Here is a 346534-nt window from a genome sequence, read left to right on the forward strand (position 1 = left end):
GGTGACTTCGATTGCCGAAGCGACCACGATTCTCGGGCTGCGCACCTTGCGCAGCATCGCCACGGCCGCCGGCCTGGTGGGCGGCTTTCCGCGGCCGGAGGGATCGAGTTTTGACTTCGCCGCGTTCTGGCGCCATTCCATCGGTACCGCCTTGTGCGCCCGCTCTGTAGCGCAGGCGGCGCGGCTGGACGAGGACGCCGCGTTTACCTTGGGCCTGCTGCACGACATCGGGCGGCTGGTGCTGGCCACGCACTACAGCGCCCAATACGGTGCGGCCATGGCCTACCGGCGCGAGCAGGACTGCCTGAACCTGGCGGCCGAGCAGCACATTCTGGGTACCGACCACACCGTGGTCGGCGGGCTGATTGCCGAGCACTGGAACTTTTCGCCGACCATCGTGGCCGCGATCGTCGGGCACCACCACCCACCCGAGACGCCGGAGAAAAGCCTGACCGATGTGGTCCACGTGGCCGACAACATCGCGCATGCGATGGACTTGTCGCACCAGGACGGCGACATGGTGCCGGCGCTGTCCCTGCCGGCCTGGTCCCGGCTGGGGCTGGGCGAAAGTGCTTATGCCCAGGTGTTCCATGCCACCGAGCAGCAGTACGAGTCCGTCTGCCAGATCCTTTTAACGTAGGAGCCATGCCTTGAACACGACAAGCAATCCCGCTGCATCCACCGCACCGGATGTGGGCGAAAGCCTCACCGGCGACCAGGTGAAGGAGCTGCTGCGTGCCAACGAGGAGCTGAAGCAGCTCAACGCACGGCTCTCGGATGCCCAAGACAAGCTGATGCAGTCCGAAAAACTGGCCTCCATCGGCCAGTTGGCGGCGGGCGTGGCGCACGAGATCAACAACCCCATCGGCTTCATCTTCTCCAACTTCGGCACGCTGGAGCGCTACCTTGACGACCTGTTCCAGATGCTGTCGGCCTACGAGCAGGCCGAACCCGCGCTGGCTGGCACCCCGGTAGGCGCACAGCTCAAAGCCCTGCGCGAGAAAGTGGAGCTGGATTTCCTGAAGGAAGACATCCCCTCGCTGATGAACGAGTCCAAGGACGGCATCACCCGGGTGCGCAACATCGTGCAGAACCTGAAGGACTTCTCGCGCGTGGACACCTCGCAGGAATGGGTGTCGGCCGACCTGCACCACGGCATTTCGTCCACCCTGAACATCGTCAACAACGAGATCAAGTACAAGGCCGACGTGGTGAAAGAGTTTGGCGAAATCCCGGACATCGAATGCCTGCCGTCCGAACTCAACCAGGTGTTCATGAACCTGCTGGTCAACGCAGCCCATTCCATCCAGGCCGAGCGGGGCCTGATCACCATCCGCACCGGCACCGAAGGCGATACGGTATGGGTTGATGTAGAAGACAACGGCGGCGGTATCGCCAAAGAGAACCTGGGCCGGATTTTTGACCCCTTCTTCACCACCAAGGCGGTGGGCAAGGGCACGGGCCTGGGCTTGTCGCTGTCGTATGGCATCGTCAAAAAGCATTTTGGCCAGATCGATGTGTTCAGCGAAGTCGGTGTGGGCACCCGTTTCCGGGTGAGCCTGCCGGTGCAACACCCCAAAGAGGACTGAGCCGTGGCATCTATGTTGGACAGCGAAGTACCTGCACCCTTGGCCGATGGCCTGGCTGCCGAGCCGCCGGCCGCCCACGTATACCGCGTCATGTGCGTGGACGACGAGCCGAACATCGTGGCCGCCTTGCGCCGCTTGTTCCGGGGTACCGGCTACAGCGTGGTCACCGCCACCAGCGGCGCTGAGGCCCTGGAGCTGATGGCGCAGCAGCCGGTGGATCTGCTGATCTCGGACATGCGCATGCCCGGCATGGACGGCGCCCAGCTGCTGGAGCAGGTGCGCTCGCGCTGGCCCGACACGGTGCGGGTGCTGCTCACCGGCTATGCCGACATCAAGTCGACGATTGCCGCCATCAACAGCGGCGAGGTGTACCGCTACATCACCAAACCCTGGGACGACGCCGAGATTCTGGGTACCGCCCGGCAGGTTTTCGAGCGCCAGGCCCTGGAGCGCGAGAAGCACCGCTTGGAGGCCTTGCTCCAGGTCAAGAACGCCGAGCTGCTGGCGCTCAATAGCAGCCTGGAAGAGAAAGTGCAGGCCCGTACCAGCGAGCTGTCGCTGCTGACGCAAAAGTTGAAGAAGAACTACCTGACCTCGATCAAGGTCTTCTCCAACCTGATGGAGTGGCGCGGCGGCAGTTTGTCGGGCCACGCGCGGCGGGTGGTGGATCTCACGCGCCGCACCGGGCGCTCCATGGGCCTGGTCGAGGCAGAGCAGCAAGACCTCTTCATTGCCAGCCTGATGCACGACATCGGCCAGATCAGTTTGTCCGACCACATCCTCGCGCGGCCGGTAGGCCGGCTGACCGAGGACGAGCTGGTGCTGTACCGCAAGCATCCGGTGCTGGGCGAGCAGGCATTGATGCCGCTGGAGGACATGCAAGGTGTGGCGGCCCTGATCCGCTCGCACCATGAACGCCACGATGGCCATGGCTACCCGGACGGCCTGGTGGGCGATGCCATCCCTGTGGGCGCGCGGATTCTGGCTGTGGCTGACACCTATGACGACTTGCTGCATGGGCATCTGAGTTCCGGCAATCTGGGCGCCGCCGATGCGCGGGCCATGATTGCGCGCGGGCGCGGCACGCAGTTCCACCCCGAGGTGGTGGATGTTTTCTTGCAGGTGCTGCTCGAAGCCGCCGTCGCGGTAGAGGCCCCGTCGGTGATGACCGACATCAAGGACCTGCGCTCCGGCATGGCGCTGGCCACCGACCTGGTGTCCGCCGAAGGGGTGGTGCTGCTGGCGGCCGACCATGTGCTGTCGGCCGACCTGATCCGGCGCATACAGCTGCGCGAGGGCCGCGAGGGCATGCCCTTGAAGCTACCGATCAAAAAATCGTCTTGGAGGCCATGATGCAACGTATCTTGCTGCTGGATGATGAGGACCATGTGCTGTCGGCGCTCAAGCGCGTGCTGCGCTCGAGTTTTGGGGCTGCGTTGGTGGTCGAAACCACCGTTGACCCTGAGGTCGCGCTGGCCCGGCTCAAGCAGGTGCCGTTTGACGTGGTGGTTTCCGACTACCGCATGCCTTTGATCACCGGCACCGAGTTTCTGGGTCTGGTGCGCTACATCCAGCCGCAGGCCGTGCGGATGATTCTCAGCGCCACCTCGGATTTCGAAACCCTGATGCGGGCCGTCAACGATGTGGAAATCTTTCGCTACGTCATGAAGCCCTGGGACGAGAAGGATTTCACCGACCACATCCGCCAGGCGTTGGAACGCGCTGCCCATCTGCGGCACCAGAGCGAGATGGCCGATGTCGGGCGGCAGCAGTTTGGCAGTGTGACCGCGGCCGAGCTGGAGGCGCGCCGCCTGGAAGCCATGGAGCCCGGCATCACCCGGGTGGCCTGGGGGCCGGACGGCGAGGTGCTGGAGCCGCCGCCGGACAAGTCCTGAGCGTGCGTCAGGCGAGCGGCGCCATGCCCGACCATAGCTCGTTCAGGTCCGGGAAGCGCCAGGTTTCCGGGTCTTCGCGCCCTATGATCTTCTCCTTGCAGCCCGTGGCAGCCAGGTCGATCACCTGGGGTGGGATGCGCATGTCGGCTTTGGTCGAGAAAAACACCTTGACCAGGGGCTTGAGCAGGGTGGCGGCATTCTGCTCGACGACCACGCCAATGCGCCCCGACGTCAGCCGCACCAGCGAACCCGTGGGGTAGATGCCCAGGCTTTTCACAAAGGCCTGGAACACCTGGGCGTCCAGATGGCCGTTGGTCCATTCGGCCATGCGCTTCAGGGATTCGGCCGGGTCCCAGCCCTTCTTATACGGCCGGTTGGAGGTGATGGCGTCGTAGACATCGCAGACCGCGCCCATCTTGGCGTAGAGGCTGATTTCTTCGTCTTTTTGCCGCTGCGGGTAGCCGGTGCCATCGGTTTTCTCGTGGTGGTGCAGCACCACGTCCAGCACGATGGGGTCCAGCACCTGGCCTTCGACCAGCAGCTTGTGGCCTTGCGCGGGGTGTGACTGGATGATGGCAAATTCAGCATCGGTCAGCTTGCCGGGCTTGTTCAGCACCTCCATGGGCATCATGGCCTTGCCCAGGTCGTGCAGCAGGCCGGCCAGCCCCATGGAGCGGGTCTGGGCCTCGTCCAGCTCGAGGCGGCGCGCCAGCGCCACCATCAGTGCGCATACCGCCACCGAATGCATGTAGGTGTAGTCGTCGGCGGTCTTGAGGCGGGCCAGGTTGATCATGGCTTCGTGGTTGCGCAGCATCGAATCCGAGATCTCCTGCACCATGTGCGAGGCCAGCTCGGTATCCACGGTCTTGCCCATGCGCGCTTCCTGCAGCATGGTCATGATCGCCCGCTTGGACTTGACGCAAATCTCCGCGGCGCGCTTGTATTCGGCTGCCAGCGAGGTGGGTTGGGTGTCGGAGGGCACGGCCTCGGCGGCGTGCACTTCCTGCTGCACGGCGGCCAGCGACTCGGTTTGTGCCAGGGCCGGGGTGTCGGCAGCCAGGTCCTTGCCCTTGCTGGTGTCGATCCAGACCTCCTGGATGCTGCTGGCCAGAATCAGCGCTATGTCCTGGGGGTCGGTCAGCACAAAGTGGTTGCGCCAGAACGGGTGCTCCATCCAGGGGCCGCAAAAACCGTCGATATGCATGCCCAAAGTGAGCTGTTGAACGTGGATTCGTTTAAGCATGTTGCGCTGCGTTAAATAGAGCAAGCCTGGGCGGGCCAAATGCACGTTAGTACAAGTTTTTACATAGTATGACGTAGGAAGCCGCGTTTACCGCCGCTAAATGTGGCGAATCAGGGGGCTTTCTGCCCCGTGCTGGCGGATCGGCACAACAAGGCAAAATCCGCCCCCATGGCCGCACCTCCGCCCAAGCTCAACCCCGCCCAGAAAGCCCTGCTCAAAATGGGTTTGCGGCGCGACATCGACCTGGCCCTGCATCTGCCGTTGCGCTACGAGGACGAAACCCGCATCACCCGCCTGGCCGATGCGCGCGAGGGCGAAACCGTGCAGATCGAGGCCTTGGTGACGCACAGCGAGGTCACGCTGCACGGCCGCCGCCAGCTGGTGGTGACGGTAGACGACGGCAGCGACACCTGCCAGCTGCGTTTCTTCAGCTTCTATCCCTCGCACCAGAAGACCCTGGCCGTGGGGGCGCGGCTGCGGGTGCGTGGCGAGGTCAAGGGCGGTTTCCTGGGCCGGCAGATGCTGCACCCGGTGTTCAAGCTGGCCGGTGGCGACTTGCCGACGGCGCTGACCCCGGTGTATCCCAGCGTCGCCGGGCTGCCCCAGGCCTATCTGCGTCGCGCCGTGCTGGGCGGCCTGCAGCGCGCCCCGCTGAGCGAAACCCTGCCGCCCGGCTACCCGCCCTACAACCCCGCATATTTAGATAAAACCGGGCTGCAGCGCAATTACAGCCTGCGCGAGGCGCTATCTTTTTTGCACCACCCCGCGCCCAATGTGTCGCTGGCCGCGCTGGAAGACCGCAGCCACCCGGCCTGGCAGCGGCTGAAGGCCGAGGAACTGCTGGCCCAGCAGCTGTCGCAGCTGCAGGCCAAGCGCGAGCGCGACCGGCTGCAGGCCCCGCCCCTGGTCGCGCTCCCCGGCGCCAGCCTGCGCGAGGGCCTGCTGGCCGCGCTGCCGTTCGCGCTGACGGCGGCGCAAGAGAGGGTTGGCCAGGAGATCGCCGCCGACCTGGCCTTGCCGATTCCCATGAACCGCCTGCTGCAGGGCGATGTGGGCTCCGGCAAAACCGTGGTCGCCGCACTGGCCGCCTGCACCGCCATCGACGCCGGCTGGCAGTGCGCGCTGATGGCGCCCACCGAAATCCTGGCCGACCAGCATTTCCGCAAACTGGTCGGCTGGCTGGAGCCATTGCTGGCGCCGCTAGGCAAATGCGTGGCCTGGCTCACCGGCAGCCAGAAGACCAAGCAGCGCCGCGAGATGCTGGAGAAGATCGCCAGCGGCGAGGCCGCGTTGGTGGTCGGCACGCACGCGGTGATCCAGGAGAAAGTGGTGTTCCAAAACCTGGCGCTGGCCTTGATCGACGAGCAGCACCGCTTTGGTGTGGCCCAGCGGCTGGCGCTGCGCAGCAAGCTGGTCGATGGCGCGCTGGAGCCGCATCTGCTGATGATGACGGCCACGCCGATTCCGCGCACCCTGGCCATGAGCTACTACGCCGACCTCGACGTATCCACCATCGACGAGCTGCCGCCGGGACGCACACCCATCGTCACCAAGGTCATCAACGACGCCCGGCGGGACGAGGTGATAGAGCGCATCCGCGCCCAGATCGACGAGGGCCGGCAGATTTACTGGGTCTGCCCGCTGATCGAGGAAAGCGAGGCGCTGGACCTGGTCAACGCCACCCAAACCCATGCCGACCTGAGCGAAGCCCTGCCCGGCGTGCTGATTGGCCTGCTGCATTCGCGCATGGCAGTGGCCGAGAAAAAGGCGGTGATGGGCTTGTTCACCGACGGCGTGATGGGTGTGCTGGTCAGCACCACGGTGATCGAGGTCGGGGTCGACGTGCCGAATGCCTCGCTGATGGTGATCGAGCATGCCGAGCGCTTTGGCCTGAGCCAGCTGCACCAGCTGCGCGGCCGGGTGGGCCGTGGCGCGGCGGCCTCGGCCTGCGTGCTGCTGTACTCCACCGGCGATGCACCGCGGCTGGGCGAGATCGCCCGGGCCCGGCTGAAGGCCATGGCCGAGACCAACGACGGCTTCGAGATCGCCCGCCGCGACCTGGAGATCCGCGGCCCGGGTGAGTTTTTGGGCGCGCGCCAGTCGGGTGCGCCGCTGCTGCGCTTTGCCGATCTGGAGACCGATACCGAGCTGCTGGAATGGGCGCGCGAACTGGCGCCGCAGATGCTGGACCGCTACCCGGCGCTGGCCGAGCAGCATGTACTGCGTTGGTTGGGCGGCAAAGCCGAGTACCTGAAAGCCTAGGGCCTACCAGCTGCTGGGCTCGAAGCCCGACCACAGCGGGTTCAGGTCGGGGAACTTCCAGACCTGCGGGTCTTCGCGGTTGGTGATCTTTTCCTTGCACTCGGGCAGGGCCAGGTTGATCAGCACCGGCGGGATGCGCATGTCGGACTTGGTGGAGAAGAACACCTTGACCACCGGCTTCAGCAGCGCGCGCGGGTTCTGCGCGGTGACCACGCCGATGCGCCCCGACGACAGCCGCACCAGCGAGCCCGTGGGGTAGATGCCCACGCTTTTCACGAATGCCTGGAACACCTGGGCGTCCAGGTGGCCGCTGGTCCAGCCGGCCATCTTGCGCATGGCTTCCGACGGGTCCCAGCCTTTTTTGTACGGCCGGTCGGAGGTGATGGCGTCGTACACATCGCAGATCGCACCCATGCGGGCGAACAGGCTGATGTCCTCGCCCTTCAGGCCGGCGGGGTAGCCTGTGCCATCGGTCTTCTCGTGGTGGTGCAGCACGATGTCCAGCACCATGGCGTCGAGCGTGGGGTCGTCGACCAGCATGTCGTAGCCCTGCACCGGGTGGGCTTTGATGATGTCGAACTCGGCGTCGGTCAGCTTGGCCGGTTTGTTCAGCACCTCGGTCGGCGTCAAGGCCTTGCCCAGGTCGTGCAGCAGGCCGCCCATGCCGGCGATCTTGGTTTGATCTGCGTCCAGCTGCAGCTGCAAGGCCAGCGAAACCATCAGCGCGGACACCGCCACCGAGTGCATATAGGTGTAGTTGTCGGCGGTTTTGAGCCGGGCCAGGCTGATCATCGCGTCGGGGTTGCGCTGCACCGAGTCCGAGATTTCCTGCACCAGCAGATTGGCCAGCTCGGTGTTCACCGGCTGGCCCGCGCGCGCCGAGTCGAACATGGCCATCACCGCCTGCTTGGACTTGGCGCAGATGCGGCTGGCCCGCGCGTATTCGACCGCAGCGGTGGTCGGGGTGGTGTCGCGCGCCGGGGCTTCGACCTGCAGAATCTCCTGCGCAATCGCCTCGGCCGAGGTGGTCTGGGCCAGGGGCTCGACACCTGGCGGCACATCCAGGCCCTTGGTGGTGTCGATCCACACTTCCAGCACGCTGCTGGCCAGCACGCGCTCAATATCCTTGGGGTCGCTGAGTACGAAGTGGTTGCGCCAGAACGGATGGTCCATCCAGGGGGCGCAGAACCCGTCGATGTGCATCCCGAGGGTGAGCTGTTGAACGCTGATTCGTTTAAGCATGGGGTGGGAGGCAAAGGACCAGGGCGTAGTATGGCCCAGGAAGCTACGTTCGCTTACACATCCAACGGCGCAGGCCTGCGTACTTTAGATGAAAAAAGCCGCTGCCGCACATCCCACCTGCGTAAAGCGCTATGGTTTTTGAGGTTCTTGGGGTGGCATAAGCGCTGCCAGGCCGGTAAGAATGGTCTGCACCAGCTCCGCGTGGATCTCGGCCCGGGGCCGGCCGCCACCGTCTTCGCACACCGGGTCGAACTCGCCTTCTTCGGCCAGCAGGGCGGCCCCGTTCGGCTTGCACACCCCCAGAAAGCTGAAATGGGTGGCATCGGGCACGAAGGCATAGCGGCTTGCCGGCACCAAGGGCGCAAGCCGGGTTGCATCTACCGCCAGCGGTAGCTGGCCGGGCCGGCCCAGGTTGATGAACTGCACCGGCACGCCCATGCTGCGCAGGCTGGCCGCATCGAAGGCCTGGGCCAGGCCCGGGTCCACGGCCACCACGGCGCGGATCCGCGGGTCCACGTGCAATTGTTCAAAGCGGCTGGCGTCTACGCGCTGCAGATCGACCCCGCCGCGCGCGAACCACGGGCATTCGTTGATCACCGTGCCCGGCGGCACCGGCGTGGCGCAGTAGCGTATGTAGTCGGCCAAGCGGACCTGGGCGCCGGCCAGTGCCAGGGCGGTGTAGCCGCCTAGCGAAAAGCCCAGCACGGCGATGCGCTGCGGCGCAATCCGGGCCTGCCAGTCGGGGTGGGCTAGCAGGGCGCTGGTGACGGCCGACAGGTCGGCCGGCCGCTGCCAGATCTGCACTGTGGTGGCCGGCGTGGAGTCGCCGGTGGTGCTGCCGAGGTGGTTCGGCGCCGCCACGATATAGCCCTGCTGTGCGAGTTGTGTGGCGAGCCAGCCCAGGCCGATGGCATTGCCGCCCGAGCCGTGCGATAGCAGCAGCAGCGGATGCCGGCCCGGCGCCGGCAGTGCATCCCAGCGCGCCGGGCTGCCGTAGAAAAGCCGATTGGCGCCCACCATCTGAGTCCGACCGCCAGCTTCGGCCGGGTACCAGAGCACGACCTGCAGCGGGCTGCCGCGGTGCGCAGCCGGCAGCAGCAGCTGCTGGATGCCGGGGCCGTCTTGCGCCCAGGCGCTGGTGGTGGATACGCAAAGGCTGGCCAGAGCCAGAAAAATAGAGCAAAGCAAGCGCATGGAAACTCCTGTGTCAAAAATACGCCGGATGGCGGGAAAGGCATGGCCGAGAATGCCGACTCCCGCGCGCCTTGGCGCCCTGCAACCGGATACAGGCCGTCCTCGAACACGATCCAGGCCCTTGTCTCGCTCCTTTGTCGCGCTTTCTATCTGCTGGTATTGCCCATGTTTTTCATTCCGCTTCCCTTCATCGTGGCCCTGGTGCTGGTGTTCTTGCTTGCGCAGATGACCTGGCGCCAGGGCGTGGTGGTGCTGGCCAACCAGCGCTTCCGCCTGCTGCTGGGCGGCTACGCGCTGCTGTCGGTGCTGGTGGGCCTGCGCTGGGGCTACGGCATCAAGCTGCTGCTGCCGCTGCAGGCCACGCTGGCGGTCAGCCTCGCGCCCTGGGCCCTGCGCTGCTACCAGACCCTGGCGCAGGACGCCGCGGCCTCGCCCTGGCAGAAGCTGCACGCGCTGCCGGCGCTGGGCGTGCTGGCGATGATCGCCTGGTGGCCGCAGGCCATCGATGCGGCCGTGGTGCTGGTCTACCTGGGCTACGGCCTGGCCATACTGCGGCTGGCGCGGCGCGGGCCGGATGCGCTGGGGGTGGCGCGGCTCGACCAGGCGCCGCTGGTGCACCGCATGCTGCAGGCGACCGCGGTGTCGCTGCTGCTGTCGGCGCTGGTCGATGCGTTTATCGCCTGGGACATGGTGAGTACCGGTGGCCGCTACAGCGCGCTGTTGCTGGGCAGCTTCGAGCTGTTCTTGCTGTTGCTCTGGGGCTACGCGGCCTCGGTGGCAGCAGACAGCCTGCCCGACCAGGCCACGCCGCCGGCCGAGGCGGTTGAAGCAGTTGTGGAAGCCGCACCCGCCGCCCCACTGGCCGACGACCAGCGCACCGTGGCCGTGCTGCAGCAGCTGCTGCAGGACCAGCGCCTGTACCTGGAGCCGGACCTGAGCCTGATCCGCCTGGCGCGCAAGAGCGGCATCCCGGCGCGGCAGATTTCGGCCGCCATCAACCGGGTCGAGGGCAAGAACGTCTCGCAGTACGTCAACGACTTCCGTATCCAGCACGCCTGTGATCTGCTGCGCAGCAGCCCGCAGACCGTGGCCGAGGCCATGCTGGCCAGCGGCTTCCAGACCAAGTCGAATTTCCAGCGCGAGTTCCGCCGCGTTACCGGCACCACGCCGGCCCTGTGGCGGCAGCAGGGGGCGGGTTAAGAGAGTGGCGGGGATTGTGTCCACCGGAAACATCTGCCCCTCGCGCAACAGCATCCGCTAGGTAGACAATACGCCCATGACCCTCACTGAGCTGAAATACATCGTCGCCGTGGCCCGCGAGAAGCACTTTGGCAAAGCCGCCGAGGCCTGCTTTGTGTCGCAGCCCACCTTGTCGGTGGCCATCAAGAAGCTGGAAGAAGAGCTGGACTGCAAACTGTTCGAGCGCAGCGCCAACGAAGTCTCCATCACCCCGCTGGGCGAAGAAATCGTGCGCCAGGCGCAAAGCGTGCTGGAGCAGGCCGCCAGCATCAAGGAAATTGCCCAGCGCGGCAAAGACCCGCTGGGCGGCGCGCTGCGCCTGGGCATCATCTACACGATTGCGCCCTACCTGCTGCCCGACCTGGTCAAGCAGGTGATCAGCCGCACGCCGCAGATGCCGCTGATGCTGCAAGAGAACTTCACCGTCAAGCTGTTGGAAATGCTGCGCATGGGCGAGATCGACTGCGCCATCATGGCCGAGCCCTTCCCCGACACCGGCCTGGCCGTGGCCGCGCTCTACGACGAGCCCTTCATGGTCGCCGTGCCGACCTCGCATGCGCTGGCTTCGCAGGCCAGCGTCACCTCGGAACAGCTGAAGAACGAAACCCTGCTGCTGCTCGGCAACGGCCACTGCTTCCGCGACCATGTGCTCGAGGTGTGCCCCGAATTCGCGCGCTTCTCCAGCGGCGCCGAGGGCATACGCAAGAGCTTTGAAGGCTCGTCGCTGGAAACCATCAAGCACATGGTGGCCGCCGGCATGGGCATCACCCTGGTGCCGCAGCTCAGCGTGCCCAAATCTGCGCTGGCGGCCAAGCCGAAGCGCGGCCGCGACGATGACCCCTATGTGCGCTACCTGCCGTTCGACGGCGAGCCACCGATGCGCCGCGTGGTGCTGGCCTGGCGCCGCAGCTTTACCCGTTACGAGGCGATTGCCGCACTGCGCAACGCCATCTATGCCTGCGAACTGCCGGGCGTGAAACGCTTATCTTGAAAACGATGGAGAACCCTGTGGAATTTGCGCAAGCCGGCATTCTGGAATCTGTACCCGCCCATGGGCGCTATCTTTTCTTCTCGGTCACCGCCCAGGCCACGCCCGCGGTGCTGGGTTTCAGCCTGCAACGTCTGGCAGCGCTGGCCGACGGCCAGGCGGTAGTGGTCGGCCTGGGGGCGACGCTGGTGCAGACCCTGGAGGCTCGCGTGCCCGGCCTGCGCAGCATGCCCGACTTCTCCGGCCACGGCGTCCACGTGCCCAGCACCCCGCTGGCGCTGTGGTGCTGGCTGCGCGGCACAGCCCAGGGCGAGCTGGTGCTGCAGGCCCGCGCCATCGAAAAAGCCCTGGCCCCGGCCTTCCACCTGGACCGGGTGCTCGACGGCTTTCGCCACGGCGAGCCGGCGGCCGAGCATGGCCGGGACCTGACCGGCTTTGAAGACGGCACCGAAAACCCCGAGGGCGCCGAGGCCGTCGCTGCCGCACTGCAAGAGGACGGCTCCAGCTTCGTCGCCATCCAGCAGTGGGTGCACAACCTGGATGCTTTCGACGCACTCGGTACGGACGGTCAAAACAACGCCATGGGCCGGCGCATGTCCGACAACGAGGAGCTGGACGACGCGCCGATTTCCGCCCACGTGAAGCGCACCGCGCAAGAGAGCTTCAGCCCCGAAGCCTTTGTGCTGCGCCGCTCCATGCCCTGGGCCGTGGGCCACCAGTGCGGCCTGTTCTTCGTGGCCTTTGGCGCCACCCTGGATGCGTTCGAAGCCCAGATGCGCCGCATGGCCGGGCAGGAGGACGGCGTGGTCGATGCCACCTTCAGCTTCTCCAAGCCGGTCACCGGCGCCTACCTGTGGTGCCCGCCGGTGCTGCAGGGCAAGCTGGACTTGCGGCAACTCGGCCTGTAAGTTTTTACTACATAAATCATAGCTGCTGGCGCAGGCTCTACCTGCGCTAGTGGCCTGTTTGGCTATGAAATCTGTGCGTCTTTACCTGCAACTGATCCGCTGGGACCGGCCGGCCGGCTGGCTGCTGCTGCTTTGGCCCACGCTCAGCGCGCTGTGGGTGGCGGCCGGCGGCTTTCCGGGCTGGCATTTGTTGCTGGTGTTCACGCTCGGCACCATCCTGATGCGCAGCGCCGGCTGCTGCGTCAACGACGTGGCCGACCGCGAGTTCGACAAGCACGTGAAGCGCACGGCCCAGCGCCCGGTGACCAGCGGCGCGCTGTCGGTGGGGGCTGCACTGCGCTTTGGCGCGCTGCTGGCGATTGCCGCGTTTGCGCTGGTGCTGACCACCAATGCCGTCACCGTGGTCTGGTCGTTTGCCGCGCTGGCCGTGGCCCTGGTGTATCCGTATGCCAAGCGCTACGTGTCCATGCCGCAGGCCGTGTTGGGTGTGGCCTTCAGCTTCGGCATTCCTATGGCCTTCTCTGCCGTGCGGGGCGGCCCCGCCTGGCAGGTGTTCAGCGCCGCCGGCTGGGCGGGCTTCAGCCTGGCCGCCTGGTGGCAGAGCGTGCCGCCGTTGGCTTGGCTGCTGTTGCTGGGCAACCTGTTCTGGGTGCTGGCTTACGACACCGAATACGCGATGGTCGACCGCGACGACGACCTGAAGATCGGCATGAAGACATCGGCCATCACCCTGGGCCGCTTCGACGTGGTGGGCGTCATGGCCTTCTATGCGATTTACTTGCTGATTTGGCTGCTGGCGCTTGAACCATATGTGCAAGGCGCTATTTTTTACGTAGCAATCGGGGTGGCGGCGCTGCAGGCGCTGTGGCACTGGACCCTGATCCGCAACCGCCAGCGCGACGGTTGTTTCAAAGCCTTCCGCCTGAACCACTGGGTCGGGTTTGCGGTGTTTGTCGGCGTGGCCGGCGGCAGCTACGCTTTCGGCTGAGCTTTCTTCTTCGGCTTCGTTTTTGGCTTGGGTTCGGGCAGCGCGTGGGCCGTGACCTGCACCAGCTGGCACAGCCAGGTCGCGTCTTCCCACTGGTCGGCGGTGATGCGCCAATGCGGCCGAGCGCCAGGGAAGGGCGCGCCCTCTACGGCCTCGCCGATCAGGCGCTGGCCGGCATCGGTGGGCTTGAGGAACAGCTGGTTGTCGCACAGCAGCGCCACCGGCTTGCCCGCCAGGTAGACGCAGTATTCGCCAAACATGCGGCGCACCGACGCGGCACCGGTGGCGGCCAGTTGGTCGAGCAGAAATTCGGCGGTGCTGGGGTGGGTGGCCATGTTTACTCCAATGCCGGCATTGTGCTGCCCAGCTCGGCCTTGCGCTTGGCGCGCCACTGTTGCGGTGTAGCGCCGAACTGCTGGCGGAAGGTCTGGATGAAATAGCTGGGGGTGGCAAAGCCGCAGGCCCAGGCCACCTCTTTGCCCACAAGGTCGGTCTCTGCCAGCAGATGCGCGGCCCGCGCCATGCGCTGGCGGTTGATGTGGGCGATCAAATGCCCGCCGGTGGTCTGGCTGAACACGTGCGACAAATATTCGGGCGTGCACCCGGCCTGCGCGGCCAGCGCGGTGACGTTGAGCGCGTGGTCGCCCAGCTGGTTGTTGACCCACATGCGCACCCGGGCCACCAGCGGTGGCTCGGGCTGGGTGCGGGGCGCGGCATCGTCCAGCACCCGCAGCACGCCCGCGCAGGCGCTGGCCAGCAGGGCGCGCATCTGCAGGCGCGCACAGGCATCTTCGGCATCGCTGCCCAACGCAGCGGCGTCGGCCAGCCAGTCGTGGATGCGGGCAGCGTGCGGATGCTGGCGCGATTCCAGGTGGTCGACGCCGGGGCGGCCGGGTGTGGTCTCGGACGCCAGGTGGCAGGTGAGGGCGGTGCCGTCGGCATAGACCACCAGGTTGCTAAAAGTGCCCGAGATGGTCTCGGCATGCAGCATGCGCGGCGGCATCAGCAGGGCTTCGCCCGCGCCCAGCGCCAGCGGGCCGTGCGGCATCGTGAACTGGGTGCTGCCGCTGATTTGCAGGAACAGCTCGGGCACCAGGTGGAAGTGGCCCTCGCCGCGCAGGCTGCCGGCACTGCTGGCATCGGGGCCGCCGCAGGCGCGCACCGGCAGGCTGTCGGCCAGCAGGCTGGCCATGCTGTGGCGCAGATGCGCGCGCATGCGCAGGGCTTTTTCGGCACTGTTGCGGGCGGTTTCTGCCTCCAGGGCCTGCAGGCCCCGGCGCTCTGGTTTTTGTTGCATATACCAGGCATTAAAACCGGTTGCATCCGGCTATGCCAGAGGCAGTTAACCGTATTTACCCTTGGATGGGCGTTTTAACCTATCCCAGTTTTATTGCATAGCTTGCAGTTTTTTGGCAGTGGATTCGCTGGTGGTCAGCGCGGGCGGCTCCTAAACTTTCGGCAACCCAACAACCCCGAGAGAAGGAAGCGCAATGGCCCCAGCATGGTGGAAAAGCAGCGTGGTGTACCAGATCTACCCACGCAGTTTTTGCGACAGCAATGGCGACGGCATCGGCGATCTGCGCGGCATCACCAGCAAGCTGGATTACCTGCAGACCTTGGGGGTCGACGTGGTCTGGCTGTCGCCGATCTACCAGTCGCCCAACGACGATGGTGGCTACGACATCAGCGACTACCGGGCCATTGCGCCCGAGTTCGGCAGCATGGCCGACTTCGACCAGATGCTGGCGCAGATGCACCAGCGCGGCATCCGGCTGGTGATGGACCTGGTGGTGAACCACACCTCGGACGAACACCTGTGGTTCACCGAGGCCTGTCAATCCAAAGACAACCCCTACCGCGACTACTACATCTGGCGCGCCCCGGCGGCCGATGGCGGCCCACCCACGAATTGGGAGGCCGCGTTCTCCGGCTCGGCCTGGGAATTCCACGCGCCTACCGGCGAGTACTACCTGCATATGTTTTCCAAAAAACAGCCCGAGCTGAACTGGGAGAACCCGCAGGTGCGCGCCGAGGTGCATGGCCTGATGCGCTTCTGGCTGGACAAGGGCGTGGACGGTTTCCGCATGGATGTCATCAACATGATTTCCAAGACCTACGCGGCCGACGGCGGCCTGCAGAACGCGCCAGTGTTGCGGCCGGGCTTTTTGCAGCCCGCGTTCACCCTGGTCACCAACGGGCCGCGGCTGCTGGAGTTCTTGCAGGAAATGCGGCGCGAGGTGCTGGACCACTACGACATCATCACCGTCGGCGAAGCGCCCTGCACCACCATCCGCCAGGGCGTGGAGATCACCCACGAAGAGACCGGCGCGCTCAACATGCTGTTCCAGTTCGAGCACATGGACCTGGACGCCGTGCCCGGCCACGGCGAGGGCAAATGGGCGCTGAAGACGCTGGACCTGCGCGATCTGAAAGCCAGTCTCACGCGCTGGCAGGACGGCCTGGCCGGCCAGGGCTGGAACAGCCTGTACCTGGGCAACCACGACCAGCCGCGGCCGGTATCGCGCTTTGGTAACGACAGCACTTACCGCGTCGAATCCGCAAAGATGCTGGCCACCTTGCTGCACGGCATGCAGGGCACGCCCTACGTGTACCAGGGCGAAGAGCTGGGCATGACCAACAAGCCCTATGCGTCCGAGGCCGACTGCTACGACCTGGAGTCGATCAACATGTTCCGCACGGCCACGCAGGAGCGCGGTGTGCCGCCCGAGGTGGCCCTGCAAGCTATCCGCACCAAGGGCCGCGACAACGCCCGCACCCCCATGCAGTGGAACGCCAATGCCCATGCCGGCTTTACCACCGGCACGCCCTGGCAGCCGGTGAACCCCAACTACCCGCAGATACACAGCCAGGCGGCCTTGCTCGACACGAACTCGGTCTTCCACTACTACCGCCAGCTGATTGCCTTGCGCAAGGCCCAGCCGGTGCTGGTGCATGGCCGCTACGAGTTGCTGCTGGCCGACCACCATGAGGTCTACGCCTACCTGCGCACCCTGGGTGGCGAACGCTGGCTGGTGCTGTGCAACTTCTACGGCGGCACGCCGGTGCTGGACCTGCCGTACCAGGTGGCGCAGCGGGTGATTGCCAACTACCCGGCGGCAGGCAGCAGTCTGCACAACATGGTTTTGCGGCCTTTTGAAGCCGCGATATTTCGGTTGGAGTGAGTGGTTTTGAATAACTTTCAGGAGACAAAAATGAAATTGCAAAAGATGGTTTGGATGGGTGTGTGGGCATTCGGCGCGGCCAGCGCGCAGGCGGCGGGGGTGACTCTCACCATGTCCTGCAATTCGAGCGAGCAGGAGATCCAGTACTGCAAAAAAATGGCTGCCGAGTGGGGCGCCAAAACCGGCAACACGCTGGAGCTGCTGAGCATTCCGCAGTCGTCCAGCGACATCCTGGGCCTGTTCCGGCAGATGCTGGCCGGCAAGTCCGACAAGCTCGACGTGATGCAGATCGACGTGGTCTGGCCCGGCATTCTGAAAGACCAGCTGCTCGACCTCAAGCCCTATACCAACGGCGTGGAAAAGAACCATTTCCCGGCCATGGTGGCCAACAACACCGTGGGCGGCAAGCTGCTGGCCATGCCCTGGCTGACCGACGCCGGCGTGATGTTCTACCGCAAGGACTTGCTGGCCAAATACGGCGAAAAGCCGCCTACCACCTGGGCCGAGCTGACCGCCACCGCCAAGAAGGTGATGGACGCCGAGCGCAAGGCCGGCAATGCCGCCATGCAGGGCTTTGTGTTCCAGGCCAAGGCCTATGAGGGCCTGAGCTGCACCGGGCTGGAATGGGTGGCCAGCTTCGGCGGCGGCACCATCATTGACCGCACGGGCAAAACCACCATCAACAACCCCCAGGCCGCCAAGGCGCTGGACATGGCGGCCGGCTGGATCGGCACCATCGCGCCCCAGGGCGTGCTGAACTACGCCGAAGAAGAGGCGCGCGGCGTGTTCCAGAGCGGCAACGCCGTGTTCATGCGCAACTGGCCGTATGCCTGGGCGCTGGGCAACGGGGCCGACAGCGGCGTCAAGGGCAAAATCGGGGTCATCACCATGCCCAAGGGCGACGGCGCGGACAGCAGCGGCGCAGCCGCGCTGGGCGGCTGGCAAATGGCGGTCAGCAAATATTCCAAACACCCCAAGGAAGCGGCGGACCTGGTGCTGTACCTGACCAGCGAGGCAGTGCAAAAAGAGCGCGCCATCACCCTGGCCTCCAACCCCACCATCCCCAAGCTGTACCAGGACAAGGACATCCTGGCCGCCAATCCGTTCTACGGCGATTTGTTCGAGACGCTGAAGGTCGCCGTGCCCCGGCCGGCCACGGTGACCGGGGCCAAATACAACGAGGTTTCGGCCGCTTTCTGGAACGCCACGCACGAGGTGCTGTCGGGCAAGTCCACGGGCACGGCCAGCGTCAAGAAGCTGGAAGGCAAGATCGATGCGATCCGCCGCGGGCCCAGCTGGTAGCTCCTGAAAAGATAGCTGCCTGCGCAGTATCTATCTGCGCTAGAGGCAGTTTTTACTCTTAGGGTTTCAGTAGCTGCGTCAGGCCGGCGTCGGTCAGCAGCTGTATGCCTTGCTCTTGGGCGAAGCGCTGGGCGGTGTCGGTCACGCCGCCCAGGCTGATGTAGATGGCCTGGTCGGCGCCCAGGGCCTGCTTGTCGGCGGCCAGATCGCGCAGTGCCTCGACGCCCTGGTTGGCCGCCTTCCAGCGCTTGGCCGCGACCAGGCTGCTGCTGCCGTTCTTCTCCAGCCGCAGGTCGGCCGCCTTGGCGTTGATGCGGGTCACCGTGTAGCCCTGGGCGCTGTAGGCGGCTTGCAGGGTATTTGCAAAGTCCTTCCAGGCCATGGCGGCCAGGCGGTCACGGGTCTCGGTCACGCGGGCTGAGCTGGGCGTATTCCACTGCCGCTTGGCGGCCAGCACACCGATCACCAGAAACGGCAGCCCGCCCATGGCGCCAAACAGCACGTACTGGGGCGGCAGCAGCGCACCGGATGCCAAGGCAAATACCAGTACCAGCAGCATGCTGATCCACCACGGCGAGCGCAGCAGGATCGCGAATAAGGAATTGGGGGCCATCTTGAATTTCATGGCCGGGAGTGTACGGGGACGCAATGACCGGCCTAAGCCCCTAAGCCATCACCCGGTTGCGCCCCGCGCTCTTGGCCGCGTACAGCGCCTGGTCGGCCCGGTGCAGCAGCACCTGCCAGGACGGGTCGTGCGGCGTGGCCGATGCCACGCCCATGCTGACGGTGACCGGCACGCGCAGGTCCTGGCTGTGGTGTACCTGCTGCTCCACGCCCTGGCGCAGGCGCTCGGCCAGGGCCAACGCCTCGGCAGCGGACGCGTGGGGCAGGAACAGCGAGAACTCCTCGCCCCCGTAGCGCGCAAAGCTCTCGCCTGCGCCCAGCATGCCGTTGATGCAGTGGGCAAAGTCGACCAGCACCTGGTCGCCCACCGCGTGGCCGAAGCGGTCGTTGATCTGCTTGAAGTGGTCCAGGTCCATCACCACCACCGCACCGGTGTGGACCTGCGCAGGCAGTTGCGCCAGGAACCAGCGCCGGTTGCCGACACCGGTCAGCGGGTCGGTTTGCGCCATTTGCTGCAAGCGCAGGGCGCTGCGCTGGCTCACCAGCGACACCGTGAGCAGCGCAATGCCGAAGTTGCACAGAATCTGCACAAAAAACGCGTCTTCCACACCAAAAGGCAGGGGGAAGTCCATCAGCAAGTTGAACAGGTTGGCCGCATACACACCCGCGCTGAGCGCCAGCGCCGCCGCCAGCAGCTGCCGGCCGGGCAAGGCCTCCCGGCGGTAGCCGCGCTGTATCTGCCAGGCGGCCAGCGCCAATGCCAGAACCGCGCCGGCGTGGAAGGCACTGGCGCGCAGCAGGTTCTGGTACGGAAACCCGGTCACCACGCCGGCCGCGCCCACGGCTACCGGCAGCAGCAGCGCCCAGCGTGTGCGCTGCCAGTGTTGCAGCCCGTCCAGTTCGAGGAACCCGGCCCAGAGCAGCGCATAGCCCAGCAGGCCCAGCCACAGGCTCAAGTGGGTCCACAGCCACACCGGCACGGCACGGTACTCGCCCATTCCGGCCAAGGTGGCTCCGAGAGCCAGCGCGGCAAATCCCAGCGCCAACAGGCCCAGCCCCTGGGGCTGGTCGGACTGCCGGCGCACATGCAGGAACACCAGCGCACCGACCACCAGCGAGGTCTTGTGCAGCGTCAACACGGTAGACAAATCGACATTCAGCAACATGGCGGGTTTCTACAGCAAGCGGATAGATACCGCCATTGTCCGATAGCGGTGTGACTTGGCCGAAGGCATGGGCTCTGAAATTGCTATTGTTTCAAGAGCTGTTGCTGCAGTCTAAATAAGCGCTAGCGACCTATAAGGCTTCAAAAACCTTGAGCGCCGCGTACGCATCGTTGGCCGCATACAGCAGTTGGGTCGGCGTGAGCGTGGGCTGGGCCCAGTTCGAGGTGGTGGTCTTTTTGGACTTGTGGAAGCGCTGGCGCAGCACCACGCCCACGGCGGCGCGCACCCCCATCGAGCTGCCGTAGCCCTGCTTGCGGAACACCAGGTTCAGGTCCATCACGGCGCGCAGTGTCACGTCCAGCCGGGCGTGCAGCTGGCCGCGGTCCTGCTCCAGCCCGAAGCCGACCTTGCGCACCTGCTCGGACTCCAGCACCTGCACCAGGCAGGCCCGGCAGTCGGGCCAGTGCAGCTGGAAAATGTAGGCCTTGTCGCGCAGCGCGAACTGCACCACATGCGGGCCACTGCTGACCTCGCCCGGCGCAAAGGTCGGCTTGGCCTCGGTGTCGAAGCCGACCGCACCGGCGGCCAGGATGTCGGCCGTGGCGGCGGCGAATTCCGCCGCGGTGCTGGGCACCAGGATGCGCTCCAGCGGCAGGCCGGGAAACGGGGGCAGCAGCGCGGTGTCGGCTTTGGAAGGAGCGATGAGTTTCATTCTGGGGAGGGCAGATGCAGGGGCGGATAGGGGTGCGAGCGTAGCCTGTCTGCTACGATCAAACGATAAAAATACACTTCGGGGACTTCAGCATGCAATCTGTGCGCAGACGGTTGGTCGGTGGTTTGTTGGGCGGGCTGTTATCTGCGGCCGCCTGGTCACAGAATGCAGACAAGGGCTACAAGGGGGTGATCGGCATCTCCCTGCCCACCATCACCTCGCTGCGCTGGGTGATCGAGGGCCTGGCCATGACCCGGTCGCTCGACAAGCTCGGCTACCGCGCTATTTTGCAGTACGCCAACGACGACATCCCGACCCAGACGGCGCAGATCGAAGACATGCTGGCCAAGGGCGCGACGGTGCTGGTGATCGGCGCCATCGACGGCACCAAGCTGGCCCCGGTGCTCAAGGCGGCGGCCGACAAAAAGGTCAAGGTGATCGCCTATGACCGCCTGATCCGCGGCAGCAGCAACGTCGACTACTACGCCACCTTTGACAACTTCCAGGTCGGCGTGCTGCAGGGCAGCGACATCGCCGCCCGCCTGGGCCTGGCCGCGGGCAAGGGGCCGTTCCACATCGAACTGTTTGGCGGCTCGCCCGACGACAACAACGCATTCTTCTTCTACAACGGCGCGATGTCGGTACTGAAACCGTATATCGACAAGGGCCAGCTGGTGGTCGGCTCGGGCCAGATCGGCATGGAGAAGGTGTCCACCCTGCGCTGGAGCGGCTCGGTGGCCCGGGCACGGCTGGCCGGCATCCTGGACAAGCACTACGCCAAGCAGCGCCTGGACGCCGTCTTGTCGCCCTACGACGGCATCAGCATTGACCTGATCGAGGCGCTGAAAAAAGCCGGCTACGGCCAGGGCAGCCAGACACTGCCCTTCATCACCGGGCAGGACGCCGAGCTGCCCTCGGTGCGCTCCATCGTCCGCGGCGAGCAAAGCTCCAGCGTGTTCAAGGACAACCGGGATCTGGCCCAGGTCACCGCCACCATGGTCGACGCGCTGCTGACCGGCAAGAAGCCCACGCTGAACGACGAGAAGACCTACGACAACGGCGAAAAAGTCGTACCCGCCTTCCTGCTCAAGCCGGTGCTGGTCGACGCCAAGAACTGGCGCGCTGTCTTGGTGGACAGCGGTTTTTATAAGCCCGAGCAGTTCCGGTAAGTACCGGGGTACTTTAGAGTGGGTGCCGTCCCGCTTCTTAGTGGTAGTCGTCTTCCAACTGGTGCCGCACAGCCGCTACCACCACATTGCTGCTGTCCATGATCTCGAAAAGCGCTACATAGCCTGAGCGCCCAAACGGAATCACCAGCTCACGCAGCAACGGGCTGGTCCCGGCTTTGCGGCAGGTGAAGGGAGAGTTACGCAAGGTGGCGATGCCGTTTTTAATAGCTTGGAGTGCGTGTTCGGCCAGCTGCAAATTGCCGTCGCTGCGCTGCAGCTCACGTTCCAGCACAAAGTCAAACAAGCGCTCCAGGTCTTCGGCGGCGTCGTGGGTCAGCCGGACGTGGAATGTCACCGCTGTGCCTTGACCGCTGCCAGCTTGCGCTCCAATTTGCCTATGACCACATCGGCATCCACGTAACTATTCGACTGCTTGGCATCGACCAAAGATGCCATGCCGCGAGCAATAAATTCACCTTGGTTGCGCCTTCTTTGCACGGCTTCGACGACAGAGTTTTCGACGAACTCAGACAGCGTTTCGCCGCTTCCCAGCAGAGCTTCGATTTCGGCCCGGAACGCAGGAGCCACACGTACAGAGGGAATGGTTGCGGTTTTCATAATTCAATTGTAGTGCAAATGCGCTGCAATTGAATCGACCCGCCGTGTTCAAGCTGCGTTGGGCCGATGGTGTCCTTACGTCGGCTGCTTGGTAACGCGCAGGTAGGGCTTGATGGTCTTATAGCCGGGGAAGGTCTTTTCGGCGTCTTCGTTCGACACGGCGGTGGTGATGATTACGTCGTCGCCGTTCTTCCAGTTCACCGGGGTGGCTACCTTGTGCTTGGCGGTCAGCTGCATGGAGTCGAGCACGCGCAAGATTTCGTCGAAATTGCGGCCGGTGGTCATGGGGTAGGTCAGCATCAGCTTGATCTTTTTGTCCGGGCCGATGATGAACACCGAGCGCACGGTGGCGTTGGTGGCGGCGGTGCGGCCTTCCGAGCCGCCGGCTTCATCGGCGGGCAGCATGTTGTAGAGCTTGGCTACCGCCAGATCGGTGTCGCCGATCATCGGGTATTTGACCGTGGCGCCCTGGGTTTCCTCGATGTCGGCAACCCACTTGCTGTGGTTTTCCACCGGGTCTACCGACAGGCCGATCAGCTTGGTATTGCGCTTGGTGAACTCAGGTTCGATCTTGGCCATGTAGCCGAGCTCGGTGGTGCAGACCGGGGTGAAGTCCTTGGGGTGCGAGAACAGCACCGCCCACTGGTCGCCGATCCAGTTGTGGAAGCTGATCTGGCCGTGGGTGGTTTGCGCCGTGAAGTCGGGCGCGGTGTCATTGATGCGAAGCGACATAAAAACTCCTGGTGGTGGGCAGTTTGGCTTGTTGCCCGAGACAACTGCGGCCGGCCTGGCTGGCGGGCAGCCACACATTGTGCAGTATCGAAGCCCCGCCCATTTTTGCAAGCCGGGCCACCGCGGCCGTGTTACCTGGGGTTTTAGAAACCCTCGGTCGAGGCCGTCTTGATGGTGGTTTCCATCACGCAGCGATTCACCGCCGGCGGTGATTCGCCGATGTGGAAAGCCAGTTTGCGGTCGCGCAGCGCTACGTCGGCGGTGGTCACACGGTCGAAGCGGCGCAGGTGCTCGGTCCAGGACGCGTCTTCGATCATTTCGACAAAGCGGCCGGGGTCGTTGATGTCGTGCAGCAGCTCCCAGGACAGCGCGCCATGGCTCAGGCGGCTGCGCCGCGATTCCTGCATCAGATTGCGGAATTCGCGCGCCCGGGCCGGATCGATGCGGTATTCGATGCTCACCATCACATGGCCGCTGGCCGGCGGCGCCTCGGCCTGCGGCGTCTTGAACTGGCTGGAAGGCGTCAAATCCTCGACCATGCCCTGGCCGGGCAGCAGGCGGTTCACCAGCGCCATCCCCGACACGCCGCAGACCGCCGCCAGCAGCAGACTGGTCTGCACCGAGCCCACGGTAGCCACCTGGCCCCAGAGCGCGGCGCCGCCGGCGCTGGCGCCCATGATGGCCATCTGGTACATCGACATGCCGCGCGCCCGCACCCAGTCGGGCAAGCCCATCTGGGCCGACACGCTGAGGGTGTTGGCGGTGGTGATCCAGGCAGCCCCGGCCAGCAGCATGGCCGGCACGGCGATCCAGGTGTGGTGCGTCAGCGCCACGACCAGCATGGCGGCCGACTGCACGGCGGCGCCGCTGAGCACCAGGGCGTCGCGCGCCAGGCGCCGGCGCAGCTGCGGCAGAAACAGCGTGGAAATGATCGCCCCCAGGCCCATCGAGGCCAGCAGCAGGGTGAAGGTGCCGGCCCCGCCGCCGTGCAGGTTGCGCGCCACCAGCGGCAGCAGCGCCACCAGCGCGGTCGAGGTCAGGAAGAAGATCGATATCCGCAGCAGCACGCCCTTCAGGTGGTAGGACTGGGCCACGTACTGCACGCCTATGCGCATGGCGCTGAGCAGGCGCTCGCGCCCCAGTGGGTGCGGCACATGCACGCGCTGCCAGCGCGAGATGATCACCGCCGCGGCCAGTGACAGTACGGCGTTCAGCAAAAACACCCAGGCGCTGCCGGCACTGGCGATCAGCGCCCCGGCGACCAGCGGGCCGATGATGCGCGAGGCGTTCATCGACACGCCGTTCAGCGCCAGCGCCGCCGGCAACTGGGTGCGCGGCACCAGCTCGGGCACGATGGCGGAGAACACCGGCCAGCGCATGGCCAGGCCGATGCCGTTGGCAAAAATCAGCAGCAACAGCAGCACCGGCGACAGCAGTTCGAGAAAAATGCACAGGCTCAGCAAACAGGCCACCACCGCCACCCAGATCTGGGTGATCAGAAAGTAGCGTTTGCGGTCCAGGATGTCGGCCAGCGCGCCGCTGGGCAGGCCGAGCAGAAACACCGGCAGGCTGCTGGCCGTCTGCACCAGCGCCACCCATAGTGGCGTGGCATTCAGCGAGGTCATCATCCAGGCGGCCGCCACATCGCTCATCCACATGCAGATATTGGCCATCAGCCAGGTGCTCCACAGCATGCGGAACACCGGCCTGCGGAACGGCGCCATGGGGGACAGATCGTGGTCGTTGGGGGCTGCGGCGCGGGCGGGATCGGAATGGACTTCGGGCATCAGTCCATCATAGTTCGCCCGGCCGGTGGGCTCAGCTGACCAGCTTCAAACCCACGGGCAGCGATTCGCCAAACGCCCGCCGCGCGTCGGCCGCGTCCAGCACCGTGACCTCGCGCACCATGGCGATCCAGGCCGGCGCGGCGCGTGCTGCGGCAAGGCGATCCAACACGCGCTGGCGCAGCGCTTCGGGCACGTCGCGGGCCCGATCGCCGGTGGCGCGGGCGATCTGGGTGGCGGCAAAGGCTGCCGGCTCCACCTGGGCCCAGTCCTGCGCCAGCACGGCCTCCAGCCACTGCGCGGCGACGTCCGGCGGCACGACATGGTGCAGGCTGGCGTACAGCGGCTGGCGCGCGCCTATGCGGCCCAGCGCCCACCAGCTTTGCGGGTTCTCGCCGGGCTGTTGCAGGCGCTGCACCAGCCATTGGCCGAGCTGCACCTTGTGGGTCACCGCCAGGCGCTCGAACGAGGCCGCCATGCGCAGCATCTCGTCCAGCGCCAGCATGGGCGGTCCGCCGGGCGCGGGCACGTCCTGACCGCCCCCAGGCTGCAGGTAGTAGGCGATGGCCTCGAACACCATGTCCTGCTGCTCGGCCGTCAGGCCGCCGGCCACGCGGCGCCACAGCGTCCACCACTCGGACCACTGCTGCGGTTCGTGGCTGTGGGCGATGCCGGGCTCAAACAGCTGCCACAGCTGCTGCACCCGCCAGTCGTCCAGCGGATGGCCGAAGCCCGGGCGCAGCGCATAGCCGGTCAGGTTGAACCACTGGCGCTCGTGCTGGGCCGTGCGGCGCCGGCGCTTGGCGGCATCCAGCAGCTGGCCGAACAAGGTGCGCAGCAGCGGCGTGTCCCAGCTGTCGCGGCTGCCCAGCAGGCGCTCCAGCTGGCTGCGCAGCTGCTTCACCTCTTTGGCGTCCACGCCCTGGCTGCGGTCGCCGTAGACGCGGCCGATGGCGTTGCTGGCATCCGCCAGGCGCGGGTGCGGCGCGGCTTCGACGCTGGCCTCGGGTACATCTTCCGACGCTTGGCCGCGCAGCTGGAATTCCAGTTGCCAGCGCTGCGTGGGGTCGGCTACCGCGACGCAGTGCATCTCCAGCGTGCCGACCTCGGTGAGCGCAGTGCTGAGCTGCACCAGCACCTCGCTGGCGCTGCCCTGGACCACGGTAGCGATGGGCGGAAGCCGCACGAAGTTGCCCGTGGAAAGGTCGATCAGCTCGCCCGGTTGGTGCCGGGTATCGGTGACGCTGGAGGCCAGGTAGAAGCGCACCGGCCGGCCCAGGCGCAGCGCAAAGGTGCGGTCGGCCAGGGTGATGGCCCGGCCCTCTTCGGCGCCATGCGGCAGCACGCAGATGCCGCGCTGGCTGGTCAGGCCGTCGTCCAGCACCAGGAAGTAGCTGCGCGCCGAGCCACCACCGATGCGCGGCGCTTTGCCAGCGCGGGCCAGCGCATAGGCCACGGCGCCGCGGGCCACGGCCGCGTCCAGCTGTGGGTTGTGCAGCAGCTGCAGCGGCTGGGCGGCCCAGCCGTCCAGCGTCTGCTGCAGGCGCTGCACCAAATCTTGCGCATGGAACACGCCGCCGTTGAGCAGCAAGGTATCGGGTGGCGCACCCGGGTGGCGCTGCAAGAAGGCGGCGATATGCCGGGTGATGGCTGCGTCGCTCGCATACGGCAGGCCGAAGGCCACCAGGCCGCTGCGCGCGCGCTGCGGCAGGGCGTCGGCGGCGACCTGGGGGAAGAAGCCGTCGACCAGCAGTTGCTGCAAATCCGCCCGGCTCAGCGGCGCCGAGCGTGCGCCGCCGATCAGCCTGGAGCCGCTGCCCAGCAGGGTGACGGTGGTGCTGTCGGGCGCGCCCGGGCTCCACAGCAGTTCCTTGGCGGCGCGGCAGCGCTGGGTCAGTTGGGCCAATTGGGTGGCGCTCAGGCGCTCACTGCCCAGGCGCGATTCGACCAGATGCGCGAGCGCCAGGTCCATGTTGTCGCCGCCCAGCACCAGGTGGTCGCCCACGCCGCTGCGGGTCAAACGCGGTTGGCCGTCGACGATGTCCACATCGATCAGCGTCAGGTCGGTGGTGCCGCCGCCCACGTCGCAAACCAGCACGCGGCGGGTGTTCTGCAAATCTTCGGCCAGAGTCTCGCGGTGGCTGTAGACCCAATCGTAGAACGCGGCCTGGGGTTCCTCGATCAGTCTGACACCGGGCAAACCCGCCAGGCGCGCGGCCTCCAGCGTGAGTGCGCGCGCACCTTCGTCGAAGGACGCGGGCACGGTCAACACCAACTCCTGCTGCTCCAGCGGGGCTTTGGGGTGCTGGGCGTTCCAGGCGGCGCGCACATGGGCCAGGGTGCTGGCGCTGGCGGCCAAGGGTGAGACTTTGGCAATATCGTCCGGCGCGCCCCAGGGCAGGATGGGCGCGGTGCGGTCCACCGCGGCGTGCGACAGCCAGCTCTTGGCGCTGGCCACCAGCCGGCCCGGCTGCTGCGCGCCCAGCTCCAGCGCGAAGCGGCCCAGCACCGCGGTTTCAGTGGACGGCCAGGGCAATTGCAGATCGGCCGGCGCCAGCGTGCTGGCGGCAGGGTGGAAGCGCACCGACGCCAGCAGCGGCAGCGCCGCCACCTCGCCCGCCGCCACCAGCTGGGCGATGGGAAACAGCTGGATCTGCGCCGCCCCACGCTCGGCAAACGCTACCACCGTGTGGGTGGTGCCCAGGTCGATGCCGACGGTGTAGCGGGGTTGCTTGCTTGCTACATTAAGCATAGCTGCTTGCGAAGATTAAATATGCGCTGGAGGCTGTTTTTACGTATATTTTGGGCGTTGCCCACCGTGGCGGCCAGGGTGGCGTCATTGCGAATCGTCTTCTATGGAGGTGTCGCCCTTGGCCAGCTCGCGCTCAATCTGCTCAATGCTGGGCAGGCTGGTCAGCAGCTCTGCGGGCAGGGATTCGAGCAGCTTGTATTCGGCGATGCCCATGGGCTGGCTCTTGTCGCCCAAGGCGTATTCGGCCACGATCTTGTTTTTGCTTTTGCACAGCAGCAAGCCGATGCTGGGGTTGTCCAGCTCGCTCTTGACTTGGCGGTCTACGGCGGTAAGGTAAAAGCCCAGTTGCCCCAAATGCTCGGGCTTGAACTTGCCACCCTTGAGCTCAATCACCACATAGCAGCGCAGCTTGAGGTGGTAGAACAGCAGGTCGATAAAAAACTCGTCCCCGCCCACGTCCAACAGCACCTGCCGGCCAACAAACGCAAAGCCCGCGCCCAGCTCCAGCAGAAATTCGGTGACATGCTGGACCAAGGCGTTTTCAATCTCGCGCTCGCCTGCCTCTCGACTGAGGCCTAGGAAGTCAAAGCGGTACGGGTCTTTCAATGACTCACGGGCCAGATCAGACTGCGGCTTGGGCAAACTGGCCTCAAAGTTGGTCACCGCCGTTCCGGTGCGCTCCAACAGACGTGTTTCGATATGGATGTTCAACACATTACGCGACCACCCATGCTGGATGGCGCTCCGGGCATAGGCCAAGCGTTGTTGATGGTCTTTCAAACGGGTAAGCAATACCAGGTTGTGCCCCCAAGGCAATTGTCCAACAGCCTGTTGGACAACTTCGGCATCCGGCCACGCTTCCGCAAATGCCCGCATGTACATCAGATTGGCGCGGGAAAACCCCTTCATGTCCGGAAAGGCCGCACGCAAATCATGCGCCAGCCGCTCAATCACCTTGGCGCCCCAGCCCTGCGCGGCCTGCCGCAACAGAATGTCCTGCCCCATCTGCCAGTACAGCAACACCAGCTCGCGGTTCACGGTCAGCGTGGCGCGCTGCTGGGCGGTGTGGATGCGGCTCTTCAGGTCGGCCAGCCATTCGGTATAGCCGTCTGGGGGCGGAGCCAGACTGGCTGGCCCAGCGTTGACGTTTGTGCTCATACTTTCCTTCTCTTTGCCGCCTTCGAAGCTGGTTGGGCGTGGCGGGTTCTTAGCCGTGTGTTGGTGCGCGGACCTAGGGACGATGCTAATCGAGCTAGCCGCAGAATCCAGGTTGCGAAGCGCGTGTACCCGGTGGATGTGCGCTACAACAGCGCGGCTTCCCGCTCGCACTCGGCCCTCACACCCAGCGGCACGACACACAGCCGGACGCCGTCCAGCGTGAGTACCAGGCCCAGTTGCCCGCCGACCTGCAGCACGCCGCAGGTGGTCACGGGCGGCGCGGATAGGGCTTCGGCCGCCAGCGTGGACAGACTTGCCAAGGCGCTGATCGGTGGCCGGCGCAGCATCGCCCACAGGGTGTGCGGATCGCGCAGCTGTAGGGACTGCAGGTAGAGGCGGAAGACGGTTTCTTGCTCTGCAGTTGTCTCTGTATCGGTCCCGGGGCCGGCCGCTTGCCGCAGACGCAACAGCGCCCGGCGCAGCTGCTGCCGGCTGGCGGCTTCGGACCTACCGCTGGCCTCGGCGATCTCGGCATGGGTGACCTCGAAGATTTCGTGCAGCAGCAGGGCCGCACCGTCCTCCGGCGCCAGCTGGGCCGCGAGCAGGCGCAGGGCCTTCGCGGCTTCTTGCGCCAGGGCCGCATCCATCTCGGCCGATTGGGATGCCGTGTCGCCTGCATCCATTCCGGCCAGCCATTGCTGCATCCAGTCGCGGCGGCGCAGGCTGTCGATAGCCAGGTTGCGCACCACGGTGAGCAGCCAGGCTTGGGCAACAAAGGGCGCTTGTGTGTCGGCTACCAAGGCCCGCAGGTAGGCGTCCTGCACCGCGTCCTCGGCTTCCGCCGGGCCCAGCAGGCGGGTGGCGGCGCGCACCAGGCGGCTGCGGTCGGAGTCGATGAGGGCCCAGTGGTGTTCGTCGTACATGGACGCAGCATGCCATAAGCGGGGAAGGGGCCGGGTGTCACACAAGCCCTGCCTGGTTCGTCAAGGCAGTTCAACCACAAGGACCACCATGGATACCCCAGCCAAACCAGACACCACCGAGCCGCGCACCTCCTACCTGGAGGAAAAGGCCTTCAAGTCGCGCACCTTGCTGATTTTCGGCACGGTCACCGACGTGATGGCCGCCGATGTGGCGCGCCGGCTGATCGCGCTGGATGCCGACAGCGCCGAGCCCATCGACGTGCTGGTGAGCTCGCCGGGCGGCCACCTGGAATCCGGCGACGCCATCCACGACATCGTGCGCTTCATCGCCGCGCCGGTGAACATGGTCGGCACCGGCTGGGTTGGCAGCGCCGCCACCCATTTGTTCCTGGCCGTGCCGCGCGCACGGCGCTACTGCCTGCCGAATACACGTTTCTTGATCCACCAGCCCAGCGGCGGCGCGGGCGGGCCGGCCAGCGACATCGCCATCCAGGCGCGCGAGATCGTCAAGGCCCGCGAGCGCATCGCCCGCACCATCGCGCGCGAAACCGGCAAGCCGCTGGCGGAGGTGCTGGTCGACATTGAGCGGGACCGCTGGCTGTCGGCCGAGGAAGCGGTGGCGTACGGCCTGGTGTCGCGCATCATTGAGCGCAAGACCGAGCTCAGGGAAGCGTGATGCTCACTTTTTAATAGCTGCTAGCGCAGGTATTACCTGCGCTAGCAGCCTGTTTGACGTGAACATTCCCTGCCAGAGAACCCGTGGAACCGGCTTTGCCGGGCCACTGGGTTCGCCCCCTGCAAGGGGGTTGGCGGAAACGCGCAGCGTGGAGCCTGGGGGTGAGCCTAATTCCTTACTTCGAACTCGATCTTCCAGCCTTCGCCGCCATTGCGCGGTATCGCCTGCAGCTGCAGCGTGCCGGCTTCGGTGACAGCGGCGCGCAGCTTGACTGGCACTACCTCGCCCGGGGCGCGGCCGTCGGCGGGCAGATGGGCTTCGATCTCGGCCAGCTCCTGCAGCTCGTCGGGCGACCAGAAATCCAGCAGCATGCCGACAGCGTCCTCGCGCCGCACGGACGAGCCGAAGAAACGGAAGCGCACAGCTTCGCCGACCACCAGGCCGAATTCCTGCGGCGGCAAGTCCGCCTGGCTGCCTTCTTCCATGCCGAAGGGGGCCACGCACAGGGCTTGCACCGGCGGCTCCAGGCCGGGCACGGCGGGCATGGCCGACTCAATGCCCACGTAATAGGACTGGGCGGTGCCGCCGCGGATGCGGATGCCTTGGCCTTGGCGCACCGTGCCGTAGTAGGCCGCGCCACGGGCCACGGCGTAGTCCAGGTCGGCACCGTCGAGCAAACGCGCAGCCGGCGCGCCCTCGGCTGCCAGCCAGCTGTTCAGCGTAGCCAGGGTGCGCTGCACCAGCAGGTCGGACTTGAACACGCCGCCATTGAACAGCACGGCCGTGGGATGCAGGAAGCTGGCGTTCGCATCGGGTGCGAAGCCGCCGAGGGCCGCAGTGGCGCCCACTTGGCGACCCAACAGCGCGGCCAGATGGCGGGTGACGGCGGCGTCCTGCGCATAGGGCAGGCCGAGCTGGGTCAGGCCGGCGCGGGCGCGGCTGATGGGGCGGGCGCTGCTGTCCACCTGGGGGAAGAAGCCTTCGAGGATGGTTGCGGTGAGCGCATCGCGGCGCAGCTCGGCGTTGATGGAGCCACCGATCAGGCGGGCGCCGCGGCTGGGGATGACCAGAGGCACGGCCTGCACATCGGCGTCGCTCAGCAGCTTCTCCTTGGCCAGGCGGCAGGCGTAGGTGAGTGCGCGCAGCTGCCAGGCATCCAGCGATTTGCCGTCTGCCGCCAGCTGGCGCGCCACGCCGTGGGCCAGGGCCAGGTCCATGTTGTCGCCACCGAGCAGGATGTGTTCGCCCACCGCCACACGGTGCAGCTGCAGATTGCCTTCTTGCTCGACCACGGCGATCAGCGAGAAGTCGCTGGTGCCGCCGCCCACGTCGACCACCAGGATCACGTCGCCGACCTTGACCTGCTTGCGCCAGCCGCCACCGCTCTGGGCGATCCAGCTGTACAGCGCGGCCTGGGGCTCTTCCAGCAGGGTGACGCCGGTATAGCCGGCGGCCTGGGCGGCCTCGGCCGTGAGTTCGCGCGCGGCCGGGTCGAAGGAGGCGGGGATGGTCACCGTCAGCGCCTGCTGGCCGAACGGCGCGTCGGGGTGCGTGTGGTTCCAGGCATCGCGCAGATGGGCCAGGTAGCGGGTGCTGGCCTCCAGCGGCGAGATGCGGGCGACTTCGTCGGGGGCATCGTTGGGCAGGATGGGGGCGCGGCGGTCCACACCGGGGTGGCAGAGCCAGCTCTTGGCGCTGGACACCAGGCGGATCGGGGTTTGCGCGCCATGGCTGCGCGCCCATTCGCCCAGCACCGCAGTCGGCGCGGCCTGCCAGGGCAGAGCCAGGTCGCCGTCGGCAAATTCGCTAGCGTGGGGGAGGTAGATGAAGGACGGCAGCAGCGGGTAGTCCTGCACCGCGCCGGGCGCGCTTTGCTGGGCGATGGGCAGGATGCGCGGCCGTGCCTCGGGCTCTTGCAGGTCAACCCAGGACAGCGCGCAATGCGTGGTGCCCAGGTCGATGCCAATGGCGTAGCGCGCCTCGCTCACAGCTCCACCTCGGCGGCGGCCAAGATGCGCGGGTCGTGGCCCTCGGTGGTGCGCGGTAGGCGAACGTCGGTGGCCTTCCAGCCCGGGTGCCGCAAGGTGCCGCGGAACGGCGCCTGGCCGACCACATTGCCGGTCAGGCGCACGCTGGCGGCGTCAAAGTCGGCTTCCAGCACGATGCGGCTGCCTTCGGCCTCGGGCCGGGCCGGGGCCAGGGTGAAATGCGCGTCCAGCACCTTGCGGCAGCCGGCATGCACCAGGCGGGCGGCGCCGCCGATGTCGGCATCCGGGTAGCTGGCCACGTCTTCCTGCAGGAAGTCGACAAACCGGGCTTCGCGCTGCAACAAGGCCAGCAGCTGCAGGGCCGCATCCGGGGTGGCGACTTTCAGCACCGGGGCGGGCGGCGCCACCGGAGCCGGGGGAGGGGGCGGCGGCGCGGTAGGCAGCACGCCGTCGCGCACGTCCTGCACCTGGGCGGCGAGTTTGCCATTGCCCAGCACGGCGAAAGCCAGGGCCAGGCGGGTGAAAAAAGAGGGGCTTTGACTGGGCATTGATTTCTCCACAAATAATTTAAGCAGAACGCATCCCTCCAAGGACACCGTAGAACCGGCTTCGCCGGGCTACTGGTGTCGCCCCCTGCAAGGGGGGTGGCGCAAGACGCGTAGCGCTGCAGCCTGGGGGTGAGTCAAGACCTTCCACAAAGACAAACGGCCCGGTAGTGAACCAGGCCGCAGGGCATATTGTCAGGGATGGACGCGGACGCGCCCGGGCAAGGTCTTATGCCTTGGTGTCGAGGTGGGCTTCGACGGCTTCCACAGCCTTGTCGGTGGCTTCCTTGGCGGCTTGTTGGGCCGATTCGATGGCCTTGGTGGCCGCGGCGACGGTGGATTTCACCAGGGCGACGGCGTTTTCGGTGCCGGCCGGGGCGTTCTGGGTGGCGGTTTCGACCAGGGTGGCGAAGCCAGTCTTGGCGTCAGCGCCCAGGTCTTCCGCGTACTGGCGGACTTCGGCGCCGCTGGAGGTGGCGATGGCCTGCACGTGGCGCAGGTAGGAAGTGGCTTTCTCGGGCACGGCCTTTAGCAGGTTGGTCTGCAGGGTCACCAGTTCTTGCGGGTCCTTGATCTGGAAGGCGGCCAGGGTGGTGTCGGCGGTTTCTTGCAAGGTGGCCTTGGCGGCTTGCAGGTTCAGCTTGACCAGGCTTTGCACGCCGTCAAACAAGGTGTTGGACAGCTCGAAAAAGCCGGTGGCAGCGGATTTCTGGGTGGCGGTGAGGGTGGCAAAGTTCAGCATGGAAGGCTCCGGTAAAAATATCAAAACAGGCGGTGTGCAACTTATGTTGCACTGCAACATGAACCGAACTATAGCCATCTCCCCCGGTTAATGCCAAGACAGGAAGCTCTAATTTCCGCCTCGGGCGATAATCGCCACCCCGGCCAACCACCAAAGTATTACGCCCATGAGCACCACCGAAGTCGTCCGCGACGCGCAATCTGTCGAGTCCTACAACCCGCTGGCCAAGCAAAAAGCGGGCGCCAAGCTGTCGCGCATCCCGGTGAAGGTGGTCCAGGGCGAGGTGCTGAAGAAGCCCGAATGGATACGCGTCAAGGCCGGTTCGCCCAGCACCCGGTTTTACGAAATAAAACAAATTTTGCGTGAAAGCAATCTGCACACGGTGTGCGAGGAAGCCAGCTGCCCGAATATTGGCGAATGCTTCGGCAAGGGCACGGCCACCTTCATGATCATGGGCGACAAGTGCACGCGCCGCTGCCCGTTCTGCGACGTCGGCCATGGCCGGCCCGACCCGCTGGACGCGGACGAGCCGCTGAACCTGGCCAAGACTATCGCCAAGCTCAAGCTCAAATACGTGGTGATCACCAGTGTCGACCGCGACGACCTGCGCGACGGCGGCGCCCAGCATTTCGTCGATTGCATCAAGAACATCCGTGAACTCTCGCCGCTGACCCAGATCGAGGTGCTGGTGCCCGATTTCCGCGGCCGCGACGACCGCGCTTTGGAAATCCTGAAGCTGGCCCCGCCCGACGTGATGAACCACAACCTGGAAACCGCGCCGCGCCTGTACAAGGAAGCCCGGCCGGGCAGCGACTACCAGTTCAGCCTGAACCTGCTGAAGAAGTTCAAGGCCTTGCACCCGAATGTGCCGACCAAGAGCGGCATCATGGTCGGCCTGGGCGAGACCGACGAAGAAATCCTGCAGGTGATGCAGGACATGCGCGACCACAACATCGACATGCTGACCATCGGCCAGTACCTGTCGCCCAGCAACAGCCATTTGCCCGTCAAGCGCTACGTGCACCCCGACACCTTCAAGATGTTCGAGGAAAAGGCCTACGCCATGGGTTTCAGCCACGCCGCCGTGGGCGCCATGGTGCGCAGCAGCTACCACGCTGACCAGCAGGCCGAACACGCCCTGGCCAACACCGCGCTGTAAATGGCGACGGTTGGTGGCCTGTGGTTCAACCCTAGAAATCTCGGCAACTACGTCTCCAACGCCGTCCTGGAGCGTGGCTTAACGCTGTACCGCGGGCAAAAGGTGCTGGACCTTGAGGTCCGCGCCATCGACAACGGCCGCTGGCAGCTGGCCGGCAAGGTGCAGGGCAGCGAACGCACGCCCTACACGCAGAACATCCGCCTGCACATCAATGTGCACGGCATGCTGACCCACTGGGACGCCGACTGCAGCTGCCCGGTGGGGGTGGACTGTAAGCATGCGGTGGCCTTGTCGCTGAAAGCCGCTTACCGCACCCAGGCCACGGTCAACGCCCCGCCGCGCCAGCCCACCGACGCCGAGCTGGCCGCCGCCCGGCAGGCCGCGGCCGAACGTACGCGCGCCGCCGCCCAGGCCAAGGTCGGCCACTGGCTGGCCCAGTTCGACGCGCTGGACCGCATCCACCACCCGCACCCGGATGTGGAGCGCACCGACTACCTGGTCTATGTGCTCGGCCCCTGCGCCGCGCCGCACCTGGCGCGCATGCTGGAGCTGCAGGTCTACAAGGCCAACCGCAAGCGCAACGGCGACTGGGCCAAGCCCAAAACCCTGCAGAACCTGCCCTACCCCGGCCACCCGCTGTGGGACGACGCCAGCCCGCAAGACCGCGAGCTGCTGTTGCTGGTCAAGGGCCAGAGCGTGGCCGTGCCCTCGGCCTCCTACGGCATCAGCGCCGTGGTGGCGGGTGCCGCCGGCCGGCTGGCGGTGCAGATGGCGTCCGACAGCGGCCGCCTGTTTGCCCTGGCCGATGGTGGCTTTCTGGGCGCGCCGCTGCGCTGGGCCGAGCCGCTGGACCTGGCTTGGCGCTGGCAGTCCAGTACGCCCGAAGCCGGCGAACCGGTGTGGGCGTTGCTGCCCCAGCTGGGCGCGGGCCGAAGCACCGCCCAGCTGTACGCCAACCAGCCGCCGCTGTACCTGGACGCGGCCCAGGGCGCGTGTGGCCTGGCCCAGACCTCGGGCATCGCCGCCGAGCACCTGCCGCTGCTGCTGAATGCGCCGCCGGTGCCGCAGTCGGCGCTGCAGCCGTTCCAGGCGCCGCTATTGCGCCGCCTGGGTGCGGTGGCCCTGCCGCCCACGCTGACGCCTTTGCCCTGCGTGCAAGGCGTGGCACCTACCGGCCATCTGCACCTGCTGCCGGTGGCCAAAAAAGACGAGGCCCAGCTGGGTTTGTTGCGGGCCCAGCTGCATTTCGACTACGCGGGGCTGCGCGGCAGCTGGGACCACCGCGAGACCACCGTGCTGCTCACCCACGCGGGCAGCCAGACCCTGCTGCAGCGCGACCTGGAGGCCGAAGCCCGGCTCGCCGGCCTGCTGCTGCAGCGCGGCCTGGTCGGTTTGCCAGCCTCGGGCTACGGCCTGCCGGGCGCGCAGAGCCAGCAGCCCTGGCTGGACTGGGCCGACAGCGGCTATGCGGAATTCCGCGCCGATGGCTTCAGCGTCACGCTGGACGACGGGCTGACCGACTGGCTGCAGCGCGCCGACAGCCTGGACGTGCAGATGCAATCCTCCGCGGCCGACCCCGACGCCTCGCCCTGGTTCGACCTGTCGCTGGGCATGGAGATCAATGGCGAGCGGCACAACATCCTGCCCTGGCTGCCCAGCCTGCTGGCCCAGTTGGCGAATGCGCCGGTCGACGGCGACAGCGGCGAACGGGTGCTGCCGCCGCATGTGTTCATGCGCAAGCCCGACGACAGCTTCATCCGCGTGCCCACTGCGCCGCTGCGGCCCTGGCTGTCGGCCCTGCTGGAGCTGGTTGGCGACCGCCGCCACGACCTGGATGGCGACAGCCTGCGCCTGAGCCGGCTCGAAGCCTTGCGCGCCGGCGCGGCCCTCGGCCAGGGGGCGGTATGGGCCGGCGCCCAGGCGCTGCAGGAACTGGTGGCCCAGTTGGCCGGCCACAGCGCGCTGCCCGAGGTACCGTTGCCCGCCGGCGTGCACGCCAGCCTGCGGCCCTACCAGCAGCAAGGCCTGAACTGGCTGCAGTTCCTGCGCCGCGCCGGTCTGAACGGCATCCTGGCCGACGACATGGGACTGGGCAAGACCTTGCAGACCCTGGCCCACATCCAGGTGGAAAAAGACGCGGGCCGGCTGAGCAACCCGGCGCTGATCATTGCGCCGGTCAGCCTGATGGGCAACTGGCAGCGCGAAGCCCAGCGCTTCTGCCCGGGCCTGCGCTGCCTGGTGCTGCACGGCGCGGACCGGCACGAGGTGGCCGACAGCACGCATGCGCACGACGTGGTGATTGCCCCGTATTCGCTGCTGCAGCGCGACCGCGACGGCTGGCTGCAGGCGCCCTGGCACATCGTGGTGCTGGACGAGGCGCAGAACATCAAGAACGCCAGCACCCAGGCCGCCCAGGTGGTGGGCGAGCTCAACACCCAGCACCGGCTGGCGTTGAGCGGCACGCCGATGGAAAACCATTTGGGCGAGATCTGGAGCCTGTTCCACTTTCTGATGCCCGGCTTTTTGGGCAGCCAGGCGCAGTTCAACACCTTGTTCCGCACGCCTATCGAGAAGGCCGGCGACAGCGAACGCCTGGCCCAGCTGCGCAGCCGCATCACCCCCTTCATGCTGCGTCGGACCAAGGCCCTGGTGGCGCACGAGCTGCCGCCCAAGGTAGAAACCGTGATGCGGGTCGAGCTGGCTGGCGCCCAGGCCGACCTGTACGAAACCATACGCCTGAGCACCGAGAAAGCCGTGCGCGAGGCGCTGGACGGCAAGGGCCTGGCCAAGTCGCACATCACCATCCTGGACGCGCTGCTCAAGCTGCGCCAGGTCTGCTGTGACCCGCAGCTGCTGGGGTTGGAGTCGGCACGCCAGGTGCAGCAGTCGGCCAAGCTGGAGCAGCTGATGGAGATCCTGCCCGAGATGCTGGCCGAGGGCCGACGCGTGCTGCTGTTCTCGCAGTTCACGACCATGCTGGCGCGCATCGAAGTCGAGCTGAAAAAGCGCGGCATCGCCTGGACCAAGCTCACCGGCCAGTCGCAGAAGCGCGACGCGATCATCGACCAGTTCACCAGCGGCGCCGTGCCGCTGTTCCTGATCAGCCTGAAGGCCGGCGGCGTGGGCCTGAACCTGCCGCAGGCCGACACCGTGATCCATTACGACCCCTGGTGGAACCCCGCGGTCGAAACCCAGGCCACCGACCGCGCCCACCGCATCGGCCAGACGCAGAGCGTCTGGGTGGTCAAGCTGGTGGCCCAGGGCACCATCGAGGAGCGCATCCTGGCCCTGCAGGAGCGCAAGGCCGCGCTGGCCGAGAGCATGTACAGCGGGGCCCAGGCGCGCAAGGAGCCGCTGTTTTCCGAATCCGATCTGCAGGAACTGCTCAAGCCGCTATCAAACTAGTAGCTGCTGGCGCAAGTACTACCTGCGCTGCAGGCCTTTTTTTCATATAAATCGGTGGGCGGGTATCCTCACACCATCGATCCGCCCCCCGCGCATCCACAGGAGCTGTATTCCATGACCCCCGACAAGCCGCAAAAACCTTTCTCCATGATCCGCGAATTCCACCTGGCCGACTGGTTCACGCTGGCCAACGCGGTCTGCGGGGTGGGCGCGCTGTTCTCCGTCATGACCTACCTGGAGCTCGGCGATGTGCGCCATGTGTACTTTGCCTGCTGGCTGGTGCTGGCGGCCTTTGTGTTCGACGTGTTCGACGGCAAGATCGCGCGCTGGCGCCAGAAGACTTCGATCCTGGGCCGCGAGCTGGATTCGCTGGCCGACGTGATCTCGTTCGGCGTGGCCCCGGCCATCATTGCCTACGGCTGCGGCATGCAAGGCCTGTACGACCGCGTGGTGCTGGCCTTCTTTGTGGCCTGCGGCGTGTCGCGGCTGGCGCGCTACAACGTGACGGCCGAAACCCTGTCGCAGGGCACGGACAAGGTGAAGTACTTCGAAGGCACGCCCATCCCCACCTCTATCGTGCTGGTATTCGTGCTGGCCATGGCCGCCTGGACCGGCAATGTGCGCGGAGCCCTGTGGCTGGGCGAGGTCCGCATGGGCGGCTTCACCCTGCACCCGCTGGTGCTGATGTTTGCGCTGTCGGGCTCGCTGATGATCAGCCGGATCCGCATTCCCAAGCCCTGAAAGACTTTGTACCGGTTCTAAGTACTAACCCGCGGAAATCTGCATTCTGCGGTCAAAATTCCCACATTTTTAGTGCGGTCAATACTTCATCGTTGAAATTAATAGAACGATGCCATCAAACCCGGGGAACCGCCAAGGCGCTTGGCGGTTTTAAAGTTCAGTCCATGGATTCGGCAAGCAAGCCTCCTGATCCAGGAGCTTCAAAAAACCGACCATGGCTACAGCCGACCCGGCTGTGGTCTTTTGAACCAACCGATTGAAAGAAATGACCATGACCGCATCCAAATTCGCCGCTTCCGCCCTGATCGCCCTGGCTTCCGTGGCCGCTACCAGCGCCTTTGCCGGCAACGACAACAACTACCCCCAGCTATCGGTCACCAGCACCAAGAGCCGCGCCGACGTGCAAGCCGAGCTGGCACAGGCCCGCCAGGACGGCAGCCTGCTTTCGTTCAGCAACGACAAGCAGTATCCGAAGACCGTTGCCGCCAGCACCAAGACCCGTGCCGAAGTGCGCGCCGAGTATGAAGCCGCGCTGAAGGCCGGTGAAATCGTCCGCATCCGCAGCTAAACCGCCACCGTGCCTTACCGGACACCCGCAGCAAGTGCCTTGAGTGCGATGTGATTTCAGCCCCCGCAGGGTCACATAGCGACAAGGCAGCTTGCTGCCCTCCGGCTGGTGCAGGAGAGAAGTTATGAATACGCTTAAATTTGCCGCCGCAGCCCTGTTTGCGCTGGCCTTTACCGTCACCATCAGCGCTTTTGCCGGCGAGGAAGAAAGCCCCCAGCCGCCGGTCTACGCTTCTGCGCAGTCCCTGGCATTAGGCTGACCTAGGTTTGCTATTAAAAAAAGAGCTGCCAGCGCATGATGTACATGCGCTGGCAGCTCTTTTTGTTTGTAAATTCAGTAGGTTGACAAGGGGCCCAGGCCCGAGTCCCACACCGGCTCCACCTCGGTGCGGGCCGACAGCGGGTCGGCCATGGCCAGCGCTGGTTCTTCGGCTTCCAGCACATGCTGGGCCCAGGGCGTGAGCCGGCTGGTGTCGGCGCGCAGCACTTCCTGCTTGACCGCCAGGATCTGCGCCGGGTGCATGGAGAAGCTGCGCAGGCCCAGGCCTAACAGCAGCCGGGTCATGGCCACATCGCCGGCCATTTCGCCGCAGACGCTGACGCCCTTGCCTTGGGACTGGCATTCGCGGATGGTGTCGGCCAGCAGGCGCAGCACCGCCGGGTGCAGCGGGTCGTACAAATGGGCCACCGACTCGTCGGCGCGGTCGATCGCCAGCGTGTACTGGATCAGGTCGTTGGTGCCGACCGACAAAAAGTCGAAGTACTTGAGGAACAGCTTCAAGGTCAGCGCGGCGGCCGGAATCTCGATCATCGCGCCCAGCTTGACCGGGCCGTAGACCGCGCCGCGGTTGTCCAGCTCGGCGCGGGCAAAGTCCAGCAGCGACAGCGTTTGGCGGATCTCGCTGCCGTGCGCCAGCATGGGCACCAGCAGGTTCACCTGGCCGTGGGCGGCGGCGCGCAGGATGGCGCGCAGCTGGGTCAAAAACATCGCCGGGTCGGCCAGGCTCCAGCGGATGGCACGCAGGCCCAGCGCCGGGTTCAGGTGCGTGTCTTCCTTCTGGCCCTTGTCCAGCGGCTTGTCGGCGCCGATGTCCACAGTGCGGATGGTCACCGGCATACCCTGCATGCCCTCGACCGCGCGGCGGTAGGCCTGGTACTGCTCTTCTTCGTTCGGCAGGCTGCCCTTGCGGCCCATGAACAGGAATTCGCTGCGGAACAGGCCGACGCCGACCGCGCCGGCATTCACTGCGCCGAGCGCGTCTTCGGGCATTTCGATATTCGCCAGCAGCTCGATGCGCTGGCCGTCCAGCGTGACGGCCGGCGTGTGGCGCAGCCGCATCAGGCGTTCGCGTTCCAGCTCGCCCTGGCGTTGCTTGAAGCCGTATTCGGCCAGGATGATGGCCGAGGGGTCGACGATCACCACGCCGCTGTCGCCGTCGATGATCACCCAGTCGTCCTGCCGCACCAGCTGGCTGGCGCTGCGTGCGCCGACCACGGCCGGGATGTCCAGGCTGCGGGCCACGATGGCGGTGTGCGAGGTCTTGCCGCCGACATCGGTAACAAAGCCGGCGAACACGCTTTGCTTGAACTGCAGCATGTCGGCCGGCGACAGGTCGTGGGCGATCAGCACCAGGGGCACGGTCAGGGTTTCGTCGGGCCACAGGTGCTGGCCGGCCTTGCGTCGGATCGGCAGCGGCTGGGCCACTGGCGAGACCACGCCCTTCATGTAGCGCAGGATGCGCTCGACCACCTGCTCCAGGTCGGCCTTGCGTTCGCGCAGGTACTCGTCCTCCATCTCGTCGAACTGGCGGGCCAGGATGTCGAGCTGGGTGGTCAGCGCCCATTCGGCATTGTACAGGCGGTCGGTGATCCAGTGCTTGACGCCGGAGGTCAGGGTCTCGTCCTCCAGCAGCATGAGGTGCACGTCGAGCAGGGCGGTCAGCTCGGGCGGCGCGTCTTTCGGCATGGCGTGCTGCAGGCGCTGCAGCTCGTCCACCACCGCGTTGCGGCCCATGCGCACGCGGTCGATCTCTTCCGCGACCTGGTGCGCTTCGATGAAGTAATGCGCCACATCCACGCGGCTGGAGCCGACCAGCACCGCGCGCCCGATGGCAATGCCCCGGGCAACCGGCAGACCGTGGATAGCAAAAGTCATGACGCCACGGCTCCCGTATCCCCAGGTGAATGCCGTCGAACCGGCTCTGCCGGGCGACTGGCATTGCCCCCTGCAAGGGGGTTGGCGGTTACGCGCAGCGAACAAGCCTGGGGGTGAGCCATATTTACTGGCCTTCGCCGAACTTGTCGGCAATCAGGGCGAGCAGGGCGTCCATCGCCTGCTGCTCTTGCGGGCCGTCGGTGTCGATGACCACGGTGGCGCCCAGGCCGGCGGCCAGCATCATCACGCCCATGATGCTTTTGGCATTGACACGGCGTTCGCCGCGGGCGATCCAGATTTCGCACGGGAAACTGCCCGCCAGCTTGGTGAGTTTGGCGGAGGCGCGGGCGTGCAGGCCCAGCTTATTGCTGATGGTCGTGGTGGTTTGGATCATGCTTCTTGCGGGCTTGGTTCTGGGGAGCGGTGATGGCGACCTGCATGATGCCCTGCGTGCCGCCGATCAGCGCACGCGACACCAGGGCCTCCAGCGACTCGTGGCGGTAGCTGACGGTGCGCAGCAGCATCGGCAGGTTCACGCCGGTAATGAGCTTGGACTTGATGCCGTCCACCAGCTTCTGCGCCACATTGCAGGGCGTGGCGCCGAACACATCGGTCAGCACCAGAAACTGCCCGTTGCCCAGCTGGTCGATGGCGATGCGCGCCATGGCAAAGGTTTCTTCGGGCGAGGTATGGGGCTGTACATCGAGCGCCACCACGCCGTCCGCACAGTCGGGAAACACGTGCAGAGCACACTGGCGCAGGGCATGGGCCAGCGGGGCGTGGGCGATGATGAGGATGCTGTTCATTAAGTCCAATTATCGGCGCGGCAAGCGTCTAGCTTAGTTCACTCGAATTTCAGCCCGGTAAAGAAGGTCTCGGCCGCGGCCGGGTCCAGCTTGTCGGCATACACCACGGCATGGAACAGGTCGACGCCAGCCGGGTCGGCATGGGCAAACCAGACCGCCTGGGCGTTCACTGGCGAGCCGTCGGCGCGCTGGCCGGCCAGCGCCCAGCGCACGCCCGACCAGCTACCCGGCAGGGCAAAGGCCTGGGTTTGCGGATTCGCCGCATGCAGATGCGCGAGCGTGGCCGCTTGCCAGCCGGCCAGCGTGGCGCCGGCCTGCCGGGCATCGGCCAGCCGCACATGGGACACGGCAAAGGTGGCGCCCGCGGCGTCGCAGCCTTGCATGTCCAGCTGCAGATTGGCGCCGGCCATGCTGACCTCGCGGCTGGCCTTGTCGGGCTTGCAGGGCAGCAGCAGCTGCAGGCCATGGGCTTCGGAGCGCACGCTGCGCCAGTTCAGCGACGGGCTGCAGGCGGCCAGCGCGGCGAGACACATGCAGAGCAGGGCGGTCCGGCGCATGCTCAAAAGGACGCGCCGAACACCTTTTTCAGCACCGCGCTGCCGGTACCGATCGGGTCCTGGCGGATGTTCTTCTCTTGCTCGCCGATCATCAGGTACAGGCCGTCCAGGGTTTTGTGGGTGATGTAGTCCTGGATAGAAGCGTCTTCCTTCTTGATCAGGCCCAGGCCCGCGGCCTTGCCGGCCAGCTGGTTGTACTGGGCGGCCGCGCCCACGCGCTCGGTGGCCTGGGTGACCACCGGCAGGAACTTGCCGAACAGCGGGGTGCGGGTTTTCTCGGCGAAGAAGTTGGTCATGGCGTTTTCGCCGCCGCTGAGGATGTTCTTCGCGTCGTTGAAGTTCATGCTCTTCACCGCGCCCACCAGCGCATCCTTGGCCAGCGGCACGGCGGCTTCGGCGGCACGGTTCATGCTGGTCACCAGCTCGTCGACGCGCTTGCCCTGGCCGAGTTTTTTCAGCCATTTGGCCGCGTCTTCCAGGTAGCCGGGCAAGGGGATGCGAACTTTTTCGTTGCCCAGGAATCCATCTGTCTTCCCGAGCAGGCCGACGGCGGCCAGCGCGGATTTCTCCAGCGCGGTCTTCAGGCCCTGGTTAGCTTCCTTGTCGCTCAGGTCGGCCAGCGACAGGGCATGCACCTGCTGCGCGGTAGACCACAACAGCAGGCCGAGTGCAGAAACCGAGGCGGAATTAAAATGACGGCGATACATGGGCAACCTTTGAAATGAAAAAAACATTTATTGCAGCCAGCGCAGCAGTTCTGCTAGCCGTGGGTTCGGGTGCCTATTATCTGGTGGCCCATAGCAACAATGCCGCCCCCATGGCCACTTATGTGCTGCTCGACGGCAGCCAGAAGAGCACGGCCGATTTCAAGGGCCGGGTCACCCTGGTGAACTTCTGGGCCACCAGCTGCACCACCTGCGTGGCCGAGATGCCCAAGATCATCGCCACCTACGACAAATACCATGCCCAGGGCTTCGACACGCTGGCCGTGGCCATGGCCTATGATCCGCCGAGCTATGTGGTGAACTACGCGCAGACCCGCAAGCTGCCGTTCCAGGTGGCCATCGACAACACCGGAGCCGCCGCCACGGCCTGGGGCCCGGTGCAGCTGACGCCGACCACCTTTCTGGTCAACAAGCGTGGCGAAATCGTCAAGCGCTTCATCGGCGAGCCCGACTTTGCCGAACTGCACCGCATGATCGAAAAGCTGCTGGCCGAGGCCTGAACGCACACAAGGCCTATTTCCAGTAAGAAATAGGCCTCTGGCGCAGATGTTGCCCGCGCAGGCAGCTATCCATTCAATAGCAAATCAACTGTTCTACCTGGCGCGGAACGCGTCGTGGCAGGACTTGCAGTTGCCGCCTACCGCACCGAAAGCGGTCTTCACGTTGTCCAGATTGCCAGTTTTTGTGGCGGCCAGCAGCTTGGCACTGTCGGCCTGCAGCTTGTCGCCGTGTTCCTTGAACTTGGCGGCATCGGTCCAGATTTCGGGCAAGGCCTTGGTATTGCCGCCCTTGTCGGTGCCCGGCATATAGGCGGTCCAGGGCAGCTGGGCCAGGGTGGCCACCACTTCGGCGTTTTCGGTGGCGACTTTGGCGTCGAACGGCACCCGGCCCTGCACCATGGCGCCGATGCGGCCCGCATGCTGCGACATCACAAACATCACGCTCTGGCGGTATTTGATGGCGTCCTCGGGCTTGGCAAACTGGGCCGCTGCCGGGCCGGCCAGGGCCAGCGCGGACGCGGCCAGAACAAATGAAGCAATCCGTTTCATGGTGGGCAGTCTTTCGTGGGTTAATATTTTTGGAAAACCAGCGCGGCCCACTGTAGCCTTAGCGCAGCCGTTTTGCACCAAGGATTTCACGATGAAGATGCACAGAGTACGGGTTTGGGATTTGCCGACGCGGATCTTCCACTGGGTACTGGCCTGCGCGGTCGTGGGCCTGCTGGTGACCGGCACCATTGGCGGCGCCACCATGGTTTGGCACTTCCGGCTCGGCTATACGGTGCTGAGCCTGTTGCTGTTTCGCATCGTATGGGGGCTGGTCGGCGGGCGCTGGTCGCGCTTTGCGGCCTTCATCTACGCGCCGCGCACCATCTGGCGCTACCTGCGCGGCCAGGGCCTGCCCGCGCATTCGGTGGGCCATAACCCGCTGGGCGCGGGCTCGGTGTTTGCGCTGCTGGGCTTTTTGCTGGCCCAAGTGGGCACCGGCCTGCTCAGCGACGACGAGATCGCCGCCGCTGGGCCGCTGACCCGATTCGTCTCCAACGACACGGTCAGCCTGGCCAGCTGGTACCACGCCGAGGTCGGTAAAACCGTGCTGATCGTGTTGGTGCTGCTGCATCTGGCGGCCATCGCGTTCTATGCCTGGAAAAGAAAGCAGAACTTGGTCACACCCATGCTGCTAGGCGACAAATTGCTGGCTACGCCCCAGCCGGCCTCGCGCGACGACGCGGTGACGCGCACTGTCGCGCTGCTGGTATTTGGGCTGTGCGTGGCGGCGGTGGCCTGGGTGGTCAGCCTGGGGGGCTAAACTGGCATGGTGTCTTCCGCCTCCAAGCCCGTTGTGAATGCTCCCGTGATCGAACTCGTTTCGCCGACCCAGGCGGAGGAGTTGGACGCGACCCGCGCCATCTTCCAAGAATATGCGCGCCAGCTGGGGGTCGACCTGTGCTTCCAGTCGTTCGACGAAGAGCTGGCCAGCTTACCCGGCGAGTACGCGGCGCCGCGCGGCGCGCTGCTGCTGGCCCTGGTCGATGGCGAGCTGGCCGGCTGCTGCGCGCTGCGCCCGCTGGACAGCGCGGACTACGCGAATGCCAGCGAGATGAAGCGCCTGTTCGTGCGCAAGGCCTTCCGCGGCTTTGGCCTGGGCCGCCAGCTGGCCGAGGCCGCGCTGGACGCCGCCCGTGCTGCTGGCTATAGCTGCGTGCTGCTCGATACGCTGGACGACATGGAGGCCGCCCGCACCCTCTACGAAGAGCTGGGCTTTGCCGAGGTGCCGCCCTACTACCACAACCCGATTCCCGGCGCGCACTACCTGAAGGCAGATATTTAGCGTTGGCGCGCTGCGCTGCAGAGCGGTCGTATTAATATGTGGACGCCGAGCCTGGCCCGGTAGCCGCCCCTTTTTACCCTGCCTCCGATTGCCCTAACTCCATGCGTCTGCCTATCCTGTTGACCGCCCTGCTGTGTGTGGCAGCCCCCGCCGGGGCGGCGACCATGCAGGTCCAGGTGCAGGACGGTGGTGGCCAGCCGCTGGCCGGTGCTGTGGTGTTTCTGGAGTCGCGCGAGGCCCAGGCCGCGGCCAAGCCCCTGCAGGGCGTGGAGGTGGCGCAGGCCAACAAGCAGTTCGACCCGCAGGTGCGGGTGGTCACCGTCGGCAGTTCGGTGCAGTTCCCGAACCGCGACGCGGTGCGCCACCACGTGTATTCCTTTTCGCCCACCAAGACCTTCGAGCTCAAGTTGTACGCGGGCACCACCGCCAACCCGGTGGTGTTCGACAAGCCCGGCATCGCCGTGCTGGGCTGCAACATCCACGACAAGATGGTGGCCTGGATCGTGGTCGTCGACACCCCGTACTTCGGCCGCAGCGGCGCCGATGGCAAGCTCAGCCTGGACAACGTGCCGCCCGGCAACTACCGGCTGCGCGTCTGGCATGCCAACATGGCGGTAGGCGCGCCGGCGCTGGACCAGCCGCTGGCGCTGGCAGCGGCCGGCGGTGCGGCCACTGTGCGGGTGGCCGGACTGGCTCCATGAGACTGCACTTGTTGAGCCGGCTGGGGGTAGGGCGCTGGCGCCTGTCGACCCGCATCGTGGCGCTCTCGCTGTTGCTGTTGTTGCTGGTCCAGACCGCCGGCCTGCTGGTGGTGCGGGCCAGCATAGAGCGCAATGCGCGCGAGCAGATCCGCCACGAACTGCAGCTGGGCGACCGCGTGTGGCGCCGCCTGCTCGACCAGAACGCCGAAAAGCTGCGCCAGGGCGCGGGCTTGCTGACCGGCGACTTCGGCTTTCGCGCAGCGGTCAATTCCGACGACATCGAAACCATACGCTCCGCGTTGGACAACCAGGGCGCCCGCATAGGCGCCACCGTCACCGCCTTGCTGGACAACCAGATGGCGCTGCGGGCCCTCAACGACACGCCGGACAACCCGGCCCTGACCGCAGCCATCGCCGAGATCACCGTGCCGCTGGCCCGCAGCGAGCTGGGGGGCACGGTGGCGCTGGTCGGCAATACCCCGTACCAGTTCGTGATGGTGCCGCTGCGCGCGCCGCTGGTCATCGGCTGGGTGCTGATGGGCTTCCCCATCGACCAGACCCTGGCCAACGACATGCTGACTTTGTCGGGCCTGCACGTGGCCATGCTCACCCAGGCCAGGGGCCAGCCGGCGCAGATCGGTCTGTCCACCTTGCCCGATGCCAGCCTGCAGGCGCTGCAAAGCGCTGGCGGCGCGGTTACCGAGCTGGACAACGACGGCGACACCCTGGTCACCCGGCATGTCGACCTGCAGGCCGTGGGCGGCGGGGTGCAGACCCTGCTGCTGCGCTCGCTGAACGAGGTGGTGGCGCCGTTCCAGCAGGTGCAGCTGGTGCTGCTGGTGATCACCGTGCTGGGCCTGTTGCTGTTCGGCCTGGGCAGCACCTGGGCCGCGCGCCGCGTGACCACGCCGCTGAGCGCGCTGGTGCAGGGCGCCGAGCGCCTGGGCCGCGGCGAATACGACCAGCCGGTGCAATACACCTGGCGGCAGGACGAGATCGGCGACCTGGCGAATGCCTTCGACCGGATGCGCAAGAACATCGCCATCAGCCGCAACGAGATCCAGCAGCTGGCCTACTGGGACCGACTGACCCGCTTGCCGAACCGGTTGCGCTTTCGCGATACCGTCAAGGAAACCATACTCCAGCGCCGCAACGATGCCGAGGCGCAGCCGCTGGCCGTCATCACCCTGAACCTGGACCGCTTCAAGCACGTCAACGACATCCTCGGCTACGCGCTGGGCGACCGCCTGCTGATGGCCGTGGCCGAGCGCCTGCTGCTACGCATGGACGACGGTGCGCTGGTGGCCCGGCTGGGTGGCGACGAGTTCTCGGTGGTGCTGTTCAACGCCAATGCGGACCAGGCCATGGAGGCGGCCAAGACCATCGCCAATGCGTTCGAAGCCCCGCTGAGCTTCGACGACCAGACCGTCGACCTGAGCGCCAGCCTGGGCGTGGCCTGCTGGCCGCAGCACGCCACCGACGTGGACAGCCTGCTGGGCCGGGCCGAGGTGGCGATGTACATCGCCAAGCGCAAGGCCACGGTGTTCGAGCTGTATGACCCGGCGCTCGACTCGTCCAGCAAGCAGACCTTGTCGCTTCTGTCCGAGCTGCGCTATGCGGTGGAACACCACGAGCTGCGGCTGTTCCTGCAGCCCAAGATCGCGCTGGACAGCGGCCGGGTCATCGCCGCCGAAGCCCTGGTGCGCTGGCAGCACCCGGTGCGCGGCCTGGTGCCGCCCGATGCCTTTATCCCGTTTGCCGAGCAGACCGGCTTTGTGCGCCAGCTGACCCTGTGGATGTTCGACGAAGCCGCGCGCCAGTGGGCCGACCTGCAGCAGCCCGGCCTGCCGCTGCGCATGTCCATCAACCTGTCGACCCGCGACCTGCTGGACCTGGACTTTCCGGCCCGGCTCGATGCGCTGCTGGACAAGCACCAGGTGGCGCCCGACGGCTTCTGCCTGGAGATCACCGAAAGCGCCATCATGGACGACCCGCTGCGCGCCGAGGGCACCCTGAAGCGCCTGTCGGACCGCGGCTTCAAGCTGTCGATCGACGACTTCGGCACCGGCTACTCGTCGCTGGCCTACCTCAAGCGCCTGCCGGTGGACGAGCTGAAGATCGACAAATCCTTTGTGATGGGCATGGAGAGCGACCCCGACGACGCCAAGATCGTCCGCTCCACCATCGACCTGGCGCACAACATGGGCCTGAGCGTGGTGGCCGAGGGCGTGGAAAACGCCGCTATCTGGAACCTGCTGCGCGAACAGAGCTGCGACGAAGCCCAGGGCTACTACATGAGCCGGCCGTTGCCGGTGGACGGCTTCAAGGCCTGGCGCCAGCGCTGGGCCGAACGAGCCGAGGCTTGAGCCGTTGCCAGCCGGTGCAGAATGCGCGCAACAGCATCCGACTTACAACCCTGGAAATTCCCCTTCATGAACTCTCTCAAACTCGTCGCCGTGGTCCTGATTGCCGCCGGCGTACTCGCCCTGGTCTACGGCGGCTTCAGCTACACCAAGGAAACCACCGCGGTGAAGCTCGGCCCGCTGGAGCTGTCGGTGAAAGAAAAAGAAACCGTCAACGTGCCGCTGTGGGCCGGCGTCGGCGCCATCGTGGTGGGGGGCTTGCTGCTGGTGGTCGGCGGCAAGAAGTAAAACTGCTTTTGCTATCTAAAACGTAGCTGCTGGTGCAGGTACTACCTGCGCCAAAGGCCTAAAAGGCTTGCATATTCAGGCCGGCAGCTGCTGCGTCTGCACGGCGGGCTGGCGGTTCACCAGCACGATGCCAGTGCCGACCAGCGCCATCGCCGCCAGCAACCCGGCCGACAACGGCTCGCCCAGCCACCAGGCGCCAAACAGCAGCGCGAACACCGGCGTCAGGAACACGAACACCGACATCCGCGTGGCCGGGTAGTGGGCCAGCATCCACATCCAGGCCAGGTAGCTGACAAAGCCGCCGACCAGCGCCTGCAGCAGCAGCGAGCCGGCGGCGAAGGCGCTGAAGTCCAGGGTCCAGGCCTCGCCCAGCGCCCAGGACACCACCGGCAGCACGGCCGCGCTCACGCCCACCTGGTAGAGCAGCTGTTTTTCGGGCGCTACGCGGGCGAACGAGGTGGTGCGTATCACCACCGTGGTCAGTCCCCACATCAGCCCCGCCAGCAGACCCAGCGCATCGCCGAACCAGCCCAGCGGGTAGGCGCTGCCCGCGGGATGGCTGAACAGGCCTTCGCCCATGGCCAGCGCCATGCCGGCAAACGCGCAGCCCAGGCCCAGCCATTGCCAGCCGCGCAGCCGCTCGCCGGGTACAAAGCGCGGCAACAGCAGCGCCACCCAGAACGGCGCGCTGTACAGGAACACCGTCAACCGCGAGGCCAGCGTGTATTGCAGCCCTGCATGGATGCAGGCAAATTCGGCGGCGAACAGCGCGCCGGCCAGCAGCCCGAAGCGCCAGGCCCCGGCCGGCTCGCTGCCCAGCCCCAGGCGCACGCCGCGCCAGCGGCACCAGGTGGCCACCGCCAGGCTGGACACGGCAAAGCGCAGGCAGGCCTGGAACACCGGTGGCACCTCGGCCATGGTGGCTTTGACCAGCACCTGCTGGAAGCCCCAGAACATGCAGCAGGCCAGCAGCAGGGCGATGGCGAAGGGGTCGAGATGGCTTTTGCGGGGGGTGGGCATGGTCCATTATCGGGGCCGCCCCGGGGCGCATAATTTGCCCGCGCCGACACTTTGCCGCGGAGTTGCGCCACTTTTCAAAAGGGTTTTATGCCGTCTCTGGATACCTGCATCGCTTTCTTTGGCCTGTCCCTGGTGCTAGGCTTTACGCCCGGCCCAGACAATATTTTTGTGCTGATGCAGTCGGCCACGCAGGGCCGCAAGGCGGGGTTTGTGGTGACCCTGGGCCTGTGTGCGGGCCTGGTGGTGCATACCCTGGCGGTGGCGCTCGGCCTGGCGGCGGTGTTTGCCGCATCGGCCACCGCCTTCACCGTGCTCAAGGTGCTGGGTGCTACCTATTTGGCCTACCTGGCCTGGCAGGCGTTCCGCGCGCCGGTCGGGCCGCTGGCCCTGCAGACCGATCAGCAGCCCAGCCTGTTGCGCATGTTTGTGCGCGGCTGGGTGATGAACCTGACCAATCCCAAGGTGGTGTTCTTCTTCCTGGCGCTGCTGCCACAGTTCGTCCATGCCGAGCGCGGCGCGATTGCGTTGCAGCTGTGCGTGCTGGGCGGCATCTTCATCGCTGCCACCCTGGTGGCGTTCGGCACGATCACCTACTTCGCGGCGGCGGTCAGCAGCGGGCTGCGCAGCTCGGCGTTGGCGCAGCGCTGGCTGAACCGGGTGGCGGGCACGGTGTTCCTGGGCATGGCGGCGCGGCTGGCGTTGGCCGAACGCTAGTCTGCTATTGAAGAAAAGCCTGCAAGGCTGAAATCCGCATATGGATATCCGCAGGCCTTCGTTGCCGGCGGCGGGTGGGGGTGCTGGAATGCGGGGTTGTTTTCTACACCCTCTGCCATTCCATGAAGCGCTTTATTTCTTTTGCCACCCGGGCCCTGGGCCTGGGCCTGCTTGCCGCCGCGGCCACCGCCGCCCTGGCCCAACCTGTGACCCTGCGCGTAGGCGACCAGCGTGGCAATGCCCGCGCGGTGATGGAGGCCGCCGGCGTGCTGCAAAACCTGCCGTACAAGGTGGAGTGGAGCGAGTTCCCGAACGCCGCGCCCCTGCTGGAAGCCTTGCGCGCTGACGCCATCGACGCCGGCTCGGTGGGCGACGCACCGCTGACCTTTGCCGCCGCCGCCGGCCTGCAGGCCAAGGCCATTTTTGCCTCGTCCTACGACGGCAATGCGGTGCTGGTGGCGAATGCCGCGCCCTACAAGAGCATCGCCGACCTGAAGGGCAAGCGCATCGCCGTGGTCAAGGGCTCATCCGGCCATAACCTGCTGCTGCAGGTGCTGACCAAGGCCGGGCTGAGCCCGGATGCGGTGACCCTGGCCTTCCTGGCACCGTCCGAAGCTACGCTGGCCCTGACCCAGGGCTCGGTGGACGCGGTGGTGACCTGGGAGCCCTATGTGTCGTTCGCCACGCAGAAGTCTGGCGCGCGCATCTTGGTCGACGGCAAGAGCTACCCCGCGGTGTCGTACTTCGTGGCCTCCGACAAGGCCATCAAGGACAAGAAGGATGCGCTGAAGGACTTCGTGGCGCGCAACGCCCAGGCCCGCACCTGGGGCCAGACCCATGTCGAGCCCTATTCCAAGCAAATCGCCAAGCTGGTCGGCATTCCCGAAGACGTGGCCCTGGCCAAGCAACGCCGTGAAGGCCATGCACCGCTGAAGATCGACGACAGCATTCTGCGTCTGCAGCAGGCCACGGTCGACCTGTACGTGGCCTCCGGCCTGATCCCCAAGCGCCTGGAAGCGCAGCAACTGCTCGACACCTCGTTCAATCCATGAGCGCGGCCGGCGACGGCCGCCAGATGCATCTTGCGCTGTATCTGAGCGAGGTCGGCAGCCAGCTCGGCGCCTGGCGCCATTCGCTGGCCGGCAGCACCGCGCCGCTGGACTGGCGCTTCTACAAAGACATGGCGCAGCAGGCCGAAGCCGCCTGCCTGGACATGATTTTCCTGGCCGATAAATTGTCGGTCGACGACGTGTATGGCGGCGACTTCGCGGCCACCGTCAGCGCGCGCGCGCTGCCCCAGCATGCCGAGCCGCTGAGCGTGATGGCCTCGCTGGTCGGCGCGACTTCGCAGATCGGCCTGGCCGCCACCGTGTCGGCCACCTACAGCCAGCCCTACACGACGGCCCGCATGCTGGCCACCATCGACCATTTGAGCGGCGGCCGGGTTGGCTGGAACGTGGTCACCTCGGTCAGCGACGGCGAGGCGCGCAACTACGGCCAGGCCCAGCACCTGGGCCACGACCCGCGCTACGACAAGGCGCAGGAGTTCGTCGCCCTGGTAAAAAAGCTCTGGGACAGCTGGGAGGACGACTGGCTGGTCCGCGACCGCGCCAACGGCATTTACGGCGACCCCAGCAAGCTGCACCGCGTGGACCACGACGGCGCCTGGTTCCAGGTGCGTGGCCCGCTGAATGTGCCGCGGCCACCGCAAGGGCATCCGGTGCAGATCCAGGCCGGCGTGTCGAGCAACTTCGAGCGTACCGCGCTGGAGCAGGCCGAGGTGATTTTTGCGGTGCAACCCACGCTGGAGAAAGCCCGCGATTTCTACGCGCGTTTCAAGCAGCAGCTGCAGACCGTGGGCCGCAGCCCCGACAGCCTGAAGGTGCTGCCCGGCATCGTGCCCATTGTCGGCCAGACCCGGCAAGACGCGCTGGACCTGCAGCGCGAGCTGAACGACAGCGTGCTGCCCCAGGCTGCGCTGACCTTCATGTCGGCCAGCATGAACCACGACCTGGCGCAGTACGAACTGCACGCCCCAGTGCCCGACATTGCCGCGCGCATCACCGGCAGCAAAGGGCGCTTCCAGGCGGTGTTGCAAAAGGCCTTGGACGAGAAACTGACCCTGGCCCAGCTGGGCGTGTGGTACGCGCAAAGCCTGTCGTTCTTTGCACCCATTGGCACGGCCGAAGAGGTGGCCGACCAGTTGATCACCTGGCACAGCGAACGCGCTTGCGACGGCTTTGTGGTGCTGCCGGCCATCATGCCGCTGGGCGCCAACGACTTTTTGCAGCAGGTGGTGCCGGTGCTGCAGCAGCGCGGCGCTTTCCGCACCGGGTACCCGGGCAGCACCCTGCGCGAGACCCTGGGCCTGCAGGTGCCGGCGAACCAGTTTGCTACTTAAAACATAGCTGGTAGCGCAGATACAGGCTGCGCAGAAGGCCTAAAAGACTGCGATACTTCTACCGGTTGTTAGTCGGCCTGCGCTGCCGTGTCGCGCACCGCCAAGGGCGCCATGCTGGCCGTGCCCTTGCCGTTGCGCTTGCTTTCATACAAGGCCTGGTCGGCGCGGTCCATCAGATTGGGCAGGCTCTCTACCGTGCCGCCCAGGAAGATCGCCACGCCGATGCTGGCGCCCATGGACACATGCTCGCCGTTGTCCAGCCCCACGGGGGTGAGCATGGTTTGCAGCACCTTGTGCGCCACCTCCATCGCCGCCTCGGGCGACGACACCGCATTCAGCACCAGCGCAAATTCGTCGCCACCGATGCGGGCCGCCGTGTCATTGGCACGGGCCAGGCCCTGCAAGCGCTGGCCCACGCGCGCCAGCACCTGGTCGCCACTGCGGTGCCCCAGGCTGTCGTTGACCGGTTTGAAGCCATCCAGGTCGATCAGCAGCAAGGCACCCGGGCGGTGGTCGCGGTGCGCCGTCAGCACCGCCTGCGACAAGCGGTCTTCAAACAGGCGGCGGTTGGGCAGGCCGGTCAAACGGTCGTGGCTGGCCAGCGCCAGCACCTGCTGGTGCGCACGCATCAGGCGCGCACCCAGCAAGCCCAGCAGCACCGCAAAGGCGTACGACAGCCACACCACCAGCGTGGGGGCGCTACCGGCGGCACGCCAACCACCGTTGGGCACGGCCCCCAGCAGCCAGCTACCGCCGCCGGGCAGGGGCACCTCCAGCGTGACCGGGTTTGCATCGAACAGATCCGCGTGCCCCAAAAACACCGCACCGCCGGCACCGGTGGCGTCCTTGCCGCGTGCCGCCACCTGGAAGCCCATCTGGTCGGTCGTCAGGCCCACGTCGGCGAACAAGGTGTCGGCGTTCATCGTCAGCGACACGATGCCCCAGTACGCGGGCTCGGGGTTGTGCTTGCCGTCCAGCACCGGCGGCAGGAACACCGGCGTGCGGCTGGTAATGCCCAGCCCGCCCTGCACCAGTTGGATCGGCCCGGCCACCACGGTGCGGCGGGTCTGGATGGCGCGTTCCACCGCACCGCGCTGCTGCGGGTTGTCCATGTAGCGCAGGCCCAGGGCTTTCTCGTTGCCCAGGCGCGGATAAATGTCGGTAATGACGTTGTCGGGCGCCAGGGCCAGGTTGCGGATATTGCGCTGGCGCTCCAGCAGGCGCCCCACCACGGTGGCAAAAATGTCGGGCGGCATACGCCCCTGCGCAGCCACAAATGCGGCCACGGTTTCTGGAACCGACAGGGTGCTCTGCAGCTGCCGGTCCATGCGGTCGCGGATCTGCAGCAAATGGTTTTGTGCCTGCACCGCGATTTCGGCCCGCGCCTTGGTGTGCGAGATGTTGATCACCACCCAGGCCAGCGAGGTGGCCAGGGCCATGCCGACAACGCCTACGATCAGCGGCAAATAGCGGTAGCGAATCCAGTTGGCAGGAAGACGGTTGGAGGGCATCTGGCGTGGCGTGGTCAAAACCCGAGTTTATTCACCATCGAGGCGGGCGCTAGCGGCGTTCCAGCCACTCGAACAAACCCATGCCCGCCAGCATCGCGGCCACGAACACCAGCGCCTTGCCCGCGCCCATCCCCAAACCCACCAGCGCCGGCCCCGGGCAGAAGCCGGCGACGCCCCAGCCCACGCCAAACAGCAAGCTGCCGATGACCAGGCGGCAGTCGATCCGGCGGGCGCTGGGCAGCTGCATGGGTGCGCCCAGCAGGGAGTGGCTGCGCCGCCGGGCCAGGGCAAAAGCTACGGCGGCCACGGCGATGGCACCGGCCATCACAAACGCCAGCGACGGGTCCCACACGCCGGCAACATCCAGAAAACCCAGCACCTTGGCAGGGTTCGCCATGCCGGAGACGATCAGGCCCAGGCCAAACACCAGGCCCGAGAGCAAAGAGGCAAAAACAAGCATCGTGGACTCCTCAGGCGACTAGCAGGTGGCGCAGCACGAACACCGTGGCAAAGCCCGCGGCCATGAAAGCGGCCGTAGCCACCATGGAGCGCGGCGACAGGCGCGACAGCCCGCATACGCCGTGCCCGCTGGTGCAGCCCGCGCCATAGCGCGTGCCCACGCCCACCAGCAGCCCGGCAGCCACCAGCGTGCCGTAGCCGGCGTCGATCTGCAGCACCGGCAGCGCCGCGAACAGCCCATAGGCCAGCGGTGCACCCACCAGCCCACCCACAAACGCCAGCCGCCAAGCCACATCGCCCCGGCGTGGCACCAGCAGCCCGCCCAACACGCCGCTGATGCCGGCAATCCGCCCGTTCAGCAGCACGAACAGCGCTGCGGCCAGGCCGATCAACGCACCGCCGCCCAGCGCAGCCAGCGGGGTGAAATGGTTCCAGTCCAGGGTCATTGCGCCTCCTTGGGGCAGTACAGGCGGTACAGCAGCGCCAGGATGTCCAGCATCGCCGGGTCGGCCACGCTGTAGTAAATTTTCTTGCCGTCGCGGCGCGGCGTGATCACGCCCTCGTTGCGCAGCACACCCAGCTGCTGCGACAAGGTGGGCTGGCGGATGTCCAGCTGCAGCTCCAGGTCGCCCACGCACATCTCGCCTTGCGACAGCTGGCACAGCAGCAGCAAACGGTCTTCATTGGCCAACACTTTCATGGCAGCCACCGCATGGTGGGCCGCACCGCGCAGGGTTTCGGGGTTGATGGTCTGGGCGGCTTTGGGCATGCGATGGGGTTCACCTTTCAATATATCAATTTATATAATATCTGAAAAAAGAGTGTGGCCGCCGGCCAGGTGCTGCCTTGCTGCTTGCGGTGCTATATAAAAAATAGCTGCTAGCGCAGATGCTGATTGCGCTGGATGCCGAAAAGACTAAGATGGTGCGATCCCGCGACCGGGCGCTACACGCCTTGGAGGCAACGCATGTCCCTTACCCGCACCCTGGTTTACACGGCCTTGGCGATGCTGGCATTTGCCGGGAATTCACTGCTCTGCCGGGTGGCGCTGAAGCACACCAGCCTGGATGCTGCCAGCTTTACCAGCATCCGGCTGGTATCCGGCGCGCTGGTGCTGTGCTTGCTGGTACGCATGCGCCGCCCAGGTACGCCGGTGGGCGGCAACTGGCTATCGGCCGGGGCGCTGTTTGCGTATGCGGCAGGCTTCTCGTTTGCCTATCTGCGTTTATCCGCTGCCACCGGGGCGCTGCTGCTGTTTGGCGCGGTGCAGGCCACGATGATCGGCCACGGCGTCTGGGCCGGCGAGCGTCTGCGGCCACTGCAATGGGCGGGGCTGCTGGTCACTCTGGGCGGACTGGTAGGCCTGCTGCTGCCTGGCTTGTCCGCGCCACCGCTGCCCAGCGCGCTGCTGATGCTGGGCGCGGGTGTGGCCTGGGGCATGTACTCGCTGCGTGGTAAGGGTGCTGGCGACCCGCTGGCCGTGACGGCCGGCAATTTCTTGCGCGCGGCCCCGTTGGCGCTGGCCGTAAGCGTGCTGCTCTATCCCGCCATCTCGCTGGACTCTGCGGGCCTGCGGTACGCGGTGGCCTCGGGGGCGTTGACCTCGGGCATCGGCTATGCGATCTGGTACAGCGCCTTGCCCCAGCTGCCATCCACGGCGGCCGCCACCGTGCAGCTCAGCGTGCCGGTGCTGGCGGCGCTGGGCGGCATTGTGTTCCTGGGCGAGACCGCCAGCCTGCGCTTGCTGCTGGCGTCGGTGGCCGTGCTCGGCGGCATCGCGCTGGTGATCTGGCAGAAGCAGCGCGCGGCTGCAGATTAACCCCGCAGCCGCGGCGGCCCGCCATCCCGGGTACATTTTTTCGATGCCCGAATTGACCACTCCGCCTCTCAGCGCCAACCCCTCGCATGAATTCCAAACCCGTGAATGGCTGGCCCTGGTGGCGATCCTGCTGGGGGTGGTGCTGAGCGCGCTGGACACCGCGATTGCCAACACCGCGCTGCCGGCCATTGCCGCCGACTTGCAGGCACCGCCCGCCACCTCGGTCTGGGTGATCAACGCCTACCAACTGGCGGTGGTGGCCAGCCTGCTGCCGTTTGCCGCGCTGGGCGACCTGTGGGGGCCGCGGCGGATTTTCATCGGCGGGCTGGCCTTCTTTACCGCCGCATCGCTGCTGTGCGCGTTGGCCACCACCTTGCCGCTGCTGGCCGGCGCCCGCGCGCTGCAAGGCATAGGCGCGGGCGCGGTGATGAGCGTCAACATCGCCCTGATCCGCCAGCTGTACCCGCCGTCGCGTCTGGGCCGCGGCGTGGGGCTGAACGCGCTGGTGGTGGGCATAGGCTTCACCCTGGGCCCGGCCGTGGCATCGCTGGTGTTGTCGGTGGCGTCCTGGCCCTGGCTGTTCGCCATCAATGTGCCGCTGGGCCTGCTGGCGATCGCCTTTGCCGTGCCCACGCTGCAGCGCAGCCCGCGCCGCGGCCATGGTTTCGACCCGGCCACCGCGCTGCTGACAGCGCTGACTTTTGCCGCGCTGATCCTGGCGTTGGGGGCTGCCGCGCAGCGCGAAGCCTGGCTGCTGGTGCTGCTGCCGCTGGGAGTGGCGCTACTGGCCGGCGGGCTGCTGCTGCGGCGCCAGGCCGGCCATCCCGCGCCCATGTTGCCGGTGGACCTGCTGCGCCGCCCGATGTTCGCGCTGTCCACCATCACCGCCATGGCGGCGTTTGCCGCGCAAGGCCTGGCTTTTGTGTCGCTGCCGTTTTACTTTGAGGCCGTGCTGCACCGCAACCCGGTGGATACCGGTTTCCTGATGATGTCCTGGCCGGTGATCGTGGCCCTGGCCGCGCCGTTTGCCGGCCGGCTGTCGGACCGCCATCCGCCCGGCCTGCTCGGTGGCGTGGGCCTGAGCCTACTGACCCTGGGCCTGGCCTCGCTGGCCCTGCTGCCCGCCGAGCCGCAGACCTGGGACATCGTGCTGCGCATGGCGGTCTGCGGTGCGGGCTTTGGCTTCTTCCAGTCGCCGAACCTCAAGGCGCTGATGTCCAGCGCGCCACCCGAGCGCAGCGGCGGCGCCAGCGGCGTGATCGGCATGGCCCGGCTGCTCGGCCAGACCACCGGCGCGGCCTTGGTGGCCCTGTGCTTCGGCTTGGCCGGCGTGTACGGCTCTACCGTGGCGCTGGCCCTGGGTGCGGGCTTTGCAGGCCTGGCGGCGGTGGCCAGCTTTGCGCGGCTGTGGGCCGCGCACTGAGGCGCCGCAGGGCGCTATTGATCAGCCGCTTTTAGCTCGGCCAGCAACGGGCTCAGGTCGCCATACAGCGCGCCGCTGCGCAGCAGGCGTCGGCCGGCGGCGTCCGACACGATCACTGTGGGCACGCCTTGCGCGCCGAAGGCCCGCATATCGGCCCGGGCCTGGTCCAGGCGGGCTTGCATGGCGGTTTGCAATGCGTCGTCCGGGGCGATCAAACGCGCTGCCGCTGCGCCCAGTCCTAGCGACTGCAACACTTCTGCCAGCACGGCCACCGTACTGGTGTCGCGCCCTTCGACGTAGCGGGCCTGCTGGATGGCCTGCAGTGCGTCCAGCTCGCGCTCCGGCGCCGTCAGGGCCACGGCGGTCAGCGTCAGCGTTGCCGGGCCGGAGTCGAACATCGCCTGCTGCTGGCCCAGTACCTTGTCGCGGTACTGCTGGCTGAACGGCTGGCCGGTCAGTTGCTGGATGCGCTGGTCGTTGCTCCAGGCATAGGCAGCAAACTGCGCGTCCATGCGGCGCGCGCCCTGGCCTGCAAACAGGCCGGTGGGCGCCAGGGTAACGGCCACGCCAGGCAATTCGCTCAGCGTGCGCAGGCAGGGTGCGGCGGCATAGCACCAGCCGCACAGCGGGTCGAACAAATAGGTGATCTGGGTGGTGGCTTGCATATCAGTTCCTGTGGGTTAGCACCGTGTTGCCCTCGGCGCAGATGGAGTAACAGCAGTGTATTTGCACCAACCGGTCAAATAAACCCCTTAAACTGGGCTTATCTATTGCATAAATCGGGCAAACCATGGACAGACTGACCGCCATGCAGGTGTTTACCGAGGTCGCCACCAGCGGCAGTTTCAGCGCCGCCGCCGACAAGCTGGACATGTCGCGCGCCATGGTCACGCGCTACGTGGCCGAGCTGGAGCAGTGGCTGAATGCGCGGCTGCTGCAGCGCACCACCCGCAGCGTCACCTTGACCGACGCCGGCGAGCACTGCCTGCGCCGCAGCCAGCAGATGCTGGCGCTGATGCAGGACGTGGAGGAAGAAACCGCCAGCACCGAGGGCGCGCTGCGCGGCCAGCTGCGCCTGACCTGCAGCATGTCGCTAGGCTACGCGCAGATGGCTGCGGCGATCACCGACTTTCTGGCGCTACACCCGCAGCTGAAGATCGATCTGGACGTCAGCGAGGGCTCGGTGAACCTGGTCGAAAAGCGCATCGACCTGGCGATCCGCATCAGCAGCGAGCCCGACCCGATGCTGGTGTCGCGCCCGCTGGCGCGCTGCGATTCGCTGCTGGTGGCCTCGCCCGCCTACCTGGCCGCACACGGCACGCCCCAGGCCCCGGCCGAGCTGGCCCGGCACCGTTGTTTGAGCTACGCCAACTTCGGCAAAAGCGTGTGGCAGCTGGAGCGGAATGGCGAGACCGCCAGGGTCAGCGTCACCAGCCATTTCAGCGCCAACGAAGCCACCACCTTGCTGCAGGCCGCGCTGGCCGGCGGTGGCATTGCGCTGCAGCCCACATACTTGGCGAACCCGTTGTTGCGCAGCGGACAGCTGCAAGTGGTGTTGCCCGAGTGGACCTTGCCGGCGATGACCATCCACGCGCTCTACCCGTCGCGCCGGCATTTGTCGCCGGCCGTGCGGGCCTTGCTGGATTTTTTGGTGGGGCGGTTTGCGGGGGTGGCTTGGTGAGGGGGTAAAGACGATGGGTTTTAGGGGCAGGGGAAGTCCGCTGCGCACCCAAACCTATTTGAGGACATAGCTCGCGAGCACTGCTTGCACTTCATAAATGCTGAGCTTCTTGTTGAACTGTTTCTGGATCGGCGCAGGAGTGCCGGTAATCCATATCTTCAGTTCGGCATCGAGATCGAAGGTGCCGCCTGTTTCGATACTGAAATGCGTAATGCTCCTGTAGGGAATCGAGTGGTATTCCACCTTGCTGCCGGTCAAGCCTTGTTTGTCCACCAGCACGAAGCGCTTGTTGGTGAAGACAAAGTAGTCACGAACCAGTTGGTATGCATGTTCAACCACTTCCCCGGGGGCCAGGATTTGACCGAACTCCGTTTGAATTTTCATCGCGTCCATCTTTGACGCATTGCCCATCAGGCCGTCGAGTAATCCCATGAACTTCCTATTGGTAAAAATGTAGTGTGGTGCGTGTGCTTACGGCAGCGGTGTGGACCGCGCGCAGGCCACTATAGCCCGGTGTTTGCGCCACCTGCGCTGCTGGCCGGGATATGCGCCCGGCGGCGCAACCAGAGGGGGACCCCGGGGAGCGGGATCGGTGGCGCAAAGCGCCACATCGCGCCTAGGGCGCGAGGCGGTTGCAGCCCGGCGTAGCCGGGCTGGGTATTGGTTGTTTGGCTGTCCGTACCCTAGGCCGTGTGGCGTCGGCGAGTAGCGCAGGGCTGAGCGGATGAGGGCTGGCGTTGTTTGAGCGAAGCGAGTTTAGCCAGACCCCGCTCAGACCGAGCAACGCAGTGTGCCCGGAGCGCAGCGCAGGGACGACGACTTCGGCTCGCCCTTTCTTTGGTGACTTTCTTTCGGCGAAGCGAAAGAAAGTTACTGCGCCGCCGGGCGCACACCCCGGCCAGGGAAGCGTGAGACACCATCAGCGGTCCAGAAAACACAAGCCTTTTAAGCCTCTAGCGCAATAAAATCCTGCACAAGCAGCTATCGTATAAATAGCAAAACGTGCCCCGTTAAGCGCCCAAACACCTAGTCAGCAAACGAGCCCACTTCCACCGGCAGCACCGGTGCCTGCCACTGGTAGCCCGGCGCCAGCACGTCGCGGCTGAGGGTCTGGCCGGTCCATTGGATGTTGAGCAAATCTGCGAGAGTCCAGGCGGCCCAGTCGGCTCGGAACGGGCGGGTTGCCAGGTCTGCGCTGGGTGGGGTGGGCGGCTGGTTGCGCCAGATGATGGCGGGGATGCGGTAGCCCGCGGGGGTGGACGGGCTGTGGCCGGCGTAGTCGTTGACGTGCCCCACCTCCTGGCCGTGGTCGGACAGGTACATCCACGCGCGGTAGGTCTGCGGCGCACCGGTATCCCGCGTCATCTGCAGCAGCTCGGCCACGATGCTGTCGTGGTAGAGCACGGCAGCGTCGTATTCACGCCGGAACTTGCGCACCCAGGCGCTGCGGCCCGCCTGGATCAGGTCGGTTTCCACGCCATCTTTGCTGCCTTGAAACGGGTTGGCGCCGTCTGGAAACCGCAGGCTGTAGTGCGGGTGGGCGCCCATCAGGTGCACCACCACCAGCTTGCGCTCGGCGGGGTCCTGCAGGGCTTCCTGCACGCAGTCCAGCAGCTCGCTGTCGAGCGAGGCGCTGGCCCGGCCGGGCGTGCGGTTCACCATGTCGACCACGTCGGCCAGCCGCCCGTGCTTTTGCTCGATCGCCATGTCGTCGTGGTTGCTGATCCACCAGACCTTGTAGCCTGCGGCGCGGGCCAAGGCCAGCAGGTGCAGTGGATCATCGCTTTCGGGCTGGCCAAAGTTGAGCATGTTGCGCATCGCGGGCAGGGTGCTGGCATCCACCGACCAGGCGTTGCGCAGCACCAGCATCTGGTTGCCCAACTGCGCCTGCTGCGCCAACAGCTGCGGCGTGGTGGGGCGGCCGTAGCCGTACAGCGCCAGGTTGTCGCGGTTGATGCTGTCGGTAATCACCAGCACCACGGTGGCGGGCCCGGTCTGCGTGAGCGTGGGGGCGGCGGCCTGGGCACGCTGCAGCGCCCGGTCGCGTGTGTGCTGCTGGTCGCTCCATTGCCCGCGCAGGGTTTGCAGGGACTGCACCCAGTTCGGCCAGAACAGCACGGGATGCAGTCGCCGCCAAGGCTTGCTGGCATAGCCCAGTGTGCAGGCCAGCAGCAACACGCAGGCCATAGCCAGCACCCAGCGCGACTGGCCGGCCTGGGGGCTGTCGGCCGGCCGGCGTGCACCGTGCATTGCGCACCAGCCCGCGAGTACGGAGAACCCCAGCGCCAGCGCGGCCCAGAGCGCCATCGTCCGCCATTGCGTCGAGAAGTATTCGGCGCTCTCCCGCGCATTCGAGTTGGCGGCAGAGCCCAGCACCAGCGCGCCTTCGGGGGCCGCCTGGTAGGTGTGCTGCAGGTAGCCGCGCACGATGCCGTCCAGCGCAAACGCCACCGCCCACAGCCACACGGCTGCCGTGCGTGTGCGGTGCACTCCGGCACTGTGCACCGGCCAGGCCAGCCACACCAGCATGGGCGCGGCCAGCAGCGCCAGCTGGGCCACGCGCCGCCCCTCATGCCCCAGGGCGATGCATGCCAGCAGCACGGCCGCCAGCAAGGTGGTGGCCCGGCGGCTCATGCGCTGCGGGCGGGTGGTGTGGTTCGAAAGAGGCATGGGATGTGTGTTGACAGGTGCTGCGTTGGTGGCGCGCCCGGTGGTTTAGTTCCGCAGCATGCGGCGCGTACCGCCGGCCAGCTTGGGCAGATGGGCCTGCATTTTTACGCTTTCTATACACCCACCCCCTGCCTCTCTACCCCGTTTTTACGCCCCCCAACCTACGCTTAGCCCATCAATTTCTCAAAGAAAGCGTGATGGTATGGACGTGGTCTATCTGGCAGGTGCAGGCCTGCTGTGGGGCGTGATGGTGTTGCTGGTCAAGGGCTTCCAGAAGCTCGAAAAGCCCAAGGGAGGCCGCGCATGATCCCGCTCGAAATGCTGTATGGCCTGGGCGGCCTGTGCGCCGTGCTGTTGCTGGCCTACCTGGTCTACGCGCTGATCTGCGCCGAGGAGTTCTGATGAGCGCCAATGCCTGGGGCCTGTTGGCCCTCTACCTGATCGTTCTGCTCGCCACCGCGTGGCCGCTGGGCCTGTGGTTGGCGCGTCTGGCCAACGGCAATGTGCCTGGCTGGATGCAGAAGGTCGAAGCGCCGTTGTACAAACTGGCCGGCACCTCGCCGAGCCAGTCCATGCACTGGGCGCACTACACGCTGGCGCTGCTGGCCTTCAACCTGTTGGGCGTGCTGGTGGTCTACGCGCTGCAGCGCTTGCAGGTCTGGCTGCCGCTTAACCCGCAGGGCATGGCCGCGGTCAGCGCCGACTCGGCGTTCAACACCGCGGTGAGCTTTGTGTCCAACACCAACTGGCAGGGCTACGCGGGCGAATCCACCATGGGCTACTTGACCCAGATGCTGGCGCTGGCGGTGCAGAACTTCTTCTCGGCCGCCACCGGTATCGCCGTGGTGTTTGCACTGATGCGCGGCTTTGCGGCGCGTTCCACCGCCGTCATCGGCAACTTCTGGGTCGATATGGTGCGCGTCACCACCTGGGTGCTGCTGCCGCTGTCGCTGGTGTTCGCCATATTCCTGGTCGGCCAGGGCGTGATCCAGAACTTCGACGGCTACAAGGACGTGACCACGCTGGAAATCACCAGCTACCAGCAGCCCAAGCTGGATGCCGCTGGTGCGCCCGTGCTGGACGCCAAGGGCCAGCCGGTGCTGGAAGACGCCAAGACCCCAACGCAAACCCTGCCTATGGGCCCGGTCGCGTCGCAAGAGGCGATCAAGATGATAGGCACCAACGGCGGCGGCTTCTTCAACGCCAACTCGGCGCACCCGTATGAGAACCCGACAGCGCTGAGCAATTTCTTCCAGATGCTGGCGATCTTCCTGATCCCGGCCGCGCTGTGCTTCACTTTTGGCCGCGTGGTCGGCGACCAACGCCAGGGCTGGGCGGTGCTGGCGGCGATGACCATCATGTTCGTCATCGCCGTGGTGGCCATCATGCCCGCCGAGCAGGCCGGCAACCCGCTGCTGCCGCCGCTGGGCGTGGACCAGCTGGCCAGCAGCCAGCAGGCCGGCGGCAATATGGAAGGCAAGGAACTGCGCTACGGCATCACCGCCAGCAGCCTGTTTGCCGTCATCACCACCGCCGCCTCCTGCGGTGCTGTCAACGCCATGCACGACTCGCTGACACCCCTGGGCGGCATGGTGCCGCTGGTGATGATGCAGCTGGGTGAAGTGGTGTTTGGCGGCGTCGGCACCGGTCTCTACGGCATGCTGGTGTTCGCCATCCTGGCGGTATTCATCGCCGGCCTGATGATTGGCCGCACCCCCGAATATCTGGGCAAGAAGATCGAGGTGCACGAGATGAAGCTCACCTCCATCGCCATCCTGGTCACGCCCATCGTGGTGCTGGCGGGCACGGCCGTGGCGGTGACGTCCGGCGCGGGTACGGCGGGTATCGCCAACCCTGGTGCGCACGGCTTCTCGGAGATCCTGTACGCGCTGAGCTCGGCCGGCAACAACAATGGCAGCGCCTTCGCCGGCCTGTCGGCCAACACGCCGTTCTATAACGTGCTGCTGGGCATTGCGATGTGGCTGGGGCGCTTTGGCGTGATCGTTCCTGTCCTGGCTATTGCCGGCGCGCTGGCCGCCAAGCAGCGGCTGCCAGTGACCAGCGGCACCCTGCCCACGCATGGCCCGCTGTTCGTCACCCTGCTGATCGGTACCGTGCTGCTGGTGGGCTTGCTGAACTACGTGCCGGCGCTGGCCTTGGGCCCGGTGATCGAGCACCTGGTGCTGTGGGTGCATCCATGAATGCTATTAACTTAATAGCTGATTGCGCAGGTATTACCTGCGCTAGAGCCCTGTTTTGCGTAAATTTTCGAAAGACATCCGTATGAACACCCAAAAGTCTTTGGTGTTGCTTGATCCCGCCCTGCTCAAGCCCGCGCTGGCCGCGGCCTTCACCAAGCTCAGCCCCCGCGTGCAGTGGCGCAACCCGGTGATGTTCGTCGTGTTTATCGGCAGCATCCTGACCACGCTGTTTGGTGGGCTGGCGCTGCAAAGCGGCGACGGCACGGCCAGCTTCACGCTGTCGGTGGCGGTGTGGCTGTGGTTCACCGTCTTGTTCGCCAACTTCGCCGAAGCCCTGGCCGAAGGGCGGGCACAAGCCCAAGCTTCTTCGCTGCGCGGGCTGAAGAAGAGCACCATGGCCAAGAAGCTGCGCGAGCCCAAGTACGGCACCACCTGGCTGCCCGAAGAAGCTGAGAACCTGCGCAAGGGCGATGTGGTGCTGGTCGAAGCGCATGACTTCATTCCGCTGGACGGCGAGGTCGTAGAAGGCGTGGCCTCGGTGGACGAGAGCGCCATCACCGGCGAATCGGCGCCTGTGGTGCGCGAGTCGGGGGGCGATTTCTCCAGCGTCACCGGCGGCACCCGTGTGCTGTCCGACTGGCTGGTGGTGCGCATCGGCGTGAACCCCGGCGAGTCGTTTCTGGACCGCATGATCAGCATGGTCGAAGGCGCGAAGCGCCAGAAGACGCCGAACGAGATCGCGCTGACGATTCTGCTGGTGGCGCTGACCATCGTGTTTCTGGTGGTCACCGTGACCCTGCTGCCGTACTCCATCTTCAGCGTGCAGGCCGCCGGCGCGGGCACTGTCGTCAGCATGACGGCGCTGATCGCGCTGCTGGTCTGCCTGATCCCCACCACCATTGGCGGCCTGCTGTCGGCCGTGGGCGTGGCCGGCATGAGCCGCATGATGCAGGCCAATGTGATTGCCACCTCGGGTCGCGCGGTGGAAGCCGCGGGCGACGTGGACGTGCTGCTGCTCGACAAGACCGGCACCATCACCCACGGCAACCGCCAGGCCTCGGCCTTCTTCCCCGCCCCCGGCGTCACCGAAGCGCAACTCGCATCCTGTGCCGCCCAGGCCTCGCTGGCCGATGAAACGCCCGAGGGCCGCAGCATCGTGGCCCTGGCGCAGCGCCTCGGTGCGGTGCAGGCTTTGGTGGGCACGACCACCGAGGTGCCGTTCACCGCGCAGACCCGCATGAGCGGTATTGATTTGCAATCGGCCGACGGCAAGGTGCGCGTGCTGCGCAAGGGCGCTGTCGATGCGATCCGCAAATATGTGCAGGCCCAGAACGGCCGCATGCCCACCGAAGTGGCCAAGCAGGCCGACGACGTATCGCGCCGCGGCAGCACGCCGCTGGTGGTGGTCGACGGCGCCATAGTGCTCGGCGTGGTCGAGCTGAAAGACATCGTCAAGGCCGGCATCAAGGAGCGCTTTGGCGAGCTGCGCCGCATGGGCATCAAGACGGTGATGATCACCGGCGACAACAAGCTCACCGCCGCGGCGATTGCCGCCGAGGCCGGCGTCGACGACTTCCTGGCCGAGGCCACGCCCGAGCAAAAGCTGGCGCTGATCCGCCAGTACCAGAGCGAAGGCCGCCTGGTGGCGATGACCGGCGACGGCACCAACGACGCGCCCGCGCTGGCCCAGGCCGACGTGGCCGTGGCCATGAACAGCGGCACGCAGGCGGCCAAGGAGGCCGGCAATATGGTGGACCTGGATTCGAATCCCACCAAGCTGCTGGAGATCGTGGAAACCGGCAAGGCACTGCTGATGACGCGCGGCTCGCTGACCACCTTCTCGATTGCCAACGACGTGGCCAAGTACTTCGCCATCATCCCGGCGATCTTCGTCAGCACCTACCCGCAGCTCAAGGCGCTGAACGTGATGCAGCTGGGCAGCCCGTCCAGCGCCATCTTGTCGGCCGTGATCTTCAACGCGCTGATCATCATGTTCCTGGTGCCGCTGGCACTGAAGGGTGTGCGCTACCGGCCCGTGGGTGCTGCCGCGCTGCTGCGCCGCAACCTGCTGATCTACGGCCTGGGCGGCCTGGTTGTGCCCTTCATCGGCATCAAGGCCATCGACATGCTGCTGGTCGCAGCCCATATGGTTTAAGGAGTTCAAAATGAATGCGATTCTTCGTCCCACCCTGGTGTTGTTCACCGTCCTGACCGTGCTGACCGGCGTGGTCTACCCCCTGGTCGTCACCGGCGTCGGCCAGGCCGCCTTTCCGCACCAAGCGGCTGGCAGCCTGATCTTGCGCGACGGCAAGCCGGTTGGCTCCGCGCTGATCGGCCAGAACTTCAGCGACGCTAAGCACTTCTGGGGCCGCCCCTCGGCCACCGGCCCGCAGCCCTACAACGGCGTGGCCTCCAGCGGCTCGAACCAGGGCCCGCTGAACCCGGCCCTGGTGGACGCGGTGAAGGCCCGCATCCAGGCCTTGCGCGATGCCGACCCCGGCAACACCGCGCCCGTGCCGGTGGACCTGGTGACGGCATCCGCCAGCGGGCTGGACCCGCACATCAGCCCGGCCGCGGCCCGCTTCCAGGTGGCCCGCGTGGCCAAGGCCCGTGGGCTGGAGGTTGCCAAGCTGCAGGCCCTGGTGGACCAGCAGGTGGAATCACCTTTGCTGGGCTTTTTGGGCGAGCCGCGCGTCAACGTGCTGCAGCTCAATTTGGCCTTGGACGCTGGCTTGCAGTAACCTCCGCGCATGGAGACCCGCCCCGACCCCGACGCCTTGCTGCAGCGCCTGCAGGAGCAGGACGCGGCCCGCGCCCAGGGCCGGCTGCGCATCTATTTCGGCGCCAGCGCCGGCGTGGGCAAGACCTACGCCATGCTCAGCGCGGCCCAGCAGGCGCATGCGGCTGGCCGCGAGGTGCTGGTCGGCGTGGTCGAAACCCATGGCCGGGCCGAGACCGCGGCGCTGCTGGACGGCCTGGAGCAGCTGCCGCCGCGCCAACTGCCTTACCGTGGCCGCAGCCTGCCCGAGTTCGACCTGGACGCGGCCCTGGCCCGCAAGCCGGCCGTGCTGCTGGTCGACGAGCTGGCGCATACCAATGTGGAAGGCTCGCGCCACCCCAAGCGCTGGCAGGACGTGCAGGAGCTGCTGGCCGCAGGCATCGAGGTCTGGTCGGCGCTGAACGTGCAGCACCTGGAGAGCCTGAACGGCACGGTGGGTGCCATCACCGGCATCCGCGTGCACGAGACCGTGCCCGACACCGTGCTCGACAGCGCCGACGAAATCATCCTGGTCGACGTCACGCCCGACGAGCTCACCGCCCGGCTGCAGGCCGGCAAGGTCTACCTGCCGCAGCAGGCGGCGCGGGCCACGCAGAACTTCTTCCGCAAGGGCAACCTGATCGCGCTGCGCGAGATCGCCCTGCGCCGCACCGCCGAGCATGTGGAAGACGATGTGCGCAGCTACCGGGTCGAGCAGTCGGGAGCGACCACGGCACTGCCGCCGGTGTGGAACACCTCGGGTGCCATCCTGGCCTGCATCGGCCCGCAGGAGGGCGCCGAGCATGCGGTGCGCACCGCGGCCCGGTTGGCCGGGCGGCTGAACGTGCGCTGGCATGCGGCCTATGTGGAAACCCCGCTGCTGCAGCGCCTGGCCGCGGCCGAGCGCGACCGCATTTTGTCGGTGCTGCAGCTGGCCGAAACCCTGGGCGCCGACACCGCGGTGCTGACCGGCAGCAACATCGCCGCGGCACTGGCGCACCAGGCCCAGACCCTGAACTGCGCAACCCTGGTGGTGGGCCGGCCCAGCCTGCGGCCGCGCTGGCAGTTCTGGCATGCGCTGCAGCCCACGGTGGCGCGCCAGCTGGCCACACTGGACCCGACGCTGGAGCTGGTCGAAGTCGGCAGCAGCGCCAGCGCCCGCCGGCTGCCGCGGGTGCTGTTGCGCCCCGACGGCGAGGCCGTGCTGCAGCCCGGCCATTGGCTGCCCTATGCGGCCGCACTCGGCGGCTCGGTGCTGGTGACTTTGCTGACCACGCCGCTGGCCGCCCGGCTGGACCAGGCAAATATCGTGATGCTGTTCCTTCTGGCCGTGGTGCTGGTGGCGCTGCGCTGGGGCCGCGGCCCGGCGGCGCTGGCCGCGCTGCTGAACGTGGCGGCGTTCGACTTCTTCTTCGTGTCGCCGCGCTTCTCGTTTGCGGTCGGCGACATCCAGTACCTGGTGACCTTCGGCGTGATGCTGGCGATTGGCCTACTGACAGGCCAGCTGACTGCCGGCCTGCGCTTTGCCGCGCGGATTGCCGACAGCCGCGAGCGCCGCACCCAGGCCTTGTTCGACCTGACGCGCGAACTCTCTGGCGCGCTGCTGAGCAGCCAGGTGGTGGAGATTGGCCAGGCTGCGGTGCAGCGCCTGTTCACCCAGGTCGAAGGCCAGGCCTGGGACCCGGTAAAAGGCGGCAAGGTGCTGGTGCTGGTGGCCGACCACAAGGAGGAGGGCGCGGGTAGGTTGCACCTGCCCGCCATGCTGCCGCACGACTTCGACGCCGGCATTGCCGAATGGGTGCTGCGCACCGGCCACAGTGCCGGCTTAGCCACCACCACCTTGCCGGCCCATCCCTGGCATTGCGTGCCGCTGCAAGCGCCGATGCGGGTGCGCGGCGTGCTGGCGCTCAAGCCCAGCCAGCCGCGCTGGCTGCTGATCCCTGAGCAGCAGCAACTGCTGCAAACCCTGGCCCGGCAGATAGCCATCGCGCTGGAGCGCGTGCACTATGTCGAGGTGGCGCAGGAGGCCGTGGTGCATATGGAGTCCGAGCGCCTGCGCAACACCTTGCTGGCCGCCATCTCGCACGATGTGCGCACTCCGTTGACTGCGCTGATGGGCCTGGCCGAATCGCTGCAGGCCGCGCAGCCGCCGCTGGCGCCGGCCCAGGCCGATGCGGCCGGGGCGATGGTGGTGCAGGCGCGCGAGCTGTCGGCCCTGGTCACCAATCTGCTCGACATGGCGCGGCTGCAGAACGGTGGCGTGGCCTTGCGCAGCGATTGGCAGTCGGTAGAGGAACTGGTGGGCGCGGCCATCCGCGCCGCTGGCCCGGCCCTGCGCGGCCAGCCGGTGCAAACCGAGGTGCCGGCCGACCTGCCGCTGGTCGAATTCGACGCGGTGTTGATGGAGCGCGTGCTGGTCAATCTGTTGGAGAACGCCGCCAAATATGGCGCGCCGCCCATCGTGCTGCAGGCCCGCGCCATGCCCACCAGCCTGGTGCTCAGCGTGCGCGACCACGGCCCGGGCCTGCCCAAGGCGATGCTGGGGCGCGAAGCCGAACTGTTCGACAAGTTCACCCGCGGCAGCGCCGAATCGGCCACCCCCGGCGTGGGCCTGGGCCTGGCCATCTGCAAAGCCATCGTCGACGCGCACCGCGGCCAGATCGTTGCTGCGCAGGCCGAGGGCGGTGGTGCAGAATTCAGCATCACCCTGCCACGCCGCCCCGCACCGGACATACCTTGACCCCTGTCGCTGTCATCATCGAAGACGAACCCCACATCCGTCGCTTTGTGCGCAGCGCGCTGGAGGCCGAGGGCTGGCAGGTGTTCGAATCCGCCACCGCCAAGCAGGGCCTGACCGAGGCCGGCACGCGCAAGCCCGACATGCTGGTGCTGGACCTGGGCCTGCCCGATGGCGACGGGTTGGAAGTGATACGTGATGTGCGCGGCTGGTCGGCCGTGCCCATCATCGTGCTGTCGGCGCGCAGCGACGAGGCTGACAAGATCGCCGCGCTGGACGCCGGGGCCGACGACTACCTGACCAAGCCCTTCGGTGTGGGCGAGCTGCTGGCCCGTGTCCGCGCCAATCTGCGCCGGCCGCGCGCGGCGGCGGCCGATGGCGTGGTCGAGGCCGACCCGGTGTTCCGCTTCGGCGCGGTCGAGGTCGACCGCGCGGCCCGGCTGGTGCGCCGCGACGGCGCCGAAGTGCACCTCACGCCCATCGAATACCGGCTGCTGGCGGTGCTGATCAGCAATGCCGGCCGGGTGCTCACGCACCGCCAGCTGCTGCGCGAAGTCTGGGGACCGGCGCACACCCAGCAAAGCCATTACCTGCGCATCTACATGGGCCATCTGCGGCAAAAGCTGGAGGCCGACCCGACCCAGCCCGCCCACCTGCTGACCGAAACCGCGGTCGGCTACCGGCTGCTCGCTTAAAATATAGGCAAAATCTGCCTCTGGCGCTGATGAATCCAGCGCAGGCAGCTATTAATTTAGTAGCGCACCATGAACACCCCCATCAAGCCCCCGAATCCCACCGTCGCCTTCCGCCGTGCCGCACCACCTGCCGGGCCTGCCGCCAGCAACGAGCCCACGCGCCTCAACAAGCGCATGGCCGAGCTGAACATGTGCTCGCGCCGCGAGGCCGACGAATGGATCGCCAAGGGCTGGGTCAAGGTCAATGGCGCGGTGGCCGAGATGGGCGTCAAGGTCACGCCCAGCGACCGTATCCAGATCGACAAGGCCGCCGCGGGCCACCAGGCCACGCAGGTCACGATCCTGATCAACAAGCCCATGGGCTATGTGAGCGCCCAGGCCGAAGACGGCCACGAGCCGGCGGTGACCCTGTTCACCCCGCAGAACCGCTGGGTCGACGACAACGCGCGCTTCTTCTTCCACGCGAATCAGCTGCGCGGCCTGGCGCCCTGCGGCCGTCTCGACATCGATTCCATCGGCCTGCTGGTGATGACCCAGGACGGCCGCATCGCCCGCCAGCTGATCGGCGAAGACTCGGTGATGGAAAAGGAATACCTGGTGCGCGTGGCCTACCACGGCCTGGGCCAGCCCGCGCCCACCGGCCAGCTGGTGCGCATGGACGACGACGACCCGGTCACCAGCAATGTGCAGGCCGTGTTCCCGCCCGCCATGCTGGCCAAGCTGCGCCACGGCCTGAGTCTGGACGGCCAGGCCCTGAAGCCCGCCAAGGTGACCTGGCAAAACCCCGAGCAGCTGCGCTTTGTGCTGACCGAAGGCAAGAAGCGCCAGATCCGCCGCATGTGCGAGCTGGTCGGCCTGAAGGTGGTGGGCCTGAAGCGGGTGCGCATCGGCAATGTGATGCTGGGCAATCTGCCGCTGGGCCAGTGGCGTTACCTGACGCCGCACGAGAAGTTTTAAGCAAAAAAAGCCGCGCTGTGTCGCGGCTTTTTTGTGTGCGGTGCTGCGCCTTTAGTTGGACAGCTTGGGCGCTTCGTTCATCAGCGCCGGGTCCCAGTGCTCGATAGCTTTGCCGTCCTTGATGCGCCATGTGTCGAACCAGGCCGTGCTGTAGCTCCCGTTGGGGTGCTTGGGGTCGATGACCCGGCGTGGATAGATCACCGTCACCAGATCGCCCTCGGCCATGACCTCGGCGACCGGCAGGCCCAGTTTTTCTGGAATCGGCGTGGGCTGGACCTTGAGTATCTGGGTGAAGAAATACACCACGGCATCCCGCCCATTGCGTGCGTTGGGGTTGTGCTGGATGTAGTCCTTGTCGATGTAGCGCTCGGCCAGCTCCCAGTGGTTGGCTTCCAGCAAGTCCTTGACGATGTGGTAGGCCACCTGCTTGTTGGCGTGCAGTTTGGGGTCGGGGCTGGTAAACAGTGCGTCGGCGTTGGCCGCGCTGCGCACGGCCTCCTGGGCCAGGGCCGGCAGCGCGCAGGCGGCGGCCAGCATGCTGGCTATGCCTGCCAGTAGGGTTGTCTTCATTCAAGTCCTTTCAGCGTGGAGGGGCCGGGCCTCAAGGCGCCAGCTTGGGGACTGAATGTAGGCAGGGTACTTACTTTTTGCAAGTACACACAAAATAGTAAGTGCTGATGCAGCGCGTTTATCTACAATCCAGGCCGTGTTCGCAAGGAGCTACAACATGGGAATTGCCGACAAGTTGCAGCGCGGCGACGTGCTGGTTGCCGCTTGCCCCTCGCGGGAGGTGCTGCAGCACATCACCAGCCGCTGGGGCGTTTTGGTGCTGATCGCGCTGGAGTCGGGCACGCTGCGTTTTGGCGAGCTGCGGCGCAAGGTCAATGGCGTGAGCGAACGCATGCTGGTCCAGACGCTCCAGTGCCTGGAGGCCGATGGCCTGGTGAACCGCATCGCTTTTGAGGTCGTGCCGCCGCACGTGGAATACAGCCTCACCCCGCTGGGGCGCGAGGCCGCCGAGAAGGTGCGTTTGCTGACCGACTGGATCGAAGACAACATTCCGCGCCTGCTCAAAGCCAAGGCGGCTGCATAGGCTTATTCGTCGCTGAGCAAGGCGTTGTAAATCACCGCACCGATGACCGCGCCGGCGATGGGCGCCACCCAGAACAGCCAGAGATCGCCCATGGCGCCGGGCACAAACAACGCCGGGCCGGTGCTGCGGGCCGGGTTCACCGAGGTGTTGGACACCGGGATCGAGATCAAATGGATCAAGGTCAGGCACAGGCCAATGCTGAGCCCGCCAAAGGCGCCGGCCGCGCGCTTCGCGGTCGAGCCCAGGATGATGATCAGGAAGATGGCCGTCATCACCACCTCGCACACCAGCACCGACAGCAGGCTGAAGCCACCTGGCGAGTGCGCACCATAGCCGTTGGTGGCAAACGCGCCGGCGCCGGTGAAGGCCTTTGCCGCGTCGAAGTCGGCCTTGCCGGAGACGATCAAATACAGCACGCCGGCTGCCGCGCAGGCACCCAGCACCTGGGCCACGATGTAGCCCAGCAGGCCGGACGCCGGGAAGCGCTTGCCCACCGCCAGGCCGATCGACACTGCGGGGTTGAAATGCCCGCCCGAGATCGGCCCCAGCGCGTAGGCGCCGGTCACCACCGTCAGGCCAAAGGCCAGCGACACGCCCAGCAGGCCAATGCCCACGCCAGGAAAGGCAGCCGCCAGCACGGCGCTGCCGCAGCCGCCCAGCGTCAGCCAGAAGGTGCCGATGAATTCGGCCGACCATTTCTTCAGATTGCTATCCATGTATGTACCCCTCGTTTGATTGTTGGTGCGTGGGCCGACGGTTGCCGGCACGCGTTTTTGCAGCCAACGATGGTCGCAAGCGCCGGTCACAAGGGCAATGGTTTTAACAATCCACCGACAAATTTGTCCGCAATCTGTATGAAAACCGGCCGGATACGCCCCGGGACTTGAAGTTTGCAGCTGCGGCCATAATTACGGGTTGCCCGGCACGCTGCTGCCGGTGTTCCGTTTTTTGACATTTCCAAGGCATTCATCCCAACATGACCAAGAAAACCCTGCCATTCCAGGCCGAAGTCGCGCAACTGCTGCACCTCGTCACGCACGCGCTGTATTCGAACAAAGAAATTTTCATGCGCGAGCTGGTGTCCAACGCATCGGACGCCTGCGACAAGCTGCGGTTTGAAGCCATCAGCAACAGCGCCTTGTACGAAGACGCGCCGAATCTGGAAGTGCGCGTGTCCTTCGACAAGGACGCCAAGACCCTGACCATCACCGACAACGGCATCGGCCTGACCCAGCAAGAAGCCATCGACAACCTGGGCACCATCGCCAAGAGCGGCACCAAGGACTTTGTCAGCAAGCTCAGCGGCGACCAGAAGGCCGACTCGCAGCTCATCGGCCAGTTCGGCGTGGGCTTCTACTCCGGCTTCATCGTGGCTGACCGCATCACCGTGGAATCGCGCCGTGCCGGCGTGCCCGCTACGGAAGGCGTGCGCTGGACCAGCGACGGCGGCGCTAGCGGCGGCGATGCGTTTGAAGTCGAGAACATCACCCGCGAACAGCGCGGCACCAGCGTGATCCTGCACCTGCGCGACGACGCGCTCGAATACGCCAGCACCTGGAAGCTCAAGAGCATCATCAGCAAGTACTCGGACCACATCAGTCTGCCCATCCTGATGGAAAAGGAAGAGTGGAAAGACGGCGAGCTGATCAACACCAGCGACGAAGCCGGCGGCCGCCAGCCCGGCGGCATGGTCAACACCGGCGAATGGGAAGCCGTCAACAAGGCCAGCGCCATCTGGGCCCGCGCCAAGAAGGACATCACCCAAGAGCAGTACGACGACTTCTACAAGCAGATCAGCCACGACTTCGAAGCCCCGCTGGCCCACACCCACAACCGCGTCGAAGGCAGCACCGAATACACCCAGCTGCTCTACGTGCCCGGCAAGGCCCCGCAAGACCTGTGGAACCGCGACAAAAAGGGCGGCCTGAAGCTGTACGTGAAGCGCGTCTTCATCATGGACGACGCCGAAGCCCTGTTGCCCAGCTACCTGCGCTTTGTGAAGGGCGTGGTCGACTCCGCCGACCTACCGCTGAATGTGAGCCGCGAGCTGCTGCAAGAAAGCCGCGACGTGAAAGCTATCCGCGAAGGCTGCACCAAGCGCGTCTTGGGCATGCTGGAAGACCTGGCCAAGCACAACGCGTTGCCCGAAGCCTCGGCTGATGGCGTGACCGACGTGGTGAGCGACGAAGACAAGGCCCTGGTCGGCAAGTACACCCAGTTCTACGCCGAATTCGGCGCCGTATTGAAAGAAGGCCTGGGCGAAGACTTCGCCAACCGCGACCGCCTAGCCAAGCTGCTGCGTTTTGCCAGCAGCACCACCGACAGCACCACCGTGTCGCTGGCCGACTACAAGGCGCGCATGAAAGAAGGCCAGGAAGCCATCTACTACATCACCGCCGACAACGCCGCCGCCGCCAAGAACAGTCCGCAGCTCGAAGTCTTCAAGAAGAAGGGCATCGAAGTGCTGCTGATGACCGACCGCGTCGACGAGTGGGCGCTGAACTACCTGCACGACTTCGATGGCACTCCCATGCAGTCCGTCGCCAAGGGCGCGGTCGACCTGGGCAAGCTGCTCGACGAAGACGAAAAGAAAGCCGCTGAAGAAGCCGCCGAAACCTTCAAGCCGCTGCTGGCCAAGCTTAAGGAAGCCCTGAAAGACAAGGCCGAAGACGTGCGCGTCACCACCCGCCTGGTCGACAGCCCCGCCTGCCTGGTGGTGCAAGACGACGGCATGAGCACCCAGCTCGCCCGCATGCTCAAGCAAGCCGGCCAGTCCGCCCCCGAGACCAAACCGGTGCTGGAAGTGAACGCCGAACACGCCCTGGTGAAGAAGCTCGAAGGCTCGGTGCACTTCAACGATCTGGCGCACATTTTGTTCGACCAGGCACTGCTGGCTGAAGGTGGTTTGCCGGCCGATCCGGCGGCGTATGTGAAGCGCGTGAATGCGCTGCTGGTGTAAGCCAGTTTGAAAGAAATGTGCCGCTGGCGCAGATAGATATTGCGCTGGTAGCTATTGAATAAATAGCAAAAGCGCAATTCAAAAAGCCCCGCAGTTGTGAGACTGCCGGGGCTTTTTTCTTGTACTAGGTTTCGACGCGAACCAACCAGCCACCGTTCAGGGGTTCCATCACAAACCGCAGTGGCAGGAACTGCTCGATCACGCTGGCGTTGGTGCGCGTGTGCTCCGACAGGCTGGTTGCCCAGTATTGCCCCGCCTTGCCTTGCAACGCTGCCAATGCCATCGGGATCATCAACTGGTCTGCCAGATGCTCGCCCACCGGTGCGCTGTGGGCCAGGTAGGCTTGCACCTCGCGCAGTACCTTGCGCGCCACTTCCTCTGCGCTCACACTTTTTTCGCCAAAGGCAGTCAGCACTTCGGTGATGTGCTCAAACTGCAAAATTACTTGCAACGCATTGCCAGGACCTTCGTTGGAGCGCAAGGCGCGGTCGCGCAGCTGGTCTTCGGTCCAGCCCAACGCGCGGCCCAGGACCTCAAGCTCGCGGCCGGCCACGCCCTTGGGAATACCGGTGTGCAGGCATTCGACCCAGGCTTCCAGCCGCGCACCGCGTTCCATTAAATGGATCGCAGCCAGCCCATCGGGTGGCGGTGCAATGCGCACTTGCACCTCGCCGCCACCTGCGGGGTAAAAGCCGTGGCGTTGCACTTCCAGCGCATACACCGCTTGGCCAGCGCCAGAGAAGTACGGTGCCATGCGGCTCAAAAACGTGGCCGATGGTGCCATCGGGTTGTGTGTGCCGCCGCGCAGCGTGAGGTTGGACGGCTGCGCCGCCAAGGCCAGCGGCCACAGCACGGTTTGCAGCACCAGCATGCAGCTACCGGCGGAGCCGATCGCGAATTCGTAGTCACCGCAGCGCACCGGGCCGGGCCTAAACGTAAGTTGGCCGGCGCCAATCTGCACCGCAACGCCTTCCGCATCCACCGCGTTGCAGTGTGCAGGTCCGCCACCTACGGCCACCGCCGCCTGCACACAGGCCAGATGCTGGCGCATCAGGCCTGGCTTGGGGCGTTTGGCGCGGATGTTGATCAAGCTGAAGGCCTGGCCGGTGATCAGGCTCAACGCCAGGGCGGTTCGCAGGATCTGCCCGCCGCCTTCACCTTGCGAGCCGTCGATTTCTATCGTGTTTTCAAGTTCTGTTTTCATTGTTCTTGTCTCTTTCCAGCCCCCTCGATCGGGGGCACTAACCCTTCACACACACCACCTGCTTCAGCGTGTACACCACTTCCACCAAATCGCTCTGAGCCAGCATCACGGCGTCGATGTCCTTGTAGGCCATCGGGATCTCGTCGATCACGTCGGCGTCCTTACGGCATTCCACACCGGCCGTGGCATCGATCTGGTCCTGCACGGTGAACAGCTTCTTGGCCTTGGTGCGGCTCATGGTGCGGCCGGCACCGTGGCTGCAGCTGTTGAAGCTATCCGGGTTGCCCTTACCGCGCACGATGAAACTCTTGGCCCCCATGCTGCCGGGAATAATCCCCAGCTCACCCGCCTTGGCGCTCACTGCGCCCTTGCGGGTCACAAATACTTCTTGGCCAAAGTGAGTCTCCTTCTGCACATAGTTGTGGTGGCAGTTCACCGCTTCCAGGTGCGTCTCGAACGGCTTGGTTATGGTTTTGCGCAGTGCGCCAATCACGGCCTGCATCATCACCTCGCGGTTCAGGCGCGCAAACTTTTGCGCCCAATCCACGCCACGCACGTAGTCACCAAAGTACTGGGCACCTTCTTCAAAGTAGGCCAGGTCCTGGTCCGGCAGGTTGCGCTGGTGCAGCTCGGCATCCTTCTTGGCCAGCTCAATGAAGTGCGTACCAATGGCGTTCCCCACACCGCGCGACCCGCTGTGCAACATGATCCACACGCTACCGGCTTCATCCAAGCAGATCTCCACAAAGTGGTTACCCCCACCCAGCGTTCCCATATGGCGGTGGTTGTTGGTGTTCTTCAGGCGCGGGTAGTCCACGCACAGCGCATCGAACTCGTCTACCAATTGCGCCCAGGCGACGTCTGCCGCAGCGGGCGGGTTCGTCCACGCCCCGACCTCGCGGCTCGACTTGTGATGGCGATACTGCTTGGGTGCTGAGCCGTGCGGCACGGCCTTTTCAATCTCGCTACGCAGCGGCCCCAGGTTATCCGGTAGATCGCTGGCGACCAGCGTGGTCTTGCAGGCGATCATCCCGCAACCAATATCCACGCCCACCGCAGCGGGAATGATGGCCTTGATCGTAGGGATCACGCTACCGATGGTGGCGCCAATACCGTAGTGCACGTCGGGCATCACGGCCACGTGGCTGAACACAATGGGCAGCTTGGCTGCGTTTTCCAGCTGGCGCTGCGCCTCCGCTTCCACCGGCACGCCGTTGGTCCACATCTTTACGGGTACACCGTTTTCTACATTGAGTTGTTGGTAGTTCATTCTTGTTTTCTCGCTTCATAAAACGGATGACTAGTGTTTGTGAAATGAAATTCCGCCACTTGTCGCCAAGCTGGGACTTGAACCCAGAACTCGCGTCTTTTGACGTGAGAGCGTTTGCACGCTGCGTTTACCTGTAATTCCACGGGCATTCATCCAAACCCTTTTGATCACCAGCAGCAACAAAATTGTTGAAATGGATACGTGCTCTACCAGACTGAGCTACGGTGCTGTAATGGACTCGGGTACAAATCCATTGCAGCACCGGCGGGATTCGAACCCGCGACCTCGGCAGTGACAATGCTGTAATTCCAACCGCATTTGCCACCGGCAATCAAAACCTTTCGCTCTCTCCTCAAGAGCTTTCAAAAGCGCGACAAGATCGGTGAGATTTCATGTGCATTCAGTTTCCTGTGATGCACATGGCCAGAGTCGAACCGGCTAAACCAATGTAATCTCACCAGCATTCGCGCTTTTGAAAACTCTCTGTTCTACCTTCAAAAAGAAGGTCCCCGCCTGAGGACTAACAATTGGTGTGATTGGTACAGTTTGGATGTAATCACACCGGCACTCCTCAGGCGACGACGCTTAACACAACATCGCGTTCCGGCTTACAACACCAGCTCGTCAATCAATCCGACCCAGTGGTCGGCTCCCAACGCACCCGCCGCGAACAAGGCCAGTACCTTGAACACCTCATCGGTAAAACCGCCGATGTTCAAGATGTCGGACCGTTCCAGCGCCTGCGTATGGGCATAGGGCTGGATGTCGATACACACCAACTTCGCATGCGGGTTGCGTTGCTTGAACACCTCCCACTCACGCAGGGTTTGCGTAGCACCAGCACGCTTGTTATCCACCCACGACTCGTTGTCCGACACCATCACCACCAGATCGGCCTTGGCCTTGTTGGCATTCAACAGAGCCAGCGGTGCTGAGCAGTTGGTTCCACCTCCACCCACGGCGGCCAGCTTCTCCGCATTGGTCATCACCGAGTCACGCGGGTTCAGTGACAAGCTGACAACTTTCTGCTCGAACGGCAAAACCACAGTGGTCGGGTTCTTGCGCAGCAGAGCCGCAGCCACCAAGGCAGCCACGTCAATACAGCGCACCGCACTGGTTGCAGAACCACGATGTCCAGACACCGCCGTGCTCATGGAGCCCGACACATCAGGACACACCACCACATCGCCCGCCAACTCTGGCACGTTCTTCAATGCAATTTCCATCGCATCTTGCAGTGCCTCACGCACTTGCTGAGGAACAGCCTCATCTGTAGCCTTGTACGCCGCCATCAACTGGTAGGGCAATACACGGGCTTTCTCAATGCTTTGCGCATCACGCAGTTTGGCTGCAATGGCCTTTTCAGCCTTGGTCGTACCAAACACACCGTGGCGTGCAAAGGTGTTCAGGTTCTGCCGCACCATCTGCCATGAACCGTTCTTTGCAATTTGCGTCCACTGGTTGGTCGTCAAATTTAAAGCGGTCAACATCTGAAAAGGCACGTCCGGCGCCACGCCGCTACGATCTTTCTTGTAGGCTTCAAAAGCACGCGTCGCCTCGGGCAACTGGTTCACATCAAAGTCACGGCCAATCAACCAGGCAAACCACGCGGCGCGCCAAGCTTCAGCCGGCTTGGGGTGAACCATCTTCACCACATCGGCCAACGAAGGGCTGTTACCCACACTGGCGTTCAGCAATTGCTTTTCGCTTGCGTTGCACAACCAGGCCTGCACCAACTTCTTGGGGCGTGAACCCAGCGATTTACGTCCCACTTGGCCGCTACGCAGGATCTGCACCACATTGCGCAACATCTTGCCGTTGTCCACCACGCGGGGAAACGCCTTTGCAAACACAGCCACATCGCGGGTTGCCAGCGATGCCAACAGCAGCGCGGGCATGTCTTTCATATGGCCGCGCTCACGGGCATAGATGGCGGTCTTGGCCACAAAACTCACATCCACCTGGGCCGCCAGCTCCAGCACTTTGTCCAATTGCTCTGCCGCACCGGCGTAGTACACATTGTTCAGGCAACCGGTTACGGCCAACTGCACCAGAGCGTGCTGGGGTGCCAGGGCATAAGCCACGCCACCAGCTTCATTGGCGGTGTTGGCTGCCGGCAAGAACTTGCCTTTGATGCTTTGAAATAGTTGTGTGTTTGCCATGCTCTTGCTCCTTGTTTGCATTCACCGTTGTGGTGACGGGATATGTATTGCAGGCAGCGTGCCAAGTCTTGAATTTTCACTAAGTAATTCATAAGCCATTGATTTAAATAGGTATTTAAAAAATTAGAAAAAATTTTTGCAAGTGCAGTTGTATGGAAAATTGCAATATTTATCTTTATAGCTAGTAAACTAGCCAAATGAAAAAGACTGTTGTCATCGGATTTCTAGGAACTCAGCTGGATTCTGGTCAGAGCCCAGCGCGCTGGGAGAAGTGGCGGCCCACGGTGTCGTTGGCGCAGCACGACGATCTGGCCATTGACCGGCTGGAGCTATTCCACGACCGACGCAACAACACCCTGGCCCAACTGGTGCGCGATGACTTCGTCCAACAGTCGCCCAGCACCCAGGTGAATCTTGTAGAGATGAATCTGGTGAACCCTTGGGACTTCGGCGAGGTGTATACCGCGCTGTACGACTGGGCGGCCGCCTACCCGTTTGACACCAACCGCGAGACCTACCAGGCCCACATCACCACCGGCACCCACGTGGCGCAGATCTGTTTGTTTCTGCTGGTCGAGGCGCGTTTTCTTCCTGGCGTGCTGCTGCAAAGCGCTCCCCCGCGGGGACGCCAAGGGCGTGGCCCCGGCAGCCATGAAGTGATTGACCTGGACCTGTCGCGCTACGACGCCATCAACCAGCGCCTGCATGTTGCGCAACAAGACGCTGTGTCTTTCTTGAAGAGCGGCATCGCCACTCGCAATACGCGTTTCAACACGCTGATAGACGAGGTGGAGCGCGTCGCGGTGCAGAGCAAGGCGCCGATGTTGCTGACCGGCCCCACGGGCGCGGGTAAGTCCATGCTGGCGCGGCGCGTGTTTGAGTTGAAGAAGGCGCGCCACCAGATTGAAGGCGAGTTTGTCGAAGTGAACTGCGCAACCTTGCGTGGCGATGGTGCGGGCTCCACGCTGTTTGGCCACAAAAAAGGTGCCTTCACCGGCGCCATCACCGACCGCCCCGGCCTGCTGCGCACGGCACACGGCGGGCTGCTCTTCCTGGATGAAATCGGAGAGCTGGGACTGGATGAACAGGCCATGTTGCTCAAGGCAGTGGAAGAGAAGCGCTTTTTGCCCATGGGATCGGATCGCGAGGTGCAGAGTAATTTCCAGCTCATTGCAGGGACGAACAAAGACCTGCGCGTGGAAATTGACGCCGGGCGTTTTCGCGAAGACCTTTTTGCCCGTATTAATTTATGGACCTACACCCTGCCCGGCCTGGCCCAGCGACGTGAAGACATCGAGCCCAATATGGACCACCAGCTCGCCCTGGCGGCACAGGAGTTGGGTAAACAGGTGCGTTTCACCACCGAGGCGCGCACAGCCTACTTGCGTTTTGCCACCGATGTAGATGCAAGCTGGCGTGGCAACTTTCGCGACCTCAGCGCCTCCATCACCCGCCTGGCTACGTTGGCAGACCACGGACGCATTGGCATTGCGTTGGTTCAGGCAGAGATACAACGCCTTCGGTGGCAATGGCAGCCGCAGGCCAAGCCGGGCATCGGAGGAACCGGCATGGGGTTGAACGCCCAAGCTGCTCATACGCCGTCGCTGGAAGACTTATTGGGCGCAAAGGCCAGCACCCTGGATACCTTTGATCGTCTCCAGCTGCAGGCGGTCATTGCGGTGTGTCGACAGCACGCCAGCATCAGCGATGCGGGGCGAGAGCTGTTCAACGTGTCACGCCGACAGCGCAGCGTTATTAACGACGCAGACCGCTTGCGCAAGTATTTGCTGAAGTTCGGTCTGGATTGGGATACTGCCCGACGCTAGGAATCTGAGCGTTGCGCTGAACAGATGCGACATAGTCAAGCCAAACAGCAGACAAAGGGAGTTCGATGATTTCCACAGAAGTTCGTCAAGAAGTTTTCAACCGCCTGCGTACAGCCGAGTCGGAGCATCACGTCAAAGTCTTGCTCGCCATTGAATCCGGTAGCCGTGCTTGGGGTTTCGCATCGCCCAACAGTGATTACGATGCCCGCTTCATTTATGTCAACCGGCCAGATTGGTATCTGTCGGTAAGGCTGGAAGAAAAGCGTGACGTGATCGAGTATCCCATCGTGGATGACATGGACATCAACGGATGGGATCTGCGTAAAGCATTGCGTCTGTTCTCCAAGTCCAACCCGGGGTTTGTGGAGTGGATTCAGTCTCCGAGCATGTACGAACACACGGGCACTTTTCACGCCAGAGCAAGAGAACTGCTACCGCAGGTCTACTCTGCTGAAAGTGGCATCTACCACTACAGGAGCATGGCCAAGACCAACTACCGAGGCTATCTGCAAGCTGAGCAGGTGCCGCTGAAAAAGTACGTCTATGTGTTGAGGCCTCTCCTGTCAGTACGCTGGCTGGAACACTACCGAACGCCTGCACCCATTGAATTTCAGCGCTTGTTTGAGTTTGTTGAAGGCGAAGACGAATTGGGTGCAGCCATCAACGATCTGCTGGAAGTGAAACGCACTTCCCCCGAGATGGGCCTTTCACCCCAGATCGCGCCTATTCAAAGATTCGTCGAGCGCGAGTTGGAGCGACTCGAAAAGCTTTCCCCTGTGCGCAAGGACAGGGCGGACGTTGAGCCTCTGCTGTCAGACCTGTTTCGCGCAGTTCTCAAAGAGACTTGGGGTTGAACCGAATGCTTTCAGTTGGGTCTGTGGTTCGGAGCATTCCGCCAAGCTGAGCTAACCAACCAGGGAAAGAGGCGCTGTCGCATAAACGCGTCACCAATGCATTGCGCATTTGCCACGCATCACTTCCCCCGCTAAAGTCGCGCCCTGCAGTTTTCGCCATGGCACCTAGCCATCTCGCAAATACTGTACTCCCCACCCTTTCATCCACCTACCAGGAGAACAACATGCAAAAGAACACGACCTCCCTGTGGGCTGGGTCAGCGGTGGCGGGGCTTGTCAACTAAGCTTCTCCCACCTTTTCTAGCGCCCCACGGCACGCTGCACAACGCCTGATGCGTGTGCGGCGCAGCGTTGGCGTGCGTGCGTCTGTCCCGGTCCGGTTTCAACGTTTTTTGATTCTGGATTTTTATGGGCAATTTTGTCAAAAACGTGTCGGACCGTGCCTGTGTGGTCGCGTCCGACGCCACGTGGATGGAGGACGCTGCCGTACAGCAGCTCATCACCACATCGCAACTGGAGGGCATGCAGCGGGTTGCGGGCATGCCTGACTTGCATCCTGGGCGCGGTTATCCGGTTGGGGCCGCATTCTTCTCGGTCGGGCGCTTGTATCCGGCGCTGGTGGGTAACGATATTGGCTGTGGCATGGCGTTGTGGAAGACCGACATGCGCGCCAGCAGTGTCAAGCTCGACAAGCTGGAAAAGCGGGTGGGCAATATCGACGGGCCGTTCTCAAGCGAAGATGCCTTTGATGGCCAAGCCGCGATTGCGCAGGCGCTGGCAAGCGGTCAGATGAACGCAACAGGTTTTGAATCGGCATTGGGCACGCTAGGCGGAGGCAACCACTTTGCCGAGTTTCAGCAGATCGATACGGTCTATGCCAGCGACACTGTCGAGGAACTGGGTTTGGACACCAAGCATTTGCTGCTCTTGGTGCACAGCGGTTCGCGCGGGCTGGGGGAGCACATCTTGCGCCAGCACGTGGACCAGTTCCGTCACCATGGTGTGCCAGAGGGAGGGGCGGACAGCGCCGCCTACCTGCGGCAGCACGACGCGGCGCTGCAGTTCGCCCAATGCAACCGGCAATGGATTGCGCAGAGGCTACTGGCCAACGTGCGCAGCGAAGGCGAGTGTCTGCTGGATGTGCACCATAACTTCGTGGCATCTGCCACGATTGCGGGCACAGCTGGTTGGCTGCATCGCAAGGGAGCCACCCCGTCGGATGCTGGGCCGGTTGTCATACCCGGTTCACGCGGCGACTACAGCTATCTGGTGCAGCCCTGCGGGAGTGACGATGCAAGCCTGCAGTCGCTCGCGCATGGTGCGGGCCGCAAGTGGATTCGCTCGGCCTGCAAAGACCGGTTGTTCAAACTGATGACCCCCACGCAGATGGGCCGCACCGCGCTAGGCAGCCGCGTGATCTGCAACGACCGCCAGCTGATTTACGAGGAAGCGCCGCAGGCCTACAAGCCGGTAGACAGCGTGGTGCAGACCTTGGTGCGGGCGGGTCTGGTGCGGATGTTGGCACGCCTGAAGCCTGTGCTCACCTACAAAACCCGTGGGGAGTGCTGCGAATGATCATGTTGCAACTTTCCGCCAATACCGGCCCCGAAGAATGTTGCCTCGCGGTGCACAAAGCCTTGGCCCGTTTGACACAAGAAGCCGCGCAACTGGCGGTCCGAGTAGATGTCATTGAGCAAGTGCAGGGTAACGCAGTGGACACGTTGCGTTCAGTCTTGTTGGCGCTGGACGGCGATATGGCGCAGGCCTTGGCGCAGCGCTGGCAAGGCAGTGTGCTGTGGATCTGTCCCAGTCCTTACAGGCCTGGTCATCGGCGCAAGAACTGGTTCATTGGTGCAGATATTTTTGCGCCGGAGTCCCCCAGTTTTGTCGACGCCTTGCACGACAAGGACATCCGCTTTGAAGCCGTGCGCGCCAGCGGACCGGGCGGCCAGCATGTCAACAAGACCGACTCTGCGGTCCGGGCCACGCACGTGCCCAGTGGGCTCAGCGTCAAAGTGCAAACCGAGCGCAGCCAGCATGCCAACAAACGCTTGGCCCGCGCCTGGCTAGCCTGCAAGCTGGCCGCGCTGGCCCAGGATGCAGCAGACAAAGGTCGTGCCGAGCGGCGAATCCAGCACCATCAGGTTGAGCGTGGCAACGCCACGCGGACTTTCAAAGGAATAGATTTCCGGGAGGTCTAGGTCGTCCGGGTCGATGCAGCCCCCCTGCTGAAGAAGTTCGACGGGGTCGGTATACGTCGACGGCCTACAGTGATGGTGCAAGCGGATTTATGAGGCGTATGCTCATGGATATTGCGCGAAAAGCTATGTAATTCGTAGCGTATGCAGGGCTTACCAAATGTAGCCCCCGGGGCGGCGCAAAACAGAGATGATTTGCTCCGCGCCTGGGTAGTCGGCAAGAGGCCGTTGCCCCGATGCCAGACCGGTCCTAGCCAGCTTTGGCGGCCCACCCATTTGCAAAGGAGACCTACCCATGTCCGACCAAGCCAACACCGTCCGCCTGCACCGCGTGCTGAAGGCCCCGCCCGAGCGCATCTACCGCGCATTCCTCGACCCCGACGCATGGGTCAAGTGGATGCCGCCGCGCGGGTTCACGGCCAAAATCCACCATTCGGAGGTGCGGGTCGGCGGCAGCTTCCGCATGTCGTTCACCAACTTCGGCACCGGCGGCAGCCATTCTTTTGGCGGCACCTACACCGAACTCACGCCGCACACGCAGATCCGCTACACCGACAGGTTTGACGACCCCAACCTGCCGGGCGAGATGCAGGTCACGGTCGCCTTGCGCCAAGTCCTTTGCGGCACCGAGCTGAGTATCGTGCAGGAGGGGATTCCGTCGGTGATTCCGGTCGAGATGTGCTACCTCGGCTGGCAGGAATCCTTGTCGGCCCTGGCCCATCTCGTCGAGCCGGAGATCCCGGATGGGGCTTAAAGGCGGGCGTATGTTGTCGGGTATCCGTTACAGCTTGGCATCGGTGGGCTTGGCGCTGCTGGGCGCCTGCAGCTCGGTGGGCGTGGGTGTCAGCGTGCCGCTGTTTCCCGGGGTCAGCATCGGGGTCGGTGGCGGCTCGGGCGGTGTGCATCTGGGCGTGGGGGCCGGGGTGGGGCCGGTGGGTGTTGGTGTAGGGGTGAACCAGCGCGGCCAGGTGGGTACCGGCGTGGGGGTGGGCACCAGCACCAACGTCGGTGGCGCGCAGGTCGGTGTCGGCGTGGGTACCAGTACGACGGTCTACGACCCGGATCAGCCGCGGGTGCGCCGCTAGCTGGAGATTGAAAGGGAATTGGCGATGCTGAAAACCTACCATGGCAGTTGCCACTGCGGGGCCGTCCGCTTCGAGGCCGACATCGACCTGTCGCAGAGCAGTTACCGCTGCAATTGCTCGATCTGCCGGCGCACCCGCTTCTGGCCCGCCGTGGTGCTGCCCCAGGGCTTCCGTCTGCTGGCAGGCGAGGGCGATCTGACGGAGTATTTGTTCAACACCCGCAAGAACCAGCACTTCTTCTGCAAGCACTGCGGCGTGCGCGCCTTCGGCATTGGCAACGACACCCCGATTGGCAAGATGGTTGGGGTGAACCTGATGTGCCTGAACGATGTGTCCGACGAAGAACTGGCCTGCGTGCCCATCACCTATGTGGACGGCTTGCACGACCGCTGGGACCGTGCCCCAGCGCTCTTCGCCCATCTGTGAATGGTGCCTAGAGATTGCCGCGGAAGAAGCGCACCACGCGCTCACGCGAGGCGTGGGCCTGGGCTACATCGGGGACGATGCTGATGCTGGGGATGGCCGAGGTGCCCAGCAAGTAGCTGCCCTGGTTGGCAAACGGGTCGGCGGCCGTCACCGGCACCATCAGCCGGTCCCAGCCGTGGAAGGCGCCCGGGTATTCGACCACGTCCACCACGTCGCCATTGCTCGGGTTGACCGAAGCCGCCAACGCCCGGCAAGGGGCGGCACTGTTGTCGTAACTGTCCTTGCTGCCGATCTGGATCAGTACCGGGGCGCCCGTGAGGTTTTGGAACAGCGTGCCCGCCTGCGCCGGCGACACGCCGAAAGCGCGCAGGATGGCCGCGTTGTTGGCGGCGTAGCACACCGGGTAATGGGCCACGTGGGCCGCAAACTTGCGGCCGCCACCAAACTGGCCCGCATACGCGCGCTCGGCACTGGCCAGGCTCATCACGCCGCCCCAGGAGAAGCCCAGCACGCCAATGCGGTCCGGGTCAATATTCGCCTGGGCGCTGAGAAAGGCCAACGCCGAGAAGGTGTCGGGTACCGTCAGGATCGGCAGCTGGGGCCGGTTCGTCCCGCCGGTCACGCCACGGGCCTCCCACATGTCGATCTGCAGGGTGGCGATGCCGGCCACATTCAGCGCCGCTTCATAAAAGTCGCCACGCGCATCCACCCCGCTGGAGCCGTGCAGTATCAGCACCGCCGGCAGCTTGTGGTTGTCGCCGTGGCCGCGCTTTTTGGAAGGGTAGTTGTCGAAATCAAAGCAGTTGCGGCGCGCGTTGGCCCGGGCTGGAATGCTCAGCTTGCCCTTGATGGTCAGCGGGCTCTGGGGCGCGGCAAGATTCGGTGATTGGAACTGGATAAAGGTCACCTGCGGTGCGGGGCGGTCTCGGCACTCCCAGTCATCGGCGTGCGCCCCCGCGGCCAGGCTCGCCCAAAACGCAAAAACCAAGGCCCGAAGCCAGATCTGGTACGCCATGCAATTCTCCTTGTTGGGTTGGATCGCAAAACAGGCGGGCATGGCCCGCAGATTTGCGCGGCCCACCTTAACCAGCGCCCCCAGGTGTGTCAACGCGGGCCAAAGGGCCACATCCGAGCCGAATGGTGTGGTGCTGGCCCGCCAGGCAGGCGTTGAAAGACGGTCAGCGTAAGGCTAAAAATACAGGTGAAATATGCTTCTGGCGCTTATATGGATTGCGCAGGCAGCTATCTAAATGAAAGCAGATTTTGCCAACGAAGCCCCACGGTCTTCAGGGCGGCATGCCGCGCCGACAGCTCTCCAAAGCTTCATACATATTGGGTATCCGGGCTCAATGCCCGAAGCGGCGCTGCTGCCAGCGCGCGCGCTGCAAGGCCCATAGCTCGGCCACGCCCCAGACCAGGCAGGCGGGTACGGCGATCAGGCGCATCAGGGTGGCTTTGCGGAGCAGCATCATGGGTCTCCCCTCGTGGTTTGCAGCCCACCATAGGCGCGCAATGTGACAAGCGCGTGTCGGTGTGCCATTGCCGCACAGTGGGCAAAATTCGGCCCCGCACCGCCGCCGGCGTGGCTATGCTGCGAGCCTGTGCCCCACGCCTCTGCATCCCCACCCGAACTGCCCGCATTGCCCGAACTGGCGGCGCTGGAGCGCACGGTTGCGCTGGGCGGCAGCCACTTGCAGGCGCGCACGGTGTGCCGCGTGGCCCTGCCGGGCGGCGGCAGCTACCCGGTGCATGCCATCACCCTGGGCAACCCCTCGCTGGACGTGCCGGCGGTCGGCTACTTTGGAGGCGTGCACGGCCTGGAGCGGATCGGCGCTGGCGTGGTCATCGCCTATCTGCACAGCCTGGTGACCCGGCTGGCCTGGGACAGCGCGCTGCACCGCCAGCTGGAATCGGTGCGCCTGGTGTTCATGCCCATCATCAACCCCGGCGGCATGGCGCTGGGCACGCGGGCCAATCCGCAGGGTGTGGACCTGATGCGCAATGCGCCGGTGGACGCGCGCGACCCCGTGCCCTTTCTGGTCGGCGGCCAGCGACTCAGCGCACGCCTGCCCTGGTACCGCGGCCGCCATGCCGCCGCGATGGAGGCCGAAAACCAGGCGGTTTGCGCGGTGGTGCAGGCCGAGCTGCTGTCGCGTGCCTTCAGCCTGTCGGTGGATTGCCATTCGGGCTTTGGCGTCAGCGACCGGCTGTGGTTTCCCTACGCCCACACCCGCACGCCGATTGCCCACCTGGCCGAGATGCACGCGCTGAAGCGCATCTTCATCGAGTCGCACAGCCAGTACCGCTACATCTTCGAGCCGCAAAGCCTGCAGTACCTGGCGCACGGCGACCTGTGGGACCACCTGTACCAGCAAGCACCGCCTGGACGGATTTTTCTGCCGCTGACTCTGGAAATGGGGTCCTGGCTGTGGGTGAAGAAGAACCCGCGCCAGCTGTTCTCGCGCCACGGCATCTTCAACCCGCTGATCGCCCACCGGCAGCAGCGCGTGCTGCGCCAGCACCAGTCGCTGCTGGACTTTCTGGCCCGCGCCGCGCACGGCCACAAGCTGTGGCTGCCGCCCGAAGAGATGCGCACCTACCACCACGCCCAGGCCCGGCACGACTGGTACGGCCCCAAATGAGCACCTGGATACTTCTGCGCGGCCTGACCCGCGAGAGCGGCCACTGGGGCGGCTTTGTAGACCTGTTCCAGGCGGCACAGCCGGGCTACCAGGTGATTGCGCTGGACCTGCCGGGCAACGGCAGCCTGCACCGGCAGCGCAGCCCGGCCGACGTGGACGCGATGGTCGTGCATTGCCGGGCCGAGCTGGCGCGCCGGCAGATCGTCGGGCCGGTGCAGATACTCGCCATGTCGCTGGGCGCGATGGTGGCCGTGGCCTGGGCGACGGCCTACCCGCAGCAGGTGGCGGCCCAAGTGCTGCTGAACACCAGCCTGCGGCCCTTCAGCCCGTTCTACCAGCGGCTGCGGCCGCAGAACTATGGGCTGCTGCTGCGGCTGGCGCTGTGGGGCGGCTCGCCCGAATTGTGGGAGCGCAGCATCCTGCGCATCACCAGCAACGGCGCGCACGACGCTGTGCTGCCGCAGTGGCTGGCCTTGCGCGCCCAGCACCCGGTAAGCCGCGCGAATGCCGTGCGCCAGCTGCTGGCCGCGGCCCGCTACCAAGCGCCGACGCATCCGCCGCCCGTGCCGACCCTGCTGCTGGCCAGCGCGCGGGACCAGTTGGTGTCGGTGGCCTGTTCGCGCGCTTTGGCCCGGCACTGGCAGTGCGCGCTGCAAGTGCACCCCACGGCGGGGCACGACCTGCCGCTGGATGCTGGTGACTGGGTGATCGCCCAGGTGGGTGTATGGCAAAAATAGGCTCTGGCGCAGGCAGAGATTGCGCGAGAAGCTATTAAATAAATAGCATCTCGCGCGGACCAGCGTTCAGCTCGATTGCTTGAACGCCATTACGGCCTGGTTGCGCAGGGTGCGCAGCAGGGCCAGTTCTTTCTCGTCCAGCCCCAGGCCGCCCTTGGTGGCGGTGTCGGCGTAGATCAGGCCCACCGGCTTGTTCTGGATCACCAGCGGCAGCAGCAAAAAGGTGGGCGCGTGGATCTGTTGCCGGTACCAGGCCGGCAGGCGCTCGGCGATGCGGGGCTCGGTAGCGTCGGGGATCATGGTGTCGGCGCCCTTTAGGCAGACCGCGCTGAACAGGTCGGGCGCGCCGCTGGGCTTGAGCGCCACCTGGAACGGCTTGACCACGCCCTCCACACCTTCGCCCAGGCCGAAGCGGCCGGTCAGGGTTTCGGTCTTGGGGTCGCGCATGCAGAAGATGATGCGCTGGCAGTGCATGGCGCGGAACATGGTTTCCAGGATCATGCGCAGCACGTCGCCGAGCTTGAAGTCTTCCACCATGGCGTGGGTGATGTCCTGTATGCCTTCGGTCAGGATGTCGGCCACGCTGTGCACCGGTGTGGGCGGCGGGCTGCCGTCGGCCGGCGGCGTGGCCTGCAGGGCCAGCGGCGCCAGCGCATCGGGCAGCTCGACCACCGGGTCCGGGCCTTCTTCGGGGGCTTGCAGCAGCTGGGCCGCGCCCGAGCCGGCGACGACCCGGATCTCCATGGCGGCGGCCATCTCGATCAGCTTCTTGCGCGCCGCCACGGTGGCGATGCGTACCGCCGCCGGGCTGACGCCCAGGCTGCGCGAATAGTGGCCGGCCACCTGGGCCAGCCGCAGCGGAGCCTCGGCCGTGGGGCTGCGCAGCAGGATGTCGGCGATCTCGTTGGCGGCCATGGCGATCCAGCGGGTGCGCTCCTCGACCACCACCGGCGGGTGCAGCGGCGGTTCGCCCCGGGGCTTGCGCATGCTGCGCTGTATGCCTTCGGGTAGGCCCCAGCTCTTGGCGATCTCCACGCCCAGCGCCTCGTAGCCCACGCCCAGCACGCTGGCGGCAGCCGCGGCCTCGGCCATCGGTTTGTGGGTCGATGCCATCAGGCCGCGCACCGTGCGCGCCTCGTTGGGGAAGTAGAACTCGGCCAGCAGCCGGCCTAGGTTCTGGAACATGGCTCCGATGAAAGCCTCTTCGCTTTCGCGCTGCACCGCGCACAGCTCGACCGCAATTGAGCCGGCCATCAGCGAGCGCAGGAACTCGTCCTTCAGCACATTCGCGTGGGCCTTGTCGCCCATGTGCTCCAGCAGCACCAGGCTCAGCGCCATGTTGCGGATGCCGTTGAAGCCGACCAGGCTGACCGCCCGCGACACGGTGTTGATGCTGCCGCCGCGGGCCGCAAAGTGCGCGCTGTTGACCAGGCGCAGCAGCTTGTTGGTCAGCGCGACGTCTTTCAAAATCTCGTTGGTGACGCTGCCGATGCTCTCGGTTTCGGAATTGGCCATGCCCTGGATGCGGGCCACCGAGTCCGACATGGCGGGGAAGTCGCTCTTGTGCCGCATGCGGGCCAGCAGCGCGTCCAGCGTCTTCTTGCCTGGCACATCGTCGGACGTTTCGCCGCTGTCACCGCGGGCCGTGGCTTCGGACCAGGCGATCAGTGCGTCGCGCAGCGCGGTGGCGCCGGGCGGGCGTTGGCCGGGGTCGTAGGCCAGGGCACGGGCCACGATGGCGCGCAGGCTGGCGTTCACGTCCGGGCCCAGGTCGGCCGCCGGGGCCAGCTGTTCGTGGGCCAGGCGGTATTTGGCGCGGTCCGGGTCGTTGGCGTCCAGCAGCGGCTTGCCGGCCAGCATCTCGGCCAGCAGCAGGCCGACGGCGAACACATCGCTTTGCGGCGTGGTGATGTCGCCTTGCGCGGCCTCGGGCGACAGCCAGGCGGGTGCGCCATCGACCAGGGTGGCGGTGCCGAAGTCCAGCAGCTGGGCCCGGCCGGTTGCGTCGACCAGTACGTTGGATGCCTTGAGGTTGCGGTGCAGCATGCCGGCCGCATGGGCTGCGGCCAGGGCGTCCAGCACATCCAGCGCCAGCGCCACGGCCTCGGCTGCGGGCAGGGCGCCGCGCTGGGCCAGCATGTTGGCCAGGGTTTGCCCCGGCAGGTAGCCGTAGACCAGATAGGGCTGCTGCTCCAGCACGTCGGCTTCCAGCACCGGCACCACATGGGCATGCACCAGGTGGCTGACGCGGCGCGCGTGCTGCACCCAGCGGGTGATGACGGCGGCGTCGGCGGCTTTGTGGATCACGGGTAGCTTGAGCGCCACTTCGCGGCCGGGCGCCGGGCCCAGGCGCGGGTCTAACGCCAGCCAGGTGACCGAGTGTTCGCCCTGGCCGAGTATGCGTTGCAGGCTGAAGCGGCCCCAGCTGGCGGGGCTGGGTACTGTTGCGGGACGGGGCGCCGGGGTAGCTTGTGGAGAGAGCGGTGGAACATCAGCCATGGGGTAAATATCAGAAAAGGGCGCGGTAAAAAGTCGTCTCCCCGCGCAGTATGCACCCACATTTGGGTGGTAGCGGAGGGTGTATCCCCTGCTGCGCGGCGCTGGGCAAAGCCCGCTAATATCACCGACCCCGTTTAGCCACTCCTCTTGTTTGACTGCGTACATGGAATCCGAAGACTGCAACGCCTCCGCCATCGATATCGTGTACCTGTGGGTCAACGGCAACGACCCCGCCTGGCGGGCCAAGCGGCAGCGGGCGCTGGAGCAGTTGAGCCCCGCGCAGCGCCAGGCCATGGCCGCCTACGGAAATGTGGAGGGGCGCTTCCGCGACAACGACGAGCTGCGCTACAGCCTGCGCGCGCTGGAGCAGTTCTTCCCCGGCCACGGCCACATCTACCTGGTGACCGACGGCCAGACCCCGGCCTGGCTGGCCCAGGTAGACGGGCTGACGGTGGTGGACCACCGCGAGCTGATACCCGGTGCGGCGCTACCGGTTTTTGACTCCGGCCATATCGAGTCCTACATCCACCGGATTCCGGGCCTGTCGGAGCGCTATTTCTATTTGAACGACGACGTGTTCTTTGGCGCGCCGGTGGAGCTAGGCCACTGGTTCAGCCGCGAAGGCGTGTTTGTCGCCTGGTCCGACGACCCGCTGGTCAGCGACGAGCCGCTGCGCCCTGACGCCACCGCGCTGGAGAACGCCTGCCGCTTGTCGCAGCAGTGGCTGCGCGACCAGCCCGCGCTGCCCGGCGGCTACCAGCCGACCTTCCGTACTTTCGCGCATGCGCCCCGGCCGCTGCGCAAGTCGCTGCTGCTGGCGCTGGAGGCGCGGGCGCCGGAGATGTTCACCCGGGTGCGTTCCACCGTGTTCCGCTGCTGGGACAAGCCGGCCATCGTGTCCGACTTCGTGCTGCGCTGGGCGCTGGCCCACGGCCTGGCCCAGATGCGCGAGTATTCGCACCTGTATGTGTCCACCGGCGATGCCGACGGCATGGCCCAGCTGGACCGCCTGGTGGCCGCCCGCGGCCAGGTGGATTGCTTTTGCATCAACGACACCACCGACGACGCCCACCCGCACGACCCGCGCCTGGCCCGGGTCCGCGAGGCGCTGCAGCAGATGTTTCCGCAGGCTTCGCGGTTTGAGCGTTTACAGGTGTTTTAGGCCTCTGGCGCAGATAGTAGCTGCGCCAACAGCTACTAAATATATAGCGGAGGTGTGGCACTCTTGCCCAGCGCCTGCACTAGCCCAGGCAGGCCCACACCACCTTCGAGCAGGGTCTGGCCCGCATGCTGGCCAAGCTGGCGGTAGCTTTCCCACTGCTGGTCGTCAAAGAACTGGTCGGCTGTCGGCTCCTGGGGAAACGGCAGGTGGGTGGCCTGGTACTGGCGCAGGTCCAGGCTGGCCTCTTCGGTCAGCCGCGGCTTGACCCACAGCAGCAGCGCGGTGTGCGCCGCAAACGCATCGGTGGCCGGCAGGCTGACCTGGTAGGCCAGCAGGAAATGCCGGCCCTTGCCCTCGTCGCGGGGAAAGCCGGTGGGGTTGCCGAGCATGCTGGCCAGATCGGCCTGGGGCGTAGCTTGCAGTCTTTGCGCCACGGTCTCTGGCGCAATCGGGGTGAACTGGGCGCCCATGTCCACCGAGGCCAGGCGCATCAGATTGGCCACGTCTTCAAACTGGTAGCTGGCATCGGCCCCGTTGTCTAGCGCCAGAATGAAATCGACGCGCCGGCGCAGCAGCTCGTAGACCCCGGTGTTCTCGAAATGGCCGCCGTCGGACAGGTACCAGTGGCTGTCGTTCGTGCCGTAAAAGTTGCCACGCATCTCGCGCAGCAAATGCAGCTGGGTAGCAAATGGCCAGCGCCGGGCGGTGTGGCCGGTGCGGGCCCGGGTGCGCTTGCTTTTGGGCGTCAGTTTCACCTGCCACCAGTAGCCCAGCCGCACATTGGCCAGCACCATCAGCATCGCCAGTTCGGGCCGGGTACCGCGGCCCAGGCCGGGGGTGAAGGCGGCGCCCGAGATGCCGATCCAGCGGCCCACGGTGAGCTTTTCAAAGAACGGGTGCCTTTGCCGCGGGTTGTGCGGGCGCGCGGAGAATTCGCCGTCCACCATGAAGCCGTCGGGCGTCACCGCCAGCGACAGGCCTTTGCGGTCCTGGTTGACCAGCGAACCCTGCGAGGCCACGGTTTCGTTGATGGTGACGTTGATCAGGTGCAGCGGCGCCAGCGAATGCAGCTGGACCGGCCCGCTGGCATCGCAGCGGCCGTGGTACTGGTCCAGCGCCATGTCGTCGGTGGCGTGCGGCTCGGTCATGTCCTGGTGCTCGGCCTTGTCGCGGGCGATGTTGGTAGCGCCTAAATAGGCCCGTACGATGCGCGCCGTGTACAGGTTCTGGATGGTCGACAGGTTCAGGAACTGGAAGCATTCGCCGGTGATGCCGGCCAGCAACAGCAAGGCCAGCAAGATTCCCCGATGCGCAGGCGTTGCAAGCAGCCAGGCCGCGACCGTGCCCCATCCCAGTACCAGCAGCGTGCCCAGCAGCAGCGCGCCCAGCAGCGGCAGCCATTGCAGTGCCAGTGGTTTGTTCAGCTTCAGACTCTTGACGGGCAACAGCTTCCACAGGCCTAGCAGGCCAGCGACCACACCGCTGCCGATTGCGCCATAGGAGCCCGACAGGTAGGTTTGCAGCCATTCGCACACCGCCAGCACCAGGCACAGCGCGGCTAGCATTGCGGCGCTGCCCAGCGCCCGCGACAGATAGCGCGTCAGGCGGGTGCGCGTGACCTGCATCCACGCGGTGGGCTGGCCCTGGCGGTCTTGCCACCAGGTCCAGCTCCAGGTAGCCAAGTACCAGGCACTGGCGAGCACCAACACCCCGGCCAGTATCTGCAGCGCTGTGTTCTGCCAAGCGGCTGTCGCCAGCCACAGCGCAGGCCCCAGGAGCATGCCCACCACGGCCGTGAAGGTGAAAACGCCGGCGAGCCAGCCGGTTTGCCGCAGCTTGGGCATTTCGGTGTACCAGTAGGCAATGCCCAGCGGCAGCAACGCGGTGCCGGCAACCCCCAGCGCCAGCACGCCGTATAGCGCGCCCGCTTGCAAGCAACCGGGTAGCTGCCATGGCAGGCGGTGCAGATGTGCGAGCGCAGCCTGATTCAGCCATCCCAATATTCCCAGTGCGAGCACCAGCGTGATGCCCAGCACATAGTGCACCGCCAGCAGATTGCGCAGCCAGGTGGTGAAGCCAAACCACACATCGCCGCCACCATTCGGTGCCAGGTAGCGGCCGCTGTTGCGCAGCCAGCTGATCGGCTTACTGGCCGGCGAGGCTTGGGCATTGCTGCGCTGCTCGGTGGCCTGCAGCTTCTCTTGGGCCGCGCGCGCCGCTTGCTGCAGCTCGGCCTGAGACGGTGCGGTGGGGTTGCCCTGGCGGACTTTTTCAGGAATGAACAGGCTGCACAAAAAGCCCCCTGCGTAGCCACCGCCGGAGACCGTGGAGAGGTAGTCGAACTGCTGCAGCGCGTTACCGCGGGCCAGCGCTTGCAGCATGCCCAGCGACAGCGTGGCACTGCGGATGCCACCGCCCGACAACGCCAGGCCGGTGACCAGCGGCTGCGGCTGGCCATCCACGGTTTTTGTCAGCCCACTGCCGAGTGCGCTACGCCGTGCTGCCACCCGGCGCTGCTCCAGCGTCAGCCAGTCGGGGGCTGAGGAACGGTGGTCGGGCATTGCGGGCTCCTTGCGGTGGGGGTTTCAGGCAGGCCCGGTTGTACACACACTTCCCGGCCAGAGCATCCCCTAATCAGAGGATGAGAATACGGCGTTCAGCAAAACGCCCAGGCTAGCCAGGCCGGGTCTTCCACTACGTTGAGTAGCAAATAAGCACCCACGCGGTACGACAGGTATTCGCCCAGCATCAGCGCCTCGCCCCAGGTCGGCGGCCAGGCCAGGCCGGCGCGGCTCAGCACTGCATTCATACGTACAGAGGCTCTTCCTGCATGGCTTCGATCTGTTCGGTGAGCATGTTCACCTGGCCTACCCAGTAGTCGCTGCTGCCGAACCACGGGAAGTTGATCGGGAAGGTCGGGTCGCTCCAGCGCCGGGCCAGCCAGGCGCTGTAGTGGACCAGGCGCAGGGTGCGCAGCGGCTCGATCAGCGCCAGCTCGCGGCGGTCGAAGCTGCGGAACTGCGGAACTGCTCGTAGCCGTCGACCAGGCCGCTGAGCTGGCCGGTGCGCTGGGCCCGGTCGCCGCTGAGCAGCATCCACAGGTCTTGCACGGCCGGGCCGGTGCGGGCGTCGTCCAGGTCGACGAAGTGCGGGCCGCCGTTCGGGCCGTCGGTGGGCGTCCAGAGGATGTTGCCGGGGTGGCAGTCGCCGTGCAGTCGCAAGACTTTTATGTCTTTTTGGCCTGTAGCGCTGCTGGGTAGTGCGCTGGCAGCTATTAAATCAAGAGCGTCGCCGCAGGCCTTGGTCCAGGCGCTTTGCACGTCCAGTGGCACCATTTCGTGCTTCAGCAGCCAGTCGCGCGAGTGGATGCCGAAGCTTTCCAGGTCCAGCGCCGGCTGTACAGTTCTTAGTTGCCTGTCGGCTGCGCAACCGGTGACTTCATGAATAGCGCCGGCGTCGCGCCCATGGCTCCAGTTGCTCGATGCTGGCGCCTTGCAGTCCAGGACAGAAAGCGGCGTTTGCATCGGCGCCATCAGGAACATCACTTGGCTAGAGGGTGCTTCTTGAGAAAGAGCTCATTTCCGTCGTTCGTTTGGTTCGGTTTCGAGGCGAAGCATAGTTTCTGACTCTATGCGCTGTATCTCCGCGTCCGCAGCAGGCGGACTGTATGTCTTGGCTAGTGCTCCTAACAGTTCTTATTCATCAAAAGCTGCGAACACCCATTTTCTCGTGCGCATCCAGGGCCAAGACGGCCAATACGACAATCAACAGAAGGTATTGGATGCCGTACTGGAGTTTGATCTGCAGGGATGCGATCTGCCGCCCTTCTGACGCTTCACCTTTGATTGCCGCCCAAACTTTGGGGGCGGCTAGAACGGCGATGATCAGTAGCATGGGGCTGGGTTTCCAGAAAAAAACGCCGCAGAGCAGGGGTACGCCCAACAGCCACAGCTTGGGCGACACGACGGAAACGATGCGTCCACCATCCAGTGGCGTCAAGGGAATCAGGTTGAACAGGTTGAGAATGAAGCCGGTGTAGGCGATGGCCAACCAGAGTTTTTGCCCACTTTCCTGGGCATACAGGTAGCACAAAAATGCCCCGGCCGTGCCTAGCATGGGGCCAGCCAAACCTACATAAGCTTCCGTTTCAGGGTCGAGGTCGACAGTTTTCAGCGATATCCATGCGCCTACGAAAGGAATGAACACAGGAGCCCCTACCGCCAAGCCGCGGTTTTTAGCGGCAATGAAATGCCCCATTTCATGCACAAACAGCAGTCCCACAATGCCGATTGCATAAGCCCAGCCATAGCTTATGGCGTACACAAACACCGAGAGCAGCATGGTGCCACCCGACAAGGCTACTTTGCCGAGCTTGCCTGCAGCCAACAAGGCGAGCAGTAGCTTCATGCACTTACTCCTCGCAATTGCATGCCTGTCCGATAGGCAGCGCCGATCTGCTGCGATTTTTGCTCTGCCAAAGCCTGCAGTTCTGGGCCCAGTGTGGTCACTTTGTCCGGGTGGTAGAGACTTATCAGTCGTCGGTATGCTGCGCGTATTTCATCCGCCGATGCCGTCGGCGCAACTTCCAGCACTGCGTACCACGCTGCAGTACATGGGGCGGCCTGAGCCTGCGCAGGCATCTGGTCTGATAACGCTTCGTTTCTGAAATCAACGTATTCCGGCATTGGCTTGGGCGGTGATTTCGCCGTAAAAAACGAAACTAGCCAATAGCCAAAAACCAGCCCTCCAACGATGACGCCTATTTCCATTCCACTCATGATGGCGCCTCTTCCGCTGCAAACCGCGCTCTGGCTGCGACTAGGGTTTGCATACGGCTGCCGGCATCGTCTGCGTAGTCAATTTGCTCATCCAGTCGAAGCCGGCATTGTGTATTGACCTCTGTAAGCGCCTCCTCGGGCAACACACGAGCGCTGGCAGCCACAAAGTCTTCTTTCACGGGTTGCAACGCACACAATCTACGAATCAGATTGATTGCAAAGGGTGGGCAGGTCAAGCATTCGACGACGAGTCCCCAATATTGGCTAGGGGTCAAGCCCAACACGCGTCTGCGCCGGGCCAGGGTCACCAAAGCCGCGACGTTGCTGAGGTACATGGTCATTACTGCGGGCAATGCTGCCCAGACGCCAGCCCTGGTGTAGAGCCCTATAGGAAGCAGCACGAAAAGGCATAGTGCAGAAAGTATGACGAACGGTGTAAAGCTGCTGAACTCCGGGCGCTTTTTCAACGCTCCGTCGCCCTGCTCTTGTCCCCCCACCCGCACAAAATCCCATTGAAGAACATACATCTGCACATAGGGTGTCAACGGATTGGGAATGTAGGGCTCCTTCCCTCTGATTTTCCAGCGATTGGAGCCGAAGACCGCCTGCCAGCCCTGGCCACAGGACCGCATGATTGCCTCGTTCCCCGATAACAGTCGTGCCGAGTCAAAGATGTACAGCCCCCACGCAAGCAGCATCAGAGCCGCTTCCGCATTGAATTTCACGACTCTTTTTTCTTGAACAGTTTGCTTGCACCGCCCACGACAGCGACCGCGCCGACAGCAATGATTTTCCAACCTGCCGCAAGGAAACCCAATATGACTTTCCAAAACCCCGACTTCACAGCAACGGCGGCAGCGCCACCGGCCACCAACGCGGCTAAACCATATTCAGCTATTTTGTCGCCCGACTTAAATTCAGAGTATTTTTCGCCCGGGTTGAAGTCAAACCCGGCGAGTGCCGCCTTGAAGGACTTCACATCGGTCTCCAGGGTTTCCGGCCTTGAAACCAAAATCGCACTTTCATAACCGGATCGGCCTAACAAACGAACTGTGTAATTGATGATTGGCGCATTGCTGTCAGAGGCACGCAAACGGAGAGCCCATTCCAAGTGTTTGGTGGCAGTGTCGTAGTGCGGCGGGATGTACCAGCCTTCGGTGAACAGCTCGGACATGCCGCGCTTGCGTCGCTCCTGATTGCCGGGTTCGTCGCTGCTTTTGAGATCCTTTAACAGCGCGTCAGGGTCAATTTTTTCGTCGTCCTTTACATAGCCAGCGGGATTAAATGAGAAGGCCGCCCACCAAGTTTCACCCACCAGAATGTTTTCATTGGAAGGCAAATTCCCCGTGAGCTCCAAGAACTTGGACCCGTTGTTTACGTCCAGAAACCGAGCACCCTGGGGGACTTTTATGGTGGCTTTATCTTCCAATGCGCCACTTGTAGGTCCTTGCTGCCACGCCAAGGCCTCCATTGCTGCCGTCCGCTCTTCACGGGATTTTTCGGCGCCATAAGCGACTGTTCCGAAAATCAGGATTGCAATCGCAACAATAGATCGTTTGGCGTTGTGCACGTATAACCTTTTAAAAGATGATTGAGCACTTTACCTGAACGTTACTTTTAGAAACAAAGCGTTTTATCCACGCGACCTGCTCTCTTCCATCTTATTAATGAAATTAGTCGTGAAGGTGCAACGATAGAGCAGCAGCTTCATACGTACAAAGGTTCTTCCTGCATGGCTTCGATCTGCTCGGTGAGCATGTTCACCTGGCCGACCCAGTAGTCGCTGCTGCCGAACCACGGGAAGTTGATGGGGAAGGTGGGGTCGCTCCAGCGCCGGGCCAGCCAGGCGCTGTAGTGGATCAGGCGCAGGGTGCGCAGTGGCTCGATCAGCGCCAGCTCGCGGCGGTCGAAGCTGCGGAACTGCTCGTAGCCGTCGACCAGGCCGCTGAGCTGGCCGGTGCGCTGGGCCCGGTCGCCGCTGAGCAGCATCCACAGGTCTTGCACGGCCGGGCCGGTGCGGGCATCGTCCAGGTCGACGAAGTGCGGGCCGCCGTTCGGGCCGTCGGTGGGTGTCCAGAGGATGTTGCCGGGGTGGCAGTCGCCGTGCAGGCGCAGGACTTTTAAGTCTTTTGGGCCTGTAGCGCTGGTGGGGAGTGCGCTGGCAGCTATTAAATCAAGAGCATCGCCGCAGGCCTTGGTCCAGGCGCTCTGTACGTCTAGCGGCACCATTTCGTGCTTCAGCAGCCAGTCGCGGGAATGCAGGCCAAAGCTTTCCAGGTCCAGCGCCGGGCGGTGCACAAAGGGTTTTTTGGCGCCCACGGTGTGGATGCGCGCCAGGAAGCGGCCTATCCATTCGAGCACCTCGAAGTCGTCCAGCTCGGGCGGGCGGCCGCCGCGGCGCGGGCTGACGCTGAACTGGAAGCCGGCAAACGGGTGCAGGCTGCGGCCGTCCAGCACCAGCGGGCCGACGGCGGGTATCTCGGCGGCCATCAGCTCGGCGGCAAAGCTGTGCTCTTCCAGAATCTGCGCTTCGCTCCAGCGGCCGGGCCGGTAGAACTTGGCCACCACTGCGCTGCCGTCTTCCAGGTGCACCTGGTAGACCCGGTTTTCGTACGAGCTCAGAGCCATCAGCCGGCCGTCGCCATACAGGCCGACGCTGGCCAGCGCGTCCATCACCACGTCGGGCGTGAGCGTTTCGTAGGGATGGGCGGCGTTGGAGGAAGCAGTGGGGGTGGACATGCTTTGATTGTCACCGCTACAAAGCACTAGGCCCGCGCCATGGTTATGGCGCGGGCCTCGGGGGTTTGCCCTGGCGGGCAAGAGGGGGCTTAGACCAAAGTCAGCGTAACTTCGATATTGCCGCGGGTGGCGTTGGAGTAGGGGCACACGCCGTGGGCGGCGTCCACCAGGTCTTGGGCCACAGCGCGGTCCAGGCCGGGCAGGCTGATCTTCAGCTGGGCAGCGATGCCGAAGCCGGCGGGGATGGGGCCGATGTCTACGCTGGCGTCGATGGATGCATCGGCGGGCACAGTGATCTTCTTCAGGCCGGCCACGTGTTTCATGGCGCCCATGAAGCAGGCGGAATAGCCCGCAGCGAACAATTGCTCGGGGTTGGTGCCGTTGCCGTTACCGCCCAGTTCCTTGGGGGGCGCGAGGGTCACGCTGAGCTTGCCGTCGTCGCTGGCCGATTGGCCTTCGCGGCCGCCGGTGGTGTGGGCGTGGGCGGTGTAGAGCACTTTGTCGAGTTTGGTAGGCATGGTGGTTCCTTGGGGTTTACAAAAAAGGGTGTCAGGCTCGGGGACTCGTCAGTCGCTCGCGCAGGGCCTGTACTTGCTGCGTGAGTGAAATCAATTCGGGCAGGGCGCATTGGGATGCATCGAGGATGCAGCCCGGGATCTTGGTGGCCTGGGCCTGCAGGTTACGCCCCGCAGATGTCAGGCGGATGGTGACGCGGCGTTCGTCCTGGGCATCGCGCTGGCGGCTCAGCCAGCCCGCGGCTTCCATGCGCTTGAGCAGCGGTGTCAAGGTGCCGGAATCCAGGAACAGCCGCTCGCCCAGGGCCGACACCATCAGACCGTCGTGCTCCCACAGCACCAGCATCACCAGGTACTGCGGGTAGGTCAGGCCCAGCTCTTCCAGCAGCGGCTTGTACAGCTTGGTCATGGCCAGCGAGGTGGAATACAGCGCAAAGCACAGCTGGTTGTCGAGCAGCAGGGCTTGTTCTGGGGTGATGGTGGGCTTGGCCATGGGTTGAATTATAGTTCGCAATTAAATTGCGTGCAAGTTAAATTAAAACGCACCGAAATGCGTTGCCCCCATCCTAGTACGTGTAAACGCCCTGGCCGGTCTTGCGGCCCAGGCGGCCGGCGGCCACCAGCTCTTTCAGCAGCGGGCAGGGGCGGTATTTGCTGTCGCCAAATTCGTTCAAGAACACCTCCATCACCGCCAGGCAGACGTCCAGGCCGATCATGTCGGCCAGGGCCAGCGGACCCAGCGGCTGGTTGCAGCCCAAGGTCATGCCGGCGTCGATGTCTTCAGGCGTGGCTACGCCCTCGGCCAGCACGAACAGCGCCTCGTTGACCATGGGCATCAGGATGCGGTTGACCACAAAGCCCGGGCCGTTCTTCACCGTGATCGGCGTCTTGCCCAGGGCGATGGCCATGGCGTGCACCGCCTCGTGGGTGGCGTCGCTGGTCTGCAGGCCGCGGATGATTTCCACCAGCGCCATCAGCGGCACGGGGTTGAAGAAGTGCATGCCGATGCAGCGATCCGGCCGCTGGGTCACGGCCGCCAGCTTGGTGATGGAGATCGACGAGGTGTTAGACGCGATCAGCACCTCGGGCGCCAGCAGGGCGTCCAGCTGCTGCACGATCTTCACCTTGAGCGCGTAGTTCTCGGTGGCGGCTTCGATTACCAGCTGCACGGCCTTGAAGTCGTCGTACTGGGTCGAGCCGCGGATGCGCGCCAGGATGGCGGCCTTGTCGCTGGCGGTGATCTTTTCCTTCTTGATCATCCGGTCCAGGCTGCTGGCGATGGTCGCCAGGCCCTTGGCCACGGCCTCGTCCGAGATGTCCACCATCACCACATGCAGGCCGGCCGCCGCGCAGGTTTGCGCGATGCCGTTGCCCATGGTGCCAGCGCCGACAATGCCGACGGTGTTGATTGTCAAAATGCTCATAGCGGACTCCCGGTAGAAAAATTGGTTGCAATGCAACATTCATCATAAAGCGGCTTATCCGCCGACCAGATTCACACCATGTTCGACTACATCATCATCGGCGCCGGGGCCGCCGGCTGCGTGCTGGCCGGGCGGCTCAGCGAAGACCCGGCGGTCAACGTGGCCCTGCTCGAAGCCGGCGGCAGCGACCACAGCCCGCTGGTGCAGTGCCCGTCCGGCATTGCGCTACTGGCCAAGTACGGTCGCACGCACTGGCGCTTCGACACCATGCCGCAGCCGGGGCTGAACGGGCGCAGCGGCTTCCAGCCACGCGGCAAGGTGCTGGGCGGGTCGACCTCGGTCAACGCCATGATCTACACCCGCGGCCAGCCCGCCGACTACGACCACTGGGCGGCCGAGGGCAACCCCGGCTGGGCTTTTGCCGACGTGCTGCCGTACTTTCGCCGGGCCGAGCACAATACGCGCGGTGCCGACGCCTGGCATGGCGTGGACGGTCCGCTGCAGGTTACCGATCTGCAAAGCCCGAACCGCTACAGCCCGGCGTTTGTGCAGGCGGCTGTGCAGGCCGGCTTCCCTGCGAACAGCGACTTCAACGGCGCCACGCAGGAGGGCGTAGGCCTGTACCAGGTGATGCAAAAAGACGGCGAACGCTGCAGCGCTGCCAAGGCCTACCTCACGCCCCACCTGGGCCGGCCCAATCTGCAGGTGTTTACCGGCGCCCATACCAGCCGCATCCTGACCCAGGGCCGACGCGCCGTGGGTGTGGAATTCATACAGGACGGCCTGCTCAAGCAGCTGCGCTGCCAGGGCGAGGTGCTGCTGAGCGCCGGCGCGTTGCAATCGCCGCAGCTGCTGATGCTGTCCGGCATCGGCGACCACGCGCAGCTGCTGGCCAATGGCATTGCCACCGTGCACCACCTGCCGGGCGTGGGCCTGCACCTGCACGACCATGTGGACGTGGTGCATGCGGTCCACGCCCCGCGCGCCAAAGAGCTGTGGGGGCTGTCACCCACCGGGCTCACACATATCGCCCAGGGCGTGGTCGATTGGCGTAAACACCGCCGCGGTCGGCTGACCAGCAACCTGGCCGAGGCCGGCGGCTTCGTCAAAAGCCAGCCCGGCGAGCCGTTGCCCGATCTGCAGCTGCACTTTGTGCCGGCCAAGCTGGTCGACCACGGCCGCAAGACCCTGTGGGGCCACGGCTATTCGGTGCACGTGTGCGTGCTGCGTCCGGAAAGCCGCGGCAGCGTGACCCTGGACAGCAAGGACCCGCTGGCCGCGCCGCTGATCGACCCGAACTTCCTGGGCGAGCGCGCCGACATGGAGCGGCTGCTGCGGGGCTACCAGCTGGTGCGCCGCATCTGCGCCCAGCCGGCCCTGGCCGCGCTGGGCGGGCGGGAGCTGGCGGCCCCGGCCGCAGCCCAGGGCGATATGGCATTGGAGTACTACCTGCGCGAGCACGCCGACACGGTCTACCACCCGGTGGGCAGCTGCCGCATGGGGCCGGGGCCGCTGGACGTGGTGGACGCGCGGCTGCGGGTGCACGGCGTGGCCGGCCTGCGGGTGGTGGACGCGTCCATCATGCCGCGCATCGTCAGCGGCAATACGACGGCAGCCGTCACCATGTTGGCGGAAAAAGCCACAGATATGTTGCGCGAGGATGCGGCACGGGGCTGATTTCTTTGGAAGAATGGTAGCGTTACCGCAATTGCCTATTCCCAGCTGCCATCCCCGCTGCCGCAAGGCCCGCCACATCCCATGCATCTGCCTGAACGCCCCCGGCTGAACGCCGTCGCCGGCCCCATCTTTGGGGAGTTCTTACTGGGTTACACCGTCGTCATCGCCGGCCTGTGGCTGGCCTCGCATACCTCGGACGGCGCGGCCGGCAGCCTGGGCCTGGCGAACCAGGTGCTGGAGTCGCTGTACGTGGTGTTCCGGGTGCTGGCCATCGGCATGGGCGTGGTGATCACCCAGCTGCTGGGCGGCCAGCAGGTCGAGCTGGTGCGGCGCACTGCGCTGTCGGGCCTGGGAGCTTGCACCTGGGCCGGGCTGTTCGTGGTGTCCATCCTGGTGCTGGGCAACGACTTGATCCTCGACGTGCTGAACGCCCCCGACGAAATCCTGCCGCTGGCCAGCCCCTATCTGCAGCTGTTGGCGCCGGCCGCGCTGCTCGACGGCTACAACCTGACCATGGCGGCGATTCTGCGCGCCCATCTGCATGCGCGCGACTCGCTGAAGGTGATGGTGGTCATGCACAGCACCCACCTGGCGCTGGCCGTGCCGCTGATGCTGGGCGTGGGCCCGTGGGACGGGCTGGGCCTGTACGGCTTTGCGGTGGCGCTGGTGGTGAGCCGGGCGCTGGGCCTGGCCTTGCACCTGGTGCTGTGGCGCAAACGCATGGACCTGGTGCCCACGGCCCGCCACTGGTGGGTGCTGCAGCCGCGGGTGCTGGCACCGGTGTTGCGCATCGGTGTGCCGGGCGCCAGCGCCGAACTCGGTTACCGCGCGGCCTTCATGGTGTCGCTGGCCGGCGCGGCGCGGCTAGGCGTGGTGGCGCTGGCCACCCATGCCTACACCTTGCAGCTGCTGCGCTATGTGTTGCTGGTGAGCCTGGCGATAGGCTGGGCCTGCGAGATCATGGTCGGCCGGCTGGTCGGTGGCGGCCAGTTCAGTCAGGCCCGGGCGCTGGTGCGCAAGGGTGTGCGCAACGGGCTGATGGCCTCCGGCGGCCTGGCGCTGGCGGCGGCCCTGGCCGCGCCCTGGCTGATGCGCGTGTTCACCAAGGACCCGCATGTGATCCAGGCCGCGCAAACCCTGCTGTGGATCGCGGTGGCGCTGGAGACCGGGCGGGTGTTCAACCTGATCGTCACCGGCGCGCTGCGGGCTACGGGTGACGTGATCTACCCGGTGGCCGCCAGCATAGGCTCGTTTGTGCTGGTACTGGGCTTGGGGTCGTATGTGCTGGGCCGCAGCCTGGGCCTGCCGGGCATCTTCATTGCCTACGCGGCCGACGAATGGGTGCGCGGCCTGCTGATGATGGCGCGCTGGCATTGGCACGGCTGGCTGCCGCATGCGCGCAGTTCGCAGCGCCGGGTGCGCAAGCGCTGACTGCTATCGATAAGGGCGTAAATTTCTTGTGCGAAAAGTGCCGCTAGCGCAGGTTAATTAAGCGCGACTAGCTATTGATTAAATAGCAAATTTGCAATCAGCGGCGGAACTTGCCATCGGCGCTGATGATGGCCAGGTCGGCAAAGTCCAGGCCGCTGTGGTCGCTGGGGCTGTAGCTGACGTCCAGCCCGCCGATGTCGAGCTTGCCCTGGTTTTCCAATGCGGCCTGTATGCGTTCGCGGGTGGGCTTGGGGCCGGCGCGGTGCAGGGCCGCCACCAGCACCTTGGCGGCAGCAAAGCCTTCGACCATGGCCGGGCTGGAATCGTCCAGGCCCTTGGCCCGTGCGAGGTCGGCAAACTCCCTGATGAACGCATAGTTGAACGAGCGCGGGAACACCTGGGTCACCACCACGCCGCTGGCATGGCTGCCGAGCCCCGAGATAAAACCGGCGGACGCGTTGTTGGATAGGGTGATGAACTGGGCGTTGCTGCCGGCCGCCTTGAGCGCCTTGATGCCTTCGACCGCCGCGGCGCTGGATGCCACCAGCAGCACGGCCTGCGCCCCGGACTGCACGACGGCCGGTGCGATTTGCGAGAAGTCGGGCTTGGCGCGGTCAAACTTTTCCAGCACCACCGGGGTCAGCTTGGCATGCTGCAAACCCTTCTGGGCGCCGGCCAGACCGTCCGTGCCAAAGCTGTCGTCGGTGTAGACCACGGCGATCTTGCTGATGCCGGTGCTGGCCAGGTGGGCCATGGCTTTCTCGGCTTCGCGCTGGTAGGTGGCGCGCACGTTGAACACATGCTTGCGCACCGGCTGGTGCAGCACCATGGCGCCGGTGGACGGGCCGACCAGGGGCACTCCGTATTTGTCCAGCAGCGGAATGATGGCTTCGGTATTCGGCGTGCCGCGGGTCAGGAACATGGCGACCACGTTTTTCTCGGTGATCAGAATGCGTGTGTTCTCTGCCGACAGCGCCGGGTCGAACTTGTCGTCCAGCGACAGCAGCTCGATCTTCTGCCCGGCCACGCCGCCCTTGGCGTTGACCATGTCGAAATACAGCTTGGCGCCGTCGGTGGTTTCCTTGACGCCGACCGCCACCGAGCCGGTGAAGCCCGCCGTCTGGCCGACCAGGATTTGTGCGGCGGCGGGCAGGCCCAGGGCGCAGAGCAGGGCGGTCAGGGCGGCGGCGTAGCGGTGTTTCATGGGCGGAGTTCGAAGAGGAGGATCGATTGGGCCACGGGGTCGCGTAGGGTAACAGGATGTTTCTACCTAGGCCAACCCAGGCCCCCCGCTGCGGCCACATGCGGTAAATTCGCCGCTTCCGGCCCGCTCGGGCCCACCCTCCTGTCGCACTGCATACGTTCATGAAAACTCTAGGCACCCCCCTGTCCCCCCACGCAACCAAGGTCATGCTGCTCGGCTCCGGCGAGCTCGGCAAAGAGGTGCTGATTGCGCTGCAGCGCCTGGGCGTGGAGACCATCGCCGTCGACCGCTATGCGAATGCCCCCGGCCAGCAGGTGGCCCACCATGCGCGCACCATCACCATGAGCGACCCGCTGCAGCTCAAGGCCTTGATCGAAGCCGAGCGCCCCGACCTGGTGGTGCCCGAGATCGAAGCCATCGCCACCCCCATGCTCGAAGAGCTGGAGGCCGCCGGCACGGTGCGCGTGATCCCCACCGCCCGCGCCGCCCGCCTGACCATGGACCGCGAAGGCATACGCCGCCTGGCTGCCGAGACCCTGGGCCTGCCGACCAGCCCCTATGTGTTCTGCGACTCGCTGGCCGAGCTGCAGGCCGCCATCGACAGCAAGATTGGCTACCCCTGCATCGTCAAGCCGGTGATGAGCAGCTCGGGCAAGGGCCAGAGCAAGATCAGCGGCCCGGCCGATGTGCAAACCGCCTGGGACTACGCGATGGCCGGCGGCCGGGTCAGCCACGGCCGGGTCATCGTCGAAGGCTTCATCGACTTCGACTACGAAATCACCCAGCTCACCGTGCGCGCCCTGGGCGCCGACGGCAAGGTGGAAACCCATTTCTGCGACCCCATCGGCCACATCCAGGTCAGCGGCGACTACGTGGAAAGCTGGCAGCCGCACCCCATGCCGCTGCCGGCCATCCAGCGCTCGCGCGAGATCGCCAAGGCCGTGACCGACAACCTGGGCGGCCAGGGCCTGTTCGGCGTCGAGCTGTTCGTCAAGGGCGACGAGGTCTGGTTCAGCGAAGTCAGCCCGCGCCCGCACGATACCGGCATGGTCACGCTGTGCACCCAGTGGCAAAACGAATTCGAGCTGCATGCGCGTGCCATCCTCGGCCTGCCGGTGAACACTGCACTCAAGAGCCCGGGCGCCAGCGCGGTGATCTACGGAGGCGTCGACGCCCAGGGCATCGTCTTCGACGGCGTGGCCGAAGCGCTGCGTGTGCCGAATACCGACATCCGCTTGTTCGGCAAGCCCGAGAGCTTCGTCAAGCGCCGCATGGGCGTGGCCCTGGCGTTCGACGCCGACGTGGAAGTCGCCCGCAGCCGCGCCAAGCAGGCGGCCGCGCTGGTCAAGCCGCGCGCGGTCTAAGCGCGTTCCGTGAACCAGCTCATTGCCTGGGCCGACGACTCGGCGTTGCGTATTCTTCTTGCGGCCGGCCTGGCCATCGTGCTGGGGCTGGTGGCGCATGCGGTGGGCGCGCTGCTGGTGCGGCGGGTCACGCGCAACCTGCCGCTGGCCTCGGCCATCGCCCAGGCCTGCCATGCGCCGGCCCGGGTGGTGCTGCCGCTGATCGCGCTGCAGGCTGTGTGGCAGATAGCGCCGCACGACTTTCCGCTCATCGCCGGTGTGCGCCATGTGAATGTGCTGTTGCTGTTGACCGGCCTGACCTGGCTGGGCCTGCGCGTGGTGCGCGGCGCCACCCAGGGCCTGATCGCCCTGCACCCGCTGCAGGTGGAGGACAACCTGAACGCCCGCCGCGTCCACACCCAGGCCAAGGTGCTGGCCAACACCCTGGTGTTCGGCATACTGGTGACCGGGCTGGCGGCAGTGCTGATGACCTTTCCCGAGGCCCGGCAGTTTGGCGCCAGCCTGCTGGCATCGGCTGGCGTGGTCGGGCTGGTCGTGGGCATCGCCGCGCGGCCGGTGCTGGGCAATCTGCTGGCCGGCCTGCAGATCGCGCTGGGCCAGCCGCTGCGCATAGACGACGTGCTGATCGTGCAGGGCGAGTGGGGCCGGGTCGAGGAGATCACCGGCACCTACGTGGTGCTGCGCGTCTGGGACCAGCGGCGGCTGATCATTCCGCTGCAGTGGTTCATCGAAAACCCGTTCCAGAACTGGACCCGGCGCAACCCCGAAATGATAGGCACGGTGTTCTTGTGGGTGGACTACGCCATGGCCATGGACCCGCTGCGCGCCGAAGCCCTGCGCATCTGCCAGCGCTCGCCGGCCTGGGACGGCCGCCATTGCAAGCTGGACGTGACCGACACCGCCGCCCACGGCGTGCAGATCCGGCTGGAGGTGACCTCGGCCAATGCCGATCTGCTGTGGCGGCTGCGCTGCGATGTGCGCGAAGGCCTGGTGGACTTCATGCAGCGCCACTACCCGCAGCACCTGCCGCGCATGCGCGCCGAGCTGGATGCGCGGCCGGCCTTGCCAGGCGTTGCGCCGTGAATCGGATTTTGCTATTTATTTGGTAGCTGTTCACGCATATTGCATATGCGCTAGAGCCCTAAAAAGCTTCAAACCAATGTAGCCGGTATGTAAAGCAAACGCGGTACAGTGCAGGGCATAAAAGCTTTGCAGGAGACCGACCGATGAACCGCCTGATCCGTGCCGCCATGCTGGCCGCCCCGCTGCTGTGCCAGCCTGTGTGGGCCGCCGCGGCCAATGCGCCGAGCACCCCGTTTGCCGCCGATGCCCAGGTGCTGGGCACACCGTTGCAGCTGAATGGCGCCGGCACCCGCTACCGCGCGGTGTTCAAGGTCTACGACATGGCCTTGTACACGCCGCGCAAGGTGTCCAGCCCCGAGGAGCTGCGCGCCCTGCCCGGGCCCAAGCTGCTGAGCTTTACCGCGCTGCGTGAAGTCTCCGGCACCGACCTGGGCCTGGCCTTCATCAAAGGCCTGTCGGCCAATTCGCCCAAGGAGCTTGTGCTCAAGCACACCACCTCGGCGAACCGGCTGATCGAAATCTTCTCCGGCCGCAGCAAGCTGGCCGCGGGCGACAGCTTTGCGATGCAGTTCATCCCCGGCCAGGGCACCTTGTTCTTCATCGCCGGCCAGCCCCAGGGCACGCCGGTGGGCGACGCCGAGTTCTTCGGCATGGTGCTGAACATCTGGGTCGGCGACAGCCCGGCCGACTACGGGCTGAAAGCCGCGCTGCTGGGCCAGGAAGCGCCGGTCAAGAAGAACGGCTACTGAGCCCGGACCAAGGTCAGACCTAGCCCCGTCAGCGCCGCCACCTCCTGGTCGCTGGTGCCGGGCTCGACCACCAGGCCGGTGGCACTGCTGCAGGGGCCGATCACATAGGGCGAGGCGGCGTGCAGTTTCTCGGCCGAGGCCAGCACCCAGGTCTCGGCCGCCTGGGCCATCAGCGCGCGCTTCACATGGGCTTCTTCCATGTCGCCAGTGCTGAGTCCGGCCGTGGCGCTGATGCCGGTGACTCCCATGAAATACAGGTCGGCGCGCACCTGGCGGATCGCTTCGATGGCCGCCGCGCCCACCGCCACCACCGAATGCTTGAACAGGCGTCCGCCCACCAGCTGCACCTCGACCAGCGGGTGCTCGACCAGGGCCAGCGCGATGGTCGGACTGTGCGTCACCACCGTAGCCTGCAGGCTGTGCGGCAGCCGCAGCGCCAGCTGCTGGCAGGTGGTGCCGCCGTCGATGAACACCACCTGGCCAGGCTGCACCAGGGCCGCGGCGGCGGCGGCAATCGCCTGCTTGCCCGCCATCTGCAGCTGGCTGCGCGCAGCAAAGTTGGCCACCGCCGGCGAGGCGGGCAGGGCGCCGCCGTGCACCCGCTGCAGCAGGCCGCGCGCAGCCAGCGCCCGCAGGTCGCGGCGGATGGTGTCTTCCGACAGGCCGAGGCTGGCGCTCAGGTCGGCAGCGACGATGCGGCCGTCGCGGCGCAGGGTTTCCAGGATCAGTTGTTTGCGTTGCTGGGTCAGCATGGGGTTTCCGTTCAGATATGCATGATTATCATTGAAGTTGCACGAATGTGCATGTTTACGCTAGACTGCCTGCTATCACCTTGGGAGCCCGCATGCAAGCCAATGACATCCGCATCGTCGAACAAAAAGTCCTGTCCGACGATTGGTACCTGCTGAAGAAGAACACCTTTGAGTTGCGCCGGCGCGACGGTAGCTGGCAGCGCCAGAGCCGTGAAACCTACGACCGCGGCAATGGCGCGACCATCCTGCTCTACCACCCGGGCCAGGGTACGGTGGTGTTGACGCGGCAGTTCCGCTTTCCTACTTTTGTGAATGGCAACCCCGACGGCATGCTGATCGAAACCTGCGCCGGCCTGCTGGACCAGGACGACCCCGCTACCTGCATCCGCCGCGAAACCGAAGAGGAAACCGGCTTTCGCCTGCGCGATGTACGCAAGGTGTTCGAGGCCTATATGAGCCCGGGCTCGGTGACCGAGCGGGTGTTCTTCTTCGTCGGCGAATACAGCGAGGCCGACAAGGTGTCGGACGGTGGTGGCGAGCACCACGAAGGCGAAGACATCGAAGTGCTGGAGCTACCCCTGGCCGAGGCCCTGCAGATGGTGGCCGATGGCCGTATCTGCGATGGCAAGACCATCATGTTGCTGCAGTATGCGCAGCTGCATGGTCTGGCGTATCCCGCCTGAACGGCGGCCCCGCACGCAGCGGGCTTAAATAACTGTTTGTCCGAGTCCGCCGTCGGACTGCACCATGCGGCCGCGGCCTTCGTGCTTGGCTGAGTAGAGCGCGGTATCGGCGCGCGCCAGCAGGCCGGCCAGGGTGCCGTCGCCGTCGCGCAGAACCGCCACGCCGGCACTGAAGTTCATGTGGAAACCCAGCTCTTTTTCGCCTACTTCCTGCAGCATGGCGCGCAGCCGCTGGTCGAAGCCTATGCTGGCCGAGCGGTGGGTATTGGCCAGCACGATGCAGAATTCTTCGCCGCCCAGGCGGCCCACCAGGTCGCCGGTGCGGCGGCTTTCGCGCAGCAGCCGGGCGAACAGCTTGAGCGCCTTGTCGCCGACCTCGTGGCCATGGGTGTCGTTGATGCGCTTGAAGTGGTCCAGGTCCAGCATCATCAGCGTCAGCGGCTGCTGGTAGCGCTGGGCGTTGGCAAACATGCCCTCGGCCCGCTCCATCCAGCCGCGCCGGTTCAGCAGGCCGGTCAGGCCGTCGGTCATGGCCAGGCTGTGCAGCCTGGCCTTGGCCTCGTCGCGCCAGGCGGCCAGCAAGGCCACCACCGAGACGATGGTGCCCAGGTTCAGCGTCACCGCCATGGTCAGGTTGATGCTTTGCAGCGCGGCCTCCGAGCCCCAGATGCCGATCGCCGCCCGCACCAGCATCAGGCCCGCGGTGCCGACCAGGCAGGCGCACAGCCACCAGCGCCAGGCCCGGCCTACATGGCGCAGCGGGAATAGCGTGGCCCGCGCCACCAGCAGCAGCATGGCCGCCAGGCACAGGTGCGACCAGCCGAGCTGGAAGTCCGGGCTGGCAAAACCCAGCGCATAGCCGAGCGGCGCGGCCACCAGCAGCACCAGCAAGGAGCGTGCGCACCAGCGGTAGTCGAGCCAGTCCTGCGGGCTGCGGCGGATTGGCCGCTTGCGGTATTTGTTCGGCCGGCTGCGGTGGCCCAGCCAGCTACCCAGCGCCCGGTGCAGCAGCCACTGGCACAGGCCGAACAGCGCCACGGCCAGCGGCGCCAGCACCGGTGCCCAGGCATAGCCGGCGGCGATGCTGGACGCCCCGCCGAGCACCAGGGCCACCACCCCCAACTGGGCGCAGCGGGTGGCGGCACTGGCCTGGCTGCCAACCATGGTCAGCAAGGCAATCGACACCATGAACAGGTTCGCGGTGGCGATCACCAGCAGGGTGGGAATATCGAGCTGCATCGGAGAACAGGTGTGCGGTTACTGGAAGGCGACTTCGGCAAAGCTGCGCAGCTTGCGGCTGTGCAGCTGCGTCAGGCCCTGGGCGCGCAGCAGTTCGATGGCGCGGATGCCGATGCGCAGATGCTGGTCGACCCGTTCGCGGTAGAAGTGATTCGCCATGCCGGGCAGCTTGATCTCGCCGTGCAAAGGTTTGTCGCTGACGCACAGCAAGGTGCCGTAGGGCACGCGGAAGCGGAAGCCGTTGGCAGCGATGGTGGCGGATTCCATGTCCAGCGCCACTGCACGGCTCTGGCTGAAGCGGCGCTGTGGCTGGTTGTTCGGCAGCAGCTCCCAGTTGCGGTTGTCGGTGCTGGCCACGGTGCCGGTGCGCATGATGTTCTTCAGCGCCACACCTTGCACCTGGGTCACGTCGGCCACGGCCTGTTCCAGCGCCTGCTGGATTTCGGCCAGGGCCGGGATCGGCACCCACAGCGGCAGTTCTTCGTCCAGCACATGGTCTTCGCGCACATAGCCGTGGGCCAGCACGTAGTCGCCCAGCTGCTGGCTGTTGCGCAGGCCGGCGCAGTGGCCAACCATGATCCAGGCATGCGGGCGCAGCACGGCGATGTGGTCGGTGATGTTCTTGGCGTTGGCCGGGCCGACGCCGATGTTGACCATGGTGATGCCGGCGTTGTCGGAGCGCACCAGGTGGTAGCCGGGCATTTGCGGCAGGCGCGGCGGCACAGCGCCCAGTGCGTCCACCGCTTCGGGCGGCAGGCCCACCCGGCGGGTGATGACGTTGCCGGGCTCGACGAATGCGCAGTATTCGCTGTTCGGGTCGGCCATGGCCGCATGGCCCATGCGCACGAATTCGTCGATGTAGAACTGGTAGTTGGTGAACAGCACGAAGTTCTGGAAGTGCTCGGGCCCGGTGCCGGTGTAGTGGCGCATGCGGTGCAGCGAATAGTCGACCCGCGGCGCGGTGAACAGCGACAGCGGCAGCGGTTCGCCGGGGTGCGGCTCGTAGGTGCCGTTGGCGATGCCGTCGTCCATGGCGGCCAGGTCGGGCAGGTCGAACACGTCGCGCATCAGCATGCGGCGGCTGGCGTCCATGTGGCCTTCGACGTGGTCGTGTTCGGCAAATGAGAAGTGCACCGGAATCGGCAGCGCGCTGGTGCCGATCTCCAGCTCGACCTGGTGGTTTTGCAGCAGCAGGCGGAACTGTTCGAGGTAGTAGCTGTGGTACAGGTCGGGCCGGGTCAGCGTGGTCTCGAAGCGGCCGGGGCCGGCCACGAAGCCGTAGCTGAGGTGCGCGCTTTCGATCAGGGCGCTGGCGGCACGGGCCACGGTTTCGGTGTGCAGGCGCACAAACGGGTAGCAGGCCCGCACATGGCCGGGCAGGGTTTCACCGGCCACAAAGCGCTGCATGGCCGAGCGCAGGTGGTCGATCTGCTGGTCGTAAATCAGCCGGACCTGCGCCAGGGCGGCAACCGGATCGGTGAAGCGGGTGGGGGCGATAAAGGCGGGCAGGTAAGGCATGGGTCTATTGTGCAACGCAACAAGCTCAGCGAGATAGGGGGATGGGGTCGCGCATGGTGACGAATTCTTCGGCCATGGTGGGGTGGATGCCGATGGTGCTGTCGAACACTGCCTTGGTGGCGCCGGCCTTCATGGCCACGGCAAAGCCTTGCACTATTTCGCCAGCATCGGCGCCCACCATGTGCAGGCCGACCACGCGGTCGCTCGCATCGTCGACCACCAGCTTCATCAGCGTGCGTTCGGTGCTGCCGCTGAGCGTGTGCTTCAGCGATTTGAATTCGCTGCGGTAGATGCTGACCGGGCCAAACTGTTCGCGCGCTGCGGCTTCCGTCAAGCCGACGGTACCGATGTTGGGGTGGGTGAACACCGCGGTGGGGATGAGATCGTAGTCCATGCTGCGTGCCGCCTTGCCAGCCTTGGGGCCGAACAAATGGTCGACCAGGGCCATGGCTTCGCCCAGTGCCACCGGTGTGAGCTGCAACCGCGCGGTCACGTCGCCGAGTGCATAGACCGAGGGCACCGAGGTCTGGTAGTGGCGGTCCACCTCGATCGCGCCGTCCTTGCCCTGGGCGATGCCCAGCGTCTCCAGGCCCATGCCTTGCACATTCGGCACCCGGCCGATGGCGTACAGCACCTGGTCGACGGTCAGGGTGTCGCCGTTCGCCAGGCGTACCTCCAGCCCGGCGGCGGTGCGCAGGATGCTGGCCACATCGGTTTCCAGCCGCAGATCGACGCCAGCCTTGCGCACCTCTTGCGCCAGGAAGTTGCGCACGTCGTCGTCAAAGCCGCGCAGCAGCTGCTGGCCGCGGTACACCTGGGTCACCTGGGCACCCAGGCCGTTGAAGATGGAGGCAAATTCGCAGGCGATGTAGCCGCCGCCCACCACCAGCAGGCGCTGCGGGAACGGCTCCAGGTCGAACATCGCATCCGACACCACCGCATGCTCGGCACCGGGAATCGATGGCAGGCTGGGCGTGCCGCCGGTGGCGACCAGGATGTGCTCGGCGGTGTAGCTCTGGTCGCCGACCTGTACGGTATGCGCGTCCAGCAGCGTGGCCCAGCCGGGAATGAGCTGCACGCCCGCGCCCACCAGCAGCTGCTGGTAGATGCCGTTGAGCCGGGTGATCTCGGTGGCGCGGTTTTTCTTCAGCAGGCTCCAGTCGAGGCTGGCGTGGCCCACCTGCCAGCCGAAGCCAGCGGCTTCTTCAAAGGCTTCGGCATAGTGCGCGGCGTAGCTGTAGAGCTTCTTGGGGATGCAGCCCACGTTGACGCAGGTGCCGCCCAGCGCGCCCACTTCGGCCAGCGCCACGCGCGCACCGCGCTGTGCGGCCATGCGCGCAGCCCGTACGCCGCCGCTGCCGCCACCCACCACCAAGAGATCGAACTGGAATGCGGGCATGCGGGTTTCCTTCTGGTTTGGGTGGAGCATTAGGCCCCAAATGCTATTAAATATGTAGCTTGCGGTGCATGTATTTGCTGCGCCATCCCCACTTCTGATGAAGCGAGGGGAAAACGCTGCCGAGAAACCGCAATAATGGATGGTATCTATTCCAACACCCAAGGTTTTTCGTGAAATTTGCTCTGACTACCGCCGCTTTCTGCCTGTTTGCCGCCAGCCTGACCAGCGCCAGCTGGGCCCAGACCACCGACGCCGCCGCTGCCGCCAAAGAGGCCGGAGCCGTCGTCACCCCCAGCGGCCTGGTCTACCGTTCGCTGAAAGACGGCACCGGCGCCAGCCCCACCGCGAGCGACAAGGTCAAGGTGCATTACCGCGGCACCTTCCTGGACGGCAAGGAATTCGACAGCTCGTACAAGCGCAATGAACCCATCGAGTTCCCGCTGAACGGCGTCATCAAATGCTGGACCGAAGGCGTGCAGAAAATGAAGGTCGGCGGCAAAGCCAAGCTCACCTGCCCACCGGCGATTGCCTACGGCGAGCGCGGCGCAGGTGGCGTGATCCCGGCCAATGCCACGCTGCAGTTCGAAGTCGAACTGCTCGGCATCAACGGCAAGTAAGCACCTGGTCTCCACGTCCGCGACCCACTGTATTTCTGGAATTCCCATGGCATCTTCCCGGCCTGCACCCATCAGCTCTTCGCCCTTCGGCCCCTCGTCCCAATCCGGCGGGCAGCCCAATGCCGCTGCACACGACCAGATCGCCTTCATCGGCGGCGGCAACATGGCCAGCGCCATCATCGGCGGGCTGGTCAAGAAAGGTGTGCCGGCCAACCACATCCTGGTGATCGAGCCCTGGGCCGAGGCGCGTGCCAAGCTGCTGGCCGACTTCGCCATCCAGGCCCATGAAATGCCCGGCCCGGTGCTGGCCCAGGCGCGCACTGTGGTCTGGGCGGTGAAGCCGCAGATGTTCAAGGACGCGGCCTTGCAAACCCGCTTCCATACCAAGACTGCCCTGCATCTGAGCGTGGCCGCGGGCATCCGCAGCGACAGCATTGCCAAATGGCTGGACACCGAACGCGTAGTGCGCGCCATGCCCAACACCCCGGCGCTGATCGGCAAGGGCATGACAGCGCTGTTCGCCCGGCCGGCCGTGTCGGATGCCGACCGCCAGGTCATTGAAAAGGTGCTGGCCGCCACCGGCGAAAGCCTGTGGGTGGGAGTGGAGGAGCAGCTGGATGCGGTGACCGCCTTGTCGGGCTCGGGCCCGGCCTATGTGTTCTACCTGATCGAAGCCATGACCCAGGCGGGTGCCGACATGGGCTTGTCGCGCGACCAGGCGCATAGGCTGGCGGTTGGCACTTTTGTCGGCGCATCGGCTCTGGCCCGCGCCTCCAACGAGCCGCCGGAGATCCTGCGCCAGCGTGTCACGTCCAAGGGTGGCACCACCCATGCGGCCATCACCTCGATGGACCAGGACGGGCTGAAGAACACCTTCATGCGTGCCCTGCACGCCGCCAAGCACCGCGCCCGCGAGCTGGGCGATGAGTTCGGGGATTAGGGAACACCCCCAGGCTTGCCCACTGCGTGTGGCCGCCAACCCCCTTGCAGGGGGCGATTCCAGCGGCCTGGCATAGCCAGTTCCGCGGAATCTTTGGACGGGGTGTCTATTCGTGAATTTATGCTTTATTGGCTGCTGGCGCTTACTCCATAAGCGCTAGCAGCTATTTAATGCATAGCGCCGACTGTGGGCTACGCTGCTTTGGCTAGCTGGCGGTGCGGGTCGATGACAAACTTCTTGGGCACGCCGGCGTCGAACTCGGCGTAGCCGCTGGGGGCTTCGTCCAGCGAGATCACCTGCACGCCCACGATGTCGGCGATGTGGATGCGGTCCCACAGAATCGCCTGCATCAGCGCGCGGTTGTACTTCATCACCGGGGTCTGGCCGGTGTGGAAGCTGTGCGACTTGGCCCAGCCCAGACCGAAGCGCAGGCTCAGGGCACCACTCTTCGCCGCTTTGTCGACACCGCCCGGATCGTCCGTTACGTACAGGCCGGGGATGCCGATCTTGCCGGCGGCGCGGGTGATTTCCATCAGCGAATTCAGCACGGTAGCCGGTGCCTCGCCCTGCGATCCCGCATGGCCGTGGCCGCGGGCTTCGAAGCCGACGGCGTCGATGGCGCTGTCGACTTCCGGTGTGCCCAGGATGGCGGCGATCTGGTCGGCCAGGCTCACGTCGAGCGACAGATCGACGGTCTCAAAACCCACCTTGCGCGCATGCACCAGTCGCGCCGGGTTCACGTCACCGACGATCACCACCGCCGCGCCCAGCAGGCGCGCCGAAGCGGCCGCCGCCAGACCGACCGGGCCGGCACCGGCCACGTAGACCGTGCTGCCCGGGCCGACGCCGGCCGTTACCGCGCCGTGGTAGCCGGTGGGCAGGATGTCGGACAGGCAGGTCAGGTCGCGGATCTTCTCCAGTGCGCGATCCCGGTCGGGGAACTTCAGCAGGTTGAAGTCGGCGTACGGCACCATCACGTATTCGGCCTGGCCGCCGATCCAGCCGCCCATGTCCACATAGCCGTAGGCACCGCCGGCGCGCGACGGGTTGACGCTGAGGCAGACGCCGGTGTGCTGCTCCTTGCAGGTGCGGCAGCGGCCGCAGGCCACGTTGAAGGGCACGGAAACCAGGTCGCCTTTTTTGAGGGTTTCCACATCGCGGCCGACTTCCAGCACTTCGCCGGTAATTTCGTGGCCCAGCACCAAGCCGGCCAGTGCGGTGGTGCGGCCGCGCACCATGTGCTGGTCGGAGCCGCAGATATTGGTGGACAGCACTTTCAGGATCACCCCGTGCTCGGCCGACTGGCCCAGGGGGTTGACGAGTTTGGGGAAGGGGATGGCTTGCACTTCGACCTGGCTTTGCCCCAGGTACACGACACCTCGGTTGCTTGACATTGGGTTTGTCTCCTTGTTTGTCATTGGACGCAGACCTCTGCGCCAGAATGGGCACGAAGGTGCACCATCTTGGACCGATGGCAAACAGGCACTAGCTGGATTGCGACGCCGAAGTGTATTTTTTGCCCGCTTTGGTGCGGATGGGGCCGGGTACAGGCTAGGCCAGGTACTTTTCCAGCTTGTGGGCAAACACCTGGGCGGCTTCGGCCCAGGCCGCGTCCACGCCCAGCTGCGCCAGGTCCACCGTCTGCAAGCCTGCATAGCCGCAGGGGTTGATGCGGCCAAAGGGTTCGAGGTCCATGGCCACATTCAGCGCCACGCCGTGGTAGCTGCAATGCCGGCTGACCTTGATGCCCAGCGCGGCAATCTTGCCCAGGTAGGTCGGGCTGGTTTCCAGCTCTTTGGATGTAAAACCGGCCTCCAGCCGCGCGTGGCTGAACGGGTCTTGCAGGCGCACGTAAATGCCTGGTGCGCCGGGTACGCGCAGGCCGGTAACGCCGAAATGCACCAGGGTCTGGATGGCGGCTTCTTCCAGCCGGTAGACGTATTCCTTGACGAAATAGCCGGCGCGCTTCAGGTCCAGCAGCGGGTACGCCACCACCTGGCCGGGGCCGTGGTAGGTGACCTGGCCGCCGCGATTCGTCTGCACCACCGGGATCTCGCCGGGCAGCAGCAGGTGCTCGGCCTTGCCCGCCAGGCCTTGGGTGAAGACCGGCGGGTGCTCACAAATCCATAGCTGGTCCGGCGCATCCGATGTGCGCTGGGCAGTGAAATCCTGCATGGCGGCCACGGTGGGCAGATAGTCCACGCGGCCCAGCAACTGGGCGGACAGCGGGGCCGTCACAAGACCATCTTCACCATCGGATGGGTGCTCAGCGTGCGGTACAGCTCGTCGAGCTGTTCGCGGCTGGTGGCGGTGACGGTGATGGTGATGCCCAGGTATTTGCCGCCCTTGCTCTCGCGCAGCTCGACCGTGGCGGCGTCATAGCCGGGGTCGAATTGTTTGGCGATGCTGGTGATGGCGTGCACAAAGCCCTCGGCCTGCGCGCCCATCACCTTGATGGGGAACTGCGAGGGGTATTCGATCAACGAGTCTTTGCGCGGGTCGACGGGATCGGTGGCTTCGGTGGTAGGTGTGGTCATGGTGCGAATGTGCTGGTTAGGCGGCTTGGGTGGCAGCGGTATAGCCCGCATACAGTTTGGCGTAGATCGGGCCGGGTTGGCCGTTTGCAACCGGTTGGCCGTCCAGCGTGGTGATGGCCAGCACTTCCTTGGTGGCGCTGGACAGCAGCAACTCATCGGCGTTGAGCACCTCTTCGCGGCTGATGCGGCGCAGCTCGAACGGAATGCCCTGGGCCCGGCAGATTTCTTCCATCAAACCAAAGCGTATGCCTTCGAGCACCAGGTTGTCTTTGGGTACGCCGACCAGGGTGCCGTTTTTCACCAGCCAGACATTGCTGGAGGCGGCCTCGCTGAGAAAGCCATGGCGGAACATCACGGTCTCGACTGCGCCGGCATCGACGCCGATCTGCCGCGCAAACACCGCGCCCAGCAGGCTAGTGGCCTTGATGTGGGCTTTCTCCCAGCGGAAGTCTTCGGCCGTCACGCAGGCCACGCCCTGGCTGCGCTGGGCGGCCGAGGGCAGGTTCATCTTGTTGGCCATGGCGAACACCGTGGGCGTGATGTCCTGCGGCATCGCATGGTCGCGCATCGCCACGCCGCGGCTGATCTGGATGTAGACCAGGTGGTTGCCCTGAATGCCATTCGGGCCGCTGGTGCCAGTACTGGCTGCGTGGCCAGCTACCAATTTAGTGGCAATTGCACGCCATTCGGTTTGGGTCAGTGGGTTCGGGATGCGCAGCTCGCGCAGGCTGCGGTCGAGCCGCGCCATGTGCTGCTCGAAGCGGAACAGGCGGCCGGCGTAGACCGGCACCACTTCGTACACGCCGTCACCGAAGATGAAGCCGCGGTCCATGACGCTGATTTTGGCGTCGCACAAGGGGGTGTAGGCGCCGTTGAGGTAGCAGGGGAAGTCGGGCAAGGTGTGCATGGTGGGGGCTGGGAGTAGAGGCCTTATTTTGAACTGCTGGCGCGGGCTGGCAGGCGCCGGGTTTCGCCAATTTTCAGCAGAAAGAAATCGTCTTCGGCCACGCCCTGGGCGAGGCGGGCGGCGGCCAGATCTTTGGGCGGCTGGTCGAGCGGCTCGTCGGTGAGGTTGAACGTGCCCCAATGCACGCCGACGCTGCGTTGCGCATGCAGGTCGCGGTGGATCTGCACCGCCTCGGCCGGATTGATATGCTGATTCTGCATGAACCAACGCGGTTCGTAGGCGCCAACGGCGATCAACGCCAGGTCAAAACCCTCGGGGCTGCGGTCCTTGAAATGCGCACGGGTGTCCTTGAAATCCTGGCTATAGCCGGTGTCGCCGCTGAAGTACCAGTGGAAGTCGGCGCCGAACACGGCCCAGCCACCCCACAGCGTCTGGAAGCGGTCACCCAGGCCGCGGGCCGACCAGTGCTGCACGGGCGTGAGGTGGAATTCCACGCCCTGTACCGTGTGCTGCTGCCACCAGTCGAGCTCCACCACGTTGGTGATGCCCTGGTCGGCAAACCAGGCCTTCAAACCCAGGGGTACTATAAAAAGCGTAGCGTCTTGCGCACGCTGGTTCAGCGCCAGCACCGCATTCGTATCCAAATGGTCGTAGTGGTTGTGCGAGATCACCACCACGTCAATCGGTGGCAAATCGGCCATGGCCACGCCGGGCGGCTGGGCCCGCTGCGGCCCCACGAACTGCACTGGCGAGGCGCGTTCGCTGAACACCGGATCGGTGAGCACATTCAGCCCGCTGGCCTGCACCAGCATGCTGGCGTGGCCGATCCAGGTGATGGCCGGCTGCATGGCTGCACCGGCGCGCGCATTGGCGTGGATGGCCGCCAGGTCGGGGGCGACCACGGGTGTGGGAGTCTGTGGCGGCGGTGGCAGGTTGTGGCGCCAGGCGTTGGATTTCCAGCGCAGCAGGTCGGACATCGAGCCTGGAATGGCATCGGTGTAGTTGTTCTTGAAGCCGGTTGGCGTGTGGTGCTGCATGGCGGAGGCGGGCAGGTTGGGTGCTTGGCAACCGGCGAGGCCGAGGGCCAGTCCTAGCGCGTTCCAGCAGCGGTGTGTACGAAACAGGGTGGCGATTTTTGGGGTGTGCATGCGGCGACTGGGGGTAGAGTCTGCCGTCGTGCTTTACATTACGGCACGCAGCGCACACTGCAAAACCAGGCTGGCAGCCTGATCCAACGGCACGCATGCAGATTTTGGTGGCTAATTTAAGGGGTTTCTACGTATAATAGTAGGCTTTGCTAAATAGCTCAGAGTCGCGCCCGGGTGTCATAAAACAAGTTGAAAATGGTCCCAGACTTTGATGCCCGTGATGAAGATAAGGTAGAGGACGCAGATTTCAAGCCCCTGACTGCAGCAGAAGCGCAGTTGTGGCGGCAGCAGAATCCTCCCTTGTCTTTGTGGTGGGTGTTGCTGGGACAGGCCTTGGTGGGCAGCGTGGTTGCATTGGCGGCCTGGCTGCTAACCGGCAAGGCCGCTAACGGTTGGTCTGCTGCATACGGTGTGCTGTCGGTTGTAGTGCCTGCAGCCTTGTTTGCGCAAGGGGTCACAGGAAGACTTGCACGGACCGTGCCAGGCGCGGCGATGGTGGGCTTTTTTGTGTGGGAGTTGGTCAAGATCACCGTCACGGTTGCCATGTTGTTTGCGGCGCCGCGGTTGGTTTCTGGTTTGAATTGGCTAGCCTTGTTGGCTGGCTTCGTAGTGACAATGAAGGTGGTTTGGGTGGCGCTGTTATTTCGCCCCAAGCGCCAACGTACGGCTTAACAGGATTGATGGATTTCAAATATGTCGACTGAAAACGCTGCTGAACACGCTGCTACAACGGGTCCGAAGGCGGGCGATTACATCGTTCACCATTTGCAACATTTGCAAAAAGACTTCTCGTTCGAGAGCGTCAAGCAAACCAGCATTGTGGATTTCAGCCTCTTTAATCTCGATTCCGTTTTGTACTCGGTGATTTTGGGCATTGTGGGCTGCTTCTTCCTGTGGCGCGCTGCGCGCAAAGCCACGTCAGGCGTTCCGGGCCGCTTCCAGGCAGCCGTAGAAATTCTGACCGAAATGGTCGATAGCCAGGCCAAGGGCGTGATCCACAACGCCAAGAGCCGCAAGCTGGTGGCTCCGTTGGCCTTGACGGTGTTTGTCTGGATCTTCTTGATGAACGGCATGGACATGCTGCCGGTCGATATCTTGCCCAAAGTGTGGGAGCATTTCTATGCATCCACCGGCGGCGACCCGCACCACGCTTATATGCGTGTGGTTCCTACTGCCGATCTGTCGACCACCCTGGGTTTGTCGGTCAGCGTGCTGTTTGTTTGCTTGGTGTACAACATCAAGATCAAGGGCCTGGGCGGCTGGGCGCATGAGCTGGTTGCAGCACCGTTTGGCGACCACTGGTTTTTGTATCCAATCAACTTCCTGATGCAGTTGATCGAGTACCTGGCAAAGACGGTTTCTCACGGTATGCGTTTGTTCGGCAATATGTTTGCTGGTGAATTGGTTTTCATGTTGATCGCCTTGATGGGCGGCACGTGGGCCTGGCAGTTCAACCCCGCTGAGGGCATGTTCTGGCTAGGTGTTGGGCATGTGATTGCCGGTACGGCGTGGAGCATCTTCCACATCCTGGTGATCACCTTGCAGGCCTTCATCTTCATGATGTTGACGCTGATTTACGTGGGCCAGTCTCACGAAGCGCATTAACACCGCGTTAAGGTTCGTTTTCGCTTTTCTTTTTTCTTTTACCTGTACTTTTTAGGAACAATCATGGAAAACATTCTCGGTCTCGTCGCTCTGGCTTGTGGTTTGATCGTTGGTCTGGGCGCCCTGGGTGCCTCCATCGGTATCGCTTTGATGGGCGGCAAGTTCCTCGAATCGTCGGCACGCCAGCCTGAACTGATGAACGAACTGCAAACCAAGATGTTCATCTTGGCCGGTCTGATCGACGCGGCTTTCCTGATCGGCGTGGCTATTGCCCTGCTGTTCGCTTTCGCCAAGCCTTTCGCAATCTAATTGTTGGCATCCCTTTCACGACCGAAAGGAATTAAGCCGTGAACATTAATTCAACCCTGTTTCTGCAGGCCGTTGTCTTTGCGATCCTGGTGTGGTTCACGATGAAATTCGTGTGGCCTCCGATCACCAAAGCATTGGACGAGCGGGCGCAGAAAATCTCTGACGGCCTTGCTGCCGCCGATAAAGCCAAGTCTGAGTTGACCAACGCCAACAAGCGTGTGGAAGACGAGCTGGCCAAGTCGCGCACCGAGACCGCATCGCGCTTGGCTGATGCCGATCGCCGTGCCCAGGCCATCGTCGAAGAGGCGAAAGCCCGCGCGGTGGAAGAAGGCAACAAGATCGTGGCAGCAGCCCGTGCCGAAGCCGAGCAGCAAACCGTGAAAGCCCGTGAAGCCCTGCGTGAGCAAGTGGCAGCATTGGCTGTGAAGGGTGCCGAGCAGATTCTCCGCAAGGAAGTCAATGCCGGTGTCCATGCGGACTTGTTGAACCGACTCCAAACTGAACTCTGAGCAGTAGAACGACCATGGCTGAAATAGCAACCATTGCCCGTCCCTACGCCGAGGCGCTGTTCAAGGCGACTTCCTCTGACTTGGATGGCACTGCCGTATGGCTGGATGAATTGGCGGCAATTGCTGCCAACCCCCAGTTGCTGCAGTTTGCCGACAACCCCAAGGTAGAGGTCGGCCAGGTGTTTGACGTGATCGCGGGTGTGGCCAAGTCGGCCTTGCCCGATGCCGCAAGAAACTTTTTGCGCATGGCTATTGAAAATGGACGTTTGAACGCCCTGCCCGAGATCGCCACACAGTTCCGCACGTTGAAAAATGCGCGGAGCGGCTCTTCGGATGCCACTGTTTTCAGTGCTTTCGAGATGGACGCCGCTGCGCTGGCAAATGTACTGTCAGCCCTGGAAAAGCGTTTTGGACGCAAGCTCAATCTCACGGTGGCTTTGCAGCCTGAGTTGATTGGCGGAATTCGCGTCGTGGTGGGTGACGAGGTTTTGGATACCTCGATCAAAGCCCGCCTGGAACATATGAAATTGGCTCTGACCGCCTAAGGTCGCAGCCAGCGTTTTCGGCCAGAGCCCGTGGCTCCGGTTGTTTGCTAACCAAAGAAAGAGAAGGAAAGAGTCATGCAACTCAATCCCGCAGAAATTTCTGAACTGATCAAGAGCCGCATCGAAGGCTTGACAGCCAGCGTTGATATTCGCAACCAAGGCACCGTGGTGTCCGTGACCGACGGCATCTGCCGCATCCACGGCCTCTCCGATGTGATGCAGGGCGAAATGCTGGAATTCCCCGCCGGCAGCGACGGGCAACCCACCTACGGCCTGGCCCTGAATCTGGAACGCGACTCCGTCGGTTCCGTGATCTTGGGTGAGTACGAACACATTTCCGAAGGCGACATCGTGAAGTGCACGGGTCGTATTCTGGAAGTGCCGGTCGGCCCCGAGCTGCTCGGCCGCGTGGTGAACGCCCTGGGTCAGCCTATCGACGGCAAGGGGCCTATCAACGCCAAGCTCACCGACGTGATCGAAAAGGTCGCACCGGGCGTGATCGCCCGTAAATCGGTGGACCAGCCTATGCAAACCGGCCTGAAGTCGATTGACTCCATGGTGCCCGTGGGCCGTGGCCAGCGCGAACTGATCATTGGTGACCGCCAGACCGGTAAGACGGCTGTTGCGATCGACGCCATCATCAACCAAAAGGGACAGAACATGTCCTGCGTTTACGTCGCGATTGGCCAAAAGGCCTCGTCGATCAAGAACGTGGTGCGCGCTCTGGAACAAGCTGGCGCAATGGAATACACCATTGTGGTGGCAGCTTCGGCTTCTGAATCGGCTGCCATGCAGTACGTCAGCGCCTACTCTGGCTGCACCATGGGCGAGTACTTCCGCGACCGCGGCCAAGACGCCCTGATCGTGTACGACGATTTGTCCAAGCAAGCCGTTGCTTACCGCCAAGTGTCCCTGCTGCTGCGCCGTCCACCAGGCCGCGAAGCCTACCCTGGCGACGTGTTCTATCTGCACAGCCGCTTGCTGGAACGTGCCGCTCGCGTGAACGCCGACTACGTCGAAGCCTTCACCAAGGGTGAAGTCAAGGGCAAGACCGGTTCTTTGACGGCTCTGCCTATCATTGAAACGCAAGCCGGTGACGTGTCTGCCTTCGTGCCGACCAACGTGATCTCGATTACCGATGGTCAGATCTTCCTGGAAACCTCGTTGTTCAACGCCGGCATCCGTCCTGCGATCAACGCCGGTATCTCGGTGTCTCGCGTGGGTAGCGCTGCTCAGACCAAGATCATCAAGGGCCAGTCCGGCGGTATCCGTACCGACTTGGCGCAGTACCGTGAATTGGCGGCTTTCGCCCAGTTCGCTTCTGACCTGGATGAGTCCACCCGCAAGCAACTGGACCGCGGCGCACGCGTGACCGAGTTGCTGAAGCAAGCCCAGTACAGCCCGCTGTCCATCTCCTTGATGGGCGCCACGCTGTTCGCCGTGAACAAGGGCTTCATGGACGATATCGCGGTCAAGAAGGTATTGTCGTTTGAGCATGGCTTGCACGCCTACCTCAAGGACAAGCACGCTGCTTTGCTGTCAAAGATCGAAGCCTCCAAGGCGCTGGACAAGGAAGCTGAGGCTGAATTGCTCGCCGCTGTGGCCGCGTTCAAAAAGACGTTCGCTTAATTCCAAACTAGGAGCCACCCATGGCATCAGGCAAGGAACTACGCAGCAAGATCAAATCGGTGGAAAACACCAAGAAGATCACCAAGGCGATGGAGATGATCTCCGTTTCCAAGATGCGTAAAGCGCAGGAGCGGATGCGCGCAGCGCGTCCGTACAGCGAGAAGATCCGTGACATCGCTGCAAACCTGGGTCAGGCGAATCCGGAGTACGTGCACACCTTTATGCAAACCAACGGTGCCAAAGCCGAAGGTTTTGTGGTCATCACGACCGATAAAGGTTTGTGCGGTGGTTTGAACACCAATCTGTTTCGCGCCCTGACCATCAAGCTGCGTGACTCGCAGGCTGCGGGCAATAGCGCGCAGGCGGTGGCCATCGGTGGCAAGGGTTTGGGCTTTCTGACTCGCATTGGCGCCAAGGTGGTGTCGCATGTCACCCATTTGGGCGACAAGCCGCATCTGGACAAGTTGATTGGACCGTTGAAGGTACTGCTGGACGCCTACGAAAAAGGCGAAATCAGTGCCGTGCATCTGGTGTACAACAAGTTTGTCAGCACCATGCGCCAAGAGCCGGTGATTGAGCAGTTGCTGCCTTTGTCGGCCGCCAAGATGCAGGCGGAAACCAAGGCTGCGGGTGCGCATGCTTGGGACTACATCTACGAACCGGATGCGCAGTCGGTGATTGACGACCTCTTGGTGCGTTACGTAGAAGCGCTGGCCTACCAGGCTGTCGCTGAAAACATGGCGTCGGAACATGCTGCACGCATGGTCGCCATGAAGGCTGCAACGGATAACGCAGGTAGCGTGATTGCCGAGTTGAAGTTGGTCTACAACAAGACCCGCCAAGCTGCAATTACCAAAGAGCTGTCGGAAATTGTGGCGGGTGCTGCGGCTGTTTAAGCCGTTTCCCGTTCCAGTCTGTCATCGTTCGATTTAAAGATTCAATCTATTGGAGCAAACATGGCTCAAGAAAATGCAGAAGTGACCTCCCGCGTCGAGGGGAAAATTGTTCAGTGTATTGGTGCCGTGGTGGACGTGGAGTTCCCGCGCAACCATATGCCCCGCATTTACGATGCACTGAAAATGGAAGGCTCCGCGCTGACCTTGGAAGTGCAACAGCAGCTGGGTGACGGCATTGTCCGTACCATTGCGCTGGGTTCTTCCGACGGCCTGCGCCGCGGTTTGGTGGTCTATAACACTGGCGCCGGTATCACCGTGCCCGTGGGCAAGGCTACCCTGGGCCGCATCATGGACGTGCTGGGCGCGCCCATCGACGAACGTGGTCCGGTCAGCCAGGAACTGACGGCCACCATCCACCGCAAGGCTCCGGCTTACGACGAACTCAGCCCTTCGCAAGAACTGCTGGAAACCGGCATCAAGGTGATTGACTTGATCTGCCCGTTCGCCAAGGGCGGTAAGGTCGGTCTGTTCGGTGGTGCCGGTGTGGGCAAGACCGTGAACATGATGGAGTTGATCAACAACATCGCCAAGGCGCACAGCGGTTTGTCCGTGTTTGCTGGTGTAGGTGAGCGTACCCGTGAAGGGAACGACTTCTACCACGAGATGGCCGATTCCGGCGTGGTGAACCTCGAGAACCTGCCTGAGTCCAAAGTGGCGATGGTCTACGGTCAGATGAACGAGCCCCCAGGCAACCGTCTGCGTGTGGCTTTGACCGGTCTGACCATTGCGGAATCCTTCCGTGACGAAGGCCGTGACGTGCTGTTCTTCGTGGACAACATCTACCGCTACACCCTGGCCGGAACCGAAGTGTCCGCACTGCTGGGCCGTATGCCTTCCGCCGTGGGCTACCAGCCTACCCTGGCCGAAGAAATGGGCCGTCTGCAAGAGCGTATTACCTCGACCAAGGTCGGTTCGATCACCTCCATCCAGGCCGTGTACGTGCCGGCGGATGACTTGACCGATCCATCGCCTGCTACGACCTTCGCCCACTTGGACTCCACCGTGGTGTTGAGCCGTGATATCGCTTCGCTGGGTATCTACCCTGCGGTCGATCCACTCGACTCCACCAGCCGCCAGCTGGACCCGCTGGTCGTCGGTGAAGACCACTACAACACCGCCCGTGCCGTGCAAGGTACGCTGCAGCGCTACCGCGAACTGCGCGACATCATCGCGATCATGGGTATGGACGACTTGGCTCCTGAAGACAAGCTGGCCGTGGCCCGTGCGCGCAAGATCCAGCGTTTCCTGAGCCAGCCGTTCCACGTGGCCGAAGTGTTTACCGGTTCGCCCGGCAAGTACGTGCCATTGTCGGAAACCATCCGTGGTTTCAAGATGATCGTCAACGGCGAATGCGACCACATGCCAGAACAAGCGTTCTACATGGTCGGCTCCATCGACGAAGCCATCGAAAAGGCTAAGAAGGTTTAATTCCTTCTTGCCCGACGCTGAACCCAAAGGATACGTATGTCGACCATTCACGTGAATGTTGTCAGTGCCGAAGAATCCATCTTCTCCGGTGAAGCCCGCTTCGTGGCTTTGCCGGGTGAATCTGGCGAGTTGGGCATTTATCCGCGCCATACCCCCTTGATCACCCGTATCAAGCCGGGTTCGGTGCGCATCGAAAAGGCCGACGGCACCGAAGAGTTCATCTTCGTCGCCGGTGGCGTGCTGGAGATCCAACCGAACTGCGTGACCGTGTTGTCTGACACGGCGATCCGCGGCAAGGATCTGGACGAAGAAAAGGCCAATGCCGCCAAGGCGGCTGCCGAGGAAGCTCTGCGCAACGCCAAAGGCGAACTGGATATTGCCAAAGCCCAATCCGAGCTGGCCATCATGGCAGCCCAGATTTCGGCCCTGCGCAAATTCCGCCGCAACCGCTGATCTCTGCTGTCGCACACAAAAAAGCCGCTTTCGAGCGGCTTTTTCTTTGGGCGGAATAGCCGGGAGCTTAGCCGGCGTCGTTCAGTAGCGGCAAGTTCGGGAGCTCGTTGCTTCGCAACTGGCCGGCCTGCAGTGGGAAATACTGTACCAGCGCGGCCGACACCTCTTCCAGCGCCTGGGTCAGGCCTTCCTCGTAGTGGCTAGCCTGCAGGGCGGTGCCCAGGTGCTTGACCATGGCCTGCCATTCCGGTGCCGAGATGCGTTGGTTCAGGCCACGGTCGGCCACCAGTTCGATGGACCGTTCGGCCAGCAGCAGATAGATCAGCACACCGTTGTTGTGCTCGGTGTCCCAGACCCGCAGCTTGCCAAATAGCATGACGGCGCGTTCGCGCGCAGCGGCGTCGCGCCACAGATAGCTCAGCGGCAGGCCGGCTTCGACGTAGATGCGGATTTCACCGGTATGCCTTTGTTCGCTGGCGCTGACCCGTTGGCCCAGACGCTCCAGCAGGGCTGGCGGAACTGCGCGGCGCACGTCGGCGGCGCCCAGGCTGCTGTGCTGCAGAATCCGCAACACGGTTTGCCAGAGCGCCATCACCAGTTCCCCGAGGCGCCGCCGCCGCCAAAATTACCGCCGCCACCCGAGCTGAAACCGCCGCCACCGCCGCCGCGCCCGCTAGAGCCAAAGCCGCCACCCGATCCACCCCAGCTGGAGCCGCGCCCCAGGGAGGTGGGCGTGAAGCGCGATACCAGGGTGAACAGCAAGGCCGCGACCCCGGCCACGCCGGCAATCAACAGGCTGGTGGTGACGAACCAGGCCAGGCCGCCGACCGCCGCACTGGCCACCAGCGAGCCGAACTTGGGGCCGAACACGCTGCGGGCCATCGCCGCGCCTATGGGCAGGGCAAACACCGCAAACACCAGCAGCTCGGTCCAGTCGAAGCCCTCAAAGCCGCCCGTGGGCTGGGCGCTGGGCGCGGGCAGGGCTTCGCCCTTGATGCGCGCCATGATCTGCTCCACGCCGGCATCCAGGCCGCCTGCGAAGTCGCCTTGCTTGAAGCGCGGCGTGATCACTTCATCGATGATGTTCTTGGCCGCCAGATCGGGAACCGCGCCTTCCAGCGTCTTGGCGACTTCGATGCGCAGCTTGCGGTCGTTCTTGGCGACCAGCAGGATCAGTCCATCGCCTACGTCTTTGCGGCCGATCTTCCAGGCGTTGCCGATACGGTTGGCGTAGCTGGCGATGTCTTCGGGCTGGGTGGTCGGCACCAGCAGCACGACCACCTGCGCGCCAGCGCTGGCCTCGAATGCGGTCAGCTTGGCTTCCAGCGCCTGCTGCTGCGCCGCGCTGAGTGTGGCCGTGGTGTCGATCACGTGCCCCGTCAGCGCCGGTACGGGCAGCACGCTTTGGCCGTGGCTGACCAGGCCCAACAGTGCCAAGTAGCACGCAACACACAGGCGTAGCAGCATGGAGTTTTACTTTTTGAAGTCCACCACCGGCGGGGCGCTGATGGTGGCCTCGTTCTGCACCGTGAAGCTGGGCTTGGGCTGGTAGCCAAATACCTTGGCTGTCAGGTTGCTGGGGAAGCTGCGCGCCAGCACGTTGTATTCCTGCACGGTGCCGATGAAGCGGTTGCGGGCTACGGTGATGCGGTTCTCCGTGCCTTCGAGCTGCACGCGCAGGTCGCTGAAGCCCTTGTTGGCCTTCAGGTCGGGGTATTTCTCCACCGTCACCATCAGCCGGCTCAGGGCGCTGCCTAGCTCGCCCTGGGCGGCCTGGAACTTGGCGAAGGCCTCGGGGTTGTTCAGGGTTTCGGGCGTGACCTGGATGGCTGTGGCCTTGGCGCGGGCCTCGACCACCTTGGTCAGGGTGTCCTGCTCGAAAGCGGCTTCGCCCTTCACCGTGGCCACGATGTTCGGCACCAGGTCGGCGCGGCGCTGGTACTGGTTCAGCACCTCGCTCCAGGCGGCCTTGCTTTGCTCGTCCAGCCGTTGAAAGTCGTTGTAGCCGCAGCCGCTAAGCGCCAATGCAAGCAAAAGAGCGGGTAACCAGCGTTTCATAAGGGTTCCTAGGTAAGTCTGGGCGTCTGGCCCATAGGCGTTTCACCTTAGCACAGATGCCTGGAGCAGCCACCCCAAAGCAGGGCAAAATCAAAGCACCCTCAATGCCTTGCACGCCATGCCCAAAGCCAAACTCCAAGCGGCCACCGTGGGTGGCAGCGCCGACGACACCGAAGCCGCTTTTTACGATGCCTTACAAAATGGCGATATCGACAAGCTCATGGCCTGCTGGGCCGACGAGGACGATGTCGTCTGCGTGCACCCGGGTGGCGCGCGCATGGTGGGCGTGGCGGCGGTCCGGGCGGGGTTTGACGCGATGTTCAGCCAGGGCCGCATCCGCGCCTGGCCCGAGCATGTGCGCAAGGTTGAAGCCCTGGGCAGCGCGGTGCACAACCTGGTCGAACGCATCGAGGTGATGACGGCCGACGGCCCGCGCGAGGCCTTTGCGGTGGCCACCAACGTGTACCACAAGACCGCCCAAGGCTGGCGCATGGTGGCCCACCATGCGAGCCCGGGCACCGGCCAAGACATGCTGGAGCAGAACGCTGCGCCGACTTTATTGCACTGACCTACTTTTATAAAAAATAAGCCTCTGGCGCATACGGTGAAAGCACAATAAGCTATGAATTATGTAGCGCCCTGGTGGTTGCCCGGTGGGCAGGCGCAAACCATTTGGCCGGCCTTGTATTCGCGCCGCGTGTTCGGCCCCAAGCCGCATTTCCGGCGCGAGCGCTGGATCACCCCCGACCTGGACTTCATCGACATCGACTTCTGCGACGCCGCCGCCATGGTGCCCGACCCGGCTGCCAGCGATACCGACCGGCCTCTGCTGGTGCTGTTCCATGGGCTGGAGGGCTCGTCCGGCAGCCATTACTCTGAGGCCTTTGCCGACTTCGCGCGGGCCCATGGCATGGGCTTTGTGGTGCCGCATTTTCGCGGCTGCAGCGGCGAGCTGAACCTGGCGCCACGGGCCTACCATTCGGGCGACTTTGAAGAAGTCGGCTGGATCCTCAAGCGGCTCAAATCTTGGCACCGTGGCAAGGTGCTGGCGGTCGGCATCTCCTTGGGCGGTAACGCCTTGCTGCGCTGGGCCGAAGAGATGGGTGACCAGGCGCGCCAGACGGTACGGGCCATCGCCGCCGTGTGTGCGCCCACTGACCTGGCCGCCGCTGGCTGGGCCATAGGCCGCGGCATGAACCGGCAAATCTACACCCGCATGTTTCTGCGCAGCATGAAGCCCAAGGCGCTGCGCAAGCTGGAGCAGCACCCCGGCCTATTCAACCGCGAAGCACTGCTGGCAGCGCGGGATTTGTACGAGTTCGATAATGTGTTCACCGCCCCGCTGCATGGTTTCTCCAGCACCGAAGACTATTGGGCCCGGGCCTCGGCCAAACCGCATCTGGCGCAGATCCGCATCCCGACCCTGGTGGTCCATGCGCGCAACGACCCGTTTGTGCCGGTCTGGAGCCTGCCGCGGCAGGACGAGGTGGGCAACCAGGTCACGCTGTGGCAGCCCGCGCATGGCGGCCATGTGGGCTTTCCGCACGGCCCGCTGCCCGGCCATGTGCGCAGCATGCCGGATGCCGTCGGCGGCTGGCTGCTCCAATCGGTGAAGTAATGTATGGATGACATCGTCAAACAAGCCATCGCTAAATGGCCCAACGTGCCCGACTGCTATGGCTGGCTGGGCCTGGACGCGCGCGGCGGCTGGTACATGCGCGACGACCCGGCCCAGGCCGCCGGGCCGTTTGCTGCATCTGCTGGCGGCACGCCACAGAGCAGGGGCTCGCTGCTCAAGCACGAGAAGCTGATCGACTTCATCCAGCGCAACTACGAGAGCGACGCGCGCGGCTGCTGGTTCTTCCAGAACGGGCCGCAGCGGGTCTATGTGGAGCTGGAGATCGCGCCCTATGTGTGGCGCGTGCACAGCGACTTTGCCATCACCGCCCATACCGGACAGGCAGCCCGGGTGCAGCGCTGTGTGCTGGACGAACTCGGCCATCTGTACCTGGAAACCAATCTGGGCTTTGGCCTGGTCCACACCCTGGACATGGCCTATGCCGCCGATGCGGTGGAGCAGGGCCTGTGGGTGCCGCAGCCCGCCGACGCCGCCACGCTGGAGAGCCGGTTCGGCTATGTGCTCAGCCCGCAATTGCTACATAAAAAATAGCTGCTTGCGCAGGTTGGATATGCGCTGGAACGTGATTCAGCCATAAAAAAAGGCCGGTAATGCCGGCCTTTGTCATGGTGGCCACGTGGGCCATTCGATTTACTGTGGAGCCGATGCCGCGTCGGTGGGCGCTGCAGCCACGGGCTTTTGCGGCACCGGGAACTTGGCACCGCCGGCATTGGCCATGTAGACCACGGCGCGGGCGATTTCGGTATCTTCAAAGTCGCCGCCGCCCTGGGCACCCATAGCGCCCTTGCCCTTGAGCGCGGAGTGCAGCAAGGCCTCGTAGCCGGTGGCAATGCGGGCCGCCCAGGCGCTGGCTTCGCCAAACTTGGGCGCACCGGCCACGCCTGCGGTGTGGCAGGTGGTGCACTGGGCCTTGAAGACTTCTTCTCCGGACTTGAGCTCGCGGTTTGCATCGCGGATTTCCACCACGCCCACCTTCTGGATGCGGGCAGCGACGGCCTGGCTTTGCGATTCTGCGGTCATGCCGCCCAGCACCATGGTGTCGGCGGAGTTGGTGCCGGCCGGCTTGGCGTCGGAGACGACGTAGTACACCAGGCCGATGATGATGAAGATCGGCACCACAAACGAGAAAAACACCGCGACGAGCAGTTGCTTGGGGTTTTTTATCGGGCCAGTATGGGCTTCTTCGGCCGCATGATCATGGGGATTGGCGCTCATGGTGTCCTCAAAAATTCGGGGGGCTTTAATTAGCCCGCGAGTATAACCGTCACCCCTTGGCAAGCCCCATGGGGAGCCACTTTCTGCGTTGAAATGGGGACCACCGGGCAGCGGCTACAATCGCTGGCGTTGCGGCTGTAGCTCAGTGGATAGAGTATTGGCCTCCGAAGCCAAGGGTCGTGGGTTCGATCCCCGCCAGCCGCACCATCTTCTCTAGAATAGGCACAAACCCTAGAGAACACCCATCGCATTGACCACACATTCCCTTCCCTCCCTTTTAGACGCACTGGATGCCGACGCGCCACTGGCGCAGCGCCATCTGTGGCTTATCGGTTTGCTGGACTGGATACGTGGCGACAGGCTGTCGCCGGAAGACTCGGTTGCCCGGGTCCAGCGCTTTCTCGAGGCGCTGCAGTCCCGTCCTGAACTGCAGGTACGCCTGCGCCAATGGTGGCGGATACTGGCCGAAACCGTGGACAGCACCATGGTGCTGTCGGACCACGGCTTCTCCCCGCGCACGGCTTTCTTCAGCGAGTTCGTCGACCGCGTGCGCTGCAAAATCCTGCCGGGCACACCCGAGACCACCGATGCCGGCGAGCTGTTCAACCTGGCCTTTACGTCGGCCCAGGACGCAGCCTGGCTGTCGGCACTGGACGACGTCAGCCTGCAGCGCATCGGCAACCTGCTGTCCTCGCCCTCGCGCACGCCCGGCGTCACGCTGTGGCAGGACGAGCTGCTGCAGGCCATCACGTTCTGCGCCAGCCAGATTCTGGCGACCGGGGTGGCATCCGAGCTGCGCCTGCGCATGAGCGTGGCGGCCCGGCAAGCCGAGCCCTTCAACAACCTGCCGGCCGATGTGGAAGCCCTGCGCCTGGCTTTTATCGCCACGCCGCGTGAGCTGCCCGAGCTGGAGGCTGCGGCCCAGCGTTTGCGAGAACGGCTGGAGCTGTGCCGCCAGGCCGCGGCCAGCGTCTACCCGCATTTGAACGACCACGGGATTTCGGTGAACCTGGTGTTCATCCTGCGCCAGCTGCGCGAACGCCTGCTGCGGGTGCGCGACCTGATGGACTGTCTGCTGTCCAGCACGCCCGAGGCCAGTGCCGCGCGCCTGGTGTCGCGGCTGACCGAGGCCGGGCAGGAGCGGCGCAGCCTGCGTTCGCTGGTGCGCGCCAATGCGTCCATGCTGGCCGCCAAGGTGACCGAGCGCAGCGCCGAAACCGGCGAGCACTACATCACCCGCGACCGTGCCGAGTACCGCGGCATGCTGGCCAAGGCGGCCGGCGGTGGCGCGGCTACGTCGCTGACTACGCTGCTGAAGTTCTTGATCACCGCCATGGGCATGACGGCCTTCTGGGCCGGCATGCTTTCAGGGGTGATGTATGCGGCCAGCTTTGTGATGATCCAGCTGATGCACTGGACCCTGGCCACCAAGCAGCCGGCCATGACCGCGCCGGCCATGGCCGCCAAGCTGAAGGACTTGAAAACCAGCGACGCGATTGAAGACTTCGTCGACGAGGTGACGCACTTGGTGCGCTCCCAGGTGGCCGCGGTGATCGGCAACGTCGGCATGGTCACGCCCTGCGTGCTGCTGATCAGCGCGGCCATGCTGTGGGCCAGTGGCAAGCCGATGATCAGCCGGGTCGATGCCGAGCATGTGTTCCAGACCCTGAGCCTGCTGAACCCCAGCACCTTGCTGTTTGCCGCGTTTACCGGGGTGCTGCTATTTGCCGCCAGCCTGATCGCCGGGGCGGTGGAGAACTGGTTTGTGCTGCACCGCCTGGACTCGGCGTTGCGCTACAACCCGCGTATCACGCGTGTGCTGGGCTCGGTGCGGGCCGACCGCTGGGCGCATTTCATGCGCGAACACATCTCGGGCTTTGCCTCGAATATCTCGCTGGGCTTGATGCTGGGCCTGCTGCCGCCGGTGCTGGCCTTTGTCGGCCTGGGGCTGGAGGCGCGCCACGTCACCCTGTCCACCGGCCAGCTGGCCGCCGCCGCCGCGGCCTACGGTCTGCCGGTGTGGAAGATGTCGATCTTCTGGTGGTGCGTGGGGGCGATTCCGCTGATCGGCTTGCTGAACCTGACCGTCAGCTTCTACCTGGCGTTGCAGCTGGCCTTGGGTGCGCACAGCGTCAGCGGGCTGGACCGCCAGCGGCTGCGTTCGGCCGTGCTGCAGCGCCTGCGCCGCCAGCCGCTGAGCTTTCTCTGGCCGCGCAAGTAAATTTATAAGAAATAAGGCTGTAGCGCAGGTAGTACCTGCGCTAGCAGCTATCAATTCAGGAGTCTTCAGTCGCCTCTGGCTTCAGGGCCAGCGCGGCGCTGTACAAGACTTTGCGTGGCTGGCCGGTGATGTCGGTACACAGCTGCACCGCGGTTTTCAGCGGCAGCGCTGCCAGCAGCAGCTTCAGTACCCGCAGATCCTGGGCCGGCGCTTCGGCCGGTGGGGCAGGGTGCACCACCACCACAAATTCCCCCCGGGTGCGCGAGGACTGGGCGGCCAGCCAGGTGCTGAGCTGCTGGGCCGGCACGGTGGCGATTTCTTCAAACTGCTTGGTCAGCTCGCGCGCCACCGTCACCGGGCGGTCGCCCAGGCAGGCCAGGCTGCGCGCCAGGGCTTCGATGCGGTGCGGGGCTTCCAGCAGCACCACGGCCCGCGGCTCGGCCAGCAGGCCCTGGGCGGCGGTATCGCGTTCGGTGGCCTTGCTGGGCAGGAAGCCGGTGAACACAAAGCCTGTGTCTTGCACGATGCCGGCGGCACTCAGCGCCGCCGTGATACTGCTGGCGCCGGGCAGCGGCACCACCGGGATGCCGACGGCCCGTGCAGCCGCCACCACCCGCGCGCCGGGGTCGCTGATGGCTGGCGTGCCGGCGTCGCTGGCGTAGGCGATGCGTTCGCCCTGCTGCAGCCGGCGCACCACGTTCTGCGCAGCTTCGGTCTCGTTGTGCTGGTGCACGGCCAGCAGCTGGGCGTTGGGCTTGTCGATGCCGTAGGCGCGCAGCAGGGCCTGGGTGTGGCGCGTGTCCTCGCAGGCAATCGTGTCCACCAGGCCCAACACATGCAGGGCGCGCAGGCTGATGTCGCACAAATTGCCGATGGGCGTGGCCACGATGTACAGCGTGCCGGCCGGATAATGCTGCGAAGCTGCGGCCTCGTGCGCGGCACTCAAGGCGGAGGCAAAAGAAGCGCTCAATGGGATTCCTCAAAAAGATGGGTCTGGCCACGCCGACCACCAAGCAAGCCGGTGATGCGGCCGAAGACCGGGCGCTGGCGCATTTGCAGGCCCAGGGCCTGCGTCTGCTGGAGCGCAATTATCGGACGCCTGGGCGCGGCGGCGGCGAAATCGACCTGGTGATGCGCGAACCCGACGGCACGGTAGTGTTTGTCGAGGTGCGCCAGCGCGCCAGCGCAGCCTTTGGCGGGGCCGCGGCCAGCATCAGCGCCACCAAGCAAAAGCGCATTGTGTTCGCCGCCCGCAGCTATCTGCTGCGCCTGCACACCCCGCCGCCCTGCCGGTTCGACGTGGTGCTGATCGAGTACGCGGGCATAGAGTGGCTGCGCGCTGCCTTCGATGCAGGCTGAACTTTCGTTTACAAACCGCCTCATACAGCACAGGTATCATTCCGCACCATGATTGAACAACGCATTCAGCAACATTTCATTGACAGCGCCGACCTGAAGTACCAGTCGGCGCAGCCGCTCAGCAAACCTATCGCCGCGGGCATCCAGGCGATGCTGGCCAGTGTCACCAGCGGTGGCAAGGTGCTGGCCTGTGGCAATGGCGGTTCGGCGGCCGATGCCCAGCATTTCGCGGCCGAGTTCGTCGGCCGCTTCGAGCGTGAGCGGCCCGAGCTGGGCGCGATAGCCTTGACTACCGACAGCTCCATCATCACGGCCATCGGCAACGACTACAACTTCGACGTGATCTTTGCCAAGCAGGTGCGCGCGCTGGGCCTGCCCGGTGACGTGCTGCTGGCCATCACCACCAGCGGCAACTCGAAGAACGTGCTGCTGGCGATCGAAGCCGCCCACGAGCGCGAGATGACCGTGGTGGCGCTGACCGGCAAGGGCGGCGGCAAGATGGGCGCTGCTTTGCGCGAGACCGATGTACATATCTGCGTGCCGCACGACCGTACGGCGCGTATCCAAGAAGTCCATTTGCTGGTACTGCACTGCTTGTGCGACGGCGTGGACTCCCAACTCCTGGGCGACCTGGAGTCGCCCCAATGAAAGTCACCATGCAGCGTTTTCTCTTGACCGCCACCACGGCGGTGGTTCTGGCCACCAGCATCTCCGGGTGCATCCCCCTGGTGATGGGCGGGGCGGCCGTGGGTGGCGCCCTGGTGGCGACTGACCGGCGCACCTCCGGCGCCCAGCTGGAAGACGAAGGCATCGAGCTGCGTGCCAACAACCGGATCGCCCAAGCCCTGGGCGAGCGCGCCCATGTCAATGTGACCAGCTACAACCGCCAGGTGCTGTTGACCGGCGAGGTGCCGAACGCCGCCGACCAGGCGAAGCTGCAAGACCTGGTGCTGAAGGTGGAGAACGTGCGTTCCGTCGTCAATGAAGTGGCGGTGCTGGGCGCGTCGTCGCTGTCGCAGCGCTCGTCCGACACGTTAATCACCGGCAAGGTCAAGGCCACGCTGGTGGATGCGCGCGACGTGCAGTCCAACACCATGAAGGTCATCACCGAGCGCGGCGTGGTCTACCTGATGGGCCGTGTTTCCCTGCGCGAAGCCAACCGCGCCACCGACCTGGCGCGCAGCGTCAGTGGCGTGCAAAAAGTGGTGCGGGTGTTCGACATCCTGACCGAAGAAGAGCTGCAGGGCCTGACCCCCAAGCCAGCGCCTGTGACCTCGGCCACCCCCACGCCAGCCACAAATTAAGCGCAAGCTGCCGCCGTCAGGCGGTATGCGTTGCACCCTTGCCCGCCATGGGCAAAGGGGGGTGCTTATTTCAATCGTTTGATCAGGCTGGACGTATCCCAGCGCTGGCCGCCCATCTGCTGCACGTCGGCGTAGAACTGGTCCACCAAGGCGGTGACCGGCAGCCGCGAGCCGTTGCGCTTGGCTTCGTCGAGCACCAGGCCCAGGTCCTTGCGCATCCAGTCCACCGCAAAGCCAAATTCGAATTGGCCGGCCACCATGGTCTTGCCACGGTTGTCCAGCTGCCAGCTCTGGGCAGCGCCCTTTCCGATGACTTCGAGCACCTGCAGCATGTCGAGCCCGGCGTGCTGGCCAAAGGCCACGGCTTCGCTCAGGCCTTGCACCAGGCCGGCGATGCAGATCTGGTTGACCATCTTGGCCAGCTGGCCGGCACCGCTGTCGCCGACCCGGGTGCAGGCGCGCGAGAAAGCCATGGCGGTGGGGGCGATCGCGTCAAACGCCGCCTGGTCGCCGCCGCACATCACGGTCAGCATGCCGTTTTGCGCACCCGCCTGGCCGCCGGAGACCGGTGCATCGATGAAGCGCAGGCCCAGGGTGCGGGCGGCGCTGTCGAGTTCGCGGGCGATCTGGGCCGAGGCCGTGGTGTGGTCGACAAAGATCGCGCCCGGCGCCATGCCAGCAAAGGCGCCGTCGGCCCCCAGCGTGACCGAGCGCAGGTCGTCGTCGTTGCCGACGCAGCAGAACACGATGTCGGCGCCGATGGCGGCCAAGCGTGGTGTTTCAGCATGTTTTGGGGCGCTGGTGCTTGCATACTCTGCGCACCATGCTATGGATTTTGTAGTGGTACGGTTGTACACCGTGACCTGGTGGCCCGCCAGCGCCAGGTGTGCGGCCATGGGATAGCCCATGACGCCCAGGCCGAGAAAGGCGACTTTTTTGGAAGGAACGGGAGCGTAGGTTTTGGGGTTGGTGCTGGACATATCAATCAAAGGATGGAACTAAAAGACAGAACGCAGGCCTTCCAGAAACACCGCAGAGCTGGCTTTGCCAGGCTGCTGGTGTTGCCCCCTGCAAGGGGGTGGGCGGAAACACGTAGTGTGGAGCCTGGGGGTGAGCCTAAACGATTGCGAAATGCTCGGTACCCGCAGCCAGATCCTGGGTTTTGGCGCGCTGGCTGTTGAGCTTGATCTGCAGCCGCAGGTCGTTGAGGGAGTCGGCGTTGCGCAGCGCATCTTCGTAACTGATCAGCTGGTTTTCGTAGGCGTCGAACAGCGCCTGGTCGAAGGTCTGCATGCCCAGGTTGCGGCTCTTCTTCATGATCTCCTTGATCTCGGAGACCTCGCCCTTGAACACCAGATCGGAGATCAGCGGGGTGTTCAGCAGGATCTCGATGGCGGCGGCGCGGCCTTTGCCATCTTGCCGCGGGATCAGGCGTTGCGACACGATGGAGCGCAGATTCAGCGACAAGTCCATCAGCAGCTGCGGGCGGCGCTCTTCGGGGAAGAAGTTGAGAATCCGGTCCAGCGCCTGGTTGGCGTTGTTGGCATGCAGCGTAGCCAGGCACAGGTGGCCGGTTTCGGAGAATGCGATTGCGTGTTCCATGGTCGTGCGGTCGCGGATTTCGCCCATCAGGATCACGTCGGGCGCCTGGCGCAGCGAGTTCTTCAGGGCGTTATCCCAGCTGTCGGTATCCAGGCCGACTTCGCGCTGGGTCACCACGCAGTTCTTGTGGGCGTGCACGAACTCGACTGGGTCTTCGATGGTGATGATGTGGCCAAACGAGTTGTCGTTACGCCAGTCGACCATGGCCGCCAGGGTGGTCGACTTGCCGCAACCGGTGCCGCCGACCAGGATGCACAGGCCACGCGCGGTCATCACCACGTCCTTCAGCACTTGCGGCAAAGCCAGGCCGTCGATGGTGGGGATGGCCACCGGAATCACCCGCAGCACCATGCCGACCTTGCCTTGCTGCACGAAGGCATTGACGCGGAAGCGGCCGATGCCGGCGGGGGCGATGGCGAAATTGCATTCCTTGGTGCGCTCGAATTCGGCGGCTTGTTTGTCGTTCATCACCGCGCGGGCCAGCGCCAGCGTGTGGGCGGCGCTCAGCGGCTGGGGCGATACCTTGGTCAGGCGTCCGTCCACCTTGATGCCGGGTGGAAATTCGGAGGTAATAAACAAGTCACTGCCGTTGCGGCTGACCATCAACTTCAGGAGGTCGTTAATGAACTTGCTGGCTTGGTCGCGTTCCATCGTATGGGCCCTGCTAGTTGGGACGGTCGCTGAAGCGGGCGCTGATGGCGCGCAGCCTGAGGGACAGTTTGCGTGCGAGTAAGGCGATCAGGCTGGCCGCCAGCCGGGGGTCGGTGTTCATCATGTCATCCATCGACTCGGCGCTGAGCGCGGCGATTTCGCAGTCGTCCAGCGTGGTGCAGGCCGAGAAGCGGATGCCGCTGTCGAGCAAGGACATTTCGCCCAGGATGTCGCCGGGCTTGGTTTCGGCCAGCCGCAGGTGTTCGCCCCAGGGCTGTAGGCGGTCCACCGCGATCGTGCCTTTGAGCAGCACCACCATGAAGTTGCCGTATTCGCCCTGGCGAATGATGTCGCGCCCGCCAGGCACCAGTGCAAACTGGAAGAAGCGCTCCATGCGTTCGATGGAGGCTGCATCCAGCTGCGCCATGTTCTTGTCCTTGGCCCACAGGGTCTGCAGTAGTTTCACACTGTTGCCGGACGGAAGGCGCTTGGCGCCGACCTCGACCGCGCGGGCGTCCCAAGGCACCAGCATCGACGGGTCCACATTCTGGCCGTTGAAGGCCGTGGTGAAGAGCACCGAATCGGGCGTGGCGGACTCGGGCTTCGGGCCCGATTTAGCGAGTAGAAATTCGAGAATACCCTTCATGGGGTGCTCCAGTGGTCTGTCATGGTCAACCTGGGAAATTCTCAGGAATTTTGGCTTTGCCCCGGGCTTCTGCAGGGCTGATGATATTGCGGCGCACCAGGTCGGTCAGGTTCTGGTCTAGGGTTTGCATGCCCACGCTGTTGCCGGTCTGGATGGTGGAGTACATCTGCGCCACCTTGGCTTCGCGGATCAGGTTGCGGATCGCGCTGGTGCCCAGCATGATTTCGTGCGCCGCCACCCGGCCCTGGCCGTCCTTGGTTTTGCACAGGGTTTGCGAGATCACGGCCTGCAGCGACTCGGACAGCATGGCGCGGACCATTTCTTTTTCTTCGGCCGGGAACACGTCGATGATCCGGTCGATGGTCTTGGCAGCGCTGGAGGTATGCAGGGTGCCGAACACCAGATGGCCGGTTTCGGCCGCCGTCATGGCCAGGCGGATGGTTTCCAGGTCGCGCATTTCGCCGACCAGAATCGCGTCGGGATCTTCGCGCAATGCGGAGCGCAAAGCGGCCGCAAAACTCAGCGTGTGTGGCCCGACTTCGCGCTGGTTGACCAAGCATTTCTTGGATTCGTGGACGAACTCGATCGGGTCTTCGACGGTCAGCACGTGGCCGTATTCGGTTTCGTTGAGGTGGTTCACCATGGCCGCCAGGGTGGTGGACTTGCCCGAGCCGGTCGGCCCTGTGACCAGCACCATGCCGCGCGGCTTGAGCGCCAGGTCGCCAAAGATCTTGGGCGCGTTGAGCTGCTCCAGCGTCAGGATCTTGGACGGAATGGTCCGCAGCACGGCGCCCGCACCCCGGGCGTGGTTGAAGGCGTTAACCCGGAAGCGGGCCAGGCCTTCGATCTCGAACGAGAAATCGACTTCCAGAAACTCTTCGTAGTGTTTGCGCTGGCTGTCGCTCATGATGTCGTAGACCATGGCGTGGACGGTTTTGTGGTCCAGCGGATCGACGTTGATGCGCCGCACATCGCCGTGCACCCGGATCATGGGCGGCAGCCCGGCCGACAAATGCAAGTCCGAGGCCTTGTTTTTTACGCTGAACGCGAGCAGTTGGGTGATGTCCACGGATCCCTCGATGTTTGGTACGCTGTGGGTTTGATTATGACTACCATTAGTAACAATCTCCAAGGCGTTCGTGCACGTATCGCTACAGCCTGCGCACAGGCGGCCCGCCCGGTCGATAGTGTGACTTTGCTGGCCGTTTCCAAAACCTGGGGCCCCGAGGCGGTGCGCGAGGCTTTCGCCGCCGGGCAAACCCGGTTTGGTGAAAACTATATCCAGGAGGCGGTCGACAAAATCACCGCTTTACGAGAGCTGCCCCTTGAGTGGCATTGCATCGGCCCGATCCAGAGCAACAAAAGCCGCCTGGTAGCCGAGCATTTTGACTGGGTACACACGATTGACCGGCTGAAGATTGCCCAGCGGCTCAGCGACCAGCGTCCCGCGCATTTGCCGCCGCTGCAAGTCTGTTTGCAGGTCAATGTGGACGGCGGGCTGACCAAGTCGGGTATCCACCCGGATGAAGCTGTAGAACTGGCTGCCCAGGTTGCCGAGCTGCCGCGCTTGAGCTTGCGTGGGCTGATGGTGATTCCTGAGCCTGTCAGCGACTACGAGGGTCAGCTGGTAGCGCTTCGGCAGGCCAAAGCCTTGTTTGATGCCATTGCCGCCGGGCTGCCGGGGGCTGCGCAATTCGATACCTTGTCCATGGGCATGACCGCTGACTTGGAGGCGGCCGTGGCGGCGGGCAGCAGCATGGTGCGGGTAGGTACGGCTATTTTTGGTGGCCGGGTTGTAGGTACTACAGCGATTCCCTGAGGTCTGAGGTGTCGGCCTCCGTGCGGGCAATATGGCGTTGTCCACGCTGCTGGGTTTTGACGCGGTACATCGCGCTGTCGGCTGCCCGCAGGAGCTGCTCCGCGGTTTGGCCGTGGACGGGGTAGATCGCAATACCGATACTCAGCGACGGCACGATACGGTCTGCGGGGCGCTGCACCAACGGTTCAGCCATGCTGGCAATGATCTTGTCGGAAATGCGTGTCGCATCCTCGATGTTGTGCAGTGGTGCCAGCAAAACCGCGAACTCGTCGCCACCCAGGCGGGCTAAGACGTCGGTTTCCCGTATTTGCGCCCGCACACGCTTGGCTACTTCTACCAGCAGCGCATCGCCAGTGGCGTGCCCGTACCGGTCGTTGACAGATTTGAAGTGGTCGTTGTCGAGGTACAGCACGGCCAGTCCGCTGCCCTCGGTTTGGTTATCTTGCAGTACGCGGCTCAGGCGGCGGCGGAAGTAGGCGCGGTTTGGCAGGCCCGTCAGGCTGTCATGGTTGGCCAAATGCGATAGCGGCTGGTCTTCCTGCTGGCGTTGGGTCTGGTGGGCTTCGATTTCTTCCAGCAGCGCATTGAGGTCTTCGCCCAATTGGTGCAACTCGGTAATCTTCGACGCAGGTGCGCGGGTCTGCGTTGGCCGCTCCTGGCGGGCCGCATGGGCGACGGCGATCAGGGCTTGTAAAGGCTGCACGACATCGCGTAGGACCCGGCGTGACAGCTGGCGCATGGCCAGGCCACCCAAGGCCAGGCACACAAGTGCGCCGGCCAAGCCAGTGAACAAGAGCCAGACAAAGCCGGAGCCATCGCCGCGCAGCCGCACCTCGCCAATCTGCTTGCCCTGAACCACTACGGCGGCGGTGGTTGGCTGCGTGAGCAACAGGCTGGCCAAGCAGTCCCCCACGGTATTGAGCAGGCTGTTGGTGTTGCGCCGGTACTGGCCGAGCACTGCGCCCTTGGCATCTAGGACGTGGGCGTGGACCAGGGACTCCTGGGCGGCGATGTGGCTCAGTGCTGCCTGGATGGCCATCGTGTCCTTGACCGCGACTGCGGCCTCGGTGGTGTAGGCGATGGAGCTGGCGACGCGCTGCAGGTTGTGCTGGGCTGATGCGCGCAGGGCCATGAATGCGGCCAAGCTCAGCGCGAACCCCAGCGCCAGCAGCATCAGCATGGCGACCTTGAAATGGGCTTGCTGTAGTGTGGCTAGCAGGCTGGTCTGCTCACCCGGGGCGCTCAGGGCCGTGGTTTTCATGGGCGGTTGTCGTAGCAACGAATGGACCGGTACACCGCTGCGGTTGGCCTGCGGTCATGAATCAGAATGCCCAGCAGGGTTTCTGATTTCATAGCAAGCGCAGGCGGGTGGAGTTCTTGACTTCTTCCATCACGGCATAGGTCCGGGTCTCGCGCACGCCGGGCAGTTGCCATAGCACCGTACCCGCAAATTCGCGGTAGGCCAGCATATCCGCCATGCGGGTTTTGAGCAGATAGTCAAATCCGCCTGCCACCATATGGCATTCCATGATTTCAGGCCTTACCTGTACGGCCGCTTTGAAGGCATCGAACACATTGGGAGTGGTGCGGTCCAGCAGGACCTCGACAAACACCATCATCGATGCCCCCAGCTGCAGCGGATTCAGCCGTGCTTCGTAGCCCAGTATGTAACCATCCTTGGTTAGCCTTTGCACACGTGCCAATACGGCAGTGGGCGACAACGCTACCTTTTCGGCCAGCTTTAGATTGGATATGCGTCCATCTTCCTGTAAAAAATCCAGGATCTTCAGATCAATACGATCCAGGTCAAGCAAAGTGGGGCTCACGACAGGCGGTAGGTTTCTAAGTGGATGCTGGTTTCGGTGCTGCTGATGCCTTGCACCAGCCGGATGCGCTCCAGCACTTGGGATAACTCCGACAGGTTGGCTGCCCGCAACTCGGCCAATAGATCCCAGCGCCCATTGGTGTCGTGCAGGGTTGCCACGCCGGGCTCACCTAAAAGGCTGCTAATGACCGCACGTGTTGCGTTGCCGGCGACTGCAATCGACATCCAGGCGCTGATCCCTTGGGGCTGCGCGTCAGGTCTGAGCCGTACCGTATAGCCCACGATGACGCCTGCGTCTTCCAGCTTGGTGATGCGGTTGGTCACCGTACCGCGCGATACATCCAGCTTCTGTGCCAGGGTTGCGACCGTGGTTCTGGCGTCCTTACGCAGCAGCGATATCAGTTGTTGGTCAATTGCGTCCATGTTTTCATTCTGATATTAGCGATTGCCTAAGTGTCAGCTGACTGGCAATAAGTTCTATAAATTAATAGTTTGAAGCGCAGAAATGTTGTTGCAAATCGATACGATGTAAAGAAGCCGTCATATTGTGTGGTTATTACAACAATGGAAGAGGTTTTTATAGGGTTATCGCTAGTTGCCGAATCTTTTGCGGCAAACTTCGAACACCAATTTTTCAACCCGATAGGAAACCCATGAAAAAAAGTCTGATTGCTTTGGCTGTTTTGGCCTCCACCGGCGCCGCAATGGCCCAGTCTTCCGTTACCTTGTACGGTATTGCTGACGTTAACTTGCAATCCAGCAAGGTCACCAATGGCGTTCGCCAAACTGCTCTGGAAAGCGGCGGCGTGTCCGGCAGCCGTTGGGGTATCAAGGGTTCTGAAGACCTGGGCGGTGGCTTGAAGGCCAATTTCGTCCTGGAAGGCGGTTTCAATATTGATGACGGCACGAGCCGCACCAATGGTTCCATTTTTGACCGTCAATCGTATGTTGGCTTGTCCGGTGGTTTCGGTGAGATCCAACTGGGCAATTCTTGGTCCGCTTTGGATGACATCCATGGCACCGCGAATGCCGTTTTTGACTCCATCCTGTCGCCTACCGCTTACATCCAAGCCGGTTACGTTGCTAGCCCTAAGAACCAAATCAAGTACATCTCCCCCAGCTTCGGCGGCGTGACCGGTACCGTGGCATATGGCTTGGGTGAAAACAAGACCGCTACTTCCAACGCTAAGAGCATTTTTTCTCTGAATGTCCAGTACGCTGGCGGCCCTCTGTATGTTGGTTACGCTTACCAAAACGACAAGAAGTCTGATGCTGTCGCTACCGGCGGTTCCGGCTTGACCACCAAGCACAACCTGGTGAACGCTACGTACGACCTCGGCGTGGCTAAGCTGCTGGCTAGCTACCGCAATGTGAAGAACCCTGACACCGGTTACGACAAAGAAAACACCGCGCAAATCGGTGTTGACGTACCAGTCGGTGCAAGCCTGGTGTTGTCCACCGGTTACGCTAGCGCCAAGTCGGAAGCTGCTGGCGTGGCTGACCTGAAGACCAACGGTTTCGCTGTTGGCGCTTCTTACAGCCTGTCTAAGCGTACTTCGGTGTACACCGGCTTGAACTTGTCTGAGTACAAGATTGCTGGTACGAAGACCAAGCTGAACCTGTACGCAGTTGGCATCCGCCACGCGTTCTAATTGCCTGCCGGCATAACGCCGGTTTGCATTTAGCAATGATAAAAAAGCCACCCGGCATGCCGGGTGGCTTTTTTTTGGTCCGCGCATGGGTAATTGATGTTTTGGTAGAAATATCTGCCATATTGCTAATATTTAAGCATAAAGATGGCATTGTTGACGATATACATTGGCATGGCATCTTGCGACACTGGCTGCATTCCACGGATCTGCAGCTGCTGAAAGCCAGACGGCCCCAGCGTATGCAGGTCACTCCAAGCCAAAGCACGCCAAGGGCCCGCACCATGAACAGCACCACCTCACTCGCCACCACCCCCTTTCTCAGCGCCCATGACGTGGCCACCATTGTTCAGCGCAAGGGGCTGGATGCCTGCCTGCGCGGCATGGCCGATGCGATCCATGCGGACTTTCTGCGCTGGCCTGAATTTGACAAGTGCGCGCGCGTCGCCAGCCACTCGGCAGACGGTGTGATTGAGCTGATGCCGATTGCCGATGCCCACAGCTACGCCTTCAAGTACGTCAACGGCCACCCCAAGAATAATGCCTTGCACGGCCTGCCCACGGTGATGGCGTTTGGCGTGCTGGCCGATGTGGCTACCGGTGTGCCTGAGCTGCTGAGCGAATTGACCCTGACCACCGCCATCCGCACCGCAGCCACCTCCGTAGTCGCAGCCCGCGCGCTGGCCCGGCCGAACAGCCGCAGCATGGCGCTGATTGGCAACGGCGCGCAAAGCGAATTCCAGGCCCTGGCCTTCCACCATCTGATGGGCATCCAGGAAGTCCGGTTGTTTGACACCGATCCGCTGGCTACCGCCAAGCTGGCCGACAACCTGCGCGCCACCGCCCTCAAGGTGGTGATCTGCGCCAGCACGGCCGAGGCGGTGCGCGGAGCCGACATCGTGACCACGGTCACTGCCGACAAAACCAATGCCACCATCCTCACCCCCGAGATGCTGGAGCCCGGCATGCACATCAACGGCGTGGGCGGCGACTGCCCTGGCAAAACCGAGCTGCACCCCGATGTGCTGCGCGCCGCCAGCGTATTCGTCGAATACGAGCCGCAAACCCGCATCGAAGGTGACCTGCAGCAGCTGCCGGCCGACTTCGCCGTGACCGAGCTGTGGAATGTGCTGGCCGGCACCGCCACCGGCCGCAGCAGCGCCACCCAGATCACCGTGTTCGACTCGGTCGGCTTTGCGATGGAAGACTATTCGGCCCTGCGCTTCATGCGCGACACCGCCCGTGAACTGGGCTTGGGCCAGCGCCTGGCGCTGATTCCCGACCTCGCCGACCCGAAAGATTTGTATAGTCTGGTACGCCCCACCGCGCTGCGCGCCGTGGCACCCGCCCCACTAGCAGAAACAATAGCAGCATGAGCAATACCAGCATGGGCGTAAGCCTGATTGGCGTCCCCACCGACATCGGCGCGGGCGTACGCGGCGCGCGCATGGGCCCAGAGGCTCTGCGGGTCGCTGGCTTGGCCCTGGCCCTGCAGCAGTCGGGGCTGGACGTACGCGATTGCGGCAATATCCGCGGCCCGGCGAATCCCTGGCAGGAGCCGGTGGACGGCTACCGCCACCTGCCCGAAGTGGCCCAGTGGAACGAGCTGACACACAACGTGGTCTACAAAGAACTCAGCGCAGGCCGGCTGCCCATCATGCTCGGCGGCGACCACTGCCTGGGCATAGGCTCGATCAGTGCTGTCGCCCGCCATTGCCGCGAAACCGGCAAAAAGCTGCGCGTGCTGTGGCTGGATGCGCATGCCGACTTCAACACCGCGGCGCTGACCCCCAGCGGCAACATCCACGGCATGCCGGTGGCTTGTTTGTGCGGCCATGGCCCGCGCGAGCTGGTCGAGATCGGCGGCCATGTGCCAGCCATCAGTGCGCGCGAGATCGTGCAGATCGGTATCCGTAGCGTCGATGCCGGCGAAAAGCGCTTTGTGCATGAACAGGGCATCGAAGTCTTCGACATGCGCTTCATCGACGAGATGGGCATACGCCACACCATGGAAATGGCGCTGGATGGCCTGGACGACAACACCCACTTGCACGTCAGCCTGGACGTGGATTTCCTCGACCCGGTCATCGCCCCCGGCGTCGGCACTACCGTGCGTGGCGGTCCGAACTACCGTGAAGCCCAGCTGTGCATGGAGATGATTGCCGACACCGGCCTGCTGGCCTCGCTGGACATCGTCGAGCTAAACCCCGCGCTGGATGTGCGCAACCAGACCGCCGAGCTGGCGGTCGACCTGGTGGAGAGCCTGTTTGGTAAAAGCACGCTGATGCGCCAAGTCACCGATGCCACATGACTTTTTGTCCGCCCTGCTGGTCCTGCTGATCGTTATGGACCCGCTGGGCAATGTGCCCATCGTGCTCAGCCTGTTGCGCGATACGCCCAAGGAGCGGCGCTTTCTGGTCATCACCCGCGAATGCCTGTTTGCGCTGGCCATCCTGCTGGTCTTCATGCTGGTCGGCGACCGGCTGCTGCATGTCATGCACCTCACCGACGCCTCGCTGGAAATCGCTGGCGGCGTGATCCTGTTCCTGATCGCCATGGGCATGGCCTTCCCCAGCATGGGCGTCAGCTTCTCCGGCCCCGAGCAAGAGGCCGAGCCCATGCTGGTGCCGCTGGCGATTCCCATGATTGCCGGTCCGTCTTCCCTGGCCACCGTGCTGCTGCTGGCCTCGCGCCAGCCCGAGCGCGCCTGGACCTGGGCTGGTGCCATCACCCTGAGCATGGTGGTGGTCTGGCTGGTGCTGCTGTCGGCCAATGGGCTGGCGCGGCGCATTGGCAAATCGGGCCTGATCGCACTCGAACGCCTGATGGGTTTGCTGCTGGCCGCCATGGCGGTGCAGATGCTGATCTCAGGGCTGCGCAACGCCTTTCCCATGATCGCGCATTAACGGTTTTTGTAGATTTAAAAACTAGTTTGACGTAGAAATTTGGTGAAACTATCGGGTATTGGCGCGACAAACTAGCGGATATTGCAATCTGTAGACCCTCAATTTCCACCGGAGTTCACCATGCGCTTGCCCACCCCTTACCGGCCCGAGGCCGAAGTCGTCGCCCACCGTCTTGCCGCCTTGTCGGGCGCGCTGGAATGGGCTGTTGCCTCCGCCCCCGCCCGGCCTTGGGTGCAGGCCGTGCGCGACAACCCGCCGCCGTTCTGGGCCATGGAAAGCCTGCTGCGCGAATACCCGATCTCCAGCGCCGAGGGCCTGGCCCTGATGCGCCTGGCCGAAGCCTTGCTGCGCGTGCCGGATGCCGAAACCGCCATCGCCCTGACCGCCGACCAGCTGGGCCGTGCCGACTTTGACGGCATGGACGAAACCGGCGCCGCCCAGGTGCTGGGCCGCTCTACGCTGGCCAAGCTGTCCAGCAGCGCCATCGCCTTGTCGAAGAAATTCCTGCCCGATGCCGAAGCACCGCAAGGCCTGCTGACCAAGCTCGGCGCCAAGACCGTGGTGGCGGCCACCGTGCGTGCCGTGCAGCTGCTGGGCCGGCAGTTTGTGCTGGGCCAGACCATTGGCGACGCCATGGATGAAGCCGCTGCCGCGCGCAAAAAGCAGGCCCAGCTGACCTATAGCTACGACATGCTGGGCGAGGGCGCGCGCACCGACGCCGATGCGCTGAACTATCTGCAAAGCTACAAGAATGCTATCGAAGCCATAGCTGGCCGCGCAGACAAGGCGGGCGTATGCGAGAAGAATGACGGTATTTCCATCAAGCTCAGCGCCCTGCACCCGCGCTATGAATGGACCCAGCGCGAACGCGTGCTGGCCGAGCTGGTACCGCGCGTCTGGAGCCTGTGCGAGCAAGCCGCCCGCGCCAATATCAACCTGACCATAGACGCCGAAGAAGTCGACCGCCTGGAGCTGTCGCTCGACGTATTCGAGGCCCTGGCCGCCCTGGTCGCCCAGCATCAGCCGCAATGGCGCGGCTTCGGCCTGGCCATGCAGGCCTACCAGACCCGGGCGCTGGAACTCATTGAACACATCGCCAGCATCGGCCGCAAATACAAGCTGCGCCTGATGTGCCGCCTGGTCAAGGGCGCGTACTGGGACTCGGAAATCAAGCGTGCCCAAGAACTCGGCCTGCCGCACTATCCGGTATTCACCCACAAGCACCACACCGATGTGTCCTACCTGGCCTGTGCCAAGGCGCTGCTGGACGCGCCCGATGCCATCTACCCGCAGTTCGCCACCCACAACGCCGCCACCATCGCCGCCATCCTGAGCCTGGCGGCCAAGAGCGGCAACCCGTTCGAGCTGCAGCGCCTGCACGGCATGGGCGAGGGCGTGTACCGCGAGGTGCTGAAGAACCCGCTGATCGGCTGCCGCGTCTACGCCCCGGTGGGCAAGCACCGCGATCTGCTGGCCTACCTGGTGCGGCGTCTGCTGGAGAATGGCGCGAATTCGTCCTTCGTGCACCAGCTGGCCGACGAGTCGGTGGGCATGGAAGAAATCCTGGTGTCTCCCCTGCGCTTGGAGCCGGAATCAGCCTTTGTGCTGCCGCCCAAACTGTTCGGCGCTGGCCGCAAGAACAGCGCTGGCCTGGACCTGGAAGTCGCCACCCAGCGCGCCGCGCTGCAAACCGCCTTCGACAACCTGACCGTACCATCGGTGCCAGAGTTTGATGCCAAAAAGGCCGCTAGCGCATATTCCACCAGCGCAACCAGCTACAAAATATGGAGCAAAACCCCGGTCGCCGAGCGCGCTGCGCTGCTGCGCCAATGCGCCGATGCACTGGAACACCAGATGCCGCGCTTCTGCGCCATCCTGGTCAAGGAAGCCTTCAAGACCTGGGGCGATGCCGTGTCCGAAGTGCGCGAAGCCGTGGACTTTTTGCGCTTTTATGCCGACGAGGCCGAGCGCATCATGGCGCCGGTGGCCTTGCCCGGCCCGACCGGCGAAACCAATGAGTTGCGCCTCAGCGCCCGCGGCGTCTGGGTCTGCATCAGCCCCTGGAACTTCCCGTTGGCGATCTTCATGGGCCAGGTGGCGGCGGCACTCGCCACCGGCAACACGGTCTTGGCCAAGCCGGCCGAGCAAACCCCGTTCGTCGCGCTGGAAGCCGTGCGCCTGCTGCACTCGGTGGGTGTGCCCGAAGCCGCGGTGCAGCTGCTGCACGGCCCGGGCGAAACCGTCGGTGCGGCGCTGGTGGCGCTGCCCGGCATCGCCGGCGTGGTGTTCACCGGCTCGACCCCGGTAGCCCGCATCATCAACCGCGCGCTGGCCGCCAAGGACGGTCCCATCGTGCCACTGATCGCCGAGACCGGCGGCATCAACGCCATGCTGGTCGACAGCACCGCGCTGCCCGAGCAGGTGGTCGATGCCGTGGTGCAAAGTGCCTTCCGCAGCGCCGGCCAGCGCTGCTCGGCGCTGCGCCTGTTGTGTGTGCACGACGCCATTGCCGACCACGTGATCGAGATGGTCCAGGGCGCCGCCAAGGAGCTGGTGCTGGGCAACACCGCAGAGTGGGCGACCGACGTGGGACCGGTGATCGACAAGGAGGCTTTTGACGGCATCCAGAAGCACATCCAGCGTTTGCATTCCACGGCGAAACCCTTGCTAGCGCAATCAGCACCTACGCCGGCAGCTGGCAACTTGATAGCGCCACAGGCTTTTGAGCTGAAGCAGGTGAGCGACGTGGCGCAGGAAATCTTCGGCCCGGTGCTGCACATCGTGCGCTGGTCGGGCGATCCGCAGACCGTGATCGAGCAGATCAACGCACTGGGCTACGGTCTGACCCTGGGCATCCAGACCCGCATCGACAGCCGCGCCCACGCGCTGGCGGCGGCCGCCCACATCGGCAACGTCTACATCAACCGCAACATCATCGGCGCGGTGGTCGGCGTGCAGCCCTTCGGCGGCGAAGGCCTGAGCGGCACCGGCCCCAAAGCCGGCGGCCCGCACTACCTGTACCGCTTCTGCGCCGAGCAGACCTTGACGGTGAACACCACGGCGGCCGGCGGCAATGCGGCGCTGTTGGCGTCCATGCCCTGATTTGCTATGGAATAGAGAGCTGCTAGCGCAGGTGAAGTCTGCGCTAGCAGCCTAAAAAGCTTTATTTCTAGCGCAACGCAAACGACGCGGGCAGCGACACCGCAACCACGCCGTATCGGTTGGGGTCCAGGCTGCCGGCGCTGGCCTTGTCGCCCAGGCCCTGCGTGACGGTGATGTCGCGCAGCGCGTCGGCGATAAACCGGTTCAGGAATTTGTCGCCCTCGATGCGTAGCTCAGCGTAGGGCGCGTAGGCCAGTTTTTCCGACAGCTTCTGGATCAGCTCGTCCTGGTGCTGGGTCAGCAGGCTGGCGAACTTTTCGGACTCGATGTTGCCGATCTCCACCGTCACGGCGGGGATGGACAGGATGTGCCGGCTGCTTTCCACGCCGTCGGCCAGCGGCTCGGTCGTGGCCAGCACCACCCGCAGCTCGGAGCCCAGCAGGGACAGTTTGCGGACCTCGGCAGCGGGGCCGGTTTTGGCCGGCTCGGTGCTGGGGAGCTTGTCCGGCAGCGCCGGAGCGCCCGTTACCAGCACGGCCGTAGCCACGGGCGGCGCCGGTTTCTTCTTCGACGACAGCGACCACATCAGTCCACCTGCCGCCAGGATTACGATGGCCAGCAGCCACAGGTACCAGTTCGATGTGGTGGCTGGGGCTGCAGTCCGGCGCGGGCGCGGCGCTGCGTAGCCGGCGGGCAACGCGGAGCGTACCGCGGTTTGCTTGAGTTGCACATCGTAGGCCGCGCGCTGGCCGGCATCCGACAGCACGCCGTAGGCTTGCACGATCAGCGCCGCCCGGCTGGCCATGGCGCTGTCGGCCTGGTGCTTGTCCGGGTGGTGCCGCTGCATCAGGCTCTTGTAGGCGGCCCGCAGCACTTCCTTGCTGGCGTTCGGGCTGACCTCCAGTAGCTCGTAGTAGTTCATGCGGGTCAGCGGCGCAGCACTTCGCGCCATTCGGCTTTCTGCCGCTCTATGCGCATGCGTTCGGTTTGCTCCTTGACGCGTTGGTCTTCCTTCTGCTGCCATTCGCGCCGTTCGTCGTCGCGCCGCGCCTGTTCCTTGGCTTGCAGCTCGGCCATGCGCAGGTCGGCGGCCACCTGCTCGCCGCGGCGGCGGGATTCTTCTTCGAAGCGGCGCGCGTCCTGTTCGACCTTGCTTTTCTCGCGCTCCACCGTGCGCTTCTCGTTTTCTTTGCGGCGGTTTTCGGCTTCCAGCGCATCCAGCTCGGCCTTGTTGGCCGGGCGCACGCCGTGGGTCTGGTAGTACTCCTGCAGCAGCACTTTTTCACTGGCCTGGGCGGCGGCGGTAGCGGCCATTTCAGCCCGGCGGTTGGCCAGCAGCAGGCTAACTGACTGGGCTACCGCACCGATGGCAAATAGCGTTCCCAGCACCATCAAAATCTTGCGCAGCAGCGGCGCTAGGCTGGATACGACCGGTTCGCTGCTGGACGCGAAGCTGCGGCTCTCGCGGAACGGCGCGGCGCCGGAACGCAGCGCCATCGCATCGGCGCGCAGGGTCATGGCGTCGGCCCGCAAGGCCATGGCCTCTGCGCGCAGCGACAAGGCTTCGGCATCGGCTTGCAGGGGCACCAAGGCCAGCGAGGGCGCAGCGGCGGCCGGCACCGGCGCTGGCACGGCTGCCGCGGCCAGCTTGGCGTCGTAGGCATCGCGGCTGCTGGGGGTGGACAGGGTTTTGAAGGCCAGCTGCAGTACCTTGAGCTTGAAGTCGTAGTCGTCCGCGCTGATGCGGTTTTTCTGCGACACCAGCTTGGCGGACGCGGCCTCGAACGCGGCCTGGATCTCGGCCTCGGAGGCATCGGCAGCCACCGCCAGGATTTCGTACAGTGTTTTCTTTCTTGTCACCACGTCCATTGTTCCCCAAGCCTTTGTAAAGCCATTGTTACAAAAAACGGCACCGGATACTGTTTCTATGGTGTGGAATTTTGAAGGTTTTAGGCGCTGGCGATGGGGGCGAAGGTGTCGTCCATGGTGTCCAGGCTGCAGTCCAGCAGGGCCGGGGCGACTTCGCGCTCCAGCACGCTGAACATGCTTTCCACGAAGTCCATCAGCCCGTCGGAGGCGGCAATCGCCGCATCCACATGGCCGTTGGCTACCGCGTCGATCACGGCGATATGTCCGTCCACCGTGCTCTGCAGGTTGGTGTGCTGGGGCGTCTGCATGTGGTAAATCCAGCCTATGCGCCGGAAGATGGTGTGCAGCGGGCGCAGCGTGCTTTCCACAAACGGCTCGTTGGCGGCAGCCAGGAACAGCTGGTCGATGCGCCGGTCGACCTGGTTGAACTGCGCAATCGTCATGTCGGCACCGTGCTCTATCAGCTGGCGGCGCAGGTGCAGCATCTGGTTGCGCTGCGATGCGCCGGAGCGCTCGGTGGCCAGGCGGATCACGAAGCGCTCCATGTCGCGGCGCAGCTGCAGCAGCACGCGCTCGCGGGTCAGGTCGACCGGGGCGATCTGGATGCCGTGGCGCGGCGAGACGATGACCAGGGTGTCGGCTGCCAGGCGGCTGACGGCCTGGTGTACCGGCGTGCGGCCCAGACCCACCAGGGCCTGCAGTTCGTGGGTGGCCAGAAAGCGCCCGGGCTTGAGCTCGCAGCTGACCAGCAGGCTTTCGATCTGCTCATAGGCCTGGTCGGACAGGTTGACTTGGCTGCGGCGGCGCGGTGCGTCCGACAACGGCGCAGCCACGGCCGTCAGTGCGGAACGGGAGCCGGGGGACGAAGCCATAGTGTTCTTTCTGCGATTGCAATGGCATGCGATACCGCATGCGTTCAACTGCCAAGCATACCCTGATATGTAAGCTGCGGCACAGTGATATACCGCTCTTACACAGTGGAATACACGCCATTTTCTATCGCCATCGGACTCTCCATGCATGCGGGTAAGCACCAAGAACTTTCGTGAAATATCACGTTATTCTTCATTTCGGGTTGATTGCCGGACGCAGCCTGCAGACCACCCATTCGAATAACTTCGCGGCCCATGGGCCCGCATTGATGGAGACAAGCATGAAGAAACTGTCCAAGCTTTCGGTCTGTATGGCGGCGCTGGTAGGTGCCGTGGTGGTCGGTGGCCTGCCGCTGGCGGCCCATGCGCAAACCAAGGAGGCGCTGACTTTTGCGGCTGTCACGTTCAGCGAGGCGGGCCGGGGCGAGCGCCTCAAGGCCTGGGTGGAGAAGTTCAACAAGAGCCAGGCTGTCGCTGAAATCACGCCTATCGCCATTCCCTTCGGCAGCTTTGCCAAGACGGTGTTCACGCAGATGGGCGGCGGCGCGGGGCCTGATCTGGTCCGCATGGACGCGATTGACTACTACGCCGCGGTGAACAGCAAAAGCATCTTGCCGCTGGACGATCTGCTCAAGGGCGGCAACTACAAGTTCACCGAGCCCGACAAATACATGATGGTGGGCGGTAAGCGCTATGGCGTGCCGTTCGAGCTCAGCAACTATGTGCTGCTGTACAACCCGGCCTTGCTCAAGGGCGGCAAGCCACCGGCGAACTTTGACGAATTTCTGGCCAGCGCCAAGGCCGCTACCGGCAACGGTGTCTACGGCTACGCCTACCGAGCCACCATGGCCGAGGGCAATGGCTTTTGGCAGGACCTGTGCAACTTCGTCTACGGTTTTGGTGGCCGCTGGAGCGACGCGCAAGGCAATCTGACCCTGAACGATCCCAAGGTGCTCGAAGGCGTCGCCGCCTATAAGCAGGTTTACGACGCGAGCGTGATTCCCAAGGGTGCCGACGCCGCCACCTACCGCCGCATGTTCTGGGAGCGCAAGGTGGCGATGGAGGTCGACAACGGCGGTGTGGCCGGCATATTCAGCCTGCAGGCACCCGAACTGGCGTTTGCGGCCGCACCGTCTCCGTTCCCGACGCGGGCCCAGGGGATGGTGCTGACCGCGCTGACCATCAATGCCAATACCAAGCACAAGGCCGCTGCCGAAGCCTTTATCAAGTGGACCTTGCAGCCCGAGAACCAGAAGGACCTGCAGGAATTGCTGGGCGCCAGCAACGTGGCGACGGTGGTTGAGCGCAGCCCGGAGCTGATGGCCAAGCGGCCCTGGCTGAAGGTCTATGACGACCAGACCGTGAACAGCGTGCCGCAACTGGTGCAGGGCTTGGAGGTCAAGACCCCGGAGATCCAGCAGATCGTGCTGGAGCAGGTGCTCAAGGTCTTGCAGGGCGGCGTAGACCCCAAGAAAGCGATGGACGACGCCCAGCGTGCGGCCTTGTCGCGCGTGCTGCGTAAGTAAGTCGGCCCACTGCAGAGCTTACCCATGCATGCTGCTTCATCTCAGGCCAGCGCCGCGGCGCCGAGGGCCGAGCGCGACTGGACTCCCTACTGGTTCGCCGCACCGGTAGCCCTGTATCTGCTGCTGTTCCAGGGCTATCCCCTGGTGCAGGAGTTCTATCTGAGCTTCACGTCGACCGCCTTGCTGTCGCCTGGCCAGCATACCTATGTCGGGCTGCAGAACTACGTCGATCTGGTGACGCAGGAGGAATTCCGCCAGGTGTTTCTGATCACCGCTATCTACACCGTGGTCTGCGTGGTGGTGGCGATCGGCCTGGGCCTGGGCGCGGCGTTGCTGCTCAATGCGCCGTTCCGCGGTCGCGGTCTGGCGCGGGCGCTGGTGACGATTCCATGGGCCGCGCCACCGGTGGCCGTGGCCCTGATCTTCATCTGGATATACAACGGCCAGTACGGCATCTTCAACCATCTGCTGGGCGCGCTCGGCGGGCCGGCTAGCCTGGAGAGCTGGCTCGACAGCCCGGCGCTGGCCTTGCCCGCGGTGTTGTTAACGACCATCTGGCAGATATTTCCGTTCGCCTCGGTGGTCATCCTGGCCGCCTTGCAGAGCGTGTCCTCCGAACTGCGCGAGGCCGCGGTGATAGACGGCGCGGACCGGCTGAGCGTGTTTCGTGCCGTGGTCTGGCCAACCATCCAGCCTTCGGTGGCGCTGCTCGCGCTGTTCCTGACCATCTGGTCCCTGCGCCGCTTCGACCTGATCTGGCTCATGACGCAGGGTGGCCCGATCGGCTCGACCAACACCATGGTGATCGAGCTGTACCGTCGGGCTTTTGTGTACCGCGATCTGGGGCAGGGCGCCGCCGTCGGCATGGTGGGTCTGTCGATTGCGCTGCTCATCACCATCGTCTATTTCCGTTACACACAGCGCGTCGAGCGCGCCAAGGGGCAGCGATGAGCCGCACGCTGTCCTGGAGCCACGCGCTGCGCATGATCCTGGTGCTGGCTCTGCTGGGCGTGGCCGCGTTCCCGATTTACTGGATGCTGGTGACCTCGCTGACTTCGTCGTCGGACCTGTTCGCCCCCAAGCCGCACCTGCTGCCCGACTGGTCGCAAGCTGCGGTCTACGGCCACGCCTTTAGCGCCACCGCCGTCGCCACCTGGCTGAAGAACAGCGCCATCGTCGCCTTTGGCACGGCCGGGCTCAGCATCGTGCTGGCCATTTTTCCGGCTTATGTGCTGTCGCGCTACCGCATGCGGGCGGTTGCCATCCTAGGGGTGGCGCTATTCGTCACGCAGATGCTGCCCGAAGCCATGCTGGTCGTGCCCTTGTACGCGATCTTTGGCCAGCTGGGCTTGCTCAATAGCCTGACTGGCCTGATCCTTGCCAACACGGCTTTCACGGTGCCGGTAATCACCCTGATCCTCAAGGGGGCGGTTGACGGCGTGCCGATCGACATCGAAGAGGCCGCCAGCATCGACGGATGTTCGCGCCTGGGCATCGTACTGACCATGGTGCTGCCGCTGGTGGCGCCCAGTCTGGCTGCGGCGGCTGTGATCGCCTTCTTCCATGGCTGGAACGAATACGTGTTCGCCCAGACGCTGATCAGCGACCAGGGGCTGCAGACCGCTTCGGTCGGCCTGGCCGGCTTCGTGGGCGAGCTGAGCACGCCCATGCATACCGTGATGGCTATCGGGCTGATGTACACGCTGCCCGCCGTCATCTTTTACCTCTTCGTGCAGCGCTACGTCGTCTCTGGCATGACCGCCGGCAGCGTCAAGGGCTAAGGACATTCACTATGGCATCCATCTCCCTCAAGAGCGTTACCAAGATCTTCGGCGGCAAGAAGGTCGCGAACCAGATCACGTTGGACGTCGCCGACCGCGAATTCCTAGTGCTGCTCGGGCCCTCGGGCTGCGGCAAGTCCACGCTGCTGCGCATGCTGGCTGGCCTGGAGCAGGTCACCAGCGGTGAAGTCCACGTCGGTGCCCGCCGCGTCGACACCTTGCCGCCCAGCGCCCGCGACATGGCCTTCGTGTTCCAGTCGTATGCGCTGTACCCGCACATGACGGTGCGGCGCAACATCACCTTTCCGCTGATCATGCGCCAGCACCGCTGGTGGTTCCATCTGCCCCTCATCGGCGGCCTGGCCAAGCGGCGCATCGAGCAGACGCCGGCCGTGCGTGACTTGGTCGATCGCACGGCCAAGACGTTGGCACTGACCGAGATGCTCGACCGCTACCCGCGCACGCTGTCGGGCGGCCAGCGCCAGCGCGTGGCGCTGGGCCGGGCCATGGTGCGCCAGCCCGATGTGTTCCTGATGGACGAGCCACTGTCCAACCTCGATGCCAAGCTGCGCACTTCGATGCGCGCCGAAATCATCAAGCTGCACCGTGAAGTCGGGGGCACTTTCGTCTATGTGACGCACGACCAGATCGAGGCCATGACCATGGGCACCCGCATCGCGCTGATGCGCGACGGTGAGGTGCAGCAGTTCGGTACGCCGCGCGATATCTACACCGACCCGGCGAACACCTTTGTGGCCCGGTTCATCGGCACGCCCCCGATGAACCTGATCGAGGCGCGCATCGAGCCGCGCGGTCTGGTCATTGGCAAGGCCGTGCTGCCGCTGCCCGAGCATCTGGCAGCGCTGGGACAACAGGCAGCACGCGATGTGCTGCTTGGCATCCGCCCGCAGGCGCTGGGCCTGGGCAACGGCGTGCTGGCGGGGCAGATGGTACTGGTCGAGCACGTGGGGGCCGAGTCCATCGTCAGCATCAAGCTCGACCATGCCAACACCGCCCATAGCGAGGACGGCGAAAGCGGTGACGACGTGATGGTCGTGGTGCAGGGCTATAGCGATCTGCGCACCGGCCAGCCCGTGCAGCTGTCGCTCGATCTCGGCGAGGCCGTGCTGTTCGAGCGCAACGGCCAGCGCATCCGCGTGCCGGCGCTGGCGCGCGCGGCCTGAGCGTCGCAATGAACCCCAACCAGGACAGCCCATGAAAACCCTCAAGATTGCTTTCCACGGCGAGAACGCCGCCAACTTCCGCCAGGGCTTCGAGACCCTGGTCGACCCACGGCACCAGATCGTCGATTTGAGCGACACGCTGGCCGGCCTCGGCGAGCGCGAACACTACGAGAGCGCCGACGTCATCGTCGGTATCAAGCTGAACCGCGAGATGCCGGTGCCGCAGCAAGCGGGCCTGTTCCATGCGCCCTCCGCAGGCACGGATGCCATCGACACGGCGCTGCTGCCGCCCGGCACCGTGCTATGCAACTGCTTCGGCCATGAGCACGCCATTGCCGAATACGTGATGGCCGCCTTGTTGCAGCGCCACGTGCCGCTGGCGCAGGCCGACGCCGATCTGCGCCAGCAGCGCTGGACCTACTGGGCTGGCCGGCCGACGGCACTGCGCAGCGAACTCGGCGCACAGACGCTGGGCCTGCTTGGCTTTGGCCATATTTCCCAGGCCATCCTGGCACGGGCCAAAGCCTTTGGGATGCGGGTCACAGTGGCCAACCGCAGTCCCATCCACGATGAACGTGTAGACCAGGCATTTACGCTGGACCAGCTGCCCGCCTTCATGGCATCGGCCGACGCCATCGTGGTCTCACTGCCCTTGGCGGCGCAGACGACCGGCATCGTCGGGGCCGAGGCCTTTACCGCCATGCGGCCCGATGCCCTGATCCTGAACGTCGGGCGCGGCCCGGTGATCGATGAGCAGGCGCTGTATGACGCCCTGGCCCAGCGCCGCATAGGCGGCGCCATCATCGACACTTGGTACCGCTATCCGACGCCCGACCAAGCCGAGTGCGCACCGTCGCGCCTGGATTTCGCGTCGCTGCCGAATCTGCTCATGACCCCGCACATGTCGGGCTGGACCTCGGGCACGGTGCGCCGGCGCCAGCAGACCATGGCCGACAACATCCAGCGTTGGCTGAACGGCCAGCCGCTGAACAACCTGCTCTGGCCTAAGGCATGAACGTGCATTCTTCTCCCACCCTGCCCGCGGCCGCGCAAGAGGTCGTAGCCACCCTGGTCGCGGCGCGCCGTTCCGGACACCCGGCTCCGGCCGCACCCTTGCGGGACGCGCTGAGTACGGACGACGAGGCCTATGCGGTCCAGGACGCGGTAGCCCAGGCGCTGGGTTGGTTTGCCGATGGTGGGCCGGGCTACTGGAAGTCGGGCGGGGCGTCTCGGGACTCTGTGCTCAGCCATGCGGCCCTGCCGTCCGCGGGTGTGCGGGTGGCCGGCGACACGCTTGCGGATCTGTCCTTCCACACGCCGGCCGTGGAAGCCGAGATCGTGCTGCGCATCAAGGAAGATGTGACGCCCGAGCGCGCGCAGCGCCTGGGCCACGCCGATGGTCCGGCCCTGGTGGACGCTATGGCTGTCGCCATCGAGATCGCCGATTCGCGCTGGCAGGAAGGGCTGCAGGCACCGGCCGCTTTGCGGCTGGCCGACCAGGGCTCGCACGGCGCGCTGATGCTGGGCGAATGGCTGCCCTGCCGCGCACACGACTGGGCCAGCCAACGCTGCGAAGTCCGCTTCGGCGGCACGCCGGTGATTGCCAACACCGGCGCCTATTCGCTGGGTGATCCGCTATGGCTGTTGCCGATCTGGCTGCGCCATGCCACGCGCGGTGGACGCACGGTGGCCGCGGGTAGCGTGGTCACCACGGGCTCCTGGGTGGGCGCGATCCCCATGCCCAAGGATGCCGATGTCGTGGTCCGCTTTCCAGGCTTGGGCGAGCTCGGCCTGCGCGGCGGAACTGTGCACTCCTCCCGCTCCATCGATTTCACCTGACTACAACTGGCATAAGGAAACCCCATGTCCCCATTGTTTGACTTGACTGGGCGCACGGCGCTCATCACCGGCTCTGCCCGCGGCCTGGGCTACGGCTTTGCGCAGGGCCTGGCCGAGGCGGGCGCCAAAGTCGTCATCAACGCGCGCAATACCGAGCAGGTTGCGCAAGCCGTGGCCCAGCTCCGCGCCCAGGGCCACGAGGCTCAGGGCCTGCCGTTCGACGTGACCGACGAAGCGGCGGTCAGTGCCGCGTTTGCGTCGCTGGACCAGCAAGGCATAGAAGTCGACATCCTGATCAATAACGCCGGCATCCAGCATCGCATGCCCCTGGTCGACCTGGAGCTCAAGGACTGGCAGCGCGTGATTGACACCAACCTGACCAGTGCCTTCATCGTCGGCAAGCAGGCTGCCAAGCGCATGATTGCGCGCGGCCGCGGCGGCAAGGTCATCAACATCGGCTCGCTGACCAGCGAGGCCGCGCGCGCCACCGTCGGCCCGTACACAGCGGCCAAGGGCGGCATCAAGATGCTGACCCGCGCCATGGCCGCCGAATGGACTGAGCACGGCATCCAGGCCAACGCCATCGGCCCTGGTTACATGGCCACCGAGATGAACACTGCCTTGCTGCAGAACCCTGCTTTCGACACCTGGGTCAAGGGCCGCACGCCGGCACGCCGCTGGGGCCGTGCCGACGAGCTGGCCGGCACCGCGGTCTACCTGGCTTCCGCGGCCTCCGACTATGTGAGCGGGCAAATCATCTACGTCGACGGCGGCATGCTCGCCGTGCTGTGACGGCCCATCTTTTCCATTCCTTTTCGAGATCACCATGAACTCCATCCGCCTGTCCATTTCCGCTGTGGCCGCCGTACTGGCGAGCGCTTTGTTTTCCACCGCCGTCGTCGCTGCCGACTATCCGACACGCCCTATCGAGATCGTCGTGCCATCCTCGGCCGGCGGTGGCACCGATGTGATGGCGCGGCTGTTTGCCGAGACCGCCAAGAAGTACGTGCCCCAGCCCTTTATCGTCAGCAACAAGCCGGGCGCCGGCGGCGGCATCGGCATGACCGAGGTGCAGCGCGCCACGCCCGATGGCTACAAGATCGGCGTGCTGATCTCCGAGCTGGCCATCATTTCCCACGTCGGCATTAGCAAGGTGACGACCAAGGATTTCATCCCTATCGCCCGCTTGAACGGCGACCCGGGCCTGATCGCGGTGCGCAGCGATGCGCCCTGGCAGTCGATCGACGAGCTGCTAGCCCAGGCGCGCAAGCAGCCCGGCACGGTGTCCATGGGCAATGCGGGCACGGGCACCATCTGGCACCTGGCGGCGGCCGCGGTGGAAGAGAAAACCGAGGTGCGCTTCAACCACGTGCCATTCCAGGGTGCGGCGCCCAGCGTGCTGGCTCTGGTGGGCGGGCATGTGGATGCGATCACCGTCAGCCCGGCCGAGATCGGCTCGCACGTGGCGGCTGGCAAGGTGCGTGTGCTGGTGGCCATGGCCGAACGTCGCCTGCCCGCACCCTTCGACAAGGTGGTGACCTTCAAGGAAAAAGGCGTAGACCTGGTGATGGGCACCTGGCGCGGCCTGGGCGTGCCGCTGGGCACCGCACCCGAAGTCGTGCAGTACCTGCGCGAAGCCGCACGCAAGACCGGTGAAGACCCGGCCTTCCGCGAGGCGCTGGTAAAGGCCAATTTGCAGCCCGCCTATATGGACGGCGAGCCTTTCCAGGTTTTCATGAACAACGCCTCCACCCACTTCAAGAAGCTGGTCGGCGACATCAATCTGCAGAAGTAAATCCGCGCACAAAGGCATAGCACCATGGAAGCACTCGTCATCCACGCCGCGGGCGATCTGCGCGTCGAAACCTTTCCCACCGCCGAACTGGGCCCGGGCCAGCTGCGCGTGCGGGTGCGCTGCGGCGGCATTTGTGGCTCGGACCTGCACTACTACAACCACGGCGGCTTCGGCACCATCCGCTTGCAGGAACCCATGGTGCTAGGCCATGAAATCGCTGGCGTCATCGACGCCGTGGGCAGTGCGGTGACCGGCTTCGCGGCGGGTGAGCGTATCGCCGTCTGCCCCAGCAACCCCTGCGGCCAGTGCCGCTACTGCCAGCAGGGTTTGCAGAACCACTGCCTGGACATGCGCTACTACGGCAGTGCCATGCGCAACCCGCATGTGCAGGGCGCGTTCCGCCAGGAGATCGTGGTCGAGCCGCACCAGGCACACCGGCTGGCGGCCAGCGTTAGCGACGGCGAGGGCTCGATGGCCGAGCCACTGGCGGTGGCGTTGCACGCGGTGCGCCGTGCCGGCTCGCTGCTGGGCAAGTCGGTGCTGGTCACGGGTTGCGGGCCGATAGGCGCGCTGGTGATTGTGGCGGCCCGGCGCGCTGGCGCCGCGCACATCGTGGCCACCGATGTCAGCGACCACACCCTGGGCAAGGCGCTCAAGGTCGGAGCCGACGAGGCCATCAACGTGGCCGACGAACCCGAAGGCCTGGCGCGCTTCAAAGCCGACAAGGGCCAGTTCGATGTGCTGTTCGAAGCCAGTGGCAACGAACGCGCGCTGCGCGGCGCACTCGACACCCTGCGGCCGCGCGGCATCCTGGTGCAGCTGGGCCTGGGTGGCGAGATGACGCTGCCGATCAACACCCTGGTGGCCAAGGAGTTTGATCTGCGAGGCGCCTTCCGTTTCCACGAGGAATTCGCCATGGCGGTGGAGCTGCTGAACAAAGGCCTGGTGGATGTCAAGCCGCTGATCTCGGCCACGCTGTCCTACCGCGATTCGGCCCGGGCTTTTGCCCTCGCAGCCGACCGCTCGCAGGCCATGAAGGTATTACTGAATTTCGATTGAGAAAGCATGCAATGGCGACCCTGATTACCGATGTCAAAGTCATACTCACCGCCCCCGAGGGCATCAACCTGCTGGTGGTGCGGATCGAGACCAACCAGCCCGGCCTGTACGGCCTGGGCTGCGCCACCTTTGCCTACCGGCAGCTGGCGGTGCAGTGCCTGCTGGAGCAGTACCTGAAGCCGCTGCTCTTGGGCCGCGATGCCACGGCCATCGAGGAGCTGTGGCAGCTGATGCACCAGAACGCCTACTGGCGCAATGGGCCGATCGAGAACAACGCGATCTCGGGCGTGGACATGGCGTTGTGGGACATCAAGGGCAAGATGGCCCAGATGCCGCTGTACCAGCTGTTCGGCGGCAAGTGCCGCGAGGGCGTGCCTATCTACCGCCATGCCGACGGCCGCGACCTGGCCGAGCTGTGCGACAACATCCAGAAGTACCGCGAGCAGGGCATCACCCACATCCGCTGCCAGAACGGCGGCTACGGCGGCGGCGGCTTCGGCGCGGCCCCGGCCACGGCGCCGCAGGGCGCGCTGGACGGCATCTACCTGGACAGCAAGCAGTACATGCGCGAAACGCTGAAGCTGTTCGAGGGCATACGCAGCCAAGTGGGCTTTGACGTGGCGCTGTGCCATGACGTGCACGAGCGCCTCAAGCCCAGCGAGGCCATCCAGTTCGCTTGCGCGCTGGAGCCGTTTGACCTGTTCTTTCTGGAAGACGCGATTGCGCTGGAGGAGGGCGAGTGGCTGCGCCAGCTGCGCGCCAAGACCACCACGCCGCTGGCCCAGGGCGAGCTGTTCAACAACCCGACCGAATGGAAGTTCTTGATCGTCGAGCGGCTGATCGACTACATCCGCGTGCACCTCAGCCAGATCGGCGGCATCACCGCCGGCCGCAAGCTGCAGATCTTTGCCGAGCAGTTCGGCGTGCGCACCGCCTGGCACGGCCCGGGCGATATGTCGCCGCTAGGCCATGCGGCGAACATCCATGTGGACCTGGCGGCGCGCAATTTCGGTGTGCAGGAATGGTCGGGCACCGAGCCGCCGAACTTCGTGATCCAGGAACTCAAGGGCCCGCGCGATGCGCTGCTGGACGTGTTCCCCGGCCTGCCCGAATACCGCAACGGCTATGTCTACGCAAACGACAAGCCCGGCCTGGGTGTGGACATCGACGAGGCCGAGGCCCGCAAGTACCCGTGTGACAACGCCACCACGCTATGGACCCAGACCCGGCTGCGCGACGGCACGCTGCAGACTCCCTGAACGGTTATCAGTGGTTTGCTATTGAAAGCGTAGCTGCCTGCGCAGGAAGAATATGCGCCGCAGCCCTAAAAGGCTGTTATTGGCCGGGGGCTAAAATCGGGCCTGCCCATGGCCAAGATCATCCTCTTCAACAAGCCCTTTGACGTGCTGACCCAGTTCCGCCCCGATGGCGTGCGGACCACGCTGGCCCAGTTCATCCAGGACCCGAGCCTGCGCGTGGCCGGCCGGCTGGACCGGGATTCGGAAGGCCTGCTGCTGCTGACCGACGACGGCGTGCTGAACGCGCGCATCACCCAGCCGCGGCAAAAGCAGTTCAAGACCTACCGGGTGCAGGTGGACGGCATTCCCACCGAGGCCGCGCTGCAGGCGTTGCGCCAGGGCGTGCTGCTGAACGACGGCATGACCTTGCCCGCGCAGGCCGCGCAGATCGACCCGCCCGAGATCTGGCCGCGCACGCCGCCGGTACGCTTTCGCGCCAACTTGCCGACATCCTGGCTGGAGATCCGCATCTGCGAAGGGCGGAACCGCCAGGTGCGGCGCATGACGGCCGCTGTCGGCCTGCCCACCCTGCGCCTGGTGCGGGTGCAGATCGGTGCCTACAGCCTGGGGGCTTTACAACCCGGCCAGTGGTGTGAGTGGAATCGTGCTGTAGCGCAGGAATAGACTGCGCTAGTAGCTATGTATTTGATAGCATTTTGGGCAAAGCGAGCGCCCAGTGCCGGTACCGCCCGCCTATACTGCAGTGCAACATTCCCTGCTGCTGAAAGGTGTTGGCATGACCGCGTCCCCCGTACCCTATCCTGAACAATGCACCTTGGTGCTGCAAGGTGGCGGCGCGTTGGGCGCCTACCAGGCGGGGGTCTACGAGGCCTTGCACGACCACGGCATCGCCCCCGACTGGGTGGCCGGCGTGTCGATTGGTGCGATCAACGCGGCCATCATTGCCGGCAACCGGCCCGAGCTGCGGGTGGCCCGGCTGCGCGAGTTCTGGGAAGGCGTGTCCTCGCAGCTGCTGGCGCCGGCGCTGCCCGCGCACTTTGGCATAGAGGCGCGTGAGTTCTTCAACGAATCCAGCGCCGCCTGGGCCTCGCTGTTCGGGGTGCCGGGCTTCTTCAACCCGCGGGTGCCGCCGGCACCGTTCCAGCCCTCGGGCACGCCCGGGGCGCTGAGCTACTACGACACTTCACCACTGCGCAGCACCTTGCTGCGCCTGGTGGACTTTGAGCGTATCAACGCCAAGCACCCCGAGGGCAAGGTGCGCCTGTCGGTCGGGGCGGTGCATGTGACCAGCGGCAATTTTGAGTACTTCGATTCGTCGGACGCAAAACCCGTGGGGCCGCAGCACATCATGGCCAGCGGCGCGCTGCCGCCGGGCTTTGCGCCGGTGGAGATCGACGGCGCGTTCTACTGGGACGGCGGCCTGGTGTCGAACACGCCCTTGCAGTACGTGATCGACCAGCCGGCGGCGGACGACATGCTGGTGTTCCAGGTGGATTTGTTTAGCGCCAAGGGCCGCATGCCGCGCAACCTGAGCGAGGTGGCCGAGCGCGGCAAGGACATCCAGTTTGCCAGCCGCACCCGCTTCAATACCGATCTGATTGCCACGCAGCAAAAGCTGTCCAGCGCGGCCAAGCGCCTGGCCGCCAAGCTGCCGCCCGAGTTGGCCAACGACCCCGACCTGCAGCTGCTGCTGAACGCCGGCACCTCGGCCGCGCTGACCATCGTCCACCTGATCCACCGCAGCAAGCACTACGAAACCCAGTCCAAGGACTACGAGTTCTCGCGCGCCACGGTGCGCGAGCACTGGGAGGCCGGTCGCAAGGATGTGGAGCGCAGCCTGGCCGATCCGCGCTGGGCCGAGCGCTGCCGCTCGCAGGTCGGCATCACCGTGCTGGACTTGACGCGGCCCGAGAAGGACTGAGGCTTAGCCCAGCGTCCGCACCGAGTCGCGCACCACCAGGCGGGGCACCAGCAGGCCTTGGGGCTCGGTCAGGTTCTCGCCCACCGCCAGGCGCAACGCCAGCTGGGCGGCAGTCCGCGCCAGTGCGGCCACCGGGTGGTGCACGGTGGTCAGGCGCGGATGGATCAGGTCGGCGTATTCCACATCGTCAAAGCCGATCAGCGACAGCTGCGACGGCACGTCGATGCCGGCGGAGCGGCAGTAGTTCAGCGCGCCAAATGCCATCTGGTCGTTCAGGCAGAACACCGCAGTCAGCGCCGGTTGGGCCGCCCAGAGTTTGGCCATGCACTGGCGCCCCGATTCGAAATGGAAGCTGCCCTCGATGACCCGTTCGGGCGGCAGCGCCACGCCAGCGGCCTGCAAAGTGTCGCGGAACGCGGCCAGGCGCTGCATGCTTTCGGGGTTGGAATGCGGGCCGGCGACCACGCCGATCGCGCGGTGGCCGCAGCCCAGCATGTACTCGGCCGCCAGCCGGCCGCCCGTGTGGTTGTCCAGCTGCACGCAGCGGGCTGCAAAGCCCGGCACGGTGCGGTGTATCACCACCACCTGAGGGTTGCTCAGCAGTATTTCGGCCAGCGCCTGGTCAGACAGCTGGCCCGGGTACAGGATGATGGCGTCGCAGCGGCGCTGGCGCATGAACTGCAGGCCGCCTGCGACTTCTTCCTCGCTGTTCTTGCCGCAGGTGACGATCAGGTAGCTGCCGACGGCGCTCACGGCCTCTTCGATCTCGTTCACCAGCGGCGCAAAGAAGGCGCTGGACAGGTGCGAGACCACCAAGCCCACACAGTTGGAGCGCCGGCTGGCGAGGGACGCGGCAAAGCTGTTGCGCGAAAAGTCCAGCTCGCGCATGGCCAGCTCGACCTTGACGCGGGTGGCTTCGCGCACCTTGTTCGGCTCGTTCATGACCCGCGACACCGTGGCACTGGAGACGCCGGCCCGCGCCGCAACGGTATGGATGGTGGACATGGTGGTAGCGATGCAAGTGGCTAGGCCTGGCTGGATGTCAGCCAGGCCTGCCGCAGGATCTTACCAATCACGGCCCGGCGGCCGCAGGGTTCAGCCGGGGCGGCGGCGCCGGGTGGCCACCAGGCCGATGGCGGCCGCGCCGAACAAGGCCAGCGACCCGGGTTCGGGCACGGTTTGCAGCAGGAAGTTGTCCACGCCAAAGCTGTCGGATGTGCCGCTCACGTCGAACCAGATGGCCCGCACGTTGTCGAACGGCGCGCCCAGCCCGAAGCTGGTGGCGGGGAAGTCCGAGTCTTCACTGGCCAGCAGCTGCGCGTAGTCGTCGGAGATGCCGTTGGCCGATGCATGGATGTAGACCTGCTCGTTGCCGGACGCCGGGCCGCCACCGGTATCGGTGTTGGAGACGATGTCAAAGCTGCCCAGGCTGAAGGCGCCGCCGTCGATGCGGGTGAGGCGGATCTGCGTCAAATAGCCAAAGTTGCCGGTGGCCCAGTGGCCTTGCAGCACGTCGTTGCCGACCTCGTAGAAGTCGCCCACATTGCTGGAGAAGGCAGAGTCGGTGCCAAAGAATTCGAAGCGGTAGCCGGCCTCCTGGTAGCTGCGCACATCGTCCCAGTTGATGGCGTTGTTGGTGACGCCGGTGGAGCCGCTGTTCTGGGTGACCGTGCCGCCGGTAAAGCTGACCAGTGTGGCCTGGGCCGCCGCCGTGAGGCCAAAGGCCAGCAGTGCGGTGGCGATGATTTTCGAGCTTGTCTTTTTGAACATATGGGTTTCCGTGGGGGTTTATTGGGTGAAGCGCACGTTGCGCACCTGGAACTGCACGCCTTGCTGGTCGCCCCATTTCGGGAAGATGGCAAACGGCACGCTGGTGCGGCGCACATCAAAGCAGGCGGTTTTGGCGGCGGTGAGGGTGCTCAGGGGCAGGCTGACGGTCTGCCAGCCACCAGCTGCGGGCCGGCCGAACAGCACGTCGCCGGTAGTGCAGTTGGTGCCCGCGCTTTCCATCTTCACCACCAGGCCGCCGCTGTTGCTGCCGTAGCTGCTGACGTTCAGCTCGAACTCCAGCTTGCCGCCCGCAAAGTTGACCAGGTTGATCGGGTCGCTGTCGTTGAAGAACAGCAGGCCGTCACCGCCATCGGCCGCAAAGTTCAGTGCCAGCTCGCCACTGGGCAGCACGCTGTACGTGGTGTGCACATTGTTGGTCGAGTAGGTGTTGATCTTGAAGCCGTCGGACACCAAGCCGTTGCTGAACATGCTGTAGCTCGGCCCGGGCTTGGGTGTGGGCAGCGCTGCTGTCGGCGGCACCAGGGTTTCGCAGGCCACAGCATCGGCATCCTTGGCGGCGCCCGGCACCCAGCGGATGTTGGCAAAGGATGCGGTGAAGGCCTTCTCGGTATAGACCAGGATCGGCGTGTTGATGGCCGAGAAGTCCGTACCCTTGGCGGCAAAACAGGCCAGCGGAATCTTCACCGTGTGCTTGCTGTTCAGGCCCAGAGTGCTGAACAGAGTTGTGCCATCGACTTCGCCGATGCAAGGGTAGCTGCAGTCGACGCGCAGCTTGACCAGGCCGTCCGGCAGCTTGTGGACGATGGTGTCGAACACCAATGCGCCATCGGCGTTCAGATAGCCTTGCTGGTCGCTGGTGCTGGGCGCTTGCGAGTAGAACTGGCCGGTGCCGGTCCAGCTGACCTTCTTGGCATCTTGTTGCACATTGATCTGGGTGGTTTCGACTTTGATCGTGGCGTGCGACACCACGGCGTTCAGGTCCGAGCCGATGGCGGTGCCGCCCCAGTTCTCTGGCGAGCCTATGCCGAGTGCAAATGGGGCCTTGTCGGTGGAATTGAAGATTTCCAGGTCCACGGTGGCGGTGCCGCCACCGCCGGCGGTTTGGCCGCAACCCAGGGTGGGCACGCTTTCGTCCAGCTTGGCCAGCGTCTTCTGGTCGGCGTAGCGCATGCCGTAGCCATAGGCAAACAGCGGGTCGTAGGCCGCATCGCCCACGTTCAGCGGCGTCTGGCAGCCGGCCTTGGGCCAGGAGAAGGACAGCTTGCCCACGGTGTCGAAATTGACCTTGCCGTTGTAGGTGCGGTAGAGCACATCGCCCACGCCCTTGCCCTCGGTGCCCGGCAGCCAGGCGACGACGAAGGCATCGGAGCGGTTGATCTCCTTGTTCACCAGCACGGGCCGGCCGGTGACCAGCACGGTGACCACGGGCACGCCCTTGCCGCTGACGGCGTTCAGCACCGCCAGATCCTCGGGGTAGCGGCGTGCGTGTTCCAGTGTGCCGGTCTTGCCGATATCGCCCACGCCCTCGGCATACGGGGTTTCGCCAATGACGGCGATCACGGTCTTGAAGTCGCTGATGTTCACATCGGTGCCGGTCTCGCTGTAGACCACATTGGCGGCGCCGGTGGCGGCCTTGATACCGGCCAGGATACTGTCGGCGTTCGGAAAATCGGCATTGGTGTTGGACGTGCCTTGCCAGGTCAGCGACCAGCCGCCGGTCTGGTTCGACAGGTTGTCGGCCGACTTGCCAACCACCAGCACCTTCTGGCCGCGCACCAGGGGCAGCAGCTGCTTCTCGTTCTTCAGCAGCACCAGGGATTTGCGTACCGCCTCGCGGGCCAGCACGCGGTGCTGCAGCTGGGCGGCGTCACCGGCGTTCAGGCGTTCCAGCGGGCGCTTGGCGCTGAAGATGCCGGCGCGCATCTTGACGCGCAGGATGCGGGTCACGGCGTCGTCGATCCGGGCAAGTGGAATGGCACCGTTCTGTACCTGGGTGATGGTGTTGGCGATGAAGGCCTTCCATTGGTCGGGCACCATGATCATGTCGACCCCGGCGTTGATGGCTTGGGCGCAGCTGCCATCGCTGCAGCCCGGCACCTGGCCGTGGCCGTTCCAGTCGCCGATGACGAAGCCGTCAAAGCCGATCTTGGTCTTCAGCACATCGGTCAGCATTTCCTTGCTGCCGTGCATCTTGCCGACGGTGATGCCTGCGGCCTCGTTGGTCCAGCTGTTGAAGGATGCCATCACGGTCTGTGCCCCCGCGCCCAGCGCCGAGTAATAGCCCTGGCCGTGGATGTTGACCATCTCGGCCTTGGTCGCCATGTTCACGCCCTGGTCCTTGCCCTGGTCGGTGCCGCCGTCGCCCATGAAATGCTTGGCGGTGGCGATCACGGTGGCCGGGCGGGCGAAGTCGCCCTGCAAGCCTTTGATCATCTCGTAGCCGTATTTGTTGACGATCAGCGGGTCTTCTGAATAGCCCTCGTAGGTGCGGCCCCAGCGGTCGTCGCGTACCACCGCCAGCGTCGGCGCAAAGCTCCAGTCGATGCCGGTGGACGCGACCTGGACGGCAACGGCCTGGCCGATGCGCCGCACCAGCGCCGGGTCGTTGGCGGCACCCAGGCCGATGTTGTGCGGAAACAGGGTGGCGCCATACACATTGCCGTGGCCATGTACTGCGTCCGTACCCCAGATCACCGGGATCTTCACTTTCGCGTCGGTGGCCATGGAGGCCATCCAGTAGTCGTCGGCCAGCTTCACCCAGTCGCTGGACAGCGCGTGTTTGTTGTTCTGCGGCCAGGAGCCGCCGCCGTTCAGCACCGAGCCGATGTAGTACTGCGTGACCTGCGCGGGCGTGATGCTTTTGATTTCGGGCTGCGTCATCTGGCCAACCTTTTCGGCCAAGGTCATGCCGGCCACGATGGCCTGGATGCGCGCCTCGGTGGCCGCATCGCTGGGGATGTCGCTGCTGATGTGCGGCCAGTCCGGGTACTGCACCAGGGTGGTAGGCGCAGCCTTGGCCTGCAACTCGGCCAGCGACTCGGAGCCCGATCCGCCGCCGCAGCCGGCCAGCAGGGCGGCGCTGCAGGCGGCGATCAGGCCGCGGCGTCCGGAAAGGTGAAATGTGTAATGCATAAGGTCTCCAACGGGTGGTCGTACCGGTGCCGGAGCCGGCGCGCAACAAGGCTGCAGACGCCGGGACGGCATGGTTTTTTGCTTTGATGTGCAGGGTGTGCCGCAGCAATGTAAGCGGTTACATTTTCGGTGTAAGCGCTTTACAAACATTGGTACTTGCCCTCGGTAACGGGCTGTAACTCAAGCCCATTTGTTTCCAGGCGTAACGCGTGCGCCGCGCCTGGATGGGGGCGGAGGGCTAGAAGCCCTGGGCCAGCAGGCGCGTGACTTCGGCCGCGGGCAGGGCCTGGCAGGCGCTGGCGTTCTGGCCCGACCAGAGTGGCGAGAAGTCGCCGCTGTGCTGGCTCTCGGCCCGCGCGCGCAGCGGGGCAATGGCTGCGGTGGCCAGTGGGAAGGCCGGGGCGTTGGTATTCATCGGCCCCAGCTCGCGCATCAGCCGATTGCTGATGCCGCGTGCCGGACGCCCGGTGAACAGCGAGGTCAGCGCCGTGTGCCGCGCCGCTGGCGACTGCAGCGCGGCCCGGTGCAGCGCGCTGGTCGTGGCCTCGTCGCACAGCAGGTAGGCGGTGCCCACCTGCACGCCGGCTGCGCCCAGCGCCATAGCGGCGGCCACCCCGTGGGCATCGGCAATGCCACCGGCGGCGATCACGGGTATGCGCACCCCGCGCACGATCTGCGGCAGCAGCGCAAACGCGCCCATTTGCCGCGTCAGGTCGTGCGACAGAAAGTGGCCACGGTGGCCGCCGGCCTCCAGGCCCTGGGCGATCACTGCGTCGACTCCGCGGGCTTCCAGCCACAGCGCTTCTTCCACTGTGGTGGCCGATGCCATCACCTTGGCGCCCCAGCTGCGCACCTGGGCCAGCAGCTCGGGCGCGGGCAGGCCGAAATGGAAGCTCACCACCGGCGGGCGAAACTCCTGCAGCAGATCCGCGGCCGCGGCGTTGAAAGCCGCGCGCCCCGGGCCGGCCACGATCTGCGCGGGGTCTAGGCCCAGCTCTTGGTAATAGGGCGCCAGGGTCGCGTGCCAGGCGGCTTCGCGTGCCGGGTCGGGCTGCGGCTGCGTATGGCAAAAGAAGTTCACGTTGTAGGGCTGGCTGGTCTGGGCGCGGATTTTCTCCAGCTCTTCGCGCAACACGTCCAGGCTCAGCATGGCCGCGGGCAGCGAGCCCAGGCCGCCCGCATTGCTGACGGCCACGGCCATCGCACTGCCTTGTACGCCGGCCATCGGCGCCTGTATGAGGGGCAGCTGGGTACCCAGCAAAGTGGTGAGTGGCATATGCGCTCCAGAAAGAATTTTCAAAAACTATACCCCTGCCTGTAAGAAACCAGCGGCTGTGCGGACTACTGCTCAGCAAGGCCAACACCCTGCTGCATTCCAACCCACTTCACTTATCTACCGGAGATTCTTATGACCACTCGCGCTACCACCTCCTTCGCATCCACCGCCGTGCTGGCCCTGGCACTCGGCTCGGCATTGGCCATGGCCGCCGCCCCGGCTGCCGCTGCCGACGACAAAGAAAAATGCTTTGGCGTGGCCATGAAGGCCAAGAACGACTGCGCGGCCGGTGCCGGCACTACCTGCGCCGGCACGGCGAAGATGGACTACCAGGCGAATGCCTGGAAGTACGTGCCCGCCGGTACCTGCGAAACCATGAAGTCCCCCACCTCGCCCACCGGCATGGGCCAGAAGATGGCCTTTACTGCCAAGATGTAATGCACCTGGATGTAGCGACTGCCATGTCTTCCTCCACGTCGCTACCCCACAGGTCGGGCATCGGTCTGAAATCTGCCCACATCCGGCAGATTCTGGACACCGCGCCCGACCTGGGCTTCTTCGAAGTGCATGCCGAAAACTACCTGGTGGACGGCGGCCCTTTTCACCAGATGCTGACGCGCATCCGCGAACGCTACCCGTTGTCCATCCACGGCGTCGGCCTGTCCATCGGCGCCGAGGGCCCATTGGACACCGTGCACCTTGACGCGCTGGCCCGGCTGCTCGACCGCTACGCGCCCCAATCCTTTTCCGAGCACCTGGCCTGGTCCAGCCACGGCGGAGTGTTCCTCAACGACCTACTGCCCTTGCCCTATACCGCCGCAACCTTGCAGCGCGTATGCGACCACATCGACCAGGTGCAGACCCGGCTGCAGCGCCGCATGCTGCTGGAGAACCCTGCCACCTATGTGCAGTTCAGCGCGTCCACGCTGAGCGAAACAACCTTCATCCGCGAGGTGCTGTGCCGCACCGGCTGCGGCCTGCTGCTGGATGTGAACAACGTATATGTCAGCAGCGTCAATCACCACTTTGACCCCTTGGCCTATCTGCGGGCGCTGCCGCTGGACCAGGTGGGCGAGATCCACCTGGCCGGCTTTGCCGAGCAGCAGGACGGCGCGGGCGACCGGCTGTTGATCGACAGCCATGGCGCCCCCGTGGCCCAGCCGGTGTGGGACTTGTATGCCGCCGCGCTGCGGCTGACCGGCCCGCTGCCTACGCTGATCGAGCGCGACAACGAAGTCCCTGCGCTGCCGGTGCTGCTGGCCGAGGCGCAGGCCGCCGAGATGCATTTGCAAGCTTGCGAGGTGGCCGCATGAACCAGGCTGCTTTTGCCCAGGCCTTGTTTCAGCCCGCGCTGCCGTGCCCGCCCGGTCTGCACACCTGGAACGGCTCCGACCCGGCGGCACGCTTCAACGTCTACCGCAACAACGTAGTGGTGTCTCTGCGCGATGCGCTGGGGGCCACTTTCCCGGTGGTGCAGGCCCTGGTGGGCACTGATTTCTTTCAGGCCATGGCGCAGTTGTTCATCCAGGCGCACCCGCCGCGTTCACCCGTGATGGCCGGGTATGGCAGCGCGCTGCCGGACTTCATCGCCGGCTTTGCACCCGCCGCCAGCCTACCTTACCTGGCCGACGTGGCGCGGCTGGAGCTGGCGCGCGTGCGGGCCTACCACGCAGCCGATGCCGAGCCGCTGCCGCCCCAGTCTTTGCAAGCGGCTCTGGCCGACCCACAGCAGTTGCCGCAGTTGCGCTTGCGCTTGCATCCCAGCCTGCAGCTGCTGGCGTCGCCGCATGCCATTTGCGACCTATGGGCCGCGCACCAGGGCTTGCTGCAGATGGCCGAGATTGATCCCTACCGGGCGCAGACCGCGCTGGTGGTCCGCAACGGCTGGGAGGTGGAGGTGCTGGAGATTCCTGCCGCCAGCGCCGCCTGCATCCAGGCGCTGCAGCAAGGCGACAGCCTGCTCGCCGCCGCCAGCGTCGACCCGGCGCTGGACTTACCCCACACCCTGGCCCTGCTGATACGCCAGCAGCTCATCACCCATATTTCTACCGAGGCCTAACACCATGGCATACCTTTCATCGCTGTTGCGGCAGTGCATTGCGCTGTGCGAACGCATCCCCCATTCGCTAATCGCTTTTCTGGCCCGCTTCTCGGTGGCGGCGGTGTTCTGGAAATCCGGCCAGACCAAGATCCAGGGCCTGGCGATTGACATCATCGGCGGCGACTTCCAGCTCGGCTGGCCGCGGCTGTCGGACTCGGCCATAGACCTGTTCCGAGATGAATACCGGCTGCCCTTGGTCCCGCCCGAAATCGCCGCGCCCATGGCCGCCTGTGCCGAGCATGTGTTACCGCTGCTGTTGCTGCTTGGCCTGGCCACACGCTTCTCGGCCCTGGCCTTGCTGGGCATGACCTTGACCATCCAGCTCTTCGTCTACCCCGACGCTTATCCCACCCACGGCACCTGGGCGGCGCTGCTGCTGTACCTGGTGGCGCAGGGGCCGGGCAAGTTGTCGCTGGACCACGCTATCGCCCGGCGCAACGGTTGACTCGGGTTGCTATGGTTTAAATAGCTGCTGGCGCAGGTAAATTCTGCGCTGGCAGCTTATTTTGTTTTAAATTTCTGCGGCGCAGATGGTTTGCGGCAACATGTAATAAATGCGGTTCCACCATGGCCAACCGCACGCAGCGGAGGTGTTCTCGGCAAGAATGGATGCGCTTTACTTTTCGTAACACGCACGCGTTCCACCTGTTCCATTTGTTTGGAGAACCTATGCTTGCAATGTTTACCTCGCTTCGCGGCAAGATCGTCGCCATCACCGCCGCCGTGCTGCTGGTGGGGCTGGTCGGCCTGTCCATCAACAACGTCTGGACCGCGCGCCAGTACGCGCTGGAGGCGCTGGATAGCCAGACCCGATCACTCGCTAGTTCGCATGCTGAGGGTGTGGCCGAATGGGTCGCGCAAAACCACAGGGTGGTGGCGTCCCTGGCAGCCGCAGTGGCCGAGGAGGACCCGCTGAAAGCCCTGGTGCAGGCCAAGGTGGCGGGCGGTGTGGACTCTGCCTACATCGGCTATGCCGACAAGAAGGCCATCTTCTCAGAGGTGCGCACCCGCGCCCCGGACTACGACCCCACGGCGCGACCCTGGTACAAAAAAGCCGCTGCGGCCGACGGCCCGGTGGTCACCGACCCCTATATCGGCGCGGCGACCAAGAAGTTGTTGATCACCTTCGCCGCAGCCACAAAGGAGGGCGGCCAGGTCAAGGCCGTGACCGCCACCGACGTGCTGATGGACACCGTGTCGCGCAACGTGGCCTCCATCCGTCCCACGCCTGGCAGCTATGGCTTTATCGTGTCCAAGGCCGGCAAAATCGTGGTGCACGAAGATGCCAATTTGCTGCTCAAGCCCGTGGCTGATATTGCGCCGGATCTGGGCCAAGGCAGCTTTGCCGACTTGAAAGGACTGACCGAGATCAAGATCAATGGCGAGTCCCGCCTGGTCTATGGAGCACCCATCACCGGCACCGACTGGTCGCTGGTGGTGGCCCTGCAACGCGACGAGGCCACGGCCGGCATCCGCGCCATGGTCTGGTCCTCGGTGATCGGTGCCCTGGTGGTGGCGGTGGCCGTGCTGTCCATCATCGCGGCGGTACTCAGCAAAACCCTGCGCCGCCTGACCGTCCTGCGCGATGCCATGCAGGAAGTGGGCTCGGGCGATGGCGACCTGACCCTGCGCGTGGCCACCAGTGGCAACGACGAGCTGGCCACCATTGCCTCCAGCTTCAACCAGTTCGTGGAGAAGATCCACAGCGTGATGCTGCAGGTGCGCACCAGCGCCGACGGGGTGGCCATCGCCAGCGTGGAAATTTCGCAAGGCAATAACGATCTGAGTTCGCGCACCGAAAGCCAGGCCAGCGCGCTGGAGCAGACCTCGGCGTCGATGGAGCAGCTGGGTGCCACCGTCAAGCAGAACGCCGACAGCGCGCGCCAGGCGAACCAGCTGGCCCAGAGCGCATCCAGCGTGGCGATACGCGGCGGCGAGGTGGTGGGCCAGGTGGTCGAGACCATGAAGGGCATCAACGACTCGTCGAAGAAGATATCCGACATCATCAGCGTGATCGATGGCATTGCGTTCCAGACGAATATCCTGGCGCTGAACGCGGCGGTCGAAGCTGCGCGGGCCGGCGAGCAAGGCCGCGGCTTCGCCGTGGTGGCCTCCGAGGTGCGTAGCCTGGCCGGCCGATCCGCCGAGGCAGCAAAGGAAATCAAGGCGCTGATCAACGCCAGTGTGGAACGCGTGGAGCAAGGCACCAGCCTGGTCGACCAGGCGGGCAGCACGATGACCGAGGTCGTGGGTTCGATCCAGCGCGTGACCCAGATCATGGGCGAGATCAGCGTGGCCAGCTCCGAGCAGAGCGCCGGCGTGTCCCAGGTCGGCGAGGCCGTGACCCACATGGACCAGGCGACGCAGCAGAACGCCGCGCTGGTGGAGGAAATGGCGGCCGCGGCCAGCAGCCTGAAGACCCAGGCCGGCGACCTGGTGAAGGTGGTTGGCGCCTTCAAGCTCGGCGCGCATACGGCCCAGCAGCCGCACGCCGCACCTGCACGCACCGTGGCGCCTAGGCACACGCCTGCGGTGGCTGCGCCCGCCCGGCCGGTTGCCCGTAGCGCGACGGCTGCACCAGCCCCGGCAGCCCGCAAGCCGCTGCCGGCCAAGCCCATCAAGCTCGCGGCACCCAAGTCCAGCGCCCCGGCGCCTAAGCCGGCCGCGGGGGCTGAGTCGGATTGGGAAAGCTTCTAAGCGGAAAATTACCTAAATCGGCTGCTGGCGCATATTCCACCTGCGCCAGCAGCTATGTAATATGTAGCGGTTGCCCGCTCTAAGGCTTACGCGCCACCAGGTTCACCATGGTTTCGTTGCGCTGCGTGGGCACAGGCCGGCCCAGCCATTCGAAGAAGCCCAGGTCGGGCCGGCTCCACCACAGGTAGGGCAGAGAGACATGGCTGCTGTCGAAGGCAAAGCCGGCGGCGCGCAGCTGGGCCTGGTATTCGTCGGCGGTGCGCTGCACGTCCATCGGATGGCGGAACAGCAGCTTGATCGGCAGCGAGTGGATGTAGTAGCGGGTGGACTCGGCAAACAGCAGGTAGCCGCCGGGTTTCAGTACGCGGAATAACTCGGCCAGCGCCGCCTCTTGTTCGACGATGTGGTGGAAGGTCTGGTGGCAGAACACCATGTCCACCGAGGCGTCGGGTAGCGCGATGGCCGCCGCGTGGCATTCCAGCAGCTGGACCGCGCTGGCGCAGTCGGCAACCGCCTGGGCGGTGCGCTGCTGCAGCTCGGGGGCGGCGTCCAGACCGATGATCTGCCGCGGGCCAAAGCGCCGCGCCAGCTCGGCAAACGAATGGCCGAAGCCGCAACCCACATCGACGATGGTCTCAAACGGCCCGGCGCCGGCCGGCAGCAAGCTCTGCAGATCGTCGAGCGCCCGGCACAGCACATGGGTCTTCCAGGTCGGGGTGTTGAGGAACCAGTTGCCGAAGCGGGTTTCTTCGATGTAGGCCGGAGCGGGGAAGGGCAGGGGAGATGCGTGCATGCAGGAATTCTAGGGGCCGGGCCGTGGCCCCCGGGACTCAGCGCAGCAAGCGGGTGGCAGGCACGCCGCCCGTCAGGCGGAACACCGAGACCGCCTGCACCAATTGCTCGGCCTGGTTCTGCAGGCTGCCGGCCGCGGCGGCCGATTCTTCGACCAGCGCGGCGTTCTGCTGGGTGGCCTGGTCCATTTGGGTGACGGCCTCGCCGACCTGGGCGACACCCTGGCTTTGCTCGGTGCTGGCGGCGCTGATCTCGCCCATGATGTCGGTGACGCGGCGGATCGAGTTGACCACTTCGGTCATCGTGGTGCCGGCCTGGTCGACCAGGCTGCTGCCTTGGTCGACTTGGCTCACGCTGTTGTCGATCAGGGTCTTGATCTCTTTGGCGGCAGCGGCGCTGCGCTGCGCCAGGCTGCGCACTTCGCTGGCCACCACCGCAAAACCGCGGCCTTGCTCGCCGGCCCGCGCGGCTTCGACCGCGGCGTTCAAGGCCAGGATATTCGTCTGGAAGGCGATGCCGTCGATCACGCTGATGATGTCGGCGATTTTCTTGCTGCTGTCGTTGATGCCCTTCATGGTCTCGACCACGCGGCTGACCACGTCGCCGCCCTGCAAGGCCACGGTGGACGCGCTCATTGCCAGCTGGTTGGCTTGGCGCGCGTTGTCGGCGTTCTGCCGCACGGTGGAGCTGAGTTGTTCCATCGAGGCAGCGGTCTGCTGCAGCGCGCTGGCCTGGCTTTCGGTACGCGCGCTCAGGTCGTTATTGCCCTGCGAGATCTGGGCGCTGGCCGAGGCCACGCCTTCGGCATTGCCGCGCACGCCCGAGACCACGCGCGACAGGTTGTTCTGCATGTCCTTCAGCGCATGCAGCAGCTCGGCGGCTTCGTCCTTGCCTTCGATGTGTACGTTCTCGGTCAGGTCACCGTCGGCAATCAGGCGCGCGCTGGTCGATGCCTGCTGGATCGGGTTGACGATGGAGCGCGACAGGACGAAGGCAAAGTAGGCACCCAGCAACATCGAGGCCACGCCGCCGATGATGAGGATGGTCTGGCCCTGGGCGGCGTTCTGCTCGGCCTTCAACATGGCGGCGTCGTACAGGCCTTGCTGGCGGGCTTCCAGTTTGGAGATGGCGTTGATGTAGTTCAGGGCCAGGGGCTGCAGGTCTTTTTCCAGGGCTTCCATCACGCCTTCGCCGTCCAGCTTGCGCTTGAGCAGCTGGGCGCGCGGCGTGCGGTAGGCCTCGCGGGCCGCGTCGATGTCGGCGATCAGCCGCTTGCCTTCGTCGGACTGCACCAGCTCCAGCAGCCGCTTGCGCGAGGCCAGGGTGACTTCCGAGGTCTTGTCCATCTCGGCCTGCCAGCCGGGGATGCGGCTGGTGTCGGCATCTTGCATGCTGGCGCGGGTGCGCACCCAGTTCAGGTCGATGGTCTGGCGCCATTGCACGGCCAGCTTGAGCTTCTCGTTCTCAGTGGTGCCCAGGGTGCGGGTGGTTTGCGCCAGCTCTTGCAGGCGCCAGACGCCCACGCCGGCGCTGGTGGCCAGGATGAGCAGAATCACCCCAAAAGCAAGCATCAGGCGCTGGCCAATGCGGAGGTTGCGGATCGCGTTCATTTAGGGGTCTTTCGGGTCGGTTCATGGCAGGTCGCCCCGCTCCCGTGCGAAAAACGCGAGACGCATAGGCGACAGTGGTGCCAGATGGTAACCGAATGTTTCCGAAATGAGCCTCTGGGCCTCGCTCCCCACGCCGAGGCCTGGCCGCACCTGCCGCGGCCGCGGGTATCAGCCCGCCGTAGCCGCCACCAGGGCCTGCAATTTGGCCTTGGCTGCTCCGGATTCGATAGCTTTGCGTGCAATCTCCAGGCCGGCTGGCAGCGAATCGGCCACATTGGCGGCGTACAGGCTGGCGCCGGCGTTGAGGATCACGATGTCGCGCGCCGCGCCGTGGTCGTTGTCCAGCACGCCCATCAGCATGGCGCGCGACTGCTCGGGGGTGTCGACCCGCAGCGCGCGGTGGCTGGCCATGGTCATGCCGAAGTCTTCGGGGTGGATTTCGTATTCGCGGATCTCGCCGTTCTTCAGCTCGCCGACCAGGGTGGCGGCGCCCAGGCTGACTTCGTCCATGCCGTCTTTGCCGTAGACCACCAGCGCATGCTCGGCGCCCAGGCGCTGCAGTGCGCGGATCTGGATGCCCACCAGGTCCTGGTGGAACACGCCCATCAGGATGTTCGGCGCGTCGGCCGGATTGGTCAGCGGGCCGAGGATGTTGAACAGGGTGCGCACGCCCAGCTCCTTGCGCACCGGCGCCACGTTCTTCATCGCCGGGTGGTGGTTCGGGGCAAACATGAAGCCGATGCCGACCTCGGCGATGCACTGGGCGATGCGCTCGGGCGGCAGGTTGATGTTCACGCCCAGCTGCTCCAGCACATCGGCGCTGCCGCTGGTGCTGCTGACGCTGCGCCCACCGTGTTTGCTGACCTTGGCGCCGCCGGCTGCGGCCACGAACATGCTGCACGTAGAGATGTTGAAGGTGTGCGAGCCGTCGCCGCCGGTGCCGACGATGTCGACCAAGTGGGTGGGGTCGGCCACATGGACCTTGGTGGAGAACTCGCGCATCACCTGGGCGGCGGCGGTGATCTCGCCTATGGTTTCCTTCTTCACGCGCAGGCCGGTGATCAGCGCCGCCATCATCACCGGTGACATCTCGCCGTTCATGATCAGGCGCATCAGGTGCAGCATCTCGTCGTGGAAGATTTCGCGGTGTTCGATGGTGCGCTGCAGGGCTTCTTGGGGGGTGATCATGGAGAGGCTCCGGTTCAATTGCTAGGGGTGCTGGACAGCGCCAGCTTCAGGCCAAAGCCGACAAACAGTGCGCCGGCGCCGAGTTCCAGCCAGTGCATGCCGCGCCGCACCGCGCCCATGCGGCGAGCCGCCCAGGCGGCCAGCAAGGCATAGCCGAGGTTGATCGGCACGGCGTTCAGGTTGAACAGCAGGCCGAGCAGCACGAAGGACAGCGTGGGGTGCGTGCTGCCCGGGGTGATGAACTGCGGCAGAAAGGCCAGAAAGAACAGCGCCACCTTGGGGTTCAGCGCATTGGTCCAGAAGCCTTGCAGAAATACCTTCTTCAAGCTTTTTGTGCTGCTGGCGCTGGTGGAATCTGCGGAGGCAGCTATCGAATCAGTAGCGTCCACGGGTTTCGGCGCACGCAGCATTTGCACGCCAACCCACACCAAGTAGGCCGCGCCGACCCACTTCAACACCGTGAAGGCGGTGGCAGATGCCGTGATCAGCGCGCTGATGCCGACCGCGGCCGCGAATATGTGGACGAAGCAGCCGGCGGTGATGCCCAGCGCCGCCACCACACCGGCCCGCCAACCGCCGCGCAGGCCGTTGCTGAGGATGTAGAACACGTCCGGGCCGGGCGTCAGGTTCAGCAGCCAGCCGGCCGCGATGAACAGCGGCAGGTGGACGATGCCCAGCGCGTCCAGGCTCATCGTGCCCCCTGGTCCAGGAAGTTCTTCAGCATCGCATGGCCGTGCTCGGTGAGGATGGACTCGGGGTGGAACTGCACGCCCTCGATCGCCAGACTCTTGTGGCGCACGCCCATGATCTCGCCGTCTTCGGTCCAGGCTGTGATTTCCAAGTCGGCTGGGCAACTGCTGCGCTCAATCGACAGCGAGTGGTAGCGGTTCACGGTGAACTGCTCCGGCAGGCCGGCGAACACGCCTTGCTGGGTAGTGGTGATGATGCTGGTCTTGCCGTGCATCAGCTGCTGCGCCCGGATGATGGTTCCGCCAAAGGCCGCGCCGATCGCCTGGTGGCCCAGGCAGACGCCGAGTATCGGCAGCTTGTCGGCGAAATGCTGGATCGCCGCCACCGAGATGCCTGCCTCTTTCGGCGAACACGGGCCGGGGGAGATCACCAGCCGGTCGGGGTTGCGGGCGGTGATTTGCTCCAGCGTGATTTCGTCGTTGCGCACTACCTCTACATCCGCGCCCAGTTCACCGAAGTACTGGACGATGTTGTAGGTAAAGCTGTCGTAGTTGTCGATCATCAGCAGTTTCATGCGGATACTCCTGCTTGGTTTTGTGCTGCGTGGATTTTGTCAAACGTGCGTTGCTCATAGACGATGGATGCATCGATCATGGCGCGGTAGGTGGCTTCCAGAATCTCTGGAGGCGCACCCAGGCGGGCGGCCTGGGCTTTGACGCGAGCCACGATGAACTCGACCCGCTCCAGGTCGACGATCTGGTCGGCGCGCTGCTTGATGCGCGCGGCCTGGGTCATGTAGTCGCTGCGCTCGGCCACCAGGGCGACGATGCACTCGTCCAGCGCGTCGATGTGCTGGCGCACCTCGGCCATGGTGGTGCAGTGCTGGGCTTTGGGGATGGTGCTCATTCCAGGCCTTCCTCTACCAATTCGCTGGCGCGCAGCAGGGCGCGGGCCTTGGCCTCGGTTTCTTTCCATTCCAGCTCGGGCACCGAGTCGGCAACCACGCCGGCCGCGGCCTGCACGAACAGGGTCTGGTTCTTGATGATGCCGGTGCGGATGGTGATGGCCACGTCCATGTCACCGGCGTAGCTGATGTAGCCGCAGGCACCGCCGTACAAGCCGCGCTTGTTCGGCTCCAGCTGGTCGATCAGTTCCATGGCATGCACCTTGGGCGCGCCGGTCAGGGTGCCGGCGGGGAAGGTGGCCTTGAGCACATCGATGGCGCTCATGCCGTCGAGCAAAGTGCCTTCCACATTGCTGACGATGTGCATGACGTGGCTGTAGCGTTCCACCGCAAAGGCTTCGGTGACCTTGACGCTGCCGATCTTGGCGATGCGGCCGATGTCGTTACGCGCCAGGTCGATCAGCATCACGTGTTCGGCACGTTCCTTGGGGTCGGCGATGAGTTCGGCTTCGGCAGCTTTGTCGGCCTCGGGCGAAGATCCGCGCGGGCGGGTGCCGGCCAGCGGGCGGATGGTGACTTTTTGCTCGCCGCCGGGCATGGATTCCTGGCGCACCAGGATTTCCGGCGAGGCCGCGACCACGTGGAAGTCGCCCATGTTGTAGAAGAACATGTAGGGCGAGGGGTTCAGCGCCCGCAGCGCGCGGTACAGCGACAGCGGCGATTCGGTATAGCGCTTCTTGATGCGCTGGCCGATTTGCACCTGCATGAAGTCGCCACCGGCAATCAGCTCCTTGGCGCGCTCCACGGCGGCGATGTAGTCGGCCTTGGCGAATTCACGCTCGGTGGGGTGGCTTTGCGTCGGTTTGACGATGGGTGCGCTGACCGAATATTTGAGCTGCTCTTTCAACTCACGCAGGCGCTTCTTGGCGCTGGCGTAAGCCTCGGGCTGACTCGGGTCGGCGTAGACGATCAGGTACAGCTTGCCCGACAGGTTGTCGATCACCGCCAGCTCTTCGCACTGCAGCAGCATGATGTCGGGGCAGCCCAGGGTGTCGGGCGGGCAGCTGGCTTCGAGCTTTTTCTCGATGTAGCGTACCGCGTCGTAGCCAAAGTAGCCGGCCAGGCCGCCGCAGAAGCGTGGCAGGCCGGGGCGCAGCGCCACTTTGAAGCGCTTCTGGTAGGTTTCGATGAAGTCCAGCGGGTTGCCCTGGTGGGCTTCGACGACAACGCCGTCGCGCACCACTTCGGTCTTGGCCTCAGCGCCGAAGCCACTGGCACGCAGAAAGCTGCGCGCGGGCAGGCCAATGAAGCTGTAGCGGCCAAAGCGCTCGCCGCCGACCACCGATTCCAGCAGAAAGCTATAGGCGCCGCCGTTGCGGCTATGCGCCAGTTTGAGGTAGAGCGAGAGCGGGGTTTCCAGGTCGGCGAAGGCTTCCAGCATCAAGGGGATGCGGTTGTACCCGTCCTGGGCCAGGCTTTTGAATTCGAGTTCGGTAATCACGGAGTTGCCTTTTAAGAGAGCCTAGGCCGCTGGGGCCAGGCGACAGCACGGAGTGCTGTGTGTCCAATTCAACCAATTGCCTCGGGTACGAGGCGCGGGGGGCACGGCCGTGCCGTGCGATCAGGTGCGCGCAGATGTTGGCTTGCGCCAGGACCAGGCTCCCTGGCATGGGCAGCCTGCAATGATCGTGCGTGAGGTGGACATGGCTAAAGTGTAGCAAACCCAAAGCGGGGTTCCTGCCGGTCAGGCCTGGGGGTTCAGGGTATCTACCAGGGGATTCTGGGGTAAATCGCCACACGAACGGTGAAAATGCAGGCCTCGGTGCAAATGCCCGCTCAGTACAAGATTGGTCTGCATGAAATCTCGCTTTGTTTGTTCAGCCGCGCTGGCGGGCCTGCTGGCCCTGGCGCTTCCGGCCCCCGCCGTGACGGTGGCGGGCGTGCCCTACGCCGACAGCGTGGAGCAGGGCGGCACGACGCTGCTTCTGAATGGCGCGGGGGTGCGCTACAAGGCGGTGTTCAAGGTCTATAGCGCGGGCCTGTACCTGGGTAAAAAGGCCAGTACCCCGGACGAGGTGATGGCCGCGCCTGGCCCCAAGCGCATCAGCATCCACATGCTGCGCGAGATCGACGCCAACGAGCTGGGCAAGCTGTTCACCCGTGGGGTGGAGGACAACACCGGCCGGGCCGAGCTGTCCAAGCTGGTGCCCAGCCTGTTCCGCATGGGCCAGGTGTTTGCCGAGCAGAAGAAGCTGGTGCCTGGCGACAACTTTGTGCTGGAGTGGACGCCCGGCGTGGGCACGGTGCTGTTGGTCAAGGGCAAGCAGCAGGGCGAGCCCTTTCCCGAAGCCGAGTTTTTCAACGCTTTGTTGCGCATCTGGCTCGGGCCCAGCCCGGCGGACTTCAAGCTCAAGGATGCGTTGCTGGGCAAGCCGGGCTGAGCGCCGTGCCAGCCCGCCGCATCTTGAAGGCATGAATCATGCTGTTACATTTTTCTGCACCGGACTGGGCCGTTTTGGGCGCCAGATGGCAGGTGTTAAAACTTGTAAAAAATTTAAATCCAGTTCTAATGGCACGCATCTAAGGGGAAAACCATGGCCACAGTCCAGCAAGAGGTAGACGAACGCACCAATCTCACCAGCAGCAACAAGTTTGAGCTGTTGCTGTTCCGATTGGGTGAGGCTGCCCATTCCGCCCAGCGCGAGCTGTTTGGCATCAATGTGTTCAAGGTGCGCGAAATCATGGTCATGCCGACCATTACCGCCGTGGCGGGATCCACCAAGCACATGCTGGGTATGACCAATATCCGCGGCCAGGTGATCCCGGTGATCGACCTGGCGGGCGCCGTGGGCTGCCTGCCGAAGAACGGCCTGAACATCCTGATGGTGACCGAATACGCGCGCTCGACCCAGGCATTCGCGGTCGAAGAAGTGGACCAGATCGTGCGCCTGGATTGGAGCCAGGTGCTGTCGGCCGAGTCGAACACCGCCGGCGGCATGATCACCAGCATCGCTCGCCTGGACGGCGATGTGGACAACACCCGTCTCGCCCAGGTGCTGGACGTGGAGCAGATTTTGCGCAATGTGATGCCGCCTACTGCGCCCGACGTAGACCCTAACGTGCTGGGCCCGACGATCAAGTTGCGCCCCGGTGCCGTGGTGCTGGCGGCGGATGACTCGGCCTTGGCGCGCACCCTGGTCGAACAGGCCCTGGTTGCGATTGGCGTGCCCTTCGTCATGTGCAAGACCGGCAAGGAAGCCTGGGACCGCTTGCAAGCCATGTCCGACGCGGCTGTGGCCGAAGGCAAGTCGATTGAAGACAAGGTGGCGCTGATGCTGACCGATCTGGAAATGCCAGAGATGGACGGCTTCACCTTGACGCGCAAGATCAAGCAGGACAACCGCTTCAAGTCCTTGCCCGTCATCATCCACTCGTCCTTGTCTGGCTCGGCCAACGAAGTGCATGTGAAGAGCGTGGGCGCCGACGCCTATGTGGGCAAGTTTGTGCCCGAAGAGCTGGCAGCCACCATCCGCCGGGTGCTGTCCAAGTAGTCTTCCGACTGCGGTAGCGTGGCGGGCTCAGGTGCCCACGTAGGACACCAGCTCCGCCAGCACCAGCAAGGCATACGGAAAAGCCACCGTGGGCCGCAGCGCATGGGCTGCGTACTCGGCCAGCAGGCCCAGGCCGCCCTTGCGCGTGGCCAGCCACTCGGTATGCAGCTGGCAGGCGTTGCTGGCTGGCGCGCCCCGTTGCAGCATGGCTTCCACCCGCAAGATCCGCTCACCCAGGCGCGCCTGGTAGGTGCGGTAAATGCTCTCTTGCACCCATAGCAGAAGCGCAATGCCCCCACTCAGCTGGTCGGGTATGGCCAGCACATAGCCGCAGACACACAGAACGATAGCCGCCAGTTTCAGCAGCAGGGCGTTGCGTTCGTGCTGCTCGTAGTTGTTTTGCAGGGTGGTCCATTCCTGGCTGAACGCGGAGCTGGGGTTTTGCATGGGCATGGGTGTGGAATAGAGCGGATTCAGGCCTGTACGGGCAGCGGGCGGGGCTCACCCTGGTCGGTGATGGCCACATAGGTCAGCGAGGCTTCGGTCACCTTGATGTACTTGCCCTGGGTGCTCAGGCGCTCGGCATACACCTCGACCCGCACGGTGACCGAGGTCCGGCCCAGGCGCGTCGGCGCGGCCAGGAACGTCAGCACATCGCCCAGGCGTACCGGCTGCTTGAAGACAAATTCCTTCACCGCCACGGTGGCAATGCGCCCCTGGGCGATGCGCGACGGAATCACCGAACCGGCCAGATCGACCTGCGCCATCACCCAGCCGCCAAAGATGTCGCCACTGGAATTGCAGTTGGCCGGCATGGGGATGACCTTGAGTACCAACTCCATGTCGGAGGGTAACTCCACCGAGGCGATTGAATTTGTGGGCATAGGGGACAATCTGTTGGATATAAAAAATATGGCCCGGGCATTGTGCAAGCCATGTAACCACGAGATTGTCCCCCATGCGCCGCTATGGCGAAACCGCTCCTCCCGCTGCCATGCCGGCGCTGGCTAACGCCGCGCCGCCTTCGTCCGACTGGCGCACCCTGCGCCGGCTGTTCCCATATCTGTGGGAGTACAAGTGGCGGGTGATCGCCGCGCTGACTTTCATGGTTGGCGCCAAGGCGGCCAGCGTCAGCGTGCCCCTGCTCCTCAAGCAGCTGGTCGACGCCATGAGCCCCACCGCCGGCAAGCTCACGGGGGACGCACTGGGCGGCGTCCCCGCGCTGATCGTGGTGCCGGTGGCGCTGCTGGTGGGCTACGGCCTGTTGCGCCTGTCGACCTCGCTGTTCACCGAGCTGCGCGAGCTGGTGTTCGCCAAGGCCACGGCGGGTGCCTCGCGGCGCATTTCGCTGGAGGTGTTCCAGCATCTGCACGCCCTGAGCCTGCGCTTCCATCTGGAGCGCCAGACCGGCGGCATGACCCGCGACATCGAGCGCGGCACGCGGGCGGTGAACTCGCTGATCTCGTATTCGCTGTACAGCATCGTGCCGACCTTGATCGAGGTCGGCTTTGTGCTGACCTTGCTGGCCGTCAAGTTCGACGTGTGGTTCGCCTGGATCACCTTGATAGCGCTGGTGGCCTACATCGCTTTTACCGTCACCGTGACCGAGTGGCGCACCCAGTTCCGCAAGCAGATGAACGAGCTGGACTCGCATGCGCAGAGCCGCGCCATCGATTCGTTGTTGAACTTCGAGACCGTCAAATACTTCAACAACGAAGCCTTTGAAGCTAAGCGCTACGACGAAAACCTGGAGCGCTACCGCCGCGCCTCGGTCAAAAGTCAGACCACGCTCAGCCTGCTGAACACCGGCCAGCAGCTGATCATCGCCTGCAGCCTGGTCGCCATGCTGTGGCGCGCCACCCAGGGCGTGGTTGATGGCCGCATGACCCTGGGCGACCTGGTGATGGTCAACGCTTTCATGATCCAGCTGTATATCCCGCTGGGCTTTCTGGGCGTGATCTACCGCGAGATCAAGCAAAGCCTGACCGATCTGGAAAAGATGTTCGCGCTGCTGGAAAAAGAGCGCGAAATCGCCGATGCGCCCGGCGCCCAGCCCTTGCAACTGGAACCCGGCGATGGCCATGCCGATGTGCGCTTCGACCATGTGTTCTTTGCCTACGACCCGGCGCGGCCCATCCTGCAGGACATCAGTCTGCACATCCCCGCCGGCAAGACGGTGGCCGTGGTCGGCCCCTCGGGCTCGGGCAAGTCGACGCTGGCGCGGCTGCTGTTCCGCTTCTACGACGCGCAGCAGGGCGAGATCCTGATCGCCGGGCAGAACATCCAGACCGTGACCCAGGCCAGCGTGCGCCAGGCCATCGGCATCGTGCCGCAGGACACGGTGCTGTTCAACGACACGGTGGAATACAACATCGCCTACGGCCAGCCGGGCGCCAGCCGCGAACAGGTGGAAGCCGCGGCCCGCGCGGCACGCATCCACGGCTTCATCAGCGCCACGCCCAAGGGCTACGACACCATGGTCGGCGAGCGCGGACTCAAGCTGTCGGGCGGCGAGAAGCAGCGCGTGGCCATCGCCCGCACCCTGCTGAAGAACCCGCCCATCCTGATCTTTGACGAAGCCACCTCGGCGCTGGATTCGGCCAACGAGCGCGCCATCCAGGCCGAGCTGCAGACCGCGGCGCGCAACAAGACCACGCTGGTGATCGCGCACCGCCTGTCCACCGTGGTCGATGCGCACGAGATCCTGGTGATGGACGCCGGCAGGATTCTGGAGCGCGGCACCCACGCCCAGCTGCTGGTGGCGAATGGTCGCTATGCGGCGATGTGGGCTTTGCAGCAGAGTTCTGAATAGCGACGGTGTCTAGATCGAATTTTTAAATGAAATAGGCTTTCAGCGCTTATTCTGCCTGCGCTTAAAGCTATTTATTTGATAGTATTTCATCTTACTTTTTGCGAGCTTTGCCCATGCATCCCCTACGCCCCCGAGTCCTTGTGCTGACCTACATGGCCGACCACCACCAGGCGATGCTCACGCCGTTCTTCGACCTGGTGTACGCGCCATCGGCCGAGCTGCGGGCTCGCCATGTGCAGCAGGACGGCGCGCATATCCACGCCGTGCTGACCATCGGCAGCGTGGGCCTCACGGCGGCCGAGATGGACGCCATGCCGCTGCTGGAAATCGTCTGCGCGCTGGGCGTGGGCTATGAAAATATCGACATCGCCCATGCGCGATCGCGCGGCCTGGTGCTGGCGAATGGCGCGGGTACCAACGACGACTGCGTGGCCGACCATGCGTTTGCGCTGCTGCTGGGCGTGGTGCGCAATGTGCCGCAGCTCGACCAGCAGTGCCGCCAGGGCGTGTGGCGCGATGCGCTGCCGTTGCCGGCCAGCGTCTCCAAGCGGCGCCTGGGCATCGTCGGCCTGGGCGGCATCGGCCACAAGGTGGCGCACCGGGCACTGGGTTTTGGCATGCAGATCGGCTACCACGGCCGCCAGCGCCAGGAGAACGTGGCCTATGCCTACTTTGCCGATGTACTGTCGCTGGCCGCCTGGGCCGACTTTCTGGTGGTGGCCACGCCCGGCGGGCCGGCAACGCGCCATCTGGTCGGTGCCGAGGTGTTGACGGCCCTGGGCCCGCAGGGCTATGTGGTGAACGTGTCGCGCGGCAGCGTGATGGATACCGCGGCGCTGGCCGACGCCTTGCGCAGCGGCCGCCTGGCCGGTGCCGGCCTGGATGTGTACGAGAGCGAGCCCCAGCCGCCGGCCGAGCTGCTGGGCCTGCGCAATGTGGTGCTGACACCGCATGTGGGCGGTTGGTCGCCACAGGCGATTGAGGCATCGGTGCAGCGCTTCGTCGACAACAGCACACGGCATTTTGCGGGCCAACCCGTAGTTTCCCCTATCTAGCCCGCGTCCATAATCCGCCCCATGGAAACCAAATGGCTTGAAGATTTCGTCAGCTTGGCTGAGACCCGCAGCTTCAGCCGCTCGGCCCAGCTGCGGCATGTGACCCAGCCCGCGTTCTCGCGACGCATCCAGGCCCTGGAGGGCTGGGCCGGCACCGACCTGGTAGACCGCAGCTCGTATCCCACGCGGCTGACGCCGGCCGGTGAAACCCTGTACGCCCAGTCGCTGGAGATGCTGCAGGCACTGCAAAGCACGCGCGCCATGCTGCGCGGCCACCATTCGGCGGGGCAGGACGTGATCGAGTTCGCGGTGCCGCACACCTTGGCGTTCACCTTTTTTCCGGCCTGGGTTTCGCTGCTGCGCGAGAAGTTTGGCCCCATCAAAAGCCGGCTGATCGCGTTGAACGTGCACGACGCGGTGATGCGCCTGGTCGAGGGCAGCTGCGACCTGCTGATCGCCTACCACCACAGCGCCCAGCCGTTTCAGCTGGGCACCGACCGCTACGAGATGGTCAGCCTCGGTCAGGAGGTGATCGCGCCCTACGTCAAGGCCGATGCCGACGGCGCGCCGCTGTTCCAGCTGCCGGGCAAGCCGGGGCAACTGCTGCCGTATCTGGGTTATGCGCCGGGGGCTTACCTGGGGCAAACCGTGGACATGATCCTCAAGCAATCGGCCACCGCCATCCACCTGGACCGCGTGTACGAGACCGACATGGCCGAAGGCCTGAAGGCCATGGCGCTCGAAGGCCATGGCATTGCCTTTCTGCCTTACAGCGCCGTCAAGAAAGAGCTGCGTGCGCGCAAGCTGGTCAGTGCCGCGCCACCCGGTTTGACCGGGCTGGAGATGACCATGGACGTGCGCGCCTACCGCGAAAAGCCCACCGGCCCGTCAGCGGCCAAGGGAACAGCCCAGGCTTTGTGGACGTACTTGGCAGCACAGAAAACGGGCAAATAGAGGCCGTTTTGGTGCGGTAGGCGATACGGCTTGGTGCATGCGTTTGGCCCGTGTCAAATCTATGACACTTATGCATAACGCACCCTGTAAACAGCATTGGTGTTTGGGGAAACGGACATTTACAGTTCGCCACCTCCTCAACTGCCATGGGTTTTTATGTCTACCAATTTCCGCGTCGAGCACGACTTTTTGGGTGAAAAACAGATCCCGGCAGATGCGTACTGGGGTGTGCATTCGGCGCGTGCGGTAGAGAACTTCCCGATCTCCGGCACCCGCATCTCGGCGATGCCGGATCTGATCACCGCCTTGGCCTTTGTAAAGCAGGCCGCCGCCCGCACCAACATGGAATTGGGTGTGCTGGACGCCAAGCTGGCCGATGCCATCGTGCTGGCCTGCAAGGACCTGGTGGCTGGCGCATTGAACGCCGAGTTCGTGGTGGACGTGATCCAGGGCGGCGCAGGCACGTCGACGAACATGAATGCCAACGAGGTGATTGCCAACCTGGCGCTGGAAAAGCTGGGCTTGGAAAAAGGCCGCTACGACGTGCTGCACCCCAACGACCACGTGAACGCCTCGCAGAGCACCAACGACGTCTATCCCACGGCAGTGCGCATCGCGCTGTGGCTGGGCATCGAGCGCCTGCTGGCGTCGATGGCTTTTCTGCGCACCGGCTTCGAAGCCAAGGCGCTGGAGTTCAAAGACATCCTCAAAATCGGGCGCACCCAGCTGCAGGACGCTGTGCCGATGACCCTGGGCCAGGAGTTCCTGACCTACGCCATCATGATCGGCGAAGACGAGGCCCGGCTGCGCGAGGCCCGCGCGCTGATCCAGGAAATCAACCTCGGTGCCACCGCCATCGGCACCGGCATCAACGCCCCCGGCGGCTATTCGGACCGGGCCTGCCAGCTGCTGGCCGAGATCAGCGGCGTGCCGGTCGAAAAAGCCAGCAACCTGATCGAAGCCACGCAGGACACCGGCGCATTCGTCCAGCTGTCTGGCGTGCTCAAGCGCGTGGCCTGCAAGCTCAGCAAGATCTGCAACGACCTGCGCCTGCTCTCCAGCGGCCCACAGGCCGGCTTTGGCGACATCCGCCTGCCGGCGCGCCAGGCCGGCTCGAGCATCATGCCGGGCAAGGTGAACCCGGTGATTCCCGAGGTGATGAACCAGGTGGCATTCGAAGTCATAGGCAATGACATGACGGTGACCATGGCCTCCGAGGCCGGCCAACTGCAGCTGAATGCGTTTGAACCCATCATGGGCTGGAGCCTGTTCAAGAGCATCGAGCATCTGAGCCAGGCCTGCCGCACCTTGCAGACCAATTGCGTGGCCGGTATCGAGCCGAACCGCGAGTTGCTGGCCAAGCGCGTACGCGAATCGGTGACGCTGGTCACCGCGCTGAACCCTTTGATCGGTTACGAAAAATCTGCGCTGATCGCCAAGACGGCAATGAAGACGGGCGCGCCGATTGGCGAGGTGGCCGAGTCGCTGGGCATCATGTCCCGCAGTGAACTCGAGGCCTTGCTGGTGCCGGAAAAACTGACCCAGCCCATCGCCTTGGTGCGTGGCGGTCTATAAAAATAATTGGATATCTGGCGAAGAACACACACATCCACCTTCCAGATCTCGCTGGTGTGCATGTGTCTTGTTCTCGACTTTTGGATTTGAATGGGTTGAGAGGACGACAATGAAAAAGAAATTTCCCGCAGCAGTCACCATCCTGCTGGCCATGGTGCTGGGCATTCTTCTGGGCTACATGGTGTTTACCAGCTTTCCGGACAAGAAATCGGCTGCCGAGATCGCAGGCTACATCTCCATCGTGTCGGACATTTTTTTGCGGCTGATCAAGATGCTGATCGCGCCACTGGTGTTCTCCACGCTGGTGATGGGCATCGCGCACATGGGTGACGCGTCTTCGGTCGGGCGGGTCTTCGGCAAGGCGCTGGGCTGGTTCTTCACTGCTTCGCTGATCTCGCTGGTGCTGGGTTTGATTATGGCGAACCTGCTGGAACCGGGCAAGAACCTGGGCCTGCCGCTGCCCGACATCGGTGCGTCTGCCGGCTTGGCAACCTCCAAATTCACGCTGAAAGATTTCGTCAATCACCTGGTGCCGAAGTCGTTCGCCGAAGCCATGGCGAACAACGAGATCCTGCAGATCGTGGTGTTCTCGATGTTCTTTGGCGTCGCCATGGCGGCCTTGGGCGACAAGGCCAAGGTGCTGTTGGCGGCCATCGAGGAACTGTCGCACGTCATGCTGAAGATCACCGGCTACGTGATGAAACTGGCTCCGCTGGCCGTCCTGGCTGCGATGGCTGCTACAGTTTCTGTGAACGGACTGGAGATTTTGCTGAAGTTCGCGGTATTCATGGGCGACTTTTATCTGGGCCTGTTCCTGCTGTGGGGCGTGCTGATTTTTGCCGGCTTCCTGTTCCTGGGTCCCCGGGTGTTCAAGCTGTTGGTGCTGATCAAGGAGGCCTTTCTGCTGTCGTTTGCGACGGCCAGCTCGGAGGCCGCGTACCCGAAGATTTTGGACGCGCTGGACCGGTTTGGCGTAAAGCGCAAGATCTCCAGCTTCGTGATGCCCATGGGCTACTCGTTCAATCTGGACGGCTCGATGATGTACTGCACCTTCGCCACGCTGTTCATCGCCCAGGCCTACGGCATCCATCTGCCGCTGTCGACACAGATCACCATGCTGCTGATCCTGATGATGACCTCCAAGGGCATGGCGGGTGTGCCACGCGCCTCGCTGGTGGTGATTGCCGCCACCCTGAACCAGTTCAATATTCCCGAGGCCGGCTTGCTGCTGATCCTGGGCGTGGACACCTTTCTGGACATGGGCCGCTCTGCCACCAACGCGGTGGGCAACTCCATCGCCACGGCCGTGGTTGCCAAATGGGAAGGCGAGCTGCTTCCTGAAGCCGATGCCGAGCAGAATGCCCGCGTGATGGATGCGGCTCGGCCGAGTCCGGCGCAGGCTTGAGGCTGCACGCCATGCAATCCGTATGGACCAAGCCGCTGGCAGCCGGGCTGCTGGCATGTCTGCTGGCCGGCCTGGCCCAGGCGCAGGTGCTGACCGGCACCCTGAAGAAGGCGCTGGACGCCGGTACCGTCACCTTGGGCTACCGAGAGTCGTCGATTCCGTTCTCTTATTTGTCGGCACGCGGCGAGCCCATAGGGTATGCGGTGGACATCTGCCGGGCGCTGGTCGATGCGATGGGCGAGGAGATGGGGCGCGAGCTGCTGATCAAATGGCAGCCGGTGACGTCCGAGTCGCGCATCCACGCCGTCGTGTCCGGCCAGGTGGATATGGAGTGCGGCTCCACCACCAGCAATCTGGAGCGGCAAAAGCTGGTGGCGTTCTCGCCCACCACTTTTGTCTCCGGCACCAAACTGATGGTGAGGAAGGGTTCGGTGGTCCGGTCGTTCCGCGATCTGGTGGGCAAGCGTGTGGTGGTCACCGCGGGTACCACCAACGAGAAGGCCATGCGCGAGCTGTCCGAGAAGTTCAAACTGAATCTCGATCTGCTGGTGTCGCGCGACCATGCCGAGTCGTTTGCGCTGCTGGCGGCCGACAAGGCCGATGCATTTGCCACCGACGATGTCTTGCTCTATGGCTTGCTGGCGCAAAACAAGGGCCAGGCCGACTATGCGGTGGTGGGTGACTTTTTGTCCTACGACCCCTACGCCATCATGTACCGCAAGGGCGATGCGCAGTTGGCTGCGTTGGTTAACAAGACATTTGGCAGCCTGGCGGAAGAGGGTGATCTGGAGCGGCTGTATAAACGCTGGTTTTTGCGCCGACTGCCTTCGGGCGTCAGCATCAATCTACCGATGAGTCCGCAGTTGGCGACGATTATTCAAACCATGGGGGTAAAGCCAGAGTAAGCCATGGTGGTTGTCGGGCAAGGGCCCGGCACTTTGGAGGGCAGGCATAAAGTCTGCATAGTGGGTGTGATTCGGAATTTTTCGATCTTGTTGAACGCACCAATATCGGGCACAAGGGTTATCCCGCGCGCCGGAGTCTTTAAAATTTGCGTTGTGTAGTTCTTATCTTTTACCTTGGAGCTTTTTCATGAAGAAACATTTGTTGGCTTTTGCTGTTGCTGCTTTGGCCGCTGGGGGCGCGATGGCACAAGCCACCGATACGATTGCCAAGGTCAAGGCTGCCGGCTTCATCACCATGGGCGTGCGTGATTCTTCGGGCGCTTTGTCCTTCACCCTGGGTGATGGCAAGTACACCGGTTTCCATTACGACGTGTGCCAGAACATCATCGCTAACCTGGACAAAGCCGTCGGCAAAAAGCTGGAAATCAAATACCAGCCCGTGACCTCGCAGAACCGCATTCCTTTGGTGCAGAACGGTACCGTCGATATTGAATGCGGCTCCACCACCAACAGCGCCGTGCGCCAAAAAGACGTGGCTTTTGCCTACACCGTCTACGTGGAAGAAGTGCGCATTGCCGTCAAGGCCAACTCCGGCATCAATTCGATTGCCCAGCTGAACGGCAAGAACGTGGCAACTACCACGGGTACCACCTCGGTGCAGCTGCTGCGCAAGAACGAGCGTGCCACCGGCGTCGACTTCAAGGAAGTCTTTGGCAAGGACCACGCAGACAGCTTCCTGCTGCTGGAATCCGGCCGTGCCGATGCGTTTGTGATGGATGGGCAAATTCTGGCTGGCAATATCGCGACCGCCAAGAACCCTGCCGACTTCAAAATCGTGGGCGAAGTGCTGAGCGTGGAACCCATCGCCATCATGTTCCGCAAGGACGACCCCGCTTTCAAGAAGCTGGCCGACGACACGATCACCGCCATGGTGAAGAGCGGCGAAATGGCCAAGCTGTACGACAAGTGGTTCATGCAGCCGATTCCTCCCAAGAACACCAAGGTCGGCCTGCCTGCTAGCGAAGCCACCAAGGCAGCCTGGGCAAATCTGAACGACAAGCCCGTGGAAGAATATTTGAAGAAGTAAGCACTGCAGATAGGATGCTCGCAACCCCGTCCCCCTTTTGCAGGGACGGGGTTTTTGTTTCAAGCTAGAAACATCGGCGCAGCATCGTTGTAGACGGTGGGTGGCACATTTCTGGAGGAGGGCTATATGGATTGGCAAGTATTTTTGAATGACGACGGCAGTGGGCGCACCTATCTGCAGTGGATGATGGAGGCGTGGCGCTGGACGCTGGCTGTGGCCGGTAGCTCCTGGGTCGTCGCCATGGTGGTGGGCGCTCTGATGGGGACCTTGCGGACCCTGCCTAACAGCCCCTGGCTGGTGCGCTTTGCCAATGCCTGGGTAGAGTTGTTTCGCAACATACCGCTGCTGGTACAGATTTTTCTCTGGTACTTCGTGCTGCCCAAGATTTTTCCGGCGATGCAACAGATTCCCGGCTTTGCGCTGGTGGTGATGGCCCTGGGCTTCTTCACCTCCGCCCGTATCGCCGAACAGGTGCGCGCCGGTATCCAGGCCTTACCCAAAGGCCAGCGCTACGCAGGTATGGCGATGGGTTTCACCACTCCGCAAACCTACCGTTATGTGATTTTGCCGATGGCCTTCCGCATCATCTTCCCACCGCTGACCAGCGAGTCGATGAATCTGCTGAAGAACTCGTCGGTGGCATTTGCTGTGTCTATCTCCGAGCTGACCATGTTCGCCATGCAAGCCCAGGAAGAAACCTCGCGCGGCGTCGAGGTCTATCTGGCAGTCACCCTCCTGTACGCGGTCTCGGCCTTTTCCGTGAATCGCGTGATGGCCTTTGTTGAGAAAAAAATGCAGATCCCCGGCTTCATTGTCGCGGGTGGCGTAGGCGGGGGGCATTGATATGGGTGGACTAGACCTTTCCTTCTTCAACTGGGAAATCATCCGCAAGTTCGTGCAGACGGGTTTCCTCTTCAGCCTGGAGCTGACCCTGATCGCGACCGTCGGTGGGATTCTGTTCGGCACCGTGCTGGCGCTGATGCGCCTGTCCGGCAAGAAGATACTGATGTACCCCGCGACCTTCTACGTCAACGGCATGCGTTCGATTCCGCTGGTGATGGTGATTCTGTGGTTCTTCTTGCTGATGCCTACCCTCATCGGCCGGCCCATTGGTGCCGAGCTGTCGGCCACTATTACCTTCATCGCATTCGAGGCCGCGTACTTCAGCGAGATCATGCGCGCCGGTATCCAGTCGATCCCGCGTGGCCAGGTGCATGCGGGCCAGGCCGTTGGCATGACCTATGCGCAGAACATGAAGCTGGTGATCTTGCCGCAGGCTTTCCGCAACATGCTGCCGGTGCTGCTGACGCAGACCATCATCTTGTTCCAGGACACCTCGCTGGTTTATGCCATCGGTGCCTACGACTTGCTCAAAGGCTTTACCACCGCCGGCAAGATCTATGGCCGTCCGGAAGAAGCCTACCTGCTGGCCGCCGTGGTGTACTTCATCATGTGCTTTGGCCTGTCCTACATCGTCAAGAAGCTGCAACTCAAAATCGCCATCATCCGTTGATGCAGACCCGTGGAGTAAAACATGATTGAAATTAAGAACGTTTCCAAATGGTATGGCCCTGTACAGGTGCTGAATAACTGCAACGTCAGCATCAAAAAGGGCGACGTGGTGGTGGTGTGCGGTCCGTCGGGTTCGGGCAAATCGACCCTGATCAAGACTGTCAACGCACTCGAGCCGTTCCAGAAGGGCGAGATCTTCGTCGACGGTATCGCCCTGCACGACCCCAAGACCGACCTGCCCAAGCTGCGCAGCCGCGTCGGCATGGTGTTCCAGCATTTCGAGCTGTTCCCGCATCTGTCGGTGACCGAGAACCTGACCCTGGCCCAGATCAAGGTGTTGGGCCGTACGCCCGACGACGCCAAGGTGCGTGGCCTGAAGATGCTGGACCGCGTGGGCCTGATGGCGCACAAGGACAAGTTCCCCGGCCAGCTGTCCGGTGGCCAGCAGCAGCGCGTGGCGATTGCCCGTGCGCTGAGCATGGACCCGATGGTCATGCTGTTCGACGAACCCACCTCGGCGCTTGACCCCGAAATGGTCGGCGAAGTGCTGGACGTGATGGTGACCCTGGCCAAGGAAGGCATGACCATGATGTGCGTGACCCACGAAATGGGTTTTGCACGCAAGGTGGCCAGCCGCGTGATCTTTATCGACGTGGGCGGCAAGATCCTGGAAGACTGCTCGAAAGACGAGTTCTTCAGCCACCCGGAAAACCGCCAGCCGCGCACCAAGGACTTCCTGAACAAGATCCTGGCGCACTGATACTGCCCACCTCTAAAAAATCCTCCTTCACCGGAGGATTTTTTTTGCCCAAAATCTGGAATGCGACAATTCTGCCTATGACTTCAGCCACTCCCTACTCCCTTACCATCACCCGGCCCGACGACTGGCACCTGCATGTGCGCGACGGCGATGCCCTGCACACCGTGGTGCCGCACACTGCCGCCCAGTTCGGCCGGGCCATCATCATGCCGAACCTGCGCCCACCGGTAACCAGTACCGCCCAGGCGTTGGCGTACAAGCAGCGCATCCTAGCCGCCGTTCCTGCCGGAGTGGATTTCGAGCCACTGATGACGCTGTATCTGACCGACAGCCTGCCCGCCGACGAGATCGCCCGCGCCAAAGACGCGGGCGTGGTCGCCGCCAAGCTGTATCCCGCCGGCGCCACCACCAACAGCGACGCCGGCGTGACCGACTTGCGCAAGATCTACAAGACCTTGGAAGCCATGCAGCGTGCCGGCATGCTGCTGCTGGTGCACGGCGAAGTCACCAGTTCCGATATCGACCTGTTCGACCGCGAAGCCGTGTTCATCGACCGCCAACTGATCCCGCTGCGCCGCGATTTTCCCGAGCTGAAGATCGTCTTCGAGCACATCACCACCCGGGAAGCGGCCCAGTACGTGGCCGCGGCCGACAGCTATACCGCGGCCACCATCACAGCCCACCACCTGCTGTACAACCGCAATGCCATCTTCACTGGCGGCATCCGCCCGCACTATTACTGCCTGCCGGTGCTGAAGCGCGAAACCCACCGGGTCGCGCTGGTCGAGGCCGCGACCTGCGGCAGCACCAAGTTCTTCCTGGGCACCGACAGTGCACCGCACCCCGCGCATCTGAAGGAGCACGCCTCCGGCTGCGCCGGCTGCTACACCGCCCACGCGGCCATCGAGATGTACGCCGAGGCCTTCGACAACGCCGACGCCTTGGACAAGCTGGAAGCCTTTGCCAGCTTCAATGGTCCGGACTTCTACAGCCTGCCGCGCAACCAGGGCACCATCACTCTGCACCGTGAAAGCTGGACCCCGCCCGACAGCTTTGCCTTCGGCGATGCGCAGCTCAAGCCGTTGCGGGCTGGCGAAGCCCTGCCTTGGCGCCTGGTCTAAGCAAGGTGCCCAGGACCCGGCTGGTCAGATGACCTTGCCGGGGTTGAGGATGTTTTTCGGGTCCAGCGCGGCCTTCAGCGTGCGCATCAGCGCAATCTGTTCGGCCGAGCGCGCATGGGCCAGCCAGCGGCGCTTCATGGTGCCTATGCCGTGCTCGGCCGATACCGTGCCGCCGTACTCGCGCACCAGGCCGTAGATGATTTCGTCCGCCGCGTCCTTGGGTTGGGCGGTCACGCCGCTCTGGTAGGCCACGATGTGCACATTGCCGTCGCCGATGTGGCCGTAGAACACCGCCTCGCAGCCCGGTAATTGGGCGCTGAGCGCGGCCTTGCAGCGCACCGCGTATTCGTCCATGTTGACCACCGGCAAACCGATGTCGTAGGCCAGGTGCCCGGGCCAGAGCTGGTGGAATTCGGCGCAGGCGTCGCGTACGCCCCAGAAGGCTTTTTCGTCGGCCAGCGACTGCGATACCACCGCGTTCGGCACGGTGCCGGATTCCAGCAGCTGGGCCAGCCAGGCCTCGAAATTGGGGCCGTCGCGTGCCGGGTCGGTGCCCAGGGCTTCGACCAGCACATAGGCGCCATAGCTGCGGCCGTCTGCCGCAAACGGGTTGCGTACGCCGCGTACCTTCTGCGTCGCCATGTCCCAGTAGTCGGGCCACATTACTTCGAAGGCCGACAGCATCGGGCCCAGGCCGTTGCGCGCTGCCGTCAGCAGCTTCAGCACCGTGCCGTAGTCATCGGCCGCGCACAGCGCCACCATGGTGGAGGCCGGCTTGGGGAACAAGCGCAGCACGGTGCGCGTGATGATGCCCAGCGTGCCTTCGCTGCCGATGAACACATGCTTGAGGTCAAAGCCCGCGTTGTTCTTGATCATCTTGTTCAGGCTGCTGACCACCGTGCCGTCGGCCAGCACGGCTTCGATGCCCAGCACCATGTCGCGGGCCATGCCGTAGCGGATCACCCGGTTGCCACCCGCATTGGTCGACAGGTTGCCGCCGATCGCACACGAGCCGCGTGCACCCAGGTCCAGCGGGCAGAAGAAGCCGGCCGCCGCCGCGGCCTGTTGCACCACCTCCAGCGGCGTACCGGCCAGCACCGTCATGGTGGCCGAGGCCGGATCGATTTCTTCAATGCCGACCAGGCGCTCCAGTGACAGCGCAATCTCGTCGCTCTGCGCCCGCGCGCCGCCACACAGGCCGGTCAGCCCGCCCTGCGGCACTACAGCGATGCCGTGCGCGTGGCAGATGCGCAGGGCCGTTGCCACACCTTCCACATCGGCGGGGCGCACCATGGCCAGCGGCTGGGTTGGCGCCAGGCCGCTGTAGTCGTTCCGGTTGCGGGCCGGTACTTCGTCGGCAATGAATACGGCAGCGCCCAGCTGTTGACGCAGGGCCTGCAGAGCTTGTTCGGCGGCGGTAGAGGCTGTCATGGCGGTGGAATAAAATTGATGTATGTAAGGTACTGGGTACTGTACACTAATAATTGTGAATGAAAAATAGCCCGGAACACTGGGCAACCGCAGCCCGATCCTCGATCCTTACGACCTATGGAGACAAAAATGAAATTCCAGCGCAGAACCCTCATCGCCGCCGCGACGGCTACCGTCCTTTGCAGTACCGCAACGGTGTGGGCCCAGGGCGACCCTGTGAAGATCTTCAACGTGGTCGAGCTGTCGGGTGCAGGCGCCACTGCCGGCACCATGTTCAAGTCGGGCATCGAGCTGGCCGTCAAGGACATCAATGCCGCCGGCGGCATCCTGGGCCGCAAGATCGAGGTCACCAATATGGACACCCAGACCAACCCCGGTGTCGCCAAGGGCCTGGTGGTGCGGGCCATAGACGACGGTGCCTTTGCCATCTTCGGCCCGGTGTTCACCGGCTCCATCCTGATCAGCCAGACCGAGACCCGCCGCGCCGAGGTGCCCAATTTCACCGCCGCCGCCGGCGCCCTGGTGACGCAGCAGGGCAGCCCCTACATCTTCCGCACCGGCCTGACGCAGGTCAATTCCATGCCCAAGGCCGCACGGTACATCGCACAGAACCTGAAGGTCAAGAAGATCGCCGTGATGTACGTGAACAACGACTTCGGCAAGCCGGGCCGCGACGCCATCGTCAGCGCCTTGAAGACCTACGGCGTTGAGGTGGTGGCCGATGTGTCCACCGAGGTCGGCCAGGTAGATTTCTCGGCCCCGGTGGTGAAGGTCAAGCAGGCGAATGCCGAGGCGGTGTTCGTCTACCTGAACGAAGAAGAGTCGGCGCGCGCGTTACGCGAGCTGCGCAAGCAGGTCTGGGACAAGCCCATCGTCGGCGACGTGACCCTGTTGGGCCAGAAGGTGATCGACCTGGCCGGCGAGGCTGCCAACGGCGTGGTCGGCCATACCGAGATGTCGGCCGATGCGCCGATTGCCGGGATCAAGATGGTGCGCGACAAGTTCGTCAAGGCCTATAACTTCGTGCCCGACCACAACGGCATCAAGGGCTACCAGGGCGTCTACATGCTCAAGGCCGCGATCCAGAAGGTTGGCAAGTTCGACCGCGTGGCCGTGGCCAAGCAGCTGCACGGCATGACCATCAAGGTGGCCGACGAGCCCGGCGTGCTGATGGACGTGACCTTTGACGACAAGGGCGACATCGACCGCGACAGCTTCCTCATCGAGATCAAGGGCGGCAAGCCCATGGTGAAGGAAATCCTGCCACCGCTGGGCAAGGGCTGAGTTAAGAGCTAAATCGGCCGTTGGCGCTTATACTGACTGCAGCAACTGCTGCAGTTTTTGTAGCGTAGCCTGGAATTGCGCCGCCGGCAGCGCCAGCGGCGCGTCCTGCGTCAGCACAAAAGCCTGGCCCCAGTGTGGCCCGCTGCGGGTCTTGGGCACCAGGTGCATGTGGATGTGCTCGTTCAGGTCGCCGTAGATCGCGTAGTTCACCTTGTCGCAATCGCCTAATTCGGTGATGGCAGCGGCCACCTGCGCCACCTCCTGCATGAAACCGCTCAGCACCTCGGGCGCCAATTCGAACAGTTCCCGCGCATGCTGCTTTAGCAGCACGATGCAGCGGCCGCGGTGCGTCTGGTCGCGCAGCAGGAACACGCGCGAATGCTCTAGGTCGCGTATGTGGACCATCAGACTGTCGAGTTCCGCCAGCGTGGCGGTGCAGTAGCGGCAAGCGGGTGTGGTCATTTCAGGCTCCGAATCTGTCGTCGAGGTCTTTGTGGAAATCCAGGTCTACCAGGGTGCTGAATTCCGCGTAACTGACCATGTTGCCTGCACTGCCGCGCGGCGTGCCGCTACGCTGCAGCTCCGCCAGCGCATCCGATACCGCCTTGACGGCGGTAAACAGCGCCGTCACCGCATAGAACACCACCGAGAACCCCATGTCTTGCAGGTCCTGGGCGGTCAGCGCCGTGGTTTCGTTGCCGTCGACGATGGAGACAATCTTCGGCCCCGGCACCGCCTTGGCCACGGCCTCCACCTCGGCGATCTTCTTGATGCCGTCGACAAACACCAGGTCCACCCCGGCCGCCTGGTACAGGTGGGCGCGGCGTATGGCTTCTGCTATGCCCATGGCGGGCAGGGCGTCGGTGCGGCCTATCACCAGCAACGGGTCGCTGCCCCGGGCTTCCATCGCGCACTTGAGGCGCAGCACGTTTTCCTGGGCATCCATCAGGCGGATGCCGGCCATCTGGCCGCAGCGCTTGGGGGCCACCTGGTCTTCCAGGTGGATGGCGGCGACTCCGGCCTGGATGTATTCCCGCACCGTGCGCTGGATGTTCGACGGGCCGCCGTAGCCGGTGTCGGCGTCGGCAATGATGGGAATGTCCACCACCCGCGCCATGTCGCGCGCGTGGGTGGTCATCTCGGTCTGGCTCAGCAGGCCGATGTCCGGTGTACCCAGGCGGCTGGCGGTGGCGCCAAAGCCGGTCATGTAGACGGCCGGAAAGCCGGCCTTTTGCACCAGCCGGGCGGTGATGGCGTCGGGCGCGCCGGGCGCCATCACGATCTTGCCGGTCTGTAGCAGTTGCTGGAGTCGGTGGGCTGGTGCCATGGCGGGCTTTCTGGAGGGTGGATTTAGGCGGTGGCGCGCAGCTTGGTCGCTGGCGGCGGGGCGCTGCGTGTGGCCTGGGCCAGCCGGAACGCCTCGACGGTACGGCCTACATGGGCGTTGACCAGCACCTCCAGCTGGGCGAAGTTGCCGCTGTCTACGCACTGGATGATCTGCGCGTGCTCGTCCATCGACACGCTGCGCGCATCCGAGAACTGCCGCGACATATGGGTGCGCAGCGCGGCGATCTTGCCCGACACCAGCGCGTACGAATTCACCACATAGGCGTTGCCACAGTGGGCAAACAGCGCTTCGTGAAAGGCCGAGTCGCAGCGGCCATAGGCCACGTCGTCATCGGCTGCGATGGCCGCCTGCATCTGCTGGAAGATGGCCTGCAGCCCGGCCACCGTGGCCTCGCGCTGCAGCGCCCGCGACAGCATGGCGCCGTGCAGCTCCAGCATGGCGCGGAAGTCGCAGATGGCCTGCACATCTTTCTCATCCGGCTGGAACACGAAGCTGCCGCGCTTGGAGCGGATGTCGACCAGGCCGGTGGTCTGCAGCAGGGTCAGCGCGTCGCGCACCGGCGTGCGGCTGACGCCGAAGGACTCGGCCAGGGTTTCCTCGGAGATCATCTGGCCGAGCGCGAATTCCCCGTCAATAATCGCCTGCCGCACGCGCTGGGCGACGATTTCGGTCAGCGACTTGGGCATCTCGATATCAAATTTCTGGGCCATGGGGGTCAGATTCCTCAATGTGGCATGTGGGCAAGGGGGGGCTGGGGAGCCGCAAGCCTGCATTGTAGTTTTTATAAGGCGTAAGGTTCCGTATGCAAGGTACAGCAGAGGCGTGGAGCGTAGATTGGTCGCAGCCCTGGCTGCAGCCCTTGCGCGCGCTGGGCGAGCCCGCCACGCTGCGCCTGCAGCAAGGCCAGTCCGTCGCCGCCACCCTGCATGCCGCCGGCAGTGCCCCGGTGCGCTTTGTGCCGCAAGCTGACCTGCCGCCCGGCGAGCCCTACGAGCGCTTCATCCACCAGACCCGCTGCGTGCCCACCCGCGACAACCTGCACGACTTCTTCAACGGCCTGTGCTGGCTGCAGTTTCCGCAGACCAAGAGCCGGCTGAACCAGCTGCAGGCCGCTGAGATCGCCGCCGCCGGCGTGCAGCCCTTGCGCGGCCCGGTGCGCGACGCGCTGACGGTGTTCGACGAAAACGCCGCCTTCCTGATCGCCCCGTCGCCGCTGTGGGACGCGCTGCGGGCGCGCGACTGGCAGCGGCTGTTCGTCACGCTGCGACCGCTGTGGGCGCAAGCCCAGCTGGTGCTGTTCGGCCATGCACTGCTGGAGAAGCTGGTTTGTCCAAGAAAAGCGATCGTAGCGCACGTATACTGTGCGCCAACAGCTATATATTCCGTAGCAAGCCTGGATGCGGAAGTGGCAGCCCAGCTCAGCGCGGCCGGCCTGGCCGGCAAGCCTTTTGCGCCCTTGCCGGTGCTGGGTGTGCCGGGCTGGTGGGCCGAGAATACCGAGCCGTCGTTTTACGCTGACGCCGAAGTTTTTCGGCCGCCGCGGCAAATCGCTTGAACTGTGGCCCGCCATCCGCATCTATCCTCCAGTTATTCCCACGGAGAACCTATGAAACGCATTCTTTTATTCATCCTGACCAACGTCCTGGTGGTCGCGGTGCTGGGCGTCGTCGCCAGCCTGCTGGGGGTGAACCGCTACCTCACGCCGAACGGGCTGAACCTGGGCTCGCTGCTCGGCTTCGCCCTCATCATGGGCTTTGGCGGCGCCATCATTTCGCTGCTGATCAGCAAGCCCATGGCCAAGTGGACCTCGGGTGTGCGCATCATCGAGCAGCCGCAGAACGCCGACGAAGCCTGGATCGTCGACACCGTGCGCCGCCTGGCCGACAAGGCCCAGATCGGCATGCCCGAAGTCGGTATTTTTGAAGGCGATCCCAACGCCTTTGCCACTGGCGCCTTCAAGAACTCGGCCCTGGTCGCCGTCTCCACCGGCCTGCTGCAAAGCATGACCCATGAAGAGATCGAAGCCGTGCTGGGCCACGAAATCGCCCACGTGGCGAATGGCGACATGGTCACCATGACCCTGATCCAGGGCGTGATGAACACCTTTGTGGTGTTCCTGAGCCGTGTCATCGGCTATGCGGTGGACAGCTTCTTGCGCAAGGGCGACGACCGCAGCTCCGGCCCCGGCATCGGCTACTACGTCAGCACCATCGTGCTGGACATCGTGCTGGGCTTTGCCGCCGCGATGGTGGTCGCCTGGTTCTCGCGCCACCGCGAATACCGGGCCGACGCCGGTGCGGCCCAACTGATGGGCCGCAAGCAGCCGATGATCAACGCCCTGGCCCGCCTGGGCGGGGTGCACACCGGCGAGCTGCCGAAGAGCGTGGCCGCCTTCGGCATTGCCGGCGGCATTGGCCAGCTGTTCTCGACCCATCCCCCGATCGAACAACGTATCGCCGCGCTGCAAAATGCCCAGTCCTGAGTTGCGCTTCCAGTGGGCGCGGCTGGATGATTTGAGCGCCAGGGACCTGCATGCCGCGCTGCAGCTGCGTTCGGCGGTTTTCGTGGTCGAGCAGAACTGCGTCTACCACGACGTGGACGACTACGATCTGCAATGCTGGCATCTGCTGGCCTGGTCGGGTAAGCAACTGGCTGCCTACCTGCGCGTCACCGACCCCGGCAGCAAGTACCCCGAGCCCTCGCTGGGCCGGGTGCTCAGTGCGCCGGCCTTTCGTGGCCAAGGCCTGGGCCTGCAGCTGCTGACCGAAGCTCTGCAGCGCTGTGCCACCACCTGGCCCGGCCAGGCGAACCGCATCAGCGCCCAGCACTACCTGTTGAAGTTCTACCAGGGCTTCGGCTTTGTGCCGTTGGGTGAGGTCTACCTGGAAGACGATATGCCCCATATAGAGATGCTGCGCCCTGCGGCTTGATGCTGCAGCAAAGCGACAGACAAAAAAATACCCCGCCGATGCGGGGTATTTTTTGGGGTTGGAAACGGCTGGATCAGGTCGCCTTCTTCTTGCGTGCTGCCGCCAAGCCGGCCAGCGCCACGCCGAACAAGGCCAGCGAGCCGGGTTCAGGCACGTTGTTGGTGTCGGAGGCCAGGCTGCTGACGCGGAACACGTAGTTGGTGTACTGGGCGCCTATTGCGTTGTCGTCGGTATAGGCCGAGATGGCGCTGTTGGCGCCGCCGGGCGCGTTATAGCCAGGCGCACCGAGATCCAACTTAAAGTCTTCATTGAAAGTGGTCCCACCACCAATACCCCAAATCGTGTACCAGGCCAGGTGGTTGATGTTCAAAATGTTCGACGAAATGGTGGAGATGTCGTAGTCGCTGGCAACGCCGCCAAACAGCAGTGCGGCGGCTTCGGTGGCCGAGTACACGGTGGGATTGGTGGTCCAGTTAGGGCCTGCATCTACCCGGTAGCTGCCAACGTAAACGGGCGTGGCTTGGGACAGGGTGGCGGTGGCCAACAGGGCGAGAGTAGCGAATGCTTTTTTGAACATGGTAAAACGGTTTTGTAACTAAAAATAACTTCTTGTTACTTAAAGCACATGTTGGGCCAAATGCAATATAACTTTATTTATCAATAAGTTATTTGTATTTTCAGAGTTTTGGCGAAGAGTTTTGTAAGCAAAATCGACGTGCGATTTGTCACACTTTGCCGTTCACCCTTAGGGCCTACTCCGTCAGCAACCGCACCCGCACACTCTTGCCCTTGATCTTGCCGGCGTTCAGTTTGCGCTCGGCTTCATGGGCGATGCGGCGGTCTACTGCCACGTAGGTCGAGTATTCGTTCACATTGATCTTGCCGATCTGCTCGCGGGTGTAGCCGGCGTCGCCGGTCAGCGCGCCCAGCACGTCGCCGGCGCGGATCTTTTCCTTGCGGCCGCCGGTGATCTGCAGCGTCATCATCGGTGGGCGCAGCGGCTCCTTGCTGGTCGGGGTCAGCTCGTCCAGCTTGTGCCATTCGGACTCGCGGCCCTGCAGCACCTCGATCTTGCCGACGAAGCCCATTTCGTTCATCGACGCCAGGTTTAGCGCCAGGCCTTCCGCACCCGCACGGCCGGTGCGGCCGATGCGGTGGATGTGGACTTCCGAGTCCGGCGTCACGTCGACGTTGATCACGGCGGCCAGGTCGGCGATGTCCAGCCCGCGCGCCGCCACGTCGGTGGCTACCAGCACGCTGCAGCTGCGGTTCGCAAACTGCACCAGCACCTGGTCGCGCTCGCGCTGCTCCAGCTCGCCGTACAGCGCCAGCGCGCTGAAGCCTTGGGCTTGCAGTTCCTCTACCAGCGCGCGGCACTGCACTTTGGTGTTGCAGAAGGCCAGCGTGCTCTCGGGGCGGAAGTGGTTCAGCAACTTGCCCACGGTGGCCAGGCGCTCGGATTTTTCCACCTGGTACCAGCGCTGCGAAATTTTGGTGGCCGCGTGCTGGGCCTGCACGATGATGGTCTTGGGCGTGCGCATGAACTGCTGGCTCAGCTTTTCGATGCCTTCAGGGTAGGTGGCAGAGAACAGCAGGGTCTGGCGCTCTTTCGGGCACTGCTTGATGACGGTCGCCATGTCCTCGAAGAAGCCCATGTCCAGCATGCGGTCGGCCTCGTCCAGCACCAGGGTGTTGAGTGCCGACAGGTCCAGGTTGCCGCGCTCCAGATGGTCCATGATGCGGCCGGGCGTGCCGACCACGATGTGGGCGCCATGCTCCAGGCTGGCATTCTGGCCGCGCAGCGCCACGCCGCCGCATAGGGTCACGACCTTGATGTTTTCTTCGGCGCGGGCCAGGCGGCGGATCTCGGTGCTCACCTGGTCAGCCAGTTCGCGCGTCGGGCACAGCACCATGGCCTGGATGGCGAAGCGGCGCGGGTTCAGGTTGGCCAGCAGGGCCAGGGCGAAGGCGGCGGTCTTACCGCTGCCGGTCATGGCCTGGGCGATCAGATCCTGGCCCAGCAAGGCCAGCGGCAGGCTGGCCGCCTGGATCGCCGTCATCTGTAAATAACCCAGCTGCGTGAGGTTGGCCAGCATGGCGGGGGCCAGCGGCAGGCTGCTGAAATCGGTGGCAGCTGGGGTTTTGTTCGGTGTAGTCATGCCCCGATTATCGGTGGCGGGCCCTGGCAGGCCTTTTGCATGCCTGTGGGTGGCCATGTGTAAGCGCCGGGTAAAAGCCGGTCGTTGGCTACCAGTTGGGCCGCATTAGGCTGCTAATTAATGCCTTGGACGTGAAAAATATCATCCACAATGTGGGTTACCTCCCCGCAATCGCCCGCAATCCCCATGGAACTGCAATACCAACTCAAAGGCGGCAGCTACTACCTGTACGACATGGACACGCCTCCGAGCGCGGTCACGGGCGAGCGTCGGTTCCGTTTGAAGACTGACACGGTGGCGATAGCTTTTGACGTCAGCACTGGCGAACTGCACCAGCACGGCAACCCGGTGCGCATCCAGTCCTGGGCCATGGGCGCGCGGCGCCGGCTGCGGGCTGCCGGTGCGCAGGACTACGCAAACGACATCGTCGTCGTCTCCGGCCCGCTGCCGGTCGACGAGCTGAACAAATGCCTGGGCATAGAAGGCTATTGCTGCCGGATGTTCAAGCGCCTGGCCAGCCTGCCGCACGGCAAGTTCAACACCAAGCCCTACACCTACAAACCAACCGGCCGCCCCCAGGCAGCCTAGCCGGTCCGCCTGCAACGGGCGTTAGAAATCCACCAGGCTCAAGCCCACGCTCAACACGGTGCGCCGGTGGTTGTAGTCGATCAGGCTGTCGCCGTAGCCGCTGAACAGCTGGGTGTGCAGGCGCAGGCCGCTCTTGCGGCCGTCGCCGTCCAGCGATTTCAGCCATTCCAGCCGTACCGAACCACGGTTGTTGCTGCGCAGCGAATGGCGCACCGTGGTGACCAGGGTGTTGTCCTTGTTGACGTTCCAGGCGGCCAGCAGCTCGCCGCGGCCGATGAAGTCGCTGATGTCGGGGTTGTCGTCGTTGCCGTTGCTCTCGGGCAGGCGTTTCCAGACGCGCGCCTGCAGCTGCCAGCGGTCGCCTAGCTCCAGCCCGGCCATGCCGTAGACGCGGTTCCAGCTGCGCGACAGCGGCAGGCTTTGGCCGTTCGACTGGTGCACCAGGCCGGCGCCGCTGTAGCGCAGCTTCCAGCCGCCGGGCAGGGCCACGGTGCTGGGGTAGACGTAGACCAGCTCGGGCTCGTGGTCGGTGCTGCGGAACGGCCGCGACAGCGAGGGCGTGAACAGCTGCCAATACGACTGCTGGGTGTAGCCAAACCACAGCGAATCGCTGAGGCCGCTGGCGCGGTCGGTCAGCATGCCCTGGGCGATCTTGGTCCGCACCGACACCTGGATGCGGTTTTCCACCCGCTTGTAGGCGGTGGCCGAGGTGGCTGTGTGGCCGGCGCTGGGCGAGCTGGGTTGTTCGTTGACGTTGTCGGCGGTCACCACCGACAGGCTGATCGGGCGGTAGCCGCGGATGTTGAAGGTGCCGCAGTCGCTGCCGGTTTCCAACTCCCAGAAGCGCGAGAACTCGGAATAGCGCGTGTCCTTGCAGCCCTGGTCGGCGGCAATCGCCAGCGCCACGGCCACCGGCTGGGGCGGAATCTCGGGCAGGGCGGCGCTGGCGGTGGCCAGTACCGGCACGGCCGGCGGCGGGGGCGCGCTCTGCTGCTGGGCCAGCTCGTCGAAGCAGGCGAGTCGGGCTTCGCGGTCGTTCACCAGCCGCGCGCAGGACAGCCAGGGCACGGCGCCGGCCGCGCTGCCGGTGGCCGCCGGCGTGGCGGGCGCCACGATGGTGCTGGAGGTGATGGGCGCCGACTGCGCCTGCGCGCCGCCGCCCATGGCCGCCAGCAGCAGGCCCAGCGTGAAACTGCCGGCTGCCGGCTTCATTGCCAGCCGCCCTGTCTGCGCAGCACAAAGGGGTGCGTCTGGTCGTTGAGTGCGTTGGTCCATATTCCCTTGATTTCCTTGCCGCAGGATGCGGCTACCAGCTGGCCGGACCAGGTGGCGCTGATGCGCACCCCGTCGTCCGATTCTTCCAAATTGAACTCGCCGTCCTGCACATCGCCGGCCAGCAGCGCCGGTTTAGCGGCCGCTCCCTTGGGCGTTTTGGGCGCCTTGGGGTCAACGGGCAGGGCACGGTTGATGCTGCCCACGAGGCTGTCGTCCTGGTCAGGGTCTTTCAGAAACTGCACGCTGGCCGGGCCGGGCTCGCCGTCGATCTGGGCCAGCCACTGGCCGTACAAATGCGCGTTGCTCAGTGTGTTGACGGCCGGGCAGCTGGCGGGTGGATTTACAAGATTTTGGCCTGTGGCGCAGGTAGATATTGCGCAGGCAGCTATAAAAAAAGTAGCGATCCAGGTCTTCATGGTTGTTGGGCGGCCAGGGCGGCGGCCGCGTTGTCTTGCGACTTCTTGGCGAATTCGGCGCGCAGCGCACGCAGCTTCTCGCGCGGGTCTTCTTTCACAGTGGCCTGGTCCAGCCCCATTTCCTTGATGAAGCGGCTGGGCTGGGCGGAGACCATCTCGCGGCCCTTTTTCTTCTTCTTGGTCCAGCTCACGGCCAGGCTGCGCTGGGCGCGGGTGATGCCCACGTACATCAGGCGGCGCTCTTCCTGCAGCCGCTGGGTGATGTCGTCGCTGACTACCTGCTGGCGGCCCTCGTCGTCGTCCAGCTTGAAGGGCAGCATGCCTTCGGTCACGCCGGCCAGGATCACATGCGGCCACTCCAGCCCCTTGGACGCGTGCAGGGTGGACAGGGTGACCACGTCCGCATCCTTCTCGCGCTGGTTGATGGTGGACAGCAGGGCGATGGTCTGCGCCACTTCGAGCAGGCTCTTGGTTTCGCGCACCGTCGTTGTGCCCGAATCCTCGTCGGTCTGGCCGCCGGCACGCGCCGCCATCCAGTCGCAGAACTCCAGCACATTGGTCCAGCGCGCGGCGGCGACTTTCTCGCTGTCCTCGCCGTCGTACAAATGCTTTTCGTAGTCGATGTCCTTCAGCCACTGCAGCATGAAGGCCAGCGAGTCTTCGGCGCCCACGGTGCGGCGCGCCTGGTATTCCAGGTCGGTCACATAGCGGCCAAACTCGTGCAGGCCGTCCATGGCCTTGGCCGGCAGCAGCGCGCCCAGCGAGGAGGTGAACAGCGACTCGAACAGGCTCAGCTTGTACTGGGTGGCGAACTCGCCCAGCTTGCCCAGCGTCTGGTGGCCGATGCCGCGCTTGGGCGTGGTGATGCAGCGCAAGAACGCCGGGTCGTCGTCGTGGTTGATCCACAGGCGGAACCAGGCGCACAAGTCCTTGATCTCGGCCCGGTCGAAGAAGCCGGTGCCGCCCGACACCTTGTACGGAATCGCCGCCTTGCGCAGCGCTTTTTCAAACGGCTTGGCCTGGTGATTCGCGCGGTACAGGATGGCGAAGTGGCGGAACTCCTGGTACTGCGGCCCCTGGGTCACGGCGGCGCCGGCGCGCAGGCTCTGGATGCGGGCCACGGCGCGCTCGGCCTCGTGCTCTTCGTTGTCGGCGTCCACCACCCGTACCGGCTCGCCTTCGCCCAGTTCGCTGAACAGGGTCTTGGGGTACAGCTTGGGGTTGGGGCCGATCACGTTGTTGGCGGCGCGCAGGATGGCGCTGGTGGAGCGGTAGTTTTGCTCCAGCGTGATCACCTTCAGCTGCGGAAAGTCCACCGGCAGCTTCTTCAGGTTGTCCAGGGTGGCGCCGCGCCAGCCGTAGATAGACTGGTCGTCATCGCCCACGGCGGTAAAGCGGGCCGCATCGCCCACCAGGTACTTGAGCACGTCGTACTGGGTGGCGTTGGTGTCCTGGTATTCGTCGACTAGCACATGGCCCAGCACGCTCTGCCACTTGGTGCGCACTTCCTCGTGGTCGCGCAGCAGGCGCAGCGGCAGGCTGATCAGGTCGTCAAAGTCCACGCTCTGGTAGGCCGTCAGCCGCTCTTCGTACAGCGCCATTACGCGGGCGGTGATGGCCTCGTTGTCGTCCGCCGCCTGGGCCGCGGCCTGCTCGGCGTTCAGCCCCATGTTCTTCCACTTGCTGATGGTCCACTGCCAGGTGCGGGCGGTGGCCACGTCGGTGCTGCCGCCGGCGTCTTTCAGGATGCTGGTCACGTCGTCGGCGTCCAGAATGCTGAACTGCGGCTTCAGGCCGACGCGGTGGCCGTCTTCGCGCACCATGCGCACGCCCAAAGCGTGGAAGGTGCAGATCACCACGTCTTTGGCGTCGCGGCCGATCAGCGCCTTGGCCCGCTCGCGCATTTCCATCGCCGCCTTGTTGGTAAAGGTGATGGCGGCAATCCGCTTCGGCGCCAGGCCCGACTGGATCAGCCGGCCGATCTTGTGCGTGATCACCCGCGTCTTGCCCGAACCCGCGCCCGCCAGCACCAGGCAAGGCCCGTGCAGGTAGTTCACAGCCTCTTGCTGGGCGGGGTTCATTCCGGCGGACATGGTGTGGGGGGATGCTTTAGACAAAATTTCGGATCATACAGAGCCACCATGCCCGGCTGGTAAACCGGGGCTATTTCTTATGGTGAAATTGGTAGTTTGCGCAGGTAATATCAGCGCAGGCAGCTATTAATTAAATAGCGTTATCGCGGTTTGGCGAAGCCAGCGTCGATCCAGGCCAGGGCGCTGCTGCGGTTCAGCTTGAAGCTGGGGGCCACCCGTACCTCGGCCAGCGTGTCGCCGCCCGCGTCTTCGGCGCTCAGGGTGGCGCTGGGGTTGTCTTCGTCGGGCACGATGTCCAGCCGCACGGTGATGCTGCCGGCTGCGGCGGCCACGGTGATGCTTTGGTGCAGGCTGGCGTGCAGCTGCTGCTCGTGCCGGCGCACGAACTCGTTGGCCGTCTTCACCAGGGTGCTGAAGGCGTTGCCGTCCAGCGGCTTGGGGTTCTTCTTGTCGCGGCCCATGGTCCAGGGGCCTACCAGCGCGGGCTCGGGCTCGCCGTCTTTCAGCATGGCCACGGCCCAGCCGTCGTCGTCTTCGTTCTTGATGACCTGGGCGGTCCAGCCGTCGCCGGTCCACAGCCGGGGTTCCTGGATTTTCTCGGGGGCTTCGTCGTGCGGGGTGTCGTTAGGCATGGGAAATTTTAAACGCCGCCCCTGCGCGCGCCCGGTTGCCAGGCCAGCCCCAGCAGCGCCAGCACGCAAAAACCCGCCCCGGCATAAAACGTAGCGGCCGCGCCCCAGCCGTCCCACAGCAGGCCTGCCAGCACACTGGCCAGCAGCATCGCCAGGCCGCTGACCAGGTTGAACAGGCCAAACGCCGTGCCGCGCAGCGCGGGCGGCGCGGTGGCCGCCACCATGGTGGCCAGCAGGCCCTGGGTGATGCCCATGTGCACGCCCCACAGCGCCACCCCGGCCAGCACCACGCCCCAGTGGCTGCTGTAGGCCAGCACCAGGTCGGCGGCCACCAGCACCAGCAGGCCGATGGCCAGCAGCGGCTTGTGCCCCATGCGGTCCGACAGCTGGCCGAACGGATAGGCCGACGCGGCGTACACCAGGTTCATTGCCACCATCACCAGCGGCACCAGGGCCAGCGGCATGCCGCCCTGCTGGGCCCGCAGCACCAAGAAAGCCTCGCTGAAGCGCGCCAGCGTGAACACCGCGCCCAGGCCCACCACCCACCAGTAGGCGGGGCTGAGCTGGCGCAGGTTCTCGCGGCGGATCGGGTTGCTGCGCTTGGCGCCGGGCTGGGGCGCCGGCTCCTGCAGGCCAAAGAACAGCAGTGCCACGGCCAGCAGGCCGGGCACTACCGCCACCCAGAACACCGCCCGGAAGTCATTCGCCCACAACAGCATCAGCCCCACGGCCAGCAGCGGGCCGATGAAGGCGCCCACCGTGTCCAACGACTGGCGCAGGCCAAACGCCGCGCCGCGCAGATGCGCCGGTGCGATGTCGGCCACCAGCGCATCGCGCGGCGCGCCGCGGATGCCTTTGCCCACGCGGTCCAGCAGCCGGGCGGTCAGCACCAGGCCCATGCCGGGGGCGATGGCAAACAGCGGCTTGGTCAGCGCGCCCAGGCCGTAGCCCAGCAGCGCCAGGCCTTTGCGCCGGCCCAGGTAGTCGCTCAGCGTGCCCGAGAACACCTTGACGATCAGCGCCGTGGACTCGGCCAGCCCTTCGATGATGCCCACCGTCAAGGCACTGGTGCCCAGCACCGTCACCATGAACAGCGGCAGCAGGCTGTGCACCATCTCCGACGAGATGTCCATCAGCAGGCTCACAAAGCCCAGCACCCAGATGCCGCGCGGCAGCTGGCCCAGGGGGCTGGGTGGCTGGTTCATGCGGTGGACTTAGAACCAAATCGGCCGTTGGCGCAGGTACTACCAGCGCAGGTAGCTACGTTTTGCATAGCATTCAGGCTTTGGCACCCGCGGGCGGCTGGCGCAGCTGGGCCAGGGCCGATGCCTGCTGCAGCTCGCGCGCCATGGATGTGGCCAGGGTTAGCCGGCGCAGCAGCCAGGGAGTCAGGTCGTCGGCCAGTAGCGGGTCGGGTTTGGGCAGAAACGGTTGGCCGACGATGGTGGGGGCATCGGCGGGCGCCGGTGTGTCCTTGGGCGCGGCCGTGGCCGCCAGCTCCTGGGCGATTTGCCGCGCCGCCTCTTGCAGCGCCGGCGTGGCCACCGCCATGTCCAGCTGGGCGCGGCGTAGCAGCAGCAGCGACTTCACCGCGGTTAGCTGGGCCAGCAGCTGGTAGCTGCGCGCCTGCACCGCCTCCAGCGGCGCCAGCGCCGGCCGCACCTCGCTGGGCTCGGCCAGGCTGCGCTGGGTGGCCAGGGTCAGGGCCGACAGGCTGTCGTAGGCCTCGCGGCGCGCCAGCCGCCAGGGCAAATCCGATGTCTGCGCGGGCTCGCCCAGCGCCAGCGCCAGCTTGGCGTGCTGCAGCTGGGCCTGTTGGCTGCGCCGCACCAGGCCCGGCAGCTGGCTGCGTTCCCAGGCCGGCAGCACATAGCTGAACAGCCAGGCCAGGGCCGCGCCCAGCAAGGTGTCGGCCAGCCGCTCGCCCACCGCAAAGGTGGGGGCCGCGCCCACCAGCAGGATGTGCGCTTGCAGCAGCCCGGCCAGGGTGGCGAAGATGGTGGTGTACAGGTAGCGGCGCAGCGCAAACGCATGGGCCAGCCCCATGCCCAGCGCAATCACCAGGAACAGCGTGCGCGCCCCGGGGTGGGTGGCCAGCAGCGCCATCACCAGCAGGCAGCCCAGCACCGTGCCGGCCACCCGCGCGTCGCGCCGCTGCAGGGTCTGCGCCAGATTGCCGCGCATCACCACCACGATGGTGGTCAATATCCAGTACTTGTGCGCCGCCCACGGCAGGTGCAGCGACACGATGTAGCCCACGCCCACCGCCAGCGTGGCGCGCAGCGCGTAGCGCAGGGTGGGGGCGCGCCAGGTCAGCTGGCCCAGCAGCGGCGCAATCGCCCAGCGTGTGGGGCTGACGAACAGCTGCCACTGGGTGCGCACCGCCGCCAGCTCGGGCGCCGCATCGCCGCGCGCCAGGGCGGCCAGGTGCATGGCCTCGTCGTTGATGTGACCTATGCGGTCGGCCATGTTGTGCAGCAGCGCCATCGCGTCCGGCGTGCCGGTGGTCAGCGGGCCGGGCACCAGCATGGCCGGGTCGGGCCGCGGCGGCAGCACACCGGCCAGCGCGGTGCGCAGGTCGGCAATCGGCGCAATCGCCTGCATGCTGCGGCCCAGCAGCATCGACAGGCTGAGCGCCTCCAGCTGCTGGGCGGTGGTGTTCAGCACCTGCTGCAGCGCCGGCAGGGTGGCCGTGCTGCCCTCATGCTTGAGCAAGGTGTCCAGATCCAGGTCGCAGGCCAGCTGGTGGTCGCGCGCCTCCAGCAGGCCCAGCAGCATGGCCGCCAGCCGGGTGCGGGCTGGCGTGGTGGGCGATTCGAGCACCACGTCGCGGGTGTTCTGCAGGTGGTCGGCCAGCGTGGCCTGTTGCTCCAGCATGCGGGCCAACAGAGATTGCGGATCGGCGTTGGGCGCAAAGCGCTGCGCCTGGGTGCGCAGAATCTGCGCAAAGCTGTGCAGGCACTCGGCCAGCAGCTGGGTACGGAAGCGGGTGTTCAGCCAGTGGGTGGTCAGCACGCCCCACACCAGGTACAGCGCCGCCCCCAGCGCAAACCAGCCCCCGTGTTCCAGGATCTGCTCCAGCGCACCCACCGGCGGCGCGGCCATGGAAAACAGCATCGAGAACAGCAGCGAAAACGTCAACGGCCCGCCGCGCTTGCCCCAGGCCATCAGCATCACCGCCAAGAAGGTGCCGGCCACCAGCACCACGCCCAGCAGCAACACGTCTTCGCGCACTAGCTGTACCAGCATGAACAGCGGCGTGCCCAGCAGCGGCGCCGGCAGCATCTGCATGATCTTGCGGCGCCGCGGCGCCGGCACGTCCGGCAGGCTGGTAACCATCACCCCCACCGCCGCACTCGACGCCCCGGCCAGCCCGGCCGATTCAAAGATCAGCAACATGATCACCACCAGCCCCAAGGTCACGCTCAGACCGTTGGTCACGTAGTGGCTGAGGGCGATGCGCAAGAAGCGGTCGCCGCGGGCGAATAGGCGGTCGGCGAGGGTGGGCTTGGCGGGGGCTCGGGGGCGTGCTGGGGGCATGCGGGGCAATTTAGCAGAGTTGGTTTTAGTCTTAGCCGTCAAGTTCTACGGCTGGCGTGCTTCATACATATGGGGGACTAACGCGGTCGGTGCGAGTCATTTTTGCTGCTTTGCCATGCATCATGCGGCGGACGTTGCAATTAGAAACACTTGGGGCTAATGGCGTGATAGCTGCATTGATTCCGGCGCTGAGTTCCTGTGCGTCGCGGATGCCCTTTGAGAGCGGTGGTTAGTCGGAAGTTCGACTATTAAATTTAACAAGAAGGCGGACGTACTTATGGTAGTTTTAGGTGTAATTTTAAAGAGCAATATTGCGCGACTCGTTGCTCTGTCTGGAACTAGAAATCAACACCTTGCGGTTCGGAGCAAGGTAAATAAACTCGAAATTCCTAAAAATCCGACGCGTGATGATGTCGAGTCTTTTGTGCAGGCTTTTAAGTCGTTCTGCGCCGTTAACGTCATTGACTGCATCGTAGTAAATCGTCGCGCGAGTGCCGGTCAAGGGGCCGGTAGTGCATCAACATTTTTAACCGAAGGTGTATTGCTTGCGGCCTCGCCGTGTACCGTTGAGTTTGTCCATCCCGCAACAATTAAAGCCACGGATAGAAAACAAGGTGGACTTAAGACCTGTCGGCCGGAAACTGTTGATCTTGGACTTGCCTACGACTTAGCCTTCGAACGTCTTCCTGCATAACTATGGCGATTGATATTTCTGCGCTGCCCGCAGAGGCACATGAAGCGTTGAAAAGATTTCCGGAGTTTGAACCACACCAGTTCAATGACTCAGGTGCGAATGGGTACGTATTGTTGGGAAGGCATAACGTACTGCAACGGGACGTTGCACTGAAGATTTATTTCCATGCCCCGAATGAGATGGAGCAAGAGCCTGCCCTCATTGCCGCAATTAATCATGAAAACGTTATGAAGGTCCTCGACGCGAGGAACTTAATGCATGGCTGCTCATTTTTTATGACACCGTATGCAAATTATGGAGACCTGAGTTCATATATCCAAGAGCGTCCAATTCCCATTCGATTAGCGCTCCGACTCCTGCGACAACTGCTCTCCGGCCTTACGGCACTTCATTCAGAGCCTCTACGGCTTGTTCACAGAGACATTAAGCCGCAAAACCTTTTGATCCACGATGACACCTTATTAATTGCAGATTTCGGCTCGGTGCGTCGAATGGCCGCAGGTGCTAATGTCGTACCGGCATCAAAACATAGTGTCCTCTATAGGCCGCCAGAAGCATTTGGTGACCAAGGACGTTTTAACTTTTCATCAGACTGCTATCAAGCAGGTCTTATTGGGTACTTACTATTTGGCGGACAGTTGAGTGAGCTCCTTACAGAGCACCTCAAAACTGCACAGATTAAGAAGCTTGAGGGGCTACGGTACGACAATGTTTCTTATGCTGATGAGTGCCTGTTCGTGGATGATTGCTTACGTGACCGGATTCAAAGAGGTATGTTGTTAGATTGGACGAAGATCCCTGCATACGTGCCGCGCAAGCTTGTCAGGTCTTTGCGGCGAGCAACCTCGATTGACGGAAGATACCGAGACGTCAGCGAGTTCTTGGCGGAGTTAGCCGCTGTGGGACCGTTGCCGGACTGGATAGTAGAAGGACCGCAGGCATGGACGCTTAGAGACTGGAAGAAGCAAGACTATTGCCTAGTTGCAGAGAATGGGAACGTGATCGTTAAGAAGAGTCGCTCGGGGGCAGCAAAGTTCTCCACCGACCATGCGTTATCCGGAGGCAGTTGGAGTGATGTCTTTAAACGTGTGGCAGAAAAGCTTGGTTTGCCATAAGTTAAATATCACGACATTGGTTTATTTAGTGTGGCAACGTGCATAGGTGATTGACGAGGTGCCGTCCGGCGGGCCGGCCACGCACAGCAACGGGAACACAACCACGGACCCCAAGCGGGACCATGCGCTTTACGCCCAAGGCATGACGCTACTTATTCAATAGCTGCTTGCGCATATTCCACAGGAGCTACACGCCAATTGGGCTCACAAAACTAGCGCTTACATGCCCCTCGCGCTGACGGCAAATATCAAGGGCTTTCTCCACGCCCCAACTTTGCCAGCAGCTCTGCCATGCGCTTCTGCCGGGTTTCCGGCCGCTTGGCGCTGTGCAGCCGGTGGTAAATGGTGAACTGGCTCTGGCGTTTGAGCGTGGCGTAGAAAGCGTGGGCAGCGGGGTCTTGTTGCAGCGCCGCCAAAAAATCTTCGGGCATCACCATGGTGGCGCTGCCGGCGTAGGCTGTGGCCCAGCGCCCATCGCTGCGCGCGGCCTCTACATGCGCCAGACCAGCGGCTTGCATGCGCCCTTGCTCTATCAGCCGCTCGGCATGCTGCACGTTTTTCTGCGACCAGTTGGAGCGCGCGCGGCGTGGCGTCAGGCGTTGCAGAAACGAGGTGTCGTCCAGGGCGTTGCGCAGCCCGTCGATCCAGCCCCATGTGATGGCGGCCACCACGCAATCGTCCCAGGTGACGGAGGGCTGGCCGGTGGCCTTTTTGAAGATGCGCACCCACAGCTCAGTCTCGCTGGCGTGGTTCACCTGCAGCCAGGCGTGGAGCTGCTCGGGCGTTTTAAAGCTGTGGTGTGCTGGTTTGCTCATGATTTGATAGCTGCTAGCGCAGATTTCACCTGCGCTAGCAGCCTATTTGGCATACAGGCTACGGTGTGGGCGGCGGGCTAGCTGCCTGCTGCTGCGCAGCTGCTTTTTGCACTTCTTCCCATTGGTGTTTGGGAATATGGCCTGTCAGGCGTTCGAGCACCAAGTCCATGACTTCGTCGGTCACATCATGTGCCAGGAAGGGGATGACGTCTGCCGTAAGGTCGCCGCCCAGTCCCACCAGGCGCTCTGCGGCGGACACGCAGTGGCCGTAGTGGATGACGGGGTCCGCCTTGCCGTGGATGAAATGCAGCGTGGTCTTCTCGGGTGCGCTGCTGGGCAGCTGCGCATAGCGGCTGGACAGCACGATGATGCGTGCGGCCAGCGCGGGTTCGACCTGCGCGGCTTCCAGCGCCATGGTGGCGCCCTGTGCAAAGCCAAAGATGGCCGTGGCATCCGACCCTACGCCACTCTGGGTTTGCCAGTAGCGCAGGTTGTGCACAAAGGCGGGCACGGCCTGTGCCACGCGTGTGGCGCGCTGGTCGTCATCGATGTCTTGCGTCGGGAACCACTGGCCGCGCACCTCTGCGTCGGCAGGCTGGGGGGTAGCCCCGTCGTAGCGGTACGGCGCCTGCACGCTGACGATGAAAGCATGGGGGAAATGCGCGGCCAGGCGCCGCCCCAGGGGCTCCATGTGCCGTGCACTGCCGCCCTCGCCGTGGTGTAGCACCATGAGTTGCTGGGCCTGCAGGGCGGGTTGCTGGATGACGATGGAGTCTGACACGAAGAGTCCTTATGGAAGATGCCTGCATTTTCTGCGGCAATGGCCTTGAGGTAGGCAATGGAGTCCTTTTCCAGCGCTATTTCAGAGCCATGGCCGTATGCGTCAGCTCACCCCAAGTGCTTCCCAAAGAACCGCAGCGCACGGTCCCAGGCCTGTTGCGCCCACACCGGGTCGTACTGCGTGGCCGCAATGCGGCCGGGGCCGACGGCTTCTTCATTGGCGAAGGCGTGGTGGGCTAGGTAGCGGTGGAACTCAAAGTCCACGCCGGCTGCGCCTAGCTTTTCTTCCAGCGCGGCCACGGTGTCGATCTTGAAGAACTGGTCCTGCGTGGCCCAGTGGCCTTGAAGCGGAATCTTGATTTTGCTGGCGTCGATGTATTCCAGCGGCGGGCAGCCGTACCAGACGACGGCGGCGTCCAGCTCGGGGGACTGGGCGGCCAGCAGGGTGAGGGCGCCGCCCATGCAGAAGCCGGTCAGGCCCACCTTGGATGCGCGGGGTTTGAGGAACTGCAGCGCACCGCGGATGTCTTGGCCAGCGGCGTCGCCGAAGTCCAGGCCGGTCATCAGGTGGTGGGCTTCTTCCTCTTCTACCGTGGCTTTGCCGCGGTACAGGTCGGGCACCAGCGCCTGAAAGCCGGCAGCGGCCAGGCGGTCGGCCACGCCCTTGATCTGGTCGTTCAGCCCCCACCATTCCTGGATGACCACAATGGCCGGGGCATTGCTTGCGGCCGGCTCGGCCAGATAGCCCTGCACGGTTTTGCCATCGGGCCGTGCGAAATTCACCATGGTTCCCATCGTTGCTCCTTGTTGGTTGAGAGGGTCAGGGCGGTATTGTGGTCAGAACGCGTGGCAAAGGGCGTTGTGGGGGATTTGGTGTGGGCGCGCAAGGTGCGCACTGCGAGGCTGGGGTGGCCCCTGTTTGCATGCCCGGGGCATGCGTCTTCCACTAACATCCTTATTCCCTAATCGGCCCAATGCAGAAAGGATTTCACCATGGTGTTTCACAAGGCAGGTGCCTCGCTTCTGCACGAAGTGGAAGGCCATCAGCGGCTGTTCATCCATGCCGCGACTGCCGCGGAGGTGCTGCCATGAGTGAGGTGCTTCCTGCAGCTGCGGACGGCTTGCACGCGGAACTGCGTGCGCTCATTGCCAGCAGCCGACAGCGCCTGGCCGGTGCAGTCAATGCCGAACTGACGCGCTTGTATTGGGCAGTGGGGCAGCGGCTGCGGACCGAGGTGTTGGGCGGCGCGGACCGTGCCAAGTACGGTGACCAGTTGATCAACCGTGTGGGGGATCAGTTGGCACAGGAGTTTGGCCGTGGATTTGAAGCCAAAAACCTGCGCCGCATGGTGCAGTTTGCCCAGACTTTTCCTCAGCCCGAGATTGTCGCGACGCTGTCGCGACAATTGAGCTGGAGCCATTTTGTGAACCTGCTGCCGCTCAAAACCGAGCCCGCCCGCCAGTTTTACGCCAGCCAAGCTGCCACTAACACCTGGAGCGTGCGAGAGCTGCGCCACCAGATCGAACGCAAAGCCTACGAGCGCGCGGAGCTTGCCGCATTGCAAGTCCCTCCATCCACTCCGACTGAGCCTGCTTTTGCCTCGCAGACCAACCCCGCCCTCGTCTTCAAAGACCCGTATTTCCTAGACTTCCTGGGCCTGCGCCAGGGCCACGACGAGGCCGATTTGGAAGACGCCATCTTGCGCCAGCTAGAGGCCTTTATTCTGGAGCTGGGCCGGGGCTTTGCGTTTGTGGAACGGCAAAAGCGCATGGTGATCGATGGCGAAGACTTTTACCTGGACCTGCTGTTCTACCACCGCCGCCTGCGCCGGCTGGTGGCGATTGAGCTGAAGCTGGGCCGCTTTAAAGCCGCCCATAAAGGCCAGATGGAGCTGTATTTGAAATGGCTGGACAAGCATGAACGCGAGCCAGGCGAAGAGGCGCCCATCGGCCTCATCCTGTGCGCCGAATCCAGCCGCGAGCAAGTGGAGCTGCTGCAAATGCACAAAGACGGCATCACCGTGGCCGAATACTGGACCGAACTACCACCCAAGGCCGAGCTGGAGCAGCACCTGCACCAGGCTCTGCTGGAAGCGCGCGAGCGGCTGGCGCGGCGCGGGGTGTTGATGGAGGGGGGCGAGGATGCGTGAGTTGCCCATGGTGCCGGCTGAGGCAGCGGTACACCGGCCTGCGGCGTGATTTGCTAGTGTTTTGATAGCTTCTTGCGCAGACAATACCTGCGCAGAGGGCGGATTTTGTTGTGCGCACCATGCATGCGTTCAGTCGTGTCCGGCTGCGTTAACCGCCGCACCGGCCATCTACGGAGCCAACACGCGGTGCCCCCCGCCCCAGCCCGCGCCGAGCGCCACCGCCGCAGCCCCGACAATGCAGGCCCTGCCGCGCCGCCCACAACGTCCATGCCACTCTCCTTACCCCGCTCCCTCGCCGCCTTGTGCACCTGGGCCGCCTTGTCCACCGCCCTGGCGGCCAAGCCCGCCGACCCGTACCCCCGGCTATCCGACAACACAGCGGCCTCGCAGAACCTGGAGGTGCGCAAGGTGCTGCATGGCGATGTGGAGGGTGTGTTTGCCATACCGCGCACCCGCCAGGTGGTGGCCGTGGCGGGCGGGTATTTGTGGAAGTTCAGCGCGCAGGGAGAGCTGCAGGATTCGATGCGCGAGCCGTCCAACCTGTTCACCTCGGGCGTGGCGTTCACGCCGCTGTTTTACATCGACTGGGTGTTCACCGGCGAGCGGCAGCGCAAGGCCTATGGCCCGCCGTTGAATGGCAATGCGCTGAGTCCCACCGAGCTGTGGGCCACGCTGGACAAGGCCGAGGTGGTGGAGTTTGACAACACCGACACCACGGCCTGGGCCTATATCTGGAAGGCAGGCAAGGCGCAGGTCATGGATATCACCCGCCACCGCGACCAGGTCGACAACTACTGCAACCAGCGCACACACTCGGCCGAAGCGCTGCGCTGGAAAGCCACTTGCCTGAAGGACTACCGCACCCGGCCGCAGGCCTGGAAAGAGGTAGAGCCCGAGCAGTTTGCCGGCTACAGCGACAGCCCGCCGCCGCGCGCGACGGTGGTGGGCTTTGACCGCCGCAAGTACCACCTGGAAGAGGGCCTGGGCGGCCAGCTGTTTGGCGCCACCATTGGCCTGGCGCTGAAGGCCTGGGGCGTGCCGGGCGGGCTGCCCGAGCGATACTGGTTTGGCGACGCGCACACGCAGCTGCACGTGGGCAACGAGGTGGTCCAGTTCAAGACCTTTGTGGCCAAGGCGCGCGGTGACTACCGCTTTTCCGACATGCGCTGGTGGGACCCGGCGCCCAGCATGCCGGGCGCCAGCCCCTGGTTCACCCAGCACATGCGGACCTATATGGAGCGCTCCGGCGAAGCGGCGCTGCTGCCGTATTACGAAAAAGACATTGGCCTGTATGTGGTGCGCCCCAAGGGCACGGGCCAGCCCGCCGCCACGCAGGGCCTGCTGCCCGATTGGCGGCCGGTGTTTGAGGGGCCAGAGACGCGCAACATCGCGGTCACCGGCATGGTGGAGTTTGCGGCGCTGCCACCGGCCCATTACTGGTTGCGCGACCCGGGCAAGAGCAAGCGCTTCGAGGGCATGGGCCCGAAGGTGGAGGTGCGCCCGCTGTGGCCCAAGCTGCGCCAGCTGCCCACGGCGCTGCAGCTGCAGTGGACTACCTCGTACGACCTGGACATCACCATGCTGCGCGTGACGCTGGATGCAGACGAAACCAGCAGCGCCTTCAACCAGCTGCGCAGCAACAAGGCACAGACCACGCCGCTGGAGCTGGTGGTGCAGGTCCCCGATCTGAAAGGCACGCTGGACGGCATGCAGGTGCAGCTGCGCAGTGGCAGCACGCTGCTGCCGCTGACCAAGGCGCGCTTCAGCTATGTGATGAAGCCGCCGGCCGAGAAGGTATCGGACCACGCATTGCGCGGCGTGCTGCAGACCGCCACCGCTGCGGCCAAGCTGCCGGGCGCGGCGGGCTTGCCTGCCTTCTTGAAGCAAGCGCAGACCTTCGCCCAGGACAAGGAGCACGCCGAGGCGCTGGCGCCCAACGTGACAGCGGCCTATGCGGAGCTGATCAACGCCTACAACGGGCAAAAGGACTTCAAGGCGGCGGGCCTGCTGGTGCGGCACTACCTGGCCGAGGTACACCCGCATATCGGCCACTACAGCAAAGACCCCGGCCAGCCCTACAACATCACCGTCATCGCCAGCCAGACGCTGGCCATTTACGCCCAGCTGGCGCCGCAAGACAAAGATCTGGTACCCGCGGTGATGGCCACGCTGATAGGCCCCAAGTTTGACCCGGCCAAGCAGACCAACGGCACGCTGATGTACAACCTGGCCTGCTACTACGCGGTCAGCGGCGACAAAGCCCGCATGCTGGAAGCCATCGCCGTGGCCCGCCGCCTGGGCAAGCCCGTGGCCCAGTTCGAGCAAGACAGCGACTTCAGCGGTTACTGGAAAGACGCCGATTTCTTGCAGGCGCTGGCCTCACGGCCTTAGGCGTAGCACGCCCAGAGACAATACCCCCATGTTCCACACCCCACCCCACGCAGTCTCGCGCCTGCGCAGCACCCGCTTAGCGCGTAGCGCCAAGCCCTTTCTGGCCCGCGGCGGCTCGAAGGTAGAGCGCTGCACGGGTTGCCGCCTGGCACCCAGCCATTGCATGTGCGCGCTGCGCCCGGTGCTGCCCAGTCATCCGAACCAGGCCGGGGTCTGCCTGCTGATGGCCGACATCGAGCCGCTGAAACCCAGCAACACCGGCTGGCTGATTGCCGACGTGGTGGCCGATACCTCGGCCTTTGGCTGGGCCCGCACCGAGGTCGACCCGACCCTGCTGGCCCTGCTGGCCGACCCGCAGTGGCAGCCGTATCTGGTGTTCCCCGGTGAGTTTGTGGCCCCCGAGCGGGTGGTGACGGACCTGTTGCCACCCGTGGCCCACGCCGAGGCCAAGCGCCCGCTGTTCGTGCTGCTGGACGCCACCTGGCCCGAGGCCCGCAAGATGTTCCGCAAAAGCCCGTACCTCGACAAGCTGCCGGTGCTCAGCCTGCAGGCCGACCGCATCTCGCGCTACAAGCTGCGCAGGTCGCGGCGCGACGACCACTTCTGCACCTCCGAGGTGGCCGCCCTCTGCCTGGAGCTGGCCGGCGAGCCGCATGCCGCGCAGACGCTGGAGGCCTATCTGGACGTCTTTACCCACCGCTACCTGCAGGCCAAGCAGCAGCAGCCTGCCGACGTGGACAACGCGGCGCACCAGCGCTTGCAGGGTTTGCGGCAGGGCTGATCCACTATTGTTTTGATAGCCTCCGCTGCAGGATCTATCTGCGCCAGAGCCTGATTTCATGTAAACCCGGTGCCCGAATAGCCCTGCGCCCCGTTATCCCCGCACGCCTGCCTACACTGCACAGCTTCACCACCTTGGAGCCCCCCCATGCTTTTGACAACCCGCCGCACTGCGGCCCTAGCCTTGTGTCTGGCTGCCAACCTGTGTCTGGCCCAGGCGGTGGCGCCGCCGGCGGTCAGCGTGCGGGTGCGCGGTACGGTGCAGAGCGTGGCGCCGGGCTTGCTGACGGTGAAGGACCGCAGCGGCGAGGTGGTGCAGCTGGTGCTGCCCGATGCGCTGCCGGTGTCCGAGATCTACCCGATGGCTATGTCCGACATCCAACCGGGCAGCTTTATCGGCACGGCGGCCATGCCGCAGCCGGACGGCAGCGAGCGTGCGATTGCGGTGATGGTGTTCCCCGAATCGGCGCGCGGCGCGGGCGAGGGGCACCGACCCTTCGACATGCTGCCGCAAAGCACCATGACCAATGCCACGGTGGCCGACGTGGTGGCCACACCCAAGGGCCGGACCATGCAGCTCAAATACAAGGATGGCGCGCGTGACATCGTGGTGCCACTGGACGCGCCAGTGGTCAGCTTCAAGCCCGGCGACCGTAGCCTGCTGGTGCCGGGCGCCAGCGTGTCGCTGACGGCGCAGATGGTGGGCGACAAGCCGACCATTTCGCGCATCAGCGCTGGCCGCAACGGTTTTGCCCTGCCGTATTGAAGCATCCAGCGGATGCACAGATTACTCCTGATTGCATAGCTGCTGGCGCACATCCGGATTGCGCGAATGGGCATTTTTGTGTGTAAAACGCAGCTGCGCCAGGCTGCCGCCAAAATGCCCGATGCGGCGGATACGCCGTAGCTTTTGACTCCCACAGGACAACCGCACATGACCGATATTTCCGTCTTTCCCATCACCCAGAAATGGCCCGCCCAGCACCCGGAGCGTTTGCAGCTGTATTCGCTGCCTACGCCCAACGGCGTCAAGGTGTCGATCCTGCTGGAGGAGATGGGCATGGCCTACGAGCCGCACCTGGTGAGCTTCGAAAAGAACGACCAGACCTCGCCGGCCTTCTTGTCGCTGAACCCGAACAACAAGATCCCGGCCATCCTGGACCCGCACGGCCCGGGCGGCAAGCCGCTGGCGCTGTTTGAGTCGGGCGCCATCCTGGTCTACCTGGCCGAGAAGACCGGCAAGTTCATCCCGCACGACGCGGCGCAGCGCTACGAATGCCTGCAGTGGCTGATGTTCCAGATGGGCGGCATCGGGCCAATGTTTGGCCAGCTGGGCTTCTTCCACAAGTTTGCCGGCAAGGACTTTGACGACAAGCGCCCGCGCGACCGCTACGTGGCCGAAAGCAAGCGCCTGCTGGCGGTGCTGGACCAGCACCTGCAAGGCCGCGACTGGATGATGGGCGAGGACTACACGATTGCCGACATCGCCATCTTCCCCTGGGTGCGCAACCTGGTGGGCTTCTACGGCGCGGGCGAGCTGGTGGGTTTTGCCGAGTTCGTCAACGTACAGCGCGTGCTGGCGGCGTTCGTGGAGCGGCCGGCCGTGGTCCGCGGGCTGGGGATTCCGGCGCGCGGTTAAGCCCGGGGCCGCCGCCCCAGGTTTCCGCTAGGCGGCCTGGCCGATGTGCTGGGCCAGAAAGGCCTCCATCAGCTTGAAAAACTCCAGCCGGTGGCTGTAGCGGCTGAGGTGGTGGTCGCTGCCTTCTTGCTCTACGTAACGGTGGGGCTTGCCGGCGCGGGATAGTGCGGCGGCCATGCCCTGGCTGTGGCTGACCGGCACCACGCGGTCGACACTGCCGTGCACCAGCAGCACCGGCGCCTGGATGCGGTCGGCCTGCAGCGCGGGCGAGGTGGCGCGCAGGCGTTCGCGGTCGCCCCACACGCTGCCGATCTGCGCCTCGACGGCGGCGGCGCCACCGATGTAGTCACTCTCTTCAAACACCAGATCCAGCAGGTTGCAGACGCCCGCAAAGCTGATGGCGCAGCGGTACAGCGTGGGGGTTTTGACGGCGCCCATCAAGGCCGCATAGCCGCCGTAGCTGGCACCGACGATGGCCAGGCGCTGCGGGTCGGCCAGCTGCTGGGCCACGGCCCATTGCACGGCATCGGTCAGGTCGTCCTGCATCTCCAGGCCCCAGCGCTGCATGCCCGCGAGCTTGTGTTTCAGCCCGCCGCCATCCGAGCCGCGGAAGTTGACCTGCAGCACGCAGTAGCCGCGGTTGGTGAGGAATTCGGTCCAGCTGTCGAAGTCGACATCGTCGCGGCTGTGCGGCCCGCCATGGGGCAGCAACACCAGCGGCAAGGGCTTGCCCGGTACCGCGCCGCGTGGCTGGCTGATGAAGGCATTCAGCGGCAGGCCGTCGCGGGCGACGATGCGCACGGTCTGTTTGCCGGTCAATTGGGTGGTCGGCAGGCGGGGGTAGGTTTCGCCGAGCAGGGCCAGCTCGCCACGCGCACGGTGGCCCACAAAGTACTGGCCGGGGCGGCCATTGCCGCTGGAGTGCAGCAGATAGCTTTGTTCGTCGTTGCTGAAAGACAGCAGGCGGTTGAAGCGCCCGGGCAGCTGCTGGTCGATCATCAAGGCCAGGGCTTTCAGCTCGGGGTCCCACAGCGCGTCGCGGGCGTCGTCGCTGCCCGATTCGGTGGTCATGCGCAGGCCGACAATCTCGCCGCTGCGTGGCGAGTGCATCAGGCCGGCGTCCATGTCGGTATCAGCCTTGGCCAGCCGCAGGGTGCGCGGCAGGGCCGGGTTGGCCAGGTCGACGCTGAACACCGCCAGATGGCCCTGGTGCCAGGCCTGGATCCAGAGTTCTTGCGGGTCCTTGCCGAAGCCCAGCGGCCAGGCGGTGGCTTGGCTGTCGCGCTCGAAGCTCCACAGCGTGCGCCAGTTGGCGCCCGGGTCGGCGCGTTCGATGATCTCGAAGCGCCCGCCGTTGCGCGCCACACCTATGCGTACCTGGTGCTTGCGGTCCAGCATCCACGCATACACGCCGCGCTTGGCGCCATGCACGCCGCTGCGCAGCCCGGTGGTGAGGTCCAGCTTGTAGATGGCGGGCCAGCCTTCGTTGCCTTCACCCAGGGCCAGCAGTACGTTCTTGCCGTCTTCGGGCAGCCAGTCGACCACGTTGTCCTGCACCTGCAAGCTGGGGATGGACGCCTCTCTGCTGCCGCCGCGGTCGACCTTCAGGTTGATGTGCAGCAACTCGCTGCCGTCGCGTTTGACCGAGATCAAGCGCGTTTCCTGCGTGCCTATGCCGTTGCCGCGCACAGCCGCATAGCGCACGCTGGCCACCAGGCGGTCGTCGCTGGTCCATTTCACCCAGTTGAAGAAAAAGCGCTGGTTGTCGCTTTTCAACAGCGACACCATCTGGCTGCCCGAAGCCACGGCGCGCGTGATTAGCACGGTGTCGTTTTCTATGTTCACCAAACCGGCCAGGTACTTGCCGTCCGGCGACAAAGCCAGGCCGGACAGCATGGGCAGCTGCGCAAAGGCCTCGGTGGGCAGGCGCGCGGCGGGGGTGTTGTTGGACGCTGGGGTGTCGGCCCACAGGGAGGTTGCGGAGGGCAGGGCGCACAGGCCGGCGAGCAGGCGGTGCGCGTCGCGGCGCGAAACTTTCACAGAAGCCATCGGTTTCTTACGGTGCCAGGCCGCATGCCGACACCGTCTGCGGCGTCTACGCGACCCAAGGGTCTGGTTGCATGGCTGGGAGATGGCTAGCAAGGAGCGCCAGTATATTTCGGCATGACCTTCCGTTTGCCCACCGGCGTGGGGCTTTATCCGCTATTTAATGGATAGCTGCGGGCGCAGGTACTATCTGCGCCAGCAGCTGTTTCTCCTTGCATCTGGTACATCAGACTGACCCGCATGGCTTGCAACTTGCGTAGGAGTTGTCCGGCACGCTAGCGCTTCATTTCCGACAGCGCTACGGGCCACCGGCCGCTACTCTGAGGTAGCGCATCCCGGCACAGTGGGTGGTATTGCGTTCGACGCTGTCGAGGCTGCAATCCATCTTCCCTCTGACTTCTGACCGGGCTCCCCATGTTCATCAAAATCGGCTTCGATATCGAGCTGGCTATCACTTCGCCGATGGCGTTCGTCTACCTGCTGCACGTACACCCCTCGCGCAGCGGCGACCTGTGGGCACCCGAGCACATCCAGGTGGAGCCGGGCTTGGTGCCCGAGGAGTATTACGACGCCTTTGGCAACCTGTGTGGCCGGGTGAATGCGCCGGCCGGCGTGAACCAGGTGCGCTTTCAGAGCCAGGCCGTGGTGCGCGACCACGGCCTGCCGGACGAGGTGAACTGGAACGCCTGGCAGCACGACCCGACCGAGCTGCCCACCGCCACTTTGCAGTTCCTGCTGCCCAGCCGCTACTGCGAGGTGGACAGCGAGCTGCTGCAGTTCGCCTGGAACCAGTTTGGCCAGACCAACAAGGGCTGGGCGCGGGTGCAGGCGATTTGCGACTTCGTGCACAACCACATCCGCTTCGACTACATGGCGGCCCGGGCCACGCGCACGGCGGTGGAAGGCTTCCGCGAAGGCACGGGCGTGTGCCGCGACTACACGCACCTGGCCGTTACCCTGTGCCGCTGCATGAATATTCCCGCGCGCTACTGCACCGGCTACCTGGGCGACATCGGCATACCGCCGGTGCCGTACCCGATGGACTTCAGCGCCTGGTTCGAGGTCTACCTGGGCGACCGCTGGTACACCTTTGACGCGCGCCACAACACGCCGCGCATCGGCCGCGTGGTCATGGCCCGTGGCCGGGATGCGGGCGATGTGCCTATCACCATGGCGTTCGGGCAGAACACGCTGGCCAAGTTCGAGGTCACGACCTACGAGGTCGACGCGCAAGGCAACGCGGTCTAAACCGCCGGGCTTGCGTTGCGCAACCTGGTCCGGGCATTTAATGGTCTTGTTGGTAATAAAACGTCCCATGCGGTAATCGTCTTCGAACAAAATAGGCAGCCGCACTATTTGTTCAATCCACGAAATCACGCTTATGACGCTTGCCTGCCAGCAGCTCCGTACCGAGGATGCATTCGAGCAGTTCTCCTGCATTCTTCAAGAATCTGGCGCCAGGGATGCCTTGGCCTATGTTCTTGGTTTGTCAGACTACCGGTTCATCGGTATTTTTTGCTTCGCAGCCGGCAAGGCCAATGCGGCCATCCATTTCGACCGCGCCAACCCCTCCGAGCTGACGACCCAGGAAGTGCCCGACACCGCCACCTATTGCTGTTATGTGCGCGACAGCAAAGGCGTTTTCACCACCGCCAATGCGCTCATGGACGCGCGGCTGGACGGGCATGCGGCGCGCAACGCGGTATTGGCGTACTGCGGCGTACCGGTGCTGACACCCGAGGGCTTGCTGCTGGGCACGCTATGCCATTACGACGTGGTGCCGCGCGACCCCGAGCAACTGGACCTGGAGCTGCTGGTGCAGGTCGCCAGTGCGCTGCAGCAAGGCGACCACATTCCGCCGTACCCGGTGCAGCACTGAGTTTTATTGCAATCATATTGATAGCTATCAGGGCTGGTACCTCCTGCGCTAAAGCCCATTTTTATGCTTATAAATACCTGTAGCTAAAGCCTGCGCCGGAACTCTGGCCCGCCCGGCGGACCCAACAGCGGCAAGGAGACTTATGCAACGCAGATATTTGTTGGTAACCAGCGCCCGGCTGGCGTTGCTGGGAGCGGGCGTGGTGGCGATGGACAGGGTGTTGGCCCAGCCCAGCTACACCGTGTCGGCCCAGGTGTTGCAACAAACCGTGGCCCAGCGCTTTCCGCTGCGCTACCCGGTCGAAGGCCTGCTGAACCTGGACCTGCAGGCACCGCGCCTGAGCCTGCTGCCCGTACAGAACCGGTTGGCCGCGGCCATGCAGGTCGAGGCCGCAGGCCCGGCGCTGCGGCGCAGCTATACCGGCAGCTTCGACGTGGACTTTGCGCTGCGCTACGAGGCCAGCGACCGCAGCATCCGCGCCTACCAGCTGCAGTTCAAGAACCTGCAGTTCCCCGGGCTGCAGCCCGCCGCGGCCGAGCTGCTGAACGCCTACGGCCCGGCCCTGGCCGCGCAGTCTTTGCAAGAGGTGGTGCTGCACACTCTGCGCCCGCAGGATTTGACCTTGGCCGACACCATGGGCTTGCAGCCGGGCAGCATCACGGTCACCGACAAGGGGCTGGTGGTCGGCTTTGTGAACAAGCCGGGCTGATCTTCAAACCAAGGCCGGCGCAGCCAGGCGCTGCGCCAGCGCAGAGGGGCGCTGGCTTAAAAACCGGCGCAGCAGCGCGGGGTAGTCGCTGCCCACGGCGTTAGCCACCGACGGCCGCGCTGCCAAAGCCAGGCGCCAGGCGTTGATCTTGGGCGTGGCGGCAAAAAAGTCAAAGTCACCCAGGCTGTCGAACACATCGAAGTAGCGGAATACCGGACCGAAGACCGCATCCACCATCGAAAACTGCTGGCCCGCAAAGTAGGGGTCGCTCTGTAATGCGGCCTCCAAGCGTGCCCACTGGGCGCGCAGCTCGGCGGCTTTGCGGTCCAGTGCGGCCTCGTCGGGCGCGTTGTAGAAGCCTGCAATCGTGTTCAGCATGGCGGAGCCAAACTCCATCCAGGCGCGGTGCTGTGCGCGCTCCACGGCGTCGTCGGGGTGCAGGCGTGGCGCGGCGGTGTCGTCCAGGTACTCGCAGATCACAGCCGATTCAAAAATCGGCTGGCCGTCCACCTGCAGCACCGGCGTTTTGCCCAGGGGCGAGAGCTGCAGGAACCAGTCGGGCTTGTGCGCCAGGTCGATGTGGATGCGTTCAAAAGGCTGGCTCTTTTCTGCCAGCACGATGGCGGCGCGCTGTACATAGGGGCAGAGTGGGTGGCTGATGAGGGTGAGCATGGTAGGGGCCTATGCAGTGGGGATGCAGGAAATGTAGGATTGCGCCAGCACAATGAAAATAGGCAGTGCTACAAACCATGAATGCAATAGCGCAATACAAACTAAGCGCGGCCGATGTGGAAACGGTGTTGGCCCTGGTGCGCACCGGCACCCTGGCGGCCGCCGGTGAACGGCTGGCGGTGGATGCGTCCACCGTGTTCCGCAGCATCCAGCGCATTGAGAAAGGCCTGGGCCAGCGCCTGTTCGCGCGCTCGCGCAGCGGCTATCTGCCGTCCGAGCTGGCGCAGGAGCTGGCCAGCCGCGGCGAGCAGATGGAAGCCCAGCTGGAGGCGGCGCGCTCGGCCGCGCAGGCCCGGCCCGAGCAGGTCGCGGGCGCGGTGCGCATCACCACGACCGATACCGTCCTGCATGCGCTGGTGGCGCCGGCATTGCAGCAGCTGCGAACGCTCCATCCGCTGCTGAGCTACGAGCTGCATGCGGGCAACGAGCTGGCCAGCCTGACCCGGCGCGATGCCGACATTGCGGTGCGCGCCACCCAGCGCCCACCGCCGCATCTGGTGGGCAAGCACATAGGCCCGATCCGTGTGGCGCTGTTTGCGGGCTTGAAAAGCGACGATACCGCCGCCCAGGCCAGCTGGATCGCGCCCGACGATGCCCTGCCCGAACACCCGTCGGTGCTCTGGCGCAAAAAGCATTTCCCCAAGGTCGCGCCCGCCTACCGGGTCAACAGCATCCTGACTGTGGCCGAGCTGGTGGCCCAGGGCCTGGGCATTGGCGTGCTGCCGCTGTTCCTGGCGCAGCGCCGCAGTGACCTGCGCCAGCTGGGCGATGTGCTGGACGAAGCCCAGACTGAACTCTGGTTGTTGACGCACACCGAATCGCGCCATTTGCGCCGTGTGCATGCCGTGTACAGCCATCTGGCGCAGAGTCTGGTGTTGCAGTAATGCTGGCAGGCCATCTTGCCGTAGGCCGCGTGTAAGGATTAGAACGCTGCACCGACGAATGGCCATGTGCGGAACCTGCTGCTCCGCATCCCACTCAGACCCAGGATCCATCATGACACGCTCGACTGTTGCCCCCACCGCTTCTCGTTTTGCCATCTCCAAGGCCAGCCTGCTGCTCATGGCCGGCGTGGTGGTGCTGGCCGCGCTGTACTGGAGCCCCAGCGCCGTGGCCGAGAAGCCGGTGGCCATCCCACCGCCGTCGGCCCAGGCCCTGGCCGGCCTGGCACCGGCCAAGCCGACGGAGGAAACCGTGGTGTTTGCCGGCGGCTGCTTCTGGGGAATCCAGGCGGTGTTCCAGCACACCACGGGCGTGCTGCAGGCCGTGTCGGGCTATGCGGGCGGCACGCCGGCCGACGCCAACTACCAGCGCGTCAGCGGCGGTGGCACCGGCCATGCCGAGGCGGTGCAGGTACGCTTCGACCCGCGGCAGATCAGCTATGCGCAGTTGCTGCAGATCTATTTCTCGGTGGCCCACGACCCGACCCAGCTGAACCGCCAGTACCCGGATGTGGGCCCGCAGTACCGCTCGGCGGTGTTCTACGCGGATGCCAGCCAGAAGGCGCTGGCCGAGCGCTACATTGCCGAGCTGGATGCGGCCAAAGTCTTCCCCAGCAAGATCGTCACCCAGCTGAGCCCGCTCAGCGGCTTCTACCCGGCCGAGAAGTACCACCAGAACTACGCCACCCTGCACCCCGACGCGCTGTACATCGCCCGTTACGACCTGCCGAAGATTGCCAACCTCAAGACCCTGCTGCCCGGCGTCTACCGCGAGCAGCCGGTGCTGGTGGCGAACTGACGCCCGCCGCCAGTTCGTGCGGCTGCAGCACGAACTGCGTGTTGCCCACCAGCCGTTCCACCGCCAGGTCGATAAACGCACGCACCCGCGCCGGTTGGGCGCTGCGGCTGCCGTAGTACACGTACAGCCCCAGGTGGTCGGACACGTGGGCGGTGAGCAGGGGCACCAGCTGCCCGGCGCGCACCAGGGGCGCCGCCGTTGTGCCGACCAATTGGCCAATCGCCTGGCCGGCCACTACGGCGCGGGCTTCCAGCTCCACATCGTTGCTGAGCAGCGAGGCTGCGATGTTGCGGGCCACGATCTCCTCGCCCACCTTGAATTCCCAGGGCATGGGTTTGCCGGTGCTCGCATGCCTAAAGCCGCTGCAGCGGTGCTGGGCCAGTGCGTCGATGCTGGCCGGCGCACCATGCTGCGCGATGTAGGCCGGGGCGGCGCAGACCACCAGCTGCAAGGGCATGAGCCGGCGCGAGATGCTGCCCTCGGGTGGCGAACCAGCGCGGAAGCCCACATCGACCCGGTCCTCCACCCAGTTGCTGAGGCGGTCGTCCATCTGCACATCGGGCTCGATCTGCGGATGGCGGCGGCAGAACTCCTCCAGCACCGGCCACAGCACTTCCAGCATGATGGAGCGCGGCGCCACGATGCGCAGCGGCCCGGCAATCTCTTCGCGGCCCCGGCGCGCGCCGTGCAGTGCGCGCTGCAGGGTGGACAGGCCGGGCTGGGCGGCCTGCAGAAACTGCGCGCCCTCTTCGGTCAGGCTCAGGCTGCGGGTGGTGCGGTGGAACAGGCGCACGCCCAGGTGCTGCTCCAGCTGCACCAGCGCCTGGCTGGCGGCCTGCGGGCTGATGCCTTGTGCCGCGGCGGCCTGGCGCAGGCTGCCGAGTTCGGCGGCTTTGACGAAGGTGGCAACTGCGCGCAGTTCGTTGATGGCCATGGGTTTCTACATTGTCATGAATTTCTTGATTATGAAGCCAGTGATTGCCGGCTATTCAGTTGGGTATGCAAAAACTACATTGCCCTACCGCAACATTGATTCAAGGACTTCAGCATGACAAGCAACACTACTTTCCCCCGCATCTGGATGGTCACCGGCGCATCGCGCGGCATAGGCGCGCGCATCACAGAAGCTGCGCTGGCCCAGGGCGACGCCGTGGTCGCCACCGCCCGCGACGCGGTTGCGCTGCAGCAGCGCTTTGGCCACAGCGAGGGCTTGCTGGCCCTGCCGCTGGACGTGACCGACGAAGCCCAGGCCGCGCGCGCCGTGGCTGCTGCGCTGGACCGCTTTGGCCGTATCGACGTGCTGGTCAACAACGCTGGCTACGGCCTGCTGGGCGCGGTGGAGGAAGCCAGCGCCGACGAGGTCCGCCGCCTGTACGAGACCAATGTGTTCGGCCTGCTGAACGTGACCCGCGCCGTGCTGCCCGCGATGCGGGCGCGCCGCCAGGGCCACGTCATCAATATCTCGTCGCTGGGTGGCTACCAGTCGGCGGCGGGCTTTGGCCTGTACTGTTCGACCAAGTTCGCGGTGGAAGGCCTGACCGAAGCCCTGCACGCCGAACTGGCGCCGCTGGGCATCCACGCCACGGTGGTCGAGCCCGGCTACTTCCGCACCGACTTTCTCGATGCCGCCTCCCTGGCGGTATCGCCCCGGGTGCTGGACGACTACGCGGCCAGCGCCGGCAAGGTGCGCGTGGCCGCCACGCGCATCAACCACCAGCAGCCCGGCGACCCGCTGCGGCTGGCCCAGGCGCTGCTGGCCCTGGTGGCATCGCCGACTCCGCCGCTGCGCCTGCCGCTGGGCACCGACACGCTGCAGACGATTGCCGACAAGCATGCGTTTGTGGAGCGCGAAACCGCGCAGTGGCGCACATTGGCAGCGTCGACAGATTTCCCCAAACAGGTCGCAGCGGCGGTTGTCTGATTTGCTATAAAAATAACAGCTACTTGCGCTTGTTTTTGTTTGGAGTTTTTGAGGGCGCCGTACCCGATGTCAGCCCCCGCTGCGCATGCCATTCGGCCAGCGAAAAGTCGGGGTAGCCGCCAAAGCGTGGGTCGCCCTTGTGGCCTTCGACCCGCACCCATGCGGCCTTGGAGTTCAGCAGGCAGTGCACGTTCTCCGGCGGCGTCGGCAGCGGGGTGTCGATGGCGCCGGCATGCGGATGCACCAGGTCGGGCCAACTCGGGTCCCACAGCCACAGCGCCGTGCCGCAGCGGCTGCAGAAGTGGCGCTGGCCGCTGCTGTGGCGCAGCTCGTCGCCCTCTTGGATCGTGGCTTGGTAGATTCTCAGATAGCGCTTGCCGGTGACGCGCAGCGTGCGGTGGTCGGCGCCCAGGTTGATGGCGTAGCCGCCGGTGCCGGCTGTCTTGCGGCAGATGCTGCAGTAGCAGCGCATGAAGGGCACGGGCTCGTGCGCATCGACCGAGAACTTCACGCTGCCGCAGTGGCAGGAGCCTTCCAGATGCATGTCGTTTCTCCTAAGGCTTGGGTTCGCGGGCCGGGCCTAAGCCGTCTGGACCTGCGCCTGGGCCACGGCCTGGTCGACCCAGTCGAGCACTGCGCCGTGCAGGCTGCTGTCGCTGGCCACCAGGTCTTCCAGCACGGTCAGGTGGTCGGCGCCGTCCACCATCAGCTGGGTGCTGGGGTGGCCGGCGTCCTGCCAGGCCGCGTGCATGCGCTGGGTCTGCACCAGGAAGGCTCGGGTCTCGGCGCCGCCCACGGCAAACAGTGCGGGCGCCGCCACCGCGCCAACCCGGCCTACCGGAGAATGGCGCCGCGCGCTTTCGGCGTCCAGGCCGAGCGCCCGGTTCAGGGTGGTGTCGACCAGCGGCGCCAGGTCGTACACGCCGCTGATGGCCAGCACGCCGTGGATGCGCGGGCTGGGCTGGGTGTCGTCATCGGCCAGCTTGTCGGTCAGCGCCAGTTCCACCGCGATATGGCCGCCCGCCGAATGGCCGCTGGCCAACAGCGGCAGATCGCCCTGGCCGCGCGCCAGCACGTGGCGGTGCACGGCCACCACCCCGCGCCGGGTTGCATCCACCAGCTCGCCCAGCGATACCTGCGGGCACAGCGGGTAGTTGACCAGGGCCACATGCAGGCCGCGCCGGGTGAAGGCCGGGGCGATGAAGCGGAAGGTCGATTTGTCGCGCGACTGCCAATAGCCGGCGTGGAAGAACAGCAGCGTGGCCCGCGGCCGGCCGCGCGCCGGGAAGAAGTCAAAGCACTCGCGGTGGCCGTCGCCGTAGCGGATGTCCAGCATGCCGGTGCTGGCCACGTCGGCGCTGAGGATGTCGAAATGCGGCAGCAGGGCCGCAAAGCTGAGGCGCGACTGTCCCGTCAGGTACTGGAACTGCGCGTCAGTAGGCTGTTGCATAGTGTCTCCAAAAGCTAGTTTGCTCTTTAAAAGATAGCTGGTGGCGCAGGTTCCATATGCGCCATGGCCTGATTTCGTCTGCCTATGGGTGGCCCATGGCATGCCAGGCTTTGTACTCTGGTTTGCTTGTGCCGCTGTCTCTGCCTTGGCACAAGCCTTTCAGCGTCAGGGCTTTAATTCGCCCAGCAGGGTGGGGATCAGCTCAGCCACCGTGGGGTGGATGTGCATGGCCTGCTGCAGCACCGGGTACGGCGCCTTGGCGGCCATCATGTCGAGAATGCTGTGGATGGCTTCGTCACCACCCACGCCCAGGATGGTGGCGCCCAGGATGGCCTGGGTCTGCGCGTCCACCACGATTTGCATGAAGCCGTCGGTCTCGGCTTTCTCTACCGCCCGGCCCACGCGGGCCATGGGCCGCATGCCGACCCGCACGTCATGGCCGGTCTTGCGGGCCTGCGCCGGGCTCAGGCCGACCCGGCCCAGCGGTGGGTCAATATACAGCGCATAGGTGTCGATGCGGTCGCTGAGTTTGCGGCTGGCGCCGTCCAGCAGGTTGGCCGCGACGATCTCGAAGTCGTTGTACGCCGTGTGGGTGAAGGCGCCGCGGCCATTGCAGTCGCCCAGCGCGTAGATGCCGGGCACGTTGGTTTGCAGCTGCTGGTTCACCACGATGTAACCGCGCGCATCCAGCGCCACGCCGGCCTGGTCCAGTGCCAGATCGTCGGTGTTCGGCCGGCGGCCCACGGCTACCAATACGTGAGAGCCAACGACCTCGGCATCGGCCGTGGTGCCGACCGCAATGTCGGCGCCGCGCCGGGCAAAGCGGATGCTGTCGGCGTTCAGATGGACGGCAATGCCCTCGCGCTCCAGGATGGCCTGTACCGCGCTGGACACCTCGGTGTCTTCGCGCGAGATGAGGCGCGGGCCGCGCTCGACTACCGTCACTTCGCTGCCGAAGCGCCGGTACATCTGGGCGAATTCCAGGCCGATATAGCTGCCGCCGACGATCACCAGATGCCGTGGCAGCTCGGCCAGCGCCATCATCGAGGTGTTGGTCAGATAAGGCACGTCGTCGATGCCCGGCAGGTCGGGGATGGACGCGCGTCCGCCTACGTTCAGGAAGATGCGTTCGGCGCTCAGCAGCGCATCGCCCACGCGCAAACTGCGCGCCGATTCGAAGCGCGCATGGCCTTCGAACACGGTGCAGCCGGCCATGCCTTTGAGCCAGGACTCGACGCCCTGGCGCGCATTCAGAGTCACCTTGTCCTTGCGGGCTTTGACCATCTGCATGTCCATGGCCAGGCTGCCGGCGATCTGCACACCGAACTCGGCCGCGCGGCGCACCACATGGGCGGCACGGGCGCTGGCGATCAAGGTCTTGGTCGGCATGCAGCCGGTGTTGACGCAGGTGCCTCCGAACAGCTGGCGCTCCACCAGCGCCACACGTTGGCCGGCGGCCGTCAGGCGCCCGGCCAGCGAGGGCCCAGCCTGGCCGGCGCCGACGATGATGGCGTCGAAACGCTGGCTCATAGCGTGAGCGGTGTAGACACGATGACGATGGCGCCGACGACTGCCACCAGGTCTTCCAGCAGTGCGGCAGGCAGGTCTTTGCCGAAGGACTTGGCCAGCTTGCTGCGGGCCAGCGCGCCGCCCAGTGTGCCGATCACCGCCCCGGCCACGCCGGCCACCAGGCCGGGCAGCAAGGCGCCGACCGAAGCGCCTATGGTGGCGCCGCAGAGGCCACCGCTGGCCAGGCGCGCGCCAAACTGCATGGGTACCTTGCGGCTCGGGGTTTGTGGCAGCTGGTCGGTGACCATCTCGATGGCGGCCAGCAGGGTGAAGATATAGGGGGTGTAGGCATGGCCCATGAAGGCCAGCGGTGTGCCTGTGACGGGCAACCAGCCCAGCTGTGCGGCCCAGCTGACGGCGGCCGGCGCCGTCATGGCGCGCAGGCCTGCGATCACGCCGATCAGCAATGCCAAAACATAGACTGCATAGACTGGCATAGGGGGGCTCTCCTGGTTGCCGGGGCAGTGTATCGTCGAGTTTGGGTTAGCGCTAGCCCAGGCGCGGCCACCGGTTGAATCCCGGCCCGCCGACCCCATTTGTCCGTTTTGAAGGAAAGCCCGCCATGCCAGCCAGCCAGCCTGTTCTGCACGTCAAACCCTTAGGTTTCCCCTGGGAAACCATGGACCCGTTCCTGTTCTGCGCCTACCACGACGACGCCTATCCGAAGGCCAATGGGGATCTCGGTCCGGCCGCCTCGCTGGCCGGGCGCGCCATCGGCCAGGACTTCAGCCGCAAGGACGGCTGGAGCATGTACCACGGCGAGACCGTGCCCGGCTTTCCGCCGCACCCGCACCGCGGCTTCGAGACCGTGACCGTGGTGCGCAAGGGCCTGGTTGACCACGCCGACTCGCTGGGCGCCAGCGCGCGCTACGGCGCTGGCGATGTGCAGTGGCTGACCACCGGCCGCGGCATCGTGCATGCCGAGATGTTCCCGCTGCTGGACCAAGCCCAGCCGAACCCGCTGGAGCTGTTCCAGATCTGGCTGAACCTGCCGGCGCGCAACAAGATGGTGGAGCCGCACTTCACCATGTTCTGGCAGCAGGACGTGCCGCGCTACAGCCATACCGATGCGGGGGGCCGAAGTACCCGGGTGCTGGTCACCGCCGGCCAGCTGGGCGATGTGCAGCCGCTGGCGCCACCGCCCGATTCCTTTGCTGCCCAGGCCGATGCCGACGTGGCCATCTGGACCATCAGCATGGAGCCCGGTGCGCGCTGGACCCTGCCGGCCGCCGCGGGCGCGCAGACGCGGCGCCAGCTGTACTTCTTCAAAGGCGGGGCGGTGCAGATCGCCGGCCAGGCGCTGGACAGCCATGCCGTCATAGCCCTGGACGCCGGGGCGGACGTGGAGTTGGTCAACGGCCCGGAGCTCAGCGAATTCCTGCTGCTGCAGGGCCGGCCGCTGGGCGAGCCGGTGGCGCAGTACGGCCCCTTCGTGATGAACACCCGGGCCGAGATCGAGCAGGCCATGGCCGACTACCGGCGCACCCAGTTCGGTGGCTGGCCCTGGGGCGACGCGGCGCCGGTGCACGGCACCGACCCCGCGCGCTTCACCCAGATGCTGGGCGGCGAGAAGGTCTTGGCCTGAGCCTGCAATACTTTTGATAGCTACTGGCGCAGGTGGTATCTGCGCTGGCGGTCGATTTCGCGTAAAAATCTGGACGATGGGCGGCGTGCGCGAAAATAAGCCACGCAACCTCTTACCGAGCTACTTACCGAGTCCTCCATGAAAATCGAAAAAAACACCGCCGTTACCCTGCGCTACAAAGTCGCAGACGCCAAGGGCAAGCTGATCGAAGCGCCGAAAGACCCGATGGTCTACCTGCACGGCGGCTACAACAACACCCTGCCCAAGATCGAAGAAGCCCTGGAAGGCCGCGTGGCCGGCTACCAGGTCACCTTGAACCTGCAGCCTGAAGACGCCTTCGGCCTGCGCGACGAAACGCTGGTGCGCAGCATCCCCAAGAGCGAATTCCCGCCCGGCGTAAAGGTCGGCGGCCAGCTCAAGGGCCGCAGCGACGACGGCCGCGAGCACATCTACAACGTGGTCAAGATAAAGGGCCCCGAGGTATTGCTGGACGGCAACCACGCCCTGGCTGGCCAGGCCCTGCAGTTCACCGTGACGGTGATCAGCGTGCGCGCCGCGTCGGATGAAGAGGTGGCGCACCAGCACGTGCACGGTGAGCACGGCCACCACCATTAAGCTGTTCCGTCATCCAGCCCTGATTTAATCCGCTCTTTTTGGGAAACCGCACCATGACCACCCCTTCCGCCGTGATGGCTCCGCGTGACAAGGCCGACATCCTGGCCCAGGCCCTGCCGTATATCCGCAAGTACCACGGCAAGACCATGGTCATCAAATACGGCGGTAACGCCATGACCGAGCCGGCGCTGCAAAAAGCCTTTGCCGAAGACGTGGTGCTGCTCAAGCTGGTCGGCATCAACCCGGTGGTGGTGCACGGCGGTGGCCCGCAGATCGAAGCCGCGCTGGGCCGCCTGGGCAAGAAGGGCCAGTTCATCCAGGGCATGCGCGTCACCGACGAGGAAACCATGGAAGTGGTCGAATGGGTGCTGGCCGGCCAGGTGCAGCAGGACATCGTGGGCCTGATCAACCAGGCCGGCGGCAAGGCCGTAGGCCTGACCGGGCGTGACGGCGCGATGATCCGTGCCAAGAAGCTGCGCATGGCCGACAACACCGACCCCAGCATCGAGCACGACATCGGCCAGGTTGGCGAGATCGAGAGCATCGACGCCAGCGTGGTCAAGTCGCTGCAAGACGATGCCTTCATCCCCGTGGTCAGCCCCATCGGCTTTGGCGAGAACAACGAGAGCTACAACATCAACGCCGACGTGGTGGCCGGCAAGCTGGCGATCCAGCTGCAGGCCGAGAAGCTGCTGATGCTGAGCAACATCCCCGGCGTGCTGAACAAGGCCGGCGAACTGCTGACCGACCTGACCGCGGCAGACATCGACGGCCTGTTTGCCGACGGCACCTTGTCGGGCGGCATGCTGCCCAAGATCGCCGGCGCGCTGGACGCGGCCAAGAGCGGCGTCAAGGCGGTGCACATCATCGACGGCCGGGTGCCGCATGCGCTGCTGCTGGAGATCCTGAGCGACCAGGCTTTCGGCACCATGATCCGTTCGAGCTAGGCCGCAATGGAGCACGACGCCGAGCTGCTGGACACCGCTGCACCGCGCAAGCGGCCCAAGCCCGGCGAGCGCCGGGTGCAGATACTGCAAACCCTGGCCGCCATGCTGCAGCAGCCGGGCGCCGAGCGCATCACCACCGCCGCGCTGGCGGCCAGGCTGGAAGTCAGCGAAGCCGCGCTGTACCGACATTTCGCCAGCAAGGCGCAGATGTTCGAAGGCCTGATCGAGTTCATCGAACAGTCGGTGTTCTCGCTGGTGAACCAGATCATGGCGAACGACGACGGCAATGGCCTGCGCCAGGCCAGCCGCATCGTCTCGGTGCTGCTGCAGTTCGGCGAGAAGAACCCCGGCATGACCCGGGTGATGGTCGGCGACGCGTTGGTGTTTGAAAACGAACGCCTGCAGCAGCGCATGAACCTGTTTTTCGACAAGATCGAGGCCACGCTGCGCCAATGCCTGCGCGCCGCCAGCGCCGGTTCTGAAACCCCCACGGTGGACGCCCAGGTGCGGGCATCGGTGCTGACCTCTTTTGTCGCCGGTCGGCTACAGCGCTTTGCGCGCTCGGGTTTTACCCGGCTGCCGACCGAGCACCTGGAAGCCAGCCTGCGGAGCTTGCTGGCAGCGGCCTAGCAGCCCGCTGTCTGCCGCTACGTGCCGCTACTGCATGTACTTGGCGTAGATGGCATCGAAGGATTTGTCTGCCTTCATGGACGCCAGCGCCTTGTTGAACTCGGCAATAGTTTGTGCGTAGTCGCGCTTTTTGTTGAACGCCAGATAGCTGGGAATGGACTCCACCGCGGGAGTTAGCTCCTTGATCTTGCCCATGGAGCCGGCCTGTTTGGCGGCGTCCAGAAACACATAGCGGTAGCTGGGTGAAATATCAATGCGCTTGGCCGCAAGCATGGCCACCAGGCTGTCAACGCTGCTGGTATGGGTGACTTTCGCCCAGGTGCCATTCTTGATTAAGGTATCGATTCCCGGGCCGTAACTGGTGTCCCGGATCACGCCAACCCGGTGGTTCGCCAGGGCCGCCAGATTGCCGTTGAATCGGATGCGGGAATCGGCGTGCACAAAAAATACCTCGACCTGGGTAATCACCGGGATGTCGGTGTAGGCCAGAAACGCTTCTCGTTCGGGTAGCTTGAACACCGAAAATATCCCGTCGACATTGCCATCGCGCACTTCCGCCAGGCAGCGTGCCCAGGGCATCAACTGGATTTTGACGGACTGGCCAGACCGTCGGAAAGCCTCGGTCACCAGGTCCACAAGAATGCCCACCGGTTTGCCGTCCTTCATATAGGCGGTGGGGCGGCTGTCGGCAGCAACCAAAACCAGGTCTTTGGCATAAACCGCTTGTGACAGCAGGCCGGTGGCGAGCAGGGCCCACAGCCAAGTTAGCCAAGTTCTCCATAAACGAGAAAACAGAACCCTCTTGCTTTTTGCCATAGTGCGTTTTTCGCTGGTCTGCGGTGTGGATGTCGCCACGGCGGCGAATACTGAAACCTGGATATTTATACCCTGGCTTTGTGGCTGGAACGGGGTTTAAATGCAGGACTGCGCGCTTGCTGGCCGAGTGGCTCATCGACCAGGAATGGCACACGCATCGCACACGCGTATATCCGCATGTTTTCCAGCTTGCCCAGGTTTTAAGATCGTGGACACGTTCTGAGGGGACCCAACGCGGGCGGGAACGACAAAACCATCTTGGATGCCACCCCCAGCCGCTGGAGAGCTGATGAAACTTGCCGACGCTCTTAAAGTGAATTTTTTCAGCAAGGCACTGGTTCGCAATAACGGCATCGCGCGCAAGATCATGCTGGCCGTGGTCTTGTTCAGCTCCGCGGTGACCGCTGTCATCACCGCGGTGGAGCTCTACCTGGACTACCGCGGCGACATACGCGGGATCCACGAGCGGGTGGAGTCGATCCGCAAGGTGTATCTGCCCACCTTGGTGGAGAGCGTGTGGGTGCTGGAGCCCACCCAGATCCAGAACCACCTCAACGGCCTGATGAACCTGGGCGATATCGAGTACGTGGGCATTGTTTCCGACGGCAAGACCCAGTGGTCGGCCGGCGCGCGGTCCTCCAAGCGCCAGATCGAAACCGTCTTCCCCTTGAACCGCGCCAGTTCTGGCGAGAGCGTGTTGATCGGCGAGCTGCAGGTGGTCGCCAGCGTGGACAACGTGGTGTCGCGGCTGTGGTCTAAATTCATGGTCATGCTGGTGAGCAATGCCATCAAGACCTTTTTGGTCACCGCCTTCGTTTTGCTGATCTTCCAGGCTTTGGTGGGCCAGCACCTGGAGCATATTGCCGGCTACCTGCGGCAGTTTTCAAAGAATGTATCCAGCGAGCAGGCCTTGCAGCTCAACCGCAGTGAGGATGGCCGCTGGCGCCCCGATGCGCTGGACCACGTGGCGAACGCCGTTAACCAGATGCGCGACGAGATCATGCGCTCCGGTGCCAAGCTCAAAGCCAGCAACCAGCGGCTGGAGTCGATGGTCAAGAACTCGCCGCTGGCCATTTATACCAGCGACCTCAACTATATTGTGAGCAGCTGGAACCCGGCTGCACAGAGGATGTTTGGCTGGACTGCCGAAGAAGCCATTGGACAGAAGGTGCTCTTCATACCGAAGGACAAGGTGCAGGAGTACGAACACATTGCTTCCAGATTGCGCAATGGGGAGTCGCTCAACCAGGTCGAGTTGGTACGGCAGCGCCGTGACGGCTCGGTCATCCATATCAGTCTGTCTACCGCGCCCTTATTGACCACCGACGGGCAACCTTATGACTACCTGTTTCTGGTGGCTGATATCACCGAGCGCAAGCTGGCCGAGCAGCAGATCCAGTTCCAGGCTTTCCACGACGCGCTGACCGGCCTGCCCAACCGCCTGTTGCTGCAGGACCGCTTCGAGCAGGCCAAGGCCCATGCGAGCCGGGCCAACCAGCGGCTGATGCTGCTGTTTCTGGATCTGGACAACTTCAAGAGCATCAACGACACGCTGGGCCACGACAGCGGTGACGCCTTCCTCCAGCAGATCGCCACCCGCCTGGGTGCCTGCCTGCGCGAAACCGACACCATCAGCCGGCTGGGCGGCGATGAGTTCCTGATTCTCTTGCCCGACCTGGCCCAGGTGGACGATGCGGCGCCGCTGCTGGCCAAGCTGATGGAGCAGATGCAGCTACCCTTTGATGCCGCAGGCCATGAAATTTCGACTTCGGTGTCCATGGGCGTGACCATCTTCCCCGACGACGGCACGAGCTTCGAGAGCCTGCTCAAAAAGGCCGACATGGCCATGTACAAAGCCAAGAGCGACGGGCGAAATACCTACCGCTTCTTCGACGACGCGATGGACGTGGAGGCGGTCGAACACCAGTTCATCCGCAATGGCCTGCGCCGCGCGCTGGAGCGCAATGAATTCGTGCTGCATTACCAGCCCCAGATGGACCTGGCCAGCGGCGCCATCATTGGCGTCGAGGCGCTGATACGCTGGAACCACCCCCAGCTGGGCATGGTGTCGCCCGCACGCTTCATACCGGTGTCCGAAGAGTGCGGTTTGATCGTTCCCATTGGCGACTGGGTGCTGCGTGAGGCCTGTCGCCAGGCCGTGGCCTGGCAGCGCGCCGGGCTGCCCGAACTGTGCATGGCGGTGAACCTGTCGGCCGTGCAGTTCAAGCGCGGTAGCGTGGAACAGTCGGTGGCCCAGGCGCTGGAAGAAACCCGCCTGGACCCCGCGCTGCTGGAGCTGGAGCTGACCGAATCCATTCTGATACAGAACGTGGAAGGGGTGCTGGACTGTGTCAAGCGCCTGAAGCTGCTGGGTGTGAAGCTGTCGATCGATGATTTCGGCACCGGTTATTCCAGCCTGTCGTATCTGAAGCGCTTCGACATCGACAAGCTCAAGATCGACCAGTCTTTCGTGCGTGATCTGGGTACGGACCCCGACGACGCCGCCATCGTGCGGGCCATCATCCAGATGGCCCGCAGCCTGAACCTGCGCACCATCGCCGAAGGCGTGGAGACCGCCGACATGCTGCACCAGCTGCGCGCCTTCGGTTGCGACGAGGCGCAGGGCTACTACTTTGCGCGGCCGATGTCGACGGACGACATAGCCAGCTACCTGCGCCGCCAGGCGAAGACGGCTGAAGTTTGGCCTGCGATTTGAGAGTCCGGGCCACCATCGACGTGGGACGGGTGTTTGCTATTTAAAAGATAGCTTGTAGCGCAGATACTGCTTGCGCCAGAGCCCCATTTTCTTAAATTTCGAATTTGTTTCCAGGCGTTTCAATGCCTGCGAAAAACGGTACTCTCGCGTGTAAATTTACAAAAACTATCGATTGAATTGCCTTAATTTTCTTACGGGGAATAGGCAGTCCGCGTACGCTTGGAACATCCTGGGCTGGGCTGAAAGGACGCAGCATGAGCGATCGCAAGATGCAATGGAGCACGGCTGCCGGCATGCCGGCGAGTGGCATGCGCGAACGCCGGCCTCGGCGGGCTCCGTCTACCGAGGCCGTCCCAGCCCAGGCGGCGGTACCGGCCGTGGTGGCTGAGCTGCTGGCCGCGGCCGATGTGCGCATCAACGGCGACCGGCCCTGGGACATCCAGGTGCACAACCCGCGGCTGTTTGCCCGGGTGCTGCGCGACTGGTCGCTGGGCTTTGGCGAGTCCTATGTGGATGGCGACTGGGACTGTGAGCAGCTGGACGCGCTGTTTACCCGCCTGTTGCTCACCGATATCGAGTCGCGCGCGGTCGGCTGGGGCCGGGTTCGGCTGCTGGCCGAGAACCTGCGGCACCGCTTCTTCAACCTGCAGTCGCGGCAGCGCGCGTTCCAGGTCGGCGAGCAGCATTACGACGCCGGTAACGACTTGTTCGAGGCCATGCTCGACAGCCGGATGATGTACTCCTGCGGTTACTGGCAGAGCGCCCAGGATCTGGAGCAGGCGCAGTTCGACAAGCTCGACATGATCTGCCGCAAGCTGCAGCTGCGCCGCGGCGAGTCGCTGCTGGACATAGGCTGTGGCTGGGGCGGGCTGGCCCAGTTCGCGGCCCAGTACTACGGCGTGGCGGTCACCGGCGTCACGGTGTCCAAGGAGCAGCTGGCGTTGGCCCAGCAGCGCTGCCAGGGCCTGCCGGTGGCGCTGAAGCTGATGGACTACCGGGAGCTGCAAGGCCAGTTCGACAAGATCGTCTCGGTTGGCATGTTCGAGCATGTGGGTGCCAAGAACTACGCCACCTACTTCGCTACCGCCGAGCGCCTGCTGGCACCCGAGGGCCTGTTCCTGCTGCACACCATTGGCCTGAACGAAGCCTCGCGCAGCACCGACCGCTGGATCGACAAGTACGTGTTCTCCAACGGCAAGCTGCCGTCGCCGGCGGAGATCTCCGTGGCCGTGGAGAGCCATTTCCTGATCGAGGACTGGCACAACTTCGGCTCCGACTACGACCGCACGCTGATGGCCTGGTACCAGAAATTCCAGCAGGCCTGGCCGGCGCTGAGCCCGTACTACAGCCCGCGCTTCTACCGCATGTGGCAGTACTACCTGCTGTGCTGCGCGGGCTTCTTCCGGGCCCGGCAAGGCCAACTGTGGCAGCTGGTGCTGACGCACCGGCACCGCGCCGAGGTGTACCGTTCGGTGCGGCCCGCCAGCCAGCCCTGACTACATCACCGCGCCAACCTGCCAGGGCACGAACTCGTTCTGGCCGTAGCCGTGGCGTTCGCTCTTGCTTTGCTCGCCGGAGGCGGTGGCCAGCACCAGCTCAAAAATGCGCTGGCCCATCTCCTGCACCGAGCTGCTGCCGTCGATGATCTCGCCGCAGTTGATATCCATGTCTTCTTCCTGCCGCTGCCAGAGCGCCGAATTGGTGGCCAGCTTGAGTGACGGCGAGGGTGCGCAGCCGTAGGCGCTGCCGCGGCCGGTGGTGAAGCAGATCACATTCGCCCCGCCGGCCACCTGGCCGGTGGCGCTTACCGGGTCGTAGCCCGGCGTGTCCATGAAGACGAAGCCGTGCGCCGTCACCGGCTCGGCGTATTCAAACACGCCTTCCAGGTTGGTGGTGCCGCCCTTGGCGACCGCGCCCAGGGACTTTTCCAGGATGGTGGTGAGTCCGCCGGCCTTGTTGCCGGGCGAGGGGTTGTTGTTCATTTCGCCGCCGTTGATCTCGGTGTAATGCTCCCACCATTTGATGCGGGCGATCAGCTTTTCGGCGATGGCCGGCTGCACCGCGCGGCGCGTCAGCAAATGCTCGGCGCCGTAGACCTCAGGGGTTTCGCTGAGGATGGCCGTGCCACCATGGGCTACCAGCAGGTCGACCGCCGCGCCCAACGCCGGGTTGGCGCTGATGCCCGAATAGCCGTCCGAGCCGCCGCACTGCAGGCCGATGGTGATGTGCGATACGCTGCAGGGTTCGCGCCGCACATTGTTGGCGCTGGCTAGCATGTCGGTGATCAGCGCAATGCCCTTCTCCACTGACTGGCGGGTGCCGCCGGCGTCCTGGATGTTGTAGCTGCGCAGGGTATCGCCCTCGCGCAGGCTGCTGCGGGCCAGCCAGGCGCTGGTCTGGTTGACCTCGCAGCCCAGACCGATCACCAGCACCGCGCCGAAGTTGGCATGGGTGGCGTAGCCGGCTAAGGTGCGTTCCAGCAGCTGCAGGCCCAGGCCTTCGCTGTCCATGCCGCAGCCGGTGCCGTGGGTCAGGGCGACCACGCCATCGATCTGCGGATAGTCGGCCAGCGCGGCCGGGTTGGTCTGGCGCGAGAAGTGGGCGGCGATGGCCCGGGCCACGGTGGCCGAGCAGTTCACGCTGCTCAGGATGCCGATGTAGTTGCGCGTGGCGACCCGGCCATCGGCGCGCTTGATGCCCATGAACGTGGCCTCCTGGCGCGGCGCCGCGGCTTTGACATCGGCGCCAAACGCGTAGTCGCGGCTGAAGTCGCCCTTGTCCGAACCCATGTTCAGGTTGTGGGTGTGCACATGCTCACCGGGGGTGATGGCGCGCGAGGCAAAGCCGATGATCTGGTTGTAGCGCCGCACCGGTTCGCCGGCGGCAATCGCCCGGGTGGCGATCTTGTGGCCGGGCGGCACCAGGCCTTTGATGGGAATGCCGTCGACGCTGGTGCCGCTGAGCAGCTGGGCGCGGGCGATGAGCACATCGTCGGCAGGGTGGAGGCGGATGAAGGGAGGCGTGGCCATGGTGGGTTCTTTCATGCGGGGGTGGCGTGCTGCCAGCTGGCGCTGAGGCGGCTGTGGGATTTGTCCATATGGGCGTGCATGGCGGCGCGGGCGGCGGCCGGGTCCTGGGCGCGGATGGCGGCCAGGATGGTCTGGTGCTCCTTCAGCGCGGTGCGCCAGGAGCGCGGGGTTTCAAAGTAGCCACCGAGCCGGGTGAACAGCGGGCCGCGCCGGGCGTCCCAGAAGCTGTGCACGGTCTCTACCAGCACGGCATTGCCACTAGCCTGCACGATGGCCGAGTGGAAGGCGCGGTCGCCGTCCAGCGGCGCGCTGCCCTGGGCGGCTTCGGCCTGCATGGTCAGCAAGGCCTGCTCCATGGCATGGATGTGTTCGGGCTGGGCCAGGCTGGCGGCTAGCGCAGCGGTTTCGCCTTCGATCACCCGGCGCGCGCGGATCAGTTCCAGCGGACCCCACTCGGTGGGCGAAACCGCCGTTGCGGGTCCTGTAGATCCGACCGTTGTGCTCTGGCTGCGCGCGTTGCGCTCCAGCACATAGACGCCCGAGCCGGTGCGCACCTCGACCCAGCCTTCGACTTCCAGCGCAATCAGCGCCTCGCGCACCGACGGCCGGCTCACGCCCAGCTGCACCGCCAGCTCGCGCTCGGCCGGCAGGCGCGTGCCGACGGCGAATTCGCCCGACAGCATGCCGGCGCGCAGTTGCTCGGCAATCTGGCGGTACAGGCGTTGGGGTTCCAGGGGTTGCAGGGGCATGGGTGGGTAAAGACGGAGGATTAAGGGTTAGCCTTAGTTGGCCAAGTGGTAAGGCCAATTCATAATTCCACAGATTATCCGCGCCTACATCGGGCAAAACCCTGAAACCACTGGAGCAACACATGCGATTACACGGAAAAACGGCCTTGGTCACCGCTGCGGGCCAAGGCATAGGCCAGGCGGCCGCCTTGGCCATGGCGGCCGCCGGTGCCCAGGTGTGGGCTACCGATGTGAACCCGGCGTTGCTGGCGTCCTACGAGGGCGTGGCCAATATCACCGCGTTGCCGCTGGATGTGCTGGACCAGTCGGCCATCCAGGCCATGGTCGAGCGCATGCCCAAGATCGATGTGCTGTTCAACTGCGCGGGCGTGGTGCACAACGGCACGGTGCTGGAGGCCAGCAACCGCGATCTGGAATTCGCCTTCATGCTGAACGTGCAAGCCCAGTTCTGGGCCATCCAGGCGGCGCTGCCCAAAATGCTGGCCCAAGGCGGCGGCAGCATCATCAACATGGCCAGCGTCTGCAGCAGCATCAAGGGCCTGCCGAACCGCTGCGTCTACGGCACCACCAAGGCGGCGGTGATTGGTTTGACGAAAAGCGTGGCCGCCGACTACGTGGCCCAGGGCATACGCTGTAATGCGATCGCCCCCGGCACGGTGGATACGCCGTCGCTGCACGACCGCATCAACGCCAACGCCGACCCGGTCGCCGCGCGCAAAGCCTTTGTAGCCCGCCAGCCTATGGGCCGGCTGGCGCAAGCCCATGAGATCGTACCCATTGTGGTATTTTTGGCCAGCGACGAGTCGATATTTGCGACCGGCCAGACGTACTCGGTCGATGGCGGTATGACGATTTAATTCGCTCTTTTCACACCCAAAGGAAATCCATGAAACTCGTTCGTTACGGCAAACCTGGCAAAGAAAAACCAGGTCTGATCGATGCCGAAGGCAAGCTGCGCGACCTGAGCAAAGAGCTCAAGGACATCGGCCCCGAGCAGCTCGGCGACGCCGCGCTGGCCAAGATCGCCAAGCTGAATCCAGCCAAGCTGCCGCTGGTCAAGGGTAAGCCGCGCATGGGCAGCCCGGTGGCGAACGTGGGCAAGTTCATCGCCATCGGCCTGAACTACGCCGACCACGCCGCCGAGTCGGGCCTGCCGATTCCGGCCGAGCCGGTGGTGTTCATGAAGGCGACTTCGTGCATCCAGGGTCCGAACGATCCGGTGATGCTGCCCAAGGGCTCGAAGAAGACCGACTGGGAAGTCGAGTTGGGCGTGGTCATCGGCACCCAGGCCCGCTATGTGTCGCAAAAGGACGCGCTGAACTTCGTCGCCGGCTACTGCACCATCAACGATGTGAGCGAACGCGAATACCAGATCGAGCGCGGCGGCACCTGGGACAAGGGCAAAGGCTGCGACACCTTCGGCCCGCTCGGCCCCTGGCTGGTGACGCGCGACGAAGTGCCGAACCCGCAAAAACTCAGCATGTGGCTGGACGTGAACGGCCAGCGCGTGCAGACCGGCAACACCAAGACCATGATCTTCAGCGTGGCCAAGATCGTCAGCTACGTCAGCCAGTTCATGACCCTGATGCCGGGTGACGTGATCACCACCGGCACCCCGCCCGGCGTCGGCCTGGGCATGAAGCCACCGGTGTTCCTGAAGAAGGGAGACACCATGGCCCTGGGTATCGAAGGTCTGGGTGAACAGCACCAGGTAGTAGTGCCCTTCAAGCTATAAGCTGAGTGCATCCCCAGCCGTCAGGCTTGGGGATGTTTTTGTTGGTTTATAGGTTTTGGGGTTGTAGCGCTTATGCAATAAGCGCTGGATGCTATTGAATATGTAGCATTTGTCTTCTTACTGGCGCCGACCGCGCAGCCACTCCAGCGCCAGCAGCAGGCTGGTGGTGAAGATGATCAGCAGGGTGGCGACCGCCGCAATGGTCGGGCTGATGTTCTCGCGGATGCCGTTGAACATCTGGCGCGGCAGCGTGGACTGCGAAGGGCCGGCCAGGAACAGCGTCACCACCACTTCGTCGAAGGATGTCGCAAAGGCGAACAGCGCACCCGAGAAGACGCCAGGCGCGATGATGGGCAGCGTCACGCGCCAGAAGGTGGTCCAGGGCGAGGCGCCCAGCGACTGGCTGGCGCGCACCAGGTTCTGGTTGAAGCCCTGTAGCGTGGCCAGCACGGTGGTCAGCACAAACGGGGCGCCGAGTGCGGCGTGCACCATGATCAAACCCGCATACGAATCGGTCAGGCCGACCTTGGCAAAGCTCAGGTAAGCGGCTACGCCGACCACCACAATCGGTACCACCATGGGCGAGATCAGTACGCCCATCAGCAGGCCTTTGCCGGGGAAGTTTTCGCGCGCCAGCCCGACTGCCGCCAGGGTGCCGAGAATGGTCGCCAGCACCGTGGCTGCGGGTGCCACGATGAAACTGTTTTGTGCCGCCCGCTTCCATTCATCCGAGCCAAACAGGTTCTGGTACCACTGCATCGACCAGCCAGGAATCGGATACGACAAGAAGGAGCTGGACGAGAACGACAGCGGAATGATCACCACGATGGGCAGCAGCAAAAACACTAGCATGCCGACGCCGAAAGCGCGCAGCGCCCACCAGCCGAGCTTGTCGAGCCAGGTGGCGTAGGCAGGGAATACGGGGAGGAACTTGCTCATATCAGGTCATGCTCAGTTCTGTTTTCAGGAGCCGGCGGTACAGCGCATAGAGCACCAGCGTGGTCGCCAGCAGCACGGTGGACAGCGCGGCGGCTACACCCCAGTTGACGTTCACGTTGATGTACTGGGCCACGTAGTAGGACAGCATCTGGTCGTCGGCGCCGCCCAGCAGCGCCGGGGTCACGTAGTAGCCGATAGCCAGGATAAATACCATCAGCGCACCGGCACCTATGCCGGCATAGGTTTGCGGCACGTAGACGCGCCAGAACGCGGCCAGCGGCGTGCTGCCCAGCGACACGGCGGCGCGCTGGTAGGTCGAGGGCACGGACTTCATCACGCTGTACAGCGGCAGGATCATGAAGGGCAGCAGCACATGCACCATGGCGATCACCACGCCGGTGCGGTTGAACAACAGGGCCAGTGGCTCGTTGATGAGGCCCAGGTCCTGTAGGCCGTGGTTGATCAGGCCTTCGCGCTGCAGCAGCACGATCCAGGCGGCGATGCGCACCAGGATCGAGGTCCAGAACGGCACCAGCACCAGAATCATCAGCAGATTGGCTTTTCGTGCCGGCAGGGTGGACAGCCAGTAGGCCAGCGGATACGCCAGCAGCAGGCACCACAGCGTGACGATGAAGCTGGTCGAGCAGGTGCGCCAGAGAATCTTGGTGAATACCGCGCGCGACGGGTCTACCGCCGTGATCTGGCCGCCCTCGCGCTGCAGGTCCATGGCCGTGAGCAGGTAGTCGGGGGTCCAGCGCGAGCCGTTCTTGGCAATCGCCATCCAGTATTTGCTCTCGCTCCAGCGCGGGTCGATTTCCAGGATGCGGCTGCGGTATTCCTCGTCGGACAAGCCCGGCGGCAGCGGCATGGCGCGGAAGGTGTTCATCACCAGCGAGCGCGCGCCCGGGGTTTCGGTATTCAGTCGACGCGCCAGGCCACCGGCCTGGCCGCCGCCACCGGGCAGCTTGGACAGGTCGATGGCCAGGGCCGCGAAAGCCCGTGGCGGCGCGGTCATGGCCGGGTCCCAGCCATCGAGCGAGCGCGCCGTCAGCGGCAGTGCTGCAACCACCTCGGGATTCTCTACTCCGCGTACCAGCAGCACCGCAATCGGCGCCAGCAGGATGACCAGCAAGTAGGCCAGCATCGGCAGTGCCAGGGCAAAGGCCCAGATGCGGGCACGGCGTTTGGCGCGGCCCAGCTGGCGCATGAGCACATCGCGGTCCTCCGCGCCGAGGGCGTTTGCAGCGGTCAAAGTAGCGTTTCCCATGGTGTTTGCGTCTGCGCCCTGCTTACTGGGTGGCCCAGGCGGCGAAGCGCTTTTCCAGCTCTTCGCCCTGGTCGGCCCAGAACTTGACGTTGAACTGCAGCGAGTCCTTGGCGTTGGCGGGCGAGGTCGGCAGATTGGCCAGCACTTCCTTGCTCAGCTGCGGCAAGGCCTTGTTGTTCACCGGGCCGTAGGCGATGTTGCGGGCGTACTCGGCCTGCGCGGCGGGCGCCGTGGCGTAGGCGATGAACTTGATAGCCGCGTCCTTGTTTGGCGTGCCCTTGGGGATGACCCAGTAGTCCAGATCGTAGATGCCGCCGGTCCAGCCTATGCCGAGGTTCTTGCCTTCGCGGTTGGCGGCGTCGATGCGGCCGTTGTAGACGGTGCTCATAACCACGTCACCGGCGACCAGGAACTGCGGCGGCTGGGCACCGGCTTCCCACCACTGGATGCTGGGCTTGAGCTGGGTCAGCTTGGCGAATGCGCGGTCGGCGCCGGCCTTGGTGGCCAATACCTTGTAGACGTCGGCGGTAGCCACACCGTCGGCCATCAGCGCGAATTCCAGGTTGTAGCGCGCGCCTTTGCGCATGCCGCGCTTGCCGGCGATCTTCTTGGTGTCCCAGAAGTCGGCCCAGGTCTTGGGTGGCGTCTTGAGCTTGTCGGCGTTGTAAGCCATGACGGTGGACCAGACGAACACGCCGACACCGCATTCATGTACGGCGGCGGGCACGAAGTCGGCCTTGTTGCCAACCTTGGCCCAGTCGATTTTTTCAAACAGACCTTCGTCGCAGCCGCGGCTGACGTCGGGCGATTCGACTTCGACCACGTCCCAGGTGACCTTGCCGGCTTCGACCATGGCCTTGATCTTGGCCTGTTCGCCGTTGTATTCGACGGCCACGATCTTGGCTGCACCGGTTTTGTCATAGGGCTCGTAGAACGCCTTCTTCTGTGCATTGGCGTTGGCACCGCCAAAGTTGATCACATTGAGTTGCGTCTGGGCCAGGGCGGGCAGGGTGGCCACGGCCGCCAGCAGGGACAGGTACTTCAGCTTCATCACAGAAAACTCCAGTTAAGAAAGGAACAGAACAACGGAAGGGATAACGACTTACAGATACACACGCAGGTGTTCGGGAGGCACGTGCAGCCACAGGGTGTCGCCTGGCGCCGGTGGCTGCGTCACGGACAGTGGCAGCTTCACGGTGGCCAGGCCCTGGCCGTCGACGGCGCAGCGCAGGCGCAGGTGGTCGCCGAAATACATGGTGTCGACCAGCACGGCCTTGAACACGTTCAGCTCGGGCAGGCTGTTCTCGGCATGCACGGCGATGCGCTCCGGGCGCACGCTGGCGATGATGTCGGCGCCCACATGGGCGGTGTTCACGTTCACGCCCAGGCAGCGGGTCACGGCACCGGGGATGCTCAGCTCGCACAGGCCGCCTTCGCTGCTGCCGCACTTGCCTTTGAGCGGCGTGTTGTCGCCCACGAAGCCGGCGACAAAGCGGTTGGCCGGGGTCTCGTAGAGCGACAGCACTGGTGCCAGCTGCTGCACCACGCCGTCGTTGAACACGGCCACGCGGTCGCTCATGGTCAGCGCTTCGCTCTGGTCGTGGGTCACGTAGACGAAGGTCACGCCCAGCTTCTTGTGCAGGTCTTTCAGCTCGATCTGCATGTGTTCGCGCAGCTGTTTGTCGAGCGCGCCCAGCGGCTCGTCCATCAACACCAGCTGGGGCTCGAACACCATGGCGCGGGCCAGGGCCACGCGCTGCTGTTGGCCGCCGGAGAGCTGGGCCGGATAGCGGTCCTGCTTGCCGCGCAGCTGCACCATGTCCAGCGCGCGGGCCACGCGCTCGGCACGCTGGTCCTTGGGCACGTTGCGCACGCTCAAGGGGTAGGCTACGTTGTCGCCCACGGTCATGTGCGGGAACAGCGCGTAGTTCTGGAACACCATGCCGAAGTTGCGCTTGTGTGGCGGCGTGCGGGTGATAGATTTTTCGTTCAGGAAGATTTCGCCCGAGGTGGGCGACTCGAAGCCGGCCAGCATCATCAACGTGGTGGTCTTGCCGGAGCCGGAGGGGCCCAGCAGCGTCAGAAACTCGCCGCTCTGGATCTGCAGGTCCAGGTTCTGGACCACCAGCTGGTTGCCGTCGTAGGTCTTCTGGACAGCTGAAAAGCGGACCAAAGGCTGGCTGCTGGTGTTGTGCGCGTGGGGTGCCATGGGGTGTCGTTCGCCGCTTGTCGTTGCAATGCCGGTATTTTTGAGCCCCGCTTGATCTGTCGCCATATACACAGGCGCTGTGTGTGGCACGGTACGTGCTGGTCCACAGACCGGTACACACAAACCCTACGCAAACTAGGGCACGCGAGCGTTTCCAATACCCCCATGTTTAAGTTTGAATTTCGCCACGGTACGCCGTTGGTGGCGCAGATCGTTGCGCGCATTGGGGAAATGGTCGATACGGGGCGGCTGCGTACGGGGGCCAAGCTGCCGTCGATACGCCAATTCGCCCATCAAAATGGGGTCAGCATCTTTACCGTAGTCGAGGCCTACGACCGTTTGGTCGCAGCCGGCTATGTGGTTTCGCGTTTGAACGCCGGGTTTTTTGTCTGTGCCCGCACCGCCTCGGTGCATTCGCCGGACGTTGAGCGGCCATCGGCCTTATCGGCAGGCAGCTTTGACAACAGTTGGTACCTGCAGCGCATTTTCGAAAACCACCATCTGCCGTTCAAACCCGGCTGTGGCTGGTTGCCGCAAAACTGGCTGTTTGAAGAAGGTGTACGCAAGGCCATGCGGTCCCTGGCCGCGGTGGACCCGATGCAACTGGGCGACTACGGCGATCCTTTGGGTTACTTCCCATTGCGCGCCTGGGTCTGCGAGAGCATGCGCCAGCATGCCATCCACATCCAGCCATTCCAGGTGCTATTGACCCATGGCGCCAGCCAGGCCCTGGACCTGGCTGTGCGCTGGCTGGTCGGGCAGGGGGACGTGGTGTTGGTGGATGAGCCGGGCTACCCGAATCTCACCAACGCGCTGCGCTTTGCCGGCGTCCGCCTGCACGGTGTGCCCCGAACGCCGGACGGCTGGGACTTGGCAGCGCTGGAGGACCTGATCGTGCGTTTGCGGCCCAAGGTGTTTTTTACCCAGCCGCGCTTCCATAGCCCGACCGGCTCTGTGGCCACGCTGCAGCAACTGCACAAGGTGCTGCGCCTGGCCGAGAAATACGACGTGCTGCTGGTGGAAAACGATATCTACTGCGAGTTGGATACCGAGTCGCGTCCTTCGCTGGCCAGTCTGGACAACCTGTCCCGGGTGGTTTACGTGGGCAGCTTTTCCAAGTCGATTGCCCCGAGCTTGCGCTGCGGCTATCTGCTGGCGCATAACGACATCATGGGGGATTTCTCACGGCTGAAGATGTTTTCTGGCCTGACCAGTTCCGAGTTGGTGGAGCGCATCGTGCACACCGCCTTGAGCGATTCGCACCGTCCGCGCTATTTGCGTGGCCTGCGCACCCGGCTGACGCAAGCCCACGAGCGTTGTGGTCAGCGCTTGCGCAATATGGGGTTTGAGTTGTTTTGCGAGCCCGGTGGCGGCTTGTTCCTCTGGGCCTGGCATCCGCGCATCCACAACGCGGTGGAGCTGGCAGCACGGGCCAGCGAGCGCGGCGTGATGCTGGCGCCGGGGCATTTGTTCAGTACGGTTGCCGCCACGCGCTCCTGGATGCGCTTCAATGTTGCGCATTGTGAGAACGATGCGGATGCATTTGTCTATACCTGGCTGGAGCAGGCGTTGGCGGGGTGATGCGAAGCGGAGGGCTGGCCTGGGAAAACCCTGTCGCGCAGGCGCAATAAATGCGGTCCCATCGGTAGACTTTTGAAAACAAGTCTGGTTAAATTCAAAAAATAGCACGATCGTTCGTATTTTTGAATTTAAACCCATGACTTCGTCAGAACCGTCCGCCAAATCAGGCCGCGATGCCAGCAGCGAAGGCCGCGCCTTGCTCAAGGGCCGGCAGACCAAGGCCTCGATTGTCGAGGCGGCACTGGGCTTGGCCAGCCACATCGGGCTCGAAGGCCTGAGCATAGGCGCGCTGGCCGAGGTCACGCAGATGAGCAAGTCGGGCGTGTTCGCCCACTTCGGCTCGCGCGAAGAGCTGCAGATCTCGGTGATCCGCGAATACCACCGCCTGTTTGAGGCCGAAGTGTTCTACCCCGCCATGCAAGCCCAGCGCGGCTTGCCCCGGCTGCGCGCGCTGTTTGCCAACTGGATGCAGCGCGTGGCCATCGAGCTGCAGTCGGGCTGCATCTTCATCAGCGGCGCGGTTGAGTTCGACGACCGGCCCGGCCCGGTGCGCGACGCGCTGGCCAGTTCGGTGCAGGCCTGGCTGTCGGCGTTCTGCCGCGCGGTAGAGCAGGCCAAGGAAGTCGGCGATCTGCGCGCCGATGCCGACGAGCGGCAAGTCGCCTTCGAGATACATGGCTTGATCTTGTCGTTGCATTATGAGGCCCGTTTTTTGAAGAATCCCGGTGCCGTGGCGCGCGCCAACACCGGTTTCGAGCACATCCTGGAGCGTTACGGGCAGCCCGTCGCCCCATCGCCATCCACCCCCAAAAAATCCAAGGAGTAACCATGCCCAGCTACACCCCGCCCCTGCGCGACATGCAATTTGTGATGCACGAAGTGCTGAAGGTCACCGACGACCTGAAGCTCTGCCCGCAGCATGCCGACACCGATGCCGACACCATCAACGCGGTGCTGGAAGAGGGCGGCAAGTTCGCCTCCGAGGTGGCCTTCCCGCTGAACATCAGCGGCGACGAAGAAGGCTGCACGCTGGACAAGACCACGCACGAAGTCACCGCCCCCAAGGGCTTCAAAGAGGCTTACGCACAGTACGTGCAAGGCGGCTGGGCAGCGCTGAGCTGCGACCCGGCCTACGGCGGCCAGGGCCTGCCCTTTGTGGTCAACCAGTGCTTCTATGAAATGCTGAACTCGGCCAACCAGGCCTGGACCATGTACCCCGGCCTGTCGCACGGTGCCTACGAGGCGCTGCAAGCCCACGGCACCGATGCCCAAAAAGCCCTGTACCTGCCCAAGCTGACCAGTGGCGAATGGACCGGCACCATGTGCCTGACCGAGCCGCATTGCGGTACCGACCTGGGCCTGCTGCGCACCAAGGCCGAGCCGCTGGCCGATGGCAGCTACGCCATCACCGGCAACAAAATCTTCATCAGCGCGGGTGAACACGACATGGCCGAGAACATCGTCCATCTGGTTTTGGCCCGTCTGCCCGATGCGCCTGTGGGCAGCAAGGGCATCAGCCTGTTCGCCGTGCCCAAGTTCCACGTCAGTGCCGATGGCACGCTGGGCAAGCGCAACGGCATCTACTGCGGCGGCCTGGAGCACAAGATGGGCATCCACGGCAACGCCACCGCGCAGATGGTGCTAGAAGGCGCGATCGGCACCCTGGTCGGCCAGCCCAACAAGGGCCTGGCGGCAATGTTCGTGATGATGAACGCCGCCCGCCTGGGTGTGGGCAACCAGTCGCTGGGCCTGACCGAAGTGGCCTACCAGAACGCGCTGGCCTATGCCAAGGACCGCATCCAGATGCGTTCGCTGTCCGGCACCAAGGCCAAGGACAAGCCAGCCGATCCGATCATCGTCCACCCCGACGTGCGCAAGATGCTGCTCACCGCCAAGGCCTATGCTGAAGGCGGCCGCGCACTGGGCATCTTCTGCGGCGTGTTGCTGGACAAGGAACACAGCCACCCCGACGAAAAGGTGCGTGCCGATTCCGGCGAAATGCTGGCCCTGCTGACCCCCATCGTCAAAGCCTTCCTGACCGACAACGGCCACATCTCGACCAATGCCTGCATGCAGGTGTTTGGCGGCCACGGCTTCATCAAGGAATGGGGCATGGAGCAGTATGTGCGCGACAACCGCATCAACATGATCTACGAAGGCACCAACACCATCCAGAGCCTGGACTTGCTGGGTCGCAAGGTGCTGGGCAACAACGGCGCCACGCTGAAGAAGTTTGGCCGCCTGGTCGCCGCACTGGTGGAAGAAGAAGGCGTGAACGAGAAGATGGCCGAGTTCATCACCCCCATCGCCATCCTCGGCGACCAGGTCACCAAGCTGACCACCGAGCTGGGCTTCAAGGGCTTCCAGAACGCCGACGAAGTGGGCGCGGCTGCAGTCGACTATCTGCGCGTCGCCGGCCACCTGGTGTTCGGCTACTTTTGGGCCCGTATGGCGCAGGTCGCACTGCGTGAAATCGCCGCCGGCAACACCGACCAGTTCTACCTGGCCAAGGTGCAGACCGCGCGCTTCTACTTCGCCAAGCTGTTCCCCGAAACCGCCACGCTGATGCGCACCATGCGCACTGGCAGCAAGGCGCTGATGGATACCGACGCCGCGCTGGCCTGAAGCCCGCTTTGGAGACAAGCATGAAAAAAATAATAGCACTCACCGCAGGTCTTATCTGCGCTGGCGGAGTATTTGCTCAGATGACCCCCGAGGGTCTGTGGCGCAATATCGACGACAAGACCGGCCAGGCCAAGGCGGAGATCCGCATTACCGCCAACAGCGCCGGCGTGCTCAGCGGGGTGGTGGAAAAAGCCCTGATCCCTAGCCCCGAACCGCTGTGCAAGGAGTGCACCGACGACCGCAAAGACAAGCCCAAGCTGGGCCTGGAAATCATCCGCGGCGCCAAGAAGACCGAAGGCAAGGACGTGTGGGAAGACGGCAAGATCCTCGACCCCGAAAACGGCAAGAACTACACGCTGCGCATGGAGCCGCTGGAAGACGGCAAGAAGCTCCAGGTGCGTGGCTACATCGGCCCGTTCTACCGCACCCAAATCTGGCAACGCATTCAGTAATTTCGAAAGACGTTTATGTCCCGATTCCCGATCAAGAAAGTCGCCGTACTCGGCGCAGGTGTGATGGGCGCGCAGATTGCTGCGCACCTGGTCAACGTCAAGGTGCAGGTCGTACTGTTCGACCTGAAGGCCAAAGAAGGCCCGGCCAACGGCATCACCGCCAAGGCCATTGCCAACCTGAAGAAGCTCAAGCCCGCGCCACTGGGTGTGGCCGAAGATGCGGACCTGATCCAGCAGGCCAACTACGATGACCACCTGGAACAGCTGAAAGACTGCGACCTCATCATCGAAGCCATCGCCGAGCGCATGGACTGGAAGCTCGATCTGTACAAGAAGATCGCGCCCTTCGTCGCGCCGCACGCGCTGGTGGCGTCCAACACTTCCGGCCTGTCGATCACCAAGCTCAGCGAAGCGCTGCCCGAAGAAATCAAGCCGCGCTTCTGCGGCATCCACTTCTTCAACCCACCGCGCTACATGTACCTGGTGGAGCTGATCAACACGCCGACCACCCAGCCTGAAGCGCTGGACCAGTTGGAAGCCTTCGTCACCACCAGCCTGGGCAAGGGCGTGGTGCGCGCCAAGGACACGCCGAATTTCATCGCCAACCGTGTCGGTATCGCCGGCATGCTGGGCATCATCGGCGAGACCGCCAAGTTCGGCCTGACCTACGACGTGGTCGACGACCTGACAGGCAAACGCCTGGGCCGTGCCAGCTCGGGTACCTTCCGCACCGCCGACGTGGTGGGCCTGGACACCATGGCCCACGTGGTCAAGACGCTGCAAGACAACCTGAGCCTGGACACCGACCCGTTCTACGGCAGCTACGGCACGCCGCCGGTGCTGGCCAAGCTGCTGGAAATGGGCAACCTGGGCCAGAAGGCCAAGGCCGGTTTCTTCAAGAAAGTTGGCCGCGACATCCTGCGCTTCGACATGGCTACGGGCAACTACGTGGCAGGCGGCGAGAAGGCCGACGAGGTCTATGGCCGCATGCTGAAAAAGCCGGCCGCCGAGCGCCTGGCCCTGCTGCGCAACAGCGAAGGCCCGCAAGGCCAGTTTCTGTGGGCGGTGTTGCGCAACAGCTTCCACTATGCTGCCGTGCACCTGCAGACGATTGCCGAAACCGCGCGCGACGTGGACCTGGCGATGCGCTGGGGCTTCGGCATGCAGCAAGGCCCGTTCGAACTCTGGCAGGAAGCCGGCTGGCTGACGGTAGCCAACTGGATCAAAGAAGACATCGCCGCCGGCAAGGCGCTGAGCAACGCACCGCTGCCCGACTGGGTGTTCAACGGCCCGGTGGCCGAGGCGCAAGGCGTCCACACGGCCGAAGGTTCGTGGAACCCATCTACTTCAAAATTTGTAGCGCGTCACGCACTGCCTGTCTACGCCAGGCAGCTGTTTCCTGAAAAAATCTCCGGCCACACCCAAGGTCTGGGCCTGGGCGGTGGCTTCGAGACGGCAGGCAAGACCCTGCATGAGGACAAGGCCATCCGCCTGTGGACCCTCGATGACCAGATCATCATCGCCAGCATCAAGACCAAGATGCACGCCATCAGCCCCGAAGTCTCCGAAGGCCTGGCCCGCGCGGTCGATCTGGCCGAGAAGGACTACGCCGGCGTGGTGATCTGGTCGGGTGACGAGCCCTTCAGCGCCGGCGCCGATCTGCAGGCCATGCTGCCCGGCTTCATGATGGGCGGCGCCGGTGCCATCAACAAGATGGAAAAAGCGCTGCAGAACGTGATGCTGAAAATCCGCTACGCCAATGTGCCGGTGGTGTCGGCCGTGCGCGGCCTGGCGCTGGGTGGCGGCTGCGAGCTGGCGGTGCACTCGGCCCGCCGCGTGGTGGCGATGGAGAGCTATATCGGCCTGGTGGAAGTTGGCGTGGGCCTGGTGCCCGGCGCAGGCGGCCTGACCTATATCGCCCGCCGTGCGGCAGAGAACGCCGCGCTGTCCACGCACAAGGACTTGCTGCCCTTCCTGACCGAAGGCTTCACCGCCGCGGCCATGGCCAAGGTGGGCACCAGCGCGCTGGAGTCGCGCAAGCTTGGCTACTTGCTGGACAGCGATGTCATCGTGCCGAACAAGGACGAGCTGCTGTTCGTCGCGATCAATGAAGCCAAGGCCATGGCCACCGGCGGCTACCGCGCACCGCACAAGCGCCAGTTTTTGGTGGCGGGCCGCAACGGCAAGGCCACCATCCAGGGTCAGCTGGTGAACATGCGTGACGGCGGCTTTATCAGCCAGCACGACTTTCACATTGCCAGCCTGATCGCCGGCGTGGTGACCGGTGGCGACGTGGACAACGGCACGCTGGTGACCGAGGAATACATCATGGCGTTGGAGCGCAAAGCCTTCTGCAGCCTGCTGGAGAACGCCAAGACGCAGGAACGCATCATGGGCATGCTGTCCACCGGCAAGCCTGTGCGCAACTAAGGAACGAATATGAGCAAGCAAATCCAAGACGCCTACATCGTCGCCGCCACCCGCACGCCGATTGGCCGTTCGCACAAAGGCTATCTCCGCAACACCCGGCCCGACGAGCTGCTGGCCACCACGCTGCGCGCGGCGCTGGCCCAGGTGCCGGGCCTGGACCCCGCCACCATCGAAGATGTGATCTGCGGCTGTGCCATCCCCGAAGCCCAGCAGGGCCTGAACGTGGCGCGCATCGGCGCGGTGCTGGCCGGTCTGCCGAATTCGGTGGGCGGCATCACCGTGAACCGCTTCTGCGCCTCTGGCATCAGCGCGGTGCAGATGGCGGCCGACCGCATCCGCGTCGGCGAGGCCGATGTGATGTTTGCCGCCGGTGTTGAAAGCATGAGCATGGTGCCGATGATGGGCAACGGGCCCAGCCTGTCGCCGAACATCTTCAGCAACACCGACGACGTGGACAACTACGGCATCGCCTACGGCATGGGCCTGACCGCCGAGAAGGTGGCGCAGCAGTGGAAGATCAGCCGCAGCGCGCAGGACGAGTTCGCCTATGCATCGCACATGAAGGCGCTGGCGGCGATGAAGGCCGGTTACTTCAGCGACGAGATCACGCCGATCACCGTCGATGACCGCAGCGTCGATCTGGACAGCGCCAAGGTCACCGTGACCCAGCGCACCGTCAATCTGGACGAAGGCGTGCGCCCTGAGACCACGGTCGAAGGACTCGGCAAGCTGAAGACGGTGTTCTCGGCGCGTGGCTCGGTCACCGCCGGCAACAGCTCGCAAACCTCGGACGGCGCCGGCGCGCTGATCCTGGCCAGCGAGTCGGCCATCAAGCGCTTCGGCCTGACGCCCTTGGCCCGCTTCGTCAGCTTTGCCAGCAAGGGCGTGCCGCCGCACATAATGGGCATAGGCCCGATCGAGGCGATTCCTGCCGCGCTGCGCTACGCCGGCCTGCAACACCAGGACATCGACTGGTTCGAGCTGAACGAAGCCTTCGCGGCCCAGTCGCTGGCGGTCATCAACACGCTGGGCCTGGACCCGTCCAAGGTGAACCCGATGGGCGGCGCGATTGCGCTCGGCCACCCGCTGGGCGCCACCGGTGCCATCCGCGCTGCGACGGTGATCCACGCGCTGCGCCGCAACAACCTGAAATACGGCATGGTGACCATGTGCGTAGGCATGGGCCAGGGCGCGGCAGGCATCTTCGAGCGGGTTTAAGCTCCCCATCTTTTGCAACTACTTAACCCCGGCGGGCGTGCTGAGCGCATCCAGTCCAGAGATACCGTGGAACCGGCTTTGCCGGGCCACTGGTATCGCCCCCTGCAGGGGGTTGGAGGAGCGACACGCAGTGCGCGGAGCCTGGGGGGGAACCATATATGACCGACATCCTGACCCATACCGACGCGGGCATCCTGACCATCACGCTGAACCGGGTTGCCAAGAAGAACTCCATCACCTCGGCGATGTACACCGCCATGGCCGATGCGCTGGAAGCTGCTGCGGCCGACGCCAGCGTGCGGGTGGCGGTGATCCAGGGCCACGAAACCATTTTCTCGGCCGGCAACGACATTGGCGATTTCCTGAGTGCCCCCGTGCCCACGGCCGAGTCGCCGGTGATCCGCTTTCTGCGCGTCATCAGCAGCTTCCCCAAGCCCTTGGTCGGCGCGGTCTGCGGTGCGGCGGTGGGCATTGGCACCACCATGCTGCTGCATTGCGACCTGGTCTACGCGGGCGACAACGCGGCTTTTTCCATGCCCTTCGTGAACCTGGGCGTCTGCCCCGAGGCCGGCTCCAGCTACCTGGTGCCGCGGCTCATGGGCCACCAGCGCGCCGCCGAGGCCTTGCTGCTGGGCGACCCGTTCACGGCAGAGACGGCTTTGGAGGTGGGCCTGATCAACCGCATCGTGCCGCCGGCCGAGGTGCATGCCCTGGCCCAGCTGCAGGCCAAGCGCCTGGCGGCCAAGCCGCTGGCTTCGCTGGTCACCACCAAGCGGCTGATGAAGCAAGAGCAGGCTGCGCCCGTGGCCGAGCGCATTGCCGAAGAAACCGTGTTGTTCAGCCGCATGCTGCGTGAGCCTGCCGCGAAAGAGGCGCTCACGGCGTTTATGGAAAACCGGCGCCCCGATTTCAGCAGCTTCTGATTGCAGATTTTGTATAAATAATGCCTCTGACGATTATTTAATAAGCGCTGGTAGCTATCAATTTCATAGTTCTCATTTCGTAGTAAGCTGCCGCTGCCGGGCCAGTCATGTTCTTTTCGGCCCATTCAAGCGGTTTTCAACTTGCGACGGGAAGTAACTTATGAAACATATTGGCCTGAATCGCCGAGGCGTTTTGTCTCAATCCCTGGGTCTGGCTTTGGCCGGGCTGGCGCCGGCGCTGTATGCGCAGACCGCCGCCCCGGTGCGTAAAGCGGGTGACAAAGACGCCGTCAAACCTCTGGCTCCGCGCCTGCGCATCGTCATCCCCGCCAACGAAGGCGGTGGCTGGGACCAGACCGGCCGGGCCATAGGCGCATCCCTGGTGGCGGCCGGAGCCTGCGAGCAGGTGGACTACGAAAACATTGGCGGCAAGGGCGGCACCATCGGCCTGGCCGCGTTTGTGCAGCGCTACAGCCAGGACCCGAACGCCATGATGATGGGCGGTACCGTGATGGTCGGCGCCGTGGCCTTGCAGCGGCCTGCGGTGACGCTGGCCCAGGTGCAGCCCCTGGCCCGCCTGACCGGCGACTACCTGGTGCTGGTGGTCAAGGCCGACTCGCCGATACGCTCGGTCACCGACCTGGTGGCCATGGTGAAAGCCGATCCCAAGCAGGTGCCGTTCACCGGCGGATCTTCCGGTGGCATCGACCATATTTTTGCCGGCCTGTTCGCACGCGCGGCCGGGGCGCCGGTGGCCGACCTGGTGTACCTGCCGTTCACCAGCGGCGTGCAGTCGGCCGAGGCGGTGCTGACCGGCAAGGCGGTGGCCGGCGTATCGGGTTACAGCGAATTCGCCGACCTGCTGGCCAGCGGCAAGCTGCGGGCGATTGGTGTGTCGGCGCGCAAGCCGATGTTCGGCATCCCGGCCATCCGCGACCAGAAGGTGGATGCGGTGATGTCCAACTGGCGCGGCCTGTTCGTGGGCAGCGGCGTGGCGCCGGCGCGGGTGTCCGAGCTGCTGGCGGGTGTCAAAAACGCCACCAACCATGCGAGCTGGCAGAAGTCGCTGAAGCAGAACCGCTGGGAATCGAGCTGGCTGGATGGCACCGATCTGCGCAGCTTCATGGAGATCGACCAGACCACCGCTACCGCCATCATCTACATGCTCAAGCTCAAGGCCTGAGTTCGGCCGTCAGCGCGTCCCAGTACTCCTTCTTGTCCAATCCGTAGACCGGCTGGGCGTAGCTGGGGTTGTCCAGGCGGATCAGCTTGCGGCCCTTCAGCGGCAAGCCGCGCAGCACTTCTTTTTTGAACCCGGCGTACATCCTGTCCATGCCGCCATCGGCGCGCAGGCGGGCCAGGCCCAGGGCTAGCCGGGCCTTTAGCGCATCGCCTTCGGGCCCTTTCTTGACCGCGAAATAGCGCGACAGCGGGTAGTACAGCAGCAGTGCATCGTCGATGGCCAGGTCGGGCTCGGTGCTGCGGTGTTGCCGGTACTCGGCCAGTACTTCGTTGATGCCGCGGGGGAACAGGTCGAAGCGTTTGCGCTCCAGCATCTGGAACAGGCCGTCGTAGCTGGCGCCCTGGACCACCTGCATCCGGGCCTGCGCCAGGATGGCCAGGTCATCCCAGCCCAGGCCCTGGCCGATGCGGAAGGCCCGCAAGTCGTCGAGTGTGCTGACCTGGGCCAGCCTGGCCTGGGTGTCGCTGTGGATCAGAAAAACCCGGTAACCCAGCAGCCCCTTGTCCAGCGGCACCGGCACCATGTCCAGCCGGTCGGCGTATTCGGGCGGCATGACGGAGCGCAGGGCGACCTGTATCGAGCCGTCGAGCAGCTTTTCCATGCAGCGCTGGGCGTTCATGCTGAAGGGCGTTTGCTGTAGCACGACCGGGCCGTATTCGGCCTGGGTGCGGTCCAGCGCGGCCTCCATCAGCCGCCAGTAATACACGTAGCGCAGGTCGGTGTTGGACTCGGGGCGCGGGTAGGTGATGGTCGTGCTGGTGGCCTGTGCCAGGGCGCAGACCATGAGCCAGCAGACTGCCAGGCCCAGCTTGTTCCAGCGTGCGCGCAGCATGGTGGGCCTGGTTCAAAGTGGAGCCAGTTCGGCCAGCGAATCGAGCAGGCCGTCGGTATCCACCGCTTCCACCGGCTCGCCGTGGTTGTAGCCGTAGCGCACCAGCAGCACAGGGCAGCCGGCGGCGCGCGCGGCCTGGGCGTCGTTGCGTGAGTCGCCTAGCATCAGCGTGTGCTGCGGCAGTGTGCCCAGCGCCGCGCAGGTTTTCAGCAGCGGTAGCGGATCGGGCTTTTTGCGCTCGAACGCATCGCCGCCAAACACCTGGCTGAAGAAGCCGTCCAGCCCCTTGGCCTGCAGCAGCGGCAGCGCAAACGCCGTGGGCTTGTTGGTCAGGCAGGCCAGCTTCCAGCCGCGTTGCTGCATGGCCTGCAGGCCGGCCACCACACCCGGATAGACCTGCGAGAACTGGCCGTTGATCGCCAGGTAGTGGTGCTGGTAGCGGTCCCAGGCGCGGTCAAACAATGCTTCAGTATTGATAGCTGCTTGCGCAGGCGCAGATTGCGCCAGAGCATGTTTTAGCACCAAATTCAGCAGATGCTCCGAGCCCTTGCCGACCATGGGCGCTATGGTGGCGGCGGTGATGGCCGGCAGTTCCAGGTCGGCCAGCATGCCGTTCAAAGCCGCTGCAAAGTCGCCCAGGGTATCGACCATGGTGCCGTCCAGATCGACGATGGCGGCTTGGAGGGGGGGGCGGTTCGACCGAATAGAGTCCAGAAGCATGAAATGGGGTCCGTAAAGTTGTCATGATTTTGGACCATCTGAGAACAGCAGGGGCCAAGACTTTGCATGCCATTTCACGGCGCGGCGAGGGCCGCGACCTGCTCTAGGATGGCGTTTGGCCGTGGGCGGATGGACGGGCGTCGCGCACCGCACGGGCCAAGGCCAGGCCTGCGGGAATGCCGTGCAGACCCTGGCCCAGATGGGCAATGCATACCTGGGCCGCTGCTGCGCCATACCCGCATCCGCCCAGGCCATCGGTGATGGCCACCCAGGGGATGCCGATGCGCTGGGCCATGCCTACGGGGTTGAAGTCGCTCCCAGGATCGGACAGCAGTGCGACAGAGAGCAGCACATCGCACTCCCTAGCTGCCCACGGGTTCGCAGGCGAGTCCATGGGGGTATGCATCCACTGCACGGTCAAGCCTGCTACGCGCAGCATATCGGCATAGCAATGCGCGATTTGCGCGGTCTGTGGCGCCGCATGCATCCAAACTGTGCGGGCCTGCTGCAGCAAATGCACCGCGCGGCTGTATGCGTCGCCATGTTCCTCGGCTTCCTGCACTGGAGGGGGCTCCGGCGCGCTGGTGGGCGCTCTCCCTGCATCGGTCAAGAATGCCATCTTGAAGTCGAGAAAGCCCCGAAACCCGTAGCGCTTGGCGAGCCGCACCACGGTGACGGGTTGCGTTTCGCACCGCTGCGCCACGTCCTGGATGCGGCACAGATGCAGGTGCCGCGCATGCTGGAGGCAATAGGTTGCCACCTGCTTCAGCTTGGGGCTCAAGCTGGGCAGGTTGCCTTGGATGCGCGCCTCCAGGACGGAGGCGGGAGAGCCGGTCAACATGGCGGTCGGGGCTACGGTGGCTTATGCCAGGACGGGTTTTCCGTCTTTCAGCGTGACCGGCTTGCCCTGCTTGGCGGACAGCGTGGCGGCTTCGGCCACAGCCAGGGCGTTGATGCCGTCTTTCAGTGTGACGGGCAAGGCGCTGCCCGACTCCAGGGCGGCGATGAAAGCAGTCCATTCGGCGGCATAGGCACGCATATAGCGCTCCAGAAAGAAGAACTCAGGCTTGGCGCTGACGGCACCACCGGTGGTGACTTTGGTGACGGTGTTTTCCAGCACATTGTTGGCCGTCAACAGGCCTTCCGAGCCCAGCAGTTCCACGCGTTGGTCATAGCCGTAGACGGCGCGGCGGCTGTTCTTGATGACGGCGATGCGGCCATCGGCATAGCGCAGGGTGATGACGGCGGTATCCACGTCGCCGGCCTCGCCGATGGCCGGGTCCACGATGCTGGAGGCAATCGCCGACACGGTTTCTGGCAGGCCGCCAAACAGCCAGCAGGCCATGTCGAAGTCATGGATGGCCATGTCGCGGAACAGCCCGCCGGATACCTTGATGTACGACACCGGCGGCGGCGCGGGGTCGAACGAGGTGATGGACAGCAGCTCGCCCTTGCCGATTTCACCGGCATCCAGTGCGCGCTTGAGGGCGGCAAACTGGGGGTCGAAGCGGCGGTTGAAGCCGATCATCACGGGCTTGCCGCTGTCTTTGACGGCCTCCTGGCAGGCCAGGGCGCGGTACAGGTCCAGGTCGACCGGCTTTTCGCAGAGCACGGCTTTGCCCGCTGCGGTAGCGGCTTCGATCAGGTTGGCGTGGGTGTCGGTGGAGGTGGCGATCAGCACCGCGTCAATCGATGGGTCGTTCAGGATGTCTTGCGTGCTGCGGGCCACGGCGCCACAGGTAGCGGCCAGCTTCTCTGCCGACGGCATGTGCACGTCGGATATAGCTACGAGCTGGCACAAGGGGTGGCTGGTGATGCTTTGGGCGTGCACATTGCCGATGCGGCCTGCGCCGAGAAGACCAATTTTGAACATGGAGATTCCTTGAAAAGTAAGGGAGGGTTGGGGTGAAAAACGGATTCAGGCGGGCAGGGTGAAGGCCGCCCGGAAGGACTCCAAAGCCGCCTCAGGGTCGCCCGAGGCAAAGGCTTCCATGCCCACCGGGCCGCGGTAACCCATGGCGTGCAGCGCGCGGGCAATGCCGGGGTAGTTGATTTCGCCGGTGCCGGGCTCCATGCGGCCGGGCACGTCGGCCACCTGCACTTCGCCAATCCAGGGCAGGCAGGCCTTGCACAGCTCGATCAGATTGCCTTCGCCAATTTGTGCGTGGTACAGATCCAGATTCAGGCGCAGGCGCGGATGGTTCACTGCCGAGACCAGGGCCAGGGTGTCTTCAGCCCGGCCGAAGGGAACGCCGGGGTGGTCCACGGGCAGGTTCAGGTTTTCCAGCGTAAAGGTCACGCCTTCTTCATCCGCCAGGTCGGCGATGCGGGCCAGGGTGTCACGGGCCTTGAGCCACATGGCACCGGTGGTGACCTCAACAGGCGTGACGGGCAGGCCGTCGTCGCCCAGGCCGGTGCCGTGCAGGTTCAGCCGGGCTACGCCCAGGCGCTTGCCGACTTGGGCGGTCTCGCGGGCGGTGCGCAGCAGCTCGGCAGCGCCCTCGTCGTCGGTCAGGCGACCGCGCAGGTAGCCGTTCATGATGGAGAAGGTGGCGCCGGATTTCTCCAGCTGGGCCAGGTCGTGCTCGGGCCAGTTCCAAAGGCCCACCTGGAAGCCCATTTCGGTGAGGCGCTGGACGCGCCATTGCATGGGTTTGTCGCGCCACAGCATTTCGGCGCAGGCGGCGAGGGTAAAAGCGTTTGTCATGGTGGTCAGACTTCTATGTGGATGCGGCCGTTTTCGACCTTGGTTGGAAAGGTTTTGAGGTTGATGCAGGCCGGGGAGCGGCGGGCTTCTCCGGTGCGGTAGTCAAAGGCGCCGCTGTGCTTGGGGCACTCGACTTCATGGTCCATGACCAGGCCGTCGGCGAGGTGCACGTTCTCGTGGGTGCAGAGCCCGGCAGTGCAGTAATACCGGTCGTCCGGGCTGCGGAAGATGGCGAAGGTTTTGGCGGCGTGGTCGAAGCGGATGGCTTCTTCGGGCTCCACATCGTTCACGGCGCAGGCATTGATCCATTCGGGCATAGGAGTGGTCTTTAAAGATTTAAGTGGAAGGCGTTTCTGCATTCATCCGGGCGCGCTTCTTGTCAAAGCGGGCCTGCATGCGGGCTTCGCCTGCAGGTGAACCGTCGTGCCAGGTGCCGAACAGCATGTCCAGCGGCACGAGCTGGTCGCCGCCGTAATTCACCTCGAAGTACTTGTGGTGCAGGTAGTGCGCATAGGCCGAGCTGTCAAACGCCACGCCATCTGACACTTCGACCTTGTCGAAGCCAATGTGGCCATTGAGTGCGCCGAATCCCGCGATGTGCAGCTGGAACAGCGCCACGATGGGGTTGGACGGAATCACCAGATGCCACAGCGCCACCGCGTGGTACAGAAAGGCCTCTACCGGATGCATGGACAGCGAGGACCAGGGCGTGGGATTGACCGAGTTGTGGTGGATGGCGTGCACCCACTTGTAGCCCAGGCGGGTATGCATGGCCCAGTGGATGAAGAAGAAGTGCGTCTCGTGGATCACCGGGGCCAGCAGCACCAGGGCCACCAGCCAGTAGGGGTTGTCTGCCCACGCCAGCCAGGGCACGTAACCGTTGGCGAAGCACCACAGAAACAGCACTTCCACCACGGTCCACAGCGGGATGGAGACGAAAAAGCTGCGCAGGGAATTGTCGATGTTCTGACTCTTGAACCAGAACACGTCCGAGGGCTGGTCGGCCGGGAATTTGCCGTTGAACTTGAATGCCGAGCCTTGGCGGCGGCGCATATACAGCTGGTATTCAAAAGCGCCGTACAGCACGAACACGGCGGCTGCATTTACGGCATACAGCCACAGCGCCCAGCCCCAGCCCAAGGTTTTCATGGTCTCCACATCCGGCACCACGGCATACCAGTACAGCAGGGCGCTGGCCATGTGCAAGGCGTTCCAGGGCCAGACGTAAGACACCAGCCAGCGCAGGATCTTGCCCAGGTTGAAGGGCCGCACCCAGAGGGGGGCTGGCTCCAGCGCCTGGTACGGGGCCCAGTCGCCACGTTTATTGCGTTTGCCGTATTGCGAGTCGTCCATAGCGATTCCTAAAGTTTGTTGGGTTCAACCGTTACATCGGTGAAATGCAACCGGGTGCATATCTTGAGAAAATTTTTTTGAAAATTTCTTGAAATATATTTTTTATGAAGTATTTTTCAGAATTAATTTTCTAATGATGTGATCATCGCACAATGAAAATAGAATTTTTATAAGGGTTTTCGATAGATTTTTAGATGATTTGCTCTCGGGTGCAAAATGTTGTGAAATAGATGCAGTTTTGGCGTGCAGAGCCAGCCCTGTAAGCGCGGGGTGCCAACTTGGTACTATGGTTTGGGCCATCGCCGGGAGCGGTGTAGACAAAGTTGCCGCTAAATTGCGGCTCATAGCCCCGGCCAGATGCAAGCAAGACCATGAACCAAGACAATTCGAACAAGAAAGTCACGGCGCGCGACGTAGCCGTTCGCGCCGGTACCTCCAAGTGGACCGTGTCCCGCGCGTTCACGGACGGGGCCTCGATCGCTCCCGAGGTGCGCGACCGTATCCGGGCCCTGGCCACCGAGATGGGCTATTCGCCCAATCTCCTGGCTAGAAGCCTGTCCACCCGCAGCACGGGCTTGATCGCCCTGGTGGCAGATGAGCTGGCCAACCCGAACCAGCTCTACTCCTTGAACGAGGCCACCCGGCAGCTGCAGGCGCGGGGGCTCAGCACTTTGCTGCTCAATACCAGCCCCGAGTACCGGCCTGCGATTGCACTGCGCCTGGCGGACCAGTTCCAGGTGGACGGCATCATGTTCTTGGGTACCACCTTGACGCATGAGCTGATCGAGTTGGCGCAGCGCATCAAACACATCCCTTTGGTCGTCCTCCTGCGCAACAGCGGTCAGGCGGACATTCCTTTCGTCAGCACCGATGGCTATGCCGCGGGTGCAGAGATTGCGGATCTGTTTCTGGCGCAGGGTTACCGGCGCATCGGCTACATGGCGGGCCCCATGTCCGAGCGCACCGAGCTGCGGCGCATGGAGGGCTTCAGGGATCGGCTCAGCGCCTGTGGCATTGCTTTGACCACGGTGATGGAAACCGCGCACTACCGCCGCGAGCAGGGCATGCACGCGCTGCAGCGCTATCTGGCCGCCACACCCCGGGAATCGCGCCTGGAAGCGCTGTTCTGTGAAAACGACATTCTGGCGATTGGCGCCATGGACGCACTGGTCGCCGCGAATGCCCAGCGCAAGATCGCCATCGTCGGCTTTGACGATATCGAGATGGCAGCTTCACCCAGCTACGAGCTCACCACCTTTCGCCAGCCGGTCGAATACCTGGTGGGCGAAGCCATCCGCTTGATCGTGGAGCCCGGCAGTGCGTCGTCCAGGGCGCTGATGGCCCCTGGTTCGCTTGTGCTGCGGGCCTCGCACCGGCGCCAGGACTGAGGCCTGAGGCGCAAGGCCCGCACCTGCGTGGCTGGAGGAGTCGCAGCGCATCCAATGAACCGACCCGAGGGGTAAACAGGTAAATTGTGATCGGGTGCAATCCCTCGGGGCTGTAGTTCTTGAAAAGCGGGATTCCATACGCTGGAACTCTCTGTACATCACAGCCGTTCTCGGCTGGCAGATGACCATGCAATTCCTCTTGTTTTTCAAAGATCTTTGATTTGAAAGGATTTTTTGGAAATTTAAGTTTTTTACTGCAGCGTTTGGAATTTTATTTCCACGGGGAAACACCTATGACTGCGCAATGGGTTCTTGGCTACAGTGCATTGCACCCGGTTGCATTTCGCAAGAAGTAGCAAAAAATGTTCTGGCCCTGTCCAACAGGCCACTGGAGCGGCCTGGAGCGCAGCCGGTGCGATCCACACAGGTTTTTGACATCCACATGAGACACAAGAGGAGATAGATATGCAATCAGTGAAACGCATCCTGACGATGGCGGCCGTGGCTGCCAGCATCGCAGCCATGGCCACAACTGCGATGGCCGCTGGCCCCAAGATCTTCGTGATCGGCGGCAAGGCCGACGATCCGTTCTGGTCGCGTGTCAAGAAGGGGGCGGATGATGCTGCACTGGCCGTCAAGGCTGCAGGCGGCACGGTGACCTGGCTCGGACCACAGACCTACGACAACCTCGGCCCCGATGCGGCCAAATTGATCCGCTCTGCCCTGAGCCAGAAGCCAGATGCCATCGTCGGCCCTGACTGGGTGCCCGAAGCCATGGACGCCGCGTTCAAGGAGGTGGTGGCCGCCGGTGTGCCGCTGATCATCTACAACTCGGGTGGCATGGAGGCCGCCAAGCGCCTGGGCGCCCAGAACTATGTGGGCAGCGAGGAGTACGTGGCGGGTTTTGGTGGCGGCGAGTACTTTGCCAGCCACGGCGCCAAGTATGTTCTGTGCGTCAATACGCAGCCGGGATCGACCAACCAGGAGTCGCGCTGCAAAGGCGTTGCTGACGGCATGGCAAAGGGGGGTGGAAAGAGCGTCCAGTTGCCTTTGCCTTCCTCGGCCTTTGGTAACCCCACCGCCGTCGCACAGGCGATCAAGGCCGCCCTGCAAAAGGATACCGCTGTGGACGGCATCATCACGATCGGTGCCAACGATGCCAATAGCGCCGCCAATGGCATCAGCCAGGGAGGCTTTGGCAAGCGCGTGAAGTTGGGCACCTTCGACATCGATCCGACCAACCTCAAGCGCATCAAGGACGGCACGCAACTCTTCTGCATCGACCAGCAGCCCTACTTGCAAGGCTACCTGGCCGTGTCCATGCTCAACGCTTATGTGCAATACGGCCTGAAAGTGCCGACCGCGCCTATTCTGACGGGCCCTGGAATCGTCGACGCCTCCAACGTGGATGCGACCGTCGCGGGCGCAGCTGCCGGCGCTCGCTGACCGGCATACGGCGGGGCGCGGCCGATGAGCGGCATCCCGCTACCCAAGCGCCCCTGGCCGATCTCGGGCGCTCGGGTGCCCACTCTTTTTCCATGCATACATCGAGCCCCATCATGAACTCGCAAATCCATATCTCAGCGCCCGCCGGCAGCAAGCCGGACGTGAGCGCAGGCCGCACGCCGTTTTCCTTCGGTGCGCTGCTACGCCGTCCGGAAACCGGATCCTTCATAGGATTGGTTGCCGTGTTTGTCTTTTTCTCCATCTTTGGTGGGGAGACATTTCTTTCCGCCGGTGGTGCAGCCAGTTGGCTGAACATCGCCGCCGAGCTGGGCATCATTGCCTTGCCGATTGGCCTCCTGATGATCGCGGGTCAGCTGGACCTGTCGATAGGCAGCGTGATCCCGGCCAGTTCGATGACCATCGCCATCGTCTCCGGCCACTACGGCCTGCCCATGCCCGTGGGCATTGCTGCCGCATTGGGCCTGGGCCTGGGCATCGGCTTCCTCAACGGCTACCTGATCATCCGCACCGATCTGCCGTCGTTCGTGGTGACTCTGGCCACCTTGTTTGCCGTGGCGGGTTTGACCCTGGGCTTGTCGGTCATCCTGGCGGGCAGCACCAGTGTGGCGCTGGAAAGCAGTCCGGTCTACAAAATGGTTTTCGGCGATTTCATCGACGGCAAATTTGAAGTCATTTTGCTGTGGTGGGTAGCCGCCATCGCCTTGGTCAGCTACATACTGAGCCACTCCAAATACGGCAACTGGATACTGGCGCTCGGCGGCGACAAGGTCAGTGCGCGCAATGCCGGCATCCCTACCGACAAGCTCAATATCGCGCTGTACATGGCCAGTGGCTTCTGCGCGGCTTTCGTAGGCATGTGTCAGGCCATCCTCTACAACAGTGCCCAAGTCTCAGCCGGGCAGTCCTTCATCTTCAACTCCATCATTGCGGTGGTCATCGGCGGTGTTTTCCTCACCGGCGGTTATGGCTCGGTGCTGGGCATCGTGCTGGGCACGGTGACCTTTGCCATCGTCAACCAAGGCATCTATTACACCGGTTTCGATGCCAACTGGGCCAGCCTGATCATTGGTGTTCTCCTCCTGGCGGCCGTGCTCCTCAACAACACCTTCCGCACCATGGCACTGACCCACTCTGCACCCAGCGCTAAGAAAAAGGCAAGCAAATGACCACCCCTCTGCTGCAACTAAAGGGCGTAAACAAGTCCTTCGGCCCCATCGACGTCCTACACGATATTTCTCTGGAGGTGCATGCGGGCGAGGTGCTGTGCTTGCTGGGCGACAACGGCGCCGGAAAATCCACCTTGATCCGGCTGCTGTCCGGCGTGCACAAGCCAACCTCCGGTGAAATGTGGATGAATGGCAAACCGGTGCTGTTTGAGAATCCGCGCGAGGCCAGCAACCATGGCATTGCCACCGTGCACCAGTTCGGCGGCACGTTTCCGCTGATGAGCATTGGGCGATCCTTCTTTGTGGGGGCGGAGCCTACCAAGCGCTGGGGCCCGTTCGAAGTCTTCGACCGCGACTATGCGAACGAGGTCGCCGTGCGGGAGATGCGCGAGTTGGGCATCACCCGCATCAACGACGGTAACCGGCTGGTGGGTGGGCTTTCCGGCGGGGAGCGCCAGGCGCTGGCCATCGCACGCGCCGTGCACTTCGGTGCCAATGTGCTGATTCTGGACGAGCCCACAGCAGCGCTCGGCGTGAAGGAAGCCGCCCATGTGCTGCGGATTGTTCTGCAAGCGCGCAAGAAGGGCATCGCTGTCATCTTCATCACCCACCAGGTGATGCATGCCATGACCGTGGGCGACCACTTTGCGGTGCTGATCCGCGGCGCCAAAGCGGCCGACTTCCGCAAAGGTGAGAAATCCCGCGAGGAAATCACCGACCTCATGGCCGGAGGGGAAGCCATGGCCGGACTGGAGGCCGAGATCGAAAGCCATCTGTAGCAGACATCCTCGTTGCTAGCCGATGGGCATTGTGGGGCGGAAGTAGCGCAATCGACGGCATCAGCAACCAACCCCAAAAAAGGTCAAGGTAACATGTCACGATGGAGACTGTGTCACATGTTTTTGCGCGCTTTGGCTGGGTCCGCACGCTCAAGTTCAAGATCGTTGCAATGGCGGTGGTTACCGGGGTGTTGTCGGCCCTGGTGACGACGCAACTGGTGCTGTTCACCACGCAGGCGAATATCCAGCAGATGCTGATGCAGGGTGAAAGCGACGATGTGGAGCGCACCGCCGCACTGCTGGGCACCAAGATCGATATGTTGCGCGATGCCTTGAAGGCCGTGGCCCGGCAAGCGCCTGCGCCGCTGTGGGACGACCCCGCGGCCATGCAGGGCTATCTTGCCAGTAACCAGGGCCTGAACGCGCTGTTTGAAAGCGTGCTGGCCGCCCGCTCGGATGGGGCGATGCTGGCCCGCATGGCCAAAGACCAAATCTCCACCGATCTGCCCAATATTGGCGACCGCGCGTACTTCCAGCAAGCACTGCGCACCGACCAGCCCGTGCTCTCCGATCCGCTGGTTGCCAGGGTGGCCAAGACGCCGGTGGTGATCATTGCCATTTCCTCGCAAGCACCGGACAGCCAGGTCGTTGGTGTGATCGCCGGGGTGCTGCGGCTGCAGTCCAACAACCTGTTTTCGGAGGTCACCCGCACCGTCCATAGCAAAGGCGCTCGAGTGCTGATCATGGACCGGGCCGGCGTGCTGCTGGCACATACCAACCCCGCCCAGCTGCTGGGGCCGGCGGCAGAAGAACCCGGTTTGATGGATGTGTTCAGCCGCTGGCATGCAGTGGGCAGTCCCATCGATACCACTGGCGCTGCCACCTTGAGCCAGGGCCACCTGGTTGCCATGGCGGGCATACCCGATTCAGACTGGACGCTGGTGCGGCTCACACCCTTGGCAGCGGCTTTGCAACCCGTGGATGCAGCCCAGGCCACGGCCTGGAAAGCCGCGGGCGGCGTAGGCCTGTTGGCTGCCCTGCTGGCCGGCGCGGTGGCCTGGCGGCTGACCCGGCCGATCTCCACGTTGCGGGCACGGGCGAAGAAGATGCTGCTGGAGGAAGATTCGTCCACTGAAGGCTGGCCGCAGGATGGTGGCGAGATCGGTCAGTTGGCACTGGCGTTCCAGCAGGTGGTGGAACAGCGCCAGCAAAAGCAGGGCGAAACCCAGGCGCTGCTGGTGCAGCTGGAGGCGGTGCTGGACCACGCCGAGGTCGGCATCACCTTCACCCGCAACGGCCATTTTGAACTGGTGAGTCGCCAGTTCTGCCAGATTTTCCAGTTCGACAAGCAGCGCGTCATCGGCAAGCCGACGCGGCTGATGCATCCCTCGGCCGAGGCCTACCAGGCTTTGTCGGAGCGCGCGTATCCGGCCTTCATGCAGCACGGCGCCTTCGATGGCGAGGTGCAGCTCGCACGTGTGACGGGCGAGCTGTTCTGGGCTCATATGCGCGGCCGTGCGGTGATGCCGGGAGACCAGTCGAAAGGCACGATCTGGACAGTGGAGGACATCACCGCATCGCGTGAGCACCGCGAACGGTTGGCCTGGACTTCGAGCCACGATTCGCTCACCGGCTTGGTCAACCGGCCGGCGTTCGAGGAGCAGCTGACCCGCAGCACAGAGCGCGCGGGCACGGAGCCGTTCTGCGCCATGTTCATCGATCTGGACCACTTCAAGCAGGTCAACGATACCGGTGGTCATGCCGCCGGCGATGCGCTGCTGCGCGATGTCGCCCATATCCTGGCCGCCCAGGTGCGCCAGGCCGACACCGTGGCCCGGCTGGGCGGAGACGAGTTCGCCATCCTGCTGCGCGGCTGCCCGTTGCCGCAGGCCCTGGAGGTGGGTGAGAAGCTGCGCAGCGCCGTGGCGGCCTACCGCTTGCCATGGGAAGGGCAGAGCTTTGGGGTGAGCACCAGCATTGGCCTGGTGGCGGTGGACGCTGGCTACCCATCTGCGGCCGAAGTGATGCGGGCCGCCGACGCCGCCTGCTATGCCGCCAAGGAGCAGGGGCGCAATGCGGTGGCGGTGTTTGATCCGCAGGCACCCGCTTAGCGCCGACCAGTCCTTGGGGCGGCGGAACTATTCGGTGACCGCTGCAGGTTCCAGGCGAATCGGTGTGGGCGTCTTGCGCAAACCTCGCACAAAAACCACCACTTGCCACACGATCAGCGCGCCGATCACGCTGAGCAAAGTTCCGCTGATGGGGCGGGTGACAAAGGTGCTGAAGCTGCCGCGGCTCAGCAGCATGGTGCGGCGGAAATTCTCCTCCAGCATGGGGCCCAGGATGAAGCCCAGCATGAGCGGCGCGGCCTCCATGTCCAGGCGCAGGAACAGATAGCCGATCAGGCCGAAAACGGATGTGGTGTAGATGTCGTCCAGGCTGTTGTTGATGCTGAAAGTACCGATGCAGCAGAAGAACAGGATCGCCGGAAACAGCACGGTGTAGGGGATCTTGAACACCGACAGCCAGTAGCGCACCAAGGGCACGTTCAGGACCACCAGGAAGCAATTGCCCACCCACATGCTGGCCACCAGACCCCAGAACAGGTCGGGGTGGCTGGCAATCATGTTGGGGCCGGGCTGGATGCCCTTGACCACGAACGCGGCCATCATCAGCGCCATGACGGCGTTTTCAGGGATGCCAATGGCCATCAGCGGAATGAAGCTGGTGCGCGCAGCCGCCTCGTCGGCCGCGGCTTGGCCAGCCACGCCTTCGATGCAGCCGGTGCCGATTTCATGCTTGTACTTGCTGAACTTCTTGTCGGCGGCATAGGCGGCGAACTGGGCGATGGTGGGGCCGCCGCCGGGCAGGATGCCCAGTACCGACCCGATCACGCTGCCGCGCAGGGCGCTGGGTATGATGCGCTTGAACTCCGGCCAGGTCGGCATGAGCTTGATCTCGCCGTTGAACGGGGTGAGCACGTTCTTGTTGTCCAGGTTTTTCACGACCTCGGCAATGCCGAAGCAGCCCAGTGCAATACTGATCAGGCCGATGCCGTCCATCAGGAACGGCAGGTCCATGGTGTAGCGCGCCACGCCGCTGTTCACGTCGGTACCAACCATGCCCAGCAGCACGCCGACCATGGCCATGGCAAGGCCGTTGAGCAAGCTGCCCGCGCTGACAAAACTCACGCAGAAGAAGCCGAGCAACATCAGGGCGCAGTAGTCGGCCGGACCGAACAGAAAGCCCACCTCGCCCAGCGTAGGCGCCATCGTCGACAGGACCACAATCGCCACGGTGCCGCCGATAAAGCTGGAAATACCCGCGGTGAACAGCGCCAGGCCGGTCTTGCCTTTGAGCGTCATCTGGTAGCCATCGATACAGGCCACGATGCTGCTGGCATGCGGGATCTTCATGGTGATGGCGCTCACGCTGTCGCCGTATTGGGCGCCATAGTAGATACCGGCCAGCATGATGAGTGCGCCACCCGTGGGGATGGAATAGGTCAGCGGCAGCAGCAGGCTGATGGTGGACAAAGGGCCCAGTCCGGGCAGCAGTCCGATGAGCGTGCCCACCGTGCAACCCAGAGCGCAGTACAAGAGGTTTTGCAGAGTCAGCGCTTGATCAAACCCAAGCGATAGGTTGTGCAGGATGTCCATCAGAATAAGGGCAGGCTAAGGCCGAGGAAGTTTTTGAACGCATAGGCCACCGCGATCAGGCCCAGCGCGATCTTGATGTTGCGCACCACCGAATACGAAGTACCGGCGAAGGTAGAGCAGAACACCAGAAACACGATGGCCAGGATCATGTTGAGGTGTTCGGAGATCACCGCGAACCCGGCCAGACTCAGCAGAATCAGGGCAATGTTCTTGACGTTGTAGTCCAGCGGCACTGGCGCGACGAAGTGCGAACGCACCACCGTGAGCAGGCCGATCACAAACAGAAAAGAACTCACCATCAGGGGAAACAGCCCGGGCCCGGACCGGCTCAGTTCGCCTATCGAGTAGTTCCGCGCCACCACGCCAAACAGCAGGGCAATCGCCATGAGGAACAAGCCTCTGACGAAATTTCGGTTCTTCAGATTCATATGTAGCGACTCCAGGGCTGGGCCGATGCGGCGTTGTGATTTACGGGGGGGGTCATCCGGGTCTCCTTATGGGTATGCCCCGCGCCGCCAGGTCGTGCAAAACGCAGACGGCAAGGCGTTCGGGTTGGAGGGGGATGGTAGGAAGCGAGGCTTCCAATCAGCTTTCGTTTTGCGCGCCCAGGCTCAAAATACGTGTTATTACTAACACGTGGCGCCCTGCGGCCAACGCTCGTGCTTCGGCGCTGAGGCCGTGAGGGCTCAGCTCTGCGGTCCGGACACCAGAGGCAGGCGCAGGATGGCCCGTAAGCCGGTAGCGCCGTGGGCTGTGCCCGCGGTATCTGCGGCGAGGCTGGCGTCGGCCAACGCGATGTCGCCGCCGTTGCGCCGGGCGTAGGCGCGTGCAATCGCCAGACCCAGTCCGGCCCCGTGCGCACCTTTGCCCGGGCTGCTGCCCGTATGGTGGAAGCGTTCGAAGACGGCTGCCCGCTGCGCCTTGGCGATGCCCGGGCCGTCGTCGCATACTTCGGCACTTGCCATGCCATCCTGGGTGCTGACCATCACGGTGATGTGGCCGCCGGACGGTGTGTAGACGATGGCGTTGTGTACCAGGTTGGCCAGCGCCTCATGCAACTCGGGGCCTCGGGCCAGCACGGGAACCACAGGTGCGGCCGGATCTTCGGAGAGGGAAGGCGTGCCATCCCGGGCATCGATCCAGCCCAGGTCCTGGTCTTTTTCGTGGGCCAGTGTGAGGTACTGGAGCACGACGTCCTTGGCAACGGTGTTCAGGTCGGTGAGCTCCGGCGCATCGGCGGGCGGGCTGTGGTCGCTTGCGTGGGCCAGCGACAGCAGTTGCTCGCACAGGCGCCGGCTGCGCGAGATTTGGGTGACGATGGCGCGCAAGGTCGCGCGCTGCTGCTCGGGGTCTTTTTCGCGGAGCGCAAAGCCCGCCTGTGTCAGCATGATGGCCAGCGGCGTACGCAACTGGTGCGATGCGTCGGCCAGAAACCGCGACTGCTGGTCCAGCAAGTCCCGGTAGTTGGCCACGTACTGGTTGATGGCGTCGACCAGCGGTGCCACCTCATGCGGAACATCGATGGTGTCTAGCGGTTTGAGATCATGGCCCTTGCTTTGCAACACGGATTTGCGCAGCCGCTCCAGCGGCCGCAGCGACCAGTTCACCCCCAGCCAGACCAGCAGAACCACCACCAGCACCATGCGCGCGTCGCGCAGCAGCGCATGCTCTGAAGAGGTTGCTTGCGCCATATCCCGCTGGCCACTGCTTTCAGCCGCCTGGATCAGCAGGTCAAAGGTCTGGCCGCGTCCGTCCACCACCTGGCTTTGGATGGCTACCACCCGCACCGGCTGGCCCTGGTAGCGGCTGTCGTACCAGACCTGGGAGGCTGAACCCGTAGAGGAGGCTGGTGCCGCCGGTTCAGGCGGTGCAGGCAGGTCTGCATCGCCCAGCAGGGTTTGCCTGGCAGCCGTGCCGCCCCCCGCGGTCTGGTGCGGTGCCAGGCCTACATACAGGTGCTTGTGCTGCGGGCTGCCGGCGTCGGTTGCTGTTGGGGCCATGAACGATGGCGCATTCAACTGGAAGGAGCCGTCTTGCGCCAGTGCCAGGCTGTTGCGCAGCGCGTTCACCGATTCGAGCATGGACTGGTCGTAGGCGTCCTGTACCAGCGTGCGCAAGGCGCGGTAGTCGTTCCAGCTGTCCAGTATCAGCAGGCCCAGGATGCCGGGTAGTAGCAGTGTCAGCAGGCGTGCGCGGATGCCGAAGTGGTCGGGGTCAGCCCGGAAGGTTTTCATGCACCGTGCTTTCCAGCATATAGCCCAGGCCGCGCACGGTCACAATGCGCACGTCGCCCCCGGCCAGCTTGCGGCGCAGCCGGTGTAGCACCAGTTCGATCGCATCCGGGCCGGCATTGCTGTCGGTCGGAAAGACCTTGCCCGAGAGGAGGGACTTTTCTACCGGCGAACCGCTGCGCGCCAGCAAGACCGACAGGGCCGCGCTCTCGCGCCGTGTGAGCTGCAACAGTGTTCCCGCCAGTGTGAAGACCCGGCTGTCGTGGGCGCACGAGAGCGAGCCGCACTGCAGCGGCGTGTGCGAACTGCCCCGGCTGCGCCGTACCAGCGCGGTAAGGCGGGCTTCGAGTTCTTCGATTGCGAAGGGCTTGGTCAAAAAGTCATCGGCCCCGACGTTCAGGCCTTTCACCCGGTCCTGCAGCGAGCCCTGTGCGGTCAGCACCAGCACGGGTGTGCGGTTGCCGGCCTTGCGCATATCGGCCAGCAAGGCCAAGCCGTGTTTGTCGGGCAACCGCAGGTCGAGCACTACCGCGTCATAGCTGTTGCCAGCCAGCAATGACTCGGCGACGGCGGCATTCTGTGCATGGTCCGGCACGAAGCCGCTCTGCTTGAATACCCGCACCAGCCACGATGCCATTTCGGCCTCGTCTTCCACCAGCAGCAGACGCATATCAGAGCCGGTGTACGGAGGAAGTCAGCGCAAAGCATCTTCCCGACACAGATACTGTGTGGGCTATGGGGATGGTCTGCATATCCATGGTGCGCTCTCTGTCAATGAGGTGTCGGCCCGGCTGGCACCCTGCAAGCCGATGCTTTTGAAACCCCTAGTTGGCTCGGATGGCCGCGCAGGCAATCCGCGCCCCCGAGTTGCCGGTGGGCTGGGTGGTGAAGTCGTCGGGGTCCTTGTGCACGATCAGGCCACGGCCGACCACGTCGGTCGCGCCGCTGCCCACCGCCAGGGTGGTGGATTCATACCGGATCTTGGCCACGCCACTGGCATCGGCCTGCAGGCTGGGCAGGTCGCCCGCATGGTGCATGGCGCCGGTGGCAGCGCCGTGGGCATGGCCGTCGGGGTTGAAATGGCCGCCCGTGCCCATGCCATCGCCGCTGCTGCAGTCGCCTTTTTCGTGAATGTGGAAGCCGTGCACGGTGTTGGGCAGCAGGCCACGGACTTCGCCTTGCATCAGCACCTTGCCCGGTAGCTGGGTGAAATGGATGTTGCCGGTGGCCGTGTTTCCGGTGGTTGGCGACAGACGGGCCGTGGCCGAGGGGCCGGACGGCGAGCTTGCGCAAGCGGACAAAAGGGCGGCGCAGAGGGCGGGTGCCAGGTAGCGAGGGATGGACATGGATTTCCTTGGGTTGGGAGAGGTTTGGTAGATGGTTGGTATGGGAGATGTACCCCATGCTACGCCAAAGCCGGCTGCTTCAATCGGGCTCTTTGAAGCGCTCGCGGATCGCCAGAATGTCGGGCAGGCATTGCTGGAAGTGGGCGGCCACCGTGGGGTCGAAATGGCTGCCTGCGCCGTCACGGATCAGCTTTACCGCCTCTTCCACCGGCCAGGCTTTTTTGTACGGGCGGCTGGACGTCAGGGCGTCAAACACATCGGCTACCGCCACGATGCGTCCGGCCAGCGGAATGGCCTCGCCGGCCAGGCCCTGGGGGTAGCCGCTGCCGTCCCACTTCTCGTGGTGGCTGCGGGCGATGGTGCTGGCCAGCTGCAGCAGGTCGGAGTCGCTGTCGCCCAGGATGTGGGCACCGATCTCGGCATGGGTTTTCATGATTTCCCACTCGTGCGGCTCGAACTTGCCGGGCTTGAGCAGCACGGCGTCGGGGATGCCGATCTTGCCCACGTCGTGCATGGGGCTGGCGTGCAGCAGCAGTTCGCAGTCGGCGGTGCTCCAGCCCAGGCTTTGGGCCAGCCGGGCCGCGTAATGGCTCATGCGGATGGTGTGCAGGCCGGTTTCGTTGTCGCGGTACTCTGCCGCCCGGCCCAGGCGGTGCACCACCTGCAGGCGGGTGCGGTTCAGGTCTTCGGTGCGCACCCGCACCATTTCTTCCAGCGCGGCTTTCTGGTCGTGCAGCAGGCGGTGGGCGCGCTGGGCATCCAGCAGGTTGCGCACCCGCATCAGCAGTTCCACGCGGTCAAACGGCTTGCCGACAAAGTCGCGCGCTCCCAGGGCCAGCGCCTTCACCATGTGTTCGCGGCCCAGCTGGGCGGTAAGGACCACGATGGGCGGCAGCAGCGGGTCGTTCAGGGCTTTCAGCTGCTCCATGATCTGGTAGCCATCCAGGTGCGGCATGTTGATGTCGAGCAGTATCAGGTCTGGGCGGACCTGCTGGTAGCGCTGTAACACCTCGCGCGAATCCTGCACCAGCACGGGAGCCGGGTAGCCCTGGCTGGTCAACAGTTTCTCCAGCAGCTTGAGGTTGGCGGGCTCGTCGTCCACCACCAGAATGCGGGCCAGTTCCATCGGTTTAGAGCTCATGGGGCGTCCTTTGCGCTGCCTGCCAGGCAACGGTCTACGGTCAGCAGGAAGAGGCCGACATCCAGCGGCTTGGTCAGATAGTCGCTGAAGCCCGCCGCACGGCCGCGGGCGATGTCGCTGGGCATGGCATTGGCGGTGATGGCGATCACCGGCGTGGCCCGTAGCCGTGCGTCGGCCTGCAGCACCTGCAGCAGCTGGTAGCCGCTCATGCCCGGCATGTGGATGTCGAGCAGGATCAGGTCTGGTCGGTGGGCCAGCGCCAGTTCCAGGCCCAGCTCGGGGGCGTGGGCCGTCAGCAGGTCGATGTGCGGCCGCAGTGCCATGGTTTGGGCGATCAGCTTCAGGTTGACCGGGTTGTCGTCCACACACAGCACGCAGTAGCGCTGCGCAGACGCGGTGGCCGAGGCGGCGGCGCTGCGCGGCGTGGTGGCCAGGTCGGTGGCCGGGGCATCGGCGGGCAAGTCGATCCAGAAAGTCGTGCCCACACCCAACTGGCTGTCGACGCCCACTTCGCCGCCCATCAGGTCCACCAGCCTGCGGGTGATGGTCAGGCCTATGCCTGTGCCTTCGATTTCACCGTGTTCGGCGCCCAGGCGGTTGAACGGCTGGAACAGCTCGGTCAGTCGCTCCGGCGCGATGCCGGTGCCGGTATCGGTGACGCCCATCCGCAGCCGGCCGCCCTGGGCGGTGAGCATCGCCACCCGGATCTCGCCGCCTTCGCGGTTGTATTTGACGGCATTTGACAGCAGGTTCAGCAAGGCCTGTTTGCAGCGTACCCGGTCGGCGCGCACCGTGGCCTGGGGCGGCACGCTGAGCTGCAGGCGGATATTGCGCGCATCGGCCAGCGGCTGTATCAGCTGCCGGCAGTCTTCTACCAGATGGGCCAGGTCCACCGGTTCTAGCGACAGATTGGTGCGGCCGGATTCGATCTGCGCCAGGTCCAGCACCTCGTTGATCAGCGTCAGCAGATGCCGGCCACCCTTCAGGATTTCCTGCACATTGTCCTGCTGGTCGGCATTCAGCGCGCTGTCGTATTCGAGCATCTGCGAGAAGCCGAGGATGGCATTCATCGGTGTGCGCAGCTCATGGCTCATGCTGGACAGGAAGTCCGACTTGGCCTGGTTGGCGCGCTCGGCCGCCTCCTTGGCCTGCGCCAGTTCGTTGCGCCGCGCCAGCTCGGGGCCGAAGTCGAAGAAGATGTTGAAGATGTACTGGATCTGGCCGGTTTTGTCCTGGATGCAGCCGATGTTGTTGCTGGCGATGAAGCGGCTGCCATCCTTGCGCTGCAGCTGCAGATGGCCATTCCAGTTGCCTCCGACGGCCAGCGCGGGCCGAACTTCGGCGGCACAGATCGCCAGGCTTTCTGGCGCCACCGTCAGGGTGAAGTGCTGGCCGACGACCTCTGCATCCGAATAGCCCAGCTCCTGGGCGTGGGCCCGGTTCTGGTACAGGCACCGGCCCTCGCCATCCAGAATGCTGACCAGCTGGCTGCTGGTGTCGAACACCCGGCGAAACAGCGCCAAGCGCTCCTCCGACTCCTTGCGTGCGGTGATGTCGGTAATGAAGGCGGTGTACTGGTAGCCCTTGGCATTCCTGAGCGGCGCAATCGCCACTTCCACCGGAAACTCCTGGCCGCTGTGGTTCAGTGCGGTGGTCGCAATCCGCTGGTTCATGCGTTGGCTGTCGCCGCTGGCGAGAAACTCTGCCTTGGTCTCCCGGAAGTTGCTGTGGTGGCGTGCGGGCACAAGCGTGGTTTCGAAGTCCAGCCCCCGCACTTCGTCCAGGCTGCGGCCGAACATGGACTCGGCGCGCATATTCCAGTCGGTGATGCGGCCCTGGCTGTCGAAGCCGATGATCGCCTCTTGCGAGGCATTCAGGATGGCCCGCATCTGGGCCTGTGCACCCAGCGAGGTACGCACGGTTTGGTGGATGTTGTGGCCCACCACGAACATGGCCGTCAGGCCGAACAGCAGCACCACGGCCACCACCTGCTCCAAGGCGCCATCCAGGGCCATCAGCGCCAGAATGGGCGGTACCAGCGCCGTGCCCAGAAAGGCGTACATCGCAGCGCGGTGCTCGGCGACCGACACCGCCGCCACCGTGCAGGCGACCAGGGGGATGCTGACCAGCAGCGCCAGCTCCGCCCCTTGGGCTTGGGACGCCAGCAGGGTGGGGCCAATGGCCCACGACGCGCCGTTGGCCAGGCCCTGGGCGGTCAACAGAGTTTGCCAGCGCCCAATGGCTCTGCGGGTGGGAGCGGCGTAGCGGAAGGCCTGGCAGATGGCGAAGCTCAGCCCTGCGCTGACCAGCAGCGCCGCCAGCCAGCTGGCCACCACGGTATGGGAAAAATGCTCCCACATCAGCCACCGGATCAGGACCACCGAAGCCAGCGTCAGCAGCAGGTTGAACGGCTGCCGGCCATAGGCCACATACAGCATGGTGGTTTCCACATCCAGCTCGGCGCGTGGATGGAGGTTGGACGTCTGTAGGCGGGAATCGCGCATGCGGCCTTGTTTCGGTTGTCTGCTGGGCGGCTCCCTCTGCTCCGGTCTCGGCGGGAAGAGGGCGTTTGCACAGAATAAACCGATTTCGGCCGCCCGGATTCGCCCGGGCGCCAATTATTTAAGCAGGGCCTGCCGCACAGGCGCTGGTTTAAGCTGCCAGCAGCTGGCGCAGCACAAACGGCAGGATGCCGCCATGCTGGTAGTAGTCGACCTCGATCGGCGTGTCGATGCGCAGGCGCACGGTGATTTGCTGGTAGCTGCCGTCCACCCGGTGCACTACAAGGGCTACGTCCATCTGCGGCTGCAGGGCTCCGCCCACCACCACGTCGATGGTTTCGTCACCCCGCAGGCCCAGGCTTTGCCAGCTGTCGGTGCCCAGGAACTGCAGTGGCAGCACGCCCATGCCGACCAGGTTGGCGCGGTGGATGCGCTCGAAGCTGCGCGCCACCACGGCCTTGATGCCCAGCAGCTGTGTGCCCTTGGCCGCCCAGTCGCGCGACGAGCCGGTGCCGTATTCTTCGCCGCCGAACACCACCGTGGGTACGCCATCGGCCATGTATTTCTGCGCTGCGTCGTATATGGGCATCTTCTCGGCGGCACCCTGACGCGGGTGGTACAGCGTGAGGCCGCCTTCTTCCTGCGAGCCGTTGGCGTCCAGCGGCAGCATCAGGTTCTTGATGCGCACATTGGCAAAAGTGCCGCGCACCATCACATCGTGGTTGCCGCGGCGCGAGCCATAGCTGTTGAAGTCGGCCTTGGGTACGCCATTGGCCAGCAGCCATTGCCCGGCCGGCGATTTCTCGGCGATCGAGCCGGCTGGCGAAATGTGGTCGGTGGTGATGGAGTCGCCGAACAGCGCCATGGTGCGCGCACCGGTAAAGCCCGGGTTGGTCGCTGCCGGCTGCAGATGGAAGTTGCCGAAGAACGGCGGCTCGGCAATGTAGGTGGATGCGGGCCAGTCGTAGACCTGGCCGGTGGTGCCGTGGATATTGCTCCACAGCTCGCCGGGCTCGGTCTTCACCTTGTCGTAGTTGCTGCGGAAGGCTTGCGCGTCCATCGCATAGGCCAGGTTCTGGTCGATCTCGGCCATGCTGGGCCAGATGTCGGCCAAGAACACCGGCTTGCCGTTCGTGCCCTTGCCCAGCGGCTGGGTGGTCAGGTCGTTCATCACATTGCCGGCAATCGCATAGGCCACGACCAGCGGCGGCGAGGCCAGGAAGTTGGCCTTCAGGTTCGGGTGGATGCGTGCCTCGAAGTTGCGGTTGCCCGACAGCACGGCCGCGCAGACCAGCTGGTTGCTGCTGATGGCGGCATTGATCTCGGGCGACAGGTCGCCCGCATTGCCGATGCAGGTGGTGCAGCCATAGCCGGCCAGGTAAAAGCCCAGCTGCTCCAGATAGGTCAGCAGGCCGGCTTTTTGCAGGTATTCGGTGACGATGCGGGAGCCGGGTGCCAGCGAGGTCTTGATGTGCGGCTGTACCGTCAGGCCGGCCTCCACCGCCTTCTTGGCCAGCAGGCCGGCAGCCAGCATCACGCTGGGGTTGGAAGTATTGGTGCAGGAGGTGATGGCGGCAATCAGCACGTCGCCGTTGCCGATGGTGGTGTCGCCCGCCGAGGGCAGCGGGTGCCGCACCGCCAGGGTGCTGGCCGGCTGGTTGAAGCCATTGGCCTCGTTGGGTTTGCTGTACAGGTCGGCAAAGGTCGTGGCCAGTTTGTCCAGGTCGATGCGGTCCTGCGGGCGCTTGGGGCCGGCCACGCTGGGGGTCACGCTGGCCAGGTCGAGCCGCACGGTCTTGGTGTAGTCGATGTCGCCGGGATTGGGCATGCCGAACAAGCCCTGGGCCTTGTAATAGGCTTCGAAACGCTCGATTTCCTCGGCGGTGCGGCCGGTGCTGCGGAAGTAGGCAATGGTCTTGTCGTCCACCGGGAAGAAGCCCATGGTGGCGCCGTACTCGGGCGCCATATTGCCAATGGTGGCGCGGTCGGGCACCGGGATGGAGGCCGCGCCGGGGCCGAAGAATTCGACGAACTTGCCCACCACCTTTTCGGCGCGCAGGATGTTGGTCACAAACAGCACCAGGTCGGTGGCGGTCACGCCCTCGCGCAGCGTGCCGGTCAGCTCGAAGCCCACCACGTCGGGGGTCAGCATGTAGACCGGCTGGCCCAGCATCGCGGCCTCGGCCTCGATGCCGCCCACGCCCCAGCCGACCACGCCCACGCCGTTGATCATGGTGGTGTGGCTGTCGGTGCCGACCAGCGAGTCCGGGTAGTACACCGGGCTGGCGCTCTGGTCCTGCGGACTCTTGTAGACACCGCGCGCAAAGTATTCCAAGTTGACCTGGTGCACGATGCCGAAGCCGGGCGGCACCACACGGAAGGTGTCAAAGGCCTGCATGCCCCATTGCATGAACTGGTAGCGCTCGTAGTTGCGCTGGAACTCCAGCCGCATGTTCAGGTCCAGCGCCTGGGGCGTGCCGTAGTAGTCCACCATCACCGAGTGGTCGACCACCAGGTCCACCGGCACCAGCGGCTCTATGGTCTTGGGGCTCTTGCCCAGCGCGGCGGCGACGGTGCGCATGGCGGCCAGGTCGGCCAGCAGCGGGATGCCGGTGAAGTCCTGCAGCACCACGCGGGTCACGACGAAGGGAATTTCCTCGGTGCGCTCGGCGTTCGGCAGCCAGTGTGCAAGCTGCTCCACATGCTGGGGCGCCACCTTCTTGCCGTCGCAGTTGCGCAGCACCGATTCGAGCACGATGCGGATCGATACCGGCAGGCGGTGGATGCTGGGGTATTGCTGGGCCAGCAGGGGCAGGGACCAGTACTGTCCGGAGGCGCCGCTGGGGGTGCTGAAACTTTGCAGGGTGCTGGCAAACGCATGGGGCGTAGGGGCTGGCATGGCGATACTCCTTTGGTTGCCTGCAAAGATAGCAGGCTTCGATGAACCTGGCTGTCAGTGGGGGTGCCGTCTATTCACTACAGCTTGGCGATAGCCGCCCGCAGGTCGTCCACGTTTAGCACCTCGGACAGTACCTGCGGCGCGCTGCCGGCCTTGTACAGCACATACACCGGCACGCCGTTGCGGCCCAGCTGGCCCAGGGCCGCGGTAATGGCCGGGTCGCGGCGGGTCCAGTCGGCGCGCAGCAGCTGCACGTTCTTGGCCTCCAGGTCGGCCAGCACGGAGGTGTTCGACAGCGTGGTCTTCTTGTTGTACTGGCAGGTCACGCACCAGGCGGCGGTGAAGTCCACCATCACCGGCTGGCCGGTGGCCAGGGTCTGTTCGACCCGACCCGGCTCCCAGGGTTGCCAGCGCTCGCCGGCAACCACCGCGTTGGACGGCGGTGCATTTTTTATAACATTTGGGCCTACAGCGCTGATAGCTCCAGCGAGAGCAGCTATGGAAAGCGTAGCAACCACGAGCCGCGTGCGCCCTGCCAGCCCCAGCGCCCACAGCACGGCCGCCACAGCTACCAGCAGCACCAGCAGACTGCCGGCACCGTCGATGCCGCTTTGCTGGCCCAGCACCCAGACCAGCCAGGCGACCGTGGCGAACATCGGGAACGCCATCAACTGGCGGAAGGTGGCCATCCAGGCGCCGGGCCGCGGCAGCAGCCGGGCCAGACCCGGGCTCAGGCTGGCGGCCAGGTAGGGCAGGGCCATGCCCAGGCCCATCACCGCAAATATCGGCAGCGCCTGCGCGGCCGGCAGGCCCACGGCCAGGCCCAGCGAAGCCCCCATGAACGGCGCAGTGCACGGGGAGGCCACGGCCACCGCCAATACGCCAGACAAAAACGCGTTCAGCGCCGGGTTGCGCGCCTGCAGCGTGGCCAGGCGGCTGGGCAGGAACTGGCCGAACTCGAACAGCCCTGCCAGGTTCAACCCGACCACGGTGAACAGCACAGCCAGCCCGGCCACTACGGCCGGCGACTGCAGCTGGAAGCCCCAGCCCAGTTGCTCGCCAGCAGCCCGCAAGCCCAGCATTAGCGCGCCCAGTGCCAGGAAGGACGCGATGGCGCCGGCGCTGTAGGCCAGGCCATCGACGCGGTGGGCGCGGCGGTCGCCCGCATGCTGGGCAAAACCCATCAGCTTGATCGCCAGCACCGGGAACACGCAGGGCATCAGGTTCAGGATCAGCCCGCCCAGCAGCGCGCCGAGCAGGGCGGCAGCCCAGCTGAGGCTGGGTGCGGCGGGGATTTGCGCGGCCGCGCTATTGGCCTGCAAAGCGGCTTCCAGCGCCGGGGACAGGGTGGGCGCGGCCACCGCCTGCGGCCAGCTGCCTTGTACATCCGCTTCAGTCCGGTAGCCCTGGCGCTGCCCGCCTTGCTCGGCCACCAGCACCAGTGGCATCTGTGCAGGGCTTTGGCTGCGCATGGCGGTCAGCGTCGCGGTGGCGGTCCAGGTCGGGCCGCTCCAGCTTTGGCGGATGTCGACCGCGGGGGCGGTGATTTCCGGGGTTTCCGGGAACAGTTCCAGGGTCTTGCCGCGCAAGGCCGCAGGCAGGTCGGCCACCGTGATCTGCAGCTTAGCGCCCTGTACCTCGATCTTGCTGCGCGCCGCCAGCGGCTGCGGCTGCGCGGCCAGGCTGGCGTCGAACGCGGCGCCGTTGATGGCGGTGGTGCTCTTCACCGGCACTTTGAGTGTGAAGTCGCCTTCCTCGGGAATGCATTCCTTGCGGCAGACCAGCCAGACGGCGTGCAGCTTCACCTCCAGCTCGCTGGCCAGCTGGGAGGGCTTGAAGTCGGGCGAGATGGTCAGCGGCACTGGCAGCAGCACCGTGCCCTCGTAGCCGTAGTTGGCCAGGTTGCCGATGGGGATCTTGCGCGGCAGCGGCCAGGCGATGTCGCCCGCCGTCACGCCCGGTGGCAGGGTCCACTGCAGCACGGTGGGCAGGCCGGAGTCGCCGGAGTTCTTCCAATAGGTATGCCATTCGGGCTGGTGGGCGATCTGCAGCCCCACCCACACCGGCTGGCCGGGCACCACGCCCTGCGGCGCATGCGCCAGCAGCTCGGCGCGCACCTGCGGCGTGGTGACTACCGATTTAGGGGAATTTTGGGCATTGGCACTGATGGATGCTGCGGTGGCAGCTATTAAAAACAGAGCGGATAGGAAGCGGTGCAGCATGGTGGGACCAGAGTATGCCGGGTGGGAGCGGCTGGCAGGTGGCAAAGTTCCAGCTCAGGGGCTGGTGAACACCGCCGGCAGCTTCTTCGGCGCCTTGATGCGCAGTTGCTTGTGCACGCTTTCCTGGCCGAACACCACCTCGATATCGGCCACCGCCACGCCAAATAGCGGCGCCAGGAAGCGCACCATATGGTCGGTGGCCTTGCCGTTCTTTGGTGTGGCGGTGACGCTGACCTTGAGCTGTGTGCCCATGGGCTTGGCGATGGCGTCGCAGCAGGCCGAGGGCTTGCCCAGGATGTTGACGATCAGCACATCGCCATCCCAGGCAAAAAACGAGTCGCCGGTGGCGTTGCGCGGTGTGGCCATACCGTGTGGTGTGGTTCGGGTCAGTTCGGGTTTTTGAGTCGCAGCAGGCCCAGACCCAGCAGGCCAAACGCACCGCCGGTCACGCGGTTGAACAGCCGGGCCCGGCTTTGGGTGGAGAACCAGCCCTGCAAGCGTGTGGCCAGCAGCGAATACACCAGGTGCGAAGTCAGGGCGCAGGCGGTGAACACGCTGGTCAGCTCCAGGAACTGCGGCAGCATGGGCGCGTCCAGGTGCAGGAACTGTGGAAACAGCGCGGTGAAGAACAAGATGCTCTTGGGGTTGGTCAGCGACACCAGCAGGCCCTGGCGGGCCAGCGCCAAGCGGGATTTGTCTGGCTGCGCCACGGCCTGGGTGGCCTTGCTGAAAACCGAGCCGGGGTTGGTCCACTGTCGGTAGCCCAGGTACATCAGGTACAGCGCGCCAGCGGTCTTCAGCCCCGCAAACAACCAGGCCGAGGTGTGCAGCAAGGTGCCCAGCCCCGCCATGGCAATGCCCGACACCACAAACACCCCGATCGCGCTGCCCACCGAGCTGCCCAGCAGCGTCTTGCGCAGGCCCCAGGCCATGGTGTTGGACATTGCCAGCAGCACGGCCGGGCCGGGGGTGAAGGCGGTCACCAGGGAAATGGTGATGAACAGGAGCCAGGCAGAGGTGGTCATGGTGCGGAGTCGAGCGGGTGGTCGGGTGGGGCATTGAATCTACCCGATCCGGCCGGCTGCTACCCGCCGGAGCCGCAAAAACCAGCGATTTTTGGGTGGATTGCAAAGCGCCGGTAAAGTCAGGGTTAACCCTAGTAAAGCCGCTTGTGGCGCCCGTGGGCCAGGCCTATAACCGAAACCGTCGCAGCACCGATTGCACCCCTTGCGACTGGCCCTGGTTCGGGCCCCCGGGTGCGGCTTTGAAAGGCAACCATGTCAGACGGCTCCCTCCCCACCTTCCGCTTCCCCGCAGGCACGCACATCGTCCAGGTCCAGCCGCCGCAGCATGGCCCGGTAACCCTGGATTCGCCGGCGATGGCGGTGTTTACCGACCTGGCGCAGATCCGCGCCGCCACGGTGCAGCCGCAAACCTCGTTGGACCAGGCCGAGCTGAAGATGATCTACCAGGGTGTGCGCCTGTTGTTCGTGGTGTCCGACATGCCCTCGGTGGACGGCATTCTGACCGCCGCCGACATCGCCGGCGACAAGCCCATGCGCCTGGTGCACCAGCGCCAGGTCAAGCACCAGGACCTGACCGCCGCCGACGTGATGACCCCTCTGGCCGACATCGACGCCATCACCTTCGCCGCACTGCAGCGCGCCACAGTGGCCGAGGTGGTCGCCACGCTGACCCAGCGCGGCCGTCCGCACCTGCTGGTGATCGACTCCAACACCGCCGACCGCGCACCGCGCATCCGCGGCCTGGTGTCACAAACCCAGGTCGAACGCCAGCTGGGCCAGCGGCTGCAGGTGACAGCGATGGCGCAGACCTTTTCCGAGCTGGAGCAGGTGCTGGCGGGGCATTGAGGGGGCGGGACGGCTTGGGGGCCCAGAAGAGGCATACGTCGCGTCCGATACCAGCCTTTCAGGGCAAGTGCGAATCCAGGCCGCTGCGCCCGGTGCTCCGAGTACCTAGCTAACCCACGCATCCCGTACAGCGCGAAGGTGGCGCCAGTCGGTCCCGCAGCAGCCGCCCAGTACGTTCAGCCGCGGCAAGACACTTTTGAGGCCGCGGTACCGTTGAGCAAGGTCCGTCGGATCGCCTATGTCCAGTTCGGTTGATTCATCGAGTTCAGCATGGCTCTTGGTCGAGGCGTTGGCACGTAGGCCCTGGATGCGCCTGATCCACGGTGCGCTGCTTGTCAAAGCATGCTCGAAATGCGTCGGATGCGCGCAATTGATGGCGAAGTAGGCCGGCGGAGTGGACGCGTCCACTCTTTCTATGGCGTCCCCCAGCGTCTCTCCACTGGGCAGTCGGCCATCCATCTCAACAGTGAATGAGATGGCGACGGGCAATCCCACACGCTGCGCCGCCATGGAGATGCCCAGGGCCTCAGCTGATGTGGTCATGGTGACGGCCGCGAGCATGTCGACGCCGCCAGCGGCAAGCGCCTCAGCCTGCTGGTGGTGATAGTCGGCAGCGTCATCCACGCTGTCGGGTGCTTCAGCAATGTAGCCGTCTCCCCGCGGACCGATGACGCCACTTACAACAATGGGCCCACTGAGGCGTGGCGCCCAGCGCGCGCGCATCGCGCACATCATCTGCGCCGCTTGGGTGTTGAGTGCTCTCAGGCGCGCGGCATCAACGCCCAGCAGAGTGGCCCAATCGGAGCTGGCGCGCCACGTAGGTGTTTCAAGTATGAATCCAGCCCCGGGCGTCTCGCCGCAGAGTTCGAGATACGGAACGTAGTAGCTCTTCAAGCGCTCGCGGCCAAGCTCATCATCCAGTAGCGTGAACGCAGCGAAGTGCGGCAATTCAATCTTGTCGAGAAAAACGAGCGAAGTCTCGAGGCCGCCATCGCTCAAGAAGGTGCCCCCAGCGAGCTGAGGAAGTGCGCTAGCCATGCTCTGTCTCCTTTGGCAAAACCGTCTAAGCGAACACGCAGCCATTTGCCTTCCAGCAGTTGCCAGGGGGCAAGGTCGAGGATGCCCAGCTTGACCGCCCGCATGAAATGACGCGGGTACTTGAGCCATGGGGGCTCTCGGATTCTGTCAGCAACCTGGCATCGAGACAATCGACCGGGAGGCCGATAGTAGCCTTTGCTCACTTTCTCGGGAACCATGGACGGCACAGGCCTTCAAGCGGTTGTCGGCTTAGCACCGAGCCCGCTCAGCCCGCACTGCTCTCCGGCAGCTTGGCAATCACCTTGATTTCGAAGTCGAAGCCATATAGCCAGGTCACGCCGACCCCCGTCAGCGTCGGGTGCGGCGCCTGGCCCCAGTAGTCGGGGAACACCTTCCAGATGGTTTCGAATTTCGACGCCGGGTCGACGATGAAGACGGTGACGTCCACTACGTCATCAAAGCTGCACCCGGCGGCTTTCAGGATGCCGTTCAGGTTATCAAAGGCGAGGCGAACCTGCGCTTCCAGGTCGGGCTCGGGCGAACCGTCTTCGCGGCTGCCAACCTGGCCGGACACGAATAAAAAACCGTTAGAGCGTACTGCTGGCGAGTAGCGGTTGCGCTCGTAGAGCGCCTGGCGGCCGGGTGGGAAAACAACGTCGCGTTGGGTCATGACTGTCCTTGTTAGGGGTGAAAGATGGAGCCACTTTAGAGCGCCGTGCTTCGCGGATAAACAGCCAAGCCCACCCATCACTGTTTGTAAAATCCAAACAATCGGCAACGTTAATGTCGAGGTATGGGGAGCAGCGATGGACCGTTTCGATGCCATGCAGGCCTTCGCCCGGGTGGTGGAAACCGGCAGCTTCACCAAGGCGGCCGAGACCTTGCACATGAGCAAGACCAGCGTGACGCAGCTGGTGCAGCAGCTGGAGGCGCGGCTGCGCGTGCGGCTGCTGAACCGCACCACTCGCAAGGTCAACGTCACGGCCGATGGCGCGGCCTATTACGAACGGGTGCTGCGCATCCTGGCCGACGTGGACGATGCCGAGACCAGCCTGTCCAGCGCATCCGCGGCACCGCGTGGCCGGCTGCGGGTCGATGTCCCCAGCCCCCTGGCCCGCATGGTGCTGGTGCCGGCATTGCCGGCCTTCCACGCCCAATACCCTGACATCCAGATTGACATGGGTGTGAGCGACCGCATGGTGGACATCATTGACGAAAGCGTGGACTGCGTGGTGCGCGGCGGCGAGCTCACCGACCAGTCGCTGGTGGCCCGCCACGTCGGCGACCTGCAGCTTGGCGTGTACGCCGCGCCCAGCTACCTGGCGCAGGCCGGCACGCCGGCGCACCCGCGGGAGCTGGAGGACACGCACCACCGCGTCGTGGGCTTCCTATGGGCGCGCAGCGGCAAGACCTTTCCGTACGCCATGCACCGCGACGCCGAGAGCACCACGGTGCAAGGCCGCTACGTGTTTTCGGTGGACGACGGCAATGCCTACCTGGCGGCCGGCCTGGCCGGCGTCGGCGTGCTGTGGCTGCCGGACTACATGGCCAAGCCGCACCGGGCCAGTGGCGAACTGGTGCCCTTGTTCGCGGACTGGCGCCTGGACCCCATGCCGCTGTACCTGGCGTTTGCGCCGAACCGGCATGTCAGCAGCAAACTGCGGGTGTTCATCGACTGGGTCATCGGGCTGATGGCGCAGCACGCACCTATCGCTGGGTGACCGGCTGCGTGAGCGTGGCGGTAGGGTCTGGTTTCTAGATTAAATCTGCCTCTGCCGCAATATCCATAAGCACAAGCAGCTATTAATAATGTAGTGATTTGCGTGCGCTGCATTCCTGCCCAGACCGCCCGTTGCTTTCTCAGATGCTTTGCCCGCCCGACACCTCGATACGCTGTGCGGTAACCCAACGGTTGTCCGGCCGCAGCAAGCTGGCCACCATGGGGCCGATGTCGTCGGGGAGTCCTACCCTGCCCAGTGCGGTGATGTTGGCGAAGGCTTGGTTGTAGCCCGGGGTGTCGCGCACGGCGCCCCCGAGGAAGTCGGTTTCGATGGCGCCCGGCGCAACGGTGTTGGCGGTGATGCCGCGGCTGCCCAATTCCTTGGCCATATAGAGCGTCATGATTTCTACCGCCCCCTTGGCCGCCGAGTACGCCGAGAAGCCCGGGAAAGACACACGGGTCAGACCGGATGAGAAATTGACGATGCGGCCCTTGTCTGCCAGCAATGGCAGCAGCGCCTGCGTCAGGAAGAATACGCCCTTCACATGCACATTGAATAGGCTGTCGAATTGTGCTTCCGTGGTTTCCGCCAAGCTAGCCATTTCGCCGTGGCCTGCGTTGTTGATGAGGTGGTCGAAGCTCGAGCGTCCCCAGCGCTCCGTCAGGGCGGTTCGGGTTGCATTTGCAAAAGCCGGAAAAGCTGAAATGGTGGACACATCGAGCTGCAGGGCCACAGCGTTGCGGCCCATGCGTTCGATTTCGGCTACGACAGCTTGGGCATCGTCGGCGCCGCTGCGGTAGGTGAGGATGACGTCACCGCCGTGCCGGGCGATGCTCAATGCGGTGTTGCGACCCAGCCCGCGGCTGCCGCCTGTGACCAAAGAAATAGCGCTCATTTTCATTCCTCGAAAGTTCATGTTGAAGACCATGGATTCTTCAGCCAAGGCCTTCAGAGGAATTGCGCGTAAATCGGTAATTCTTGCCTAAAAGTCCGGCACGATGCCGCGACCACAGTCCCTGGCATAGACTGAGTCCATGACCCAGAAGCTTCTTGAGATTGCTTTCCGCTTCGCCGAGTCGAATGCCGACCGCGATGGCGTTGCACGCACGTCCATCCCCGGCGTCACCGTCATCCGAGAGACAGTTCCGGGCGCGATGCAGTACGCCATCAACAGGCCTTTGGTGGCTCTGGTGCTGCAAGGTCGCAAGCGTGTAGCGATGGGACGCGAGACGTTTGAGTTCGGTGCAGGCGAATCGCTGCTCATCACCACCGATGTACCGACAGTCAGCGAAATCACCAGAGCCAGCGCGGCTGCGCCCTATGTTTCCATCGTCTTCGACCTGGATATCGCCGTTCTCGAAAGCCTTGTGGTGGAGATGGGCGCAGCGCCCTGGGCCATTGGTCAGGCAGTGCGGGTCGATCCTACGGGGCCGGATGTCGCTGACTGCGCCTTGCGGCTGATGGCCTTGCTCGAACGTCCGGCTTCGCTGGCGGTACTACAGGCGCAGCTACTGCGCGAGCTGCATTTCTGGCTGCTCACGGGCCAGCACGCTGGCGCCATCAGGGCTCTGGGGGTGGTAGACAGCCACGCCCAGCGCATAGGCCGGGCTGTGGCGCGCATCCGCGGCGGTTACGCCCAGGTTCTGCACGTCGAGCAACTAGCGGCAGTTGCCGACATGAGCGTCTCGACGTTTCACGAACACTTTCGTACCATCACTTCGGTGACGCCGATCCAGTTGCAAAAGCGGCTCCGGCTCATCGAAGCGCGCCGGAAGCTGCTTTCGGAAGGCCTGATGGTGGCCCACGCAGCGCACAGCGTGGGTTATGAGAGCGTTCCACAGTTCACCCGCGACTATGGCCGCTTGTTCGGCATGTCTCCCGCACGAGAGGTCAGGATGGTCAGGCTGAAGCTGGCATCCACGGCCTGAGGCCGCGGATGCGCCGAATCCAATGGCAGTCACCAACCCGTCCGGCACGGTAGTGCTTGGTCGGTTTTGAATCAAATCGGCTTCTACCGCAATATCTACTAGCGCAGACAGCTACTAAAAACATAGTGATCCTCGCCCGCTGCAGCTAGGCCGCAATGCCTCTCCACCAAGGGCATTCCCGCGCGTCAATTAACATCGAGGGTTTCGCACTGACGTAGAGAACACCATGGTTGCCAATATTCTGCAAAAACTCCCCGCTGGCGAACGCGTCGGCATCGCGTTCTCTGGGGGGCTGGACACCAGCGCCGCCGTGCACTGGATGCGCGCCAAGGGCGCCATTCCCTGCGCTTACACCGCGAACCTGGGCCAGCCCGACGAGTCCGATTACGACGAAATCCCGCGCAAGGCCCTGGCCTATGGCGCCGAAATGGCCCGTTTGATCGACTGCCGCCCGCAGTTGGTGGCCGAGGGCATTGCCGCCATCCAGTCCGGCGCGTTCCACATCAGCACCGGTGGTGCCACCTACTTCAACACCACGCCGCTGGGCCGTGCCGTGACCGGCACCGCGCTGGTGGTGGCGATGCGCGACGACGGTGTGAACATCTGGGGCGACGGCAGCACCTACAAGGGTAACGACATCGAGCGCTTCTACCGCTACGGCCTGCTGTGCAACCCCGAGCTGCGCATCTACAAGCCCTGGCTGGACCAGCTGTTCATCGACGAACTCGGCGGCCGCAAGGAGATGAGCGAGTACCTGGTGGCCAACGGCTTCGACTACAAGATGAGCGTGGAGAAGGCCTATTCCACCGACTCCAACATCCTGGGCGCGACCCACGAAGCCAAGGACCTGGAATTCCTGAACGCCGGCATGCATATCGTCAAGCCCATCATGGGCGTGCCGTTCTGGCGCGAAGACTGCGTGGTCAAGGCCGAATCGGTGACCGTGCGCTTTGAAGAAGGCCAGCCTGTCGCCCTGAACGGCCAGACCTACCCTGACGCCGTGGCCCTGATGTACGCCGCCAATGAAATCGGTGGCCGCCATGGCCTGGGCATGTGCGACCAGATCGAGAACCGCATCATCGAAGCCAAGAGCCGCGGCATCTACGAAGCCCCCGGCATGGCGCTGTTGCACATCGCCTACGAGCGCCTGGTCACCGGCATCCACAACGAAGACACCATCGAGCAGTACCGCAGCAATGGCCGCCGCCTGGGCCGCCTGCTGTACCAAGGCCGCTGGTTCGACTCGCAAGCGCTGATGCTGCGCGAAACCGCCCAGCGCTGGATCGCCCGCGCCATCACCGGCGAAGTGACTTTGGAACTGCGCCGCGGCAACGACTATTCCATCATGGACACCAACAGCCCCAACCTGACCTACGCGCCCGAGCGCCTGTCGATGGAGAAGGTGGAAGACGCGGCCTTCACGCCTGCCGACCGCATTGGCCAACTGACCATGCGCAACCTGGACATCGCCGACACCCGCGAGAAGCTGGGCGTCTACACCCGCGCCGGCCTGCTGGGCAGCGGCAAGGACGCGGCCGGCGTGGCGCTGATCGCCAATCCCGGCGGCGTCTAAGCCCCGGTGCCGGCGGGCTGAGGGGTATTCAAGCCCACTCCCGCCGGCTGTTTTCCACCCAGCGCTGCTGCGATGCCTTGAGGTGGGCGCGCATCGCGGTTTGCGCTTCCAGCACATCGCGGCGCTCCAGCGCCTGCAGTATGGCCTCGTGCTCGTGCAGCGCCTCGGCCCAGGTCAGGCTGCTTTCCGAATGCTCGCGCAGCTGCGCCGAGATCGGACTGTGGCGCTCGTCAAACAACTCCCCCACCAGCCGCACCAGCACCGCATTGCCGGTCAAGGCGGCAATCGCCAGATGGAACTGCCGGTCGTGCGCCAGCGGCGGGCGCTGCTGGGCGACGGCGCTGCGCATGTCTTCCAGCGCCTGGCGCACCGGCGCCAGCGTTTCGGGCGTGGCCAGGGCGCAAACCTGCATGGCCACCGAGCCCTCCAGCAGCGCGCGCGCCTGCATCAGCTCGCTCGGGCTTTCGCCCATGGCTGCCGTCGCCTGGGACGTGCGTGCTGAGGGCGCGCATACGTAGACGCCCGCGCCCATCCGCACTTCCACACTACCGTCGATCTCCAGCGCGATCAGGGCTTCGCGCACCGAGGGCCGGGATACCCCCAACTGCTGCGCCAGGTCGCGCTCCGGAGGCAGGCGGGTGCCGGGCGGGTAGGTGCCTTTCTGGATGAAGGCACGGATCTGGTCGGCAATCTGTTGGTAGAGCCGCCGGGTGTCCACCTGTTTGAGTTGTTCCAGCATCGGTATTCCTGTGTCTGCAGGGCAAGGACGGGATTGGCCTTACCAAGCGTTGTATCTGCGGATTCTATGGGGGCTGCTGGCGCGAGTGTGGCTGCTTTTTCGGGCTTTAGGGTAACTACGGTAAGGCCAATTTGTCTTTCTAGGTAAAGTGGCCTTACCAAAAATCAAAACCCTGCCCCACGGCAGCACGAGACACATGCAGTACACATTCGATTTCAGCGCTCCGCTGGCGTACTGGCCGGACCTGCTGGCGGGCGCGGCCACCACGCTGGGGCTGTCGCTGGCAGCCACGGTGTTCGGTTTTTTGCTGGGGGTTTTTTGCGCCCTGGGGCGGATGGGGCAGTCGGCCGGCATGGCCCGGCTGTGTGCCGTGTACGTTGAGACCATCCGCAACACGCCCTTGCTGGTGCAGATCTTCATCGTCTATTTCGGCCTGGCCTCGGTGGGCTGGAAGGTGGACGCATTCACCGCGGCCACGGCGGCGCTGGTGATCAATGTCGGCGCCTACACCTCGGAGATCGTGCGCGCCGGTATCGACTCGATTCCGCGCGGCCAGCTGGAGGCGGCGGAGTGCCTGGGCCTGAGCCGCGCACAGATCCTCGCCCATGTGGTACTGCCGCCGGCCATCGAGCGGGTCTACCCGGCGCTGACCAGCCAGTACGTGCTGCTGATGCTGGCCTCGTCCATCACCTCGCAGATTTCCGCCGAGGAGCTGACCGCCGTGGCGAATCGGGTCCAGTCGGACACCTTTCGCTCGGTGGAGACCTATTTGATCGTCGCCGTGGCCTATCTGGTGCTGTCGTTGCTGATGCGGGTGGTGTTCTGGGCCGCGAGCTATGTGGCCTTCCCGCGCCGGCGCCGCCTGGGCACCACCGTCTGAAGGGGCCGACATGACATCCTTGAGTCTTCCCCAACTGCAGTTCCTGCTCCATGGCCTGGCCTGGACCGTGCTGCTGTCGCTGATGGCCTTTGCGGGCGGTGGCCTGCTGGGCTTTGTGGTGGCCATCGTCCGGGTCTACGGGCCCGGGGGCAGCCGCCACCTGGCGATGCTCTACATCAAGCTGGTCCAGGGCACACCGCTGCTGGTGCTGCTGTCGCTGGCTTTCTTCGGCCTGCCAGCCATGGGCCTGAACATCGAGCCGCTGACCGCCGCCGGCCTGGGCCTGAGCGTCTATGTGTCGGCCTACCTCGGCGAGATCTGGCGCGGCTGTATCCAGTCGGTGCCGGCCACCCAGGTCGAGGCCGCCGAATGCCTGGCGCTCAATTGGGGCCAGCGGCTGGTGCATGTGGTGCTGCCCCAGGCCATCAAGATCGCCACGCCGCCGACCGTGGGTTTCATGGTGCAGATCGTCAAGAACACCTCGCTGGCCTCGGCCATCGGCTTTGTCGAGCTGGCCCGCGCTGGCCAGGTCATCAACAACGCCACCTTCCAGCCCTTCGTGATCTTCGTGCTGATTGCCGCGCTGTATTTCGCGCTGTGCTACCCCTTGTCGGTGTGGAGCCGGCGCCTAGAGAGGAAATTCAATGTTGCCCATCGTTAAGGTCGAGTCGATCTCCAAAAGCTTCGGTGCCGTGCGGGTGCTGGAGGACGTGTCTTTCAATGTCAACAAGGGCAGCGTGGTTGCCATCATCGGCCGCAGTGGCTCGGGCAAGAGCACGGCGCTGCGCTGCATCGACCGGCTGGAGACGGTGGACAGCGGCCGCATCGAGGTCTGCGGCCACAACATCACCTCGCCCAAGCTCGACCTGCAGCAGCTGCGCCGCGACGTGGGCATCGTGTTCCAGAGCTACAACCTGTTCCCGCACATGACGGTCGAGCAGAACATCATGCTGGCGCCGCGCCTGGTGCTCAAGGGTGCGAAGGCCGAGCTGCGCGAGCGCGCCCACAAGGTGCTGGCCCAGGTCGGGCTGGCAGAGAAGGCCGATGCCTACCCCTCGCAGCTCTCCGGTGGCCAGCAGCAGCGCGTGGCGATTGCCCGCTCGCTGGCCATGGCGCCGCAGCTGATGCTGTTCGACGAAGTGACTTCGGCGCTCGACCCCGAGCTCACCGGCGAGGTGCTGCGCGTGATGGAAAAGCTGGCCGCCGACGGCATGACCATGATCCTGGTCACCCATGAGATGGCTTTTGCTCGCAAGGTGGCCGACGAAGTCATCTTCATGCACCGCGGCAAGGTCTGGGAGCAAGGCCCGGGCTCCATGCTCGATGCCCCCCAAACCGAAGAATTGCGCCAGTTTGTCGGCAGTGGCCTCTAGTACTGCGCCCCAGAAGTAGCGGAACAAAATGAAAGTGATGGATTCGTTCTCAGGGTTAGGCGCAAGCCGCAGCGAAGGCTGTACGCCTTCGCAAGGTTTGCAACGACACCATGGGGACGAAGACGCGCTTTCATGTTTCGTTACTTCTGGGGCGCAGTACTAGCCCTGCCTGTGTTACCCGTTCCGCCCCACAACCCCCTAGGAGATACACCATGATCCAACGTTCCATTTTTGTGCGCGGCCTGCTGGCCGCTGCGGCCGTGGCTGCTTTTGCCGGTGCGGCCCAGGCCGACCTGCTGGACGACGTGCGCGCCGCCAAGAAGCTGCGCGTCGCCATCGACGTGGGCTCGCCGCCGTTCGGCACCATGGACAGCGCGATGAAGCCCACCGGCTCCGACGTGGAAACCGCCCGCCTGCTGGCCAAGGACCTGGGCGTGGAGCTGGAGATCGTGCAGACCACCGGCGCCAACCGCATTCCGTTCCTGCAGACAGGCAAGGCCGACCTGGTGATCTCCTCGCTGTCTGTCACGCCCGAGCGCGAGAAGGTGATTGATTTCTCAACCCCGTACGCGCAAATCCAGGCCGTGGTCGCTGCGCCCAAGGCCATGGCACTCAAGGGCTTTGCCGACCTGGCGGGCAAGCGCGTGGCCACGGCCCGCGGCACGACCAACGACCGCCTGGCGACCGAAGGTGCCAAGGGCGCGCAGATCGTGCGCTTTGACGACGACGCCACCCTGGTCACCGCCATCGCCAGCGGCCAGGTCGAGATCTTTGCTACCTCGCCGTCCATCGTGAAGACGGTGGCCGACAAGGCACCTGCGCTGGGCGTGGAAACCAAGTTCGTGATGAACAGCTTTCCCCTGGGCATTGGCATGCGCAAGGGCGAAACCAAACTGCAGGCCTGGATCAACGACTGGGTCGCCAAGAACAACGAGAACGGCAACCTCACCGCCATCTACAAGCGCTTCCACGGCTGAAGCGCATTTTTGAACTGAACTGAAGGATTTCCATGCTGACCGTGATTTGCGAAACGCCGGGCACGCTGCGCGCCGAAGACCGCTCCATGCCGCTGCGCGGCGAAGACGAGGTGCTGCTGCGCGTCAAACGCGTGGGTGTGTGCGGCACCGACCTGCACATCTTTACCGGCAAGCAGCCGTTCCTCAGCTACCCGCGGGTGATGGGGCACGAGCTGTCGGGCATCGTTGAGCAGGCACCGGCCGGCAGCCATCTGGCCGCCGGCGACACGGTCTACGTCATGCCTTATCTTTCCTGCGGGAAATGCGTGGCCTGCCGGCAGGGCAAGACCAACTGCTGCGTCAACATCCAGGTGCTGGGCGTGCACCGCGACGGCGCTTTTACCGAATACCTCACCGTGCCCCAGGCGTTTGTGCACAAGGCCGAGGGCGTGACCCTGGACCAGGCGGCCATGGTCGAGTTCCTGGCCATCGGCGCGCACGCCGTGCGCCGCGGCCAGGTGCAAGCCGGCCAGCGCGTGTTGGTGGTCGGCGCCGGGCCTATCGGCATGGCGGCGATGATCTTCGCCCAGCTGCGCGGCGCAGTGGTCACGGCGCTGGATACCCGGCGCGACCGGTTGGATTTCTGCACCAAGCAGCTGGCCGTTCCGGCCGCCGTGCAGATCGGCCCGGACGACGAGGCGCAACTGGCCGCGCTGACCGATGGCGAATACTTTGACGTGGTCTTTGACGCCACCGGCAACCCCCAGGCCATGGAGCGCGGCTTCCAATTTGTCGCCCATGCGGGCACCTATGTGCTGATCTCAGTGGTGGGCGCCAACATCACTTTCTCGGACCCGGAATTCCACAAGCGCGAGACCACGCTGCTGGGCAGCCGCAACGCCACCACCGAAGATTTTGAAACCGTGCTGCAGGCCATGCGCGCCGGCCAGATCCCGGATGCTGCGTTGAACACCCACCGCCTGGCCTTGGCCGATGTGCCGACCGGCTTCCAGAAGCTGCTGGACCCGACCCAGGGCGTGGTCAAGGCCATCGTCGAATGCTGAAGCCCAGCGCCATGGGTCAGCCCATACTCCAGTTCGGCACCAGCCGCTTTCTGCAGGCGCATGTGGACCTGTTCGTTTCGCAGGCGCTGGCGCGCGGCCAGGCGCTGGGCGGGATCACCGTGGTGCAGACCACCAGCAACCCGGCCAGCGCGCAGCGCGTGGCGGCGCTGGCCCAGGGCGCTGGCTACCCGGTGCATCTGCGAGGCCTGCTGCGCGGCGAGCGTATCGACAGCACCGTCACCTGCAACGCCGTGCGCCAAGCCTGGCAGGCCGATGTGGACTGGCCCAGACTGCTGGACGCAATGGCTGGCGAGGTCCAGGTGATCGTCTCGAACACCGCCGACCGCGGCTACCAGCTGGATGCGCAGGACGGCCCCGATCTTTTGGCCTCTGCAGCCCGTGTGCCGCGCAGCTTCCCGGCCAAGCTGCTGGTGCTGCTGCGGCACCGCTGGCAGCAGCAGCCGGCCGCGCCTCTGTCGATCTTTCCCTGCGAGCTGATCGAGCGCAACGGCGACGCGCTGCGCGAGGTGGTTTGCGGGCTGGCCGCTGCCTGGGCACTGCCGGCTGAGTTCATTGCCTGGCTGCGGCAACACTGCGTCTGGGCCAATTCGCTGGTCGACCGCATCGTCTCCGAGGCGCTGGACCCGGTGGGTGCGGTGGCCGAGCCCTATGCGCTGTGGGCGGTGGAAAAGCAGGACCGGCTGGTGCTGCCCTGCCAGCATGAGGCCATCGTCCTGACCGACGACCTGGACCACCACGAGCGGCTCAAGCTGTTCTTGCTAAACGCCGGCCATACCTACCTGGCCGAGCGCTGGCTGGTCGATGGCCGCGCGGCCGACGAGACGGTGCAGCAGGCTATGAACGACCCGGCCCTGCGCGCCGCGCTGGAGTCGCTATGGGCCGAAGAGGTGGTGCCGGTCTTCGAAGCACTGGGCCAGCGCGATGCGGCCCTGGCCTATCTGGTGGACTTGCGTGAACGCCTGCTGAATCCGTTTCTGGCCCACCGCCTGGCCGACATTGCGCAGAACCACGCGCAGAAAAAGCAGCGGCGGCTGGCACCGGTGCTGGCGCTGGCTAGCCAGTTGGGCCTGGACCTCGCCCAGCCCCGGCTGCGTGCGGCCTTGGCCGGCACAGTTCAGTCGATTCAATCGGAATAGGGCGCCTGCACGGTGCGCTGCGAAATCCACCAGATGTTGCCGTGCGGGTCGAGTACGCCGCCCTGGCGGTCGCCGTAGGGCATGTCGGCCACCAGCATCTGCAGCACCGCGCCGTGCTGCAGCGCCCGCTCCATCGCCGCGTCGGCGTCTTCCACGTACAGGTAGTAGGCCGCGGCCATCGGCGGGTAGTGGTCGCTGGCTTCGCTGACCATCACCGCCGATCCGCCGATCTGCACCTGGGCGTTAGCAATAAAGCCATCGGGCCGCAGCGTGCGGCCGGTTTCGCTGCCGCCCAGCCCCTGGACCAGGAAGTCCACAAACGCATCGGCGTTGCGCACAAAGAAGTAGGGCGTGACCGTGTTGAAGCCGGGCGGGATGTACATGGTGGACTCCTGGGGGTTAGACGCTTGTTTTCAGGGTGTAGGCAAACACCAGCGCCAGCAGCACCAGGCCGAGGCTGACCCAGCGCAGCCGCACCCGGTTGGCCTCTACGCGCTGCACCAGTTCGGTATTTTGGGTGGCCAGGGCCTGTATCAGCTCGGTCGAGTCCTGCATTTGCGCATGCAGCTCGGCGGTGGTGGCTTCCAGGGTGGCGATGCGGGCCTGCAGCTGGCTGAGGATGTCGCCCTCGGTGGCCAGCACCACCGAGGCCGGGGCGGGGGCTGTCACCGGCTTCTTGGAGACGGTTTTCCAGAGCTTTTTGGCGCCTTCGGCCACCACCGGTGCGGTGGCGATCACCTCCGCCCAGGGTACGGTTTTGAGCAGTGAAAACCAGCCTAACGCCATAGCACAACCTTTCGAAAATAGAGGAACCGGCCCCGCCGCTCCAGCTTGGAGGCTGGATGCGCGGGAGGGTTCCCCTTTATACTTGCCCAGACGGGGTACGGGCTTTTCGAATGCTATACGTTTGATAGCTGCTGGTGCAAGCTATATATGCGCCAGCCATCGATTTAGCGTAAAACCAGCACCGGCGTGTGCGAGTGCGTCAGCACCTGCTGGGTTTCGCTGCCCAGCAGCAGGCGCTTGATGCCGCGGCGGCCGTGCGAGGCCATCACGATCAAATCGGCCTGGTGCTGGGTGGCGGCGGCAATGATGCCCTCGGCCACCAGGTCCGACTTCACCACCACGGCCTTGGCGTTCACGCCCTGGGCCTCGGCACGGGCCTTGTCGGCGTCCACCACGACCAAGGCGTCGTCAGACCATTGCTGTTCGATGCGTGCCAGCTCGTCCATGCTCACGGGAATCGAGCCCTCGAAATAGCTGCGCGCATAGAACGGCACAACCTTGGCGATGACCAGCTTGGCGCCGGTCAGCTTGGCCAGGTCGATGCCGCTGGTCACCGCCAGCTGCGAGAGTTCCGACCCGTCGGTAGCGACAAGAATGCATTTGTACATGGTGATCTCCGGTAGTGGACTAGACCGATAGATTAGTCCTATTTATCGGCTCTGGGGTTGATCCACATCAAATGCGGCCCCGTCCTACACGGCTACGCTAGGCCCCATGCTTGCCACCCTTGCGCCTTCCTCCCTGCCAACCCGCGACTGGCTGGACGAACCCGGCGAATGGGCTGCGTTCAGCCAGCCATCCAGCGACTGGCCGGCCTACCAGGAATCGCAACTGCTGATCGACGGCATGCACTGCGCAGCCTGCGCGCTGTCGGTCGAGCAGGCCTTGCGCGCCGTGCCCGGCGTGCGCCTGGCCGAGGTGGGCGCGGCCTCCCGGCGGGCGCGGGTGGTCTGGTCGGCCACGCAGACCCGGCCTTCGCAGTGGCTGGCCGCCGTGGCGCAGGCCGGCTACCACGCGATCCCGGCGCTGGACGCCGGCGAGCGCCAGCGCCGCCAGGTCGAGCAACGGCGGGCGCTGTGGCGCTGGCTGGTGGCCGGCCTGTGCATGATGCAGGTGATGATGTACGCCATGCCTGCCTATGTGGCCGGGCCGGGCGAGATGACGGCCGACATGGCCCAGCTGCTGCGCTGGGCCTCCTGGGTGCTGACCCTGCCGGTGCTGGTGTTCTCCTGCGGGCCGTTCTTTGCCAATGCCTGGCGCGACGTGCTGCAGCGCCGCATCAGCATGGACCTGCCGGCTGCGCTGGGCATGGCCGTGACCTTTGCCGTCAGCAGCGCCGGCACCTTCGACCCCGACGGCCTGCTGGGCCACGAGGTGTACTTCGACTCGCTGACCATGTTCGTGTTCTTCCTGCTCACCGGCCGCTGGCTGGAGCTGCGCCTGCGCGACCGCACCGCCGGCGCGCTGGAGGCGCTGATCGGCCGCCTGCCCGACAGCGTGGAGCGCTGGGACGGCGCCGCGTTCGTGCGTGTGGCCGTGCGGCGGCTGCACACCGGCGACCACATCCGCGTGCTGCCGGGCGAGGCCTTTCCGGCCGACGGCACCGTGCTGCAAGGCCGTACCCAGGTGGACGAGGCGCTGCTCACCGGCGAATCCCGGCCGCTGGGCCGCGCGGTGGGTGACGCCGTGCTGGCCGGCAGCTACAACCTGAGCGCTCCAGTGGAGCTGCATGTGGACCAGCTGGGCGCCAGCACTCGCTTCGCCCAGATCGTCGCACTGATGGCCCAGGCCGCCAGCCAGAAGCCGCGGCTGGCGCAGCTGGCCGACCGGGTGGCGCGGCCGTTCCTGTGGGGCGTGCTGCTGGCCGCCGCGCTGGCGGGTGTGCTGTGGTGGCCGTCCGGCCCTGGCCATGCGCTGATGGTGGTGGTGGCGGTGCTGGTGGTCACCTGCCCGTGCGCGCTGTCGCTGGCCACGCCGGCGGCACTGCTGGCGGCGGCTGGCAGCATGGCCAAGTCGGGCGTGCTGGTGCGGCGCCTGCAGGCGCTGGAAAACCTGGCCCAGGTGGACACCGTGGTGTTTGACAAGACCGGTACCCTGACCCGCGACGGCATGGCCGTGGTCACCACCCACCACCGGGCCGATGTGTCGGCGCAGCGCGCGTTGGCCCTGGCGGCAGCGCTGGCCCGCCAATCGCTGCACCCGGTGTCGCGTGCGGTGGTCGCCGCAGCCCAGGCGCTGGGCCTGCCGGCCGAGCCGGTGGAAGATGTGGAGGAGGTCGTTGGCCAAGGCCTGCGCAGCCCGCACTACCGCTTTGGCGCGGCGCGGTTTTGCGGCGTGCCGGCGGACCCGGCCCAGCAGCAGGTGCACCTCAGCGATGCGCAGGGCTGGCTGGCTACGTTTGATTTGTCGGAGGACGTGCGGCCCGATGCGGTGCCGGCGATCCAGTCGCTGCGTGACGCTGGCATCCGGGTCGAGCTGCTGTCGGGCGACAACGCGGCAGCCGCGTTGCGGGTGGCCGCGCAGGTGGGCATTGCGCTGGCCCGCGGCGGCTGCTCGCCGCAGGACAAGCTGCAGCATCTGCAGGCGCTGCAAGCCCAGGGCCATTGCGCGGCCATGGTCGGCGACGGGCTGAACGACGGCCCGGTGCTGGCCGGCGCCCATGTGTCGTTTGCCTTTGGCCAGGCCGTGCCGCTGGCCCAGCGCCAGGCCGACCTGGTGGTTACCGGCGATGCGCTGAACGTGGTGCCGCAGTCCCTGCTGATGGCTCGGCGCACGCTGCGCGTGGTGCGGCAAAACCTGCTCTGGGCCGCGGCCTACAACGCGGTCTGCGTGCCGCTGGCGCTGGCCGGCTGGCTACCCGCCTGGGCCGCGGGCCTGGGCATGGCGCTGAGTTCGCTGCTGGTGGTGTTGAATGCGGCCCGCTTGTCGCGCGGCTAGTTTTTATATGAAAACTACCTCTAGCGCTTATTTAACCTGCGCAAGCAGCTATGTATTGCATAGCAAAACGGTATGGGAGCACGGATGGACATCCTGTATCTGTTGATCCCCTTGTCGGTGGTGCTGGTGCTGTTGATCCTGGGTGGGCTGTGGTTGGCCATTTTCCAGGGCCAGTTTGAAAACATCGAGCAAGAAGGCGAGCGGATTCTGCACAACGATTGACGGGATTGCTCACCCCCAGGCTACACACTGCCCGGAATCGACCCAATAGGTCGATAACGCATGTTTTCGCCAACCCCCCTCGTAGATGTTTGCAAAACATCTACGACAGGCTGGGGGCAACACCAGCAGCCTGGCAAAGCCAGTTCTGCGGTGTTCTTGAAGAATACCGGGGCCGCTTATCGCGAGCGGCCTAAGTGACATTGACTTGACTTGAATCAAAGTGTCTTTGGGTCAAGGCTTGGACACTGCCATGAACACAAATGAGGTGCCCATGGCTTTTACGAATACACAAATGGCTCCGCCGGAGGTCTACAGCGATACGGCAGCGCGGCAGTTCGCCATCATGTCGGTGGTCTGGGGCGTAGTGGGCATGTTGGTGGGGGTCATCATTGCCTCGCAGCTGGCCTGGCCGGAGCTGAACTTCGGCATCTCCTGGCTCAGCTATGGCCGCTTGCGGCCGCTGCATACCAACGCGGTAATTTTTGCGTTTGGCGGCTGCGCCCTGATGTCCACCAGCCTGTATGTGGCCCAGCGCACCTGCCAGGTGCGGCTGTTCTGCCCGCCGCTGGCGTCCTTCGTGTTTTGGGGCTGGCAGGCGGTCATCGTGGCTGCGGCTATCAGCCTGCCCATGGGCTATACCACCGGCAAGGAATACGCCGAGCTTGAATGGCCCATCGACATCCTGATCACCGTGGTGTGGGTGGCCTATGCGATCGTGTTCTTTGGCACCATAGGCCGGCGCCGGGTCAAACACATCTACGTGGCCAATTGGTTCTACGGCTCCTTCATCATCGCCGTGGCCTTGCTGCATATCGTCAACAGCGCCGAGGTGCCCGCGGGCTGGATGAAGTCCTACTCGGCCTATGCCGGTGTGCAGGACGCGATGGTGCAGTGGTGGTACGGCCACAACGCGGTGGGCTTTCTGTTGACGGCCGGCTTTCTGGGCATGATGTACTACTTCATCCCCAAGCAGGCCGAGCGGCCGGTGTACTCGTACCGCCTGTCCATCGTGCACTTCTGGGCGCTGATCTTCACCTATATGTGGGCCGGCCCGCACCACCTGCACTACACCGCGCTGCCGGACTGGACCCAGTCGCTGGGCATGGTGTTCTCGCTGATCCTGCTGGCGCCCAGCTGGGGCGGCATGATCAACGGCGTAATGACGCTGTCGGGCGCCTGGCACAAGTTGCGTGATGACCCGATCCTGCGCTTCCTGATCGTCTCGCTGTCGTTCTACGGCATGAGCACTTTCGAGGGCCCGATGATGGCCATCAAGACGGTGAACGCGCTCAGCCACTACACCGACTGGACCGTAGGCCATGTGCATTCCGGGGCGTTGGGCTGGGTCGGGTTCATCACCATGGGCTCGCTGTACTACCTGATCCCGCGCATGTTCGGCGGCAAGACCATGTACAGCATCAAGGCCATCGAGCTGCATTTCTGGATGGCCACCATCGGCGTTGTTTTCTACATCGCCGCCATGTGGATTGCCGGCGTGATGCAGGGCCTGATGTGGGGCGCGGTGAACACCGACGGCACCCTGACCTACACCTTTGTGGAGAGCGTCAAAGCCACCTTCCCGTTCTATGTGGTGCGCATGGTCGGGGGCCTGCTGTACCTGAGCGGCATGCTGGTGATGGCCTGGAACGTGTGGATGACGGCGATCTCCGGGCGCTCGGTGCTGGTACCCGTGCCTGCGTTCCAACCTGCCCACGCTTGAGGACAAGAACATGGCTGACAACAACAAACCCATTCCGCTGTTCTCGCACGAGAAGATCGAGACCAACAACTTCCTGATGATCGTGCTGATTCTGCTGGTGGTCGCCGTAGGCGGACTGGTCGAGATCGTGCCGCTGTTCTTCCAGAAGTCCACCACCGAGGCGGTCACCGGCCTCAAGCCCTACACCCCTCTGCAGCTGGTGGGCCGCGACATCTATCTGCGCGAGGGCTGCTACAACTGCCACTCGCAGATGATCCGCCCGTTCCGCGCCGAGACCCTGCGCTACGGCCACTACTCGGTGGCCGGCGAGTTCGTCTACGACCACCCGTTCCAGTGGGGCAGCAAGCGCACCGGGCCCGACCTGCACCGCGTGGGCGGCAAGTACAGCGACGAATGGCACCGCATCCACCTGAACAACCCGCGCGACGTGGTGCCCGAGTCGAACATGCCCGCCTACGCCTGGCTGGAAAAAGCCATGGTCGAGCCGGCCGTGGTAGCGCCCCGCATGAAGGCCTTGCGCAGCGTGGGCGTGCCTTACACCGATGCAGAGATCGCCGGTGGCGCCGAGGCCGTGCAAGGCAAGACCGAGCAAGACGCGCTGATCGCCTACCTGCAGGTGCTGGGCCGGGCCTTGACCGACCAGCTGGCCCTGCAGGCCGCCGCTGCTCCTGCCCCCGCTGCACCCGCCAGCGCTCCTTGATTCAGAAAGCCCACCATGGACGTCACCACCTTGCGCGTTATCGCCACCGTCTGCAGCTTCATCACCTTCATCGGTATCTGGGTCTGGGCTTTTTCGCGCCGCAACAAAGCCCGGTTTGACGAAGCAGCGCAGCTTCCTTTTCTACAAGATTGACGGCTAACAGGACATCCCCATGAGTGATTTCACCAGCAATTTCTGGTCGTTATTTGTCGCCGGCATTTCGGTGGTCAGCATTGCCGCATGTCTGCTGTTGCTGTGGATCACTGCGCGCAAGAAAGTACCGTTCCAGAGCGACAACACCACCGGCCACGTATGGGACGAAGACCTGCGCGAGATGAACAACCCGCTGCCCATTTGGTGGGTAGGCTTGTTCATCCTGACCGTGCTGTTCTCCATCGGCTACCTGGTGGTTTACCCGGGCCTGGGCAGCTACAAGGGCACGCTGGGCTGGACCCAGGTGGGTGAGTACGAGGGCGAGGTAACCGAGGCCAACCAAGCGCTGGCGCCGCTGTATGCCAACTTCACCGCCTTGCCCCCCGAAAAGCTTGCCGGCAACGCGCAGGCCATGGCCGTGGGCGAGCGGCTGTTCATGAACAACTGCGCCCAGTGCCACGGCTCGGACGCCCGCGGCAGCAAGGGCTTTCCGAACCTGGCCGATGCCGACTGGCTGCACGGCGGCAGCGCGGAAAAGATATCGGAAACCTTGCACCAGGGCCGCATCGGCCAGATGCCACCGATGGCCGCAGCCGTGGGTACGCCGGACGACGTGAAGAACGTGGCCAACTACGTGCTCAGCCTGTCGGGCAGCCCGCACGACTCGCTGCGTGCCGCTTTGGGCAAGTCCAAGTTCGGCGTCTGTGCCGCCTGCCATGGCGTGGGCGGCAAGGGCAACCCGGCCCTGGGTGCCCCCAATTTGTCGGACGACATCTGGCTGCACGGCTGGGGCGAGGCGGCCATCGTGGCCATGGTCAACAACGGCAAGACCAACCAGATGCCGGCCCAGCAAGGCAAGCTGACCGAGGCGCAGATCCATGTGCTGACCAGCTATGTGTGGGGCTTGTCGAACAAGCCCGCGGTCACCCCGTAAGCAGCCCATGCGCGCGCCCAGCCCCCGCAAGACCATTCCCATCGCCGCCGTGCCGGCCGATGGGGACATGGTGTCGCTGTACGCCGCGCAGCAGAAGATCTACCCGCGCTCGGTGCAAGGCCTGTTCGCCCGCTGGCGCTGGGCCATGGTGTTCTTGACCCAGCTGGTGTACTACGGCCTGCCCTGGCTGCAGTACGGCGAGCGCCAGGCCGTGCTGTTCGACCTGGGTGCGCGGCGCTTCTACATCTTCAATCTGGTGCTGTACCCGCAGGACTTCATTTACCTGACCGGCTTGCTGGTGGTGTCGGCGCTGGCGCTGTTTTTGTTCACCGCGGTGGCCGGGCGGCTCTGGTGCGGCTTTACCTGCCCGCAGACGGTGTACAGCGAAATCTTCATGTGGATAGAGCGCCATATTGAAGGCGACCGCACGGCGCGCATGCGGCTGGACGGAGGGCCTTTGTCGGTGCGCAAGCTCTGGAAGAAGTGGGCCAAGCATGCGGTCTGGATCCTGCTGTCGCTGTGGACTGGTTTTACCTTCGTGTCTTACTTCACGCCCACGCAAGAGCTGCTGCAGGAATCGCTGAGCGGCAGCTTTGGCTCGTGGGAGGTGTTCTGGGGCCTGTTCTATAGTGCCGCCACTTATGGCAACGCCGGTTTTCTGCGCGAGCAGGTGTGCAAGTACATGTGCCCGTATGCCCGCTTTCAGAGCGCGATGTTCGACAAGGACACGCTGATCGTCAGCTACGACACGGCCCGCGGCGAGCCACGCGGCGCTCGCTCGCGCAAGGCCGATCCGGCAGCCCTGGGCCTGGGGTCCTGTGTGGACTGCACGCTGTGCGTGCAGGTCTGTCCCACCGGCATCGACATCCGCGAGGGCCTGCAGTACGAGTGCATAGGTTGCGCCGCTTGCGTGGACGTGTGCGATGGCGTGATGGACAAGATGGGCTATGCGCGCGGCCTGATCCGCTTTGCCACGCAGAACGGCATCGCCCAGGGCTGGTCGGCCCGGCAGATGCTGCGCCGTGTGCTGCGGCCCCGTGTGCTGATCTACACCGCGGTACTGTGGACGATTGCCGCCGTCCTGCTGGCCAGCCTGCTGCTGCGCACACCGCTGAAGGTGGATGTGGTGCGCGACCGCGCCGCTCTGTCGCGCATTGTGGCCGGTGGCCAGCTGGAGAACGTCTACCGCCTGCAGGTCATGAACGCCACCGAGTCGCCCCAGCGCTACCGGTTGTCGGCACATGGACTGGATGGATTGGTATTGGCGTCTGAGGAATGGTTGGAAGTGGATGCCGTGCAGTCGCGCTGGGTGGCCGTGCGCTTGCACATTCCCTATGGCTCGGCTACCCCGGGCCCACACCCGGTGGTGTTCGACATAGAAACCGCCGACGGGGAACACCGTGTGTCGGAAAAATCCACCTTCATCGTGCCGCGTTAACTTCTACGTTGAGGAGAAAGTTTATGTCTACAGAACCTGTGCAACCCTGGTGGAAATACGGCCATGTGTGGCTGGTGATCTCCGGGCCTCTGGTGGTGGTGGTGGCTGCCGTGGTCACAGCCTGGATCGCCTTCAGCCAGCAAGATCCGGTGCTGGCGCAGGACTACTACCGCCAGGGTGTGAATATCAACAAGACCCTGGCGGCACAGGGTTCGCTGGCGCCGGCGATGCAGGGGCGCAACCATGCGGCCACGCCTGCCGGCGCGGTGCCGCAGAAGTGAGCGCTGCCCAATGACAGCGCAGCGCACCATCAGCGTGTTGTGGCCGGCTTTCCTGGGCGCCTGTGTGCTGGAGGCCCTGGTGTTTGCCGTGGTCGATCCTTACAGCCTGCAATGGCAGGGACAGTCGCTGGAGCTGTCACGGCAAAGTGTGTACAGCCTGGCGTTCTTCGGGTTCTGGGGGGTGACGGCGCTGGTCGCCAGCCTGGCGCTGCTGGTGGCGCAGCCTACAGACAGGCCTGCGTCTGCTGATTGACGATGCGCTTGAGCGCTTCGGTGTCCAGGATGCGGATATGCCGCTGCTTGACTTCGACAATGCCGTCCTCGACGAACTTCGAGAAAGTGCGGCTCACGGTCTCCAGCTTCAGGCCCAGGTAGCTGCCGATTTCTTCGCGCGTCATGCGCAGCACCAGCTCCAGCGCCGAGAAGCCGCGTGCATGCAGGCGTTGCACCAGGTTCAGCAAAAACGCCGCCAGCCGCTCCTCGGCCCGCATGCTGCCCAGCAGCAGCATCACACCGTGCTCGCGCACGATTTCGCGGCTCATGATCTTGTGCACATGGCGCTGCAAGGCGTTGACTTCGCGTGACAGCTCTTCGATGCGCTCAAACGGCATTTCGCAGACTTCGGCATCCTCCAGCGCTACTGCATCGCAGGTGTGGTGGTCGTTGACGATGCCGTCCAGTCCAATGATCTCGCCGGCCATCTGGAAGCCGGTCACCTGGTCGCGCCCGTCCTCGGTGGTGATCGAGGTTTTGAAGAAGCCGGTGCGGATGGCGTAGAGCGCGGTAAAAGTCTCGCCATTGCGGAACAGCGTGGCACCGCGCTTGACCTTGCGCCGCACGGCGACCAGGCTGTCGATGCGGTCCAACTCGTCTTGGTTGAGCCCCAACGGCATGCACAGTTCACGCAGATTGCAGTTCGAACAGGCAACTTTGATGGCTATAGGGTTCATGCGCGGAGTATCGGCTTATTCAAAACCGAAAGGGCTTATAAGAACTTATATTGTGTATAGAAGTATCTGAAACCGGCTTGATCCAGGTCAAGGAAAGCGGGCGGCGTTCACGGCACATTGGGCATATGCAACCAGAGTGCCCTTTATGACCCGCGTTACGCCAGATCTACTCAGCCGTTTTGACGTGCCAGGGCCGCGTTACACATCCTATCCCACGGCCGATCGCTTTGTCGAGGCGTTCACGGCCGACGACTATGCCCGGGCTCTGCGCCTGCGCCGGGCCGCCGCACAGAGCCTACCGCTGTCGGTCTACGTGCACATCCCGTTTTGCGAGTCGCTGTGCTACTACTGCGCCTGCAACAAGATCATTACCAAACGCCATGAGCGCGGCGCTGCCTACCTGCAGTACCTGGAGCGCGAAATGGCCTTGCACACCGCCGAGCTGGGCGGCGCCCGGGTGGTCAGCCAGCTGCACCTGGGCGGCGGCAGCCCCACCTTTCTGAGCGACGCCGAGCTGGGTCAGCTGATGCAGATGCTGCGCCGCCATTTCACCCTGGCGCCGGGCGGCGAATATGCGATCGAGGTCGACCCGCGTACCGTCGATCCGGCCCGCCTGGCCGCCTTGGCGGCGCTGGGCTTCAACCGCCTGAGCTTTGGTGTGCAGGACTTCGATGCCGATGTGCAAAAGGCCGTGCACCGCGTGCAGCCCGCCGACCAGGTGTTTGCCCTGGTCGAAGCCGCGCGGGCGCTGGGTTTCGAGTCCATCAATACCGACCTGATCTACGGCCTGCCGCGGCAGACGCCGACCTCGTTTGCGCGCACCTTGGAGCAGGTGGTCGAGCTGCGCCCCGACCGGATTGCGCTGTACGCCTACGCCCATCTGCCCGAGCGCTTCAAGCCGCAGCGCCGCATCCTCAAGTCCGAGCTGCCGGTGGGGGCGGCCAAGCTCAGCATGCTGGCGCAGGCGCTGGACACGCTGATGGGTGCCGGCTACGTCTACGTGGGCATGGACCATTTCGCCCTGCCGAATGACGCGCTGGCCGTGGCCAAGCGCCAGGGGCGGCTGCACCGCAACTTCCAGGGCTACAGCACCCAACCCGACTGCGACCTGATAGCCCTGGGCGTGTCCGCTATCGGCCGCATGGGTGCCACCTACAGCCAGAACGCCAAGACCATGGAGGAGTACTGCGACAAGCTCGACCAGGGCCAGCTGCCCGTGGTACGCGGCCTGGCGCTGAACCGCGACGACCTGGTGCGCCGCGCCGTCATCATGGCCTTGATGTGCCAGGGCGAGGTGCAGTTCGAATCCATCGAGCTGGCCTACCTGGTGGACTTCAAAGCCATGTTCGCCGCCGAGCTGGATGCCCTGCAGCCCCTGGTCGACGCCGGCATGGTCAGCATCGATGCCAGCAGCATCCAGGTCACTCCAACGGGTTGGTTCTTTGTGCGCGCCGCCGCCATGGTGTTCGACCGCTACCTGCAGGCCGACCAGAACCGCGCGCGTTTCTCTCGGATTATTTGACTGCGCCATGCAGACCTCCCTGGCCTGGACCGCGCTGCTGATGGGCCTGGCCGGCGGGCCGCACTGCGCCGCCATGTGCGGCGCGGCCTGTGCGGGCGTGGTGCGCGTGGCGGGTGCGCCGCGCGGCATGCTGCAGCTGCAGGCCGGGCGCTTGCTGGGCTACACGCTGGCGGGTGGCCTGGCCGCGGCAGCTGTGCAAAACCTGGCCTGGCTGGCCGAGCAATCGGCGGTGCTGCGCCCGGTGTGGACGCTGTTCCATGTCGCCGTGCTGGTCTGGGGCGGCATGCTGCTGGTGTTGGCGCGGCAACCGCTGTGGGTGGACGGCGCAGGCCGCCAGATCTGGACCCGTGTGCGCTCCCGGGTGGCCGGGCGGCGCTGGCTGCTGGTGGCAGGGGCTGCCTGGGCGCTGATGCCCTGTGGCCTGCTGTATTCGGCCCTGCTGGTCGCGTCGCTGAGCGGCGGCCTACTGGACGGTGCGCTGTCCATGGCCTTGTTCGCGCTGGGCAGCAGCATCACCCTGGTGGCCGGGCCCTGGCTCTGGCTGCGCCTACAAGCCTGGCGCAGTCCCCTGCGCAAGGACTGGGGCATGCGGATCGCGGGCGCGGCCCTGGCCGGAGTGGCCGTGTGGGCCTTGCTGCACGACATGGACCCGCGCGTGCTGGAGTGGTGCCGCAGCCTGTGGTGAAATCCAGGCCATGCACGCCACACAACGCTTCTGGGCCGACCTCACCACCCGCGACTTCGCGCAGCTCGACGCCGCCCGCACCGTCGCCGTGCTGCCGGTGGCCGCCACCGAACAACACGGACCGCACCTGCCGCTGAGCGTGGACACCACCTTGGTGGATGGCGTGGTGGCAGCCGCGTTGCCGCATCTGCCGGCCGACGCCTCGGTGCTGGTGCTGCCCACGCAGCAGGTGGGCTTCAGCCCCGAGCACCAGCGCTTTCCCGGTACGCTGACGCTGTCGAGCGAAACGGTGATCCGCATCTGGACTGAGCTCGGCGCCTGCGTGGCACGCAGCGGCGTGAAGAAGCTGCTGATCTTCAATTCCCACGGCGGCCAGGTCAGCCTGATGGACATCGTGGCTCGCACCCTGCGCACCGAGCATGGTCTGCTGGTCTACAGCGCCAGCTGGTTCAACCTGCCGCTGGGCGCGGCGAACAGCCCGTTCAGCGCCGAGGAGCAGCGCTTCGGCGTGCATGCCGGCGATGTGGAAACCTCGATGATGTTGGCCCTGCGTCCGCAATGGGTGCGCATGGACCAGGCCCGCGACTTCCAATCCAGCTCGCAAGACCGCGCTGCCAAATACCCGATCCTCGGCAACGGCAAAAGCGCCAAGCTGGGCTGGCAGATGCAGGACTACAACGCCACGGGCGCGGCTGGCAATGCGGCGGCGGCCACCGCTGCCAAAGGCCAGGCGCTGGTCGATGCGTCGGGCCAGCAGCTGGCCTTGCTGCTGCAGGAGATTGCCGACCTGCCGCTGTCCACCTTGGTGGATACCCCCGATTTAGGCTGATTTTTCAGGCATGAAATCAGCCACTAGCGCAGATTAAACCTGCGCAAGATGCTCCTATCTTTGATATTAAAAACTAGAGCAAACCCCAGGCCAGCACGCAGGCTGTGCCCCACATCATGGCGGCCACCAGCCCGTCCAGCGCGCGCCAAAGGGCCGGCTTGCGCAGCCGTTGGCCCAGCCACACCAGGCCCAAGCCCAGGCCACCAAACCACAGCACCGACGCCGTCGCAGCGCCCAGTCCAAACACCGCATTGCCGGGCCGGCCCCAGGCCAGCGATGCGGTGCCGATCAGCACGGCGGTGTCCAGCCAGGCATGGGGGTTCAGCCAGGCAAAGGCCAGCGCCGCCATCACCGCCTGGCGCCGGGTCATCGCCGCGGCGGGCAGCAGGGCCGCCTGGGTGTTGGTGGAGCCGGTGCGGAAGCGGGTGAACGCCTGGTAGCCGTAGTACAGCAGGAACAGGATGCCCGCGCCAACCATCGCGCCCTGCAGCTTGTCCGACAGGCCGCCCAGCTGCGCCAGGCCCAGTACGCTGATGCCGATCAGCCCGATGTCCGAGGCGATGCTGACCGCAATCGTGGTCCACACATGTTGGCCCGTCAGCCCCATGCGCAGCACATGGGCGTTCTGCGGCCCCAGGGCGATGATCAGCGACAGGCTGAGCAGCAGGCCGGCGCTGAAGGCCGGGGTGAGGAAGACGGTGGACATGGCGGGCTTTCGGTCGGAGTAGGCCCGCAGTGTCCCGCATACCAGCCCATGGTTAAACACAACTAAATTAAACTTCAATCCTGCAATTAATTTTTAACTATGCTGGATGTCAAACAACTCGAAGCCCTGGCCGCGGTGCTGGAAGAAGGTGGCTTCGGCCCGGCGGCCAAGGCGCTGAACCTGACCTTGGCCGCGGTGTCGCTGCGCATCAAGGGGCTGGAGGCCGCACTCGGCCAGCGCCTGCTGGTGCGCGGCAAGACGGTGCGCGCCACGCCGGCCGGTCAGACCCTGCTGGCACATGTGAAGCAGCTGCGGCTGATGGAGGCCGACTTGGTCCACGGCCTGCCCAGCAGCCGGGCCCAGGGCGGCGCCGACAGCCCCTGGCAGAGCCTGGGCGTGGCCGTGAATGCCGACTCGCTGGCCAGCTGGTTTTTGCCCGGCGTGGCAGCCACGCTGGCACGCTACCGGCTGCTGCTGGACATAGCGATCCACGACCAGGACCACACCCTCGGTGCGCTCCAGTCCGGCGACGTGATCGGCTGCGTCAGCGCGCTGGCCCAGCCCATGCGCGGTTGCCTGGCCGAGCCGCTGGGCGTGATGCGCTACCGCGCCATGGTGGCACCCGCGCTGCTGCAGAAGTGCCGCACCCGAGCCGGCGCAGTGTCGGTGCACCGCTTGCTGGCCCAGCCGGCCCTGATCTTCGACCGCAAGGATGCTCTGCAGGATGCGTTCTTGGCCCAGCATTTCGGCCTGGCCTCGCCCCAGTACCCGCGGCATTTTGTGCCGGCGGTGGATGCGTTCGAGAGCGCGCTGGAGTACGGCATGGGCTGGGGCATGGTGCCCGAGCAGTTCCTGGCGCGCCGCGTCGGCCGTCTGCCGCTGGAAGAACTGCTGCCCGGCCGCACGGTCGACGTGGCGCTGTACTGGCACCACTGGGAGCGCGAGCCGGTGTCGGCCCAGCGGCTGACGCAGGCGGTGAAGGCTGCGGCGCAGACCTTGCTGGCCGAGCGGGTTGACGCCGAAAATTTATAAGAAACAGGCCGCTGGCGCAGGTTTTATCTGCGCTACCAGCTATGGATTAAATAGCAATCAGGCCGCAGTGACCCAGCTGGCGTAGTCCGCATGCTCCAGGTGCGGCAGGGTGTTGAAGGTCTGCAGCAGATGCCGTTTGGGCGTGAAGACGAATTCGGTGATGGCGCTGTTGCGGATCTGCAGGTTCAGCGCGATGGTGGTCTCGGGCGTGGTGCCGAGGATGTGGCCGACGGCGGTAGAGATCGGCCCGCCGCTGCTGACGATCAGCACATTGCCGCGGTACTGCCGGCGCACATGGTCCAGCGCGCTGACCACGCCGTGGCGAAAGTCTTCGTAGCGGGCCATGCCGTGGGGGCTGAGCACGCCGTTCATCCACTGGGTCAAGCCATCGCGCAGCAGCCGGAAGTGCTGGCGGTAGGCTTCGGGCTCGGTGGGTGGCGGCAGCGGCGCCGGGTGGATGGCGGCGATCAGCGCCGCGCTGTCGTACTCGTCCAGCCCCGGCCAGGGTAGGGCGACCAGGTGCGTGTTGCTGCCCAGGCAGATGCCGGCATAGGTCTGGGTGTGGCGGCGCAGCGTGCCGGTCAGCACGGCTTCGAATTGGATGCTCTTGCTGGCGAAATATTCGCCCAGGCGCACGCTCTGCTGCTGGCCTAGCGGGCTCAGCTGGTCGTAGTCCGCAGCCCCCAGCGAGGCCTGGCCGTGGCGCACAAGGTAGAGGTGTCCCATGGGCGGATTATGGGTAGCCAACGCCGGCTCCATAGTCGCCAGGGTTACCTCATAAAAAAACCTCGCACCACTTGGGCCAGCTTGGCGAAGCTGGGGCCGATTTCTTCCTCGCGCACCGCGCCGTAGCCCAGCAGCAAGCCTTTGGTGGCGGCCGGCTGGCGCAGGTAGTACAGCGACAGCGGCCGCGTCGTCACGCCGGCGCGCAGCGCAGCCTGGGCTACCGCGGCGTCGTCCACATGCTGGGGCAGGCCCAGCACCAGGTGCAGGCCGGCGTCGCCGCCAATCACCGGCAGCTGGCTGCCGAACTCTTGCTGGATGGCATGGATCAGCGCGTCGTGCCGGGCGCTGTAGACCCCGCGCATGCGCCGGATGTGGCTGGCGTAATGGCCTTCGGCCAGGAAGCGCGCCAGCACCGCCTGCTGCAGGGTCTGGCCTTCGCGGAACAGCTCGTTGAGTGCGCGCGCAAAGCCGTCCACCAGGTCCGGCGGCAGCACCAGGTAGGCGATGCGCAGCGCCGGGAACAAGGTCTTGGAAAACGTGCCCAGATAGACCACCCGGCCGTGCGCATCCAGGCCTTGCAGTGCCGGCAGTGGCCGGGTGCCGTAGCGGAATTCGCTGTCGTAGTCGTCCTCGACCACCCAGACGCCGTGCACCGCCGCGTAGTCCAGCAGCTGCTGGCGCCGGCCGTGGCCCATCAGCGCGCCGACCGGGTACTGGTGCGAGGGCGAGACGAACATCAGCCGCGGCGGCTGGCGCAGCTGCTCGGGCGACGGCGCCATGCCTTCGGCATCGACGGCCACCGGCTCCAGCTGCAGCCCATGGGCGCGGAACACGCTGCGCGCGCCCCAGTAGCCCGGGTCTTCCAGCCAGGCGCTGTCGCCAACGTCGCTGAGCAGCTGCGCCACCAGGTGCAGCGACTGCTGGGTGCCGCTGGTGATCACCACCTGCTCGGGGCTGCAGACCACGCCGCGCGTGCCCTGCAGGTATTCGGACACCGCCTGGCGCAGGCCGGCGTCGCCCGGGCCGGTGGCGTAGGTCAGCTGGTCGGGCGTGTGCTGGCGCAGCATCCGGGCCTGCAGGCGGCTCCACACCTGGGACGGGAACATGCGCACCTCGGGCACGCCGGGGGTGAACGCGCCCCACTGCAGCGGCGCGGCCTTGCTGTCGCGCACCAGCTGGCTGCCGCGGCGTGACAGCAGGGCGGTGCGTGCGCCGCTGGCCGCTGGCTGGGCCGCGCTGCGGTCCACCAGGCGCGGGCCGATCGCGGCTACATAGGTGCCGCGGCCGACACCGGCTTGCACATAGCCCTCCAGCGCCAGCTGCTCGTAGACATGCACCACGGTATTGCGGGCGATGCCCAGCGCCTGCGCCAGTACCCGGGTCGGCGGCAGCTTGGTGCCGGCCGCCAGCACCTGCTGGCGGATGCCGCCTTGCAGGATGCTGTACAGCTGGCGGTGGTCGTTCTGCGGACTCTGCTGGTCGAACTGGCGCAGCACGAAGTCCGGCAGGGTGCTGGCCTTGGGCGCCAGCTTGGCCAGGTTTTTGCGCCTAATTGGTTCCATAAAGTATTCAGTATTGGTTCTAATTTTGGGGCCAAATCGATTCTAAACTTTGCCCACGTCTACTCCATTGCCCGCAAGGAAACCATGAACACCGCTACCGACACCCAGCACTTCCGCACCGAACCTGCTTCCAACGCCGCTTTGGATGCGCGCCGCGCTGCCGCCACCCCACGCGGTGTCGGCATAGGCACGCCGATGTACGCCGACCGCGCGCTGAACGCCGAGCTGTGGGACGTCGAAGGCCGCCGTTTCATCGACTTTGCCGCCGGCATCGCGGTGCTGAACACCGGGCACCGCCATCCCAAGCTGATCGCCGCCATCCAGGCGCAGCTGGAGCGCTTCACCCACACCGCCTACCAGGTCGTGCCCTATGAAAGCTCGGTGCACCTGGCCGAACGCCTGAACGCGCTGACGCCGGGCAGCCACGCCAAGAAAACCGCCTTCTTCACCACCGGCGCCGAAGCCGTGGAAAACGCCATCAAGATCGCCCGCGCCGCCACCCGCCGCCCCGGCGTGATCGCGCTGACCGGCGCCTTCCATGGCCGTACCTTCATGGGCATGGCGCTGACCGGCAAGGTCGTGCCTTACAAGGTCGGCTTCGGCCCCTTCCCCGGCAGCATCTTCCATGTGCCGGCGCCGACCGAGCTGCACGAGGTGACGGTGCAGGACACGCTGAACGCCATCCAGCAGATCTTCAAATGCGATATCGAGCCGACCCAGGTGGCGGCCATCATCCTCGAGCCGATTCAGGGCGAAGGCGGCTTCTATGTGATGCCTTCCGAGCTGCTGGTAGCGCTGCGCGCGCTGTGCGACCAGCATGGCATTCTGCTGATCGCCGATGAAATTCAGACAGGCTTTGCCCGCACCGGCAAGATGTTCGCCATGGACCACCACAGCGTCGTGCCCGACCTGATGACCATGGCCAAGAGCCTGGCCGGCGGCATGCCCTTGTCGGCCGTCTGCGGCCGCGCCGAAGTGATGGACGCACCGGCCCCTGGCGGCCTGGGCGGCACCTACGCTGGCAACCCGCTGGCGATTGCCTCGGCCCACGCGGTGCTGGACGTGCTGGAAGAAGAAAAGCTCTGCGAGCGCGCTGAGCGCCTGGGCCAGACCCTGAAAGCCCGGCTGGAAAGCCTGCGCGCCAAGGTGCCGCAGATCGCTGAAATCCGTGGCCTGGGCGCCATGGTGGCGGTGGAATTCAACAAGGCCGACGGCTCGCCCGACCCGGAATTCACCAAGCTGGTCCAGAAGCGCGCGCTCGACGCGGGCCTGATCCTCTTGACCTGTGGCGTCTACGTCAACGTGATCCGCTTCCTGTTCCCACTGACCATCGAAGACAGCGTGCTGGCCGAAGGCCTGGACATTCTTTCTAAAGCCATGACCGCATAAAGATCACCTGATGACCACCACTCTGAACCTCAAAGATCCCACCCTGCTACGCCAGCAGGCCTTCATCGCCGGTGCCTGGGTCGATGCCGACAACGGCGAAACCGTGCCCGTGACCAACCCCGCCACCGGCGAGGTGCTGGGCACCGTGCCCATGTGCGGCACGGCCGAGACCGTGCGCGCCATTGCCGCCGCCGAAACCGCCCAGCGCCAGTGGCGCAATGTGTCGGGCAAAGACCGCGCGGCCATCCTGCGCCGCCTCAACGACCTGATGCTGCAGCACCAGGACGACCTGGCGCTGATACTCACGTCCGAGCAGGGCAAGCCGCTGGCCGAGGCCAAGGGCGAAATCGTCTACTCGGCGTCCTTCATCGAATGGTTTGCCGACGAAGCCCGCCGTGTCTACGGCGACACGATTCCCGCGCCCACTGGCGACCGCCGCCTGATGGCCATCAAGCAGCCCATCGGCGTGACGGCAGCCATCACGCCGTGGAACTTCCCCACCGCCATGCTGACCCGCAAGGCCGGCCCGGCGCTGGCCGCCGGCTGCTCGATGGTGGTCAAGCCCGCCACGCAGACGCCGTACTCCGCCCTGGCTTTTGCCGAGCTGGCGGATCGCGCCGGCGTACCCAAGGGCCTGCTGTCGGTGCTGACCGGCTCGGCCAGCCAGATCGGCGGCGAGATGACGCGAAGCCCCATCGTCCGCAAGCTGACTTTCACCGGCTCCACCGAAGTCGGCCGCACCTTGATGCGCCAGTCGGCCGACACCATCAAGAAGCTGTCGCTGGAGCTGGGCGGCAATGCGCCCTTCATCGTCTTCGATGATGCCGATCTGGACGCGGCCGTCGATGGCGCGATGATCTCCAAGTACCGCAACACCGGCCAGACCTGTGTGTGCGCGAACCGCCTGTATGTGCAGCGCGGCGTGCTGGAAGCCTTCACCACCAAGCTGGTGGCCAAGGTGCAAGCGCTGAAGGTCGGCAACGGCGTCGAAGCCGGCATGACCCAGGGCCCGCTGATTGACGCCAAGGCCGTGGCCAAGGTCAAGGAACACATCGCCGATGCGGTGGCCAAGGGCGGCAAGGTGCTGGCCGGAGGCAAGCCGCACGCCTTGGGCGGCCTGTTCTTCGAGCCCACCGTCATCGGCGGCGCAACCGAAGACATGCTGTTCGCCCAGGACGAGACCTTCGGCCCGCTGGCGCCGATCTTTGTCTTCGACACCGAAGCCGAGGTCATAGCACGCGCCAACAACACCGAGTTTGGTCTGGCCGCCTACTTCTACAGCCGCGACATCGGCCGCGTGATGCGCGTGTCCGAGCAGCTGGAGTCGGGCATGGTCGGCGTCAACACCGGTTTGATATCCACCGCCGAAGCGCCGTTCGGCGGCGTCAAGCAGTCGGGCCTGGGCCGCGAGGGGTCCAGGTACGGGCTGGATGAATTCATGGAGATGAAGTACATCTGCCTGGGGGGCTTGGACAGCTGAGTTGGAGACTGGGGCACTGCGATTGGGATCGGTGCCTATAGCGGCCAGGGCGCTACCTGGCCGCGTTTTTGCATGCCCGTTTTTGCCGCCTCTTCCATACTTCAAACACCATGCACGCCACCCCCACACTCCAGGTCAACAACGACCGCACCGTCGTCACTGAATGGCGCTTCGCGCCCGGCGCCGACACTGGCCACCATGTGCACGCCATGGACTACGTGGTCGTGCCGCTGACCACCGGCACCTTGCGGCTGGAGGAGCCCACGGGGGTGCGCGAAGTGCAACTCACGGCGGGCGTGTCGTATGCGCGGCCGGCCGGGGTGGCGCATAACGTGGTCAACGTGAACAACTATGAGTTTGTGTTTGTCGAGATCGAGCTGAAGTAAGGTGAGGTGCTATGTAAATAGCAGCTGTCAGCTCAGGTTTATTCGGGGTCAGCAGCCTGTTTAAGCAGCATAGATCGTATGAGGCTATTCAGGAGGCCCATACACCGGTGCGCAGTGCCTAGAGCTGCGTCCGGTCGAATCGCGGCGCGATTGTGTCTGGTTGCCAATCCCTAGATGCGCTTAGCGGGCGTTGTGGCTATTCGGTGTGCGCCGGCCTTGGTGAAGCTGGCTGGCGCGGTGATCGCCTACTTTGTTGCTTTCGTTTTCAACCGTGCCGCTGTGGGGAACATTCCTACTTTAGGACCCAGCTAACTGCTTGCCCCGCATAGTAAAGTTCTATGCCCTGTACTGCGTTAAACCTGCACGATTTGTACGCTTGGATTACGGTGGTATCCAGTAGCGCATGGGCTTGCGTGGCACCACTACGTGCGAGCAAGGAAACGTCCTCCACGCTGCCGTTGCCTCTGATCGTGAACAGCACCTGTGTTTGTCCTTCGACTCTCTGTTTGCGCGCGTTTTCCGGGTAAGAAAGTAGAGGGCATTGTGGATCTTCCAACCGTTGGAATGCCGGTTGTTCAGCTGGCACGGGCTCGTTCTGTGTCACATAAAAGGATTTGCTTAGGAGTAATTCCCCATCCCGCCAAATTTCAAAAATCCATTCACCTTCTTTGACTTCCCAGTCTCGGAAACGGTAGCCGATGGTCAAGGGGTGTCCAGTTCTGGCAGCAAGTGGCTTTTCGCTTTGCGCAAGCAATTGGCCTTGGGGATTGGTCAAGCCAGGGGTAGGAAAGCGGATGACTTGGCGTAGCGCCACCGCGTCGCCGGCCACCGCACCCGGGATGGTGAAGTTGAGGCCGAAAAGTATTCCGGTCTGCGCGGGAATGCGGTCTTGTCGTACGATAAGCCGAGAAAGGGGAACAATCGCGTCTAGTTTGTGCCGAATTCCGGGCGTCAAGCTAAGCGTAGCCTTGTTGTCATACAGTCCCGCCCAGTTCAACGTTATTGGGGCTGGCTTGGGTGGCGTAGCGCAACCCGCCATAGCGAGCAGAACGACAAGCAGTGGAAAAAATCTCATGGAAAGTCCTGATGGATGTGTGCTTGCGCCGAGGGGCTTGGTATTGCTGCTACAGCAATTGGGCCATAAAGAGATGCGCATGGCGGCTGTGCAGGAGAGATGCTGAGGCGGCTATTCTCTATGGGAAACGGTGGGCGTTTGCTTGGATGGCAGCCCCAGATAGATTGTCATCTTCGTCTACGATCATGCCGCCATGCCCTTCATCGTCACCGAACCCTGCATACAGTGCAAATACACCGACTGCGTCGCCGTCTGCCCCATGGACTGCTTCGTCGAAGGCCCGAACTTCCTGGTAATCGACCCGGACAGTTGCATAGACTGCTCGATCTGCGTGGCCGAATGCCCGGTGGATGCCATCGTCAACGCCGCCGAGGCGAACGATGCGCAGCGCCCCTATATCGCCCTGAACGCCCGCCTGGCCATGAGCCCGCAGTGGCGGCCTATCACCCAGCCCCGCGCGCCCTTGCCTGGCCACGCCGAATGGCGGGGTGTGGCGGCGAAGGCGCATTTGCTGGAGCAGCCACACGGGCTGGCCTGAGGTGGTGGTGCGCAGCAACGACCGGATGGCGGTCCGCCCGTTCAGCCCTGCGGATGCGGACGCTTTCTATGCGGCCGTGCGCGCATCGATAGATTCGCTCTCGTACTGGATGCCCTGGTGCACGCCCGCCTACAGCCTGCAGGAAGCCCGGGCCTGGATGGCCTATTGCGAGGACGTGTGGCGCGCCGGCAGCGCGTTTCCGCTGGGCATTTTTGACCTGGCGAGCGGCCAAGTGCTGGGCGGAACTGGCATCCATGACGTGAATTCGGCCTACCGCATGGGCAGCCTGGGCTACTGGGTGGGAACGCCGCATACCGGCCGTGGCGTGGCCCGTGCGGCGGCACGGATGGCGGCCGACATCGGCTTCAAAGAGCTGGCGCTGACCCGGCTGGAAATCGTGGTGCTGCTGCACAACGCGGCCAGCCAGCACGTCGCCCAGGCCATCGGTGCCCGCAAGGAATGCGATGCACGCAACCGCCTGTACTTCAACGGCGTGGCAGAAGACGCCAGCGTCTATGGGCTGCTGCCGGCTGACATCGGTAACGTTTGAGATATTGGGTGCCTATAGGCCGTTAGCGCAATATCCACCAGCGTGAGGTGCTATTAATATAGTAGTGAGTTAACTCTCAGTGCGGGTGGCGGGCAACTTAAAATTCCCAAGGCGTTTTTCCTGCGCCTCCATCCTGTCCACGCTACTTGAGCCCTGTTCACCATGACTGTAGAAACCTTTACCCCGCCTGATCTGTTCACGCCCATCGGGCCTTACAGCCACATCGCCAAGTCCGGCCCCTTCATCTCCATCTCCGGCACGCCAGGAGTGGACAGCGCCACCGGGCTGATGGCCGGCACCGATGCCTATTCTCAGTCGCTTCAGATACTGCAGAACTTCCGGCGGATGCTGGAGTCGGTGGGTTCGCGCCTGGAAGACGTGATGCACGTGCACGTCTACCTCAAGCATGTCGAAGACTTTGCAGCCATGAACCGTGCTTATGCCGAGGTGTTTAGCAGCCACCTGCCGGCGCGCACCGTGATCTGCGTGGCCGATCTACCTAAGAAGGGCGCCTTGCTCACCATGAACCTGAACGCCATCTGCAACCCCTCGGCGGGCTAGCGCGTTCGGATTCGGGTCATGCGTCACAGAAAAATTTGCCCGGGCGCGGCCATAATTTCAGTGCGGGGACCGGGCGGGTCGTGCGCCATCGGGGCGGGCGGCGGCGCAGTGCCACGAGGGAGAATGCAATGAACTGGTTTGTCGATGCCCTGAAGAAGTACGCGGTGTTTTCCGGCCGCGCGCAACGCAGCGAATACTGGTACTTCTTTCTGTTTTACTGCGGCCTGGCGATAGGCGCGGCCCTGCTGGACGGCATGGTGGGCGCATTCAATCGGCAGGCGGGCGTGGGCTTGTTCGGCGGCATTGTGGCGCTAGGCCTGCTGCTGCCGTCGCTGGCGGTGGGCGTGCGGCGCCTGCACGACATCGACCGCAGCGGCTGGTGGCTGCTGATCGCGGTGGTTCCTGTGGTCGGCGCCATCGTCTTGTTGGTGTTCAGCCTCAAGGACAGCCAGCCCGGCAGCAACCGCTTTGGCCCCAACCCCAAGGACGCGTTTCCCAGCGAGAAGTTTTCGCTGACCTGAGGACGCCCAAGGCAGGAAATAAGCCCCTGGCGCTTATCGAATATGCGTGAGAAGCTATAAACACAATAGCAAACTCCGATCTTCCACGATGTGCCTACTCACCTTCCAATGGCAGCCCGACGCCCGCGTGCCGCTGACCATCGCCGCCAACCGCGACGAGTTCTATGCGCGGCCCACTCTGCCTTTGCATGCCTGGCCGGAAGCTGGCGGAGGACAGATCGTGGCCGGCCAGGACCAGCAGGGTGGCGGCACCTGGATGGGCGTGCACCAGCCCAGCGGCCGGCTGGCGGCGCTGACCAATTACCGCGACCCGGGCCATAACCGCGCCGATGCGCCGTCGCGCGGCGCCATCGTTATGGACTTCCTGCAGAGCCAGCACAGCGCGGAGGACTTTGCGCAGGCGCTGGCCGCGCGCTCGGATGCCTTCAACGCCTTCAACCTGCTGCTGTTCGACGGCCAGCAGCTGGTGGCCTTCGAGAGCCGACACCGGCGCCATTTCTTGCCCCAGCCCGGCGTCTGGGCGGTGTCGAATGCCGACTTCGACACGCCCTGGCCCAAGCTGGTGCAGCTGCGCAGCGCGTTTGCCCAGGTGCTGCAAGCCCACCAGGCCGCCGAGTCGCCCGACATCAGCGCGGCGCTGGAGGCGGCCTTGTGGAATTTGCTGGCCGACACCTGCGTGGCTGACGATGCCGACCTGCCTGCCACCGGTGTCAGCCTGGAGCTGGAGCGCGCCTTGTCCGCCGCCTTCGTGCACCTGCCGCACTACGGCACCCGCGCCAGCACCCTGCTACAGCATGCGCGCAGCCAGGTCCATGTGGTGGAACGCAGCTTTGGTGCAGACGGTGTGGAGGCGCCGCTGGGGACGGTGCGTTTGCAGCTGGATGTGGGCGCTTAGGCGCGGTCGAGCGCCGGGTGGGGCATTGGCGCTAGCGAGCACACCACTGCTGCTCGCAGGGGATTCCATTCTTGTCGCCGTCCATCTTCACGCCGGGGCAACTGGCGAGGAAGTACTTTGCTTCGGCACAAGACTTCATTTGTGAGCAGTACTGTCGTCCGTCGCAACGGAAGCTACTGGATAGGTTAGGAGCTGCGGGAGCTACCTTGTCGGCGGGCGTTGCAACAGCTGCAGCACGTCGCTGTTTCTCCGCGGCGTTCAGCTCTTGGGTGGTGGGTGACGGTCGAGCTTGGCCAGATGGACAGGGTGTCTGTTGATAGGTGACCGTGCCGTTCAGCACGCACTTGTTCGCTGGTGCGGCTACAGCTCCAGAAGCGGCAAGCACCAGACCTGCAACTGCGGTGAGGAAGGATGAGGTTTTGAGCATTGTCGTGCGGATGAGGGGGAGTGTGCCGCCTCATGAATATATGTGACAGTCACTTTTTTCGATGCACTTTTGGGTGGGGTGGCCGTTCTAGGGTATTGATGCTATTCCTGGCCGGGTATGCGCCCGGCGGCGCAGTAACTTTTCTTTTACGCAAAAGAAAAGTCACCAAAAGAAAGGCGCCCCCACTGTCTGCGTCCCAGCGCTATCGCACTGGGAAACCTGCGGTGCTTCGCTTTGGGCGGGGTCTGGCTAAACTCGCCTGCGGCTCAGACAACGCCAGCCCTGATCCGCCCAAAACTGCGCTTCTCGGCGCATACAGAGGGGGACCCCGGGGATCGGGATCGGTGGCGCTGGGCGCCACATCGCGCCTAGGGCGCGAGCCCGGCTACGCCGGGCTGGGGTTGGCTGTTCGGCTGTTGGATGTTCTCTGCCACGCCGTGTGGCGTCGGCGAGTAGCGGAGGTCTGAGCGGATCAGGGCTGGCGTTGTCTGAGCGCAGCGAGTTTAGCCAGACCCCGCTCAGACTGAGCAACGCAGCGGACCGGCGTAGCCGGCGACGACTTCGGCTCGCCTTTTCTTTGGTTACTTTCTTTTGGCGAAGCAAAAGACAAGTTACTGCGCTGCCGGGCGCACACCCCGGCCGGGGATGTCAGTCAACACCACCCAGGCTAAGTTCAACGACCAAACAAGCTACTCCCCCAGCGTATACAAGGCCGACCCGTCCCCATTGTCCTTCTCCAGCTTGATGCCGGGATGGTTCGCCAGATAGCGGATGCCGCCGCTGCCCGAGGTGAAGGCCATGCGCACGCCGGGCACGGGGCGGATCTTCCAGTTGCCGTCGGCCGTGGGGTTGACCTGGCCGCCGGGCGTCAGGGTATTCATCAGCGCCAGGTATTCGACCAACACCTGGCGGTTTTCATCGGGCGCGTCCAGCACCACCTTGCTGGCATTCAGGGCCGGGAAGTTGCCGCCGCCGAACGCGCGGTAGTTGTTGGTGGCGACGATGAACTTGGCTGCGGGGTTGATGGGCTGGCCACCGAAGCGCAGGTTTTTCACCCGGTTGGCGCCGGCCGCGGCCACGGCGCCTTTGGCGTCGTATTTGGCGGGCTGGGTCAGGTCCAGCTCGTAGTTCACGCCGTCTATGGTGTCGAAGTTGTACGAGGGAAACGCGTCGTTCACCAGCGGCTGCTGGGCCGGGCCTTTAGGGTCGATCTGGCGGAACTGGCCGGCCGACATTTCCAGCCATTCCTGCACTTCAGCGCCGGTCAGCAGCATGGCTTTCAAGGTGTTGGGGTAGATGTACAGGTCGGCCATGTGTTTGATGGCCAGCGGGCCGGCGGGGATGTCGGTGTAGTAGGCCCAGCCCTGGCGGCCGCCTGATTTGAAGGGCGCGGCGGCCGACAGTACCGGGTATTTCTCGTAGTCCGTGCCCTGCATCGCGCGCTTCACGTAGGCGGTCTGCGCGTTGGAAACGATCTGCACCGACGGGTCGTCGCTCACCTGCGCAAAGTAGCTGTAGATGGGCGCGCTGCTGAAGGCCACCTTGTTGCGCACGTAGTCCAACGTTTGCGCGTGCTCGGCGCCAATCGCCTGCTCGACCAGCGGGTCGGCGGCGGCCAGCGACTGCTTGGCGGCGCGGTCAAAGATTGGCCGGATCGACGACTGGCTGCCCACTACTTTCCAACTGCCGCCAGCGTTGTCCAACCTGAAGTCGACCACGCCCAGGTGGTCGCCCCAGCGGCCCGGCATCACCGCGGCCACGCCGTTGATGGTGCCGCGCGCCGCGTCCACCTTGGGGTAGCTGGCGAAGGCCGGGCTGGGGAATTCGGCATGCGCGTGGCCGAACAAAATCGCGTCTATGCCCGGCACCTCGGCCAGCGGGGCTACGGCGTTCTCGGCCAGGGCGCTGGCCTCGCCTTTTTCGAAGCCGCTGTGCGGAATGGCGATGACCAGCTGGGCGCCCTTGGCGCGCATCTCGGGCACGTATTTCTGCGCGGTGGCCACGATGTCGCGCACCAGCACCTTGCCCTCCAGATTGGCCTTGTCCCACTGCAGGATCTGCGGCGGGGCAAAGCCGATCACGCCGATGGTGATGGGGTGCTTTTTGCCCTCTGCGTCCAGCAGCTCGCGCTTGAGCAGGATGTAGGGCGTGAATGCATGCTGGTCCGGCGCATCGGCCCGGTAGATGTTGGCGTTGACGTAGGGGAAGTTCGCGCCCTTGAGCGCGCGCTGCAGGAACGACAGGCCGTAGTTGAACTCGTGGTTACCCAGGTTGGCCGCGTCGTAGGCCAGCTGGTTCATCACCTTGTAGGCCGGGTGGATCTGGCCGTCCTGCAGCGGCCGCACCTTGGCGACCAGGTCGCCCAGCGGGTTGCCCTGCAGCAGGTCGCCGTTGTCGAACAGCAGGCTGTTGGGTGCCTCGGCGCGCGCGGCTTTGATGAGGCTGATGGTGCGCGCCAGGCCGTACTGGTCGGTGGGCTTGTCCTGGTAGTAGTCGTAGCTCAGCAGGTTCATGTGCACATCGGTGGTCTCCAGGATGCGCAGCCTGACTTCGGCAGCCTGTGCGGCGCCCACCCATGCCAGCGCGAGGCCGGCGGCGATCCATGCTTTGTGCATATCGGTCAACTCCTGATTTGATAGCTTATTGTGCAGGCAGATGCTGCGCCGCAAGCTATTTTTATGCCTGAACCTGGCGCGCAGGTTACAGCTGCACCGTGCCGTTTACGCAGGTCACCGATGCTCCGCCCACCCAGACCTGGCCGTTGCGGCCCAGGCAGCGGCCCTGGGTGGCCAGGTACTGGGCGGGTGCGTGGCCCTCGGCGATCAGCCACTGGGCCAGGCTGGCGTTCAGGCTGCCGGTCACCGGGTCTTCGGGCACTTCCACGGCGGCGGCGAAGGCCCGCACTTCCAGCTGGGCGCTGGGCGTATCGGCATAGACGGCGGCCACGCCGACGGTGACGCCAGTCTGCTTCAGCGCCAGGTGGTTGGGTTGCAGCTGCAGCACGGTTTGCGGGCTGTCGAGCAGGATGCCCAGCCAGGGCAGGCCGTTGTCCAGGGTCTGCGCGGCCAGGATGTGCTGCGGCTTCAGGCCCAGCGCGGCCTCCACCTGGGCCAGCAGCAGGGGGCTGGGCGCGCTGCGCTGCAATGGCGGTGCGGCAAACAGCAGGCGCTGGCCGACGCGGCGGATCTGCACCAGGCCGACCTGGCATTCCTGCACCACCCGGTCCGGGCGCTGCGGCTGGCCGCCGGCCTGCAGCCAGGCGTGGCAGCTGCCCAGCGTCGGGTGGCCGGCAAAGCGCAGCTCGCTCACCGGGTCGAAGATGCGCACCCGGTAGTCGGCGCCCGCGGCCCGGCCGGCCGTGGTGGGTGGCAGCAGAAAAGTGGTTTCGGACAGATTGGTCCAGTTGGCAAAGCGCTGCCGCTCGGCGTCGCCCAGGTCGGCACCGTCCAGCACCACGGCCAGCGGGTTGCCCTGGTAGGGCACGGAGGTGAACACATCGACTTGCTGGAAGCGGCGCTGGTGCATAGCGGGTCAACCGTAAAAAATGCCGCTAGCGCAATAACAGCCTGCGCAAGCAGCTATTAAAAAGAGAGTAAGCCGTCTACAGCAGCACGCTGCCGCTGATGCAGGTCACCGACTCGCCGCCGACCCAGACCTGCCCGTCGGTATCGCGTTCGATGTGGATGCGGCCCATGCGGTCCAGGCAGGTGCCTTGCGACACCAGGTACTGGTCGGGCGCGTAGCCGTCGGCGATCAGCCACTGGGCCAGGCTGGCGTTCAGGCTACCGGTCACAGGGTCTTCCAGAATGCCGACCGGCGCGCCAAAGGCCCGCACTTCCAGGTGCGGCTCGGGGCCGCTGGCCGCAGCCGACTGGCTGAAGGCGCGGGCCTCGCGGTTCGAGCGGCCTATCAGGGCCGGGGCCTCGGGCTGGGGGTAAATGCCGACTACGCCGACCTTGTGGCCCAGGTTCTTCAAAGCCAGCTGGTCGGGCTTGAGCTGCAGCACGGTATGCGGGTTGTCCAGCAGCAGGCCCAGCCACGGCGAGCCGTTGTCCAGGGTCTGGGCGGCCAGCACGTCGCGGGCCTTCAGCCCCAGGGCGGCGGCCACCTGGGCCAGCAGCATGGGGCTGGGCGCGCTGCGCTTCAGCGGCGGGGCGGCAAAGAACAAGCGGGAGTCGACGCGGCGGATCTTCACCAGGCCGACCTTGCACTCCTGCACCACATAGCCCTTGCTCTGGGGCTGGCCGCCGGCCTGCAGCCAGGCATGGCAACTGCCCAGAGTCGGGTGGCCGGCAAAGCGCATTTCGTCGATCGGGCTGAAGATGCGCACCTGGTAGTCGGCACCGGCCGCGCGACCGGCCTCGGTGGGAGGCAGCACGAAAGCGGTTTCCGACAGATTGGTCCAGTTGGCAAAGCGCAGCATCTGCGCGTCGCCCAGGCCGGCCCCGTCCAACACCACCGCCAGGGGGTTGCCCTGGTAGGGAATGGGGGTGAACACGTCCACTTGCTGGAAGCGGCGGTTCTGGGGCGGCGTGGTGGACATGGGGCGGATTTCCAATCGGTGGGTTACAGGATTTACAGCGAGCGTATGGCTTCGGCCAGGGCTTTGATGCCAATGTTGATTTGCTCGACGCTGGCGGTCACGAAGGACAGGCGGATGCTGCGCGGATCGGCGTTGTCGGCATAGAAGGCGGTGCCGGGCACAAAGGCCACGCCCTTGTCCACGGCCTTGGGCAGCAGGTCCACGGCGTGCACGCCTTCGGGCAGGCGGGCCCACAGGAACATACCGCCGTCGGGGGTGTTCCAGGTCACGCCGGCGGGCATTTCGCGCGCCAGTGCGGCCAGCATGGCGTCGCGCTGCGACTTGTACAGCGCGCGGATGGTGGGCACGTGGCGGGCCAGAAAGCCGTCTTGCATCACCGCCACCACCATGCGCTGGTTGAAGCTGGGGCTGTGCAGATCGGCCGCCTGCTTGGCCTGCAGCAGCTTGGGCATCATGGCCTTGGGGGCGATCACATAGCCCAGGCGCAGGCCGGGCGCCAGCACCTTGGAGAACGAGCCCATGTAGACGCAGCCGTCGGGGTTGCGGCCGGTCAGCGGCGCGGGCGGCGGTGCGTCGAACCACAGGTCGCCATAGGGGTTGTCTTCGACCAGCGGCAGGCCGAGTGCCGCGGCGCGCTCCACCAGGGCGGCGCGGCGGGCTTCGGTCATGGTGCGGCCGGTGGGGTTCTGGAAGTTGGGCAGCACGTACAGGAAGCGGCCGTTGTCTGCCTTGCGTGCCAGGTCGTCCAGGTCCACGCCTTCATCGTCGCTGGCTACGCTGACCACTTTGGGCTCCATCGGCGCAAACGCCTGCAGCGCACCCAGGTAGGTGGGGGTTTCGACCAGCACCTTGCTACCTGGGTCGATCAGCACCTTGCCCAGCAGGTCCAGGCCTTGCTGCGAGCCCGTGGTGATCAGCACCTGGGCGGGGTCGACGTTCCAGGGCAGGCCGGCGGCGACGATCTCGCGCAGCGGGCCATAGCCTTCGCTGGCCGCGTACTGCAGCGCGCCCTTGCCGTCTTCGCGCAGCACTTTTTCGCAGGCAGCGGCGAATTCGGCCACCGGGAAGGTCTTGGGCGAGGGCAGGCCGCCGGCAAAGCTGATGATGCCGGGGCGTTCGGTGACCTTGAGGATTTCGCGGATGGCCGAGGAGTTCATCTTCTCGGTGCGGGCGGCCAAGGTCCAGGGGTTGGCGGGATTGCTCATAGGTGTCTTTCAGCGGGCCGCACAGCGCGGCGGTAGTACAAAAATAAGGGAGTGCTCCGATTGTCGGTTAGGACAGCATGGGCGCGAGCGAAGCGACCAGCAAAACCGCCATCAAAGCGTTGAAAACCCGGCGGTAGTGGGGGATGCGCAACCAGTGGCGCAGGCGGCTGCCAAACAAAGCCCACAGGCTGATGGTCGGCAGGTTCACCACGGCGAACAAGATCGCCGTGCCCAGCACCAGGGCGCTGCCACTGTGGGCCGGCAGATAGCTGCTGAACGCGCCCACGGCCATGACCCAGGCTTTCGGATTCACCCACTGGAAGCCAGCAGCACCCCAGAAGCTGATCGGGCGTTTGGCTTCCGCGTCTTTCGGGGCGCCGGCGGTAGCCACGCCCCAGGCCAGGTACAGCAGGTAGGCCGCACCCAGCCACTTCAGCACCAGGTACAGCTGCGGTATCTGTTCCAACAGCAGGCCCAGACCCATGCCGACCGAGGCCAGCAGAATAAACACGCCGACCGAAATGCCCACCATGTGTGGCAGCGTGGCGCGAAAGCCGTGGTTCACGCCCGAGGCCAGCAGCATCAGGTTGTTCGGGCCGGGGGTGACGGAGCTGACGAAGGCGAACAGCGTCAGCGCGAAGAAGAGTTGGGTGCTCATGGTGTCCTTTTAAAAATCAACGCACCGGCATGCGCTTGCCGATGAAAACCACGGCGATCACCGCCAGGCCGAAGCCCACCGTCACTGCGTCCAGCGTCTCGCCCAGCAGCGGCACGGCAAACAGCATGCTCAAAAACGGCTGCACCAGCTGCACCTGGCTGACCCGCACCGTGCCGCCCAGCGCCAGGCCGCGGTACCAGGCAAAGAAGCCCAGCCATTGCGAGAACACCGCCAGGTAGCCAAATGCCAGCCAGGTGGAGGGCTGCAGCGGGGCGACCGGCCAGGTCAGTGCTGCGCCCGTTAGGGTCAGCGGCAGCGAGATCACCAAGGCCCAGCAGATCACATGGTCGGCCCGCATGCGCTGCGACAGCAGGCCGCCAAAGCCGTAGCCCACGGCGCCAAACAGCATGGCCAGCAACAGCAGTACATCGGCCGACTGGATGGCCAGGCCGCTGCCCGAGCGCAGCATCGCAAAGCCCACCACCAGTGCGCTGCCCAGGGCCGCACACAGCCAGAAGCCGGTGGACGGGCGTTGCCGGTGCAGTAGCGCACCGGCGGCCGCGGTGGTCAGCGGCAGTACACCGATGATCACGCTGGCGTGCACCGCTTCCACATGCCGCATGGCGATGGAGGTCAGCAGCGGAAAGCCGAACACCGCGCCCGAGGCGGTCAAGGCCAGTGGCCACCAGTCGGCGCGCTGCGGCATCGGGGCCTGGGTGGCGAGCAGAAAGGCGACGGACAACAGCCCGGCGGCGGCAGCGCGGGCCATGGCGATGAACACGCCGGACATCTGCGGATCGGCCGGCGTGCCCACGGCCAGGCGCGTCATCGGCAGGGTCAGCGCAAAAATCACCACCCCCAGCAGGCCCAGCCACAGGCCGCGGCGCTCGGCGGAGGTGGGCGCGAGGGGGAGGGTGGCGTTGAGGGTAGTCATGCGGTGGCAAGTACAGAGTGGGCATTCAATGTAGTGGTAATACCAGCACACTGGCAGTACACTTTAACCAGCCAGTTTTTTGTCTGTATTGGTCCTGAGGCCAGCACACAGGAGTGCATTCCATGTTGATGAAAGCCGCCGCCCAGTCGCTCACCGAGCAACTTGCCAGCCATTTCGCCGAGCGCATCCGCAGCCGCCTGCTGGCCGGCGGCGCGCGTCTGCCCTCGGTGCGCCAGTGTGCGCAGCAGCACCAGGTGAGCGCGTCCACGGTGGTGGCGGCCTACGACCGGCTGCTGGCCCTGGGCCTGGTCGAAGCCCGCAAGAACCGCGGGTTTTATGTAAGGGAAACGGCCCCGGCGCAGGATGTACTTGCGCGAGCAGCTACACATTCAGGAGCAAACGACGGCCCGCCACGCCGCCCCATCGACGCCACCGCCCTGATGCGTGGCATGTTCCAGGGCGATAGCGACAAGCCCCAGCCGGGTATGGGCGTGCTGCCGCCCGACTGGCTGGAGAACAGCTTCATGCCCGCCGCCGTGCGCCGGGTGGCGGCCGGCACGGCGGACTTTTCGCGCCGCTACGGCGACCCGGCGGGCGACCCGGGCCTGCGCCAGAGCCTGTCCAAAAAGCTGGCCGGCCTGCATGTGCATGCCGGGCCTGAGCAGATCATCACCACCGTGGGCGCCACCCATGCGCTGGACATTGCCAGCCGCACCCTGCTGCGCACCGGCGATTACGTGATGGTCGAGGAGCCGGGCTGGGCGGTGGAATTTGCCCGGCTCGAGGCCATGGGCATGCGCATCCTGCCGGTGCCGCGCCATGCCGACGGGCCGGACCTGGAGGTGATGGCGCGTTACTGCGAGGCGCACAGCCCTAAGCTGTTCGTCAGCGTCAGCGTGCTGCACAACCCCACCGGCTTCAGCCTCACGCCGGGCAGCGCACACCGGGTGCTGACCCTGGCCAACGCGCACAACTTTTACATCCTGGAAGACGATACCTACAGCCACCTGGCGCCCGAGCATGCGACCCGCCTGTGTGTGCTGGACGGGCTGCAGCGCACCCTGTACGCCAGCGGCTTCTCCAAGATCCTGGCTCCGGGCTGGCGCGTGGGCTTTCTGGCAGCGCCGCTGGCGCTGGTCGAGCGGCTCACCGACACCAAGCTGCTGGCCACCCTGACCACCCCGGCCCTGCTGGAGAAGGCCCTGGCCTGGTGTATCGACCAGGGCCAGCTGCGCCGCCATTCCGAACGGGTGCGCGAACGGCTCGACCAGGCGCGCGCCCGCAGCACCAAGCTGGCGCTGGCGGCCGGCTGCAGTTTTGCGTCGGAGCCGGCCGGCCTGTTTGGCTGGGTCGATACCGGCGTGGACACCGACGCGCTGGCCCAGCGCATGCTGGACGAGGGCTATATGCTGGCCCCCGGCGCGCTGTTCCACGCCAACCGCCAGCCCAGCAGCCTGATGCGTATCAATTTTGCGAATGCCCAGGATGCGGCTTTCTGGAAGGTGTTTATGCGGGTGCGCGATGGGGCTTGATATGCTGGCGCGATGTTTTTAAGAATTCCGCTGCCTCGTTTCTTTTGTTCCGCTCTGGCGGCCTGCCTTATGGCTCCGCTGCTGGCCTGGGCCCAGCCGTCCAGCGCAGATGAGCCGCCCGCCGACTGCGCCAGCCGTTACCCACCGTTGGTGGCCACACCAGACAGCCCGGTGCGCGACCGTGGTTTTCTGTGGCGTATCAGCAAGGGCGGCCACACCTCCTACCTGTACGGCACCCTACATATAGGCAAACCCGAGTGGGCCCAGCCAGGTCCGCAGACCCAGGCCGCCCTGGACGCGAGTCAGCAGCTGGCGCTGGAAATGGACACTGTGCCCGCCACCATCCAGGCCCTGATGGCAGGCTTGGCGCGCCAGCCCGACCAGGTGCTGGCGCCCACCTTGGAGGCGCGTTTGCGCCAAGCCATTGCCCAATCTTGCCTGCCCCCCGCTTTGAGCGATATGTTGGCGCCGGAAATGCAGGTGACCATGTTGGCCATTGGCATGCTGCGCGCCGACGGATATTCGGGAGATTGGGGCGCAGACTTCCGGCTAGCCGCCATCGCCCATGCGCGCGCCATGCCGGTGGTGGGACTGGAAAAACCGCAAGACCAAGTGCGGTTGCTGCTGGCCACCAATGCCGAGGACCGTAACGAGGGTGTCCAAGAGCAATTGGACGATATGGCCTCGGGCAAGGTGCGCCGTATCACTTTGCGCATGGTCCGCATGTGGGACGAGGCCGACTACGCCACTTTGCAGCGCTACAAGGCCTGGTGCGAATGTGCTCCGACGAACGAGCGCGAGCGCCGCGCTATGAAAGCCTTGCTGGACGACCGCAACCTCGGCATGGCGCAGGCCATAGACCGCCTGCATGGGCAGGGTACCGCTGTCTTCGCTGCGGTCGGTAGCCTGCACATGGTTGGCCCCACCGGTCTTCCGGCCTGGATGGCCCGGCATGGCTACCGGGTGCAGCGCGTGGCGTTTGGCCGTGCGGGCAAAAATTAAGCTACCGCAGACACGGCGCACGTGCTGGTTAGATTTGCTATAAATTATGTAGCGTGTGGCGCATTTATTTCCTGGGCGGATTCAAGTCCAAGTGCAACACAAGGGTCATTGGATAGTAGCGTGCGGTGGATGGTGTTTGAGCAAGAAATCGCGATAGGCCTCGATGGGCGAGTGCGCATTCAAGGTTTTACGGGGGCGGTTGTTGATCTCATCGGCAATCGCATCGAGTTGCTCCTGGGTCACTTCAGACAGATCCATACCCTTGGGCAGATACTGGCGCACCAGCCCATTCGTGTTCTCGTTGGTACCCCGTTGCCAAGGGCTGTGGGGATCACAGAAGTACACCGCAATGCCGGTATTGGCGCTGAGTTCCTTGTGACGAGCCATTTC

The 346534-nt window shown here is 64.6% G+C and carries 336 protein-coding genes, 1 tRNA gene and 1 pseudogene (1 of these 338 only partly in view); 182 read left to right on the forward strand and 156 right to left on the reverse strand.

The features are described 5' to 3' along the window. The 4 genes in view from BLT66_RS18970 to BLT66_RS18985 are tightly spaced (at most 12 nt apart) and all read left to right on the forward strand, a layout consistent with a single transcriptional unit that may run on beyond the window. A protein-coding gene (locus tag BLT66_RS18970) for an HDOD domain-containing protein (protein WP_092760040.1) crosses the window boundary here: on the forward strand, positions 1 to 640 show its 3' portion. It extends 203 nt beyond the left edge of the window; the window shows 640 of its 843 coding nt (coding positions 204-843); the start codon falls outside the window, past its left edge; it ends in the stop codon at positions 638 to 640. A gap of 10 nt (positions 641 to 650) precedes the next feature. Further along, entirely contained in the window at positions 651 to 1589 is a 939-nt protein-coding gene (locus BLT66_RS18975; RefSeq protein ID WP_255407007.1) for an ATP-binding protein, read from the forward strand. A 12-nt stretch (positions 1590 to 1601) separates the two neighbouring features. Then, complete coding sequence (locus BLT66_RS18980) at positions 1602 to 2942, forward strand: response regulator c-di-GMP phosphodiesterase, NosR family (protein WP_092760044.1); 1341 nt, start codon at positions 1602 to 1604, stop codon at positions 2940 to 2942. Beyond that, complete coding sequence (locus tag BLT66_RS18985) at positions 2942 to 3484, forward strand: response regulator (protein WP_176955102.1); 543 nt, start codon at positions 2942 to 2944, stop codon at positions 3482 to 3484. The genes BLT66_RS18980 and BLT66_RS18985 overlap by 1 nt, the downstream gene beginning before the upstream one ends. A 7-nt stretch (positions 3485 to 3491) precedes the next feature. On the opposite strand, the gene BLT66_RS18990 is transcribed toward BLT66_RS18985, so the two are convergent. After that, on the reverse strand, positions 3492 to 4727 hold the full coding sequence (locus tag BLT66_RS18990) for an HD-GYP domain-containing protein (RefSeq protein WP_092760048.1): 1236 nt from the start codon (positions 4725 to 4727) through the stop codon (positions 3492 to 3494). 168 nt (positions 4728 to 4895) lie between these two features. Between BLT66_RS18990 and recG the strand changes: the two genes are divergently transcribed. Further along, positions 4896 to 6989 (forward strand): ATP-dependent DNA helicase RecG, encoded by a 2094-nt coding sequence (gene recG / locus BLT66_RS18995; RefSeq protein ID WP_092760050.1) that lies wholly within the window; start codon positions 4896 to 4898, stop codon positions 6987 to 6989. A 3-nt stretch (positions 6990 to 6992) separates the two neighbouring features. Here recG and BLT66_RS19000 read toward each other — a convergent pair whose 3' ends face one another. Together BLT66_RS19000 and BLT66_RS19005 are read right to left on the reverse strand one after the other, a co-directional pair. After that, complete coding sequence (locus BLT66_RS19000; RefSeq protein WP_092760052.1) at positions 6993 to 8231, reverse strand: HD-GYP domain-containing protein; 1239 nt, start codon at positions 8229 to 8231, stop codon at positions 6993 to 6995. A 129-nt stretch (positions 8232 to 8360) separates the two neighbouring features. Continuing rightward, the gene (locus BLT66_RS19005; protein WP_176955103.1) at positions 8361 to 9425 is read right to left on the reverse strand and encodes an alpha/beta hydrolase family protein; all 1065 of its coding nucleotides are present in this window, start codon (positions 9423 to 9425) and stop codon (positions 8361 to 8363) included. 165 nt (positions 9426 to 9590) lie between these two features. On the opposite strand from BLT66_RS19005, the gene BLT66_RS19010 reads away from it, so the two are divergent. From BLT66_RS19010 to BLT66_RS19025, 4 genes are all read left to right on the forward strand, one after another. Continuing rightward, on the forward strand, positions 9591 to 10625 hold the full coding sequence (locus tag BLT66_RS19010) for a helix-turn-helix domain-containing protein (protein WP_176955104.1): 1035 nt from the start codon (positions 9591 to 9593) through the stop codon (positions 10623 to 10625). A gap of 76 nt (positions 10626 to 10701) precedes the next feature. Beyond that, positions 10702 to 11655 carry a LysR substrate-binding domain-containing protein gene (locus tag BLT66_RS19015; protein ID WP_092760058.1) on the forward strand — a complete coding sequence of 318 codons (954 nt, stop codon included), beginning with the start codon at positions 10702 to 10704 and terminating at the stop codon, positions 11653 to 11655. Positions 11656 to 11672: 17 nt separating this feature from the next. Further along, positions 11673 to 12560, forward strand: a complete 888-nt coding sequence (locus tag BLT66_RS19020; RefSeq protein WP_092760665.1) for a Dyp-type peroxidase — start codon at positions 11673 to 11675, stop codon at positions 12558 to 12560. Positions 12561 to 12624: 64 nt separating this feature from the next. Then, a complete protein-coding gene (locus tag BLT66_RS19025) occupies positions 12625 to 13548 on the forward strand; it encodes a 4-hydroxybenzoate octaprenyltransferase (protein ID WP_092760060.1) in 924 nt (307 codons plus the stop codon). Here BLT66_RS19025 and BLT66_RS19030 read toward each other — a convergent pair. After that, entirely contained in the window at positions 13533 to 13883 is a 351-nt protein-coding gene (locus BLT66_RS19030; protein ID WP_092760062.1) for a TfoX/Sxy family protein, read from the reverse strand. The two genes, BLT66_RS19025 and BLT66_RS19030, sit on opposite strands and share 16 nt — an antisense overlap. Positions 13884 to 13885: 2 nt before the next feature. Next, the gene (locus BLT66_RS19035) at positions 13886 to 14845 is read right to left on the reverse strand and encodes a helix-turn-helix transcriptional regulator (RefSeq protein WP_218922636.1); all 960 of its coding nucleotides are present in this window, start codon (positions 14843 to 14845) and stop codon (positions 13886 to 13888) included. Between the two features lie 193 nt (positions 14846 to 15038). Between BLT66_RS19035 and BLT66_RS19040 the strand changes: the two genes are divergently transcribed. After that, on the forward strand, positions 15039 to 16730 hold the full coding sequence (locus BLT66_RS19040) for a glycoside hydrolase family 13 protein (RefSeq protein ID WP_092760064.1): 1692 nt from the start codon (positions 15039 to 15041) through the stop codon (positions 16728 to 16730). 30 nt (positions 16731 to 16760) lie between these two features. After that, on the forward strand, positions 16761 to 18032 hold the full coding sequence (locus BLT66_RS19045) for an ABC transporter substrate-binding protein (RefSeq protein ID WP_218922637.1): 1272 nt from the start codon (positions 16761 to 16763) through the stop codon (positions 18030 to 18032). 58 nt (positions 18033 to 18090) lie between these two features. Here BLT66_RS19045 and BLT66_RS19050 read toward each other — a convergent pair whose 3' ends face one another. The 3 genes from BLT66_RS19050 to BLT66_RS19060 all read right to left on the reverse strand — a co-directional run bounded on the left by BLT66_RS19050 (position 18091) and on the right by BLT66_RS19060 (position 20534). After that, positions 18091 to 18657: a restriction endonuclease gene (locus tag BLT66_RS19050; RefSeq protein WP_255407008.1), complete on the reverse strand. Its 567-nt coding sequence runs from the start codon at positions 18655 to 18657 to the stop codon at positions 18091 to 18093. A gap of 40 nt (positions 18658 to 18697) precedes the next feature. Then, complete coding sequence (locus tag BLT66_RS19055; RefSeq protein ID WP_092760066.1) at positions 18698 to 19822, reverse strand: GGDEF domain-containing protein; 1125 nt, start codon at positions 19820 to 19822, stop codon at positions 18698 to 18700. Between the two features lie 130 nt (positions 19823 to 19952). Further along, positions 19953 to 20534 (reverse strand): 3'-5' exonuclease, encoded by a 582-nt coding sequence (locus tag BLT66_RS19060; RefSeq protein ID WP_092760068.1) that lies wholly within the window; start codon positions 20532 to 20534, stop codon positions 19953 to 19955. A 101-nt stretch (positions 20535 to 20635) separates the two neighbouring features. On the opposite strand from BLT66_RS19060, the gene chvE reads away from it, so the two are divergent. Further along, positions 20636 to 21703: a multiple monosaccharide ABC transporter substrate-binding protein gene (chvE, locus tag BLT66_RS19065; RefSeq protein WP_369821624.1), complete on the forward strand. Its 1068-nt coding sequence runs from the start codon at positions 20636 to 20638 to the stop codon at positions 21701 to 21703. 37 nt (positions 21704 to 21740) lie between these two features. On the opposite strand, the gene BLT66_RS19070 is transcribed toward chvE, so the two are convergent. From BLT66_RS19070 to BLT66_RS19100, 7 genes are all read right to left on the reverse strand, one after another. Next, positions 21741 to 22058, reverse strand: a complete 318-nt coding sequence (locus tag BLT66_RS19070) for a type II toxin-antitoxin system RelE/ParE family toxin (RefSeq protein ID WP_092760072.1) — start codon at positions 22056 to 22058, stop codon at positions 21741 to 21743. Next, entirely contained in the window at positions 22055 to 22321 is a 267-nt protein-coding gene (locus BLT66_RS19075) for a YlcI/YnfO family protein (protein ID WP_092760074.1), read from the reverse strand. The genes BLT66_RS19070 and BLT66_RS19075 overlap by 4 nt, the downstream gene beginning before the upstream one ends. 75 nt (positions 22322 to 22396) lie before the next feature. Beyond that, a complete protein-coding gene (locus BLT66_RS19080; RefSeq protein WP_092760076.1) occupies positions 22397 to 23053 on the reverse strand; it encodes a peroxiredoxin in 657 nt (218 codons plus the stop codon). A gap of 143 nt (positions 23054 to 23196) precedes the next feature. Beyond that, entirely contained in the window at positions 23197 to 24840 is a 1644-nt protein-coding gene (locus BLT66_RS19085; protein ID WP_092760078.1) for an MFS transporter, read from the reverse strand. A gap of 31 nt (positions 24841 to 24871) precedes the next feature. Beyond that, on the reverse strand, positions 24872 to 27589 hold the full coding sequence (locus tag BLT66_RS19090) for an Hsp70 family protein (protein WP_092760080.1): 2718 nt from the start codon (positions 27587 to 27589) through the stop codon (positions 24872 to 24874). A gap of 84 nt (positions 27590 to 27673) precedes the next feature. Further along, positions 27674 to 28747: a PDDEXK nuclease domain-containing protein gene (locus BLT66_RS19095; protein WP_092760082.1), complete on the reverse strand. Its 1074-nt coding sequence runs from the start codon at positions 28745 to 28747 to the stop codon at positions 27674 to 27676. A 143-nt stretch (positions 28748 to 28890) separates the two neighbouring features. Next, positions 28891 to 29670, reverse strand: coding sequence for an RNA polymerase sigma factor (locus BLT66_RS19100; protein ID WP_092760084.1), 780 nt, complete (start codon positions 29668 to 29670; stop codon positions 28891 to 28893). An 88-nt stretch (positions 29671 to 29758) separates the two neighbouring features. On the opposite strand from BLT66_RS19100, the gene BLT66_RS19105 reads away from it, so the two are divergent. Further along, the gene (locus BLT66_RS19105; RefSeq protein ID WP_092760086.1) at positions 29759 to 30346 is read left to right on the forward strand and encodes an ATP-dependent Clp protease proteolytic subunit; all 588 of its coding nucleotides are present in this window, start codon (positions 29759 to 29761) and stop codon (positions 30344 to 30346) included. A 167-nt stretch (positions 30347 to 30513) separates the two neighbouring features. Here the strand turns inward: BLT66_RS19105 and BLT66_RS19110 are convergent, their stop codons facing one another. The 3 genes from BLT66_RS19110 to phaP all read right to left on the reverse strand — a co-directional run bounded on the left by BLT66_RS19110 (position 30514) and on the right by phaP (position 33621). Further along, on the reverse strand, positions 30514 to 32334 hold the full coding sequence (locus BLT66_RS19110) for an Hsp70 family protein (RefSeq protein ID WP_092760088.1): 1821 nt from the start codon (positions 32332 to 32334) through the stop codon (positions 30514 to 30516). Then, positions 32331 to 32882, reverse strand: a complete 552-nt coding sequence (locus tag BLT66_RS19115; protein ID WP_092760090.1) for a DUF2760 domain-containing protein — start codon at positions 32880 to 32882, stop codon at positions 32331 to 32333. Before BLT66_RS19115 ends, BLT66_RS19110 begins: the two co-directional genes overlap by 4 nt. Positions 32883 to 33108: 226 nt before the next feature. Continuing rightward, positions 33109 to 33621, reverse strand: a complete 513-nt coding sequence (gene phaP / locus BLT66_RS19120; protein WP_176955105.1) for a TIGR01841 family phasin — start codon at positions 33619 to 33621, stop codon at positions 33109 to 33111. Positions 33622 to 33787: 166 nt separating this feature from the next. Here phaP and lipA point away from each other — a divergent pair, with 166 nt between their 5' ends. The 5 genes from lipA to BLT66_RS27265 all read left to right on the forward strand — a co-directional run bounded on the left by lipA (position 33788) and on the right by BLT66_RS27265 (position 39753). Continuing rightward, positions 33788 to 34780: a lipoyl synthase gene (lipA, locus tag BLT66_RS19125; RefSeq protein WP_092760094.1), complete on the forward strand. Its 993-nt coding sequence runs from the start codon at positions 33788 to 33790 to the stop codon at positions 34778 to 34780. Next, positions 34781 to 38185, forward strand: coding sequence for a DEAD/DEAH box helicase (locus BLT66_RS19130; RefSeq protein ID WP_092760096.1), 3405 nt, complete (start codon positions 34781 to 34783; stop codon positions 38183 to 38185). Between the two features lie 114 nt (positions 38186 to 38299). Continuing rightward, on the forward strand, positions 38300 to 38926 hold the full coding sequence (pssA, locus tag BLT66_RS19135; protein ID WP_092760098.1) for a CDP-diacylglycerol--serine O-phosphatidyltransferase: 627 nt from the start codon (positions 38300 to 38302) through the stop codon (positions 38924 to 38926). Between the two features lie 271 nt (positions 38927 to 39197). Further along, on the forward strand, positions 39198 to 39494 hold the full coding sequence (locus BLT66_RS19140) for a DUF4148 domain-containing protein (RefSeq protein WP_176955106.1): 297 nt from the start codon (positions 39198 to 39200) through the stop codon (positions 39492 to 39494). Positions 39495 to 39618: 124 nt separating this feature from the next. Continuing rightward, on the forward strand, positions 39619 to 39753 hold the full coding sequence (locus BLT66_RS27265) for a hypothetical protein (RefSeq protein WP_255407009.1): 135 nt from the start codon (positions 39619 to 39621) through the stop codon (positions 39751 to 39753). Positions 39754 to 39827: 74 nt separating this feature from the next. Here the strand turns inward: BLT66_RS27265 and ptsP are convergent, their stop codons facing one another. The 5 genes from ptsP to BLT66_RS19165 form a co-directional block, all read right to left on the reverse strand. Next, positions 39828 to 41648, reverse strand: a complete 1821-nt coding sequence (ptsP, locus tag BLT66_RS19145; protein WP_092760102.1) for a phosphoenolpyruvate--protein phosphotransferase — start codon at positions 41646 to 41648, stop codon at positions 39828 to 39830. Positions 41649 to 41772: 124 nt separating this feature from the next. Then, positions 41773 to 42042: an HPr family phosphocarrier protein gene (locus BLT66_RS19150; protein ID WP_092760104.1), complete on the reverse strand. Its 270-nt coding sequence runs from the start codon at positions 42040 to 42042 to the stop codon at positions 41773 to 41775. Continuing rightward, positions 42011 to 42454 carry a PTS sugar transporter subunit IIA gene (locus BLT66_RS19155; protein WP_092760106.1) on the reverse strand — a complete coding sequence of 148 codons (444 nt, stop codon included), beginning with the start codon at positions 42452 to 42454 and terminating at the stop codon, positions 42011 to 42013. Before BLT66_RS19155 ends, BLT66_RS19150 begins: the two co-directional genes overlap by 32 nt. Before the next feature lie 38 nt (positions 42455 to 42492). Then, complete coding sequence (locus BLT66_RS19160) at positions 42493 to 43011, reverse strand: hypothetical protein (RefSeq protein WP_092760108.1); 519 nt, start codon at positions 43009 to 43011, stop codon at positions 42493 to 42495. A gap of 2 nt (positions 43012 to 43013) precedes the next feature. Further along, on the reverse strand, positions 43014 to 43718 hold the full coding sequence (locus BLT66_RS19165) for a DUF4197 domain-containing protein (RefSeq protein WP_092760110.1): 705 nt from the start codon (positions 43716 to 43718) through the stop codon (positions 43014 to 43016). A 14-nt stretch (positions 43719 to 43732) separates the two neighbouring features. On the opposite strand from BLT66_RS19165, the gene BLT66_RS19170 reads away from it, so the two are divergent. After that, on the forward strand, positions 43733 to 44236 hold the full coding sequence (locus tag BLT66_RS19170; protein ID WP_092760112.1) for a TlpA disulfide reductase family protein: 504 nt from the start codon (positions 43733 to 43735) through the stop codon (positions 44234 to 44236). Positions 44237 to 44329: 93 nt separating this feature from the next. Here BLT66_RS19170 and BLT66_RS19175 read toward each other — a convergent pair whose 3' ends face one another. Further along, the gene (locus BLT66_RS19175) at positions 44330 to 44785 is read right to left on the reverse strand and encodes a c-type cytochrome (protein WP_176955107.1); all 456 of its coding nucleotides are present in this window, start codon (positions 44783 to 44785) and stop codon (positions 44330 to 44332) included. Positions 44786 to 44876: 91 nt separating this feature from the next. Here BLT66_RS19175 and BLT66_RS19180 point away from each other — a divergent pair, with 91 nt between their 5' ends. The 5 genes from BLT66_RS19180 to BLT66_RS19200 all read left to right on the forward strand — a co-directional run bounded on the left by BLT66_RS19180 (position 44877) and on the right by BLT66_RS19200 (position 49419). Further along, positions 44877 to 45545 (forward strand): cytochrome b/b6 domain-containing protein, encoded by a 669-nt coding sequence (locus BLT66_RS19180; RefSeq protein WP_092760114.1) that lies wholly within the window; start codon positions 44877 to 44879, stop codon positions 45543 to 45545. Positions 45546 to 45551: 6 nt separating this feature from the next. Next, a complete protein-coding gene (locus tag BLT66_RS19185) occupies positions 45552 to 46067 on the forward strand; it encodes a GNAT family N-acetyltransferase (RefSeq protein WP_369821618.1) in 516 nt (171 codons plus the stop codon). Positions 46068 to 46168: 101 nt separating this feature from the next. Further along, the gene (locus tag BLT66_RS19190; RefSeq protein WP_092760116.1) at positions 46169 to 46768 is read left to right on the forward strand and encodes a methylamine utilization protein; all 600 of its coding nucleotides are present in this window, start codon (positions 46169 to 46171) and stop codon (positions 46766 to 46768) included. After that, positions 46765 to 49134: a putative bifunctional diguanylate cyclase/phosphodiesterase gene (locus BLT66_RS19195; protein WP_092760118.1), complete on the forward strand. Its 2370-nt coding sequence runs from the start codon at positions 46765 to 46767 to the stop codon at positions 49132 to 49134. The genes BLT66_RS19190 and BLT66_RS19195 overlap by 4 nt, the downstream gene beginning before the upstream one ends. A gap of 66 nt (positions 49135 to 49200) precedes the next feature. Then, the gene (locus BLT66_RS19200; RefSeq protein WP_092760120.1) at positions 49201 to 49419 is read left to right on the forward strand and encodes a hypothetical protein; all 219 of its coding nucleotides are present in this window, start codon (positions 49201 to 49203) and stop codon (positions 49417 to 49419) included. A gap of 75 nt (positions 49420 to 49494) precedes the next feature. Here the strand turns inward: BLT66_RS19200 and BLT66_RS19205 are convergent, their stop codons facing one another. Further along, the gene (locus BLT66_RS19205; RefSeq protein WP_092760122.1) at positions 49495 to 50439 is read right to left on the reverse strand and encodes a DMT family transporter; all 945 of its coding nucleotides are present in this window, start codon (positions 50437 to 50439) and stop codon (positions 49495 to 49497) included. An 87-nt stretch (positions 50440 to 50526) separates the two neighbouring features. Between BLT66_RS19205 and BLT66_RS19210 the strand changes: the two genes are divergently transcribed. The 3 genes from BLT66_RS19210 (at position 50527) to BLT66_RS19220 (ending at position 53554) form a co-directional block, all read left to right on the forward strand. Beyond that, positions 50527 to 51153, forward strand: a complete 627-nt coding sequence (locus tag BLT66_RS19210) for a LysE family translocator (RefSeq protein ID WP_092760124.1) — start codon at positions 50527 to 50529, stop codon at positions 51151 to 51153. A 122-nt stretch (positions 51154 to 51275) separates the two neighbouring features. Further along, on the forward strand, positions 51276 to 52205 hold the full coding sequence (locus BLT66_RS19215) for an ABC transporter substrate-binding protein (protein ID WP_092760126.1): 930 nt from the start codon (positions 51276 to 51278) through the stop codon (positions 52203 to 52205). Then, complete coding sequence (locus BLT66_RS19220) at positions 52202 to 53554, forward strand: LLM class flavin-dependent oxidoreductase (protein WP_255407010.1); 1353 nt, start codon at positions 52202 to 52204, stop codon at positions 53552 to 53554. Before BLT66_RS19215 ends, BLT66_RS19220 begins: the two co-directional genes overlap by 4 nt. A gap of 68 nt (positions 53555 to 53622) precedes the next feature. Here BLT66_RS19220 and BLT66_RS19225 read toward each other — a convergent pair whose 3' ends face one another. Genes BLT66_RS19225 through BLT66_RS19240 form a run of 4 tightly spaced genes read right to left on the reverse strand, consistent with a single transcriptional unit; the run spans position 53623 to position 56293 of the window. Further along, positions 53623 to 55065, reverse strand: a complete 1443-nt coding sequence (locus tag BLT66_RS19225) for a diguanylate cyclase domain-containing protein (protein WP_092760679.1) — start codon at positions 55063 to 55065, stop codon at positions 53623 to 53625. 49 nt (positions 55066 to 55114) lie between these two features. Then, a complete protein-coding gene (locus BLT66_RS19230) occupies positions 55115 to 55525 on the reverse strand; it encodes a DUF6691 family protein (protein WP_092760128.1) in 411 nt (136 codons plus the stop codon). A 10-nt stretch (positions 55526 to 55535) separates the two neighbouring features. Then, on the reverse strand, positions 55536 to 55970 hold the full coding sequence (locus tag BLT66_RS19235; RefSeq protein ID WP_092760130.1) for a YeeE/YedE family protein: 435 nt from the start codon (positions 55968 to 55970) through the stop codon (positions 55536 to 55538). Then, positions 55967 to 56293 (reverse strand): ArsR/SmtB family transcription factor, encoded by a 327-nt coding sequence (locus BLT66_RS19240; protein ID WP_092760132.1) that lies wholly within the window; start codon positions 56291 to 56293, stop codon positions 55967 to 55969. Before BLT66_RS19240 ends, BLT66_RS19235 begins: the two co-directional genes overlap by 4 nt. Positions 56294 to 56491: 198 nt before the next feature. Here BLT66_RS19240 and BLT66_RS19245 point away from each other — a divergent pair, with 198 nt between their 5' ends. Together BLT66_RS19245 and BLT66_RS19250 are read left to right on the forward strand one after the other, a co-directional pair. Beyond that, entirely contained in the window at positions 56492 to 57343 is an 852-nt protein-coding gene (locus BLT66_RS19245; RefSeq protein WP_092760134.1) for a DMT family transporter, read from the forward strand. 43 nt (positions 57344 to 57386) lie between these two features. Further along, complete coding sequence (locus tag BLT66_RS19250) at positions 57387 to 58766, forward strand: MFS transporter (RefSeq protein WP_092760136.1); 1380 nt, start codon at positions 57387 to 57389, stop codon at positions 58764 to 58766. A 14-nt stretch (positions 58767 to 58780) separates the two neighbouring features. Here BLT66_RS19250 and BLT66_RS19255 read toward each other — a convergent pair whose 3' ends face one another. Next, positions 58781 to 59431, reverse strand: coding sequence for a DsbA family protein (locus BLT66_RS19255; RefSeq protein WP_092760138.1), 651 nt, complete (start codon positions 59429 to 59431; stop codon positions 58781 to 58783). Positions 59432 to 59556: 125 nt separating this feature from the next. On the opposite strand from BLT66_RS19255, the gene BLT66_RS19260 reads away from it, so the two are divergent. Further along, positions 59557 to 60447, forward strand: coding sequence for a LysR family transcriptional regulator (locus tag BLT66_RS19260; RefSeq protein ID WP_092760140.1), 891 nt, complete (start codon positions 59557 to 59559; stop codon positions 60445 to 60447). Between the two features lie 54 nt (positions 60448 to 60501). Here BLT66_RS19260 and BLT66_RS19265 read toward each other — a convergent pair whose 3' ends face one another. Beyond that, positions 60502 to 60879: a PH domain-containing protein gene (locus BLT66_RS19265; RefSeq protein ID WP_092760142.1), complete on the reverse strand. Its 378-nt coding sequence runs from the start codon at positions 60877 to 60879 to the stop codon at positions 60502 to 60504. Positions 60880 to 61473: 594 nt separating this feature from the next. Continuing rightward, on the reverse strand, positions 61474 to 63117 hold the full coding sequence (locus BLT66_RS19270) for a phosphoethanolamine transferase (RefSeq protein ID WP_092760144.1): 1644 nt from the start codon (positions 63115 to 63117) through the stop codon (positions 61474 to 61476). A gap of 303 nt (positions 63118 to 63420) precedes the next feature. Here BLT66_RS19270 and kdpF point away from each other — a divergent pair, with 303 nt between their 5' ends. From kdpF to BLT66_RS19305, 7 genes are all read left to right on the forward strand, one after another. Continuing rightward, positions 63421 to 63519 (forward strand): K(+)-transporting ATPase subunit F, encoded by a 99-nt coding sequence (gene kdpF, locus BLT66_RS19275; protein WP_092760146.1) that lies wholly within the window; start codon positions 63421 to 63423, stop codon positions 63517 to 63519. Beyond that, positions 63519 to 65318 (forward strand): potassium-transporting ATPase subunit KdpA, encoded by a 1800-nt coding sequence (gene kdpA, locus BLT66_RS19280; protein ID WP_092760148.1) that lies wholly within the window; start codon positions 63519 to 63521, stop codon positions 65316 to 65318. Before kdpF ends, kdpA begins: the two co-directional genes overlap by 1 nt. 82 nt (positions 65319 to 65400) lie before the next feature. After that, on the forward strand, positions 65401 to 67473 hold the full coding sequence (gene kdpB / locus BLT66_RS19285) for a potassium-transporting ATPase subunit KdpB (protein WP_092760150.1): 2073 nt from the start codon (positions 65401 to 65403) through the stop codon (positions 67471 to 67473). Positions 67474 to 67483: 10 nt separating this feature from the next. Beyond that, positions 67484 to 68059, forward strand: coding sequence for a potassium-transporting ATPase subunit KdpC (gene kdpC, locus BLT66_RS19290; RefSeq protein WP_092760152.1), 576 nt, complete (start codon positions 67484 to 67486; stop codon positions 68057 to 68059). Between the two features lie 9 nt (positions 68060 to 68068). Continuing rightward, a complete protein-coding gene (locus BLT66_RS19295; protein ID WP_092760154.1) occupies positions 68069 to 70816 on the forward strand; it encodes a DUF4118 domain-containing protein in 2748 nt (915 codons plus the stop codon). Beyond that, a complete protein-coding gene (gene kdpE, locus BLT66_RS19300) occupies positions 70813 to 71508 on the forward strand; it encodes a two-component system response regulator KdpE (protein WP_092760156.1) in 696 nt (231 codons plus the stop codon). Before BLT66_RS19295 ends, kdpE begins: the two co-directional genes overlap by 4 nt. A 69-nt stretch (positions 71509 to 71577) precedes the next feature. Continuing rightward, complete coding sequence (locus BLT66_RS19305; protein ID WP_369821619.1) at positions 71578 to 72465, forward strand: pseudouridine synthase; 888 nt, start codon at positions 71578 to 71580, stop codon at positions 72463 to 72465. A 51-nt stretch (positions 72466 to 72516) separates the two neighbouring features. Here the strand turns inward: BLT66_RS19305 and BLT66_RS19310 are convergent, their stop codons facing one another. Continuing rightward, positions 72517 to 73035 (reverse strand): nuclear transport factor 2 family protein, encoded by a 519-nt coding sequence (locus BLT66_RS19310; protein ID WP_092760158.1) that lies wholly within the window; start codon positions 73033 to 73035, stop codon positions 72517 to 72519. 157 nt (positions 73036 to 73192) lie between these two features. Between BLT66_RS19310 and BLT66_RS19315 the strand changes: the two genes are divergently transcribed. Continuing rightward, positions 73193 to 73558 (forward strand): winged helix-turn-helix transcriptional regulator, encoded by a 366-nt coding sequence (locus tag BLT66_RS19315; protein WP_092760160.1) that lies wholly within the window; start codon positions 73193 to 73195, stop codon positions 73556 to 73558. Positions 73559 to 73560: 2 nt separating this feature from the next. Here BLT66_RS19315 and aqpZ read toward each other — a convergent pair whose 3' ends face one another. Then, on the reverse strand, positions 73561 to 74274 hold the full coding sequence (aqpZ, locus tag BLT66_RS19320) for an aquaporin Z (protein ID WP_092760162.1): 714 nt from the start codon (positions 74272 to 74274) through the stop codon (positions 73561 to 73563). 260 nt (positions 74275 to 74534) lie between these two features. Between aqpZ and htpG the strand changes: the two genes are divergently transcribed. After that, positions 74535 to 76517: a molecular chaperone HtpG gene (htpG, locus tag BLT66_RS19325; protein WP_092760164.1), complete on the forward strand. Its 1983-nt coding sequence runs from the start codon at positions 74535 to 74537 to the stop codon at positions 76515 to 76517. Between the two features lie 124 nt (positions 76518 to 76641). Here the strand turns inward: htpG and rtcA are convergent, their stop codons facing one another. From rtcA to BLT66_RS19340, 3 genes are all read right to left on the reverse strand, one after another. Continuing rightward, entirely contained in the window at positions 76642 to 77721 is a 1080-nt protein-coding gene (rtcA, locus tag BLT66_RS19330) for an RNA 3'-terminal phosphate cyclase (protein ID WP_092760166.1), read from the reverse strand. Between the two features lie 37 nt (positions 77722 to 77758). After that, positions 77759 to 78991: an RtcB family protein gene (locus BLT66_RS19335; protein WP_092760168.1), complete on the reverse strand. Its 1233-nt coding sequence runs from the start codon at positions 78989 to 78991 to the stop codon at positions 77759 to 77761. Between the two features lie 608 nt (positions 78992 to 79599). Further along, positions 79600 to 81153, reverse strand: coding sequence for a vWA domain-containing protein (locus BLT66_RS19340; protein WP_092760170.1), 1554 nt, complete (start codon positions 81151 to 81153; stop codon positions 79600 to 79602). Positions 81154 to 81350: 197 nt separating this feature from the next. Here BLT66_RS19340 and rtcR point away from each other — a divergent pair, with 197 nt between their 5' ends. From rtcR to BLT66_RS19375, 7 genes are all read left to right on the forward strand, one after another. Continuing rightward, positions 81351 to 82979 (forward strand): RNA repair transcriptional activator RtcR, encoded by a 1629-nt coding sequence (gene rtcR, locus BLT66_RS19345; RefSeq protein WP_092760172.1) that lies wholly within the window; start codon positions 81351 to 81353, stop codon positions 82977 to 82979. Between the two features lie 65 nt (positions 82980 to 83044). Beyond that, positions 83045 to 83833: a nucleotidyltransferase domain-containing protein gene (locus BLT66_RS19350; RefSeq protein WP_092760174.1), complete on the forward strand. Its 789-nt coding sequence runs from the start codon at positions 83045 to 83047 to the stop codon at positions 83831 to 83833. Positions 83834 to 84241: 408 nt separating this feature from the next. Then, the gene (locus BLT66_RS19355; RefSeq protein WP_092760176.1) at positions 84242 to 85408 is read left to right on the forward strand and encodes an RNA ligase RtcB family protein; all 1167 of its coding nucleotides are present in this window, start codon (positions 84242 to 84244) and stop codon (positions 85406 to 85408) included. A 2-nt stretch (positions 85409 to 85410) separates the two neighbouring features. Beyond that, entirely contained in the window at positions 85411 to 86034 is a 624-nt protein-coding gene (gene prfH, locus BLT66_RS19360) for a peptide chain release factor H (protein ID WP_369821620.1), read from the forward strand. Positions 86035 to 86326: 292 nt separating this feature from the next. Further along, the gene (locus BLT66_RS19365) at positions 86327 to 86785 is read left to right on the forward strand and encodes an SRPBCC family protein (RefSeq protein ID WP_092760180.1); all 459 of its coding nucleotides are present in this window, start codon (positions 86327 to 86329) and stop codon (positions 86783 to 86785) included. Between the two features lie 10 nt (positions 86786 to 86795). Further along, the gene (locus tag BLT66_RS19370) at positions 86796 to 87116 is read left to right on the forward strand and encodes a hypothetical protein (protein ID WP_092760182.1); all 321 of its coding nucleotides are present in this window, start codon (positions 86796 to 86798) and stop codon (positions 87114 to 87116) included. A 24-nt stretch (positions 87117 to 87140) separates the two neighbouring features. Beyond that, positions 87141 to 87542: a GFA family protein gene (locus BLT66_RS19375; protein ID WP_092760184.1), complete on the forward strand. Its 402-nt coding sequence runs from the start codon at positions 87141 to 87143 to the stop codon at positions 87540 to 87542. A gap of 7 nt (positions 87543 to 87549) precedes the next feature. Here BLT66_RS19375 and BLT66_RS19380 read toward each other — a convergent pair whose 3' ends face one another. Next, on the reverse strand, positions 87550 to 88557 hold the full coding sequence (locus BLT66_RS19380; RefSeq protein WP_176955108.1) for a dienelactone hydrolase family protein: 1008 nt from the start codon (positions 88555 to 88557) through the stop codon (positions 87550 to 87552). 331 nt (positions 88558 to 88888) lie between these two features. Further along, complete coding sequence (locus BLT66_RS27270; protein WP_255407011.1) at positions 88889 to 89014, reverse strand: hypothetical protein; 126 nt, start codon at positions 89012 to 89014, stop codon at positions 88889 to 88891. Positions 89015 to 89143: 129 nt separating this feature from the next. Here BLT66_RS27270 and BLT66_RS19385 point away from each other — a divergent pair, with 129 nt between their 5' ends. Then, positions 89144 to 90184, forward strand: coding sequence for a M14 family zinc carboxypeptidase (locus BLT66_RS19385; protein WP_092760188.1), 1041 nt, complete (start codon positions 89144 to 89146; stop codon positions 90182 to 90184). Next, on the forward strand, positions 90181 to 90921 hold the full coding sequence (locus tag BLT66_RS19390) for an alpha/beta fold hydrolase (protein WP_092760190.1): 741 nt from the start codon (positions 90181 to 90183) through the stop codon (positions 90919 to 90921). Before BLT66_RS19385 ends, BLT66_RS19390 begins: the two co-directional genes overlap by 4 nt. 66 nt (positions 90922 to 90987) lie before the next feature. Here the strand turns inward: BLT66_RS19390 and BLT66_RS19395 are convergent, their stop codons facing one another. Further along, the gene (locus tag BLT66_RS19395) at positions 90988 to 93420 is read right to left on the reverse strand and encodes an HDOD domain-containing protein (RefSeq protein ID WP_092760192.1); all 2433 of its coding nucleotides are present in this window, start codon (positions 93418 to 93420) and stop codon (positions 90988 to 90990) included. Positions 93421 to 93583: 163 nt separating this feature from the next. On the opposite strand from BLT66_RS19395, the gene BLT66_RS19400 reads away from it, so the two are divergent. After that, the gene (locus BLT66_RS19400; RefSeq protein WP_092760194.1) at positions 93584 to 94582 is read left to right on the forward strand and encodes a Stealth CR1 domain-containing protein; all 999 of its coding nucleotides are present in this window, start codon (positions 93584 to 93586) and stop codon (positions 94580 to 94582) included. 35 nt (positions 94583 to 94617) lie between these two features. Here the strand turns inward: BLT66_RS19400 and BLT66_RS19405 are convergent, their stop codons facing one another. The 11 genes and pseudogenes from BLT66_RS19405 to BLT66_RS19450 all read right to left on the reverse strand — a co-directional run bounded on the left by BLT66_RS19405 (position 94618) and on the right by BLT66_RS19450 (position 104029). After that, positions 94618 to 97143, reverse strand: coding sequence for a patatin-like phospholipase family protein (locus BLT66_RS19405; RefSeq protein WP_092760196.1), 2526 nt, complete (start codon positions 97141 to 97143; stop codon positions 94618 to 94620). A gap of 95 nt (positions 97144 to 97238) precedes the next feature. Further along, the gene (locus BLT66_RS26850; RefSeq protein WP_176955109.1) at positions 97239 to 97391 is read right to left on the reverse strand and encodes a hypothetical protein; all 153 of its coding nucleotides are present in this window, start codon (positions 97389 to 97391) and stop codon (positions 97239 to 97241) included. Further along, positions 97388 to 98046 (reverse strand): annotated as a pseudogene (locus tag BLT66_RS19410) (serine/threonine protein kinase); the annotation flags it as partial. The gene BLT66_RS26850 and the pseudogene BLT66_RS19410, both read right to left, overlap by 4 nt. 238 nt (positions 98047 to 98284) lie before the next feature. Then, a complete protein-coding gene (locus tag BLT66_RS19415) occupies positions 98285 to 98989 on the reverse strand; it encodes a site-2 protease family protein (RefSeq protein WP_092760198.1) in 705 nt (234 codons plus the stop codon). Next, a complete protein-coding gene (locus BLT66_RS19420) occupies positions 98986 to 99360 on the reverse strand; it encodes a J domain-containing protein (protein WP_092760200.1) in 375 nt (124 codons plus the stop codon). The genes BLT66_RS19415 and BLT66_RS19420 overlap by 4 nt, the downstream gene beginning before the upstream one ends. Further along, on the reverse strand, positions 99357 to 100085 hold the full coding sequence (locus tag BLT66_RS19425; RefSeq protein ID WP_092760202.1) for a hypothetical protein: 729 nt from the start codon (positions 100083 to 100085) through the stop codon (positions 99357 to 99359). Before BLT66_RS19425 ends, BLT66_RS19420 begins: the two co-directional genes overlap by 4 nt. Next, a complete protein-coding gene (locus tag BLT66_RS19430; protein ID WP_218922638.1) occupies positions 100082 to 100930 on the reverse strand; it encodes a DUF2167 domain-containing protein in 849 nt (282 codons plus the stop codon). Before BLT66_RS19430 ends, BLT66_RS19425 begins: the two co-directional genes overlap by 4 nt. A gap of 137 nt (positions 100931 to 101067) precedes the next feature. Then, positions 101068 to 102099 carry a serine/threonine protein kinase gene (locus BLT66_RS19435; protein ID WP_092760204.1) on the reverse strand — a complete coding sequence of 344 codons (1032 nt, stop codon included), beginning with the start codon at positions 102097 to 102099 and terminating at the stop codon, positions 101068 to 101070. 89 nt (positions 102100 to 102188) lie between these two features. Beyond that, complete coding sequence (locus BLT66_RS19440) at positions 102189 to 102617, reverse strand: organic hydroperoxide resistance protein (RefSeq protein ID WP_092760206.1); 429 nt, start codon at positions 102615 to 102617, stop codon at positions 102189 to 102191. A 31-nt stretch (positions 102618 to 102648) separates the two neighbouring features. Beyond that, positions 102649 to 103107, reverse strand: coding sequence for a MarR family winged helix-turn-helix transcriptional regulator (locus BLT66_RS19445; RefSeq protein ID WP_176955110.1), 459 nt, complete (start codon positions 103105 to 103107; stop codon positions 102649 to 102651). Between the two features lie 73 nt (positions 103108 to 103180). Beyond that, positions 103181 to 104029, reverse strand: coding sequence for a 3-hydroxybutyryl-CoA dehydrogenase (locus BLT66_RS19450; RefSeq protein ID WP_092760687.1), 849 nt, complete (start codon positions 104027 to 104029; stop codon positions 103181 to 103183). A gap of 87 nt (positions 104030 to 104116) precedes the next feature. Between BLT66_RS19450 and BLT66_RS19455 the strand changes: the two genes are divergently transcribed. Beyond that, positions 104117 to 105715 (forward strand): GMC family oxidoreductase, encoded by a 1599-nt coding sequence (locus BLT66_RS19455; protein WP_092760208.1) that lies wholly within the window; start codon positions 104117 to 104119, stop codon positions 105713 to 105715. An 81-nt stretch (positions 105716 to 105796) separates the two neighbouring features. Beyond that, the gene (locus tag BLT66_RS19460; RefSeq protein ID WP_092760210.1) at positions 105797 to 107146 is read left to right on the forward strand and encodes an MATE family efflux transporter; all 1350 of its coding nucleotides are present in this window, start codon (positions 105797 to 105799) and stop codon (positions 107144 to 107146) included. A 97-nt stretch (positions 107147 to 107243) separates the two neighbouring features. On the opposite strand, the gene BLT66_RS19465 is transcribed toward BLT66_RS19460, so the two are convergent. Beyond that, on the reverse strand, positions 107244 to 108350 hold the full coding sequence (locus BLT66_RS19465) for an ABC transporter substrate-binding protein (RefSeq protein ID WP_092760212.1): 1107 nt from the start codon (positions 108348 to 108350) through the stop codon (positions 107244 to 107246). A gap of 161 nt (positions 108351 to 108511) precedes the next feature. Between BLT66_RS19465 and purT the strand changes: the two genes are divergently transcribed. The 3 genes from purT to BLT66_RS19480 all read left to right on the forward strand — a co-directional run bounded on the left by purT (position 108512) and on the right by BLT66_RS19480 (position 111546). Further along, positions 108512 to 109714: a formate-dependent phosphoribosylglycinamide formyltransferase gene (gene purT / locus BLT66_RS19470; RefSeq protein ID WP_092760214.1), complete on the forward strand. Its 1203-nt coding sequence runs from the start codon at positions 108512 to 108514 to the stop codon at positions 109712 to 109714. 9 nt (positions 109715 to 109723) lie between these two features. Beyond that, entirely contained in the window at positions 109724 to 110797 is a 1074-nt protein-coding gene (locus tag BLT66_RS19475; protein WP_176955111.1) for a mechanosensitive ion channel family protein, read from the forward strand. A gap of 143 nt (positions 110798 to 110940) precedes the next feature. Beyond that, positions 110941 to 111546 (forward strand): chalcone isomerase family protein, encoded by a 606-nt coding sequence (locus BLT66_RS19480; protein WP_092760216.1) that lies wholly within the window; start codon positions 110941 to 110943, stop codon positions 111544 to 111546. Here the strand turns inward: BLT66_RS19480 and BLT66_RS19485 are convergent. After that, positions 111540 to 112298: a DeoR/GlpR family DNA-binding transcription regulator gene (locus BLT66_RS19485; protein ID WP_092760218.1), complete on the reverse strand. Its 759-nt coding sequence runs from the start codon at positions 112296 to 112298 to the stop codon at positions 111540 to 111542. The two genes, BLT66_RS19480 and BLT66_RS19485, sit on opposite strands and share 7 nt — an antisense overlap. A gap of 92 nt (positions 112299 to 112390) precedes the next feature. Between BLT66_RS19485 and nudK the strand changes: the two genes are divergently transcribed. Continuing rightward, positions 112391 to 112981 carry a GDP-mannose pyrophosphatase NudK gene (gene nudK / locus BLT66_RS19490; RefSeq protein ID WP_092760220.1) on the forward strand — a complete coding sequence of 197 codons (591 nt, stop codon included), beginning with the start codon at positions 112391 to 112393 and terminating at the stop codon, positions 112979 to 112981. Between the two features lie 24 nt (positions 112982 to 113005). Here nudK and BLT66_RS19495 read toward each other — a convergent pair whose 3' ends face one another. Genes BLT66_RS19495 through gorA form a run of 3 tightly spaced genes read right to left on the reverse strand, consistent with a single transcriptional unit; the run spans position 113006 to position 117137 of the window. Further along, complete coding sequence (locus BLT66_RS19495) at positions 113006 to 114220, reverse strand: GGDEF domain-containing protein (protein WP_092760222.1); 1215 nt, start codon at positions 114218 to 114220, stop codon at positions 113006 to 113008. Positions 114221 to 114238: 18 nt separating this feature from the next. Beyond that, on the reverse strand, positions 114239 to 115738 hold the full coding sequence (locus BLT66_RS19500; RefSeq protein ID WP_092760224.1) for an AMP nucleosidase: 1500 nt from the start codon (positions 115736 to 115738) through the stop codon (positions 114239 to 114241). 25 nt (positions 115739 to 115763) lie between these two features. Further along, the gene (gene gorA / locus BLT66_RS19505; protein WP_092760226.1) at positions 115764 to 117137 is read right to left on the reverse strand and encodes a glutathione-disulfide reductase; all 1374 of its coding nucleotides are present in this window, start codon (positions 117135 to 117137) and stop codon (positions 115764 to 115766) included. A 218-nt stretch (positions 117138 to 117355) separates the two neighbouring features. Between gorA and BLT66_RS19510 the strand changes: the two genes are divergently transcribed. Together BLT66_RS19510 and proC are read left to right on the forward strand one after the other, a co-directional pair. Then, a complete protein-coding gene (locus BLT66_RS19510; RefSeq protein ID WP_092760691.1) occupies positions 117356 to 117754 on the forward strand; it encodes an FKBP-type peptidyl-prolyl cis-trans isomerase in 399 nt (132 codons plus the stop codon). 46 nt (positions 117755 to 117800) lie between these two features. Further along, complete coding sequence (gene proC / locus BLT66_RS19515) at positions 117801 to 118694, forward strand: pyrroline-5-carboxylate reductase (protein WP_092760228.1); 894 nt, start codon at positions 117801 to 117803, stop codon at positions 118692 to 118694. 191 nt (positions 118695 to 118885) lie between these two features. On the opposite strand, the gene fdhA is transcribed toward proC, so the two are convergent. The 5 genes from fdhA to BLT66_RS19540 form a co-directional block, all read right to left on the reverse strand. After that, the gene (fdhA, locus tag BLT66_RS19520; RefSeq protein WP_092760230.1) at positions 118886 to 120088 is read right to left on the reverse strand and encodes a formaldehyde dehydrogenase, glutathione-independent; all 1203 of its coding nucleotides are present in this window, start codon (positions 120086 to 120088) and stop codon (positions 118886 to 118888) included. A gap of 157 nt (positions 120089 to 120245) precedes the next feature. After that, complete coding sequence (gene lipB / locus BLT66_RS19525) at positions 120246 to 120869, reverse strand: lipoyl(octanoyl) transferase LipB (protein ID WP_255407022.1); 624 nt, start codon at positions 120867 to 120869, stop codon at positions 120246 to 120248. 59 nt (positions 120870 to 120928) lie between these two features. Next, the gene (locus BLT66_RS19530) at positions 120929 to 121231 is read right to left on the reverse strand and encodes an HP0495 family protein (protein ID WP_092760695.1); all 303 of its coding nucleotides are present in this window, start codon (positions 121229 to 121231) and stop codon (positions 120929 to 120931) included. A 16-nt stretch (positions 121232 to 121247) separates the two neighbouring features. After that, complete coding sequence (locus tag BLT66_RS19535; protein ID WP_092760232.1) at positions 121248 to 122138, reverse strand: D-amino acid aminotransferase; 891 nt, start codon at positions 122136 to 122138, stop codon at positions 121248 to 121250. Between the two features lie 23 nt (positions 122139 to 122161). After that, positions 122162 to 123286: an MBL fold metallo-hydrolase gene (locus BLT66_RS19540; protein ID WP_092760234.1), complete on the reverse strand. Its 1125-nt coding sequence runs from the start codon at positions 123284 to 123286 to the stop codon at positions 122162 to 122164. 195 nt (positions 123287 to 123481) lie between these two features. Here BLT66_RS19540 and BLT66_RS19545 point away from each other — a divergent pair, with 195 nt between their 5' ends. The 9 genes from BLT66_RS19545 (at position 123482) to BLT66_RS19585 (ending at position 130720) form a co-directional block, all read left to right on the forward strand. Continuing rightward, positions 123482 to 123958, forward strand: coding sequence for an ATP synthase subunit I (locus BLT66_RS19545; RefSeq protein ID WP_092760236.1), 477 nt, complete (start codon positions 123482 to 123484; stop codon positions 123956 to 123958). 21 nt (positions 123959 to 123979) lie between these two features. After that, a complete protein-coding gene (gene atpB / locus BLT66_RS19550; protein WP_092760238.1) occupies positions 123980 to 124891 on the forward strand; it encodes a F0F1 ATP synthase subunit A in 912 nt (303 codons plus the stop codon). Between the two features lie 63 nt (positions 124892 to 124954). Beyond that, the gene (gene atpE, locus BLT66_RS19555; protein ID WP_058721792.1) at positions 124955 to 125200 is read left to right on the forward strand and encodes a F0F1 ATP synthase subunit C; all 246 of its coding nucleotides are present in this window, start codon (positions 124955 to 124957) and stop codon (positions 125198 to 125200) included. 38 nt (positions 125201 to 125238) lie between these two features. Continuing rightward, positions 125239 to 125709: a F0F1 ATP synthase subunit B gene (locus tag BLT66_RS19560; protein ID WP_092760240.1), complete on the forward strand. Its 471-nt coding sequence runs from the start codon at positions 125239 to 125241 to the stop codon at positions 125707 to 125709. Between the two features lie 14 nt (positions 125710 to 125723). Then, on the forward strand, positions 125724 to 126254 hold the full coding sequence (locus BLT66_RS19565) for a F0F1 ATP synthase subunit delta (protein WP_092760242.1): 531 nt from the start codon (positions 125724 to 125726) through the stop codon (positions 126252 to 126254). A gap of 75 nt (positions 126255 to 126329) precedes the next feature. After that, complete coding sequence (gene atpA / locus BLT66_RS19570) at positions 126330 to 127883, forward strand: F0F1 ATP synthase subunit alpha (protein ID WP_092760244.1); 1554 nt, start codon at positions 126330 to 126332, stop codon at positions 127881 to 127883. Positions 127884 to 127903: 20 nt separating this feature from the next. Then, positions 127904 to 128779, forward strand: a complete 876-nt coding sequence (gene atpG, locus BLT66_RS19575; protein WP_092760246.1) for a F0F1 ATP synthase subunit gamma — start codon at positions 127904 to 127906, stop codon at positions 128777 to 128779. Positions 128780 to 128839: 60 nt separating this feature from the next. Beyond that, positions 128840 to 130267, forward strand: a complete 1428-nt coding sequence (gene atpD, locus BLT66_RS19580; RefSeq protein ID WP_092760248.1) for a F0F1 ATP synthase subunit beta — start codon at positions 128840 to 128842, stop codon at positions 130265 to 130267. 36 nt (positions 130268 to 130303) lie between these two features. Then, complete coding sequence (locus BLT66_RS19585; RefSeq protein ID WP_092760250.1) at positions 130304 to 130720, forward strand: F0F1 ATP synthase subunit epsilon; 417 nt, start codon at positions 130304 to 130306, stop codon at positions 130718 to 130720. A gap of 67 nt (positions 130721 to 130787) precedes the next feature. Here the strand turns inward: BLT66_RS19585 and BLT66_RS19590 are convergent, their stop codons facing one another. The 3 genes from BLT66_RS19590 to BLT66_RS19600 are packed head-to-tail and all read right to left on the reverse strand — an operon-like array spanning position 130788 to position 132778. Further along, positions 130788 to 131312, reverse strand: a complete 525-nt coding sequence (locus BLT66_RS19590) for a TPM domain-containing protein (protein ID WP_092760252.1) — start codon at positions 131310 to 131312, stop codon at positions 130788 to 130790. Continuing rightward, the gene (locus BLT66_RS19595) at positions 131312 to 132187 is read right to left on the reverse strand and encodes a TPM domain-containing protein (RefSeq protein WP_092760254.1); all 876 of its coding nucleotides are present in this window, start codon (positions 132185 to 132187) and stop codon (positions 131312 to 131314) included. The genes BLT66_RS19590 and BLT66_RS19595 overlap by 1 nt, the downstream gene beginning before the upstream one ends. A gap of 6 nt (positions 132188 to 132193) precedes the next feature. Next, positions 132194 to 132778, reverse strand: a complete 585-nt coding sequence (locus tag BLT66_RS19600) for a LemA family protein (RefSeq protein ID WP_092760256.1) — start codon at positions 132776 to 132778, stop codon at positions 132194 to 132196. A gap of 118 nt (positions 132779 to 132896) precedes the next feature. Between BLT66_RS19600 and BLT66_RS19605 the strand changes: the two genes are divergently transcribed. The 3 genes from BLT66_RS19605 to BLT66_RS19615 are packed head-to-tail and all read left to right on the forward strand — an operon-like array spanning position 132897 to position 134948. Then, positions 132897 to 133346, forward strand: coding sequence for a YybH family protein (locus BLT66_RS19605; RefSeq protein ID WP_092760258.1), 450 nt, complete (start codon positions 132897 to 132899; stop codon positions 133344 to 133346). 54 nt (positions 133347 to 133400) lie between these two features. Then, complete coding sequence (locus tag BLT66_RS19610) at positions 133401 to 134396, forward strand: YheT family hydrolase (protein ID WP_092760260.1); 996 nt, start codon at positions 133401 to 133403, stop codon at positions 134394 to 134396. Positions 134397 to 134399: 3 nt separating this feature from the next. After that, complete coding sequence (locus BLT66_RS19615; protein ID WP_092760262.1) at positions 134400 to 134948, forward strand: DUF2946 family protein; 549 nt, start codon at positions 134400 to 134402, stop codon at positions 134946 to 134948. Between the two features lie 99 nt (positions 134949 to 135047). Here BLT66_RS19615 and BLT66_RS19620 read toward each other — a convergent pair whose 3' ends face one another. Then, entirely contained in the window at positions 135048 to 135632 is a 585-nt protein-coding gene (locus BLT66_RS19620; RefSeq protein WP_092760264.1) for a c-type cytochrome, read from the reverse strand. 131 nt (positions 135633 to 135763) lie between these two features. Between BLT66_RS19620 and BLT66_RS19625 the strand changes: the two genes are divergently transcribed. Both BLT66_RS19625 and BLT66_RS19630 read left to right on the forward strand, forming a co-directional pair. Continuing rightward, positions 135764 to 135839: transfer RNA gene (locus BLT66_RS19625), tRNA-Arg, on the forward strand. Between the two features lie 43 nt (positions 135840 to 135882). Next, positions 135883 to 137853, forward strand: coding sequence for a site-specific recombinase (locus tag BLT66_RS19630; RefSeq protein WP_092760266.1), 1971 nt, complete (start codon positions 135883 to 135885; stop codon positions 137851 to 137853). A 55-nt stretch (positions 137854 to 137908) separates the two neighbouring features. Here the strand turns inward: BLT66_RS19630 and rsmI are convergent, their stop codons facing one another. Further along, complete coding sequence (rsmI, locus tag BLT66_RS19635; RefSeq protein ID WP_092760268.1) at positions 137909 to 138823, reverse strand: 16S rRNA (cytidine(1402)-2'-O)-methyltransferase; 915 nt, start codon at positions 138821 to 138823, stop codon at positions 137909 to 137911. Here rsmI and BLT66_RS19640 point away from each other — a divergent pair. From BLT66_RS19640 to BLT66_RS19650, 3 genes are read left to right on the forward strand one after another with little or no spacing between them, the layout of a single operon-like run. Next, a complete protein-coding gene (locus BLT66_RS19640; protein ID WP_092760270.1) occupies positions 138823 to 139212 on the forward strand; it encodes a YraN family protein in 390 nt (129 codons plus the stop codon). The genes rsmI and BLT66_RS19640 overlap by 1 nt on opposite strands. Before the next feature lie 48 nt (positions 139213 to 139260). Further along, on the forward strand, positions 139261 to 139860 hold the full coding sequence (locus tag BLT66_RS19645) for a phosphoheptose isomerase (protein WP_092760272.1): 600 nt from the start codon (positions 139261 to 139263) through the stop codon (positions 139858 to 139860). 8 nt (positions 139861 to 139868) lie between these two features. After that, a complete protein-coding gene (locus BLT66_RS19650) occupies positions 139869 to 140516 on the forward strand; it encodes a BON domain-containing protein (RefSeq protein WP_255407012.1) in 648 nt (215 codons plus the stop codon). A gap of 65 nt (positions 140517 to 140581) precedes the next feature. Here the strand turns inward: BLT66_RS19650 and BLT66_RS19655 are convergent, their stop codons facing one another. From BLT66_RS19655 to BLT66_RS19670, 4 genes are all read right to left on the reverse strand, one after another. After that, the gene (locus BLT66_RS19655) at positions 140582 to 141496 is read right to left on the reverse strand and encodes an NAD(P)-dependent oxidoreductase (RefSeq protein WP_092760276.1); all 915 of its coding nucleotides are present in this window, start codon (positions 141494 to 141496) and stop codon (positions 140582 to 140584) included. Between the two features lie 136 nt (positions 141497 to 141632). Further along, positions 141633 to 142769 (reverse strand): PilT/PilU family type 4a pilus ATPase, encoded by a 1137-nt coding sequence (locus BLT66_RS19660; RefSeq protein ID WP_092760278.1) that lies wholly within the window; start codon positions 142767 to 142769, stop codon positions 141633 to 141635. A 13-nt stretch (positions 142770 to 142782) separates the two neighbouring features. Next, the gene (locus BLT66_RS19665; RefSeq protein ID WP_092760280.1) at positions 142783 to 143415 is read right to left on the reverse strand and encodes a cyclic nucleotide-binding domain-containing protein; all 633 of its coding nucleotides are present in this window, start codon (positions 143413 to 143415) and stop codon (positions 142783 to 142785) included. A 25-nt stretch (positions 143416 to 143440) separates the two neighbouring features. Beyond that, positions 143441 to 144484 (reverse strand): type IV pilus twitching motility protein PilT, encoded by a 1044-nt coding sequence (locus tag BLT66_RS19670; RefSeq protein WP_092760282.1) that lies wholly within the window; start codon positions 144482 to 144484, stop codon positions 143441 to 143443. Positions 144485 to 144520: 36 nt separating this feature from the next. On the opposite strand from BLT66_RS19670, the gene BLT66_RS19675 reads away from it, so the two are divergent. After that, entirely contained in the window at positions 144521 to 145234 is a 714-nt protein-coding gene (locus BLT66_RS19675; RefSeq protein WP_092760284.1) for a YggS family pyridoxal phosphate-dependent enzyme, read from the forward strand. On the opposite strand, the gene BLT66_RS19680 is transcribed toward BLT66_RS19675, so the two are convergent. From BLT66_RS19680 to BLT66_RS19690, 3 genes are all read right to left on the reverse strand, one after another. Next, the gene (locus tag BLT66_RS19680) at positions 145218 to 146495 is read right to left on the reverse strand and encodes a diguanylate cyclase DgcN/YfiN (RefSeq protein ID WP_092760286.1); all 1278 of its coding nucleotides are present in this window, start codon (positions 146493 to 146495) and stop codon (positions 145218 to 145220) included. The genes BLT66_RS19675 and BLT66_RS19680 overlap by 17 nt on opposite strands. Before the next feature lie 88 nt (positions 146496 to 146583). Further along, entirely contained in the window at positions 146584 to 147048 is a 465-nt protein-coding gene (locus tag BLT66_RS19685) for an Lrp/AsnC ligand binding domain-containing protein (RefSeq protein ID WP_092760288.1), read from the reverse strand. Positions 147049 to 147056: 8 nt separating this feature from the next. After that, a complete protein-coding gene (locus tag BLT66_RS19690; protein ID WP_092760290.1) occupies positions 147057 to 147482 on the reverse strand; it encodes an Lrp/AsnC family transcriptional regulator in 426 nt (141 codons plus the stop codon). Positions 147483 to 147712: 230 nt separating this feature from the next. On the opposite strand from BLT66_RS19690, the gene BLT66_RS19695 reads away from it, so the two are divergent. From BLT66_RS19695 to putA, 5 genes are all read left to right on the forward strand, one after another. Then, the gene (locus BLT66_RS19695; RefSeq protein ID WP_092760292.1) at positions 147713 to 148711 is read left to right on the forward strand and encodes a porin; all 999 of its coding nucleotides are present in this window, start codon (positions 147713 to 147715) and stop codon (positions 148709 to 148711) included. A gap of 281 nt (positions 148712 to 148992) precedes the next feature. Then, positions 148993 to 150084, forward strand: coding sequence for an ornithine cyclodeaminase (locus BLT66_RS19700; protein ID WP_092760294.1), 1092 nt, complete (start codon positions 148993 to 148995; stop codon positions 150082 to 150084). Further along, entirely contained in the window at positions 150081 to 151019 is a 939-nt protein-coding gene (gene rocF, locus BLT66_RS19705; RefSeq protein WP_092760296.1) for an arginase, read from the forward strand. The genes BLT66_RS19700 and rocF overlap by 4 nt, the downstream gene beginning before the upstream one ends. Then, the gene (locus tag BLT66_RS19710; protein WP_092760298.1) at positions 151009 to 151614 is read left to right on the forward strand and encodes a MarC family protein; all 606 of its coding nucleotides are present in this window, start codon (positions 151009 to 151011) and stop codon (positions 151612 to 151614) included. The genes rocF and BLT66_RS19710 overlap by 11 nt, the downstream gene beginning before the upstream one ends. 120 nt (positions 151615 to 151734) lie before the next feature. Continuing rightward, complete coding sequence (gene putA / locus BLT66_RS19715) at positions 151735 to 154716, forward strand: bifunctional proline dehydrogenase/L-glutamate gamma-semialdehyde dehydrogenase PutA (RefSeq protein ID WP_092760300.1); 2982 nt, start codon at positions 151735 to 151737, stop codon at positions 154714 to 154716. Positions 154717 to 154783: 67 nt separating this feature from the next. On the opposite strand, the gene BLT66_RS19720 is transcribed toward putA, so the two are convergent. From BLT66_RS19720 to BLT66_RS19730, 3 genes are all read right to left on the reverse strand, one after another. Next, positions 154784 to 155668: a J domain-containing protein gene (locus BLT66_RS19720; protein WP_176955113.1), complete on the reverse strand. Its 885-nt coding sequence runs from the start codon at positions 155666 to 155668 to the stop codon at positions 154784 to 154786. Beyond that, positions 155644 to 156576, reverse strand: coding sequence for a DnaJ domain-containing protein (locus tag BLT66_RS19725; protein ID WP_176955114.1), 933 nt, complete (start codon positions 156574 to 156576; stop codon positions 155644 to 155646). Before BLT66_RS19725 ends, BLT66_RS19720 begins: the two co-directional genes overlap by 25 nt. Positions 156577 to 156665: 89 nt before the next feature. Next, positions 156666 to 157457 carry a GntR family transcriptional regulator gene (locus BLT66_RS19730; protein ID WP_092760306.1) on the reverse strand — a complete coding sequence of 264 codons (792 nt, stop codon included), beginning with the start codon at positions 157455 to 157457 and terminating at the stop codon, positions 156666 to 156668. 281 nt (positions 157458 to 157738) lie between these two features. Here BLT66_RS19730 and BLT66_RS19735 point away from each other — a divergent pair, with 281 nt between their 5' ends. The 12 genes from BLT66_RS19735 to BLT66_RS19790 all read left to right on the forward strand — a co-directional run bounded on the left by BLT66_RS19735 (position 157739) and on the right by BLT66_RS19790 (position 169821). Next, positions 157739 to 158983: an ABC transporter substrate-binding protein gene (locus BLT66_RS19735; protein WP_092760308.1), complete on the forward strand. Its 1245-nt coding sequence runs from the start codon at positions 157739 to 157741 to the stop codon at positions 158981 to 158983. 24 nt (positions 158984 to 159007) lie between these two features. After that, positions 159008 to 159934, forward strand: a complete 927-nt coding sequence (locus tag BLT66_RS19740) for a carbohydrate ABC transporter permease (protein ID WP_092760310.1) — start codon at positions 159008 to 159010, stop codon at positions 159932 to 159934. Beyond that, positions 159931 to 160764, forward strand: a complete 834-nt coding sequence (locus BLT66_RS19745) for a carbohydrate ABC transporter permease (protein WP_092760312.1) — start codon at positions 159931 to 159933, stop codon at positions 160762 to 160764. Before BLT66_RS19740 ends, BLT66_RS19745 begins: the two co-directional genes overlap by 4 nt. Before the next feature lie 11 nt (positions 160765 to 160775). Then, positions 160776 to 161948, forward strand: a complete 1173-nt coding sequence (locus BLT66_RS19750) for an ABC transporter ATP-binding protein (protein ID WP_092760314.1) — start codon at positions 160776 to 160778, stop codon at positions 161946 to 161948. 31 nt (positions 161949 to 161979) lie between these two features. Further along, complete coding sequence (locus BLT66_RS19755) at positions 161980 to 162963, forward strand: 2-hydroxyacid dehydrogenase (protein WP_092760316.1); 984 nt, start codon at positions 161980 to 161982, stop codon at positions 162961 to 162963. Between the two features lie 2 nt (positions 162964 to 162965). Continuing rightward, positions 162966 to 163787 carry a fumarylacetoacetate hydrolase family protein gene (locus tag BLT66_RS19760; protein ID WP_255407013.1) on the forward strand — a complete coding sequence of 274 codons (822 nt, stop codon included), beginning with the start codon at positions 162966 to 162968 and terminating at the stop codon, positions 163785 to 163787. 24 nt (positions 163788 to 163811) lie between these two features. Then, on the forward strand, positions 163812 to 164579 hold the full coding sequence (locus tag BLT66_RS19765) for an SDR family oxidoreductase (protein ID WP_092760320.1): 768 nt from the start codon (positions 163812 to 163814) through the stop codon (positions 164577 to 164579). Positions 164580 to 164613: 34 nt separating this feature from the next. Continuing rightward, positions 164614 to 165582 (forward strand): tripartite tricarboxylate transporter substrate binding protein, encoded by a 969-nt coding sequence (locus tag BLT66_RS19770; protein WP_092760322.1) that lies wholly within the window; start codon positions 164614 to 164616, stop codon positions 165580 to 165582. A 24-nt stretch (positions 165583 to 165606) separates the two neighbouring features. Beyond that, on the forward strand, positions 165607 to 166641 hold the full coding sequence (locus BLT66_RS19775; protein WP_092760324.1) for an L-idonate 5-dehydrogenase: 1035 nt from the start codon (positions 165607 to 165609) through the stop codon (positions 166639 to 166641). Positions 166642 to 166652: 11 nt separating this feature from the next. Next, positions 166653 to 167900 carry an enolase C-terminal domain-like protein gene (locus BLT66_RS19780; protein ID WP_092760326.1) on the forward strand — a complete coding sequence of 416 codons (1248 nt, stop codon included), beginning with the start codon at positions 166653 to 166655 and terminating at the stop codon, positions 167898 to 167900. A gap of 108 nt (positions 167901 to 168008) precedes the next feature. Beyond that, a complete protein-coding gene (locus BLT66_RS19785; protein ID WP_092760328.1) occupies positions 168009 to 168563 on the forward strand; it encodes a pseudouridine synthase in 555 nt (184 codons plus the stop codon). 112 nt (positions 168564 to 168675) lie between these two features. Beyond that, the gene (locus BLT66_RS19790) at positions 168676 to 169821 is read left to right on the forward strand and encodes a patatin-like phospholipase family protein (RefSeq protein WP_092760330.1); all 1146 of its coding nucleotides are present in this window, start codon (positions 168676 to 168678) and stop codon (positions 169819 to 169821) included. A gap of 3 nt (positions 169822 to 169824) precedes the next feature. Here BLT66_RS19790 and BLT66_RS19795 read toward each other — a convergent pair whose 3' ends face one another. From BLT66_RS19795 to BLT66_RS19810, 4 genes are all read right to left on the reverse strand, one after another. Beyond that, on the reverse strand, positions 169825 to 170826 hold the full coding sequence (locus BLT66_RS19795; protein WP_092760332.1) for a LacI family DNA-binding transcriptional regulator: 1002 nt from the start codon (positions 170824 to 170826) through the stop codon (positions 169825 to 169827). 90 nt (positions 170827 to 170916) lie between these two features. After that, a complete protein-coding gene (locus BLT66_RS19800; protein ID WP_092760334.1) occupies positions 170917 to 171591 on the reverse strand; it encodes a PEP-CTERM sorting domain-containing protein in 675 nt (224 codons plus the stop codon). Between the two features lie 18 nt (positions 171592 to 171609). Further along, positions 171610 to 174744 carry a glycoside hydrolase family 3 protein gene (locus BLT66_RS19805; RefSeq protein ID WP_092760336.1) on the reverse strand — a complete coding sequence of 1045 codons (3135 nt, stop codon included), beginning with the start codon at positions 174742 to 174744 and terminating at the stop codon, positions 171610 to 171612. Between the two features lie 238 nt (positions 174745 to 174982). Continuing rightward, positions 174983 to 176020: an NAD(P)H-dependent flavin oxidoreductase gene (locus tag BLT66_RS19810; protein WP_092760338.1), complete on the reverse strand. Its 1038-nt coding sequence runs from the start codon at positions 176018 to 176020 to the stop codon at positions 174983 to 174985. A gap of 132 nt (positions 176021 to 176152) precedes the next feature. Between BLT66_RS19810 and BLT66_RS19815 the strand changes: the two genes are divergently transcribed. The 5 genes from BLT66_RS19815 (at position 176153) to BLT66_RS19835 (ending at position 180818) form a co-directional block, all read left to right on the forward strand. Then, positions 176153 to 176458, forward strand: coding sequence for a BufA1 family periplasmic bufferin-type metallophore (locus tag BLT66_RS19815; protein WP_092760340.1), 306 nt, complete (start codon positions 176153 to 176155; stop codon positions 176456 to 176458). A gap of 23 nt (positions 176459 to 176481) precedes the next feature. Continuing rightward, positions 176482 to 177333, forward strand: coding sequence for an MNIO family bufferin maturase (locus tag BLT66_RS19820; RefSeq protein ID WP_255407014.1), 852 nt, complete (start codon positions 176482 to 176484; stop codon positions 177331 to 177333). Then, entirely contained in the window at positions 177330 to 178079 is a 750-nt protein-coding gene (locus BLT66_RS19825; protein ID WP_092760345.1) for an HvfC/BufC N-terminal domain-containing protein, read from the forward strand. The genes BLT66_RS19820 and BLT66_RS19825 overlap by 4 nt, the downstream gene beginning before the upstream one ends. A gap of 4 nt (positions 178080 to 178083) precedes the next feature. Then, on the forward strand, positions 178084 to 178566 hold the full coding sequence (locus BLT66_RS19830; protein ID WP_092760347.1) for a DoxX family protein: 483 nt from the start codon (positions 178084 to 178086) through the stop codon (positions 178564 to 178566). 224 nt (positions 178567 to 178790) lie between these two features. Continuing rightward, positions 178791 to 180818 carry a methyl-accepting chemotaxis protein gene (locus tag BLT66_RS19835; protein ID WP_092760349.1) on the forward strand — a complete coding sequence of 676 codons (2028 nt, stop codon included), beginning with the start codon at positions 178791 to 178793 and terminating at the stop codon, positions 180816 to 180818. A gap of 79 nt (positions 180819 to 180897) precedes the next feature. On the opposite strand, the gene BLT66_RS19840 is transcribed toward BLT66_RS19835, so the two are convergent. The 7 genes from BLT66_RS19840 to trpE all read right to left on the reverse strand — a co-directional run bounded on the left by BLT66_RS19840 (position 180898) and on the right by trpE (position 187503). Further along, positions 180898 to 181611, reverse strand: coding sequence for a class I SAM-dependent methyltransferase (locus tag BLT66_RS19840; protein WP_092760351.1), 714 nt, complete (start codon positions 181609 to 181611; stop codon positions 180898 to 180900). A gap of 37 nt (positions 181612 to 181648) precedes the next feature. Continuing rightward, positions 181649 to 183220: a methyl-accepting chemotaxis protein gene (locus BLT66_RS19845; protein WP_092760353.1), complete on the reverse strand. Its 1572-nt coding sequence runs from the start codon at positions 183218 to 183220 to the stop codon at positions 181649 to 181651. Positions 183221 to 183388: 168 nt separating this feature from the next. Continuing rightward, positions 183389 to 184408 (reverse strand): anthranilate phosphoribosyltransferase, encoded by a 1020-nt coding sequence (gene trpD / locus BLT66_RS19850; protein ID WP_092760355.1) that lies wholly within the window; start codon positions 184406 to 184408, stop codon positions 183389 to 183391. 14 nt (positions 184409 to 184422) lie between these two features. Beyond that, a complete protein-coding gene (locus tag BLT66_RS19855) occupies positions 184423 to 185100 on the reverse strand; it encodes a LysE family translocator (protein ID WP_092760357.1) in 678 nt (225 codons plus the stop codon). Next, positions 185097 to 185672: an aminodeoxychorismate/anthranilate synthase component II gene (locus tag BLT66_RS19860; protein ID WP_092760359.1), complete on the reverse strand. Its 576-nt coding sequence runs from the start codon at positions 185670 to 185672 to the stop codon at positions 185097 to 185099. Before BLT66_RS19860 ends, BLT66_RS19855 begins: the two co-directional genes overlap by 4 nt. Next, on the reverse strand, positions 185669 to 186004 hold the full coding sequence (locus BLT66_RS19865) for a chorismate mutase (protein WP_092760361.1): 336 nt from the start codon (positions 186002 to 186004) through the stop codon (positions 185669 to 185671). Before BLT66_RS19865 ends, BLT66_RS19860 begins: the two co-directional genes overlap by 4 nt. Beyond that, a complete protein-coding gene (gene trpE / locus BLT66_RS19870) occupies positions 186001 to 187503 on the reverse strand; it encodes an anthranilate synthase component I (RefSeq protein WP_092760363.1) in 1503 nt (500 codons plus the stop codon). Before trpE ends, BLT66_RS19865 begins: the two co-directional genes overlap by 4 nt. Before the next feature lie 355 nt (positions 187504 to 187858). Between trpE and BLT66_RS19875 the strand changes: the two genes are divergently transcribed. Together BLT66_RS19875 and BLT66_RS19880 are read left to right on the forward strand one after the other, a co-directional pair. Next, complete coding sequence (locus BLT66_RS19875) at positions 187859 to 188443, forward strand: chalcone isomerase family protein (protein WP_092760365.1); 585 nt, start codon at positions 187859 to 187861, stop codon at positions 188441 to 188443. A gap of 153 nt (positions 188444 to 188596) precedes the next feature. Further along, positions 188597 to 189553: a chemotaxis protein gene (locus tag BLT66_RS19880; RefSeq protein WP_092760367.1), complete on the forward strand. Its 957-nt coding sequence runs from the start codon at positions 188597 to 188599 to the stop codon at positions 189551 to 189553. A gap of 27 nt (positions 189554 to 189580) precedes the next feature. Here BLT66_RS19880 and BLT66_RS19885 read toward each other — a convergent pair whose 3' ends face one another. Then, complete coding sequence (locus BLT66_RS19885) at positions 189581 to 190000, reverse strand: hypothetical protein (RefSeq protein WP_092760697.1); 420 nt, start codon at positions 189998 to 190000, stop codon at positions 189581 to 189583. Between the two features lie 26 nt (positions 190001 to 190026). Continuing rightward, complete coding sequence (locus BLT66_RS19890; protein ID WP_092760369.1) at positions 190027 to 190437, reverse strand: acyl-CoA thioesterase; 411 nt, start codon at positions 190435 to 190437, stop codon at positions 190027 to 190029. A gap of 74 nt (positions 190438 to 190511) precedes the next feature. Between BLT66_RS19890 and BLT66_RS19895 the strand changes: the two genes are divergently transcribed. The 11 genes from BLT66_RS19895 (at position 190512) to pyrC (ending at position 202739) form a co-directional block, all read left to right on the forward strand. After that, entirely contained in the window at positions 190512 to 192365 is a 1854-nt protein-coding gene (locus BLT66_RS19895) for an ABCB family ABC transporter ATP-binding protein/permease (protein WP_092760371.1), read from the forward strand. A 113-nt stretch (positions 192366 to 192478) separates the two neighbouring features. Next, positions 192479 to 193420, forward strand: coding sequence for a 2-hydroxyacid dehydrogenase (locus BLT66_RS19900; protein WP_092760373.1), 942 nt, complete (start codon positions 192479 to 192481; stop codon positions 193418 to 193420). Positions 193421 to 193441: 21 nt separating this feature from the next. Beyond that, positions 193442 to 194374, forward strand: coding sequence for a LysR substrate-binding domain-containing protein (locus BLT66_RS19905; RefSeq protein ID WP_092760375.1), 933 nt, complete (start codon positions 193442 to 193444; stop codon positions 194372 to 194374). Between the two features lie 156 nt (positions 194375 to 194530). Continuing rightward, a complete protein-coding gene (locus BLT66_RS19910) occupies positions 194531 to 195949 on the forward strand; it encodes an aspartate ammonia-lyase (RefSeq protein WP_092760377.1) in 1419 nt (472 codons plus the stop codon). A gap of 109 nt (positions 195950 to 196058) precedes the next feature. Next, on the forward strand, positions 196059 to 197354 hold the full coding sequence (locus BLT66_RS19915) for a dicarboxylate/amino acid:cation symporter (RefSeq protein ID WP_092760379.1): 1296 nt from the start codon (positions 196059 to 196061) through the stop codon (positions 197352 to 197354). An 11-nt stretch (positions 197355 to 197365) separates the two neighbouring features. Next, positions 197366 to 198259 (forward strand): amino acid ABC transporter substrate-binding protein, encoded by an 894-nt coding sequence (locus BLT66_RS19920; RefSeq protein ID WP_092760381.1) that lies wholly within the window; start codon positions 197366 to 197368, stop codon positions 198257 to 198259. Positions 198260 to 198446: 187 nt separating this feature from the next. Beyond that, positions 198447 to 199346: an amino acid ABC transporter substrate-binding protein gene (locus tag BLT66_RS19925; protein ID WP_092760383.1), complete on the forward strand. Its 900-nt coding sequence runs from the start codon at positions 198447 to 198449 to the stop codon at positions 199344 to 199346. 126 nt (positions 199347 to 199472) lie between these two features. After that, positions 199473 to 200189 (forward strand): amino acid ABC transporter permease, encoded by a 717-nt coding sequence (locus BLT66_RS19930; protein ID WP_092760385.1) that lies wholly within the window; start codon positions 199473 to 199475, stop codon positions 200187 to 200189. 1 nt (position 200190) lies between these two features. Next, complete coding sequence (locus BLT66_RS19935) at positions 200191 to 200859, forward strand: amino acid ABC transporter permease (RefSeq protein WP_092760387.1); 669 nt, start codon at positions 200191 to 200193, stop codon at positions 200857 to 200859. A gap of 21 nt (positions 200860 to 200880) precedes the next feature. Further along, complete coding sequence (locus tag BLT66_RS19940) at positions 200881 to 201618, forward strand: amino acid ABC transporter ATP-binding protein (protein ID WP_092760389.1); 738 nt, start codon at positions 200881 to 200883, stop codon at positions 201616 to 201618. A gap of 77 nt (positions 201619 to 201695) precedes the next feature. Continuing rightward, entirely contained in the window at positions 201696 to 202739 is a 1044-nt protein-coding gene (gene pyrC, locus BLT66_RS19945; protein ID WP_092760391.1) for a dihydroorotase, read from the forward strand. Between the two features lie 24 nt (positions 202740 to 202763). Here pyrC and BLT66_RS19950 read toward each other — a convergent pair whose 3' ends face one another. After that, on the reverse strand, positions 202764 to 204170 hold the full coding sequence (locus tag BLT66_RS19950; protein ID WP_092760393.1) for an FAD-binding oxidoreductase: 1407 nt from the start codon (positions 204168 to 204170) through the stop codon (positions 202764 to 202766). A 129-nt stretch (positions 204171 to 204299) separates the two neighbouring features. Here BLT66_RS19950 and BLT66_RS19955 point away from each other — a divergent pair, with 129 nt between their 5' ends. Then, on the forward strand, positions 204300 to 205454 hold the full coding sequence (locus BLT66_RS19955; protein WP_092760395.1) for an ABC transporter substrate-binding protein: 1155 nt from the start codon (positions 204300 to 204302) through the stop codon (positions 205452 to 205454). A 27-nt stretch (positions 205455 to 205481) separates the two neighbouring features. On the opposite strand, the gene BLT66_RS19960 is transcribed toward BLT66_RS19955, so the two are convergent. From BLT66_RS19960 to BLT66_RS19970, 3 genes are read right to left on the reverse strand one after another with little or no spacing between them, the layout of a single operon-like run. Further along, positions 205482 to 205916 carry an HIT family protein gene (locus tag BLT66_RS19960; protein WP_092760397.1) on the reverse strand — a complete coding sequence of 145 codons (435 nt, stop codon included), beginning with the start codon at positions 205914 to 205916 and terminating at the stop codon, positions 205482 to 205484. A 1-nt stretch (position 205917) separates the two neighbouring features. After that, positions 205918 to 206781, reverse strand: coding sequence for an isocitrate lyase/PEP mutase family protein (locus BLT66_RS19965; protein ID WP_092760399.1), 864 nt, complete (start codon positions 206779 to 206781; stop codon positions 205918 to 205920). Between the two features lie 23 nt (positions 206782 to 206804). Then, positions 206805 to 207512 (reverse strand): GntR family transcriptional regulator, encoded by a 708-nt coding sequence (locus tag BLT66_RS19970; protein ID WP_092760401.1) that lies wholly within the window; start codon positions 207510 to 207512, stop codon positions 206805 to 206807. A gap of 92 nt (positions 207513 to 207604) precedes the next feature. Between BLT66_RS19970 and BLT66_RS19975 the strand changes: the two genes are divergently transcribed. Genes BLT66_RS19975 through BLT66_RS19985 form a run of 3 tightly spaced genes read left to right on the forward strand, consistent with a single transcriptional unit; the run spans position 207605 to position 209732 of the window. Beyond that, positions 207605 to 208357, forward strand: coding sequence for a DUF3025 domain-containing protein (locus BLT66_RS19975; RefSeq protein WP_092760403.1), 753 nt, complete (start codon positions 207605 to 207607; stop codon positions 208355 to 208357). A gap of 51 nt (positions 208358 to 208408) precedes the next feature. Beyond that, the gene (gene htpX, locus BLT66_RS19980; protein ID WP_092760405.1) at positions 208409 to 209284 is read left to right on the forward strand and encodes a protease HtpX; all 876 of its coding nucleotides are present in this window, start codon (positions 208409 to 208411) and stop codon (positions 209282 to 209284) included. After that, entirely contained in the window at positions 209271 to 209732 is a 462-nt protein-coding gene (locus BLT66_RS19985) for a GNAT family N-acetyltransferase (RefSeq protein WP_092760407.1), read from the forward strand. The genes htpX and BLT66_RS19985 overlap by 14 nt, the downstream gene beginning before the upstream one ends. Before the next feature lie 73 nt (positions 209733 to 209805). Here BLT66_RS19985 and BLT66_RS19990 read toward each other — a convergent pair whose 3' ends face one another. Both BLT66_RS19990 and dbpA read right to left on the reverse strand, forming a co-directional pair. Continuing rightward, entirely contained in the window at positions 209806 to 210309 is a 504-nt protein-coding gene (locus BLT66_RS19990; protein WP_092760409.1) for a PEP-CTERM sorting domain-containing protein, read from the reverse strand. A 175-nt stretch (positions 210310 to 210484) separates the two neighbouring features. Then, positions 210485 to 211891 carry an ATP-dependent RNA helicase DbpA gene (gene dbpA / locus BLT66_RS19995; protein ID WP_092760411.1) on the reverse strand — a complete coding sequence of 469 codons (1407 nt, stop codon included), beginning with the start codon at positions 211889 to 211891 and terminating at the stop codon, positions 210485 to 210487. 186 nt (positions 211892 to 212077) lie between these two features. Here dbpA and BLT66_RS20000 point away from each other — a divergent pair, with 186 nt between their 5' ends. Beyond that, complete coding sequence (locus tag BLT66_RS20000) at positions 212078 to 212479, forward strand: hypothetical protein (protein ID WP_092760413.1); 402 nt, start codon at positions 212078 to 212080, stop codon at positions 212477 to 212479. 21 nt (positions 212480 to 212500) lie between these two features. On the opposite strand, the gene BLT66_RS20005 is transcribed toward BLT66_RS20000, so the two are convergent. From BLT66_RS20005 to BLT66_RS20030, 6 genes are all read right to left on the reverse strand, one after another. Beyond that, positions 212501 to 213691, reverse strand: a complete 1191-nt coding sequence (locus BLT66_RS20005) for a phospholipase A (protein ID WP_255407015.1) — start codon at positions 213689 to 213691, stop codon at positions 212501 to 212503. Next, complete coding sequence (locus BLT66_RS20010; RefSeq protein ID WP_092760417.1) at positions 213688 to 214170, reverse strand: hypothetical protein; 483 nt, start codon at positions 214168 to 214170, stop codon at positions 213688 to 213690. The genes BLT66_RS20005 and BLT66_RS20010 overlap by 4 nt, the downstream gene beginning before the upstream one ends. After that, positions 214167 to 216263 carry an ATP-dependent helicase gene (locus BLT66_RS20015; RefSeq protein ID WP_092760419.1) on the reverse strand — a complete coding sequence of 699 codons (2097 nt, stop codon included), beginning with the start codon at positions 216261 to 216263 and terminating at the stop codon, positions 214167 to 214169. The genes BLT66_RS20010 and BLT66_RS20015 overlap by 4 nt, the downstream gene beginning before the upstream one ends. Before the next feature lie 140 nt (positions 216264 to 216403). Continuing rightward, positions 216404 to 216895 (reverse strand): hypothetical protein, encoded by a 492-nt coding sequence (locus BLT66_RS20020; protein WP_092760421.1) that lies wholly within the window; start codon positions 216893 to 216895, stop codon positions 216404 to 216406. 8 nt (positions 216896 to 216903) lie between these two features. Further along, complete coding sequence (locus BLT66_RS20025; RefSeq protein ID WP_092760423.1) at positions 216904 to 218100, reverse strand: MFS transporter; 1197 nt, start codon at positions 218098 to 218100, stop codon at positions 216904 to 216906. A 73-nt stretch (positions 218101 to 218173) separates the two neighbouring features. Then, a complete protein-coding gene (locus BLT66_RS20030; protein WP_092760425.1) occupies positions 218174 to 220435 on the reverse strand; it encodes an FUSC family protein in 2262 nt (753 codons plus the stop codon). Between the two features lie 277 nt (positions 220436 to 220712). Here BLT66_RS20030 and BLT66_RS20035 point away from each other — a divergent pair, with 277 nt between their 5' ends. Both BLT66_RS20035 and BLT66_RS20040 read left to right on the forward strand, forming a co-directional pair. Then, positions 220713 to 221129, forward strand: coding sequence for a DUF3010 family protein (locus BLT66_RS20035; protein WP_092760427.1), 417 nt, complete (start codon positions 220713 to 220715; stop codon positions 221127 to 221129). A 2-nt stretch (positions 221130 to 221131) separates the two neighbouring features. After that, positions 221132 to 222244 carry a protein kinase domain-containing protein gene (locus BLT66_RS20040; RefSeq protein WP_092760429.1) on the forward strand — a complete coding sequence of 371 codons (1113 nt, stop codon included), beginning with the start codon at positions 221132 to 221134 and terminating at the stop codon, positions 222242 to 222244. Positions 222245 to 222492: 248 nt separating this feature from the next. Here BLT66_RS20040 and BLT66_RS20045 read toward each other — a convergent pair whose 3' ends face one another. The 3 genes from BLT66_RS20045 to BLT66_RS20055 form a co-directional block, all read right to left on the reverse strand. Next, positions 222493 to 223059: a YdeI/OmpD-associated family protein gene (locus tag BLT66_RS20045; RefSeq protein ID WP_092760431.1), complete on the reverse strand. Its 567-nt coding sequence runs from the start codon at positions 223057 to 223059 to the stop codon at positions 222493 to 222495. A gap of 58 nt (positions 223060 to 223117) precedes the next feature. Further along, complete coding sequence (gene ypfH / locus BLT66_RS20050) at positions 223118 to 223840, reverse strand: esterase (RefSeq protein WP_092760433.1); 723 nt, start codon at positions 223838 to 223840, stop codon at positions 223118 to 223120. 107 nt (positions 223841 to 223947) lie between these two features. After that, positions 223948 to 224634 carry a dienelactone hydrolase family protein gene (locus tag BLT66_RS20055; RefSeq protein ID WP_369821621.1) on the reverse strand — a complete coding sequence of 229 codons (687 nt, stop codon included), beginning with the start codon at positions 224632 to 224634 and terminating at the stop codon, positions 223948 to 223950. A 293-nt stretch (positions 224635 to 224927) separates the two neighbouring features. Between BLT66_RS20055 and BLT66_RS20060 the strand changes: the two genes are divergently transcribed. From BLT66_RS20060 to BLT66_RS20080, 5 genes are all read left to right on the forward strand, one after another. Continuing rightward, a complete protein-coding gene (locus BLT66_RS20060) occupies positions 224928 to 225989 on the forward strand; it encodes a PDDEXK nuclease domain-containing protein (protein ID WP_092760435.1) in 1062 nt (353 codons plus the stop codon). A 186-nt stretch (positions 225990 to 226175) separates the two neighbouring features. Beyond that, a complete protein-coding gene (locus BLT66_RS27275) occupies positions 226176 to 228380 on the forward strand; it encodes a TPR end-of-group domain-containing protein (protein ID WP_143029250.1) in 2205 nt (734 codons plus the stop codon). A 28-nt stretch (positions 228381 to 228408) separates the two neighbouring features. Further along, positions 228409 to 229161 (forward strand): tRNA-uridine aminocarboxypropyltransferase, encoded by a 753-nt coding sequence (locus BLT66_RS20070; RefSeq protein ID WP_092760439.1) that lies wholly within the window; start codon positions 228409 to 228411, stop codon positions 229159 to 229161. Between the two features lie 147 nt (positions 229162 to 229308). Then, positions 229309 to 229926, forward strand: a complete 618-nt coding sequence (locus BLT66_RS20075; RefSeq protein WP_092760441.1) for a hypothetical protein — start codon at positions 229309 to 229311, stop codon at positions 229924 to 229926. Between the two features lie 168 nt (positions 229927 to 230094). Beyond that, entirely contained in the window at positions 230095 to 230799 is a 705-nt protein-coding gene (locus tag BLT66_RS20080; RefSeq protein WP_092760443.1) for a glutathione S-transferase N-terminal domain-containing protein, read from the forward strand. 27 nt (positions 230800 to 230826) lie between these two features. Here BLT66_RS20080 and BLT66_RS20085 read toward each other — a convergent pair whose 3' ends face one another. Next, positions 230827 to 232848, reverse strand: coding sequence for an alpha/beta hydrolase family protein (locus BLT66_RS20085; RefSeq protein WP_092760445.1), 2022 nt, complete (start codon positions 232846 to 232848; stop codon positions 230827 to 230829). A 411-nt stretch (positions 232849 to 233259) separates the two neighbouring features. Here BLT66_RS20085 and BLT66_RS20090 point away from each other — a divergent pair, with 411 nt between their 5' ends. The 3 genes from BLT66_RS20090 (at position 233260) to BLT66_RS20100 (ending at position 235433) form a co-directional block, all read left to right on the forward strand. Further along, on the forward strand, positions 233260 to 234093 hold the full coding sequence (locus BLT66_RS20090) for a transglutaminase-like domain-containing protein (RefSeq protein WP_092760447.1): 834 nt from the start codon (positions 233260 to 233262) through the stop codon (positions 234091 to 234093). Positions 234094 to 234226: 133 nt separating this feature from the next. After that, positions 234227 to 234724: a GAF domain-containing protein gene (locus BLT66_RS20095; RefSeq protein WP_092760449.1), complete on the forward strand. Its 498-nt coding sequence runs from the start codon at positions 234227 to 234229 to the stop codon at positions 234722 to 234724. Positions 234725 to 234866: 142 nt separating this feature from the next. Next, positions 234867 to 235433 (forward strand): DUF1439 domain-containing protein, encoded by a 567-nt coding sequence (locus BLT66_RS20100; RefSeq protein ID WP_176955115.1) that lies wholly within the window; start codon positions 234867 to 234869, stop codon positions 235431 to 235433. A gap of 3 nt (positions 235434 to 235436) precedes the next feature. Here the strand turns inward: BLT66_RS20100 and BLT66_RS20105 are convergent, their stop codons facing one another. Further along, positions 235437 to 236105, reverse strand: coding sequence for a glutathione S-transferase family protein (locus BLT66_RS20105; RefSeq protein WP_092760453.1), 669 nt, complete (start codon positions 236103 to 236105; stop codon positions 235437 to 235439). Positions 236106 to 236182: 77 nt separating this feature from the next. Between BLT66_RS20105 and BLT66_RS20110 the strand changes: the two genes are divergently transcribed. Both BLT66_RS20110 and msrA read left to right on the forward strand, forming a co-directional pair. Next, positions 236183 to 237049 carry a LysR family transcriptional regulator gene (locus tag BLT66_RS20110; protein WP_092760455.1) on the forward strand — a complete coding sequence of 289 codons (867 nt, stop codon included), beginning with the start codon at positions 236183 to 236185 and terminating at the stop codon, positions 237047 to 237049. A 112-nt stretch (positions 237050 to 237161) separates the two neighbouring features. Further along, positions 237162 to 237905, forward strand: coding sequence for a peptide-methionine (S)-S-oxide reductase MsrA (gene msrA / locus BLT66_RS20115; protein ID WP_255407016.1), 744 nt, complete (start codon positions 237162 to 237164; stop codon positions 237903 to 237905). On the opposite strand, the gene BLT66_RS20120 is transcribed toward msrA, so the two are convergent. Continuing rightward, entirely contained in the window at positions 237850 to 238839 is a 990-nt protein-coding gene (locus BLT66_RS20120; protein ID WP_092760457.1) for a LysR family transcriptional regulator, read from the reverse strand. The two genes, msrA and BLT66_RS20120, sit on opposite strands and share 56 nt — an antisense overlap. Positions 238840 to 238953: 114 nt before the next feature. Here BLT66_RS20120 and BLT66_RS20125 point away from each other — a divergent pair, with 114 nt between their 5' ends. Then, complete coding sequence (locus BLT66_RS20125; RefSeq protein WP_092760459.1) at positions 238954 to 239826, forward strand: oxidoreductase; 873 nt, start codon at positions 238954 to 238956, stop codon at positions 239824 to 239826. 19 nt (positions 239827 to 239845) lie between these two features. On the opposite strand, the gene BLT66_RS20130 is transcribed toward BLT66_RS20125, so the two are convergent. The 4 genes from BLT66_RS20130 to BLT66_RS20145 form a co-directional block, all read right to left on the reverse strand. After that, positions 239846 to 240370 (reverse strand): GFA family protein, encoded by a 525-nt coding sequence (locus BLT66_RS20130; protein WP_092760461.1) that lies wholly within the window; start codon positions 240368 to 240370, stop codon positions 239846 to 239848. 36 nt (positions 240371 to 240406) lie between these two features. Further along, complete coding sequence (locus BLT66_RS20135) at positions 240407 to 241276, reverse strand: alpha/beta hydrolase (protein ID WP_176955116.1); 870 nt, start codon at positions 241274 to 241276, stop codon at positions 240407 to 240409. Positions 241277 to 241441: 165 nt separating this feature from the next. Next, on the reverse strand, positions 241442 to 242806 hold the full coding sequence (locus BLT66_RS20140) for an FAD-containing oxidoreductase (protein WP_092760465.1): 1365 nt from the start codon (positions 242804 to 242806) through the stop codon (positions 241442 to 241444). After that, entirely contained in the window at positions 242803 to 243282 is a 480-nt protein-coding gene (locus BLT66_RS20145) for a DUF4126 domain-containing protein (RefSeq protein ID WP_092760467.1), read from the reverse strand. Before BLT66_RS20145 ends, BLT66_RS20140 begins: the two co-directional genes overlap by 4 nt. 125 nt (positions 243283 to 243407) lie before the next feature. Between BLT66_RS20145 and BLT66_RS20150 the strand changes: the two genes are divergently transcribed. The 4 genes from BLT66_RS20150 (at position 243408) to slmA (ending at position 246622) form a co-directional block, all read left to right on the forward strand. Further along, positions 243408 to 244430, forward strand: a complete 1023-nt coding sequence (locus BLT66_RS20150; protein WP_092760469.1) for a pirin family protein — start codon at positions 243408 to 243410, stop codon at positions 244428 to 244430. A 138-nt stretch (positions 244431 to 244568) separates the two neighbouring features. Continuing rightward, the gene (locus BLT66_RS20155) at positions 244569 to 245045 is read left to right on the forward strand and encodes an FKBP-type peptidyl-prolyl cis-trans isomerase (protein ID WP_092760471.1); all 477 of its coding nucleotides are present in this window, start codon (positions 244569 to 244571) and stop codon (positions 245043 to 245045) included. A gap of 53 nt (positions 245046 to 245098) precedes the next feature. Beyond that, positions 245099 to 245992, forward strand: a complete 894-nt coding sequence (gene argB / locus BLT66_RS20160; RefSeq protein ID WP_092760473.1) for an acetylglutamate kinase — start codon at positions 245099 to 245101, stop codon at positions 245990 to 245992. Between the two features lie 6 nt (positions 245993 to 245998). After that, positions 245999 to 246622, forward strand: a complete 624-nt coding sequence (gene slmA / locus BLT66_RS20165) for a nucleoid occlusion factor SlmA (protein WP_092760475.1) — start codon at positions 245999 to 246001, stop codon at positions 246620 to 246622. Between the two features lie 27 nt (positions 246623 to 246649). Here the strand turns inward: slmA and BLT66_RS20170 are convergent, their stop codons facing one another. Further along, positions 246650 to 247321 (reverse strand): substrate-binding periplasmic protein, encoded by a 672-nt coding sequence (locus tag BLT66_RS20170; RefSeq protein ID WP_255407017.1) that lies wholly within the window; start codon positions 247319 to 247321, stop codon positions 246650 to 246652. 406 nt (positions 247322 to 247727) lie between these two features. On the opposite strand from BLT66_RS20170, the gene BLT66_RS20175 reads away from it, so the two are divergent. Together BLT66_RS20175 and cfa are read left to right on the forward strand one after the other, a co-directional pair. Beyond that, the gene (locus BLT66_RS20175) at positions 247728 to 250154 is read left to right on the forward strand and encodes a bifunctional diguanylate cyclase/phosphodiesterase (protein WP_176955117.1); all 2427 of its coding nucleotides are present in this window, start codon (positions 247728 to 247730) and stop codon (positions 250152 to 250154) included. 308 nt (positions 250155 to 250462) lie between these two features. Next, entirely contained in the window at positions 250463 to 251650 is a 1188-nt protein-coding gene (gene cfa, locus BLT66_RS20180; protein ID WP_255407024.1) for a cyclopropane fatty acyl phospholipid synthase, read from the forward strand. On the opposite strand, the gene BLT66_RS20185 is transcribed toward cfa, so the two are convergent. Further along, on the reverse strand, positions 251651 to 253198 hold the full coding sequence (locus BLT66_RS20185) for a UxaA family hydrolase (RefSeq protein ID WP_255407018.1): 1548 nt from the start codon (positions 253196 to 253198) through the stop codon (positions 251651 to 251653). Beyond that, on the reverse strand, positions 253195 to 253932 hold the full coding sequence (locus tag BLT66_RS20190; RefSeq protein WP_092760483.1) for a FadR/GntR family transcriptional regulator: 738 nt from the start codon (positions 253930 to 253932) through the stop codon (positions 253195 to 253197). The genes BLT66_RS20185 and BLT66_RS20190 overlap by 4 nt, the downstream gene beginning before the upstream one ends. Positions 253933 to 254054: 122 nt before the next feature. Between BLT66_RS20190 and BLT66_RS20195 the strand changes: the two genes are divergently transcribed. Both BLT66_RS20195 and BLT66_RS20200 read left to right on the forward strand, forming a co-directional pair. Beyond that, complete coding sequence (locus BLT66_RS20195) at positions 254055 to 254789, forward strand: SDR family oxidoreductase (RefSeq protein ID WP_092760485.1); 735 nt, start codon at positions 254055 to 254057, stop codon at positions 254787 to 254789. A gap of 29 nt (positions 254790 to 254818) precedes the next feature. Next, positions 254819 to 255667 (forward strand): fumarylacetoacetate hydrolase family protein, encoded by an 849-nt coding sequence (locus BLT66_RS20200; protein WP_092760487.1) that lies wholly within the window; start codon positions 254819 to 254821, stop codon positions 255665 to 255667. Positions 255668 to 255784: 117 nt separating this feature from the next. Here the strand turns inward: BLT66_RS20200 and BLT66_RS20205 are convergent, their stop codons facing one another. From BLT66_RS20205 to BLT66_RS20220, 4 genes are read right to left on the reverse strand one after another with little or no spacing between them, the layout of a single operon-like run. Continuing rightward, a complete protein-coding gene (locus tag BLT66_RS20205) occupies positions 255785 to 256606 on the reverse strand; it encodes an ABC transporter permease (RefSeq protein ID WP_092760489.1) in 822 nt (273 codons plus the stop codon). Position 256607: 1 nt separating this feature from the next. After that, a complete protein-coding gene (locus BLT66_RS20210; protein ID WP_092760491.1) occupies positions 256608 to 257873 on the reverse strand; it encodes an ABC transporter permease in 1266 nt (421 codons plus the stop codon). Between the two features lie 22 nt (positions 257874 to 257895). After that, complete coding sequence (locus tag BLT66_RS20215; protein ID WP_092760493.1) at positions 257896 to 258924, reverse strand: ABC transporter substrate-binding protein; 1029 nt, start codon at positions 258922 to 258924, stop codon at positions 257896 to 257898. Between the two features lie 51 nt (positions 258925 to 258975). Beyond that, positions 258976 to 260082 (reverse strand): ABC transporter ATP-binding protein, encoded by a 1107-nt coding sequence (locus tag BLT66_RS20220; RefSeq protein ID WP_092760495.1) that lies wholly within the window; start codon positions 260080 to 260082, stop codon positions 258976 to 258978. A gap of 165 nt (positions 260083 to 260247) precedes the next feature. Between BLT66_RS20220 and BLT66_RS20225 the strand changes: the two genes are divergently transcribed. The 8 genes from BLT66_RS20225 (at position 260248) to BLT66_RS20260 (ending at position 270494) form a co-directional block, all read left to right on the forward strand. Then, a complete protein-coding gene (locus tag BLT66_RS20225) occupies positions 260248 to 261663 on the forward strand; it encodes an aminotransferase-like domain-containing protein (protein ID WP_092760497.1) in 1416 nt (471 codons plus the stop codon). Positions 261664 to 261799: 136 nt separating this feature from the next. Next, on the forward strand, positions 261800 to 262489 hold the full coding sequence (locus tag BLT66_RS20230; protein ID WP_092760499.1) for a TetR/AcrR family transcriptional regulator: 690 nt from the start codon (positions 261800 to 261802) through the stop codon (positions 262487 to 262489). A 2-nt stretch (positions 262490 to 262491) separates the two neighbouring features. Then, the gene (locus BLT66_RS20235; protein WP_092760501.1) at positions 262492 to 264288 is read left to right on the forward strand and encodes an acyl-CoA dehydrogenase C-terminal domain-containing protein; all 1797 of its coding nucleotides are present in this window, start codon (positions 262492 to 262494) and stop codon (positions 264286 to 264288) included. 20 nt (positions 264289 to 264308) lie between these two features. Then, on the forward strand, positions 264309 to 264740 hold the full coding sequence (locus tag BLT66_RS20240; protein ID WP_092760503.1) for a DUF2147 domain-containing protein: 432 nt from the start codon (positions 264309 to 264311) through the stop codon (positions 264738 to 264740). 15 nt (positions 264741 to 264755) lie between these two features. Then, complete coding sequence (locus tag BLT66_RS20245; RefSeq protein ID WP_092760505.1) at positions 264756 to 267170, forward strand: 3-hydroxyacyl-CoA dehydrogenase/enoyl-CoA hydratase family protein; 2415 nt, start codon at positions 264756 to 264758, stop codon at positions 267168 to 267170. Positions 267171 to 267179: 9 nt separating this feature from the next. After that, entirely contained in the window at positions 267180 to 268388 is a 1209-nt protein-coding gene (locus tag BLT66_RS20250) for an acetyl-CoA C-acyltransferase (RefSeq protein ID WP_092760507.1), read from the forward strand. 158 nt (positions 268389 to 268546) lie between these two features. Then, the gene (locus BLT66_RS20255; protein ID WP_092760509.1) at positions 268547 to 269311 is read left to right on the forward strand and encodes an enoyl-CoA hydratase; all 765 of its coding nucleotides are present in this window, start codon (positions 268547 to 268549) and stop codon (positions 269309 to 269311) included. 160 nt (positions 269312 to 269471) lie between these two features. Continuing rightward, positions 269472 to 270494 (forward strand): Bug family tripartite tricarboxylate transporter substrate binding protein, encoded by a 1023-nt coding sequence (locus BLT66_RS20260; RefSeq protein ID WP_092760511.1) that lies wholly within the window; start codon positions 269472 to 269474, stop codon positions 270492 to 270494. On the opposite strand, the gene BLT66_RS20265 is transcribed toward BLT66_RS20260, so the two are convergent. The 7 genes from BLT66_RS20265 to BLT66_RS20295 form a co-directional block, all read right to left on the reverse strand. Next, positions 270484 to 271386 (reverse strand): substrate-binding periplasmic protein, encoded by a 903-nt coding sequence (locus tag BLT66_RS20265; protein ID WP_092760513.1) that lies wholly within the window; start codon positions 271384 to 271386, stop codon positions 270484 to 270486. The two genes, BLT66_RS20260 and BLT66_RS20265, sit on opposite strands and share 11 nt — an antisense overlap. Positions 271387 to 271398: 12 nt before the next feature. Then, positions 271399 to 272106 (reverse strand): phosphoglycolate phosphatase, encoded by a 708-nt coding sequence (gene gph, locus BLT66_RS20270; protein ID WP_092760515.1) that lies wholly within the window; start codon positions 272104 to 272106, stop codon positions 271399 to 271401. Positions 272107 to 272209: 103 nt separating this feature from the next. Next, positions 272210 to 272947, reverse strand: coding sequence for a MurR/RpiR family transcriptional regulator (locus BLT66_RS20275; protein WP_092760517.1), 738 nt, complete (start codon positions 272945 to 272947; stop codon positions 272210 to 272212). A gap of 21 nt (positions 272948 to 272968) precedes the next feature. After that, positions 272969 to 273979, reverse strand: coding sequence for an inositol 2-dehydrogenase (gene iolG / locus BLT66_RS20280; protein ID WP_092760519.1), 1011 nt, complete (start codon positions 273977 to 273979; stop codon positions 272969 to 272971). Positions 273980 to 274024: 45 nt separating this feature from the next. Continuing rightward, positions 274025 to 274813 (reverse strand): hydroxypyruvate isomerase family protein, encoded by a 789-nt coding sequence (locus tag BLT66_RS20285; protein WP_092760521.1) that lies wholly within the window; start codon positions 274811 to 274813, stop codon positions 274025 to 274027. Positions 274814 to 274818: 5 nt separating this feature from the next. Then, positions 274819 to 275130, reverse strand: a complete 312-nt coding sequence (locus BLT66_RS20290) for a MocE family 2Fe-2S type ferredoxin (protein WP_092760523.1) — start codon at positions 275128 to 275130, stop codon at positions 274819 to 274821. A gap of 19 nt (positions 275131 to 275149) precedes the next feature. After that, a complete protein-coding gene (locus BLT66_RS20295; RefSeq protein WP_092760525.1) occupies positions 275150 to 276166 on the reverse strand; it encodes a sterol desaturase family protein in 1017 nt (338 codons plus the stop codon). A gap of 371 nt (positions 276167 to 276537) precedes the next feature. Here BLT66_RS20295 and BLT66_RS20300 point away from each other — a divergent pair, with 371 nt between their 5' ends. From BLT66_RS20300 to BLT66_RS20320, 5 genes are all read left to right on the forward strand, one after another. After that, positions 276538 to 277554, forward strand: coding sequence for a LacI family DNA-binding transcriptional regulator (locus BLT66_RS20300; protein WP_092760527.1), 1017 nt, complete (start codon positions 276538 to 276540; stop codon positions 277552 to 277554). A gap of 465 nt (positions 277555 to 278019) precedes the next feature. After that, positions 278020 to 279000 (forward strand): sugar ABC transporter substrate-binding protein, encoded by a 981-nt coding sequence (locus tag BLT66_RS20305; RefSeq protein ID WP_092760529.1) that lies wholly within the window; start codon positions 278020 to 278022, stop codon positions 278998 to 279000. A 113-nt stretch (positions 279001 to 279113) separates the two neighbouring features. Further along, positions 279114 to 280187, forward strand: a complete 1074-nt coding sequence (locus BLT66_RS20310) for an ABC transporter permease (protein WP_092760531.1) — start codon at positions 279114 to 279116, stop codon at positions 280185 to 280187. Further along, complete coding sequence (locus BLT66_RS20315; protein WP_092760533.1) at positions 280184 to 280966, forward strand: ATP-binding cassette domain-containing protein; 783 nt, start codon at positions 280184 to 280186, stop codon at positions 280964 to 280966. The genes BLT66_RS20310 and BLT66_RS20315 overlap by 4 nt, the downstream gene beginning before the upstream one ends. 101 nt (positions 280967 to 281067) lie before the next feature. Then, entirely contained in the window at positions 281068 to 283077 is a 2010-nt protein-coding gene (locus BLT66_RS20320) for a sensor domain-containing diguanylate cyclase (protein WP_092760535.1), read from the forward strand. Between the two features lie 27 nt (positions 283078 to 283104). On the opposite strand, the gene BLT66_RS20325 is transcribed toward BLT66_RS20320, so the two are convergent. The 11 genes from BLT66_RS20325 to BLT66_RS20375 all read right to left on the reverse strand — a co-directional run bounded on the left by BLT66_RS20325 (position 283105) and on the right by BLT66_RS20375 (position 297990). Continuing rightward, positions 283105 to 284625 (reverse strand): tripartite tricarboxylate transporter permease, encoded by a 1521-nt coding sequence (locus BLT66_RS20325; protein WP_092760537.1) that lies wholly within the window; start codon positions 284623 to 284625, stop codon positions 283105 to 283107. Continuing rightward, positions 284625 to 285053 carry a tripartite tricarboxylate transporter TctB family protein gene (locus tag BLT66_RS20330; RefSeq protein WP_176955118.1) on the reverse strand — a complete coding sequence of 143 codons (429 nt, stop codon included), beginning with the start codon at positions 285051 to 285053 and terminating at the stop codon, positions 284625 to 284627. The genes BLT66_RS20325 and BLT66_RS20330 overlap by 1 nt, the downstream gene beginning before the upstream one ends. A 258-nt stretch (positions 285054 to 285311) precedes the next feature. Beyond that, positions 285312 to 286859, reverse strand: a complete 1548-nt coding sequence (locus BLT66_RS20335) for a sensor histidine kinase (protein ID WP_092760539.1) — start codon at positions 286857 to 286859, stop codon at positions 285312 to 285314. Further along, the gene (locus BLT66_RS20340) at positions 286840 to 287526 is read right to left on the reverse strand and encodes a response regulator (protein WP_092760541.1); all 687 of its coding nucleotides are present in this window, start codon (positions 287524 to 287526) and stop codon (positions 286840 to 286842) included. Before BLT66_RS20340 ends, BLT66_RS20335 begins: the two co-directional genes overlap by 20 nt. Before the next feature lie 154 nt (positions 287527 to 287680). Then, positions 287681 to 288202, reverse strand: coding sequence for a superoxide dismutase family protein (locus tag BLT66_RS20345; protein ID WP_092760543.1), 522 nt, complete (start codon positions 288200 to 288202; stop codon positions 287681 to 287683). Between the two features lie 79 nt (positions 288203 to 288281). After that, a complete protein-coding gene (locus tag BLT66_RS20350; protein ID WP_092760545.1) occupies positions 288282 to 289343 on the reverse strand; it encodes an HD domain-containing phosphohydrolase in 1062 nt (353 codons plus the stop codon). Continuing rightward, positions 289340 to 291847 (reverse strand): hybrid sensor histidine kinase/response regulator, encoded by a 2508-nt coding sequence (locus tag BLT66_RS20355; RefSeq protein WP_092760547.1) that lies wholly within the window; start codon positions 291845 to 291847, stop codon positions 289340 to 289342. The genes BLT66_RS20350 and BLT66_RS20355 overlap by 4 nt, the downstream gene beginning before the upstream one ends. Before the next feature lie 148 nt (positions 291848 to 291995). After that, a complete protein-coding gene (gene acnA / locus BLT66_RS20360; RefSeq protein WP_092760549.1) occupies positions 291996 to 294743 on the reverse strand; it encodes an aconitate hydratase AcnA in 2748 nt (915 codons plus the stop codon). 77 nt (positions 294744 to 294820) lie between these two features. Then, positions 294821 to 296965, reverse strand: a complete 2145-nt coding sequence (locus BLT66_RS20365) for a protein-disulfide reductase DsbD family protein (RefSeq protein ID WP_092760551.1) — start codon at positions 296963 to 296965, stop codon at positions 294821 to 294823. Positions 296966 to 297019: 54 nt separating this feature from the next. Then, on the reverse strand, positions 297020 to 297331 hold the full coding sequence (locus tag BLT66_RS20370; RefSeq protein ID WP_092760553.1) for a DUF167 domain-containing protein: 312 nt from the start codon (positions 297329 to 297331) through the stop codon (positions 297020 to 297022). Between the two features lie 20 nt (positions 297332 to 297351). Beyond that, complete coding sequence (locus tag BLT66_RS20375) at positions 297352 to 297990, reverse strand: LysE family translocator (RefSeq protein ID WP_092760555.1); 639 nt, start codon at positions 297988 to 297990, stop codon at positions 297352 to 297354. A 252-nt stretch (positions 297991 to 298242) separates the two neighbouring features. Here BLT66_RS20375 and BLT66_RS20380 point away from each other — a divergent pair, with 252 nt between their 5' ends. Next, positions 298243 to 298836, forward strand: a complete 594-nt coding sequence (locus tag BLT66_RS20380; protein WP_092760557.1) for a CBS domain-containing protein — start codon at positions 298243 to 298245, stop codon at positions 298834 to 298836. 105 nt (positions 298837 to 298941) lie between these two features. On the opposite strand, the gene BLT66_RS20385 is transcribed toward BLT66_RS20380, so the two are convergent. Both BLT66_RS20385 and BLT66_RS20390 read right to left on the reverse strand, forming a co-directional pair. Next, on the reverse strand, positions 298942 to 299874 hold the full coding sequence (locus tag BLT66_RS20385; RefSeq protein WP_092760559.1) for a homocysteine S-methyltransferase family protein: 933 nt from the start codon (positions 299872 to 299874) through the stop codon (positions 298942 to 298944). Between the two features lie 265 nt (positions 299875 to 300139). Continuing rightward, a complete protein-coding gene (locus BLT66_RS20390) occupies positions 300140 to 300544 on the reverse strand; it encodes a RidA family protein (RefSeq protein ID WP_092760561.1) in 405 nt (134 codons plus the stop codon). Positions 300545 to 300680: 136 nt separating this feature from the next. Here BLT66_RS20390 and BLT66_RS20395 point away from each other — a divergent pair, with 136 nt between their 5' ends. Next, complete coding sequence (locus tag BLT66_RS20395; protein ID WP_092760563.1) at positions 300681 to 301595, forward strand: LysR family transcriptional regulator; 915 nt, start codon at positions 300681 to 300683, stop codon at positions 301593 to 301595. A gap of 139 nt (positions 301596 to 301734) precedes the next feature. Here the strand turns inward: BLT66_RS20395 and BLT66_RS20400 are convergent, their stop codons facing one another. Continuing rightward, the gene (locus tag BLT66_RS20400; protein WP_092760707.1) at positions 301735 to 302490 is read right to left on the reverse strand and encodes an SDR family NAD(P)-dependent oxidoreductase; all 756 of its coding nucleotides are present in this window, start codon (positions 302488 to 302490) and stop codon (positions 301735 to 301737) included. Positions 302491 to 302629: 139 nt separating this feature from the next. On the opposite strand from BLT66_RS20400, the gene BLT66_RS20405 reads away from it, so the two are divergent. Both BLT66_RS20405 and argG read left to right on the forward strand, forming a co-directional pair. Further along, positions 302630 to 303523 carry an AraC family transcriptional regulator gene (locus BLT66_RS20405; protein WP_092760565.1) on the forward strand — a complete coding sequence of 298 codons (894 nt, stop codon included), beginning with the start codon at positions 302630 to 302632 and terminating at the stop codon, positions 303521 to 303523. A 226-nt stretch (positions 303524 to 303749) separates the two neighbouring features. Beyond that, positions 303750 to 305096, forward strand: coding sequence for an argininosuccinate synthase (argG, locus tag BLT66_RS20410; RefSeq protein ID WP_092760567.1), 1347 nt, complete (start codon positions 303750 to 303752; stop codon positions 305094 to 305096). Between the two features lie 28 nt (positions 305097 to 305124). Here argG and BLT66_RS20415 read toward each other — a convergent pair whose 3' ends face one another. Continuing rightward, complete coding sequence (locus BLT66_RS20415; protein ID WP_092760569.1) at positions 305125 to 305835, reverse strand: FadR/GntR family transcriptional regulator; 711 nt, start codon at positions 305833 to 305835, stop codon at positions 305125 to 305127. A gap of 196 nt (positions 305836 to 306031) precedes the next feature. Here BLT66_RS20415 and BLT66_RS20420 point away from each other — a divergent pair, with 196 nt between their 5' ends. The 6 genes from BLT66_RS20420 (at position 306032) to BLT66_RS20445 (ending at position 311265) form a co-directional block, all read left to right on the forward strand. Next, positions 306032 to 306715, forward strand: coding sequence for an amino acid ABC transporter permease (locus BLT66_RS20420; RefSeq protein WP_092760571.1), 684 nt, complete (start codon positions 306032 to 306034; stop codon positions 306713 to 306715). Between the two features lie 10 nt (positions 306716 to 306725). Further along, positions 306726 to 307376 (forward strand): amino acid ABC transporter permease, encoded by a 651-nt coding sequence (locus BLT66_RS20425; RefSeq protein WP_092760573.1) that lies wholly within the window; start codon positions 306726 to 306728, stop codon positions 307374 to 307376. Beyond that, positions 307360 to 308088: an amino acid ABC transporter ATP-binding protein gene (locus tag BLT66_RS20430; protein ID WP_092760575.1), complete on the forward strand. Its 729-nt coding sequence runs from the start codon at positions 307360 to 307362 to the stop codon at positions 308086 to 308088. The genes BLT66_RS20425 and BLT66_RS20430 overlap by 17 nt, the downstream gene beginning before the upstream one ends. Before the next feature lie 212 nt (positions 308089 to 308300). Beyond that, a complete protein-coding gene (locus tag BLT66_RS20435) occupies positions 308301 to 309065 on the forward strand; it encodes a transporter substrate-binding domain-containing protein (RefSeq protein WP_092760577.1) in 765 nt (254 codons plus the stop codon). Positions 309066 to 309097: 32 nt separating this feature from the next. Then, positions 309098 to 310108 carry a zinc-binding alcohol dehydrogenase family protein gene (locus BLT66_RS20440; protein WP_092760579.1) on the forward strand — a complete coding sequence of 337 codons (1011 nt, stop codon included), beginning with the start codon at positions 309098 to 309100 and terminating at the stop codon, positions 310106 to 310108. 11 nt (positions 310109 to 310119) lie between these two features. Then, positions 310120 to 311265: a mannitol dehydrogenase family protein gene (locus BLT66_RS20445; RefSeq protein WP_092760709.1), complete on the forward strand. Its 1146-nt coding sequence runs from the start codon at positions 310120 to 310122 to the stop codon at positions 311263 to 311265. On the opposite strand, the gene BLT66_RS20450 is transcribed toward BLT66_RS20445, so the two are convergent. The 3 genes from BLT66_RS20450 to BLT66_RS20460 form a co-directional block, all read right to left on the reverse strand. Beyond that, on the reverse strand, positions 311253 to 311648 hold the full coding sequence (locus tag BLT66_RS20450; protein WP_092760581.1) for a VOC family protein: 396 nt from the start codon (positions 311646 to 311648) through the stop codon (positions 311253 to 311255). The genes BLT66_RS20445 and BLT66_RS20450 overlap by 13 nt on opposite strands. Positions 311649 to 311664: 16 nt before the next feature. Continuing rightward, on the reverse strand, positions 311665 to 312051 hold the full coding sequence (locus BLT66_RS20455; RefSeq protein WP_092760583.1) for an ABC transporter C-terminal domain-containing protein: 387 nt from the start codon (positions 312049 to 312051) through the stop codon (positions 311665 to 311667). 164 nt (positions 312052 to 312215) lie between these two features. Beyond that, complete coding sequence (locus BLT66_RS20460; RefSeq protein WP_092760585.1) at positions 312216 to 312659, reverse strand: universal stress protein; 444 nt, start codon at positions 312657 to 312659, stop codon at positions 312216 to 312218. Positions 312660 to 312765: 106 nt separating this feature from the next. Here BLT66_RS20460 and BLT66_RS20465 point away from each other — a divergent pair, with 106 nt between their 5' ends. The 9 genes from BLT66_RS20465 to BLT66_RS20505 all read left to right on the forward strand — a co-directional run bounded on the left by BLT66_RS20465 (position 312766) and on the right by BLT66_RS20505 (position 320689). Next, complete coding sequence (locus tag BLT66_RS20465) at positions 312766 to 314988, forward strand: heavy metal translocating P-type ATPase (RefSeq protein ID WP_092760587.1); 2223 nt, start codon at positions 312766 to 312768, stop codon at positions 314986 to 314988. An 84-nt stretch (positions 314989 to 315072) separates the two neighbouring features. Further along, on the forward strand, positions 315073 to 315210 hold the full coding sequence (gene ccoS / locus BLT66_RS20470) for a cbb3-type cytochrome oxidase assembly protein CcoS (protein ID WP_092760589.1): 138 nt from the start codon (positions 315073 to 315075) through the stop codon (positions 315208 to 315210). 250 nt (positions 315211 to 315460) lie between these two features. Next, on the forward strand, positions 315461 to 316930 hold the full coding sequence (gene ccoN, locus BLT66_RS20475; protein ID WP_369821622.1) for a cytochrome-c oxidase, cbb3-type subunit I: 1470 nt from the start codon (positions 315461 to 315463) through the stop codon (positions 316928 to 316930). A gap of 10 nt (positions 316931 to 316940) precedes the next feature. Then, positions 316941 to 317630, forward strand: a complete 690-nt coding sequence (gene ccoO / locus BLT66_RS20480; RefSeq protein ID WP_092760591.1) for a cytochrome-c oxidase, cbb3-type subunit II — start codon at positions 316941 to 316943, stop codon at positions 317628 to 317630. A gap of 15 nt (positions 317631 to 317645) precedes the next feature. After that, the gene (locus BLT66_RS20485; protein WP_092760593.1) at positions 317646 to 317783 is read left to right on the forward strand and encodes a cbb3-type cytochrome oxidase subunit 3; all 138 of its coding nucleotides are present in this window, start codon (positions 317646 to 317648) and stop codon (positions 317781 to 317783) included. A 19-nt stretch (positions 317784 to 317802) separates the two neighbouring features. After that, positions 317803 to 318717: a cytochrome-c oxidase, cbb3-type subunit III gene (gene ccoP, locus BLT66_RS20490; RefSeq protein ID WP_092760595.1), complete on the forward strand. Its 915-nt coding sequence runs from the start codon at positions 317803 to 317805 to the stop codon at positions 318715 to 318717. Positions 318718 to 318724: 7 nt separating this feature from the next. Further along, on the forward strand, positions 318725 to 320155 hold the full coding sequence (gene ccoG / locus BLT66_RS20495) for a cytochrome c oxidase accessory protein CcoG (protein WP_092760597.1): 1431 nt from the start codon (positions 318725 to 318727) through the stop codon (positions 320153 to 320155). A 23-nt stretch (positions 320156 to 320178) separates the two neighbouring features. Then, positions 320179 to 320436, forward strand: coding sequence for a FixH family protein (locus tag BLT66_RS20500; protein ID WP_092760599.1), 258 nt, complete (start codon positions 320179 to 320181; stop codon positions 320434 to 320436). A gap of 10 nt (positions 320437 to 320446) precedes the next feature. Beyond that, positions 320447 to 320689, forward strand: coding sequence for a hypothetical protein (locus tag BLT66_RS20505; RefSeq protein ID WP_092760601.1), 243 nt, complete (start codon positions 320447 to 320449; stop codon positions 320687 to 320689). On the opposite strand, the gene fnr is transcribed toward BLT66_RS20505, so the two are convergent. Then, positions 320661 to 321386 carry a fumarate/nitrate reduction transcriptional regulator Fnr gene (gene fnr, locus BLT66_RS20510; RefSeq protein ID WP_092760603.1) on the reverse strand — a complete coding sequence of 242 codons (726 nt, stop codon included), beginning with the start codon at positions 321384 to 321386 and terminating at the stop codon, positions 320661 to 320663. The two genes, BLT66_RS20505 and fnr, sit on opposite strands and share 29 nt — an antisense overlap. A 145-nt stretch (positions 321387 to 321531) precedes the next feature. Here fnr and hemN point away from each other — a divergent pair, with 145 nt between their 5' ends. Genes hemN through BLT66_RS20525 form a run of 3 tightly spaced genes read left to right on the forward strand, consistent with a single transcriptional unit; the run spans position 321532 to position 324422 of the window. Further along, a complete protein-coding gene (hemN, locus tag BLT66_RS20515) occupies positions 321532 to 322908 on the forward strand; it encodes an oxygen-independent coproporphyrinogen III oxidase (RefSeq protein ID WP_092760605.1) in 1377 nt (458 codons plus the stop codon). A gap of 7 nt (positions 322909 to 322915) precedes the next feature. Next, positions 322916 to 323593, forward strand: coding sequence for a sulfite exporter TauE/SafE family protein (locus BLT66_RS20520; RefSeq protein WP_092760607.1), 678 nt, complete (start codon positions 322916 to 322918; stop codon positions 323591 to 323593). A gap of 10 nt (positions 323594 to 323603) precedes the next feature. Continuing rightward, entirely contained in the window at positions 323604 to 324422 is an 819-nt protein-coding gene (locus tag BLT66_RS20525) for a creatininase family protein (protein WP_092760609.1), read from the forward strand. Between the two features lie 73 nt (positions 324423 to 324495). Here BLT66_RS20525 and BLT66_RS20530 read toward each other — a convergent pair whose 3' ends face one another. Next, entirely contained in the window at positions 324496 to 325128 is a 633-nt protein-coding gene (locus tag BLT66_RS20530) for a LysE/ArgO family amino acid transporter (protein ID WP_092760611.1), read from the reverse strand. 99 nt (positions 325129 to 325227) lie between these two features. Here BLT66_RS20530 and BLT66_RS20535 point away from each other — a divergent pair, with 99 nt between their 5' ends. Beyond that, the gene (locus tag BLT66_RS20535; protein WP_092760613.1) at positions 325228 to 326160 is read left to right on the forward strand and encodes an HTH-type transcriptional regulator ArgP; all 933 of its coding nucleotides are present in this window, start codon (positions 325228 to 325230) and stop codon (positions 326158 to 326160) included. A 57-nt stretch (positions 326161 to 326217) separates the two neighbouring features. On the opposite strand, the gene BLT66_RS20540 is transcribed toward BLT66_RS20535, so the two are convergent. Both BLT66_RS20540 and BLT66_RS20545 read right to left on the reverse strand, forming a co-directional pair. Next, positions 326218 to 326886, reverse strand: coding sequence for a histidine phosphatase family protein (locus BLT66_RS20540; RefSeq protein WP_092760615.1), 669 nt, complete (start codon positions 326884 to 326886; stop codon positions 326218 to 326220). Positions 326887 to 326930: 44 nt separating this feature from the next. Continuing rightward, positions 326931 to 328448: a MocR-like pyridoxine biosynthesis transcription factor PdxR gene (locus tag BLT66_RS20545; protein ID WP_092760617.1), complete on the reverse strand. Its 1518-nt coding sequence runs from the start codon at positions 328446 to 328448 to the stop codon at positions 326931 to 326933. Positions 328449 to 328532: 84 nt separating this feature from the next. Here BLT66_RS20545 and gabT point away from each other — a divergent pair, with 84 nt between their 5' ends. From gabT to BLT66_RS20560, 3 genes are all read left to right on the forward strand, one after another. After that, positions 328533 to 329837, forward strand: a complete 1305-nt coding sequence (gene gabT, locus BLT66_RS20550; RefSeq protein ID WP_255407019.1) for a 4-aminobutyrate--2-oxoglutarate transaminase — start codon at positions 328533 to 328535, stop codon at positions 329835 to 329837. A gap of 10 nt (positions 329838 to 329847) precedes the next feature. After that, complete coding sequence (locus BLT66_RS20555; RefSeq protein ID WP_092760619.1) at positions 329848 to 331317, forward strand: NAD-dependent succinate-semialdehyde dehydrogenase; 1470 nt, start codon at positions 329848 to 329850, stop codon at positions 331315 to 331317. A 110-nt stretch (positions 331318 to 331427) separates the two neighbouring features. Beyond that, positions 331428 to 331703, forward strand: coding sequence for a cupin domain-containing protein (locus tag BLT66_RS20560; RefSeq protein ID WP_092760621.1), 276 nt, complete (start codon positions 331428 to 331430; stop codon positions 331701 to 331703). Between the two features lie 292 nt (positions 331704 to 331995). Here the strand turns inward: BLT66_RS20560 and BLT66_RS20565 are convergent, their stop codons facing one another. Next, positions 331996 to 332778 (reverse strand): TonB family protein, encoded by a 783-nt coding sequence (locus BLT66_RS20565; protein ID WP_176955120.1) that lies wholly within the window; start codon positions 332776 to 332778, stop codon positions 331996 to 331998. 193 nt (positions 332779 to 332971) lie between these two features. On the opposite strand from BLT66_RS20565, the gene fdxA reads away from it, so the two are divergent. From fdxA to BLT66_RS20590, 5 genes are all read left to right on the forward strand, one after another. Next, the gene (fdxA, locus tag BLT66_RS20570; RefSeq protein WP_092760625.1) at positions 332972 to 333316 is read left to right on the forward strand and encodes a ferredoxin FdxA; all 345 of its coding nucleotides are present in this window, start codon (positions 332972 to 332974) and stop codon (positions 333314 to 333316) included. A 7-nt stretch (positions 333317 to 333323) separates the two neighbouring features. Continuing rightward, complete coding sequence (locus tag BLT66_RS20575; protein WP_218922639.1) at positions 333324 to 333866, forward strand: GNAT family N-acetyltransferase; 543 nt, start codon at positions 333324 to 333326, stop codon at positions 333864 to 333866. Between the two features lie 162 nt (positions 333867 to 334028). Continuing rightward, the gene (locus BLT66_RS20580; RefSeq protein WP_092760627.1) at positions 334029 to 334427 is read left to right on the forward strand and encodes a RidA family protein; all 399 of its coding nucleotides are present in this window, start codon (positions 334029 to 334031) and stop codon (positions 334425 to 334427) included. A 128-nt stretch (positions 334428 to 334555) separates the two neighbouring features. Then, the gene (locus BLT66_RS20585) at positions 334556 to 334948 is read left to right on the forward strand and encodes a DUF805 domain-containing protein (RefSeq protein ID WP_092760629.1); all 393 of its coding nucleotides are present in this window, start codon (positions 334556 to 334558) and stop codon (positions 334946 to 334948) included. 88 nt (positions 334949 to 335036) lie between these two features. Beyond that, positions 335037 to 335843, forward strand: a complete 807-nt coding sequence (locus BLT66_RS20590; protein ID WP_092760631.1) for an NRDE family protein — start codon at positions 335037 to 335039, stop codon at positions 335841 to 335843. Between the two features lie 31 nt (positions 335844 to 335874). On the opposite strand, the gene BLT66_RS20595 is transcribed toward BLT66_RS20590, so the two are convergent. From BLT66_RS20595 to BLT66_RS20625, 7 genes are all read right to left on the reverse strand, one after another. Beyond that, a complete protein-coding gene (locus tag BLT66_RS20595) occupies positions 335875 to 336270 on the reverse strand; it encodes an excalibur calcium-binding domain-containing protein (RefSeq protein WP_092760633.1) in 396 nt (131 codons plus the stop codon). Positions 336271 to 336959: 689 nt separating this feature from the next. Next, positions 336960 to 338885 (reverse strand): bifunctional 2',3'-cyclic-nucleotide 2'-phosphodiesterase/3'-nucleotidase, encoded by a 1926-nt coding sequence (locus BLT66_RS20600; RefSeq protein ID WP_092760717.1) that lies wholly within the window; start codon positions 338883 to 338885, stop codon positions 336960 to 336962. An 85-nt stretch (positions 338886 to 338970) separates the two neighbouring features. Then, positions 338971 to 339795 carry a PhzF family phenazine biosynthesis protein gene (locus BLT66_RS20605; RefSeq protein WP_092760635.1) on the reverse strand — a complete coding sequence of 275 codons (825 nt, stop codon included), beginning with the start codon at positions 339793 to 339795 and terminating at the stop codon, positions 338971 to 338973. Between the two features lie 76 nt (positions 339796 to 339871). Further along, positions 339872 to 340813, reverse strand: coding sequence for a PhzF family phenazine biosynthesis protein (locus tag BLT66_RS20610; RefSeq protein WP_092760637.1), 942 nt, complete (start codon positions 340811 to 340813; stop codon positions 339872 to 339874). Positions 340814 to 340845: 32 nt separating this feature from the next. Then, complete coding sequence (locus BLT66_RS20615) at positions 340846 to 342018, reverse strand: aminotransferase-like domain-containing protein (protein ID WP_092760639.1); 1173 nt, start codon at positions 342016 to 342018, stop codon at positions 340846 to 340848. Between the two features lie 67 nt (positions 342019 to 342085). Further along, positions 342086 to 342676: a LysE family translocator gene (locus tag BLT66_RS20620; RefSeq protein WP_092760641.1), complete on the reverse strand. Its 591-nt coding sequence runs from the start codon at positions 342674 to 342676 to the stop codon at positions 342086 to 342088. A gap of 16 nt (positions 342677 to 342692) precedes the next feature. Beyond that, entirely contained in the window at positions 342693 to 343610 is a 918-nt protein-coding gene (locus tag BLT66_RS20625) for a DMT family transporter (RefSeq protein WP_092760643.1), read from the reverse strand. A 122-nt stretch (positions 343611 to 343732) separates the two neighbouring features. On the opposite strand from BLT66_RS20625, the gene BLT66_RS20630 reads away from it, so the two are divergent. Further along, positions 343733 to 345142, forward strand: coding sequence for an aminotransferase-like domain-containing protein (locus BLT66_RS20630; protein WP_092760645.1), 1410 nt, complete (start codon positions 343733 to 343735; stop codon positions 345140 to 345142). Between the two features lie 69 nt (positions 345143 to 345211). Further along, a complete protein-coding gene (locus tag BLT66_RS20635; protein ID WP_176955121.1) occupies positions 345212 to 346144 on the forward strand; it encodes a TraB/GumN family protein in 933 nt (310 codons plus the stop codon). A 105-nt stretch (positions 346145 to 346249) separates the two neighbouring features. On the opposite strand, the gene BLT66_RS20640 is transcribed toward BLT66_RS20635, so the two are convergent. Then, a partial coding sequence (locus BLT66_RS20640; protein WP_143029161.1) for an IS30 family transposase occupies positions 346250 to 346534 on the reverse strand: 285 nt, incomplete at its 5' end.

It is taken from the genome of Rhodoferax sp. OV413, assembly GCF_900104385.1.
Lineage (GTDB): Bacteria > Pseudomonadota > Gammaproteobacteria > Burkholderiales > Burkholderiaceae_C > Rhodoferax_B.

Coding starts and splice junctions, on each gene's coding strand:
- BLT66_RS18980 (WP_092760044.1), top strand. CDS start 1,602: ATGTTGGACAGCGAAGTACCTGCACCCTTGGCCGATGGCCTGGCTGCC.
- BLT66_RS18985 (WP_176955102.1), top strand. CDS start 2,942: ATGCAACGTATCTTGCTGCTGGATGATGAGGACCATGTGCTGTCGGCG.
- BLT66_RS18990 (WP_092760048.1), bottom strand. CDS start 4,727: ATGCTTAAACGAATCCACGTTCAACAGCTCACTTTGGGCATGCATATC.
- recG (WP_092760050.1), top strand. CDS start 4,896: ATGGCCGCACCTCCGCCCAAGCTCAACCCCGCCCAGAAAGCCCTGCTC.
- BLT66_RS19000 (WP_092760052.1), bottom strand. CDS start 8,231: ATGCTTAAACGAATCAGCGTTCAACAGCTCACCCTCGGGATGCACATC.
- BLT66_RS19005 (WP_176955103.1), bottom strand. CDS start 9,425: ATGCGCTTGCTTTGCTCTATTTTTCTGGCTCTGGCCAGCCTTTGCGTA.
- BLT66_RS19010 (WP_176955104.1), top strand. CDS start 9,591: ATGTTTTTCATTCCGCTTCCCTTCATCGTGGCCCTGGTGCTGGTGTTC.
- BLT66_RS19015 (WP_092760058.1), top strand. CDS start 10,702: ATGACCCTCACTGAGCTGAAATACATCGTCGCCGTGGCCCGCGAGAAG.
- BLT66_RS19025 (WP_092760060.1), top strand. CDS start 12,625: ATGAAATCTGTGCGTCTTTACCTGCAACTGATCCGCTGGGACCGGCCG.
- BLT66_RS19030 (WP_092760062.1), bottom strand. CDS start 13,883: ATGGCCACCCACCCCAGCACCGCCGAATTTCTGCTCGACCAACTGGCC.
- BLT66_RS19035 (WP_218922636.1), bottom strand. CDS start 14,845: ATGCAACAAAAACCAGAGCGCCGGGGCCTGCAGGCCCTGGAGGCAGAA.
- BLT66_RS19040 (WP_092760064.1), top strand. CDS start 15,039: ATGGCCCCAGCATGGTGGAAAAGCAGCGTGGTGTACCAGATCTACCCA.
- BLT66_RS19045 (WP_218922637.1), top strand. CDS start 16,761: ATGAAATTGCAAAAGATGGTTTGGATGGGTGTGTGGGCATTCGGCGCG.
- BLT66_RS19050 (WP_255407008.1), bottom strand. CDS start 18,657: ATGAAATTCAAGATGGCCCCCAATTCCTTATTCGCGATCCTGCTGCGC.
- BLT66_RS19055 (WP_092760066.1), bottom strand. CDS start 19,822: ATGTTGCTGAATGTCGATTTGTCTACCGTGTTGACGCTGCACAAGACC.
- BLT66_RS19060 (WP_092760068.1), bottom strand. CDS start 20,534: ATGAAACTCATCGCTCCTTCCAAAGCCGACACCGCGCTGCTGCCCCCG.
- BLT66_RS19075 (WP_092760074.1), bottom strand. CDS start 22,321: ATGAAAACCGCAACCATTCCCTCTGTACGTGTGGCTCCTGCGTTCCGG.
- BLT66_RS19080 (WP_092760076.1), bottom strand. CDS start 23,053: ATGTCGCTTCGCATCAATGACACCGCGCCCGACTTCACGGCGCAAACC.
- BLT66_RS19085 (WP_092760078.1), bottom strand. CDS start 24,840: ATGCCCGAAGTCCATTCCGATCCCGCCCGCGCCGCAGCCCCCAACGAC.
- BLT66_RS19090 (WP_092760080.1), bottom strand. CDS start 27,589: ATGCTTAATGTAGCAAGCAAGCAACCCCGCTACACCGTCGGCATCGAC.
- BLT66_RS19095 (WP_092760082.1), bottom strand. CDS start 28,747: ATGAGCACAAACGTCAACGCTGGGCCAGCCAGTCTGGCTCCGCCCCCA.
- BLT66_RS19100 (WP_092760084.1), bottom strand. CDS start 29,670: ATGTACGACGAACACCACTGGGCCCTCATCGACTCCGACCGCAGCCGC.
- BLT66_RS19105 (WP_092760086.1), top strand. CDS start 29,759: ATGGATACCCCAGCCAAACCAGACACCACCGAGCCGCGCACCTCCTAC.
- BLT66_RS19115 (WP_092760090.1), bottom strand. CDS start 32,882: ATGCCCAGTCAAAGCCCCTCTTTTTTCACCCGCCTGGCCCTGGCTTTC.
- phaP (WP_176955105.1), bottom strand. CDS start 33,621: ATGCTGAACTTTGCCACCCTCACCGCCACCCAGAAATCCGCTGCCACC.
- lipA (WP_092760094.1), top strand. CDS start 33,788: ATGAGCACCACCGAAGTCGTCCGCGACGCGCAATCTGTCGAGTCCTAC.
- BLT66_RS19130 (WP_092760096.1), top strand. CDS start 34,781: ATGGCGACGGTTGGTGGCCTGTGGTTCAACCCTAGAAATCTCGGCAAC.
- pssA (WP_092760098.1), top strand. CDS start 38,300: ATGACCCCCGACAAGCCGCAAAAACCTTTCTCCATGATCCGCGAATTC.
- BLT66_RS19140 (WP_176955106.1), top strand. CDS start 39,198: ATGACCGCATCCAAATTCGCCGCTTCCGCCCTGATCGCCCTGGCTTCC.
- BLT66_RS27265 (WP_255407009.1), top strand. CDS start 39,619: ATGAATACGCTTAAATTTGCCGCCGCAGCCCTGTTTGCGCTGGCCTTT.
- ptsP (WP_092760102.1), bottom strand. CDS start 41,648: ATGACTTTTGCTATCCACGGTCTGCCGGTTGCCCGGGGCATTGCCATC.
- BLT66_RS19150 (WP_092760104.1), bottom strand. CDS start 42,042: ATGATCCAAACCACCACGACCATCAGCAATAAGCTGGGCCTGCACGCC.
- BLT66_RS19155 (WP_092760106.1), bottom strand. CDS start 42,454: ATGAACAGCATCCTCATCATCGCCCACGCCCCGCTGGCCCATGCCCTG.
- BLT66_RS19160 (WP_092760108.1), bottom strand. CDS start 43,011: ATGCGCCGGACCGCCCTGCTCTGCATGTGTCTCGCCGCGCTGGCCGCC.
- BLT66_RS19165 (WP_092760110.1), bottom strand. CDS start 43,718: ATGTATCGCCGTCATTTTAATTCCGCCTCGGTTTCTGCACTCGGCCTG.
- BLT66_RS19170 (WP_092760112.1), top strand. CDS start 43,733: ATGAAAAAAACATTTATTGCAGCCAGCGCAGCAGTTCTGCTAGCCGTG.
- BLT66_RS19175 (WP_176955107.1), bottom strand. CDS start 44,785: ATGAAACGGATTGCTTCATTTGTTCTGGCCGCGTCCGCGCTGGCCCTG.
- BLT66_RS19180 (WP_092760114.1), top strand. CDS start 44,877: ATGAAGATGCACAGAGTACGGGTTTGGGATTTGCCGACGCGGATCTTC.
- BLT66_RS19185 (WP_369821618.1), top strand. CDS start 45,552: ATGGTGTCTTCCGCCTCCAAGCCCGTTGTGAATGCTCCCGTGATCGAA.
- BLT66_RS19190 (WP_092760116.1), top strand. CDS start 46,169: ATGCGTCTGCCTATCCTGTTGACCGCCCTGCTGTGTGTGGCAGCCCCC.
- BLT66_RS19195 (WP_092760118.1), top strand. CDS start 46,765: ATGAGACTGCACTTGTTGAGCCGGCTGGGGGTAGGGCGCTGGCGCCTG.
- BLT66_RS19200 (WP_092760120.1), top strand. CDS start 49,201: ATGAACTCTCTCAAACTCGTCGCCGTGGTCCTGATTGCCGCCGGCGTA.
- BLT66_RS19205 (WP_092760122.1), bottom strand. CDS start 50,439: ATGCCCACCCCCCGCAAAAGCCATCTCGACCCCTTCGCCATCGCCCTG.
- BLT66_RS19210 (WP_092760124.1), top strand. CDS start 50,527: ATGCCGTCTCTGGATACCTGCATCGCTTTCTTTGGCCTGTCCCTGGTG.
- BLT66_RS19215 (WP_092760126.1), top strand. CDS start 51,276: ATGAAGCGCTTTATTTCTTTTGCCACCCGGGCCCTGGGCCTGGGCCTG.
- BLT66_RS19220 (WP_255407010.1), top strand. CDS start 52,202: ATGAGCGCGGCCGGCGACGGCCGCCAGATGCATCTTGCGCTGTATCTG.
- BLT66_RS19225 (WP_092760679.1), bottom strand. CDS start 55,065: ATGCCCTCCAACCGTCTTCCTGCCAACTGGATTCGCTACCGCTATTTG.
- BLT66_RS19230 (WP_092760128.1), bottom strand. CDS start 55,525: ATGCTTGTTTTTGCCTCTTTGCTCTCGGGCCTGGTGTTTGGCCTGGGC.
- BLT66_RS19235 (WP_092760130.1), bottom strand. CDS start 55,970: ATGACCCTGGACTGGAACCATTTCACCCCGCTGGCTGCGCTGGGCGGC.
- BLT66_RS19240 (WP_092760132.1), bottom strand. CDS start 56,293: ATGCCCAAAGCCGCCCAGACCATCAACCCCGAAACCCTGCGCGGTGCG.
- BLT66_RS19245 (WP_092760134.1), top strand. CDS start 56,492: ATGTCCCTTACCCGCACCCTGGTTTACACGGCCTTGGCGATGCTGGCA.
- BLT66_RS19250 (WP_092760136.1), top strand. CDS start 57,387: ATGCCCGAATTGACCACTCCGCCTCTCAGCGCCAACCCCTCGCATGAA.
- BLT66_RS19255 (WP_092760138.1), bottom strand. CDS start 59,431: ATGCAAGCCACCACCCAGATCACCTATTTGTTCGACCCGCTGTGCGGC.
- BLT66_RS19260 (WP_092760140.1), top strand. CDS start 59,557: ATGGACAGACTGACCGCCATGCAGGTGTTTACCGAGGTCGCCACCAGC.
- BLT66_RS19265 (WP_092760142.1), bottom strand. CDS start 60,879: ATGGGATTACTCGACGGCCTGATGGGCAATGCGTCAAAGATGGACGCG.
- BLT66_RS19270 (WP_092760144.1), bottom strand. CDS start 63,117: ATGCCTCTTTCGAACCACACCACCCGCCCGCAGCGCATGAGCCGCCGG.
- kdpF (WP_092760146.1), top strand. CDS start 63,421: ATGATCCCGCTCGAAATGCTGTATGGCCTGGGCGGCCTGTGCGCCGTG.
- kdpA (WP_092760148.1), top strand. CDS start 63,519: ATGAGCGCCAATGCCTGGGGCCTGTTGGCCCTCTACCTGATCGTTCTG.
- kdpB (WP_092760150.1), top strand. CDS start 65,401: ATGAACACCCAAAAGTCTTTGGTGTTGCTTGATCCCGCCCTGCTCAAG.
- kdpC (WP_092760152.1), top strand. CDS start 67,484: ATGAATGCGATTCTTCGTCCCACCCTGGTGTTGTTCACCGTCCTGACC.
- BLT66_RS19295 (WP_092760154.1), top strand. CDS start 68,069: ATGGAGACCCGCCCCGACCCCGACGCCTTGCTGCAGCGCCTGCAGGAG.
- BLT66_RS19305 (WP_369821619.1), top strand. CDS start 71,578: ATGAACACCCCCATCAAGCCCCCGAATCCCACCGTCGCCTTCCGCCGT.
- BLT66_RS19310 (WP_092760158.1), bottom strand. CDS start 73,035: ATGAAGACAACCCTACTGGCAGGCATAGCCAGCATGCTGGCCGCCGCC.
- BLT66_RS19315 (WP_092760160.1), top strand. CDS start 73,193: ATGGGAATTGCCGACAAGTTGCAGCGCGGCGACGTGCTGGTTGCCGCT.
- aqpZ (WP_092760162.1), bottom strand. CDS start 74,274: ATGGATAGCAATCTGAAGAAATGGTCGGCCGAATTCATCGGCACCTTC.
- htpG (WP_092760164.1), top strand. CDS start 74,535: ATGACCAAGAAAACCCTGCCATTCCAGGCCGAAGTCGCGCAACTGCTG.
- rtcA (WP_092760166.1), bottom strand. CDS start 77,721: ATGAAAACAGAACTTGAAAACACGATAGAAATCGACGGCTCGCAAGGT.
- BLT66_RS19335 (WP_092760168.1), bottom strand. CDS start 78,991: ATGAACTACCAACAACTCAATGTAGAAAACGGTGTACCCGTAAAGATG.
- BLT66_RS19340 (WP_092760170.1), bottom strand. CDS start 81,153: ATGGCAAACACACAACTATTTCAAAGCATCAAAGGCAAGTTCTTGCCG.
- rtcR (WP_092760172.1), top strand. CDS start 81,351: ATGAAAAAGACTGTTGTCATCGGATTTCTAGGAACTCAGCTGGATTCT.
- BLT66_RS19350 (WP_092760174.1), top strand. CDS start 83,045: ATGATTTCCACAGAAGTTCGTCAAGAAGTTTTCAACCGCCTGCGTACA.
- BLT66_RS19355 (WP_092760176.1), top strand. CDS start 84,242: ATGGGCAATTTTGTCAAAAACGTGTCGGACCGTGCCTGTGTGGTCGCG.
- prfH (WP_369821620.1), top strand. CDS start 85,411: ATGTTGCAACTTTCCGCCAATACCGGCCCCGAAGAATGTTGCCTCGCG.
- BLT66_RS19365 (WP_092760180.1), top strand. CDS start 86,327: ATGTCCGACCAAGCCAACACCGTCCGCCTGCACCGCGTGCTGAAGGCC.
- BLT66_RS19370 (WP_092760182.1), top strand. CDS start 86,796: ATGTTGTCGGGTATCCGTTACAGCTTGGCATCGGTGGGCTTGGCGCTG.
- BLT66_RS19375 (WP_092760184.1), top strand. CDS start 87,141: ATGCTGAAAACCTACCATGGCAGTTGCCACTGCGGGGCCGTCCGCTTC.
- BLT66_RS19380 (WP_176955108.1), bottom strand. CDS start 88,557: ATGGCGTACCAGATCTGGCTTCGGGCCTTGGTTTTTGCGTTTTGGGCG.
- BLT66_RS27270 (WP_255407011.1), bottom strand. CDS start 89,014: ATGATGCTGCTCCGCAAAGCCACCCTGATGCGCCTGATCGCCGTACCC.
- BLT66_RS19390 (WP_092760190.1), top strand. CDS start 90,181: ATGAGCACCTGGATACTTCTGCGCGGCCTGACCCGCGAGAGCGGCCAC.
- BLT66_RS19395 (WP_092760192.1), bottom strand. CDS start 93,420: ATGGCTGATGTTCCACCGCTCTCTCCACAAGCTACCCCGGCGCCCCGT.
- BLT66_RS19400 (WP_092760194.1), top strand. CDS start 93,584: ATGGAATCCGAAGACTGCAACGCCTCCGCCATCGATATCGTGTACCTG.
- BLT66_RS19405 (WP_092760196.1), bottom strand. CDS start 97,143: ATGCCCGACCACCGTTCCTCAGCCCCCGACTGGCTGACGCTGGAGCAG.
- BLT66_RS26850 (WP_176955109.1), bottom strand. CDS start 97,391: ATGAATGCAGTGCTGAGCCGCGCCGGCCTGGCCTGGCCGCCGACCTGG.
- BLT66_RS19415 (WP_092760198.1), bottom strand. CDS start 98,989: ATGAAGCTACTGCTCGCCTTGTTGGCTGCAGGCAAGCTCGGCAAAGTA.
- BLT66_RS19420 (WP_092760200.1), bottom strand. CDS start 99,360: ATGAGTGGAATGGAAATAGGCGTCATCGTTGGAGGGCTGGTTTTTGGC.
- BLT66_RS19435 (WP_092760204.1), bottom strand. CDS start 102,099: ATGTCCACCCCCACTGCTTCCTCCAACGCCGCCCATCCCTACGAAACG.
- BLT66_RS19440 (WP_092760206.1), bottom strand. CDS start 102,617: ATGCCTACCAAACTCGACAAAGTGCTCTACACCGCCCACGCCCACACC.
- BLT66_RS19445 (WP_176955110.1), bottom strand. CDS start 103,107: ATGGCCAAGCCCACCATCACCCCAGAACAAGCCCTGCTGCTCGACAAC.
- BLT66_RS19455 (WP_092760208.1), top strand. CDS start 104,117: ATGTTCGACTACATCATCATCGGCGCCGGGGCCGCCGGCTGCGTGCTG.
- BLT66_RS19460 (WP_092760210.1), top strand. CDS start 105,797: ATGCATCTGCCTGAACGCCCCCGGCTGAACGCCGTCGCCGGCCCCATC.
- BLT66_RS19465 (WP_092760212.1), bottom strand. CDS start 108,350: ATGAAACACCGCTACGCCGCCGCCCTGACCGCCCTGCTCTGCGCCCTG.
- purT (WP_092760214.1), top strand. CDS start 108,512: ATGAAAACTCTAGGCACCCCCCTGTCCCCCCACGCAACCAAGGTCATG.
- BLT66_RS19480 (WP_092760216.1), top strand. CDS start 110,941: ATGAACCGCCTGATCCGTGCCGCCATGCTGGCCGCCCCGCTGCTGTGC.
- BLT66_RS19485 (WP_092760218.1), bottom strand. CDS start 112,298: ATGCTGACCCAGCAACGCAAACAACTGATCCTGGAAACCCTGCGCCGC.
- nudK (WP_092760220.1), top strand. CDS start 112,391: ATGCAAGCCAATGACATCCGCATCGTCGAACAAAAAGTCCTGTCCGAC.
- BLT66_RS19495 (WP_092760222.1), bottom strand. CDS start 114,220: ATGCAGCTCGATATTCCCACCCTGCTGGTGATCGCCACCGCGAACCTG.
- BLT66_RS19500 (WP_092760224.1), bottom strand. CDS start 115,738: ATGCCTTACCTGCCCGCCTTTATCGCCCCCACCCGCTTCACCGATCCG.
- gorA (WP_092760226.1), bottom strand. CDS start 117,137: ATGCCCGCATTCCAGTTCGATCTCTTGGTGGTGGGTGGCGGCAGCGGC.
- proC (WP_092760228.1), top strand. CDS start 117,801: ATGGCATCTTCCCGGCCTGCACCCATCAGCTCTTCGCCCTTCGGCCCC.
- fdhA (WP_092760230.1), bottom strand. CDS start 120,088: ATGTCAAGCAACCGAGGTGTCGTGTACCTGGGGCAAAGCCAGGTCGAA.
- lipB (WP_255407022.1), bottom strand. CDS start 120,869: ATGCAGGATTTCACTGCCCAGCGCACATCGGATGCGCCGGACCAGCTA.
- BLT66_RS19530 (WP_092760695.1), bottom strand. CDS start 121,231: ATGACCACACCTACCACCGAAGCCACCGATCCCGTCGACCCGCGCAAA.
- BLT66_RS19535 (WP_092760232.1), bottom strand. CDS start 122,138: ATGCACACCTTGCCCGACTTCCCCTGCTACCTCAACGGCGCCTACACC.
- BLT66_RS19540 (WP_092760234.1), bottom strand. CDS start 123,286: ATGCACACCCCAAAAATCGCCACCCTGTTTCGTACACACCGCTGCTGG.
- BLT66_RS19545 (WP_092760236.1), top strand. CDS start 123,482: ATGGTCCCAGACTTTGATGCCCGTGATGAAGATAAGGTAGAGGACGCA.
- atpB (WP_092760238.1), top strand. CDS start 123,980: ATGTCGACTGAAAACGCTGCTGAACACGCTGCTACAACGGGTCCGAAG.
- atpE (WP_058721792.1), top strand. CDS start 124,955: ATGGAAAACATTCTCGGTCTCGTCGCTCTGGCTTGTGGTTTGATCGTT.
- BLT66_RS19565 (WP_092760242.1), top strand. CDS start 125,724: ATGGCTGAAATAGCAACCATTGCCCGTCCCTACGCCGAGGCGCTGTTC.
- atpA (WP_092760244.1), top strand. CDS start 126,330: ATGCAACTCAATCCCGCAGAAATTTCTGAACTGATCAAGAGCCGCATC.
- atpG (WP_092760246.1), top strand. CDS start 127,904: ATGGCATCAGGCAAGGAACTACGCAGCAAGATCAAATCGGTGGAAAAC.
- atpD (WP_092760248.1), top strand. CDS start 128,840: ATGGCTCAAGAAAATGCAGAAGTGACCTCCCGCGTCGAGGGGAAAATT.
- BLT66_RS19585 (WP_092760250.1), top strand. CDS start 130,304: ATGTCGACCATTCACGTGAATGTTGTCAGTGCCGAAGAATCCATCTTC.
- BLT66_RS19590 (WP_092760252.1), bottom strand. CDS start 131,312: ATGGCGCTCTGGCAAACCGTGTTGCGGATTCTGCAGCACAGCAGCCTG.
- BLT66_RS19595 (WP_092760254.1), bottom strand. CDS start 132,187: ATGCTGCTACGCCTGTGTGTTGCGTGCTACTTGGCACTGTTGGGCCTG.
- BLT66_RS19600 (WP_092760256.1), bottom strand. CDS start 132,778: ATGAAACGCTGGTTACCCGCTCTTTTGCTTGCATTGGCGCTTAGCGGC.
- BLT66_RS19605 (WP_092760258.1), top strand. CDS start 132,897: ATGCCCAAAGCCAAACTCCAAGCGGCCACCGTGGGTGGCAGCGCCGAC.
- BLT66_RS19610 (WP_092760260.1), top strand. CDS start 133,401: ATGAATTATGTAGCGCCCTGGTGGTTGCCCGGTGGGCAGGCGCAAACC.
- BLT66_RS19615 (WP_092760262.1), top strand. CDS start 134,400: ATGGATGACATCGTCAAACAAGCCATCGCTAAATGGCCCAACGTGCCC.
- BLT66_RS19620 (WP_092760264.1), bottom strand. CDS start 135,632: ATGAGCGCCAATCCCCATGATCATGCGGCCGAAGAAGCCCATACTGGC.
- BLT66_RS19640 (WP_092760270.1), top strand. CDS start 138,823: ATGGGATTCCTCAAAAAGATGGGTCTGGCCACGCCGACCACCAAGCAA.
- BLT66_RS19645 (WP_092760272.1), top strand. CDS start 139,261: ATGATTGAACAACGCATTCAGCAACATTTCATTGACAGCGCCGACCTG.
- BLT66_RS19650 (WP_255407012.1), top strand. CDS start 139,869: ATGCAGCGTTTTCTCTTGACCGCCACCACGGCGGTGGTTCTGGCCACC.
- BLT66_RS19655 (WP_092760276.1), bottom strand. CDS start 141,496: ATGTCCAGCACCAACCCCAAAACCTACGCTCCCGTTCCTTCCAAAAAA.
- BLT66_RS19660 (WP_092760278.1), bottom strand. CDS start 142,769: ATGGAACGCGACCAAGCCAGCAAGTTCATTAACGACCTCCTGAAGTTG.
- BLT66_RS19665 (WP_092760280.1), bottom strand. CDS start 143,415: ATGAAGGGTATTCTCGAATTTCTACTCGCTAAATCGGGCCCGAAGCCC.
- BLT66_RS19675 (WP_092760284.1), top strand. CDS start 144,521: ATGACTACCATTAGTAACAATCTCCAAGGCGTTCGTGCACGTATCGCT.
- BLT66_RS19680 (WP_092760286.1), bottom strand. CDS start 146,495: ATGAAAACCACGGCCCTGAGCGCCCCGGGTGAGCAGACCAGCCTGCTA.
- BLT66_RS19690 (WP_092760290.1), bottom strand. CDS start 147,482: ATGGACGCAATTGACCAACAACTGATATCGCTGCTGCGTAAGGACGCC.
- BLT66_RS19695 (WP_092760292.1), top strand. CDS start 147,713: ATGAAAAAAAGTCTGATTGCTTTGGCTGTTTTGGCCTCCACCGGCGCC.
- BLT66_RS19700 (WP_092760294.1), top strand. CDS start 148,993: ATGAACAGCACCACCTCACTCGCCACCACCCCCTTTCTCAGCGCCCAT.
- rocF (WP_092760296.1), top strand. CDS start 150,081: ATGAGCAATACCAGCATGGGCGTAAGCCTGATTGGCGTCCCCACCGAC.
- BLT66_RS19710 (WP_092760298.1), top strand. CDS start 151,009: ATGCCACATGACTTTTTGTCCGCCCTGCTGGTCCTGCTGATCGTTATG.
- putA (WP_092760300.1), top strand. CDS start 151,735: ATGCGCTTGCCCACCCCTTACCGGCCCGAGGCCGAAGTCGTCGCCCAC.
- BLT66_RS19720 (WP_176955113.1), bottom strand. CDS start 155,668: ATGGCGCGAAGTGCTGCGCCGCTGACCCGCATGAACTACTACGAGCTA.
- BLT66_RS19730 (WP_092760306.1), bottom strand. CDS start 157,457: ATGGCTTCGTCCCCCGGCTCCCGTTCCGCACTGACGGCCGTGGCTGCG.
- BLT66_RS19735 (WP_092760308.1), top strand. CDS start 157,739: ATGAAGAAACTGTCCAAGCTTTCGGTCTGTATGGCGGCGCTGGTAGGT.
- BLT66_RS19740 (WP_092760310.1), top strand. CDS start 159,008: ATGCATGCTGCTTCATCTCAGGCCAGCGCCGCGGCGCCGAGGGCCGAG.
- BLT66_RS19745 (WP_092760312.1), top strand. CDS start 159,931: ATGAGCCGCACGCTGTCCTGGAGCCACGCGCTGCGCATGATCCTGGTG.
- BLT66_RS19750 (WP_092760314.1), top strand. CDS start 160,776: ATGGCATCCATCTCCCTCAAGAGCGTTACCAAGATCTTCGGCGGCAAG.
- BLT66_RS19755 (WP_092760316.1), top strand. CDS start 161,980: ATGAAAACCCTCAAGATTGCTTTCCACGGCGAGAACGCCGCCAACTTC.
- BLT66_RS19765 (WP_092760320.1), top strand. CDS start 163,812: ATGTCCCCATTGTTTGACTTGACTGGGCGCACGGCGCTCATCACCGGC.
- BLT66_RS19770 (WP_092760322.1), top strand. CDS start 164,614: ATGAACTCCATCCGCCTGTCCATTTCCGCTGTGGCCGCCGTACTGGCG.
- BLT66_RS19775 (WP_092760324.1), top strand. CDS start 165,607: ATGGAAGCACTCGTCATCCACGCCGCGGGCGATCTGCGCGTCGAAACC.
- BLT66_RS19780 (WP_092760326.1), top strand. CDS start 166,653: ATGGCGACCCTGATTACCGATGTCAAAGTCATACTCACCGCCCCCGAG.
- BLT66_RS19785 (WP_092760328.1), top strand. CDS start 168,009: ATGGCCAAGATCATCCTCTTCAACAAGCCCTTTGACGTGCTGACCCAG.
- BLT66_RS19790 (WP_092760330.1), top strand. CDS start 168,676: ATGACCGCGTCCCCCGTACCCTATCCTGAACAATGCACCTTGGTGCTG.
- BLT66_RS19795 (WP_092760332.1), bottom strand. CDS start 170,826: ATGTCCACCATCCATACCGTTGCGGCGCGGGCCGGCGTCTCCAGTGCC.
- BLT66_RS19800 (WP_092760334.1), bottom strand. CDS start 171,591: ATGTTCAAAAAGACAAGCTCGAAAATCATCGCCACCGCACTGCTGGCC.
- BLT66_RS19805 (WP_092760336.1), bottom strand. CDS start 174,744: ATGCATTACACATTTCACCTTTCCGGACGCCGCGGCCTGATCGCCGCC.
- BLT66_RS19810 (WP_092760338.1), bottom strand. CDS start 176,020: ATGCCACTCACCACTTTGCTGGGTACCCAGCTGCCCCTCATACAGGCG.
- BLT66_RS19815 (WP_092760340.1), top strand. CDS start 176,153: ATGACCACTCGCGCTACCACCTCCTTCGCATCCACCGCCGTGCTGGCC.
- BLT66_RS19820 (WP_255407014.1), top strand. CDS start 176,482: ATGTCTTCCTCCACGTCGCTACCCCACAGGTCGGGCATCGGTCTGAAA.
- BLT66_RS19825 (WP_092760345.1), top strand. CDS start 177,330: ATGAACCAGGCTGCTTTTGCCCAGGCCTTGTTTCAGCCCGCGCTGCCG.
- BLT66_RS19830 (WP_092760347.1), top strand. CDS start 178,084: ATGGCATACCTTTCATCGCTGTTGCGGCAGTGCATTGCGCTGTGCGAA.
- BLT66_RS19835 (WP_092760349.1), top strand. CDS start 178,791: ATGCTTGCAATGTTTACCTCGCTTCGCGGCAAGATCGTCGCCATCACC.
- BLT66_RS19840 (WP_092760351.1), bottom strand. CDS start 181,611: ATGCACGCATCTCCCCTGCCCTTCCCCGCTCCGGCCTACATCGAAGAA.
- BLT66_RS19845 (WP_092760353.1), bottom strand. CDS start 183,220: ATGAACGCGATCCGCAACCTCCGCATTGGCCAGCGCCTGATGCTTGCT.
- trpD (WP_092760355.1), bottom strand. CDS start 184,408: ATGATCACCCCCCAAGAAGCCCTGCAGCGCACCATCGAACACCGCGAA.
- BLT66_RS19855 (WP_092760357.1), bottom strand. CDS start 185,100: ATGAGCCTGGACGCGCTGGGCATCGTCCACCTGCCGCTGTTCATCGCG.
- BLT66_RS19860 (WP_092760359.1), bottom strand. CDS start 185,672: ATGAAACTGCTGATGATCGACAACTACGACAGCTTTACCTACAACATC.
- BLT66_RS19865 (WP_092760361.1), bottom strand. CDS start 186,004: ATGAGCACCATCCCCAAAGCCCAGCACTGCACCACCATGGCCGAGGTG.
- BLT66_RS19875 (WP_092760365.1), top strand. CDS start 187,859: ATGAAATCTCGCTTTGTTTGTTCAGCCGCGCTGGCGGGCCTGCTGGCC.
- BLT66_RS19880 (WP_092760367.1), top strand. CDS start 188,597: ATGGCCACAGTCCAGCAAGAGGTAGACGAACGCACCAATCTCACCAGC.
- BLT66_RS19885 (WP_092760697.1), bottom strand. CDS start 190,000: ATGCAAAACCCCAGCTCCGCGTTCAGCCAGGAATGGACCACCCTGCAA.
- BLT66_RS19890 (WP_092760369.1), bottom strand. CDS start 190,437: ATGCCCACAAATTCAATCGCCTCGGTGGAGTTACCCTCCGACATGGAG.
- BLT66_RS19895 (WP_092760371.1), top strand. CDS start 190,512: ATGCGCCGCTATGGCGAAACCGCTCCTCCCGCTGCCATGCCGGCGCTG.
- BLT66_RS19900 (WP_092760373.1), top strand. CDS start 192,479: ATGCATCCCCTACGCCCCCGAGTCCTTGTGCTGACCTACATGGCCGAC.
- BLT66_RS19905 (WP_092760375.1), top strand. CDS start 193,442: ATGGAAACCAAATGGCTTGAAGATTTCGTCAGCTTGGCTGAGACCCGC.
- BLT66_RS19910 (WP_092760377.1), top strand. CDS start 194,531: ATGTCTACCAATTTCCGCGTCGAGCACGACTTTTTGGGTGAAAAACAG.
- BLT66_RS19915 (WP_092760379.1), top strand. CDS start 196,059: ATGAAAAAGAAATTTCCCGCAGCAGTCACCATCCTGCTGGCCATGGTG.
- BLT66_RS19920 (WP_092760381.1), top strand. CDS start 197,366: ATGCAATCCGTATGGACCAAGCCGCTGGCAGCCGGGCTGCTGGCATGT.
- BLT66_RS19925 (WP_092760383.1), top strand. CDS start 198,447: ATGAAGAAACATTTGTTGGCTTTTGCTGTTGCTGCTTTGGCCGCTGGG.
- BLT66_RS19930 (WP_092760385.1), top strand. CDS start 199,473: ATGGATTGGCAAGTATTTTTGAATGACGACGGCAGTGGGCGCACCTAT.
- BLT66_RS19935 (WP_092760387.1), top strand. CDS start 200,191: ATGGGTGGACTAGACCTTTCCTTCTTCAACTGGGAAATCATCCGCAAG.
- BLT66_RS19940 (WP_092760389.1), top strand. CDS start 200,881: ATGATTGAAATTAAGAACGTTTCCAAATGGTATGGCCCTGTACAGGTG.
- pyrC (WP_092760391.1), top strand. CDS start 201,696: ATGACTTCAGCCACTCCCTACTCCCTTACCATCACCCGGCCCGACGAC.
- BLT66_RS19950 (WP_092760393.1), bottom strand. CDS start 204,170: ATGACAGCCTCTACCGCCGCCGAACAAGCTCTGCAGGCCCTGCGTCAA.
- BLT66_RS19955 (WP_092760395.1), top strand. CDS start 204,300: ATGAAATTCCAGCGCAGAACCCTCATCGCCGCCGCGACGGCTACCGTC.
- BLT66_RS19960 (WP_092760397.1), bottom strand. CDS start 205,916: ATGACCACACCCGCTTGCCGCTACTGCACCGCCACGCTGGCGGAACTC.
- BLT66_RS19965 (WP_092760399.1), bottom strand. CDS start 206,781: ATGGCACCAGCCCACCGACTCCAGCAACTGCTACAGACCGGCAAGATC.
- BLT66_RS19970 (WP_092760401.1), bottom strand. CDS start 207,512: ATGGCCCAGAAATTTGATATCGAGATGCCCAAGTCGCTGACCGAAATC.
- BLT66_RS19975 (WP_092760403.1), top strand. CDS start 207,605: ATGCAAGGTACAGCAGAGGCGTGGAGCGTAGATTGGTCGCAGCCCTGG.
- htpX (WP_092760405.1), top strand. CDS start 208,409: ATGAAACGCATTCTTTTATTCATCCTGACCAACGTCCTGGTGGTCGCG.
- BLT66_RS19985 (WP_092760407.1), top strand. CDS start 209,271: ATGCCCAGTCCTGAGTTGCGCTTCCAGTGGGCGCGGCTGGATGATTTG.
- BLT66_RS19990 (WP_092760409.1), bottom strand. CDS start 210,309: ATGTTCAAAAAAGCATTCGCTACTCTCGCCCTGTTGGCCACCGCCACC.
- dbpA (WP_092760411.1), bottom strand. CDS start 211,891: ATGACTACACCGAACAAAACCCCAGCTGCCACCGATTTCAGCAGCCTG.
- BLT66_RS20000 (WP_092760413.1), top strand. CDS start 212,078: ATGGAACTGCAATACCAACTCAAAGGCGGCAGCTACTACCTGTACGAC.
- BLT66_RS20005 (WP_255407015.1), bottom strand. CDS start 213,691: ATGAAGCCGGCAGCCGGCAGTTTCACGCTGGGCCTGCTGCTGGCGGCC.
- BLT66_RS20010 (WP_092760417.1), bottom strand. CDS start 214,170: ATGAAGACCTGGATCGCTACTTTTTTTATAGCTGCCTGCGCAATATCT.
- BLT66_RS20015 (WP_092760419.1), bottom strand. CDS start 216,263: ATGTCCGCCGGAATGAACCCCGCCCAGCAAGAGGCTGTGAACTACCTG.
- BLT66_RS20020 (WP_092760421.1), bottom strand. CDS start 216,895: ATGCCTAACGACACCCCGCACGACGAAGCCCCCGAGAAAATCCAGGAA.
- BLT66_RS20025 (WP_092760423.1), bottom strand. CDS start 218,100: ATGAACCAGCCACCCAGCCCCCTGGGCCAGCTGCCGCGCGGCATCTGG.
- BLT66_RS20030 (WP_092760425.1), bottom strand. CDS start 220,435: ATGCCCCCAGCACGCCCCCGAGCCCCCGCCAAGCCCACCCTCGCCGAC.
- BLT66_RS20035 (WP_092760427.1), top strand. CDS start 220,713: ATGGTAGTTTTAGGTGTAATTTTAAAGAGCAATATTGCGCGACTCGTT.
- BLT66_RS20040 (WP_092760429.1), top strand. CDS start 221,132: ATGGCGATTGATATTTCTGCGCTGCCCGCAGAGGCACATGAAGCGTTG.
- BLT66_RS20045 (WP_092760431.1), bottom strand. CDS start 223,059: ATGAGCAAACCAGCACACCACAGCTTTAAAACGCCCGAGCAGCTCCAC.
- BLT66_RS20055 (WP_369821621.1), bottom strand. CDS start 224,634: ATGGGAACCATGGTGAATTTCGCACGGCCCGATGGCAAAACCGTGCAG.
- BLT66_RS20060 (WP_092760435.1), top strand. CDS start 224,928: ATGAGTGAGGTGCTTCCTGCAGCTGCGGACGGCTTGCACGCGGAACTG.
- BLT66_RS20070 (WP_092760439.1), top strand. CDS start 228,409: ATGTTCCACACCCCACCCCACGCAGTCTCGCGCCTGCGCAGCACCCGC.
- BLT66_RS20075 (WP_092760441.1), top strand. CDS start 229,309: ATGCTTTTGACAACCCGCCGCACTGCGGCCCTAGCCTTGTGTCTGGCT.
- BLT66_RS20080 (WP_092760443.1), top strand. CDS start 230,095: ATGACCGATATTTCCGTCTTTCCCATCACCCAGAAATGGCCCGCCCAG.
- BLT66_RS20085 (WP_092760445.1), bottom strand. CDS start 232,848: ATGGCTTCTGTGAAAGTTTCGCGCCGCGACGCGCACCGCCTGCTCGCC.
- BLT66_RS20090 (WP_092760447.1), top strand. CDS start 233,260: ATGTTCATCAAAATCGGCTTCGATATCGAGCTGGCTATCACTTCGCCG.
- BLT66_RS20095 (WP_092760449.1), top strand. CDS start 234,227: ATGACGCTTGCCTGCCAGCAGCTCCGTACCGAGGATGCATTCGAGCAG.
- BLT66_RS20100 (WP_176955115.1), top strand. CDS start 234,867: ATGCAACGCAGATATTTGTTGGTAACCAGCGCCCGGCTGGCGTTGCTG.
- BLT66_RS20105 (WP_092760453.1), bottom strand. CDS start 236,105: ATGCTCACCCTCATCAGCCACCCACTCTGCCCCTATGTACAGCGCGCC.
- BLT66_RS20110 (WP_092760455.1), top strand. CDS start 236,183: ATGAATGCAATAGCGCAATACAAACTAAGCGCGGCCGATGTGGAAACG.
- msrA (WP_255407016.1), top strand. CDS start 237,162: ATGACACGCTCGACTGTTGCCCCCACCGCTTCTCGTTTTGCCATCTCC.
- BLT66_RS20120 (WP_092760457.1), bottom strand. CDS start 238,839: ATGGCCATCAACGAACTGCGCGCAGTTGCCACCTTCGTCAAAGCCGCC.
- BLT66_RS20125 (WP_092760459.1), top strand. CDS start 238,954: ATGACAAGCAACACTACTTTCCCCCGCATCTGGATGGTCACCGGCGCA.
- BLT66_RS20130 (WP_092760461.1), bottom strand. CDS start 240,370: ATGCATCTGGAAGGCTCCTGCCACTGCGGCAGCGTGAAGTTCTCGGTC.
- BLT66_RS20135 (WP_176955116.1), bottom strand. CDS start 241,276: ATGCAACAGCCTACTGACGCGCAGTTCCAGTACCTGACGGGACAGTCG.
- BLT66_RS20140 (WP_092760465.1), bottom strand. CDS start 242,806: ATGAGCCAGCGTTTCGACGCCATCATCGTCGGCGCCGGCCAGGCTGGG.
- BLT66_RS20145 (WP_092760467.1), bottom strand. CDS start 243,282: ATGCCAGTCTATGCAGTCTATGTTTTGGCATTGCTGATCGGCGTGATC.
- BLT66_RS20150 (WP_092760469.1), top strand. CDS start 243,408: ATGCCAGCCAGCCAGCCTGTTCTGCACGTCAAACCCTTAGGTTTCCCC.
- BLT66_RS20155 (WP_092760471.1), top strand. CDS start 244,569: ATGAAAATCGAAAAAAACACCGCCGTTACCCTGCGCTACAAAGTCGCA.
- argB (WP_092760473.1), top strand. CDS start 245,099: ATGACCACCCCTTCCGCCGTGATGGCTCCGCGTGACAAGGCCGACATC.
- slmA (WP_092760475.1), top strand. CDS start 245,999: ATGGAGCACGACGCCGAGCTGCTGGACACCGCTGCACCGCGCAAGCGG.
- BLT66_RS20175 (WP_176955117.1), top strand. CDS start 247,728: ATGAAACTTGCCGACGCTCTTAAAGTGAATTTTTTCAGCAAGGCACTG.
- cfa (WP_255407024.1), top strand. CDS start 250,463: ATGCGCGAACGCCGGCCTCGGCGGGCTCCGTCTACCGAGGCCGTCCCA.
- BLT66_RS20185 (WP_255407018.1), bottom strand. CDS start 253,198: ATGAAAGAACCCACCATGGCCACGCCTCCCTTCATCCGCCTCCACCCT.
- BLT66_RS20190 (WP_092760483.1), bottom strand. CDS start 253,932: ATGCCCCTGCAACCCCTGGAACCCCAACGCCTGTACCGCCAGATTGCC.
- BLT66_RS20195 (WP_092760485.1), top strand. CDS start 254,055: ATGCGATTACACGGAAAAACGGCCTTGGTCACCGCTGCGGGCCAAGGC.
- BLT66_RS20200 (WP_092760487.1), top strand. CDS start 254,819: ATGAAACTCGTTCGTTACGGCAAACCTGGCAAAGAAAAACCAGGTCTG.
- BLT66_RS20205 (WP_092760489.1), bottom strand. CDS start 256,606: ATGAGCAAGTTCCTCCCCGTATTCCCTGCCTACGCCACCTGGCTCGAC.
- BLT66_RS20210 (WP_092760491.1), bottom strand. CDS start 257,873: ATGGGAAACGCTACTTTGACCGCTGCAAACGCCCTCGGCGCGGAGGAC.
- BLT66_RS20215 (WP_092760493.1), bottom strand. CDS start 258,924: ATGAAGCTGAAGTACCTGTCCCTGCTGGCGGCCGTGGCCACCCTGCCC.
- BLT66_RS20220 (WP_092760495.1), bottom strand. CDS start 260,082: ATGGCACCCCACGCGCACAACACCAGCAGCCAGCCTTTGGTCCGCTTT.
- BLT66_RS20225 (WP_092760497.1), top strand. CDS start 260,248: ATGTTTAAGTTTGAATTTCGCCACGGTACGCCGTTGGTGGCGCAGATC.
- BLT66_RS20230 (WP_092760499.1), top strand. CDS start 261,800: ATGACTTCGTCAGAACCGTCCGCCAAATCAGGCCGCGATGCCAGCAGC.
- BLT66_RS20235 (WP_092760501.1), top strand. CDS start 262,492: ATGCCCAGCTACACCCCGCCCCTGCGCGACATGCAATTTGTGATGCAC.
- BLT66_RS20240 (WP_092760503.1), top strand. CDS start 264,309: ATGAAAAAAATAATAGCACTCACCGCAGGTCTTATCTGCGCTGGCGGA.
- BLT66_RS20245 (WP_092760505.1), top strand. CDS start 264,756: ATGTCCCGATTCCCGATCAAGAAAGTCGCCGTACTCGGCGCAGGTGTG.
- BLT66_RS20250 (WP_092760507.1), top strand. CDS start 267,180: ATGAGCAAGCAAATCCAAGACGCCTACATCGTCGCCGCCACCCGCACG.
- BLT66_RS20255 (WP_092760509.1), top strand. CDS start 268,547: ATGACCGACATCCTGACCCATACCGACGCGGGCATCCTGACCATCACG.
- BLT66_RS20260 (WP_092760511.1), top strand. CDS start 269,472: ATGAAACATATTGGCCTGAATCGCCGAGGCGTTTTGTCTCAATCCCTG.
- BLT66_RS20265 (WP_092760513.1), bottom strand. CDS start 271,386: ATGCTGCGCGCACGCTGGAACAAGCTGGGCCTGGCAGTCTGCTGGCTC.
- gph (WP_092760515.1), bottom strand. CDS start 272,106: ATGCTTCTGGACTCTATTCGGTCGAACCGCCCCCCCCTCCAAGCCGCC.
- BLT66_RS20275 (WP_092760517.1), bottom strand. CDS start 272,947: ATGTTGACCGGCTCTCCCGCCTCCGTCCTGGAGGCGCGCATCCAAGGC.
- iolG (WP_092760519.1), bottom strand. CDS start 273,979: ATGTTCAAAATTGGTCTTCTCGGCGCAGGCCGCATCGGCAATGTGCAC.
- BLT66_RS20285 (WP_092760521.1), bottom strand. CDS start 274,813: ATGACAAACGCTTTTACCCTCGCCGCCTGCGCCGAAATGCTGTGGCGC.
- BLT66_RS20290 (WP_092760523.1), bottom strand. CDS start 275,130: ATGCCCGAATGGATCAATGCCTGCGCCGTGAACGATGTGGAGCCCGAA.
- BLT66_RS20295 (WP_092760525.1), bottom strand. CDS start 276,166: ATGGACGACTCGCAATACGGCAAACGCAATAAACGTGGCGACTGGGCC.
- BLT66_RS20300 (WP_092760527.1), top strand. CDS start 276,538: ATGAACCAAGACAATTCGAACAAGAAAGTCACGGCGCGCGACGTAGCC.
- BLT66_RS20305 (WP_092760529.1), top strand. CDS start 278,020: ATGCAATCAGTGAAACGCATCCTGACGATGGCGGCCGTGGCTGCCAGC.
- BLT66_RS20310 (WP_092760531.1), top strand. CDS start 279,114: ATGAACTCGCAAATCCATATCTCAGCGCCCGCCGGCAGCAAGCCGGAC.
- BLT66_RS20315 (WP_092760533.1), top strand. CDS start 280,184: ATGACCACCCCTCTGCTGCAACTAAAGGGCGTAAACAAGTCCTTCGGC.
- BLT66_RS20320 (WP_092760535.1), top strand. CDS start 281,068: ATGGAGACTGTGTCACATGTTTTTGCGCGCTTTGGCTGGGTCCGCACG.
- BLT66_RS20325 (WP_092760537.1), bottom strand. CDS start 284,625: ATGGACATCCTGCACAACCTATCGCTTGGGTTTGATCAAGCGCTGACT.
- BLT66_RS20330 (WP_176955118.1), bottom strand. CDS start 285,053: ATGAATCTGAAGAACCGAAATTTCGTCAGAGGCTTGTTCCTCATGGCG.
- BLT66_RS20335 (WP_092760539.1), bottom strand. CDS start 286,859: ATGAAAACCTTCCGGGCTGACCCCGACCACTTCGGCATCCGCGCACGC.
- BLT66_RS20340 (WP_092760541.1), bottom strand. CDS start 287,526: ATGCGTCTGCTGCTGGTGGAAGACGAGGCCGAAATGGCATCGTGGCTG.
- BLT66_RS20345 (WP_092760543.1), bottom strand. CDS start 288,202: ATGTCCATCCCTCGCTACCTGGCACCCGCCCTCTGCGCCGCCCTTTTG.
- BLT66_RS20350 (WP_092760545.1), bottom strand. CDS start 289,343: ATGAGCTCTAAACCGATGGAACTGGCCCGCATTCTGGTGGTGGACGAC.
- BLT66_RS20355 (WP_092760547.1), bottom strand. CDS start 291,847: ATGCGCGATTCCCGCCTACAGACGTCCAACCTCCATCCACGCGCCGAG.
- acnA (WP_092760549.1), bottom strand. CDS start 294,743: ATGCCAGCCCCTACGCCCCATGCGTTTGCCAGCACCCTGCAAAGTTTC.
- BLT66_RS20365 (WP_092760551.1), bottom strand. CDS start 296,965: ATGCTGCACCGCTTCCTATCCGCTCTGTTTTTAATAGCTGCCACCGCA.
- BLT66_RS20370 (WP_092760553.1), bottom strand. CDS start 297,331: ATGGCCACACCGCGCAACGCCACCGGCGACTCGTTTTTTGCCTGGGAT.
- BLT66_RS20375 (WP_092760555.1), bottom strand. CDS start 297,990: ATGACCACCTCTGCCTGGCTCCTGTTCATCACCATTTCCCTGGTGACC.
- BLT66_RS20380 (WP_092760557.1), top strand. CDS start 298,243: ATGTCAGACGGCTCCCTCCCCACCTTCCGCTTCCCCGCAGGCACGCAC.
- BLT66_RS20385 (WP_092760559.1), bottom strand. CDS start 299,874: ATGGCTAGCGCACTTCCTCAGCTCGCTGGGGGCACCTTCTTGAGCGAT.
- BLT66_RS20390 (WP_092760561.1), bottom strand. CDS start 300,544: ATGACCCAACGCGACGTTGTTTTCCCACCCGGCCGCCAGGCGCTCTAC.
- BLT66_RS20395 (WP_092760563.1), top strand. CDS start 300,681: ATGGACCGTTTCGATGCCATGCAGGCCTTCGCCCGGGTGGTGGAAACC.
- BLT66_RS20400 (WP_092760707.1), bottom strand. CDS start 302,490: ATGAGCGCTATTTCTTTGGTCACAGGCGGCAGCCGCGGGCTGGGTCGC.
- BLT66_RS20405 (WP_092760565.1), top strand. CDS start 302,630: ATGACCCAGAAGCTTCTTGAGATTGCTTTCCGCTTCGCCGAGTCGAAT.
- argG (WP_092760567.1), top strand. CDS start 303,750: ATGGTTGCCAATATTCTGCAAAAACTCCCCGCTGGCGAACGCGTCGGC.
- BLT66_RS20415 (WP_092760569.1), bottom strand. CDS start 305,835: ATGCTGGAACAACTCAAACAGGTGGACACCCGGCGGCTCTACCAACAG.
- BLT66_RS20420 (WP_092760571.1), top strand. CDS start 306,032: ATGCAGTACACATTCGATTTCAGCGCTCCGCTGGCGTACTGGCCGGAC.
- BLT66_RS20425 (WP_092760573.1), top strand. CDS start 306,726: ATGACATCCTTGAGTCTTCCCCAACTGCAGTTCCTGCTCCATGGCCTG.
- BLT66_RS20430 (WP_092760575.1), top strand. CDS start 307,360: ATGTTGCCCATCGTTAAGGTCGAGTCGATCTCCAAAAGCTTCGGTGCC.
- BLT66_RS20435 (WP_092760577.1), top strand. CDS start 308,301: ATGATCCAACGTTCCATTTTTGTGCGCGGCCTGCTGGCCGCTGCGGCC.
- BLT66_RS20440 (WP_092760579.1), top strand. CDS start 309,098: ATGCTGACCGTGATTTGCGAAACGCCGGGCACGCTGCGCGCCGAAGAC.
- BLT66_RS20445 (WP_092760709.1), top strand. CDS start 310,120: ATGGGTCAGCCCATACTCCAGTTCGGCACCAGCCGCTTTCTGCAGGCG.
- BLT66_RS20450 (WP_092760581.1), bottom strand. CDS start 311,648: ATGTACATCCCGCCCGGCTTCAACACGGTCACGCCCTACTTCTTTGTG.
- BLT66_RS20455 (WP_092760583.1), bottom strand. CDS start 312,051: ATGGCGTTAGGCTGGTTTTCACTGCTCAAAACCGTACCCTGGGCGGAG.
- BLT66_RS20460 (WP_092760585.1), bottom strand. CDS start 312,659: ATGTACAAATGCATTCTTGTCGCTACCGACGGGTCGGAACTCTCGCAG.
- BLT66_RS20465 (WP_092760587.1), top strand. CDS start 312,766: ATGCTTGCCACCCTTGCGCCTTCCTCCCTGCCAACCCGCGACTGGCTG.
- ccoS (WP_092760589.1), top strand. CDS start 315,073: ATGGACATCCTGTATCTGTTGATCCCCTTGTCGGTGGTGCTGGTGCTG.
- ccoN (WP_369821622.1), top strand. CDS start 315,461: ATGAACACAAATGAGGTGCCCATGGCTTTTACGAATACACAAATGGCT.
- ccoO (WP_092760591.1), top strand. CDS start 316,941: ATGGCTGACAACAACAAACCCATTCCGCTGTTCTCGCACGAGAAGATC.
- BLT66_RS20485 (WP_092760593.1), top strand. CDS start 317,646: ATGGACGTCACCACCTTGCGCGTTATCGCCACCGTCTGCAGCTTCATC.
- ccoP (WP_092760595.1), top strand. CDS start 317,803: ATGAGTGATTTCACCAGCAATTTCTGGTCGTTATTTGTCGCCGGCATT.
- ccoG (WP_092760597.1), top strand. CDS start 318,725: ATGCGCGCGCCCAGCCCCCGCAAGACCATTCCCATCGCCGCCGTGCCG.
- BLT66_RS20500 (WP_092760599.1), top strand. CDS start 320,179: ATGTCTACAGAACCTGTGCAACCCTGGTGGAAATACGGCCATGTGTGG.
- BLT66_RS20505 (WP_092760601.1), top strand. CDS start 320,447: ATGACAGCGCAGCGCACCATCAGCGTGTTGTGGCCGGCTTTCCTGGGC.
- fnr (WP_092760603.1), bottom strand. CDS start 321,386: ATGAACCCTATAGCCATCAAAGTTGCCTGTTCGAACTGCAATCTGCGT.
- hemN (WP_092760605.1), top strand. CDS start 321,532: ATGACCCGCGTTACGCCAGATCTACTCAGCCGTTTTGACGTGCCAGGG.
- BLT66_RS20520 (WP_092760607.1), top strand. CDS start 322,916: ATGCAGACCTCCCTGGCCTGGACCGCGCTGCTGATGGGCCTGGCCGGC.
- BLT66_RS20525 (WP_092760609.1), top strand. CDS start 323,604: ATGCACGCCACACAACGCTTCTGGGCCGACCTCACCACCCGCGACTTC.
- BLT66_RS20530 (WP_092760611.1), bottom strand. CDS start 325,128: ATGTCCACCGTCTTCCTCACCCCGGCCTTCAGCGCCGGCCTGCTGCTC.
- BLT66_RS20535 (WP_092760613.1), top strand. CDS start 325,228: ATGCTGGATGTCAAACAACTCGAAGCCCTGGCCGCGGTGCTGGAAGAA.
- BLT66_RS20540 (WP_092760615.1), bottom strand. CDS start 326,886: ATGGGACACCTCTACCTTGTGCGCCACGGCCAGGCCTCGCTGGGGGCT.
- BLT66_RS20545 (WP_092760617.1), bottom strand. CDS start 328,448: ATGGAACCAATTAGGCGCAAAAACCTGGCCAAGCTGGCGCCCAAGGCC.
- gabT (WP_255407019.1), top strand. CDS start 328,533: ATGAACACCGCTACCGACACCCAGCACTTCCGCACCGAACCTGCTTCC.
- BLT66_RS20555 (WP_092760619.1), top strand. CDS start 329,848: ATGACCACCACTCTGAACCTCAAAGATCCCACCCTGCTACGCCAGCAG.
- BLT66_RS20560 (WP_092760621.1), top strand. CDS start 331,428: ATGCACGCCACCCCCACACTCCAGGTCAACAACGACCGCACCGTCGTC.
- BLT66_RS20565 (WP_176955120.1), bottom strand. CDS start 332,778: ATGAGATTTTTTCCACTGCTTGTCGTTCTGCTCGCTATGGCGGGTTGC.
- fdxA (WP_092760625.1), top strand. CDS start 332,972: ATGCCCTTCATCGTCACCGAACCCTGCATACAGTGCAAATACACCGAC.
- BLT66_RS20580 (WP_092760627.1), top strand. CDS start 334,029: ATGACTGTAGAAACCTTTACCCCGCCTGATCTGTTCACGCCCATCGGG.
- BLT66_RS20585 (WP_092760629.1), top strand. CDS start 334,556: ATGAACTGGTTTGTCGATGCCCTGAAGAAGTACGCGGTGTTTTCCGGC.
- BLT66_RS20590 (WP_092760631.1), top strand. CDS start 335,037: ATGTGCCTACTCACCTTCCAATGGCAGCCCGACGCCCGCGTGCCGCTG.
- BLT66_RS20595 (WP_092760633.1), bottom strand. CDS start 336,270: ATGCTCAAAACCTCATCCTTCCTCACCGCAGTTGCAGGTCTGGTGCTT.
- BLT66_RS20600 (WP_092760717.1), bottom strand. CDS start 338,885: ATGCACAAAGCATGGATCGCCGCCGGCCTCGCGCTGGCATGGGTGGGC.
- BLT66_RS20605 (WP_092760635.1), bottom strand. CDS start 339,795: ATGCACCAGCGCCGCTTCCAGCAAGTCGATGTGTTCACCTCCGTGCCC.
- BLT66_RS20610 (WP_092760637.1), bottom strand. CDS start 340,813: ATGTCCACCACGCCGCCCCAGAACCGCCGCTTCCAGCAAGTGGACGTG.
- BLT66_RS20615 (WP_092760639.1), bottom strand. CDS start 342,018: ATGAGCAATCCCGCCAACCCCTGGACCTTGGCCGCCCGCACCGAGAAG.
- BLT66_RS20620 (WP_092760641.1), bottom strand. CDS start 342,676: ATGAGCACCCAACTCTTCTTCGCGCTGACGCTGTTCGCCTTCGTCAGC.
- BLT66_RS20625 (WP_092760643.1), bottom strand. CDS start 343,610: ATGACTACCCTCAACGCCACCCTCCCCCTCGCGCCCACCTCCGCCGAG.
- BLT66_RS20630 (WP_092760645.1), top strand. CDS start 343,733: ATGTTGATGAAAGCCGCCGCCCAGTCGCTCACCGAGCAACTTGCCAGC.
- BLT66_RS20635 (WP_176955121.1), top strand. CDS start 345,212: ATGGCTCCGCTGCTGGCCTGGGCCCAGCCGTCCAGCGCAGATGAGCCG.